Raw genomic sequence first — 461,373 nt, forward strand, 5'->3', positions numbered from 1 at the left:
GGTTCGTGCCCCTTTCAGCGATTGGTAATCCTGTTGCTGTGCGGGTGGCCGTTACAACAGTCACATCGCCTTCTTCTGCCCTGCAGGGAACACGTTCCGATATCTATGGTATTGATGATGGTGCTTTTTCCAATACGTCCACGGCCTGGCAAACGGTCATCGATGCACAACCTTCTATCAGTCTAAGCAGTTTCACCGGCGTAGCAGCTACCTGTACGAGTGCACCTCTTATCACCGGATCAGTGGCAGCAGGCATTAATGTATCCGTAGCAGGAACCTGGAACCGCCTCGATGCAACTAAACCCGCAACAGCGACGATCAGCTTATTTAAGAATGGTGTGTTGGCCGGGATAACTTCCGTTTCATCCGGAAGCGCATGGAGCGTGATCGTTCCCACCGTGTCCAATGGCGATGTATTCTATGCGCAGGCACAAGCTGTTGGAGAATCGCAATGCCTCCAGTCAAATACCGTCAGTGCAACAGCCTGCCTTAGCGCGCCGGCAGCGCCGGTACTCACCTGTGCTTCGCTAAAAGGAATTTCCGGGTCGATGCCATCAACCGCGTCTGGTAATGCCGTTGCCGTATACCTATTGCCCGCAACCACAGCCTCCCCTTTATCAAATAAGATCAGCACAGGAGTTAATACAACTTATCCCACCACCACCAGTTTTGCCTTTTATACAAATGGATGCTCCGGTGGTGCGAATAATGTGGCAACCGGCACCTATATGATCATTACAGAAAACGGAAGTTGCAGATCAGCACCTGTGTTTGTTTGCATCAATTCAGGCAGCAGTGGAGTGCCTCCCGTTATTGCATCAAATAGCTTGTCGATTGCACAACCACTTTACGCCTCTCATACATCGATCAATGGATCCGGTGCAGTGGCTGGAGACATCCTTCGTTTATTCATCAACGGAAAATATCAATCGTCCGTCACGGCGACGGCAAGCAGTTTTAGTTTTACCGGCCTTACCCTCGCTACCGGTGATCAGTTGCGGATCTATTCACAAAGCGGAAGCGCCTGTATCACCCAGTCTGCAGCGTTTACGGTCAGTTGCTCTTTGGAACCACCTGTTATTAAGGTCAACAGTTCCGCCAACCTCATAGCCGGCGCCACATCGATCACAGGAAGTTCCGCGATCGCCGGAGCATCTGTGCAGGTCTATAAAGGAATTTCGCCCGGCGGCGTTGCAACCGGCCTGCCTGTGACAACAGGCAGTTCGGGAGCGTGGTCGGTCACGGTACCCGCTCTTATAAGTGCTGAGTCTTATTATGCCATGCAGACTTACAATGGCTGCACCAGTGTTGCCTCTTCCTCTGCCACTGTGTTGACCGCTGCAGCCTGCCCCGTTATTACGGGAACTTATTCAGATGCCAGTGCTTCCGTGTCTGGTACAATGCCTGCGGCATTCACAGGTACTGTCCGCTTATACCAGGATGGCGCTCTGATCGGTTCGCAAGCGATCAGCGCGGCTACCACATGGACGATCCCGGTCGCTTCAAATACTTTATATTATGGCGGAACCCTGCACGCAACCGCGCAAAGTGCGGGAGGAACGGAGAGTTCAGGGTGTTCGACAGCCTCTGTCGGTTGCACCTCCCCACTCGCTCCATTGGTAACGCCTGCATCCTCGAGCATCGCCCCGGGGCAAACAGTTACCTATTCTATCACTAACCCAGGAACAGGATTGTGGTATTCCCTTTCAGATAACAGCGGCCTGAGCTACGCCACTTCAGTGTTGAACAATGCTGTATCGCCGTTCAATCTGACGTCAACAAGCTTTGCTGCATCCGGCACGTATCTCCTGAAAATCTCCGCCGATGCATTAACCGGATGCCCCGCAGGTTCACGATCAGTAACAGTCAATGTCAACATGGTCTTACCGCTGGTCTTACTTAATTTCAGTGGCGATTACCAGGACAACAGATCGGTGTTCAACTGGTCCGTAGCGGAAGCTGTTAACGTCAGCTTCTTTGATCTTGAACAAAGCACAGATGGCTATGCTTTCCAAAGAACGGCGCAAATCCCCTATCGTGGCAACGGAATTGCTACCACCGCTTTCAGCTACATACTGAACGAAAAACTTACAAGCACCAATTATTTCCGTCTCCGCATCGTAGACACTGATGGCAGTTATAAATATAGCCGCACGATCAGCCTTACGCCGCATACAACAACATTGGGAACAGCTTTGGTAAGCCCGAATCCTTTCACCGGTTCGCCTTATCTGAGTTATACCTCGGATAAGAGCACGCGTATTCAATGCGTCATTACGAATATCGTGGGGGGCCGGATGGTAAGCGAAGACCGGCAGGTCAATAAGGGCATCAACCAGCTTTCTCTTCTTGCTTTCGAACGCCTACCGGCAGGCTTTTATTTGTTGTCTGTGACGGATAAAGCAACGGGCGAGAAACAAACGATCAAGTTGCAGAAGGAGAAATAGAAGTAACGGAGTTTATCATCCAGGCCAATGATAGGTTGCAGTGTTCACCAACGCTGCGAACCAACAGGTAAAGAACTTTGTCGAACCCTTGAACACGGCTTCCGGTTGTCATCCTCCCCCGGATCGAGTTCGGCTTAACTATCTTTTCCCCCATTCATCCTATAAACAAATTCTTCCTTGTCATCCCGGGCCAAACTTCAAACTATAACAACCTCAAACGACGCAGACCCGGGACCAATACTATTTTCATTACAAATACCGATGTGTTTTTTCACACTATCTCCCGTTGTTTTCCTGCTTTCATATTCTCTGAACGATTGTAGATTGTTCACATGAGAACAGAATACCGCTTTTTTGTTTATATCATGTCTAACGTTACACGAAGTGTTCTTTATACAGGAGTTACAAACAACCTGGTATCACGTGTCGGACAACACAGAAGGGGTGAAAGCGAATTCACACGCCGGCATAAATGCAAGGACCTGATGTATTATGAGGAATACAATGATATCGATGTCGCGATCCATAGAGAAAAGCAACTGAAGCGATGGCGAAGACAATGGAAATTTGAGTTAATAAGAAAGGTGAATCCTTTGATGAAGGATCTGTACGGTGATTTGTTTGAATCGGGATTATGATTGTCCCGGGTCTACGTCGTTTGGGATTGTTATACGCTGAAATCAGCGTTTACTCCGGAGGATAACAAGTCTGAACGACGCAGGCCCGGGACATCACCCTTTAAGAATACTTCCCCTCTTTAACCCATTAACTCGCTGTCTCCCACCCCACTACAACCCCCATCAATGGCATTATTTACCAGCAAGTAAATAGTACCATCAACCCGTGATTTAATACAAACAGATCCCCGATCAGCTACTGTACCTTCACTGTTGAAATGGCAAAAAAGTTACCTGTATATTCTATCTGCACGATCACCGGCGTAGAAACCAAACCTGAGGAATTCATTATTTCCAGGTTTAGCCAATACCTTGCGGAAAGAAATTATTTACTGCAACCACACGGTCATTCTTTCTACCACCTTGTATTTTTTACCAGGGGCGCAGGTAAACAAGCGATTGATTTCAACAGCTTTCCTGTAAAGCCCGGACAGATCTATTTCATGATTCCCGGACAGGTTCACAGCTGGCAATTCTCAGGTGAGGTGGATGGATACATTGTCAATTTTTCAGAAAGCTTTTTCGATTCGTTTTTTAAAGAGCCCAATTACTTAGAGCGGTTTCCCTTTTTTGGCGGCTATGGGGACGACCAGGTAATACACCTCACCGGCCATTGGCTAAAGGAAGTAACAGCATTATTTGAACGATTATTGAATGAATTAAAACCCGTGAAAAACCATGCAACGGAAATGATCCGTACCCTTTTATTGCAACTATTTATTACCGTAACCAGGCAGATCGAACCAACCAGGTTAAAGCAATTATCAAAACCGGGATTCACCACACTCCGGAACTTTCAAAAACTGGTGAATGAGAATTACATACCCTTGAAATTGCCGAGCGAGTATGCTGCACGATTATACGTGACGCCTAACTACCTGAACGCACTGTGCAGGGACCTGCTGGGAAAATCCGCCGGCGAGATCATCCGTGACCGCATCATGCTTGAAGCAAAAAGATTACTGATCAATGCTGATCTCAGCATCAGTGAGATCTCATCACAATTGAATTTCCAGGACAATTCCTACTTCACTAAATTTTTCAAGAAGTATACGGGAAAAACACCTGAAGATTTCAGGAAGGATTATCAGGTCGGACTGGAGACCGACTAAAGCGAATGATACCTTGCGTCAAAATATGAACAGAAGCCTGGACGCCCAACTGATCTTCGCAAAAATAAATGTACCCATTGCTGTAATGGGAAATATTTAAGCTATCGCAACGCTTATGATTTTAAGAGCAGGATAACCATGCAGCCTATTTCGCTGAACCTGCTGAACAGATGAATGACCGGATGAAGAATTAGTGCTGATAATTTATCAGTCTGCCAACACTTTAAAGAAAGAATTTCATAACCATTATCATTGTTTGATTGGTGCTTTGATGCACCGGAGATTTTTATTAATGAATAAAAAATCCTGAAGCTGTATGCCATTTAATGTAAATGAAATTGATCTTGGTTTATTGGTGGAGAATATGCCAGACCTGATCTTCTACCTCGACATGGACAAAAAGTTACTCTCCTTCAATGCAGGGGGCAACCGGTTTTTAAAAATGATCGGCTGCCATGATCCATCCCCGGGAGACGATGTGCTTGCGTTTTTCCCGGAGAAAAAGCGAAAATTCTTACTGCATGAACTCGATCAGCTGAAGACAGGAAAGGTGTTTTCATTCGAAGACGTTTTCCCCGATGATCAGAACACCTGCTATTTTGATATCAGTCTGTATGCCCTCGCTGGTGTGACTGGTGAACAGATCGGGTTCTGCGTCTTGCTGAGGGACACAACCGATAAGCGCCAGGTAGAAGCAAAATACCGCCGTTTGTTCCATGACAATCCAATGGTCATTTATGTGATCCGGTTAAAAGACCTCGGCATACTGGAAGTGAACGAGGCCGCTATTAAACAGTATGGTTTTTCGCGGGAAGAGTTCCTGCAAAAAACCGCGCTCGACTGGCGCCTAAAAGAAGACCAGGAAAAATTGAGGGAATATTTACTGAATGTTCAGATGGGAGCTGACGATGGACCAGCCGGCGTATGGCGGCATGTGCTTAAAACCGGCGAGCACATCTTTATGGAGATCTGCCTGCATCGAACCCGGTATAATAATGAAGATGCCGTGATGACCATCGCCCAGAATGTTACCGACAAACTGGAACTGGAACGAAGGCTGGAGGAAGAAAGATTTGCGCAGCATAAACGGTTGACCGAAGCCATCATTAAGGCCCAGGAAACCGAAAGGGCTGAACTCTCCATGGAGCTGCATGACAATGTGAATCAGATCCTGGGTGCATCCCGCTTATACCTCAGTGCGGCAAAGAAATCTCCACCGGCCCGCAAGACCGAATTAATCGACAAATCCGCCGGTTATATCCTGGATGCGATCGAAGAGATCCGGCGATTATGCAAAAGCCTGGTGAGCCCGTTACAGCGTTTGCTGACCCTGGAGATGGGCATTCAGTGCCTGGCCGAGGATGTCATGTGTGTATACGATCTTTCCATCAAGACGGAGATCTGCAATTTCGAGTCGGCAGAGCTGAATGATAAGTTCAAGCTCAATCTTTTCAGGATCGTGCAGGAGCAGCTGAACAATATTATCAAACATGCAAATGCCGCCAATGTTACCATTGTATTGTCTGCAACGGATAACGGCATCCGGGTAGAGATCACCGATGACGGGCAGGGCTTTGATACCGCCTTGCAGAGAAAAGGCATCGGGCTGTCAAATATTCAAAGCCGCGCGGAATTGTATAATGGAAGTATGGAAGTTGTTTCGGCGCCGGGTGAGGGATGTAGGTTGGTGGTGGAGTTTGCGGGGAGAGAGGGGATGGGTTAGAGGGATTAGATATTGAAGATTTTTTTTGTTCAGGGAGAGTATGCTTAAAAAAGTGTGTCAATTTAAAAACAGTAAATTGATACACGATGGAAGAGAAAAAACTTGATTTAGGGACGAAGAGTCAACCTCCCTACGGTGTGGCTTGATCAATAAATAAACCCATTCATCATCCTCGGTTAACCGTCTAACAAGCTTTCCGAAATTGTCGACTTCGGGTTGCGGATGCTGATCGTCTTCTCATCATCCTGGAAGTGCTTTTCACTCAGTGAAACCACAGTATCTACTCCAAGTCTTTATAATTATCCTTTGCGCGCTGCGTCAGCGTGACGTGAATGAACCGGCCGGTTTGTTTGGTAGGAACGATGACACAGCAGTCGGCGTCGAGGGTCGCTATTGACCTTCTACCCGCTTCGGACAATAATAATCATTGGTTGAATATTGAAACGTGCGTGAGGGCCAACCCTAGAGTTCCGGCCTGCACTGGCTACAGATAAGCGCGATTCGACATGGTGGTCCTAAAATAAGGCCTACTCAACAAACTATCGCTTTCCTTAAATAACCGTCTTCCGAATACTCCCTCAACTCCTGCCGTTTAGTGCGTAATTTGAGATATTTTTGAAAGAATTATTTCTAAATTCCTTTTGAATTTAACCTCGAAACCTGGATCATTCTCGTCATTTCCTTTCCTCAACAAGGCTAACTGATTGATTAACTTATCGATTGTTGAGGAGTTGGCGCCCGGCAGCCTCTTAGCATCATTCAGTAATGTTAAGTTTTCAGCAAAGTTCTTTAATAAAACTCGATAATAATCGTTGTAAAAAGACTTGAAGTCCCTTGCTAATTGAGCAGTCTGAACGGTGAAGTCGCCCAATTTCTTTACTTCCTCTTTCTGAAGAACGACTTTGTATAAAGCTGCATTCTTGGCGGCAGTATTACTTTCGAATAACTTATCAGCAACATCTTTTGGAGAACCAATAATGCCGTTAATGTCTATTCCCAGTTCATTTTGATATCTACTAGCCAACGCCTTTATTGACGGGTAGTAGTCTTCATATTTTGCCTTGTGAAAATTCAAATCGCTTGAAAATAATAGCGATGAATTGTTGAGATTCTGGTAGAATTCAATATAAGGCATAATGGCAGAAGAAAACTGTTTTAACATATTTTGTGTGATGGGTGAAACAGCTTTGATAGCTAAACTATCACCCCCTTTTATCTTCTTTTTCAACTTATCAATAAATGGAATATTAAAGGACGCAAACGAAGAAATGACAGAAGTTACAATATTCAATGGAGGAAAAGACGTTTTCAATCCATCGACAATATTTTTGACTGTATTTCTAATCTTATTTTTTTGCTCGTCTACAATGTTAGCAGATGAGATAACCTGTTCCGCAAACGTCAGAACCTGATCAGTAAAGATAAAGCCCAGTTGGTCACTCGTTGGATTATTTACCTGATTTAGCAGGTTTGATGCTTCCGCCTGGTTTCTATCGGAAATGATGCTACCAACCGTTGTATGCAATGACGATAATAGCTCAATAGCTAATAAAGAATTTCGATAGGATTTGGAATAGTCATTTGCTGTAGACTGCGCAGTCGATGAGGTTAAGACTTTTACCGTGGATTCAAGGGTGTCTATCCTCTTTTGGAAAACCTTTAATAAGGAGTCGGTATTTACATTAGCGGCAACAGACGTTTCCGCCTGCGATTGAGCAAATATGATAAATGGAAACAGTGATGCTAAAAAGACAAATATTCGCTTACTCATTATTGTTGGTTTAGACTTTCTATATTTTTAAGTCAATTTGCCGATAAAAAATAGCCTATGGTCGACGAGGCTATATACCATTTAGATTCAAAAGAGGCTATTGGCAGAAGAAGTAAACCAATTGGGTTTGCTAAGGAATTCTCAGCGTTCAGATCTTTGAATACATATCCAGCGTACTTTTCTACATTTTCTTATGGTAACATTAATCAGCCCGCGACTTACTATAAATCCATGCAATAGGCAAAGTTGATTAAAGTTCTAAAATCATCATAGCTTATGTATCCATAACCCTCGTCTCCCCACTCCCGTCCCCAAGACCCTTTTAGCCGAATATTTCGAGACACATCGTCGTAACCGACGATACAGAATGATGTATAATTGTAACACGCCTGGCAATCATCACCCGGTTTTAGTTTGAACACTCCAGATGTATAATGTACAAAATAATCTGGCAAACGCATTCCGATTACAATAGCTTTTCCCCTATCTAATACCGCTTTAAAATTGCTTACGTCTACTGGAATTTGATAAAACCTCTTTATCTTGTATCTGTTGCTAGTAGTATCGGCAGATTTTTGGCGTTGTATATTTGCATAGTCTCCGAACTGATAAGGCCACACGGATTCCTCAACCGCCCCTTTTTCTATCAGTACTTGCAATGCTTTATCAATATAAATTCCTGACAGTTGAGTTCCTCCGGCACTATTATAAATATATCGTGGGCTGATCTGCACCGAGTAATTGAACTGCCGCTGGATTTCGATTTCGAGTGCATAGGCGATTGAAAAGCCTACCGCCGTTGCCTCGGGCCCCTGGTCCCTTACCGGTGTACTTTTTCGCGAAATATCCACTTTCGGTAAATTAATGGCTAGCCCTGGCAACTCACTTCGATCAGGTTTGTGTATGGAGCGAAAGCCGGAGAGTACCTTTCGTTTACGGTTTTCGAAGCAAGGATGGCTATCAAACGTTTCTTTTTCACATAGCGGATGTTGAACTTCGGTCAAGGATTGCCATGCTTGTTTTTCAGAAGCGCCCAGTCTTGCCATGATTGCACCCGCGAATTCATCGGCTTCCAGTTCATTTCGTCGGTGTAACTCGTTATCTGCACTCCTCAAAGTATGACCACACAGATGATGACCAATTTCGTGCGCGAGAATGGCCAAGAGAGCCCAGTTGTCTGTTTCAGGTTCAATCAGTTGTTTAATGAACTGTGGATCATAAAAAATGTATCTGATCCCGTTATCGTATACATAGGCGCGGCATGTGTTAATTTTCTCGCAAGGTTCGATCGCGAAGTTCACAGGCAATGATATGAGGCTCAAAATCTTGGTGATTAGTTGTCTTGCCAGCGTATCTGTATTTGAGTAAGCATTCATTTGATTGTATACGCATGCTTCACTTCTGACCGGACTCGACGACAAATTATAATCACAAAAAAATTGCTGCCCGTGACCATTGCACCAGGTCACTTGGAAACAGGCCCAGAGGATTGCTATTTTATAATCCATTTGAGCAAATAATAGTTATTGATAAAATTCAAGTCAACATTGCTGTCAAATCCTTTTACGTTCCCCCATTGTGTATATTGCCAACATCCTTTTTTGGAATTTTTGAAGCAGGGGTTGTCTAGAGAGAATGTTTCGCCCACCTGGAAACATCTTGGCGGCGTATAACTGTATTTAGCAATCCAAAAGTAATTGTCCTTGAAATCGTCCGCCAGGAATGCGTTATAAAAAGCCTCCCCTGTATAAATGATCACATCTGTTTTATAATGTTCTTTAAGCAACCCGATAAACGCCTTTAAATTTTTAATGAGTTCATTTTTAGGTATTAGCAGGTCGGGAGTTTTATCGCAGTCAGCAAAGCAATTTCTTTCGACATCCAGTATTGGCATCAAATCTCCTTTTTCCAGCTTGACCGTATTGATAAAATTTTCTGCCTGCTTCGCTGGCTCGGCCTTCTGATCATAAAAGTGATAAGCTCCGGTGAGGAACCCTTTAGCCTTGGCAGCACTGAAATTTTCCTTAAATCGAGCATCCACCAATGTACGCCCCTGTGTTGCTTTTGCTATAACAAATTGGATTCGATCTGGAACCGTGTCAGTCTGCACTTTATTCCAATCAATTACACCGTTCCATTTGGATATATCCACTCCATATTTACCATACTTGACGTCATCCTTCAATCTGACACCAGTATAATTATAGAATGATTGTTTTACAGTGTCATTCCTTAATAAATTCAATTTGCCAATGGATTGGGTACTATCTGACCGTATGGAAGCCCCCATGTAAAATTCTTGGTTTTCCGTCTCTTGTCCCCAAAACGCTTTTGGGAGGCATAAGATTAACAGCGTCAGGACGCTGCCCACAAAGTGTTTTCCTCGGGTCCTTACATTCTGTTTATGCGACTTCATTTGATCTTCGTTTACTGAGATTTATCTTTATTGTATCCGACTTATTTCGTCCTATTTCGATGTGCTAATGTTGCACCCGCGAAATTTCGTATAAACCGGTAATCTACGAACGCATTTATTATTCCGGACTGTAATACACCAGCAAACCATTCGTTTCTACAAGCAGTTGGTAGCATTTATCCAATACTGCGGCTGACCGATAGCAATCAGACACTGTTCATGTTGGTTACCTGCCCGGCATTCTAGCCCGGGATATAATCCGAACAGGGGGGAACAAATTAAAGGAGTTGTTTCGCGGGATGGGAAGAATTAGCCGTCACTGTAAAGGTCTATCACAGGGGTCAAAATAGCAACCGTTTTTTCACCCCTGCAGAGATAGTGTTTTCACCCTCTAACTGCTTGGCTACAATCAGCTTGCAGCTGTATTTATCGTGGCTTTGTAGCCCATCTTGACATCTCGGCTAATTCTTTGAGTAATTGGTTCTTAAGTTTTTCAATTTTCTTGTAGAATTTAATGCGCATTACATTACTTGCCGCCGGGAGCTGTTTTGCGACAAGTTTTGCGTCAAAAATGTGACGCAAAAGCTGGTTTTGCGACAACATTTTTGACGTAAAAGTATAACCCCTTAAATATCAACAATGTACCCTTGACGTATTGAATGTTTTCGACAATACTTTAGAGTAGGATGCGAATCAGAAGAGTATGAAATCTCTTAGATCGAACATTCTCCATCGATCAGATCATCTATAATACTCTACAAATCACGGAAGCGAGGCGACATGAAAAACAGCGATTAATTATCTCCTGACCAAAATAAGAATACTTGACCTCACAACAACATGAAAGTATGTCAATAAGCAACAACCCTTCAACTCCATACCCCTAAAATAATCGTCCAAATACTATGCAAGAGCTCCCCCAATTTGTATTTTGACTATCTAAAAAGCCCCCCGTAATCGAACAGCCTGATGAGATTCATTATCGCTATCATAGCAGCAATTGCCGGGTATTTGATTTATCTCTGGACAAAACACAAGAGAAAAAAACAAGCCGACCTTCTGATCTGGGAAGCGAAAGCAAGAAAGCATCGTCTTGTCGAAATCACCGGGCTTCTACCGGAGATCCAAACTGCCGTAACGCAATTCTTTTCACATACCAAAAACTATGACGCAGGATATTTCGCCAATTATGAACTCAATACCTGGAGAACCGCTGTTTCGGGGATCTATGAGGCTGTTAAGGACAGGAGCTATGATGATCTCGGGCTTGATGAAAAAGATATTTCGACGATAAAATTGCTATTTGACTATTACAAGAACGGTTCTACGCACAGAGATCAGTACAATCAAGAATTTATCAGCCAGGAACTCATCAAGTATAGCGCCTTCTTTGATAATGTAGAAAAAAGAAAATTAGACGATCAGCAACGGACCGCCATTGTCACTGACGAAGATAACAATCTGATCATTGCGGGTGCCGGTTCGGGAAAAACCACTACGATTGTCGGCAAGGTGACCTACCTGATAGATCGCTATAAAGTATCCCCCGACCAGATCTTGCTGATCTCCTTTACCAGTAAATCTGCATCTACCCTCGCAGGCCGGATCAATGTTCCCGGGGTCGAAGCAAAAACATTCCACAAATTCGGGAAAGATGTTATTGCAGCTGTAGAACAAAAACAACCGAGCATATTTGATGAAAAACAGTTCCAGCAGTTGATCACAGGTTTCTTTACAGAACTTTTGCGAAACCCTGCCTATCTCAATAAAGTCACTACCTTTTTTACAGGGTTCCTCAAGATTGTAAGATCGCAGGATGAATTTAAAACCCGGGGAGAATACGTCCAGTACTTAAAAGATCAGAACTTCAGTACTTACAAGACAAGATCCATTCAAACCAAAGGCAAGGCAACTGCAAAACGGGAGGTTGTCAAAAGCATAGAAGAATGCAAGATCGGCAATTATCTCTTTTTCAATAATGTGGAATATGAGTATGAGTTTCCATACAAACATGATACAGCTACACAAACGCACCGTCAATACAAGCCCGACTTTACTATCAATCCGAGTGCAAACACTGTTTACCTGGAGCATTTTGGCATCAATAAGAATGGAAAAGTTGCGCACTTCTTTGCCGACAAAGAAAAAGGAGAAACGACTGAACAGGCAACCAAAAAATACACAGACGGCATAGAGTGGAAAAGAGAACTACATAAGACCCACGGTACGACCCTGATTGAGACTTTCAGCCACGAGATGTTTGACAACATACTTTTTGAGAACCTGGCCAAAAACCTAACTGCTGCTGGTGTGCAGATCAAGCCTAAATCGCCCGAAGAGATCTGGGAGATCATTTCAGCGTCAGCAAAAGATGAAGTTGACAGTTTTACACTCCTGTTCCAGACATTCATCACCCTCATGAAATCCAACAATTATTCAATAGATGATGTAAAACTCAGAAATGATCAGATATCGAATAAAGTTCATCGAAAACGTAACGAGCTCTTTATTGAGATCATTGATCCCATATATCAAATGTATCAAACGTACTTGGCTGAAAGAAAAGAGATCGATTTTAGTGACATGATCAACAAGGCCGCCAGCTACATAGCGACCGGGAGATATCAAAGGAAGCTGAGCTATGTGATCATTGACGAATTCCAGGATATATCCATTGGCAGGTATCAGCTTGTCAAAGCAATAAAAGATACCAACCCTTCCTGCAAACTCTTCTGCGTGGGTGACGACTGGCAATCGATTTATCGATTCAGCGGAAGCGATATTACCTTATTCAAGGAGTTTGAAAAATACTTTGGTCATACAGAAAAGGCAAAGATCGAAACAACCTACCGGTTTTATGATCCACTGATCAATCTATCAAGCAGTTTTATTCTCAAGAACCCCAATCAAACCAAAAAGCAATTAAAAGGGTTTAGCAGTGGCAGATCTTCAACATACAAGATCACATACTCTTTTTCTGACAATCAGGATGACACGTTTGCTTTACGGGATATATTCAATGAACTGATTGCTTCCGGTGCAGCAAAGGGTAAAGAAATCTTGGTCCTGGGCCGCTATTCTTTCGACATTGACAGGATAAAAAATGAAGGAAATGTGTTCACTATAAATAAGGCAAATGAAACAATCAGCTATAGCGTCAAGTCAACTGGTGGCGAAGTCCATCGCCTGTCTGCGCAATTTATGACGGTGCATAAATCAAAAGGATTGGAGGCCGATATTGTCATTGTCATCAATTGCAATTCCGGGAAACACGGCTTTCCTTCCGGCATGTCCGATGATCCTGTCCTCAATCTGCTGCTAAGCGATGCTGATCAATTTGAAAACGGCGAAGAAAGAAGACTATTCTATGTAGCCATGACGAGGGCAAAGGAGTTAGTGTACTTTGTCGCAGATAGCTCCTATAAATCAAAATTTATCGCTGAACTGGAAGTGGAAAACGTGGCTTCGAAGATCAAAAAGTGCCCGAGGTGTAAAACGGCAGACCTGGTAAAAAGAACCGGGACAAAGAATGGAAAAGAATGGGCGTTTTATGGGTGTACAAACTTTATGTATGGTTGTAGGTATCAGGAATGGGCGGGAAATGAACAGAGATAAAGAATCCGGACGAAGGTCAAAGTTTAGCGTCAGAACCTTTAATCTTAGCATGGATAAGATTTCTCAATTTTTCTACTGACATCGTATCGATGCTTTTATGGAGCATCCGATGGCAATTTGCGCAGACCAACGCGAGATCATCGAGCGAAGTGTTTTTTGATTTTTGGAAACTGGCTAAGGGTACCCGATGGTGACACTCAATAAAATCTTTACCCAAGTCACCGTAGAAAGTAATGAAGTCAAATTCGCAAGCTTCACAAGAGAGTTTTCCTGAACGCTCCAGCGCTTGCTTCTTTTTTTTTAAAATAATAATTGGATTCCTTTCGATCACCTTATGGTATTTGTATAAGATCTGGCCTTCCGATACAGTGTCGCTGATTGTTTGTTCGTCCTCTTCGACGGACTGTAGCTGCTGGCGAAGTTCTGGATCTCCCGAAATCTGCCTGATCTCTGTAGCGATCCGGCGCAGGAGCTGACGCTGTTGATAGAACTCCTCAAAAACGGCCCTGTCTAGTCTGGATAAACTCGTCATTCCCTTGCCATGATAATCAGGATCTAGTGCAAGAAAGTTCGATAGCTTAAGGGTGACACCGTTTGCATTACGGAACCGTTCTTTATCAGGTCGATCCTGGAACAAGGGAAGTTGGTTAAGAGTGTGACTTAAGGCTATGATCTTTTTGTTTTTGTCGTCGATAGGGCCTCTATGTTCATCAAAGTAAAGGTCCAAAGCAAGAATGATTTCGTCTCGGTGCCACTTGGGGTTACGCATGGAAGCATTGTCGCGAGGAAAAATTGTCCCGTAAACAAAGTAAACTTAGACTTTTTTCTAATAAGAAACAATCTGGCAGATAAGGCAGGTCTAGGAGAGTTCAAAAAATCGTCACTGCGTTCACTAAAAAGGGCCGTGAGATACGGTCGCATCTTTTCTCTCGCAACTCTGAGAGCGTCGTAAACATTAATCTTCCCCTAAGTTCTTTCGCTTGATATAAATCGAAAATATCGGGTATCACCAAAAAGAAAAATTGACCTTGATTTCAAGCAACTCCTATTGCACTACCACTTCTAAGCTGCTACGTAGACGTATAACGTATTTACTACGTTTCTAGATTAACATTTTTGTATGGACCAAAAAACTTATCACCATTAAAATGAATGAGATGATCTGGGTTATCAGCGGTCCATACTTCACTCTCCCAACCTATCAACCCCACGTTTTTACGGAACGCGGCTTTTGAGATAAAAGCAGTAATAAATATTAAGCTAGCAGTACAGCCATGCAACTTCTGCTTTAGCTCAAATATTCGCTCGTCACTCATTGGGCCAGCACTATAGAATGCTTCTATTAAATAAAGCCAATTTTTAGAAGCGTCATAAGCAACAATATCTGGCAACGAACCCTGCCGCATGTCAAAAAAACCAAGCTCCAGCAAACGATCGTCATTCTTAAGTAGATATTTATTGGCGGCGTCGCCCACATATAAAACTTCACAGCCATTTCCATAACGCGGCAAAAACTCTTCAATTATCTCCCTTTGCAATTGATTATGCCCTCCTTGTGAAAATTCCAAAGTGTGACCAGAAGGTAGTTTTATCTTTATTTTTGGTATATCACGTGGGGATAGTAAAATTTCTGAAAGATTAGGCCGATTTTTTACAAATAATTTTAATTTAATACCCCACTCCTCAGATTTGTAATGAACTATTAAATCTTTAAAGTCAGAGCTTACCGTATATCCACGGGTTGGATCGTTTTTAGCTGCACTGGGGTTGTCAGCGCTATTAAGTACAAGTTCCGCAAGTATGGGCAACTTCAGATGCTCACGTATATCATCGTAAGAGCCAAAAGATCTTTGTTCCTCAAAATGCTCATTTATGTATTTGATTATTGCACGAGTTGTAAGATGTCGATTTTCCGCTTGTCCCATTGCTTCTTTCCAGTTAGAAGAAATGCCTACTACGGCAAGAAACGCCATCGCCATATTTTCCAAAGCACGTTCACTTTTACCAGAAAATGGTATTCCCACACTCTCTAAAATATCCAATGCCTCATTGAGGATTTTGTGAATAGCTGGAGATTTTTTCGATTTTAAAAGATAGTCCTTCATGCCCGGCCTATTTTTTATCAGATTTTCGTATCGTTATAGCTTTACTTGCTAAACATTCTTTAACTGCAGTCGCGAGCTTAAAAGCTAATAACGGAGGCACAGCATTACCAATCTGATAATACTGACTAGTTTCAGCCCCGCAAAATTGAAAGTTATCGGGAAAGCTTTGAAGGCGAGCTGCTTCTCGAACAAGTAAACGCCTTCGCCTGCCATCAGGGAGCTTAACACGATGCATATCACCAGTAGCACCAGCAAGGTTCCGACAAGTCAGTGTACGCGACGGACGGTCAGGATAAAGATCACGGGGGTTTACACAAGAAGATGCTTTTTCATAATTCGCTATATAAAGATCTTGAGCGGGTGTAAGAAATTTACTGCCTAAAGGAGCCTTCGTCATCCAATCTGATATTGCATCACCAACTGTGACTTTCTTTGTGCTAGCTTCAGGAAATGTAAATGTTGAATGATGGCCAACCACTACGAGTCTCTCCCTATTTTGGGGAACACCATACTGCACCGCATTTACTAACTTATGATCGACCAAGTACCCCAAATCTTTTAACTGTTCTAACAAAATTTCAAAGTACCACTTATTGGCATATAGTAATCCTCTTACATTTTCAAATAAGAAAACTGCAGGTTTAACCTTTCGGATAGCATCTATAAAAATAGGAAATCCGTTACGTGTATCTTCAATACCTTTCTGATTCCCTCCTACACTAAATGGTTGACAAGGTGGTCCGCCAATAACGACTGTCGCTTTAGGGTATTCGAAATTCAAATCCAACTTTTCAGTGTAGCAATCACCTTTGAGGTTCTTACGGTATGTCTCTGCCGCATCTGGATTCATTTCAAACCCAGTTGTTTTAAATCCTGCTGCTTCAAAACCTAAGGACAACCCTCCGCAGCCAGCAAACAAATCAAGTACTGTTGCCTTCTCTGTAATTGCAGGTTGTAACGTTTTATTAATTAAAGAGATATAATTCATCAATAGGTTTTAACAAAGGTATGAAAAAAAGCGAAAATACTAAAGAATTTAGAATCAAGCGGCTTGAAAACATCCGGTCATTTTGTAATACCGATCTCTTTAGAAATGTCTCGCTTTAACTTTGAGAGGGGCCCTGAAATTGAAGACTCAAATAACTCCTCTCCGAAAATGTCCTTTCTCACCTGATTAATTGCATTACCGGTAATTTTTGCGATCTCCTTCAGCTGCGATTCGCTATACCTTTTCCGTTTATCTATTAGTTTTAAAACCTCTTGCTTATGAAAGACATAACGCGCACGCAATTTCAAAGCAGCAATATAGTCTTCATATACCAGCGCATTTCTATCTATTTCGAAACTCAGTACGAAATCATTCAGCTTTTTTATGTTCATATACTTAGAGCCCGGTTTTAACGGAAAAAAAATTTTAAATCGAACGGAGGATGGAAAGACATACTGCGCGGAAGTAGGGCTGATCATTTCATCGGCAACGGTTTTAACAAGTTCAATCTTTTTCTTAAACTTAGAATTGCAGCTATAACAGCTTGGGACAAAATTATAAAGAGAGAGAGCTGCTATTGGATGGGTTGCCTTGTCGAGCATATGATCAAGTGTGAAATGATTTTTGGAGGAAATGAAATCTAGACTTTTTAGATTTTGGAGCTGGCTGGCGCTAAGCGGCAAATTATTCAGATCCCCCCCAGCTCTTCTGTGTCCATCAATTTTGATTGCAGCTTGCTTGCCTATATTTTTGATTTTTTGCAGTTCACCAAGAGTTGCCCGTTGATAGAAATCGTAGGCTCCTTGATAATCTCCTACATCGCTAAAAGAATAGATATGATCTACATTGCAGAAATAGCAATTAGAAATATTCAATGCAGAAGCATTCATGAAAAAATCGGCGATTGTAGGTTGCAGCTTTGCAGTATATCGAGTATCTTCTCCATCATAATTAAATATCAATTTCAACTTTTGAACCTGGGCCGTCGTCATAGCGCTATTAAGATCAAGTGATAACTTAATCAATTTGCCAATCGGAAGCAATAAAATACTCGATGCCGTGTAACTCTTGAACTTACTAAGGTTTGACTTCGTTGCGAAGAAAGTTCTTAATTGGAGATTTAAATTCTTAATGTCAAAACTTTTGATATAAGAATCATGCAATGAATCTCTTTCTTTTTTTGTTGCAGGATATTCAATCTTGATCATAATTTCCTATTCAAATTATCGATTTCGCTCTTGAGCAATCGAATTTTGTTTTGAATGAACCTTTTGTCAGAAAGCTTTGCTTCAATTTCTTCTATATGGTTCTCTAAAACCTTGCGTATGTATTCCTCCCCCAAATTGTCGATTATGAAGCTGAATGTATTCCGGTGCTGCTCATATTGAAATTTCAAGTCATCAAGTTCAGATAATTTGGCAAGACTTACTTTCTTATGAAAGTCGACTATTTGATTAATTTTTTTTAACGCATATTCACCCAGAGTGTGATCCATGAAAAATCCATTAACCAACAACTCATGAATATTTGCCCCAAATGTTTTTAAATTTGATGTAAGTTCAACGTCCTCTTTACTTCTTAGAAATAGTATATTTTGTCGAGGTATGTCAGACAGAATAAAAGGAGAATGAGTTACAAACGATATCTGTATTCCCGAAATCCTATACAAATCTATTCTCCGCAGAGCATCCAAAAGATGAGCAATAAAAATTCGTTGATAATCAGGGTGAAAATAGAGTTCAATTTCATCCAGCATAACAGCTATACGGTTATATCTGATCAACCCTTCCTGATCAGCGACCGAATCAATATTCTTGATATGGTATAAAATTGACTGGACGGAATAAATTCTTTGCTTTTCTCCCGAACTCAAGGATTCGAAAGAAATCCGTCGAGTTAAAAAAAGATTGTAAGTTAAAAACGGCGGAGGAATTAACTCTGTTGTTAGAAACTTTTCAGCGCGGCTGCTAAATTTTATTTTTTCAATTGCAAAAGATAGTTCTTCAACTGTGTAGCCAGTATTACATTTTACAAAACGAAATTTTATGAAATAGATAGCTTGCCACAACTTGTATGTAATATGACTTCTGTTAGCTTTCAGTTCCGATAAAAATTCAGCAAAATCGGTAAGCTTGACCTTTTGTTCATCAAAATAATGTTTGTACTGAGAATAGTTTCTTGCAATGCTCACTAATTTTTTGAGAATATATCTCTTCGCAATAGAGATAACAAGTTGCCTGTCTTTAATCTTTGCAGAGACGCCTTTTATTCCGAATTTCCGAAATAAAATGTCTAAACAACTTTCACAATCTTCCAATGCTTCGAATGGTACCGCATCATTTTCTTTTCTTCTAAATAGGTAAGAAACCTTAGACTCGTCAAGATTGAAAATCAGCTTCTCTGCTCGCAATGTTGGGGTAATTTGCCGAAACGAAAAGTCATCGTTGGATATATCAGGTTGAAGAAGGTTACTTAACAATCTTGAAGCAAGTAATTTCTGTTGATTATTAACATCAATATTTCCATTCAACCTTTTCGGTTCCAAAACAATTGGTGTCTGGTATGCGTCGTTTTTAATAAAAAGAGAACGTAACCAGTGACCGACATTATTTTCATTAAGAGCGAATTGTGAATAATTGATGAAAACGCTGTAAAAAAAATCATTCAATTCGAAATGATTTTGCTTTCGAGGTCGGGTGTATAAATTTTCATCTTGGGACATGTATTTGTAAACCTCCAATGTATTTCGGTCTAGAATTATTTTATAGACTGAATCAGTCTTGAAGAACAATTCTACAGCTATTTCTGGAACATACACAAATTCAGAGCTATACTGTCCTGGCAAAAATCGAATAGCTAAATTATTCAATATCACTATCAGCAGTTCGCTAATGGAGCTTTTCCCGGTCCCATTCTTACCTGCGATTGCGGAGATATTTACTTTTATATCATTGACATTGTATATGCTGGGCACGACGTTCTGAGAAGTATTTTCAACACTACTTTTTCGTATAACATAATCAGAATAAAAGTAGTAATATTTATTCGCCTCAAGAACTTTACGAAATTTGACAGAACATCCCTTTAATGGGCGAATTGCAATAATTTTGAAATCACTTCTCGCGTCAATTACTTCTTTACCCGACTTTGTAAAACTTATATTTAAGTACTGCTCCAAATCGAATCGGTCTTCATCCGAGAGCTTATCAATGAACTTTGAGTCAATTGCTAGACGAACTAAATTCCGATATAGATTTGTCTCTTTATTCTCAAGTATATCCAAATACTTTTCTCGGGTGAAGTTATCATCTGAAAATTTATGATATAGGTGCAGTAGGCTTACTGTGTTCTTGTCCAAACTCAAAAAGTTTAAAGAGTCGACCCAAAAAAGAAAAATGGTAAATGAGGCAATTCCGACTCCGTTCCACGACTTAATCTGGGCGAACAGAGCATTTGTTAATGCCGCCTTTTTCAAAAGTCTTAATTGATCAAACAACTTCCAAATTTGCTCAACCTCCCTCAGCTCACGAGGGCTAACTATCGAAACAATAATTGGTGCAGGGCAACCCGAAAAATCAATTTTTTCAAATCTTATCGGTTGCCTTAGTAATAATAATGTTGTTTTGACAAGCTCGGTCCTTTGTTCGTAGCTACTTTTAGAGTTGTTAAGACTAGCGAAAATATGAATGGGGTCAAGAAAGCGCTTTTTAAGATTGCCTAATTTATTCAACCAAGAATTTTTTGTCTTGAACTCTTCGCTTTCATTGAAAAGATGAAATAATTCCTTTTCAGTGTGTTTGGGGAAGGTTTTACGAAATAATTCAAGCCCTTCCACCACATATCCAAATGCCTCGTACCACGGGATAATTGTATTCGGTTGGTTGATATTTATGTTGGACATTGTCATGCCGGGGTTGATATTAATTATCTGACGTATCTAAATGCGGGCAAATACTGATAAAAATAAAGTTAAGTTACAATAGCTAATATATAAAATAGTGACTGACAACAACTTTTTTACTGCATTGCACAATAATTTGTATCTTAATTTCTGAACGTCCGGGCTTCGGCATCCTTTACTGCTAAATTTATTGATATGAATGCTGATCTACTTATAGAATCGATTGAAGTCGAAAAATTAATTTTTGATCCTGATAATCCAAGGCTGCCAAGCAGCCTTAAAGGATATAATAAGGAGAAAGAAATTCTTGAGTGGATGCTTTTGAATGAAAATGTCCTTGAATTGATGGGGTCTATAGGAGAGAAAGGATACTTTATGGCGGAGCCATTGTTAATAGTCAAAAGCGCTAAGAAAAGGGGTTTCTACGAGGTAGTGGAAGGAAACAGGAGACTAGCTGCAGTAAAACTATTAAATACTCCTGCGCTCGCAGTCACGAAGAAAAACTCAGTAGCTGAGGCAGCAAAAGATGCAAAAAAAAGAACAAAGAAAATACCCTCTATCCTGTTCGATACAAAAGACGAATTGCTTATATACCTCGGCTATCGCCATATTACTGGCATTAAAGAATGGGATGCACTAGCCAAGGCAAAATATCTTAACTCTTTAAGGATAAGTCTGAAAATCAGAGACAAACAAGAAGAATTTAAGACTCTAGCTAAAATTATCGGAAGTAGTACTAGTTATGTCCGAAACATCCTTTCTGGATTGAAAGTGTATAGCTTAATAGAGAAAAATAACTTCTTCAATATTAAAGGGTTAAATGAGGTCAGTGTCGAGTTTGGAGTTCTTTATAATGCGACTGGGCGCAAAAATATCGCGCATTTTATTGGCATTGACCCTGATGCGGATGATCCGTCTAAAAGTATTAATGTCAAAAAATTAGAGGAATTGACTTCATGGATGTTTGCAAAAGATGACAATAATGAAACAAGGTTAGTTGAATCAAGATTCTTGAAAGACTTGGATGCGGTTCTTTCAAATAATTATGCTACTAAGGCTTTTCGGGCTGGTCGTCCTTTACATGAAGCTGTTCTCCTAACAGGTGTACCTGCTGTGATATTTGCCAAGAGTATAAATAAAGCAATTGACAACGTCAAGATTGCAAGAGACCAGATGTCTAACTTTAAACCAGACGCAACAATGCTGATGGTGGTCGATGATATCATCAAGATTAGCCAAGACTTGAAAACGTTAATTAAAGCAAAAATTCGTGAGTAGAAAAAATAACTTCGATACTACATTTTTGAACAGATTAAAAAAGCTCCCTTCCTTAGATAGTCTGGACCTGCATCGCTGGGCAGACTACATCGAACTTCGATGTTTTTTTAATCCGGACGAAACTTTCTCAAGAGATGAGTTCCTTGACTGTATCAAGGATTATGATGATTTTTTCATTACAAAGAATTCAACTGTAGATTATACAACCCACCTTGTAAACGATGAGTACGATGATGAAGAAGTTAATCATTCGGTCTTAAATGACCGAGCTTATCGAAGTGATATGAGACAAAGATTTGCTGAGGATTGTTTCAGGATTCTCGAATCACGGGTACATATTTTTAAAAATTATCCCTTTACAATTTCAAGTAACAAACGTGTACTTTACCGAAATAAGCACCTGAACATTAAAAATAAATACTACGCATTTTTATTATTCACATCTTCATTAGACTACATCGGAAATCATCAAGATTTGTTTATCTCAAGTTTTGACATTTTTTGCCTACTTGTTTTGAAAACTTTATTGCCAACTAGAGCTGAAGCCCATTTATTTAAACCATCATCTGCTAGTATTTCTAATAATATATTTGAAGGAAAACAAGAAGACAGACTTGAGCAGTTGAGTAAGCACCTCCATGAGACTCTCATTAATGAGGGAAAAAAAGGAAACTTAAAAAAGAAGAAAAATGTCAATAGCGTTGATTTGATTGCTTGGGTTTCAAATGGCGATTCTCAGAATCATTTGTTGTCTTATACTGGACAAATTTTCTACGCTCTAGATTGGGTGGATCAAAATTATCTAAACAGAGCTAAATCCTTATTATCTATAATTCGAATTTCCGTCCCACCCGTGAATCTTACTTTCATCCCCTTTAGCTTCAGAAACTGTGAGGGTCACTGGCAAAGAGAAACAGATATTGGAGAGTGTGTGTTATTAGATCGGCAGAGATTGCTATACCATTTCCAACACAACAAAAGCTTTTTTACGTCATTGCCATGCTACGATGTACTAGAATATTTGTCAAAGGTTAAGGATAAGGTTTACAATTAGCTCAAGTCTTAATATCACTACTTTCATTTGGATCAAAATATGTGGAAAAAATCAGAACAATTCGATCGTTTAAATTTGTAATTTATTTAATGCCCATTCTATTTAATAATCGTGAAATTCGCGTTAAATAGAGTGGAGGTTTTTTCTGATTATTGTATACTATGATTTAGATTTCTTCTTTTAAAAAAAATGGCTCCCACATCCAAAAGTGGTCAAGATCGCGGCATGATGGCGAGTAGACTTTAAATAATTCCACTTAATTACCTTTTTAGCTTTAAATCGCTATATAAGGCCACTATTAAATCACCTGGATTTACGTCTATTGCCAGTGCAATTAAATACAACTCGTCTGCCCTTAATTTAGCCGAGTGATTCAGCGTCAACTCACTTAGTCGCGGCTTACTAAGCCCAGTCTTCCTTGCAACTTCAGATTTATTAACAGACTTCGATATCAAATACTCACCAAGTTTCGTCATCGACGCTCAAATTTTTTTAAACGTTTTTAAAGAACTAATTTAAAAAAGTTAAGAATTTCTGAACTTTTATTTTATACGATATCAGAATTTCTTTAATTTAGTTAAGACTTTCTTTAAATTACTAAAGACTTTATTAACTATAAAACACCTATTCATATGCAAATCCGTCTCAATCAAAAGCAAAACCTCCACATCCAAACCTCCTCCGACATCTTCCACCTCCTCCAACCCGCCTTCCTCCGCCAATCCAAACTCGACCGCGATCGCGAGCACCTCTGGCTCATGTGTCTCGATCACTCCCAAACCGTCCGCACCCTCGAACTCCTCGGTCTCGGCACCCAGCAGACCGTCCTCATCGATGCCATGGAAGTGTTTCATCGCGCCTTGATAAGACGTGCAGCGTCGATCGTCGTCGCGCACAACCATCCCGCCGGCAGCTTAAAGCCCTCCCGGTCCGACATCACCGCCACAGAAAAACTCGTGGAAGCCAGCCGCTTCCTGAATATCAAATTGCTCGATCACCTGATCATTTCCGAAACTGAATTCTACAGCTTCAAGGATGGTGGTGAATTCGAGAAGATGCAGACAAGAAAATTCATCATGTTCAACAGTGTCCTGGCGATGGAGTGATCCGGCTGCTTGCTCATAAGAACATTCAATCAATCCCTGATTCCCGAACCAATTAAACAACCTACCCATGAAGATCGATCAACCGATAACCGCTATCGAAACAGCTAACCACTACATCCGCTCCGCCGCCGATGTCTTCTCCCTCCTTCAGCCCGTTCTGCTCGCCACGCCCTATCCCCACCGCAACCGCGAACATGTCTGGACCATCAGCCTTGACTCCGCCAGTAAAGTGCTGCACATCGAACTCGTCACCATGGGCAGTGTGAACCGCGCGATCATCGAGCCGATGGAACTCTTCAGCACACCGCTGCAGAAAAGAGCGGTGAGGCTGATCATCGCGCACAATCACCCCGGAGGATTATTGCGGCCATCAGCAGCGGATAGATCCATGGCAGGAGAATTGAATCGCCTGGGCAGGGAATTGAAAGTACCGGTGATCGATCATGTGATCATCACGGAAGATGGATATCACAGTTTTGCTGAGCAGGATCAGATGACAGAGCTGCCGCGAAAAGAGATCATGCATGCAGCGATGGAAATGAATTCAAGCAGCTTTCGAAGGATAAAAAGGAAGAGGATGGTGAGAAGGCGGTTTGTGTGAAGGATGGCCTGGCATTTCTGGCCTATTAAAAGAACTTACGCCTTTCATAAGTATTGCCAGGCTGCATAGCTGTGTTGAATTTAGAACTTTCTCTATCTCCATTTAGACCGCAAAAAATATATCCTTCCATTTCCTTCTTTGCTTTTTACTCCTCCACTAATTTGTGATGCTAAAATTATTTTCCTGTATAACCAGCATTAGTGACGGATGAATATGGAAAAGAGTATACCATCAGGAATAATTCGTTTGCTGCAACAAACAGAGAATATTCATCTTGAATTCAAGACAGCGGAATGAATTGAGTTTAGAACAATTTGAGTTTATGTTTTTGGAAATCACCAAAATGATGCGTAAATTGCAACTAGATTTTAGTTACAATTTCCCACATAAACTCAAACATCATGTATGAACAAAAAAATCGGTAACCAGCGTAATAAAGTAGTTCAATGGGAAAAATTGATAAGCTAACAGAAAGATTGTTATCCAGACCCAAAGATTTTACATGGGAAGAACTTAAAAAATTATTGGCTCATTATGGATATATAGAGATGAAAACGGGAAAAACAGGTGGATCGAGACGGAAATTCGCAAACAAGGAAAAGGATATGATTAGCCTGCATAAACCACATCCGCAAAATATTCTAAAGTCCTACCAGATCGATGACGTAGTGACTCACTTAAAAGAGAGGGGGTTATTAAATGACTGATGTTTTACAATACAAGAACTATTATGCCGAGGTGCACTTCAGTGCTGAAGACGAAGTGTTTCATGGAAAGATCATTGGCATAAATGATCTCGTGAATTTTGAGGGAAGCACAGTTAAAGAATTGAAAAAGGCATTTCACGAAGCTTTGGATGATTATCTGGAGACCTGTGAAGAACTCGGCAAAGAACCGGAAAAGACTTACAAGGGAAGTTTTAATGTTCGTATCCCGTCCGACTTGCATCGGCAGGCGGCCAGATATGCAGCCCTGAAAAATATGACTTTGAATGATTTCGTTCGACATGCAATCGATACGGTTTTGTCAAAACCGCCTAATACACGAACGACAAACTTCATTCTTTTGTTTTTAACTTTTATAGGACCCGCTCTAATAGCGGGTTTTCTTTTATATGAGAATTCTTGACGCGGGAGAATTGATGCAGCCGCCGGCAGCAGACAGATCCATAGCGGGAGAATTGATAAGCTGGCCCGGACATGATGCGGGGGCTGGGCCGGGAGTTGAAAATCCCGGTGATCGATCATGTGATCATCACGGAGGATGGATATTACAGTTTTGCAGAGCAGGATCAGATGACAGAGCTGCCGCGAGAAGAGATCATACATGCAACAATGGAAATGAATACAAGCAGTTTCCGGAGGATAAAGAGGAAGAGGATGGTTAGGAGGAGGTTTGTTTGACCATCCCTTAAAATTGTAAGCGTTTTACAACTTGTCTCTATATAGAGCATTTCTGTAATCACGTTTACATATTATTTGCTAATTATATTATAGGCATTCCGCTATCCTCTAATAGCAACTTATCTATCTATATAATTATCGTTTATTTATAACTAATCAATTAAACTGTAAGTATACTTACAACTTTTTAATTTGACTTTGAAATTGTAATCATACTTACAACTATGAAAATTCCTTGTTCCATAAAGCAACGTGATACCTATGTAGATCGAATACGCCCCTATATCGGAAAGAACCTTATAAAAGTTCTTTCTGGACAGCGACGCGTTGGAAAAAGCTATCTCCTCTATCAACTCATGCAGCTGATCCTTGAAGAACAGCCAGGCACTAACCTTATTTACATCAATAAGGAAGACCTCCAATTCGATAACATACAAACTGCAAAAGATCTGAACGGCTATGTGACGTCTCTACTCAAACCCACCACCCGAAATGCCATCTTTATCGACGAAATCCAGGATATACAGGATTTTGAAAAAGCATTGCACTCTTTACTGCTGGATGAATTGAATGACCTCTACATAACAGGAAATAACGCCCATATGCTCTCAGGGGAACTGGCAACCTATCTCAGCGGCAGATATATTGAGTTTAATATCTACAGCCTTTCCTATAATGAATTCCTGTTTTTCCATCAATTGGCAGACAACAACGAATCATTAGAGTTATACATAAAATACGGTGGATTGCCCTACCTGATCAACCTTGCATTGAACGATCAGGTATTTGAATACCTGACAAGCGTTTACTCAACGATCATTTACAGGGATGTTGTAAGTAGCTACGCCATTCGTAATACCCAATTCCTGGAAAAGCTGGTTTCATTTCTGGCAGATAATATCGGCAGCTTGTTTTCGGCTAAACGCATCAGCGACTTTTTGAAATCGCAGCACATCAATCTCGCGCATAACCAGGTACTTCAATACTCTTCTTACCTGACAAGCGCACACATCATCCACGACGTACAACGCTATGACATTGCCGGCCGCCGGATCTTCGAGATCGGAAGCAAATTCTATTTTGAGAATACGGGCATCCGGAATGCGATTACAGGGTACTACATTAAGGATAAAGCGAAACTGCTGGAAAACGTCGTCTATAACCACTTACTTTTCCTCGGGTACGACGTAAAAGTCGGCGCCTTGAATACGCAGGAGATAGACTTTGTTTGTGAACGGGGAGGAGAACGAGCTTATGTACAGGTCGCGTTACGCTTAGGGGAACAGGCAACGATTGACCGTGAATTTGGAAACCTATTGAGCATCCAGGATAATTATCCAAAGATGGTGGTTACCGAAGAGCAATTCGATGGAAATACGCATGAAGGAATAAAGCATGTGCAGATCCGGGAGTTTTTGAAGATGAAAAATATTCATGAGGTGTGATAAAAAAAACTCCTTTTCGCAATTTATATAACGGTAGAGTTGAATCGTTCAGGTAGGGAATTGAAAGTACCGGTGATCGATCATGTGATCATTACGGAGGAAGCGTATTATAGTTTTGCAGAGCAGGATCAGATGTCAGAGCTCCCGCGAAAGAGATCATGCATGCAACAATGGAGATGAATACAAGCAGTTTCCGGAGGATAAAAAGGAGAAGGATGTTGATGAGGAGGTTTGTGTGACGCTTTGCCCAATCGACAATAATTTGGAAAAAACTGCTGATCCTATCTCTCCTTTGTTGACTGAATATTACCCCGGCTCAGCTCGCGGCTGGCCATATTTTCAGCTGTTGCTTTTTTTGCAACAGTTTCCTGCGGGTCTGACTTTATTACCCGGGATGGATAATACTTTCGATAGCACAGCATCAAACGACAGAGCTGCCGCGGAAAGAGATCATTCATGCAACCATGGGCCACCAATGAAGTTGCAGTTGCCTCAGTCTTTTGACGCAAGACCAATCACAAAAAGTCCCCGGAATAACCCTTGACCACTACCCTGAGAGGAACGTCCGGCGATCCCGCAACACGCAACCGCCATACCTGATTGGCTTTCAATTTTATGTATACCATGTAAAAAACCGACAATCATTTAATCACTTGAAAATTAAAAACTTATATTACTTTTTGAACCGTTGACCTACAGCTAACCTACTGATCACCTACAGCTCACCTACAGTGCACCTACTACACACCTACTGAGTACCTACTAAGATCCTACTGAAGTCCTACCAGGGTCTTACTAACGTCTTACCATTATTCTACCGGGAACCTACCAGTGACCTATCACATCTCTGCGGTATCTCTCCACTATCTGTATTGCCGGCCTACTGCGGACCTACCATCGCTCTACAATGAGCCTGCCCTCGACTAGTTCCTGGGCATGGGCCATAAATTGAAAGTACCGGTGATCGATTATGTGATCATCACAGAGGACGGATATTACAGTTTTGCAGAGCAGGATGAGATGACAGAGCTGCCGCGAAAGAGATCATGCACGCAATGATGGAAATGAATACAAGCAGTTTTCGAAAGATAAAGACGAGAAGGATGGTAAGGAGGAGGTTTGTGTGAGAATGCTACTATCTGCAGGCATCATGTACATGAGGCAAGAGTGGCACTTCCATCCACCTGCCACGATTACTCATAGATAGGTTCTCAAATTGGGCTTATGTAATATCTTAGCCTTATAACAGCACCCATGACCGCCGACGAACTAAAGGAAACATACGCAAAGCTATCAACCGAAGAACTGTTGGAGATCCTTGACAATAAATTCGACTATACTGATCTTGCCGTTAGTGTGGCACTTACGGAACTTTCTTCCCGAAAGATTTCGAAGGAGGATATTACTACTTACAAAGCAGCACAGGTATCTAAAGTTGTTGAACATATCCGACGCAAGATCTCAGATGACCTAAACCTGCTGCAAAAGAATAACATCTAACCGTGCATGGCTCAACCTCAATGAAATTCACAAAGAATTAAAAGCTATCAATTACCAGTTCATACCAAATCCTGAATTTGATTGGCAAAAACCGTTGACAACACCTCCGACTGACACGAACTTATAGATTACAGAACTTCAATCAAAGGTCAGCCATACGGGCCATATCCCGCTATCATTGCAATATTTCTACCGCCAGATCGGCTCCTGTAATTTTTGTTGGGATTATGAAACAGGTCCTGTATTCGCTGGGAAGGGGCCGACCCGATCGACATTCCGACAGTGAACGAACTGATTGAAATGGTAAATGAAGAGTTTGAAGAGGAAGAGATCTTTATCTCAGGTGACGTACTATACAAAGACAACATCAGCGGATCTTCCGGCGGACATTTGAAAATTGCGGATTCACACTGGCAACCAATTGCAATTACCCTGATCTGGATGCATTCTGTGGGAGAGTGAGATCGCGCTTGCTCCCGATATGATCGTACCCTCATCCAAATCTGCTGACAACAATTATTACTTAATCTATTTTGCTGCCATTTTTAAACAACATGCAAACTCCTATAGCTCAGGAGAAATCCCGTTACTGGCTGATAGCACTCATCTTTCTTTGGTTACAGATTATTGCCCACTCATTTAACATAACAGGATAATAAAATCTCAGGCGATAACTTCTTAGTCAGACGCAGATCCATACATAAAGAAACAAACACCACTCGTCGTCTCGATCACAAAACTAAAATCCCACCATACCGGGTACCCGGGAATACCATTGGGTAAGTCGCTATAATAAAACTTTGAAGCTGGCGGAATAAGCGCCCCCATAGTCTGCGTGAGATCAGAGACAAGTAATCTTATCTTCTCAAGCCCCCGCGGTTTCAGATCTCCCTCTGCCCGTAGCGTTTCATCGATCGTCTTCCAAAACTCCATTTCAGTTACAGGTAAAAAATGCAACTGCGGGATGTCGATTGCCGGATAGGTACCCTTGAGCTTTGTAAAGACCCCCTCTCCCATGGTACAGTGTAAGAACTCGTCAAAGCCAAGGGTGATCTCGTAGTTATATCCAAAAGAGTTGACGGTTCGTTGCAGCTCCTTCAATTTTTGTTGTATGTGAAGCGTATTCATCAATTCGATATTGTATAAAAAATTCACGAAGAGATATTCAGGAGGTTCTCATCATACCAAACATCTTCATAAACATTATCAAACAAAAACCTCCACCCAGGCGCCAGACCAAGATAGCGTATTGCTTTCGGGCAAAGCTGCAACAAATGATGAACATGCACCGGCTGAAAGAAATCATCGGCATCTGAAAACTCTCCGCACCAAAGATACCATTCAGCATAGCCGGCAACTTCTAAAGGATTGCGCAGCCCATTCACCGGCATCTCAAACGTTTTAAAGCTATCGAGGGCAATGCCGACAATATGGTCGAACGGAGATTCAAGAAAGGCTGCGCCGTAACTACTGCAAACTTGTTGCTGGATGATCCTGAAGTCAGCTTCAGTAAACGTCATGTTACTAGTTGAGTGAAAAATTCAAGGACTCTAAAGTAATGTTCCCTGATGAAAAAATTAATTATAAAGTAGGGAATCCAGGATCTGCGCCTGCGGAATGGTCGTCAAACAGATTTCCAGGAATAGTGCGAACCGCGTAATGGCCCAACTGATGGACTTGCCCCCGAACTCCGATCCGGAATCTATGTCGGGTGTAGACATGTATTCACCAAACTACCATATACAAGGGCAGGGAAGCTGATCGTGGTGAATAATCAACTCGGAAAACTGTTACGCCTGTCTACAGCGGATGGGTGGCTTAGGAATAAGTCTGTCACCTACGAAATCCAGCGCGTGGGCCGCAACCTGAAAGTGCCGGTGATGATATGATCATCAGCGATGATGGATTTTATAGTTTCACAGCAGGATAAAAGAACAAGATGCCGGGAGACTTGCCTGATAAGGCACTTTTAAGTAAAATCATCTTGCTGCGCAGCCAAAAGCAGACGCAGGAATACCTGCTCGATGATCTGCGGATGGATGAAGAACTACTGCGTGAACTTGACTTCAACACGATGAAATCCTGCCTCAGCGATGCTCCGAAAAGAGAAAGTTTATCTATGCTTTTAAAAACAATCCAAAGCTTGTGATCATGGAATGGATCCAGTAATAAAAACTCGCAAAACAAAGAGCAGGCAGAAGCTGCTCTGCGTCGGATTACTAACATGAAAATTGACAGCGTATCCTTTGATCGCATCAGGGACAACATTGTTCCATTCATACCAGACGGATCTGTACTCAGTTTTTTAAAGATCTGGTGAATCAGTTGAAATTTAAATTGTCTTTTGTTAAAGAATGAACTTAACCAATGATCCTTAGTGTTAGGAATATACTGAAGGTTTTTTGTAAGCGTTCTCAAAAGTTGTAAACGTATTTACAACTTTCCCTGTATGGGAAATTTCTGTAATCATACTTACAACCTTACGAATTATCAGACAAAATCACTATTTACTGCATCACCGGGAATACTTGCCGGTGGGAGATACGAGAATAAAACGCCGTACCTCTTATTGTCTACTCATCATCAATACCCGGATAATATAGCTATTATCACATAAATCACCCATCACCCCCTCTTCATTTCAACTTCCGCCAACGCAATCAATATCTCCTTCTCATTTTCCTTATTCTTCCAATACACCAGAAAACTGATCTTTCCTCTGTTCACCACATAGCCTTTCATTTGTTCTTCGTCTAAAAATGCACGCATTTTCCTTGAATAAACAATCAATTCAATTCCCGCCTCCTTCGCCAGCCCGTTCGCCGTCGGACGCAGCAGGTCACCGCTTTTACAGCCGGCAAGATTATATTGCACTGCTGAAAAATCACCCAGTTTCACGTCTTTCATGCTCATTTGCACCGAAAGCAAATCTGGGGCTGCATAAATGACCGGATCCTTTTCAATCACTGCTCCCTGGATACCGAGGTTCTCGAGATATGTTCCATTGTAGTGGATGATCAGTTCATTCTCCGCCCGGCTGAATCCAACATATAAAAGACGGAGCGTATCCGCATCAGTAATATCACAACCGTCCAATAGAAGATAAACATTCTCAAACTCCTTTCCCTTCGCTTTATGGATCGTCGACACAAGAATGGTTTGCCTATCCCCCTGTATAAAATCTTCAATCTTTGACTCTCTAACAAACTCATGCCAATCGCTTTTATACTTTTTCCCCGGCGTGATTTCAGCGAACTTGTAAATCATGCTCAATGCAAGCGGCAGTTGCTCACTACCTGCTAGTGATTCTTTTAACTGCAGGATAGCCGCCTCCCAATCTTCATCACTTACAATGGGTGACGAATCATCCAGCAATTGTATCATCGTATTGAACTTATGCAGCTCATAAAGCTGATTCAGATTGAACTTATCCGTATTCTGGATCAGCTTTGCTTTCAATCCTTTCTTGCGCAAAAGTCCTGCAACATTCAATGCTTCCTGGTTTGTTTTTGTTAGAACGCAGGTTGTTCCCACGGGTCTTTGCTTTTCAATAGCCGTCACTAACGGCACGATCATCTCCGACCCGGCATGTTGAACGACCTTTATGTGACCACCTTCTTTTTTCACCGAAACAATTGGCTTCGATTTAAGCCGGTCCGGAATCTTCTCAGCCCATCGATTGATCAACTGCGTAATACTACTCCGGCTTCTATAATTGTCGAGGAGCTCATACTTTGTAGCCTGTTTTTCGATAGCAAACTGTTGCATGAATTTATAAGATGACCCCCTGAAGCCGTAGATATGCTGGTCATCATCACCAACCAAAATCACCCGCATGTCTTCATTCTGCTGTATTAGTGCTTCAAGCAGTCCATACTCATTCTTACTCATATCCTGCGCCTCATCTATCACCAACACCGTCTTGGTGATCTGGGATTGCTCAATCTCTCCGTTATTGATCTTTTCTACTGCCAGGGGAATTACAGTATCTACCTGTGTGAGATTGCCGATCTTACCCAACAGGTCAAAACAATAAGAGTGAAATGTCTTCATCTCCACATGACGGGCAGAAGGGCCTATCAATTTCAACAACCGGCTTTTGAATTCAGTCGCCGCGGCACGGGAAAACGTCAGCATCAACAAATGTTCCTGCTTTGTATCTTCCATTAATAAGAGCGAGGCAAGTTTGTGTACTAATGTTCGCGTCTTGCCACTGCCGGGACCAGCAGTTACAACAATGTATTGACTTTCCTGATCGTTGATAATATCCAATTGAGAATGTGACAGGTCTTTCAACAGCTTCTCATATCTACCCGGCGTCATGCTGCGCGTTATTTCAACTTTACGTTTACCGGCAAAATACTTGTTGAGAAAAGTGTTGTGCGGAGTGTTGAAATATTCATCAGCAAACCGTTGAGCATCTGGCGGGCTGGCGATCATCTTCTTTGCATACTCTCCCACAATATGGATCTGCTGAACTTTCTGTTCATAGAACTGGCGCAGTTTTTCATAATCTGCTTTCTTGTACTGAACCTTATTATCCATTTCAAGCCGCTCGATCGTCAGCCGGTTATACGAAACCAGGAAACCTCCATCCATGATGATCGCTTCGATCTTCGACAGGTAAAACAACGCATCTTCGATATCGTCCATAGCCGGAGAGCCGATAAACATATCCCGGTCTGCAACTGCCCGCAGATCTTGCATCGAAAAATCAACCAGCACATTTTCCTTATCATCTTTTGCGCCGATCTCTTTGCTTCGGTTCACGAGGTATTCTGCAATAGCGCCTGAGAGAGCATGCCTTTCTTCTATTTTCTTTCTGATCTCCGCTCTTTCTTTTTTGAACTCGAGCATCACATGATATTTGGATTGGTCGAGATTATGCCTGGTGATCCACTTCCGTGAAGCCCAGAAATTGAGGATCGTTCGGATACTCGCAGGAGAACAATCCAGCTCCGCTAGCTGGTCATTCAACTCTTTTAAATTACAAACCTGCTTGCCATCTGCCAGCTTGTCTAGGATCTGTGATTCCAGCTTGCTGAATTTCTTCACTACAGCAAGCGTTTTGCTGGAAGTGTCTGTTTTTCGAACAAAAGCCGTCAGATCCTGCGTTTCAGACAGGATTTTTTCCTGTTTTAACTGTTCAATGATCCGAAGAACTTCAATGACCTCAATGCCTAATACATCAGAAAGATGATCTGCTCTCGATTCTGCAGGCTCTTCTGTCGCAAGACGTTTGCTTTTACTGGAAAACAGTTTCCGGATGATCCTGATCGCACTTTCTTTATCACTGATAGTTGCCGACGCTTTGATCGTGGCAATTGCCTCATTTGCATGCTGGCTCAGGATGCTGGTGGCAAACACCCTTGCTGAATTCTGTGTTCTTTTCAGATATCCTGCTTCTTCCAGCGCAGCAATTGATGTGGTTACTTTTGTTTCAATATCACTTCCCTGGTCTTCCCAACCAGCTTTACGCGCAATCTCCAATGCGGAATAAGAAATTCTAGTTCTTGTCTTCGTTATACCCTTAATAGCCTTCCATACCTGGTTGATCTCCTTTATATCAAGTTTTGTTTGATTCAACAGCGTAAAATGATGATCAAGATCTTCTTCGTTGAACAGGATATGACAATTGGCGGTCATCGTTTCATCACGTCCGGCGCGACCGGCTTCCTGGATATAATTCTCCAGCGAATCGGCAATATCATAATGGATCACCGTAGCCACATCCGATTTGTCAACGCCCATCCCAAACGCAGAGGTCGCGACAATGATCCGAACCTCACCGGAGACAAAAGCGTTTTGATTTTTGATGCGGACCTCTTTGCCCATCTTTCCATGATAAGGAAGAGCGCTGAAATGATCCTCCGAAAGTTTCTCCGCCAGCACATCCGCTTTTTTGGTGCGGGAAACATAAACAATGGTGGGACGATCCGTCTGTTCAAGCAGCTCTCTCAGTTTAGGATATTTCTCGTCTTCGTTATTGATGGGATGAACATGATAGTACAAATTAGTCCGGCCAACATTAGCAGAGAACACATTCAATTGCAACGACAGCTTTGTTTTGAAATATTCTCTGATATCATCCACCACTTTTTGCCTGGCCGTTGCGGTAAAACAGGATACCGGGATTGGGTAAGACAGGTTTTTACTCTCCTGCAGGCGCCTGATAAAATCACCGACATACAAATAATCCACCCTGAAATCGTGCCCCCATGACGAGAAGCAATGCGCCTCATCGATAACGAAACGCTCGATCTTGCGTTTGGACAATAGCCGTTCAATACTTGCCGAGCGTAAAGACTCCGGCGAAATGTACAGCATACTGGCCACTCCATCCGCCACACGCTTACCCGATTCTATTCTTTCAGTAAAATCAAGGGAACCGTTGATCGTTACGGCCTGAACGATCTCCTTTTTTGCGAGGTTATCCACCTGGTCTTTCATCAGTGATTGCAGCGGCGAAATGACGACGGTAAGACCGCGTATATTCTGCCCTGCCATCAGTGCAGGCAACTGGAACGTGAGCGATTTACCGCCGCCTGTCGGAAAAAGAGCAAGCAGTGATTCTCCGGCGATGGCTGCTCTGACGGAGTTCTCCTGTAACGGCTGTTGACCGTATTGCCGGAATTGATGATAACGGAAATAGCGCAGCAAAGCGGTTTTGGGATTGAGTGCATTTTTGCAGTAATCGCATTCATCTGCACAGCTGGTATGTTTTAGCTGAACAAGGACCTGTTCGATCTCTTTGAATTGATGGGTAACCCAGCCGAGAGTTACAGGATGCTGATCTTCGCAATTGATGAGGGCAATGGCGTAGGAAAGCGTCACCGGATCATGATGAATGAGTGTTGAAAGATCTGCATTGGCACAGATCCTTTCTTTAAGAAATGTGTGGATCAGCGCCGGCAACTGATCGGTACTGATCGATGGATTGAAGTTGATAAACCTGAAAAAACCATCGAAGCCTTTGCTATCCTTCAGCAAATGGTGAAAAATATGTTGAAGTGTATCGGGGAGTTTTTTGAAAGCATCGATCTCATCGTAGAAGAGTTCTTTGGCTTTGATGGAGTCGTGCAACGGGTTATTGCGCTCTTCTAATTCCAGCTTATCGTCTTTGATCAGATGGTGATATGGATTGCAGGGGAATAATAGCGGGGAAAGAAGGAGTGTATCGATGATCTGATGTGAATCGGTAATCTGTTGACCGGTGGCTGCGGTAAGGTATTTCAGGTCATGTTCGACAATGTTGTGGCCGCACCAGAACGCATACTGTTGAAGGAATGTCAGCAGCTTTCCGGCGTTATTTTCCCGGAAGTTTTTTCCGTCGGAAGCTGTTGCGCCGGCATCAACAATTTTGTCATGGGAGGGATTGACTTCCAGGTCAAAAAAGGCGATGGAGTTCAAGCGGGATAAGGGTTTGGTTTAAAGTTAAGCTTTTGGATTTTTATATGCAAGTCCGAACTCAAGGCTTTACGGATCGCGATACGGATCAATTTTACGTTCAAAGGGCGAAATAAGTTCTTCATTTTGGCTCAACACACAATTTAATGCAATATCAAATCCACAATTTTGTGGTATGATGGAACCCCTGCCGGAACATATTAAACTCTTCAGATCCCTTTTCCACGGAAGACAAGACATTTTCGCCACCCGCTGGGAACTCCCCTCCAAAAGCGGCTACATGCCTGCTTACCACTACGATCCCTATCATTACCGCGTTCACAAAATGAAAGGCGGTACTTTTCAGAACTATACTGATAAATCATTTCTTCCATTAACAGACGATCAGATCATCAAACACCTGAACGGTGAACATTTTATCGGGATCTATCCTTTATTGCAGGACAATACTTCCTGGTTTATCGCCGCCGACTTCGACGAAGGCAATTGGTCTTCCGCCGCTCTGCAATTCATCCGCAAATGCGGAGAACACAATCTCCCGGCTTACCTCGAACGTTCCCGTTCAGGCAATGGCGGTCATGTCTGGATCTTCTTCGATAAACCCGTATCGGCGTATAAAAGTCGCAAGCTGATTTTATCGTTACTGATATCTTCTGGTGCAGTTTCAGCCTTCGACAAAAACACCAGCTTCGACCGGCTCTTCCCCAACCAGGATCAGCTTTCCGGGAAAGGCTTCGGTAATCTCATTGCACTGCCCTTAAATGGCACAGCCGCTCAACAGGGAAACACCTGCTTTCTTGATCCGCAAACGCTAACCGCTTACACGGATCAATGGCAATTTATTTCACAAATCAAACGCGCCTCTGCCGAAACAATAGAAAAGCTGTTGGCGAACTTACACGGAAGCTCAACCACAGAACCATCTGATGGAAAGCTGAACATTATACTCGCTAATGATATCCGTTTAAACCGCTTAGCCATTTCACCCCTTCTTCTCTCTTTCATCAAAGAAGAATTGAACTTTCCCAACTCCGAATTTATCATCCAACAAAAAACCGGGAGAAACACGTTCGGACTTGAACGGTATTCCGGTTCATCGAAGAAGATAACAACACTGTCCGTCTTCCCAAAGGATTTACCGGCAAGTTGATCCGCTTCTGCCGGGAAAACCAACTGGATCATCAATTCGCCGACGAACGTATACTTCATAAACCTGTTGCCTATTCTTTTCAAGCCGTATTACGACCGCACCAGGAGGAATGCATACAAGCACTCAGTAAAAAGGAAATGGGCGTGATCGTCGCGCCACCAGGATCAGGAAAGACTGTTGTGGCGTTAAAGGTTATTGCCGACAAACAACAACCAACACTGATCGTTGTACATCGAAAGCAACTGGCCAATCAATGGATGGAACGAATCGAATCATTCCTTGGCATTCCGCAAAAGCAGATCGGCAGGGTCGGTCAGGGCAAATCAGTGATCGGTAAACAGGTCACTGTCGCAACCATTCAAAGCCTGGCAAAAGCAAATCTTAGCGAAATGCACAAAGCTTTCGGATTGATCATCGTGGACGAATGTCATCACATACCTGCGGAAACATTCCGGAACACTATTGCCAAATTCAACTCCAAATATCTGTACGGACTTACCGCTACTCCTTTCCGGAAATACAACGACGGTAAGATCATATTCATCCATTTGGGAGAGATCATAGCGCAAATAAACAGCACAGCTTTGCCGGCCTCGCATCATCCAACAATCATTATCCGTAATACTGAATTGAATGTTCCGTTCAACGCTAAGACTGATCAGTTTGAAACGCTGTCAAAAATACTCGTGCATGACTCTGCAAGGAACCGGCTTATCTTGAAAGACGTTATTGACGAATTACAAAAAGGCAGAAAATGCGTGATCCTCACAGAACGTAAAGAGCACATCCAAACACTTGAGCAATACCTGAAACAATCTTTCGAAACAATAACATTAAGCGGCGAAGATCCCGAAACTACACGTAAAGCAAAATGGAAGATCCTGCAGCAAGGAAATTACCAAGTGCTGATCACTACCGGCCAGTTTTTTGGAGAAGGGTCTGACCTGCAGAATGCGGCATGTCTTTTCCTGGTATACCCGTTTTCTTTCGAAGGCAAGCTGATCCAATATATGGGAAGAGTGCAGCGCTCGGAGATCAGTCCGACCATTTACGACTATAAGGATTCCCAGATCGACTACCTGAACCTTATGTTTCTCAAAAGAAATGTCTATTACCGGAAACTGGAGAAGCAGCGGACGCTATTTGATTTTCCGGAAGAAGAACAGAAAGAGATTCCTGTTAGCAATCAGCAGGATACTATTATTGAAAAGGTCATCAAGGTGAAGATCACTGAACTGGAATTTCTATATGGCAGCATCCAGTTTCAGCATACTCTTTCAGAACATCCTGTTGCTTTGAAGTTTGATATCGAACAATTGCATATCCGACCCGAGTTTGAAGTATTAAAGCCCTACTTTGAAAAGTTTTTTCAATCAAAGACAGTCGACGTTCATATAACTTGTGGTGATTGACCGGCAGCAAGTGACGGCCTTATCCGCCAGCTCGATCGCGTTGGAACGATTGAATCGCGAAGTAGTGGAAGGCGTCCGGTTCAGGTTTATGGAGCGGAATTTTCTGAATAAGAAACAGTTTGCTGGTCAGCAGGAAACCGCGGAGGAATCAGGTCTTTCAATGACCAATGTCCTTTATGATTCCGGGGAGGAGTTGTTGGCGGATGTATTAGCTAAAGGAAACTACCGTCATCAACGGCAGTTACATTATCTATCGGAGAATCATCTTGGTCAGGTCTTGAAAATCCGCTTTGTTCTTTCTCCGTTTTCGTTCGTATTCCTCCTGGAAGGAAATGAACGATATCACCTTGTAATGGAAACGCTGGATACAGACGAAGCGACGTATTTATGGCACCTTCCGAAGAATACGATTGATCTCCGGTCAGCTATTCAGCGGATTGATCAGCAATTGACGCAGATCAGGAATGAGGGAAGGCAGCGATTTCTGGAAACGAATCCGGAGGATTTTAGTAGGGTGGTGCATGATTATTCAGATGAGAAGAAGGGGTTTGTGGTTTGGAAGGGGCTTTTGGAGGAGAGGTTGTATTGAGATTTTTCCCGTGAGTTCTCCAAAGCCAATCCCCACACCTATTATTACTTTACGAGCATTGACCCGCCTAGTTAAGCAGATATATCTTATCAAACATCTTCTCCATCTTCTTAAGCAGGTTTTCTTCTGGATTATCCCGGTTGATTAACACATAAGCACTATGCTTTGCTGATTCTCTATGCTCAAAAGCAACGGGAGAAACGACCTGTCTTACCACTTTCGAATACAACTTAAATCTCTTTGTATTCTCCTTTGCTTCTTCAGGAAGAGGAGAGCCGATAAATCCAAAGGACGCATACGGGTTCTTCTGATAAAGCTCTTTTATGATTTGACCAATTGTAGTTAAAACCCTGCTGCATTCATTTAAACGACTAAGCCTCGTAAATCGATCTTCATGAATTTTTCTTTCCTGAAGACAAAATTTAATGATATAAGTAAAGTAATTATATTCTTCTGCGATAGCAATGTACCGTTTCCCGGTCTTCCCTCTGAAAGCGTAAGTATGTTCAATAACATTATACTCCCCTATAGGTTTAGGGCGAGAATGGTTAAGTTTTGTAAAAGGATATCCAGCATCAAACATTTGAGATTACATCCAATATTGATAAGCCTGATTTCTGTCCTTCCACAATTCTTTTTCTGAAACAAATTTGAAAAGATTAGACTCTCCTTTAAAGCGCTCTTCGTTTAGGACATCGAGCCTTTTCTTCAACCAGGAGTTATATGTAACAAGCGTAGATGTCATCTTTTGCATTTGTCCGAGCGTATACCTTATCGGCCATGGAGCACGCCTGGCATTGTAATTATGCACTTTTTTCAAAGACGGCATTAACGCATCCAGCTCGCCCAGTTGCTTTTTAAACGTTGAATAATCCTTATGAGTTTTAAACAAAGGCAGATCCTTCTTCATTTGTCTTTGGAATTTCTTTCTTTTTAACTTAAGTCTGTAGCCAAAGAACAATACAAGGGGTAAACCAAGGGACACAACCAGAACGACCACCAGTAGTTTGCTTAGATTGCTGCGGACATCTTCATATAACCACTCAAGCCCGACTACCGTTTTAGCGTTATTCAGGCTTGATTTTAAAGAAGCATTATATGATTGGTCAACCGCGAGCATGTCGATAAGATGTTTACTCTATAACGTAAATTTATTGTTTTAAGTTATTAAAAATGTGCCGTTTTTAAAGGGAGGGCAAAGGTATAGCTTTCGATAAAATGAAAGCATGCTGAAAATCAATTTATTACCCATACGACACTGTCAATAAGCTGCTATTTTCCCCGATACTATCAGGAAAAAACATAAAAATGCGTGGTAATAACCGCTTTTTAGCGAGAATTAGCGGTGAAAGGGTAGAAATCAACAGATCAGATGTGACGCTGGAAAGATTATATCTATTTTTATAACTGTCTTTCTGATACTTTAAAACACCAGGCATTCTACCAACGAACCCGGCAAGTCACAAGGCCGTGTCATAATATACTCTTGACTGTTCCGAACAAACTATCGAATGAATTCAAACAGGACGTACCAGCTTGCAGACAGTGTGGTCTTTCAAAAGACCAAAGAAGAATTTGGAGGCCTCTCCAATATGGCTGCTGGCTATAGCCTGAATATCAACGATGTAATTATTCCGACCGCAGAACATTTATACCAGGCCTGCAGGTTTCCGCACAGTCCTGAACTTCAACTGGCGATCATTTCTGAACCAAGCCCGATGACTGCGAAAAAACTGGGCCGTCAGAAAATCGAAATGACCAGGAAGGACTGGGACAAGATCCAATTCAAAGTAATGAAATGGGTGCTGGAAGTAAAGCTTTCTCAAAATTGGGAGAGCTTTGGAAAGCTTCTTAGAGAAACCGGCGATAAACATATTGTTGAGCTGGCTCCAAAGAACAAGATCTGGGGAGCGGCAAAGGATGGAAGTGTTTTGACGGGCACAAACGCACTTGGCCGTCTCCTGATGCAACTTCGTGAAACTTATGTGAAGCCTGATCATTACCAGGCTTGCGTCAATCCTTTAGAAATAGAAGATTTTCTTCTGTTGGGTAATCCGATTGGGATTGTTTGTAATGAAGAGTATGAATCGGAAATTGAATGGAGTTTGAATAGAAGCATTCTTCCTACATCTTAATTTCTTTATATGTTGAGTAATTTACGTGCTATAGAGAATATGGCCGCCCTAGACGACAATTGGGATGAAGACGATGCAATTGCTCCGTGCTCAGAAGTTATTCAACTGGCAAAAGGGATAGTGCACTCTCTAAATGCTGCGGGGCAGGGGATTTATAATGCAGTTCCTGGTCCAAATGGAGAGATCATGTTAGACCTGCGTTCTGGCAATAAGTCACTGGAGATTATCATTTATCCTGATAAGATGAAGTTTGTTAAATTCTCTCCATCGGAGCCGCCGGCTCAAGGCTATTTTACTCCGAGTCTTCTTTTTACAGATCTTATTGCATGGCTTAATGAATAATGAACCTAATAGGGCAGAAACTATCATCAGATTAGCATTTGTATAGCCGCGGCTTTTTTCACCGATAAACGGCTACTATATCAAATGAGGGGTACCTCGCGTTTAAAGTGGAATAAAGGCTAATGAATTAACTATTGAGAATTCTATAGAAATCAAATCCTCCTCCCTTCTTCCACTTAAACTCCTTCGATATCCCTCCCTGCTCACCTTCCAATACCTTACTGAGTCTTTTTACAGCAAAATCAACGATCTTCTTGTCGTATTCTATACCGATAAATCGTCTCCCCATTTTAATTGCGGTAGATGCTGTGGAACCAGATCCGAGGTAACAATCCAGCACCAGATCGCCTTCATTGGATGCAATATTCAAAATTCTGCTTATCAGTCTTTCCGGTTTAGGGGTTTCGAAAACGCCTTCTTTTAAAAAAAGATCGAGGAAGTGCTTTTTTGCTTCATCATTTGTCCCCACGTCTTCTGCCATCCATAATGTTTGAGGTGTCAGACCTTTTTTTGCTCCGTTTAAAAATTTTTTAATCCTGGGAACACCGCTTCCATCCTTACCGAACCATATATTGTTACTCTCGATTTCTTTCCCCATCCGGGATTTATTATACACCCAACAACGACCATTAGGAGGTTCATGCAGTAGTCCGCTCGGTGACTTGACAGTATAAAACTGACTTGCTGTGCCATGTCCGGCCTGCACATTTGCTGACACTGATTGCCAGGCTCCCCTTATATCATTATCCGGATTTTTATACCGACTTAATACTGTTTGTGTAAGTGGCAAAAGATTGCGGGAAGCCTTAAATAATTCGGGATCATTGGCATAAACCAGAATGTATTCATGATTATTTGAAAACGTGCTTCTGTTTTCTCTGGATGTTCGTTGCTGCCAGATAATGGTCGAAACATAATTTTCTCTGCCGAAGACTTTGTCAGCTGCAACTTTCAAATAAGGCATTTCATTGTCATCGATCGAGATCCAGATACTCCCATCTTCAGTCATTAAGGGGTGCAGCTTTTTTAAAACTATTACGACTTCAGCAAGCCATTCTTCATGACTTTTATTATCATTGTAATGATAGTTATCCTTATTATTATAGGGGGGATCTATATAAATGCATTTTATTTTCTTCCTGTAATCTTTTGCTAAATGATCAAGTACAATTTTATTGTCACCATGAAATAGATAATTCCCGGAATCACGTTCACCAAAAATTCGCTCGCCTGTGATCTTTTTGCCAGATATAACACCCATGATGATTATCTATTATTAAGTAAAATCAAAACTAACGAACCCTAAATATTTTAGCATATATTTGCCAATCTAAAATTATCCACAGCTGTGCAAATTAGCATACTTCAAGACGAAATTCTAAGACAAGAAGTTTTTCGCCCTATTCACTACCTGGGAAGTAAATATCGAATTTTAGATTTTATTGAAGAGACTGTTGATAAAATAGATGGTTCTAAAGGAAGAGTTTGCGATTTATTTGCAGGTTCCTGCTCTGTAGCATTTAAGCTGGCGCACAGTCGCCCGGTTATTGCTGCAGATGTTCAGGAATATTCGAGGGTTATTGGAAGCGCACTTCTGCTAGCCTCTCCCAAGCCTCCGGATAATATCGCGGCTGCCTTCCGATCTCTTGAAAGAATAAGCGAATTAAATCATGCCATAAAACCTTTGGTTGATTATGAAGAAAACTGCCTCAAACAGGCAGTAGAAAAAAATGTGCTTCCACTATGCGACCTCATTGAACACGGATCTGTTATTGCTTATCAACTTCAGGGCTCCAAAGCAAGTGACGAACTCTCAACCCTTCTCTCTGATACAATCAAACGGCTTAAAAAAGCAAACCTTTTTGATGGTACTCAAGCGTTGGCTGTTAAATACTTTGGAGGTTTATACTTTTCCTATCACCAAGCCTCACAGATTGATTCAATCCTCTATTATATTAGTGAAGTAGCAGATCAGCCCGTACAGAACTTGCTCCTCGCTTCGCTTCTGAGTACCGTAAGTGAAGCTGTGAATACTGTCGGTAAACAATTTGCTCAGCCCTTGAGGGCTTATAATTCTGATGGTCACCCGAAAAGCGGGGTTGCAAAGGCTGCGTTCAAAGACCGGACGAAAGATCTCTTCAGGGAGTTTGAAAAATGGGTTAGGCGTTACTCCGATGTTCCTTCATTTTCGCATTCAAATCTGGTTAGAAGGTCAGATTATATTGAGACCCTCGATCATTTGCCATCCGACACAAGTCTTATATATGCAGATCCACCATATACACGCGATCACTACAGTAGATTTTATCATGTACTTGAAACCTTATGTCTAAGGGATAATCCGTCAGTTTCAAAAAATACCGCCAATGGAGTGACGCAAATAAGCAGGGGTATCTACCGTTCGGAAAGACACCAGTCTCCTTTCTGCATTAAATCTCAAGCTCCTGTTGCTTTTGAAAACTTATTTAAGAAATCGCTTCAATCCGATTGCCAGTTGCTTGTATCTTATTCTCCTTTTGATGAGTCTAAGAAATCCCATCCAAGGCTGTTAACACTGACTGACTTGCTGGCCCTTGCGAAAAAATATTACAGGAACGTTGAAATATTATCTCCTGGAAAGTTCTCGCACAGTAAGCTCAATCACTCCGATAAACACCTACATTCTTCAGATGAAGCAGAAGTATTGATTGCATGTCTCTTATAAGCTCCAGAGTTGCAATTGAGGTAACGCGACACTAAGCTCCGATGCAGAAAGACGTATCCTTTTATTCCGCGAAGAGCCGCCTGCAAATCTTGAAGCTAAAACTGCCATTATTGCACTGTACCCAGAATCCTGAGGCATGTATAACGTATACACAAACTGCCTTAACGCAACTTTGACAAAAATGCCAATTGGCTTTCCGTTGGAGGGATATGGCTTACCGGCAGCAGCACTAAGTTCAAACCGGTAGTTACTGCTTGCGACAGTAACCGCCTGGCTTGACTGAATGCCATCGAGTGATCCATCCTGGTGAATATATATCAAGTCTATAAAATAGTCGCTTGTTCCTACAGTAGCTCCGAAAAAATTCGTGAAATTATTGAGGTCGAAATTTGCCTGTTCCCATCTGCCAGGACCAGAAATCTCCGCGATCAAGACTTCTGAATCTGCGGATATACTCCAATTAGGTATGACGTGGACTGGCCAAAGGATACCGGGAGAACCAGCATTATTATTCAGCTCCGCTGATTCTTCACCTGCAATATCTTCCGTTTCATCGGTCGGGAAAAGTTCTGGAGAACCGCCTGTTCTGGTGTTTGTAGGTCCTGACTCAGGATTTGAAGACTTATCCTTTTTGCTCCTGACCGGTTTGAAATCGGACGGTGCTTTTTGCACTGGTATACTACTGAATATTTCATTTAAAACATCTTCACTGCCTTCCACATCCGAATTATCAATTTCGCCTTCACCTTCTTTCTCTTTTTCATAAACTTCCGATCTATTACTTTCAGAAGGAATTTTAAACGACCGTTTTAGTTTATCTAGAAGCTCTTGCGTTAGTCGCTTCAGATTTGCATCAGAACCATCAAATAGCGATGAAAAATATTGCTTCATCGTCTGAACAAATTCAATACCCTGGGTATCACCTTTATCGAACTCAATAATAGTGGATGCCTCAATATTATGAATCAAGCCGGTTTGTGTGAGATTATTTGATCCAATAATTACAAGATTTCTTTCATCACCTTCAAATAAATAGATTTTGGGATGAAAAATTATCCTTTGTGTAGTGTAATAGATATAGGTATCCACTTCCAGTGCCAGCAACTCTTCCAACGCCTCCAGGGATGTAGCTTTCTGATCAATGCCGACAACTAGTTTGTATTCCTTTATATGGCCCTTGCTTTTGTGTATATGAGGAGCAAGACCAGAAACACCACTTCGACTTGCAAATGCCACGAGGCAGGCAAATTTATAGTATGCAGGATCCTTTAACGCATTGATCAGAATCTGAGCCATTGAATCGGTCTGCTGTGTGTTATACCCCTGACCTAAAAAGCGAATTTTCATTTAAACGTATTTAAACACTAAAAGTGAAGTTAATAAATAAAGTTGGGGTGGATTCTTACAGGAGCCAATAGCGTTGTCATCCTTGCCAGTTGATGATGTACTCCGAAAAGTTTCTTTTCAAGAATGCAGCGTCTCGGCAACTATTATATTGTATAAAGTAGACACGTTAAATTCATTCATTCTGGTACCTTCAATTTTTTTCTGTTCCTATCACATTATGTGCTGAAAATTTATTTATCCGGTAAGACCTAAGTATAGCAACTCGGAGTCTTCATAATAATTGACAGCAAATGGCTCTACACACGTACAAAGAATACAATGAACCACCGATAAACGGCTATACTTTCTTAAATAAGTGACTGTTCGACTCGATGAGGTCTCTAATATCTACTTTTAATAAGACAGAAATCTCAAAAAGAACTTCGAGGGGCGGCTGCTTTGTGTTAGATACCCATCTTGAAATCATACCCTCCGTATAGCCAATTTCTTCAGCTAGCCATCTATTAGTCTTATCTTTTTCTGCCAATACGACCTTCAGCCTATTAATCTTCCTTTCTGCCATGTAAACTTTATTATTTGAAAGTTAAATACTTAGACGCTGGCTAAAAATATTTGCGTTAAAAACGCAAATATTAATCTTAAAAATGACTAAATTGATATTCAAAAGCAATTCTAACCATAAAACCTATTCATATGCAAATCCGCCTCTCCCCCTCCCGCAACCTCCACATCCAAACCTCCTCCGACATCTTCCACCTCCTCCAACCCGCTTTCCTCCGTCAATCCAAACTCAATCGCGATCGCGAGCATCTCTGGCTCATGTGTCTAGATCACTCCCAAACCGTCCGCACCCTCGAACTCCTCGGCCTCGGCACCCAGCAGACCGTCCTCATCGATGCCATGGAAGTGTTTCATCGCGCCTTGATAAGACGGGCGGCGTCGATCGTCGTCGCGCATAACCATCCCGCCGGCAGCTTAAAGCCGTCCCGGTCCGATATCACCGCCACAGAAAAACTCGTGGATGCCAGTCACTTCCTGAACGTCAAACTGCTTGATCACCTGATCATTTCTGAAACCGACTTCTACAGCTTTAAAGATGGCGGTGAATTCGAAAAAATGAACACAAGAAAATTCATCCTATTCAACAGTGTCCTGGCGATGGAGTGATCCCGACGCATGGCTACGCCACACTATTCAATCAATGCCTGATCACCTGAACCACTTAAATAAGCTACCCATGAAAATAACTGAACCAATAAAAACCATCGAAGCCGGTAACCAATACATCCGCTCCGCTGCTGATATCTTCTCCCTGCTCCAACCCGTTTTGCTCAGCACACCCTTTCCGCACCGCAACCGCGAGCATGTCTGGACGATCAGTCTTGATTCAGCGAACAAGATCCTCCATATCGAACTCGTCACCATGGGCAGTGTGAACCGCGCGATGGTGGAACCAATGGAGGTCTTCAGCACACCGCTGCAGAAAAGAGCGGTGAAGCTGATCGTGGTGCATAATCATCCCGGAGGATTGTTGCGCCCGTCGCCGTCGGACCGGTTTATGGCATCGGATCTTAATCGTCTCGGCAGGGAGTTGAAAATTCCGGTGATCGATCATGTGATCATTTCGGAGGAAGGGTATTACAGTTTCGCAGAGCAGGATCAACTAACAGAGCTGCCGCGAAAAGATATCATGCATGCAACGATGGAAATGAGCACAACGAGCTTTAGAAGGATAAAAAGGAGAGGTAAGTTGAGAAGGAGGTTTGTATAAACTCGCTAAGAATTTAATATTGATCTTTCAAAACAAAAAAGCATTCTTCACTCAATTGGAAGGTTCTACTTTAAAAACATCTTTAGATATCGCTTTCCCATCCTGACCGTATACTACTGAAGACACTGTTAAAGACATATTTTCTTGTCGGTCGCAAATCATTAGAACAAACAGCCCAATAAGTTCACTCTCTTTTACAAAATCTTCAAAAATATAATCCCAATTTGTTTCATGCCCTTCAATCTCGGCCTTCAGTTCAGGGGTTAGGTCGTATTGTATCAATATCTTTAACGGAGCATTTAGACTGCAAAGTTTAATAGCCTCTTCGTAAGAAGACTCCCAGCTGTTCTCTGACTCTATAAATATCTGGGGAACTTTCCATTTGTGGGCATCTCCTTTTTTAAAAAAAGTATAATCTACGCGCAAGAACTCTGTGCTTTCAAATACCAACCCAAGGTGTCTATTGAGATTTGTGGAAACAACTCTTTAAAGAAGTACTTCCTGTCACGGGGAGTATTTAACCGTTCTATTTCAATCTTGCTAAGAGTTTGAATGTTTTTTTTGAACGAATCTTCGAATTTCTTCCAAAGATCCAGGCTGCGTTGTTGCATTATCTTTCGGTACACTGGTTTGGTTATCAACGTAATTCTATAAATCTGTAGAGTTCCTTAAACTTACAATATCTCCTTGAGCAGGGATTAAAGCACTCGGCACAATAATCGGCAACACCGCCCCATGCAACGGCGTCCCTCTAAACTCAGAATACATCACACCCCTTGTCGTAGAAATCGATATTGACTTCAGCATGTCATCCAAATCCGGGGGAATGATCTTCTTTCCATCCTCTCCCCGTTCAAATACCGTGTTGAGATCTTCGATTTTACAGGTGCATCCAACCGTGATTTTCCCAAGCGCAATTTTATTATCATTCCAGATATCAACCGCAACAAATACAACAATGATCTGCTGCTGTTCATCAACATAAGCCTGTGTTTTGACTTCAAAATTAAACGCAGCATTGGGTGCAATCGTTGAGTTGAACATTGCCTTCTCGACAATGTCAATTCGCTCAAATCGTATGTTAAACGTCTGTATGCTCATTGTAAGAAAAATATCTAATCGTTTAACCGAATTTTCTTGTCATTGAATCGAATTTAATAACCGCTGTGCCGGCGACTATACTATGTGTAGTCTCAGACAAGTTTTCCGGGAAGGTTACTGCTTTTTGAAGTGGGTTGACCTCATAGTTAAAAGGAGGGAATGTTTTGGTGACATAGCTATACTTGTACTGCGGGAAACTGATCAGCTCGGTATCTAATGCTTTCGAGAGCTTATAGATCGTTTCCAGGGTCAGGTTCTCCTGGCCTTTCACGATCTTACTTATTTGCTGCGGAGAAACCTGTAGCGCCTCTGCCAGCTTTGCCTGTGAAAGATCCTCCCTGTCTCCGATAATAGCAAGTATCCGCCGGGCTATTTGAGATGAATATTGTTTTAGCCAGGGCTTGCTTCTTCTTGCCTGTGCTTTTTCCTTCCAGGATGAAGGATTCTCCGAATCTGTTATCTTATTGATCTGCTCTTTAAAATTTTTCATAATAATAATCATTTAGATCTCCATCATTCCCCAGACCATTCTTTTTAAGAAAGGCTTTTACTTCAGCCAGTTTTTCTAATTCCCGTGCAGTGTCAGGATGTTCATCCATTGTTCTGGTTAATTTGATCGCACCACCTGTTATCACGATGGTATTCTTTCCCAATCTTATACCATAAAGCCTGAGTATTGGTTTCGGAAATATCTTTTGGTCCTGCACTTTGGCTTTCGTTTCCTGATGCTCCGGCAATTCATATTGCCTGTTATGCAAAGGGCGGAATAACATCTGCAGATTATCGCCTCCTCTAAAACCCTTCTCTGAAAAATCTTCCAGAAGATATTCAAGTTCAGCAGCCTCATCACGAACTCTGGTTACCGTCTGATCAATCGACTGGCCATTAAAATGCCCCGCTTTTAAATATGCCGCGTTGGCCACACAGTATTGCAGGACTTTCTGAGTATCTGCCCAGCGGTCAAATAATCTCTCGAATTCATCCAACTCCTCCTCCGGAAAGCGAACCGCGTAGAGTCCTTCGCCAGTTAACTCGTCTACAAAAATAGGCACTAATATCATTAAAGTCAACTTATAGGTTGATAAAATTGCAGCGAACCTACCGCTATCTCCTGCGTCACAACTTCAAAAGTTCACTTTTAATCAATTGTGAGATTCAGTTTCAGGCAGTTTCCAACGGAGAGAATGCATGAAGCATTTCAAGACCTGGCGCGTCCGGAACAGCCGCGAGTATCAAATGCCGATCTGCGAAAGTCATTTCACCTTACTATTCACTCCACTGATTGATTATGCATTAATTGGACAATCTGATTGAATTGATCAGAAGAGATAGATGTTATATTGTATACACCTACGGATGACCAAAAAGGCTGAAGCAAACCTAATTTCCAGTCCATTTAAAACCATGGGAAAAACACCGGCAGATCATGCTTTTTTGCCGAATTAAGCACTCCGGCAGATGAGCGAATAACTGATAAAATGCAGATTAAAACGAAGTTGAAGTTCTTCGTCCTTATGATGTGGTCCTACTACTATTGAACTATCCGGTATTTCCGGATAGTTGCTCGTCATCTTAAATAAACAGATAACCGAATCCGGCACAGCACCCTATTTCTTAGTGAACCAGTTCAAAATCTCTTATAAACCAGTCTAAAGTCTATGTCACATCATTTACTGTATCACGGATGATATAGTAAATGATACAGTAAAATCCATACACTAGTCAATCAACAATTAAGCATTTTGAAAATAATATTATTATACGCAGTCTGACTTTGTCAGATCTCCATATCCCTCGCCTTCACCTTCACCACTTTCCCATTTTCCCAAACCACCAGGTAAGAATCATCCTTCCTTTCCTGTTCAATCAGCTTCTTCCGCGCACGCATCATTCCCTCAATCACTTTCGCTTTTATCTCTTCGTGCGTGAGCCGCTTTCCTGTATTTTTTGCCATATTGTTGAATTATGAATGGTAGTATTTGATTCCTTCCCTCCTTCAGCGATCAGCGATAATTGCTGACCGGAATTATCAATAAAGATCCAATAGTCAACCAGTGACTGATATAACGCGGTAAAATTTTTCAACCCAGCCTGGTAACGCCTGATCACAACCTCATCAGGAATATGATGCCCTCCTTTTGATACGCGCTTCCTCACCCTTTCAATAGCCTGGTCAGTTGATGGCAGCCACAAAAATATTATATAGATATCATACCCTTTACTTCTCGCTTCCTCACAAAGTATGATAAAGCTTCGGGTGGATAATGTTGTTTCGAAAGCAAAGTCTTTCCCTTCTGCAACCAGTTCATCCAATCTTCTTAGCATAATTTTACCAGCCTGGATGGAAACACTCTCCGGTTGGAACGGAGATAACCCTCTCGCTATTTCATCCGCATTCACGAACTCGCGGATATTCAGCAACTCCGGAAACACGGTAAAAGACGCTGTTGTTTTACCGGCACCGTTGCAACCTGCTATGATATATAATGAAGGCATGTTACTGCAATTTAACTCAAAATGCTCCGAACGTGGTTCTCACTGCATAAAAACATGATTTCCGTTCATAAAGCCTGATATCGCCCGCATCAGATATCGTTACAGCAATTGCTGAATTCATTTAAAAGGCGACCACTATAAATATAAACCAGTACGCTTTACTGCGGACCTTTTGATCCGGCCCCGCAGCATTACAACGAACTCGTCACCACAGGCAGTGTGAACCGCGCAATGATTGAAATTCCGGTGATCGATCAGGTGATCATCGCAGACGTGAGATATTACAATTTTGCAGAGCAGGATCAGATGGCAGAACTGCCGCGAAAAGAGATCATGCACGTAACAATAGAGATGAATACGAGCAGTTTGCGAAGGATAACGATGCGGAAGAAAATGAAGAGGCGATTTGTATGAAAAGGTCAACTATTCGAAAATCTCGAATAGTTGAAATAACACTTCACTATTCCAGTTATCCGGTAATTCCGGATAACTGAACTGATCATACCGGGAGAAATTAAATGCTCTTCAAGCTATCTTTCCCAGGACTGATTTTCTTGCTATACCTTACTCATACATACTGGCTCCCATCAGCATATCCGCGAAAACTTTCCAGCCTGGGATGTCCGCATTAACGGATGGTGTCATATTATCATAATATCCCTGGATATCCTCCGCATAAGCAGCTAATGCTTCAAGAAACTGATCAAGTGTTTTATTCTCCCATTGCTCGCCGTCCTGAAGAAAGTTATTGCGCAGTTCCTGCACAAAGTGAATAAATGATTCTCTGTCATGAATGGTAGATGTATCCATATTAAAACTGCATTATCAAAAAAGTAAATAGGTTATCTGTCGATGCTATCAAGTTTCAGCAGCGCCGAATCGAAATCATCAAAAAACAACACATTATCCACTATATCCTGCTTCGTATCAATACCGAAAGCCAATGTGGACATCGCTTTTCTGCACTTATCGCCGACAACCACCACTACCCTGGATGATTCTGCATCCTCGAAAGACAGATCAAAGTTATCTCCCCAGGTATACTCCATATCTCTAAAATCAATAATTATTGACGTTGGATCGTAAACGGCAACACCTGTTTTAATGATACCGCGAATCAAACCTGCGTCCTCTTTACCGGCAGATCCATACCTGTATTCGCCATGAAAGGAAATAAGCAGCAACTCTACCAGATGAGTATTTCTTAACTGTTGAATCGCGAATCGATAAGTGAGCGTTGGACAAGTCCCGGACAAAGATGTTTGTTTGAATGCCATGATCTTTTTAATTAAACTAGGCGGCCCGCCGATATGAAACAGGTTCGTTTACACCACTTGCTTTCTAAGTGAACCAGTTACCTGCCTTAGTAAACCAAGTCTAAACTCTATGTGTGTTGTTATATTCTATCATATCCACTTCATTCTTCCCGCATTCCCAAGTATAATCTCCTTAAACTGCCCCTTCATATCTTCAGGCAGAAATGACACATCAATCCAATTACATGCTTCTTTTATCTTCCCCGCAAAACGGGCATAGGTATTCTGTGTAGATTTCGCGGGTATTTTCAGGTTCGCGGCAAGCACATCAAAATCCTTCAGCGTTATTTTTCTTTTCCTGGCGTTCAGCGTCAGCGCCAGTTCCTCTTTGTCATCGGGCATGGCGATCCTGGTACAAACCATGTCATAGGCAGGAGCCAGGCTGATATTACCCGTGGCATCGGTCAGTAAAGCAAAATTCTTCAAATGCATATCTGCATTCCCGGTAAGCCAGGAAAATAATGACAACTCAAAATAGGCGATGGCGGCCAACCCGGGACTTGTTGCATAAGTGCGCACATGCCGCCCAACTTTTTCCATCGAACTGTGATACTTATCGGCGGTAAGTGTTTCAGTAAGCTGACACATGTCTTCCATGGCGAGTTTTTGATCTCCCTCCCTGTCAAACCGCTTGGTTATATAGGCCAGTTCGCCGGAAGAGAGCCTGATAAGACTGTGTTCTGCCACAGGCAGTCCGAAAATGGCAGCGAGGTGCATCGTGCAATCTTCATTTTCGGGCAGGTGCGGGAATCCGCTGGTCGGTGGCTTCAGGATATAGTGTCCCCATAGCCCGACGATGGTGAAACGCGACCGTTTAGTGTCCCCGGGAACCACCTCAATGGCGAGTGATAATTTCGGTTGTACACCCGTGACCGTTATGCTTTTCAGCACTATTTCTTTGGCAAGTTCGTCCAGCCTTTCGCGGCCAAGATCAAGCGAGGGAGGCAGCTCTTTCTCAAAAAAGGTTTTGCTGCAGGCCGGGTGAAAGTCGGCCGTACTTTCATCCATCAGCTGGTAACAATATAAACATCTGTTTTGCATCACGCGATCATCTATTATTTGATTCAACACTTACGGCACCAATACAGTCCCTGCAAACTGTCAGTAACAATTGCATTCGATCATTCGGATTAAGTTTCCAGTTCTTTACGGTTATATCGAGCAGCCATCCTTCGGGTATCAGCCCATCGAAAAAAGGGAGCATCGTCCGGGAGAGATAGGGTTCTTTTCGCATTGGCATTGTCAGACTGATGGGCTCAGCAGACTCCTCCTCCAGGTAAGCGGCTGTATAGCTAAAGCCATAGCCCTCATCGTCCTGCCAGACGATCCCGGCTACTTTTCCTTTGAATAAAACAGTACCTTCTCTACGCATGTTATATAATTTCGACAGTCATTAGTTCGTCCCTGTTGATCTGGCGGATTAAAGATTCGTCTTTAGTTGCCCGGTACCTGATCGCATCGTTGTTTGATACAAATTTCCAGTACACCAGCTGGTTGTCGACCATCTTGTAATCCAATAAAAATCCCACCAGTACGGACTTATCCTTCAGATATACATGGACAGTACGATTCATATAATTCATGATAATGTCCCATTGATCCGTTCTGCGATTATCGCCCGGTGTAAGATTATAGCCAAACAAGGAAAGGACCTGGTTGATTTTATCCAGCCGCAGCGACTCTTTGCCCTGCTCCAGATCTCTGATAAAGCGCAGCCCAACACCCGCCTTGAGAGCCAGCTCCTCCTGGGTCAGCTTGTTCTTTTTACGGATGTACTTTAAAAAGCTTGAAAGATGATTATCCTGGTTCATATTATACCCCTTCAGGTATAAAGGTACAGAAAAGTAATAAATTATACCTTTAAGGGTATAATTTAGATGAAATCACTGGAATTATACCTTATCAGGTATAGTATATGGACATACAATCTTGCATTCGATTGATAATGAGCTTAGAACATTTTTTTTAAGTCCTAACTCCCTCCGGATAGTATCTGATCCAACCCTTCCCTGGACCTCCAACATCTTTGCCCTATTAAACACCTTATGCTCCCCAACCCTCACATACCCCAGCTGATTCGTGGTAACCAACGTCTCCGCAATCATAAAGTCCTCCGTATTATAATGAATATGCCCATACACCTACGCCTTCACTCCCGATCCCTCAATAAAATCATACAACTCGGTTGCAAACCCTTCATTCAATTCACTATCCTTATACTTTGGCGGATAATGTAAAAACGTCGGCGCATGATGCGTCACCACCACTGTCTTCATTCCATCATCCTTACCCAACTCCCTGCTCAAAAAATCCATACTCTCCGCATGCAACCTGTTTACATCTTCCACAGAAAAGAAACGATCACCATTTCTGATCACCTGAAAATCATTCAGACTTCTTTCGATCTGCCATTCCCTCGCCTCGCTGATCTTCGACCATAACGTAGAAAACACCAGCTTAACCCCATCATGCAAAATCGCCTGGTTATTCACCAGTAAAACATTTTCCCGGATCTTCTCACAGAACGACCCGGACCGTTCCGCAATATCACTATGATAATACTCATGATTCCCCGGCACCCAGTAAACGATTTCAAAACTATCCGATAACTGATCGAAGAATTCGCCGTGCTTACTGAGTTCATAAAAAGGAATGATATCCCCGGCCAGTATCAACACCGGCGCCACAGGTTGAAGCGGATTTCTCGCTAACCATTGCTTATTCTCACGAAATTCCAGATGCAGATCAGAACAATATTGCAATAACATGTTGGGATATTTTGCTCGTTTGCTACAAAAATAAATACACGCGCACACACTATCTCAGTGACTATCCGTGAACCAGATCATTTGGCCGATTACGCCATCTTACCCGATTCACAATTCGCGAATTGCAAATCGTATCTACAAACAAAATGCTCATTCAAACCTGTCAGGCCGCATTCGCGTCCATTCGCGTTCATTCGTGCCCATTCGCGTCCGAAGCGAAATCTTGATATCCCATTGGCGGAGGGTAACGCAGCGGACGCAACGAACCGCGGCGATCGCAACGAGAACAGCCATAAAATACATTGTATTTCGTTGCGGCCGCCGCGGTTCGTTGCGTCCGCTGCGTTACCCCTACACCACTAAAACTTATTAAACCTGGTAGTTAACACAGAATCTGATGGCAATGCCCGAAATACTGATCGACCTGTCAAAAACGTCAAAACCGGCCAAAAGCGCAAAAAGCGCAAAAAGCGCCGTTTCATTTTTCGCTCGCAAAAACTCGTGCTACGTTTGTATTGCAAATTCAAATGCACGTATCAACACAAGCAACAGAAGCTAGCGCTGTCGCGAACTGTTGATCCGGGCATTACCTGCGCAGGTCATTTGCTAAACCTTATTCTTTAATTTTTAAAACACAAACAACATGGCAATTTCGAGATACAATGTCGTTATGCATAACACCAGCGGCATAGTTGGCGACCTGGTTCAGTTCAGCCAGCGCCACGGAAAAACAATTATCGGTAAACGACGCAAAAAGGCCGCAACAGCTTCGGAAGGACAGCTTGAGATCAGGCGGCGGTTCAAAAAAGCATCGAATTACGCGAAGGCGAGCATGGAAATTCCTGAGCGCCGTGCGCTCTACGAAGCGAAAGCTGTGCCTGGCGTAACACCCTACAATTTAGCGTTGGGGAATTATTTCACTGCTCCCGAGATCGTTGAGATCATCAATACCAGTTACACGGGTGCAGCAGGTGGCCGCATAGACATCCTTGCAGAAGACGATGTAAGTGTACGATCACTGGACGTCAGCGTTTTTACGGCGCAAGGCACGCCCGTGGAATCTGGCGCAGCGGTAAAAACGGCTGAAGGCTTCTGGCATTACACAACCACTGGCATTTCTCCTCAACTGGAAGGAACCAGGGTAGTTGTTACGGCTACAAACATTCCCGGTAATACAAGCACTGCTGAATTAGTGCTGTAGTAAAACATACTATCTTCAATTATCAGCGTGCAATACTTATTGCATGAAGGGGCCCCGCGAGGGGTCCTTTTGTTCTATTTTCAATCGACTCCGCATATCATCACATACCCGCGGAAACATTCCGGAACACTGTTGCGAAGTTCAATTCCAAATATCTATATGGGCTCACCGCTATTCCGTTCCGGAAATACAACGACGGGTAAGATCATATCCATCCATTGGGGAGAGATCATAGCGCAAATAAACAGTTCAGCTTTGCCGGCCCCGCATCGTCCAACAATCACTGATCCGTAATACTGAAGTGACTGTTCCGTTCAACGCTAAGACTGATCAGTTTGAAACGCTGTCAAAAATACTGGTGCATGATTGTGCAAGGAACCGGCTTATATCGAAAGATTTATTAGCGATTGAGGTCTCCACCGTTATAAACACCTGATCAATTACCGTCTTTTAACCCGGTGAAGCCTGGCCGGGCATGCCTATATTTATTTCCGGCTAACTTCTACTTAATACCGACCTATTAAACCTACCAGGCGAAGTCGCAGTTCGCGGCTTACCGTTATCCCGTACTCCGTAGATCAACTGTACTTATCAATTTTCTCCATAACCAAAACCAGGAATATGAAAAGAGTGTTTCTTCTTTGCATGCTGATTGCGCATCTCACCTCCTTTTCTCAAACAACTAAAGTCCCACCCGCGTCATATGAACCGGTTCAGATAGACCCCCGGCAATACGTAAATGTCTTGTATAAAAAGAATCCGGCCCATGAGTTGTTCGATACTATCTGGAACTGGGAACTGAGAAAAAATGTACCAAGTCAGAAACGTTCGAAGCTGGATGTGGACGGAGAATTGAAAATCACTTTTGACCTGGGCAATCTCATCAAAAACGAGGAGTTCGAAGGGAATATTTCACTTGAAGCAGAAATAACGGGAAAAGATGGATTACGCAAGATAGAGGTGAGCCCATATTCTGAAGTCGGCCTTCAACGGCAGGAAATAGGTTATGAATCGGAACCGCCTGGGGAAATTGCCAGGAAGTTTTTGAACATGATCCTCGCATTGAAAGATATCAAGCAAATAAATTCGGTCATTTCCGGTTCAGGTTATTTATATGATACGGCAGTTTTTTTTGAAAAATACCTGGATCCCCGGGAATTTGCCGGGATCAAAACATATATCGACTCGCTTACAGAAATAAACAAGAATAAACCTATCCAGCAGGAGGACCATCAATACCTTCTATCCTACATATTACACTGGAAAGCCGCGATTGAAGATAAAATGCCTCAGTACCCGCAATTAAGCACGCTGTTTCGAAGTATGAAAACAGATTTCGATGCATTTTTGGAAGTACCAACACGAAAGACGTATAATAATTTGTTGACTTTTTACACAACGTTCCGGGACAGGGTCAATGATATAAATGCCCGTAGACTTAGAACAGATAACCAAGCTTCCCTAAACACACTGATCACAAATGTAGGTCTGCTGAAAAACCTAACCCGTGTTGTTGCCAGCTATCTCAATTCATTCACACTTAAAAATAATGACGCGCGTAAAGCATTTTTTTCGCTGATCAATACAGATACAATAGCATATGCACAGCTAAGCAATATCATTAAAACGGGAGCAGATACACTCGAAAAGATCAACGTAAACGGGCAGCCGGACTCAGCGTTCGTAAAGATATTTGAGAATATCAGGTTACTCCGTCAACTTTCCGCACAATTAACTCAGCTGTCTAACATTGATGGCTCTAAGCTAAATGATCTGATCGGCCGCATCTATATAAAGTCAGATTCAGATTCGGTTAAACAAAAATCACGCGCACTGGAATTTTATTCACTGCCCGTGTCAAACCCGCAAAGCCCGGAACGCGATAGAATCATTTTTGAAACAATCCGGGAGCATTACGATGAGCTAACACGCGATCTCTGCATTGAAGCAGGGAAAACCATCTATAAAAGATTAGTATACGCGACCATTGATCTTGGTAAAAGTGGTGCGAAAGCCGGCGAGGTCATGCACCTCTATGTAACGTGGAAATTTAACCAGCCCGGATCAACCACTACAATACCCCCCAGAGTCAATATCGGAAAGTATTATATACGTGAAACCGGGTGGAATGTAGAGATCTCAGACGTATTTGCTATGGTAGAGCGGCTTGGAGAAAGCCATGATCAAAGCGGAACAGTATCTCCCTCCAACTTCAAAGGTGCCGGTGGCGCTGTACTGATGCTCACCTACTATGGAGAAGACCGGGGTGTAAAAATCACTCCGCATATCAATGGTCAGGATACCGCTTACTCTCTACAAAAGAAAAGCAGGCTGCTTAATGCCCTGCAACCATCGTTCGGCATAAATGTCTCCTACCTGGATTTCAGCACCGCAAAAGATGTAGAGATTGGCACCGGATTTCAATTAGGTCTTTTCCGAAATAAACTATTCTTTGGAATGGGCTGTAACCTTCACATGATCAGAAAGACCGATAGCGCTCCGCTTTATTTCTTTTTGGGTTTCAGCTTTGCAAAACTGCAGGACCTCTTCAAACCAAACCAGGCCAAAGGAGTTTCCGACTGATCCCGGCAGAGAACTGATAACGCGATGATCCATGACTCGATGGCCGATGACCGATGACCGATGACCGCATTTGGATGGAAGCTATTGCTACTGATTGGTAAAGGGTATTGACACTAGTAGGTATATGTATTTTCGGCCAACGGTCATCGGCCATCGAATGAACTTTCGGAAAAATCCTTAACTAAACGGTATTGAATTTTATTCCAACTGATTATATGATGATCGCATTTCGCTAAACACATTTAAACAATTCTTATGGCTATTCAAAGCATAGATCGCAAGCGGGCAGTTACGCCTGAAACAAGAAGCAAACTTGCGCTTTTGTCATTTAAAATGATGCGCAAATGGGTGGGCATTTTAGGTTTATCCATTGGCGCGCTACTACCATTGGTAACGGCAACCGTGACAGACTGCGGCATCATCCAGGAATCGATCAGTCATTACTACTATACTATTGCGGGAAATATATTTGTTGGGTTATTATGCGCTGTAAGCTTCTTCCTGATCATTTATCCGGGAAATGGAAAGTGGGAGGACCTGTGGACCAATATTGCCGGTATTCTCGCGATCGCAGTTGCTTTTTTCCCGACCTCCTTCAATCAGCTGGATCAGTCCTGCACACGACAGGGTTTTGTCTATGACAGTTGGGTTTCCGACGTCCATCTTTCATCTGCCGCTGCCTTTTTTATAATCCTCGGTTATGTGGCCTTCCGTCAATTCCCTCAAAAAAATTCTGGTGATAAAAACAATAAAAGACAAGCCGCCAGAAATCTTTTTTATAAGGGATGTGGCATTATCATGTGGGCTTGCATCGGGATCCTTGCGCCTATGGTCCTATCGAAAAGTTATGGCCATTATCTATCCATTAACAAACTTGTATTTGCACTCGAGGTGATCGCATTGCTGGCCTTCGGCTCCTGCTGGCTGGTAAAAGGATTTGAATTGGATCAGGCGGCTACACCCCATTCCGGTTCGCCTGCAGGCCCAGGAGTTTCAGGTAGCCAGGCCGGCACGGACGACAATAATTTTCCCCCTGTAAGAACCGATCAATGGGTAGCAATACTCGCATTGGTTGTCAGCATCATCTCCGTCATATTCACCGTCACCTCGTACAATAAAAGTGTCTCGTCCCAACAGGAAACGCAGGCGTATAGTTACTGGCAGGACTATCTCCAGTTAGCAATACAGAAACCATTACTGGCGAATGGTGATGACAGTCAATATTATGAGACTCATCGTCAGGATTCTTCACGCATTGAATATGCCTGGTTTGTCGCCAACATGCTTGGTGCAGCAGAAATGGTGTACCGCCTCCAACCATATGATAAGAACTGGGCGCAGACATTGAAAGAAGTCATCGGCCTGCATGCTGTTTATTTGAAGGAAGAGCAAATTGATTTCCGGCACTACAGTGCGGATTTTGTTACACTGATTGATACGGCCATTCGAAAATAATAAAGAAGCCTGATCTGACAGAATGCAGGATGCCGTCACGCCATCCTGCGTTGTAATCTCAACAGATTTCCCGGTTGCAAACTTGTGAATATTGCAAATAGTCAGCGCGGACCTGCACATCAACACGGCTCGTGTGAACTACGAGATCATCGAGTCAAAGGAAGTACTCAATACACTACGGGAGTAAAGGCCGTGAATCTGATCGTAATAACAACTATTCCGCAGGATTATTATCGCGCCCACCGGTAACGCCGCTCATGCCAGCCGTACCCTCTCTCAAAAATCCGAACACCCGGCCGGATATAAAAAGTAAATATGGATCTTCGAAACATTGTTCTGATACTCCGGCATCGCCGATAATTTCTTCCAAGCCGCATCATCTCCAAACATCTTCCAGTGTTCATCACGGCTTGCTTTATTGGTAAAGCTCGTCATATACACCAGGTTTGGTTGCTGGCTGCCGGCAATCGCTTCTGCATAGAACACCGCATTGAAGCCAAGCCTGTGGAAAATATCGATCTCGCCTTTATTGAACATCTGCACCTTGTTGGCGAAATATTTTTCGGTCGGGGATTCATAACTGCGCAGCTCATACACGCGCTGCTCTTTCGGCCCTGTCAACTTCGGCACAAATGGCATGGGCATTCCTTCGAATGCCTGCAGCAATACGGTTTCGATGCGTTGATATGGCTGATCATTATGTGCCGCTTGCAGGTAATCCTTTCCGGAGCTGAGATACTGGTCATCTTTCTCCAGAGTCTTTGCGATCGCATCGATCTGCTTCAACTCTTTATACGGGATCAGTACATAGATGCGCTTCACCGAATCCGTTTCCATCGTTTTGAATACGCCCACACTGTTGATACCGGCCCGATGAAGCGCGGGAACATAAGCGCTTTCGAGAAATTTCTCCACGCGTTGCTGCTGTGCGGTGGATTGCAGCTGGTAGATCTTCAAATGGTAGTAATAACGTGCGGGTGCTTTGGCAAAGCTCGCGGAAGAAGAGAGCCACAACAAGATGAACAGGCAAAGACGGGATAACAAGCGCATCGGTAGATTTTTAGCAAAAGTAGACTTTTTGATTTGAGGAGTAGTCGTTTGCCGCGTAAGATCTGCTGAGCCACTTTGCTACAGCGGGCATAGCGCGTATGCCTGCAGGTCTTGTCATTCGTACATGAAAGGTATCCCCTTAAAAATTTGCGGCTGCATGGTCAGAGCCGAACCGGCTGTTGCCAACTCTCCTGTAATTCAATCGACCCCGCCCATATACGTGACCATTCCGATCCGTCTGATACAGGATGGTCCTTTATTGATCCGTACGGCGATGGTCGCCCGGCTTTAGAAGCAATCTGCCCCAGCCCTTACTTACTTTGCCCAACAGGCACCTCCGGCCCAGGCCTGCAACTTTCCCTGCTCCCTCCACACACTAAGTTGCCGAAATACCCGTTCAATACCCGCCCGGTTTCTGTTGTCCGGCAAATTCAATATCTCCCAAAAGCTTAAAAAATCGCCGCACGCATGCATAAAATCACCCTGATCTTACTGGCAACGATCCTGTTTGCCATTCCTTCTTTCGCACAATCATCCGCCTCCAACACAAAAAAACTACTCACCGCCAATGAATGGGAGTTGAAATACTATCTCGAAAATGGGCGCAAGACCGAGCTCCGGGAGGGACTAGCCGGCCTGCGACTGGTATTCATACCTTCAAAAGACCTGGTCTATGAATATACGCCCGGGCAAGAGGAGACCATTCATATCAGGAAAGGAAAGATCATGGAGCAAAGCTTCAAATACCAGGACAGGATCGAAGAACCGGATATGCTCATTAAAATGGATCTGCTGGAAAAGGAAGGCAAACTCGCTTTTATCGATGAATTCAGCAGCGATTCAAAGTATTTCGTTTATGAAAAAGCGGGCAGTCTTCAAAACAAAGGATATCCTTCAACGAAATATGAAGTGGAGAAACTCGAAGTACCGATGCAACGGATCCACCCGGAGCTGCTTAAAATGATCGACGCGCTGAATACTGAGCTGAAAAAGAATATCGGCAATTTATACTTCCACGACAAAAACAAAACCCGGTACCTGATGAAAGAGCTGAAGCTGGAAGCATCCGACTATGGTCTGCGATACTCTTACGTATACGAGACCAGGGATAAAAAGAATCTTTCCGTCTCGCATGACTTCATGCCGGAAAATATCAAGGCAATTACCGACATGAAGCTCGATCCCGAATCCAGCCTCGGGCTGCTAAAGCTTGACATGAATAATGAAAACTCGTTTTACAGAGACCCGGCGGGCAAGCCATCGGCCAACTCTGTGCTCAAATTGATCCACCTTCATTACCTCAAAGAATCCAGCAGTTCGTTTGATGATATCAAAACACAACTGGAAGATATCAGCGACGCCTTCGTATTCGCCCGCGCAAACAGGCTGGAGTTTATAACAGAAGTAGTGGAGACAGGAAGAAAGATCCGTCTCTCCCTCGATGGGAAAACAAGCAATTTTGAGCTGACGGCCATCGACATTGCTGCCAATAAGCTGTACATCCATTACAATCTTGACATGGTGGGTTTATCCGAAACCAAAAAAGGTTCTTACCTCTCTATCATACCATTGAAAGACATCACGGGCCTTACGATAGAAAAATCAAAAACTAATCCCAATACACTGTTAATGCATGGCAAGAGAGGCTTTGAAACTTTTGCGTTTAAAACAGACATGTATCTTCCCGGTGACAGGATCTATACCCTCCCCTTGTTCAATTTGATCGGGAAAGGAGCAGACCCGCAAAGGATCGGACAGATCCTGGCTCAGCTGATTGATGATGATGGAGGTGAAAAGGTCAAACTTGTGATCAATCCTTAGTTAGTGATGGATAGCGATTGAGCTGCTTTGTTTTAATTTTATTAAGAGCACCTCCTTAGGGGGGCGAATGTGCGAAGTCTCCCCTTCGGGCTACCGTGTAGCCATAAGTATTTAAATGGCGTAGAAGTAACGCGGCGATACGCGGAGAGCGCGACGAAAATACAAGATTTTCCATGGCTGTTTCGCTGCGTCCGCCGCGTATCGCCGCGCCCGCCGCGTTACTTCTACGCCAGGCAAACCTATCTGAAGGAAGCAGAAGCCCATCGAAAAATTTGGGTAACGATCAGCCCTTCGGCGGAGATTTAGAAAGGGCCATACGCAGGGCGGCAGACAAGACAGTTAGCTACCTTGTTCTACCTTGACCAATGTCTTATAATCTGCGGAACCTGTCAACCGGAGAAAGAAGCAAACACTTCAAAACCTCGGACATCTCACCGCATTCAATGCTCCATTCTCCCGATCCAATGACTTCACAAATGACACAGACAACTCCACGCCACCCCGCCCCAAACTACTTGTCCGCAACCTGGACACGTTCACATCATAACTCAGCGCAAAGGAGAACGGAAAATAATCCAGCTTTATGACCGGTATCAACGCATCATTCAACCGCAGATATGCTCCCGCATGGAACACGTAGGGCGGATTGACGGGGTCAGGTCCCAGCTTCAATCCAACCATCGCACCCGCCACCGTTTCGGTAAAACTTCCCTGGCGGGAATGATCCGCCTGCACGGTGAGGTATGCATATTCACTCACGCCAAATCGCAGTCCGCCGGAGAACACCCATTTGGGATTTAACTCAACAGAAGGGTCACGATAAAAAGATTGATTCGGTCTGGTGAAATGATGATACGCCATCCCCAGGTAATAGTTATCCTCCGGGTTGTCTTTGATGGTAGCATTATAGCTGATACCAACTGATCCATCGAGATAAGAATAACTGGTATTGGTCAACGGCTCTCCATCACCCACCCCGTCATAGTTGCTGTTAGTGGTCATCTTGGAACGATCGAAACGCTTCTGTACCCATCCACCCATAAAGCCGACAGAGAGATACCGGTTAAAATCGGCGCTTAATGATTTATGATACGTGAGGGCAGGCAGCATCTGCACCGTCGTCCAGCCGATGGTTCCCGCGCGATCATACAACGCCAGCATGCCGAGAGTGAGAAAATCATCTGAAGGACCAACCGGCTGTTTATACTCTGCATTCAGCGAACCCGTTTTATACGCATTGGCAACATTGTTCCATTGATCACGGAACACCGCCTGCACGCGTACATCACCGGTGAAGATCCCGGATAGCGCCGGATTGCGGTAAAGCGGCGACTCAAAGAATTGTGAGAAATGAGGATCCTGCGCGGTGCCGGTTCCGGATAGCAGCTGCAATAAGCTGAATGTTATGATCGCAGTTTTTATGTAGATCCGCTTCATATACTTTCATTTTACAGTAGCAGGGCAATATCGCCGCTGAGTTTGATCACTTCGCCGTTTTCGCAGATGAACTCCAGCTGATAGATGTACACATCAGGCTGCGCCGCTCTTCCTTTATAGGTGCCATCCCATCCGACACCCGCATCATTCGCCTGAAAATTCTGCCGTTCGAAGACCACTTCGCCCCACCGGTTAAACACCCGCAATGCACGCACTGAATACAATCCCTTTCCTCTCGGGTAGAAGCGATCATTATTCCCATCGCCGTTCGGCGAAAAAGTATTGGGTATAAAGAAATTTCCTTCTGCGCAACGGACGATCACTTCCACCGTATCCCTGTTGCGGCAGTTATCTGCATTGCGGAAGCTGACCTCGTATATGGTCGTAGTTCTTGGTTTCGCAATGGGCTGCGGGCAATTCGCGCAACTCAGGCTGTTCGATGGCGTCCATGACCATCGGTTCACGTCTTCCGAGTACGTAGCGCGGATCGTATCTGATCCGCCGGAAAGCAGTACGATCGGAGAAGGTATGTCTGATGTCGGCAACGCGATCACCTGGATGATCTGCCGCGCTGTATCCGTACAACCATTGCTGTTCCGCGCAATCACCATCACGATCTTCTCACCCGGCGTTTGATAAGTTTGATCTGGCGGGTTCTGTTGCGTGGAACTGTTCCCATTCGGGAAGATCCATTGCCACGTAAGCGGTGCGGCACCGGTCCGCTGGATCACGCCCGAATGACGGAGCGGTTCGCCCACGCATACTCGCGTTCTGCCGGAGATACTGACGCGCGGGCTTTCTACCACGCGCACCGTAGTGCTCTTACTATTGATACAACCGCTTTGCGTTCGGACAGTCAGCGTTACCACATAAGTTCCAGGCCGGGTATAGTTATGCGAAGGATGTTGCAGGGATGACGTGGTGCCATCTCCGAAGGTCCAGGCATAATTGATGATCGGATCACTCGCTTTTGTTGAGTCCGTAAACCAGACCGGTCCGTTATCACAGATGAGCGAGTCTGACAGGCCGAAGTTCACATTCGCACCACGGATGCGGATCGTATCAAAGCCTTTCACCGGTATCGCACAGCCAGGAGGGTCAAGCATGATCACCGTGGGAAGGAAGTTACCGAACGATGTATAGGTATGCGAGATACTGTCTGAACCAGTCTGCGTATAACCATCACCAAAATCCCAGAAATAAGACTGAACAGAAGTTGGCGCGGTAGCGGTAAGATTTACGACTAATGGATTGCAACCCTGGAGCGGTGCATAATCGATCTTCATGCCAATCGTCTCAAACACGGTGACGTTGGTGAAAGCCGAATCAACACAACCACCCGGACTGGTGATCGTCAGCTTCACGCGATAGGTGCCAGGCTTTGAATAAAAGTGGGCAGGATTGGGTAATGCCGATACGCCTTCACCCGGACCAAAATTCCATAATACAGAACTGAAGTAGGTGGAGGTATTGGTGAACTGCACTTCCAACGGCGTACAGGTGCTTGCTGAATCATTCACGGTAAAGCTTGCCTTCGGCCTTACCACGCGGATATAATCAGGTTTGACAATAGAATCCATACAACGGGCATTGTCCGTCATAAAGAGTTTAACCGTATACGATCCTGTATCTGCATAACGATGAGTCGGCGAAAATGCGGTGGAGGTAGTGCCATCGCCAAAGTCCCAGATGAACGATGCTGTCGGCGATGTGGATGTATTAACAAACCGCACTGTTCCGCCTGGGCAACTCAAGGTATCAACACTGGCAAAACGCGGCACCGGATCAGTGATCAGGATATAATTAGGTTGAATAGTTGTGTGGCTGCATCCGGATGCATCCGTAACGGTAAGTCTTACGGTAAAGTTGCCGGTGGTGTTATATGTGTGCTGGAATGGTGGCGCAGTAAATGTTTGGGTTGTGCCATCACCAAAATCCCAGCGCCAGCTGACGATGGCGTGTTGTCCATCTGTGGTTGACTGATCATTGAACAGGATATTGGTACCGGAGCAACCCGAACGATTCGTCGCAGTGAACACAGCGCGCGGGCCATTCACGCGAATCAGCGAACTTCGCGTAATACTGTCGCGGCATCCATTGATATCCGTTGTGATCAGCTTCACATTGTAATTTCCGGCGGCAGGGTAACTGTACGTCACCGGGGAAGATCCCGCGGCAGTGATCCGTACTCCATTGCCAAAGTCCCAGGTCAGCGACGCCGTAAGTGCTGCGGGAAGACCTACCGGTGTGAACACCACCGGCGCACCATGACAGGTTGTTGTTGCACTGGCAGTGAACTCAGGCTTCAGTTGTGTTGGACGCACTACCTGTGTGGTCGAGTGCGTACAATTGCCATTCGTTACAGTGAGCCGAACCACATATGTTCCCAATGCAGGAAAACGATGCGAAGGGTTTTGCTCGGTCGATGTAGTTCCATCACCAAAATCCCAGAGCCATGTTTGAGGTTGAACTGACTGATCGGTAAAGGTGAATCGAAGCCTGTCACTGCAATCTGGCTGCGGTTTAAATCGCGCAATCGGCGGAAGGATGCGGATATAATTGTTACGAACGATGGTATCCGGGCAACCGTTGTTGATCGCGATCAGCCGCACATTGAAAGTGCCGGTGGATGAATACGCATAGGATGGATTTTGTTGTGTTGACCCACCGCCGTCCCCGAAGCTCCAGATCCATTGATCAACAGGAGTGGATGAAAGATCAGTGAATTGGATCGGTTGAAACGCGCAACTTACTAACGGATCCGCAACAAAATCAGCTTTGGGTTTTGTCCCCACTCTCACCGCTGCATCGATCACGAGGCTGTCCGTACAACCGCTTGCCGTGGTAATAAAAAGTTTTACGGTATAGGTTCCCTGTTGCGTATACGTATGCGTAGGTTGTTGCGTTGACGAAGTGGTGCCATCTCCAAAATCCCATAACACACTTGTTACCGGATCAGTTGTCGTGATCACCGCCTGCGGAGTAAGTGTATATGGCACGCAGCCACTGACGGGTAAATTCCGGATAGATAATTCAGGTTTGCCCAAGCGGATATAATTGTTCATCACTACAGTATCTGCACATTGATTCGCATTCATCACGATCAGCGTGACGTTGTAGTTTCCATATCCATTATAAGTATGGGAAGGATTTTGTTCTGAAGAAGTCGTTTCATCACCAAAATTCCAAAGCCAGGATGAAGCACCGGATGAGCTATCCTGGAAATTCACGGTCAGGCCAGGAAGGCAACCGGTTGTTGTATTTGCGCCAAACTTTGCAACCGGCGGTTCAGTGATCGTTACTGTTTTGCTGATGGAGTCGCGGCAGGCGCCATAGTTATTATACATCCACACCGTATATGTTCCCGGTGCTGCATAAGCATGCGTGGGGTTTTGTTGAGTGGAGGTGGCTCCATCGCCAAAGGTCCAGCGCACATTTGCCGGCAATGGCCTGGACGTATTGGCAAAGATCACCGGTTTGCCGGGGCAGGCACCATCGTTGCTGATAGTGAAGTCTGGTTGAAAACCACCTACCTGTATCTGCCTCATCGCCGTATCACTGCAACCGATCGGGCTGCTGACAGTAAGTATCACATTGTAAATGCCCGTTGCTGTGTAAGTATGATCAGGCGCCGAAAGTGTTGAGGTGGTACCGTCTCCGAAATCCCAGCTGTAAGAAAGCGTACCGGCGCCCGTAGATGAATTATTGAATTGAAGGCTTGCCGATGCGGTACAGAATACAGAGGGTGTAGTTGAGAACGAGGCCGAGACACCCTGCGTAACGCGGATGTATGCATTGCGCCCGATCACTTTTGTACAACCTTTATCATCGGTTACTTTCAGCGTCACCGCAAAACTTCCCGCTGTCGTATAGCTGGTGACCGGGTTCTGCTGTGTGGATGTAACCCCGTTTCCAAAATCCCATTGCCATGCAACGATCCGGTTGCCTCCGGGAGAAGAAGACAGATCTGTAAAGCGGACAGGCAGCGGGAAACATCCCGTGAGTGTATCTGCCTTGAAGTCCGCTACAGGCGGACTGTATACCGTAATATAACTTGTTCTTCGCAACGTATTGCTGCCATTGGCATTCGTGGCGGTCAGTGTAACAGTATAGGTACCGGGAGAAAGATAGGTTGCTGACGGATTCTGTAAAGTTGAAGTGTTCCCATTACCGAAATCCCATAACCAGCTTTGCGGACTGCCACCCGAAAGGTCCTGGAACCTGACAATAACAGGTGAGCATCCTGATTGCTGATCGCTGGTGAAGTTGGCAGATGGCAATTGCGCTATCACCGGAAGCTGTTTCAACAGAAGGAATCCAAAGAGGAGGAATACTTTGGCAAAGGTTGTTTGGTTTGATTTAGTCAGGGTAAAGATCGTTTACATGCTCTATGCGCGGCAAAAACTAATCCCGCCTGCATCTATATATATACTCTAAGTATTTGCACGGATCGCGTCCTTATCCGGGTGTTACTATTACGAATGATGCGACTGCAGGAAATACGGTGATCGGCGAGCTTGCAGATCATTGCCAGATTTGAAGAGACGATAGCACATCTATATCCAGTGGCTTACAAACGATACGACACGGGTATCTGCAGAAGTTCGCGTAATAAAGAAAGATGACGCCTACCTGATCGAAATCATCAGGAAATATATTCGTATTAATTGAGGTTGCCTGATGCGGATCATCTGCGTTAAAACTGCAATGTGAATGCGGGCGGGTATGCTTTGAAAATTTTAGGGAACGAAGGATACTATGCTGTCGTTTATCTGTCTGATTAAATCGAGCAAGGACATGCAATATCATTTGCAAATGACCTTAATAGGGTCGTAAAAGTTCGATCACGGGTGATGTAGAAAGGCGGCCTCATCTGTGAGAAGAAGGAACAGAAACGGGAAATTTTTCATCAGGGAAGGTGTATGATGATTGAACAATAGACTACCCGTCTCTGAACAAATGAACCCTGGTTATCGCCGGATGGGATCTTAAATAAAATGATCTATCTATCATTCATCAGGTTTTCATCAAACAACATATTCATCAACACTCTCAAAATAAAGGCCTCCATCAGGAAGCAAGATCCAGATACTCTCGTACGCGAGGGAGTGAGCGACCATGGTCGTGTTCCTTTGCGAAATAGTGCCGGATATTTTCGGAAGCCTCCTGGCTGATCAGCTATATACGTTTACTTATCTTTACCTAACGTCATTATATGCCTGCACAAAACATTATTCTGCTAATAGCTATGCTCTTTTTGTCAGGATCATGCCGGCTATCTTCGGAAAAAGAAAAAGAATTTACATCCGTCAAGATCCCCAGTTCAGAAAAGATAGCTCAAGCGGCAAATGATAGCATCGCTCTTGCCAAAGACAGTCTTCGCATTGACAGTGCGCTGAATGCAGCTCTCCAACTCGCACAGCAAAATAATCAGGAAGCATATACTGATAGTTTATTCTTCGTTTATGATAGTTCGACTGTTTTACAATTGCATCTTTCCGTTGGCCGTTTCTTTTCTTCAAAATTCAGGCACATGCATGTGCGTATTCGCTATAACGGTACAGTCGGAAATACAATCCATAATGTTTACAGGCTCGATGAAAAAAAGCCGGCTCATGTTTTAAGCTCAATACACTGGGACCTGGAATCGCCTGCGGATTCTATTGGGGATATCAATGGGGATGGCTTTAAAGATCTATCGCTTTGCTGGTATGGGGTAACTGGGTGCTGCATGCGTCATACTTACGACGTATATGTATACAATCCATCTGACGGCTCATTCCAGGATGCGCAATATTTTTTAAGCCCAAGCTTTTCTCCCGTCGAAAAAGCAGTTAGAGGTGTTGGGTATGGTCACCCGGGCGAAACTGATCTGTATAAATACATATGGGTTGGACCAACTGCTAATCTGGTTGAGAAGATCATTCCGGACAAAACACATAAAGATCAATATTTGAGAAAGATCTTTAAATCCGGGAAGCTTCTATTACGGGAAGAAAAGATGAGGAAATTGCCAAAGGAATATGAGAAGATAACCGGTCTTGATTGGTTTCTTGGTACAATCTAATGAAGCGTCGGATACAGGATCTCAGCTTAGATCAAATATTCAAAGGGCTGGTACGTCTGGCAGGCAACCCGCATGTTCATTGGATTATTATCACATATTCAGCATTTACCTCCTTTTTAATCTTCAGATAATCCTTATTTTAAATTGCCGGGAGTGCTCCCTGGTCTTTTTCTTACCACCGGCGAATCCCTTAAACCTTAAATATGAACGTCAAATCGATTATTCCGCTTTTACTGGTCCTCTTCTTTTGGGAGAATGCGAGTAGCCAGTCAGGCAGTTTCCGTACCACCAAAAATGTCACCTACGGCATGGTATCCAATCTCGCATTGCTGCTGGATGTTCATCAGCCGGCTAAACCGAACGGCAAAGCCATCATCTTCATCCAGGGAAGTGCCTGGGGTTTTGGTTATCCAACAGACTTTAACCAGAAAGAATTGAAAGCCGAGTTTTTTACAGATACCATGTACGCGGCTCAATATGTACCAGCACTGGTAAAACAAGGCTATACGGTGTTTGTGATCAATCACCGATTTGCCCCGCTGTTCAAATCAACGGACATCATTGCAGATTGCCAGCGCGCTGTTCGGTTTATCCGTTTTCATGCAAAAGAATATAAGATCGACCCGGATCATATTGGTGCCATTGGTCATTCATCTGGTGCCAACCTGGTGGCAATCCTTGGCACAGCGGACGAGCCTTCACGGGAAAGCAAAAACCCTGTAGACAACGTCAGTTCAAAAGTACAGGCTGTTGTTACACTCGCTGGTCCGTTTGACCTTATGGATGTAAACAAAGCAGAAGACAGTGTACTTGACCGCGATTTTATGATGGCGGTGCTGGACGGTTATATTGGCGGGCCGCCTACGAATAAAGAACTTGGCGACAAATATCTTGCAGCCTCACCGGTTAACCATATCAATAAAGGCGATGCGCCAATGCTGATCTATTACTCAGATGATGATCCGGTGATACCAGCACGGCATGCTATTGCGATGAATAAAAAATTAAAGGAAAATGATGTGCCTGCAAAACTGGTGGTCAGACATAAGCAAAGTCATTTTCCTATGCCGGATGGAACAGAGGTTCTTAACTGGTTCAAGACTTATTTACAGTAGCCATATTCACTGCGGTGTTGTTTAGTTCAACGCCTTTTATTTCCTGCATTCTTCCCGGCTTACCGGTAAAGATCAAACCGGTAAGCTGGGAAGAACGGCAAGAAAGTGCAGCGTAAGACGAATCCATCGTTAATGTGCGTCAATAAATAATGACGTATTCATCCACGTGTTATTGAGGAAAAGACACTGATTAGTTCCATTAATTATTCCGGTTGATCAGGTTGACCACCACCTTTACCATCATCTCTTTTTCGTCTGGCTTGCTCTCGGCAATCATTAATGTTAGTGCGACCAGTGCATTATCTGCGATCCGGCGTACACCGGCCGCCTTATACAGCAATCCATTCTTCTCTAAAAACCACACAAAGAGGAATGCGGCAATACGCTTGTTGCCGTCACTGAAGGAATGATTTTTAACCACGAAATACAAAAGGTTGGCAGCCTTTTCCTCAACACTTGGGTAAAGGAACTGGCCATCAAAAGTTTGATAGATGGCCGCCAGGGAACCCTGAAAAGAATCATCTTTTTCGTTGCCGAAAAGAGAACTGCCGCCGAATTTGTCACGCAAACTGTGAATGGCAGACATCGCTTCGCTATAGTTTATTTGAAACAGGTCCTCTTTGGTGATTCCCCTGATCTCAAGATTTTGATGATCATATTGATCGAGTACATCAAGCGCGTATGAATAATCACTTAGAATTTTCAGAACGCCTGTCGCCTCCTCAGAGTTGAGATCTTTTCTCATTGCGATATCCGTGAGCAACCGGACCGTTTGCTGGAGTTCTGCAAGACGATCATGCTCCTCCTTCATCTTCTGCTGATTTATAATAAATCCATTGATCAGAAAACTTTTCAGAACCCTGTTTGCCCAGATCCGGAATTGTGTGCCCTGTGGTGATTTGACTCTGTATCCTACAGAAATAATTACGTCCAGGTTGTAGTAGTTCGTCGGTTTGTCAGAAAATTCGGAATTTCCGGATTTCCTTTTCGTTTCGCTTTCAACCAGTTCCTGCTCTATATAAATATTCTTAATGTGTTCATTAATAGTGGATTTGGCTTTGTTAAATAGTTGAGCCATTTGATCCTGAGTGAGCCAAACTGTTTCATTCTCCAATTGAACATCAATTCGGATATTGCCTTCTTCAGATTGATATATAACAATTTCTCCCGTTGTCATTTTATTAAAATTATAATGGTGAAGGATAGGTTTTGTCATTCAAATCTCGCCTGTATAGCGCAATTGAACATGATATCCGCTCGTGTTTTTTACCCGGAAAAACATGTTTTTCCCTCGGCAAGAGCCGACCGCGCAAATAGTTGAATATGCCTTTTGCGTATATTTTCTCATGCAAACAGTCAAATTCGATGAGCCACACAGACAACTAATTTGAGCCGGCTACGACATGTCCCACCTCTGATCTTCCACCAACTTTGTGTCTTCAATCAACAACAATGACACAAGTAAAGAAAATACCTCTCGGCGCCAATGGCCCACTCGTTTCCAAACTCGGCCTCGGCTGCATGCGCATGTCTCCCACCTGGGGCAAAACCTTTCCGGACACAACTGAAAGCATCGCTACCATTCACGCTGCACTGGATAATGGCATCAATTTCCTGAATACAGGTGATTTTTATGGCGCGGGGCACAACGAACTTCTTGTTGGGAAGGCAGTAAAAGACCGTCGCGACCAGGCTTTCATCAGCGTAAAATTTGGAGCCATCTTCTATAACGGCGCCTGGATTGGCCTTGACCTTCGCCCTGTAGCCATCAAAAACTTCATTAACTATTCGCTGGTACGTCTGGGCGTTGACTACATCGATCTCTATCAACCGTGCCGCATGGATAACAGCGTGCCCATCGAAGATATCATCGGAACCGTAGCCGATCTGATCAAAGAAGGAAAGGTCCGTCATCTCGGTGTATCAGAGATCACAGCAGAGCAACTGCGCAAAGCGCACAGCGTTCACCCCGTAACAGCACTGGAGATCGGGTATTCACTGGCTGAGAGACAAATCGAAAGCGATCTTCTACCCACCGCCAAAGAGCTCGGTATTGGTGTTGTCGCCTTTGCAAATACAGCAGAAGGGCTGCTCTCCGGGGATATGAAAGCGCCGCTTCCCGCCGGAAGCTACCAGCTTCATTTCCCCCGTTTCCAGGGCGAGAACCTCGTGAAAAACCTGGAAAAAGTTGAAGTATTAAAGTCGATGGCAAAAGAGAAAGGCTTTACGCCAACACAGCTTGCGATCGCCTGGGTGAATCATCAGGGAGAACACATCATGCCGCTCGTAAGCATGGCGCGAAGATCCCGTTTGTCGGAGAACCTTTCTGCCATGCAGATCCAGTTCACCGAAACGGAAATGCAGATACTGAACACGCATTTTTCTCCGGGGAGTATGCTTGGCGGTACCTATCTGCAGCGCTAACCTCGCTAAGCGCGTTCCTTCGTAACTTTGATGGCGGATGATTTAAGATACAGTAGCTATGCTGAATATTGACACGCTCCATCTAACATAGAACATCGCTTCATGCAAAACCCAACAGAAATAGTCCCCGGCCTTCTCTTCTTCTCCTATCTCTCTGCCGCGAGAAAGGAGAAGGTCGGTTTTTTTGGAGACAGCGCGCTTGTGTTACAGGTCTCCGGTGAAATGAAGTTTGAGGCCGCCCATCACAAAGTGACGACAAAACGTGGAGAGCTCCTGCTTATCCGTAAGAACCAACTTGCTGAACTGACCAAGCAACCGCTACCCGGAGAAGATTATCAAACCATGGTCATTCGTTTAAAGGAAGACCTGCTGCGACAGATCGCGCTGGAGGAGCAGATCACTGCTTCGACAAGATACAGCGGACCTTCTGCGATCGTCCTCCCGGCGAATGATTTCCTCCAGGGCTTTTTCCAATCCATCATGCCGTATGCCCGTCACCCCGAGCAACATCAGCTTTCCGATACACTCGGCATCCTCAAAGTAAAAGAAGCCGTGCAATTGCTGCTGCATGCAATGCCTTCATTAAAAGACTTCCTGTTTGATTTCTCCGAGCCACATAAGATAGACCTGGAGAAGTTCATGATCACGAATTACCATTTCAATATAACCATTGAAAAGTTTGCGCAACTGACAGGCCGCAGCCTGGCAGCGTTCAAACGTGATTTTCAAAAAACGTTCAGTACATCTCCCCGGCAATGGCTGCAGGAAAAAAGACTGACAGAAGCAAAGCAACTGATCGAACAGAAGCAGTTGAAACCTTCCGCTATTTACCTGGAACTGGGCTTTGAAAGCCTATCGCATTTTTCACATGCGTTCAAGAAGAAGTTTGGGAAGACGCCGAGAGAATGGGCTTTATAAGGCCCCTCCTTCTTCCGCTTCCCTTCTTTTAATAGAGCCGGCCACCGAGCCCGCCATTTCCGTTTGCACTTCTGTAAACCCCAACAGTCCGGCAGAAGGCACCAGGATCACCCCGGATCATTCACATTTCAACACGTTCAATCAGCTAGTCAGATTTCACTGCGCCTGCCTGCCAGGGCAATGCATGATCCGTACAATTCCAGGCACCATCCATCCAATAAATCAACTGCCCACTGCTTTTCTGCCCCATCGGCTCTCACTATATTTAGTAAAAACTGACAGTTAGATCCGCCTGCCGATCAAATTGAGCATAGTGCTGAACTCTTTCTTTTTAACCCAGCCCATCATATACCAGCCTTTCAAATTAGTTTCTCATGAAAAAAAGATCTTTCCTGATCGCCGTAATACTGCTCACTGTATGCAACGTTGCAGCACAGCATTCCGGATCGAACGACGGCGATCAGTTTCAAATCAACTCAAAGGATCAGCAACAGATCGAACAATGGGTCAAAAGAAGCTGGTACTTTATTGATAAAAGCGGAACTAAAAAAAAAGATCTTGACTCGGCATTCGCCATTGCTCAAAAGGCTGCCGCACTGAGTAATTCCCTGCATTATGTAAAAGGATTTAATCAATCCACACTTGCCGCCAGCGTGGCGAAAATGGAAAATGGCGAAACTGGTTTTGCACACAGATCATTAAGCAGCCTGAATGATACCACACAGGTACTGATGCTGACCTACCTCCAGAAATATTTCCTGGATGGCGAATCAGTTCCCAAAAACCTGGACAGTGCTGTTGCATCGATCAATACCGCGTTGTCCATAGCCCGCAAAAAAAAGGACTATCGCCTGGAATTAAGGACTTACAAGATCGCACTGGGAGAGATCTTGAAATATGGTCATGCCAAACAGATCGAAGAATATAAAAGCAAAGCACTCTTGCTCAAAAGCCGGGTGAAGCCGGAGGACATGATCATTTATTATTTTCATGTGAGCAACTATGCCCATCGCGCTACTGACGATACGAAGTCGCTGGAGTTTGCTCTGGAAGGGATCGCCCTTTCTGAAAGCACGAACGGCTATATGCTGGATCGCCTTTATGGAATGCTGGGTGTAGCCTACTCAGGATTAAAACAATTCCGCAACAGCGTGGAAGCCTGTAAGAAAGCGATTGAACTCGGCGTCAAAAAAGGTGATACAGGAAATGCGTGGATCCTGACAGAGTATGTTGCTCACGACATGTCACACCTGCATGCAGAAGATGAAGCTTTACAATATCTTGAAGACTCCAAAATAAGGATGGGGTTTTCACGGTTGAAAGACTCGATCATTTATTACAGGTCAATCGCGTTTGTTCAAAATCATGCAAAAAGATTTGACGAGGCAAACCGGGCCTACCTCGCTATGACAAGGCTGTCCGAAACAAATGAAGTGGATGATCCGATCACCTATAACCATATTGGAAAATACTACTTCGATACAAAAAAATACGACTCGGCGCGTACTTACCTCGAAAGGACCCTGACCCTAAAAAACATTACTGTCAGTCAATCGATCGGTGCTTATTCCATGCTATTCCGTCTTGATACCGTTGAAGGAAATTATCGCTCAGCGATGTTTACCCTGATGAGGATGCGGAAACTTCAGGACTCGGCAAAAAAGAATGAACACAAAAGCGAAATGCAGCAACTACTTGTTCAATATGAGGCGCAGAAAAAAGATAAAGATCTGCAGCTGCAGCAACAATCCATAGAATTGCTCACGCAGAAAAATGCGCTCCGGGAAAAAGATCTTGAACAAACACAATTGAATTTCGCGCACGAAAGAACTATCCGTGAAACAAACTTAAAACTATCGCAGGCAGATGCCGCTGAAAAATCCAGGAACCTGCAGATCCAGCAAGCCAGCATCACGCTGTTACAGCAGGAAACATCCTTGAAGCAGGCGGCCATAAACAAGGCGTCTTTTACCCGCGATATGCTGATCGCCGGTGCGGTGCTCTTATTCATCATTCTGTCACTTGTATTGAACCGGTATATGCTGAAGCGAAAGAATGCAGCGAAATTATCGGAACGGAATGAAAAGCTTGAACAGTTGGTGCATGAGAAAGAGTTGCTGGTTAAAGAAGTGCACCACCGCGTCAAGAACAATCTTCATACTATCCTCAGCCTGCTGGAATCGCAGGCTGTATTTCTCCAGGATGATGCGCTGGCGGCGGTTCAGAAAAGCCAAAGCCGGGTATACGCTATGTCTCTGATCCATCAGAAACTTTATAAGCAGGAAAACACAACATCCGTGAATATGGAAGAATATCTCCCGGAGCTGCTGATGCACCTGGAGAACAGTTTCGCAGAAAGCCGCCCTGTCGTATTCCGCAAAAATATCGAACCGATCCAGCTCGATGTCAGTCAGGCTATTCCTCTTGGCCTGATCCTGAATGAAGCCATCAGCAACTCGATCAAGTATGCATTCCCATCTAACCAGAAAGGATTGATCCACGTAGCACTCATCCGCGAAGGATCTTCTGAGATCTGCCTTACTATCCGTGATAATGGAATCGGCCTGCCACCAAACTGGGAAAAGCATCTTAACCAATCCCTTGGCATCAAACTGATCCGTGGGTTGAGCCAGGATATCCACGGAGAATGCAGGATCTATAATGATAAAGGAACAACGGTTTCCATCAGGTTCAGGAAGACAGACTTTACGGAAATATATGCTACCGCCAAGAATATGGGAAGAACGACACTTGTAACGGTGACCGATGAACGATGATCGATATCCGATGATCGAGCATCGACCATCGAAATGCTTAAGCAGGATCATCATTTTTAAGAAATCCCGTACATTCCTACTACCCCTTCTCGCCATTCTCCCCTAATTTCACCGTTCATGCCAACGGATAAAAAAAACATAACTGCGCCATCAAACCCCCGGGAACTTCTTGCGCAGCTGCAACGAAAAGAACAGGAACAATCATTGCTGCTGTCCCTGAATAGCCGCATGGCTGCAGTCCGCACACGCAGTGATCTCTGGGAGCTTGTCTCTCATGAATTGCTCCAGGCATTCAATGCGAAGTATTATACCCTCTGCCTGATCAATGAGGACGGAGAAACCCATAGCCCGTTCCTGCATTCGCGGGAGCGGATCTCAACACTGACGGATGAAAACCCTATCATTCACAGCAAACACCCAATAGCGGACAGCATCTTTGATACTACGCTGCGCGAAACACAACCGCTGGTCCATGATCTGCGCAAAGTTTTGCAACGGAAGAATGCCCCTCCTTATATCGTTCACTGGTTCAATGCCGGCATTGCCGAAATGCTTACCGTAAAGATCGATGGCCTTTCTGCAAAAGGCGTTTTATACTTCTATGCCGCAGAAAAAGGCACATTCACTGACGATCAGTTTTCTTTACTTACAGCCATCGCCAATCAACTTGCTATTGCTTCAGCAAATATCCTGGCGAATGAACAGTTGACAAAATCGCTGGAGGATCTTGAACAATTGAAGCAAAAGTTAGAGCAGGAAAATCACTACCTGCAGGAGCGCATACTTCCCGCAGGAAATAAACTCATCGGAGAATCTGCAGCAGTTAATGAATTGCGGCGACTGATCGCCCAGGTAGCACCCTCTTCATCAACCATTTTAATACAGGGAGAAACGGGTACAGGTAAAGAAGTTGTTGCCAGTACGATCCATGAGAATTCTCCAAGAAAAGACAGGTTGATGATCCGCGTGAATTGTGCCGCTATTCCTGAAACACTGATCGAAAGCGAGCTCTTCGGTCATGAAAAAGGAAGCTTCACCAATGCAACGCAGCAGCGCATCGGGAAGTTTGAACTGGCGAGCGGCAGCACGATCTTCCTTGATGAAATAGGCGAATTGCCGTTGCTTCTTCAATCAAAATTGCTGCGGGTGATACAGGAAAAAGAGATTGAACGGATTGGCGGCAATCAACCGGTGAAAGTTGATGTGCGGATCATTGCCGCTACCAACCGTGATCTGCAGGCCGAAGTACAAAAGGGACGCTTCCGCGGCGACCTGTTTTTCCGGTTGAATGTTGTGCCTCTGCACCTGCAACCATTGCGCAATCGCAAAGAAGATATTGCTCCACTAACGAATTATTTTCTAAGCAAATACAGTCATAAGAATGCCGGCATCACCATTTCCGCGAAAGTCCTTAAGTTGCTTGAATCATACCAGTGGCCCGGTAATATCCGCGAGCTCGAGCATCTGGTAGAACGGACGGTTTTACTTTTAAAAGGAAAAAGCATTACAGAGATTTCGCTGCCAACAAAACAAGTAAGAATCTCGCCGGCTGAAGACTCAGCCATTCAAACACTGGCGATGATGGAAAGGGAATATATCTTAAAAGTGCTGGATCTCTGTCATGGAAGAATATCAGGACCGAATGGCGCTGCAATGAAATTAGGATTACCAGCAACAACATTGATATCAAAGATGCAGAAGCTGGGTATAAAGAAGGAGCATGTGTCGATGATCGATGGCCGATGATCGAACGACTATAAAGCTACTGGCCAGTACACTAATTATACTGCTGCCTTATTCCCAGTTTTTTCATCTTCGAATACAATGTCTGCGCAGGAATACCCAGCAACTCCGCCGCACCACCAACCCCAGACACCTTGCCTCCCGCATGCTGCAACGTTGCTACAATATGATCCCGCTCCAGTTCCTCCATTGTTTTGATTCCAGCGCCTTCCACTGGCTTTGATACCTGCTTTGGCAGATCCATCTTCAATATTTCTCCATTTGCAAACAATACATTCCGCTCTATGAGGTGCTGCATCTCGCGGATATTTCCCGGCCAGTTGTATTGCATGAACTGCTCCATAGTATCGGCATCAATTGTATTGACCTGCTTGCCGTTTTGCGTACTGTATACCTGAAGAAAATGCCGGGCCAGCAATGGAATATCTTTCTTTCTTCCACGCAGCGGGGTTAATTCGATCGGAAATACATTGAGCCGGTAATAAAGATCCAAACGGAAACGTCCTTCGGCCACTTCTTTCTCGAGATTTCGGTTGGTAGCGGCAATGATCCGGATATCCACTTTAATTGTCTGGCTGCTTCCCAATCGTTCGATCTCTTTCTCCTGTAATACCCGCAGCAGTTTTACCTGCATCTCCAACGGAAGCTCTCCGATTTCATCAAGAAAGACAGTACCTCCATCAGCCTGCTCGAATTTCCCTGCATGCCGCTGATTCGCGCCGGTAAAAGCTCCTTTTTCATATCCGAACAGCTCCGACTCAACAAGCGTTTGCGGCAATGCACCACAATTCACCGTGATCAATGGCTTCTTCGCCCGTGCTGATAGCTGATGAATAGCTTTTGCCACAACTTCCTTACCCGTTCCGCTTTCTCCCGTGATCAATACAGACGTATCACCCGGGGCAACCGTTCTGATCTGTTCAATAGTTACTTTTAGCTGCGGGCTCTCGCCTATCAACCCCGATATGGCCGTTACGGGTGCTTGTATAGCTGTTACTTTTTTTGTCTCCACCCCAAACCTGTGTCTTGCGATATCGAGCATCACAAACAGATCTTTTTCACGGAAGGGTTTTACCAGAAATCCGTAAGGCTCTGTTTGCTTGGCGGCTTCAAGGATCTGCTGATTGGTGTTTGCCGATATATAGAGGAATGGCCGTTGCTGCTCCTTCAATTCGAATCCAAGATCAATACCGGTGAGATCTCCTTTGAGCATGATATCAAGCAACACCCAGTCCGGCTTCTTATCAGCGATCATTTTTCTTGCCTGCTCAACCGATGCAGCAATACCTGCCACACGATATCCTTCTTTCAGCAGGATGTGCCGAAGATCGTTTGCTACGATAAATTCATCTTCAACAATAAGAATGTTTTCTTTTTGCATTATAATTTGAATGTCTTTAAGTGATCGCCCCGCTCCATAGCTTCGGCTGACGGCGTTGGCTGCGCTTTATTTCCGGAAAGTTCGCGCACTGCAAAAATCAGCCGGATGCGGAACCCTTTATCAGTGTTTTCCATGCTCAGCTCACCATCGAGTTGGCCGGCAAGTCCCTCGATCAGGCTCAGGCCAAGTGTTCCTTTTTGTAATACTTCCTCCATCTCCTTTATCCCCGTTCCATTATCTTCTATCGTCAAAGTATACAGTCCGTTCTTTCCTGGCAGCATACTGATCTCTACCAGTCCCCCTGAGTTTTCGGGAAAGGCATATTTGATCGCATTACTTACTGCTTCGTTTACGATCAATCCAAGCGGCACCGCCTGCACTACGTCCAGTTCGAGCGGCTTTGCATCTATACTGATACTGATGCGCGATCCGGTGGTGAAACTTTCTTTCATGTAACTGATCAGCTCCTGCAGATACCATTTCACATCGATCGTACCCAGATTCTCGGTTTGATAAAGGCGCTGATGGATGATCGACATGGCATACATTCTATGCTGGCTGTTCCTGATCGCGGCAATTGCATCTTCATTATCGAGAAACCTGGATTGTGTATTGAGCAGGCTGATCACGATCTGAAGATTGTTCTTCACGCGGTGATGGACCTCTTTTAAAAGCCATTCTTTATCATCCAGCAGGCGCTTCAATCGTTCATTCTGCTCATTGATCTCCGTTTGTTTGTTTTCCAGCTGCTGGTTGACCTTTTGCTTCAACCGGTATCGATTATAAAAAAGAGCAAGCAACAACAGCATCAAAGCCGCCACCGCAATAAACGCACTGCGAAACACTTTCTCTCTTTGAAGCGAAGCTTCCTGCAACTGGCTTTTCTGCGTGAGTAACTGGATATCCTTATCCTTTTGTTTTGTTTCAAATTCAACCTGCAACACGCCGATCTCTTTCGCTCTCAATTCGCGTTGTATCGAATCATTAAGTTCCAAAAACTTCAGCAAATGGATATTTGCGGCCTGCCAGTTTCCATTGACAGAATCTACGCGGAACATGAATTTTTCTGCCGCCGCCGCCTTGCGTAAAGTGATCGGTGTTTCTTTTTCATGTTCGGCATATGCCCTGAGCAATTGATCAGATTCGGCCCAACGTTTTCTTTGCTGCAGATAACTTGCCGCCGTCACACGGATCTGCTGTCTTCCTTTCTCAGAGGTCGCCGGATTATTATAAATGACAAGTAGTCGCTGATATGATCTCTCTGCTTCCGGGAAGTTTTCTGCGGCGGAATAGATAGCGAAGCAGGCGATCTCAAAAAACAAGGTTCCCCAGGCGGGAATAGGTGCGATCGTGATCGATGCTTTTGCAGAATCAAGTGCTTCATCAATTCGTCCAAGCCTGCGCAGAGCGTCTGCAACATTCATCTGCATGGTCTGGATCGAAGCAGTATCTCGGATAGCATAAGCGATCTTCAAACCGCGTTCAAAGTATTTCAATGTATTGGAAAAAGACTCCATTGAATAATAGCTTTGTCCAACGCGGTTGTAGATCGCGATCATCAGGTTTCCGGAGTCTTTCGCCGCTTCACCGGTTTCCACTGCCATGAGGTTATACTTCAATGACTGTGCGAAGTCATCTTTTGCACTGTACACGGCGCCGATCAGGCTATAAACCCCCTGCAGGTTTTTCATGCCGAGCTCTTGATACAACCTGACAGCTTCAAACAAATTATCCAGCGCTGGCTGGTATTGCTGATTAAGCTGGTAAAGGTCTCCTACGAATTCTTTCAGTCGAGACACAGTTGCCTTGTCATTTATTTGCTTGTAAAGCTCTACGCCCTGTTCATAATATTTTATTTTGGATGATAGCTGATCAGCGTCGTTTGAGTAGCTCCCTCCGATCTCGATCAATGCTTCCGCCTGCGCTCTTATATGTCCCATCTGTTTGAACACTTCCAGCGCCTGCAGGGCTGGCTGACGTGCCTGAGATGCTTCACCATTTTCCCGTTTGATCTTTGCCGTTAACAATAAACCCCATCCCTGCGCTACCTGCAAACCGGGGTTCGTCCCCAGGCGTTTCAGCAGCCCACTGATCTTTTCCGCTTCCGTTATATTTACCGGCGCCGGACCATGCTTATCGAGAGCGGCGTCGCCGGCATGGTATAGCTTTTCTATTGCTTCAGTATCTGTCCGCTCATTGCCGGTGATCTTTTTTATGAGTTGCAGGTCTGCTGCTGTTTGTGCATGCCCGATCTGCTGCACAAAAAAAGTGAAGAAAAACAAAAGGCTCCATTGATAAACTCTCTGCGACAAGATCATTTAGTCGTTTTATTAAAGATTGACCGGGAAGAAAGATGATCGGGTTGATCGTGCAGCAGGTAACACATGCTCATTATAAGTCCTGGTAATACCAATGCTGCTAATCCCAGCCATCCGCTTAGTGAAGCACCTGCCACGCAGCCTGATGCGAATCCACCTACCAGGACCGCCTGCTCTTTTATTTTCGCCGCCGCCGTCATATTGCTTCGCTGTGCAAGATACTCCCGAATAGCGAGTGCGGCCTGAGTTACATTTCCCGTCATTACAGTGGTTTGTCCAAAAGTGAGTGCCGGCGCAAGTCTGCTGAATGCATTCTGAAATCCCATTGCTGTTACTGCGATCATTACAACGATCACATTCATATTGGAATGTGGGCCTGTCCAGATCGTGAACACGCAGGCGGTGACCCCTGCGAGGAGCAGCAGGAGGCTTTCCAACAGCAATAATGAGCGGGATGTCCGGCCACTGCTTACCCACCACCCGCCGGTCATCACCGCCATCACAAAGACGGGAAACGTCAACAGGCTCATCCACGTGTGCTGATCTGCCTGCTGCCCTACCAGCTTGGCTCCGAAAATGATAAAGTTTCCCGTTACGTGCGCGGAAAACGTTTCATTCCCTGCGATGAACGTGGTGCTGTCCGCAAACCCCGCAGCAAAGGACAAAGTGATGCTTGTCCAAAGCACATGCTTTGCCGCTGGTGGCTCAATGACTTTACTCTCATTCATGCCGGAAATTTTCAATTGTGATGCCATTTATCAAAAGATTCATTATCATTAACTTAATAAATATTTCGCGTGGATGCATTTTACGACATACCGTTAATTTATGCTTCATCATAATGCGAAAGATGCAGTGCTGCGAAAGGTAGTAAAGTTCATCCCCGTATTCTTTTTGAAGAATTTGCTGAAATGTGCCTGGTCATCAAAACCCAGATCATAAGCAACTTCCTTCATGGATTTGGAAGACATCAGTGCCTGCTTTTTTGCTTCTTTAGCGATCTGTTGCTGGATAAAGTAGCTGGGGGTTTCGCCCGTCACTTCCTTTACTACCTGGCTGAGGTAATGCGGGCTAATGCAGAGTTCGCTCGCGTAATCAGTCACCATTTTCCTGGCGCGAAAATGTTTGCCAACAAGATTAAAAAATAATCCGGCTAGTGCATGCTGTCTTTTTGCAGTAACAGCCCGGTTTGTTTCCGGCATTGATTTATGCAGATAGAGAAGCAATAATTTGATCAGAGTAGCGGTGATGGACTCGTCCTGCCCATTGGTGAAGTTCTGCAACAGGCTGATCTTTTTTACCAGGTAAACGATCTCCTCTGCGGCTGGCGATTGCAGGGAAAAACCATTGCAGCGGGTAAACGGCAGTAATTCAATAGCGAGGTTATTTCGCTGAATAAAAGCTTTACTGAGTTTGATCTCATAACCGGACCTGAATGAGCTTTCTTTGATAATGTAATTGCAATCATCATTTAAAGGGCATGCATAAGTCCCCTCCCAGCTTATCTGACCGCCATCAATATTTATTGTGCCTGAACCTTCGCTAAGCACGATAAGAGTAAAGCCCTCCGTGTTATCGTTAACTGTTCCCGACGCGCGAACAGGTTGAATAGAAATTCCGGCATCACTAAATCGGGGTTGATTCATCAAGCCTGTTACGGGATCGTGTAGTTGCGTTGTACTCATCTGAAGAAGCATATGCTGTAGATTTTGTACTCAACATCAGTCCAACGGAATGCCAGTGAAAGGTTATGCTGTAAATCAATTCATTAGTTCATCGAATAGAAGAATTCGATTACGATATTTCGTAAATTTTTGAATCGCCGGGGTGATTTTTATGAAAAGGACCATAGAGTCGATCTGTCGGCAGAGATAAGAAGCGCGCAGGGGACACCATGTCTATGGTCTATCTACTTAACTTTTTTCTTAAAAAACGGATTGAACGAAACGCCTACATTAAAATATCCTCCGGGCTTCGGCGAAGTTTCAAAAACCCCGTCTGCAAACGTTTTGCTTTTTTCAAAGATCCGCCCATTGGTTGTGACGCGTAACCCGGCTTTTCCTGTTAAGATAAAATGCTTGCCGAGCAGGTGTTCATATATTAATCCGTTCAAAATATCTGTTTGCCTGTATTCGAACTTCTGCGTTGTATTCGCTCCCAATCCCTGCATATAAAAAATTGTTACGTCCAGCTGTGTACCGATCGATAAACGACCATGACCGGGAATATACTTTCTCAGCAAAAACTGTCTTGGGAGAATAATATCTGCCGTCCAGCCTTTGCCAAGTTTGTTCTCATACATAAACAATGGAAATACGGGAAGCTGCGATCCTCCGTCTATGTTCACTAACAAACCGGCGCTCATTCTTACTTTCGCATCTGCTCTTAAGACCATCGTTGCCGATAAAAGGCCCTTTATTCTTCCAAAACTTTCTTCACTGCCATCCGCGATCAGGCTGCCTGAATAAATAACGGTCTTATTGAACAGCCTTGAAAAATGGTTGACATTAACTGATGCAAAAAGGTAGTGAAAATCATTGTCAACCTCCTGTATTTGCGTACCGGTGAGCGACCTCATTGTTGTGGACAGATCCGTGTACCTGTATCCCACCGTGGCTCCGGCTAACCATTTGCTGCTTTTTAAAAAACTCACATTCGCACTTGCTTTTAACTGTGAGAAATGATTCATCCGCGCTGGCGGCAATTTGGTGTTCTCATATTTCGGGGTATAGTTGAACGGCAACGATCCAGTGTATTCCAGGTTGAATGGCCGTGCGACGGCAAATTGTCCTGCCAGATAATTCAGCACCCGCTGTGAAGTACTGTCCGCCGTTTTCTGAGCTGAAGCACTAACACTTAGAAAAAGTAAACTGACCGGCAGGGCACGTCTGCTCAATAAAGTATGCATGTTGAAAAAAATTGGGATGAAGCATCATCCATTATAAAACATGTTGATCCTGGTAAATACGCTCCAAAGAAACGGTTGAATATTCAGTCAACTGAGCATATTATACCAACCCTGATTACTTTTATACGAAATCAGCAAACCCGCCATTTTCGTAGGTCCCGCGGGACTGTTGGTATAATTTCACGTTTCCTGTTGGGATGGGGGCTTAACTTTACTGCTGAATTTATTCCTGCTATGCAAGAGGGTTATCCGGAGTTCCGAAACAGTGCAGTAGTGGATTTTATCGTTCACGATAAATACCGCGTCTTACGTCATATTTCGTTATGCCTGGGATTTCTGGCGCTGATATATTATTCAACATGGGTAAAGGACTATGAAGGTGAATATAAGACCCTGCGCCCGCTGATCGTATGGGTTGTATTTGCCATTATGTTCTACATCAACATGTACTTGCTGGTACCCAAAATCTTCTTCAAGGGCAAATACCTGCTTTATCTTCTACTTGTGTTCATACTGGTAAAAGCGGGACTGACTCTCCTATCCTTTATAATTACGGCTTATCTCGGACCTGAATATCTTTCATTAGATGACATGCGTTTGTCAAAACCCCGGAAGGAATATGAAGGCATGCTGATCGTAATTCCGATCATACTGATGACCACCACCATCAAACTTTTTCAAAGATGGGCAAAAGATAATGAGCGGATCGCGGCACTAAATCAATCCAATCTTACCATGGAATTGAACGGTCTCCGCAATCAGATCAACCCCCACTTTCTTTTTAATATGCTGAACAGCATCAAGGCCCTTGTCCGGATCGACCAGGAGAAAGCAACCACCGTAATTGTAAAGTTCTCTGAATTCCTCCGTTACCAGTTATATGAGAATAATGAGAACCGGGCATCCTTGCGTAACGAGATCAATTTCATCTCCAACTTCCTCAACCTGGAAAAATTACGCCGGGACAATCTCCGGATCAACATCAGTTGTCTACCGGCCTACGGGGAGATGAATGATATCCAGCTTCCATCAAATCTGTTCACCGCATTTATTGAGAATGCAGTCAAACATAGTGTGACCATTCAGCAAAGCGATTCTTTTATTAACGTCATCATCGAAGTAACAGACAGCAGGCTGACCTTCACGTGTAAGAATTCCACCGATCCGGCCTACGTTCCTTCTTCAGCCAATAGCGGCGGGCTCGGCTTACCCAATATCAAAAGGCGGCTTAACCTTCTTTACAACGATATGCATGAGCTGGACATCCGTACAACACCAGGTTGCTATTCTGTACATTTAATTATTCCTGTATGATCTGTTTGATAATAGATGATGAGCCTCTTGCCCGCCAGGAAATGCAGGCAATGATCAGCATCATACCAGAGATTCACATCGCCGGCACCTTTTCAAACGCGCCCGCTGCTATGGATTTCCTGCAGAACAATAAGGTCGATCTGATCTTTCTTGATATTGAAATGCCGTTGGTCTCCGGATTGGAATTTGCGGCGCAAATACCAAAAGAAATACTTACCATCTTTACCACCGCCTACTCACAATACGCCGCAAAAAGTTATGAGCTTGATGCGATCGATTATCTTCTAAAGCCGATCGGTAAAGACCGGCTGGAAAAAGCCATCCGCAAAGCAAAGCTTTACAAGAGCATGCTTTCCAATGATACAGAAAAAAACCAGGTGGAAGGAACGACAGACAATTTTCTGCTGATCAAGGCAGATAGAAAGTTTCATCGCGTGAACTTTGAAGACATCCTGTATATCGAAGGTCTGAAAGATTATGTAGTGATCTATACGAAACGCCAAAAACTCATCACTGCAATGAACCTGCGTACGATCCATCAGCGGATCCCTCACCAGCTCTTCCTGCGCGTCAGCAAGTCATATCTCGTCAATCAGTCACATATTGACTCTTTCGACCATCACACGATCTATATTGGTGACACAGAAATTCCGTTGGGTGAAGTATATAAAAAAGAATTCTTCCAGGTGTATTCGGCCGGATCGGTTAACCCGGATAACGTGTAAGGAAATATTTCGTCCATCAACCGGCGAAGCGCCTGTTTTGTATAAGAACGCTCCCTCTTCGTAGAAAACCAACGGTACGTATCAGGGGTTCTGCTTTCTTTGTATACTCAATCGTTACCAATATGAATCCAACCGAATTCCAACAGCTGGTGGAAAGATCCGTCCTGCAGTATCCGCAGAATGACCATCTGCAGGAAGAACGGATCATAGAACTGGCGGACCTTGTCCACTTTGTTCACAACTTCCGACCCTCACTCAGGATCAACCAGGACCAACCTCTCGGATTTAATATTGTAGAAGAGCAGGAAGACCGTATCGGTGTCATTCTACGGGAGAAACGCTTGAGCGGTGATCAGGATCTCTTTACCAGCGATGAAGATCTGGCCACACTCAAGCGTAATGAAGACCTCAAAAGCATCTGGCTTGTTCTTGTGAGCAGCTCATTACATACGAACAACAGATCTGCTGAAGGGTTGCCATCGGATCTGCCGGATACATATTTTGATCACATATTCTCTTTTGATTTCTTTACTCAAACCGTCTGCCAGTTCAAATAGCAGAAAACTTTCTGACGGGATCTTCCGATCGTTGCCACAGGTCATGCCAATACCAACGCTGTGCTATAGTTTTACCCTGAATGTGCCGGTGATCTTCTTTGTATTTAGCTGACAACCCATATCGTCATAAAGTGTCGCAGCAAATTCTCCTGCGATCAATCCGCTGTTCTGGTAGGTGCTGATCGTCATTCCGCCAGCGGTATAAGACGTAGATACCGGCGGGCCACAAAGTGTGTAACTCGTCTCGTACATAGTTCCGGTGATATCAGCTCTGATATCCGCCTTCCCTGCCTCCGATGGATCGCCATACGGATAAGTCCCGACCGTGGTCCCTTTTACGAATATCAATATCTTTTTGCTGGTTGTAACATCGCCCTGTATCACGGTAACACCTGAGGCAACAAACGCTGAGACACTAATACAATTAAAGGGTACGCCGTCAAAAAATCCCGCCATAAAACTGTCCGACGACATGGTTATTTTTTTACGCAGTGTCAGTTTATCATTGGTCAGTCTTCCCGGCCGTTTGATGTTTTTAACTACAACACTTATATCGGATATGATATGACCGCTGATCGATGCCGGCGCTTTGAACTCAGCCGTGCTGCCACGTGGCATGATCTGACCTTCACCCTGCAAAGTCCAGGTTTCAAGATCGCCTGCCTTAATGATCGTGGAAAAACTCCCGAGCTCAGCCTCCTTTTCGTTGTCACCAGTGCTCTTTTCCTGCAGTACGCTTACAGTGAGTATCGTAGACTCTCCCTGTCCCAGCCCGGCTTTATCCGGAGACAACAGGTAGCCGCCGGTAAAAGAATAATCACCGAGGTGATTGGATTCAGCTATAAGCGTTCTGCTTGTTTTATTGAGTTGTGTATTCTTGATCCGCTTCCAGGTGCCGTTCTGATCCTGCGTGGCAAGATCAAGGGCATCCTCATCCATTCCATCAAGTTCTGTTGCCTCATATGCAAGAGTGATGGTTACGGGTTTTGAAAGGGTCAGATCAGCGGGCAACACCCTGTATGCGGTTCCTGTTCCGAGAGGAAGTGTATTGGAGATCTGCTGTACCGTCACAACAGTTGGGGTTGTTAGAGCGCCGGCGGGGATGAGCACGGTCAGTTTTCCATCGGGGCTGGTAATAGTGCCGCCGGAAGCGCCGAAATTATTCTGCATGACGAGGCCATCTGTCTCTCCCTTTGGATATGTTCTTGGGCGAAAAATATTCGGATCGTCGTGTACAGGTTTTATACAGGAGGTCATCAGGAGGATCGAAACCGAACAGGTAATCAGCGTTGAGAACAGGGCAGAATTCCTCAGCATAGGTGAAGTTTAAGCGGTAAAGCTATCCTGCGGAATATATCGGCGAATGCATATCGGGATGAATTGAGGCAATCCCGTGCTGAAGCGATGCTTTTTGGGCTATACCTTCCGGGAAGAGACCCGTTTATGTTCAAGCCTGTTTACCCCTTGAACGTAAGGTCATAATGAAGGATGAATTTGGGGGCAAGGGCGCTGTTTTTCGAGGGGGCCTCGAAGACTCTGTTTACATTTTTGCCGGACGGGCAAGGCGCTTTTTTTCGACGGGAGGTCGAAAGACTCCGTTTACATTTTTGCCGGACGGGCAAGGCGTTTTTTTTTGACGGGGAGGTCGAAAGACTCCGTTTACTTTTTTTGCCTTGATGCAAAAAAAGTAACAAAAAAAGATCAAGGCTACGCGCAAATGGCTAAAAATTATGGGCTGCACCTGGCACTAAAATAAACTCGCCGGAGGAGGGTTTTGGATTGGTTTGCGTGCCGGCTCAGACAGTATTTTAGCGCCCTCGCCTTCGGCTCGTCGGTTACGCCCATAATTTTCTTAACGCCATTTGCGCTAGGCCACTCCTCTTAAAGCGGGCAGAAGCCCTCGACAGGATTGTAACCTTACGGTTCTAGTAGGTTTTCTATTCGCTTAATACAGAAGGTATCTGTAAAGAATGTCAGCATCAATTATAATACAGGATCGGAACTATAACGAATCTTCCTCGCAAACGAATCCTCCTCTCTCAACGCCCCGGCCTTGGAAAAAATGGCGTTAAGAAAATGGGAGGCTGGCACCGTCTGAGTCACACCGCAGGTGTGCGAAGGCGCCAAAAACTGTCTGAGCCCAACACGCCAATCAATCCTAAACCTGGACGGGCGAGTTTTTTTGGTGCAGGTGACATCCTCCCATTTTTAGCCATTTTTTCCCAGCCTTGATCTTTTTTTGTTACTTTTTTTGCATCAAGGCAAAAAAAGTAAACGGAGTCTTTCGACCTCCCGTCGAAAAAAAAGCGCCTTGCCCGTCCGGCAAAAAAACAGAGTCTTTCGACCTCCCGTCGAAAAAAAGAGATCTTGCCCCTCCGACGAAACTCCAAACAGAGCCCTTCGACCTCCCGTCGAAAAAAATATCACTGCGGTTGACACCGCCATTAACGCCATTCCCCGATATAATCCCCCTGTTCAACGGAATTGCATCATTTCACTTTTTTAATGGCATTAATTTAGCACCCTCATGTACAAAACATGCGTTAGCACGCCAGGAAGAAAAATGTTGCTGTGTTGTGTTTGGTAATTGACTAACACTTTCAGATATGGTTAGAAGGCTTTTATTGATCCTGTTGGTTTTTATTATAGCGGATATTTATTTCTATCAGGCTGTCACCACATTGACGCAGCATTCAGGCTTGCGTCTGGCTTACTGGTTACTGGATAGTTTACTGATCGCAGGGATGGTCTCTATTGTATTTTTACGCCGGGCTGGTCAAAATACGCAACGCTGGATCGCCGGCCTGATGTCATTGATGCTGGTGATCTTTATTCCCAAATTGGTGGCAACACCTGTACTGATCGCAGAAGATATCGTCCGGATCTTCGAGGGATTTCCGCCAAGAAGTGTTTATGTCAGCGAAGCGGCAGTGGTGATTGCGCTCGCTGTATTTCTTATTATCGTTTTTGGCCTGACGCGTGGAAGGCATTTTTATAAAGTGCGGAAAGAGACGCTCTACTTTGCAGACCTGCCAGAATCATTTGACGGATTTACCATTACCCAGATCTCCGATATTCATTCAGGAAGCTTCAGCGATGTAAAAGGCGTTCAGAAAGGTATTGACCTCGTAAATGCACAGAACAGCGATCTGCTATTGTTCACAGGAGATCTTGTAAATAATCTCGCTACCGAGATGGATCCGTGGATCCCCGGCTTCACAACACTTAAGGCCCCGTATGGAAAGTACTCGGTATTAGGGAATCACGACTACGGCGACTATATCCGCTGGGAAACAAGAGCCGCAAAGGATGCAAACCTGCATCGCCTGAAAGAGGTCCATGACGAGATCGGTTTTAAACTTTTACTAAATGAATCGGTGACGATCACCAAGCAGGGAAACAGCATCGCATTGGTTGGTGTTGAGAACTGGGGTAAAGGTGGCTTTCATAAATATGGCGACCTTAAAACAGCAACAGAGAATGTCCCGGACAATGCATTCAAAATACTGATGTCTCATGATCCTTCGCACTGGGATGAAGTAACTATAGACCATCATCAACACGTTCATCTTACGCTTGCCGGACATACACACGGAATGCAGTTTGGTATAGATCTGTTTGGCTTTAAATGGAGCCCTATCAAATATGTTTACAAACAATGGGCTGGTCTTTATGAGCAGGATGGGAAATACCTGTATGTTAACAGAGGGTTTGGCTATCACGGATTAAAAGGAAGAGTTGGCATGTGGCCGGAGATAACTGTACTCACTTTAAAACGCGGCGAAAGTAAAGACGCTGTTCAGTGAACCCGTTTATGATCAGTTCCTGGCTGATGGATAGCTTTATTGCTATATGAACACACCAGCCTGTAACACCTTTCACATTCCCGGCCAATACAACACATTATACTTGTGGCCATCAGGATCTGCAAATCCGCATTGGTAGCCCGACTGGTATACATGAGGCTCAAGGAAAATGGTGGCTCCAATGTCTTTCGCCGCCTGCGCCCATTGCTCCACTTCTTCCTTATTAGCCGCAGAAAGTGAGAACAAAATTTCCTGGCCCTTGTCGAGGTCGGCAGCTTTGTCTGAAATATTCTCCTCAAACCGCTTACGCGCGCAGAAGTTAATGACGAAATTATTTTGACCCACCTCAAAACTAAGCAGATCACCACCTGAATACTCTCCATTCTGCTTAAACCCCAATGCCGTATAAAATTTTCTTGTCCGCTCAAGATCATCCACCATCAGGTTTGCCCAGATCATTTTTGTATGCATAATCAAAACATTATTGACCAGAATGAGATCAATATTAGTGCCATCGAAGCGTTGTGCGGAGAGAACGCTGTTTGTGATAGAAGTGCCCGACAACACAAAGCCGCCCATTTAGTTCCCTGCCCGCGCTCCGGGCACGATCTCTAATCCCATCCCCCCCGTCAGTTTACCTACCTTCAATATTGGTATATTTGGTGCACCTCAACGCTGCCTTTATGTCAATCAAACATTGTCTTCTGGCGATGGCTCTCTTCGTCGCTGGCCTAACATCAGGTCAAACCAAACAGTCGCGCCTTGCATCACTTATGCAAACCTATCATCGATACAACATGTTCGATGGCGCAGTACTGGTTGCAGAAAACGGGCGTATCATTTACAAAGCAGCTTTTGGTCTTGCAAACAGGGAATGGAATATTCCAAATGCGGTGGATACAAAATTCATGATCGGTTCTGTATCCAAGCCACTAACCGCTATGCTGGTATTGGTCCAGGTGCAAAAAGGGCTGATCAACCTTGACAAAACGGTTGCAGATTACCTGCCAGGATTCAAGGACAAACCTGCGGGCCATGTAACGATCCGGCAGTTGCTCAGTCATACCTCCGGAATACCGAACTACGACATCATGCCCGATTTCTTTCCCGTCATAAGTCGCAGATATTTTGAAAGAGACGATTACATAAAATTATTCATGGACTCTTCGCTGGCTTTTACGCCAGGAACGAAATACAATTACAGCAGCTGGGGTTATTTCACGCTCGGACATATAGTAGAAAAAGTAACAGGCCGGTCATACGCTGAAGCAATGAAAGAAGATGTGTACGATAAACTTGGCATGAGAAATTCGGGTTCGTACTATCATACACAAATAGTCCATAACCGCGCAACCGGATATGACTATAGCCCGGGAGGCTATACAAGTGCAGACTTTCGTGATCAATCGAACACTATGGGCACCGGCGATATTTATTCGACCGTTGAAGATCTCTACAAGTTTCATCTGGGAATAACAAATCATACTACGCTCAATAAAGAGTTGACGGATGCAATGCTGACACCGGGGATCAAACCCGCCGATTATGGCTTTGGATGGTTCAATAAAAATTTCCGGTACACGAATACAGACAGCGTTACAAGTAATTTTCATTTAGGCATGACAGAGGGGTTTATCTCTTTTATGCTTCGTATTCCGTCATCCAACAGTATGGTGGTGATCTTATGTAACAGCTCTCCTACTGATTTTTTCGGGATAACAAAAAGCCTGGTAAGCATTCTTTATAACAAACCCGTCACGCTAAAGCAGCCTGTTCATAAGGTCGTAGAATCTTTTATCGGAACTAAAGGAGCAGTAGCGGCAGTGAATGAATACAACCGGATCAAAGACGATACGGTGAAGTATTACACCGACTGGATCTCGATGAACTTTATTGCAGAGCAATTACTGCAGCTGAAACGGTATGAGGACGCGCGGATCATTTCGGAGAACAATGTTTTAGCATTTCCCGGCAAAGACCTCGTGATGGTGACCATGGCAAATATCTACCTGAAATTAAACCGGCGCGAAGACGCCATCCGCTTTTATAAAAAGGCGCTGGAGATCTACCCTGGATATGAGGAAGCGAGGAACCGGTTGAAAGCTCTTGAAAGCAGATAGGAAGAGCGATCTTTCGGCAATTTTACGGGCATGCGGAATATTGCAAACCCCTACAATGCCCGTAAAAAGTCAGGCTTTCATTAGTTAGTGTCTTGAATAATAATCCCAGGCCAGCTTTGCAATTCTGGCAATTGCTTCCGAACAACGCTGTGGAGCATCCACTGCTTCCGCGATGAATACAGAGATCACCAGGTGTTTGCCATTGGGAAGAAAGATGATGCCAACATCATTATAGCTTCCGAATCCCGTTCCGGTGCGATGCGCTACCCGGATATCCCTCGGCAGAAGACCTTTAATCCTGTCGGCACCTGTTAAAGTCTCTGCCATCTTATCCCATAAAAAATCATGGTTCTTTGTTGTGAGGTATGATTCTGTAAAGGCGATTGAAAGCAACCGGTTCATTTCAACAGGCGTAGTCCAGTTATCATATCGTCTCAGGGAATCTGTCTGTACTTCCCGCTCTGTTGCATTGATCCCCATATCTACTACATTAAGTTCTCTCAAATAATTTTGAAGATTTGCCGGGCCTTTCAATAAAGCGAGCAATTGATCGCAGGCTGTATTGCTTCCCCTGACGAGCATCAATGTCAGCAGCTGCCCTACAGTCACTTTGCCTCCAGGAAAATTAGCTTCGGTGTACACCTCTTCTTCTCTTGTGAAAATGGAATCCCGGCTGTAGGGCGCATATTTCTCCATCCATAAGTTGCCGCGGTCCATTTCTTTCAGCACGGCGATGGCAATGGGAAATTTATACACGCTCAGCATGGGAAATCGTTCATCACCTCTGTAAAGGATAGCACTGTCGGAAGATCCGGGCTGGGTGATACATACACCAACCCGGGCGTTGATGCTTCCAGCTATACGGCTGACATTTGCCCGAAGCGAATCCATCTCTTTTACGGTTAATTGGGAATGAGCGGATTGACAGAACATCAACGAAATGATCAACAGAATATTTATCAGGGACCGGGATTGTGTAGAAAGTTCCATAGGCTTGATTTAATGGTGAACACCGCTAAAAAGAAGCAATTTTACTGCCAGTCATTTCTGCATGATCTACACTGACCTCCGCTCATCCCGCAAGAATCTCATCCCGATATTTTCATCTTGTTTCTTCCTTTTACTGTTGCTGGGAATGAGAGAAGAATATCAAATCAAATATTTGAAGGCCGGGAACACCGTTTAAGCTAAGCAATGCCCGTTGATATAAAGGTTCCCTGCCCCATTTGCCCGCTGATGATCTCCTGCTTACCGAAATATTAAGTTGAACAACGTTCAATTAGATGTTGGAATCATTTCAATTTATCCTACATTTATCACCTTACCCACCGGCATTGAAAAATTTACTTAATCTTCTTTCAGGCAATCAACAGCAACAACTACTGGCACTGTTGATCTCAGGTCCTGACTTTGTCAGCCTCTCATCGAATGAAGGCATTATTACATATGTCAATGATGCCGGACGTAACATGCTTGGACTTGCTTCGCTCAATGAAGCCAGGCTGCCCGATCATGAATACCTGATGCCAGGAGAAGCAGAGAGGTTGAAGGAGGTGATCAGCAACGATCTTTGTAAAAAAGGGAACTGGACCGGCCGCATCAACTATCGTCATTTTCAAACAGGTGAAGCGGTTCCTATGCATGGGACCACCATGCTGATCTATGACGAAGAAACCGGTGCTGCCCAGGGCTGGGCCACTATCGCCCGGGATCTCAGGAGCGAACTCGCTGCCCAGGAACAGCAACGCAAACTGATGACACTTGCGGAAAACTCTGTTGACCTGATGTCGCTGCTTGAGTTGAACGGAACAAATTCCTATATCAACCCGGCAGGAAGAAAAATGCTGGGAATTTCGCCGGAAGAGGACATCACCCGGATCCCCATCTCTTCCTTTCATACCAGCGAGCAGATCAATTTCGTAGAGAAAGAATTGCTTCCGAAGGTAATGTCCTCCGGCAGCTGGTCAGGGCGGTTTGCCATAAAGAATATTAAAACAGGCGAGATCATTCCTCTTGAGAATAACTGTATCCGCATCGATGATCCGAATACTGGTTTGCCAGTGGGCGTCGGGGCTATTATGCGAGACCTGCGGCCTGAACTTATTGCACAGGATGCCATCCGGCAAAGCGAGTTGCAATTCCGCCAGATGATCATGGAAGCTCCGGTCGCTATTGCACTGGTGGAAGGGCCGGAACTAAAGATCGTGGCATCCAACCCGCTGATGCTTGAGTTCTGGCGAAAAGATAAAACCGTGATCGGCCTGCCTTTTAAAGAAGCGCTCCCCGAACTGGAAGATCAGGGCTTTCGACAAATGATCGAACTTGTCAGCGATACCGGTGAAACGTACAATGCGATCGAAGCTCCTGCAAGGCTGCAACGCAATGGAGTGACGGAAGAAAGCTATTACAACTTCGTGGTGGCTCGCATAGGTACTTTGTCATCCGGAGAACAACGTGTGCTCCTGATCGCAACGGATGTATCAGAACAGGTCGCTGCGCGAAAAACGATCGAACAAAGCGAAAAGCGTTTTCGCAGCCTTATACTTGAAGCACCGATGGCGACGGCCCTGTATGTTGGCGAGGACCTTACTATCGAAGTTGCCAATGAGGCAATGATCCGCCTTTGGGGCAAGGATAGTTCTGTCATTGGGAAAAACCTCATCGATGCCGTGCCGGAACTCAAAGGCCAGCATTTTATCGACACCCTGAAAAAAGTGTTGCATACAGGCGAAGCTTACCATACAGACCAGGAGCAGGCTGATCTTATCGTGGACGGACGCCTGCAGTCTTTCTGGTTCAACTATACTTACAAACCATTACATGATGCATCCGGCAACGTGTATGGTATTCTCAATATGGCCACCGATGTTACCAAGCTCACACACCTGCAACAGCAGAAAGACGAGTTTATCGGTATTGCCAGTCATGAATTAAAAACACCAGTCACCAGTATCAAAGCCTATGCACAGGTGCTGGAAGCGATCTTCCGTGAAAAAGGGTACGAAAAAGAAAGCTCGATGCTCACGCGAATGGGCGTGCAGATCAACCGGCTTACCAACCTGATCAGCGATCTGCTGGATACGACCAAGATCCAGGCAGGCAAGCTGATGTTCAATGAACGCTTTTTTAGTTTCAATCAGATAGTAGACGAAGTGGTGGAAGACATGCGCCGGACCACCAGCAAACACGAGATCATTGTAAAACTCAGCGAAACGGATGATGTATTTGCAGATCCCGAACGCATTGCCCAGGTATTGGCCAACCTTTTGAGCAATGCTATCAAATATTCCCCTAATTCCGATCAGATCCGCGTGAGCACGAGTGCAGACGATCAGTATGTAAAGGTCTGCGTGCAGGATTTTGGTGTGGGTATTGCCGCTGATAAGCACGAAAAGGTATTCGAGCAATTCTATCGGGTAAGCGGCGACAAACAACATACATTCCCGGGCCTCGGTCTTGGCTTATACATCTCTTCTGAAATAATCAAACGTGAAGGCGGCCGGATCTGGGTCGAGAGCGCAGAAGGAAAGGGGTCTAATTTTTGCTTCACCCTGCCACGGAAAACAAAAACCGGGTTTTAACAGGGCAAAAAAACGGTACTCTGCTATTTTATAGATCGCAGATTTTACCAATATTACTGTCCCGTCCACCACCGGGCTTTGAACTAACGAACCCAATTGAACCGAATCCATGCAAAGTAGACCCACCATTACCAAGACAATCCTGGTTGTTGATGACGACGAAGGCATTCTCGACGCCACTTCTGCAATACTTGAATATGAAGGCTATCTGGTACATAGCACTCTCGACGGCGCATCTGTTTTGCAACTGGAAGGGCCATTGCCCGATCTTTTATTGCTGGACATCTGGATGTCCGGGACCGACGGTACTGATGTTTGCCGTCAGCTGAAAAGCAATGCAGATACACGGCATTTACCCGTGATCATGATCTCTGCCAGCAGGGATATTGAACAGTATGCAAGAGATGCGGGTGCTGATGATTTTTTAGCGAAGCCTTATGAAATGAAGGAATTGCTGGAAAAGGTGAAGAGGTGGTTGTGAAGGCTCTGCTCCAATGATCCTTTTGCTACTTGCTGATCCCGGGAACGTGTAGCGCCCGCTACCAGTTAATTCAACAATACCTGCCAGGCTGATCTTGTATTAAAATTCCATCTGAAAAATAGTCGCTGATGGTTTACGTGGTTCAAGACCTAAGTCTTCGGCTCATAGATTCGTACATCTGCATCCACCATTTCCATATAAGAGATCATCATTGGTTTCACAATCGCCCAATCCAATCCACCAAGTCCGCAGCCAAGCGGTGGGATGGCAATGCTTTTTATCTTCTCTTCACTGATCAGCTTTACGAGAGCCTTTAACCCTTCTTCGACATATTCGTATTGGGAAGGCAGGCGCCAGTGTATTTTCGTTGGAAAATTGACGATCACCCTTTCCTCCCCTGCCGGATTATGATCACGGCAGAGCAATAGTTTTCCCGGCTGCAACCCGCCGTTCTTGCAAGCCACTTGATACTTTTTATAATTCAGGGGAAACTCATTTCTAAATTGCAATGCGAGCCCCTTTCCCATTACGCCGACAGTATTGACCGCATTAACGATTGCATCTGTGTCAGATCGGAGCAGGTCTCCGCTATAATAACTGATCATTCAGAGATCATTTCCTTGTGAATATTAATTGTCTGTCCCCACTCTTTCCATCTTCCACATACCAAAAGGGTTTGTAAAGAGATCATGATCCTTGTAAGGAGGATCAGATTCTTCTTCGATCACGAAAACCGGTGCCCCAACTTCCGGAGAAAATGTTTGCCCCGGCATTATTTCAGGATCTTCAAGCAATTGATAGTAGCAGAAGATCCGGATCAGGCTTGCTGCATCCTGAAACTCTTCTCCATATACGATCGTGTCTTTATACCCCAGATTATGCATGCCACACGAATAAACTGACCCATCTTCATTTGTCAAAGAATAAATAACAAACAGATCGAATAACCTGTCATATTCATCGTCATTCACCAATTGTTCCCAGCTCTCTCTGTCAAATGCTTTTCCCGCCGATTCCACCTTTACACCCAGCCCTGCCGTCTTTAAAATTGCCAGGCCGGCATCGGCAAGTGCCCGGGCGCCTTCCAATCCAATATCATTGGAGATCAGGTAAACTACATAGTTATGATCCGCTATCTGATCAAGACAGCTGTCTGAAATGCCGGTCACTTTTCCCGCATAGGTAAAAGCCTGTTGCATTTGTTCATCATGTTCGTCAAACTGTATCTCAAAAAAGTTTTTTGTTTGACTATTCATAAGAATGTTACCGGCAACCAGGTACTCTCCGTTTGTTTTTCCGACGATCAAAATTTTCAGGGCATCTATGCTTTCACATTGCACAGGAATACAAAGGATCGACTGTGTGACCTGCTCTTCCGCATTTGACATACGCTAACCTTTACGTTGAATAATTTCCTTTAGTTTATAAAGATAAATGCATCGGCTGTATAACATGTACTATCCTATAATTTGTATTTTATATTTCTTTCGTTCCGGCTATTTTACTTAATATTAGTCCGGCTGTCGGCCACAAAAATAACCGGGATGACAGTGTTCTGTATGATTACGGCGGTTGCAAAAAAAAATCTTCACAGATCCCTGACTATTCTGATCTCACTGATATGGTTGATCAACGGGCTTTACTGCAAGCTTCTGAACCAAATTCCACGTCATCGAATGATCGTTGCCCGTATTCTTGGGGAAGAACACGCAGAAGTATTAACAAACCTTATCGGCTCAGCAGAGGTTCTTATGGCAATATGGGTCCTAAGCAGGTTTAAGTCGCGAATCAATGCCATCCTGCAGATCATCATTATTGCCACGATGAACATCATCGAATTCTTCCTGGCAAAAGACCTGCTGCTGTTTGGTCCCTGGAATGCAGTTTGGGCAGCAGCTCTTAGCACCATGATCTATTTAAATGAATTCCAATTCAACAGATCACGAAATCTGCAGCCAAAGTAGATTTCATTGCAGTCTTTGGGTTATCTTTCTTTACAGATAAAAACGTATTTTGTAAGAGATCATCCAATTGAAATAAGCAGTGGTTAAACCAGGCCCCTATGTTGCCTTTTCTAAAAAATCATCCTTTTGCTGTTGAAGCATTCTTCGAAAGCTCCATTGTGGTAAGCTTTGCAGTACCAAAAGAAGAGCTTCTGCCTTTATTGCCAGAGTGCCTTGAACCTGATACATTCCAGGAAAAATGGGGGTTTGTAGCACTCGCTATGGTAAAAACGAAAGGCCTTCGGCCGAAAGGATTCCCCGCAATAATGGGAGATGACTTCTTTCTTACCGGTTACCGGATCTTTTCGAGGTATACGACTAATGCTGGCAAACGCTTGCGTGGACTATATATAATCAGATCGGAAACTGACAAGCGGAAGATGCAATTTTTTGGAAATATCTTCACGCATTATCATTATACTACTACTGATATTTCAACCGAACATAAGAACAACACTGTTCTTATCGTTTCTCAAAAATCCGGGCTTCATGTTGAAGTAGATATGGCTAAAGAAATTGTGCCATTGCCCGCTGGCTCTCCATTTTCTGACTGGAAGGAGGCAAGACGTTTTGCCGGTCCGCTGCCATTTACATTCACTTATAATCCCAACAACAGAAAGGTTTTGATCATTGAAGGCGTAAGGGAAAACTGGACGCCCGCCCCAGTGGAATTGAAATCATGGAGATCGGACTTTATACAAAGCCTTTCTTTAAAAGGGGTCGTCCCCGCAAATGCGTTCATCATCCGCAATATTCCCTATCACTGGAAAAAAGGAAAGACCGAATTATGGAAAGGATAAGAATGCCATTTCAGGGAGTTTATAATATTATAAGATTCAACTGGCATTTCTATCTGATTGCGCTGGCAGCGTTGACGGCGTTACTCATCATTTCCAACTCTTTTTCAACACCGGTGCAATTCACTATACGTATACTTTGCATCTTATTGGCCCTGTCTGTTTCTAGTTCTGTATTTGTATCATACTATATTTATGATGCTTCAGGGTTTTATGAAATGAATTGGCTTTCTTCTGCTGATTTGAAAACAGCTAAAGACCTGGTAAATATTCATGCGGGATTTGATGAAACAAGTGCATTAATTCAGGAAAAATTTAAAGACTGCTCTTTACAGGTTTTCGACTTCTACGATCCAAAACAACACACAGAGATCTCCATCCGTCGGGCAAGGGCGGCTTATCCAGCCTATCCCAACACGCAGAATATAAATACAACTCAGGTTCCCCTACCAGACTCTTCTGTCGATGTGGTATTTCTCATTTTTGCCGCTCATGAGATCAGGCAGGAAAAAGAGCGGGTCAATTTTATCAGGGATATATCCCGCACTCTTCGTGCGGACGGGAAGATCATTCTTATAGAACATCTGCGTGATGTACCCAATTTCGCCGCTTTCAATATTGGCTTTTTTCATTTTTATTCAAAGAGAATATGGCTTAAAGTGGTGGAAGATGCGGGATTGGCGAATGTCCAGATCAGACCAATAAACCCTTTTGTAAAACTATTCGTTATATCGAAAGAATGATATTGCACCTTCAAATCACCGGATATCTGCTGATGATCCTGGCGATCGTCCATATTGTGTTTCCCCGTTATTTTAACTGGAAGGAAGAGTTGAAAGATGTAAGTCTGATCAACCGGCAAATGATGTATATCCATACGTTATTTATCGGACTCGTTGTTTTCATGATGGGTGCGCTTTGCGTTAGTTCCGCGGACGATCTGCTTTATACTCCGCTTGGCAATAAGATCTGCCTTGGGCTATGTGCGTTCTGGAGTACCCGGTTCGTAATCCAGTTCATCGGCTATTCTTCCCGGCTTTGGAAAGGAAAACGGTTTGAAACGTCCATGCATATTATATTCAGCATTCTATGGGGATATATCAGCTGGGTATTCCTGATGGGGTGCTGGCGGATGTATGCATAAGGCAGGCAACCGGCTGCGTACTATGCTCCAAGATCGATTGGCGCGCCAACTATTCTCATCCACCGGATACTAGATTCATAAAGAATCACCCGCCAGCTCCTCAAATATAAATTTGCACCCGAGGGAAAAACATTTTTTTGCGTTGTAAAACACGCGGTTTCGCCTTCACGCTATGTTAGTTTTAGACAAACTAAAGCATAGCTTATGAACGACATCCTTCATTACAAAGGTTATTACGCCTCCATCCACTTTAATGCTGATGAGAATACTTTCTATGGGAAGATCCAGGGAATCGCGGAAACGATCCTCTTTGATGCACGATCATTAAAGGAGCTCAAAGCCGTTTTTCTTGAGTCCGTAGAGGAATACATAGACAGCATGAACAGATCCGCCGGATCAACGGAAGAGAACGGAATCAGGCCGGATACCACTAAAGACACAACGTCATGAAGTTTACAGGAGAGCAGCAGCAGATCTTCAGATTTGTAAGTAAGGGCAAGGGCCATGGCATCATTGATGCCGTGGCTGGCGCCGGGAAAACCACCACCATTATGGAATGCGCGCGTTTAGTTGACGATCCATCGTCGGTCCTGTTCTGTGCATTCAATAACAGTATTGCTGGCGAGATCGCTCAGCGGTTCAGGCGTTTGGGGCTGCATGAGGTAACAGTAAGAACAATTCACTCCCTGGGCAGGCAAATATTGACCGACAATAATCTTACCGGTGAATCCTGGAGTCTACGGGATAATAAATACCGGGAATTACTGGAAAGTAAAACTACTTATAAGAAGATCAAACCATTTCTCAAGACGATTTTCCAGATCAACGGCTTTTTACCCGCTGACGTGGATAACAGGAACAATTTCGCGGCAACTAATCTGCTGTTTCGGATCAATACGCGGATACTGGAGATCAATCAGAAATTCAGAGCGACACTGACAGCGAACAATCCAAAGGATATAGAAGAACTGGCCACACATTTTGGTATTTTCTCCAGCTCTGAAGTACGCAGAAAATATTTCGGGGGAAGAGATCAATGCGTACTTCAGGTGCCATCAACAACTACTGGAGGCGGGAAACCTCCTGGCCCTGCAAAAAAAGGTAATTGACTATACAGATATGCTCTATCTGCCGCATGAATGGAAGCTATATCCCGAAAAACGGTATCGGTTCCTGTTCATTGATGAATGCCAGGATCTGTCGAAATCTCAATTTGCCGTGGCCTCAAAGTTTGGAAAGAAAGATGGGCGAATAATGGCAGTGGGCGATCCACAACAATCCATTTATGGATTCACGGGCGCGGATATTCATTCCTTTGACCGGGTAAAAGAATATACAAAGGCATCATTGTTCACACTCACAAGTTGCTTCCGTTGTCCGCAGAATGTTATTCAACTGGCGCAGGAATTACGCCCGGATATGACCGGTTGCAAAGCGGATGCTGGCATTGTCAGCACCATTCAATTTGACGAAGTAGCCAGTACCACTCAACCCGGTGATCTTATTATATCGCGTTTGAGAGCGCCAATGGTGCTGCTTATTTTCAATTTTATCGATAAAAATATCAAAGTCAAAATACATGAAGACGAGGTACGTGAGATCATAAATGAGATCAAAAATATTTTCAAGCAGGAAGAGCTCCTGACACCTGTATCCTCTATGCCCGGCGGATTTGAACGGCTCAAACAAACGGTAAGAAGACGCTGGGACTTTATAATAGAAAAGAATGCCGGACGCATTACACACCATACCGAACGTGAGGTCTATATTAAAACGGAAAAAATGTTCCTGAACAGGAAGCTTGAATTTCTTCATAAAAAATTCATACAATGGGAGATCAGGAATGCGTGTATTAACGATCTTCTTTTAAAGATCAAAGACTATGTTTCCGGAACAGACAATCCGATCAAACTATCAACGATCCACCGCGCTAAGGGATTGGAAAATGATCGAGTCTTTATTCTGAATTATGATGAACTTCCTTACTACAGGCAGCAGCAGAAAGACTGGGAACGGGTGCAGGAAATGAATCTTAAATATGTGGCAGTAACGCGAGCCTTGAAGGAACTGTTCCTGATCGAAAGTAAAAAAACGGATGCTATTGAACAAAATGAAACACTCTTTGATAATCTACCCTTTTATGGAGACGAGATCTTGTAATTTGTCAGGCGTATAGAGATAGGTCGCCTGCAGTTTGGTTAAGATCCTAAATACTTTGCATGGTGTAAGACTTCCGCAGATCTCACATTACATAGATGGCAGGAACAGACCGTCGCTATCTGCGCATCCGATAACACTTTGTATCTGCGTTAAAACGCTTTTGTCAATAGAAAAGATGAGATCTGCGGGAATCTACGCCAGTCAATTTAGCCTTTCGGTTATGGCATCTCACCAGGAGAAAGATGTAAGATGCGTCACTTGATAATGAAGTCGGGGTAACCTGCAACAAAAGATTGATTACCTATCGTCACGGCATCCGGATAAAGAGGAACTGTAGTCAGTTTGCTGTGAAATGCTTCATACACAATATTGCCGGCGGTGAACGGATACAAACTTGCTGTTGAAGATTTTCTTTGGCTGATATAATAAGGCCGCTTAACGCCTTCTGTAACGTTATTAACTGATATCACAAACCGTTGATTCGCCATTGCAGGAATATCAACAATGTCCGCATAAGAAAATCTGTCAGGATAGTTATCGATCATTTCTGACGCCAGTAACTGTTTGGAACCATGGTCCCATAGGGAAACGGTGAATTTACCCGCATAAGGCATTTTACATCCCAGATGTGTGATCTTTCCGGCATTGATCGAATAGAATCGCATTCCCAGTTCAAGTGCGTTAACATTGGCCAGGAGAACGGTATCGACAATTTCAGTATGTTCCAGGAGATTCTCCAGTACTTTTTGTCCTAACGGTTCCTGCTTATTGATCTCCACCTGATCCTTTTTACATGACCACATCAATGGGGTCAGGATGATTGCTATAAGTAGTATCTTTTTCATGATAAGGTTATCTACACTGCAATTCTTTAGTCTTTTGCATCGCAAAGATGTTATCATTCAAAAGAAGCATGAAGTAGTTTTAAGTAAATGGTTTCTTTCACCCTGCAACTTTCCGGATAGCTTTAGTAGATGGGTAAGGCATCGAAGTGCTTAGGTTGGAAACACTTCGGCCCCGGTTGATCCGGGGCCGAAATTAAAAACTTCAACAAAATGAAATTGCTTAACGTGAAATCCAGGCATACTCCTAAACGAAAGCACTCATGCCAGTGATCGCTCTTCCTACGATCAGGGAATTGATCTCCTTCGTTCCTTCATATGAATAGATTGCTTCCGCGTCTGCAACAAATCTTGCAACGTTATGCTCCAGCAGAATACCATTTCCTCCCATCACTTCGCGCGCGCGGCTTACGATGTCTCTTGTTCTTAAAGAGCAAAAAACTTTCGCGAGAGACGCATGTTCGTCTTTTAACAACCCCTGATCCTGCAATTCTGAAAGGCGGAACACAAGGGATTGCATTGCCGTCAGGTTTGAAAGCATTTCGACGAGATGATTTTGTATGAGCTGGAACGACGCGATCGGCTTTCCGAATTGTTTTCTGTTGCGGGTATAATCCAGCGCATTTTCATAAGCGCCACGAGCGGTTCCGACCGCCATCCACGCAACACCAGCGCGGGTCATCTGTAATACACGCGCAGTGTCTTTAAACGATTCAGCATTCTGTAAACGATCTTTTTCTTCTATGAGACAGTTTTTCATCGTGATCAGTCCATTCTGAACTATCCGCAAAGCCATCTTGCCTTTGATCTTTTCCACTTCAAACCCTGGCGTACCTTTTCTGACAAGAAAGCCTTTTACCTGGTTATCGTCAACGTCCCGTGCCCAGATAATAGTAACGTCAGCAAAAGTAGCATTGCCGATCCATTTTTTCTGTCCGTTCAGCAGCCATCCATCAGCCGTTTTCTTTGCCGTGGTGGTCAGGCCTCCCGCCGCGCCAGAACCGACCTCCGGCTCCGTTAGTCCAAACGCCCCGATGATCTTCATCTCATGCATGCCTGGCAACCATTCCTGTTTCTGTTCTTCCGAACCGCACATATAAATTGATCCCATTGACAGTCCACTTTGCACGCCAAAAAACGTAGCGATCGATGCATCGATCCTCGCCATCTCCATAGCGATAATGCCTTCCATAAGAAACGATTTGCCCGGGCAACCATAGCCTTTATACGTAACGCCACAGAGCCCAAGCTCTGCAAATTTTGGAATTACTTCATGAGGGAACTCGTCATGCAGCCAATAATTATTTACAATCGGTTTGATCTCTCTCTCCATGAACTCCCGCACTTTCAATTGAACCGCACGGTCTTCCTCATTCAACCGGAGATGAATTTCATAAAAGTCACCATTAATAGGCGGAAGCACTTTCTCTTTTTTCTCATCCTTCATCATCTTCATCAATGCTTTCAATTGGTTATCGTCCAATTTGGAAAAACTGTTCATCACTTCCTGAAGATCTACTTTTTCAGAAAGCTTGCTGAGCTGGTTGAAATCAATTTTACGAAGAAGATTGAACGTGCTTTTGATCTTAGAGAATGTTCCTGCCATTGGTTAACATTTTAAAGGAAGAATCCTTAAAGTTAGCCAAGAGTTTAAAGAGGTGAAAGAGATAAAAGGTTTTTTTTGGGCAAACTGTTTATTTATCTTTTTCATAATACGCGCTTAAACAGCGAAAAGGACATTAGGCAAAAGAGGATGTGAGACTTCGAGAGGGGCGGCTCCGCCACCGGGAACGGTTCTGAAGTTTTGCATGCACGAAAGGATCTGCCTGATTGCAGACTGATGATCCTCAATCCTGCGTGTCGCACTTGTTTGAATAGTTCTCATGCTGAGGTCTGAAGGAGTGCTGCCTGGCGTCATGATGGTTACATCAATTCCGAAAGATTGCACTTCGACAGCAAGAGATTCCAGGATTGCGATCATTGCCAGTTCCGTTGCACGATAGATGCCAAGACCAGCGCCACTCATTCTGCCTAAAGAGGATAGATTGAAAATATGTCCGGACCGCTGCTCTTTCAAATAGGGCAATGTAGCACGCACAACATTTAGTCCGGAAAAGATATTGACCTCAAAGTTATGACGGATCTCTTCGTCTGAAAGTTCTTCAATATTTCCGGCGATTCCTTCTTTATCCGCATTGATGACAATGTCCAGTCGTCCAAAATGCCGGACTGCATCATAAGCTGCGCGAGAAACGGAATCTTCATCGCAAAGAGCTATTTCGAGCATCAGTAGATTCTTACTACCTGCGTTAGACATTTTGCGCAGCGATTGAATATTTTCAGCAACGGCCGCTACTTTGTGCCCCTGCTTCAGTAATTGCTTTACCAGCGCGAGCCCAAAACCATGACCCGCACCTGTAACAAACCAGATCTTTTCCATGGCCAATTATTTTTTGTTCAAACAAAGTTACTTCGATCAGGGGCGTTTTCTCTTGTACACTTCAAACCAATGATTACAAAATTCAAACAGCTTTTTATAAAAGAAGAGGGGGGCGGCCCGGGAAAGTATTAAGAAGAATGCTGTATTTTTATTCAGTTCATCCAAACTAACCTTAACATGCACGATACTTTCAGTATTTATATTATTCTTTTGCTGGTCATTCTGTTCCTGATCATGCTGGCGCAGAAGCTGAAAGTTTCCTATCCGATCGTGCTGGTGTTGGGCGGACTTGCATTAAGTTTTTTCCCGTGGTTGCCTGAAATAAAGATTGATCCGGATCTCATATTCGTCATTTTTCTTCCTCCTCTTCTATATGAAGCTGCATGGCATACTTCATGGAAAGAGTTTTGGAAATGGCGCCGCGTAATTTCGAGCTTTGCGTTCCTGATCGTCATTCTTACTTCCTGTGTGATCGCCTTCGTATCCAGCAGTCTTATTCCCGGTTTCACTTTAGCATTAGGCTTTTTACTGGGTGGCATCATTTCACCCCCGGATGCAGTTTCCGCAACTTCGATCATGAAGCAGATCAAAGTGCCGCGCAGGCTTGTAACGATCATTGAAGGGGAAAGCCTGTTGAATGATGCAGCGAGTTTGATCGTTTTCCGTTTCGCGATGGCGGCTGTTGATTCTGGTGAGTTTGTTTTTAAAGATGCTGTCTTTAGCTTTTTTGTCGTGATCGTGATGGGTATTGCCACCGGTATAGCGATCGCAATGGTTTTTTACGCGATCCATCGTTGGTTGCCCGTAACAGCAAATATCAATACCCTTTTTACACTTATTGCTCCATATATAATGTATATCGCGGCAGAGCAGATGCACTTTTCCGGTGTGCTGTCCGTCGTAAGCGGAGGGCTGTTTCTTTCGATCAGGAGCCACCGCATCTTTGATCACCGAAGCCGTTTAAGAACGGAGAATGTTTGGTCGGCCCTTAGTTTTGGATTGAATGGTATCGTCTTCATGCTGATCGGTCTTGAGCTGCCGGTGATCATTGCAGAGCTTGGCGACACCAGTCTTTCAGAAGCGATCAAGTACGGATTGATCATTACGGGAGTATTGATCATCGTAAGGTTGCTCTCAACACTTGGCGCATCCGCGTTCACGGTTGTTATAAGCCGATTTATCACCACCGCGGACAACAGACCAGGGTGGCGCGGCCCGTTGATCTTTGGTTGGGCCGGTATGCGAGGAGTAGTTTCACTCGCTGCGGCGCTATCTATCCCGGTTTATCTGACGAACGGACAGGCATTTCCGCAGCGAAACCTGATCCTGTTCATTACATTTATCGTAATACTTGTGACGTTAGTGTTCCAGGGTTTAACACTTCCTGCTTTGGTCAAGTGGCTCAAAGTCGAAGACCGTGACGAAACAATACCAAAGGAAAGGCAGGAATCTATTATTCAGAAAAAACTAGCCGTCGCCGCGCTGAAAGTACTCGACGGGAAATATGCTGATGCCGTAAACAAAGACGAAATTCTTCAAAGCATTAAGCTCAAACATTCTGGTAATGCCCGGTTATTTGAGGGGCGACTGGCCGAGCATTCTATTGATCGCCCGATCACAGACGAAGAATACCGTAAGATCATAGCCGAAGTGGTGCTTGCGCAACGGGAGCTACTTCACCAGCTGAACAGGAAACAGGAAATAGATGAAGAGGTGATCCGGAAATATAACGCGATCCTGGATCTTGAAGAAGAGAACTTCAGCGTCCGCTTCAGCAAGAATGCCGACTAGCCATTAAATCCTGAAAGAAGAAGGCGTATAGGTTGTCTGTTTCTTGAAAAAATTATTGAAATGGGCCGGCTCTTCAAAGCCAAGGCAGTAAGCTATTTCGGAAATGTTCCAGTTCGTATGCCTGAGTAATGCTTTTGCTTCGCTTACCAGCCGCTCAGCGATATGTTCGGTTGTTGTTTTGCCTGTCGTTTCCCTGATTGCCCGGTTGAGGTGATTTACATGCACCGCTAATCTTTCTGCGAAATCACGCGCAGACCTTAATTTGAATTGCTGTGAAGGCGACTCTATCGGGAATTGCCTCTCAAGCATATCCGTAAATACAGCGGTGATTCGGCTGTTAGCATTAGGGTGCTGATACAAGGTTTCGGCTGGTTGCAGCTTCATCGCGTGATGAATGATCTCCATCAGATAATTGCGAAGCAGATCAAATTTATATGCATAATCTGAATTGATCTCTTCCAGCATTTTATCATACACTGCACTTACCTTTTTATCCTGTTCCGCATCCAGCACGTAAGCGGGTTTACCACCAGGCGTGAACATTGGCAGCTCATTGAAGTTGCGGCGCACATTTGCATCAAAAAAAGCATCCTTGAAGATGCAGAAGTAACCATGATAATCTTCAGACATTGATTCGAAAGTATACGGAACATATGGGTTAAAGAACAACAGGGTTGACCCGCTGATTTCGATACTCTTATCCGCATAATGCAGAATACCACCACCGCGTGCAAGACTTACTTTATAAAAGTCGCGCCTTGCATATTTGGGAGGTGCTGTATGCTGCTTCTTGTTTGCCTCCACTTTGAATACATTGAAGTGTCCTATATCTTTTTGCAGGTTATCCGGCAACCATTCACACTTCTGCTTATAAAAGTCTTCAATTGTTTCGGGTTTGGGCATAATAAAAAGGTTTATGATCAGCCACAGTTAACGGCGGGGTTACAATATTGATACAAAAATAAATACGGGAACGGACGGTTCCCTTACGGCAATCAAATCATTCCTTACAAAATTCAAACAAAGGTTGCTGGTATTGGTTTAAACTATTTCTAAAGACATGAAAATCAATGCCCCGCCTGCTCAATAAATTGTTCATTCGCTCATTGTAACAGCGTTATCATTCCGTAGCAGAATACTTTTGCGCCTTCTGACTCCGTACTCCTTGAACTGGTGGAGGGTGCACACTGGTTGATACCGCTGCTCGGAGAATGTTAGAGATCATTGGTGGTGTTGCGTTGTAGTACCCCTGTACGAAATGAAGAGTCTTGTACCGGCAAGCAGCGGCACCACGCGTTCAAGCCACCCGCTTTGTGAGGTGCGGGCACGCAGGTGATCAGATAAGTATTGATCCTATGCTTCTCTTATTACGGGTTAGAACGTAGGGTTGAGTTCCGGCCTGGCGATGCTGTTTTTTCACAGACCAAAGCGCCTGACTTCAATTACGATGAGGGCGTTTCGAGCGGCAAGTTGTACTCAGTTCTTACCGGCCTAACCCTCCTGTTTTTCGTGTTATTTTCCCTCAAGGTTTTGTGTTTTACCCATGGAATCGCTTCGTGTCTGAGCGATATTTACAACGAGATATCTTACTTAGTAGCCTCCGCTTATGGCGGATGGGGGGTGTGGGGGTGTCCGCCATAAGCGGAGGCACTATTTTATATTATTCGAAAACTCGAAACAAAGAAAAATAAAGCGGATGGATAAATAGAAAGATGATAATAAAAGAATTGATATTGACTGGAGGATAAATAAGATCCCCGGGCACCAGTCCGGTTATGTTCGATTGGCAACCGCCTGTCATGTTCAGCGATCTTGATCCCTTCAGTAAAATCATTAACTAATTTGATTACAGAAGAGCAGAAGAAAATTCTCTTCGCCCCCGGGCCGGGATTCGGGGAATTCTGTCCAAATAGTGGAGAGCGCAGGCAAACTGCGGCCGGCACTGCCGGTTACCCCCGCTTGGACTCCTCATTCATTTGGATCCAGTACAATACAACTTCGAACCCTGGAAGATTCATCCACTCGCAACAAGTTCAATGATAACACGCTGGATAACTCCGGCAGCTCACACGTTCTATCAATAATAAGGGCTGATCATAAAATAGATAACCACACCTGTAACGGCTACATACAGCCAGATAGGCCAGGTGATCCTGGCGAGTTTTCGATGGCCCGGCCACTCTCCGATCTGAGCACGATAAGCCGTGTAAAGAATAAAAGGGAGTATAACGCCAGCCAATACAATATGCGGGAAAAGTATGAGCCTGTAGATCGTTCTTGACGAGCCTACTGCTGCTATTTCTGCTGCATCTGCTACTCCATCATGATTTGCATCTCCATATACGGATTCGCCTGCAAGTAAATGGTGACAGATATAGCTAACCAAAAACAGGATAGAAAGTACCATCGCTGTCATCATCAGATTTTTGTGCAACAGATATTGTTTGCTTTTTACAGCAATCAGCGCAACGATAAGCAATACCGATACCAAGGAATTGATCACGGCATTCGCTTTCGCGAAGATGTGCACATCAAAGCCGAGGTCAACCTTTACCTGTACGCGGGAAAGAACTGATACCGCAATAAATACGATCAGCGAAAAGGTGATGATCAGGAAGGACGCCTTTTTATCATTTCGTTTCCACGCTGGTGCTAACATTGTTGTTTCTTTTTTTGATGATGAATATCAGTAAGCCTACGCCGATGATCGCCGCTATAAAGGCAACACCGATGATCTCCAGTTTGCCGGCCAGAAAGCTTTTACGCTTCGGATCCTTTTCCATGTTCAGGAAAATGATATCATTTGATAAACGGGCAAGTTCAGCTTTGTCAAGCCCATGGTAATAGCCACGGACCTGGCGATTTGAGTCGATCAGTACAAAGTAATCTGAATGTACAAAATTGGTATCAATGCCCTGCCCATCAATAGTGCCGAGTTTCATTTCATTGATGGCCATATCGTAGATCGCTTTCCGGTCACCGGTCAGCAACCACCATTGTTCCGGATTGATCTGGAACCGGTCAGCCCATTTCTTTATTTGCTTTACGGAGTCTCTCTCCGGGTCTATGCTGAAAGAAAGGAAGTGCAGAAAATCCGGGGTCTTATCTCCTACCCGTTGGGCATTAGTGATAGAGGTCTGCACCCATTTCATGTTGCGGGTCATTGGCGGGCAAATGGTGGGGCAATGGGTAAAAAAGAAATCGGCAACGATCACTTTACCTCTAAGCTTCTCCCAGGTCACTGAGTCCCCAAGTTGATTCACCAGTGCAAAATCCGCGAGCTTATGCCAGACGGTATCAGTTTCCTGTTTTCCGCGCACCGTTTTGGTGGTCACAGAATCAGGATAATAATGGCGGGGCATGTGGATGGCAGAATCGCTAAAGCCTTTTACAATGAAATAGCAGACGAGCGGCAGAAAGGCCGCGAGAAGAATAGCGTAGAGGGCAGTCTTGTTCAAAACACTTCGTTTTAATGATCAAACATCACACAGAGGTCCGCGGGCGCAAAATTACCCAATTTTAGGGTTAGATGGACAGAAGCAACGGATTTAATTGCACTGTCGTTCAGTCAAGAGATCGTCCTACACTGGCTCGATGGCCGATGACTGATGGCCGATGGCCTAGTGTCGCATTTGGATGGAAGCTATTGCTGCTAATTGGTATAGGGTATTGACACTAGCAGGTATATGTATTTTCGGCCATCGGCCATCGAATGAACTATCGGAAAAATTCTTACCTAAACGATATTGGATTTAATTGACGTGATCATGGCTGTTCTGCTGGCTGGCAACGGCCCGCCGGGCGGCAGCTGCATAGCTTAAGAAGCCTCCCGGGGATAAAAAAAGCACCAATCTTTCGATTGATGCTCTTCCTGTAAATTAGTTCCGTTATTATTGCTTTCCTGGCTTTGGCTCCTCTACTTTATGTTCTTCAGCCTTATGATGACCTTTCGGCATAGTGCTTTCCTTAAAGTGCTTATCATAGTCGTTTCTCAGGTTCTTGTACGAATTACCATCATAAATAAATGCCGCAATAAACCAAATGAACAACAACAGTGGCACAACGATCGTCATGATCATGTTGCGGATCTCATCACCGAGGTGCATAAACACCGCTACGATGTAGTAAGCCTTTGCAATTGTCAGGATACAAACGACACCCTTGAATGCAAGTACTAAAAATGCACTTGGTTCAGGTCCCTTGTGGATATTATAGATGATCAGGCCAATGATCAATTCGATCACAGTGATCACAGAAAGAATTACAGTCGTTCTGATTACCTTCTTTCTGAAGTCCGCATCCGATGTATGGTGCGTGAACGTTACTTCGGGTGATGCTGATTGATGTTCCATCGAAATTCTTTTATTGATAGTTACTTTAATTCGAATTAAAAATTCAAAAGTAAAAAGTAAAAAACTCGAATCGAATCAGACGCTTCACTTCGTACAGTCTGATATTTTGAATTTTTACTTTTTAATTTTTACTTAGATAAGGTAGAAGCACAAGAATACAAATACCCAAACCAGGTCTACGAAGTGCCAGTACAGTCCAGCTTTCTCAATCATCAGGTAGTGGCCTCTTTTAGCAAAAACATCATTTTTAGCCATCAGCAGCATGACGATATTGATCACTACACCTGACAATACGTGGAATCCGTGGAAACCAGTGATGCCGTAGAAGTAGCCACCGAATGCAACTGGTCCTTTCTCACGGATGTGTAATTCCGCGGTGTTGACCATGTTCAACAGCTGATCTTTTGGCAAGCCCAGCAGTTGCTCATGAGACATTGTATTACCATGTTGCTCATGTACAACCTGAGCGATAGATTGAACAGTTGAATTTTTCAGCGCTGCAGTAAGGGTCTCGGCATCCACCAGGTTACCCCATGGGTTAACTGTTGTAGTTTGACCAACCCACTGGATCTGCCCGTCGATCAACGTAGCATGTGTGCCGGTGATCAGGTGATGCCACTCCCATGCCTGGCAGGAAAGGAACGCGATACCACCAACGATGGTCCAGCCGAGCCACTTGATAACAGCCTTTTTATCGTTGTTATGACCTGCATGTACTGCCAGCACCATTGTTACGGAGCTGATGATCAGGATAAAGGTCATAACGCTCACGAATGCCAGCGGCAGATTCGCATGTCCGGCGCCAGGAAAGGCGTTGAACACCACGTTAGGATCGGGCCAGAAGTTTTGGCTGAAGCGGATCGAACCGTAAGAGATCAGGAAAGCACCGAAGGTGAACGCATCACTCATCAGGAAGTACCACATCATCAACTTACCGTATTCGATGTTGAAGGGACTTTTTCCTCCACTCCACCATTTTGTCTGCTGCGTAGCTGTTGTCGCCATGTCAGTTATTTCTATTTAAAAAACCTTATTCAATTAAACTTAAAAAGTCACCCCGCTTAACTGCTGAAAGCCTCCGCAATTCGAAAGCGGGGTTAATTTTTACTTCGCCTAGCCGATGATCAAAAAAAACACCAGCAGGTAAAGCCACAAAATATCTACAAAGTGCCAGTAGGTTGACATCACCTCAACAGGTACTGCACTGTATAATTTGATCTTCCCAAAGAACGCTTTCACAAACATTATCGCCAGCGCAACAATCCCGCCGATCACGTGCAATGCGTGTGCGCCAAATATCACGTAAAGGAACTGTCCGGCACCCGCAGAACCACTGAACTGGATTCCCTGGTCCCACAGCTTGTTAAAGCCGATCCACTGTAAAATAACAAAGAGCGTTCCCAGCACAAAAGTGATCCCCATCAGTAGACGGTACTGGCTCATCTCGCGTTGACGGAATGATCTCAGTGCCATTTGAATGGTGAGACTGCTAACCAGGATCACACCAGTCGACACCCAGAAGATCCCCGGGATCTCGATATCCTTCCAGCCAACCAGGTTGCTTTTTACAATAAAAGCACTGGTCAAACCAGCAAACATCATCAATATGCTGGCTATTGCCACCCACAAGGTAAACTTGTGCGGATGTAATTTTTTCTTTTCTATCTGATTCATCGCTACTGTCTCCATCACACTGATTATCTTAAATTGTTATAGTCTGTTTTTCGAATTCAAAAGTCAAAATTAAAAAGTAAAAAATGCAGCCAGGAGAGACATTTCGTTTCGCAAAACCTGATATTTTGAATTTTACTTTTGACTTTTTACTTAGCTTTTGCTCATTAACAGCGCCAGCAACACAACCGGCAGATAGAGATAACTTCCAAACATCACTTTTCTTGCTGAGCTGACATCCATTTTTACGTAAAGCGTAATGCAACGCATCAGCATAAAAATATTTGCCAGTACTATCAGGACCACGCTGATCAATCCTGTCGTTCCCTCGTAAGTCGTCATCCCGGTGAAGTACGGCATTACTGTTATTGGAAACAACAGCAATGAATAGATCACTGTCTGTAATGCGGTGAACTTCGTTGGCCCTTTATCAGCAGGTAACAATTTGAAACCTGCAGTGCTGTAATCCGTATGTGCGATCCAGGCAATTGCCCAGAAATGGGGAAACTGCCAGAGAAATTGCAAGGCAAACAGAACCCAGCCACCTGTTGACAACTGGTCTTCACCAGCAGTCCAACCGATCAAACAGGGCAGCGCTCCCGGAACAGCTCCCATCAATACCGCCATTGAACTTACTTTCTTCATCGGCGTGTAGATGAATGCATAAAGGAACAAACTGAAAGCCGCCAGACCTGCCGATAACAAATTGAAGAAATAGCCAAGGATGAACACCCCAAGCGCGCCGGTGATAATGGCAAAAGCCCATCCTTCCTGCGGACTCATTCTGCCTGATGCGATCGGACGCTTTCCCGTCCTCTTCATCATAGCATCTGTGTCTCTTTCCACAACCTGGTTAATGGCATTGGCACTTCCCGTCACCAACATCCCACCTGCAAAGAGCAATAACACCCAAACCCACTTTGTCTCATACCTCTCAAAACCCGGCGTCAGCACAAAACTCATCACACTGCTGAATACCACCATTATACTGAGCGAAAGCTTAACTAACTGCAAATAATCCCTAACCTTATTCATTCGCTTCGCTTTACAAGTAAAAAGTAAAAAGTCAAAATTACCCCGCTTAACTGTTGAAAGGTTCCCCAATTGAAAGCGGGGTTAATTTTTACTTTTTAATTTTTAATTTATCAATGCTTGCTTTCATTCGCCCCTATCGGCTCAGTCTGCGGAATAAACTCTCTTCCGTCTTTACCATAATCATAAGGCCAGCGGTGTACTTCAGGGATCTCGCCGGTCCAGTTACCGTGACCAGGCAGGATCGGAGTCGTCCACTCAAGTGTTGTAGCGCCCCATGGATTCGTACTGGTAACTTTTCTTCCTTTGAAAATAGAGTAGAAGAAGTTGAATACGAACATCAGCTGAACAGCGAATACAATTACTGTTACGATCGTGATCATCTGGTCGAGGCTTCCAAACTGGTTGAAAGAAACCCAGATGCTCTTATCCAAGTAACGGCGTGGCATACCTGCAAGACCTTCGTAGTGCATAGGCCAGAAGATCAGGTAAGCACCGATAATCGTTACCCAGAAGTGGAAATAAGCCAGTGTATTGTTCAGATAGCGGCCGAACATCTTCGGGAACCAGTGATAGATACCCGCGAACATACCGAACATAGATGCAACACCCATTACAATGTGGAAGTGCGCAATTACGAACATGGTATCGTGCAGGTGAATATCGATGGTTGAGTTTCCGAGGAAGATACCGGTCAAACCACCAGAGATGAACAAGCTAACGAAACCGATGGCGAAGAGCATCGCAGGTGTGAAGCGGATATTACCTCTCCACAGTGTCGTTAACCAGTTAAATACTTTAATTGCTGAAGGAACCGCGATCAGGAGCGTAAGGAGTACGAATACCGAACCAAGGAACGGATTCAAACCTGTTACGAACATGTGGTGAGCCCATACCAGGAACGCGAGGATCGCGATCGCAAACATGGAACCAAGCATCGCCATATAACCGAAGATCGGTTTGCGGCTGTTAACAGATAATACTTCAGAACACATTCCCATCGCCGGCAGAAGGATGATATATACTTCAGGGTGACCGAGGAACCAGAATAAATGCTGGAACAGGATCGCGCTACCACCTTCATTCGGGAGGATCTGGCCATTCACCACGATGTCACTCAGGAAGAAGCTGGTGCCCAGGTTACGGTCGAACAATAGCAACACCGCGCCTGAAAGAAGTACAGGGAAAGAAAGTACACCCAGTACAGCGGTAAAGAACAGCGCCCAGATCGTGAGCGGCATACGCGTCATACTCATGCCTTTTGTACGCATGTTCAGGATCGTAGAAATATAGTTAAGACCGGCGAGCAGCTGAGACACGATAAAGAGCGCCATACTGATCAGCCAGAGATCCGCACCAAGTTTAGAACCATCACTTGCCTGACCGAGCGCACTGAGTGGAGGATACATCGTCCAACCTCCAGATGCGGGACCTGTTTGAATGAACAGGGAAGAGATCATGATGATACTCGCCATGAAGAAGAACCAGTAAGAAAGCATATTCATCAGCGGAGACGCCATATCCCTTGCTCCGATCTGCAGCGGAATAAGGAAGTTTGAGAACGTACCGGACAAACCTGCTGTCAATACGAAGAACACGAGTACCGTACCGTGCATCGTCACCAACGCATAGTAGAACTCAGGCTGGATCGTACCTCCTTTTGCCCAATGCCCGAAAAATGTTTCGAGGATAGGGAAAGACTGGCCGGGAAAACCGAGTTGTAAACGGAACAGTACAGAAAAGAGACCGCCGATGATCGCCCACACAATACCTGTGATCAAAAACTGCTTACCGATGGTCTTGTGGTCCATCGAGAAGATATATTTTGAAATAAAGGATTGATGGTGATGACCATGATCATCGTGATGAACATCGTGGCCTACCGCTGTGTCGTGATGTACGTGCAATGCTTCGCTCATAATCTTTTATTTGGGTCCGCCCTGGAGCGGGAATGAATCAATTTAATATCAAAATTAAAAATTAACCCCGCTTATCGCCTGAATGAAACTCTCTTTCGAGAGCGGGGAATTTTTACTTTTTAATTTTTACTTCGCCAGCATAGCTACCGGTTCTGGTTTTGTTGTGTCCGCTACTGGCGCCGCTGCCGGTTGTTTTGCTGATGGGTCTTTATCAGGGAAAGCAGCCCAGTATTTCGGTTTCTTGGTTGCCATCCATGCGTCATATTCTGCCTGAGTTTCTACAACGATCTCACCACGCATACTCCAGTGACCTTTACCACACATCTGATCGCAGGAGATCTCGTATACAAAGTTCGGGTTGTTCGTTTCTTCTTTCATCTGCTTGCTGGTCTTTGTCGGCGTGAACCACATGGTGGTTGGCATACCGGGCACAGCGTCCATTTTCATACGGAAGTGAACCAGACCCACATCGTGAATTACATCCTTCGCACCGATCACCATTTTAACTGGCTTGTTCACTATAAGGTGAAGGGGTTCGCCGGCAACATAGATATCATCATGGTTTGCAGGATCATCCCAAATTTGGCCTAAAGGATTGTTATTCGCGTCACTGATTTGTTTGAAATATTTTTTTCCGAGAATATTGTCTTTACCCGGATAGCGGAACTCCCATTTGAACTGGCTGCCTGTTACCTCTACCACCATCGCGTCTTTCGGAGCTTCCCCTGTGATCTTGAACCAGTAGAAGATACCAAAACCCACGAGGATCGTCAGCGTGATTGCAGGAATAACTGTCCAGATCAGCTCCAGCTTATTGTTATGCGGGAAATAAAATGCCTTACGGTTTTCTTTTTCCTGGTATTTGAATGAGAACCAGAATAATGCGATCTGAGTAATGAAGAACACAACCCCTGTAAGCGCAAGCGTGATGTACAGCATCATGTCAATATTCTTTCCATGATCAGACGCAGCTTCTCCGAGGATCTTTCCTTTCAATGTTGCATTGCAATAAAACACACCGATCAAACCGAACACCAGGAATGCAAGCAGCATAAAGGCATTGATCTTATTTGTCTGTTTCCTGGTCTTCTCTTCCCCACGCAGCACAGCTACATATTCACTGGCCTTGGCTATCTGAAACGTAACCAGGAAGCCCAATGCCAAAATCGCTACAATGAAAAAAGTTTGCATATTCTATCGTTCAAAAGTTATTGTTCAAATTCAAGTTTAAGAGTTTAAAGGTTTAATAGTTTAAAAGTTATAGCTGGTCTGTCTCAGGTTGAACATTGAAACTTTTAAACATTAAAACTTTTAAACTTTTTACGTATGGTGTATCAGGCTCTCCTTCATGAATGGGTGGTTCTTCGCAACAAGTGGTGCTTTTGAAAGCGCACGGCCGGTTGCAAACATGATGACACCAACAAAGCCTAACGCGATACCCAGGTCATAAAGAATATTCGGAACATGTGTTACACCAGTTTTAGGATCAGTCATCGGGCTTGGGAACACCATCTGGAAGAAATCCAGCCAGTGACCAAACAGGATCAATACCGCCATGATCGAAATAACTGCATAGTTTCTTTTTGAATCACGGCTCATCAGGATCAGGATCGGAGCGATAAAGTTGATGATGAACATTAACCAGAATACCCCGCTGAATTCGCCCTGAGCCCTTGGTTTGAAGTATACAGTTTCTTCAGGAATGTTAGCGTACCAGATCAACATAAATTGAGAGAACCAGAGATACGTCCAGAAGATCGAGAACGCAAACATGAATTTACCGATATCATGCAGGTGCTCTGTATTTGTATGCTCGAGATAACCGTTGTTCTTCAGGAACACAACAAACAGCGCGATCAATGCCATACCCGCAACAAATGTGCTGGCGAATGTATACCAGCTGTACATGGTGCTATACCAGTGTGCATCGATACTCATCAGCCACAACCATGGAATAGAAGACATGACAGTCAGTGCAAACACGATCATGAACAAAGCCGCCCAGATTGTATTGTTCCACATGTATTTCTTTCTTCCTTCAACAGTTGGGATCGGGTTTTCATCCAGGCTGCGTGAAAGTTTTCTCATTTTCCAGCCGAGGAGTGACCAGAGAACGATTGTCAGCACAGTCACTGTTGCAAAGAACCCTTTATTCAAAAATCCTTTCTTATGGTCGAGTGTTGGATCGTGAGCTACGTGAGCTGAATCTGTCCAGTGGTAGATCTCATGATTGCTGCTGAAGCAGATGGACAGGAGGATCGCACCTGCGATCACACCAACTACGGGCACGCAGGCAGAAATTGCTTCCGGCACGCGGCGGAAAGCCATTTGCCAGCCACCCCAGGCCAGTGTCGTAGCACAGATGAAGAACATAGCCGCGTTCACAACCAGCAGGAAGTATACGCTGTTCTGTAATAAACTGCCCCAGAACCTTGCCTGCTGGTGCGGATCATCTTTTGATCCCGCAGTGATATACAAAGTAATCGTAGACAGGATACCGATAGCGATCAATGCGATTGCTATAGTATTATATCTCTTAGGCGCTACAAAATTTTCCCTGTTTGCCATCAGTGTTCTTTTATAAAATTCTTTCAATCAGTGATCTTACTTAGTTGCTGCTTTAGCGGTAGTGTCTGCTGCTGCAGTTTGTGGAGCTTTTGCTCCTGTTGAATCAGATTTCGCAGTGGCTGCTGCGCTTCCTCCACCTTGTTTTGCTTTGATATAAGCCGCCACCATCCAGCGTTGTTTGGTAGTAAGCTGAGAAGCATAGCTTCCCATTTGCCCCTTTCCATAAGTAGCTACGTGATAGATAGTACCGATAGAAGTTCCCTTCATATCATCACCCATCAGGTTTTTCGGAGCAACTGGATAAGGGCCATTACCATCTTTCCAGAGTGGTCCCTGACCATCAAGCTTGGCGCCGTGACAGATCCCGCAATTGATCAGGTAAAGTCTTTCAGCTTCTTTCTGATCAACATCTGTTACAGGATTTACCAGCGCGGCAGACGTTGCGTAAGCACCTGCTGTATCCTTCAGCAGCTTATAACCAGTCAATTCACCACGTGCCACAGTTCCCGGAACCGGACCGCCATGAAATGAAGGCTCGCTTTCTGCACCAGACGCATTCAGCCTGTCCTGTACAGGAGCATATGTTTCATACGCTCTGCTGTAAGTCATATCTGGCATATACGCGCGTCCGGGATTACGGTCGCTACAGCTCACAGCAAGTACTGTAACCGCTACACATCCACCTATGATCAAGAATTTTTTCATCCTATATGTTATTTCCGTTTTAGCCAGTGGCTAATATGATTGTTATACTCTGATTCTCGTTTTGTTTAAAAGTTTCAAGGTTTAATAGTTTAAAAGTTGGCCTTGATGTCTGGAAAACTTTAAACTTTTCAACTATTAAACTTTTAAACTCTTCTCGTCTACGCTGCTTCGATCTTCTTACCGTACTTAACCGTATCCTGATCGTAGCGGCCAAGCCACCAACCGGTTTCGCGGTATTGTACAGACACTTCCGTTGCACCAACGCTATTCAGGAATGCTACTGCGTCAGCTTCATTTGTTTTGTCGGTGCACTCGATCGCCATTACAAATGTGTCATCAGTTGAACGGGGATTGAAGTGGTCTTTCTTGATGAAAGGAGCCAGTTGACACAGCCAGCAGAATGTAAGTACCATGCCCACCGCCGCAAACAGTACCGTCAGCTCAAATGTGATAGGAATCCACGCTGGCAAAGAGAAGAACGGTTTACCACCGAAGTTTACCTGCCAGTCGATCGTCAGCGCCCATGTGATAAAGCTTACCGCAGTAGTCGTTCCGGTAATACCGTAAATGAACCCTGCCACGTGCAAACTGGTATCCTTCAGGCCCATTGCCTTATCCAGACCATGGATAGGGAATGGTGTGAATACGTCATGGATCTTATAACCGGCACGGCGAACCTTTTTCACTGCTGGAAAAAGTACGTTCTCGTCATAAAAGTTGCCTACCACGAATTTTTTAACTCCCATAAGTATTAATTCAAAAGTTACCCCGCTTAGATTTTGAGTCCTAACTCTCCAGTCAGGCGGGGTTATTTTTTTCTTTTATTTCTTTTTGATGTCGCAAGTAAAAACGCTCTTTTTTCAATTTTTACTTTTGACTTTTACTTCACTAGTGATGATCGTCGTGATGAACATTGTCATGCGCAAACTCATCATAGTTCTGTCCTTCTTCTTTGTTGTATCCTTCTTTCCAGTTGTCTCCGTTCTTCTTCAGGATATGCTTGATCTCAGCGATCGCGATAACCGGGAAGAATTTCGAGAAGAGGAAGTAACAAACAAAGAACAATCCGAAGGTACCCATGTAGAACCCGATCTCCCAGATTGTCGGAGTATAGTAAGTACTCCAGGAAGAAGGCAGGTAGTCACGGTAAAGAGAAGTAACGATGATCACAAAACGTTCGAACCACATACCGATGTTCACCAGGATACTCATGAAGAACGTCAGCAGCAGGTTGCGGCGGAGTTTCTTAGACCAGAATACCTGTGGAGAAAGTACGTTACAACCCATCATGATCCAGTAGCTCCATCCATAAGGGCTGCTCAGGTTAACACGGTTCTCTTTGAACGCAAACCACTCATAACCTACGTGTGAGTACCAAGCCATGAAGAGCTCCGTGAGGTATGCGATACCTACGATAGAACCCGTCAACACGATAACCTTGTTCATTACCTCGATATGCTCGATTGTGATATAGTCTTTAAGTCCAAGAACTTTACGTGTGATCAGCAGAAGCGTTTGTACCATCGCGAAGCCAGAGAATACCGCACCCGCAACGAAGTACGGAGGGAAGATGGTCGTGTGCCATCCCGGGATCACTGAAGTGGCGAAGTCAAATGATACGATCGTGTGTACAGAAAGTACGAGTGGTGTACTCAAACCGGCAAGTACAAGTGAAAGTGCCTCATGTCTCTGCCAGTGCTTTGTAGAACCAGTCCAACCGAACGCTGCCAGACCATAGAACATCTTTCTCCATTTCAGTTTTGCACGGTCACGAAGTGTAGCCAGATCAGGCAACAGACCAGAGTACCAGAACAACAATGAAACAGTGAAGTATGTAGAGATCGCGAATACGTCCCAGAGAAGTGGAGAGTTGAAGTTTACCCAGAGCGGTCCGCGTGTGTTAGGATAAGGCAGTACGAAGAAGGCATCCCAAACACGACCCATGTGCCAGATCGGGAACTGACCCGCACACATTACCGCGAAGATCGTCATCGCTTCCGCCGCACGGTTCACACCTGTTCTCCAACCCTGACGGAACAGCAGAAGGATCGCAGAGATCAGCGTACCCGCGTGACCAATACCTACCCACCATACGAAGTTGGTGATATCCCATCCCCAACCGATCGTCTTGTTCAGGTTCCACTGACCTGTACCATAAATTACCTCAACGACGATGGAAACAACACCAAATAACAACAAGGCAACTGAGATGATAAAACCAATCCACCATGCTTTGGTCGGCTTGGCTTCCACCGGAGCGCAAATATCCTCCGTTACCTGATGATAATCTTTAGATCCATCTACAATCGGCGGTCTGACCTGTGATTCGTATCTGAGTAATGACATATTAAATCGCTTTTAGCTTTGCCCTTCGCGGAGGCCAGCTTTTTATTTTTATGTTGTCAAACTTTTCTTCTATCCTATTGTTCTATTCCTTAAATCGCCCTCTCTCAGCGACCCCTATCCCCACTCAATGCAAGCCTGTGCTTGCAAATCCGCCATTCTATCTGTTCAGAAGATCTTACAACTCCGAGAATCCCTGCCCACTTCTTCAGCAGGCAGTTCATCTCAATATTGTTAACCTCGTTCTACTGCTTTAGCCTCTTAATGATGTGCTTCCGCTTCCTTAGGCTGAGCTGAAGGAACTGCTTCACCATGACCTTCCGCTTTTCCGTGTCCATCGTTTGCCGGCGCACTATCTTCGCCATGACCTTCCGCTGCAGCACCGTGCCCGCCTCTGTGAAGGATCTCTTCCGTGTTTCTCACTTTAGAGAGGTAAGTCACGTTAGGCAGTACGTGGATCTGTTCAAGCACCTGGTACATACGCTTAGGATTCTCTTTGCGCACCAGTGAGATCTGGCTGTTATGATCATTTACGTTACCGAAGATGATCGCGTCACCGGCACAAGCCTGCTGACAAGCGGTTTTCGCTTCGCCATCCTGCAACGGACGTCCTTCTTTCTTCGCATTCAGCTTGGCAGCCTGTGTACGTTGAATACAGAAGCTACATTTTTCCATCACACCTCTTGAACGAACAGTTACATCTGGGTTCAACACCATTCTTGTCAGTTCATCATTCATCTGGTGAACAACAGGATCGAGTTTACCAACGATCTGCTGATCCTGGTTATTCGGGAAGCTGTCAGCTCCTGTGTAATCAGACCAGTTAAAGCGACGTACTTTGAATGGACAGTTGTTAGCGCAATATCTTGTACCGATACAACGGTTATAAGCCATTTGGTTGATACCTTCTGCACTGTGGTTGGTTGCCGCAACCGGGCAAACGTTTTCGCAAGGAGCGTTATCGCAATGCTGACACATCATCGGCTGGAATACCACGCCTTTCAGATCATCAGGATTATTCTCATCGCTTACGAAATAACGGTCGATACGAAGCCAGTGCATATCATGGAAGCGAAGTACTTCGCTTTTACCCACAACAGGCACGTTGTTTTCTGTATGGCAGGCTACCACGCAGGCACCGCAGCCATAGCAGGCATTCATATCAATGTTCATTCCCCATTTCAGACCTGGCATATCATGCACACCGTACAATGTTGCGTCCTTGCGGAAGTCATTGTTCGCTTTTGCATATTTGTCAAGCAGATCCTGGCGGAAATCAGTGATCTCATTCGGATCCTTGATAAAAGAAGCAAGGGTTGTTTCCCTTACAACTTCCACACGTCCTTCGTATGAGTTGTGGATCTGCATCTGAGCGATCTTTTCTTTACGTTTTGCATCGGTGATCTCAGCACCTGCAACATAAGAGAAAGTAGATCCGTTAAAGCTACCCAGGTGATAAACACCCTGGCCTACACCAGCAGCTGTTTTACCCAGTGCTTCATTTCTTCCATAACCAACAGCGATCGCGATCGTGTTAGCATTCATACCCGGGATCACCAGGATCGGAAGTTCAATTTCTTTTTTTCCTGCCACCGCAATTTTGATCACCGGTTTATCAGGATAGTATTCGTAGTTGTTATTCGCTCTTTCGTTGTCTTTGTTTGCGAGATCAATACCGAGCATTTCTTTCGCCATGCTCATAGAGATCAGCGCGTAGTTACCCCATGTAGCTTTAGAGATCGGGTCAGGCAGCTCCTGCAACCATGGGTTGTAAGCGCCAGTACCTGTACCGATAGAAACTTTTTGATAGAGAACTACTTCATATTTACCGGCTGGTTTTTTCGCGGAAGCGATACCAGCAATACCGTTTCCGACACCACCTCCATTGTAAGTGCCGATGGACAGGGTTGTCATCAGTTCAAGCACACCATCCTGCAGCGCTTTTTCGAAAGCCGCTTCAGAACCGAGTTGTGCAGACCAGTAGTTACGGAAATATGTTTCGTAGTCAGTATTGTTACCAGCCCATTTCAACAGGGATGTCTGATAAGGGCGTGTTTTGAACAGCGGATAGATCGTAGGCTGCAGGAAGCTTACCAAATTGTTCTTTGGTGCAGCATCACCCCAGCTTTCGAGGTAGTTATGTGTTGGAACGATGTACTGGCAGAGCTCAGTTGTTTCGTCCATTTTCTCTCCGAAAGAAACAGAGAGTTTCACTTTTTTCAGTGCTGCTTTGAACTTGTCCGCATCATGGTAGTGGTAAGCAGGGTTTGCACCGTAAACGAGGAGTGCGCCAACCTGACCAGCTTCCATCTGTGCGATAAGGTCAACCAGGTCTTTATCGATACCAGCGCGGTAGTTGGATGTAGTAGCCCATGAAACGGTCGTTCCATAAGCGCCAACCGCGTTATTGATCGCATTTACGAGGATCTGAACATTTACATCATTGCTTCCAGAAACAACCAGTGAAGAACCGTTGTTTGCTTTCAGCGCATTGACCACTTTCGCGATACCAGCTTTCAGTTTCGCGTCAGCGATAGAAGGAGCAGCAACAGAACCGTCGAGACCAGCGAGGATCGCCTGCGCAACGACACCGGTTTCAGAAGGACGGTGAGTGAAACGCTCATCGGCATTTGCGCCGGTTGTGCTGAGGTAACCTTCAAACTGGAAGTGTTTGCTCATTGTAGGGTTCTTCTCGTCGATCTTTCTTCCTTTACCGTAACCGAGACCGTTCTCAACCGGGTTCATCCAGTTACCGAGGAAGTCAGCGTCCAGGCTCACGATCACTTTAGCAGCGCCAAAGTTGTAAGTTGGAAGGTTTCTGCCGAAACCGCTTGCTTCATTCGCGAGTAGCATACCGCTGTAAGAAACAGCATCCGCTGTTACGTGGCGGCTGCCGGGATATTTAGCGAGAAATTCAGTGATGATCTGTTTGGTAGAAGGGGAAACAACCGTGCTTGTCAGCAAAACAACACCTGAAGCGCCTGCAAGACCTTCAGCAATCGCTTTGTCTACAAATTCATACGTGGTTTCTTCAAACTTGTCGCCTGCTTTCCTTTTCGGGTGAGTAATCCGGAACATGTCATACAGATCCAGCACGGATGCCTGTGCACGTGCGGTAGTACCACCTTTTGTATAGGGAGACAGTGTATTTCCTTCGATCTTGATCGGGCGGCCATCACGAACTTTAGCCACAACAGGGATCACGTCCCCATCCTGGATATAAGTGGTCGCGTAGTACTTAGCTTCACCCGGAATGATATTCTCGGGTTTGTTAGCGAAAGGAATGGCTTTACGAACAGGAACTTTACAGCTGGCAGCCAGTGTGGCAGCTGCTGTGCTGAAGCCCAGGTATTTCAGAAAGTCACGGCGTGGCGCTTTGGCATCAACCAATTTGCCATCAATGTCCTCAAAAGGGAGTTCCTCTTTGAATTCATCCTGCACTTGCTTCTGAAATTTTTCCGGGTCTGTGACCTGTCCGAAATTCTGCCAGTACTTGTTTTGGCTCATATTTATCTGAGTTAGCAGCCGGTGTTTGCCTTTGGGGTAAGCCGGCTGTTTTGTTGAAATTTATTACAGAGACTTTTCAATATCGTCCCGGGCTCCGACCCGGGATCTCCTCGATCAGAAGACTATTAATAGTGACACTTCTGACACTCCAATCCACCAATATCTTTCACCGTCACACTATCCATTTTACCGCTCTTGATATCGTTATGGAATTTCTCGTAAATGCTGTAGAACTTGTTGCCGCTGGTGCTGTCATAGTTGAACTGCACTTTTGTTTGACGGTGACAGTTAACGCACCAACCCATGCTCAGTTCAGAGAACTGCTGGATAGTGTTCATTGATGTTACTTCGCCGTGGCAGGTCTGACATTGTACGTTACCAGCTTTTACGTGCTGAGCGTGACTGAAGAATACGTGGTCAGGCAGGTTGTGTACTTTATTCCATTCGATCGGTTTCGCTTTGGAAGGATCCCATGCTGCTGCATTCTTAGGATCGAAACCGGCGTATTTGTAGAGTTTAGCGATCTCTGCAGTTCCGTCGATCTTGGTTTCACCATCAAACAATTCAGGTCCTTTTTCGTAAGACTGGATCGCTTTGTGACAGTTCATACACACATTCGTCGAAGGAATTGCGGCAGATTTGCTTTCCCATGCATTACCGTGGCAGTATAAGCAGTTGATCTGGTTAATGCCTGCGTGTACTTTATGAGAGAAGAAGATTGGTTGTTCAGGGTGATAGTTTGTCTGGCGCTGCAGACCGATCATTCCTTTTGTAGTGAAGTAACCGCCGATGATAAAGAATACGATGGCAAACATTGCGATGTAAACTTTATTGCGATAGAAAGCAACCGGCTCTGGTCTGTCAATGCCTTCTGCATCATCAGACATTTTTTTCAGGTTGCTGTTCACCTGCATCAGCACAAGCGCGATGATGGCAAGGATCAGAGAGATAACACCGAAGATAACTGCGTTCTGTGATTTGTCTGGAGCGTTGGAACTTACTGTGTCATCGCCCGGGCCTTTTGGACCACCTGGGCCAGCGGCATATGTCTTGTTGATGTAATCAACGATAGCAGTAACTTCTGGAAGGGTAACATCAGGGAAAGATGTCATCACAGAGCCATACTTAGCTTTCAGGCCTTGCGTGTAAGCGTCTTTAGCCATGTATCCACCGGGATTATTGATCCAGGCTTTAAGCTCATTGTGATCAGCCCATTTATGCCTTTCCTCCAGGCCTCCCAGCGCCGGGCCGGTCAAGTCCTTGAAGATATTGTGACAACTTTGACACTTAGCTTGGAATAGTGCCTTACCATCCTGGGCCGAAACACTCTTGAACGCGAAAACAACTACAAACGAGAGTATAAACAGTTTGAGTTTTGTGGCCGTTGGTTTACAAGGAATCATAGACGCAATTAATCTGAAAAATGTGGATAAATAGCTCTAACCGGCTGCAAAAATAAGCTACAGCGGTTATAAATAACAATCCATTTTAAAAAAATTTTAACCCGCTACCAGCCTGCATTTCAGCGGATTTATGACAATTTTCTTTATTGGGTCAAAATCGATTGTCATAAAATCGTCAACAAGTTCTAACGGTTGTTAACAGACAAATGGATGACGGACGTTTTACAATTTCACGACGTGGAAGGAGCGCGGCGAACCACAGCGACACGCAGCGAACGCGGCGAAATACAATATTTCCTTCTCTGTATTTCGCCGCGTTCGCTGCGTGTCGCCGCGCCCGTCGCGTTCCTTTTATGCCAATTCAAGGATGATCAGCCTCATCCGCTGTCATGATTTACAGCTTATCCACAATTAATGGAGGATGAACGACGAGATACCGGTCTCATCGGGGACAAATCCGGTTCCGGAAAGCAATCACCCGATTCCCCCTTTTAGTTTACTTTCGCGCCTACTTTTATATGTTTAACCGCCTGCAACAGAAATGGAAAGTCAGCGCCGCTCAGGTCGGTCTGATCCTTTGCACCTTCGCCATCGGCGGCAGCCTCACCGGCTATACCGGCCGGAAACTGATGAACCTGTTCGATATCTCGCCACAATGGCTTTGGGTCGTTGTATATGTAGTAATCGTAACTATCATTTGGCCGCTGGCCGTTCTCCTGATCAGCATCCCGTTCGGGCAATTCCGGTTCTTTACGAAATATCTCGCTAAAATGGGACAGCGGCTGGGACTGGGAAAGCCACAACCAACCATTGATAATCAAAATAGTAAAGTGAAAAAGATTGCGATTTTCGCCTCCGGCGCCGGCTCCAATGCACAAAAGATCATCGACCATTTTAAAGGGAATAAAGAAGTGGAGGTCGCCGTCATCGCCTGCAATAAACCAGGTGCCGGCGTATTGAATATCGCGGAGAAAGAAGGCATCCCGGTACTGATGATAGAAAAAGAACCATTCTTCCGGGGAGACGCTTATGTGCCGGTCTTGAAAGAAAAAAAGATCGACCTGATCGTTCTCGCGGGCTTTTTATGGAAGATCCCGGATGCGCTGATTTCTGCATTTCCACGTCAAATTATCAATATTCACCCCGCTTTATTGCCAAAATATGGTGGAAAAGGCATGTATGGGCAGTTTGTGCATGCGGCAGTTGTTGCAGCCGGAGAGAAGGAAAGCGGCATCACGATCCATTTTGTGGATGAGCATTATGACCATGGCGATATCATTTTTCAGGCAACCTGTGAAGTTACTTCCGCAGATACGGCAGAAACAGTAGCTGCGAAGGTGCATGCACTCGAGCACCAGCATTTTCCGAGGGTAGTGGAAGAGGTTTTGGGTCGACCGGCGTCCTCCTGAGCTAAAACTTCGGCGGACAGGTAAGGAACGCGGCGGACCACGATACGCGGCGGACACGGCGAAAACAGCCAAAGAATGTATTGTATTTCGTTGCGTCCTCCGCGTATCGTTGCGTCGCCGCGTTCCTTAATACGCCAGCCGTCCAGATTTCAGTATCTTGGTTCATAATACCATTACGCATATGAAATCTCTCCTGACACTTCTTGCCCTGCTCATTACAGCAGCCAGCTTCGCCCAGTTAAAAGAAGCCGCTCCGGAAACTGCCGGCGCCTCTTCTGAAAGACTGAAACGCATCGACCAGCTTTTCAAAACCTATATAGATAACAAATGGATCAGCGGCGGCACCGCCATCATCGTCAAAGACGGTAAGATCATTTATTATAAAGCAGCCGGCGTCAGCAGTCTCGACACGAAAGCACCTATGCAGAAAGACGCCATTTTTCGCATCGCTTCACAAACCAAAGCGGTCACGACAGTAGCTATTATGATGCTTTACGAAGAAGGCAAACTGCTGCTGGACGACCCGGTTGAGAAATACATTCCCTCTTTCGCTAAACCCCAGGTCCTGGATAAATTCAACGCCGCCGATTCTTCCTATACAACGGTTCCGGCCAAAAGGTCCGTTACCCTTCGCGACCTGCTTACCCATTCTTCCGGTGTTGGTTACGCGCAGATCGGCTCAAAAGAGGCGAGATCGATTTATGCGAAAAATGGCATTTGGGGTGGAATTGGGGTTGAAAATGGGATGATTTTGGGCGAAAAGATCAAAAAACTGGGTAGTTTACCCCTTTTACACCAGCCAGGGGAAAAATGGACGTACGGGCTGAATACGGATATTCTTGGCTACGTGGTGGAAGTGGTAAGCGGTCAATCTCTCGACCAATTCTTCAAAAAACAGATCTTCGAACCACTCGGTATGAATGACACATATTTCTATCTACCTAAAGAAAAAACCAGCCGCCTGGTAAAACTGACTGCAGAAGATGAGAACCACCTGGTTAAATCCGTCAAAGAAGAAGCATTGAACCTTAGTGGCCCTGTCCGGGTGAACTATCCCGCAGAGCCAGGCACTTATTACTCAGGTGGCGGCGGACTCTCTTCAACAGCTCTCGACTATGCCATTTTCATGCAAATGCTGGTAAATGGCGGAGAATATAATGGAAAACGCATCCTTAGCCCCTTCTCGATCCGTATGATGGCGGCAAAACAATTCGACAAATTCACCTCTCCTGATACTGACATGGGGCTTGGCTTCACGGTGTACACAGACAGAAGCGTTGCCTATTCACCCCTTTCTCCCGGCTCTTTCGAATGGGGCGGCATGTTCAGCTCCACCTACTGGATAGATCCAAAACAAAAATTGGTTGCCCAGCTTTTCCTGAATCAATACCCTAATTCGCATTCAGAGATACACGCAAAATTCAAAGTCCTGGTCTATCAGGCGCTGCGCGAATGAACACAAATGGCCGCTAATGGGCGCGAATAAAGTTTTTCCGGTATAAGAAAGTGCTTACAGCCGACCTGGGATAATTTCCCGGCGATAAAACTCTATTCGCGCTCATTAGCGGCCATTTGCGTTTAATTCGCGTTTAGCGTTTTTTTAGCGTTTTGTTTCGTTACTTGTGGACCCTTAATCGCTTTGTTTGAATAGATTTTTACTTTTCACCGGAACATGTCTTGCTTTTATTTTGATCAGTGTTTCGCACGTCAGTGCGCAATACAAGATCAGGGGAACGGTGTATGACAGCACAAAAACCTATGCCGTGCCTTCGGTTTCGGTATTGTCAACTTCCGGGAAAGGCGCTGTCACCAATTCAAATGGCGATTATGAGATCGAGGTGAATGAAAGGGATTCTATATGGTTCAGCTATCTCAATAAGCCGACGGTAAAGTTCCCTGTATTGAAAATAACTTCCCCGCATGCGTTTGATATTTCCATTCAGTTAAGTATTACGGTGATGAAGGAAGTAAAGATCCGGCAACGCAATTACCGGCAGGATTCGATCCAGAACAGGGAAGATTATGCAAAGGTGTTCAATTATGAGAAGCCGGGGCTCAAGATCGGATCGCGACCCGCTTATACGGGAACGCCTGTTGCGGCTGGCTTCGATCTCGAATCGATCATTGAGATCTTTAACTTCAAGAAGAAACGGCAAATGGCTTCCTTCCAGCGAAGACTTATCCAGCAGGAACAGGACAGGTACGTTGACCACCGTTTCAGCAAAGCGCTGGTAAGAAGGCTCACCGGGCTGGATTCATCAGGCATCGTGAAATTCATGAACCTTTACCGCCCTCCATACGAGTTCACCGTGATGCTTGGTGAATACGATTTCCAGAAATATATCAAAGACTCTTACGAACGATATCGCCGCGGCCTGCCGCCTTTACCATTTTATAAAGTAGAAGAAGAGGAGGATGGAGTGATCTATCCCAATAAAAGATAGTCAAACGCGTTTAAGGTTCAGCCTTAATTGCCGCTTATGAAGCATCTTTTTGTTAGCCTGTCGCTGCTATTTGTATTGCCTGTATTTTCCCAGGAAATTGTTTTTACTTCGGCGCAAACATTCAGTAAAGAGGATATGAATAGCTTTTATTCCTCCGTTGCGATCAATGCCGACCTGGTATTATTCAACGCCAATGATTTCAAGCTTTATGCTTACCGCAAAGACGGGACGCTTGCCTGGGAGACTTCGATCAACCGCAAATCAAATATCCCGCCTTTTTTTGTTGACAATTCTATCTGGGTAAACGGGAATGAAAACCGGAACACGTATATAAGGGTTCTTAGCCGGAGCGATGGCACGTTAAAGAAAACGACCAGCTTTGAAATGTGGACGACACCGATGATCCGTAACGGGGTTCTGTACAGCACCGGCATCTCTAAAGGCGGGTGCGTTTTTGCTTATGACCTTCGGGCTGACAGCCTGATCTGGGAGCGGTTCATCGCTCATGGAATTTCCCAAAAGCCATATTATCAGTCTGGAAAAATCATCGCCAACGCAGAAGGCGACAACTGGCTGGAGCTGGATTATGAAGGCCGCTTGATCGATCCCCAATGTGAAGACTCAACCGTCTCATTTCCATCAGAACTTAAATGCGTAAAAACCTTCGACCTACTCACGCACGACGGGATCCCCGTCTCCGGAAAGAAAGCCGAACGCCTGATGGCAAACGACGCAATCACCCGCAATAGTACGAGTCATACTTTTTTCCTTCAAAATGATAAACTGATCATCCTCGGAAACAAGCTGCGCGAAAAAGCCTCCATCAGGTTAGACGCCTGGTTTAAGGACAAAGAATTCGACGAATACGCCATCAAATCCATCATTGAAACAAACGATGAAAAGATCTGGCTTCTCCTGAACAATCACGTCATCTCCTACAATCATAAAGCTAAAAAACTCGAAACCCAACTCGATCTATCCAACTGGGAACCTCACCAGGTTGTAATAGATGAGGACAGGATCTGGTTCATCTCAAAAAAAGACGGTCTCCTCTACGCTGTCAGGAGAGGTTAATAAGAAGAAGAGGCCAGAAAAAGTACATTACTCTTTTTATCTTTAATTCTCAATAATAAACCACTTTACTCTTTAACTCTTTTTAAACTCTTATCCAGATGGAGGAAAATCAGTTAGTGCTGGGAATAGGCACACGTCTGCAGCATACACAGTTCGGTCCGGGTGTGATCGTAGGGATCAGGTATGCCACCTATCTTATTTCTTTTATCAATCATGGAATAAAAGAGATCGATAAAACGGACCCAAAACTGGACGAGATCATCCCTGAGAATCTTAGTGTGGAAGTCGAAACCCATTCCGAAACGGAGCGTTCATTGCTTAAGATCCTTCGTCTATGGGGAGGGATCACAGAGCCGGTTCCTCTGGGGGACAGATGGACCGGAGGTACGCTGATCCTCCAGCCTGCAGACAAGAATCTGAAAGGAAAAGAAATTCCGGTAGAGGATTTCTTTCACAAAGTGGTGATGCTGCGTGACAGGTTGCGGGTTCTCGAGCAAAACATCAATAGTAATAAAAAGCTCTCTGACGAGGATAAAGTGGGCATGCAACAGTACGTAACACGTTGCTATGGCTCGCTTACAACGTTCAATGTGCTGTTCCGCAATAAAGAGGATTGGTTTGTGGGCGAAAAAAGCTCCAAAGACGAGTAACGTTTCCGGGCGTTCTGTGTAGAATACACCACACGATACCATCTATCCTTACACACTAAAAAATTTATACGTGCCGTATTGCACGTATATAAAAATGAAAGCCAGTGTCTTGCATGTGTTTGCAAGGCACTGGCTTTCGACGTTCCGGCAGCATTGGCGCAAGAATTGGCGGAATGGAGGTATTAACCAATTTGCACGATATGAAACATTCAACTATTATGCGTAGCATCCGTGTTATATTTACCGGTTTGCTGTTATTCGCAATACAGACTTTTCTTTTTGCTCAGGAGAAAGCGATCGAAGTGAACGAGGCCCAGATCGGCAACTGGTTTGAACGAAACTGGAAATGGGTGGTTGGCGGCGTCGTATTGGTGATACTAATCGGACTGTTCAGCGGCGGCGGCTCAAGACGCAGAACAACAACTGTTGTCAGGAAAGACGACTTGGGAAATGTAAAGAGTGTTACAACAACGGAAGTAAGTGATTAGTGTCGCAGCAGTGGCACGTCCATGTTAAACCTTCCCCCGCAAAGAAGCGGAACCAAACAGATTACATTGAAGGCTTTTTACAGCAAAGCATCTATGTAATCTGTTTTTCTTTTGTCAATAATCAGATGGCCGATGAGCGATGGCCGATGGCCGATGAGCGATGAGCGATGACCGATGGCCGATGGCCGATGACCGATGGCCGATGACCGATGGCCAATGACCGATGGCCGATGGCCGATGAGCGATGGCTGATGAGCGATGGCTGAAAATACAGTTACAGCTTCTTTTCTATTAGCCTGTATCAAAACGCGGAGCTCGGCCATCGGCCATCAGCCATCGGTCATCGCCTTTAGTTAAACACAGCAGATTGCCGCATTTGTTATTACCTTCCATTTATGAAACGCCTTTTCACCCTCTGCTGCCTGATCTCTCTTCAGGCATTTGCGCAAAATAACACCTGTGATATACTCATAGAAAATGGGAAGGTCATTGACGGATCAGGTAATAACTGGTATTATGGCAGCGTAGCGGTCAGTGACGGTAAGATCGTGGCTATTGGCCGTAACATTTCATTTAAAGGAAAGAAAACGATTGATGCAAAAGGCCTGATCGTCGCGCCCGGTTTTATCGACGTACATACGCATCTAGAAGGTGATGAAGACAAAGATCCCAAAGCGACAAGCTTCATCCTGGATGGTGTTACTACCTGCATCACGGGAAACTGCGGCAGCTCCAATATTGATGTAGCCCGGTACCTGAAATGGATAGACTCCTTAAAACTGTCGATCAATGTTGCCACACTTGCCGGCCACAATGATATCCGCAAACAGGTGTTGGGCCGTGCAAATCGTGATGCCTCTTCAACCGAGATGCGACAGATGGAACAGCTGATGGAAAAAGCCATGCAGGATGGCGCACTGGGCTTATCGACCGGCCTGATATACATTCCCGGTACTTATACCAAAACCCCGGAGATCATATCCCTGGCTAAAATTGCCGCAAACTATGACGGCTTATATGCAACGCACATGCGTGATGAAGGCGATAGCGTTACGCAGGCGATCGAAGAGGCGCTTGCAATTGGCCGCGGCGCCAATATCCCTGTTGAGATCTCACATTTCAAGCTAAGCGGTCAGCAGAACTGGGGCAGAAGCCGGGAAACTGTTGCCATGATAGAAGCGGCAAGACGTGAAGGGATTGAAGTGACGATCGATCAGTACCCCTATACTGCAAGCAGCACATCTATAAGCACGCTGATCCCCGAAGAGATCCTTGCCGATGGCCAGGATTCGATCAAAGCAAGATTGCAACGTCCTGAAGTCCGCAGGTACGTCACCCGATCTATGCTGGAACGTTTAAAGAAAAGAAAGCTCAAGCATTTCAGTTATGCTGTAGTTGCGTACTATCAGTCAGACACAAGTTTTAACGGCAAAAGCATTGAACAGATCAATCTGATGAACGGCCGTAAGCATAATGCAAAGACAGAAACCGAGACCGTAATGGAGATCATGATCAATGGAGGAGCGAGTGCTGTCTTTCACGGTATGGGCGAGGAAGATGTAAAGCGTATCATGCAATATCCGTTCAATATGTTTGCCAGCGATGCAACGATCCGCGTATTAAATGCGGGCATGCCGCATCCGAGAGGATATGGAACGAATGCACGTGTCCTGGCAAAATATGTTCGGGAAGAGAAAGTAATTTCTCTCGAAGAAGCGATCCGCAGGATGACTTCGCTACCTGCTCAGAAATTTCAACTGCAGGACCGGGGGCTGCTTCGTGAAGGGTTTGCCGCTGACATTGTTGTGTTTGATGAAAAGACCGTAAAGGATGTATCAACCTTTGAAAAGCCTCATGCTTATTCAAAAGGCTTTCATTACGTATTGGTCAATGGCGTAATGACCGTTGACCATGAACAACACACGGGAGCCAGGGCTGGAAAAAGCTTGTACGGACCAATGAAAAAGAAGGATGCCGCGAGGTAGCTCCGGGGTCCGGCAGTCTTTATTTAATACTTGCCTAAAAGGAACAGGCGGATGCGACGGAACAGTCTGTAAATAGTGTATCTCGTTGCGTCCGCCACTTTGTGACGATCACTACTTATCATTATTTAACAAGTAGATCAAATGCGGGAAACTGCTGATATTATTCTTCTGCAGCATTCGCCTCCTGTGGGTCTTCACCGTCTCCAAACTGATTCCCAACTTATTCGCAATTTGTTTTGAAGAAAGTCCTTTCGCTACCAGAAGCGCCACTTCTCTTTCACGTTCTGTCAGTTCAAGCCCGGGCAAAACTTCATTTTCCTGTCGGAATAGTTTATGGAACGCCATCTGGATCGCTACCAGTAACTGCGCATCGGAATATGGCTTTACCACATACATCACAGGATCAGTTGAAAACGCTGCCTGTAATGTTTTTGCATCGGAATAGGCTGTTAAGAAAATGATCTCGCACCCGTGCATTTTCTTGAGCTGGCCAGCCAGTTCAATTCCGCTGGTATCTCCCTTGATATGAATATCGCAGATCACCACCTGCGGCAAAGCATCAGCCTGGCTGCATAGCAGTAATGCAGTAGCGGCATCTCTTGCCACCCCGATCACCTTGAAGTCTTCATCCTCCAGCAACTCAACAATGCTTTCGGCCGTGATCAATTCGTCTTCTACTATCAGAATATTTGTGTTCTCTTTCCTGCTCATGTGGTGCTGATTTCGATAGTGTATGCGGTACCGGGATTTGAACGGACCGATAGCTGGCCATTCATTTGTCTTACCAGGGTCTGAACCAGTTTCATGCCGAAGGAAGTTGGTTTTTCTTCACCCATTCCTTTTCCATTGTCCATCACCTGCAATTCAAGTTTTTTCTCCTGCAGCTGCTGCAGACGGATCGTGATTGCCGGATCCCTGATCCCCGCAAAAGCATGTTTGAAGGCATTGGTCACCAACTCGTTTACGATCAGGCCTATTGGCATCGCCAGATCAATATCGATATTCGGGTCCTTCAATCTCACCTCGGTCTGGATACTGCCGGTCTTATACCCGAAGCTTCCTGCGAGCGAGCCTGATAAATTTTCCAGGTAGTCTTTGATATCGACGGCGGCAAGATCTGTTTCTGTGTAGAGCTTCTGATGGATCAGCGCCATCGCATTGATCCGGCTTCTTCCTTCCTGCATCGCTGCGCGGGCGGATTCATCCTCCGTTCTGTTTGACTGTAATGACAGTAGCCCGGAAACTACCTGCAGGTTATTTTTAACCCGGTGATGCAGCTCTTTCACCAGGGTTTCAATTTTTTCATTCTTTTGTGTAAGGGCTAGCGCCGCTCTCTTTTTCAATTGATAACTGCGGAAATAGAGCAGCATTCCGGCAAACAGTAATAAAGCCAGTCCGATCATCAGCGCGATCGTTCGGTTGCGGTTAGCAAGACGCACAGCATTCAGCTCCTCAGATGCTTTTGCCAATGCGAGCTGATTTTCTTTCTTCTCGATCTCGTATTTCGATTGCGCCTTTACCATATTGACCGTCTCTCCTTCGGTAAGTAATGTGTCGCTGATGCTGATATATTTTGCCTGGTAAGCCGCTGCCTTTTCGAAATCTCCTGTTTCCTGGTAATGATCTCCGAGAGCCCGGTATATGGTCTGCTGCAGTGCTGAACCATCATTGCGTACCATATTGAGCGACTTCACAAGGTGTTGCTCGGCCTCTTCATAACGTTTCAGTTTTCTCAATACAACCCCTATTGTATTAGTAGTTGACGCTATATCATATATGCTCCCTGTTCCTTTTCGCATCTCCAGTGCTTTCCGTAGTTCTTCGAGTGCCTGATCATATTTGCCCGTCTCATGATAATAATTGCCGAGATTGTTACGCACCATCGCAGTGCCCGGCTTATCATTCGTTTCAAGAAAAAGAGAAAGGGATCGCTGATAGAAATACTCGATAGAATCCAATCGTTTGATCCTGGCGGATGCGATCGCCATATTACTGAATGCAAGTGCCAGTGAAGTTTTGTTTCCGGTTTTCTCGCTCATGGTTGCGGCCAGGCGATAGTAGTGTAATGCCTCTTCAAACTGACCGGTAGTGTTGTAAACGTTTGCAAGATTGTTGTATGATTGTACCAGGCTTCGGTTGTCTTTCAGCCTGTCCTTTATGCGGATACTCTGCAGGTGAAGATCAATTGCCTCATCATATTTTGCTGATTCATTCAGGGTATTGGCCTTATTCATTAGCAGGTTTGCCAGCGATGGTCCGAGATCGTATTTTCTGGCAACAGCAATCCCATTATCATAATGCTGTAGTGATGCACTGAAGTCAGAAAGCCTCCGGCTGATAATTCCAAGACGATTATAGACTTCAGCGGTCTCCCGCTCCTGACCTGTTTCTTTAAAGAGAAGAAGGCTTTTTGTCAGCAGATCATGCGCCTCTTTGAATCGCCCGATCTGCTGGAGATTCCTGCCCATATTACTGCTTGAAAACGCAAGCCCCTGTTTGTAATTATTTTTTTCAGAAAGTGAATAGGAGATAGAGTCGACCGATAATGCGAGAAGATATTTGTTCTGACGGCTGTAAAGTCCGGATAGTTGAACATATGCATCAACCTGTCCTTTCTCGTCTTTTTCCTGTTGATAGATGGCCAGCGCCTGTTGTGCATCTGCTAAGGCCAGCGGGGTCTGCGGTGCGGCATAAGACCGGCTGCGAAGGATCAGCAGCTTTGCCTTACCGGCTTCATCCCTGGCTTGATCGATCAGTTTTCCCAGACTGTCAGTACGGGACGATTGCGTACAGGCAGACAGCCCTGCAAAAAGCAGGCTTAGAGCCCAGATTAGTTTCTTCATACGAGGTGGTAACCGCAATATAGGGATAATGCGGGACGGATGATGTAAAAGTTTAATGGTTCAACTGTTTAGGGTTGCGCGAACAAGGATCCAAAAACTTCGAATTATACGCTCTTACCCTGCCCCGCCTAGTACTCCTTCAATTTTACTATCATCTCCTCCAATCTCGCTTTTGCCATAAACTTCTTTTCCAGTTCTATATTGAAGGGGATCGGTGTATCGAGAGAGCCGCATCTCATGACGGGTGCATCCAGCTTATCAAAACAATGTTCGCCGATCCAGGCGGCAATTTCTCCACCGATACCGCCGGTCAGGGTATCTTCATGCAACACCAGCACGCGGCCCGTACGGCTCACAGCTTCGCGGATAGCGTGATAGTCCAGTGGCAGCAAGGTTCGCAGATCAAGAATGTCGATTGAGATCTCGCGATGACTATTCGCGAACTCTTCTGCCCAGTGCACACCGCTTCCATAAGTTATTATACTGATCTCATTTCCTGTTCGTACACGACGGGCTTTGCCGATCTCGATCTCGTAGTATTCCTCCGGCACATCGCCAGACACGCTCCGGTAAAGAGCCTTGTGCTCAAAGAACATCACGGGATTGGGATCATTGATCGCGGCGATCAGCAACCCTTTCGCATCAAGCGGATTTGACGGATAAACGACTTTCAATCCGGGAGTATGCGTGAACCATGCCTCATTGCTCTGCGAATGGAACGGACCGGCTCCAACTCCTCCGCCAGACGGCATCCTGATCACTACATCCGCATTTTGCCCCCATCGATAGTGGATCTTCGCGAGGTTGTTTATTATCTGGTTGAATCCAACAGTCACAAAATCCGCAAACTGCATTTCCATCATACTCTTATACCCTTTAAGGCTAAGGCCCAATGCGGCTCCCACGATCGCGCTTTCACACAATGGCGTATTACGTACGCGCTGCTTACCAAACTCCTCCACAAATCCCTCCGTGATCTTGAAGGCACCGCCGTATTCAGCAATATCCTGGCCCAACAGTAAAAGATTGGAATGTTGCTGCATGCTCTGCTGCAAGCCTTCTTTGATCGCATCAATAAGCCTTAGTTCACGATGAACAGAAGTTCCTTCATACGGGGAAACGGAATTATCAATAACGGTGACCTCCGCGGACGAACCCTTCTCTGCATAAACATCATTCAGCTCCAGCTCCTCATCTACGATGACTGGTAATGTATCAAATCCTTTCTGCAATTCGGATTCTATCAGTTCTTTCAACTCAGTTTTTATCGAGTTGATATCTTCTGTTGACAAGACCCTTGCAGACAGGAGATAATCTTCATAATTTTTTACAGGGTCTTTTTGTTCCCACAAATCAAACAGGTTCTGCGGAACGTATTTGGTGCCGCTTGCTTCCTCATGTCCGCGCATGCGGAAAGTGATCGCTTCAATAAGAAACGGCTTCTGATGTTTTATACAGTAATCACGCACGCCGGCGATCGTATCATAGACTGCAAGAAGATTGTTGCCATCTACCTGCACGCCATCCATTCCGTACCCTTTAGCCTTATCCACGAGACTGATGCAACGGAATTGTTCGGAAGTGGGAGTACTCAAACCATAGCCATTGTTCTCAATCAGAAAGATCACGGGAAGATCCCATACTGCAGCTACATTCAGTGCTTCGTGAAAATCACCTTCGCTTGTTCCGCCTTCTCCGGAAAATGCAAGAGAAACTTTCGCTTCGCCCGCAAGCTTGTTTGCCAGAGATACGCCGTCAGCAATCGCAAGTTGAGGCCCCAGGTGGGAAATCATGCCACAAATATGGTGGTCGCGGCTGCCGAAGTGAAAACTCCTTTCCCGTCCTTTACTATAACCCTCCTGCATTCCCTGCCATTGATGAAACAATTTGTGCAGCGGCATTTCACGGGTCGTGAATACGCCGAGGTTCCGGTGCAACGGCATGATCCATTCGTCCGGTTGCAGGGCAAGCGTCGAGCCTACGGCGATCGCTTCCTGGCCAATACCACTAAACCATTTGGAGATCTTGCCCTGCCTTAACAGGATCAGCATCTTTTCCTCTATCATCCGGGGATAAAGAATGCTGCGATAAAAATGAACAAGCTGTTCGTTGGAGAGGTGTTTGCGATCGAAGGTCATATGCGAATTTAACGGGGATTTTGGGGATTACGTGCGTCCGGGGAGAAATCAATCGCCAACGCAAGATGGCCGCTGACCATCATCTCTCCTTCAAAAACATTCCCCCAAAACCCACATTGGCATTAATTTTAATTTACTTTGAGCATGTTAGCCACACAAACTCGTTCTACCCGGTTGTACCGACCTGGTTTTGCTGTTGCCCTGCTGCTTTTTGCATTCGGTTCAGCTTCCGGGCAAAAACTTCCCGCCCCGGAATATGACAGCACGTATTATAAAAAATATCCCAAGCAGATCACCGGCAGGGTTTACCTGTCAAAAAAATACACTTCCCTGTCGCTGGAAGGAAAGGATCGTTTGAAACCGATGCGTTATCGGCCAAATACACCCGTGACAATGGGTGTGGGTGCCACTTATGGGATTCTCACCCTCAATGTAGGTTTCCCCATTCCGTTCCTTAGCCGCGATAGTAAGGAAACAGGCCGAAGCAAATACCTCGATCTGCAATCCCATATCTACGCTACCGATTGGTTGATCGACCTGTATGGTCAGTTCTATAAGGGATATCATGCTACGCCCAGAGGTTCTGCCTCACTGAGGCCCGACTCTTTTTATGTCCGGCCCGACGTCCGGGTGAACATGATCGGGGCTTCGGTTTATCGCCTGTTGAACGGCGAACGATTTTCGTATCGCGCGGCATTCCTGCAAAATGAATGGCAGCGAAAATCTGCAGGGTCATTGCTCATAGGCGGTGAAGCATATACCGGAGTGATCAAAGGTGACAGCGCTTTGATCCCCAACCATCTTGATTCGTTCTATCGTCAGCACGACATTGATCGCATAAGGTTTACCGAATTCGGTCCCGGCATTGGTTATGCATACACGCATGTACATAAGGAAAATTACTTTGTAACAGGAAGTATTACGGCAACCGGAGATATTTCTTTTGTTAGAGAATTCAAAGGAAAAGAGTCGGAAACACGCACATCCATTTCTCCTAACCTGATGGTCAGGATCGTAGCGGGATATAACAGTGATAACTGGACCTTCAATCTCGCCTGGATCAATAGCAGTACAAATCTTAAAGGAAAATCATCCAACGACCAATACCTGATCAGCATCGGAAGCTTCCGGCTCGCTTTGGCGAAAAGGCTCACACCAGGGAAGAAGTTAAAAAAACAGCTGAAGGTGATCGATGATCTGCAGGCGCCAACGATGTAAGAGAAAGTAAAAAGTCAACAGTAAAAAACGCTACACCGTTGAGGTTATCTCCGGTAAGATTCTTTTACTGTTGACTTTTAACTTTTCTAAACCACTACCAATTCATAAAACTCTTCGGGATTCAGATACTTCTGTGCGAGGGCCTGCAGCTCTTCTGCGGTAACTGTTTTGATCGCATTGATAGAGTTGTAGAAATATTGTTCATCCAGATTATTCAGAATGATATTCTTCCAGCGCGCCATGATCTGGAACGGGCCGTCAAGATCCCCGAGAATGCTTCCCATCATATAATTGCGGACCAGCAACAGCTCTTCATCATCTACAGGTTCTTCGCGGAGAAGCTTCATTTCGCTGTGGATCTCTTCGATCGTTGCTTCAGATACATCGCGTCCTGCTTCTGTGGAAACCATCCACGCAGATTGAGAGACGTGATTTTGAAGATAGCTGTGAATACCGTAAGTATACCCTTTGTCTTCCCTGATATTCTCCATTAGTCTTGAACCAAAGAACCCTCCGAATAAAGTGTTCAGCACCTGTACTTTCAGGAAGTCGGGGTGATGACGATTAGGAAACTGTCTCGCAAGACGGATAGACCCCTGTACGCCATCGGCATCATTAGTTATACGGTACTTCTTTTCCGACGCAGGCGTTGGGGGGATTTCCAGCTGAGGCACTTCTCCACCCGGCAGGTCGCCGAAGTATTTATTCAGCAGCTCTTCCAGGTTCGCGGGCAGGCGGCCTGATACAAAGATGATCAGTTTGCCTTGCTGATAATATTTTTTATAGAACGCTTTCACCTGTTCCTGTTGCAACGCATCAAAATCTTCTGCTGATGAATATTTTCCGTATGGATGTTTTTCACCAAAGAGATAAACATCGATCAGGCGGCCCGCAACAAAATCTGCTTTCTTGAGACTCACTTTAAGCCGCTGCTTCATATTCTGCCGGTAAATGTCAAGCTCTTCCTGCGGAAGTGTAGCATCGGTGAGTAATTCACGAACCGATGGAAGCAGTTGCTCCAGGTGGCGTGTAAGCGTGTGAAGAGAAAGCGTTGCGGTTTCGTTATAACAGGCCCTGTTCAGATACGAGCCATAATAATCAAAATGCTCATTGATCTGAAATGCGGTCTTTGTACTGGTTCCGTTCTTCAATAAAAAATTTGCCGTGGCTGCGATAAGGTTTTGGTCTTCATACGCATTACCTGCGCGAAAAACCCATTCAATTGCCATTACTTCTTCTGCTCCCGCATGTACCGAATAAACTTCCACACCATTTTTAAGTGTGAACTTCTGATAGGGCTTCAATTGTAAGTTAAAGTTGACTGCGTCAACAATGGGAGGCGCGATATTTCTGTTTAACATTTTAATCTGGTAAGTCTTTGAGGTGAGTGCAACATGCGTTGTGTTCATGAAGACACACAACGGCTCTTTGTTCTCTGAAATTAATTCTCTGCGAGATAATATAGCGTATTGCTGTTCTCTGGTCTGAAGATCGCTTTGCTTTCCGCAGTGATCTCCTGTGATGTCACTTTTGCATACAGGTCCAGCTCTGTGTTCATCAGATCCGCATTGCCAAGCAATTCGTAATAGGCAAGACTGTTCGCCCGGTTCATCACGCTCATATCTTCAAAAGCCATCATGCTTTCTGTTTTATTTTTCACTTTTTCAAGCTCGATGTCCTGAACGGGTTCGTCCTGTAATTGTTTCAGGATATCTTCCACCGCTCTTTCGGCATCTTCGATCTTAACTCCTTTTACCAGTTTGCCTTCGATGGTAAGAAGGCCGGCATCTGAGCTTCCGGAATGATGGCAATCGATATTGCTGAACATTTTTTTCTCTTTCACGAGGATCTGATGTAATCTGGATGATGCGCCGCCGCCAAGGATATCGCTCAGCAGGTCGATCGCATGGTAACGTTTGTCCATCCTGGCAGGGATATGCCAGCATTTGTAGAAAGCATCAACCGGCACTTTCGCTTTCACTTCCAGCCTGCGTGGAGCGGTCTGCTCCGGCTCTACCGGCAGGTTCCGCTGATATTTTTCTCCTGCGGGAATGTCTCCAAACCATTTTTCCGCAAGTTCTTTTACTTTTTCAGTGGTAACGTTTCCTGCCACAACAAGGATCGCATTTACGGGGCGGTAGTATTTGAAGAAGAATGCTTTCACATCTTCCAGTTTTGCATTTTCTATATGGGAAAGCTCTTTTCCGATGGTCATCCAGCGGTACGGATGCGTGGTATAGGCGAGTTCCCGCATTTTATGCCATACATCGCCATAAGGTTTTGTGAGATAATGCTCTTTGAATTCTTCACAGACCACTTTCCGCTGCACATCCAGGCTTTTCTCACCAAATGCGAGGGAAAGCATACGGTCGCTTTCCAGCCAGAAAGCTGTTTCGAGGTTTTCGGCCGGCAATTGTATGTAGTAGTTGGTTAGATCGTTCGTGGTATAAGCATTGTTTTCGCCGCCGGCCATCTGGAGCGGTTCATCATAGCTGGGAATATTCACAGAACCGCCAAACATCAGGTGTTCGAATAAATGCGCAAAACCTGTCTTAGCGGGATCTTCGTCGCGGGCTCCGATATCATACATCACATTCATCACCGCCATTGGCGTGGAAATATCCTGGTGCACGATTACCCTCAAGCCATTATTCAGAGTAAATTTTTCGAAATGAATCATAGTATTGAGTTAAACAACAAAAGTAGAGGAATGTTGGGAGAAGACCGCAGGTGAGGGACAGGCCGGCCGGTTCATGCAAATCGAAAATCATTTTATCGCCGGAAAGTTTCCGGTCTTCTCTCAATAAATACTTTTCACCTTGAATTCTTTCTGTAACAGCGCCCCTTCGCGGCTCAGCAACATTCTGATCCTTTCCCCGGTGGACTGGAGCGCGATCTTGTATTGAGAGAAATTCTGGGAGAGATTATTATTGATCCCGAGGACCTGGTCACCTTCCCTGATGCCGGCAATCCAGGCCGGAGAGCTTTCGGCCACATCTCCGATATAGATCTTGTTGTCTATATAATAAAGCTCTATACCGGAATATGAATAATCGAAGGGGTCACGGTAATGGGAATTGGGCAACAGGTGTATATCCCTTTTTGCATAATTGAACACCACGTTGAACCTGCGAAAGATATCATTACCGATCAGGCCGCCGAGAAACGGGTAAGAGGTGACATTAAATTCATCCTGGAATATATATGTGGGGATGTTCCGGAATTTATATGGACCGAATTTCAATTCCTTCACGACCGTCAGGTGCATGCTCACTTTTCCTCCGATACCCTCCCCTTCCTTTGGATAAAGTTTTCTTTTGCGGTGAAGGAGATTACTGTCATCCACAAAATCCTGCGACAGCATTAAGCAAACCCCCGCCCCTATATCATGTAAAAACCGGGAAGTATACGTGTATTCGTCTTTGACCCGGGCGGTTTGCACGGGTAAGGTATTGAGGATCGGCTTGATCAGGAAGCCGCCACGCGGATAACGAAGGGAGCCTTTACTGCAGATATCCATTTGAAGACTATCATAATCAAGCTTCACAATGTAGCGGATGAGTAAAGAATAGCCGATGATGCCATCTACCTTTTCGCCATAAACGCTACTTAGCGAGGAATAGTCATTAACGTGAAAATTGAGGCTGTCAACGACCAACCCCGGGAAACGCAGACTCCTGTTGTACAGAAACCCGACTTTCTTGATTCCGGCAATCCCGCGAATGGTACGGTCCGAGGCTTGCGGCTTGAGCTTAAAATAATCGACGGTCGTGGAGTCCAGCGAAATACCGCTGCTGCCGCTGTCCAGTATAAAGTTGAGTGTATCCGGAAAATTGTCCAGTTGGGCTTTGATAATAACGACGCCGCCAGTGACCTGCAGTATTGGGATCCGGGTCAGTAGCCGGGATGGAGGCTCAACAAATTCTTCCTGGGCCCGCAGATAGGCAGATGAAAGCAACGCAAAAGTTGCCAGCGCAGTTAGTTGGAGTACTTTTTTCATATGACCGGTTAAGACCGCATTCATTAGCCCGGCAATTTGACCGAAAGCTGTCCGGTCTCATTACTCAGTGACCTTTGTTAGCGTTCCTGTAATGAAAATAGAAAAGAAAAGCGCTTCTAAGCAGGCAATAACGACGACAACAGTCATTTAACGACGAAGGGCGGTTTTCAACTTACGAATAACCTGTACCACCCCCATTAATGATCAATAACCTTTCCTAAATTAACTCTTTCAGCCTCATTTATGCAACCGTTCAGCCATTTTCTTGTTATTGATCGTATTTTTGCAACTGATCCACTCCCCGCTTCAGTTTTGTTATGAACAAATTGCAGCAGAACGGGCAAATCCCGGTTCTGCTCTGTGAAGAGCAAAACGGACGCCGGGCGGAAAAAGCTCCCTGTATGTACCTGCATGGTAATTAATACGGATGGGGCAAGCACAAAAACCTCAAGCATGGAAGTACCTGATTTGTTAGCCCGAGCCCTCAATTTCGAGTTCCTGACCGTAGAAGAAGGCGTTCACCTTTATCATAATGCGCCTTTGACGGACCTGATGTTTGTCGCCAATGAGCTGCGCAAAAAACAGGTGCCTCACGGAAAAGTGACCTGGCAGATCGATCGCAACGTGAATACAACCAACGTCTGCATCGCTAACTGCAAGTTTTGCAACTTCTTCCGGATCCCAGGACATGCTGACGCGTATATCACCGATATGTCGGTATACCGGAAAAAAATCTCTGAAACACTCAAATACGGCGGCGATCAACTGCTTTTGCAGGGAGGCCACCATCCGGAACTGGGGCTTCAGTTCTATATTGATACTTTCAGCCAGATCAAGGCGGAATTCCCTGATATCAGGCTGCATGCTCTCGGACCACCCGAGATCGCGCACATCACCAAGCTGGAAAAAAGTACCCACCGCGAAGTGTTGCAGGCGCTGCAGAATGCGGGATTGGATTCGCTTCCGGGCGCCGGTGCGGAGATCCTGACGGACCGCGTGCGCAGATTGATCTCTAAGGGAAAATGCGGCTCGAAGGAATGGCTCGACATTATGCATGAGGCACATAAGCTCAACATCACCACATCTGCCACCATGATGTTCGGTCATGTCGAAACGATCGAAGAACGTTTTCAGCACCTCGCCAGCATCCGTGAAGTTCAAAGCCGTAAACCTGCGGACGCAAAAGGCTTCCTTGCATTTATTCCATGGACTTTCCAGGATGTAGACACGCTTCTGACGAGGATCCGCGGGGTGCACAACCTGACAACCCCGGATGAATACATCCGGATGATCTCGCTCAGCCGGATCATGCTGCCGAACGTGAAAAATATCCAGGCGTCCTGGCTGACGGTGGGTAAGCAAACTGCTTCCATCTGTCTCCACTCCGGTGCAAATGATTTCGGATCGATCATGATCGAAGAGAACGTGGTCAGCGCAGCCGGCGCTCCTCACCGTTTCACTTATCGTACCATCCAGGACGCGATCCGTGAAGCAGGCTTTGAACCACAACTCAGAAACCAGCAATATGAATGGAGAGCCATCCCTGAAATGATCGAAGAACAGGTGATCAACTATTAATATTGTCTTTACAGACGGACAGTATGAGTAACGGAGCAGGATTGGAATTAATAGAATGCTTCCGCACCTTTACTGTCCGTTTGTGTTTACCGATCAGAAGGGAGGCATCATTTCAATTTGCCCTGGGCAAAATATCCGCGTTCAACGCCATCGCTTCTCCTGCTTGCTTCAGCAAATAAAAAAATCACTATCTGAAAGATAGTCTCACAAACATGAATAAAAAGAAAACATTCAGCCAATTCCGTAAGATCGCCTTTGCAGAAGGGATATCATTTTTAGTATTGTTATTTATCGCGATGCCTTTGAAATACTTCGCAGATTCTCCGCTGGCGGTTCGCTATGTTGGAATGGCACACGGCGTATTGTTTGTAGCATTTATTGTGTGGGCTTTCCTGGTGAAGTCAGAGACCAATAGATCCTTTGGATGGTTGGCAAAATCATTCATCGCATCTGTCATTCCATTTGGCACTTTTTATATGGAGAAGCAGTGGAAACGAGAAGAAGATGCGATCACCGAATAGGTCTGTCCCTGAAACATAAAATTCTAACCTGGCTTTCATCGCCGGATCTTCGTATATCAGACCGGTGGGCGAATAACGCAAATCAATTTGACAGAAAATCACTTTCCCATTATTCTCTTCCTGTGTTGTACGCCCCACTTACGCAGCTCCCCGATCACCGCATGCAGCGATTCTCCATATTCCGTTAAAGAATATTCCACTGTTACCGGCATCGTGTCATACACGGTACGTTTCACCAATTGATTCTCCTCAAGATCACGAAGTTCTTTGGAAAGCATCCGGTCTGTGATCTGCTCGATCTCTTTCGAAATTTCACCAAAGCGTTTATCGCCAAGCGTTAAACACACGATAATCGGGAGCTTCCATTTTCCGCTTAACACTTCCAACGCATCTCTTACCGGAAGCAGCATTCCCATACACTGCTCTTTGTTGAGCTCCTTTGTTTTTGTTGTCATTCGTTAACAATTTATTGTCACTATACTCTTGTATAGTACTATACAAGAGTATAGTACTTACAAAAGTATAGCAAAGATAGATACTTTTGTTCTCGCATTAGCAAACAGATTTACCACACACAAAAAAATGTTATGAAATTTGTATTAATAACAGGACGTATCCTGTTCTCCCTGCTTTTTATTCTTTCCTCTTTTGGTCATTTTAAGGCAGAAACAATCGCCTTCGCGGGGTCACAGGGGCTACCATTGGCTTCAGTCCTCGTGCCGCTATCAGGAGTTGTCGAGTTGATCGGCGGACTAAGTATCCTGGTAGGTTATCGCGCAAAACTTGGCGCGTGGTTATTAGTGATCTTCCTGATCCCGGTAACGTTCATGTTTCATCAATTCTGGACAATCACGGATCCGATGACTTACCAGATGCAGTTTGTTATGTTCATGAAAAACATTTCGATCACAGGCGGTGCATTGCTGATCGCCTATTTCGGTTCCGGTGAGCTGAGCATCGACGCAGCAGGAAAGTCCAGGTCTTACAGTCATTCTTCAGGGAAAGAAGTAGTCGCATAAGGCATGTCATTCCCGTTTCCCGTAGCATTCTCACCTAATTATTCTAATTGTCTTTGCAGACATTAACTGATCATTTATGAAAACAATTCTTAAAATCACCTCCAGTGCAAGAGGGCCTTTGTCCAACAGCAACAAGCTCGTAGAAAAAATCGTAGAGGAATTACAGCATCAGCATCCTGATGCCAGTATAATAGAACGCAATCTCGTTTCAAAAACCTATCCTCACCTGGAAGAAGCTCATCTGGCTGCGTTCTTCGCGCCGGCGGAAGATAATAGTGAAGCGACACTTGTAGCTGCTTCGCATTCTGACCAGGCCATTGCGGAAATAAATCAGGCAGACGTAATCGTGATTGGCGTACCGATCTACAACTTTAATATTCCATCTGCCTTAAAAGCCTGGATCGATCATATTGTGAGAGCACAGAAAACCTTTTCATACGGCTCCGGAGCTCCGGAAGGGCTTATAAAAGGCAAAAAAGTATACCTGGCAGTTGCTTCTGGCGGCATTTATTCTGAGGGTCCGTTGGCGGCAATATCGTATGCGGAGCCTTATCTTAAAACGATCCTCGGCTTTATAGGCATTGACGATGTAACCATCTTCAGGGTAGAGGGAGTAAATGTTCCCGGCATTAAAGAATCTGCCCTGGAAAAAGGACTGGCGAGTGTAGTAGTATAAGATGAATCTAAGAGGTTAAGACGGGTAGTAGTTCAAATTGTAAAAGGCTTCGCGAACATTTAAAAAAGTGTAACGAAGCCTTTACTTTGATAATCATTTGCTTTTCTTCCCGCCGGCGGCCAGCGCAGCCGCAGCCGGAAAAAGCTTTTCCATCCACTGCACGAAAGGCAACAGGTCCTCAGGCTCCACGATCTCGGCAACACTGCAGGCAGACAACGCCCCTGTTTGCCAGCTGTGCAGCCAGGACTTCCAAACTGCCAGAGGCTTTGCTTTAAAAAACTGACGGACAACCTGGGCAGGACTTTCATCGGTTCTGCTTATAGGACCCTTCGTTGTCTTGAACCATGCCATTAAAATAAAACAGCCTTCGATCAGCTGTTCGAGCTCTTCCACAAACCGAACCAGCGCCCCTGGCGTTTTTGACTTCCAGATATAAGCCGGGGCGATCGCCGCTTCACAAAAATCCGAAAACAGCTCCTGCATTTCTTCCAGGGGCACATCGCTGAATAGTTGTTGTAACACCCAATAGGGGTCAAGCGACTGGGGGTCACACTCGTGCTCAAGAGCAAGACGATTTAAGTAGTAACGTTTATCCGGAGTAGATCTGGCTGCCATAAAAGTTTTCTAATTACACGTAAAAAAGATCAGTAAACGATATTGGTATCACCTCTTTTTTAACGCGTCGTTTGCAATATTACAACAGTATTAGAGTCATTTTAATTCCATGCGCATAGACTTTAGTCTAACTTTTCGAAAGAATTTTGAACAGTATTCTGCGCAGGTTTGACAGACGCAGTTGATCCAGTTGATTTTTTACGCTGCATGCAAGAAGATTGAAGCCGGATTTTATACCTGTCGATTGGCAGCCTCATTCGAAAAGCAGGGATTTAGTTATAAGTAATATAAAAACATTGAACAAGCTCTGATCTGTTTGTTGCTTTTTGTAAGTTGCCATTATTGATCAAAACCATACTATATGAAGTTCATTTTACACACGCTTTCCCTGCTCTTTCTCTCCGCTGTTTGTTTTGCCCAGGACAATACTTTTTTCCGGAATATACCCACAGACACAACGGTCCGCACGGCCGTTGAAACCGTCCTGCGACAAAAAAACAGCCATCAAAAAGTAGAGTACATTGATGGCGCCTCCATTGGAGGCATTTATTACAGCATCATCGTTGTTCAAAATATGACGACCGGAGCCTTTGAAAAGGGTGTTTATGTTAACAGCGACTCCTGGCCTAATACTTATAGCTTCAATAACCGCACAACACCTCATGCTTACATTGATGACAATGAATTGTCCGGTCTGATCTCTTTCTTCGAAAATTGCGACAGCATCTGGAAAAAAGAAACTCCGGATAACCGGACAAGTTATGAGTACGAGTCACTCGATGGGTTTCGTGTTTCATTTGGCGCAGGCTCGATGAGTGCCGGCTGGCGGTTTGCATTTCAGTTTCGTAACTACCAGATGTATTTTACGGAAACAACCGGCAAAGGAAAATCCGTTGACCTGTTATATATGTTCCGATCACTTAAAACCAAGATCGATAAGATCGCGGACCCCGGTGTCAAAAAATTTGATATTAATTAGACTCACTAATTAAGTCCGGATCACACATAAAATAAAGGCTGAACAAAATGTTCAGCCTTTATTTTATCACCGTATGGTACGCTGTTAGGAATTATCTTTCGACTTGTCCTTGTCCTTCTTCTTTTTCTTCATTATCTCTTTGAACTTAGCTTGTTGCTCCGGCGTCAGGAACTCAGCCATTTTAGTTTCTTTCTCTTTTTTTAACGCCATCTTTCTTTCCTTCTGCGCATCTTCGTTTAATGTCGCATCATTCTTTATCTCACTTATTTTCCCTTCGTATTCCTTACTCAGCGCATCGTACTTTGTTACCTGGTCTGGGGTGAGTGCCAGTTCTGTTTTGATCTTGTTGTCCCATTCTTCATGAGACTTGTCCCTGTCCTGGGCCATAGCTGGTGCAGCAAAAAATGCCGAAACCAACAAGGCCATTGCTAGTTTTTTCATAATGTCAAGTTTATATGATTAGAGAAAAATTACGAGTTGATTAAGTCCGGTAGCATTGTGGACTCGTAGGTTTACTTGAAAAAATAATGCCAACACACGTTCATTCAACATTAATTTGTACACGATAACGCGCAGATCTATTTAGATAATATTAACAAATCGTTGCCAGGCATTGCGTATTTTCCAGGTATACAATTCATTTATCTATGCGCATTATGCGTAAGTCTTTTCTTGTCATTTGTTTACTATTATCTATCTGGATATTGCTTGCGAAATGTGTCATCATGCAAAACCGCTGGAGTGACCAAAAAGCTCAGCGGATCTTCCAGGCAAAAAAAATACCGCTGGGCATACATGACACCCTGATCGGTAACCGGCATTTACACTATGCTATTACCGGTTCAGACAGCTTACCGGCACTTGTTTTTATCCATGGAAGCCCGGGCAGCTGGATGAATTATTCCAGATACATGTGGGACTCCCTAATGTTAAAGAAGTTCAGGATGATTAGTATCGACCGTCCCGGATTTGGACATAGTGACTTCGGGAAAGCCGTGCATCTGCAAGAGCAGACAGCTCTTATATTACCCGTTTTGAAGTCCTTGAAAAACGGGCAACCGATGTATCTCTGTGGACATAGCATGGGTGGTCCCGTTGTAGTAGATCTTGCTTCTAAAGAACCCGGTTTATTCAAAAAGGTAATTATCGTTGCCGGAGCGCTCGATATCAACCAGGAAGCAAAAGAAACATGGAGACATATAATGAACGTCAGGCCGCTTTACTGGTTATTACCCGGAGCATTTGCCCCAAGTAATACGGAGCTGTTATACCTGAAGAAAGACCTCGTTCAACTGCAATTATCTTTCGATAAAGTAAAGTCTGATATTTTATTTATTCATGGAGACGAAGACACCTGGGTGTCAATCAAAAACATAGGATACGGTCAGCAAAAAATGATCAATGCGGGAAATATCCAAGCGGACACTATTTTCGGCGCCGATCATATGATCCCGTGGAAAAACCAGGAAAAGTTCAGGGAAATTCTGCTCAGCCTGCACTGACCGTTTTATCTCACACTGAATCTTTTTGTACATTAGCTACGATTAAACCACCGAATGTCAAATCAGAAAGTAACGCCCGCAGACCCTGCCTTATGGAAAAAAATCAGGGAATTTGATTTTGATTCTCCTATGAGTGAATATGGTTTTACGGTCAGATTGATTGACGAAAACCATTGGACCATCCGGTTTGCGGAAAATGCGATCCTGGAATACAAGAAGTTTATGTACCTCGCAGCAACTTCGAATTCCATGGTTTCTCCTTCTCCAGTGATCGATGCTGTCTGGCATCAGCACCTCATTTTCACCCAATCCTATTCTCAGTTCTGCGAAATACTCGGGAAGTTTATCCAACATGTTCCTTCAACCCACAACAGGGAGGATCAGAAGAAGTTCATACAGGCGAAACAATATACCGTCGAGCTGTACATAGAAAACTTTGGCGATCTTCCTGCTGATCTCTGGGAAGCAGAAACCATGTACGACACAGTAGGATGGCCAAAAGCAAAACTGAAGATCAGGGGATTTGTACTGATAGGCATCCTGGGCATCATTCTGTCTCTGGTACCTGCTTATTATGTGCTGAGGCCGCTGTACATTCATATCAACGGACCGCAGTTCCTGGTAATGTATATCATACTTGCTGTAATTATCTTTTTTGCGCTTTTCTACGACAGCCGCGAGCATTTCTCCAAGAAGATCGACAAGATCGGTGCAGCATCGTTCATCTATGACCTTTCTCCCTCAGAACTTGTTTACCTGAAAACCCGCGACCTCAATAGTGTGGTGGATGACAGGATAAATCAGCTGATCGAGAGTTGCAAACTCTCAGAAGAGAACGGGCTTATAGACGCCGGAAAAGTATCGTTGGATGAAAATGAACTCCTCGAATACCAGGTAAGCCAGGAATTAAAAACGGCAGGCGGCAAGATAAAATACCAGGGTCTGCGCAAAAAGCTGGTTACAAAACCAGTCTTCACCACTATCGCCGGCAGCATGAAAGCCGTTGATAAGTACTTTATCAAATCGAAAGAACTGGGAAATCTTTTCTATAAACAATTTATCATTCTTTCTCTTCTGCTGATATTGGGGATCGTGCGTGTCGCAACGGGCATCATGAGAGACCGGCCATTTATTTTAGTCCTGTTTCTTGTATTGGCGATCGGCGTAGCCATTGTTATACATCTGCAGGAGCTGACAAAAAGAGTTTCCAGATCACTGATCCCACGTTTGTATTTGGAAAAGATCCTTCCCTCTCAAAATAAACAACAGAATACAGAATGGAGATATTTCAGACTGGGAGCCGCAGCGCTGAGTGCGGGATTTTTTGTTGTTGCTGAACCGCGTGTAAGATCAACTGACAGCGGCTCTTCTTCTGCAGATGCATCCGGCAGCGGTTGTGGAAGCTCCTGTGGAAGCAGTTGCGGCAGCTCCTGTGGTGGCTGCGGCGGCGGAGATTAAGAGATTAACAGGTAAACCTTTTGTATGAAAATAAAACTACATGAAGTTGAATTGGGCGTAAGCAATCCCAACGCCAGTAAAGATTTCTACAGGTCGCTGCCGGGCATGTCAATGTCTGTAGATCAGCCCGCGTTGAAAGTCTTCCATTCCGGAATACCACAACTGGATCTGAATTTCTCCACCCATCTGGCCCAAGGAGAAGTGATGTTGAGTTTTATCTGCGATGATCTTGAATCGGCAATGGAACTGCTGTCTAATAAAAATATTTCTTATGAAGGGCCGGTCACCTCTCATCTTGGCATGAGAAGCATTTCTTTCAGAGATCCGGGCGGCTATAAAGTAAAGATCAACCAGGCTTCAACAGATTCTCCCGCATGGTTAAAAGACCTTTTATAAAATACAGTCTGCGAGGGTGCGGATTATCGTTCCTGTAAGAAACTATACACTTGTTGGATAGCCTCCACAAATGAAAATTTCAAATGCATACGTTCAATACGCTAATAAATTTCTATTCGTTGTAACAATGTTCCTATCAATTTCTTAAGCCAAATTGTGGAAAAAAGCATTTTCAACTGGCATGATGTTTCCAGTATTGATCCCGAAATATATATTGTAGAACTTTTAAATTGGCTTATTATGAAACGTGAGACTTTAAAACAAGATCAGGCAAGCCAGCTGTCAGTTAAAGATCGGAACCAGCAAAAAAATCAGCAGAGTAAAATTGTACCGCAAACAGGAAACACTCCGAATGCAACAGATACCGGAGGTTCTATGAGTGAGGGAAACCTATCAAATAGCAGATACAGCAGGGAAAGAACACGACTCCTGCGTGATAAGCAGTTCATCATGGGTTCAGATAGTGATGGACAGGCGAATTAACTTTCGTCGCTTATAAAGAAAATCCCGGCTAAGAATTTTTCCAGCCGGGATTTTCATTTTTACAATGGAGGTTATTGTAACTTCATCCTGAATATCTCTTATGAAAGCGGAAACAACCCAATCATTAAAAGACCAGGTAGATAAAGATGGATTCGCTGTTATTTACAATGTGTTTGATCAATCTTCGATAGCAGACCTGAAGAATATAATTAACAAGACCACTGCAAATAGTGATACTTTCAGGAAAACCGCCGACCTTTTTGCCATCCGGCGATTTCTCTTCGAGATCCCTGAGATGCGCACAAATATTTTTACCGCATCCCTAAATAATATACTCCGCTCCTTATTTTCTGATCATCACTTTTCTTCCAAATCAATTTATTTCGACAAGCCGGGTTCATCCAATTGGTTTGTTGCGTATCACCAGGATCTTACAATTTCCGTTGATCAGAAAATAGAAGTTCCGGGGTTCGGACCCTGGACAGTAAAGCCCGGTCAATTTGCCGTACAGCCACCACTGCAGATCCTTGAAAACAGTTATACGTTTAGGATCCACCTTGACGATACAAACAGGGATAATGGCGCGCTTCGCGTGATCCGGGGCTCACATCTCAAAGGGATAAACCGGGTAAATGGCATAAAACCGGATCAGGAGGAGGAAGTGACCTGCGAAGTCCCCGCAGGCGGTGTAATGATTATGAAGCCATTGATAATGCACGCTTCCAGCAGAACGGTAAACGACGCGAGGCGGCGCGTGATACACCTCGAGTTTTGTGACCAGGAACTCCCCAAACCGCTAAAATGGGCAGAACGTCTCCCCGTTCAATTCCAATGATAAATTATGTTCTCCCCTTGAGATGAACAACATCGAACTTTATTTCCGCAATACGGGACTGGCAGAAAAAACTTTCGTTCCTTTGACCTAACCTCAACTCTTCTGACATGGTTCAACTTAAACGCACCAACAACCAGGACCCCGACTTTCGTTACCTTATTCCGCTACTTGATCAGGATCTCAGAAGCCGGTATAATGATCTGCAGGATACCTATGACCAGCATAATGTTATTGTAAATGTTGATACCGTGATCATTGCTTATGCGGAAAACAAACCAGTCGGATGCGGCTGTTTCAAGCAATTCGATGATACATCCGTCGAAATGAAACGCATGTACGTGAAGCCGGATTTCCGAAGGAAAGGCATTTCTTCATCAATCCTGAACGAGTTGGAAAAATGGGCCACAGAAAGCGGTTTCCAAAAAGCTGTTCTGGAGACGGGCAATCGTCAGGAAGAAGCAATTGCGCTGTATGAAAAACGCGGATATAAGATAATTCCAAACTATCCTCCTTATGAATCCATCGAGTCCAGTATTTGCATGCAGAAGGATTTGTAATCCTGGGAATTTGCTAAACATCGCAAGTTCCGGGTTTCCTTCCCCGCAGACGTACGCTAGCTTTGGATTCTAAACAGGGTACAATGACAACGCAGGATCATATCGATTATAACCGGATCGCTGAAGCGATCCAATATATCCGCCAGCATTTTAAGCAGCAGCCTTCACTGGAAGAAGTGGCAGAACGGGTTCATTTAAGTCCTTTTCACTTTCAGCGCCTGTTCAGCGATTGGGCCGGAGTAAGCCCTAAAAAATTCCTACAGTTCCTTAGTGTGCAGCATGCAAAAGAATTGCTCGCTGATCCTCAAATAAAACTTTCCGATGCCGCCTTTGATACAGGCCTCTCTGGTCCAGGCCGGCTGCATGACTTATTCATTTCTATTGAAGGAATGACGCCCGGAGAGTTTAAGAACGGCGGCGAAAATCTTTCTATCAATTATAGTTACGCTGAAAGCCCGTTTGGAAATGTATTGGTCGCTTCCACGTTAAAAGGTATCTGCTATATGGCGTTTGCAGAAGACAAAAATATAGCGCTCCAGGAATTACACGATCGGTTTCCCAATGCCCACTATCAACAAATGCTTGATCTCTCTCAGCAAAATGCGTTGTACATTTTTACGCAAGACTGGAAAGAGTTAACCAAGATCAAACTACATCTGAAAGGAACTGATTTTCAACTTAAGGTTTGGGAAACATTGTTGAGAATTCCTCTCGGCGGTTTAACAACTTATGGAAAGATTGCTGCGCAATTAAACGCGGCGGGAGCATCCCGTGCAGTGGGAACCGCCGTTGGAGACAACCCTGTTGTTTTTTTAATCCCATGTCATCGCGTAATTCAATCCACCGGCGCTATTGGCCAGTATCATTGGGGAAGCAATCGCAAAGCAGCCATGATCGGTTGGGAATCTGCAAAGACAAGCCATAACCTCTAATCAGATCAAATGAAAAGTCCGGATCAAATTATCAGCAATGCTGACTGGATCTCTATTGCCGATCAGCTGAACGAATGCGGCTTTGCACATGTTCCCGGCATCTTGAACAGCGAGGCTTGCGATCTCCTGATCGATGAGTATGATGATCGATCAATTTACAGGAAGACTGTTATAATGGAACGTCATCGTTTCGGCAAAGGAGAATATAAATACTTTCGTTATCCCCTTCCGGAACCGGTACAAACATTACGGGAGAACCTGTACCCGTTCCTGGCGCCGATCGCAAATGGATGGATGGAACTGCTAAAAATCGACACCCGGTTCCCCGGATCATTAAAGCAGCTTAAAGCCACCTGTCATGCTGAAGAACAAAAGCTTCCTACGCCACTGATTCTTCGGTATGGGAAAGGCGGCTTCAACACGCTGCATCAGGACCTGTACGGAAAGATCTTCTTTCCAATGCAGGCCGTGCTACTGCTCAATGATCCGTTAAAAGATTTTCAGGGAGGAGAATTCATTTTGCTTGAACAGATCCCAAGAGCACAATCAAAAGCAATCGTACTTACTCCTTCAAAAGGCGATATGATCATTTTCACAACGCAATTCAGACCGGCAAAAGGAAGCAAAGGTTTTTACCGGGTGAACATGAAGCATGGCGTAAGCGAAGTACGCTCCGGTCGGCGGCACAGTCTCGGGATCATTTTTCATGATGCTACTTCCTGATCATGATCACACACCTTTCCCTTGGAGAAAAATTCTCCGCGAAACGCAAACTTTATCACCTCATATCTGCCGGGGAGATAAGGCTGGCCGGTAATCGGAGACTACTTATTTATGGAACGCTGACATGTTATTCCGGCAAAAGGATGAAGCCGGAGAACAGGGTATTCTTTTCGTCGGAAGATGAAGCAATCGCAATGGGGTACAGATGCTGCAAAAATTGCTGGCGCCCGCAGAAAAACAAACCTGGCCGGAATACCGGTGAATTGTAATTTTATCTTTTATGGACCTTTTCAATCCCGATCCGCTTTCAAATCTTCTGCCATCCGATGGTATCGTTCAGTATTATGGGCCGGTAATGACGCGTGCCCGGGCAGATCATTACTGCAAGAAACTGTTTGATACATTAGACTGGCAACCTGATACAGCCTTGATATTTGGAAAACTGATCACTACGTCCCGAAAAGTCGCCTGGTATGGCAATGAGCCTTATGCGTACACCTATTCCGGGGCAACAAAGTTTGCCTTACCATGGACCGAAGAACTACTCGAACTAAAAAGTCTCGCCGAAGAAAGATCGGGAGAAACATTCAATTCATGCCTCGCAAACCTTTACCATAGTGGGGAAGAAGGAATGGCCTGGCATAGCGATGCGGAAAAAATGCTGCGGAAAGATGGGGCAATTGCTTCAATGAGCTTTGGCGCTGAAAGAAAATTTGCATTCAAGCACAAGCAAACACAACAAATAATTTCTGTTATACTTCAAACAGGAAGTCTCCTGATCATGAAAGGCACAACGCAGACACACTGGCTTCACCGGTTACCTCCAACTACAAAAATCAAGACACTACGAGTGAACCTGACATTCAGGACAATTGAGAAAGGTTGAAAAAAAGTGCTCGCCTTAATAAACACCAAAAACGGCGCACTCTAAATTCAATACTGATACATCTGCCAGTAAAGCAAAGAAGGTTAAGATCATTGGCGGCGGAAAAGTTTGCTTATAAAAACTCAGCATTTACCGCGCACGAAAGCCAGTTTGACGGGCGTAGCAGAAATGCCACGGAACGCTCCGGGCGAAATGAATCCGATGAAGTGATAAGTTGCACTCATTGCCTTCATTCTTGCTGCCCGGTGAAAAAACATTTTTATGCGTTGTTTTTCCCCTTGTGAAGGTTCTGCGTTCTGCTAGCTTTAGTAAAAAATAAAGCCTATGAGTTCAACAGTGATCGATTCATCCTAGCGCGCCTTAATAACCGGCTCTTGGAAACAGGATTGTGGCCTAAGCACCGCATTCCGGAGGATTGGCGCCGTAGTGGGAGCTGCGGCCCAATTTCTTTCCCTGGAGATCCTTTTTACTCGTGTCCGATCGTATCTATCTTTTCAAGACCCAGTTGCTTTCGCAGATCCAGGTTGAGAAAATACTGTTCTTCGGCAGGTATTGCTTTTCGAGCATTTTTTTCGATCTCTTTTCCTTCTTTCGACCAAAGCATTGGCGAAAAATTAAAGATCTTATCTCCTGCAAGCGCAGACACGTCTTTTTTCCAGGTTTTCCATCGATATCCTTTATAATAGTTTTCAAGATCTCCATTGAAACAGAAAGATAAAAACGCGGAGTATCCAAGCGACATCGGTTCAAATTCAAGATTGTCCGGCGAGAAATAGTAGATCTTTCCGATATCATCTCCCAGACCACCGCCATTTTCTAAATAAAATCCGCCGATCGCGTCATCGGCCACAATGATGTATCCCGGGTTCTGTGCAGGGTATAATTTCCTATGCCACTCCATTATCCCCCGCTCGAACTTTGCGCTACCAGATCCAAGTATCCTGATCCATCCATGATCTACCAGAATGCCGCCTGTATTCAATGTAACAGCGCCGAGCGGAGTCTGGCTGTTCATCTGCAGATCATACAAGGCCGTTCTCGCACGCACGCTGTCTGCCGGTAAAACTTCAACCTTATTGGTAGCGCTATCGATCATTTGTTTCACTACTGTCCAGCCCGGAGCTTGTGCAATGATCAGCTCCTCGAGCGGACGCTTTTTTATCTGTGCGCTTATTTCCTGATTAAAAATCAAAAGAAGGAAGACTATAATTGATCTGTACACGATCTTTCTTTTGGCCGCAATATCTGCTTATTATTTTATGCGACCCAGTTTTTTCAATACCTCCATTACTTCCTCGGGCATCGCCGTTGAGATCATTACAGAGGATTGATTTTTAAGTATGATGTAAATACCGGTATCTCCGGGAATAGTGTACCCGCGTCCATTAGGACTTAGCCTAACACCAAACCCGTATTCCTTTGCAGGGTTGAACTTCCTGACATGGATTTCCTCGATATCTTCCCATGCAAATTTTGCGAATTGAGTCTGATACGGAGGGAAACGCACATATATTCCATCATCCCTGATCTGGGTTATAAGTTGAAAGCTTGAGGACGCAAGGATCTGAAGAAAGATAAAGACGACAAACCCACCCCATAGAAACCCGGAAAACACCGGCATCTCCTTTGCTGAAAAGTGGTTGAATAATAGAACGACGCCAAATATGAGCGCAATGATACCGTTAAACCACTTGTTCTTTGTTCGGCCGGAAGATTGTATTTCCTGAAATAAAATAACCCGGTTTTCCATACTTAAAAGTTACGCCAATTCCGCGCAACAAAAAACAAAAAACCAGGCCCATATAAGTTCATAAGAATGAACAAATGAACCTGGTCAACACACGCCAGCTATTTATTGATAGATAACACTTAATGTGATCGGAGTAGCGGCAAGCGCTTTAGAAAGCGGGCAATTTTCTTTTGCGATCTTCGCGATTCCTTCAAATTGTTCTTGCGAAACACCATCGATCAAGGAAGCCGTCAGTTCAAGACTGATCCCTTTGATCGTTTGCGTTGTAACATCCAGTTCGACGATCGCATTTGTATCAAGGTCGCCTGCTTTGATGCCTTGTTGTGAAAGCACTGCGCTTACTGCCATTGTGAAGCATCCCGCATGCGCCGCACCCAGCAGTTCTTCCGGATTGGTACCAACGCCTTCCGCAAAACGGGTGTTAAAAGAATACTGTGTATTGCTAAGCGTTGTGCTTTGCGTGGAGATCTGGCCACTGCCTTGCTTAAGGTCGCCGTTCCAATGTGCATGGGCTGTTCTTTTCATATACTTTGTTTTAAGGTTGAATGTATCGGTGTAAAATTGTGAGAACAAAGTTGCTTCATCCGGCACGGGAATTATTGTACATTTTGACGAATCTCCTGTATTTTTTTCCCGCAATCCTCCAACCGATCTACTTTGGAAAAAGTGAGTGTGCTTTCGTTCACAAATCCTTAACCATGCCTTGCAACAAAAGCTTTTCCGCATTGTTGTAATAAGGTCAGACCCGCCCACCCCGGATCTCCATTATTTCACTGTCATTAAACTTTATTGAGTATATGTCTACAAAAACAAAACCTTCAAGGTCTTATGTACTGGGCGGTGATCTCACCATCGATCGTCTTGGGTATGGTGCCATGCAACTGACCGGGACCGGCGTATTTGGTGAAACTTCTGACCGGGTAAAGGCGATAAAAGTACTCCAGGAAGCGGTCGCCTCCGGTGTGAATTTTATCGATACTGCGGAGGCCTATGGCCCTAAATTGAATGAGTCGTTAATAGCGGATGCGCTTCATCCATATAAAAATGGTGTTGTTATCGCTACAAAGGGAGGCTTCAACCGCCCGGGCCCAAATCAATGGATCCCTAATGGTGATCCTTCGTATATCAAAAGCAATATCGATGGTAGTCTGCAGCGTTTGAAGACAGACACCATCGATCTTTGGCAATTGCATCGTATAGATCCCAATTACCCAGTTGAAGAAACATTAAAGCCCGTTGCGGAAGCCGTAAAGGCCGGAAAGATCCGTCACGTTGGTTTATCAGAAGTGAACGTCGAACAGATCGAAAGAGCAGAGAAAGTAGTGCCCATCGTATCCGTCCAGAACCTGTACAATCTTGGCAACCGCCAGTGGGAAGAAGTGGTTGATTATACAACTGAACGCGGTATTGCATTCATTCCATGGTATCCTCTCGCATCCGGACCGCAAACATTGGCTGACAAGATCGGGAAGATTGCACAGGCGCATAATGCAACAATCGCACAGATCGCGCTGGCATGGTTATTAAAACGTGCCGGCAATATATTGTTGATACCGGGAACCAGTTCTGTTCAGCATTTACACGAAAACATCAAAGCGGGGGAAATACAGCTGTCAGATGAAGAATTTGAATCATTATCAAAATAAAGAAGCTTACGCAGTGAGGTAAGACGTGAACAATGTCCGTTTCCAAATGGGATCCGGAAGATCTGATCCCTGAGTTGAAAGAAAGAATACCCCCCTGTTCCGGATCCAGATCCGTGGCAGAGGGGTTTCTTCTTACAGCTTTACCGGATATGTTTCACTCACGCAGCCTGCACATCATCATGATCAGTACCTGTCACTACTTCATACCAATCCTCAATATCCTGTTCAAATGCTGCCGTCTTTTCTCTGAAACGATTTAGTGTATCAGTTCCCAATGGGAGGTGTACGGGAGGTCTTTCTGCATTGGCCAGTGTAATAAATGCCTGGGCAAGCTTTTCCGGATCACCCGGCTGTTTCCTGTTGATCTGCGTCGCGATCTCACGCATTTTGCCAACGGTGTCTGCATAGTCATCGATCACGTTGGATGACCGGGTTAAAGAAGATTCATCAAGAAAGTTTGTCCGGAAAAATCCCGGAGCAACTACTGTTGCGTGAATACCCAGAGGAGCGAGTTCAAGAGCCAGCGCTTCGGTGATACCTTCTACCGCAAATTTTGTTGAGCCGTAAAGGCCCCATCCGAAATATGCGCTCAGTCCACCTATTGACGAAATGTTTATGATATGACCTGAACGTTGTTTGCGCATATATGGCAACACTGCTTTGGTCACATTAAGCAGACCGAATACGTTCACTTCGTAGTTCTTCTTCACTTCTTCCGTAGTTGCTTCTTCCACCGCGGAGAGCAGTCCATAACCGGCATTGTTTACCAGCACATCGATCTTTCCGAAGTGACCAATAGCATCTGCTACCGCTGCACGAGCCTGTGTTTCATTAGTGACATCAAGGATGACCGCGTAGAGGTTGGGGTTATTATCGAACTGGCTGATAAATTCGTCCGGGGTGTTGCGAACTGTTGCAACAACTTTATCGCCGCTGGCAAGAACCGCTTTGGTGATCGTATGGCCGAAACCTCTTGAGGCGCCGGTTATAAACCATGTTTTTTGTGTTTTCATTTTTGTTTGTTTTTGATAACACAAAGATGAAAACTAACGGGCATTGGCTCCTTATAGTAAGTAAAGTTGGAATTATGAATTTCAAAGATGTTTTCAGACGGTGCCTTCAGACATTTCTGCAGAAGGCCGGAATAGTTCAGGCAGTGGCATGGTAGCCTTTTCTGAACTCTGAAGGCGTCAGCCCTGTATTCTTTTTGAAGAACAGATTGAAGTTCGGCTGATCACTGAAGCCCATAGTAAAACTGATATCCTGCAGACTCCAGTCGGTTTGCAGCAGCAATACTTTCGTTTCTTCCAGCATCCTGCTTTTGATATGTGTGCTCACATTCTGACCGGTATGCTTTTTCAGCAGCGCATTCAGATGATTTGGATGTACCGCAAGATCAGCCGCAAACTCTTTTGCCGTTTTTATCCGGATAGGATTATTGATATTCACCTGTGCGGTCTCCTGTTCAAGGAGATTGAAGAATTGATGAATATGGCGGAATTCGTCAGCCACATTTTCCGGCTCAGGGTATTGAGCGGCTCGAAGGGATTCAACCATCAGCAGCTGAATATATGCCTGGAGAGCTGCTTCGCGCAAGCCGTCACCAGCGTCCTCGTCATGCATACGGGAAAATATTGACATGGCGCTTTCGAGGTTCGGTCCTTCAAGCTTTACCACACTTTTCTTTTTATCCGAAAACAATTGCAACTTATCTATGGTCGCTTTCAATAAAGGATTATCCGTAATAAAACTTTTTCTGAACAACACATAATATCCTCCAGGATCACCGGAGGTGTTCTTCCAGGAAATGATATCATTGGGATGAATGAATAAAATAGTCGGCTGCTCGATCACGTAAGTATTGAGGCCCAAAGTAAACACACCTGTGCCTGATGAAACGAGCAGGATCTTATAGAAGTCGCGGCGATTCGGAGAGAGGTAGTTCCTGCATTCGTATTGTTTGCGGTTAAATACCCTGATCGTCCATGGTTCAAAAGATTCCCGAAGCACCGGTATCATATCCGGAACATCACGCAACAGATCAATTTTTTTGGAATCGAGTGTGAGGGATTTCATGAAAAAGTGTCTCCGGAATCAAAGGTAGAGTTTCGTATGGAAAAACATAATTATTGTATTGGCGGCCTGTTAGCGGGCATTGGACAAATAAATACAACCAGGCAGAACATCAGTGCATAACAGACACCAGGGACCAGGAAAAGTTCAGGGTCAAAGCCTGAGATAATCCGCGGTACAGACGAAAACATTAGGATAAGTATGACTCCGCAGATCAAAAACACAGTTTTTTTTCTCCAGGAACTCAGCTGCGTACGTTTCAAATATTCCGCAAGAGCGTACAGGAAAATAAAGACAGGTACAAGCAGGATCACTGTCAGCGAAAAATATTGAAGCGGGCCGTTCATTGCATTGCTGATCAATATTTGCAGGTCACCCGGCATTGTCAAGAGAATTATCACCCCGCACATTATGGGTCCTGATACAAGAGTCAATATCGATATCCTGATCATGTACTTCATCATGCTATCTATTTTTTCAATGTACCCAAGGGACCAAAAACTGTCCGCGCTTCTCTGCATTAATTTCAACACTGTGAAAGCCGAGTTTTCCGTGAGCGTGTTCCACTTTCGTGTCAGCTGTGTTTTAGCTGGCCATCTCCTTTTTCTCTCCCGCAAATTTGAAAAACCATGTTACTGCAATATTGGAGGCGATATATGCACAGGCAAATAGCCGCAGGCTTTTGTCCTCAAAGTCGATATCGGAGATGAGTCCAATCGTCAAAAGGATCATTGCCGCCGCAACCAGGCAAAGCGTCAGCCTGACCGCATTGTTTTTATTTTGCCGTTCAATCAACAGATCATACAGATACCAGTGAATACACAGAAATGGCAGTGTTGCCAGTAAACTGAACACGAAACACAGTCCCGCGAAGGAGATGAGCGATTCCAGCCTTTCCTCTTTATTAAAAGCTGCAGCCAGTATGATGAGTACCGGCCCGAAAAAAAGTGTCGACAGCCATACCCGGAATGGATAGAAGTCAACCGTCTTTTTCTTCTCCGGAAACTCAAATTCTGTTCTTAATGGGTCCATACCATTCCCTGCGGGTTTATATTCCAGTGATATTTTTGTGCTTCACCGAAGTTGTTGAAGTCCATTCTTTCGCCAAGAATAATTTCTTTATAAGCCTGATACATTTGCCGCGCGGCGATCACTGGTTGCATTCGGCCAACGCCGGTGCAAAGTCCGGGCACGGCGACTGAAGCAATTTTATCCTCACGTGTTGCCATGATCAGCACCGCTTTCATTGCCAGATAAGCATTAACGGATGTGTCTATATTGAAATTGGTCGGGATGCGCATCGTCGGTGCCGAAATGAGATATGGCACTTTCGTATCTCCTGTTTCCATTAGCAATGCCTGTCCGACCAGGAGTTCTCCTTCTGGCAGGGCTTTGATCCGATGCTGTAGTTTTTTCTCCAGGTCCCAGCCAAAGCGAACGGATAGGGCGTAGTCGAGGCCGCCATCCATAAAGCCAAAAGAATTTGCCGGGCTTACGATGGCGTCACATTCAAGTGTGGTAATATCACTTTCCGTGATCGAAACATTATCTTCTTCAGAAAAGAATTCCTCCCAGGCAGAGATCAGTTTGGGTTCAATGGCAGATAATATAATTTTCATTATGAGTTAGTGATGGTTTAATCGCTTTTCCTTTGTGTTTTCACGTTGAGATATTGTGTTTTTCCCATTTGATTTTTAGGTTGAGTATTGATATTTGCATGGAAGGTATTCTGGTTGCGCAGCAGAATATGTTCAGTGGATGAATAGCCAAGCCTGAGGGAGGTATACAGCCAGTTGCAAACTGGTTACGGTCCGTCATTTGCCCGGCCCGGTCTTACCAACTCAAAATCCCGGTGGTGGTGGCGGGGGAGGGCCCAGGGCCGATGGTGGGTTGGGGAAGGTTGCTCCCCTAATCGAATGCCCCTCTTCCACCCGAACGACACCCGCAAAAATCATTTTACCTTCCTGTACCCAGCCCCATTACCAACATAATCTTCAAACAACACGCCATCCTTCAACACAAACATCTTCTCTTTCCCCGCCGCAGATTTCCTGCCATTCTCGAAAAAATCATCGACCTCCAGCAAGACCTGCTCCGGCAGAACCGTCCATTTCCCCAACCATCGTCCTTCTCCAAAACAACCACTGTTCTCCAATCTGAATGTATTATTTCTTTTCAGGATCAATTTACACATCAACGTGGATCCATCATCCTGCCAGATACCATAAAACTGATTGCGTAGCTGTCGGATCTCAGCAGGCTCTCCATCGGCGTTTGAAGAACAGGCACTGAAAAACATCATCATTATGATTAACAAAAAGATCCGCATTTTTAAAAATAATGTATAATCCGTGAATTCAAAAACCGCCACTACTATACTAAAAAACGCGGCCCGTGTTAACCGGCCGCGTTTTTTTCTCTTATGCTATAACAGTTCAATCAGCTTTTAAACTCCTTACCGGATCACTCACCGCCGCTTTCACTGCCTCAAAACTCACCGTCGTCACACCAACTGCCAATGCAAACAGACCCGACATTCCGAAAACAAGCCAGCCAATATCCACTCTATATGCAAATGCATCCAACCACCTGCTTGTCGCCCACCATGCAATCGGCCAGGCTATTACAATGGCGATCGCAACCAGCTTCACAAAATCTTTTGATAACAACAACACTACTCCGGCTACAGATGCGCCCAGCGTTTTCCTGATCCCAACTTCTTTCACACGCAAGCGGATACTATACGCGGACAGTCCAAATAAACCAACCGCAGAAATGAATATCGCCAGTATCGCAAACAATTGGATGATCTGGCTCATCTTGTTTTCGGAAGAATAAAGCTGGTCAAGCTTTTCATCAAGAAATGTATAGGTAAACAAACTTTCCGGATACATTTGTTTCATAACAATGGCCATATTCGCCACACTTGCTTTTAGCTTTTCCGGCTGAACTTTAAGCAACAAATAATTCGCCCTGTATGGATTGTATTGCAACACCAATGGCTCAACGGAAGAATGAAGTGAGGCAAAATTAAAATCCTTTATCACCCCTACCACCTCTCCTGTATCAATGTCCAATATCGCCTGCTGCCCAACAGGATCGGCCATTTTGTAAAGTTTTACGGCCGCTTCATTTAAAATAAACTCATTCCTTTTGATCTGGGGAAACTGGCTCACAAAATTCCTACCCTGCACAACCGGCACATTCAATGTCTTCAACAGATCCTCGTCGCACATCAATGTCCTGGTACCGGGCAGATCTTCCGCACCCGTCGCCGCGTTTACCGGAGAAAACGATAACATACTGAATCTTTCACCCGGCAACGTTGACGTGACGGAAGTCTCCTCTATTGCCGGGTCCTTTTTTAATTCGCCAAGTAATGCACCAAACTTCTGCCACATATTTTCATACATGGTTACCGCCACGAGTTGCTCCTTATCAAAACCAAGATCTTTGTTATGGAACAGTTTCATTTGCCTGTAAACAACAACGGTTGAAAAGATCATAAATACCGCAACGGCAAACTGAAAAACGATCAGGCTTTTGCGAACGACATTGACAGTAGACAGAGAATCCCGTTTCCCTTTGAGCGAGTTGACCGGATTGAATTTTGCCACAAACCATGCAGGGTATGCTCCGGAAAGCAGGGCTATTAATAGTATCAATCCTCCAAGCAGTAAAAGATTCTGAAAATCTATCAGTTGATCAAACCGAAAATTTTTATCCGTCAGCTCATTGTAAAAAGGCAATGCTTCATAAAAAAGACCAAGGGCCAATACTGCGGCCAGTATCGTTGTTAATAAAGATTCTCCCAGGAATTGTTTTACCAACTGGCTCTTCGAGGCTCCGATCACTTTCCGCAGGCCGATCTCTTTCATCCGGTTGAACGCTTGCGCAGTGAATACATTCACAAAATTCACCGAAGCCAGTAACAAAATGAGAAATGCCGCCACAGAAAAAATATAGATATAGGTGATATCGCTATTAGGGCGCAGCTCTTTTTCCAACCGGGAATGTAGGTGAATAGAGGTAATTGGTTGCAGATTCAGCTTCGTAGATGCGAGCACCTGGGATATTGTTTGCCCGGGTTCCGCGTAAAAGCTCCCGGTGAACGCAGGAATCTTGGAAGCCGCCTTTTGCACAGAGCCTTCGCGTAACATCACATATGTATGAAATCCGCTCCATGTACGCCTATCAAACATTTCCTGGTTCATATAGGCGGTGAGCGTGCTCATGGATACCAGGTAATCAAAATCCAGGTGAGAGTTGAACGATGTCTTTTTCAACACGCCCGTAACTGTTAGCGGCTGTTTTACTTTTTCATCCTGCAGTATCTTACCGATCGGATCATCGTCTCCAAAATATTTACGGGCAAATTGTTCGCTGATCACAACAGAGTTTATTTTGGACAACGCAATATCTGCATTCCCCTTCAGCAAGGGAAAATCAAACATTTTCAACGTGTTGGAATCTGCAAACAACCCGCCTTTCTCCTGGAAACGCTTTGCTTCACCCTTTACATTTGTATAACTCAATAACTGATAGGGATACAACTTGTGCAGGCGAACGATCTGCTCCACTTCGGGAAGGTCTTTCTGCAGCATGGTGCCTAGTGGAAATGGAGTGGCAGCCCAGTGACGCGTATCATTACCCAGACCTTCCTGTGTGACACGGAAGATCCTGTCTGCATTTGAAAAGCCTTTATCATAGTTAAGTTCTTCTTTCACATGAAAGATGATAAGCAGCGAACTGGCAATTCCAAGTGCAAGCCCGAGGATATTGATCAACGAAAAGGACTTATTCTTCCATAGATTTCTCCAGGCAATCTTAAAATAGTTCTTCAGCATGGATCAGTGTATTAATGGTTGCCGAAAGATAACGAAGAGAATGCCAGAGAGGTAAATATTTGCTTTTCAAAGAATTGATCGGAAAAGAAATGATCAGGGTGTTCGAATATGAACAGTAGCTACATCAGATGCGGACGCACTGGCCGAATGCGGGCTGGCAGGGAAGTCCCCCGGATCGATGGCCGATGGCCAATAGCAAACAAAAAGCGGACATCTCCTGCCTTTATCGAATCTCCCCTTCGAAGATGCCCGCTTTTTTCGGGAATTATCAAATTGCGAAGCCCGGCAATCGGCCAAACCCAGTGCAAACCCTGACTTGACCACATTGGCACCAGACATAAAAACTATTTCACCAATTGCAGCTTCGCAAGCTCAGTAGAGATGCTATTCACCTCATCCGGTGTAAGTGAAACAGCTGCTGCTTTTGCATTTTGCTCCGCCTGCTCTTTGTTACGTGCTCCTGCTAAAGCAATCGTAATACCCGGCTGAGCAATCGTCCAAAGTAAAACAAGCTGCCCGGCAGAAAGCCCTTTCGACTCTGCGAGCGGCTTTATTTTCGCCAGGAATGCATTCGTGCGGATGATGTTCTCATCAGTAAAATAGAACAGGCCCGCGCGGTGATCACCTTCACTGAAGGACTGGCCGGGTCTCATTTTGCCGGTCAGCAGCCCTCTTTCCATCGGGCTGTAGGCAAGAATAGACAGATCATTGTCAAGGCAATAAGGCACCACATCCGCCTCAATATTTCGTTTTACCATACTGTATGGAACCTGGTTAGACACAAGGGGAACATACTTGCGTGCCTCCTCGAGCTGCTCCGTATTGTAATTACAGACTCCCGCATATCTCACTTTTCCCTGCTCTATCAGTTGGGCAACTGCCTCCATCGTCTCCTGGATTGGGGTCGTACTATCCGGCCAGTGGATCTGGTACAGGTCAATATAATCCGTGCCCAGCCGGCGCAGACTATTCTCGCATTCCAGGATAATGCTTTCCTTTCCGGCATATTTATAAATATCGATCTCGTTTCCATTGTTGTCTTTGGAAGAAAAGCCAAAATCACCTTTTTCGAGATCCCAACGCATCCCGAATTTATTGAGAATAAGTACTTTGTCGCGAGGCAAGCCCTTGATCGCTTCCCCAACGATCTCTTCACTCGTCCCCTGGCCATAGATCGGAGCAGTGTCTATTGCATTCACTCCCAGATCGTAAGAAGCCCTGATCGCATCAATTGCATCCTTTCTTTCCGCACCACCCCACATCCATCCCCCGGCAGCCCAGGCGCCAAATGTTATTACGGACGGAGTAAGTGTACTGTTCCCTAATTTCCTGTATTCCATATCGTGATTTTTAGAAATGTAAATGTTTAACTTAGTGTGACGCCAACTTTTTGGCGCAAGTACGGTTTAATTAGAGACGTCTTATCAAACTGAACCATATTTCAACGATTATGAGGAAAACAAGTTCAACGAATTTTCAGAACCAGGCTTACCTGGAAGAAAAATGCGCGCTCAATGAACTCATCTACCTGCTCAGCAAGCGGTGGATCACAGAAGTGCTGTTCAGCATCGAATCCGGAAATGTGCGCTTCTCCAGCCTGAAAGAAGACCTCCGCTTCATCAGCGACAATATTCTTGCGGATCGCCTCAAACTGCTGGAGCAACACAAACTGATCACCAGGAATGACCATGGCCCGGAAGTTTCTTCACGAATTGAATATTCATTGACAGAAAGCGGCTACCAACTGAGCGATCAACTGGACCTGCTTTGCAAATTTGCAACAGGCAATATTTATTTCCCATCCAAAGCCGCCGCGTTAACAGAATAATAATGCTTATCGCCTAAACAAAAGCCAGCCCTCTGCAAAAGATGGCTGGCTTTTGTTTAATGAATGACTCAGCGATTCGTAATATTTTCGCTCCGTTATTGACAGAAATATCCCTGCTTATACCCTGATCATTACCGACCCCGCTACCATGTCGTGTATCGCCCTTCTATCTGCATTGAAATGGATTGTTATAAATGAAAGCCAACCCAATCCAACTTTAACAATGTAACGGAGAAATGCCTGAAGAATGTTTATCCTGGCAGAAGTATTATCCGCCTGTCTTACGCGAATTCCTTTAATATAATTTCCGATCGTACATCCGCACGCCGTGCAAACAGGCTCATAAATCCCAAACAGTCCAAAAAAAAGAGCGATCCTTATCCAGTCCGGAGGTCTGCTTATTTTATCAAGCGCTGCGGCAAATACAAACATCATTATAACGATAAAAACGGAGTCGATAAATGTTGATTGCACTCTATCTGTCAGCAGGGGGTAGGGTGAAGGCTGTTGTATATTCCCGGTCGTGGCTGAGGTATTCATTTTGAAAATCGTTATCCTCCAAAATAAATAAAACATTCCATACTTCTAGGGTAACTGATACCGCTGAAAAAATTCCCACAACAGATCGTTTGCGCTAATAGCGGTGGATGGTGTATCTCCAAGCCAGCTTCCGGGCAAACCTCCGGGCCATGCATGACCTCCATCTTTTGTGAGATAATATTCGATCGTTACACTGTTATTACAGCCCAGCCATTTACGGAGTGTATATTTTGTGTTTGATGTGGCGACCTGGTTAGGGATCGTACATACATTCTTTTGCGACCATACATTGAATACAGAATCCAATGGATGGAAATAAGCGCCCGAAGGCCCCGTTCCAAACCCGCCATCCACCGGTACATTTGTATCGCGCTCCGAGTGCATATGAAGGATCGGTACGGAACGTGATGCATTACATGGCTGAGTCACCATCATAGAACAACCACTTACAGCGATCGCTGCAACCTTATCCGCCATCTCGCAGGCCAAACGATAGGATAACATGCCGCCATTCGAATGACCTGTTGCATACACCTTTTTCGGGTTGATCTTATAGCTGCCGGTAAGCCGGGTGATCAACTGACGGATAAAATTCACGTCATTGATATTTTTCGTCATAGCATAATCGCAACACGCTCCGGCATTCCAGGTACGCGCCTGAAGAGCGCCATCTCCTTTCACCCCGTCAGGATAAACGACAATAAATCCGGAAGCATCAGCTTTTTTCGTCAGCAGAGAAGTGCTTTCAAACTGTTCGCCACTGCCACCGCCACCATGCATGGCGATCACAAGTGAAAAATCTTTTGACTCATAATAGTTTGGTGGAAGATTAACGGTATAGGTTCTTAAAAGACCGTCAACTGTAATAGATGCCTGGATCCGGTATTCTTTTTCACCAGGCGGCGTATCATTTTTTTTACACCCGGAAAAAACAAAGAAGAACAGCGGTAAGAGATATAGCGTTTTGGTTGACATAGGCTCTGCATTGAGTTGATTGGACTGATAAAACGACAAAAGTTTAACCATAGTATTGATTTTTCTGCTCTTCTGCCGGCAGCCGTTTTTTTACGTCAAACTTTTGTGTTTTTCCCATTGTCTTAATTGCTGGTGAAAGGATATTTGTCCGGATGATATTCGGGTTGCGCATCCTAAATATGATCGATGGATGATAGCCAAGCCTGAGGGAGGTGGTACGATCAGTGGGAACTGGTCGCTAGCGGGTATTTGCCCGATCCGTTTCACAAACTCAAAATCCCGGTGGTGGTGGCGGGGGAGGGCCCAGGGCGCAAGGTGGGTGCAGGAAGTCCCCAGTCGAAACAGCCCACCGCCCCATGACCAATCACCATCTCCCTCCACAAGATCACACCACCTACTATTCATCCACCTGCCACCCACCCCACCCACCTCACCAACATATTCCCGGGAATACAGGTATCTTCGACCCCTAATCCAAGTTAACAGCATGACACGCTTACTTACTCTTTTCCTCGCAGGCTCTCTCACGTTGCCTGCCCTCTCGCAAAACAACGCTGACAATTATTTCAAACTTAACCGCACAGGCTTCAATCAAAAAAATGCATACACCACCACAGGTTATGTTGAACAGCGCTGGCGCGTACCCGGAAACACCGGATTTAACGAAAGCATCTACTACGTCGAAAAAATATTGAAGAATGCTGGCTTCGTACTTCAAAAAGAAAACGAACAGGAAGCCCCCATGACCTACCGGCTCGAAACACGTCCGCTCAAACAAGATACCTGGGAACCCATCGACGCATCCGCAACCATCGAAGGAGAATCAACACCGCTCATTGCCTTCAAAACAAACAGGAATATGATCCCTATCAATTGCCCCTCTACCAATGGCAATGTGACTGCAGAGGTCGTCTATATCAACAAAAGCGAGATCAGTAAGATCGGTACCATGGACCTGAAAGGAAAGATCCTCTTCAGCGAAACCTCCGCCGGATCATTGCTCAACCAGGCCGCAAAAGCAGGGGTGATCGGCGTCATGGGATACAACCTCCCGGCTTACACACAACCGGAAAAACACCAGACATCAATCCAGTTCGGCAGCATTCCTTCAAAAAGCACAGCATGGGCGATACTATTATCCTACGCTGCAAAAGAAAAATTAAAAGCCGCCTGCCAGAAAGGAAAGACCATGGTTAACGTGAATATCCAGACTAAAAGCTACCCGTCAACAGAACTCACACTTGTTGCCAATGTCAGAGGTTCTGTCAAACCCGATGAGCGGTTTGTATACAGCGCTCACGTCCAGGAGCCCGGCGCTAATGATAATGCCAGCGGAGTCGGTTGCCTCGCGGAAATGGCAAGGCTCTATGCATCATTGATCAAAACAAAAAAATTCAGCCCACAACGTACCATGACATTCCTCTGGGGAACAGAGATCTCCGCAACCCAACGCTATATCGTTGAAGACAGCGTTCGCGCAAAAGGAATTCTTTGGGGAATGAGCCTTGATATGGTTGGTGAAGACACAAAAAAAACCGGCGGAAGCTTCCTCATCGAAAAAATGCCCGACCCATCCGCAATCTGGACCCGCGGAGAAGATAAACATACCGAATGGGGTGCCGGCGATGTTAAAGAAGAAAACCTGTTTCCCCATTACTTCAACGATTTTATTCTCGATATCTGTAACCAGCAAGGCCGTTTCGCAAAATGGACCGTTAATGCAAACCCATTCGAAGGAGGTAGCGATCACACTCCTTTCCTTCGCAATAAGATCCCCGGATTGCTGATGTGGCACTTTACCGACGTGTTTTATCATACAGATAACGACCGGCTCGATAAAGTGTCCGCGACCACTTTAAAAAACGTTGGTGTAAGCGCCCTGACCGCTGGTATGACACTGGTGAATGCTGATGAAAATACCGCATTAGCCATCGCCAAAACAGTTGCGGCAGCCGCTAACACCCGTATGAACGCAGAGTTCCTGCTGAGCCAGAAAGCCGTCAAAGATGGAAAAGACCTGACTCAAGAAAAACACATTCTTGAAACATGGAGGAACTGGTACGTAACCGCACTGACTACCATCGGTGATCTGCCGGTAAAAAAAGAAACAACAAGAGTCGGATCAAATCTTAAATTCCTGGTACTTGATCTTGAAAAAACAACCGGAGACATGTTGGAAAAATTAGGCAAATAAACCTCCCGTCCTGGCAACAATACTTCAAAACAAAAAGCATGCACCCCGCATGCTTTTTGTTTTCAGCAATCCTATTCATAATTCATCGAAGACCTGTAAGCGCCATCCACCGGCGTTAACAATACAAGATCATTTTTTACGATGAGATCCAATTCCTGCTTACTCTTCACTTTCATCTTTCCTGACAATATGAGCAATCGCATCGGCCGCAGATCAATGACAGTCCACTTTGTAGAATCCGTCTGAGAAATAATATTAGGATACACCTCATATCCATCATTATAAAAATCTGCCACCGTCCCATCTTCCCGGTATCGATAGCGCCGCATACCATGAATATGCAACGAAGTATTTCCATTCGAAGCCGCGATCTCCGTCAATAGGTTGCCCACATCAAAATGCCAGTAATAACTTATTCCGCGCTCCGCATGCACATTCCCAAACTTTACAATTGCCTTAAACCCCGACGGACCTCCCGGATATTTATAATACAACTGGCCAAAGTTCTTCTTTACATTCGCTAACCGGACCTCTTCGCTCTGATAATACTGTCCTCCCTCATTCAATCCATAGATCAAAAAACTTTTTCGTAACTCGTCCACGATAAAACGCGCATCCTTATTCTCCCCGGCTACATGATCAAGGAATCGGCTAATGACGGTATCACGTCCGCTCTCAGTAATATGAGGATAGTTGTCAGTCTCCACTTCCATTTTCTTATGAAATGCCGCCCGCAGCAACGCTGCATCATATTCGGCCTTCAACCCCTTTGTACTGTATCTGCCAAGTTCGTTCAGCAAGTAATCAACGCTGCTGGCATATTCCTTGTCCAGGCCAATGACTTTGTATTTGTTTGCGAATGCCGCGGCATACATCGTCACGTCATTCTTCATCGCAATAAACTCCGCCGGCGGCGACCCTGCTTTCATTTTAAATTCCGAAAGAAAATCATGCAGCCGTTTTCCAAAGACTTTTTCGTCCGGACTGTAAAGAGAAGCCAGTTTGCGGGAGGCGACAGGACCTGTTTCCAGTAAGAAATGATCGAACCCGCTTTTCGCCGCGGCATTCAACAAATGCTTCGTAAAAAATGATAATAACGGTGAACTGTGGTTTTCACCAAGCATAATGAATTGCGCGCGTTTTATATCCTGCTGCAACGAATCCCAACCGGGGCCCCGGATAGAAACACTATCTAACTCAAATGTATAAGCAAAGCGGTTTACGAAAGCACGGCTTAATGTGTCCTGGGAAAAAGATGTGGAAACCGTTAACCCAAAGAAGATCAGACAAAGCAATTTCATGGTGGTGTGGTTTATACAATTTGACAGACTGTTCCTGCCGCCAGGATGCGTCTATGTCAAAGTATAAAAAATATCAGAAATGTTGCACACCTGCGCATCAGCTCTATCTTGTACCCTGCCCGGGCGCTCCCTCATATCCGGCAATGGACTTCTGTAAGCGCTTTTGTATACGGCCTGCAAGGATCCTGGGATAGATCACTTTCATACATTCCCCAAAACCAAGGATCTCCCGCTCCAGTTCAAAATTCATCACCACATCAATTCTGATGATCACCCCGTCTTCCAATTCCTTCTCAACTTTCTGAGAATGATGGATCGGCTTGGTAAGAACATACGGCGCGTTTCGCTCATCAACCCAAAGCAATACTTTATGTGCACGATCGGCATGGCTCTTCGTGACGCCGATCAGGTCAGAAAAATATCTTTCGAAATCAACTCCTCCATATTCCACAAAAAGCTCTTTTCCCAATTCCTGGAATTCAATGATCCGGTCAAGCGCCATGATCTGCAGCTGGGTTTGATTCTTTAATTGGGCGATCAGGAACCAACGGTTCCTGTATTCCTTCAATAAATAGGGATAGACGATCTGCTGTTGGGATTGCTTTGCTTTAAACGATTTATACTCAACCAGCAAGGCCGTCTTCTTAAGAATTGCCTGGTACAACGGATTGATATGTGAAAGCCCTTTCAACAGCTTATTATCTTCAAACTGGATACAGTTGCGATGCTGTTTGGTAGATCTGTAAAGATTATTCTCCAGCCGCGCGATCATCTCACTCATTTCCTCGAAATAGTTAAACCCGTTGAATTGTTTCAGCACACCCACGATCTCTTTCATCTTTTCAACATCCGCATCATTGATCGGCGCATTGGTAATGCTATAGGAAGGATCTTCATACTGATAGAACTTCTTTTCCAGCACAATGATCGGCGCATTATAGCCGAGCTTATCGCTTCGCATGGTCTGAATATCCGCCTGGATCGTCCTCCTGCTTACGCCGGAAGAAATGCCTTCATATTCATATAATACAGCGCCAACCTTTTCGATCAGACCTTCCAGCGTCCATTTGCGATAACGGTTACGCAGGCATTCATCGATTGTTTTATAACGGATCAGCGCAAGCTTGTTGGCAGACATACTTCAATATTGTGATTATAAAGCTAAAGATTCAAAATCAACTACGCAATATACTTGCGCAGTTGATTTCATTACGGACAATTTTAAAATTATTTCAGCCGATAACCATTTCGTAATCAATAAATAATTCCGAGTGCCGCAAAATATTTTTTTCTGCGCACTTACCCTGCGCAGTTGTGATCGCATATTTGCTTTATCAAAGATGACGGTCAAGAAAAAGTTACTTCAATACACCATTTGTCAAACTCTTTCAATTACCCTTCTTTGTATTCGAAGCAGTAGCTCAGCTGGTAGAGCAACGTAAAGGATTGAGATTACCGTTTTCTTTACAGGTCAATTAACCCTTACACCCAGATTATTAATCCGTGGGTCGTTGGTTCGAATCCAACCTGCTTCGCTAATCAAGGTCAACTTTCGCTTACTTCAAAAACTAATGGGTAGATAGCGAAAAAATTACCGGGTTTTAAAATTGAACAACATGAAATCAGTATTAACTGCAAGTCTTCGCCAAAGCGCAATCTACATTCCCGAAGCCCTCACAACCGTTGAGGTGCACAACCTGCGCGAAACAACCGCCGTGCTCGTTGCCAATCTCGCAAAACTTGGCTATGGTGTTTCCGAGCCATTACTAAAAGCGCTGAACCAGGCAGCACCTTCTTTTCAATCAATGATCCTTGAAAGAATGAAAGAGATTGCCGGCGTGAATAAGAACTGGACCCCGCTTGTGAAAGGATGGGACAATCCAACCGGTGAAGGGCTGCTTGATCATATTGTTACCTGGTTTGTAAATAAATATAACCTTCCGGGAACAACGCTTACCTGTGGCCATAAGATCCCTGCAAATACTTTTCCATTAAACCGTTACAATGGCTGTCCCTTCTGCGGAACCCCATTCACAATGGGGGAGATCGAACATTACAAACAAAACAGCTCGCAGAAAATACTTGAACTGTGGAGAGAAGGTGATGCAAGGTCATTCCTTTCAGACCTGTTGACATCAAAGACCGCACTGGATGCAACACAAATGGATAGCCTCCATATTCTGTTGGCTGAGTTTGGCTTCCCCGCCGGTATACAGGTTGGCATAAAAGAAACATTGATGTGCGTGATCGATTTCTATCGTAGTGTTGGAGAAGCGGAAAAAGCCCAAAGCCTTTTCACGTCTCCAACCGATATACTGCGCTACCTCTGGTACAAGCATACCGGTTTCCTGCAGATAGTCGAGCCCAAAACGATCATTCAACGGGCTACGAAGAATAAAGTTGCCTCCAACCGGTTCTTCTTTAACAAGAACGCATTTGCTATCGTTGAGGAAAGAGCAAAACTGAAACTGAAATATTCCCGCAGGGATTGCCTGATCGTCGCAAACTGGCTGAATAACCTCGAACTGGCGCCTGAGAAGATCTGTGAGATCATGCATCCTAAACGTGGAATGTGGGTTCGTTTTATCCGTGCGCTCCGCCTGGTCGAGTACAGCAAGCGCCCGAACTTTGAAAAACTGGCAACCGTGCTTGACCTGTTCTACAAAGAAGAATACGAAGTATGGCAGGGGCGTGTAGAACACTTCAGGTTGCGGTATGATGCCGCCAACACCTTTCGGTTATTGCAGCAAAGGCCTGGCCTGTTTGCCCGTTCTCTTTTTGCCAATATGCTTTGGTTCGGAGCAGACGAAGCAACTGCTGCTTTTGCAAATATCATAGGAAAAGTACCTGCCCGGTTGGTCTTTACGCTGGATATGTATGCAGAGGCCTATTTCGACGCAAGCGCTCAGCGCTCTGTAAAACCATTAGGAGGAGTCTCTAAGAAGGTTTCCGCGAATCACTTATTGTCACTGTATGAAAAAGACCAGTTGAATGAAATGAAAGCGGCCGTAGGTAAACTTTGCCGTCTGTCTTTAATGGAGCGCTTTGCGGCAAAAAATGTAACTGCAAAAACCATTTACATTGATCCTGTTCTGTACACGATCCCTTTGCCTCTTAGTGATCGTAGCAGCGCTATCCAGGACATTCCTGCGGCAATCGCCGGAAGCCGGTTCCCTGTGGAAGGAAACACTGTCCGACTCTTCATGCAATGGGGCAAAGGCTTAAAGGCCCAGCCGCTGGATATGGACCTGAGCTGTACGGTACTTTATGATCATAAAAGCGAATTCTGTTCGTTCAGCTCTTTGAGCATCGCCGGTTGTAAACACTCCGGCGATATACGCAGCATTCCTGATATGGTGGGCACGGCTGAATATATAGAGATCGACCTCCCTGCGTTGCAGAAAAATAAAGCCAACCTGGTCGTGTTTGCCTGTAACGCCTATTCATCAGGTGGCATTACGCCAAACCTGGTGCTTGGGTGGATGAATAGCGGATTTCCTATGAAGATTTCTGAAACTACCGGTGTAGCATACGACCCCTCTTGTGTACAGCACCAGGTGCGTGTGATCAATACCCTCACCAAAGGTCTGGTATTTGGAGCGCTTGATGTAAACAGCCGGGAGATCATCTGGTTGGAACATCCTTTTGATGGTCAGGTAGTGCAAAACCTCGGGATGAGCGCCGTCAACGCAATGCTGCAAAAACTGCGAAGCAAGATGAGCATTGGAGAAGCCCTCGGGATCAAAGCAGCTGCTCAGCAATTAGCCATTGCGTCTGATGAAGAGGCAGACGAAGTATACACTTCCAAATGGGCGCGGAACGCAGCAGCCGTTTCAAACCTGTTATTTGACTGATAATAAACCTTCATCTTATAAAACGACCAAAGGCTCCAGGAATGGAGCCTTTGACATTTAACATACACTAAAAACTGAAAAACTTATTCGCTCCGCAAACTATCCACCGGGTTAGACCTTGCGGCTTTGATCGTTTGAAAACTTACTGTAATAATTGCGATCAGCAACACCAACCCGGCAGCCAGTGCAAACAATGGCCAGCCCGGCTCTATCCTGTAGGCAAAGGTGTCCAGCCAATGATTGGTCGCCCAGTACCCGATCGGTATCGCAATGATCACCGACAGGATCACCAGCCGTATAAAATCCCTGCTTAACAGGGAAGCCAGGTTGGAAACACTTGCACCCAGAACTTTCCGCACGCCGATCTCTTTCTTGCGCTGACCTGTCAGATATGCTGCCATTGCGAATAATCCCATGATGGATATCACGATCGCAATGACCGCAAATACACTGATGATCTGTTGCAATCTTACATGCGCTGCAAACAATCGCTGAAAATTATCGTCGATAAATGAATAGCGGATCGGCAGGTCCGGTTCCACGCTTTTCCATATCTGAGTCAATCCCGCTATCGTACCCGCTGCTTTATCCGAGTTTATTTTTACCAGCAAGGCGCCGCCTGACTGGAACATACATGCCTTATTCCCGATCGTGTAGACCATCGGTTGCACCGCTGTTTCAAGTCCCTGCACATTAAAATCACGAACGATCCCGACCACCTGTACCGGCACAGTATCGCATCCTTCAAAGAACACGGGTTTACCTAATACATTATCTCCTCCAAGCTTCCGCGCGGCCGTTTCGTTTATGATAGCCGAACGCGTTTGCTGATCTGTCTGGCGATCATCGAACAGCCTTCCTTTTACCAGCTTCACGTCCAGCGTTGAAAAATAATCCGCACTTACTTTCACGGATGAAAGGCGGTGCTGCGCGCCGGCATAGCTAAAACGGAAAGTGGACGTGTCTGCGTATTTGTCGCCCGGAACCTTGGTCGACTTGGATACATACCTCACTCCCGGCACACTCAACAACTTTGTGCGCGTAGCATCAAAATTCCGGTCTCTTGAATTCTGTGTCGCTTCTATCCGGACAACCTGCTGCCCTGAAAATCCCTTATCCCGTGTTTCCATAAACCGGATCTGCCGGTTGATCACAAGTATTGCAAATACAAAAAATGCGGCAACCACAAACTGCGCGACGATCAGACCATTACGAAGAGTACGGCCCTTTGATCCGCTGGAATACTCCCCTTTCAACACTTTGTTCGTATTCACCAGTGAAAGGACCACCGCAGGATAAAGTCCGGATAAAACTATAACAACCACGAGACTTATCAGGATCTGCAACAGGATGAACCCTAAATTATTCGCTCCGAAAAATGAAAGTTGGATCCCGAAGCTTTTCGAAAAAAATGGCAAAGCCAGCTGAGCGATCACCACCGCAAGTACCAGGCTGATCAGACACTGCAAAGCCGTCTCCCCCAGGAATTGCCTGACCAGTTGCCAGCGGCTTGATCCAAGCGTTTTCCGGATCCCAACCTCCTTTGCACGCCGGATAGATGCGGCAATGGAAAGATTACTGAAGTTGATGGCGCCCGCAACCAGCAGCAGAAATGCCAGCACGACCAACACCGCCACTGTTTTAAAATTCGTTGCCCCATGACGCGGAAAGTTATGGATACTTCCTACTGCATCCGCAAACAACCCCTGCGTATGCCCCGCTGCACGAAATGCCTCATACGACTGATCGTCTTTCTTCACACGTTCATTATAATAAAGCGGGTTGATTGCTGCGTCCAGCTTTTCAACACTCAGCTCATTCTTTGTTTTGACATATGTCTCATATGACATGTTCCCCCAATGGTTATTACCATTCGCCCAGGGACTTAACCAGGCGAACTGGATATCGAGGTGGGATGGCCCTGATGGTGCTGAAAAAACCGCCGTCACTTCCGCATCAATATTGCTATAGATCCTGACCATTTTGCCTACCGGATCTGTATCGCCAAACAGCTTCTTGCTTAATGCCGCGGAAAGGATCAGCGCATTTGGTTTATGCAACGGACTCACCCGGTCACCCGCTACGATCTCAAGCGGAAATACTTTCAGAAAATTGGAATCAACCTCCACACTTCCCGTCGCATACAGTTTTGTATCGCCTGCCGCAAGTGGAACTTCATAATCTCCGCCCGACTGAATCCGTGTAGCCGTTTCGATCTCAGATGACTTGCCCGCAAGAAAAGAAGCCAGCGGTGCAGCCGTTGTTTCAAAGACTTCTTCATCAGAACGCAGGCTGACCTTGTACACTTTCTTTAACTCCGGGCTCCATTTATCGTAATTGAGCTCATGATTCAGATATAGCAACACAACAATGAAACCCGCAAGGCCAACCGCAAGACCCGCAATGTTGATACTGCTGTACACTTTACTTCGCGCCATGTTGCGAAGGCTGATCCTGAAGAAATGTTTTATCATAATACAGTGATATGGTGGCATACCGCCATCAAAAACATGCCATTCAGGTAATTCTTTATTTATCAGAGAGTTGAAATCATTTTAGCAAGCCTTTCGTTCGCTTTTGATACAGTCATCGCGTGAAATTGATACAGTGCCGTACCCAAGAAGCCGCGCTGTTAAAATTTCATTAGCGGGGCTCCCGCAGATCGTCGCAGATAAATGGGGATGCTCAGTCCCAGCGGCAACTTACGCAACACCTGCAAAAAGAAGGGTGAGCCAAATGGCCCACCCTTTGTTCTTCTCCTATGCAGATAGCCTTAGCAGGCGCTTGAAAATTTTTCCACTGTCATCCAGTACTTATCACGGCAGATCGTGTAGTCTGCATCAATTACCCCTCTATATTCTGCGATCATCAGTTTCGCAATACGCGAAGCATGGCGAAACTCTGCGCAAGCGAAATAAACGGTCCGCATTCCGTTATACGTTTGCCTGCCGATATTGAGATACCCCTTCTCGTCCACAAGCAGATCACAGAGATCTTTCTCAAATCGATCCATCTTCCTGAACATTTGCTTATCAGGCATCCCGTTTATATGGTTGCCGGCATAATTGATCGTGATCGTCATCATCCATGGGTGCGATCCTTTCGCATCCCACTGAAGCAGATCAGTATTCATCAGTCCTATCGAAGTAAAGCCATTCGAATCCTGACCGCTGAATGTTGCATATCTGTCGGCCTCCGTATTATAGCGTCCGCCTTTATATTTCTCTACAAACTCGGCCTCCCGCCATTTCAGGTATGGGATCAGTTTCTCAAGCGCAATAGTTTCGTCCTCCAGCTGTGCAGGGCCGGAGACCTCAATGCCATCGATCAATGTTGCCAGGTTCAATTCTCCTAAAGCATTCTCCAGGAAAACAAAAGTTCCGTTCTCTATCTGTTGCGCATTCTCCCTGTTATAATCTTTGTGCACGAACACCAGTGATATTTCGTCAGGATGTACCGGATCTTTTTTTGCATAGAAGCCGATCTTTTCCCGGCTGAATTCATATCCCTTCTGGTTAGTCGATACGGCATCAAGACCTGCTGCCGGTTTCAACGCAGTAAATCTCCATCCGGGGATCATCGGCGCTTTTGAGATCAGGTCTTCTGCAAAAACAAAGTTCTTAACATTGCCTTCGGCAGATATAATAAGTTCTGTGGTATCATCATCGCCGATGCCGCAAACACAAAAAAGGCCGGGATTGAGTTTATGCAATGCCGGTAACAACCGGTTCATCAAACGGGTGTCTACGTTCGTCCGGGATTGAAGTATTGAGTAAAATTCTTTCTCGTGAAAGGAAAACCATTTCCAGAAACTATCATAATCGGAAATGATCACCTCCCTTGCCGGGGTAAAAAGCTTTTTTAGCAAGCTCATAATTACGCTGCTCTTAAAATATAGTTGGTTGCTTGTATCAAAAATAAAATCATTCATTTCTGACACAATTCCAATAGTAAGCAGCATGTTTTTTATGGAAACCCGTTACGGGTAGTTGTTTGCCTATGTTAAGCGGCCAGAGGAAACGCAATAAGCACAGACCTTCCTTTTGAGCTTTTTGTGATACTTCCCGGGCTCAGCATTAAGTTTTCCCACTTCAAACTTTATCTTCCCAAACCCCTTTAACTTTATCTACTATAAAACTCTTCACTATGCTAGACAATCTTCTTAACCTCGTAAAACAACAAGCCGGCTCATCTATTCTGAACAACCCGGAAGTCCCTAATGAAAAGAATGAAGCAGCTGTTGAAGCAGCAGGCCAGGGTATTACCGGCGGTTTGCAGCAACTGCTTTCGCAGGGCGGTATTAAAGATGTAATGTCTTTATTCAGTGGTAAAAACGAGATCAATTCAGGCAACCCCGCGGTGCAGCAGGTTTCAGGGAATGTGATCCAGAATCTAATGGACAAGGTTGGATTAAACCAGCAGCAAGCCTCATCCGTTGCAGGAGGTCTTGTTCCGGATGTTCTCAAAAACCTGGTCAACAAAACGAACGATCCGAACGATAACAGCTTCGATATACAGAGTATCTTCAACTCTCTCAGCGGCGGAAGTACATCGGGATTGAATGTGCAGAACCTGCTCAACAAATTCAAAGGAGGTCTCGATCAGGATGGTGATGGCGACGTGGATCTGCAGGACCTCTCCGCGGCATTCTCCGGCAAAGGCGGTGGTGTAATGGATAAACTGAAGGGGCTGTTTAACTAGGCGAGCATCATGCATGCTGACTAATATCGTGCAGTACGCAATTATCCACGCATTTCTGATTCGGCCTCTGCCAGGCTTCTATCAAACTAACGGAACCGGGGCTTCCACGAAAAGATGAAAGCCCCGGTTTCAATTCGCGCAGGAAGATCGTTCTGGATCTCCTGATCTTTATTCGTTAATCACTGAAATTCCAGTTAAGGATCGGCAAACTCCTTTTCTCATTCCTATTCCAAAGTCCCAGTTGTATTCCTCTTGTTCTCGAACTTTTATTCATAAACCCGATCTGGATTCCATTCATCTTATAGGTTTGGCTGAATATCGACAGTTGTATTCCGTTATGGACTTCAGTAAAACTTATCGGGCTGAAAGAGATCCCATTCACCCGCCCCTGGATCTGCGCAATTCCTCCTACAGACACACCATTCACCGTGCAATTACAAGCGGTTCCTGTTAATGATACACTCAGACCATACACTTTCTCAGAAACTACCTTCTTTTTAAATACCTGGAAAGCACTATCTGTTTCAGATACGGGACTTGACGGTACAAATGCTGCGAGTAACCCAACACCGGGAGCTTCGAGTTTTAAGCCGATAGATGTTGTTTTTCTGGCACTATCCATGGAAGACCATAATCCGCCAGAGACCCCAAGGATCACCGCATTCCTTTTATGATATGTCCATCCAGGAAAATAGAATTTCTTCTTTTGCGCTGCCACAGTTCCACTCATAAAACAAATACAGAGCAGCAAAAGCAGGCACGATCTGGTTGCGGGAATAAAAACAACCTTCTTACTATTTATAAATAGAGAGGTTGCAGTGTTTTGCGTTATCATTACGGTGGCTTTGTACAGGTTGCAATTCCAGAGATCAGGCTCCTGATTGCATTTTTTTGTTGTGAATATAGTGGTTGATCTCAACAATAACGAACACTTCATCTCCGCAATTGATTAAAACCCGATCATCCGCCTTCACCATAATGCTCAACTTATTTTCTCCGCACCTATCCAAATGAAAAAGGACTCCCCGCCCCCACATGCTTCACCGGTATCGCCGGAAACTTCTGTTTTACCCATTCCGCCATATAAGCCGACCCGGGCTCCTCGCTCGGAATATGCCCCAGCACGATCAATGACAGCTTATCTCCTTTTGATCTTGCATCCCTCACATATTCCGCTGTTTCCCACTCCTGGATCTCTCCGCACATTAACACATCCGGTTTGCGGCTGCCGATAGCTGTGATCTGCCGTTGACCACCTGCCGCCCCAGGCATCAGGAGGATCTTCTTACAAACCTGCCGCGGATCACCGATATAACGAAGCTGTTTTATACCCAGCGACTTCTTCGCATGCATGATCAGCGTCTGCAATGATGACGATTGAATATCCGCCACCCAGCTTTCTGTATCGTATTGCTTTGTCCACCCCAATCGCCTTACCACATAGTCGCGCACGCCATCCGGTTGATGCATATGTATATAGTCATGATTTCTCCAGACCGCAATATTATGTTTCTTCAAAAGGTCCATTTTATAATTGAACACATCATCGTTCTTTAACCATGCTGTCTCATCGGCATGATTATAAAATGTTGGCTCATGTGCAATGATAAAATTTGCATTCAATGCGATCGCCTTGTTGATCACATCGATCGTTGCAAACATCGTGGTGATAATTCCTTTGACTTTTATATTCCGGTCACCGGATTTTAATGTATCGACCGTTTTTTCAAACGGACTACCAGGAACTTCCTTTATGAATGCATCCATGATCTGACCAACATTCAGTTCCTCCTGATGCGAGGCCAAAACACCCGCTGAAGAAGTCAGCAATGCCGCCGACGCCAGCACTTTTCCAGACAGGGAAATAAATTCACGGCGGGAATGAGAAGGATTCTCTTTTTGCATATCGTTATGTGTTAAGGAAGAAAGGTACGTCAAGGCCGTTGATTTAATTATTTGTACGCGCTTAATAAGCCGCCCAACCTTTCCGTGTCAAAATTGTTTGCCATTTTTCAGGACATATTTTCTTTATTCAGGACATCAATCTCTGCTTTTCGCTGTCAGTCCGTCAGAGATCCGGTCTGGTCAACGCTTTGATGTATTGCAGTTATGATCCAGACCATTTCCTTTCAGCCCGTTGATGACAACCGGCTGTTAGATTCCTATAGCAATACAGTCAGTTCAGTTGCGGAGACATCCGCCGGCTCTGTCGTTCATATCATTGTCCAGAAAAAGGTCATTGATCGCCAGACAAAGCAGAAACAGCTTGTCCCCGGCAGCGGTACCGGGTTTATCATCAGCAGTGATGGTTATATCGTAACCAATAATCATGTGGTGGAAGATGCGCAGACCATCCGTGTGATCCTGTCAAATGGCAATGAAGTGAATGCCCAACTCCGCGGAACAGATCCCAGTACAGACATCGCCGTTTTAAAGATCCATGAATATGGTTTGAAAAGTCTTCAGTTTGCCAACAGCAAACAATTGAAGCCCGGCCAGATCGCAATTGCTATCGGCAACCCGATGGGGCTACAGTTCACCGTTACAGCGGGAGTCGTCAGCGCATTGGGACGAAGCCTTCGTGCATCCAACGGAAGGCTGATCGATGATGTGATCCAAACCGACGCGGCGCTTAATCCCGGAAACAGCGGCGGTCCGCTGATCAACAGTGCGGGGCAGGTGATCGGCGTAAATACCGCGATCATTAACGGCGGGCAGGGTCTTTGTTTTGCGGTAAGCAGCAATCTTGCCGCTTACGTGGCCGGTAAACTTATCATTGAGGGAAAAGTGCGGCGGGCTTACCTTGGCATTGCAGGCAATAATGTTTCGCTGACTGAAAGAATGATCGCCTCCAACAAACTACAAAACCGGTCCGGCGTCTATGTTACCGAAGTCGTTGCTGATGCCCCCGCACTGAACAACGCGATCAGGGTTGGAGATATCATCATTTCTTTTAACGAACATGCTATCGGTGGTATCGATGACCTGCACAGTAAACTATCCGGAGAAATGATCGGAGAATATGCAAAGCTCGGCGTGCTGCGTAACGGTTACAAACAGCAACTGGATGTAATGCCGGGTGAAACGCCGTAACGATAACAACAGCTTCGCCCACGGCGAAAGTCTTTGCCTTGCAGGCCTAATCTGCCGGGTAGGCTCCGACCGCATCAACCCCATCCTCATCAAACTTCAACACTTCCGTTGTAAGCGGATACCCGGATTTCCGGTACTCGTCAACGATCACCGTTCCTATTCTTGCCGTAAAGAAGTCAAAGTCTTCTTCAGAAAAGATGTAACAGAAATCGCGCACAGGCATTACCGCATAAAAAGGAAAGCCAAACTCCGGTTCGGCCTTCTGCCTGAATGAAGGCGCAAACAGCAACGCCGTTTTCAGCGAAGCAAAGGGATGTTCGATCATGCCCAGCTTCCGCCCTTCCACGAGGCCGGCTTCAATAGAAGCCTGCTCTACCAGCAGGTCTGCATTTTTGTTTGCCTGGTCTGCCAGTTGTTCCAGGGAGATCCCCCACCGTTCAAGTTCACTGTAGTCGATAAACACAAGTTTACTATCACTCACCAGAACATATACTTTTCCGAATACCATCGTGACCGGCTGATATATCGGATCACCGATCAGCGCACTCAGCGGGAGTAAGCTGACATAGATATGCTCTTTTACATCTGTCCATAAAGCCAGCTCTGTTCCTGTCGTTGCTGTGATCGTTTCGATCAGATCCGTAATAAAACGTTCATCCCTGTCCCGCTCGTAATTCCTGGTCACATTCTCAAGGCTTACGGTCACATCCGTATCACCACGGCGAATGCGGATCAGGCCGTCCGGGTCAACCGAACTGATCGACAATCCTTTTTTCTCAAGATTGTTCTTAAATATTCCGAACACAACTTCATTAATACTGACATCAGGCATAAAACAAATTAAGCGTCTTGCAATGGAGAATGGCAAAGCTCAATAAAAACTTTCTACTTTCCATACAAAACCAGGTAGCCCCATGCCGGCAATTCAATCACATCGTCTCCTTTGATCACATAGTCTTTCCCTGTGAACAATTCTTTGTAATTGCCCGTAAAATAATCCGACTGCAACCTGACCCTGACAGGCTTCTCGCTGAAGTTGATCACAGGCATTACCTTGTCGCCATTCTTTTCTCGGAAGAAAGAGATCACCTGTTGAGGCTTGTCATTATACACTCTTACCATTTCTCCCCCCGCAGCGCCATTCCACAAAGCCTGGCTGGTATGCTTCAGCGCAAACAGCTTTTTATACATTCCATAGAAAGGGTGTGCTTTCCACGTGATCGGATCTTTGTCAAAGAATTTGAGGGAATGATCAAGCCCGGCCTCCTGTCCGCTGTAAACCAGCGGCATTCCGTTTACAGTGGACGCCATTACCATAGACGCTTCAAGCCCTTTACCAAAATTGGAGTACTGGTTCCCTTCCCAGGAATTTTTATCATGGTTATCGGTGAATGTCATCCTGTATGCATCAGGTGGAACTGTATTCACGTCATGGGCCATGTATTCGACCAGGCCGCCTATTCCTTTCCTGCTGGTCGTTGCGTCTTTGAGCTTATCCCACAAGGTCCAGGAATAGGTCATATCAAATGCTTTCTTGTAGAGATCTCTCGACTCCCATTCTGCCAGCATGAAGACGGGTTTGATCGCGTCAAGTTCCTCCCGGACATTATCCCAGAAATCAACAGGAATAAAACCGGCAACATCGCAGCGGTAGCCATCTATACCGGCTTCTTTTACCCAGAATTTCAGCGCTTCGGTCATGTACTTGCGAAGACCGGGCTGGTTGTAATCAAAATCGATGATATCTTCCCAGTCATACCAGGGTGTTGGCTGAAAATTTCCTTCCCTTGTCTTCGTGTACCATTCGGGATGTTCGGTCACGAGCTTGTTGTCCCACGCAGAATGATTTGCAACCCAGTCGATGATCACGTGCATTCCCATTTTATGGATCGTATCCACCAATGCCCTGAGATCATTCATCGTTCCGAATTCAGGATTGACCGCATAGTAATCCTTTACAGAGTATTCACTGCCTAACGAACCCTTCCTGTTCTTTACGCCGATCGGATGGATCGGCATCAGCCAGATGATATCAATGCCCATCTCCTTCAACCTCGGCAAATGTGGCGTGAATGCGTTGAAGGTTCCCTCCGGTGTATACTGCCGGATATTCACTTCATAGATCGTCGCAGCTTTACTCCATTCCGGATGTTTAAGCTCAACATAGTTGACGGGCTTATAACGGGTGCTGTCTTCATAATTTGCAACAAGGGCATCCGTTGCCGGGTGGTTATTTTTACTGCGGCATTGCGTGAACGCAGTGACAAGGAAAAGACCGGCGATCAGTATTTGTTTCATTGGCATGGGTTGATTTTTTTGTCAGGCATTGGTTCCTGAAGTTATTTTATTCCGGGGATGTTCGGCTACAGGAATGAACTTCAGGAATCATGCCTGAAATCGATCTGTAATGCGTATTGTTGGCGTGGAAGGAATACCCTGCCCGCAACAAAATACAGGATGAGTAACGATAAACATTGCGCACTTTGCGATACTCCTGCGCTTGTTCAACTTATAGGTCAGCGCAATCTCATCGCGTAAGCTGACGGCGATATTCCCAAACGTATAAGAGCGTGAAGAATACTGCATCAGTGCAATATCCCTCACGCTCTTCAGTTTAGAATTGAGATGGGTGCCTAGATCTCCGTGTACTTAATCGTCACCACGGGCCTTGTCTGCGTCAGCTTTTTCAGGTACGGCTGATGCGTAAAGATGCACTCGCTGTCCTTATACGCGAAGTCAAACTCCTGGATATATCCGCCGGGAAAATTTCCCGAACGGTCCAGTAGTTCTTCAAACCTCTGGCGATACTCTCTTCTTTGTTTTTCCTTCAACACCGTTTTCCAGTACTTCATCGCGTCATATCTTGAAAGCTTTCGTCCGGCGCCATGAGCGCAGGAATACAACGCTTCAGAAAGTGATGCCGATGCGGCAGCCGTCACCAGCAGACTCCCTCTCGACATGGACAATGGTATCACCACGGTTCTGCCCGGCAGCAACTCCGTGCTTCCTTTGCGATGAACGATCCTGTCCTTTTCAAACCGCAAATGGTTATGAATAGAATCCTGCATCGAATAGGGTGTTCCGTACAGTTCTCCTGTTTCAGCAATTGTACTGAAATCGTTTTTCAGGTAGTCTTTCGGAATGTCCTTCTTTCCGGACTTTATGTAGCCGGCCTGCTGCAGGAAGATCATCGTTTTCACGACAAAGTTCTTACGGCGTTCATAACCCGACCTCAGCACTTTCTCATACTCGTCCAGGAAAGCAGAGGAAATGAAGCTGCGGTGAACATACCCCGCATCCTCTCCTGTTTGCGCCGCAAACTGACGGGATAATTCAACTCCCGACTGATACAACGCTATACCACGGTTACGGGTACCTGTATGACAAATGATGTAGACGTCATTGTCATCTTCTTCGATTGAAAGAAAATGATTGCCGCCGCCAAGTCCTTCATCCGTCATTTTTTGATGAGCAAAGTTCAGCGCGGTATAATGTTTCGGCTTATCAAAAGTCCTGGTCCAGCAGGCTTTATTTAATTTCAGAAACATCACACCGCAGCCAATATCCTTCCCGGTGATAGAAAGGTACGCGTGTTCGCCGGTTTCAAATGCTACGCCAACCGGCAGGGATTTTTCCTGGCAAAAATGTATGTCGGTAAACGCATTGATCTTATTTACAAACGGCTTGCCGGCATACTGTTGCAGTTGCTCCAGGGCATTGTTTTCAATGTCCGAAGCATTGCAATAAAATGCAATAGACTTCATTGTCTTTGATTTCTTATGAATAAAGATTAGTTCCAGGGGCCTGGCGGGAACATCTGCCCCTTACAGAGATGTCAGCAGCCGAATTGTATTCGGAAAGGCAAAGGTAATAAAAAAAGAATGTTGCTGTGGTGAGTTGCTGAACATTGGGACCGCCACTGCCCTGATATGGCTATAACGGCCTGTTCTACTGTATGATCAGTTTTAACTTAGGTCGCAACCGGCCCCTTTTTTGCCGCATTTACACGCCGCCGTTTCAGCTCTGGCACGTTAATTTTACTATTACTGACAATGGCCAAAAGCCCGTCATCAAAAATTCATTAACCAAACTCAAAACATATGGAAAAGCTTCATTTCGACATTGACATCGATGCTCCCGCTGTGGCGGTATTTAACGCGATCACGGATAAGAAAAAATATGTAGAATGGTCAAGCGCCTTCAACCCTACTTCAACTTTCGAGGGCGGATGGGAAAAGGGTGATAAGATCCATTTTATCGGTACCAACAAGGAAGGAAAGAAAGAAGGAATGGTTTCGAGGATCAAAGAAAATATTCCTTACAAACAGATCTCTATTCAACATCTTGGATTCCTTGACGGAGACAAAGAGATCACTGAAGGACCAGGAATTGAAAAATGGGCCAATGCAATGGAAGAATATTTCCTGGAAGAGACAAACGGGAAAACGAAATTCAGCGTCTCGATGGATATCACCGAAGACTTTAAAGATTATATGTCCAACACCTGGCCTAAAGCCCTGGAAAAGCTAAAAGAAGTAGCGGAAAGAGGATAGACAGGTGCGAGGGCGCATCTTTTTATTCGATTGACAATGGTTCCCGCAGATGAACGCAGATCAATGCGCAGATACGCAGATAATTTCTGACGTATCGCTATTTATCTGCGGATCTGCGGTTTTTTATGTGCATTCATCTGCGGGAAACTATGACCGGCAGCATTAAAAATGCCGAAGCCTTTGACCGTGCCCGTGTCTCCTTAGCTTGCTTCTGCTTCCCCGGTCCAGACGCTTTGGCTCCCCGGTTTCCGGGAACGAACAGAGAAGGATCCGGGGAAGCAATGAGGAGGCAATGAGGAGGATCCGGGGAGAAATTACCGAACGCCATACGTTTTGAAGCCTGTCGCACCTGGTTTTAAGCTCTTCACCCAATTTTTCCGGGCGTTTTCAGGCCGCACGGGTGCGTAGCCCGTCTGTCTACTGCTGTTAAATTAAGGTTGGTGTCCGATGACCGATGACCGGGCGCCGCAGTTTGATAGTTCCCGAAGAAAAGCAGGCATCTACCAAATAGATTTCGATAAACACAAGAGATCTCCTGTTTGATGTTTGATTTCGGCCATCGGCCATCGATCTGATGCAGGAAATTGAACTTAACGATATTGCCCCGTCCGCCTTGCTCTAAAAATCCATTTACTGTAATTTTAGAGACAATAATAGCAAAGAAGTCTATGTCTTATATAATGGTTGATATTGAAGCAGACGGCCCGATCCCGGGAGACTACTCCATGATATCTTTTGGTGCAGTTGTGGTAAATGAAACACTCGACAAAAGTTTCTATGGAAAACTTAAACCTATTTCTGAAAGATATATCCCGGAGGCGTTGGCTGTTTCCGGATTCTCCCGGGAGGATACGATTATGTTTGACGATCCGGCCATGGTAATGCAGCAGTTTGCAGACTGGTTAAAGGAACACTCGAAGGGCCGGCCGATCTTTATCAGCGATAATAATGGGTTCGACTGGATGTTCATTTGCTGGTATTTCCATCATTTCACCGGCAGCAACCCTTTTGGTCATAGCTCTCAGAATCTCGGCAGCTTGTATAAAGGCGTTGTAAAAGACGCTTCGAAAAACTTCAAACACCTTCGGAAAACGAAACATACGCATCATCCTGTAGATGACGCGAGGGGCAATGCAGAGGCTTTATGGGAGATAAAACGTACCCACGGCTTAAAGATCGGTCTTTAGTTCAGCTGGCCATTTCGGATTACTTTTTGACAACCAGGGTATTGCAAAATTGAAAATGGTTTTTTATTTTGTATGCCCAAACCACCAACCACCAGCCAACATCCACATGAAAAGAACCATCCTCTTATCAGGAATAGCCTGTCTGTTATTGACAGCCTCCTGTAAAAAACACCAGGACCCACTGATCGAATTACGCAACAACTGGTATTCCTTTATCAGCGCAGAAATTCCCGGTTACCATTTTATCGGCTTTGAAAGCAACCAACTCATGGATCTGCCAGTAACAAACAACACGGATTTTACAATAGACGAAATTGTCGTGTCTGTTAATTACATCGGCAAAACGGGAGAGATCCGTCGTTCAGAAGAGTTATCGCTATTTAATGTTCCGCCACATTCGGTAAGATCTGTTCAGGCGCCTTATGCTCCGGCCGATATGGCCATGGATATTCAATTTCGTAACATCACTTCAAAGCAAATGAGTTTCGCTTATCCCGGTTCAAGCACAAACGCAACCGACCCTTATTTCTTCCATTAACGGCAAAGCCGGTATTGCAAAGTTGGGATATCTTTATTCGCATCTGTACGCCAGGCCGGCGGACAGATGCGAATCTCTTCCCCAGACAGGAAGTTCATCCAGAATATCTAAACTTTCCCGTATGCAAATCCGACTATTAACAACGGTTACAGCGCTCTTTCTCTCTGTTCTTATCCATGCACAATCCTATCAGTACACGGTTGATCTTAATGACACGACCGGCGACCGCCTGAAAGTAGAACTTATCTGCCCGGCGGTATCGCAATCCGAGATCCGGTTCTATATGCCTAAGATCCTGCCAGGCACTTACATGAACAGCAATTTTGGAAAATACGTGCAGGACTTCCAGGCTTTTGATAAAAATGGCACCAAACTGGCCGTCAGCAAAAAAGATGATAACAGCTGGAGCATCAAACAAGCCGATCGTCTTCATCGCATCACCTATTCTGTTGACGATACCTGGGACGCGACCATCGACAACCCCGTGTATGAAATGGTGGGGACCAACTTCGAAGGAGGAAAGAACTTTGTCATCAACACCTGCGGCGTATTTGGCTACCTTGACGGAATGAAGAAAGTTCCCTTTGAACTCAACTTCACAAAACCTGCCGGATTTTATGCCGCAACAGGCCTGAAGCCATCGGCCACCACGAATACATCAGACAAGTTCCTTTGCGGGAACGTTGACGAACTATATGATTCACCGATCATGTATTCGCTACCAGACACGGCAACACTAAAAGTAGGTGGCGCGGATATCATGATCGCCGTATATTCACCTCACAAAGCAGCCACCGCAAAATTCATCGCAACCAATTTTGAAAAGCTGATGAAAGGATCCGCAGCTTATCTCAAAGGAAAATTACCCGTTGATAAATACGCTTTCATCTTTTACTTCAACGGAGAACAAAAAGCATTTAAAACATCCGGTGCATGGGAGCACTCGTACTCGTCTTTCTATGCATTGCAGGAGCAGGATCAGCAGCAGGCGATCGGTAGCTGGATAGATATAGCAGCACATGAATTCTTTCATATCGTTACACCACTTACCATCAGCTCAAAAGAAGTAAAAGAATTCAACTTCAATGAACCCATTCTCTCAAAGCATCTCTGGCTTTATGAGGGAAGTACCGAATACTATGCAAACCACATGCAGGTATGGGCGGGTATTGTTTCTCCCGAAGAATTTATCAGCGCACTCGAAACAAAGATCAAATATTCGCGCGGCTATTTTAAGGATGATCTCTCATTGGCAGAACTTGGAAAGGAAAGTGCCGGCAAATGGCATGAACAATACGGAAACATTTACATGAAAGGCGCGCTCGTATCCGCAGCACTGGATCTTTACCTGATGAAGCTCTCCGGCGGACAATATGCTCTCCGCGACCTGAAGCATGACCTCGGCATCCTTTATGGAAAAGATAAATACTTCCTCGATGATGAATTATATGACGCCATTGCTAAACTCACCTTTCCTGAAGTAAAAGATTTCCTTGTGAAATATGTCGACGGTAGTAATCCAACACCCTACGAAGAGTTTTTCAGCATCGCAGGCATAGATTATCTCAGGAAAAAAACCATTCAGGCCATCTCCTTCGGGCGTATTGATATCAAAGAACAAAAGGGTAAGATCGTTATCACAGACGTTTCTAACATGAATCAGTTCGGGCAGAAAATGGGTTACCAGAAAGATGATGAGCTTATAAGCATAAATGGAGAAGCTGTGACGAAAATAAATATGGACCTGGTGATCCGCAAATTCAACGCAACGGCAAAAGAAGGCGATGATCTGACGGTGGTCGTATCCCGGAAGGTGAATGGCAAAAAGAACACCCAGGTTACGCTCTCACAAAAGGTTTTCAAAGCAGACCGCGTGATCGAACACGTACTGGAGATCAACCCTAACCCTACAGCTGAACAGGCCGCGATCAGAAAGATCTGGTGGGGCCAGGGCTTTTGTAAGTAAGATTATGTTGACCCTGATGCGCCGGGACCCGCATGTGTTCCCGGCTAAGGACCCCGCTGATGTGCGCGGATTCATTGCCGCAGGTAAGCTGATAATGATAAGCCTGATCCGGTTAATAACCGTGTAGCAACATTAGATCATTTCCTGTAGGTTTGTACCTCATTTTTTCAATATGAAGTTTAATCTCTTTCCCGCAGAAACATACAGCAGCAGAAGACAACAACTTGCGACCGCTGTGAACAAAGGCCTCATTTTGCTTCCCGGAAATACGGAAAGCAGCATGAACTATAAAGACAATCAGTATCCGTTCCGGCAAGACAGCTCCTTTCTTTACTATGCCGGGCTTGATATCCCCGGGCTTGTACTGATCATCGATACAGATAACGGAACCACCACATTGTTCGGCAATGAACTCAGCATGGATGATATCATCTGGACCGGTCCCCTGCCTTCATTGCAGGAGCAGGCTGCTGCGGTTGGGATCACTTCCATACAGCCACTTTCACAGGTTGGCAGTGTTTTATCTAAAGCCCGGGATAAAAAACAAACGATCCATATTCTTGATCCGTATCGGGGAGACACCGCCATACAGCTTTCAGAATGGCTGGGAGTAAATACTCCCGCTCTTGCATCCTTTGTATCAGAACCGCTGATCCGTGCAATAGTGCAGCAACGGGAGATCAAAGAAACCGCAGAAGTAAGCGAGTTGCATGAAGCAAATTCGATCAGTGCAGATATGCATGTTGCCGGCATGGAACTGACGCGCGAAGGCCTTTACGAATACGAGATCGCAGCACGCGTGGAAAGCATTGCCCTGTCGGGAAATGGACGCCTTGCCTACCCGATCATCCTTTCTGTAAATGGTCAGACCCTGCACAACCATTATCATGGCAATAAGCTCGATTCCGGCAGAATGATCCTCTGCGACGCAGGAGCCGAAAACGGCAAGCATTACGCCGGCGACCTTACAAGAACATTCCCCGTGGCTAAACGTTTCTCCGTTCAGCAAAAGGAAGTATATGAGGTTGTGCTGGACTCAATGAATCATGCGATCAGCCTGCTGCGCCCGGGCATTACTTTCAGGGAAGTACACAAACAAGCTGCTATATGGATCGTTGCCGGGTTAAAAAATATCGGACTGATCAATGGTGATGTAAATGAAGCGGTAGAAGCAGGCGTTCACACATTGTTCTTTCCGCATGGGCTGGGCCATATGATCGGACTCGATGTTCATGACATGGAGAACCTTGGCGAAAACTTTGTTGGCTATACAGACACAATGCATCGGAGCAAAGAATTTGGCTGGAAATCCCTTCGCCTTGCCAAAGAACTGAAGCAGGGCTTTGTATTAACGATCGAACCTGGCATCTACTTCATCCCTGAGCTGATCGCCAAATGGAGCTCAGAGAAAAAGCTGGAAGAATTCATTAACTACAAATCGCTTGAAAGCTATCTTTCCTTTGGAGGTATCCGGATCGAGGACAATTTCCTGATCACAGCAGACGGCAGCCAGAAGCTGGGCAAGCATCTTGCAAAAACCGTAAAAGAGCTGGAGGAGCTCAGGGGATAATTTGCTATCACTGGTTACTTCCCGCCCGCCTGGAACGGAAGAAACCCGTTTTTATGTATAAAGCCTGGCAGGTAACGGGTGTTGCAGGTCCGGCCTGAATATGTTATTTTACTGACGGTTTCATCAATATGATGAAGCCGTTTTTTGTAAACCATTCCTAATAAAATAACCACCCCCTCATGATCATTTACGGAACAAGAGCTAAAGAACTGGCTGCGGAAAACATCGTAGACAGATGTCCGAACTGCGGCTCTCAAAACACCCTATCGATCCACGTTTATCAGCAGTATGCTCATGTTTTCTGGATCCCATTTTTCCCGGTCAGGAAAGTTGGCGCTTCTGTTTGCAGCCATTGCAAAGGAGTAATGAAACACAAGGAGCTTCCTCCGAACCTCCAGGAATCTTATAAAACGATCAAAGCGCAAACAAAAACACCGGTTTGGATGTTTGCCGGCATCGCACTGTTTGCTGTACTTATTTCCGCTGTGGCCGTAAGTATCAGCCAGGATAACAAGCGCAATGCCGCTTATCTCGCCTCTCCACAGGATGGTGATGTATATGAATTGAAAACGGAGGGAAATCATTATGGTTTGATCCTTGTTGAACAGATCAAAGGAGACTCTGCCTATGTCCGTTTGAGTGACTATGAAGTAGACAAGAAAGTTACGATCAGCAAACTGCAGTCAATGAATAAAGGAAAGTTTTCAGAAGACCTGTTCGTGTTTTCAAAAGCCGAGTTAAAGAATATGTGGGATAAAGGAGAGATTGTGGATGCAAAAAGGGGAAGCGAATAGAACAGCAGCATAAACGTTGAAGCGCATAGATCAAAACTCTATGCGCTTTTTTTGTGGCGTTTGATAGTGCGTATGAAGGAACCAACTGCTTATCCGGTTCTTACCGGTACAAATAAACCGGTAAGAACTGGAAGGATGCTTTTGAGTAGCGGCGTCACCAGTGGGCATCCAACTCTTTATTGTTTTGGCACTGTTATCCGGTAGCTGCTATTATTGCGCAGGCGGAGCAGTGTCAGCTCTATCCTCAACCGGAACGGGCGCCGGGGTCGGCACATAGGAAAGATCCTGCTCTCTATTCTTTCTTCGTCCGGTAATAAAGCGCCAGATCGCACCTCCGGCAAGAACAACACCTGCAATGATCAGTTTCAGATACTTGAGGATGATCGCAAAAAAACCAACTTTCGCAAGCATTTTACCTGCTACGAGACCGCCGATTGTCCAGGCAGCAACGTTATCCGTACTCGAATCAAAATCGCTGTAACGGTTACCATCTGTAAAAGCCGCCATCGTGATCACGTCGTTTATATGGGCATTCACACTGTCGAGCTGTGTCATCGTAGCTACAGCGCGGAGATTCAGCACGCCTTTTCTTCCCAATACGCGAACATCATAGTTCAATGTATTCTCGTCCTCATCTTCAACCTGGAACTCTTTAGCCCAATGAAGAATTTTCTTATCCTTGTCGTAATACGGTTTTGCAGCCCAGCCAACAAGCGTCATTTTCGAAAGGTTTAACCTGGCACGTTCAGCATTCGATTCAAGATTATCTTTCTTCATGGTGCCAAGCAGTTCATCATAGTCAACTTTCGAGGCATCATCATCTTTTACATAACCAATGTCTTCAAAACTTACGACAAATGCATAAAAGTCTCCGATCACATTGCCATCAGCAGGTAACAGCAGGCCTAATGGTGCGTCTCCGGGAGGGTTTCCCCAAACGTCTTCGATCACATACTTTGCCTCTGCAGATTCCAGGAATTTGAAACCGGGAGGCACATTGAGAGAGATCGCTCCGCCAGAAAGTGCAATTTTCCCGGTTTTGTAATGCAGCGAGCCTTCAACAGAATCGATCATTTTTTGCCAGGCTTCTTTTGCCAGTTGCAGCGAATCGGTTTTGTCATTTGCAGAAATAGCCGTAACCATAAAAAGGCCGGCCAGGAATAGAGAGATTTTTCTCATAGTGAGGGGTGGTTTAGTGTAGAAAGATAGGGAACTGTTGGACTGTATACAAGCTGATTTGCTTCTAATTGATACAGATTCCGGCATCCAAAAATTATGGGCGGTAACCATAACGTCCGGCTCCCGCAACGCCTTGATAATTAGTGTTTGCTTTTCCCCATATCCCTTGTTAGTGATTGCCGGCTCCTATTTCCACACCGGTAGCCGGCCTTTTCAGGATCAAGCACTATCTGCATCACAAACCTCACATATTCAACGATCGCTCCCGGAGTTGCCTGATTATATTTGAAAGGCAAAACATCTGCATGAGAAAACTTCTGGCACTTATCCTTTCCTTCATGGCCTTTTACGCAACAGCACAAGAGGCCGACTCGATCGTTCTAAAAAATGCGGTCCTCTACTATTATTCTTACGGATCCGGTGAGGCGGTGATCATTCTCAGCGGGGGACCCGGCGTCTCTGCGCACCAGGAAGACGATCTCGCTATCGTTCTTTCGAAAAAATATCGTGCAATACTCTTCGATCAGCGCGGCACGGGCAGATCCCGGGTTCAGCCATTTGACAGCACAACGATCAATCTTGGCACTGCATTAAGCGACCTCGATACACTTCGAAAACATTTAAAACAAAAGCAACTGACAATCTCAGGCCATTCATGGGGCGCGATCCTTGCGGCCGCATATGCTGAAAAATATCCGGCAAACGTCCGCTCTCTGATGCTGATCGGACCGGGCGAGCTCGACCTTCAGATGACACCGGTCGTTAATGCCAGTATTCATGTCCGGGATCAGATCGCTGATGATTCCGCTTTTTATTACTGGTCAGATTCCGCCCGCGCAGCCGCGGAGCCAGCCCGGTCAGATTCCGTTTTGCGCAGGATCACCTGGTCAAACTTTACGTGCGACCGCAAAAAGCTCGATAGCGTGATGATACAGGTAAACCATGGCAGCTACTCCCGCAAAATGGGTTCCCTCATGTGGTACAGCCTTGTAAAGCAGAAGTTCAACATTGTGCAGTCCCTTCGCAAAAAATACAAAGGCGATGCGCTCATCATTTTTGGCTGGCAGGACCCTGTTGGCTCCATTACCTATCCCATGTATGAAAAAGCTTTTCCAAAAGCCACGATCAAAGGCATAAACAAATGCGGACACATGCCTTCTGTTGAACAGCCCACCGTCTTTTACGAAGCCATTTTGAATTTCCTGGACAAGAGACCCCCTCTTAAAAACCGTTGAATCCGGAGACGGCAGATCGAACTGTTAATAATAACTCCTGACATGCCGTATAAATCAGCTGGAATGGCGTAACCTGCTCTCTCTTTGCGTTGTCTTATATACTTTATCACCAACCTCGTTATAATGAAGCATTTCTTGACAGGCATCGTATCGCTGATCGGTATTACCGCAGTTTCGCAGGACCTCTCTTCCAAAATGGACCAATTGGTAACCGCTTATTCCTCTGAAATGCGGTTCAATGGAAGCATACTCGTAGCCCATCAGGGCAAAATTGTTTTTAGCAAAGCATACGGATACCAGAAGATAAAAGACAGTGTACCGAATACCACCGAAACGGTTTATAAGATCGGTTCCATTTCAAAACAGTTTACTGCCGCACTGATCCTGAAACTGCAGGAAATGAAAAAACTTTCGGTAAATGACAGGATCAGCAAATACTTCCCGGCTTATCCCAAAGGAGACAGCATTACCATTGATCAGCTTATTCACCATACATCAGGGATCGCGAACTACACAAGCAACCGAGAGTTCATGCGCAATGAAGTGACGAAATCCCATAGCCGCGATTCGATGATGGCACTGTTCAAAGACAAGCCGCTTGATTTTTCTCCCGGAACTCAGTGGCGCTATTCTAACTCTGCATATAATATGCTTGGTTATATCATAGAAGAAGTGACCGGCATGAGCTACTATGCCGCCATGCGGAAATATATCCTGGACCCGCTTTCTCTTAAAAATTCTGGCTTCAACTTTCTTTCAGTAGATAAAAAGAAAAAGTCAAATGGCTATTTCCGTTTTACGGAGCTGACGAATCAACAGGCTCCCGATGTTGACTCTTCGGTTTCATATTCCGCCGGAGCTATTTACTCTACAACCACCGACCTCTATCGCTGGAACAATGCTTTATGGCAGAATGCCGTTTTTAATAAAGAATCCGCAAAAGCGGCAATCACGCCGGGAAAGAACAAGTATGGATATGGCATCTTTATCGATTCCATTTATGGAAAACAGAAAATTGAACACAGCGGAAGTATTCACGGATTTAACAGCAATATGGTGACGATCCCTTCAGACGGCACTTGCGTGATACTGCTTGCTAATGTCGGAACACCGTTCCTCGATACCATTACCAAAAGCCTGCTGGCGATCATGTATGATAAGCCCTACACTCTACCTGTGCCATTCAAACCTATGGCAATCACCACCGCTGAACTGAAACAGTTTGAAGGCTCTTTTGTAAGTGAGGGTATGCCTGGATTCAGGATCTGGGTAGAAAATGAAAAGCTGCTTAGTCAGCCAGAAGGCCAGGATATTCTTGAGCTCAGACCAGAAAAGAAAGATCTGTTCTACGTTCGCGAAGAGGAAGCGCGCGTCAGGTTCAACAGAAATGAGCAACAGGTAATCGAAAGTATGACCATTATTCAGGGGAAGGGTGAAATAGTGTTGAAGAAAAAATAGGCATCCGCTCAAGCACCCCGTGACATGATCACCATTATCTCTGAACTAAGGTTGTAACTGTCGTAGGAATATCGCAAAGTGCGCTAAGGAAGCGCAGGGAACGCAATGAAATTTCCTTTAACACGGGATCTCTTTGCGGTCTTTGCGATTCCTTAGCGCACTTTGCGATACTCCTACGCCAATTAAGCTGAATAAAGATTTTTCGAATCCTCCACTGATTATTAACCCATTGTACAACCAATCCTCGAAAAATGTTAAGAAAACAGAAAAATACATAGAATTATGATGTATTCTGATCCGATGTATTATCTTAGCCTCATGAATTCGACAGAACTGCTGAAAGGCACGCTTACTACCATCATCATCAAACTCCTTGCGGAGAACAAGAAGATGTATGGTTACGAGATCGCGCAGCACGTAAAAACGCTGTCAGATAATAAGATCCTTTTGAAAGAAGGATCTTTGTACCCGGCGCTTCATAAGCTGGAACAGGAAGGACTCGTTGACGTGGAAAAGGTTTTTATCGGTAAACGTGTCCGCAAGTATTATTCCCTGACTCAAAAGGGAACGGCACAGAAGAAAGCACAGTTCGACGAACTGCTGGACTTTCTTCAGACCATAGAAAAAATCGTTTTCTCCAAACCCAATGTTTCCCCGCAATGACTTTATCTGAATGGCAGATCAGCCAGGTTGAAAACCGGATTGACGAGAGCAATATTGGCATTGAAGAGCTGCGGAATGATCTGATCGACCATCTCTGCTGCTGTATCGAAGCGGACATGAATGCCGGTCTGAGCTTTGACGAGGCTCTTCGGCGGGCATGGATCCAGGTGTGCCCGAATGGTGCAAAAGAGATTGAAACGGAAACCCTTTTTCTTTTACATAAAACCATCTATCTCATGAAAAAGATCACTTATCTCAGCGGATTATTTGCTTCTGTTTTTATGATCATCGGGTCATTGATGAGATTTCTTCACTGGTCGAATTCCAACAGCGTATTTGCCATCGGTATTCTTTCGTTCGTTTTTGTTTTTCTTCCTTTATTTCTCTCCATCCGATTCCGTCATTCAGCCAGCCCCGCAGAAAAGGCCGGCAACCTTGCGGGAATTGCGGGAGCAGTCATCACCGGTGCGGGAGTGAGCTTTAAAATGCTGCATTATCCCGGTGCAGATCTATTAATTACAACAGGTATCTGCCTGCTCACATTTGTGCTGTTGCCTTTCCTTTTTTACTCCGCGTATAAAAAAGCGATTTAGCGTATTCAGCCATGCTCAGGCATCTTACAGCAGGCATAATGCGGTGATCTTATTAAATCATCACCGCATTATCTATTCGGATTTGCGGCGTTTGCTTCTCAGACTTTGTCGCCCTTCACAAATCTTCTAAGCATTTTCTCCGTTAGCTTCTTTGGGGTTCCATACCAGATGATCCTGTTCTTGTCGTCGATCAAAACGGTTCTTGGAAGTGGGGTTGTTCCTTTATACTGAATCCCCAAACCACGATGAATTGATCTTGTCTGATCACTTACAACAATAGTTTCGAATGAAACTTTCTCCAGCGTTGCCTTTACCTTCTCTGCAGATTCATAGCCCACGGAAACAAAAACAATATTCTCTCCCTTCATTTTCTCCTGAAGCTTATTCATGTGTGGTACCGCTTTCAAACATGGAAGACACCAGGTCGCCCAGAATTCAAGAACCTTGTATTTTCCGGTAAAATTCGTATCGGCGGGTATATTTTGAAGCCAGTCGGTGATCGTTAGAGGAGGAGCTTCTGTTCCAAGTAGCTGCTCCTGGTATTTCATCACATCCATTGCCCCTGCATCCTCCTGCGCAAAAACATCAACGGCAATCAATAACAGCATCATAAGAAAACTTCTCATCATTTAAGCTTTGAAGTGAATGTATGAAATATCATGCTACATTCCGGACGCATACAGCAGAAGTGGCGATACCTCGTATTCCTTTGCAACAGAGTGGGGTTTTTCATTCAGCTCCAGGTTCTGCGGGTCACCTTTCTTCAATTGTCGTATAAATCTTTACAGAAAGCCGTATAATGAAAAGACTATTCAGGTTTTTATTCCGTACCCTTATTACGATTGTTGGGATCGTTTTACTTTACCTGCTTTGTGCATGGTTGTTTTCCCGCATCACCGTCAAGGCAGAGCCGGGTCAATCGCCCGACATAATGGTTTACCTGAAAACAAATGGTGTACACGCAGACATTGTATTGCCTGTAAAGAACGAATTCAAAGACTGGAGTGCAGATATTCCTTATGCGCATACGCGCAGCGGCGATACTGCCGTTTCCTATCTCGCATTTGGGTGGGGCGACAAAGCATTTTACCTCGAAACTCCGACATGGGCTGACCTGAAATTCAAAACAGCTTTTCGTGCCGCATTCGCCTTAAGCAGCACCGCGATGCACACAACATACTATCCCGCATTAAAAGAAGATGAGTCCTGCATAAAACTCGCCATGGGCGCTGACCAGTATAAACGATTGATAAAATTCATTGAGAACGGTTTTGAAAAAGACAGCTCGGGCAAACCGATCGTCATTCCTACTGAAGCCCGCTACGGTCAGTATGATGCATTCTATGAAGCAACGGGCACATACAGTCTTTTTCAAACCTGCAATACCTGGACCAACAAGGCATTAAAAGCATCCGGACAGAAAGCCTGCTGGTGGACTCCTTTTGATAAAGGGATCTTTTATCAGTACAAAAAATAAAGATCACTCATTGCGCAGCGATTTGACCGGGCTCATTAACGCAGCCTTCAAAGATTGAACGCTGACGGTGATAAGTGTGATCAGCAGGATTGAAGCAACAGTGACCACAAATATACCCGCCGGTATCGACGTTCTGTATGCAAACCCATTCAGCCATCCAGTCATCGTCAGCCAAACCAATGGCAATGCAATAAGTGCTGCAATAAATATTAATTGCAAAAATCCTTTTGACAACATAAAGACCACACCGGAGACCGAAGCTCCAACGACCTTCCTGATCCCTATTTCTTTCTGCCTTTTTTGTGCGGTAAAGGCTGCAAGGCCAAACAAACCAAGACAGGAGATCAGGATTGCCAGTCCCGCAAAATATTTAGATAATGCCGCTACGCGGTTTTCCGACTGATACATCGCCTGGTAGTCCTCATCCATAAACCGATAGTCGAACGCCAGTCCTTTATTGAATTGTTCAAATATCGTCCTGATCCGGGCCAGGGATTGTTTTTCCGTGCCGGCTTTGATCTTTACAATGATATTTGGCATTACAGGAAATGCCTGGAAAAAACACGGCTTGACCTTTTCGTACAGCGATTCAAAATGGAAGTCTTCCGTTACTCCAACGATCACACGTTGCCGGTCCCAGAATTTTACCATTTTACCAATTGGGTCAGAAAGTCCCATCGCCTTAATAGCAGACTCATTGAATACGATCTCATTTGAAGGGCTGAAGAATTCGCCCGGCTTTATTCTCAAACTCCTTCCTTCTTTCATTTTAATACCAACCGTTTCAATAAAACCATCGCCAACTTCAAGGTTTACAAAATCGATATTGGTGTTCGGATCTTTTCCAGGCCAGGAGAAGTCGCCGATATTTCCGTGACCGCCCGTCAGATTATGATAGTAGCTTGATACGTTGGTCACTCCGGGGATCTTTTTCAGCTCGTTTATAAAGCTTGATGCAGATGCAAGCTGATCGGAATCGAATCCGATCGGCAGGTCAAAATGGATTAAGTTATCTCTCTTATAACCAAGATTCTTTGATTGAATGAATGCTGCCTGCCGGTAGATGATCAACACTGTTGCGATAGCAAAAATTGAAAGGGCAAACTGGAAGACAACCAGTCCTTTTCTCGTCCAGAGCTCGGCAATGGAGGTTTTTAGCTGCCCCTTTAAAACAGCCACCGGTCTGAATCCTGAAATATACAAAGCGGGATAGCTTCCCGCAATCAATCCGGTAACAAATGTGATCGCCACCGTGGCAGTGATAATGGAAGGATTCAGGTCAAAAGAAAGTGATTTTCCGGTAATGCTGTTGAACGCCGGCATTAATGCAGCGATCAGAACAACGGCGAGTAAAAGTGCAAAAAAACTTGTCAACACCGATTCGCTCAGGTACTGCAGGATCAAGCGGCTGCGCGATGCACCCATCGCTTTTTGAATGCCAACCTCCTTCATCCGCCTTGCAGCCCTGGCCGTAGAAAGGTTCATAAAATTGATACAGGCGATCGCCAAAATAAACACAGCTGTTGCTCCAAACAGTTTTATATAAGCGATCCTTCCTCCCGTCGGTACGCCATCTGTATATTGACCATACAGATACTTATCAGAAAACCTTCTTGTAAAAAGGGTGCTGCCTGCTTTTCTGTCTTTTGTCTTCAGGTAATCTTTCAGTCGTGAATTGAACAGGCCTACATCCGCCCTCTTTTTCAGCAGTACATAAGTGCTGGGGTCACTATTGCCCCAGGCGAGGATCGTCGGACGCTTTTCTTCAAACAATGCATAGTTAAAAAGGATGTCGAACCTCTCCGATGCATTTACGGGGTTCTTTTTAAAAACAGCAATGATCCGGTAAGTTCCGTTAAAATCGTCCTGCGTCCACTCTATAGTTTTCCCGATGGGGTTTTCTTTCCTGAAGATCTTTTCTGACAGTTCATCTGATATGGCTATCGATTGCCGGTCAGCAAACAAAGTCTCCTTATTACCCCCGATGATCGGGCAGTTGAATATATTGAAGTAGTCTGCGCTGACAAACTGCCCGCCGGTTTTTAATTTCGTCTCCCCCGTTGAAATAATTCCTTTCGAACTAAACCACGATGCAGGTACAACGGTGGCGGCAAATTCAACCTCGGGCATTTCCTTTGCCAGCCCATTTGCAAGCAATCCCGGAGTGTGTTCGATCGTCTCTATTCCATTTTCGTGCGGAATGTTCTGCATTACCTGGTAAAGCTGCTCATCTTTGGAGTTGTATTTATCAACGTTGCGCTCGTCTACGATCCATAGATAGATCATCAGGGCGCATGCAAGGCCTGAAGCAAGCCCAACCAGGTTGAGAATGGTGAACTGACGGTCTTTGACAAGACTTCTCCAGGCCATTTTGAAGTGACTGATGAACATAAGGTTTAAGTTAAGGTTAAAGAGATTTTCCAACAGCCATGCCAGTAACATAAAATATTGAATGCTGCTGGATTGTATTTCCCGGGCGGCATTGATTGTCCGTTTCCGGACAGTCAGTGTGCACTTACGGGCAATGATCTGTTGCAAAAAGACCGGACAACTTAAACCTTCTGTAATTATTTCGACCTGATCAGTGAAAGTTCCTTCCGCAGGTTTTCAATTTCCTGCTTTTGCTCTATGAGGTGCAGCGTAAGCTCTTCCACTTTCTGAAGTAGTTTGATGCTCATCTCTGTTAACTCGATGCCGTTTGTCTCCATTTCCTTTGCCGAAGGGATTTCTGGAAGATGCTTATGTTCCTGTATAAATCTTTTTACTTCCTCAAGGTTTTTTAGACGATACCCGGGTTCGAAAACAAAGTCAGCTCCCGCATTGACGGTAACTTTTACTTTCTGTGCATGAATGTTACCCGCTACGACAAGTTTTTCCTGGGGAGTCAGCGTTCCGATGCCAATATTTCCGGTGTGTGTAATTGTCATCCTGGTCGTAGCAGTATTCTGATTGCCATCCGTACTTTTTCCTGTACCTAATGCTAAAGAATACTCACTTAAACCGGTATTGTAGAACTGCCCAATAAAAGCGTTGTGCTGCTGCTGGGCCGTTCCTGTCCATCTTGTAAACCGGATGGAAGGCACTTCTTCATCCACTACCAAACGGGTATTTATTTCGTGAAAGATCGGGTGACTTAATTGGATCGATCCGTTTTGCACGTGCAGTTTGCTGGTCGGGCTAACCGTACCTATCCCAACATTTCCTGACGCTTTTAAGACAAGGAAGTCTGCATAAGGACTATTCTGATTATACAGGAAAATGTCTTCCCGGTCTGTGGACCCATTGAATATTCCCATTGCATTTGCACTAAACCCGCGGTTATAAAGATTACCGCCGAGTCCGATATACATCAGGTCATTTTGCTGGAATCCCCACTTAGTGGAAGGACCGTTTGACTTGAAGCCCTGCCAGTGGGTACCGCTTGCTCCGGCGACTACATTGTCGCTGATAAATTGCTGCCCGTGGGTGTTGATCGTGATGCATAAAAGCACCGCTGCTACAGAAGAATATTTCATAAGAAATTGAATTGGATTTTGAAAAGGTTTGGTTATAGAATGGTACAGATCCGGTTTAAAAATAAAACGGCTCAAATTTGAATCGTTTTTGTTACCACTCCAAAGCACAGCAATCATTTCTTGTGTCAGAAAGATAAATGGCGCAGCTATTCCTTAGGGAAAATACGAAGATGGCGAACAGTTATAGTGCCGGGCCGGTTGCGCGCACGACGCTAAGATCACTGATCCCAGTCACAAACCTCTCCTGTAAAAGTCGGCGGAAAGTCTGGTTACAGGTTTTATCTTTCCCTAATTGATCGAGATCTTCCACGATATACGCCGCCTCTATAAGTTCCGGCAACCATGCCCGGAACTGGAAAGCCTTGTCGAGTTTTATTCAGAAACCTCCGATGAACATTCGCGGCATTGCATCGGTGATCAGCCATTCACAGTAAAACTCTTCCCCAGTTATACTCCTACGATCTGGATCAATCTCGGCGCTCCCTATCACCTCAGGAACGGAAGCGACCTGCATTTTATTTCCGCTGACCAGGACATTCTGCTTTTAAGGGATCGAATAGTAGAACGGCAAAACCTTCCTTCCGATAATATCTTCACGGTAAAATTCAATCCCGGCGCATTGGAGATCATCATGGGAGTTGAACAACGTAAACTGGTTAATGATGTATTCGATGCAAATGGGATCATTCCCGCTGAGCTATTAACGCGCATGAAGAAACAGGACTCTTTTGAGCAACGCTATCAGCTGCTCGAATCTTTTTTGCTGGACAGGTTTGTTCGCAATAAGACAGAAACCTCGCTACTTTCCCCCGTAACGCAGGCTGTTACCAGCTTTATCAATTCAGGCATGAAGCTGCAAACAGAAGAACTCGCCCAGCAATTATTTGTTTCTTCAAGAACATTCAACAGATATTTTCACGCTGTTACCGGTACGAATCCCAAAAGCTTTCTGGCAAGTATCAGGGCCAGAACAGCATTAACTGCTTATAAGCAAAACCGAACGTCATTCTCCGTATATGATTTCGGTTATTTTGATCCGGGTCATTTTTACAAAGATGCATTCCGCTTCACCGGAATGAAACTCTCCGCGATCCACTGATTGTCCGTTTTTTACTTTTTTGCGCAAGCTGCAGGTCTTTCCTTTGCTGTGTCAATCGTTGTTATGAAAAAGTATGGCCCTTTCTTATTAAGCATTTTATTCTCAACCCCTGTCTTATCCCAGGAAAACAGATCTGTCATAGAAGTCACGGGTTGCCCGGTGAAGATCGGACCAGGGGTGGTCAGCGTATGCGGATATCTTGTCGCCCCGGAAAACCGGAAAAAGCCCGCAGGGAATAAAGTGAAAGTGCCCTTTATTTTTGTGAGAAAGGCGCAAAGTTCTGCTACAAAGAATATCACGCTGTTCACAACGGGTGGACCGGGATACAGTACCGTCAGTAACATAGACAGTATTGGAGAAGGTTCGGGGTGGCTTGCCTATGGAGGCTTTATCGCCTTTGACCAGCGGGGCTCTAAAAGGTCAATCCCGAATCTTGAATGTACAGGCGTTTCTGCCGCCATTCAACGAAGCTACCGGGAGGGACTGGACCGTGATAGCCTGTCGCTTATCGCGATCAGGCAATGCCGGAAAGAGTTCACCTCCCGTGGTATTGATCTGTCTTCCTATACGACAATTGAAAGCGCAGCCGACATCAACGACCTCAGGATTGGACTTGGCATCGACTCGTTGAATTTGGTTGGCATTTCTTACAGTGGCGGATTAATGCTGACTGTTGCAAGAAACCATCCCGAAGCCGTGCGCACATTGGTGTTAGGGTCGCCCTTACCCGGCTTTGTAAACTATGAAGAACAGGCATTGTTCAATATAAATGAAGCGCTGGAAAACTTCTTTGATTACTGCAACTCCGATACAGCAGTGATCAGACAATACGGCGATCTCCGGAGCAGGTTCAGGACTTACTTCACCAGTATCACAAACAAAGCGTTCCATTTGAAATACAGCGACAAACAAAAGAATGACTCGTTTTCTGTAAAATATGGCAAGGAGGAGCTGATGGAAGTGATCCTTAATGGGCTTTCAACAAACGGTTTCAGCCATCTTCCCAAAGTCATGTCTGACATTATAAATGGAAATCATGCCGCACATGTCACAAACATACTGGATGGCATTTTCTCATCTGACCAATCCCTGTCTCACGGTATGCGATACTCCTTGTATTGTACAGAACAGATCGCTTATGCGGATCCAGCTTTGATCAAAAAGCAATCAGGCATATTACCCTGGCTCGCCGGGTTTTCCTTCAATAATGTTGACCATGAAATCTGTAAGTGCTGGAATGTAAGATCAGAATCGCCGGTGGCCAAGACCCCTGTCTATTCAGCCGTGCCGGCATTGATCGCTGCTGGAGATATAGACCCGTGGTGCAGTCCGTTTTATAACAGGCTCATCAAACGTACAATGCCCAATGCGCAACTCCTGTTCTTTAAAAAACGAGGACATGTTCCGGGATACGGAGCTGATGGCGTTGATTACCTTGGCGCCTTCTTTGCAAATCCCCTTCAACCGCTAACCGTTAAATCAGTCAAAGTCTGGAAAGAATAACATTCTATGCCAACGTGTTAAAGCAGGAAAGACATTCACAGATTGCCTGTATTCTTATCGCCGGCGTACCTTTCACCGGCAGATGCGGCAAGAAAGCATTTAGAGCATTGTTTCTTCTAATGCCAGGCCGGATTGTTGGTTATTTACTCGACCAGGCTTTATCTCCTTTTTTGTACTCCATGGCGCCGTCATATCTTCCCGGTACTGCCACATGCCGTAACGCCTGAGTAGCACCTGTTTTGGAGGTAAAGAATCCGATCATCACCAGTTGCTTCATCATGGTAAAATAATGTGGTTGCATTCTCTCCTTTTTAAATTGAAGATCGCCTTTCTCCTGTGCCTGTGTATATAGTTTGCCCTGCTCATTGTCGAACAGTGTTTTCTTTTTGCTGTAGTCTTTTGCTTCCTTGTCCAGCGCTATCAGGAATTGCTCTCGTTGTTGTGCCGTTGCCTCCAGGAATGTTTTACCCTGCATTTTTTTACAGGCCAGATCCAATTCTTTTATCCCTTTTTGGAAGGTTTGCTGATCATCCGTTTCGTAACAGTCCCGGATCATCACGTTGATGAACTTACCCACTTCAGCAGCTTTTGCACCGGGACTAGCCGTTGCCGGCAAAATAGTTTCACCTACCTCATCGAGAAAAGCGATCTCCTCTGCGGTAAGGGATGCAAAGGCTGTGTTGCTGTCTGTAGTATTACAACCGGATAAGAGCAATTCACTTCCGATCAGTACGCTTCCGGTAGCCATCGTTACGAGTCGTAATAATTCTCTTCGATTCATATTTTAGAGATTACCTTTTTTTAATTCACCAACGGCATAGTCTGCTGCTCTTGCTGTTAATGCCATGTAAGTAAGTGATGGATTTACGCAAGAAGCGGAAGTCATGGCGGCACCATCTGTCACGAACACATTAATGGCATCCCATACCTGGTTGTGTGCATTGAGAACGGATGTTTTAGGATCGCGTCCCATCCGGGCGGTGCCCATTTCATGGATCCCCATGCCGGGTTGATACTTTTCGTCCAGTTCCGGTTTGATCTTTTTCACGCCGGCCGCTTCAAGCATTTCAATCGCATCATTCATCATATCCTTCCGCATGCGGCGTTCGTTTTCTTTGATCTCTACATCCATGTCAAGAACTGGAAGACCCCATTTATCGGTCTTATTCTTATTAAGGGTCACTTTGTTTTCATGATAAGGCAGCATTTCTCCAAAGCCGCTCAGGCCCATTTTCCAGGAACCCGCTTCGCAGGTTGCATCTTTGAATGCGCCTCCGATGGTAAGCTCTGCCACATCGTGTTTCCATCCTTCGCGGCTGGCACTGCCCTGGTATCCAAAACCGCGAACATAGTCCCGCTTATCATCGTATATGTTACGATAGCGGGGGACATATATACCGGTTGGTCTTCTCCCGAAAATGTATTTGTCTTCATAACCTTCCACAAACCCTGAGGCTCCTGCATTCAGGTGATGATCCATCACATTGTGTCCGAGCTCGCCGCTGCTGCTTCCCAAACCATCGGGCCAGATCCCGGTAGCAGAGTTCATCAGCACCCAGGTTGAGTTCAATGCCGATGCATTCAAAAAAATGATCTTCGCTTTGTACTCATATGTTTTATTTGTTTCCGCATCCAGTATTTCAACACCTGTCGCCTTCTTTGTATTCTTGTCATACAGCACCTGCTTTACGATAGCAAAAGGGCGAAGTGTAAGGTTACCGGTTGCCATCGCCGCAGGAAGTGTTGCCGATTGCGTACTGAAGTATGCCCCATAAGGACACCCTCTCCAGCATCTGTCGCGATACTGGCAGTTGATCCGCTTCTGTTCCGGCTTTGGTTGTGTGATGTTGGCAGAGCGACCGATAAAGAAATGCCGCTTGCCTTCGAACTTTTCTTTGATCCGCTTCGCTACGTCTTTTTCTACAATATTCATGTCCATTGCCGGAAGGAATTCACCATCCGGCAATACATCAAGGCCTTCTTTACTTCCCTGTATACCTGCAAATTTTTCTACATAGCTATACCATGGAGCAAGATCATTGTAGCGGATTGGCCAGTCGACACCGATGCCTTCTTTTCCATTCGCTTCAAAATCCCATTTATTGAATCGATAGCTTTGCCGGCCCCATGTCAGGGAACGCCCGCCTACCTGATAGCCGCGGAACCAGGCGAACGGTTTTGTTTCAGTGTATGGCGACTCGCTGTCTTTCGCCCAGAAATCAAGGTTCGCTTCGTTCAATACATAATCGCGACGCAATACAGGATAGTCTTTCAACATCTGCACTGTGGGGCGGTTTGTTCTGTGCTCAAATTCCCATACTTCTTTATTGGCGTTCACATAATCCTTTACGTGTTCTACATTGCGGCCTCTCTCGAGAAGCAATACTTTGAGGCCCTTTTCTGTGAGCTCTTTCGCAGCCCATCCTCCGCTGATACCCGAGCCAACAACAATTGCATCGTAAACATTATCTGCCATAATCGGTGATTTATTTAGCGCAAACCAATATACGCTGATGTGGATCTTTTTTACGTTAACAGAACGACAAATTACATAATTATTTCTATTTCCGGGTACGTTACCGGGAAATGGATTTTCGATCCGATTGTTCTTCCGGTCTGGTTACCCACCTCGCATCTTTTATCAGGAAAGGTGCAAACCCGTATGGGCACTTAAGAGTAAGCTCCTATATTTCTGATGCTTTAAAATAATGTTTATCAACACTCTTTGAAATGTATGCCGATTGTTTTTATTTGGGATCTCTGTATAAAAAAGTCGGGTTCAACCAACACACTTCCGCTCAATTTTTATCAATCATAAATACACCTTACCATGCAAGCCACTATTTTCCGACAACTCTTTTTCATACTGTTCATTCCATTTACAGCAAAAGCTCAATGGGGTAATTCCGGTACAACGGTAAATAACAATGGAAATGTTGGCGTTAACGCTCCTACGCCATTGTATCCCCTTCATGTAAAAGCGTATAACAACTTTGGGTCGGCAGGAACGTATTTGTGGGGTCAGGGTTACGGAACGGCAGTGGGTGTGGCAAACCTATCATCGTCTTCCTACGCCTTTGCAGTATATGGAAATTTTAATGAGGACGGTAATCCGTTGGCAGGACATAAAAGCCTGATGTATGTGCGGGGTGATGGCAACGTTGGTCTTGGAACAGCCACGCCTTCAGAAAAGCTTACTGTTGACGGTAATATTCAGCTTGCCGGATACGGTAAAATTCAGATACTCGACAGGGCCGCATTACAGGTAGTTCTTTCACAACAAAATAACTTCACGCGTTCCATCCTTGCACAAAACCTCACCTGGGATTTCTCAAAGAATAAATGGGTGATCTCCGATGCGGCATATCCGGATTTCTCAATGATGAGATTCGAAAACGGTGGAGACATTAGTTTTTATGCCGGACAACCAACTGGCCAAACGGAATTAACCAACCTGGAAATTTCTCCTTACTCCCGGATGACAATAGGAGTAAATGGTAATATCGGTATTGGTACTGCCCCACTGACCGATCATAAACTTGCCGTTAATGGCACGGCTCTCTTCACAAAAGTAAAAGTGAAAGCATTCAGTAACTGGCCCGACTATGTTTTTAGCCCGGACTATAAATTAATGCCTCTGAAAGACGTGGAAAACTACATCACACAGCACCGTCACTTACCAGGCGTAGTTCCCGCAGAAGATGTTGAGAAAAATGGTCTTGATCTGGGAGAAAATCAAGCCATCCTTTTACAGAAGATCGAAGAGCTCACCCTGTATATTATCCAGCAACAAAAAAAGATAGAAGAGCTGGAAAAGCGCATGAACAAATAGCATTTCTTCTTCTTGCTGTTCTTACCCATTTTTCTTTCTCTTAAGGAAATGGGCGGAGCAGCAAGAAAAAGGGCACACAATTGTATGCTCTTCATTTTTGTTTATATCTTTCTGTCTCATCTTTGTTTCAATATGAAGTACTTTTCCCTTCTGTTACCGCTGCTGATCTGTTTGCAGCTTCAGCAAACTACCGGCAAAGGTTTTTATTACTGTATCGATCATAAAGAAAAGAAAGTGTATCATAGCACTGGTGACGTCACGATAAAGAAAGGGCTTCAGAAAGACGAGTACTATCAGTACGGCTTCATGAAGCAGAAGGGGTGGATCAATCGCAGCTGGGAAGGACTTGAGTATAAGTTGCTTCTTTATCCGAAAACCAGTTTCGAAAAAAGAAGCAAACAATCTGCCGACAGCCTGTTCAGCATTTTAAGAGCAAAAGGCTATCTTAATGAGAAAGTGCCAATGCCTTACCCGATGAAACCATACAACAACTACAAAAAAGATGGCACGAATTAACACCCGGGCATAGATCCATTAACGGTCCTTAAGCCAACCAATATTGACCCTCCAGGTAAACCCGGCCTGCAACACCCTGGGCTGGAGCAGCAAATAGAAAGCGTTTTTTCTTCGGTACCTTCTCATTGCTTTCTCGGTCTTCCTACGGTCTCGCTACGTTCTTTCTACGCTCTATAAGCGTTCTGAGCTCCGGACCCGTCCGGGACTGGATTAAATTTCAACGTTCGTTTTGACGTTGTGTAATCGCCACAACAGTTGACTGAAGACCGCACCCCGGATTCTGCTTACGGTTCGTCTCGCGGAAACCGTACATTTGCGCATCTATAAACAATCACATATGAAAAAGACCCCGTTTACGGAAAAACACATAGCGTTTGGCGCCAAGATGGCGGAGTTCGCCGGGTACAATATGCCTATTTCTTATTCAGGTATCAATGACGAACATGCAGCCGTCCGCAAGAATGCCGGAGTGTTTGATGTAAGCCACATGGGCGAATTCATCCTTAAAGGAGAGAATGCGCTTGACCTGATCCAACGTGTAACCACTAACGATGCTTCCAAACTGAAAGCCGGACAGGCCCAGTACAGTTCCCTGCCAAACAATAATGGCGGGCTGGTTGATGACCTGCTGGTTTACTGCATCGAAGAAAACAAAGTGTATATGCTGGTGGTTAACGCATCAAATATCGAAAAAGACTGGAATTGGATCAGCCAGCACAATTCGAAGAATGTTGAAATGCATAACGTTTCTGAAAAAACCGGCCTGCTGGCCATTCAGGGACCAAACGCAACCAGTATCCTGCAGCCACTGACAGAGATCGACATCATGAATATGAAGTATTACACCTTCGCAAAAGGCAGATTTGCGGGTGTTGACAACGTTTTGATCAGCGCTACCGGATATACAGGAGCAGGCGGCGTAGAGATCTATTTTGAAGACAAGGACGATTGTGCGGAAAAGATCTGGAATGCCATTTTTGAAGTTGGCGCCGCACAGGGGATCAAACCGGTAGGCCTTGGCGCGAGGGACACACTCCGCCTCGAAATGGGCTACTGCCTTTATGGGAACGATATCGATGACGGCACTTCTCCGATCGAAGCTGGCCTCAGCTGGATCACCAAGTTTACAAAAGACTTCCCGTCCAAAGAACTGTTTGCTGAACAAAAAGCCAAAGGCGTTGAAAAGAAACTGGTGGGTTTTGAAATGATCGATAAAGGAATTCCTCGCCATGGCTATGAGATAAAGGACCACCAGGGCGCCACGATCGGTGTGGTTACCTCCGGAACACAATCTCCAAGCCTCGGCAAGGCGATCGGTCTTGGCTACGTAAGCACAGCCTTTGCAGCGATCGATTCAGACATTTATATCAAAGTGAGAGACAAATTATTGCAGGCAAAGGTTTCCAAAATACCTTTTGTATAAAAAGACTCTGGTGGGATTTTTGATGTAATAGCCTTCGCTGAATGAATTTGCCCTATCGGCAAATACGTGGCGAAGGCTATTACACTTCCTCTTTGTTCAGGTCAGCGGACAGACCGCCCAACCTTCGCAAAGCAGAATGGGTAAGCCGAAAATTCCATCCTAATGCAAAACCAAACTCTGTAAAGCGACTATGCCTACCATCCATCTGACTACTTTCGTTGCCGCCCCGGTAGAAAGAGTATTCGATCTCGCCCGCAGCATCGACCTGCACAAACAATCCATGACCAAACATAAGGAAGAAGCCGTTGCCGGTGTTCGCTTTGGATTGATCGAAAAAGACGAAACTGTTACCTGGAAAGCAAGGCATCTCTTTAAAGACCGTATTCTCAAAACCCGTATCACAGAAATGAAAAAGCCGGAAATGTTCACCGACGAACAGGCTGAAGGCGATTTCAAACTATTGAAGCATGAGCACCATTTCAAACCCTGTGATAACGGAACGATCATGATCGATATCCTCAATTTTGAGTCACCTTACGGAGCCGTCGGCAAAGGCTTTAATAAAGTCTATCTGACCAGGTACATGAAAAAACTGATCGAAGAACGGAATCTGGTGATCAAGAAATTTGCAGAAGGGTCCGACTGGAAAAAACTCCTGGAACGCTAATGATCCGGAAGGGCCGCGAATTGACACGAATGCAGCAATAGGGGCAGGGTTTCCTTGCAGGTCATTCCTCAAAACACTTAGAAAATGCGCGTGAACCCTCTTCTGATGAGGAACAAGAACACGTCAAAGCCCCTGCAAACCTCGTGTTCAGCCTCCCCAACACACTTTAAATCAATCACTTCACAGTTTCCACGACTAGCCGGCCCTCGCGATAGACCGGTAATACGTTCGCTCCATCTTCTGTAAGGCAGAATTTGATATCGTCTATCAACCCGAACCTTTCCACCAGGCGGTGGTAGTGAGTAAGCTTTGTTGCAAAGCCCATCAGGTTATTCTTGTGTTTATTATACATTGCCTCTGCCATCAGTGAACTATCGCAGTGGATCTCAAAGTGTTTTTTGATACGGGTGATAACAGCTCCGGCAAACAAAGTGTCTTCAAGGTTGAAGCGGTCTTTCCAACCCGCGCATCCCAGTACAACATTCTTATTCTGCGCGAGCAGGAATTCGCAAACTGCGGAAAGGTTTGGAAAAGAGCCAGACACGATGGTATCCGCGCCTCTTTCAAGGGCCATATGAAGCAGCCTTGTACCATTCGTAGTAGTAAGCACCAGGGTACGGCCACCTATAAATTCGCGATTATATTCTAATGGGGAGTTTCCATGAGCAAGACCTTCGGCAATCTGCCCGTCACGTTCACCTGCGGCGATGCCATCGATATTCCGGCTGATCTCGATCGCCTTGGGCACCGAATCAACAGGAATTACGCATTTGGCGCCATTATAAAGGGCTGAAGATATGGTCGATGTGGCACGAAACACATCAATGATCACCACCACGCTATTACTCAGATCATACAAATGCAAAAGGGCTGGCGACAGTGACGTGTGCAAAGTTGGCTTACTGCTCATAAATTTTTTCAGGCCGCAAAGGTACGGATTTCAGAGATGGGAATGGCCCCTGTTTGTTCGATGGCCGATGAGCGAATGGCCGATGGCCAGATTTCCTGACTTGTTAAATTAAACCAATCCGTCGATAGCGTTTGTTCGAAAAATAATATCCAGCTCCGGCTATCAAGGTCGGCCATCGGCCATCGCTTCCCTCGGGGCAAATCTTCTAAGGTACCTCTTTTCCCCCTCCAAAAATTATTTATTATTTATGCGTTTTTGCAAGGAAATCCGGCTCACATTCCTTTAGATTTGCCGATTGCCCTCGCATGAGAAATATAGGGCAATAGCCTCACAGTCTAAGCCTCCGGCGCTGTGCCCGGCTTATTGTTAACCGGAAATTGAACTATGGCTTTACCTCATTTGCTCAAGTACGTTTACACTCATGGTACGGATGAAGTGATCCGCCGCGGTAAAAAAATTCACGCGATCGGATTTGTGGAATTGATAGAGTATGATGATCTCTTCGGCTCTGCCGTATTTCGTGTAAAAGACGATAGCTACTCCACCTTTTACAAGGTTTATATTCAGAAATTCAAAGACCCCAAAGGTCTTTCACTGCGTTGCAGCTGCCCGTATAATATCGGTGATATCTGCCGCCATGAAACAGCCTCCCTCTTTCAGTTGCAGGAAATGATCGATAAAGGACATCTGCAAGCGGAAGAAGTAGAATATGATCAGCGACATACGGTCGCGAAGATGAAGTCCATCGAACTTAAAACACTTCGACTTCTCTCATCTCCCACCGTTTTCTCAGACGCTGAAACCTATTTGCGTACGCAAAAGGCAACGATCGAGCTGGCCGAAAACGAAACCGTAAAAGCCGCCGTTCCTTTAGATGGTCAGATCTACAAAGTGCTGATCCGGAAAAATGAGGAGCGGAACTTTGATACAAGCTGCGACTACCAGGATACCGAGCATCCGCTCTGCCTTCCTAAAGTGATCGTATTCCTTCAGCTGCTGAACGCTTTCGGCGCGAATTATTTTGATAGTATCCGTAACTGGGATAAAGAAAAGAATAAGCTGCTGGAAGCCTATGGCTATTCCCTCGCAGATGATCTGAAAGGAAAATTCGAGTTCGTATATAAAGAAGGAAAACCGTTTCTCCGCGTGCTGGACACGGGTATCAAACGTGTCGCAACAGTCGCGGCACCGGTTAAACCTGTTCTGATCCCACAGAAAGAAAAAGAGATTGAGATTCCGGAAGAAGAGGAACCGGAAAAACCAAGACCGTCGCAGCGTCTCGGTGTGATATTCAACCTGAATAAAAAGAACTATCCCTATTTCACCGTCGATGCAGTGATTGGAGAATCCAACGCGGCTGCCGATGGCTTTGCCGGCAAAGTGGAAAAACCTGATATCAGCAGATATATTGATACAGATAAATTATCCGAAGAAGACAAGCAGGTGCTTACGCTTCTTCGCAAATTGCAGGAAGCTGAGATCAATAAATATATCAGCCGAAATTCTCCTTTCTCCGGCATCTGGGAAAATATCATTCATCAGGAAGATGATGATATCCCTGCTGAAACAAAAGAGCTGATGGCGGAATACCTTTTTCCCCGCCTGAAAAAACTCTGTACCGAACAGGCAGAGAATACCCTCTTTTTTGTACTGGATGAGGGCAAGCTGTTCAAATCGGCCAATCTTACGCCGCTTCAGGTATCCGCGGAAGAAGCAAAGCCGCATTTTATCATCAAAAAGAATGGTAATTACTCTATCCAGTGCCGTGTTCAGGCGGGTAGCATGGAATACGATCTTGGCGAGAACGAAACACAAAGTCCGCTTTTCTTTCTTTATAACTACCAGTTGTTTCTCTGGAAAAGCAATGAAGTTGTCCATCTCGCAGAAAAGTTTCTCCCTTCCGGTAAAATAGATATCGAGGAGGATGACTGGGAGAAAACAATGCAGGAAATGATCCTTCCTCTTGCAAAGGAACATAAAGTTGATTTCGATAAAAGTCTGATCAAAGAAGTAAAAGACGGGGAACCTGAGGTAAAACTGTTCCTGCTTGAAAAAGGCGACTATCTTATATTCCAGCCTTCTTTCTCTTATAAAGGTTACGAGACAAAAGCCAAGGATCGTGATGAGATCGTAGTACCACAGGGAGATAAGCTGCTGATCGTACACCGGAACCGCGAGGCTGAAGGTGTGTTCATTGCGAAACTCCAGAACCTTCACTCAAACTTTATCACGAATGAAGAGAACGGTTCGCTGGCATTGAAAGGTTCGGACGTTTTGAAAAACAACTGGTTCTTCCTTTTTGTGGATGCGATGAGAGACATGAAGACACCGGTCTTTGGATTCGAAGCACTCAAGAACTTCCGTTTCAATACAGCCAAGCCTCAGACCAAGATCTTTATCAGCAGCAATACCGACTGGTTTGATGCAAAAGTGGATATCGTCTTTGGTGATCAGAAAGTAACGGTGGCAGAAGTTAAACGTGCGCTGGCAAATAAGCAGCAATTCGTTCAGCTGAATGATGGCACCCTGGGGATCCTGCCGGAAGAATGGCTAAAAAAGTATTCCCTGCTCTTCCGGGTGGGTGAAGGCAACTCCAACAACCTGAAACTTTCCCGCTATCACCTGAGTGTGGTGGATGAGCTATATGAAAACCGTGATGAAGAAGAGCTGGTTGTTCAACTGGAAGAGAAATATGAGAACCTCCGCCAGTTCAACCAGATAAAAGAAATTGAGCCGCCAGAGCATTTAAGACCGATCCTTCGCCCTTATCAGGCAGCGGGATTTCAATGGTTGAATTATCTCCGCGAGATCAAATGGGGTGGTATCCTTGCTGATGACATGGGTCTGGGTAAAACCGTTCAGGCTCTATCTTTCCTTGAGCACCGCCGGGCAGAAGAAGGTGGGATCAAGGCGCTGGTTGTTTGTCCCACTACGCTGATCTATAACTGGGAAAGTGAGATCCGCAAATTCACCCCAAAGCTTACGTACCGCATTCACCACGGAGCCACGCGCACGCGTACCCGTGAAGAGATCATGGATCATGACGTAACGATCACTACTTATGGCACACTGCGGAGTGATATCAAGCTGCTGATGAGCGTAACCCTGGATTATGTCGTACTTGATGAAAGCCAGGCGATCAAGAACCCGTCAAGCAAGGTAACCAAAGCGGCCTGCCTGCTAAATGCGAAACATCGCATTTGTATGAGTGGTACTCCGCTGCAGAATAATACGTTTGACATCTTTGCGCAAATGCACTTCCTGAACCCGGGAATGCTTGGCACAATGGAATTCTTCCGCCAGGAATTTGCGATCCCGATCGATAAGTTTGGGGAACAGGACCGGAAAGAGCACCTTAAAAAGATCCTCTACCCGTTCATCCTCAGAAGAACAAAAGAACAGGTAGCAAAAGACCTTCCTGAAAAACAGGAAATGATCCTTTGGTGTGAAATGGAAGATGAACAAAGAAAGATCTATGATGCTTACCGCAATGACTTCCGCGACAGGATCCTCGGCACCATCCAGGAACAGGGTATTCAGCGCTCGCAACTGACCATCCTTCAGGGCTTGATGAAGCTCCGCCAGATCTGCGATTCGCCGGCAATCCTGAATGAAGAAGAGAAGTTTGATAATCATTCCATTAAACTTGAAGAGCTGGGCCGTGAGATCACAGAAAACATCAGCAATCACAAGGCACTGGTATTCTCGCAATTCCTCGGCATGCTCGCCCTGATCAAAGGCAAACTGGATGAACTTGGTGTTAAGTATGAATACTTTGACGGTAGTACTTCTGCACCTGACAGAGAAAAAGCTATTCAAAGCTTCCAGAATGATGACACGGTTCGCGTATTCCTGATCTCATTAAAAGCCGGTGGTGTGGGTCTTAACCTTACCGCAGCCGACTATGTATACATCGTTGACCCCTGGTGGAACCCGGCTGTTGAGCAACAAGCCATCGACCGGACTCACCGTATTGGACAAACAAAGAACATTTTTGCATACAGGATGATCTGCCGCGACACGATCGAGGATAAGATCCTTCAGCTGCAGGACAAGAAACGCGCTCTGGCAAAAGACCTTATCGCAGACGACTCGTCATTTGTTAAGAGCCTGACGAGGGAGGATGTGGAGTACCTGTTCAGCTAAGTAAGAAAGCAAAATCCAAAAGTAAAAACTACAGTCCCCTGCCAGCAAATACCAACGCTGCAGGGGCTTTTTCTTTTTACTTTGACCATCCGCCGGTACATTTCACCCATTCATCCGGTTTTGAGCTTTTCCCGGTATTGATTACGCAGGTTACGTCACACTCTTACGTCTAACTTCGTACAAGCTTATAACCGATTATGAGAAAAATTCTAGCACTACTTTTTGTATGCCTTTTTGGCTATTTCGCGCAAGCCCAGAAAGCTGATGGCAGCATTTCCGGCAAATTGATGGACACCACCAATAAGAAGCCCATCGCAGACGCGACCATTTCCCTTTTACACGAAAAAGATTCGTCTCTCGTAACCTTTACTCTCTCAAACAAGCAGGGGCTATTTGAGATCAAGGGTCTCGCTGCGGGAAACTATCGATTGATCATTACCCACCAGGAGTATACCGAGATCAAAAAAAGCGTATCACTGACCGAAGATCAGAAGCAATTGAACGTAGGGGAGATCGCCTCTACCAACAACTTCAAGGAAATGACAGGAGTTGTCGTCACCAATGAAGCACCGATCGTTGTAAAGAATGATACGGTTCAGTTCAACGCCAGCGGATTCAAAACACTGCCGAATGCTACGGCAGAAGACTTCCTGAAAAAACTTCCCGGAATGGAAGTGGACAAAGAAGGTAATGTAAAGTCACAGGGCGAAACCGTTCAGAAAGTATATGTAGATGGTAAAGAGTTCTTTGGAAACGATCCAAAACTTGCTACAAAGAATATTACGGCCGATATGATCGAAAGTGTCCAGGTATTTGATGATATGAGCGACCAGGCAAAATTCACCAAGATCGATGACGGAAGCCGTGCGAAAACATTGAACATCAAACTGAAGAAAGACCGTAATAAAGGCTATTTCGGAAGAGCGACCGCTGCTTATGGCAGCAATGACCGCTACGAAGGAAATGTCAGCGTGAATAAGTTCAATGGCAACCAGCGTATTTCGCTTTTATTCAATGCCAACAACATCAATAAACAGGGCTTTTCCTTTTCCGATATCATCAGCTCCATGGGCGGATTCAGTGGATTCGGCGGCGGCGGCGGTATGGGAGGAGGAATGATGGGCGGCGGCGGATTCGGCGGCGGTGGCGGAGGCATGACCATCCGCGCGGGCGGAGGCGGCGGCGGAGGCTTTAGCTCGGGAGGAAGCACCGGCCTGATCAAATCACTCTCTGCAGGCATCAACTACACCGACCAATGGAGCAATAAGATGAAAGTTACCGGGAGCTATTTCTTCTCCAACTCCGATAACCGACAGGAACAAAGCACGCTTCGCAGAACCACTTATGGCGACTCTGTGGTGACCCGCGACCGGGAAACCTGGTCTACCAGCAAAAATCAAAATCACCGGTTCAATCTGCGGTTCGAATATGAGATCGATTCGATGAACTCTATTCTGTACACCCCTTCCATTACACAACAACACTCTGAAAGCTATTCATTCGACACCTCCTCTTCGACCACACAGCAACTGGGAAAACAATTCCTGGGTGTTGTTGGCAAAACAAACAACGAGAATGTACGTGATGGTTTCACCTGGAATAACAACCTTCTGTTCCGTCATAAATTCGGCAAAACAGGCAGAACGATCACACTGGGATGGAATAATACATTCGGGAACAGTGATGCCAATGGTTTGACAATTTCCAACAATACATTTTACCAGGAAAGCGGTCTCGTAGACCGGGCCGTTAACCAGAACCAGCGGACATTTCAGAAAACAAATACCAACAATAATGCATTCAGCACTTCTTATACGGAGCCGTTCGGGCTTAACAAATTACTGGAACTGAATTACCGGTATACACGAAATGTCGGAACATCAGACCGCGAAGCCTATAACTATGATGCAGCTTCCGGAAAGTATGAAACGCCAAATCTGTTGCTGACAAATGAGTTCAAAAATATCTTCGAAGGCCATCGCGTGGGAGCTAACTTCAGAGTGCAAAAACCGAAGTACAATTACCAGTTTGGTCTGGGCGTTGAAAGGTCATCTCTCGAAAGTCAGAGCTATCAGGCAAGTACACAGAAAGATTCGGTGAACAAAGCAAGCTATACTAATTTGTTCCCAACAGCCAATTTCAACTTCACTCCTACCAAAAGCAAGAATCTGAGATTTGCGTACAATGGCAGGACCAATCAGCCAACTTTGTCGCAGTTGCAGAACGTACGTGATGTAACAGATACGCTGAACATCATCATTGGTAATCCGTTCCTGAAGCAGGAGTTCAACCACAACCTCACGATCGGTTACAATAGTTTCAATATTATGACCTTCCGCCTGATCGCGGCAAACCTGAGCTTTTCCACAACGCAAAACAAGATCGTTAACAGCATCAGTGTCAACAATGGTGTGCAGACCACTGAATACCTGAACCTTGATGGATACTACCGCGGAAGTGCGTTCATCACACTGGGGTTACCATTTAAAAACCCAAAATGGAAAGGATCAAGCCTGAACTTCAGCAATAACACGTCTTACACACAGGATGTAAGCATGATCCAGGTGGACAATAAACTGGTTAAGAACCTTGCCCGTACATTCATGGTTTCGCAGGGAGCCGGAATAAACCTTAACAAATCGAAGTACGATCTCGGCCTGCGTTTAAACCTGGCATATAATGATGTGAAGAATACAAAGGCTAAAAGCGTGGATGAGGATTACCTTACACAGACCTACTCTGTGGATGCCTCTTATAACCTGCCCTTCAGTTTTATCCTTGCAACAGACTTCAATTATCTGATCAATACGGGACGCGCGGAAGGTTATAACCAGAGCATCCCGTTGTGGAATGCCAGCCTGAGAAAACAGATCTTCAAGAAGAAGAATGGAGAGCTTCGCTTCTCAGTGAATGATATCCTTAATCAGAACCAGAGCATTCTGCGGACGATAACAACGAACTACGTTGAGGATACGCGCAGCATGGTATTGCGTCGTTACTTTATGGTCAGCTTCCTGTTCAATCTTACAAAGATGGGCGGCCAGTCAATGCCTCAGGGCCCTCCGGGGATGCCGGGTATGAGGATGATGAACAGGAATATGGATAATATCCGAATTTCTCAATAACAGGTATAGATTTCCGCAGATGATGCGAAACAGCAAATGCGCAGATAAGATAATTATCTGCGCATTTGTTTTATGACTAATGTCCGGCCGGGTCCAATGCAGTCTGCCGGGATCAGGGGTAAGCGGTGGGGAGGGAAAGGCTGAAAGGTTGAAGGTTTAAGAGTTTAAAAGTTTCACAGGTTCCCTAGGTTTCTCAGGTCCATAGGTTAATAGGTTGATATCTTGCTACAGGTTTGGAAAGTCTGGTAGGTTTCAGAGGTACTATATTGATACTGGCAAAGGTGTAAGTACCGGAGGCTTATGCGTTCTAGGGGGGGCGGTTGAGATTCCGTTGCGCGATACGATCCATTTACCGTCGCGCACGCAGAGTCATTCACTGCCGCGCGCGCAGGCCAGAAATGGGCATACGACAGCAACCGCATTGCTGCGTTTGACTGTCGTCGCCCACTTTTCAATTGTATCATTCCATATTTCCTATCTCATTCTTCCTTTTTTTGATCATAGATGAAATAAAAAAACGCACCGCCCTTTTCAGGACTGCCCTCCTCCACCAGTCCTGAAAATGACGGTGACTAAGAAATTTCTCTGTTGTAAAGATCACTTTATGCAAAAGGGAATCCATGGGAAAAACACAAGATCTGCCGGGAAAATAACGGGAGTATGACTGTGAATAAACGACCGGAAACATAGTCGGAGAACTCATTCACCCAAATCTTGCGACTCATCCCTGACCTGGTCACGATCCAGTGCTATGCTTTGCGGAGGGAATAAAAAAAGGCTTCGTTCATAACGAGGCCTTGCTATTCAGTAAGGGTTAGTAAGGGAAAAGTTTACTTATCTTCTTCTCGCTACAGCACTCGCCGCTGGTGATGAACCAGAGATGAATACACATAAAATAGACTTGAGAAAGTGAAGCGGGTTAAGAGATGGCTTATAGTAACGTTGGTAAATCCTTGCCTCTTCGTGAGAGTGGATAATGCTCCTGTTTTTCATACTGGACTTGTTTAATAATTGGTTTAACGAAAAAACTTTGCTGAAATTATATAATCGTTCTGATATTTTATAATCTTTGCACCACTTATTAACTCTTATAATCCATTACTTGTGAAAAGAATCGTAAAAACCCTATTCTTTACAGGGCTATCTATTGCCCTATCAATTCCATCCATCTCTCAGGTTCGTATTCCAGGCGCCAATCCATTAAGCACAGACATGAAGAAAGTGATAAGGGAATACCCTCATCATTTCGCAGGTTTACAGGGAACTGTCATTGAAGAAAATCCACAGTCGGTAAACTATGCATGCAACTTCAAAGTTAGTGGTGCAGAGTCAGCAACTATTACGCGCTATTCTTCAAAAGCCAATGATGTGTTCAGCTGGCAGGCAACGATGTTGACCACTGAGGACTTTAATGAGGCAAAGAAAAAATTTCATTCACTCTTCAGTTCATTGAACAATCTTGCTGTTAAGATGGACTATGGCGAAACCTTCTACCTGAATGGCCGCTATGAAACCCCGACAGAAGAAATGAAATTTACCAGCGTCGTCATGGCTTTTCAAAATGCCGATCGTATCACTCAGAAAATGAAACTGGAGATCTCCATGCAGTATGAGATGCTGGAATGGAAGGTTCGCGTGCTTATTTACGAGAAGGAGCGGGATGATGACGAGCAGGGCGAGACCATCGAGTAAGAAAGGCTAACGGACCACGGAAGATGCATGCGCTCTGTCGCGTCCTCTTAATGTTCCCGTTTAGAAAGCAACTTCAAGTACAATGAATGGACTGCAGTCTGTTGACTGCGGTCCATTCATTAACGTCCATTAACATTAATCCAAGACTCATTAACTGCCTTTCCCTTCTACTAAGAATACTTTCGTAGCCCAAAATCAAAACCACCGGCTATGCGAAAGCTTTACTTTCTGCTGCTTATCCTTGCAGTAAACAATTCAGTTCAGGCACAAAAAGGTAGTGTTAAAGGTGTCGCATTTGACACGCTATCAAAAAACCCGGTCGCAGATGCGACCATTACCATTCTTCAGAAAAAAGATTCATCGCTGATCTCCTTTGGAATGACGGATGCATCGGGAAGATTTACGATCGATGCGCTTCCTGTCGGAGAGTATCGCCTGCTTATCACTCACGTAGCCTATCACAATGCTAATCGAATGTTCTCTATAACGGAAACAGAAAAGAGTCCGGACCTGGGGAATGTTACAATGAACGACAGGACAAAAGTGCTCGATGAAGTGATCGTAAGAAGCGAAGCTCCCCCAGTTACCCTGATCGGGGATACAGTTCAATACAACGCCGGGTCTTTCAGAACACAACCCAATGCAAACGTGGAACAGCTGCTAAAGAAACTCCCCGGCATCTCTGTTGATAAAAACGGAGCCATCACGGCACAGGGGCAGAAGGTGAACCGCGTGTTGGTGGACGGGAAAGAGTTCTTTGGCAATGATCCCAAAATGGCGACCAAGAACCTTCCTGCTGACGCGATCGACAAGATCCAGTCATACGACAAAAAAAGCGATCAGTCGCTGCTCACTGGCTTTGACGATGGCAACAGCGAGAAGGTCATCAATCTTAAACTAAAAGAGGATAAAAGAAAAGGTGTGTTCGGAAAGGTCATGGGCGGCGGGGGAACAGATGATCGCCTCGAAGGCCGATTCAATGTAAACTCTTTCAAAGGCGCCCGTCAGATGTCTGTGCTGGGAATGGGTAATAACACCAATACCGAGGGCTTCTCTTTTATGGACATGATGAATTTTTCCGGCGAACTCAGCCGTATGATGCGCGGCGGCGGTCCCATCAGAATGAGTGGCGATGACCCTATGGCGTCCATACTGGGCAACTCGAATCGCGGGATCCGGACGATCTGGGGAGGCGGGGCAAATTATAACAACATCATCGGAAAGAAGGCGGAACTCACCAGCAACTACTTTTATAATCATTTTAACCCCAAAACCCTGTCTGACATAGAGCGTCAGTACATTCTGCCCGACTCCTCTTATTTCTACAGACAAAACAGTCTCTCAGACAATATAAACAACAGCCACCGGTTAAACCTGACCCTGGATTACGTGATCGACTCCTTCCATTCGATCAAAGTATCTCCCTCCATCGGCTATCAAAAAACAGATAACCATTCCATCCGTGACTATTCCCAGTTTGGAAGTGATGGTCAGATCAGCAACCTGGGGAATTCATCCTCTTTCACTAAAAGCTCGGCAACCAACCTGAGAAATGATCTATTGTTCCGCAAAAAATTCAGACGCCGGGGCCGTACATTATCCTTCAGCCTGCAAAATACTTTCAATGATTCCGAAGGCAACGGAAGCCTGGAGTCTTTGAACGAATTCTATGACAGGACTGGCCAAAAATATCGTACAGACTCCATTAATCAGCGCATCCAAAATACCAGTGACCTGGTAGGTTATACAGCGCGCGCCGTATATACCGAACCGCTTTTTAAACGCTCTTTACTTGAGTTCAGCCTTGGTAAGAGCTTTACAAAAAGCAACTCCGACAAGATCACTTACGATTATGACAAAGGCTCGGGTAAATACGACGAACTCAATGATTCGCTGACAAACAACTTCCGCAATACATACAGTACTGCCAATGCAGGCTTCCGTATCAGAACACAAAGGAAGAAATATAACTATGCGCTTGGGCTGACAGTTCAGGAAGCAGAACTGGAAGGCAAGATCGTAAGTGGAATAAAGGATTCGGTGATCAACAAGAAATTCACCAACCTGTTGCCGAACGCAAGAGCCCAGTATTACTTCACGCGGTTCAAGAGCCTTACACTGACGTACAGCACCTCTACCAACCAACCAACCGTATCGCAACTTCAGCCGGTTCCTGACATCTCTGACCGCCTGAATATCCGGAACGGTAATCCTAACCTGAAACAAGAGTATACGCACAACCTTCAGATCAACTACAATGGACTTAACCCATATAAAAACAAATCGCTGTTTGCCTTCTTTAATCTCAGCCGTACGGAGAACAAGATCGTAAACTTTGATTCGCTGTTCTCAAACGGTGTGAAATCAACGCGCCCGGTAAACGTAGATGGTGTATATAATATGACCGGCGACGTGAGTGTCGGGTTTCCTGTCAGACCGATCAAGGGCAATTTCCGCATTGGAAGCAATTTGTTCTACAACAGCGGTGCTCAATTTATCAATGGTCTCCGGAACAACATCAGCACTTTTATTGCAGGTCCGCGTGTTAACCTCGACATGGACCTTTCTGATAAGATCACCTGGTCACTCGGAAGTACATTCAACTTCAATCGCAGCACTTATTCCCTGCAAAAAGCCTTCAACACAAGTTATTTTTCGCAGGAATATGAAACGCAGCTTGACCTTGTATTGCCAAAGGGTTTCAACTTCAGCACGGAATTCACCTATACGATCAACAACCAGCTCAGCAATGCCTTCAATACTAAAGTGCCGCTATGGGGAGCGTCTCTCAGCAAGCAAATGCTGCGTCATAACCGGGGTGAGTTGAAGCTAAGAGTGAATGATATTCTCAATAGAAATGTTGGTGTGAGCAGAAACAGTAATCAGAACTATATCGAAGATTCAAGAGTGAACACCCTTCGCCGTTATGCGATCCTTTCGTTTACTTACAGTTTAAGTAAGACCGGATTGAATAGCACAGGCAGTGGTGGTGGAATGATCATGAGGTCCAGATAAGCCGTCAGGACATTAGCATATTATCCCGCTGCAGACATGGTTCTGCAGCGGGATTTTTTATGAGACCAATGTCCGGCACCGAATAAGAATTGGCTGTTGGGCCACTATCTTTTGAACCCCTCCGGCGTTTGCATTTGTTGGTTGTGGCCAAACGTTTGCTTCATTACCGGCTTTCTACCCTGGTCTTACAGCAGCCCAGGGTATTTTATTGCTAGAGAACAGTAAGGAACGTTTGATCTTTCGCCAAACTAGCCGTGAGCAGGTCTGGGTTCATTATACAGGTGCCGTCCCCTCCAGCTCTGTCTGACCTCGAATCTTCACCACAGATCATTCAATATTGCTTCCGTTTTTAATCTATCCGAAGTTCGTTTCACTTTCATAGCTTGATGCGATTACACTTTTCTGTCTGTGCTGCCGTCGTTTTTCTCCCGGAATTTTACCGTTATTTTCTCCTGAGGTTTTGTGTTTTAACCTTGTCTTCGGCTTCGCGTTAGGCGATATTTACAAAAGGAAATTTCTGTATTTGCCGTCCGTCTTCAGGCGGGCCAGGGCGTCGGGAGGTCCGCCGGGATGGGCGGCAATTTTTATATTGGCCGAAATGGCCGGAAACATGAAAAAGAAAGAAATGAAAAGATAAAGGGAAAGAAAATATAAAATGAAGGTTCTATTGGAAATGGAAGCAGTAGCAGGGAACAAGGTTATGCCCGGCTATACATTTTCTTTGGAAAGACCTTTAGGTACAGGTTATACAGCTCTTAGGTTTTGGAAAAGAAGGTAGAGAGAGAGACTGTCTTTCCCGGCCCGGGGTTTAGGGAAGGTGGGTTCCGAAATATGAGTGCGTCGTCGAATTAGCGCTGGCCTGGTGCCGGTTAGCCTGGTATGTGGCCAACCCAGAGCTATGCATACTTGCGTCAGCAAGGCCCTCTTCTTCTGTAAAGGGCAACCCTCACTTCTGATAATAGCGCGCAGAGTAAATCGGCGTCCTGCCCTTTTTCCCAGTCATATATAAAAGCAGATACCGTAACGAGCATTACTGCCGTTACGGTATCTATATTCATGGCTATACTTGTTTATCCTGCTCTGAACCTCATTCCTCCGTTCTTCTGCATTTCATCCATCAGCTTTTTTGTTTCTTCTGCATATTCCACTCTGGTTACTTTTTTACCTTTTGTAGGTTCTTTGATGGCGGAAAGGCTCGGTTTCTGAGAAATTTCCAGCGCCTTATAAATGGTTCTGCCGCGATTCATTTCCAATTCAAGGACCAAACCGGGTAATTGGCCATACGTTTCAGGTCCAATAGCAACCGGGATGTCTGTGGTGAACCAGGCAATGACGCTGATCGTGTCGTCCACTTCTTTCCGGATCATTTGGCCGTTTTCCATGGTCATCATATTACGCTTGCCCATACGTTCAGAAACTGCTTTCCGGCAAAGGTGGTTGAGGATGGTTTTCGTTTCTTCGGTCAGTTTCCAGGTTCCGGTTTTTTTAATGCTATCGATAATAAGAAACTGTTTGTCGATATAGGAGCGTTGCTCAACAAGTCGGGACTGCGAGAAGTCGCAGAAAGTAACATCATCCGCGCCTGGCCCGATACTGCGGACGATCATATTACCGCCTCCGCCAGTGATCCCCGACAGGCCGTCGTCTCCCATTTCATCTTCCAGTTGATGCCAGGAACTTTTGCCATTAGCAAAATTCAATTCAAACCGGTTGGTTCTGGTAATATTCTGGGTAGTTGGTGCAGCGCCATTCATGGCCAGTGTCATCTGTGCCTGAGTCGTACGCTCGTACGTCACCTTTCCTTCTTTCTGTTGCGCAAGCAGTCCTCCGGCAAGGATAAGGGAGACGCCGGAAAATAAAATTCTTCTCATTTAAGTAGTTTTTTTATAGGTTTCAAAACTACTGATAGGTGTTTCGGAAGGAAGTTAAGGCACCTTGCATTAAGGTTAATAAAGGTTAATAGCCATAGCAGGCGCCGGAAGTATTGGCTAAATTTGATCTCGAATCGAAAAAAATGAAACTATTTTCAACCAGTCACCAGAGAGGAAAAGGAGCCCGGCAGGCCTGGCTTCTGTTGTGTTTTATGTTGCTGACCATACTGGTCATTGCGGGCTTCCAGGGCTACTGGTTGCGCGACAACTATAACCGTGAGAAGCAAACCCTCGACATCAAAACGAACGCAGCTTTCCGGCAAACGATCCTGCGTTTGCAGGCTTCAAAGTTTCAGATCGAGGGCATGACTGTAAATTACGATTCGGCCAACACACGCCAGCATGGAATGGTTCCGCAGCCAGAAAGACCGCGGCCGCCGGCAACCATGCGCATCAGGACCAGAAAACCAGATCCTGATGTGACGATAACTTATTCCCGCAATGAACCCACGATCACCGTTGCAAACCTGATACAGGAGCGTCTCAAGGACATAGACATTCCCGATAGCATTTCTCACGCATTCGGGCGCGTTGTACTCTCCGGAGTGAAAGATACTTTGCGCAGAGTGACAGATTCCCTGCAAAAATACCTCAGGCTTCCTCTGAATGGTTTTATAGGTGACCTGGACCTCGACGAAGAAGACTCCATCGCCCTGAACAGGATCAAACACGTAAAAGTTAAACGGGCCGGAGTAAACAAAACCGCCAAAAACTCCGTGACCATCCACTATTCGGAAGACGATAAAGATGAGCGCGAAGAAATGCCGAGAGGATTGGCTGTTACACGGGCCACCCCGTCCGTTACCGCCTCACAAAGCTCTTCTGTTCGCGTAATGGCCCCGATGCATTTGAGGGACTCGGGAAAAAACAATGTGTTCCGTTTCCTGTATGATATGGACTCCTTATCACAAAAAGATTCTGTAACGATCAAGGAGATCGATAGCGCCTTTGCAAAGAGACTGGAAGCCGAAAAGCTTAAGGTCGACTTTGCTGTAAGCCGGGTAAATCGTGCAAAGCCTGACTCATCCGCAATAAATGAAGTAACAGTTGGATTCGCCAGCCCAATGACCTACCGCCTCTCAATCGATAATGAAATGGGGTTTTTGTTCGGAAAGCTGAAGCTTCCCATCCTGTTTTCCTTATTGCTTGTTACGGTCACCATTGCCTCGTTCGTGGCGCTATACCGAAGCCTCATGAAGCAGCATCGCCTTGCTCAAATGAAAAACGACCTGATCAGCAATATTACTCATGAACTCAAAACGCCGATCGCAACGGTTGGTGTTGCTATTGAAGCGTTGAAAAACTTCAACGCGCTCCAGGATCCTCAGCGTACCAGGGAGTATCTTGATATTTCCCAGAACGAACTGCAGCGGCTCGGATTGCTGGTAGATAAGGTCCTGAAACTTTCGATGTTTGAAAAAAAGGATATCGAACTCAAATCGGAATATTTCGACCTCAGGGATGTTTTAAACGAAGTTGTTGCGTCATTAAGATTGCAGCTGGAAAAATATCATGCAAAAATTGATATCCAGACAGAGGGTGACACCGCACTGAAAGGCGATCGTCTCCACATGTTGAGCGTAGTGTTTAATTTGCTTGATAACGCATTGAAATATAGCAAAGAAAACCCTTTCCTTGAAGTGAGCCTAAAACAGGTCAATGACGATGTCGAACTTATCGTGAAAGATAATGGCATTGGCATCCCTTCCCAGTATAAAGAAAAAGTATTTGAAAAGTTCTTCCGGGTGCCGACCGGCGATACACACAACGCCAAAGGACACGGGTTAGGACTTAGTTACGTCGCCCAGGTGATCCGTCAGCACAACGGAACAATTAAAGTGGATAGTCGTGATGGATTCGGTAGTACCTTTACCATCGTACTGCCAAAATCTATTACATGAGTGCTACAAAAATTTTTTACGTAGAAGATGAATTGTTTCTCGGAAAGATCGTTAAAGAAAGCCTCGAAAGCCGCGGGTTTGAGGTAATAATGGAAAGTGACGGGGCAAAAGCCACCGCCGCTTTTCAAAAGTCAAATGCCGATATCTGCGTGCTTGATGTGATGTTGCCCAATAAAGACGGATTCACCATCGCCGATGAGATCCGCGATATAAATGAAGATATTCCTATCATTTTCCTGACCGCAAAAACCCAAACTGAAGACGTGGTAAAAGGGTTTGCCCTCGGTGGAAATGATTATATCCGCAAGCCGTTCAGCATGGAAGAACTGATCGTAAGGATCCAGAATGCGCTTCGCAATAAAAACGCAGCACCGGAGAAGATCACCGGAGATCAGATCACACTTGGCAAATACACCTTCCACCTGAACCGGCAGCTGCTGCAAAGCGGAAACGAAGAAAAAAAGCTTTCGTACCGGGAAGCTGAGTTACTGAAACTTCTGTACCAGAACAGGGATAAGATCATCGATCGCAGGGAAATACTTAATCTTCTGTGGGGAAATGACTCGTTCTTTAACAGCCGCAACCTGGATGTATATATTACCAAGCTCCGGGGTTATCTGAAAGAAGATACAGCCCTCGAAATTCTTACAATAAAGGGAATCGGCTACCGGTTTGTAACAGGGTGACCTAACTCCCTCCAGGGAATTGCACGCAAAAAACCGCAATAAATAACAGAGAACACCCTGTCATTTATTGCGGTTTTTAATATATTGAACCATACCTCCTTTTATAAATCCGCAGATAATGATTTAGCCGCCTCAATACCGTGAAGCTCTCTATCTTTATAAAAAACTCCCCATGAAGTTCCGCACGCTCGTTTTCTTATTCATCGCTCTCATTTTATTGATCGGCGCTTTCACTAAGCCGGGTCTGGATCAGTTCAAAGCGTTTTATGCAAAAGAATACGGCATTCAATCTCCTCCCATGATTGAACACACGGATGGTATCTCCTATTCTCTTTTTTCGATCACCGCATTCTCGATCACAAAAGATGCGAATAACAAACAGGTGGCAGTGGCAGCCCCTAAAATAAAATACCTCGGCTTATTTGGGCGCTTCTGGAAACTTTGATCAGGTCCATACCAAAAAATATTTTATGTCAGCAAAAAAAGCATACATCGCTGAATCAATTTTCACTGGCGAAGAATGGCTTGCCGGCTACGGCGTGATCACAGACAACGGGAAGATCGAAAGCATCATACCTGCGGCCGAAATACCTGCATCTATTCCCGTTGAACATTATGAAGAAGGCATGCTTGTGCCTGCCTTTATCGACCTGCAGATCTATGGCGCACACGGGAAGCTTTTCTCCGTTTTTCCGGAGCCAGCCTCTTTATATGAATTAGATCAATATTGCCGCAATGGCGGTGCCGCCTGGTGCATGCCAACCGTTGCAACAAACAGCTACGAAGTATTCCGGCAGTGCATAGACGCGGTTCGTCAATACTGGAATGAAGGGGGAAAAGGTATTCTTGGTCTGCATATGGAAGGTCCGTGGCTCAACCCTGTAAAACGCGGGGCACATATTGAAGCCTTTATTCATCAGCCAACAGCAGAGCAGGTGAGGGAAATTCTTGACTATGGTAAAGATGTGGTAAAAATCATCACACTTGCACCCGAAGTTTGCGGCCCTTCTTTAATGAGTTATATAGCCGGACAGGGGATCATAATTTCCGCAGGACACAGCAATGCAACCTATACAGAAGCTAAACAGGGCTTCCAAAATGGCGCGACAACCGTTACCCATTTGTATAATGCGATGTCGCCCCTGCAACATCGATCACCGGGCCTGGTTGGTGCGTCGATGGATGATGATAACGTAATGGCGAGTATCATTCCGGATGGTCATCATGTTGACTATGCTGCGATCCGCATTGCGAAACAGGTGATGAAGGATCGTCTTTTTGTAATTACTGATGCCGTGACTGAAACGAACAGCGGTCCCTATCCACACGTTTTCGCTGGGGATAAATACGAAGCCGGTGGGATTCTCAGTGGGTCTGCTCTCACAATGAATAAATCAATTCAGCGACTTACTTCTTTTTGCGATATCGAACTGGAAGAAGCATTGCGGATGTGTTCACTGTATCCTGCTAAAGTGATGGGAATGCAAAAGCAGCTCGGAATGATCGCCAGCGGGTTTGATGCAAAGATGACGGTGATGAATAAAGAACTGGAAGTTTTAAAAGTGATAGATAACTAACCGCGTAGCGGTCGATTTTTTTTAATGCAGTAATAGTGTTTCTATATGTCAAGAAAAGTGTTTCTTTTTATTGCAATGAGCCTGGACGGATATATTGCCGGCAACAATGACAATATTGATTTTCTATCTACAGTAGAAGTGCCTGGTGAAGACTATGGATATGCCGCATTTCAACAGGAAGTGGATACGGTGATCTGGGGAAGAAAAACGTATGACAAAGTTCTGACGATCGACCCGCAATTCAGCCATAAGGATAAACGATGCATCGTTCTGTCAAGAACCAGGCAGGGACGCGATAATCATGTCGAATTCTTTAATGGACCTGTTACAGAACTGATCGGTTCATTAAAGCAACAGGAGGGAAAGAATATCTATTGTGATGGTGGCGGGGAAGTAATTTACGAGTTGCTGCAACATGGTTTGATCGACAGGATGATCGTGTCAGTTATACCTCATCTGGTTGGTGACGGCGTTCACCTTTTCAAAGGCGGACGCCCGGAGCAGGCATTAAAGTTGACACGCAGTTTGACATTCCCTTCTGGTCTTGTACAGCTATGGTATGAAAAAAAATGATACCGATAATATACCGGAGCGCTTCAAATGGGTTTTGAATATTATTCAGGCACGCCCATCGGATAAGATCCTGGAGATTGGCTGCGGTCCGGGGATATTAACCTCACTGATCGCCGGGCAATTAAAAACCGGGCAGATCTCTGCGATCGACAGATCTGCTTCAATGATCCGTCATGCAACAAACCGGAACAGGGAATTTATAGATGACGGGAAAGTCGCCATTATTCATTCTTCCCTTGAAAAATGGACGCCCGTGGCCACCTTCAATAAGATCATCGCTTTTAATGTAAATATCTTCTGGCAGAACCCCGAACGCTTTTTACCAGATGTCAAAAATATGCTTAGACCCAAAGGCCGGTTCTTCGTATGTTATCAGCCGCCATCAGGCAAAAACAAAGATGCAATTAAAACCATCAAAAATATATTTCAGGCAAACGGATTGTTTATAGAAGATATACTAACAAAAAAATTTCACCCGGCACCGGCTTGTTGTTTCATCACAACATTTATAAAAATCCCCTAACCTAAATCACAACAAATTGTATATTGGGTCCTAAACCTTCCCTATGTTTCGGCTCAACAAGATTTATCTTACTCTTGCTATTATTCTATTCTTTGTAGAAGTTTACATCGCCCTGTACGTTAATGATGCTATTGTCAGACCTTATGTTGGCGACCTATTGGTTGTGATTCTTCTTTATTGCTGCGTCAGGGCATTCCTGAATACTCCGCCTTTGAAAACGGCATTGGGCGTACTGGTCTTCGCTTACATTATTGAATTCCTCCAATACCTTAAGCTCGTAAAGTTATTAGGGCTTGAGCGATCAAGACTTGCAAACGTAGTTATCGGTAATTCTTTTGAATGGATCGATATGATCGCATATACACTTGGTGCAATAGTGGTGATAGTTGCTGAGCGCTGTGCGGCAAAGATCAGAATCCAAAAAGTCATCCGGAATATTGAGCTGTAGCTGCGCCCTTTGACAATGTAATTCTGATCAATATTCGCTCACCTGTTTTCCGTTGGTTTTTTGGACTGACCGTCTATCCATTTGCCCACTGCTTAAAGCGGAAGGCTTCTTAATTTGCTGAACCCACACGCTCGTATCAGTCTAATTATTTATTTATGGAAGCGACTACTGTTTTCGGAACCAACTGGTTTTCCGAAGAAAAAACTATTGATACGCGGGTCTGTGGTAAGGTTACTTTCCGCGATATTGAACTATGGGAAGAGTCCCTGCATCTCGCCCTTCAGCAGATTGAGTCAGGAGGTGTGTTCAGGATCATGGTAGACCTGTTTGGCTTTAGCCCCAATAATATTGAAACGCATAAACGTTTTCGGTCAATAATTCCTGTTACTCTTTCCCAATACGGATGGAAAGTTGGTTATGTAGATCTGTTTAATGAGGAAGCGGAAAAGCTACAATACGTCAACACCCGTGATATAAAATGTATTGCCGCAGCGCATGCTCACCAGGATGAAACCAAGATTGGTTTGTATCAACGCAGTTACAGCCGATATAATGAACACTTTTTCACCGATCCTTTACTGGCGCGCAAATGGCTTAAAGAACTGTCAGTCTAACTACGTTTATCATTGTCTTCTATTTTCTTAACCCGTTTAATAACTTTTATGATCAGGGGAACTATTGCGTTGCTGATGCTGATGTTTTATCTGCCTTCAATAGCCGCAGATACGACCTGGATAAAAAATGCACAGCGAAAAATTCAGCCTTTTGAACGACGCTATCTTCAGTATACAGAGCAGAAGGATGGAAAGGTCCGGCTATCATGCATTCTTACAAGAAAAGCACAAAAGATCTCTTATGAAGGATCCGGTGCTATGTTGTTTACGCAGAAATATCAGCTTGAAAAAGGAACCGATACAGACTCAAGCATTGTGAATAGCGAAACTCTTCTGCCTCTTGGATATTTTACTGAAATTCAATCGGAGGGTCATCGGGAGAAAGTATTGTTTTCTCCTGAACGTGTTCATAACACTGTCATTTATAAAGACAGTACTTCTATTTTCGAGAAGGCCGGTCATCAATGGTTCAATGGTGTGATCACGGATGATATTATCGGCAGCTTGCCAATGAAGAAAGGTGCTGTATTTTCCTTTCAGGCGATCAATCCGGGAAAAAGATATTATGAATATGTTGTTGTCATAACAATAGAAGGAAAGGAGGATCTGTCAATTCCCGGAGTAGGAAATCTGCCTTGCTGGCGTGTGCGAATCGGGGATGAGAAAGATGGCGTCACTGAGTGGTATACAATAAAAGAACAGTTACAGGTTAAGAAAATAGCACGGCTAAGGAACGGTAATGTATTTCATCGTGTTTTAATCGCTGGTTAATATAAAGAATCGGTCAGTTAATGATATTTACCGGCGCTCTCACACGCCAGTAAATATTTTAAGCCCTTTTACCATGCAGGCAGATGTTCTGCCTCCTTCCTCATCTTTTTAATAATCAACGTTTTCAATATTCTTTTATAAAAATCTGTTGAAAACAGATTGGTATTGCTAAATACTTTAGTAATTTCATGCGCAAACCCATTAGTAAAATGCTGATTTTCAACCTCAATTATGTTGGCGTGCCCAAACGATATTATTTCCCGCCTTCAAAAGGAAATCCTGTGTTTGCAGGGTTATAAAACTATTCAGTCAACCCATTTATTTGCTACAGGGCTGGGCCCAATCAGGGACGCTTTTCCCAATAAACATATCCCGGTTTCCACTATTCATGAATTCATTTGCTCTAATACAGAGTCAACATCATCAACAAACGGATTTGTCTCTGCACTCACCGCGTCATTAATGAAGAATGGGGGTGCCTGTATATGGATCAGCTCTTCGATGAAAGCATTTCCTTCAGCAATGCCGCTTTTCGGTATGGAGCCTCACAGGGTAATTTTTGTTCATGCAACAAAAGAAAAAGATATCCTTTGGGCCGCAGAAGAAGCACTAAAAAGTAATGGGCTTGCAGCAGTTATTGCAGAAACAAAAGAGTTAAGCTTTACGGCCAGCCGCCGTCTTCAACTCGCCGTTGAAAAAAGTCAGGTTACAGGATTTCTGATCCGCCAGCAACCCCGGATCCTTACTCCAAATGTCTGCTCGGCAAGATGGGCGATCAGTCCTGTTGCAAGCGAATTACCGGCAGATATGCCCGGCGTCGGATTTCCCCGATGGAAGGTCGCGTTATTAAAAGTTCGTAATGGGAAAACAGGCGAGTGGATCATAGAATGGGATGGAACCAGCTTCAAAACGATCACTCCTGTTTTCCGGGAATCAAAATTTCTACATCGTAAAACCGGGTAGTGAATAAAAGATACATTTCTATATGGTTCCGGTTTCTTAAAACCGATTGGTTTGCCAAGCAAAGAAACAGCCCGGCCGATTCTCCGTTTGTATTGGTGACACAGGATCATGGCAGGAAGATCATTTGTGCCTGCAATAATGTCGCATTGCAACAAGGTATTGATATTGGAATGGTTCTCGCCGATGCACGTGCAATATATCCGTCTTTGTTTGTAGAAGATGATATCCCGGATCTTTCATCGCGACTTTTAAATAAGCTCGCAGAATGGAGCATTCGCTTTTCTCCTTGTGTGTCTGCAGACCTTCCTGATGGACTTATTATAGACGCAAGTGGTTGTGCGCATCTCTGGGGAACAGAACAATTGTATCTCAACGATATTATTTCCGGGTTAAATAAACTTGGTTACCAGACCCGCGCGGCTATGGCAGATACAGTCGGGGCTGCATGGGCAGTTACCCGGTTTGGGACCAATGGTTCAGTGATAGACAATGGTGCTCAGCTCTCCGCCTTATTATCCCTTCCGCCGCAGGCATTGCGTTTGGAAAAAGAGCAGGCTGATTTACTTCATAAATTAGGGCTGCGTCGTATTGCTCAATTCATCAATATTCCGCGCCCGGCATTAAGACGAAGGTTTGGGAAAACGCTGCTGCAACGGATCGACCAGGCTACCGGTTCAGAAGAAGAATTTATAGTGTCGATCATTCCAATTGAAGCATACCAGGAGAGACTTCCTTGTCTTGAACCAATATCAACGGCCACAGGCATTGAGATCGCTTTAGAAAAGCTGCTGGATGTTCTTTGTTCTCGCTTGCAAAAAGAGCAAAAGGGCTTGCGTGAAGCTAGTTTCAAAGGTTATAGAATTGATGGCAAGACCGTTTCGATCTCAATCGGAACTCACCGTGCATCGTCTAATCCAAAACATTTGTTCAAACTATTTGCACTGAACATCGATTCAATAGAGCCGGACCTTGGTATTGAAGTCTTTCTTATCGAAGCAAAAAAAATCGAAGATGCGCCAGCTTACCAGGAACAGATCTGGACTACGTCCTGCGGACTTGAGAATATTCAATTGGCCGAACTGATCGATCGCATTGCAGGACGTATTGGAGAAAACAGGATCTATCGTTTTCTGCCAGACGAGCATTACTGGCCTGAGCGATCAATAAAGAAGGCGCTATCTATTAACGAAAAACCGTCAACACAGTGGCGAACTGACAGGCCCCGGCCAACAATTCTATTGTCAAACCCTGAATTGATAGACGTTACCGCGCCAATCCCGGATTATCCACCGATGTTGTTTCGCTATAAAGGTGTTCTGCATAAAATAAAACGAGCCGATGGGCCAGAGCGCATCGAGCAGGAATGGTGGTTGCAGCAAGGACAGCACCGTGACTATTACTATGTTGAAGATGAAGAAGGCCGGCGTTACTGGATCTTTCGCCTGGGTCATTATGATGCAGACAAGACCTATCAATGGTTTATTCACGGGTTTTTTGCATAAAAAGAATAGTGTGTATGAGTTATTCAGAATTACAGGTTACAAGCAATTTCAGCTTTCTCCGTGGTGCCTCTCATCCGGAAGAACTGATCGATCAGGCAATTGCATTAGGTTATAAAGAAATTGCGATCACGGACCGGAATACACTGGCCGGCATTGTACGTGCATATAAAGCCGCTAAGGGTAAAGAGATCCGGCTGATCCCCGCTTGCCGGCTCGACCTGTTAGATGGTCCTTCCCTTCTCGCCTATCCAACTGATAAAACCGCTTATGCCCTGCTTTCATCCTTATTAAGCAAAGGAAATCTTCGTGCAGAGAAAGGCGAATGTCATTTATATAAAAAAGATATTTATGATCATGCCGAAGGCATGAAATTTATCGCCGTTCCACCGGAAAAACTGGATGAACACTTTGATCTTGATCCCTCTTTTCAAAAGCAATTAAAAGAATATAAGGATAAATTAGGCGACCATCTTTACCTGGCTTGTTTTCGTTTATATAACGGTAATGATTCAAAACTGCAATTCCGCCTCGCAGAGCTATCAGAAAGATTGTCTATTCCGCTTGTTGCAACAAATGATGTTCACTATCATCATCCTCTTCGCAGGGAACTGCAGGATGTAATGACCTGTATCCGGGAAAAATGCACGATCCACAATGCAGGTTTTCGTTTACACGCGAATGCAGAAAGATACCTGAAACCGCAGGAAGAGATGAATCGCCTTTTCAGACAGTATCCCGATGCGATCCGGCGGACAAAAGAGATTGCAGATGCCTGTACTTTTTGCCTGAGCGAATTAAAATATGAATACCCTGAAGAAATAACCACTGAAGGACGAACACCTCAGCAGGAACTAACGCATCTTGCCTGGATCGGCGCGAATGAAAAGTTCAATGGACATATACCACAAAAGACAAAAGAGGCTATCAATTATGAATTAGGCTTCATTGAACAGATGAATTATGCAGCCTACTTTTTAACCGTATATGATATCGTTCGCTTCGCCCGTGAAAAAGAAATCCTTTGCCAGGGAAGAGGGTCTGCCGCCAACTCAACAGTATGTTATTGCCTCGGTATCACGTCTGTCAATCCGGAAAAGTTCGATCTTCTCTTTGAACGATTTATTTCTTCGGCAAGAAATGAACCGCCGGATATTGATGTCGACTTTGAACATGAACGTCGGGAAGAAGTAATACAATATATCTATGAAAAGTATGGCCGTGACAGAGCCGCGATCATCGCAACCGTTACACAACAGCACCAGAAAGGAGCCATCCGTGATGTAGGAAAAGCAATGGGATTATCTGTGGATACGATCACCCGTCTATCTGGTTCCATATGGGAGTTTACAGATGAATGGTTTGAAGGAAACCGCATCACAGAACAAGGTCTTAACCCAAATGATCAACATCTTCGAAAAGTATTACAGCTTACACGTGAATTTATGGGCTTTCCGCGTCAGCTTGGACAACATACAGGAGGATTTGTGATCACGCAGGGAAAACTATTTAACCTCTGTCCCATTCTTAATGCGCGGATGGAAAATCGCACCTGTATCGAATGGAATAAAGACGATATTGATGTTTTAGGCTTTATGAAGATCGACGTGCTTGCTCTTGGAATGCTTACCTGTATCCGTAAAGCATTTGATAAAGCAAAACAGCATTATGGATTACATCTCACGCTGGCGAATATAGAGCAGGATGTAAAAGATGTGTATGACATGATCTCGCAGGGCGATACGATCGGTGTTTTTCAGATAGAAAGCCGCGCACAACAATCCATGCTGCCACGGTTAAGACCAGAGAACTTCTATGATCTTGTAATAGAAGTTGCGATTGTAAGGCCGGGTCCTATTCAGGGCGACATGGTGCATCCATACCTGCGCCGCAGGAATAATGAAGAGCCGGTAGAGTATCCATCAAAAGACCTGGAAGATATTCTGAAAAAAACGCTTGGCGTTCCTCTTTTCCAGGAGCAGGCGATGAAGATCGCGATCGTTGCGGCCGGCTTTTCTCCTACAGAAGCTGATGAGCTCAGACGCAGCATGGCCACATTCAAAGCACATGGACAGGTAGTTAAGTTTGGAGAAAAGCTGATCAATGGAATGATCAGTCGCGGTTATGAACAGGAATATGCAGAACGTGTATTTCGTCAATTGGAAGGCTTTGGCAGTTATGGTTTCCCAGAAAGCCATGCGGCCAGTTTTGCATTACTGGTTTATGTTTCTTCCTGGATCAAATGCTTTTACCCGGATGTGTTTGCTTGCGCATTATTGAACAGTATGCCAATGGGATTTTATCAGCCGGCGCAAATCGTGATCGACGCACAAAAGCATGATGTGATAGTAAGGCCTGTCGACATCAATCATTCTGATTGGGATAATACGCTTGAAGAAAGAGATGGAGAGTATTGTGCGTTGCGATTGGGATTCAGACAGGTCAAAGGCTTACGGCAGGAGGAAATGGAGATGTTGATTGCGGCAAGAAAACGATCCTTCACACATATTGATCAATTACGAGATGCTGGCATTTCAGATGCCACAATGGAAAAACTTGCCGGTGCAGATGCATTCAGATCCATCGATCTTGACCGGCGACAGGCGCTTTGGGATGCGTCTACCAAAGATCGTCCGGAAGCATTATTTCAGGGTCAGTATTTAAAGGAAGAGACGGAGCAGATTGCATTACCGGATATGAGTTTATCAGAACATGTTGTGCAAGATTATGCCAGCGTCTCTTTATCTCTTAAAGCTCACCCGGTAAGTTTCGTCCGCGAGAAATTAAACCTGTTGCGTATCCTGCCGACAAATGATCTTCAACATCAACAACCCGGGAAAGTAGTAAAAGTAGCAGGACTTGTATTAGTCAGGCAAAGACCGGGCACAGCTGGAGGTGTTTGCTTTATGACGATCGAAGATGAAACCGGAGTGGCAAACCTTGTGATCTTCGAAAGTTTGTTTGAGAAATTCAGGAAAGAAATTCTTCAATCAAAATTGATCATGGTAGAAGGACAATTACAAATAGAAAAGAGTGTGATCCATGTGGTGGTTCGAAGCTGTCATAACTTTTCGAAGATGCTTCGCTCGCTTACTCCGGAAGAAAACGAAGAGCCACCCGTTCTTACTTTATCTAAAGCAGATGAAAAATCCATCCCGCCAGGATTAAACAAACGTGCTCAGGTTCGAAAGACCTCCGAAGAAGATGCATTTCATGGAGGTAGAAATTTCAGGTAAATAGTCCTATTAAACAGATCATTTATGTTAACTCTTTTTGAAGACACGCAACTATTTAATTCCGGAGAACTCCGCATAAAAGCATTCGATATACCGGATGCAGAATTAACTCTTTGGGAGCATTTTATAAAGCGGGACGAAGCCGACACTTTCTATAATACGCTCCTTGCAGAGACCCCGTGGAAACAGGAGGAGATCACGGTTTATGACAAAACTCATTTGACTCCACGGATGTGCGTCTGGTACGGGAAAAACCGAGATCCATTAAAACCCGTTCGCGCTCTTACTCCAACACTTGAAACGATTAAACAAAAAGTTGAGAACGCCTGCGGCGTGCAGTTTACAAGTGTATTGGTAAATCTTTACAGAGATGGAAAGGACGGCGTTGGATGGCATCGTGATCATGACAGAGAGCTTGGTCCAAGACCTGTAGTGGCCTCTGTCAGCTTTGGAGAAACCAGACCTTTTGAGATAAGGCACAAGTTCAAAAAGGAGATAGAAAAGATCCGGATCCTTTTGAATCATGGCAGTTTTCTATTGATGGCTGGCGAAATGCAGCATTTCTGGGAGCATCAGGTGCCAAAAACAGCGAAGGAGATCAAGCCGAGAATAAATCTGACATTCCGGATAGTATATTAGAGGCGTATTGAAGAGTGGTTTAGATTGCCATTCGGTCTGATATTTCAAAAAGTCTTTGAATGCAAACAGTCTATTTGTTCCGGATACTGAAAGTAATCTGCCATCATAACAGAGGTGTTTTTATCTTCACTCAACTACTCGATGAGGATACAACGATACTGGTAAAAGAGGGATCTCTGCTGAAAGGAATGAGCGTATATCATTATGAAAGCTTGTATCCATATAAGGATGATAATGGATCTCCCTTGTTAGACGTCTTTGTTTTCCGGCCAACAGACTGGAAGATGCTGACATGTACGCTGTTTACAGAAGGAGAAATAGTTGAACTGGTATTAGTCTTTTGATCTTTTGCAGAGAACAGCTAATGCTGTTGTTAATAATAGCCTTTCTTATTGCATTCACAACAAATTCGTTTCGGCAGCGATAAATGGAACATGGATCATATCAAGCGATGAATAACAGGATCTGTCAGGATAACTCATTGATCAAACCCGAATAGGGTAAGATATAATGGCCTTATGCCGTGAGAGCCTTCTTTCTAAGGGTTGTTACTTTGCGCTTTGATGGTTGCGGCATCATTCCTATCAACTGTTGTTACCGAGAGGGACGAGAGTGGTAATAAACAGCATTCGCCTGTTATTTTCCCGTTTTTATTCGTTTTTTTCTCGAGGTTTTCCTTCTCCTGTGATCGATATTTGGATTGTTAGAGATCTTGATCCTATTGGGAGAAGGTTTCTGCTTATTTATTGCAATAGATAACGTTGAGTTTTTAAGCCAGATGGCTGTCAAAGTTGGAGGGAGTTAGAACTGTTTGGATTGGTGTATGTCTTAAATGTCATTTGCCAGGCCGGGTGTTGTTATTACACCCCCTCTCAGACCAACTTTCGGTGGTGGTGGCGGGGGAGGGAGGGCCCAAAGGGCGGAAAGGGTGAAGGCAAGAGGCGTGGTCCCCATTAGGAAGCCCTCACGGCCCTCCAGGAAATTTAACCTCCCTCAAATAACCTCTCCCTCTGCCAGCCAAGACACCCACCGCCCTGCCTATGACTTCCTATTCCCCATTTCCTCCTCCCCCAAGAACTCACTTTACCCTCCCAACTCTCATATGTACCGGAAATACTACCCTCCTCTTTTCACTCCAATATGGCCGGATCTTTATGATCAACGCTTCCACCGGATCAAATCCGTTCGACTTTACAAAATTCTGATACGCCGACCAGGTTTGTAAATACCCTTCCAGGTTTTCAAGCGACCAGTCATATGTAATAACAAAATCAGGACTTGCTATCTCATCAAAAGGAAAAGGTATGCTCTCGTATCGTTCGTCAACAAATCGTCTCTCTTCATCCCAATGATCTTTCAGGATATTAAAATGGTAATCCCTTATATACTCGTCGATCTCCGGTGAAATTGTCAACAGTGAATATGCCCAGGCAGCAAAGACTCCGCCTGTTTTTGTAACACGATAAACCTCTTTATAAAAAGCATCAAACTGGAACCAATGCAACGCTTGTGATACCGTGACCAGGTTAAATTTATCATCTTCGAATGCCGTATGCTCGGCAGCCTGCAAGCTGTAGGTAATGTTGGGCCCAAACTGAGCGTTATTTAATTGCTGCTGGCTAATATCAGTCGCATAAACCTGTTCAAAGTATTTAGCAAGCGCTACGGCTGTTTGACCATTTCCCGTTGCACAATCCCAGACCGCCTCACGCTGGTTTACATGCTCCATCAGAAACTCGAATAATTCCGGAGGGTATGTGGGCCGGTATATTGCATACTGCCGGGCCTGATCGGAAAAGTTATTTTTCATGCTGTACGGTTTGGTTTTATCATGCCATTGCTCCGGAACAGATCAATTTTCATTCCCTATTTCCGTGAACCATCTCTAACTCATTGATAATGGGGCCGCACGAAAGCGTTTTTTGTTTTCTTTAAATGTTTGGTCTATCGCCCGGTGATAAAATCTGTATAGGCTTTGTCAGCCGGCAGAACACCAGTGCACAGAAGTCGACTGAGATTTTTAACCCCTGACCGGTGGTAAGGATCAAATGATAAACGTTAGGCCTGCCAGAGCCGGGACCAGCGTCGTTAAGTTCGCTCAGAAGATTGATCAACATTAGATTTCTCTCGCCTGCTTCAAAATAGAAAAGCCCCGTGAACGGGGCCTTTGTACGTCGCCTGGGCGACTTTCAACTTCAACCAAGTTTGGATAATCTGACGCAACCGCCTGGTTTCGGTTACAGTTTAGGGTAATATTTTTTACAGCCATCTTACAATAGAGAATACTCCTGAAGGAGATCCTATCGCATCGTCCTGGTTGTTATCGAGCTTTTCCATTTCAACAGCACTGGTAGATTGTGATTTCTTTTGTTGCTCTTGCAACTCGCGGATAACACGTTCACTTTCGTCTTTTTTACGCTTCTCTTCTTCGATCTTCCTTTCCAGGTCGATTGAATCCGCAGCCTTTCTTTCGTATCTGTAATCACTGCTGCGGGACCTGCCGTCCGATGAAGACTCTGTCTCCTCAGGATCGCTGGCTGTGTTGATCCGACTCAGGCTTTTCAATCCCTCGGCGGTCATTACGTAATCTGTATTCGTAGAATAATTGAACCCGTAATCATTGTCGATGTTAACACCACTGAAGCGGCGTCTGCTTCTTTTTACGGTGAATTTCGAAGGGTTCAACTTTTCTCTGACCGACCGATCGAACCGGATCTTTTTACCAACAGGAACATGTATTTCGACTTCCACCTGCTGCAAACGGAACTTGACATCCTTGCCTACATTATAACCATTTCCAATATCCAGAATGCTATCCGCAGCGGAGATCGAATAATTCATTGATTGTGCTCTTTTCAATGCATCGTTCCTATCACGTCCGTAACTGTGCTTCTTTTCAAAAACATGGAAACTGCTATCAGCGCTTGGAATAACATTGATCCTGATCGTAGACATTCTCATCGTGTCATCAGAAATATCCCATCCTTCGATATCATCATTCAGCCATCCAAAGTTTCCTCTGTAATCTAAACCCTGCTCCTTTACCATTACGATCATCTTGCCATTGGAAGGTTGTTTTGACAAAGCGATTTCATTGCTGACCTGTTGATAATCCTTGAAATCGCGTGTAATACTCGATACTAACAGGATCAGACAAACCCAACCGATCGTCCAGAGAAATCCGAATGTCCATCCGAGGTAACTGTTTCTGGAACGGACCCCGATCAGGCGGCGGATGACCCAGGTAATTAACCCGACCAGGGGAACTACCAGGAAGAATAACAATGTTCCCAATGCCAGGATCTTTTGCGTATTGCTCGTCCAAAGGAAATTTGTTACAGGCCACCATGCCATGCCACCGAAAAGTAATGCGAGCAGTACAACAAACAGTGCAAGCACGATTGAGCCAAAGACGAACAGGAAGAAAGCTTTGAAGATCACGCCGATCATATGTCCGATGCCCTGCCCGCTGCGCCGCGCGGTGTCGTTTACTTCCGATGTGAATGCTTTTCCTTTCGTATTTGCAAACTCCTTTGCTCGATTCCCAAAATTCTGGGCAGACTCTTTCACCTCTTCGCTCCAGTTTTTCACACGATCCCTTACGCCGCCCATTTCCTGGCGAACATTATCACGTATCCGGTTCACGTCAACCTTTTCACCACGCATTTCCATCTTTTCATAGTTCGTTTTCGCTTCAGGTAATACCATCCACAATACGATATAGATCAAAAACAACGTACCATTCAGCGACCCGAATACTATATTAGGAAACACATCGAAATGATAACTCCAGGTAAGTCCACCAATGATACCAAACAGGATATTCAATGCGAGAGGACCGACAAAGATCAACCTGATCAACCAGGATTCTTTATTAAAATATGCAGCAAGACCGCCGGCAACACCGCCGATCACTTTATCGTCCGAATTACGGTATAGTCTTTTCCCGGTATATCCTTCAAGGTCTTTGGTAGGCAATACCATCCAGAGAATGATATAGATCAAAAAGCCTACACCGAAACCTCCAAATGTGATGATCGCAAACAGGATCCGGACAATGGAAGGATCCACATTCATATAAGCCGCCAGACCACTACATACACCGCCGATAAGCTTGTCGCTCGTGTCACGGAATAAACGTGTCCGGGGCCTTGTATTTGAAGAGTCATAATACTGTTGCTGCGATTGACCAGCCTGAGTGTTACTCTCTGCGTCCGCAGCATCGTCATCAAAATCTTCCGGTCTTCCCATAGAAGCAATGATCTCGTCGACATCAGCATCCGTTACACAGCTTGCGCCTTTACGGATCTTATCATTCATCAATTCCGCGATACGGCTTTCGATATCATTAATGATCTCGTCACGACCTTCTTCATTGGCAAAGTGACGGCGCAGGCTTTCGATATAACCCTGCAGCTTTTCATAAGCCGAATCTTCGATAGGTATTACCCTGCCGCTAAGGTTTATGTTAATGATCTTTTTCATGTCAAATATTTTGGGTTGAAGCGATGTGGTTATGGTTGGTTAAACGTCTTATCGTTCTTGTTTGCCAGAGCATTTACTCCGTTTGATAATTCGTTCCAGGTTTGTTCAAGTTCTTTGTAAAAAGTTTCGCCTTTTTCCGTCAGCGAAAAGTATTTGCGTGGCGGCCCTGAATTGCTTTCTACCCATCGGTAAGTGAGCATGTCGGCATTTTTCAGGCGGGTCAAAAGTGGATAGAGCGTACCCTCAAGGATCTGGAGATTTGCGGCCCGCATCTCCTCCACAATATCGCTGGGGTAGGCCTCACCCCGGCGAATAATGGAGAGAATACAAAACTCCAAAATACCTTTCCGCATCTGGCTCTGTGTGTTCTCTATATTCATAAACTCGATTTTGTGGAGAGGGCAAGGATAAGGTTCAGCGCCCTTTTCTCCGTTTGTAAAACAAAGATAGGGTGATATTTGGTACTATGCAACACAAAGTACCAGCTTTTTTAAAGTAATGTTTTATGACCAGTGCCTTACCGATCTCGCAACTATTTGAAAATCACGTCGCTCGGGGTTTTCTGACAAAAGGCGATGTCATTTGAGATTGTACGGAAGGAGCTTTTCACCGGACGAACGGCAGATTTTGTCGGTAAATATTCCGGTATTTCATAAAAAACACAACGCAGTGACTGGCCATTTTCTGCCCGTCGCTGCGTTGTGTTTTTTATTTAACAAGGCGAAATCCGTCATTTCCGGGCGAGAAGAGCTGATTCTTCCTCGCCAGGAGAAACGATGACATACCTCTTAACTCCGTTGATCTGCGTTTCGTCCATCGCGTCAATTACCTGTTGATAATTAGCCTCTTTTCCTGGCTTTATCAGAAAAACCAGTCCGTCACGACCCTCCCCGGAGATTTTCTCTTTACCTAACCATGCCTGCCGCTCACGGATAACTTTACCAATTCCGTCTTTTACAGAAAAGCTTGTTTCATAAACCTCACCGGCATCTTGCGCTTGTTCCCAATCACCGACATAATAATAAAGCTTCTCTCCTCCGATCAAAAGAGTCAGCGCAGTGGAATTGCAAATCTTGTTGACATGACCATCTGTTGTTTCCTTTGGCATGACCAGCTTTGTAACCGCCGGCTTACTCATCTCGGTTGTCATCACAAAAAATGCGATCAACAAAAAACCAAGATCTACCATTGGAGTCATGTCTGTTCTTGCGGAATGCCTTTTCACGCGAGCTGCGCTGCGCGAACGGGAATTGTTAGTTGCTTGTTCGGTTATGTTTGCCATAATGCAGGGTTTTCAGCATGAGACGCTTAGCATACCTAAATCCATAAACACTATCGCCCGGCATTCTTCTTGCTTGCTAATTATAAACAGCTTATACATGAAAACAATCATCGTCCCCACCGATTTCTCACCCGTTGCGATCAATGCGACAAACTATGCCATCGATATGGCTCTTGCGATCAACGCAAGCCTCATGCTTTTACATATATACCAGATCCCTGTAGCCATTACAGATACGCCACTGATCCTTGTCTCTGTTGAGGATCTAAAAGCCGATGCGGAAAAAAGACTTGATATTGCCCGTCAGGAACTGGAACGTGTTACGGGAGGGAAAATAAAGATCTATACAGAAGCCCGGCTGGGAAATGTAACGGACGAGTTAGAAGATCTTGGTTCAAAAACGCAGCCATATGCGATCATCATGGGTACCACAGGAAGCTCCGCTGTCGAACGCGTAATTTTCGGAAGTAATACTTTAAATGTTATCAAACATGTTACCTGGCCGGTCATCTGCGTACCAACCGGCAAAGGTTATGGCAATGGCATCAAAAAAATTGGTCTTGCCTGTGATCTTCGTGAAGTTGCAGAAACAATTCCTGCGGAAGGCCTCAAAAAATTCGCGGCACAATTTGACGCCGAATTTCATATCCTGAACATTCATTTCGAAGAAACGCCGGAAGCGTCCTCCGAGCAATCATCTTTGCTTCAGGCGGCCCTTAGCGAATTGAACCCTCAATTTCATTTTATCAAACATAAAGACATAGAAGACGGTGTTCATGAGTTTGCAGAAAAAAATAATCTCGATCTCATCATCACCATTCCTAAAAAACATAAACTCCTGGAAGGTCTCTTTAAAAAAAGTTCCACGAAACAACTCATCTATCACTCTCATATTCCCGTAGTGACACTTCACAATTAGTCTGCTGTCACACAATAAAAAAAGGAGAATGTTTTTCATTCTCCTTTTTTACTTATTTCCCTTTAGCCTAGAATTCAGCAGAACCAGGAGTACGGGGAAACGCAATCACGTCTCTGATATTTGTCATACCTGTCACGAACAATACCATTCTCTCGAATCCAAGTCCAAACCCTGCATGCGGTACAGTTCCGAACCGCCTGGTATCAAGATACCACCAAAGTTCTTCCGCCGGAATATGCATTTCACTCATTCTTTCGAGGAGGCGATCATATCGTTCTTCTCTTTGTGATCCACCAACGATCTCACCAATGCCGGGAGCAAGAATATCCATTGCCGCCACAGTAGGACCGCGGCCCAATTCCGGATTTGCATCATCATTCGAACGCATGTAAAACGCCTTGATGGCTGCCGGATAGTTCGTAACGATCACAGGCTTCTTAAAATGCTTCTCTACAAGATATCTTTCATGTTCACTCTGCATATCGATCCCCCACTTTACTTCGTATGCAAACTTCTTCTTTTTGTACGCTGGAGATTGTAAAAGAATATCGATCGCTTCTGTATAAGTAACACGCTCAAAGTCGTTGTTCATAACAAACTCCAGCTTTTCTATCAATCCCATTTCACTTCTCTTATCCTGCGGAAGTTGCTTTTCTTCTTCTGCAAGGCGCTGCGCAAGGAAATCAAGATCGTCCCTGTTATTTTCCATCGCATAACGGATCAGATACTTGATAAATTCTTCAGCCAGGTTTGCGTTATCTTCAAGATCATTGAACGCCACCTCTGGTTCAATCATCCAGAACTCAGCAAGGTGACGGGCCGTATTCGAGTTCTCTGCACGGAATGTTGGCCCGAAAGTATAGATCTCACCAAATGCAGTAGCACCAAGTTCTCCTTCAAGCTGACCGCTTACGGTGAGATTGGTCGTTTTACCAAAGAAGTCTTCTCTGAAGTTGATGGAGCCGTCATCATTTTTTGGCGGATTGTCTAATGGCAACGTTGATACCCGGAACATTTCACCAGCACCTTCTGCATCACTTGCGGTAATGATGGGCGTATGCAGGTACACAAATCCTTTATCGTTAAAAAATTTATGAATAGCGAATGCGAGCGCGTGGCGAACGCGGAATACTGCTCCAAATGTATTTGTACGGAAGCGCAGATGCGCGATCTCTCTGAGATATTCCAGTGTTGGTTTATTCTTTAACTGCAACGGGTATTTCATCGGATCACTATCTCCGAGTATTTCCAGGGTATCCGCAACAAGATCCATCTTCTGTCCTTTGCCCAATGAAGCGATCGCTTTACCGGTAACTTTCACAGAAGCGGATGAGGTGATTCTTTTGAGCGTTTCGTCATCCAACTTTCCGAGCTCAAGAACAACCTGCACATTATTATTTGTCGAACCGTCATTCACTGCCATAAACTGATTATTCCGGAATGATCTTACCCATCCCATCACGGTTACTTCCTGGCCTGTTGGTTCCTGAACCAATAGGTCTTTGATCTTTGTGCGTTTGTTGAACATAGTTTGATTTTCGGAGAGCAAAGATAAGGGCTTAATGCCCAGGGCATTTACACCCAAAGTCAAATTTTGGAATTTACGAAAAAGGCCGTATACTTGCAGCGGAAAGAAACGACTGGTTAGTTCATTACTCCCTTAGTTAGCTCATCACGTTTTGATCATTTCCATTCAACAAAAATTCAACCTTTTTTCATTTTTCAGATTCGTGATCACGGTATACTGTGTTAACCTTCAACATTTTGTATGTACGACATCCTGCAATTGAACGACATGCTCGTTCCTGAGTTGCTTGACATTGCTGAGCAACTGCGTATCCCCAACGCAAAAAAACTAGACAAACAAGAACTCGTTTACAAGATCCTCGATAGTCAAGCTATAGCCGGTTCTAAAGGCGGCACTCCTACTGATGACAAAGGCAAACGTAAGCGTATTATTAAAACTTCCACTGGAATTACTACTGAAGAAGCGGTGGTTGAAGACAGCGGTGAAGACAAAAAATCCAACAATAAAAAACCCGCCCCTATGCCTAAAAAGGAAGAAAAGGCTCCCGCGAAAAGAGGCCGTAAAAAGCCAGAGGACAAAGAGGTTTCTGAACAACAGGAGCTGATTTCCGAAGCCCAGCCAGAGTCGATCCAGGAAGAAGAGCAACAACCATCCATTCAGCCGGCAGAAGATCACCAGGTTGCAGAGTCTGCTCCCCAGCAGCCCGCTAAGGTTTATCCGCAAAGACGCGAACAGCATTTCAATATAGAGTTTGATGGAATCATTCTTTCAGAGGGTGTACTCGAAATGATGCCTGACGGATACGGATTCCTTCGCTCTTCTGACTACAACTATCTCTCCTCTCCAGATGACGTATATGTTTCTCCCTCGCAGATAAAATTATTCGGCCTTAAAACCGGAGATACTGTTGCGGGAGCTGTCCGTCCTCCTAAAGAAGGTGAAAAATATTTTGCGCTGCTGAAGGTTGACGCTATCAACAATAAGAGCCCTGAAGAAGTAAGAGACCGCGTTCCGTTTGATTATCTCACTCCGCTGTTCCCTTTCGAAAAGCTCAACCTGTTCACAGCTCCCAGCGATTATTCAACACGCATCATGGACCTCTTTACCCCTATCGGTAAAGGTCAGCGTGGCCTGATCGTTGCACAGCCTAAAACCGGTAAAACGATGCTGCTCAAAGCCGTCGCAAACGCGATCGCTGCGAACCACCCGGAATGCTACCTGATGGTCGTTCTGGTGGATGAGCGCCCTGAGGAAGTTACCGATATGGAAAGAAGTGTCAGAGCTGAAGTTATCGCATCTACATTCGATGAGCCTGCTGAAAAACACGTTAAGGTTTCAACGATAGCCCTGCAAAAAGCAAAACGCCTTGTAGAGTGCGGACATGACGTCGTGATCCTCCTTGATTCTATCACCCGCCTTGCTCGTGCACACAATACCGTTGCTCCGGCTTCTGGTAAAGTTCTTTCAGGTGGTGTGGAAGCAAATGCAATGCAAAAGCCAAAGCAGTTCTTTGGCGCAGCCCGTAAAATTGAAAACGGAGGCTCGCTTACCATCATCGCAACGGCCCTCGTAGATACAGGTAGCAAAATGGACGAGGTGATCTTCGAGGAATTCAAAGGTACCGGCAACATGGAGCTTCAGCTCGATCGCCGCCTGGCAAATAAACGCATCTATCCCGCAATTGACCTCACAGCGTCTTCTACCCGCCGTGATGACCTGTTGCTTGAAAAAGATGTACTACAACGAATGAACCTCCTTCGCGTTTTCCTTTCAGATATGAATACCGAAGAAGCTATGCGTGAGTTGCAAAACAGAATGAAAGGGACCAAAAACAATGAAGAGTTCCTTGCAAGCATGAACAGATAATCTATTCAAAATACCAGTACAGGCCCCGGATCCACAATCCGGGGCTTTTTTATTGGCATTATTAATGCCGCTTCCAAACACGACCTTTCACAAGAAATGATCGTTTTCTACGTTGTAGACCTGCAAATCTTATATCTATTGACAGTATGAAAACTCTTCGGTATTTACTCTTATTTCTTTTGCTTCCTGCAGCCTCTCAGGCGCAACAGAGCCTTACAGGTCTGTGGACCGGAACATTGAGCAACGATAGCTCAACTGTAAGGAAAGACCAATCCTTTGAACTGGCATTAACCGAATACAGAGGGAAAGTGTATGGATACACCCGCACGGCCTTCGTCGTTCGGGACACTCTTTTTTATACCATAAAGCGGGTTAAAGGAATAGTAGCGGATGGTGTTTGTGAAGTAAAAGACGACGAAGTGATCTCCACCAATTTTCCGGGACGGCAGGATAAAGGCGTGAAGGTTTCCTACATATTCAGGCAACGCCTGGAAGATACCACCTGGCATCTTGACGGAAACTGGAAGACAAATAAGACCAAGACGTTTTATTCCATCTCGGGAGGCGTTGCCCTTCGTTCAGAAAAAAATCTTGACAACTCTAAGATCTTTCCGCATCTGCAGGAATTAGGAAAGTCTGATGATGTCGCGTTTTACAGGGAAAGCAAAGAGACTAAGCCTTCCGTCGCAAAAAACAATCCTGAAAAAACGCCGTCACCCGCCAGGCTGGAAGAGAGTGTAAAGCCCCCTGTAAAAAAACAGGAGAAGGCCATAGCGAAAACAGAGAAAGCAGAAAACAAAATAAACAAGGATCTCTCCCGCACTGAATCAGCGCCGGCGAACGGGACAATACCACCGCCAACAGCACCAGCTCTTCCTGCTGCTTTTGTAAAAGAAAGAAAGAATAGCGTTCCCAAAGTTGTAACGTTCAAATCTGACAGCCTTGTTCTTGCCCTGTATGACAATGGCGAAGTGGACGGGGATACAGTCAGTCTGCTATTGAACGGTGAAGTTATCATCGCAAAACAAATGCTGAAAGCGTCGGCTCTTAAAAAAACGATCTATCTGCCTGCTGATCAGGAAGAAACAACGTTGTTGTTATATGCAGAAAATCTTGGTAAATTTCCTCCAAATACCGGTCTGCTTGTGATACACGACGGCGAAGAAACCTATCAACTCCATTTCAGCGCTGACCTTCAAACAAACGCATCGGTGATATTCCGGCGAAAGAAAAAGTAGACCCCAATTTTTTAAAATATTCCATAACAATCCTGGTCAAAGCTTGTCGATTAATGCGGCAAGCTTTTTATCTTTTTCGGTAACCACATTGCCGGCATCATGGGTGGATAACCAAACCTCAACGGTGTTGTAAACATTTTTCCACTCGGGATGATGATCCATTTTTTCCGCAGCCAGGGCCACCCTTGTCATAAATGAAAAAGCCTCTGAAAAGTCCTTAAACTGGAACTTTTGATAGAGCTTATTATTTTCTTCTTTCCACATAATACTTGTTTAGGGAAGAGCTGCAATTATTGGGCTAAAGAAGATCCGCGAACAATTTTCCACCATTTTCGCTGATTCCTGCGGAGGGCATTCTGTGTTTTCAGGTAATGATCATCAGGAAACACAATTAAAAAACGAGGTGTTCTTTATTCTTTATTCTTTCGTTGGTAAGTTCAGCTACGAGTTGAACGCCGTTAAGAGATTTGACCTGTTGAATGAACTGCTGAAGATCGGGATCCGAGACCCAGTCATCTTTCATTAACCACAGGAAATCGAGGTGTTTGAATTCCGGAAGAAGGTATTCCCCATCAAACTGATTTTTATAAACATAGTGAGCGAGAGAGCCCGTTGGCTCTTTGAATTCAAAAACAGAAAAGTAGTAATCGCGCTTTTTTTTATTCAGGCGGATCTCTATGTCGTTATTGATCCGGAAGTCCATTCCCAGCATACTATTCAATTGCCAGCAAAACTGATAGTCTTTTACAGGCGCCATGATCCCAAGCAAACGCGTGTCTTCGAAAAACGCTTCCGCGAGGTCATGGTTATTGATCGCTAATTTCAGGCTTCTATCCGACAATGTGATCTGTTTAAAGGATTGTACAATTGAATTTAACTAATAAATTTTGTACCAGGCTCAAAGATCATGAATAAAACCCAATCTTATTTTGCTGATCTTCTTTATTCTGCTGGATTGTGATTTTATTATTTCTGTCCGTGAACCTCTTCGCTTTTTAATCGTATTCCTTACGTTATTTTCCCGGATTATTTTGTGTTTTCCCCTTGGCTTACCCTATCGCTATGAGCGATATTTACAAAGAGATATCTCAATTTAGTTGCCTCCGCTTACAGCGGATGGGAGGGTGGGTGCCCGTCGTAGGCGGAGGCATTATTTTATATTATTGGAAAATAAAAAACAGAGACGATGAGAAGATAAAAAGAAAGAAAAACAGGAAAATGAAGCTGCCTTAATAGCGGCAGGATGACATGCGAACATGAATGATCGTATTCAGTTAGCAAGTACTCTGTCAACGACGCCCGCTTCATCATCAGCACATGATCATGCGCTGATCTGAAAAGAAAGAAAACACTTTTTGACCCGGGCCGGGATTGGGAAGGTTGTGTTTAAATATTTGAGTGCGCAGTCAAACTGTGACCGGCAGCAATGACCGGTTAGGGGCGTTTATGGAAGCGCGAACTTTATAATTGTTCATCGCAGCGCACCCCGAGCCTGATTAGTATTTCCGCATGCTAACGGCGCTCGAACTGCAACATCAGTTGCAAGATCAGTCCAACAAGCACTCACGGAATACAATGATCAAAAGCAGAAAATATTGTCACTCTGCCTTTTGCCCTTCGTTCGTTACTTCCGGCAAGACCAGAAGAATGCAAAGAGATCTTCGCAGAGAAGACTGTTGATATTACATCAGGAATATCGCTCCAACGATATTTCACCCGCCATTTTACGGAAGATCCATCGCCTGATTCACAAAAATATTCTGCTGGTGCTTAACTCTGCCAGCGTGATTGCTGTCTGCATAAAAACAAAAAGCCCGACAGTAAATACTATCGGGCTTTAAAACTTTTCTATCTATCAGAACACGACCTCTGACTCCATCACCTGGTTACCTCTTTTATATTTAACCTTTGCCTTTTCTCCTTTATTAAATGAGTTAAGCGCCTGCATATATGTCTCCACCGAATTTACCTTATGTGAACCTAACTGGATGATCACATCTCCCGTTTTCAAACCCGCTTTCGCTGCAGGCCTTCCTTCTGTTACCCCATCTGCCCTGACCCCTTCTCCCGGGTACGTATAGTCAGGCATAATTCCCATGGTCACTTTGAATGAAGATGTTGACACCTGTGTTTCCCTGGTCTTTGTAAATGCCAGTTTCGTTTTCTGTTTGTTCAGCTTACTGATGATCGATTCTATATAATTGATCACATACAATTCGCCGGTATAATTGATCCGGTCAGCATCATCTGTCGGACGATGATAATCCTTATGCTGGCCTGTAAAGAAAAATAATACAGGAATGTCTTTGCGGTAGAATGATGTATGATCGCTCGGACCCGAACCGCTTGAGTCTATCTTAATTCCAAATTGCAACTTCTTATCCTGGGGGTTGATCACACCAGACCACTCAGGTGATGTGCCGTATCCGCCCACAGTTAACATTTTAGTACTGTCATTCAATCTGCCTACCATATCCATATTGATCATATAGTTTACAGACTTAAGATCAATCGTTGGATTTTCCGTGTAGTATTTTGAGCCAAACAAACCCAGCTCTTCTCCGGAAAATGCAAGAAATAGATAGTTGCTGCTTTTATCCTTGCTTGACTTAAGTATCCGGGCCAGTTCAAGCATTGCTGCTGTTCCGCTTGCATTGTCATCTGCACCATTATGAATAAGCTTTTCGCCGGTGCGCAGCATTGAGTTATTGTCTTCGCCATATCCGAGGTGATCGAAGTGCGCTCCGAGCACAACGGTCGATGCCGCACCATTATCCAGGTATGCTGCCACATTATGTCCTGTCCTGTTTTTTTCGCCAATATCTACTTTCAGCTTTATGTTCAAGGTTGCAGTAGCGTCATTAAAAAACTTTTTCGCGGCATCCCCTTTTACATATACAACCGGCACCGGAGCCAGCGGCGATTTATCTTTTGCATTAAATGAAAGCTTATCATCGGTAGAAGATGTGTTATAAATGATCACCGCCGTAGCTCCTCTGTCAGCAGCTTTGCGGGAATTATTGCGGATGTACTCATTGAGATCAAAATGCGGGTTATTCTGATTTTCGATCAGGATCTCTTTCAGGTCTACAAACCATGGCTCGCCGGCCTCCTGAAGAGCGATCGCCGGAGCGCCTTCGATCGATTTCAATGCGCTGAATGAAAAGGGGAAAAAGTCTTTCTCTTTCGCCAGGGCTACGCCGTTGACCGAAAACATTGTTCCTTCTTTTATCTGCTTGCCCTCCTGGATCTCAAATGGCTGAAAAAAACCGTCCGATCCTTTGGGGCTTAACCCCAGATTCTTGAATTGTGCGGCAATGTATTCCATTGCAAGTTTCTCGCCGGGGCTTCCAGCCCTTCTTCCCTCCAGTTTATCATCTGCCAAATAAGAGATATGCGTTTGCAAATTCGCAATGATCAGTTTGTCTGTCTTTTTAAGCTTTTGAGCAGACCCGGCTGTAGCCAGTAAGATCAGGGAGAATGCAAGCTTTGCGCGCAACGAAATCATAAGAATAAATGTTTGCGCAAAGGTATTAACCCTCTCGCTTTTTCCGGGACGATTGCTCATTTAATTACCCCGAATCCGGCATTCGGACCGCTTTTTAACATCGCGGTTTGTCATAAAACCGTAATTCGTAAACCGCTTTGGTATATGAGTTCTATTTTTGCGGACCTTGAACAAGCTACTACATATCGCATTGGTGGGCAATCCCAATAGTGGGAAAAGCTCACTATTCAACTGCCTAACGGGATTGAACCAGAAAGTGGGCAATTTTCCCGGTGTTACGGTTGATAAAAAGACAGGCTCTACAACATTATCTTCAGGAGAAGCCGAAATCATTGATCTTCCGGGAACGTATAGCCTCTACCCGCGCCGTCTCGATGAGTGGGTGAGTTACCGCGTTTTGCTCGGTCAGGACGAAAAAGTTAAGCCAGACGTTGTGGTTGCGGTAGCTGATGCCAGCAACCTCAAACGAAATCTTCTCTTTTGTACTCAATTGATCGACCTCAAGATTCCGGTTGTCGTTGCCCTTACGATGATGGACCTTGCCAATAAAAAGGGGATCAAGATCGATCTCGCCGAACTGGAACGTGAACTGGGAGTACCGGTTGTGTCCATCAACCCACGAAAACAAAAAGGCATTCCCCAGTTAAAAAAAGCCATTGAGCAAACAGCCCAGGGTTTGTATAAATCACCGGTAAAAGACTTTATCGATAATAAAGCACTTGCTCCGGCATCAATTGAAGATTTCAAAAAAATCAGATCAGATATCAGCGATTACGGCGCAATCCATTACCTGATCAATCACGAATCCTTTGAACTCGACGGAGGGACACAAAGCCTTATCGAAGATATCGAGCGCCGTAACCAGTTCAATCCTACAAAAACCCAGGCCGAAGAAATTCTCCAGCGCTATTCACGGATCAAACATATTATGCAGGTGTCCGTTTCTGAACCAGACCCCCTGCAGAAATCGCTTTTTACCGAAAAACTTGATAATATATTACTCCATCGCCGCTGGGGATACCTGATCCTGCTCGGTGTTCTTTTTGTACTATTCCAATGTGTATTCTGGCTGGCAAGTTATCCAATGGACTGGATTGACGGCGGAACCGCATCCTTCTCCGGTTGGCTTTCGTCGGTCCTTCCGGAAAATAACTGGACCGACCTGCTGGTCAACGGAATTGTGGCCGGCCTGGGAGGGATCATCATTTTTGTTCCGCAGATCGCGATCCTGTTCGGCCTGATCACAATTCTTGAAGACACCGGCTATATGGCCAGGATAAGTTTTCTTACCGATCGTCTTATGCGCTCTGTTGGACTAAACGGGAAAAGCGTCATGCCCATGATCAGTGGTTTTGCCTGCGCAATTCCTGCTGTGATGAGCGCCCGTAATATTGAAAACCGCAAAGAGCGACTTCTTACAATATTGATCACTCCATTGATGAGCTGCTCTGCGCGACTTCCGGTTTACACAATCCTGATCGGGTTAGTAATTCCAAATAAGTATATCGGTGGATTTATTGGTATCCAGGGACTGGTGATGCTCGGCCTGTACCTCATCGGATTTCTTATGGCCCTCGTCGTTTCTTATGTTGCCAAATGGTTCATCCGGATCAACGAAAAAAGTTTCTTTATTCTTGAACTTCCAACATATCGCTCACCAAGATGGAAGAATGTATTCCAGACAATGTGGAGTAAAGCGAAGATCTTTGTGGTGGATGCCGGGAAAGTGATCATGGTGATCAGTCTTATCCTTTGGGCGCTTAGTTCATTTGGTCCGGCATCAGGTATGCACGAAGCAACTGTGACTTACGAACAGGCGCTTGCTTCACCAGAGGCAGATTCGGCACAGATTGAATTCAATTATGCCAATGCAAAACTCGAAAACTCCTATGTTGGGATTGCAGGTAAAGCAATTGAACCGGTTGTTGAACCCCTGGGATATGACTGGAAGATCGGTATCGCCCTTATCACTTCTTTCGCGGCCCGCGAAGTTTTTGTAGGAACGATGGCTACATTATATGCCGTTGGCGATGAAGAAAACGAAGGTCCGCTGAAAGAAAAAATGAGAGAAGCAAAAAGAGCAGATGGTTCTCCGATTTACACACTGGCAACCGGCGTATCTCTTATGTTATTTTACGTATTCGCAATGCAATGCATGAGTACACTCGCCATCGTAAAAAGGGAAACCCGTAGTTGGAAATGGCCGATGATACAGCTGGTGTATATGACAGCACTGGCGTATCTCGCAAGTTGGATTGCCTATCAATTATTGAAGTAACACATCATCGAAATAAAAAAGGCGCTACCCTGGTAGCGCCTTTTTTATACTTTGCCAATACAAAGAATTATGGTTTTATCCATTTATCCCGGGGTTCAAAATATTTCCACAACAAGGAAGAAATTTCTCTTTGCAGTGTCCAGGCCTCATTGGAATATGTCCAGCTTTTGTCCTTATTGTTTTTTGTGAATACACAAAAAACGTACGGGTTGGTCGGTCCGTTCACCACCATGACCTCGCTTCGTGATGCATCCACGCAACCATTTTTACTGAAGACTTCTATATAAGGCGGTATCATAGAAATGGCTTCGTTCTCGTCCCAGAAATTTCTGCCAAGGATCCGCATCATCCGCTCGCAAGCTTTCTTTGAAAAAATATCGCTGCGATAGATTTTCTCCAGCAAGGTTCCCAATTCTGCCGGAGAGGTTTGTCCCCAACCATAAATTTTTCTGATATCTTCCCTACCTGGCGTTCTTGAATTAACGCGGGTATTTCTGAATCCAAAACTATCCAGCAGCTGATTGATCCGGACTCCGGTTCCTGCCAATTTTTGCAACCAAAGACTTGCGGTGTTATCACTTGTCGTTAGCATCAGCATCATGATCTTTTTCAGCGCGATTTTTTCCCCATCTTTAAACGATCCGAGAATATCTTCTCCTTCATACAACAAAGAATCTTTGTAAATATGGCTGGAGTCATAGTGCATTTCGCCCTTTTCAATTTTGTCCATTATACCGATCATGATCGGAACCTTTACAATACTTGCTGTTGGGAATACAGTATCACTGTTAATATTTACCACTGCTCCTGTTCTCAGGCTTTTCACATATATGCCGATCTGCCCCTCAAATCCTTTAATGGACGTTTCGAGTAACGCCTGCAGTTTCTTATCTGTTTTCTGAGAAAAGGATTGGATAGACAACACACAGCAAAGTATTATCAGGAGGCCGTTTTTCATTATTATATTCATTTAATAAAAAAGAAAAACGCATACGGCAGATTATCGAAACTTTCTGCTGTATGCGTTTTTTATAAATTGGTCCGGCTCATTTAATGTTCATATAGTCTGTCACCAGTTGGCAGAAAGCCTGCACTCCGGTTTTCATAGCGCCATCGGTCACAAAGAAATCAGCCGTATGATGTGGGGGCGCTTTTTTGGGGTCATTTCCCCTGGGCATTCCTCCAAGATAAAGAAACAGGGATGGTGCTTTTGTTCCATAGTATGAGAAGTCTTCCGCGCCAGTTACCCATTCTCTCTCTTTTACATTCTGCGGCCCGATTGCTTTTTCGAGAGAGGGCAACATTTTTTTTGTAAGCGCAGGATCATTGTAAGTAACCAATGTTTTTGTGTCGATGATCACTTCCGTAGAAACACCAGAGGCATCGCCGATCGTTTTGATCGTATGACGAAACGCCTGGTGCACTTTTTTCTGCATATCACTATCCAGTGTGCGAATAGTTCCGAGCATGATTGCTTCTTCGGGAATAATATTATTCCTTACACCGCTTTGTATTTTTCCAACGGTGATCACGACAGGCGCTTTTGTAAGCTCCGATTGACGGCTGACAATATTTTGTAAACCCTGGATGATTTGCGCAGATGCTGCGATCGGGTCAATTCCCAACCAGGGTTGCGAGCCGTGGCTTGGTTTTCCTTTTACTTTGATAGTGAAGAAATCCGCAGCAGCCATAAAGGAGCCGGACTTATATTCAATCGTTCCTTCTTCAATTGCAGATTCTATATGCAGACCAAAAACGGCATCGACTTTTGGGTTTTCCATTACACCCTCTTTGACCATTAACGCAGCTCCCCCTTCTTCTCCTTCCGGAGCACCTTCTTCAGCAGGTTGAAAAATAAATTTTACAGACCCTTTTAAATCGTTCTTCACGCCGGCAAGAACTTCGGCAACACTCATAAGAATGGCGACGTGTGTATCATGACCGCAAGCATGCATCACTCCAACCTGTTCGCCATTGTAAGTCGTTTTATCTTTCGATGCATACGGAATGTTTACTCTCTCTGTTACCGGAAGCCCGTCCATATCAGCCCGAAGCGCAATGCACGGACCCGGTTTTCCTCCCTGCAACACGGCAACAACGCCTGTTTTTGCAACACCTTCTTTTACTTCGAGACCCAGTTTTCTCAGATGGGCGGCGACCATTTTCGCAGTATTTACTTCCCGGTTGCCAAGCTCAGGATGTTTATGTATTTCCTGGCGCCAGGCAATACACTGCGGTTCTATCTTGTTGATGGCCGCATCAATTTTTTGCTTAAGCTGAGCACTGGTAATTATCGAGAGTGAAATGGCGGTGGTAGATAGCAGGAGTCGTTTCATCCGAAAATTTTTATGAATATAACATAAAATGCTTTTTATCCCTATCTTCAATCGCGGGTACAAGGCCTGTTCCAGTCTTTCATTTTTATTAATCGACTAATGCCGCTTCGCCACTTATCATTTTTGAAGGCAGTGCTGCTGCATAGTGTTTCGGCTTTTGGTGGGCCTCAGGCTCATATTGCCATGATGATGAAAACATTTGTCAGGCAAACCAATTATGTAACAGAGCAGGAGTTGATCGAGTACAATGCATTTTGCAATCTGTTACCAGGAGCCTCCTCCACGCAAACACTCACACTCATCGGATATAAACTCGGAGGCGTACCACTCGCCATTCTTACCTTATTAGTATGGATTCTCCCGGCTTGCATTTTCATGGGTTCACTCTCCTTTTTACTTCCCTATATTGATAGCAAAGCACTGCACACAGACATCTTCAAGTTTATCGCGCCGATGGCGGCAGGATTTCTTGTGTATGCATGTATTAAAGCTTTTCCACATGCGATAAATAATACGATCACCTGGGTGATCATGCTGATCGGAACGGCCGTGACTTTTTTCTTTTTCAAAGCTCCATTGATCTTTCCGTTGTTGATCGTTGCCGGCGGATTTGCGACCAATCTAAGCGCAAAACGCATCCCACAAACAGAGCAGGTTCCGAGGAAAATAAAATGGTGGAATTTCTGGTTGTTCGGGATCATTTTTATCATCGCTGGTATTCTGAGCGAAAAAGCGAGGAAGGAAGATTGGGCACACCGGAAACCAATCAACTTATTCGAAAACACCTATCGGATGGGAAGCTTCGTTTTTGGTGGAGGCCAGGTACTGATGCCGATCATGTATGAACAATTCAGTGTTCGCCCTGAAGCGATCAGGGAGAAGAACCCCAATGTGGTTCAGATAAACAAAGAAGAAATGTATACAGGAATGGGAATTGTGAGAGCTGTTCCAGGCCCAGTATTTTCTATTGCCTCCTTTACGGGAGGAATGGCGTTGAAAGATATGGGAACGGAAATGCAGGTACTCGGATGTATCATCGGCTCGATCGCCATTTTTCTTCCAAGTGCCTTACTGGTTTTATTCTTCTTTCCTATCTGGCATAACCTGAAAAAATATGCGGTTATCCACAGATCACTGGAAGGGATCAATGCCGTCGTGATCGGGATCATGGTAGGTTCCACGCTTTTCATCATGAAAGACATTTCAATGATAGAAGCAAAAACAGTAAGTGTTTTGAATCTTGTGGTGATCGTCGGCACAACTTTACTTCTCTGTTATTCCAGGATCCCCTCGCCTGTCATCGTTGCAGCATGTTTGTTGCTCGGATATTTTATCTAAAAAGAACTTCTACTTTTTACTTTTATAGTATCCGCCTTTATCGATCTCCTGACGGACATTTTCCGGGATCATATAGCGAATCGATTTTCCTTCACGGATCAGCTCACGAATTTCGGTCGCCGAAATCTGCAAAAGAGGCGCATCAAGCTCGATCACTTTAGCACCAATATTATTTTCTATGGCGAAACCCGGCCGTGTATATATATATATGGAGTGGTTGGAGATGATGTATTCATAATTCTTCCATTTGTGAAGGTTCTGAAAACTATCACTTCCCATCACGACTGAAAAATCGTATCCCGGATAACGTTCTGAAAGATGTGCAAGGGTAACGCTTGTGAAAGAAGGTTTGGGCAGGGAAAACTCGATTTCTGACGCTTTCATTCTTGGATCATCTGCGATGGCGGTGCGAAGCAGGTGAAGGCGGTCATATTCGTTGAGTAAAGAGTGGTTTACTTTGAAAGGATTTTGCGGAGAGAGTACAAACCAGATCTTTTCAATATCAGTTACGTTCAGCAAATGATTGGCGATGATCAGATGACCAATATGAACAGGATTGAAGGAGCCGAAGTACAGACCGATTTTCATAATGATGAAGTGAACGCGAACGAATTATTTAATAACACCTAAGTTGTTGACAATCAGCCGCTTGTGTCTGATTCGGTTCCAATCTTTTCTTCCTTCAAGACACAAATTGTTTATAATCAATTAATTATATCAACAAGAATATGCTCTGCCTCATCCAGACGAAGACTTAATGTATAACCCGCAACCTGCACAGAAACAGGATCTCCCATCGGCGCAACTTGCTCCAAAGAGATCGGTTCACCAGGAAGACATCCCATCTCCATCAACTTGAGATGAATTTCCTCTGAGCCGAACTCTTTAATAATGGCTTTTTGCCCCGGTTTTAACTCTGACAATTTTTTATTCATATAGATCTACCTCAGCAGCAAATCTAACATTGTATTCTGTCCATTGTTTACGAATTTTGAAATTATGCATTCAACATCATCGCCCAGTCTTAGTTTTTTTTATGAGGAACCTGTTACGTTACGAAACCGGAACTCGCTGAAGCTTTTTCTCCATGAGATCTTTCGGAAGGAGAAGAAAAAACTCTCTTCCCTCAATTATATCTTTTGCTCTGATAAACGTGTGCTGGAGATCAATCGCCAGTTTTTACAGCATGACTACTATACCGACATTATCACGTTTGAGCTTTCACCTGCGGGAGCTCCTGTGGAGGGCGAGATTTATATCAGCATCGACCGCGTGAAAGATAACGCCCGGCAACACGACACAACGTTTACCCGTGAGCTTCACCGGGTGATCTTTCACGGCGTACTTCATCTTTGTGGTTACAAGGATAAAAGCACGGCTCAGGAAAAACTGATGAGGGAAAAAGAGGACTATTATCTAAATCGCTACTTCGCAAAGAAGTAAACTATCTGCTTATATTGATAAAGAGCGCTCGCTAATAACATTCATCTCTGCTCAGGTTTTTGAATACAGCCAGGCGTCCTTCCGAGGTTCCTACAAGGAGTTCCGAGGGGGTGTAAATGCGCATAAGGATAGCATGCCTCCTGTCTGAGGTTTAGAGTCTCGCAGTTGCCGGTCGCCTTAAAAAATGCAGCGCTTACAAACTTCCCTTCCTGACCCAAGCTCAAAAACGATATTCCGTTCATTTTTCCCATTTATCGGCTGATCCGATACGCTTTCTATGGATAGAAAGCGTGTTTCTGTCTTGATCCTCTGTTGTTCTTCCGTTCATTCCATTCATCCTCCATAAAATAACGGAAGATAAACGGAGGAACAATGGTGGATGAACGGACATGCAGGCTTTGATCGAAGCACAAATGCACAGCTGATCTTTGCCATTCTTGTGTTTCCCCTTGCTGCATAATCAGTAATGCCTTCGTCAACATGAATGCTATGCAATGCCCAGAACACCTTTAAGCGCAGAAGTATCCTGAATTGCGGCGGTTATACTAAAACATTCGGAGCGGTTCGCCTCTAAATCTCCCCTGGGAGATTCGTGGTTTTAGGGGGAACTGTCAAACTGTGCAGCTTGGCAAGCGGTCATGGGCCATGGAACAAATCCGTTGATAGACCTTATCCAAACCTTATTACTACCAAGCTTCTCTGTCAACCTTCATTTAGCCGGAGTCCAATGGAAAAGAACCCCTGTTTCTGGGTCCTACAACACTCGCGGTCATTGCGGCTCCCTTCGTTCAAAATGAACACGTCTTTACCCCTAAGTCTGAGGCTACTGACCCGCAACTCCCCTGCATTATATCTTTCCTCAACACGGAGATCGGCCCGGGCCGGCTGAAGACTTGCAGAACTTAGAAAGAAACACACTTTTACTGATACTTATACTGCCTGTAATATTCTGTTCATTGGATTCAGCTGCCAACAGCTCCTACCCACTCCCGTTATTCCTGAAGGCCCATGGTAAACGACGGGTCTTTGCCTAATAAATGCACACACGTCCTGATCAGGTGCGAATAAATGATAAGGTCCTGCAACAGGGACCTCCAGGCTTCCTTCCCGAAGGCTATACCAGAGGAACTCCCCTACATCCCGGGTATCAGCCCTACTTATTCCAAAAGCATATAAGCAGGCGAGCCGCCTTGCTGACACCTTAATAAATCCGCTGCTGCGAGCAGAGAATAACACAATGTGGCGCGCATAGGCTTGTTCCACGTGGAAACATCGACTAGCTAAACATACCACGCCCGTCACCCACCGCTCCTCTTACTGTGGAATGTTCCATGTGGAACATTCCACAGCGATACCTCGATGAAGTTAGAAGGCGCCCACCAGATGGGAAGGGTTGTTGCCGTTACCGTTTGAAGCCATAACACGGTGTATATATATTATACAGCAAACAAAACAATAGTCCCGGCTGAAGCAAAGCGGGAGTATCCAGAAGAAGGAGGCAATTGCCGGTAAGTCAATTCCTGCCGGGCAACCCGCATATCAGTCTTAAAAACTTTGTATCCTATAGGTGTCACAAGAAAGAGGCAGTCTGCGCACAGGTATACCATCCCGGTCCTGAAGTTTACTGTAACTTTGCGCCGATGTTTCCAGAATATGATATAATAGTAGTTGGGGCCGGCCATGCGGGATGCGAGGCCGCCGCCGCAGCCGCGAACCTTGGGTCAAAGGTTTTGCTGATCACCATGAATATGCAAACCATCGCACAGATGAGTTGTAACCCGGCAATGGGCGGTATAGCAAAAGGGCAGATCGTTCGCGAAGTTGACGCGCTCGGAGGTTACTCCGGCATCGTCACAGACCTGTCTATGATACAGTTCAGAATGCTGAACAGATCCAAAGGCCCGGCAATGTGGAGCCCAAGAGCTCAGAGTGACCGAATGATGTTTGCCACTAAGTGGAGGGAAATGTTAGAGCAAACGCCTAACGTCGACTTCTACCAGGATATGGTGAAAGGGTTGGTCATAAAGGATGGAAGAGCTTGTGGGGTTGTAACCGGTCTTGGTCACGAGATCAGATCGAAAGCCGTCGTCCTTACAAACGGGACATTCCTGAATGGCATCATTCACATAGGTGAGAAAAATTTCGGTGGTGGGCGTGCCGCAGAAAAAGCAGCCACCGGCATAACAGAACAACTAGTCAGTCTCGGCTTTGAAAGCGATCGCCTGAAAACAGGAACACCGCCAAGAGTCGACGGGCGAAGTCTCGACTATTCAAAAATGGAAGAACAACCTGGTGATGAAGAAATAGGCGGCTTCTCTTATACCGATACTAAAAAACCGCTAAAGCAAAGAAGCTGCTGGATCACCTACACAAATCAAACTGTGCACGATGTTCTGAAAACAGGTTTTGACCGCAGCCCTATGTTCGCTGGAAGAATTGACGGAGTTGGTCCGAGATACTGTCCCAGTATAGAAGACAAAATAAACCGATTTGCAGAGAGAGAGCGTCATCAACTCTTCATTGAGCCGGAAGGATGGGATACGGTTGAAATATACGTTAACGGATTCTCAACCTCCTTACCAGAAGAAATACAATACGAAGCGCTTCGTATAATTCCGGGCTTTGAGAATGTCCGGATCTTCCGCCCGGGCTACGCAATCGAATACGACTATTTTCCACCAACGCAGCTAACACATACATTAGAGACAAAATTAATATCAAATCTATTTTTTGCAGGTCAAATAAATGGAACAACCGGTTACGAAGAGGCGGCCTGCCAGGGCTTGATGGCCGGAATCAATGCGCACCAAAAAGTGCGCGAGCTGGATCCGTTTATCCTGAAAAGAAGTGAAGCGTACATCGGGGTTCTTGTTGACGACCTGATCAGCAAAGGCACCGAAGAGCCCTATCGCATGTTCACCTCCCGCGCAGAATTCCGCACCTTACTCCGCCAGGATAACGCCGATCTTCGATTGACAGAAAAGAGCCATCTTCTCGGACTCGCATCGCAGGAAAGAATGGACAATGTATCCGCGAAAAAAGACGCTGTTGCAGAGATCTGGCAAGTCCTTAAAGAGATGTCTGTGGATCCGAATGAGATCAACGGCTTCTTACAATCCATAGGAAATACGCCGATCCCGGAAAAACAAAAAGCCGAGAAAATACTCCGTCGCCCGGATGTGGAACTCGATCAACTGGCCGCCACACTTCCAAAGCTGGGGACTGCTCTCGCTAAATTCTCCAAAGAACAAATTGAGCAGGCCTCGATCCAGGTGAAGTATGATGTTTACATAAATAAAGAAAAAGAACTTGTCGCAAGAATGAGCCAACTGGAAGATCTCGAAATTCCATCAAGCTTTGATTACAAAAAAATTCAGGCCCTCGGTAATGAAGCGCGAGAAAAGTTGAACCGAATAAGGCCACGAACCCTCGGACAAGCAAGCCGCATCTCTGGAATCAATCCAAGCGATGTTCAAATCCTCATGGTCTATATGGGAAGATAATTTCTGAGAATATAGTTGATGCGCGTAAAACCTCATTCCACACACGCATCAACTATATTTTTCCATTCACCATTTCTTTGTGGAAACCTGAAGCGCGCGCTATCTCATGAGTAATTAAAACCTCTACCATGGATAGCAAACAAATTCTCACCTCCGATCTTCTCGACGTAATCTTCGATCAACGCAACAAAGCATATGGCGCCTATGAACTACGCCGCCACTACAATCGAAGAATTGGAAGAGCACTGCTTGTAACAGCGACAATTGTCGGTGTCACTATTACATCAGTTACTTTAGCCAACAAATGGAAACCGGCAGCAGACCCAATCGCACCGAAAGAAAGTCTCACGATTATCGAAATTCCAAAAGAAGAAAAACTTCCTGAGCCAAAACCTGAAACTCCACCTCCGGCAGACGTACAACCACCAAAATCGGAAATATATGTAGAACCAAAGATCGTGGAAGATCACCTGGTTGAGGAACCGATGACTACGATCGAAGCCCTTGACAGTGCTGCCGTCAGTACTGTAAAGAGGGACGGACCCGTTGACATCGGACTATCCCAACCGACTGCAGATGCAACCGTCGGTGAAGGGAAAGGAATCATCGAAGAACCGGCGCCAAAGGATCCCGGGCCTTTCGTCGAAGTCCAGGTTCAGGCAAAGTTCATCGGTAACTGGGAAAAATTCCTGCTCCGTAATTTAAATGGAAATGTCCCCGTCGATAACGGAGCAAACCCCGGCCGCTATCAGGTAGTCGTACAATTCGTTGTTGACATAGACGGCTCAGTCAGTGATATCAAACCTATCAGCAATGCCGGTTTCGGAATGGAGCAGGAAGCAATTCGCGTATTAAAAAAAGCAACCAAATGGGAACCGGCTATACAAAACGGCCGCCAGGTAAAAGCATACCGCAGACAACCGATCACCTTTCAAGTTGACGGTGAATAAAACGACAAAGGGTTTATAGAACTAATCATTCTATAAACCCTTTACTATTAAATTAATGACCCTATTAACGCCCTGCTGAATGACCGCAGCACCCTTTCCGGGATACAAATTCGCAGCGGTTATTCAGCTCTTCGAAACAGGAACGATCATTTGCACCTTTTGCTCACGACTGTTCACTGAATTAAAAGAGACCCCGCGAACCACTCCCTTACAACAAGAAGATCCACACTTACACTCAAACGGTTCCATTGTATCATCAAGGAACTGGGAATAATCAAGGGTCAATTCCTCATTGCGAGAAATGTCTCTCATTGCGATAACATTCAATCCATCGAGGCACGTATTCGCATCACAACTATGATTCTGGGGAGCCCACTCAGAAGGATCTTCATCCCACAAAATAAAAACCTCCTCGCTTATAGCATACGCATATCTGCGAAAGTTCAACTTCTGCTCCTCGTTCCAGTTAGTTTCCACAAAGCGTTTCGTCACGATTCGCTGAGCTCTCTCCTCTCCCGTGAAAATAACATCCCCCTTTCGGATCGGCCTTGCCGCATAAATTCCAAAACCCGAAATAGAATTACCTCTCATTGTATAAGGCTTCCTGTTTCTCTTATGTCTCGCTATACCCTCGGAGATAATTGTATCAAGAAAGCCCTTCTGACCTGCCTCATCAAATTTCAATATAAAGTCTGCAGAACCCTCATATCCATCTTTGTAAAAAACAGAACACGTAAAATTAATCTCGAGGAAAAAAATCTCGTTCTTTTCATTTACCCTGAAATCAAGACGCGCATATCCAACACCATTAAAACCTTTAAAGATCCTCTCCGTCGCCATCCGCAATTCCTTATCAAGTACAGGATCAGTGCACGGGAAATTACAGTCCGGGTGCAATTCAGATGTCTTTAAAGAATACGTCTTAAAAGATTTTCCTTCTGGAAAAACATATTCAACCGGTTTGAAAACGCGACACGATTTTCCGTCGGGAAGCGCTGCAACCAACACAGTAAACTCTCTGCCATCTACGTATTCCTCTACAAGTAAAGGCCCATAATCATTATAGATCTCTACCACCTTCTTCAACAGATCCTGTTTGCTATATAGAACTGAATTCTCATCGATGCCTAAACTGTCTCCCGCCTTAGACGGCTTAATGAACATTGGATAAGTGAGATACCTCTCTACTCTATCGATATCTTCAGGTTTCTCGATCATAAAATACCCCGGCGTCCTTACACCCTCGCAATGGGCAACATATTTCATCAACTCTTTGGTGGGGTCATACAACTTGGCCGTAGGTCCGGTGTAAGGAAGATCGAGAAGATCGAACGAGTGAATAACATCAATTGATGGAACCTCCCATTCGAGATAACCCTCGCATAAATTGATGAACACATCATAATTCTTTCTCTTCAACTCCTTCAATTGCTTATAGGTCGTAAGCTTATTAAGAAATACGTGATCCACCTCATCAGTAGGCAACAGATCATTAAGATACCGGGGAGGATCATAATTCTTATAATCAACACCGGTTGTTGAATAGTCTGGCTGAAGAACACAAACTTTCATACAGTCATTTGATTTTGCAGTAAATAAAAAAAGAGAATTGCCCTAGAGACGCATTTGCCTTCTGGTGAAAGCGTCATCGATAATGCTCCTGATAACGCTGGAAAAAGACCTTTGTGAAAAACGAAGAATAGCTCCGATCGATGTATAATTCTCATCCTCACTTAATCCGCACTGCGCATTTACTTCAAGCATATACAACTCCCCGGTCTCTTTATCCATCCGAACATCCAGTCTTCCATATCCCATACCACCTACCGATCTATATGCATCCAATGTGATCTGGTTCAAACGTTGATCCAAAGACATCGGGGCTCTATGATACTCATAAAAATTCTCGTCTCCCGGCATTGGCTTTTCCTCTTCATAAATCTCCCACAGCCTGTCGAACGACAGAAACTTTTCTTCTTCCGGTAAAGAATTATGGAAAATGCGCTCGACACCGGCAAAAACCTCGCATTTCCCTGGGTCGGTAGAAGATCCGACCACAAAAGTTGTAAACTCCGGCCCGGCGATGAACTGCTCAACTATCAGCCCATCTGCGAGCAAATTCCATCCGCGGTACCCCTGGCTTAACTCCTTCACCCTTTCACTCAGCTCCTTGTCGGTATAAACAACATTCTTTACGGACACGCCCATACTTCCGCCAGAAACAGCCGGCTTAATAATTAATGGTGCTCCGAGTTTTTCACAAAATCCGTCGAAGGAAATATTTGTGTCCCGGATAACAGCCCATTTAGCCGTCTTAACCCCGGAAGCAAGAAAGGCTTCCTTCATCGGAATCTTGGATGTAGTAATATTATAATAGTGTGTGTCTGAGCCGGTGTAAATCAACCTGTGTTTTTCGAGCTCCGCTATAATGGATACCCCAGGAGTTCCGTTGATCTCGTCACCATCACATAGATTAAGAATAAGAGGAATTTTCCTTCCGGACCGCTTCTTTATACCGGCGATAACTTCTTTAAAATCCAGCATGGTTACTGGTTGCCATAACCAATCCGCGTCCAATTCTTCAAATACCCTGGAATACTCCTGGAGGCTCTGAGAAAAGTCGTAATAATATTGAAGATTCGGATCCTCCGTTTGGAGATAGGGATAGAGCACCCAGATCTTTAACTTTTGGAGAGGGTTATTTTCTGCTTTCTTTCCGGAAATCTTTTTCTTAAGCTCTTTTTTCCCTGTTTGAGCGATCATGCAGTTGCTGTTGTATAAATCGGGTAAGTGTGTAAGTCTTAATTATATCCTGATTGATGTGGGCGGCTCCCCGGATCTGTCCAAGACAATTTCTGCATCCACAATGACAATCGAAAGGCTGTGCCATGTCCCACTCAGTAGATGGATAGAAAAAAGTCATCTCATCGCCGGTAGAGATTTGCTTTAAGGCAACAATTTTCATCAAATAAGTATCAAAGAAAACATTGGGATCACAACTATGATTTATGTATTGCAGATGCTCCGGCTGTAAAAGTATATGTTCAGTCAGACCAATCTGAACAGTCAGGTAGGTTGGCTCCTTCAATATAGCCCCAGCGGAAAACTCGGCTACAACATCGCCCGGAAGATACTCCCTCTTCGCAAAGAAAGCATTCTGTTTACTCTCGATATTCTGCTGCACAGCAGCAAATACATGATCGCTGATCAAACGATAGCCGGGGCGAGTAGCTGTTACCATAAAATAATTGATATGAAAAGATAGACATAAACACTTACGTAAGATCCATCCAATATCAAATGTGCATAATTCAGACTTTATGCTTAATAAACCCGTCACGCAGATCTACCAAAATCACGCACTGCCACTGATCAGCTATCCTGGCTATTCTTCCAGGCAAGAACAAACCTGATCTCTCCGAACGAAGCCGACTCTCCAAGAAGACTTTTCAAGCCTCCGATTGAAACAACTTCCATGCGGCCAATAGCCTCTGTAACCGAAGAAATCACATCGGCTGACACCAGCTCGCTAATCTCTATATCCCCTTGCTGAACGTAATGAGCCAGATGACCCTCAATGGTTGACAAAGCCAGTCCCCTTGCAGACGCAACCTCGGAAATAGTCGACCCTTCTCTGAACATCCTGTAAGACTCTGACTTTGTATCCGGCTTTTTTGAAGAGCCTTTAACCTTCTTCTCTTCTTTCTCACCTGGTAGTTTCTCTGCCCTGGCTTTCTTCTTCTCTTTTCCTGGCGGCATATTCGAAGAAAGATTGTTTTCTTCGCAATACGCGCGGATGATCTGCAAAAACTCTACACCATAGCTCCCAACCTTCACCTTTCCAAATCCGGAGATTCTCTCCAATTCCGTCTCGTCCTGTGGCAAATAGTTAACGAGCTCTTCCAACGTCTTACTACTTGCCACCAGATATAAGGGTTGCTCCTTCCTCGCACTGATTGCATCGCGCAACTGCTTCAATTGCCAGTACAATGAAGGGTGGGGCAAATTCTTCTTCACCTCCGCCGACCCGCCAAAAACATTTACAGAAAAAGACGAAGGCTGAAAAGACCTTTTCTTAAGTTGCCATGCTTCAAGGTCGATATCAACAGAAAAGCCATTTACCAGATATTGATGGACCGATAAAGCGGAGAACAACTCCTTGATCCTCTCATTCACCTCTCTCGCAAAATTTTTATTATCCGTGCTAACCGTACAGGCTTGCAGATGTCCTATCATCTTATGGATCTCTCCGGAAAAATGCGGACAAGCTCGTTTGACCCGCTCGGATACCTGAGTATTCAGCGTTAACTCTGGCTCCACTCCAAGCTGTTGCTTGATCCATTCGTGGAACTTCAGCCCGGTCTCTCTCATTGACGCGACCAACTGGCCTGCTTTATCAACCCAGCTTACAGAGTCATCCCGGAAAGAAGATTCATGTTTCCTCACAAAACCGGCCAGTACTGTTACCTGTTCAGACTCCTTCCGGAAATCAAATACATCCATTAACAATTCAACCCTTGCAGCCAGGCTGGCTTCCCGCAACTCTCCCTTCAAAGCCTCCGCCGATGCACTATTCCTGGCAAACTCGGAGATCCTTGGATCATTCCTTAAACTGGAAGAGTTGATCCTGCTTTTCAAAACCAAACCATCCAAATCTGTACAGCGGCTGAGAGCTACATATACCTGTCCCGGCGCAAAAGCCTTACCCACATCAATTATCGCCCGTTCGAATGTGAGACCCTGGCTCTTGTGGACAGTAATTGCCCAGGCCAGGCGAAGCGGGTACTGAGAAAACGATCCTAAAGTTTCCTCCTCCAGTAGCCTATTTGAAGGGTTAACTGAATACCTGATATTATCCCATTTATCCTTTTTAACTTCTATCTCCTCTTCTTCTGCACACTGCACCCAGATCTTTTCACCTTCGACCCTGCTAACAAAACCGATCTTTCCATTGAAAAAACGCTTTCCCCGTTCCGCCGCATCATTCCTAATGAACATTACCTGGGCGCCTTCGCAAAGAACCAGTGTCTCATCCGCGGGATAACTGGTACCGGGAAATTCACCGGTGACTTCCGCATTAAAATAAAAATGCTCTGCTGTCAACTTTTGAAGCTCATCAGAATTGATCTTCCTTACGATCTCATTATGAGTTGTAAGCATAATATAGCCATCATTCGAACTCCGCTCAAAGGAAGGAAGATATCGACTCTCCAATATCTCAAATCCGTCCTCGTCAAGCTCATCATTCCTCACCTGGTTCAACAAATTGATAAACTTCTCCTCATTCTGCCTGTACACTTTGTTAAACTCAACATATACCGGCAACTCGTCGCGAAGCACATGACTATCAAAAAAGTAAGGACTGCGATAATGTTCAGATAACCACTGCCAAACGTCCTCCCTTGTAACAGGTGGCAACTGGAACATATCACCAATGAACAGGACCTGAACACCACCAAACCTCTCAGCCGGCCGTTTTCTGACATGACGCAATACTGTATCTATGGCATCAAGCGTATCTGCTCTTACCATACTGATCTCATCTATTACCAGCAGTTCAAGCTCCTCCAGGACGCGGATCTTTTCCCGCGTCATCTTCAGCCTGTCTATCAAGGCTGAAGCGTTGGTGAACTCTTCAGAGGAAGACCTCGAAAATGGTTGACTCGCTGCCGGAATAAACGGTCCGAACGGCAATTGAAATAATGAGTGAATGGTAACTCCACCTGCATTTATAGCAGCAACTCCCGTAGGAGCAACCACCGCGATCTGCTTGGCACAATTCGCCCTGATATATCTAAGGAAGGTCGTCTTCCCTGTACCAGCCTTACCTGTCAGGAAAATATTCCTTGTACTCTGATTGACCAACGCCAGCGCCAGTTGGAACATCGTATTTGCCTTATCAATATTATTTCCTGCTTCCACTTCTTAAAATCTGGTAATTTGACAAAATAAAGTAAAAAAAGAGTATAAAACCCTACCGTTACACCAGGGACAAATAATACTCACAATCATCCTGAACCAATTTGTCCAATATCAGTAACTCGCTTACCAGCACTTCGGTTACTGTCTTAGAGATTCCCCGGCTATTCCGGAAGTTCCTGTTCACCAATCTCCCCAATACAGCCACCTGCGTATCCTTCTCAAGATACTTCTCTGCAATGACTGCTATCTTACCCTGCGCAACCAAAACGTGTGACTGAGATTCTGTTACTTTAGCCCCCTTCGCATTATAATAACAGTCATCTATAAATATGGAAAACCTCGCTGTCTTCTTCCCCTCCTCGCTTCCCCTGACAATTGGCTTGTCAACAACAACTCCTACTAACTGAACATTATTCTTGATCGCATACATACACTGATTTTTCTAAGCAATTTACTACTGCTCATAACCCATACAAAGGTGAAAACCCCGCGAAAGAATGTTTTAATACAGCACCTTTAGATGAAAACACATCGCCATGAACCCTCCTTTGATATTATTTTCAACAGGTTCAAACGTATAACTGCGAAAAGCCTATTGGTATACATACGAAATAAAAATATCAAACCACTGTAACCTAATAGCTTAAGAAAAATCCATCTAATACCCATAGACAAAAGAATAAAAGAATAGTAGTTTAAAGGTCATCCTATAATCATCTAAAACTACCTTATGAAAACCATATCCATCGCACGCCTTGCAGGCTTCAGCTTTTTTAGCCTGACATTTCTTTCTCCAACGACCGAGCAAACCACCGGCAACAACTTTGAAAACTTTGAACTACCTACCGTCCTTAAGCAAAGCATGCTCAGTATTTCAACGCTCATAAACAACTGTTCCGAAAAAATAGAAACATCGCTATCCTATATGAACAGGCAAGCGATCCGGAATAATACTACCGTCACCGGCGAACGCTCGCCGGATTCGTCAATCAATATAGAGCAATTCAGACCATCAAACAGGGATGACGAAGTAGTAACAAATACAATCGCAAAAAAAATAACATCGAAATTCCCAACAAACTCTACTGTCAGCCCTGTGAGTGATAAAGCACTTTCACAAGTACACACACACGCTAATAATCAAACCCCGACAGAAAACATAATCATATACAAGCCCAGAACAGATGAACAAGAAACAATGACTGCTCCTGATTTCTATGTCGATGAAGAAATCGAAACCATCACCCGCTCAACGTCCACTGCGCCCGTGCCTATGATCACCAATTCACAGGAAGCAGGAATCAAATCATACCCTGAAGACCTACTGCAAATACAAATTGATAAACTGAAAGAACTATCAATCTCAAAAGGGTACTCCAAACAATATGCGCTGATGATCAACCTCGGAATGAGGTCCGGGAAAAAACGGTTTCACATAGTTGACCTGGTCAATAATAAAATAATTCAAAGCGGCCTGGTTGCACACGGAAAAGGAAAAGAAAAATTCACTCTGAATAAAACCTACTCCAACCAATATGGAAGTTCCTGTAGTTCACTCGGACTGTATAAGGTTGGTGACACATACAATGGCTCTTTCGGGAAATCTTTCCGGCTTATAGGACTCGAAAAGACAAACAGCAATGCATTATCCAGAGCAATAGTGCTGCATTCTATGGGGTGTATTCCCGATGAAGAGAGCGACTACCCAATTTGTCAAAGCGAGGGTTGCCCTTCTGTATCTCCAAACTTCCTGAATACACTAAGCCAGATAATCAAAACAAGCAGGGAACCGATACTTCTGTGGATGTTCGATCCACTGATAGATACAGCAACACACAGGAAATAAAATACAGCTAACTGCAACATATAAACTGCCCTTATGGGGCAGTTTTCGTTTGTATACGAATCCATACATTTGTCTTAACAACCCAGCTTTAGTGAAAGAACAACTCAAATCGATATTAAAGTCAATCGGTGTCTACCATCCGCTCCAATCCCTGTACAGATCAATACTGCGAAACTTTGAAAACCTGCGCTACAAAATAACTTACAACCGCTACAAAGGAAAAGGCTATACCTGCAATTTCTGCAACGCTACTTATAGTAAATTCGTTCCGGAATATCCTTCACAGGAAATCAGCAATGCTATTTACACAAACAAAGTAATAGCCGGCTATGGCGAAAATGTATTTTGCCCAAACTGCCTGAGTAAAAACAGGGAAAGACTTGTAAAAGACGTTCTGGATAACTTCATTCATTTTCAGGAAAAAAAAATACTACACTTTTCTCCGGAGAAACATCTATTCAGATATCTTAAACCACTCTCGGATATTACCACCATAGACATATTTCCCGGCTTCTATAAATACATAGACAAAAAAATCATTTATGGAGACGCGACAGACCTGCGGTTTGCGGACAACAGCTTCGACATTGTCATTGCCAATCATATTCTCGAACATATACCAGACGACCGCAAAGCAATGAAAGAAATTCACAGGGTTCTTCTTAAAGGTGGCGTTGCTCTTCTTCAATGTCCCTGGTCAGTATCACTCGCCAAGACAATTGAAGACCCATCTATAAACGACAAAGCAAAACAAGCTGAGCTATATGGGCAAGCAGATCATGTCCGTATCTATACCCTGGAAGATTATATAGAAAGACTAAAGCATTCAGGCTTCACAGTGAGAACGATTCCTTATGAAGAGCTACTGCAATTCAGCAGACACGCAACCCAGGTTGGAGAACCGGTCGTATTGGCGTATAAAGGAAACGCCTGAATATTTCAGGAAGAAAAGTGAATACATGAAGTCGAATACCTTGGATAAATTTAAATAAATTGAACGTTCAGGCTTCGATACACCTGACCCGGATTACCTTATTCACACGGATCTCACCTACTCGAAATACACGGCAACCCCATGGCAAGCAGAACCTACAACCTATTAAACTTTCAAACTGATTCGGATCAGGAACAAAAGTTGGGGAATGGTCTACAAAATGGACTTGGTTGAAATGTTCCGGATGAGCATCGCCCGCATAAACTTCTGCCGACTCTTCCACCCTAGCGAAGCGGAGGAGGGAACCCAGGACAGTCGCCAAAAACGATCTATCGCCCTCAGCGTGTCAGCTTGTCACCATTTTTCACTGCCTGAAATCCCGTCAAACTTTGGACGGCCAAAGGACGACCAAGAGACGGACTAACGACGACTAACAAGCATTTCAAAAACACGCGAAGTTTGACCCTGAATGATTATCATCAGTCAACACATAGCTGGCTTCTCGTGCCAGAATGTCGTATCTGAGAAGTATATATCGCTTCAGGGCGTGCTCAGGTTTTTTGTGCCCGATCAGACAGCTATCGCTTAAAAACTTGTAAGTAGCCAAGTGATGATAACCCGTTTGCAGAATACCGGCAAGCCTGATTACACCAGGCGAAAGACCGAAGCAAAAAGGAAAAACTTTAAACTTTTAAACCATTAAACATTTAAACAACCATCCCACAGCTTCTGAATGTAAGCCACTACCCATCTCCTGCTAAGTTGTATAAACAAAAAACCCCGGAATAAATTCCAGGGTCTTTGTGGTGTGGGGCGGGATCGAACCGCCGACACAAGGATTTTCAGTCCTTTGCTCTACCGACTGAGCTACCGCACCTAATTCTTTCCGTATTCACTTTCTAAAGTCAGCTACTGTACCGAAAGGGCAGCAAAAATAGAGGTTTTTGCACAATTGCTAAACTTTTATGTGAATTATTTTAAAGAAAAAATTGAATTACATACCGTATTCGCTCAAAAACTTAATCCGCATGATCTTCAACTGCTCCCAGTTAAAGTTATGATCAGATAATTCTTCTTGCGCCACCTGCAATGAAGAAGTATCACAGCCTTTGAAATAATCAATGATCTCATCCTGTTCATCCTCATCGAGCATTTCATCAATAGCGTAATCAAGGTTCAACTTTGTACCACTCGCTGCGATGGTTTCCATCTCTTCCAGCATCTCATCAATTCTCCAACCCTTGTTCTTTGCAATAGTCTCCAGGGAAACCTTCTTATCAGTGTTCTGTATAATATATACCTTGTTACCACTCTTATTCACCACACTTTTCATCACAAAATCATCGGGCTTCTCAATATTATTCTCCTCAACATACTTTGCAACCATTTCCACGAATGGTTTACCATACCGGATAGCCTTTCCTTTACTCACTCCCTGACATTTATCCAGATCAGCTACGTTAGTCGGATAAAGAGTGGCCATATCCTGCAATGAACTCTCCAGGAAGATCACAAAAGGAGGAAGATTCTTCTTCTTCGCTTCTCTCTGCCTTAATTCCTTAAGCATTTCAAACAACTTCTCATCAGTAGCTGCACCAGAGCTGGCTTCTGCAGTTTCTTCATCATCCGCATTTGCCTCTTCGTACAAATTATTCAATACAATCTCAAAGGTCTTTGGCTTCTTCAGGAATGCCTCTCCTTTCTTTGTAAATTTCAGTACGCCATACTCCTCGATATCTTTAGAGAGCAAACCTTCCAGGAGCATTTGTCTGATCAAAGAATTCCAGAAATGCGGTTCTCTCTGATTACCGCTGGCAAAAGCAGTAATTCCTTCGTGACGGAACATTTTGATCTGTGGGGTCAGTTTTCCGGTAATGATCTGAACAACATACTCTGTAGCAAAACGCTCATCCAACTGCTTTAGCGCTTTTAATACGATCACTGCTTCATCCTTCGCCTCCACTCTCTCTTTCGGATGTTTGCAGTTATCGCATTGCCCACAATTTTCAGTAGTGAATTCCTCGCCGAAATAACTCATCAGCACCTTACGACGACAAACACCACTCTCTGCATATGCAACAGTTTCATTGATCAGCTGCGCACCCACTTCTCTCTCGCTAAGCGGCTTGTCGCGCATCAAATGCTCAAGCTTGCTTACATCCTTATGAGAATAATAGAGAATACATCTTCCCTCCATTCCGTCGCGACCGGCACGACCAGTTTCCTGGTAATAATTCTCGATAGACTTTGGAATATTATAGTGAATTACGAAACGGATATCGGGCTTATCGATCCCCATTCCAAAAGCAATAGTTGCGCAGATAACCTGAACATCTTCATTCAGGAACTGGTCCTGACGGTCCGCACGAACTTTACTATCGAGTCCTGCGTGATACGCAACTGCTTTCACTCCATTCGCAACAAGGATAGCGGCCAGTTCCTCTGTTGTTTTTCTATTCAATGTATAGATGATACCACTCTTCGATTTCATGCTTTTGATGAATCGAACGATATTCTCATCGGTCTGTGACTTCTTGATCTTCGGTTGTATCTCATAATACAGATTTGGTCTGTTGAAGGATGAGATGAAGACATTTGTATTTTGAAGATCCAGGTTCTTGATAATATCACTTTGCACCTTTGGTGTTGCTGTGGCAGTAAGCGCGATAACCGGAATATCCGGGTTGATCTGCGTCATCATTTCACGAAGGCGGCGATACTCCGGACGGAAATCATGTCCCCATTCAGAAATACAATGCGCCTCGTCCACAGCAAAAAAAGAAAGCTTAAGATCAGAGAAAAATTCCAGGTTCTCCTGCTTTGTCAACGTTTCCGGAGCGACGTATAACATCTTGGTCTTTCCACTCAGCAGGTCGTCATGAACTTCTTTTATTTCCTTTTTAGTAAGAGTAGAGTTCAAAAAGTGCGCAACCTCATCATTACTGCTGTAGCCACGAACCAGATCCACCTGATTCTTCATCAGCGCGATCAATGGGGAAACGATTATTGCTACCCCTTCCATCACCATTGCTGGTAACTGATAACACAGGCTCTTTCCTCCGCCCGTCGGCATGATAACAAATGTATCGTGCCCGGCCAGCAGAGACTCAATAACCTTCTCTTGTGTGCCTTTGAATTTATTGAACCCGAAATGTTCCTGTAATGCCTTGTGCAGGTCGAAGCGTTGCTTCGGTTGACTTTCCTCTTTCGATTGTTTTTTTGAAGTTGCTTTCTTAGCAGTTGTTGTTCCCATTTGCTCTCAATTATTACACCCGGAAAAACACCGGGATCTTAACCCATTATAAGATACTTTTTTTCACCCAAACCTGCAATTCACAGCCTTGGTTATGCAAGCATCAATCCACTAAACAGAATAAGGTTTCTCTTGCAAAAAGCCGGGAAGATGATCGGCTGTTGGTATAAAAACTAGTCCGGCCACCACGGCCAGGGAGCAATTTTCGACACAGATCTTAACCCCGCTCAAGAGGACTGCGAATTTACAACTCGTGTACCGTTTAACATAGCCCTAATCGTTAAAATTCGGGGAAATGAATGGTTAACGGTAATTTGCCCTGAAAAGCTCTAATTTTGCCGGGCATTCATCATTGGCGAACAATTTCTTATGGCTGTTTCCGTTAAACAGATCGCGCTGCAAACGATTGGCCTGGAAGCCCAGGCAATAGCAGATCTCCGGTCTCACATCAATGAAGACTTTGAAAAAGCTGTTTCGGCCATTGCTGGTTGTAAAGGGCGCATTGTGATAAGTGGCATTGGAAAGAGCGCTGTAATTGCACAAAAGATCGTGGCAACTTTCAATTCGACCGGGACGCCATCTATCTTCATGCACGCGGCAGACGCCATCCATGGTGACCTAGGGATCGTACAACAGGATGATATCGTTATTGTTATAAGCAAAAGTGGAGAAAGTCCGGAAATAAAATTGCTTATTCCCCTGCTCAGAAACTTTGGAAACACTATCATAGCTATGGTAGGCAATATCCAATCTTTTCTGGCTAAACAGGCACAGATAATACTTGACACAACCGTCAGCCAGGAAGCATGCCCGAACAACCTGGCCCCAACATCCAGCACAACGGCACAGCTCGTAATGGGAGACGTTCTCGCTGTCTGCCTGATGGAGTTAAAAGGCTTTCGTTCAGAAGATTTTGCAAAATTCCACCCAGGTGGAACTCTTGGTAAAAAACTATACCTACGGGTATCAGATCTTTATCCATCAAACGAAAAACCCATGGTCAAGCCTGATCAGCCCCTGCAGGAAGTGATCATGGAAATGACGCAAAAACGACTGGGAGTTACAGCGGTGGTAGACGGCAAACAGCATCTCCTCGGAATAATTACGGACGGCGACCTTAGGAGAATGCTTCGCAATAATATCAGGTTTGACGACAAAATAAAAGCGGCCGATATTATGACAAAAGCTCCAAAAACGATCGCACCGGGCGAACTCGCGGTCCAGGCACTTGATATATTGCGAAAAAATGAGATTACACAACTGGCAGTAATCGAAAACGGAGCCTATCTTGGCATTATACATTTACACGACCTTATAAAAGAAGGCATCATTTAACCAAATCCTGATTTTACTTCACATTCACTATGAACAAACATCACTACGTTGCAATCATGGCCGGCGGAATCGGCAGCCGATTCTGGCCAATGAGCAGAACCAATTATCCAAAACAATTCCTGGACATTCTGGGCACCGGTAAGACACTGATTCAGCAAACGTTCGACCGCTACAAACATCTCGTGCCCGAAGAGAATATATATGTTGTGACATCCGCCGAATATGTGGATCTGGTAAAACAACAGCTCGAAACAATTCCCCATGAAAACATCGTTGCCGAACCATCCCGGAAAAATACAGCACCTTGCGTTGCATATATTTCCTTTAAGATCGCACAAAAAGATCCGAAGGCGCTGATGATGGTAGCACCTGCAGATCATCTTGTTCTTGACATTAATGCATTCGTGGCAACCGCTACCAAAGCGCTCGATTTCGTGGATAACATCAACGCACTTGTAACTATCGGTATCAAACCAACATACCCGAACACCGGATATGGCTATATCCAGCATGACGCACCGGAAGTTACCCCAGGTGTTTACAAGGTGAAAACCTTTACAGAAAAACCTAACCTGGAACTTGCCAAGACCTTCCTGTCCAGCGGAGATTTCCTGTGGAATGCCGGCATCTTTACCTGGAAAGTAAAAACGATCATTGATTCGTTTGAAAAATTCCTTCCTGAAATGTATGAAGTATTTCATGCTGAAGAAAGCAAGTTCAATACTCCGGAAGAGAAAGAAGCTATCGATCGGATATATCCGCAGTGTACCAACATTTCCATAGATTTCGGCATTATGGAAAAAGCAGACAATGTATACGTTATCCCTGCGTCATTTGAATGGAGTGATCTCGGTACCTGGAACAGTGCCTGGGAAAACATGGAAAAAGACTATTTCCAAAATGCAGTTGTAGGCAACTATGTAATGGTATACGACACAAAGAATACTATGGTACATGTTCCGGATAACAAACTTGTCTTGCTCCAGGGTCTTGAAGGCTACATCGTGGTTGACACAAAAGATGTCCTCCTGATCTGTCAGAAAGATAAAGAACAGGAGATCAAGGAATATGTGGCAGAGATCAAAAGAAACAAAGGCGATCGTTTTTTATAAAAAAATCTATGTTCAAAAAACTCAGAACAGTTATCTACCATGTAAAAGACCTCGAAGGAGCTAAACAATGGTATACAAAAGCTACCGGAATAAATCCCTACTTTTCGGAGATATTCTATGTCGGGTTTGACATAAATGGGTTCGAACTTGGCCTCGACCCTGATATGAGCAATGTTGAACAGGGTAACCATACCGTTTCGTACTGGGATGTGGATGATGTATCGAAAGAAATTGAACATCTCCTTTCAATAGGCGCGAAACTGGTTCAGGACAAGACAAATGTTGGTGGAAACATCAATGTCGGAATTGTCGAGGACCCGTTCGGAAATCATTTGGGCCTGATCGAAGGAGAATAAAACGTCAAAATCTTGTTTTTACACAACCTTGTTAACGCAAGGTTTTTTTATTTTTATAGCACAAACTTTTATATGTCTCCTTATCCATTACATAATATCCTGTTCGTCGATATAGAAACCGTTCCCCAATATCCGGGCTATGAACAGCTGGCAACTGAATGGAAAGAACTTTGGGGCAAAAAAGCCGAGATCCTTCTCCGAAACCGGGAAGATGAAACAATAGAAAGCATCTATGAACGCGCAGGTATATATGCAGAGTTCGGAAAGATCATCTGCATCAGCTGTGGAGTTATACAGGGAACAGGAAACGAAAGGAAACTGCTATTGAAATCATTTGCCGGCGATAGTGAACAGGTGCTGTTGCACGATTTCTCGGAGATGCTTCGAAAATGGGCGGGCAATGAAACAAAATACCTGTGTGCACATAACGGAAAAGAGTTCGACTTTCCTTATATGTGCCGCAGGATGATCATCAATGGTCTCCCCATTCCAACAATTCTTAACTCAAGCGGGAAAAAACCCTGGGAGGTAAATTTTCTGGATACTATGGAACTCTGGAAGTTTGGAGATTTTAAAAACTATACCTCACTAAACCTGCTCGCTACGGCCTTGTCCGTCCCTACACCGAAAGATGACATCGATGGAAGCATGGTCGGAGAAGTATACTGGAAAGAAAAAAATATAGACCGGATCGTAAACTACTGTCAGAAAGACGTTGCTACAACTGTACAGGTATTTCTCAAAATGATGGGGGAAGTTTCAATTAAATCAAATAACATCGAGATCAAACAATAACGAAGATCTTAGATCATCAAAACACTATAATGAAAAGAACAAACTATTCATCAGGTGCAAAATGGGAAGATATCGTCGGCTACAGCCGGGCAGTTAGAACAGGAAATACAGTTGAGATAACAGGAACAGTAGCAGTGAACGAAAATAATCAACTGGTCGGAGGAAATGACGCATATGAACAAACCAGGTTTATACTTCAGAAAATAGAAAAGGTATTAGTGCAAACAGGGGCTTCGCTCAAAGACGTGGTCAGAACAAGAATGTTTGTCACAGACATTACCCGCTGGCAGGAATATGGAAGAGCACATGGCGAAGTCTTTGCTGACATAAAACCGTGCACATCCATGATAGAAGTGAAAGGGCTTATAGAACCAGCATACCTGATAGAGATCGAAGCAACCGCAGTAATAACCGATTAGTATGAATATAGAAACCCTGCAGGAATACTGCCTCTCCAAACCTGGAGCAGAAGAAACACTTCCCTTCGGTCCTGATACACTGGTTTATAAGATCAACGGCAAAGTATTTCTACTGGTAGGCCTTGAAAGCAACCCGCTTCAGTTCAATGTAAAATGTGATCCGGATACAGCTTTGGAACTCCGCGAAGAATACCCTTGTGTCCTTCCCGGATACCATATGAATAAGAAGCACTGGAATACGATCATAGTAGATGGATCCGTAGCAATGGCTACATTGAAACAATGGATCGATTGGTCTTATGATCTGGTAAAAGGTAAACCAAAAGCGAAGAAAAAATAACTATAAAAGAGAAAACGTGTCAACATTCATATCCAAACTACCAGATACCGGAACCAGTATTTTCACAGTGATGAGTGCGCTTGCAAGTGAACATAATGCGGTTAATCTTGGCCAGGGATTTCCCGATTTCCCCATGAACCAGGAATTGATTGGTCTTGTAGAAAAAGCAATGAAGGCAGGGTTCAACCAGTACGCGCCAATGCAGGGATATACACCGTTGCGAAATATCCTCTCTGAGAAAATTGCTTCGCTGTATTCAACAGCTGTTGACCCCGATTCTCAAATCACGATCACGCCGGGAGGAACCTATGCTATATATACAGCTCTTACGACGATCCTTCGTCCGGGCGATGAAGTGATCATATTCGAACCAGCTTATGACAGCTATATCCCAAATGTTGTGGCGAACGGCGCAACGCCGGTACTGGTCAACCTTCAATTTCCGGAATACAAAATAGACTGGGATGAAGTTGAAAAAAAGATCACTTCAAAAACGAAGATGATCATGTTAAATACGCCTCACAATCCTACGGGGGCTATTATATCCGACAACGATATTCAACGGTTGAGAAAGATTGTCTCAAATACAGGCATCTATATTCTCAGTGATGAAGTGTATGAACATCTGATATTCGATAATTCTAAACACTGCAGCATACTAAGGTATCCCGACCTCCTGGAAAGAAGCTTTGTCTGCTTCTCGTTCGGTAAAGTATATCATTGCACGGGTTGGAAACTGGGCTATATTGTCTCCTCACCATTATTGATGAAAGAATTCAGAAAACTTCATCAGTTCAATTGTTTCTCCTGCCATACACCCTCACAGGTTGCACTTGCGCAATTTCTTGAAAATACTGAAGCATATACAAGCCTCGGAACTTTCCTTCAAAAGAAAAGAGACTATTTTATCAACCTGATGAGCTCAACCAGGTTTGACCTCCTCGACAGTAAAGGCAGCTACTTCATATGCGCCAGGTATGAAAGAATAAGTGATGAAAGCGACAAAGATTTTGCTGTCAGAATTACCAAAGAATATGGTGTCGCTACCATTCCTGTGTCCGCATTCTATAGATCAGGAACAGACAATAAAGTCATCAGATTCTGTTTCGCGAAAAAGGAAGAAACCCTGGAACAGGCAATTGAAAGATTGAATAAGATAAACTAATGATCCTTCAGTAAAAAATAACCGGATCCTCTTCAGAGAGATCCGGTCATCTTTTACTTATAAAAATGCTTCTATAACTACAAACCAGCTTTAGCGCTGATCTCGAGCATGCGATCGATGGGCTTCTTAGCAGCAAGACGCAGCTCCTCATCCATATTAATGTCCGGAGTTTCATACTCCATACACAGGTACAGCTTCTCCAATGAATTCAACTTCATATGCGGACAATCATTGCAGGCACAACTATTAGTTGGTGGTGCTGGAATGAAAGTCTTACCAGGTGATGATTTCATCATCTGATGCAGAATACCGGTCTCTGTTGCCACAATAAACTCATTAGCAGGATCTGTCTGTGTAAACTTCAGGAGACCCGTAGTGGAGCCTATATAGTCTGCAATGCGAAGTACGGGTTCCTCACATTCAGGGTGAGCAATAAACTTAGCGTTTGGATGTCGTTGCTTAAGCTTGGTGATCTTCTCCAGGCTAAAGATCTCATGAACCATGCAGGCACCGTTCCACAATAGCATATCCCTGCCGGTCACTTTGTTGATATAGCCACCAAGGTTCTTATCGGGTGCGAAAATGATCTTCTGATCTTTCGGAAAGCTATCCACAATGACCCTGGCATTACTGCTCGTCACAATCACATCGCTCAGCGCCTTGATACCTGCACTGCAGTTGATGTAACTGACAACGATATGATCCGGATGCTCTTCTTTGAATCGCTTGAATAAGGGAGGAGGACAGCTATCACTGAGGGAACAACCAGCCATCAGGTCGGGAATGACAACCTTTTTCGTTGGGTTAAGGATCTTGGCAGTCTCTGCCATGAAGTGTACTCCGGCGAAAACGATCATATCCGCAGTAGTCTTTTCAGCTTGTTGAGCCAAACCAAGACTGTCCCCGATGTAGTCCGCTACGTCCTGGATGTCTGGCTCCTGGTAGTAGTGTGCCAACACAACGGCATTCTTTTCCTTCTTCAACCTTTCGATCTCCGCGAAAAGATCAAGTGTCGGATCCAGATCGATGTCGAGGAAACCTCTTTGTTGAACTTTTTGTTTTGCCGCCGCGATTGTTGCTGTGTCCATAACCCGATTTTTTTGACTGCCTGATTGATTGGGGGAGCAATATTCCTTCAGCTTTCCCGATTTTTCAAATCAATTTTTTTTTAGCCCCCCTCTAGTTCTAATATTAATAATATAATATTTTATAAAAAAGAGTTTATTATTATTAGGGCTGTGAATTAGTGGATAACGTCCTCCTGCGAAATTAGTCATTCATCGTAATCCACATTAAAAACAGAGAAATCCACATAATGTTTTAGCGAGTTTACTGTATTGTAGCTATGCTATCCACATGTTTGTTGAAAACAGTTCTGGAAAAATAGACCGGATAAGCGGAGGTGGATATGTGTGGATTAAGGTCGAACAAATGATGAATTACGGACCGGCCTGGTAGTACCCCGAGGGTGATCAACAACTTCTATCCTTAAAGTTCCATTTCATACTAACGTTTCACATTGGATTATTAACATCCGACAAAGGATATTCACAGGTTATTGTGGGTAAAAACCCGTTTTCGGATCAGGATTTTTACTAATAATAGCCTGTTTCAGAGCTTTTATTGAATAGCCAGGAGCCTTGACATACTTATCTTTTGATATACGTTATCGGCTTTCTGTCCGGAAAAAGCTGCAAATTCCCGCAAGGGCTATTAATTCCGGCCATATTTCCTTTACTTGAGCCTTAATCAAGCAAAATGAAGGGGTTTTGTTGTGGTCAGGATAGTATCTGTCAGGAATCGTTCTGGAAATCTAATTTTTGGCTGGAAGCTTCGGAAATATGTTGCGAACAGACAGTTTGACAAGTCACTTTTAAGCGCCGAATTTAAGGTAGGCGAATCCTCCAAAAGCCTTGAAAAACTTGAGTTTTAGGCGGTTTTCCACAATTTGTTCATAAGCATAATTCCCCTATTTTTGCCATCCGTTTTTTTAACCTTACATATTAATATGTCAGTAATTCAGAACATACAGGACAAGTATGCAAAACTAATGGCGGTTATCATCGCCCTCGCGCTTATCATTTTTGTCGTAATGCTAGCCTTTGAGAATGGAGGAAGTCTTTTCCGCGGCGGTAACACCACCGTTGTTGGTAAAGTAGATGGCAAAGAAATCGACTACAATTCAATTGAACCAAGAGTTAAACAACAGGAAGATGCCAACAGGCAACAGGGTTATCCTGCAGATATGGCCCGCCAGACTGCCCTTGAGCAGGTGTGGAGCCAGGAAGTAGGAAAGATCATCCTGGAAAGTGAAGCTGATAAATTGGGTATGCAGATCGGTAAGAAAGAATTAGGTGATATATTATATGGTGCAAATCCACCTGAAGATCTTAAAAGAATGTTCTCTGATCCAAACACAGGAGTATATAATGCACAAAAAGCTAAACAGGACATCGATCAGATGCTGAAAGCGAAAACAACTCCCAAAGAGCAGAAAGCACAATTCAATACTTTCCTGAACTATCTGGAACTGATCCGGATCAACGATAAGTATAACTCTTTGCTGCTTAACACAACGAATTTCCCAAAATGGTTTATCGAAAAGCAAAATGCTGAAAATAGCCAGATCGCAAATATCTCCCTGGTGAGACAGGCATACAGCAGCATTCCTGACAGTGTTGTAAAAGTAACCGATAAGGAAGTCCAGGACTATATCAGCAAACATAAAGAACAGTTTAAACAGGAAGAAAGCCGCGCTATCTCTTATGTGTCTTTCAGTGCACTACCAACTGGTACTGACAGCTCTGCTGCACATGAAAGATTAATGCAGCTGAAACCTGGTTTTGACAGTGCTTCTAATATGCAGGATTACCTGGAAGCGCAGGGTGTTGAAACATTCTACAATGGTTATATCAAAGGCGAGAAGATCCAGGTTCCTTCTAAAGATTCTATCATCCGTGTTCCGGTTGGTACAACTTACGGACCTTACATTGATGGTGGAAACTATTCAATCGCGAAACTCCTCGGTGCAAGAACACAACCTGATTCTGTAACGGTACGTCACATCCTTATTGCCACAGCGCAACAGGATCCTCAGACTGGCGCATTGACACCTGTAAGAGATTCGGCTTCTGCAAAGAAGATCATCGACAGTATCCGCACTGCAATTAATACAGGTTCTAATTTCGATTCGCTTGTTGCACAGCTTTCCGAAGATCCGGGCAGCAAACAAACTGGTGGTAAATATGAGAACATGGTTTCAGGCCCACCATTGGATGTAGCCTTTAACGAATTCATTTTCGGTAACCCGGTTGGTTCAAAAGGAATAGTAAAAACTGTATTCGGTTATCACTACATAGAGATCCTTTCTGCAAAAGGTGCTTCAACTGCTTATAAAATTGCTTATCTCGGAGTTCCTATCGAAGCCAGCAACGAAACAGACGGAAGTGCAAACAACGCAGCTTCACAATTTGCAAGCTCAAGCCGCGACAAAAAAGCATTTGATGCCAATGCAGAAAAACTCCAGGCAAAAGGTATCAACAAAGCGTTTGCCCAGGATATCACCCCAACTGCTTCGCAGGTAATGGGTCTTGGTTCTTCAAGAACATTTGTAAAAGCTATCTATGATGCAGATCTGGGCGATGTTCTGGATCCGATCAAAGTTGGTGACAATTATGTTGTAGCACTGGTTACTGAAGTAAATGAGAAAGGTACACAGTCAGTTGCCAAATCACGTATGATGGTTGAACCTTTGCTCCGTAATCAAAAGAAAGCGGAAGAGATCACTAAAAAGATCGGTAACATCACCACACTCGAAGCTGCGGCAGCTGCCATGGGCAACCAACCAATTGAAAGAGCTGACAGTATCCGTATTTCAGGTATGCCGCCTTCACCACTGGTAAGCTCAGAGCCGAAAGTGTTGGGAGCAGCATTTAACCCTGCAAACAAAGGCAAGGTAGTTACACAGGCTATTCCTGGTAACAATGGAGTTTATGTTCTTCGTGTTGATAACGTATCTGCTACCGCGGTGGCTGATGCGAATGTTGCTGAACAGCGTAAGCAACGCTATGAGCAGGCTAAAATGAGAGGTGCTGGCTACTACCAGCAAGCACTGATGCAAGCTGCCAATATCAAGGATAATCGCGCTAAGTTCTTCTGATAAAAGCGATAAATAGTAGAAAAGGGCCTTGTCATTCGACAAGGCCCTTTTGTTTTAAACAAACCCGGTGACCAGGTGTTATCTTTGTAATTAAATCACTGGAAATGGAACAGCCGATCATAAATAAAGTAGCAGAAAGCGGATTGATCACACTCGACCCGGCCAGTTTCTTACCTCAAGGTGAGACCAAGGTATTTGACCTAAAGGAATATCTCTTTATGGGTCTCATACTCAAGGAAAAGGATTTCCGTGAAGCATTAAAGAACCTCGATTGGGAACAATTCCGCGGTAAGAATGTTGCCCTGACCTGTACGGCAGACGCCATCATACCCGTTTGGGCATACATGCTTGTGGCAGTATATCTTGAGCCCGTCGCCGCAGAAATAGTGGTTGGAGATGTGACTCAGCTTAACCGCGAACTCTTCCTGAAAAATATTGCTGCTATAAATCCTGAAGAATACCAGGGAAAAAGGATCGTCGTAAAAGGATGCGGCGATACACCTATCGGAGAATTCGTATACATGGAAATAACCAAACGTCTTCGCCCGGTAGTGAAAAGTATCATGTATGGAGAACCATGCAGTACGGTTCCCGTCTACAAGTCCAAGAGTTAAAAGAGGTTACTGATAAAGAAGCCTCTTTAGGGTTTATATTTATTACCACTATGCTTTTGCAGGAAAAAATGCACCAGCAATAAAAACCTCTGCCTCATTAATCTTCTTCTAACCTTAGCTTAGAACCAACCTTTCTTGCGGAACATCCAGATCATCCATACAGGAATAAACAGCATGAGGCCAACAGCGATCCAGAAGCCGTAGGTATTATGCAGGTAGGGTATGTCATCGAAATTCATTCCGAATATACCACCTATAACTGTAGCAGGGGCGAGAAGACAGGTTACGATCGCCATTACCTTCATCACTTCGTTCAGCCGGAGATTTACATTACTAACATAGAGGTCCTGCATACTGACCATTATATCACGATAGTTCTCGCCGAGATCGATCGCCTGAACGATGTGATCATAAATATCTTTGTAGTATTTGGTATTCCTGTCGTCGAGAAGATCGCTCTCGCTACGTATGATATTTCCTATAAGATCACGAACGGGAACAGTGTTTCTTTTAAGAACGATAAGTTCTTTTCGGAGCTGGTTGATCTTTGCAAGGGAGCGTTTATCGCTTTTACGGATCACCTCTTCCTCCAGTGATTCAATTCGCTCTCCAAGTTTTTCCATTACGATGTAGTAATTATCTACGATCAGATCCAGCATTGTATAGCAGAGATAATCAGCCGTTCGCTGACGGGCTTTGCTGTTTGCCATTTTCAACCGGTCGCGTAAAGGATTGAAAACATCTCTGTTTGCATCTTCCTGGAAACTTAGCACATAATTTTTTCCCAGTACAATACTGATCTGTTCCTGTTCTACGGTTTGTTTTTCATCATTGTAATAGAGCATGTTTAACAAACAGAAAAGAACCCCTTCTACTTCGTCCATTTTAGGGCGTTGATTGATGCTAAGAATATCTTCGATCAGCAACGGGTGTATGCCGAATTGATTTGACATTGCTTCCACATCAGCTTTTCTCAGACCATCAACATTTATCCAGGTGATCCGGTTGCTGTCTTTGTATTTGAAAGCATCCTGCACGCAGGAGAGTTTTTTCTCTTCAATATGATCTGCGTCGTAGTTATATACACAAACAATGACTTCCTGTGCCTCTGCCCGTTGGGGTATGATAGTAGGATTAACAGAAAGGATCTCTTTCGTTCTTTCCGTTCCGAATAAGGCCGGTAGATACAGATAGCGGAGATATTTTTCAGGGTTCAATTTTACGCTCATTCGAGAAAGTTATGAAAAGATGTGGAAATTGGATGTTGACACGGAAATACAAAAAAAATCTTAAAGCAAAAACCCGGCTAAACCATCAGGAACATCTTCGGTCAAAAGGAAAAGGTCTTTTATGAAGAAGATATTCCTTTTAATGATGCTTGCTGTAGGGATCGTTTTTTATGCGGATGCACAGCATGTGAGAGTAAGGTTGGATTTCCCGGGGAATGTAGTTCTGCGGCCGGCTGGCCCGGCACCATTCAGGTCCGCAGTTTGGGTTAGCCCGCAATGGCGCTGGCGGTCGGGAAGATATGTAGCTGTTTCGGGATATTGGGCCCGCCCACACCGTCATCGAAGCGTTTGGATGGATGGGTACTGGCGTCATTCCCGGAAGGGCTACGTCTGGGTACCAGGTTACTGGATATAGGGCTTTTTTTCATTGTGTTTGTATACGGCCTGCCATTATTGGCAGGCTTTTTTATATAATTAGTTGATCTTATACGAGCATGGAAACAAAACACAACCGAATATTGTCCTTTCTTGGTCTTTTCCCCCGTTCTTTCCGGGAATTGAAAAGAAATGATCCATTGCGTATGGCGGGGGCGACGGCATTCTTTACCACATTTGCATTGCCTCCCATATTGATCATTCTCTTCCAGGTGTTCAGCCTTTTCCTAAGCCGAAAAATGGTAGGTTCACAGTTAATGGAGGTAATGTCTTCCACACTGGGTCAGGCAGGTGCGGAGCAGATCAGGCAAACAACCCGCGGATTCAGAATGCTGATCACTAATTGGTACATCTCGGTCATTCTTTTTGTTTTCTTACTGTTTGTTGCTACAACACTTTTTGTTGTTGTGAAAAACACTCTTAACGATATATGGCAGGTAAGAATAAAAGAGAAGCCGGGAATTTTTTTCGGACTGAAGAATCGAGCGAGATCATTTGCAGCAATCATACTTGCAGGAATATTTTTTATGGCAAGTATAGTGATAGATAGCTTCGAGGTTTTTGCAGGGAAATATATGACGCGGATCTGGCCGGGCGGAGGGCAATATTTTTCTGGTATTTTAAACGATCTGTTGGGAGCTGTGGTTGTGTCTATATGGTTTACGATCTTGTTCCGATATCTCGCCAATGCACATCCCTCCTGGAAAGTTTCCATGGTGGGCGGTGTGATCACAGGTGTACTTTTCTCCATTGGGAAAAATATACTTGCTGCGCTGATGCGCAATAGTAATCTTGACAATATCTACGGGACATCCGCTTCGATTGTCCTGATCCTTTTGTTTGTATTTTATTCTTCTTTTATCCTGTACTTTGGAGCTTGTTTTATAAAAGTATATTCTGATGAAATCCAGGACCCCTTACGAACTGCCCGAAAGGCATATCGTTTTCATTTCGCAGAGTTAAAAGAAAAGGCGTAAGATTGTTTAATGTTAATGCTCGGCATCATAAAGATCTCCCTGCGAGTCGAGGATCTCCCGATACTTGCTGAAAAGCTTGCTTTTGGAAATGAAGCCAAGAAAATTTCTTTCTTTATCAAGAACAGGTAAATACCAGCTTTGCGTAATGTCAAACTTCTCCATTACTATGTGCATATCCTGGTCTTCACCGATTGTATCAGCAGGTTTCTTTACCAATTTCCGGAGAGGCGTTTTGTCAAAAAGTTCTGGTTGAAACAATAGTTGCTTGATATCATTCAATTCGATAATTCCAGCAAATTTTCCTTTCTGATCATGTACTGCGAAAATATTACGCTCGCTTTTCTTGATGATATCCACAAGAGCGCGCAGGTTCTGATCTATGCTGATGTTATCATATCGATCCTGCAACATGTCCGTCAGCTGGATCGACGTAAGAATATTTTTTTCCTTCTTGTGTGTGAAGATCTGCCCTTCTTTTGCAAGCTGTCGCGTTTCCATTGAATAAGGATCATAGCTTTTCACAATGAAAAATGAGATGGCTGATACGATCATCAGCGGAATGAAGAGCTCATATCCGTTAGTTATTTCAGCAATAAGGAATATTGCTGAAAGCGGACAATACATAACGCCACTGAGCACGCCAGCCATTCCAACGAGGCTAAAGTTTCCTTCAGGAATTTTTACCCAGCCTGTAATGTTGAGTAATTTCGAAAAGAAGAATCCAAGATAGGAACCAGTAAAAAGAGAAGGCGCGAAGTTGCCGCCATTACCACCACTTCCGATCGTGATCGCGGCGGAAAGTGGTTTTAATAGAACGATCAAACCGGTGAAGATCACTAAAGACCAGTCTTCGTTCAGCAGGGAAAAGACTGCGGTATTATCATTGATCTCTCCGGGCGTACCATTAGCGAGAGAAGTAATGCTTTCATATCCTTCGCCAAAAAGCGGAGGGAAGATAAAGTACAGGGCCATAAGCATCGTGCCGCCAATGATTGCTTTTCCATAGGCATTGAGTTTCCAGTGATGCAACCGGGTTTCCGTTCCTTTAAAAGTGCGGGCGTAATATCTTGAAACGAATCCTGCAAGAACCCCCAGCAATACATAGAAAGGCACATTGCGATAGTCAAATGTAGATTTCAGAACGAAATTAAAAAGGAAAGATTCCTGTAAAATGATCTTTGAACATAGCGCGCCAACAACAGATGAAATGATTAGTGGGATAAAATAACTAACAACAATTGCTTCTGTTAACAATACTTCGATGGCGAAAATAACACCAGCGATCGGCGCATTGAATACCGCAGCGATCCCGGCAGCCGCGCCGCAACCTATGAGTAAAGACCGCTCACGGTAATTGAGATCGCTGATCCTGGCCGTGTTTGATCCGATAGCGGAACCGGTTGCCACGATGGGAGCTTCAAGACCTGCTGAACCCCCAAGCCCTACGGTCAATGAGCTCGTGACAATATGCAGATACGTATGTTTTAATGGAATGAAAGAAGATTTTCTTGCGATAGACCGCAAGACCATTGCTATACCTTTTTCTATATGTGAATGAAAGAACAGTTTTATCACCAAAACTGTCAGAAGTAAACCAATTACAGGAAACAGCAGATAGGAAAACCGGCTTACATCAATATGCTTGATCCAATCCTGCAGATAATGCACAAGTGTTTTCAAAAGAACCGCAGCAAGCCCTGAAAACAAGCCGGTGAGTGTTGCCACGAGCATGATGTATTGCACCCGTGTCAACTTTGTACGTAAAGAATAAACGACAAACTGATACACTTGCTTTACTGGCCGCATGTAAGTATTACGTTTTATAAGTTATATCAACTGATGCTGTTCGAATTGAACAGATTTTAGCCAAGCAGCTTTTTTGCCACTTCCAGATCTTCGGGTGTATCGATCGCAACATTTTGAAAGGTAACTTCTGCCATCCGAATACTCACTCCGTTCTCCAGATATCTGAGCTGCTCAAGTTTTTCCTCTTTTTCAAGAACACCGGCCGGCCAGTTAGTAAAATCGAGCAGCGTTTGCTTGCGGAACGCATAAACTCCGATATGCAGGAAATAAGGAGCTTCGATGACTGTATTGGCTCTGAATGGGAGTGGACTTCTGCTAAAATACAGCGCATCCATTTTTTTATTAACCACCACTTTTACCTGGCTGGGACTATTAACGTCATTGATGCCACTCATTCGTCTCATCAGAGAACCAACTTTAACAGTGGGGTCATCAAAAAGGCGGACAAGTTTTTCAAGCGGTTCTCTTTTTACAAATGGCTCATCTCCCTGAACATTGACAACCACGTCTACATCCATATCCTGGATTGCTTCAGCGATCCGGTCGCTGCCACTTTCATGCGTCTTTTTACTCATTATGGCTTTGCCTCCATGGGAGGTGACTTCGTCAAAAATGATGTCGCTATCTGTTACCACGACCACCTCATCAAAAAGTCCGGTAGCAACGCTGCCGTCATAGGTATGTCGGATGACGGATTTATCACCTAACTGTTGCATGAGCTTGGCAGGGAACCGGCTTGCGGCATAGCGGGCCGGAATCATCGCAATGATCTTCATAGTTGCAAAAGTAGGTAATGGGGAGGGATTAGCAGTATTGATAGAGAAGGGTTTGAGCTGGTGTGAGGCAGATAAAGAGCAAGGCGGGCTCTGATCAGAAATAAGGAAGAATAACTGCGTTTTGTTTCAATGGCCAGTTTGATCGGCAGAGCGTTCGCCCACGGAGCCCGCACGCCAGGTATAAAAGCATTCTTGCCAGGGAGAAAGAATAAGTAATATGAAACAAAAATCCAAAACGAATCAAAATGGCGCCTTTTCTAAAAAAAGTGGATAAAAGCGCTGAAAATTATCGTGAGAGTAAATATTCTCAATTTATTTGATGCCGACCATCAGCTGAACCACTATCTAGCAAGAGCAGATCGAAATGGATGGATGATCAGGCAAGTGGCAATGATATACTCCTGCGGTATACAATATGATGTATGATTATCGACACGGGACTGATTTTTCGGGACCCGGAGAGCAGTATTGACGGAATTTCCTAACGACAGGAGGATAGTTGAGGGGGAAGAAAGGGGAACGTAATTCGTTTGGGTCCGGGAAGGAGGGGTAGAATCCGGGGCGATACTTTCCGCGGGAGGTATTATTGATTGGGGGGTCATGGCAGGTCGTTAGATGGGGAGCATTACGTTTGAAAATATCCTCATAACCTTCCCCGCCCTGCCGGGCTCCCTCCCCCGCCTCCACCACCATGATGCCTGTCTTAGGAGAGGGTAATAGGTTCCTCCGGCGGAGATTGCCAGCCAGGCAAAATCACCCATCAACAAAGCATGACCATCCCTCACCCTTTGTGCTGAAAGCTTTCTGGCTAAAAACAAACTTCCGGAATATGTTTAACAGCCAGGATGTAAATATCAGGCTGTTCAAACCTATCCCCATGAGGAAAAAACAATTTATAAAGGGAAAAAACTGATGGTTTTCCGACAGGTCATCCACAGCTCATGGTTCCATTTTCTGGAAAGGCTTCTTTAATAAACTAACAAAATCCTCGTCCTTTTCATTCGGATAATACCTGTCCAAACCATAACGGATCTTGCCGGCATCCAGTATCTTAAACGTTCCAAAAAGACGGTCCCAGATAGAAAAGACAGCGCCATAATTAGAGTCAGTAAAAGGTTGTTTCCAGTGATGGTGAACCTTATGCATATTCGGAGAGATCAAAAAATAGCTGAGCGTATGATCCAGCTTTTTGGGTAAACTGATATTGGCATGGGTAAATGCCGTAGCCAGTACAACCAGGGTTTGATAGATCATCACACTGAACATTGGCGCTCCGGAGACAAATATCAATAGCAGAAAGAAAATACCGCGTAGCAAACTATCGCCCGGATGGTGGCGCAATCCTGTCGTTACATCAACATTATTATCGCTGTGATGGATCAGGTGAAACCGCCATAACAAAGCCGTTTTATGCATCACAAAATGAACCAGCCAGCTACTGAAATCCAAAGCAAGCACACCGATCAGTATCGTAAAAAATAGATTGGCATTGAACCAGTATACAAGACCAAACCCCGTTTGATTACACCAGTCTGATAGTTTTACGATCAGGACCGCAAGAAGAGTGTGAATGATCAGATGAATAACAGTAAAACCGAAGTTTACCGACGCATGCCGCAGCTTATTCTTTTTATACTGCATCGGAAGCAAAGGAATTGCTCCTTCGATTATCCAGAAAATAAGCAATCCGCCTACCAGGATAGCCATCCGCTCCAGCGGTCTTTGCTCAAGAGTAGAAAAGTATTCAATGATACGATCCATGACAAGCGATTGTATCAGTAAGTTACGAAGTTAATCCGGAATAGTAAGTTCAGCAGACTTGCCATCAACAGGCTCTTTAAATTGAGTGTTGCAATTAGAACACAAATAAAGCTTCTCTGTCCCAAGGATGGATTTTCCAAGGAAAAAAGCCATCATCGACTCAAGCCAGTATCCCGGCTTGGAAGGAATACTGATAGAGCCAAAATTATGAGAGCCACAGTTTGGACAGCTAAGCGTGGCTATATACGCCGCCTGTTCGCGGATCAGAATATCAGTTGCCTGTTGTGCCATTTCTGCCGGCACCATTAATTTGATACCACCGACAGCATTGGTCAGAACAGGATTTACTGTTACAGAATTTTCATCCTTCAACCAGCCGTCTATTCCTTCTTCCTTCAACCGGCCCAGGTCAATGTGAGCGGGAACATAATTGTCATATGTGCGGATGGGAACAAATTTCATTAGCGTAAAGTACAAAAAAAGGGTTGACAATCCGGAAGGAATCCGTGTCAACCCTGACTATTTTCAAAGCTAAATATTTACTGATTCAACATCAGCGGCATAACCAGCATCAGCAGCTCTTCTTCCTCGTCCTGGTCTGTAGGTTTGATCAGGCCGGCTTTTGTTGGTGTGGATAATTCAACATTTACTTCATCTCCATCCGCTGCATTCAGCATTTCGATGAGAAATTTAGCGTTAAATGCGATCATCAGATCTTCGCCATTATACTGACATTTCATCCGTTCCGTTCCTTCAAAGCTGAAGTCAACGTCTTGTGCTGCCAGCTGCAGTTCACTTCCACTGATATTGAGGGCAACCTGGTTGGTGCTTTTATTACTGAAAATGCTTACACGGCGCAACGCACTCTGGAAATCACTTTTATTTACGGTTAGACGATACGGATTGTCTGCCGGGATCACCACTTTATAATCCGGGAATCTGGCGTCGATCAATCGGCAGCTCATTTGAGTTGTACCGTGTTTTACAAACAGGTGATTGCTATTGTAGCTGATCGTTAATTCATCACCATTTCCAGGAATGGCAGTTTTTAAAAGATTCAGCGGTTTGCGTGGTACGATGAACGTGTCAGATTTCGGACAGCTGACGTCTTTTCTCTTATAACGAACCAGGCGATGAGCGTCAGTGGCAACGCACTGCATGCCTTTTTTATCTAATTCAAAGAAAACACCGGTCATTGCGGGACGAAGATCGTCTGTACTTGTCGCGAACAGTGTTTTGTTGATCGCCGTAATAAGAGCGGAGGCGGTCACGGTAAAAGACGTTGTGTCGTCTGAAACCGGTTCTTTTGGAAAGTTATCCGGGTTTTCGCCCATAACCTTATACTTACCATTATCGCTGGTGATTTCAATCGCGAAATTCTTATCGATATTGAAAGTCAACGGCTGATCAGGGATATTTTTAAGAGAATCCAGCAGGATTTTCGCGGGAATACAAACTTTTCCACTGTCTTTCGCCTCTATATCCAGTTGTATACGCATTACCGTCTCAAGATCGGTAGCCACTACGGTGAGCTTATTCTTTTCAACCTCAAAAAGGAAATCTTCAAGGATGGGTAAAACGGTGTTGGCGTTGATCACACCAGAAATATGCTGCAGCTGCTTTAAGAGAGAAGAAGATGATACAATAAACTTCATCGTACAAATCGTTTGGGCGAAACTACTGATTTTTAATATATCTAAAATATAGTTTGTCCACCGATTGTTGGTTGTTTGCTGGCCATTGTCCGTTGACAGGGAAAACCAGCGCCAGCTGTTTCACGCATTTAAAAAGAAGGGAGGGAAACCGCCGGGATTCACCTGTTTTTCAGGCAGAATCCAGCCCGTTTTTCACGATAAGCGGCCAACAGATAATGGTCAACGGACAACGAAACAAAATGGCACATTTTCATACGTAAACGCGTATCTTTCAGGCACCCAAATCTTGTGCTGATTATGTTTGAGAAACTCTTTGGATGGGGAAAAAAGAAACCGGCGTCCGCGCCCGAATCGGAAATCCCCTTTGGCCGCTATTCGGATAATAATAAACCCGTATCGAAAGTAAACCGATGGACCGACGCAGATAATTTCTTCAAGGAAAAAAAATACCCTGAAGGCCTTGACGCTTTTTTTGACTACCTGCGCGATGATAATGCGAAAAACGTCGTGTATGAGAGAAATGGCGCCGAAGGTCGTTTCGAGTTCTATCAGGGATCTAAGATCGTCCGGGGGATATTCGACAGCCGTGCACTGAAAGCAGAAGTTACACTGGCCAAAATGCCCCAGTCATCTGTGCCAGTAATGAGGCGACTCCTCGAAATGAACTTTAGTCTATACTACAGCCGTTTCGCCCTGGACAATGACCGCCTTTGCATGCGATTCGATAGCCATATCGAAGCCGCAAATCCCAGCAAACTGTATTACGGACTGAAAGAGCTTTCCACAAAGGCCGACAAACAGGATGATCTGCTCGTGCAGGATTTTTCCTCACTCGAAACCGTGGACAGTGAACATGTGATCACCATTCCTGTCACAGAGAAAGAGATCAAGTATGAGTACATGCAGAAATGGATCGCGCAAACACTCGATACCATCACAGGCCTCGACGCGGATAAGTTCTCCGGGGGAATTGCCTACATGCTGCTTTCTCTCGTTTACCGGATTGACTATCTCGTTACCCCGGAGGGAAAACTCTTGTATGATCTCGAAAAAATAGCAAACATCTATTTCAAAAAAGACGAGCGTCCCGCTGTGGAAAAAAACCGAGATATGGTGGAAGAATTCCGCAAACTACAGGCTCGCACCAAAGAAGAGATCTTCACCTACTTATTCAGATCCAAATACACCTTCGCAATCGTTGCCCCGCAAAATTATAAAGCCGTATCCGATTCCATTCACGGGGCCAACCAAAGCATGGTCTGGTATCGCGATAATAACTATCCATTTATCGCCACGCAGGTAACAGAATATGGCATTTCCTATTGCCAGTATTCGTACAGTCTGCCGAAAGTGATCACCCAACTGTTCCATCTTTACATGCAGGTGAACTACAGCGAATATTTTGCTGCAATCGGAAATAAGAAGGGATATTACAATACCGCCAATAACCATTTTGATAACGAGGCCATCATTGACCAGGTTAAAACAATACAGGAAAAATGGAGGGATAAGTATCCAAATATGGATTTCAAAACGCATAACCTGCGGTTTGATACCCTTGTTAATTTCAACCAGACATTTACAACAGAGCTGGAGTTTCTTAATATGGAGAGCAAGTAGGCCTGAAATACCTTGTGAAGAAAACAAAAAACTTCGAAATGGACGCGCAGCAAATTATTGAACAATACCAGAATGCCGTAATTCAAATAGCAACCGCCACCGGTACAGGAACAGGCTTTTACGTGAAAGAGTTTGACATCATTGTAACAAATGATCACGTGGTTGCGGAAAATGCGGAAGTTACCGTTGCCGGTAAAACTTTTGACAAGTCAATGTCACGCGTCTGGTATACGGACCGTAAACATGACCTTGCGTTTCTTGAGGCGCCGAAAGATATTCTTCTTCCGGAAGTAAAACTTGGATCTTATGAAAAAATGAAAGATGGCGACCAGGTTGTCGCGATCGGACACCCATACGGACTGAACTACACCGCCACACAGGGAGTGATCTCGAAAGTGGACCGTATTCGTGACGGCCTGAAATTTATTCAGATAGATGCAGCGATCAACCCGGGTAACAGCGGTGGTCCATTGGTGAACTATGATGGCGAGGTGATCGGCGTAAATTCATTCATCATTCGCGGTGGCGATAACCTGGGCTTTGCACTCCCGGTAAACTACCTCCGCGAAGCCTTACAATTATACAGTCCTAATCGCGGACTCGCATCCACCCGTTGTTTCAGCTGCGGATACCTTGTAACCAGCTCCAATATTGACTCTACAAAATATTGCCCCAGTTGCGGTACGGAAGTAAAACTTCCCGAGATCCCTGAAAAAGAGATCGAGCCCGTTGGAGCAGCAAAAACGATAGAAGAGATACTAAAAGATCTTGGTAAGAATGTCCGCCTCGCCCGTGAAGGCGCCAATAACTGGAGCGTCAAAGAAGGTTCTGCAAAGATCAAGATCACCTATAATCCCGAGAACTTTTTCGTTGCCGGAGACGCGTATCTCTGTCAAATGCCATCCGATCCTACAAAGATCAAACCGCTGTACCAATTCCTCCTGCAGGAAAATTATCAGATATCCGGAATGGTGCTCAGCTGCATGAAGCAAAACATTGTCCTCAGCTGTATCATGTATGACATGGATATGAATAAAGAGAACGGTGCAGAATCGTTTCGGAATCTTTTCAAACAGGCTGACTACTACGACGATTTCCTCAAAAAAGAATATGGCTGCCTCGACAGGCTGGAAGAATAGCAAAAAGAACAGGTAACAACATAACCCGTTACTGATTTCTTAAAACTATTCTCATGTATAAAAAACAACTCACTAAAGAACAGGCGCTGCAGAAGCTGCGTCACTATTGCGCTTACCAGGAACGAAGCCATAGCGAAGTAAAGGATAAACTGTACCAGCTGGGCATTTGGAAAAAAGATCATGATGAGATCATCGCTTCACTTATTGAGGACAATTACCTGAATGAAGAGCGTTTCGCCATTGCTTTTGCCGGTGGAAAATTCAGAATGAAACAATGGGGACGCGTTAAAATCAAATACGAACTTAAACAAAAACAGGTAAGCGATTACAGCATTAAAAAGGCGATGAAGCAGATCGATGAAGAAGATTATTTAAGACTGCTGGAAAAACTGGCAGAAGAAAAATATGCAAGCCTGAAGAATGAGCAATACCTGGTTCGGAAAAAAAAGACACAGGACTATTTAATGCAAAAAGGCTTTGAGCCGGATCTGATCATGCGGACGGTGAACGCCCTTACACAAAACTGACAAATAACAGATGATAAACAGCCCATCGCTATATCATGGCGATGGGCTGTTTTCATTAATCATTCAATAATTATCTTAGTGGTAAATCTTTCTCCCTCTCCTTCAAGAAGGACAACATAAAATCCTTTTTTCAACGAAGGCAGATCAAGGATGAAAAAGCCGGAATTCCCATTCAGCGATTTATTATAAACCTCCTGCCCGCTGATGGTAGAGATCCGCACCCTGTCGATCACGGATCCGCTCACCACATTAAGTCTGGAGTTGTTTACAATCGTTGGATATACTTTCACATCGCGGGATCTTTCAGTTCTTATAGAGATCACTGCGGAGTAACTACGCGAGTTATTAACTTCGTTTATGCGCAATCTGTAATAAGCATTACCGGGGGAATTAACCGGATGTTTATACGAATATTGATTTGTTCTTCCGTCACTAAACGATGCGACCTGCCCCACAGCCGAGAAGTTTGTCCCATCCTTGCTGTATTCAACAATGAACTCGATGATCCCTTCCTCCGATTCAGCTGTCCACGATAATTCATTATATGAAGAGAAAGACGTTCCTGAAAATCTTGTCAGCTTGAGAGGAGTCACAACGGGAACGATCACTCTGTGAACAGTACCTCCTGAAAGAGAAACGGCATATAACTCTCCCGCCGCATCCTCACTGATGGAGGCAATATTGGCCAGCGCGGGAGTTGGTGTAACTTCGTTCACAGTCCAGCCCGGGCCGTTTGGCTGTATTGCAACAAGCCTGTTGGAGAAAAAGTCAGTCAGTAAATAGGTGCCCTGCAGCGAGGGAAATGCAGCCCCTCTGTAAACATATCCGCCGATCACTGATCGACCCGCTCCGCCTATCTGGTAATCGTAGATCGGATTAATTGCAACGGGATTTACCGTATCACAATCGGCAACACCCGGAGCCCCGCTATTCGCGATCAGCCCTTCACGGCAGGGCCATCCGAAATTTGGACTAACGGAGGCCGCCGGCAGATAATTGATCTCTTCACGAGCACCCTGGCCCACGTCCGCAATCCACATATCTCCCGTTGTACGGTCAAAACTCCAGCGGAATGGATTTCTCAAACCTCTACCCCAGGTTTCTACAGTTGGGGAACCGGCGTCCACATTTACCCGGAGGATCTTCCCCAATTGTGAGGCCGGGTTCTGCGCATTATTAAAAGGATCATTCCCGCTACCACCATCACCCGTTGCAAAATACAGGTAGTTAACCCCACCTTCCACGCGGAACTGCAGATGTCCGCCATTATGATTCGTAAACGGCTTGGAGATATTTACGTAGGGAGTTGCGCCGGTCGGATCTGCAATATCAGGATCACCCGCCGATCGCTGATAACGCCTGACCACGATGTTTCCATTATTTGCATTGTAGTACACATAGAAAAATCCATTAGTCGCATATTGCGGATGAAATGCCATGCTTAGCAAACCCTGTTCGCCACTGACATCATCAATTACCAGCGAATTGATGTTAAGAAACGGCGTACCTAACAATGCCCCATTATCCCAGATCCGGATCTCACCTGTTTTCTGAACAATAAAAAAACGGTTGGCTGCATCTCCCGGAGCAGAGGCAAGTTCGATCGGCTGGGTCAGTCCCGCCGATGCCGGGATCACTTCCATATAGCCAATCGTGGGCTGGCTGTAAACGGCAGAAGAAAAAACTAAAACGAAAAAAACCGTGCAAAGAGCACGGAAGGAAAAGAAGTAAAGGTTGATGCGCATAGCTTGGTTTTAATCTTGGTCAACAAAATCAATGCCCTAACCGGTCAACGATGCCTGTATCCGGAAAGTTGACCGTTGCGGATTGCTTACAGGCAATGGTCACAACGGTCGAACGGTCTGATCGGACTATTAACTATAAAGTCATAAACCGTGTTCCTGGCGGACCATTCCTGGTGTTCCCTTCATCGTAATAGATCCCGCGCTTATCCGGCTTTTTGCGTGAACACCCCGGTTCATCAGCTTTTTGAGACAAGGTGTATTCCAGGAAGAATTCAGATAAAAATCGGGGGCGAACGCCGTCAATCGTGATCACCACTACATGATCGGCTCAAGCAAAAATGCTGACAGCAAAGAAGGGCGGATAAAAAGGAAGCGTTTTTATGTAGATCATTCTTTGAGATTTCAAACACTATCCGCACAAAGTACTTCCGGTAATGAACAGTTTATTAAGCGAATATTAAATGATGGAGCGCCTGGAGTCAGCACCATGTGGATAGATGATACGAAGCATACAAAATGACAAATCTCTACGGTATTCTTACCTTTATGGTCATTAGCCCGATTCAATATGTCATCACTTACGATAAGTACTATTCAAACAAGCCTTCATTGGGAGAACAAAGAGGCAAATTTGTCGATGCTGGAAGAGAAGATCATGGCCATTAAAGAAAAGACCGAGATCGTAATTCTCCCGGAGATGTTCAGCACAGGATTTAGTATGCGACCAGAGGCACTGGCGGAAAAGATGGATGGCGTTACTGTGGAATGGATGAAGCGGATTGCGGCCTTTAAAAGAATTATTCTTACCGGCAGTCTTATTATCGAAGAAGATGGTAATTATTATAACCGGTTGATCTGGATGTTGCCGAACGGCCAATACGGAGTATACGATAAACGTCACCGGTTTGCATATGCCGGAGAAGATGATCATTATACAGCCGGCTCAAAACGGTTGATCGCATCGGTTAAGGGCTGGCGCATTAATTTGCTGATCTGCTATGACCTGAGATTTCCTGTCTGGGCAAGGCAACAGTCGCAACCAGAAGGCCCTGAATATGATCTGCTCATATATGTTGCCAACTGGCCTGAAAGGCGCAACCTTGCATGGAAAACACTTTTACAGGCAAGAGCTATCGAAAATCAATCTTATGTCGTTGGCGTGAACAGGGTCGGCGATGACGGGAATGGAATTCATCACTCCGGGGATAGTATGGTGATCGATGCAATGGGAGAAGTGCTTTATCATAAGCAGGAGGATGAAGACATATTCACCATAACTCTTCAGAAAGAGCCACAGGAGACGATCCGTGAAAAGCTGCCTTTCCTCAAGGACGCGGACGGATTCATGTTACTGCATGATTAGCCTCATTGCTGTGCATTGCCCGCCTTGCTTTCATTGATCAGCTGCATCGTTTTCTCCAGCTTATAATCAACTCCTTTTCTGACTGCATCAACTGTTGGTAAAGAAGGAATTTCAGGTTGCACGCCACGTCCGTCTTTCGGTACATTTTTATCAATGACAAGCCTGAATAATGGTAAACGGAAACGCACTTTTGTATTCGGCAATGTCATGTCGGGGATCAGCCACGCCGAATTACCATAGGCGCCGCCGCCGGTTTCTTCACCGACCAGCGTTACGTTTTCCTGGTCTTTCACTGCGCCCGCAAATAATGTTGTGGCAGAGAAAGAATTCCCCCCGATCAGGATATAGGTTTTACCATTAAAATGATTTCTTTTCTTTGGCTTGAACGCATGTCGTTCATAGTACCGGAAGTGATACCTGCCGTCTTTTCTTTTTGTTGCAAACAATGTCATAAAAAGACGATTGAAGAAATCGCTTTCAATGTAACGGCTGTATGTCTTCCGTTTTTTTACAGCATATAAAGAGTCAGATACCTTGAAAGGATGATCTGCAATAAATTTTGTGAGTAAGGTTGAATTAGTAACACTTCCGCCGCCATTTCCTCGAACATCAATGATCAGGTGGGTGATATTGTTCTTGCGCAGTGCCTTGAATGATCGACGGAAGAACGGCTTCAAACCATAACCGCGGCCAAAAGAGTTCAGATCCATCATCGCCACGTGGGTGGTCGTGTCCATTTTCAACAGCCGCACATTATTCCTTCGCATCTGCTTTCTTTCTCTTCGTGATGGCTGCGGCATCTGGCGCCGGGGAAATGCCTGTGATCTCACTGTTGTGTCTGCTACGGGCAGATAAGGCCTTACCTGCACTGTTCCTGACCTCCCGGCACTGTCAATAAACCCTATCCTGTAATAGGAAGGATACCCGAATATCGTGCTGTAAAGAGATCCGAAGAACCCCCGATTGCTTAGCACCTGGTACTTATTGGTTCTGTTATAACCGTCTGTGCCGAGATAAGAGAATAGGGTATCGACAATGCTGTCCATCGGCATACCATTAATGGATGTGATGATCGTTCCGCGTTTCAGAATCGTATCGCGACGATTTAAATTAGCAGCAACGACCGCAGTATCCTGCCAGAGTTTTAAACTGATGGGAAATACACGGCCGACCCTGACCGTGTCCTGGTATTTTAAAAAAGACTTCGAGGGCCTTACCGCAGTGTGACCGCAGTTTATTTTAGCGGTAACATACGAAAGTATTTTCCTGAATGCTGATTCAGATAGAGAATCGTTCAGCAACGCACGGCCTTTGTCAAAAAAGAAATCCATGCTGTCTTTGCTGGTATACCAGTAAAGACCCGGATGCGCTTCTTCCAGGGTTTTCCTGTAGATCGCATAATCCTTTTGTAATGCTTCCGGGGAGTATTTTTTTTCCGGCGAGAAGGAAGATTTTGCGACACCGCAACCGGTTATTATAGCTAAAAGATATAAGAGGAACAGTTGTCGCATAAGGTGTAATTCGCTACGGGATCAGATCAGGATGTCATTTTAGCTATAAAAATCCAAAACGACAATAAATCCGGTGAATTTTAAGAACGGCAGGCGTGGGGAGATAGTACGCCTGCCGGTTTAAATAATTATTGCGCTTTCAAATGATTCCAGCCCTGGGCTGTGATCGCATGTTTGCTGCCGCCTTTCGTGATAATGTTAGCACCCTCTTCGGCTTCGGTCATATAACCGATCACGCTGATCTGCTCATTCAGCACAAGTTTGTCATATTCTGCCTGTGGTATCGTGAACAGCAATTCATAATCTTCGCCGCCACTTAGTGCACAGGCCGTAGGATCGATCTCAAACTTGAACGCCGCCTTCTTCATGTCTTCGGAGATCGGCAATTTATCTTCATAGATCACACAGCCAACATTGCTGTCTTTGCAGATATGAAGGATCTCTGAGCTCAAACCATCGCTGATATCCATCATGGATGTGGGAGTGATAGCTGACTCAGCAAGAAAATCGACAATGTCTTTCCTTGCTTCAGGCTTCAGCAGCCTTCCGATGACATAGGATTCACCCTCAAGATCCGGCTGGACATTTGGGCTTTCCCTGTAAATGCGCTTTTCTCTTTCAAGAAAGAGCAAGCCGACGTAAGCACCGCCAAGATCTCCGCTTACGCAAAGAAGATCACCCTTTTGTGCCGTATTTCTTTTTACGAATTTATCCGGAGCCACTTCACCGATCGCCGTAACTGAAATGATAAAGCCTTTTTGCGAAGAGGTGGTGTCTCCACCCACCAGGTCTACGCCATAAGCGGCACAAGCAGCATATACGCCTTCATAAAACTCGTCCAGGGCTTCAAGGCTGAAACGGTTACTGATGCCCAAACCGATCATGATCTGAGTAGGCGTAGCATTCATTGCATAGATATCGCTAAGATTTACCACCACACTTTTATAACCGAGGTGCTTCAGCGGCGTATACATCAGGTCAAAATGAACGCCTTCGACCAGGAGATCGGTCGTAAGGACGGTTTGCTTACCGAAATGATCGATTACGGCCGCATCATCTCCAACACCCAAAAGTGAAGAAGCATTCTGCAGTTCAATATTTTTGGTGAGATGATCAATCAATCCAAATTCCCCAAGACTGGAGAGCTCTGTTCTTTCCATAGAATCCCATTTAAAGTGATCAAAAGATAGTTTGTTTTAACCATTGCCGAACAGCATCCTTAAAGGTCTTTCTTCAGATTGATTATGTCGAGCATTTCATCATGGATCAGGCCATTAGTAGCCAGAATACGATGACGGTAAGGAGAATAGGGTTTGCCTTCAAAGTCTGTTACTTTTCCCCCTGCCTCTTCAACCATCAGATACCCGGCAGCGCTGTCCCACGCTTCGAGCTTATGCTCATAGAACCCATCGAATCTGCCGCAGGCAACCCAGCAGAGATCGATCGCAGCGGAACCCAGCCGCCTGACAGGTACCCCCTGCCTGATAAAACGGTCAAAAACCTCCAGCGGGCCATTTGCTGAATTGATATATGTGTATGGGAAACCGGTGACCAGGCAGGAATGTAAGGCAGACGTTTGCTGACTCACCCGGATCGGCTGATCATTCAGCGTTGCGCCTGCACCTTTTTCTGCAAGAAAGAACTCATTCAGGTGCGGGTTGAATACGGCGCCAAGGATCATTTGCCCGTCTTTTTCGACACCAATGGAAACGCAGTTCAGCGGGATCCCATGGGCGAAATTGATCGTACCATCAATCGGATCGATGATCCATTTATAATTGGAATCCTGGATGATCTCCCCAGCCTCCTCACTTAATACATAATGATCGGGAAAGCGCGACTTTATCACGTTCAGGATTGCTTTCTCTGAGGCATGATCGGCTTCGGTAACGGGATTATTGATCCCTTCTTTATTGGTGATCTTAAACTCTTTCTGAAAAAAACGCTGCACTTCGGCAGCTCCGGCCCGGGCGGCCTCAATAAGGGTTGTTTTAAGCATGCGCAAAGATACAAATGATGATCGACTGTGAAAGCCGTGACCAGCTCAGTGGGCGGCTTACAGGTACTGAGATTGTCCGTGATTTCCGGCCGTATAACCATTATTCCTCCGTTATTCTTCCGGTCATCTTCCGTTATTTTATGGAGGATGAACGGAGGATTAATGAAAGAAGAGGCTTTAGATCAGCCTCGGATGGCGCAGCTTTCGGGGGTAAGGGCTCACGGAAAGCAAGACATGGCTGGAAGATGCCGGCACTGTCAACAGGCATTTAGAAATCATATCCCAGAAGGGCACTTCACTAAGTCGAAAAGAGAAGCATGATAGAACTCACCCCTCCCCATTTATAACGGAAAGAGAGCGCGCGAAATGGAGAGGTGCCGGCAGCAGAAGGTCAAAAGTCTGTACCTGAAGCGTAATGATATCGCCGGCCCGGGTTCACAGAGGACACCGGCCTTTCCGGAGCCAAAGAGTTGAGGACAGTAAATCTTTTTATCGCAAATCTTCAACTGGTTTTCATTTATTTGCAATACTTATCCAAATTAAACGCTGCTGGTGGATCTATCGGTTATCATAGTCAATTACAACGTCAAATACTTTCTGGAGCAATGCCTTTTTTCCCTGCGGGAAGCATCAAAAGGACTTCGGGTGGAAACGATCGTTGTTGACAATCACTCCAGCGATAATACCCTTGCCTATCTGCAGCCCAAGTTTCCGGCGGTCCGGTTTATTGCTAATGCGGAAAACAGGGGTTTTGCGCAGGCGTGTAACCAGGGCTTGCATCTGGCTAGCGGAAAATTCATTTTATTCCTGAATCCGGACACAGTTCTTCCCGAAGATTGCCTTCATAAATCAATAGCATATCTCCAAAATACTCCCGGAGCCGGAGCTTTGGGTATAAAAATGCTCGATGGAAGCGGAAACTTTCTAAGGGAATCGAAACGGTCATTTCCGTCGCCGATGACGTCTTTTTTTAAACTTACCGGCCTGGCCCGATTATTCCCGCGGTCAAAAGTGTTTGCGCGCTATCATCTCGGAAACCTCGATGAGAACAAAAGCCATGGCGTGGACGTGCTGGCGGGTGCGTTTATGCTCATCAAAAAGGATGTGCTGGATAAAATAGGTTCATTTGATGAAACTTTTTTCATGTACGGTGAAGACGTTGATCTGAGTTACCGGATTCAGAAGGCGGGGTTTGCCAACCATTATTTTGCGGGTTGCAGTATTATTCATTTCAAGGGAGAAAGTACCAAGCGTGGAAGCTTGAATTATGTGAAAATGTTCTATAACGCCATGAGCATTTTCGTACGGAAACACTATGGCGGAAAAAAAGCCGGGATTTTCAGCTCATTGATCCAATTGGCAATCTGGGTGAGAGCTGCTCTTTCTGCAATAGCTACCTTCATCAGGCGGATAGGCCTGCCGATGATTGACGCCCTGCTGATGCTGGTTTCTTTCTGGGTGATGAAAAACGTCTGGAACCAATACGTCAGAACTGATACACAATATGAAACAAGGATCCTGTGGATGGCTTTTCCGGGCTTCACCTTTGTATACCTCGTGGCAGCATACTACGCTGGGTTGTATGATAAATGGTACAAAACTTCAGAGCTGATCCGGTCGACCCTGATCGCTACAATAGTTCTGCTGGCAGGGTATTCATTGCTGCCGGAAGGGCTAAGATTTTCCCGCGGCATTATATTATTCGGCGCAGTTCTGGCTTTTCTGCTGATCGCAATTTTCAGGAAAATATTGACAAAAACAGGAGTTTTGAGCGAAAATGACGGCGAAACCCACGCAAATACGCTGATTATTGGGAATACTGAAGAATACATGCATTGCGTGTCGCTGATCAAAAATGCAGGAACAGGGCAAAATATTGTAGGACGGCTGGCGATCAGCCCGGAAGATACTTCGGCCATCGGTCAGTGGACGGACTTGAATAAAATCGGAAGAACACTTTCCCTGCAGGAGATCATTTTTTGTCAGGGAACATTGGGGTTTAAGGACATTGTAGATTTTTTGCCCCGGGTTGACAAGAAAGCAAGAATTATGATACATGCTGCCGGAAGTGGAAGTATGGTGGGCAGCAGATCAGGAAAAACCCCGGGCGAATTCGTATCTACAGAGGGCAGCTTCCAACTTTCAAGTCCTTACCTGAGAAGATTGAAAAGACTGCTGGATGTTTCTTTTGCGATTATGGCTTTGCTGAGTTTTCCCATACAACTGATAGCGGTGAAAAACCCTTTTCGATTTTTCACAAATTGCTTTCTGATAATTTTTGGTAAGAGAACATGGGTTGGCTACTTCAGATCATCACCGGCTTTGCCGCGGTTAAGAACAGGAGTGCTGGCAAGTAATGGAATACCCTTCTCGATGATACAATCGCTGCCAGCGGAAAGTCTGCACATGATCGATTACTGGTATGCGCGCGATTATGAACTGTCAACCGATATCAAACTCATATGGGCAGGATATAGAAATCTTGGAAATTAAACACCGGATCAGAGCCTTGTTGGCCCGAATAATGTGTTGAAGTAGTGAGGTATAGTAATTACCGATCAAGTATAAAGTAAATACCTATTGCGGTCTTCTGCATATATTCGCATATTCGCGTGTATTTGCGTTCATCGCATATTAAATTATGGCATCGATCATCGATATAAAGTTACCCAGAGCGCTTGCAACTGCCCTGCGGATCCCTCAAAATGATCCAAAGCGTCAGCAAGTGAAGGTGTTGAAAAAGTTGTTGAAGAAAGCTCGGTTTACAGAATTCGGGCAAAAGTATCGTTTCGATGAAGCGCTGCTTAACCGGAACACAGCTAAACGCTTCCAGGAATTGGTGCCGGTGCATGATTACAATAAGATCTATAATGAATGGTGGGAAAAAACGCTGGAAGGCGTTCCTGATGTGACCTGGCCGGGGAAAATAAAATTCTACGCACTTAGCTCCGGTACTTCTGAATCCGCCAGCAAATATATTCCTGTTACCAAAGACCTGCTTCGAAGCAATACGATCAATTATATAAGACAACTGATCAGTGTGTTTGGTTATGAAGATGCAAATCGCAAAGCACTGACCAAAGGATTTCTTATGCTTGGGGGAGCAACGGATCTGCAAAAGGGTGCAGCCGGCTGGTATGCAGGCGATCTTAGCGGTATTCTCGCCAAGAAAAGACCATTCTGGTTTCAGACATTTTACAAACCGGGAGGAAGGATCGCAGCAATTAAAGACTGGAATCAGAAACTGAACGAGATCGTTGAACATGCAAAAGAATGGGACATCGGTTATATAGTAGGCGTACCTGCCTGGTGCCAGATGTGCATGGAAATGATCATAGAGCACTATAAGGTTAAAAATATTCATGAGATCTGGCCAAACTTCGGTGTGTTTGTTCATGGAGGAGTAGCATTCGAGCCATATAAGAAGGGCTTCGAAAAGCTGCTTGGCAAACCGATCGTGTATATCGAAAATTATCTTTCCAGTGAGGGATTTATCGGCTATAAAACGAGAGAACATGCAAAAGGAATGCAGCTCGTATTAAACAATAATATATTCTTTGAATTTGTTCCATTTGATGATAAAAACTTTGATGCAGATGGAAAAATTAACGCGAATCCAGAAGCAAAAATGATCCACGAAGTGGAAGCAGGGAAAGAATATGCACTTTTGATGAGTACTAATGCGGGGGCATGGCGATATATGATCGGGGATACTATCAAGTTTGTAGACCTGGAGAAAAGTGAAGTGGTGATCACCGGCAGAACAAAACACTTTCTTAGCCTTGTAGGTGAACACCTGAGCGTGGAGAACATGAACAAAGCCATCGAGGACATAAGCGAAGAATACAATATCAGCGTGCCGGAATACACGGTCGTGGGATTTCCGTACGAAGGGTTTTTCGCCCATAAATGGTATATCGCGACAGATGATCAGATCGATGCAGAAAAGGTGCGCCAGCGGATCGACGATACACTTCGAAAAATTAATGATGATTACGCGACTGAGCGTGATAGTGCATTAAAAGGAATGTTTCTTGAAGTGTTATCGGAGGAACAGTTTTTGAAGTTCATGGAACTAAAGGGGAAGCTGGGAAGCCAGCATAAGTTTCCCCGGGTAATGAAAGGAAAGATGCTCGAAGAATGGAACCGTTTCCTTGAAACGGGGACTATCTAATATTTTAAAAGCGATTAAGAGGCCTCTTTCATAATTTTGAAAGAGGTTTATCTTTTTCAGACATTCTTTACTTGTATGTGGGAATCCTTACTTAAGGGAATCGTATTGGGATTATGGCTGACGATTTCAGTAGGACCCGTCATGTTCTCAATCATCAAACAGAGTTTGAACAACGGGCATAGAGGGGGTATTGCATTTGTGCTTGGCGTTTCGTTCAGCGATATATTACTTGTATTGGTGAGCAACGTATTTACTGAACTCTTCAGTAGTATCAGCAGTCATCGGGTGCCCATTGGCATATCCGGCAGCATCTTTTTGATTGGCCTGGGCGTATACTTTGTTTTTTTCAAAAAAGTGAAAGTAAATGAACAGGGTCAGCAGGCAACGATCAGTTTCAGGAAAAGTGATTATGCCAAGATATTTCTGTCAGGGTTCTTCATGAATCTTTTAAACCCCGGAATTTTTCTGTTCTGGATCACCGCATCTTCTACGATGCTAAGCCACACTGTTGAACAAAGGATCATAATCTATGCGACCTGTTTGTTAATGGTGCTTGCCAGTGATATAGCCAAAGTGATGCTGGCCGGCAAGATCCGGAACCGGCTTACTCCTCATAATATTCATATCATTAACCGGATCAATGGAATCATTTTAATAGGCTTCGGGATTGCATTGATCTGGGGACTTCTTGTTTACCTGAAACGAATGTAAGGACGCTCCCCAAGGCCATCTTCTGCAAAGGGTTAAACCCTTTTAACAATTAAAAAGAGCGGGAGATTGTAAGTTTGGGACATGAACCGCCTGCTTATATCCTTCCTGTTATTGTTTTCTTTTTCTACCGCGTCGGCCCAGTCCGGCTATCTTTTCGTAAAAAAAGGATTGAAGAAAAAGAGAACCTATACAGAATATGATAATATTTATCTGAAATTGACCAGCGGAGCCTATAAATATGGCATGATCACACGTCTAATGAATGATACGATCTGGCTGTCCGGCAACCCCATCCCTAAAAATGATGTGGCAGAGGTGGTGATCAGGAGGAAGGAAAAAAAGAGTTTTCATGTTGGTGTAACGAATATGCTCCTGGTTACGGCGGGTGTTGCACTTACAACGGCTGGTTTGTCCGCAAGTAAGCAAGCGACATTTAAAGAAGCACTTACTGCAGGCCTTGTGCTCGGTTACGGGCCGCTTGTTATCGGATACGCCAGCAAGAAGATCTCCCTGAGCCGTAAGAGCTATAAGATCGGTCGAAAATTCCGCTTACAGATGCTGGACTTTTACATACCAAGAAAACGTGCATTCTGATCTCAGCGACGTGATCCTTCGCTTTTTGCTATAACAATCGTCCAAAACCTGCCAACAATAAACACTATTGTGTATTATTGTAATGAATGAAGGAGTCAGGATTTTTTCAGAAATTTTGGTGGTGGACCAAGCGGATCTTCCTCGCGCTTTTTATCGCACAGTTCGTGTATATCATCCTGTTGAAATGGGTTGACCCTCCTGTAACAATGACCCAATTCTGGAGTTGGGTGACCGGGCACGGTTTAAAACGCGACTATGTAGACCGTGACGAAATCTCCCCTAATGCCAAACTTGCTGTCATCGCTTCGGAGGATCAATTGTTTGTTGATCACAATGGCTTCGACTGGAAAAGCATCCAGAAAGCAATGAAGTATAATGAGAAAAAGCCGGGACGAGTTCGCGGGGGGAGCACCATCAGCCAGCAGGTTGCAAAAAATGTTTTCCTGTGGCAGGGCCGGGGGTGGTTTCGCAAAGGCCTCGAAGCTTATTTCACATTTATGATCGAGAAGATCTGGGGTAAAAAGAGGATAATGGAGGTTTATTTGAATGTAATTGAAATGGGCGATGGGATCTTTGGGATAGAAAAAGCAGCAAACATTTATTTCAATAAATCCGCAGCACAACTTAGTCAGGCCGAAGCGGCGCTTATTGCAGCGTGTTTACCAAGTCCGAAGAGATACAAAGTGAAACCCGCGTCTTCGTTTATGATAGGCCGGCAGAGAAAGATCATGCAACAGATGAATTTCCTGCGTTCTGACCCGGATATCCAGGAAGTTATTTTTCCTGATAATGTCAAACAGGTAAAAGCAAAAAAATAACCGGAATACAGGCGTATAGTAGCCCTGGGAGTGTTTTAGAAAGGTGGCGGTGGAGGTTTGCCCTAGAACGATCCATCCAGTTGGTTTACCGCGCTGATAGCAATTGCTAACCGATCTTCGTAGTTGCCACTAATATCAACCCATGGGGTCGATTGATTGATCATTATGTCTTTATAGATATTGTACAACTTTTGCCTGGTCTCCAGATCAGGATACTCCCTTAGTTCATCCTGGGTCCAGGGAAGGTCCACATTACACAAAAGATAGAGATCATATTTACGGGAGACGATATTATCAAGGATGAAGCGGTGACAATCTCCAAAGACGAATTCGCACCACACCTTCATAACATACATATCTGTGTCAATAAACAAGGGGATATGCCCGCCATCTTCAAGTAGCGGCAATGAGTGTTCTTCCAGTTTTTCTGTGCATTCATCCTCGAGAGTGAGCTGACCCTTAGCAATGGTCAGAAGGTCTTCATAAGCATATTCCTTTCCATTTGACAACAAAAATTCCCGCGCGAATTCGGGAACCCAATCGGTTTCATAATGCTCCGCCAGTTGTGCTGCCAGGGTGCTTTTACCTGTACTTTCCGGCCCTATGATAACGATTTTTTTAAGCATGATTTTCTTTGGCTCTTTTCCGCCATTCGATCAGGCCGAATATAGCCATAATGAATAATACAATGTAGAAGACACTTGTAAATGTGAGCCCTTTTACAAAATAGAGAGGCACGGACGCTGTATTCGTAGCCAACCACCAATACCAGCTTTCGACCTTTTTTCTGGCCATCAGCAACATCCCTGTAAAGGCTGTAGCCGTTGCAAGAGCATCTCCAAAAGGAATTGTTCCGGGAGAAAAGCTTTTCTGAAGCAAGGTTAACGCCGTATAGAAGACAATATAAAAGGCACCAAAAAATAAAAATTGATCCCGCAACTCGCGACGGGAAGAAAAAGAAATTTTTACAACGTGCTGCTCCTGCGGGTCCCGCTTTGCCCACAGTATCCAACCATAAATACTCATAGCTGTATAGTAAAGATTTACGGTTGCTTCGCCAAAAAGCTGGTACTTGAAACTAAGGAAGACATAGCTGATCGTGCTGACCAGCCCGACCGGATATACCCAAATATTTTCAAGCCGGCTGAACCAAACACTCGCAATGCCAGTAATGATTGCGATATATTCAACCCAGGTTGCGTTTCTAAAACCTGTAATAAATTGCTGGTAGATTTCCTGTAATTGCACGTTTACAAAGCTAAGCGTTAAAAGGGGGAAAAGAGTATGTGAGAGTTTTGGACCGGGTTGTTTTGAGGTTATTATGGATCTGTGCGCGGTTTTTTATATCGCTTAATACTTTTAAGATATCGCGTACCTTTTGTGGTTTCAAATCTTGTGGGCACCTGTTGCCACTTTCCCTCATTGTCAAAGTCCCAAACAAGGAAATGAAGATGCGGAAATGCTGCGTAACCAGTTTTACCACTTAGTGCGATGACCTGTCCTTTTTTGACCGTATCACCAACATTTACCAGTGCACCATCTTTTTGAAGATGCCAGTATCCAGCCCTGGAACCATCTGCATGTTGAATAACGATGTTATTTCCATCTGCCCGGTATTTTTTGTTAAGACCTCCACGCTCTCCATCTTCCTTCACCCGGACCACAATACCATCACGTGCTGCACAGATCTTTGTTCCGCGTTTCATTTTGAAATCCAGGGCTGCCCTTTCTTTGTGTGAGAACCGGCTGAAATACCCCTGAACCATCCAGTAACTTTTTCCCTGTTCATAAGGAAGCGCATATACATAACTGCTGTCGTCTACAATGATCCCACGCTGTAACTTTCTTACTTCTTCACGTAGTGGATTTTTGCTGACAGAACATCCAGCACCCAGGAAAGAAGCAAAAAGAAGAAGTTTCGTTATCGAAAGCCTGCTAAAGTTCATGGCTGGAAATTAAGCAGCGCAGGCCGAATAAAGGGTTAAAATTTTGTAAGAAGATTAAAAATACGGAAGGATACCTGGAGCTTTAAGATCTGTTTGACCATCATGATTTAAAGCCCTCACACATTTTTTTTAGGTTGACCAGTCCCTGTTCAAATTGTTTGTTGAGACTTTTATTCAGCATTGGCCCCATTAGGCGGGCGATGGGCCAGGGCAATTCGCCGCTGTTCTGCCAGGTTACTTTTGTATCCTCATTGCCCCAATGTTCGAAAAGCCAGTTGTCTTTGGCCTTACTTGCAAAAGGTTTTACAAACTCCAGTTGAAAATGAATATGTTTACTATCAAGGCTTAACAAGGTTAGACTCCCAATACCGACTTTTCTTCCCTCCCAGCTGTAACGATGCCCCTTTGTTTTAGGCTCTCCTGTAATGGTCGCTTTAGAAGAAGGATCCATTTGCTGCCAGGGGTTCCAGGCCCGATAGTGATTAAGATCTCCAACATTGTTCATCACAATATCCGCCGGGCAATGTATAACGATTGTCTTTTCGATGTTAAACCGTTTGGGCAGAAAGGCGGCCACAAATAGTAATAAGGCAATAAAGCTGGCAAAAACTATTACAAAAGTGATCATGTAGGTGGTTTTGGTCTGTCAAATTACTGAATTGGCGTGGAAGACGCAAGATTCGTATTTGCAGACTGTTCAGAACGAACTTTCCAGGGCGAATAGCCGGAATTGAATGCCTGGCATGTATGGGCATATTTTTGCCTCCCGATTTGTTATCAGGCAGAAGATGACGATTAATATTTTATCCGGTTGATCTTTAACTGATTCGTTTTGTCTTTATTTAATATCCCTCACTCTTATCAGCGTGAAGGTGCTGAATAATATTAAGCATCGCCTCTTACGAAAAGGGTGTTGCTCGAGCACGCCCCCTTTCATAAGAGACGATGCAGTAACATTCGCGAAACACGAATATCACACAATGTGGAAGCCAAACAAGGTGAAAAAAACAAAGATCTGTGGGAAAAAAACATATTTCATCGGAGGACAAGACGGGCACAAAATCCGGAAGTTCAACAGCTGGCTTTCCTAACTTTGACTAAATAGTTGTCATATGAAAATTGCTGTTCTTGGCGCCGGAATGGTCGGTCGGGCGATAGCGCTCGATCTGGTAAAAGACCACCAGGTAAGTTCATTTGATATAAGCCAATCCAACCTTGACCTTCTCTCTTCTTATAGAACAGCCGTCCAGCTTAACCAGGCAGATCTTTCCTTGGTCTCTGATTACCCCGGTTGGTTAAGTGCTTTTGATCTGGTTGTTACCGCCGTTCCTGGCTTTATGGGCTACGCTACACTTGAGGCCGTGATCAAATCAGGAAAGAATGTGGTCGACATATCTTTTTTTCCTGAAAACGCTCTCGAGCTGGATCACCTGGCTATCCAAAACAACTGCACTGTAATTACCGACTGCGGTGTTGCTCCCGGAATGAGCAATTTCATAATTGGCCGCTACAATTCAGAAATGGATATAGCATCGATCAGCTGCTATGTTGGCGGACTACCCAAAAACAAAATACCTCCGTTTGAATACAAAGCGCCATTCTCTCCGGTCGATGTCATACAGGAATATATAAGACCCGCAAGACTTAAAGAAAACGGCGTGATCGTAACAAAGCCGGCAATGAGTGAAATCGAAAACCTGACCTTTGATGGAGTTGGAACGCTCGAAGCATTTAATACAGATGGCCTCCGCAGTCTGCTATTCACAATGTCACACATTCCTGATATGAAAGAGAAAACGCTGCGTTATCCCGGACATGCAAAACTCATTACAGATCTGCAGAACGCTGGTTTTTTTAGTGAAACGCCGATGATCGTGAATGGGCAATCCATCAAGCCCCTGGATTTTACCTCCCAGCTGCTGATCGATCAATGGAAACTTCATCCGGGAGAAGAAGAACTGACCGTCATGCGTGTTACATTGAAAGGAAAAAACAACACAATCGAGTATGAGCTGCTTGATCATTATGACACACGAACAGGATTGTCTTCAATGGCCAGAACCACTGGGTTCACCTGTACGGCAGCAGTAAACCTTATAACCAAGGGACTATTCGACAGGAAGGGTGTTTTCCCTCCGGAATTGATCGGGAAAGACAGAGAATGCTTTGACTTCGTTATTGATTATCTGAAAGAGCGCGGCGTAAACTGGAGACGAACGAATCGTTAGGGAATGCCGGTTTATACGAACGCGAACAGGATCGGCATATAAAAAAAGAGGCGCGTAAGAGAACTTACACGCCTGAAATATTTCAAAAATAAAAATCCTTATTCAGCTTCAGCGACAACCTCTTTGACCTCAGGGATCATCCTTTTCATCATCCCTTCAATACCAGCTTTCAAGGTGATCATTGATGATGGGCAGCCGCTACAGCTTCCCTGCATTGCCAGATTTACCGTGCCGGCATCATAGCTTTTGAACTGGATAGCACCGCCATCCATTTCAACCGCCGGGCGAACATAGTTATCGAGCAGTTCTTTAATGCGTTTTACCACGTCATCATCGTCAGCTGCCACTTCATTGCTGCTTACCGGTTTAACAGCAGCGATCTCTTCTTCATTTACCACCGTTTTACCTTCTTCCAGATAATCTTTTAAAAACTGGCGAATAGAAGGAATAACATCATTCCAATCCGTATCCACAGTCTTTGTCAGCGTAACGAAGTTACTGGCGATAAAAACTGCTTTAATAAAAGGGAATCCAAAGAGCTCAGTGGCCAATGGAGAGGGTTTTGCGCTTTCTGCATCAGGAAAGTCAATGCTTCTGCCTGGATAAAGAAGTTTATTTGCAACAAACTTCATTGTCTCCGGGTTGGGAGTCATTTCAGTATAAATGCTGATGATCGGATTACCAGTTTTTATCATAACACACGAGGTTTAAAATTGTGCATCCCTTGTTCAGTAGTTCAGCCGCCGCTTAAGTTCAGGCTGACGGGACGGCACAAAAATAACAATAAAAGCGCATGGATGTTCAGAATAAATCCAATCGATTTTTCCTTAAAAAGCGGATCGGTGCCTAGATTTGCGTCGCCAAATCGCTATAAATGAAAAAAATGTACCATCTGGCCACCTGTACGACCTGCCAGGCAATCATCAAAGAAACGGGTGTTGATAAACTTGCAGCCGCAGACAGGATCAAAATGCAGGATATCAAGACAGAAAAGATTACTGCGGGTCAGCTTGAAGAAATGAAGAAAATGTCTGGAACATATGAGGCGTTATTCAGCCGTAGGGCGATGAAATACAAAGAACTTGGACTGAAGGAGAAGAGCCTTTCTGAAAAAGACTACCGGGACTATATTCTTGATGAATACACATTTCTCAAACGACCGGTAACGATCCTGGATAACCAGATCTTTATCGGAAATGATAAGAAGACAGTTGCAGCGTTGAAAGCTGCTGTCAGCGACATTTAGTGAGCCTGCGTTTGGTCGCTTTCAGGCTTCCCTTCAATAACACCGATCATCTCCGGATGCTGTTTCTTTTCAACTTTCAACACGCGGTACGCCAGTGCGGCACTGATCAACATCAGGATAGCACCAAGGAAAAATGCTGCTCCGGGAAAATACATTGCAGAGCCATCTTTCCGGGTGAAATGTGAGAAAACATAAGACATCAGGAGGGGCCCGATGATCATTGTAACGCTCATCAGGCTCGTCATCGTTCCCTGCAACTCGCCCTGCTCTTTTGGAGACACGTGTCCGGAAATGATCGCCTGTAACGAAGGTCCTGCAATTCCACCAAGACAATAAGGGATCAGAAAGACAAACATCATCCAACCCGCACTCGCAAACGAAAACAGGAAGAGACCGATCGAGTAAAGAAACAATCCAAGATAGATACTTTTCTCATTGCCGATCTTCGGATTGATCACCCGCACCAGTCCGCCCTGCACAGCACCTACCAGCAACCCCACAATAGCCAGCGAAACGCCGATCATGCCCTTGGTCCAGTTGAATTTTTCGATCGTAAAAAAGTTCCAGGTGCTTTGAACGGAATAACCCGCAATATAGACCAGCACAAGCGCTGATGCCAGACCCCAGATGGCCGGGTATCTTTTCAACAACATAAATGCGCCAACCGGATTGGCTCTTTTCCAGTCGAAACTTCTTCTTCGTTCCAGGGGAAGTGATTCCGGTAAAACGAAATAACCAAATAACCAGTTAAGAGCGGTCAATACTGCTGCGGCCATAAATGGCACTCTTGTGCCAAACTCTCCCAGTAATCCGCCTAATGCCGGACCGATAATAAAGCCCAAACCGAAGGCCGCTCCTATCATTCCGAAATTCTTTGCACGGGTCTCGGTTGTACTGATATCTGCTATATAGGCTGTTGCTGTAGAAAAACTTGCGCCGGTCAGTCCTGCGATTATACGGCCAACAAACAACCACAGCAAGGTAGGCGCCCAGGAAAGAAATACATAATCAATAGCAAAGCCGAGCATCGATGCAAGCAATACAGGCCTTCTTCCAAAACGATCGCTAAGGTTTCCGATCAGGGGGGCAAAGACAAATTGAGGAACAGCATACGCTAGTGTCAACCATCCGTTGATCCGTGCCGCATCACTAAGGCCTCCATGCGATACCTCTTCCAGTAAAGAAGGCAGCACGGGGTAGATCAACCCCATACCTGTCACATCGATCACCATCGTAATAAAAATGAAACCCATTGCAGCTTTGCCCGATGCAGCCATATCTTGTATTATATCGTCAAAGGTGTGATTTTTTCTTAATCAGGGACATATTTGTTGATAAACAGGCATGTTTTTGGTTAAAACTGAATTAACAAACCGGAAGGATTTCGCCAGATTTAAGGGATTATCTTTGCGGCCTTGCCACCATGCTGTTATGAAAGTGGCAGCAAACCAAAACAATTTTTTTAATAAAAAACAGGACCAATGAATTTCAGACAAATTATGCTTCCTGCCGTATCAACGGTTTTTTTGTTTTCATGCGTAAGCTCTAAAAAGTTTAAAGCTGCACAGGCAGAGTACACAACTCTTCAGGGTCAGTACAGCCAACTACAGGGAAATTTGAACGATTGTAACACAGCAAAAAGTCAATTGACCAGCGATAAAGCCGGTCTTGAAAAAACAATCGCAGATCTCAACAAACAACTCGACCTATTAAAACAAAACAATACACAGGCATTGAAACAGCTGGAAGATATGTCTGTAATCTCTTCAGCGCAGGCAGAGAGCATCAAAAAATCGATGGATAACATTGGTGCAAAAGACGCATACATCCAAACTCTCCAGCAGCAAATGGCCCGCAAGGATTCTCTCAACATGGCTCTCGTGATGAATCTGAAAGGCGCGATCGGTAATCTCGATGACAAAGACATCAATATCAAAGTGGATAAAGGCGTTGTATACATCGATATCTCCGACAGGCTTCTGTTCAAAAGTGGTAAATACGATATCACTGACCAGGCAAAAACTGTTCTGGGCAAAGTGGCAGCCGTTCTGAAAAATCAACCGGATATTGAATTCATGGTTGAAGGTCATACAGACAACGTTGCCTACAAAGGCGCAGGAGTACTGGCTGATAACTGGGATCTCTCTGTTAAAAGGGCAACATCCGTAGTTCGTATACTGCAGAACCAGTACGGCCTCGATCCTTCTAAAATGGCAGCAGCTGGTCGCGGTGAATACAAACCAATTGCAGACAACAGTACTGCAGAAGGTAAAGCTACAAACCGTCGTACACGTATCGTGATCCTGCCTCAGCTTGATCAGTTCTTCAAACTGCTTGAGCCAAACGCTGGCAAATAAGTAAAAAATTGAAAAGTCAAAAGTAAAAAAGCTTCTTCCGGTCCAGGAAGAGGCTTTTTTACTTTCGACTTTTTAATTTTTACTTCTGATCGCTTACCTTTCAAAAAACAATATCTATGCGTCGATACATTTTACCGGCCTGCATTGCAGTTGCGGCTCTTAGCTCTTGCGGAGAAACCAAAACCGCTGCTGACGAACAAGATGGGTTCGCAGCATTTAATGTTGACTCTCTGAAAAAAGACATTTCCATTCTCGCTTCCGATGAATTCCAGGGAAGAAAACCTTTTTCAGCAGGCGAAACGAAAACGATCGATTTCCTGAAAACACAATTTGCTGCAGCAGGACTTGAACCTGGTAACGGCGATAGTTACATCCAGGATGTGCCAATGGTGAAGATAACCACAGCCGCGGCTCCCACGATGGCTGTCGAAGGCCCTAAAGGCAAATTCAATCTGAAAGGATTTGACGACTATGTGATCTGGACAGATAAAACTGATCCGTCGATTTCACTCGACAAAGCTGAGCTCGTGTTTGCCGGCTACGGCGTTGTTGCACCGGAATATAACTGGAATGATTATGCTGGTCTTGATGTTAAAGGAAAAGTTGTACTGGTTCTTGTAAATGATCCGGGTTACAATGCGCAGGACTCATCTCTTTTCAAAGGAAGCACGATGACCTATTACGGAAGATGGACGTATAAATTTGAAGAGGCGGCACGCCAGGGCGCAAAAGGTTGTCTCATTGTGCACAATACCGCCGGTGCAAGCTATCCTTTTACCGTCGTACAGAATAACTGGAATGGTTCAAGGCTACGACTTGATAATCGTGGTAAAGACGAAACATTATGTGATGTGATCGGTTGGGTCTCTGCTCCCGCCGCCAAACAATTACTCGCAGCAGCTGGCACTGATTCTTCAATTCTGACCCTTGCGGATAAAAAAGGATACAAGGGTGGATCATTAGGCCTGAAGCTTTCAACTACAATGAAAGTTGCAACAGAGTATAACATGTCTCATAATGTGATAGGTAAGATTTCCGGGTCAAAACATCCTGACGAAGTGATCATCTACAGCGCGCACTGGGATCATCTCGGCATAGGCAAGCCAGACGAAACGGGCGACTCTATTTATAATGGAGCATTGGACAACGCTTCCGCAACTGCAGGATTGCTCGAGCTGGCAAGAGCATTTAAAAGTCTCAAAACAAAACCTGAAAGAACTGTAGTCTTCCTCGCTGTAACGGCGGAGGAACAGGGGTTATGGGGCTCTGCTTACTATGCGCAAAATCCTGTCTATCCAACAGCAAAAACGCTTGCGAATATCAATATGGACGGGTTGAATTCATACGGCAAGACCAAAGATATCATCGTTATAGGCCGTGATCAGAATCAACTTGAAGATTATCTGAAAGAAGAAGCCGGTAAATCGGGAAGAGAGATCTCTTATGAAACTCACCCCGAAGCCGGATACTATTATAGATCGGATCACTTCAATTTTGCAAAAGTTGGTATACCTGCTTTATACACTGAAAGCGGTGTAGACGTGATCGGCAAAGGGAAGGCCTTCGGCGAAGCAAAAAAAGATGAATACACAGAAAAGAACTATCACAGACCTTCTGATGAATATACACCAGAGAATTGGGTGCTGGACGGCGCTATCGATGACCTGAAACTATTCTTCCAGGTAGGTAAAAAACTGGCGTCTGACGAGAAATGGCCAGAATGGAAAAGCGGCTCCGAGTTCAAAGCGTTGAGAGAAAAAGATCTCAAAAAGCAGTAATTCCAAACATATTCATTCGAGCCCTGGTTTTAACCGGGGCGTCTTCATTTAATAAAACGGATACAATGTTTGCAGGCGGCGGTCGTTTTTTTGCGCCCGGTTGTTCAAGGTCAGATAATGGTTCACGCGCATTTTCTAAGTGCTATTTAAAAGCTTCTCCAGTGGGGTAGATGGCCGGAGTCAAACAACAAGTCCGTAACTTTTCCCGACTACCGACTCCTTTTTTTAAAAAAACGCCCTTTTACCGGAAATTATCAAATTGCGAAGCTCTGCTATAGGTCACTGGCGAACGGCATCGAAGAGCAGGGCATAGCCATGTAAAAAACGGACACCGGGTGTTTAAGCAGCTTCCTTCGGCGTATCCTAATAGCTACCCGCATAGATTAACCACGCAGCCGCGTAGCAGCAACGCATCTTGCAACTATGAAAAAGCTGCTTATACTTTGCGTTGCGCTCGTTCACTGCTTATTATCATTGGCGCAGTCCTCAAAAGGGACCATTTCTTTTACGATAAAAGATCAACGGGGCCATGCTCTTGAAAATATGACTGTTGAAGTGCTGAAAAAATCCGATTCAACATTGATGAAAACGGCATTCAGCGGAAAAGATGGTTATGCAGAGATCAATAACCTGAACCTAGGCACTTACATGATACGCGTCACCGGAATTGGTTACACCCACTTCTATTCGAACACCATTGAACTCACTTCAGCAAATGCCTCGATTCAACTGCCGGCCATCCTGATGACAAACCAGACAGCAGAAATGTCTGCGGTAACGGTAACAGCTAAAAAGCCATTTATCCAGAAGCTCAGCGACAGGATCGTCGTAAATGTGGAAAGCAGCATCATCGGAGCTGGGAGCTCGGCTATGGATGTACTGGAAAGATCACCGGGAGTGAATATCGATCAAAATGATGTAATCAGTCTTCGCGGCCGTTCAGGGCTTATTATAATGATAGATGGAAAACCCACACCAATGACGGGGGCTGACCTTGCCAACTATCTCCGTGGTCTGCCATCAGGTGCCATAGACAGGATCGATATCATCACCAACCCTTCAGCAAAATATGATGCAGCGGGTAACGCGGGAATCATTGATATCCGTTTGAAAAAAGATCAGCGAAAAGGAATGAATGGAACACTTACTGCCGGGTACGGCCAGGGAGTATACCCGAAGGCGAACGGAGGTGTTGTATTCAATTATCGCGACAAAGCAGTGAATGTATTCGGTAATTATAATTATGCATACCGGATTGTTTTCAACAACCTTCTACTCGACCGCAGGTTTTTCAATAACGGTGCATACGTTGGCGGAGACCTGAAAGACAATTATGGGAAAACGCCGATCAATACACACACGGCAAGAGCTGGCGCGGATTTCTTTCTTTCTAAAAAAACGATCCTCGGCTTTGTAGTCAATGCAAATTTCAACCAATACTCACGCGACAACAGAAATAGCTCTATCGTGCTGAATTCACAGGCACAAAAAGAAAGCACTTTTAATGCAAATGCGACCAATGATGACAATGCCCGGAATTTTGTAGCAAACATTAATCTCAAACACAGTATTGATACAACAGGCCAGGAAATTTCCGCCGACCTGGATTATGGCTCTTATAATTCAAATTCGCTGTCGCTGAATTCCACAAGCTATAGTAAGCTTGATGGTACACCGCTCCAACCCAATTATATTCTCCAGGGAGATCAGTCAGGACAGCTTGATTTCAAGATCGGAAAGATTGACTATGTAAGACCATTGAATAAAACGGCGCGGATAGAAGCCGGAATGAAAACAAGCTTTGTTTCTTCTGATAATGATGCAAAGTTTTTTGATGTAAGCTCCGGGTCTCCTGTAAATGATGTTAATAAAACCAACCATTTCCTTTACAAGGAAAACAATAACGCAGGTTATGTGAACTTCAGCAAGACCTTTAAGAAGTTTGATCTTCAGCTCGGTCTTCGGGGAGAACATACAAATTTGAAAACGCAGCAGCTCTCAGGAAACATTAAATTTGATTCCAGTTACTTCCAGTTATTCCCCAGCGCTTTTTTCAATTACAAGCTTAAGGAGAACCAGGTGCTGGGCATTTCTGTAAGCAGAAGGATAGACAGGCCGGGTTATTCCCAATTGAATCCATTTTTGTTTCTTATTGATGTTACAACCTATGCAACAGGCAGGCCCGGGCTCCTACCGCAGCTGACCTGGTCTTACGAGATGAGTTATACATTGAAGAATTTGAGCTTTACAGCAAATTACAGTCATACGAAAAACCATCAGGATATTGCTATCGCAAGATTCAAGGATGTATTTCCTTCTGTTCCCTCTGATGATAACGTAACGGTTCAGATCCCCATCAATCTCAGCTCTTCAGATTATTACGGACTGAATATTTCAGCACCAGTTCGTATTAACGCATGGTGGAATATGGTGAATGACGGGAACTTCTATTACAACCAGTTCAATGGTCAGTTAGGCGTAACAAGACTTAACCGCGGACGACCCGCAGCATCTATCCGGAATAATAATATGTTTACTTTCAAAAAAGGCTGGAGCGCTGAACTGAGTGGAACATGGAACAGCGCGGGGCAATCCGGGTTTATGGTCTTCGATCCCAGATGGAATTTATCGGCAGGTGTACAAAAAACAATTTTAAAAGGGAAAGGAACACTTCGAGCGAATGTGTCCGACATCTTCTGGACGGATCTGCCGCAAGCCGTGATCACTTATGATAATTACATTGAAAAGTGGAAAGCTTATCGGGAAACAAGAGTCGCCAATCTGACATTCTCTTATCGTTTTGGAAACAATAAAGTTCAGGCTGCCAGAAGAAGAGCGACGGCTTCTGAAGAAGAGCGCAGACGGGCGAATTAGTTCGGATTTTTTACTTCCATTCATACCATCGCGGAACGATGTAGTTTCTCCAGCAATTTTATATAAGGTCTGTCATTCTTCAATGTATTTTTTTCCAGGAACTGCCGCAGATGTTTGTAAAAGTGGCTGTGATCATAATAGCCATAAAGTGCATGGTCAAATGTTTCAGGGGAATGAACGAGATGAGTGGTGGCTTTCCTGATCCGCATGATCTGCAACGCTTGTTTGCTGCTGATGCCGGTGAATGTTTCAAAATACCTTTGTAGTGTTCGGCTTGATACGCCGTGCTGTGCTGCAAGCTGTTCAACAGTTACTGTGAACAGGTTGTTTTGAAAACAGCTGTCCAGTATAGAACTTACTTTGTTCACCGGATGAAGGGGACCGTCATAGTCTGCCAGCAGGGCGAGAAAATGACGACTTGCAACATGAACACGATCCTCAAACGAAGCGGCCTTCTTGATATCTGAGATGACCTGTGGATCTATAAGATAGCTGAGCGGAAAAATATAGCCATGGTATTCTGAGAAGTCGACATCTTTTTGAAAAGCGATGGGTGATACGCGGAATTTGATCCCAAACAGACGATTATTCCTTTTGTGAAAACATTCGATCGCATTGTATCTCGGTAGAAAGCCATCGGTTTTCATTTCGAAACGCTGATCATTCACCTGCATGGTAAACGGCGTGCCGAGGTTGACCAGGTAAGTATATCCAATATTCGCAAATTGTGCATCTGAGAATCCCCTGGGGTACTGATCCCACAATTCATCGAATCTTGTTTCCCAGAAAAAGTCTATGTATGGAGAGAGGTTCGACGGCGGCGGAATGCGGAAATAGTTGTTTTCAAAATGATCCGTATGGAAAAACTCGATGTGTTGCATAAGTCCCCTGATAGATAATTAGGAAAATTATCTCAAACAGGGAAGATCATTGCTACCGAATATGTATTTGTACGACCGGAAGACCTATTTGGTTTCTTCAAATACCCCGGTTTGGCGGTTTTTGCGAACATTATCCCAATGAAAGTAACGGCCATTCATTGCTACATAAACACCCGGAGGAAGTGTTTGTGCAAATGCCAGTGCGCTTCCCAGGTTAAAGAGGCCGTCTGAGCTACCAAATTTGATGGGGATCATGGCGCCGGTCAGAACCACCGTTTTGTTCTTGACCTTTTCTGCCAGCCATTTGGCTGTCAGGCTCATCGTATCGGTTCCGTGAGTAATAATAATCTGATTTTCTTCGCATTGGATGCACTGATGGGCGATCAGCTCCCTGTCTTCGTTTGTCATTTCCAGACTGTCGATCATCATTAGTGTACGGATCTCGACATCGATGCGGTTTCTTCCCATTTCCAGCAGGTCCGACATATGCGTGTCTTTGAAATAGAGCTGGCCATTCAATTCATTATACTCCTTGTCAAAAGTGCCACCTGTGATAAATATGCGGATTCCCATGCTACGATTAATTTGGACAGTGAAATTAATGATCTCCAATGGCACGCCAAGATAAGCAGCCGATTTTGGAACAGATTTCTAAGTTGGAAATCAAAATGGCTTGAAAATTAGATGATTTTCAAGCTTTAAGGAGTTTTCTTGGAGAATGCTGATCCGATATATCCTTGACCCTTTTAGAGCATGAAATTCATTGTCAATCAGCACAATAAAAGAATTTTCACATTTTTTTGTATAATACAATTATGCTACTTAATTTAGCCCCGCCACAAATGAAAAAAGGCCCTTCCGTAGAAACGGACTGACCTCTAACGATTGCTTGCCATATGAAAATTCTTCGAAGTAAATTTTATGTCCTGTTTTACCAGGATTAGTTCTTACAGATTTGCTTCACTCACTTTGACCTCTGACGACTTGCCCCTATTTTTAACGATTGCCTGCCGTATGAACTATTATGACACAAATGTAGCGCGGCTTACATCAGCTTTCAAAACAACTTAAACCTGTTTTGAGCATGTCAAACAGGTTCAAAAAACAGCGAAACCCTTACTGGTAGCCGATTCTGTGAAAATTTCTGCACGATGTCCAACCGTACACATGACATATTATTCCAGTTAATAAAGTCGCTCGAAAAGGCCGAGAAAAGGCATTTTAAGCTCTATATCACCCGTAGCTCGGGTAAGGAGGAGCTGAAAATTGTCCGTCTTTTCGACGTTTTGGACAAGCAGGACGTATATGATGAAAAATCTTTATTGAAAAAACTGCCCGGAACGGAGAAGAGGCAGTTGTACAACCTCAAGACGCACCTTTACAAACAGATACTTGCCAGTTTACGACTGCTCAAAAGTGCAGACAGCATTGACCTTCAACTGAATGAGCAGTTTGATTATGCTCATATTCTCTATAAAAAAGGGCTGTTTGTGCAAAGCCTCAAATTACTTGAGCGTGCTAAAGAGCTGGCAAAAGCTCACCAGAAATTTTACTTCACAGCCCAGGTTATTGCGTTAGAAAAAAGGATAGAAAACCTTCATATAACGCACAGTGTACAAAATCGTGCGAATATTCTCGCTGAAGAAGCCAATGCTGTGAGCAAACACATAGATGTGGTTTCCCGCGTGAGTAACCTTTCCCTGCAACTATTCAGCTGGTTCACCTTACATGGCCATGCGCGCAATGAAAAGGATGAGGCCGGTGTGCGGAAGTTCATGCAGCAGAACCTGCCGCCTGAAACCCACCTGCTGACAGGGTTCTATGAAAGGCTTTATCTGTACCAGAGTTATTGCTGGTACGCGTTTATCAGGCAGGATTTTATTCAGTATTACCGTTATGCGCAAAAATGGGTGGATATTTTTGAATCGAACCCATTAATGATCCGTGTAGAAACAAGCCACTATATCAAAGGGCTGCACTATCTGCTAAATGCGCACTTCGACTTACGTAATTATCGAGAATTTTCTGTTGTATTGAAAAAATTCGAACAGTTTGCGCGAACCCCGCGTGTACAGGAGCATGATAACTTCCGGATCCAGGCATTCGTGTATATCAGTACGGCAAAGATCAACCAGCATTTTATGCATGGAACCTTCAAAGATGGGTTAAAGATCGTTCCGGAAATCGAAGCTAAACTGGAAGAATATGCACTTTTTCTTGATCAGCATCGCATAATGGTGATGAATTACAAGATCGCCACACTTTACTTCGGCAGTGGAGATTACAGTACCTGTATCGATTATCTTCAGCAGATCATGCACAACAGCGGCGAACTTCGTACAGATCTTCAGTGTTACGCACGCGTTTTGCACCTGCTGGCCCATTACGAATTGGGAAACTATGAGCTGATGGAGTCTCTGACAAAATCAGTTTACCGGTTTATGGCGAAAATGGAAAACCTCACAGTAGTGGAAGAAGAAATGTTCAAATTCCTCCGCCATTCCTTCCATAACATCCCGGCCAAAAAACTAAAACCGGAACTCGAATTATTCCTCCAAAAGATCAAACACCTCGAAAAGAACAGGTTTGAAACACGGGCCTTTGCCTACCTTGACCTCGTATCATGGGTGGAAAGCAAAGTGTATAGCAAACCAATGAGCGATGTGATCCGTGAAAAATATCTCGCAAGTAAGAGAAAGAATTAATTGCGCGATCGGATTTAATCGTACGTTTTTCTTTATCCAGAGATAAAATTCTAATATTTAATTCTTTTCTACTCACACTGAAAGTGTGCAAAAAAATCATTGCCTGCTCTTTCAACAAACCTCCTCATCCTAACGTAAATTGCACCCATGCAGGATTACATAAAAGGATTGAATGAGCGGCAGAAAGAAGCAGTGCTCCACATCAACGGACCTATCATGATCGTTGCCGGTGCAGGCAGCGGCAAAACAAAAGTATTGACTACCCGTATCGCCCACCTCATGGCAAGCGGCGTGGATTCGTTTAATATTCTGGCGCTGACCTTTACCAACAAAGCGGCGAAAGAAATGAAAGAGCGTATCGGAAAGATCCTGGGTAATGGCGAGGCCCGCAACCTTTATATCGGAACCTTCCACAGCGTTTTTGCCCGTATTCTTCGCACAGAAGCGACAAGACTCGGCTATCCCAGCAACTTTACGATTTACGATACCGACGACGCAAAGAGCGTTGTAAAAGCGGTGATCAATGAAATGAATCTGGATGATAAGCATTACAAACCAAATGTTGTTTACAATCGCATATCCGCTGCGAAGAATGCATTGGTTGGTCCGGGAGAATATGCAAATGACTATCATCTGCAGCAGGAAGATATGCGTGGTAATAAACCCGCCATTGGTCAGATCTATGATGCCTATGTAAAGCGTTGCTTTAAAAACGGCGCAATGGATTTTGATGACCTGTTACTGAAATTTTACGAACTGTTGAAAAACTTTCCTGATTGCCTGAGCCGCTATCAGCACAAGTTCAAGTACATCCTGATCGACGAGTATCAGGATACAAACCCTGCCCAATATGAAGTGATCAAACTCCTCGGCGCCATGCATGAAAATGTTTGCGTGGTAGGCGATGATGCACAAAGTATCTATTCTTTTCGCGGCGCAACGATCGAGAACATTTTACAATTTCAAAAGGACTATGATAATGTGAAAGTGGTAAAGCTGGAACAGAACTATCGTAGTACACAAACGATCCTCAAAGTCGCCAACGATGTAATAGCAAATAATAAGGGCCAGATCGAAAAAACGCTGTTTACAGAAAACAGCGAAGGAGAGAAGATCAAACTGGTCCGCACAATGTCAGATAACGAAGAAGGAAAGTATGTTGCGGATACGATCCAGGAGCAGAAACTCCGCAATCATTTTAATAACCGGGATTTCGCGATCCTGTACAGAACAAATGCTCAAAGCCGTGCATTCGAGGAAAGCCTTCGCAGAATGGCGATCCCCTATACGATCTACGGGGGTATGAGTTTCTACCAGCGAAAAGAGGTGAAAGATCTGGTAGCTTACCTGAGGCTCATCGTAAACCCGAATGACGAAGAAGCACTGAAAAGAATCATCAATTACCCGGCCCGCGGAATCGGTAAAACAACCATTGATAAATCAATACTTCTTGCAAACCACGCAAACATACCGATGTGGGATGTTCTCGAAAATGCAGAAAAAGTCGGTTTCCGCGCAGGTACGCTCTCGGCGATTGAAGAGTTTGTGATCATGATCAAAAGCTTCAGCAGCATGCTCGGAAAGCAAAATGCATATGAAGTTGCGTTCCATGTTGGGAAACAAACCAATATCGTTAAAGAACTTTTCAATGATAAAAGTACGGAGGGTGTACAGCGGTATGAGAACGTACAGGAATTATTGAACAGTATTAAAGAGTGGGTGGAAAGTCCGGATAACGAAGACGGTGAAGTGGTCGATAAATCACTCGGCTCTTATCTTCAGCAGATCACATTGCTTACAGACACGGACAATAAGGATCCGGATGCGGATACTGTAAAACTGATGACCATTCACGCCGCGAAAGGGCTTGAATTCAGCTGTGTATTTGCCGGAGGGCTTGAAGAAGGGCTGTTCCCAAGCGGAATGAGCATTAACACCAGAGAAGAACTCGAGGAAGAAAGAAGGCTTTTCTATGTAGTGATCACCCGCGCGAAGCAAAGGCTGTGGATCTCTTATGCCAACACACGATATAAGTTTGGACAGCTTGTACAAAACGAACCAAGCCGCTTTCTGGAGGAATTACCTGAACAATATCTTGACAGATCATTTGCCGGCGGTGGAACACGGAATCAATCCGGGTTCGGAAATTCGTCTTCAGGCTTGTCGGCATATCAACGGATGAACGGGAATAGCTTTGGGTCGGCAAACCAGGCTGAGAAGCGTTATGGTCCGCCTCCGGCAAAAAAGGACGAAACGCCGTCCTATATGAAACCGCAAAGCCCCTATCCTAAGGTTGTGGAACATAAACCATCTACCGATTTTGTTGCCAGCGATACATCTGCGCTGCAGGCCGGGCAGCGTGTAGAACATCAGAAATTCGGTTTTGGTGAAGTAATGAAAATGGAAGGAGCCTCCCACAACCCGATCGCTACGGTAAAGTTTGATCAGAACGGTGAAAAGAAGATCATGCTTAACTATGCAAAGCTGCGTATCCTGAGCTAAGAGGATACAATATAAAAGGAGTAAAAAGAGAAATTTCAGATTCGTCTTTTTACTCCTTTTTCTTTTAAACCCGGCAGATAGATGATCTCTATGTAATATAGAATATCATTATCACAAGCTATTGTCTCCTTATCTATATTTGCGCCATCTAACGATGAATTACAAGTAACGCATACGTTACAAGCTTTGCCTCCAACATATTTTTATTTTTCAAACAATCATTAATCAAATTATGAGCAACAGAGTATTATCTGTAGGAAGCCAGTTTCCTGCATTCAAGAAGAAAGCAGTAGTATCTATCGAGAAAGGCAAAGAGTTTACCGATCTGACCAACGAATTCGCTTCAAAAGATGGCAAATGGACGGTGATGTTCTGGTGGCCGAAAGATTTCACTTTTGTTTGCCCAACAGAGATTGCAGAATTCAACAAGAAAGCAGGTGAGTTTTCGGATCGTGACACAGTACTGATAGGCGCTTCTACCGATTCTGAATTTGTACATGCTGCCTGGAGAAGAGATCATGCTGATCTGCGTGACCTGAAATTCCCAATGCTGGCTGACACTTCAAAATCTCTCGCTGATGAACTCGGCATTCTTGATCAGGACGAAAAGATCGCTTACCGCGCTACTTATATCATCGATCCTCAGGGTATCGTTCGTTGGGTTAGCATCAACGATCTGAACGTCGGCCGCAATGTGCAGGAAGTGATCCGTGTGCTGGATGCCCTGCAAACTGACGAGCTCTGCCCTTGCAACTGGAAAAAAGGCGAAGAGACGCTGACAACACAACTCAGCCTTAACTAATAAACCCTCCTTACAGCTGGCTTCCGCTATGGATCTTTTCAGCCGGAAATGAAAAGGTGGCCGGAAGCCGGTCAGGAGGAGATAAAAAAAGATCAACGATGAGCGAAATACTTACGATACAAAACGAAACGCTGAACAACCTTCTGGCCGACCTCCAGATCAGTGGATATATTCCTTCTGCCAATGTAATGGCGCTGGTACAGGCTGAGTCGCGTTTTATAAAAGACCTTAAGATCAATGTCGGCAACGCGATCAATAATACACAATATCTAAGCCGCAAGGAAGCAGTGCTGATCGCTTTGGCTGTTGCGGTAAATGAGAAGTTTGTATTGCTGCAGGAAAGCTTTACCACGCTCGCGAAAGAAACCGGAGCTTCGGATGCAGAGATCGCCGAAGTGGTGGCCTGTACTTCTTTAATGAATACCAACAATGTATTCTATCGGTTCCGTCACTTTATGCAGAAGGACTTTTACAATAACCAGCCGGCCGGTATCAAAATGAGCATCATGATGAACCCGGTAACAGGGAAAGAGTTTTTCGAATTGCTGAGCCTTGTCATTTCGGCGGTGAACGGTTGTGAAATGTGTGTTTCCTCCCATGAGCAATCTGTTTTACAGCACGGAGCAAGCGAGTCAAAGATCTTTGAAGCGGTTAAAGCCGGTTCAATCATCAAAGGACTCATCACTGTACTTGCCTGATAATACAGCTCCTCTATATAAATAACTGCGAAGAAAAAATGCCAGTCATATGCGGCATTTGATCTTCGCAGTTTAAGTTTAGGGCAACAGTGCCTAACCGATGTCAGCAATGCCCCGGATCCAACAGATTTTTTTTATCGCGATATTTTCGCTGACCGCAGCAATATCATCCGGGCAGGACTCTTTATTTTCTGTTGTGAATTTGTGCAATAGAGTTCAGGATGTAACCGTATGGCTGAATGTGTTTTCAAACGACCCTGCTTTTGCAAACGCAAAGAACGCAATAGAGAAGGCTGCAATTGATAAGAACGAACATGGAGTAATGTTCGGCAGAGATGCATCGGGAAAGATGATCCATTCCGGGATAGTGAGTGAAAAGACAAGGAACGCTTCTTCCGTAAATATCAATTTTCCCGGAGCTTTTGCAGATATGCATAATCATCCGGGAAATACAGCACCTTCTGCAGGGGATATTTACAATCTGATCAAGGTCAACAGGCATCACTCCGCATTTGATACGAGATGTGCAATGCTTGCCAACGGAACAATTTATGCCATTGTAATAACTGACAGGCAAAAGGCAGACTCTTTTATAAGCAAATATCCGCCCGAACAAACTGCCGGATATTCTCCCCGGTTCCCGGAGAAGCTGTTCAGCGAATTCGCCGAGATCAAATCTTACCTGATCAATATCCAGGAAATGGATAGAATGAAAGCGGATGAGATTGCGACTGCGTTTATTCTTGACAAATACAATTGTGGAGTCGATTTGTTTCTCTATGATGGATCAAAACGATTTTCACGGGTTGTGGTCAGGGAAATGATCAGTGGGAATGGAAACAGATTCTACCAAATGGAGCTGTGCGCAGAATAGTTAAAGAAAGCCTCTGCTGCATGTCTCTCGAACCCCAGATCTGTAGTATTGCGGCGCATTAATAACCCCATAGACAACCATGAAAGCAGTTGATATCCCAGCCATATTTTGTACATCAGGAGAATGACCGACGATATCAGGGATAGGGCTCTCGCCTTATAAGGTAAACGTCTTCAGGGGTTTTAATTCAAATGCCGTTTAATTGACCGGTCATGGGTCAATTAAACGGCATTGTATTCATTTAACTAAATAGTCGGCCGCCAGGATTGATCGTCTACTTTAACGGAAAATCCCAGATAGGGTTTACTCCCAGCAAATGTTCAACAAAGTAATTCCACTTTTTCTTGGTGAAATAATCATTGTACTTGCCGGTATATCCGTGATGCTGGCTTGGAAGTATCAGCATATCAAATTCTTTGTCCGCTTTCACGAGTGCCTCCGCTAGCTTGAATGTAGCCGATGGATTAACATTTTCATCGATGCCTCCATGCACGATCAATAGCTTTCCTTTAAGGTTACCTGCCATCGTGATATTTGATACCTGGTGATAAGTAGAATCCACTGGCCAGCCCATATACATTTCCGGCCACCAGTCTTTTTCCATACGGAAATCGTGGTCAGCAGAACTTGCTACGGATACTTTATAAAAGTCCGGAAACTCCAGTACGGCATGTCCCGCATCATAGCCTCCCGCGGAGTGTCCAAAAATTCCCACGCGCGAGGTATCGATCCAGCTATAACGCCTGCCAAGATCTTTTATGGCAATAACATGGTCTGTCAGGTTTTTGCCCATGTTTTTATAGGAAACATTATGAAATGCTTTGGAACGATTAGCGGTTCCGAGTCCATCAACAGCAACGACAATAAAACCCAGCTCAGCCAGGGCCTGGTTTGATCTTGAAATACCGGTCATGAAATTTCTTGGGAACATATAAGTATGCGGTCCTGTATAAGTCTGATCAATAACAGGGTATTTTTTGCTGGCATCGAAGTTGCTCGGCTTCCAGACAGCGCCGTAAATCGTTGTTACTCCATCACGGCCAATGGTTGAAAAAGCTTCCGGCATTGGGAAGTTCATTGCCTGTAGCGCTGTTATATCAGCTTGAGCAATCGTGGTAACTTGTTTCCCGGTCTTTCCATCCCGCAGCAGGAAAACAGGTGCTTTATCCAGTGTAGAGATATTATCTATGAAGTACTTTCCCCCGGGTGCTATTGAAACATCGTGATTGGCAATTTCCGGAGTAAGCAGGGTTAAGCCTGTTCCGTTCATTTGTATCCGGTAAAGATGTTGGTAGTAAGGATTCCGGCCAGGTTCCTTTCCAGAGGCCGTAAAAAAGATCGTCTGGCCCTTTTCATCAACGTCGATAATATCATTTACATAAAAATCGCCACTCGTGATTGGCTTGAGGCTTTTATCCTTTGTGTTCAACAGGTAAAGCTGACGCCAGCCACTGCGTTCTGAGATCAGCAACATGCGGGATGGATCATCCAGCTGAGATGACCTGAAATTATCGATATTTGTTTTGCTTGTTTCTGTATAAATGAGCTCTTGTTTCTTCGATGCCGGCTCAAAACGAAAGATATCTATCTGCTGATAACCGCGCACCTGCCTTTCTATGAACGATACGCCTGGTTCTTTTCCCCATTCACATGAAGCGGCATTCACATCCCTGAATTCATCTTTACGGATCTCTTCACCTGTTGCGACATTGAAATACACGGGAGTCATATACACCATGTTTGTATCGCCGGGGGAACCACGGTAGTAAGAAAGCAATTTGGGTTTGAAAAGCGTGTCTATGCTCCAGTCGAGGAGATACATCTTTTCACCCTTACGCAGATCGCAGATATATGCCTGGATCCATTTGGAATCCGGCGACCAGCTTACAGAAAAGTGCTGTGGACGTTCGCCATTTTCTCCTTCGATCAGTTCTCCCCATCCATAGTACGTCGCATATTCATAGTTTTTGAAACCTGCTGTACTGAGTTGTTTTACTTCTCCGCTGGCGGTGTTTTTTATGAACAGGTTATAGTCCTTTGAATAAGCAACCCAGAGACCATCGGGGGATTTTTGTTCCATTCGGTTGTTCCCGGATCGTTTCTTCCGTGTAAGAGAATAGTTACTGAGATCAAGTGAGTACTCACGTCCCTCCACGTTCAGATCTATATGCGTCCTATCTGCGTAACGCGCAATACTGATGGGAAGGTCTGTTGGTTTAACATCTCTTTTTAATGAATCGGAAAGAATTTTTGAAAGGCGATCATGATCAAAGAGTGTTTCCTGTTTCATCTTCTTCCACTCTATCTTGTAAAAGGACTTCCTGTCTTTATCCTGCAATTGATAAGACACCCCTGTACTGTCGCCAAACCAGGAGTAAGGCACATTTACATTAAAGATCTTTTTATTGACTACGTTGGAATACATAAAGGAAACAGCCCTTGCATAATCGGTTTTGCTGAGTTGCTGCGAAAAACAATTGACGAATAGAAACAGGAACACAAAAGAGAACGAAGATTTCTTCATTTGAATGGTTTTGGCTCTTAAATGTAAGTCATTTTCTGCCGCATCAGTAAACACCGGTTATTGCTTTGTTCTTCCGCGCCTGCTGGTAAGCGCAACGCCCATAAGAACGAGCAGAGCCCCGAGGATCTGCCAGACGGTAACTTTCTCGCTCAGGAAAATAATGGCTATAGCGGCTCCGATCACCGGGTCAAAGTTCATGAAGTTGCCCACCTGTACCCCCGACAGGGTTTTTAACACCCGGTTGTAAAGAATATAGCAAATAGCGGAAGAAAAAATACCGAGATAAAGAACCGCCAGCCAGGCTTTGAATGAGACCGAAGGAAACTCCGCAGTCCGCCACAATTCAATGGCAACAGCCGGAATCAATACCAGCGTGCCGATCGTTGTACTTATGGCGGTAAGCTGAACCGCATCATAACGTTCAAGGCTTTTCGAAATAATGGTGTAAAATCCCCATGCCAGTACAGCGAAGATCATCAGTGTATTTCCAAGGATGGCATTCCTGGCACCATAAAATTCCCCTACGAATCCGATCAGCACAACGCCTGCCATAGAACACACAACGCCTGCGATCTGAACTTTCCTCAACCGCTCTTTCAGAAAGATAATCGAGAGAAGAATGATCGAGATAGGAATAAAGCCCTGGATCAATGCGCCGGCAGCCGCCGTTGTATAGTATAACGCCATATTAAAGAACAGGTAGAAGAAAGTGATGCCTGTCAGACCCATTAACGCTACCTTTTTCATTGGCGGACCTGCCTGGAGGAGCTGCATCTTTTTCTTATGGATCAAATAATATGGGATCAGGCAAATCGCCGCTACACCATTCCGCAGAAATGCAAAGAAATAAGGAGGGATGCTTTCTACAGCCACCTTTGTTACAGCTGAAGCGCTACCCCAGATGGTTACGATCAATATGATGCTCAGTAAAGCGCCGGTTTTGCTTTTAGGAGACGGCATTATGTCTATAGATTAATGACGTTGAATTTAATCATTTAGCCGGAAATCAAAGGTTTCATAAGTCAGGAGCGGATTTATCTCGCTGAATGACCGTTGAACGGCTATTTCGCCCAATTGAACCGTTTATGCTTCCCTCGTTGGGCTGGCCAGTTAATTTTGTAAAATGAAGAGATTTGCCTTTTCCACGCTATTGTTGTTTTTGCTTTCTGGTCTGTCAGCACAGATAAGGATTGCCACATATCAGTATGCAGATAATGATCGAATCGCTAATATAGAACCGTTCGCGAAGCATTTGAAAACTGTATATGGACTGGACACCCGGGTGAAAAGTTACCCGACGGTACATGCATTTATAGATGCTATCAGGAATAATGAGGCAGACGTTGCGCTCATCAATACATTCGGGTATTTCCTTTTACAGGTAGCTGACAAGCCGTATCCAATGCGCCCCTTACTCACGCTTGCGATCAGGGAAGATGCAAAGGATAATTACAAAACGGCTTTTCTCTCTTCGACAAAATCAACGATCACAGCGTTGGAAGACGTAAAAAAATCTGCTGCTGATACAAGGCTGGCGCTTGTTGCAAAAGGTTCCACTTCTGGTAATATGCTACCAAGGCTGGCGCTTAGCTATGCCGGGATCAAAGATGCGGAGCAATCTTTTGCGAAAGTAATGTATGCAGGCACTCATGCCAGGGCGATCGATGCGGTATTAAATAATGAAGCGGATCTTGCAACAATGGGATTGACGGAGTACCAGCGGTATCTTGAAAGAGATTCAGCAAATGCATCAAAGCTTCGTCTTGTTTGGGTTTCTCCCGAAATCCCTCTCGGACCTGTATTGTTTAATAATAAACTGTCAAAGCAAGATATAGAAACATTAAGCAGGGCTTTTCTTGAGTTGAATGAAAAAGATCCGGAATCGCTTAATGCAATAAAAGCCGGATGGTCGGAAGCAAAACAGGCAACAAAATATATCACGATCACCGATTCTTTCTACAACCCGTTCAGGAAAGTTTTGGGAAATCAAAAGGATCTTGAGCGCATCCTTCGTCAGTTTGCAGAATGATAATTATACGAGTAGTTTAAGCACTTCGTTCCGGTAAAGCTTGCCAATGGGCAGTTCTGTTTTTCCGATCTCAATGATCTCCGAAGTAAACGATTTGATCTGTGTCAACGAAACGATATACGATCTGTGTATCCTGACGAATTCGCGTTCCGGCAACATTGCTTCCACGGAACTGATGGATTGCTTGGTAATGATCGTTTCCGTATTTGTGATCACTTTGATATAATCCTTCATGCTTTCGATATAGAGCACATCGCGCAGCATTACTTTTATCATTTTCCGGTCAGCACGGAAATAAACAAATGAGTCGTTTTTCTTTTCCTCCACCCCGGCCGGTTCGGGCTTTGTCTGTGAGAGTTGAAATGCCTTATCGACAGCTTTAAGAAAACGGTCGAACTGAATTGGCTTAAGGAGATAGTCCACAATATCGAGTTCATAGCCTTCCAGCGCATACTCTGCAAATGCTGTCGTAAATATTACTTTTGGCGGAAACTTTAGTGTTTTAAGGAAATCATTGCCATTTAGTTGAGGCATTCTTATATCAAGAAAGATCAGGTCAACGGAATTCTTTTGCAAAAAGGCAAATGCCTGAAGAGCATTACCGCATTCGCCGGAGAACTGTAGCCCGGGAATTTGTTCTATATACCTTCGAATGATCTCGCGCGCTGGCGGCTCATCGTCCACAACCAGGCAACGGATGAGATTTTGTTCAGCCATGGGATGATCCGGTTTTGTTTGTATGAATGGAGTTGCCCGCCATTGGTTCAAGTTCGACTTTCAGGTTCACAATGAATACATCATCATCATTTGTGACCACAAGATCGTGTTTGTTCGGATATAATAATTCAAGCCGCTTCTCAACATTTCTGACTCCGATACCAGATGCGCTTTCGATGATTTGGGATTCCGCTGATTTCCCGTTCATTAATTTCATTCGCATCATATCACCTTTCAGAGTGATCTGCAGATTGATCCAGGGTTGTTCAAGAATGCGACTGGTACCATGTTTAAAGCTGTTTTCGATCAGGGGAAGAACAAGCAACGGTGCGATCTGAAGATCGTTCGTGTCTTCCGGTATGTCGACATGCAGATCCAATGCATTCCCATAGCGAACTTTTTCCAATTCAATATAATCCCTGATCATCTTTAACTCTTGGGAAAGAGGAACAAGTGGTTGATTACACTCATAAAGAATGAATCGAAGCAGATCAGAAAGACCGGTTACCAACCTGGATGCTTCGGGGGATGTATTCTGTGTGTAGGAATAAATATTGTTCAGCGTGTTAAAAAGGAAGTGTGGATGAACCTGTGCCTTTAAGAGCTGCAATTGGCTTTCCACGTTTTCTTTTTGCAGTTGAAGATTTCGCTGTTCTTTCAGATAAAGAGATTTCATCAGTTTGATTGCAGCCGCAACACCGGCAATAGTTAGCCCGCCGCGGAGACCTGCCATAAGAGAAAGATGGATAGAAAGCCAGGAGCCACGGGGAGGTCTGTAGTAAGATTCACCGGAAATAGCCAGTCTGATCGGCTCAACTATCGTGAGAGCGATCGTGGCAGAAAGGCCGGCAGCAGCGAGCGCAAGAATGGCCACCCCTATAGCACTCATGAGGTATTTCTGTTTCAGAATATATCTCGGGATCAGGAAGTACATCAATGAATAAGACAGGAACATGTGCACTACCAGAAAGATCAGTGACTCCAGTAAGGAAAGCGGCAGGCGTTGCAGGAATGCCTGTGCACTGTACATGGCAACGAACGAATAAAGAAATCCCTGGAAAAGCCACCAGGTGATCCAGAACAGCAGATGCCGCCGCAGGCGGTATTTTCGTTCATCTGAAAATATAAAAGGATAGCGACCCATATCTGTATTAAAAATACAACGCATGCTTCGATCGGCATGAGCTTATAGCCGTTTATCGCTATACGGCTGGTTTCCGGCGACAAACGGCGCAGAAGATGTCCGGTAGCCGAAAGTCATGGTATTCGCCCGACGATCACGGGCATTGCTACGCGCAAAGACAGTGACAGACCAACGGTGATGATCTCCCTGCCAACACCTTCCTACGAACAAAAAAAGACCCCATTCTGTATGGACAGAGCAGGGTCTGACTCACCGCGGTGAGTAACCACAATCACGAGGTATATCTTAGAGAGTACTTTTCACAAGCGCCAGGCCTTCCATGTTCTGTTCTTTATTCTCGAATGCCAGAAGAGCGGATTCAAGAGCCCGTTTCAATTTCATTTTTACCTTACGTTTGTTTGTGTTCAATTTAACTCCTTCAATATTTTCAGCATAAATAAGCACATCGTTATTGTTATAAAACCGAACGATGTGGTTCAGGGGAGTTTTGACATTTCCTTCGACAACCCAATAGCCTTTATCAGAAGCCCATTTGGGTTTGTAAATTGTTTGTTCCTGCGCCGGAGCAACAAGAGTACTAAGCATAAATATGGCGATAAGAAGGCCACAGGTGATCATTTTTTTCATTGGTTTAATGGTTAATTGTTCAAAAATCAGGATCCGCGGGCGTTGTATCGTTCCTCTTTAACAATATGAAGCTACGCATGAAAATCACGGAGAAATTTGATAATAGATGAACAGATGCATTACTCTGCCATAGAATGACCGACAGTGGACAAGCGATGTATGTACGCTAAAAAGGACGTTTATCATCGAAAACATGCGTTTAGTCGATAAAGGGGATGTTTTACGGCTAATGGCTGTCGATAAAAGGCTAATTCATTTCGTTTACGCTGCTTGCCCGGCCGAGTTATTCACATTTTTCCTGTTTGGAACAGCATTTGCCAATTGCAGGTCAAGGTTTGTCCAGGTAGTATTTTTTTAGCGTAAAACTGATTATATGTGGAATCATGACATGTACCAACCAGGAAAGCAAGCCAGCCATTTTCTCACCCTGAACACGGTGGACTGTGTTGATATTTTTATCCGCCCGGTTTATAAGCAGGTGATCGTACATACACTGAACCATTTTATCGACAGCAAAGGCCTCGTCGTATTTTCATGGTGTTTAATGACCAATCATCTTCATCTTCTCGTTCAGCCACAGGATGGTTATTCAATAGAAGAGATCGAACAGGAATACAAAGCATTCACCACACAAAAGATCCTTGCGGCAATGGAAACAGAGCCGGAAACCAGGAAGGACTGGATGTTGAAACGTTTTGAAGGGTATGTAAACGATCCTGGTAAGATCCGTCAGTATAATATTTGGCAGAATCGCAGCAGTCGCAGCATAATAGAAATGGATAAGCCCGCTGGCCTCGTTGAATATTATGAGTACATCCATGAAAATCCGGTTCGCGAAAGGTTTGTTGACCACGCACCCGATTTTCCATATAGCTCCGCCCGCGATTATGCAGGTTCCCGTGGCCTTGTCAACATTACAAAACTCCCTTCGATCGAACAGCTGCTGGCAGCATCCGAAAGCTTCAGTGGAAGTTTTCTGGTGAAGCACGTGCGGAATTAATGAAGGATCACACACGAGCTTCCTGGCTTAAGCAAAACTTCACCCGGACCGATGACGTTTAAAGATCTATCCAGTTTTAAATGACTGCCTGGTCCCAGGGTTCACCGTCAATCGTCCTATCCCTCATAATACCTATATTTGTCGCTCAGACAAAAGCGAAGTCCCTGCATGGCCACCCGCCCTAAAAAGAAGGTTTTACGCGCTATATTTATTCTTTCAGTTCTCCTCTTCGTCTCCGTTGCGGGTTGGTTTATTTACAAATGGTTGATGTATCGCCAGGTGAAGTTTACCCGCTATCCTGAATTCGGGATCACCATTCCGAACAACTATACGATCCATGGTATTGATGTATCCCGGTATCAGAATATTATTGCCTGGGAAGAAGTGAAGAAAATGCAGGTCCATGATGTACAGCTTGGCTTTGCATTTATCAAGGCAACAGAAGGCATCGGGAATATGGATCCTCAATTTCAGCGTAACTGGAAAAAGACGAAATCGAGTGAAATGATCAGGGGGGCTTATCATTTCTTTATTGCCAGTAAGGACGGGAAATTACAGGCGGAGAATTTTATCAAACGCGTTGAGCTGGAATCGGGCGATCTCCCTCCTGTCCTGGATGTTGAACAACGCTTTGGCGTGCCCAAAGCACGTTTGCAAAAAGAAGTAAAGAAATGGCTGGAAACAGTGGAGGCGTATTACGGAGTGAAACCGGTGATCTACACAAATGTTGACTTCTACAAGCAAAACCTTGGTGCTGATTTCGATAAATACCCTCTCTGGGTGGCTCATTACTATCAGCAGGAACAACCACGCATAGAGAGAAGCTGGTCTTTCTGGCAGCACAATGATCAGGGTAACGTGAACGGAATAACGGCAAAGGTGGATTTCAATGTATTCAAAGGAGACTCAACCGACTTCAAAGCGCTGCTCGTTCCTTAGAACATTTTCCCAATTGAATTTATTGCGCTCAGATCAATGGTCGCAATCATCCGCATGCGCATGATCATGGATCCGGCATTTGCGGTAATTAGTGAAGTGGGCGGTAACAATGAGGATCACAGCCGGGATCAGCAACCAGGTATCATAATGAACGAAAAACAGCTTTATGATCAAAAGAATGATCCCGACGCTGAACAAGATAAAAGGCCATTTGTTGTGATGATGCTTCCTGTATCCATGATAGAGTGAATATGCGCCGATACAGAAAGCAAGAAGCACCATAACGGCTTCAAAGACCATATTATGGATGATGTTTATGCCAAACAACGGAAGGGATGACAGAAACAGCGGCAATACCGCGCAATGAATAGCGCACGCGACAGAAGCCGTGATACCTAAAGCGTCCCAATTTATTCTTCCTTGCATAATGGACGGCAAATATAAGGATAAAAGCAACGCTGTTGCAAAAAATAGATCTGAATGTGGCAAAATGATGGTCCTGTGGTAACTTTGCGGCACAAACAGGTATATGTCAAAAAAATGGAAGTTATACACCGGCTTTTTCGCCGTACTGGTCCTGGTTTTTTTCCTGTCCGTAAAAAAATGGCTGGTAAAAAAAGATACGATCTCTGTGGTTCAACCTTTTGCTTTTACGAACCAGGATGGTCAGAAAGTGACGGATAAAGATGTTGAAGGCAAGGTTTATGTGGCGGAGTATTTTTTTACTACCTGTCCGGGAATCTGTCCTACGATGAACAGGAATATGCGGCAGGTTTATGACAAATTCAAAGGGGAGAAAGATTTTCTGATCCTCTCCCATACCTGTCAGCCCGAAGTTGATTCGGTAGCGCAGTTAAAACATTACGCAGATTCCATGCAGGTAGATACCAAACAGTGGATCTTCCTCACCGGCCGCAAGGACAGTCTTTACACCATGGCGAGAACGAGCTATACGATCGATGACCCGGCAAACAATCTCAAGAGTATTGAAGATGATTTTATGCATACGCAGTTCTGGGCATTGGTTAACCAGAAAGGTGAGGTCAAAAAGATCTATGATGGTTTGAAGCCGAGTGAGATCAGGGAAATGGAAAAAGACATTGAAAAATTGCTTGGAAAGTAACGTCTATGAATAGCGATATCAAAGAACTACTCAAGAAAAGTCAGCTGAGCGTTACCGCCAGCCGAGAGAAGATACTTCAGCTTTTCCTCGAGCAGGAAGGTGCGCTTGCGCATGGTGATATAGAAAAAAAAGCGGGAGAAAAATTCGATCGTGTTACCGTTTATCGCACGTTACAAACTTTTGTAGAGAAGGGGATCATCCATACTATTCCAACCTCGGACAACTCTATCCGGTATGCACTCTGCAAGGATGATTGTGCATCGGGCCATCATCATGATCATCATGTTCACTTTGTTTGCAACGAATGCAACAATACATTCTGCCTTGACGATGTTGTAACCCCTACCATTAAATTACCCTCCGGCTATTCCCAGGAACATATCGAGGTGGTGGTTAAAGGTGTTTGTAAACATTGCTCCTAACGCTAAGAGTCAATAAGAGGAAAGAAGGAAAAAGAGCGTATGAAGTTGTGGAATGGTTGTCTAAGTGTCTAAGTGTTTAATGGTTTAAAAGTTTAAAGTTTTTGCTTTTGCTTCGGGCCCTCGCCTGATGTAATCAGGCTTGGCGGTATGCTGCAAACGGGTTATTATCACTTGTCCACTTACAGGTTTTTAAGCGATAGCTACCTGATCGGGTACAAAAAAAGTGAGCACGCCTTGAAGAGATATATGCCACTTAGATACGACATTCTGGCACGCGAAGCAGTTGAGGTGTTGCCTGATAATAATCATTCAGGGTCAAACTCCGCGTGTTTTTGAAATGCTTGTTAGTCGTCGTTAGTTCGTCTCTTGGTCGTCCTTTGGCCGTCCAAAGTTTGACGGGATTTTAAGCAGTGAAAAATGGTGACAAGCTGACACGCTGAGGGCGATAAATCTTTTGAGCGACTGGTCCAGGTTTCCTTCTCCGCTTCGCTACGGTGCAAGATCCGGCAGAAGTTTATGCGAGCGATGCTCATCCGGAACATTTCAACCCAAGCCATTTGTGGACCATCCCCCAACTTTTCAACATGATCCCTCTTTTCCCATTCGCCGGCCTCCTTAAAAATAAAAAGCCCCTGTATAGAAATACAGGGACTTAGGTTAAGGCTCTGATTAGTAGCTATTTTAAAATACGGCCGCAAATTGAATCGAGACGCGTATAATTAGATGAAACTTAATTCCTATTCAAAAATAACGCGGGGAAACGAGATTTCCGAATTTGTCTCATACCACTTTGGGGGTATTTTTTAGCCCTCCGGGTGCAAATTGTCCAGTTCCGATTTTACAAATTGCATTAATCCACTGATATGGTCGGGTGAAAGGTCGAATTTCAGCCCGGCCGCCTGGAAAAGCTCCGGTAAAGTTCGTGTTCCTCCAAGTTGTAACGCTGTTATATAATTATTAATAGCCGCGTCCGGATTAGCTTTGAATTGTTGCCATAAACCGATTGCACCAAGCTGTGCGATTCCGTATTCGATATAATAGAATGGAACCTCGAACAGGTGTAGTTGCCTTTGCCAGGAGTGTTCCCGGTAAGATGATAAGCCGGAGAAATCGATCACCGGGGAGGTGAACTCATCAAGAATTCTAAGCCAGTTTGAGACTCTTTCAGCATCCGTATGATTTTGGTTTTCATAGATCCAGTGCTGAAACTTATCTATTGTCGCAATCCATGGGAAAATGGTTATTACCCGCTCCAGTTGCTGTTCTTTTGCCCGGGTAAGTTCTTCTTTGTTATCAAAGAACACCTGCCAGCTGTCCATGCTGAACAATTCCATGCTCATGCTGGCCACTTCCGCGATCTCGGTTGGATATTCTTTAAAACCATTCAATTCAAGCGGATGGGCAAGAAAAGAATGGATGGCATGTCCGCCCTCATGTACCATGGTGGTGACATCATCCAGTTGGCCTGCAGCATTCATGAAAATAAAAGGCGCACCACTTTCTGCCAAAGGGCAATTATAGCCACCCGGAGCCTTACCCTTGCGGCTTTCAAGGTCCAGATGCCCCATGTTTCTCATCATTTCCAGGCAGTCTCCAAAGAACGGGCGCATAGTACGGAAGCAGTCAATTGTTTTAGCCACCAGTTCCTCTCCCGTAGTAAACGGGCGAAGAGGCTGCACTCCTGCTGGCTCTGCTTCAACATCCCATGGACGAAGCGTATCAAGCCCCAGCTTTTTCTTTTTAGCCTCAAGCAGCTGATTGACCAGTGGCATTACATGCAATTTCACTGCTTCATGAAACTGGAAGCAATCCTCTTTAGAGTAATCGAACCTTCCCAATTCAGCAAAGCGGAAATCGCGGTAGTTTGAAAAACCTGTATTCCTGGCCACCTGGTTTCGCTTTTGCAGGAGGGAACTGTAAAGCCCGTTCAGTTCTTCTTTATCCTGCAACCGGCGTTCATTTATTTTTCTGTATGCTTGTTCGCGAATGCTACGGTCTGGGTCTTCCAGGAATTTCGTGGCCTGCTGCAGCGTGTATTCCTGCCCATTCATGGTAATGGTCATCTTTCCGGAGATCATTCCAAACCGCTGCGCTTCTACAGCCAGGGATGCCTGCAGTGGGATGTTCTCTTCTCGGAACAGGTCGATATTCTTTCTGACATTTCGGAGATACGTAAAGAACTTCTTACTGTCAAGTTCGGCTGCAAAAGGACTTTCAACCAATTTCTTATTCAGCTGATCTGCGAGTGGCTGGATCTTCGGTTGAATTTCCATCATGAAGAAATTAAAAGCCTCTTCGAGTGTTTTATTTTCTGTATCGCAGGTCATTTTGATCTGGCGCCAGCAGGCATCTTCGCTTACGATCGATTCAAGTTCGCTAAGATCTTTCAACCATTGTTCAAGGGAAGATGCAGAGTCGATGGGTCTCTCAAGGAGGTTCGTGAAATAAGGTTCAAGGCTTGCCCAATCTTTCACTTCAAAATCCTTCGGCAGAAAATGGCGGGGCAGCTTTTTTATATCCGCACTGTATGTCATAAATGTTTGGGTTTAAAAAATAAAAGCTACAAACATCCAGGGTTGTTGGGTTTGTAGCTTAAAATATTTGGCAGAAAAAAGTACTGAAAGGGTGAATGTGCAGCTAAAGGATTACTCTGCTGACTTCTTCTTGGCTGCCGCTTTTTTCTTTGGCGCTTCAGCTTTGTCTTCTGTATCTTCCTTTTTAGCAGTAGCTTTTTTCTTAGCCGCTGTTTTTTCTTTAGCCGGCTCTTCCGTCGCAGCAGCTTTCTTTTTAGGCGCTTCAGCCTTTTCTTCCTTCTCTTCTTTTTTAGCGGCTGCTTTTTTCTTTGGAGTTTCTTCAACCACGGCTACTTCTTCGGCTTCAGCGACTTCTTCTTCCGCAGGAAGTTCAGACAATTTGATCTCAACATTCTTCTTTTTGAGAACGTCGAACCATTTAACCATCTTTTTCAGATCGCTTGCATATACACGCTCAAAGTCCAGTTCAGGATAGGCGTTCTCGAAATATTTTTTCAATGCTGCATTGTCTTTTCCGTCAGGTAAAGTGCCGCCGGCTTTATCCATTGCATTAAACACTTCCACGAGGTTCACATTCTCCCCTGTTGTGTATACTTCTATACTTTCCAGGTGTGAAAAGTTGTGAATACGTGATGATGCGAATTTGGTGCTGTTATCATCCAGAGAGCGGACAATAGCTCCATCATTCTTACTACTGATCAGTTCATACAGCCCGGGCAAACCGGTTACGGCGACAAGTTTACTATACTCCATAATTTCTTCTTACAAGTTTAAAGGAGCTGCAAGATACTTGAGTTCTGCGAAATGGGTAAAAGCTGTCTTAATTTTCCCAAAGAACGTTGGCTCATGCGGCGTTTTTTCCTGAAAATATCGGGCCACAAAGTACGAAATACCATGGCTGAACTTTTGCTGCATTCCGGGTATGGGCGAAAGTTGTTACGAAATTCGTCGTCCTATACACGTAATAACAATATAAGATGCATTTAAGATTACTTTTCTCCGTGTTATTGGTGTCTACTCTATCCGCTCATTCTCAAAGTGTTAAGGGAAAACTTGTAGACCTTGTCGACAGTAAACCGCTCCAGGGCGCGACCGTTACAATTTCATCCCTGAAGGATTCGACCAAATCATACAATGAAATATCGGACAGCACAGGTGTTTTTCTGTTCCGCGACCTGCCGATCGATTCTTTTTTCGTAAAAGTGAACTATAGTGGTTATGCCCAATATCGTCAGATCGTGGCCACTAATGATTCCATTCCCCAGATCAACCTGGGAACATTATTTATTCCAAAGTCTGTTAAAGAGATCGAAGGGGTGACCGTTGTCTCAAAAGTGCCCCCCGCACAGCAAAAAGGAGATACACTTCAGTTGAACGCTAGTCAATTCAAAGTAAACCCTGACGCAACAACAGAAGACCTGATCAAGAAAATGCCGGGAATTACCGTGGACCGCGATGGTACCGTAACTGCCCAGGGCGAACAGGTCCGGAAAGTAACGATTGATGGCCGTGAATTCTTTGGTGATGATGCAACCGCGGCTCTTCGTAACCTGCCTTCCGATGTGGTAGATAAGATCCAGGTTTTTGATCGTCTGAGTGATCAGGCTGCATTTACCGGGTTTGATGATGGAAACTCCCAAAAGGCATTGAACATTGTTACAAAATCTGGAATTAAAAACGGTCAGTTCGGCCGAATTTTCGCCGGATATGGAACAGATGAAAGGTACTCTGCCGGCGGTAACGTGAGCTTTTTCAAAGGAGACAGACGTCTTTCTTTCGTCGGAAATTTCAATAATATCAATCAGCAGAACTTCGCTTCACAGGACCTGTTAGGCGTTACAAGCAGTGGCAATAACCGCGGCGGTGGTAATTTCGGCGGCGGCGGTGGCGGTCGTGGTGGAGCCGGTGGCGGTAACTTTGGCGGCGGCGGTGGCAACTTTGGTGGTGGTGGAAATAACTTTTCTGTCGGCCAGCAAAGCGGTATCAGCAAAACGAATTCCGTCGGTATCAACTTCTCCGATAAATACGGTAAGAAAGTAGATATGCAAGCCAGTTATTTCTTTAATAACAGCACAACCACGAATGAAAGGATCGTTAGAAGCCAGCTGCCTGTTGATATCAAAACACAGTTCACCGATCAGAATAGCCGGTCATCAACAACAAATACGAACCATCGCTTCAATATGCGTTTGGAGTACCGGATAGACTCAAGCAATTCGATCATTATCAACCCAAGCCTCAGTTTCCAGAACAATGAGTCTGTTTCACAATCGATCGGTAAAACCTACTATGGATTGAATGATTCGCTCAATACATCTGACAACATCAGCCGCTCAAACCGGGATGGATACAATATCAGGAACAACATTCTCTATCGCCACAACTTCAAAAAAAGAGGCCGCACTTTCTCGCTGAACCTGAATACCACGTTCAACAAGAATAATGGCGAAAGCTTCAACAATGTGGCATACCGTTTCTTCGATTCAAATCCTCCAACAGATTCTTTGCAGAACCAGTACAGGGATAATCCGACAAGTGGTTATAATCTTTCTGCTAATTTCTCCTATACAGAACCGATCGGTAAAGGACAATTGCAGTTCAGCTATAACCCGTCTTATCAGAAGAATAAGGCTGACCAGCAAACGTTTGCTTATGAGCCTTTTACAGATAAGTATTCTGTATTTGATCCGGCACTTTCCAATAGGTTTGATAATACGGTGACCACACAGAATGGTGGTCTGACTTACAGGCTCGGACCGTCAAGAGACAATCAATTCTCGGTAGGCGTGAATTTTCAGAATTCAAGACTGCAGAGTGACAGGATCCTGCCCACTCCGACAACGGTTGACCAGTCGTTCAATAACTTCCTGCCAAACCTGATGTGGAGCAAAAGAATGAATGCGAAGAACAGCTTCAGGATCTTCTATCGGGCGAACGTGAACTTCCCGTCTGTTACACAATTGCAGGATGTGGTTGACATCAGCAACCCGTTGCGTGTTTCAATGGGAAACCCTGGTCTGAAACAGTCGTACACTCATTTTGTATCAGGCAGGTACACTTTCACCAACACGCAAAAGGGTCAAACCTTTTTTGCAAACATCTTTTTACAAACAGCACAGGATTATATTACCAGCGCGATCTTCTCTCCGCGTCTGGGCGACTCGACCATTGCTCCCGGAACAGAACTTAAAAGAGGATCTCAGCTGACAAAGCCGGTAAACCTGGATGGATACAAAAGCCTGAGTACATTCTTTACGTACAGCATGCCTGTCAACTTTATCAAGTCTACCATCAACCTTAATGCAGGGTTTACTTATAACAGGCTCCCGGGCCTGTTCAACCAGGAACAGACTGTCACGAACAATTTTGTGTATAGCGGAGGACTGGTTGTGGCAAGTAATATCAGCGAATTTGTCGATTTCAACCTGTCTTATAATGCGAGGATCAATAATGCGAATACAACCACACAATCAACCGGTGATAACAGTTATGTAAACCAGGCCGTGGGCGGACAGGTGAACCTGTTGACAAAGAATGGATGGTTTATTCAGAACGATGTGATCTATCAGTCCAACACAGGTCTTGCGGAAGGGCTTAACACGAACTTTGTGTTGTGGAATGCAGGATTTGGTAAAAAGTTCCTGAAAAACCGTGCGGGGGAATTGAAGCTTTCTGTATTCGATCTGCTTAAGCAAAACCAAAGTGTAACAAGAACAGTAACAGGCCTCGAAATTGTTGATGAGCAGAATAATGTTTTACAGCAATATTTCATGCTGACATTTACATACAGCTTAAAAAACTTTGGAACAGCCAGACCGTCAAGAGGGCCTCAGGGAGGCGGAGGTCGCCCGATGATGAACTTCTAAGCAATTAAAAGTCAAAATTAAAAAGTAAAAAATAAACTCCCTGCAAGGTAAAATACCTTTCATAGGGGGCACGTTTTTTACTTTTTAATTTTGACTTTTTGCTTTAAAATTTGCGTAATATCGTTTTTGCAAAAAAATCAGGGCTTGGACGAGAGAATACTGGTCAACCAGTTAAAACAAGGAGATGAGACCGCGTTTAAAACCATTGTTGCGAATTGGCAGGATATGGTTTATAACACGGCGCTAGGCATTGTCCAAAATGCTGAGGATGCAGAAGATATTGCGCAGGAGGTTTTTGTTCAGGTATATCAATCCATCAATTCTTTCAAAGGGGATTCAAAGTTTTCTACCTGGCTTTACCGGATCACCATTACCAAATCACTGGATCATGAGCGGCGGAAAAAGCGGAAAAAGCGATTTGCGTTCGTAAAAAGCCTGTTCGGAGAAGAAAGTGAGGTTGTGATCCATCCTCCGGATTTCAACCACCCGGGAGTTGTACTTGACAAAAAAGAAGACGCGGCCGCTCTTTTTGCCGCCATCGCGGGACTACCGGAAAATCAACGGATCGCATTTACACTTCATAAAGTAGAAGGCCTTAGTTATCAGGAAGTTAGCGATGTTATGAAAACAACGGTATCTTCTGTAGAGTCGCTAATGCACCGGGCGAGAATCAATTTGAAGAAATTATTAGAAGTATATTATAAAGAGAAGGGATAGCAAAAGTTTTTTTACCAATCAACGTCAAATCTTAGGTCATGGAACATAAAAAGACGATAGACGCAAAAATTGAAAGAGCACTGGAAGGCCTTGACGGCATTCAGCGGGCAGCTGCGCAACCATGGTTGTATTCCAGGGTAATGGGCAGATTGCAGCGCGAAGAGAAGACGGTATGGGAATCAATAGGGTCTTTTCTGTCAAAACCGGCGGTAGCAATGGCTGGTTTAACAACGATTCTTGTCCTGAACTTATTTGTGCTTTTCAAACAAAACAGTTTGCAGGATGCAACGGCGGTGGCGGGAGCTAACCAGGGCGTCCAGATCACAGACAGTGAGTCGATCATTGCAAGCAACAGCAGTTTTGATTATGAAAACCTTGTACAACCATGAGCAGACCGGGAAATAAGAATCTTCTGATCATTATCGCCGTTCTTCTGCTCACCAACATTGGTGTACTCGGCTACTTCCTGTGGTTCAAAAAGCCGGGGAAGCAGCAGCAGGAATCGCGATGGGACTCAAAAGGCAATTCCAATGGCATTTATGAATCCCTGCAGAAAGATGTGGGCTTTTCTGCAGACCAGCTCTCGCAATACAAACAAATGAAGGACAAACAGCGTGAAACGCTCCGTCCGATGTTTGACGAAATGCGCAGAGTAAAAGATAGCCTGTTCCGTTTGCTGAAAGAATCAAATGTTCCAGATTCGATCTCCGAAAACGCAGCCGAACAGATCGGTCGCCAGCAAACAAAGCTTGATCTGCAGACATTCGCATATTTCCGTAAGGTCAGAACACTTTGCACGCCTGATCAATTACCGAAGTACGACTCTCTTATCCAGAATATGTTCAGTAAAATGAGCAAACCTCAACGGAGATCGGATAGCGACAGTACAAAAACAGATAAAAAGAACTAAGTAATAAGCCTCTTAGTAAAAATCAACTAAAAAAGTCAAATATGAAAAAGATCGGTTTGTTCCTCGCATTTATGGTAGCTGGCGTTATCATGGTAAATGCACAAGGCGGCGGAGGCGGTGGTTTCCGTCAGCGCACTGTTGAAGAAAGAGTAAAAACTGTACACGAAAAGATCGACAGCGCATTCAAACTGGATGCTGAAAAGCTTACGAAAGTAGACGCAGCTTTTACAACATTCTACAAAGGCCAGGACAAAGTAAGAGAAGAATTGATGAGTGGTGGTGAGCGCCCTGACAGGGAGGCAATGATGGCGAAACTTGCTCCGGTAACAGAAGCAAGAGATAAAGAACTCAAAACGATTTTCACAGAAGAACAATTCAAGAAATTTAAAGATGAGATTGAACCAGCCCTGAATCCACGTCGTGGCCCAGGTGGTGGCGGTGGAAATCGTCAATGATAGTTTAGGGTTAATGGTAGTTACACCCATCCCGGTAGTCTTGTTCTCAAGGCTCCGGGATTTTTGTTTTCCGGAGGATAAAAGAACAGCAGAAGATCAATTGCTATGTAAGGATTTCTCTTAAAGAGAAATGAGCGAAACTTTTTAAAGCCTGAAAATGAAGGCAGTTTTATATTTTCTTTTGGAAGCCACAACCTTCAGGCCGGAGTTTCGCAGAACACATGCGGATCGCCAATAATGGAAATATGAGATAGGAACAGGAAGTCATGATCGAAGCAAACAAATCGGTGGAACACACTTCTGAATGATCGTCAATCCACGGAAAGTCAGTTGAACAAATTGAATGATCTCGAAAAGCGCTTGCAGCAGCTTGAATCAAAATAATAAAATGAACGAAGAAAAGAGGTTTCGATCATAACTTCTTTTCTCTCCTTAAACCTTAGCTGCTCATCCATTCTTTAAATGCCGTGACATTATCCTGGCTGATGATAATGTCTTCATTGATCTCGGGTTCGAGCTCCAGCTGTAGCTTACTTTTGGGAAAGGTCCTGATCTTTCTGATCGCATTGAGATGTACGAGATACTTGCGGTTGACACGATAGAACATGGAAGGGTCCAGTTGTTTTTCGATCTCGGACAATGACTGATCAAGAATAAACTTTTGATTCTTCTGATCGATCATACACACGAGCTTATGCGTTGCATAGAAATAGGCGATGTCATCGGTTTTCACACTGATATAGTCCGTGCCGCGTTTTACCAGGAACCTTTTCTTATAGTCGGCCAACTGTTGCTGACGCGATTGCAGGAACTGCCGGACATCGGCAGAGAAATGCTGTTTTAATTTATCGTACTTTTTTAATGCGGCATCCAGCTTTTCCTGCCTGACCGGTTTCAGAAGATAATCAATACTGTTATGTTCAAAAGCTTCCTGCCAGTATTCATCGAAGGCTGTACAGAAGATAACAGGGCTGGTGATATTCACTGCATCAAAGATCTTGAAAGACAGGCCATCGCTTAGTTCTATGTCCATAAACAGAAGATTGGGCATATCGTTTTCTTCCAGCCATTCTATGGCAGATTTAACGCTGCTGAGTGTTGCTACAACGTCTATACCGGTGTCTGCTTTCAGGATCGCTTTCTGCAGCTTTTCTGCTGCCGGCTTTTCGTCTTCAATGATGATCGCTCGCATACAATTCAGGTTTTCAGGTAAGGTTCAGAACAGGTAATTTGACGATGAACTCGTTTTGATCGTCTGATATACTGATCTCTTTGCCGGTGGTAAGTTTGTAACGTTCTTTCAGATTGTTCAGCCCGATCCTTGAGGAAGGTTTCCGAAGCTCTTTACGCTGTAGTTTATTCCTTATTACCAACGCTTCGTTTTCCAGACATATACTCAACACAAGGGGGCTTTCCTCCGAAAACTCGTTATGTTTGATCGCATTTTCTGCAAGTAACTGCAGGCAAATGGGAGGCAACAGAAAATGTTCTAAAGCTGCATCATCTATCATTTTTTCCAGGTGAACGGCTTTTTCAAAGCGGATCTTCAATAACAGAAAGTAGCTGTTTAAAAAGTCGATCTCGTCCCGAAGCAACACGAGATCACGGGCTTTATTCTGCAGAATATAACGATATACATCAGCCAGCGTGTCATTAAATTGTTTCGCCCTTGCCGGCTTCTCTTCTATTAAATGACTTAGCGTGTTAAGCGAATTGAAAATAAAATGCGGGTCGATCTGATTTTTTAGTGCTTCAAGTTCTGCCTCAGCCCGTGCGCGCTCGAGTTGTTCATTCCGGATCATTTCATTTTCTGATTGCTTGACCAGGATCACCGTTTCATAGACATGCGTGATAAAGATTACCGCGATCAGGATGATGAGTGTTGCCTGGGAAACGATCTGCCAGTTGACTGTGTCATTGGTAAAAAGTTCATACCATCCGACGATCAGCAATACACTTACAGGGACAGTATAGAATACGACGGACAGGATCAGTACCATTACTTTTTGCAGAGGCTTGTTGATCCAGTCAAAATAGTTGCGGAGTGAGGAGTGCAAATAACGATTCCCCTGCCATACGACCAGCGCGATCATGATCGTATAGAGAAAACTCCACCTGACAGATCCGTTTGAAATATTCTGTCGATTGATCAGGCCGGTAATAAGAGGGATTGCAATACCAAAAAAGGGGATCAGGATCAGCCTGAATCCAAGATCATTCACCCTGTATTCTGTCAGATTTTCTGTCTTTCCTTTTACGATGTTGATCCTCTCCTTTTCCACTTTCAGCAGCTTTGGTAATGCGATGTAAAAATTAGGGAATAGTTTAGACAAATGTTTATCAACCACTAAAAACTTATTCATATGCTGGAGACCATCAACTGGCTGGCCGTGCTGGTTGCGGGCATTTCATCGTTTGTAGTTGGAGGAATATGGTATTCTCCCGGGATGTTTGGCGGAATATGGATGAAAGATAATGGATTGACCGTAGGGGAGGTAAGAAAGAAAGCGAAAGAGAAGATCGTAGCATGGACAGTGTTGTTTTCATTGCTGATGTCCGCAAGCCTTGCAATGTTTCTTGCACTTTCAAAAGATGGATGTAATGGGTGTATTCCGACAGTGGGGATGTCCCGCGGGGCAACGATCGGTTTGATCGGAGGGGTGTGGGCGTTCTGTGCCACCGCTATTCATAGCATATTTGAAGAGAAGACCTGGCGACTGGTGTTGATCAATGGATTCTACAGCATAGTTTCATTGACAATGATGGGCGCGATAATTGGAATATGGCGGTAGTACATATTTATTAAGCAACAATGTATAATAATGCTGAACGATTTTGATAAAACCCGCTTTGCGGTGAGGATACCAGTGAATGCTCCGGTAGAGAGAATATTCAACGCCTGGTCAACACCAGGCGGTCTTGAGCAATTCTTTTTACGGCAGGCAGTATTTCATTCTCCCGAGGGAATTGAGAGAAATGCGCATGATCCGGTAGAAGTGGGTGACACCTATCACTGGCTTTGGTGGGGTTATTCAGACGATGATTCCGAACGGGGTGAAGTCCTGGAGCAGAACGGAAAAGACCTCCTTCGGTTCAGTTTCGGAAAAGCTGGAGTATGTACATTGTCCATTTACCAGGAAGAAGGGGAAACGGTCGCGGAGCTTATACAGGAAAACATTCCTACGGATGATAATGGGTTCCGTTATTATCACATGGGTTGCAAGCAGGGCTGGACTTTCTATCTTACGAACCTGAAGTCTGTCCTGGAAGGCGGGCTGGATCTTCGTAACAGGAATAATAAGATTACCAGAGTGATTTCTTCCTGATAGAAGAGACCTATAGATAAAGGATCTGCAACCGGTATCACGGGGTTATCCCTGGCGTGAGAACGCTATGGCCCGGTGCTTCCGGCCGGTGTTGTTAAATAAAAAGCCGGATGATGTATATCACGTCATCCGGCTTTTTTGTGTGTTTTAACCCTTTATTTCTTGCGGGTGTATTTTATTTCCATTGTCTTGAATTCTTTGCCGTCCACTCCGTCACAATACATTTCCATTACTTGTGTATTATCATCGATGACTTTAAAAACCTCTCTGAAATTCTGTTCTCTTCCATCACCGGCTTCAGGATTGACCATTTTACCTTTCAGGTTGATCGTTTTTGTTGCTGCATCCCAGGTTCCTGTTGCGATCATGGTGCCTGTTCCCACGTTATCGAGCCAGGTAGAGGTGAATTGTTTTTTTGCATTGTCATACCCCATTGTTGATTGTCCTTCGAATGGCATACCCATCATGTCACCGGTATGGTTTGACTGTTGATAACGGCCGCCCATGATCATTTTATTTACCGTTTTTGATTTGCTGACCTGTGGTGGAGCGTCTGCAGCCATCCACATAGAAACGTCGCCATCCCAATTGCCGTTCCAGGACGCCATCATTTTGTGTACGTCTCCCGGGGTGGAATAGGCCATCCAGTTATTCATCCTGGTGGCAGAGTCTGGCATGGGTGCGGGAGGAGGAGGTGTGCTGGCGGCAGACATCGTATCCTTAGATGCCGCCGGAGTTTCATCCGTTTTGGATTCATTGTTACAGGCGCCAAATGTGATTGCCGCGCAAAAAAGCAAGGTTAGAGGTTTCATGTTTGCAGGTTTTATATGAAAAAGTACATTATTATCCTGTCAGAGCAATGAGAACTGCCGATGAAACCGGAAACCAGGGGGACGAATCATCTCGACGGTAATGGAATACGGACCTGCAGGTTGCATCCCTTACCGGAGGACGAAATCAGTTGAATGGATCCGTTGTAGTAAGCTGTACGGTTAAAGATATTATTAAGGCCAAGACCTTTTTTGGTATTCACTGTGTCAAACCCGTTACCATTATCATTGATCAGCAATAAGATCTTCTGCTCATCAATATTCAGTGAAATGGATGCCTCGGAAGCGTTGGCATGTTTCAGGATATTGTTGCATTGTTCCTGCACTATACGAAGTACCGCCAGCTGAATTTCCGGTGCGATCATCTTTACATTACTACCGATTGCTTTTTCATAGATGATGCGTAGCTTTTCCGTCGCATTGATATTCTGGACCACTTCTTCAATCGCCGCTTCAAGGCTGATATCGCGAAGTGTACCGGGAATAAGGCTATGGCTGATCTTGCGGAGTTCTGTGATCGCGTTTTGAAGATAGCCAAGGCTGCGGCCCATAAACTCCTGGCTGATGTCTGGCTTTTCTATTGCCACCTCAAGCATCAGTCTTGACGAGGACAGGATCTGATTTACGTTATCGTGCAGTTCATAGGCCAGCTCTTTCCGCTCCTTTTCCTGTGCGCTCATAATAGCCTGAATGATCTCCCGTTTCCTGGTTTCCTGTTCTTCCGCGAGTCGTTTCTCCAGAATGACTTTTTGAGTGATGTCAAGCGCAACACCACCAAGTAAGCGGACCCCGTCCTCTGTTTCCAGAGGAAACTTAAAGATGTGGTAGATCTGCGGATCGCCGTTTGGCCCTACGCCGTCTTCTATCGTTTCTATCGCTTTATTGCTATTCCACACCTTCCAGTTGTTTTCGACGAACAGATCACAGATATGCTTTGGAAAAATCTCATAAATGGATCTGCCTATATCGCCTTCCTGCAGGTTAAATGCCTTCAGGTAAGGAGCGTTCAGGTAACGGAAAATGGCGTTTTCGTCGATGATCCAGGTCATGGTTGGTGTGTTGGCCATGAAAGAACCGAATCTTTTTCGCGACTGGATCAGTGCTTCTTCGCGTCTTTTCTGTTCTGTAATGTTTTTATGAGTGCCGATAAGTTTAAGCGGCATTCCATCAGCTGTTCGTTCAAGCAACATTCCTCTGTCAAGGATCCAAACGTAATCACCCGATTTGCTTTTAAGCCGGTATTCCACAGAATGATTTTCTATAGTACGGGTTTCATACTGCTGATCGATCATTTTTACTTTGTCCACATCTTCCGGGTGGATCCGTGTGTGCCACTCATAAGCTTCGTTCTGGAATTCCTTATCAGAAAAGCCCAGCATGTTTTTATAGATAGTCGAGTAGTAGGATTCTTTTGTTTGAAAGTTGTATTCCCATACTCCATCACCGGCACCATCAAGAGCGAACTTCCATCGTTGCTCACTTTTGTAAAGGGCAAATTCGTTTTCCTTTATTGCGGTGATATCATTTGCGCTGAAACAGATCCCCGTGATCGTTCCGTCTGCGTTTTTGACGGGCGTATAATTGGCAAGCAACCACACGTCCTGGTTATCTGATTTTGTATACACGATCTCGTACTCAACCGCGTCTCCCCTTAATATGCTGTCCAGTGTTTCTTTTACCGGCATCCGTCTGTGTTCCGGAAGGAGGTCCAGGAAGTTCATTCCTGGTTCGATAAGGATCGCCCCTGGCATCAGCAGCTGATGATCGATCGCGATATCATTTGCCAGCAGGATCTTGTATTGGTGATCGATAAGTAGCACGCCACTCTTGCTATTGTTGATGACAGCACGCCATCTTTCCTCGGAGTTCTTTAATTCCTGTCTTGCAGCCTTGATCGCTGTGATATCGGTGAAGGAAGTAACTGTTCCGATCAGGCGTCCGTTTTCTTCTATAACGGGGTGAGAGTTGATGTTTATCCAGCGGACGGAGCCTTCTGTTTGCAGCCATCCGATCACGATATCCGTTTGCGGCAAGCCGCTTCTTCTTGCGATGATCGCAGGAAAATTATCCCATGAGAAGGGATTGCCGTCTTCAGTAAAATAACTTCTTTCTTTTTCAAGAAAATCACGGTCAATGATCTGATCACGGGTCAATCCTGATATAGATTCCGCGACGGTGTTGTAAACAATGATCTCTCCTTTATCATCCTGTACAATGAGCCCTTCCGCGAGGGCATTGAAAAAAGGCTTGTTGTAAATAAGTTCTTTGATATTGGAGATCTGTACCGGTTGTGTGCCCGCGGCTGGACGGATCATTGCAGCATACCCGGGTTTATCACTTGACAGGGAGAAGATGGCCAGTTCAATGCGGATCTTCTGGTCCGTACTCAATTCGATCATTGTTTCGCCTTTCCATTTTCCGGATGCGATCAGCGAAGAATGAATATTTTCTTTTGATGAAGGATGAAGACCGGGTATGATCTGGTGGAGTTTTGAACCGAGCAAAACATTGGCCGGCAGGCCAAACAAGCGGGATGCCGCTTTATTCCACAGCGTAATGGTAAACTGTTCATCAGTTGACACCAATGCATCTGTGAGCTGGTCTGCGAGTTGTGGCGGAATGTTTTCCAGCAGATCATCGCTGAACATGATGCCCGACTCACTTGTCGCAGCAAACACCTTGTTGTTGTCGATCTTCATAGAATGAGGGTAGCAAAGCTACCCGTCGCTTTATTATTAAAAACAGGACTTTAATGCGCTTCCAACCAGTTTGTACCTTGTCCGCATTCCGCGATCACCGGAACACCCTCAGGTAACGGCAAAGCGGACTGCATATTTTCAAGGATCAATGGTCTTAATTCAGCAACTTCTTCTTTGACGGCGTCAAAAAGCAACTCATCATGCACTTGCAGGATCATCCTGCTTTTCATGTTGGCGTTCTTGATGGCCGCATGAACTTTTTGCATGGCGAGCTTGATCATATCAGCCGCCGTTCCCTGTATCGGCGAGTTGATGGCGTTTCTTTCCGCAAAACCTCTGACAGTGAAGTTGGCGGAGTTAATGTCTTTTAACCATCTTTTTCTGCCCATCAGTGTTTCAACATAGCCATGTTCACGGGCAAAGTTGATCGTATTGTCCATATACTGCTGGATCCCTGGAAATTGCTTCTTGTAATTATCAATGATCTCTTTGGCTTCTGTGCGCGATATCCCAAGATTATCAGCCAAACCAAACGCACCCTGACCATAAATGATGCCGAAGTTCACGCTTTTTGCTTTGTATCTCATTTCCTTCGTTACGTCTGCTTCGGCAACATTGAACACTTTTGCGGCTGTTGCGGTATGAATATCAATGCCCGATCTAAAGGCTTCACACATGTTAACATCTGCGCTGATCGCCGCAACGATCCGTAACTCTATTTGTGAATAATCGGCAGACAACAACAGGTGGTTCTGGTCGCGGGCGATGAACGCCTTTCTGATCTCCTTACCTCTTTCCGTTCTCACAGGGATATTCTGAAGGTTCGGGTTGTTGCTGGCAAGTCTTCCGGTAACTGCAACTGCCTGACCGTAAGTGGTATGTACGCGGCCGGTCTTTGGGTTTACCAGTTGCGGCAACGCATCAACATACGTAGATTTCAACTTGGTCAGTTCTCTGAACGTCAGGATATCTTCAACGATCTCATTTCCGCGGGCAGCAAGTTTCAACAGGACGTCTTCACCTGTCTGGTACTGACCCGTTTTGGTTTTTTTAGCGGAAGGGTCAAGTTTCAGTTTATCAAACAAGACTTCACCCAGTTGTTTCGGCGAAGCGAGGTTGAACCTGACCCCTGCTTTTTCATATACGTTCTCTTCGGCGATCTTAGCGTCCTTTTCAAGCTGACGGGAATAATCGTTGAGAAATGGCTCATCAATCCTGATCCCTTCAAATTCCATGTCTACCAGCACTTTTACAAGCGGGCTTTCAACCTCCTCAAAAACTTTCTGCACATCTTTCGTGGCCAGTAAAGGCGTAAACGTATTCTTCAATTGAAGTGTGATATCAGCATCCTCTGCCGCGTAATCTGTGATCTTATCGAGCTCAACATCGCGCATGTTGCCTTGCGACTTTCCTTTTTTTCCGATCAGTTCTTCAATATGAACGGGTTCATAAGAAAGGTATTTGTTACTCAGCAGATCCATGCTCCGTTTTCCGTCTGGTTCTATCACGTAATGCGCGAGCATTGTGTCAAACAATTTTCCCGGAAGTTCTACGCCATACCACTTCAATACCAGCAGATCATATTTTGTGTTCTGTCCGATCCAGATCTTTTCAGGGTCGGAGAATAAGGGTTGAAAGAGCGCGAGCATTTCTTTTGCGCTTTCGTGATCCGTGGGACATGGAATGTAATAGGCTTCACCGGGAGTAACGGAAAAACTAAGTCCAACGAGCTCCGCGAGATTGGCGTCAATGCCGGTTGTTTCTGTATCAAAGCAGATCTCCTGGTGTTGCGAAAGCATTTCCACGAGTTCTTTAATACCCGCTTCGCCGGTTACCGCGGTGTAAGTATGCGGCGTATTATGTATGTTCTTGTCTGCCGCGCCAATTGTCTCGTCTGATTCAGTGGCCGCAGCAGGTTTTGCAGCGGAGGTTTTTGGGGCCGGCGGTTCTATGATATTGCCGAAAAGATCTGTCTGTACACCTTCGGGAGCTGTTTTTACTTCAGCGCCGATCTCTTCACCAAGGATCCGTTTAGCGAGTGTTTTGAATTCCAGGTCACCAAAGACTGTTTTCAATTTGTCTTTATCAACATCTTTGATACGGAAGTCTTCTTCGTGAAAAGCGACAGGAACGCTGGTGATGATCGTAGCGAGGCGCTTTGATAATAACGCATCTTCTTTTCCCTTACGGACCTTTTCTCCCAGTGCACCTTTGATCTGATCAGCTTTTTCGAGAACGCCTTCAAGCGTGCCATATTCTCCAAGCAGTTTGGCCGCCGTTTTTTCTCCCACGCCTGCGATCCCCGGAATGTTATCAACGGCATCACCCATAAGACCGAGAATGTCTATCACCTGGGCTACATCTTTGATGTTCCATTTCGCACAAACCTCTTCGGGGCCAAGGATCTCAACATCTCCACCCTGATAGCCAGGTTTGTATATTTTAATGTGCTCGCTTACCAGCTGGCCGTAATCTTTGTCCGGCGTGACCATAAAGACTTCATAACCGGCAGCTTCAGCCTGCTTGCTGAGGGTGCCGATTATGTCGTCCGCTTCGTAACCATCAAGTTCGATGCAGGGAATATTAAACGCTTTGACGATTGCTTTGATATCCGGGATCGCTTCAAGAATATCTTCCGGAGCTTCCTGCCTGTTTGCTTTATAGTCCTGGAACTCAGTATGACGCTCTGTTGGAGCGGCTGTGTCAAAACAAACAGCCATATGTGATGGCTTCTGTTTATTGATGAGTTCCACAAGGGTATTGGTAAAACCAAACTGTGCGTTGGTATTCTTCCCCTTCGATGTTAAGCGGGGGCTCCTGATCAATGCATAATAGGCACGGAAAACCAGTGCCATCGCGTCCAGTAAAAAAACTTTCTTTGCCATGCCGCTAAGGTACTATTTCGGTGGTGTATGACGGCAAGGACAGTCAGGACAGCAAGCTGATTAATGGGTGCCTTTAGCCGGAGCGATCTTTTCCGTGTTTACCGGCTGGGCAACCGGATGGGTTGTTTCTGTTTTGTTGTCGACAAGTGTTCCACTAAAAGCAGCCGGTTCTTGCTGGTTTTTTACTGAAACAGGAATGGAAGTGGGGTCTTTGTAAATGAAATTCAGATACAGTGCGAAGAAAAGCAGGTTGAATGCAAGAAAGTTTGCAACCCGGTGTACGCGTTTTCTCATAAAATTTGAGCGGTGGTTTTTAATTGGATAATGGTGGTGGTTCTGAAGATAAAAATAGATATGCGGGCGTTTTCCACCAATTAACAAGGCAAAAGCCTTGTCAAATTGAGGGCAAACACTCGCATTCGGGTAGGAAATCTACGCGTCTACTTTTTCATTTCCTCCAGTTTCTTCTGAAGTACGAACATTTCATCGCGTAAACGGGCAGCTTCCATAAAATCCAGGTCCCGGGCAGCTTTTTCCATTTCCTTTTTGATCCTGCTGACCGCTTTTTCCGTTTGCGGAATGGTTTTGTACTCTGTTTGCTCTTCTGCGGCCACAGGAACGAGGTCTTCGTTTGGTGCCACAGCGTATGGATTGGCGGGGTCGTAGCCTTTGATATCCAGGACAGATGTTTGGGCAAAAACCTGCTGTTTTGATTTCACCACGGTCCTTGGCGTGATGCCATGCTCGAGGTTATGTGCCACCTGCTTTTCCCGGCGCCGGTTGGTTTCATCAATGGTTTTTTGCATGCTTTCGGTCATTTTATCAGCATAAAAAATAACCTTGCCATCGACATTTCTTGCGGCTCGCCCCGCGGTCTGTGTCAGCGATTTTTCATTTCGTAAAAAGCCTTCCTTATCTGCATCAAGGATGGCAACAAGAGAAACCTCGGGCAGATCAAGACCTTCCCGGAGAAGGTTTACACCGACGAGTACATCGATATCACCCAGACGCAATTGCCGGAGGATCTCGATGCGTTCGAGCGTGTCTACTTCGCTATGGATATATTTTGATTTTATATTGATCCGGTGCAGATACTTATCCATTTCCTCCGCCATTCTTTTGGTGAGGGTGGTTACAAGTATGCGGTCTCCTTTTTTAACGGTTTTATCAATCTCATCAAGAAGGTCATCGATCTGGTTGACGCTGGGCCTGATCTCGATCGGCGGATCGAGCAATCCTGTTGGCCGCACGACCTGCTCAATGACCACACCGCCTGTTTTTTCCAGTTCATAATCATCCGGTGTTGCCGAAACATATACGGTCTGGTTCAGCAGTGCTTCAAACTCGTGGAAGTTCAATGGGCGGTTATCCAGCGCACTGGGTAAACGGAAGCCATAGTCGACAAGGATCAGTTTACGACTTCTGTCACCACCATACATGCCGCTTACCTGCGGTACGGTCTGATGGCTTTCATCGATCACACAAATAAAGTCTTTCGGAAAATAGTCTAACAGACAGAATGGTCTTGTGCCGGGTACACGGCGATCAAAGAACCGCGAATAGTTTTCGATCCCGTTACAGTAGCCGAGTTCTTTGATCATTTCAATATCGTACTCGACGCGCTCTTTCAATCGCTGTGCTTCGATCAGTTTTCCGTTCGATTTGTAGTAATCCACCTGTGCATGCATTTCATCCTGGATCTCATAGATCACCTGTTGCATGATATCTTTCGGCGCTACATAAAGATTTGCGGGGAAGATGGCTGCGTTTTCGAGTTTACCGATCCGCTTGCTGGTGACAACGTCAATACTTTCAATTTCTTCGATCTCATCTCCGAAGAAAGTGACCCTGTAACCAAAATCCACATAAGGAAGATTGATATCAACCGTATCGCCTTTTACCCGGAAGGTTCCCCTGTTGAATTCAATGGTAGTCCTGTTATAAAGCGAGTTGACAAGAGCGTGAAGAAATGCCTGCCTCGAAATGGTTTGCCCTTTTCCGATCCGGATGATCCCATTCTCATAATCAGTCGGGTTTCCCATACCATATATGCAGCTCACTGAAGCAACAACGATGATATCCCGGCGTCCGCTAAGCAAACTTGTTGTGGCGCGTAACCGTAATTTATCCAGTTCATCATTTATGCTGAGATCTTTTTCAATATAGACATCGCTTACCGGGAGATATGCTTCGGGTTGGTAATAGTCGTAATATGACACGAAATATTCCACCGCATTCTCGGGAAAAAACTGCCTGAACTCTCCATACAGCTGGGCTACAAGCGTTTTATTATGTGTGATCACCAGTGTCGGCCGCTGCACGTTCTGGATCATATTGGCAATAGTATACGTTTTCCCGCTACCGGTCACGCCCAGCAATGTCTGGAATTGTTCACCATTCAGAATACCTTCTGTAAGCTGACGTATTGCTTCCGGTTGATCGCCGGCGGGAGGAAAGGGTGAATGAAGTTTAAATGCCATAGTTCTCAAAGTTATCGTATTCGATCCAATGTCGTTTTTGCAAGACCAATGACTGAAAAACTGCATGGACTCGACGACCATTCTTTTGCAAAAAATGTGCAACGTTCGCCAGTAATGATCTGTCAACTGATCAAATGACTTCAAAATGAAAAAACTGCTGATCCTTATACTGATGTTTTCGCTTGTAAGCGGATGCAAGAAGAGCACGGAGATCAAATGCGAAGGATTGGTGGCGGCATTGGAGATGGAAAACCTGGAAATGATGAAGCAGCTGGTGAGCGAGCTTGGTGCAGACCAGGATCCGAAAGAGACTGATACAGACAGGGACGGGCATTATAACAGCTATCTGGAAGTGATCAGACGGCTGAAAAATTGTGGGTTGGAGGTGGCCGGCATTTGTTATGGCTGCATCCAGACACTGCCGGCAATGTCGGAGATCAGGATCTCTGTTAATAATGGTTCCGGTTCGATTACGCGGATCATCGATCTATCCCGGGATGATTCTGGCCGGTTTGTCTGCAAGAATATGCACCGATAGCTGAATTCCGATCACCGAAAAATAGACACATCTTTTAATTACGGTCATTGATATCCTCCGGAAGCGATGCTACGTTCCGAATGCAGTCGCAGATCTGCTGTTATCGAATGCAGCAAATCGCTTCTCCGGATGACACTGGATCTTATTTTCTGAGCCGGTTCAGATAAGTAGAATAGTCAGGGAGCGTTGGCTGATATTCAGAGAACATAAGCGGAGAGGTGAGCATGAAGTCTGCTGTTGAGCGGTTACATGCGGTAGGAATGTTCCAGGTAGCTGCTACGCGAAGAAGGGCTTTGATATCCGGATCGTGTGGTTGAGCTTCCATTGGATCCCAGAAAAAGATCAGTACATCCAGTTTCCCTTCAGCGATGCTGGCCCCTATCTGCTGGTCCCCGCCAAGCGGCCCACTGAGAAACTTTGCGATGGGTTGTTCAAGTGCGGCTTCCAGCAATGTGCCGGTTGTGCCGGTAGCGAAAAGGCTATGTTTGGCAAGCGCCTCGCGGTTTGTTGTTGCCCATTGGATCAATTCATCTTTCATATTATCATGAGCAACCAGGGCGATCCGTTTAACTGTATTAAGTATCCGCATGCTAAAAATTATGGAGGTAGTGAATAAATCCGGCGCTAAGCTAAGTATTCGATATAATTTTCTGGCAAAAGAAAACCAGCTGATAGTGCTCTTGGGCTGATAAATATGTTTGAAGTAGGTTACTGCGGATTGGCAGATATAAATACGGCAGATACGCGGATCATATTAACTTATCAGTTTATTATCTGGGAAATCAGTGGGAGCCTTACGTAAGGGTTAAAACAGATAATTCGTGGATATCCAGATAGCCCGGAAAGATGTTTGCCACAGGCACGGGAAGGGGCCGTTTAGTAATACCCGGAAGATCAGATCAAACAAAAAATACCAGGACCAATAAGAGTTTTAAAGGAACAATGGGTTACACTGTACTTTTAAAAGCCTTACCAGGCCTGGCATTTTAGTTTATCAGATCGAAGTCTTAGAATGGCAGATCGTCGTCGCTGCTGGAGAATGTCGTGTTATGCACGTCATCTTCCACAGGTGCGGCAGCTGTTCCGGCAGCAGCCCCTGCTTCCACTTTCCATGCTTTTACATCCGTGTACCAACGGCCATTATATTCACGGCTTTCCACGTCAAAAGAAAAAGTCAGACTTCTGCCTACCTGGAGAAGACTGGTATTGATCTTATCTCCCCAAATGGAGATACAAACTTTTTTTGGGTATTGGCCATCCGTTTCCACGATGACGTCCTGCTTTTTCCATTCCCCATTCTTGCCATTGCCTGTTTGCAAAGGCAGCAATTGAACTAATTTGGCGGTAAGTTGCACGTGCTTAAATTTTAAGTATTATCCCGCAAAATTACGACGCATTGAGCAACTACCCGATCCGGGTTATCCCCATAACTTTCAGGTTAACTGGCCGCAGGATACATCATTTTTAGCTGGGCTGCGTTGATTCCCCCTGTTTACGCAGAATTTAGCGTATCCGGGGCTTTTATTCATTTCGGGTCGCAAGATGCCGCTGATTAGTTTCCGACGCATTTAATTCATCTGCTGAGCTGAGGGAACAGTGAGGCAAGGTTTTTAGAACTGAAGGTAGATCGGCATCACCGGCTCAGCCGACTTAAAATAGCCGTAAAGGATCACAAACGCGAAGAAAACAACCAGGTAGGCTATCAACGGGATCCGCCTGAATCTGGCAATCACCTGGTCTGCATAAGAATCCGGGATCGCATGGATCATGTAGGCTACGCCCATCATGACCAGCACTGACCAATAGTTGTTCGCGAAAGCCGGCCAGACAGTAAGACTGAAGTCATACCAGATCTGGTGGATCATTGAGATGGCTGAGTCATAATCCGAAGCCTTGAAAAAGATCCAGCAGAAACAAACAAAGTGGAAAGTGATCAGGATCGCGATCGCATTATACCACCATTTGTTATTTACTTTTCCTAGCGCATTACCGGTGATCAGCATCCAGATCTTATGTACAGCCAGTGATATACCGTGAAGCGAGCCCCAGATAATAAAGTTCCAGCTTGCACCATGCCAGAACCCGCCAAGTAACATTGTCGTCAGGAGGTTCATATTCGCAGCTACACCTTTCTTTTCTTTTTTGATAATGGCGGGAAGAAGGAACAGCAGCAGGATCCCGGCACTTAAGATCGATGCCTGCCACCAGTTCATTTTCAGCAAATGTTCTCCTGCCAGAAAGACTCCGGCAAAGAACAATAAGGAAAAGATCCAGGTGCCTGCACTTCCTTTCCGGTTACCGCCTAATGGAATATAGAGGTAATCGCGAAGCCATGACGACAGTGAAATATGCCATCGACGCCAGAACTCGGTTATGTTCTTGCTTTGATAAGGCGAAAGAAAGTTGGTAGGGATATGAAAACCCAGCCATCGTGCGATCCCGATCGCGACATCACTATAACCGCTGAAATCGCAGTAGATCACCACGGCGTATCCATATACAGCAAACAGGTTTTCCAACCCGGTATACCTGGACGGATCGTCAAAAACATAGTCCACGAAATTCAACGTGATATAATCCGAGATCACGAGTTTCTTGAAAAGTCCCGATACGATCAGGTAAAACCCTTTTGCAAAGTCTGTTTCAGAGATCACATAAGGTTTATTGATCTGTGGGACGAAATCGTGCGCGCGGACTATCGGGCCCATCACCAGTTTCGGAAAGAAGGAGAGGAATAAAAGATAATCGCTGAATTTCCGGGCCGGCTTAAATTCTCCGCGATATACATCCATCGTATAACTCAGGTTCTCGAAAGTATAGAACGAGATGCCGACGGGCAATACGAGGTTCAGCGGGTTAAACCCTGTTTTAAGCAGGTCATTACTAACCGAGATGAAGAAGTCGGTGTACTTGAAATAAACCAGCAGGCCAAGATTAAAAACGATACTGCAGATCAGTAAAAGCTTCCGTTTGAGTTTATGCTGTTGCCGGTAGATGGCATTGGATAAAACGAAATCGACAATGGCCGATACAATAACAAGTGCGACGAACTCACCGCTGGCCTTATAAAAAAAGTAAAGGGAAAATGCGCAGAATATATAACGCCGGATATTGATCTTGTTCCGGAATCCATAATAGAGAGCGATAAAAATGGCAAAGAAGAAAACGAAAAAGCCATTATTAAACAATAATGGATGTTCCTTATCGTACAAAAACTGGCGCCAGAAAGCATCTAGATCAAATGACGGCATACAGACTCATCCATTATACTGCGAATAAACGCCAATTATCAATAATTATTAGAATGAAAAGTCAAAAGTATGTTATAAAACTGAATTGACCAGAACAGACGACGGACCGCGCCCATCGAAGACGATACCTGGAATAAGAAAGATCCTGCATGAGCAGTGGCTGTCGTGTATTCAAAGCATGATCAATGGGTGATGACGATACATTTCAAGGCGAACGCCTGTGCTCGGCTCTTACTTCATCTTGGAGAACTCCCTTATAAAAGCATCAAACAGGTAGTTGGCGAGGATCTCCGCGCCACGGTGATTGGGGTGTACGTAATCCTGATTGGCAAGTGAAGGTTTTGCTTTCGCCCATTCTACAATGGAGTTTGTGCCGCCCATTGCGGCAAACTGGTTATAGAAACTGCTGTTGGTTTCATATGCCAACGCTGCCTGTACTTTAATAAGGGAATCTATACCTATAGCAGATTTGTACTCGCCGCCATAGCGGAAAGCGCGGTCTGCTGTACTTACCAGGAGGAAATCGGTTTCCGGAAAACAATTCCGGATCTTTTTTACCACCGGCAGCATCACTTTAGCATACCAGCTGAAGTTCTTATCATTCGGACGGAATAACAGGTTCACGCCATATTGGAAAATGATCAGGTCGTATGGGTTGTTTTCTGAAACGGCGGAAAGAAAAGAAGAATCGATCTTCGAGAACTCGACACCGGTGATACCGCGAAAGGAGAAATTATCTACGATCACGCCAGACTCCGACTCAAACGAAATACCGTAGACTGGCAGCTCGGGGTTATTTACTCCCAGTTTAATGGTCCGGCCTGCATCGTTGGACAGCGAAATGCGGTTGACCGGTTTATCTGTATTCACTGCAAGGCTTACCCCGTTCGCTACAATATTGACTGTTGCATTGACAGCACCGCACAGCAATGTCTTTTCCAGGATCACGGCACTGTCTTTCACCGTTTGATCTGTCATCTGAACAGTTGCGCCATTGCCCCGGAAGATATGGCCGGAAGGATAAAGGCGACTGGTCTTCGCATCTTTGAAATTTTCGTCGTCCCAGGATCCGGCAGTTGATGTTGAAACGGTTTGACGGAACTTCGAGACCGGCGAAGTGATGGGTACGAAGCCAACACCGCTACCGCCGAATGACTGCTGCATCAGCTGTCTGAAAGTCTGGGTCAGCAGATCCCCTTCGATCATACTGTCACCAAAGTAGGCGATCCTTACTTTCCGTTTTTCGCCATTTTTCAGCGCCTTTAGTTTTCCCAGGAAACCCTGGAGAGAGGCGGTGTTTGTATCAGCATTAAAATTTGTGATCAGACGGGGTTGCTGGTAAAGCATAAACTCTTTACTGGGCAGCTTTTCGATCACCACGGGGGCAGTAATGCTATCGCCGGCATCAGCCAATTTCGCCTGTGCCGTGTCCTTTGCGCTGTAAACATCAGATACAAGGTTGACCCGGTTAAAGGGCAACCACTTAAAGCCGAGTAACACACCGGCAATTGATACGGCAAGAAGAATTCCCACGCTATACAGAACGAAATGAAAAACACGGCGGTTACTATTCATAATGATCTCCTTTTAAGGAATTTCCTGCGAATGTTCAGCGTCAGATGAACGATGGCAGACGTCGAAATTACAATATCCTATTGTTCGTGAAGTGTTAATCGTTGAGCGGTGGTCGTTTCAGCCAGAGCGATCCCTGCTACCTTCTTCGATTAGTATACGGCAATCAGGCCGGTCATTTAAAAATCGAAATCAACTTTCCTTACGGGGAGCGGTAGCAAGCTTATTCTTGCGGATGGTGGCGTTAATTCTTTTCTTCCATTCGGCCGGAGCTTCTGAATAACCGGTTTTGCTGATAGCCTCGGTCCACAAGTGGTAATCTGTTTTGCCTTTAAGTGTCTGATAGAATTTGCGCCGGGAGAGCAGTTTGCAGAAATCATCATAAGAAGCTGCAACATTGCTGTACTGTTTATAGCGGCTTTTTATACCTTTTGTTTTCAGAAGGTTGTTTTTTCCAACGATGCCAAAATGGTTGTGAAGCAGTTTGGCGTTGCGGCTGTTGCCGCCGCCTGACTCAACAATAGCGACACCAAGAATGATCGAGGCAGGGATCTCATATATTGCAGAAAGGGAGTCCGCCAGCTGGCGATACTTTTTCACATACTTCGATTGTGCCTGCACCTGGCAGTTCAGCAAAAGAAGCATCAGAAGAACAGGCAATGCCCGTTTTGAACGGCAGGCATTCGTTAGTATGTTTTTCGCAGGCGTCATTCGGCGGTAAATATAGTACGCGACTGGCTATTTTGCAATCATACATGAAAACATAATAGTATATGATTAAACCTGCGGCTGACCATCAGCTATATCCTTCTGTAAAATACCCGGGAAGGATGCTTTTGAATGCTTTATTTTGCAAAAAAATGAACGGATGGAAACAAGGCTGACGGCAGATGACGGAATTGAACTGAAGGAAATCACTGTGGAGGATTATCGTCCGAAAAATACGGTTTTAAGGGTCATAGCGATTGTACTGTCTTATATTTTCCATCCGTTGTTCATTCCTGTATATATTATCTGGCTTTTGCTGAACACGCAGGCCTATATGTTCGCTCAGTTCACGCCGGCGGAGAAGGCGATAGCGCTGGTCCGTTTCTTTATTATTTACAGCTTTTTTCCGTTGGTGACAGTATTGCTGGCGAAGGGGCTTGGCTTTTTGAAATCTGTTTATCTCAAAACGCAGAAGGAGCGGATCATTCCATATATAGCATCCAACCTCTATTATTTCTGGATGTGTTATGTCCTGCGTCATCAGCCGGATTTCCCCAAGGAAGCGGTGTACCTGTCCATGGCGATCTTCATTGCTTCCTGTGCGGGTCTGATGGCGAATATTTACATGAAGGTGAGCATGCACACGATGGGAATGGGCATTATGCTGGGTTTTACAGGGATGATGGCGATGGGGGAAGCGACCAACTACACGATTTACTTTTCTATATCATTGTTGATCGCGGGGCTGGTTTCCAGTGCGAGAATGATCGTTTCTGATCATACACCGAGGGAGATCTATACGGGTCTGCTGATCGGCGTACTGTCTATGGCAGCAGCTGTTTGGGCGGATGGAATTCTTCCGTAAGCTTACTGGCGGACCATGTCAAAGAAAGGCTCGTACTCTTTTTTTCTTCCCTGTTCCAAAAAAAATTAGCAAGATATTGCTAAATCATTTAGTTTTGTTCTGTTCATAACATTTTTAGCCCGGCACTACGTAAATCATAATTTTGGACATGGCAAAAACAGAAAAAACAACCGATACGTCAAACAACAGTGAAAAGTTGAAAGCGCTCAAACTTACTATTGACAAGATCGAAAAGGATTTTGGCAAAGGGAGTGTGATGATGATGAATGAGCGCGGAGAAGTGACCCAGGAGGTCGTATCTACCGGTTCTATTGGATTGGATGTGGCATTAGGTATCGGTGGTTTACCGAGAGGCCGTGTGATTGAGATTTACGGGCCGGAGTCTTCTGGTAAAACAACTATCGCAACGCATGTGATTGCAGAAGCACAAAAGAAGGGTGGAATGTGTGCGATCATCGATGCTGAGCATGCTTTTGACAGTTCCTATGCGCAGAAGCTTGGTGTTGATGTGGATAACCTTTTGATCTCGCAGCCCGATTATGGTGAGCAGGCCCTGGAGATCGCGGATCGTCTGATCCTTTCCGGCGCACTGGATGTTGTGGTGATTGACTCAGTAGCTGCGCTGGTTCCAAAAGGGGAGCTTGAGGGAGAGATGGGTGATAGCAAAATGGGTCTGCAGGCAAGATTGATGAGCCAGGCTTTGCGGAAACTGACTGCAACCATTGCGAAGACAAATACCATCTGTATTTTCATCAACCAGCTTCGTGAGAAGATCGGTGTGATGTTCGGAAACCCTGAAACAACTACTGGTGGTAACGCGCTGAAGTTCTATGCTTCGGTAAGACTGGATATCCGTCGCAGTTCACAAATCAAAGACGGAGATGAGGCGATAGGCAACCGTGTCAAAGTAAAGGTCGTTAAGAATAAAGTTGCGCCACCTTTCAGAGCTGCTGAGTTTGATATCATCTTCGGTGAGGGTGTTTCAAAGAACGGCGAGATCATTGACATGGGCGTCGAATTAGGCATCGTACAGAAAAGCGGATCCTGGTTTAGCTACAATAGCGATAAACTTGGTCAGGGCCGTGAAGCAGTGAAACAGCTTTTGATCGATAATCCGGAACTGGCGAAAGAGATCGAAGCTAAGATCCGCGAAAAGATCAAAGAAGTACAATCAGCATAAAATACTCATTCACAAGCTTTTTAGTTTGTAAATGGGTTAGTAAATACAAGCTGTCCGCCTAAAGGTGGACAGCTTTTTTGTTTATTTTAAGATTAAAAAGATATATTTCAATGTTTAAACATTGTATATTTGTCTACCAATTCGGTGAACCATTTGGTTGGTAAGCCGTTAAACCGAACAAATTAAATGTATGATCCCTCTTAAGAAAAAGAATCCCTGGAAAAAGCGGATACTTTTGACTGTCCTGGCCCTTATTCTTATAGGCGCAGGAATTTACTGGTATGTAGCAACGGAAAAGTTTGCCGATACCAATGACCGGGAAGCTGCTTACACCGTTAACGCACTGGATTTCATTCGTGAATTTCATGATAACGATAGCGCAGCGAACGCGAAATACCGGGATAAGATCATCACGGTAAATGGCACAATTTCTGCCATTGAGCCAGCCGATTCGAGCACAGTGAACGTAAAATTTATTGATACAACTACAAGTTCCTATGTCATTTTCGCTTTCCAGGAACAGCATGCTGCTGAAGCACAAACGCTCAAAGAAGGTGATGTTGTATCCATAAAAGGCTCCTGCAGCGGAGGAACGTTCAGTGAAATTCTTGGCGTTGAGAAGATCGACTTCAAAAGAAGCGCTTTAAATAAAGACAAAAAATAAAACACCCCCAATTAAAAAGACAATCATGAAAAAAACTATCCTCGCGTTAGCATTGGTAGCTATTACCGGCAGCCTCTTCGCTCAGAAAAAAACTACCACTTCGGCTACTGTTGCCTTCGACGCAAGCACAGCGATCGACGCTCTGCCTAAAGCAGAAAACAAAACTGTAGTAGCTGCTCTTGATGCTAAAGCTGGTACTGTTGCATTCGAAGCTACTGTTAAAAACTTCGCGTTCACTAACCCTACTATCCAGGAACATTTCAATGGTGAAAAATGGCTGAACTCTGATAAGTTCCCGACGTTCACTTTCAAAGGAAACATACTTGATGCATCTAAAGTTAACTTCGCAAAAGATGGTACTTACAACACGAACGTTGAAGGAACTCTTTCTGTAAAAGGTGTTGAGCAAAAAGTAAAAGCTCCGGCTACGATCGTAGTAAAAAGCGGGGTTGTAACTGCTACTTCTAATTTCTCTTTCAAACTTGCTGACTTTGGTATTACCGGTGCTCCTATTGATGGTGGCAAAGTTGCAAAAGAACCTAAAGTAACTGTCAGCGCTGAGTTCAAATAAGCCTGCAAAATAATTGCCCGCTTTGTAAAAGCCTGGCGGGTTGACGAAAAGAGGTTGTCTCAAAAATGAGACAACCTCTTTTCTATTTGCCGGCACAGGAGTATCGCAAAGAGCGCAAAGTGACTGCAAAGTTCGCTAAGTATTCTCCTGCGTTCTGTACGATACTGCTAAGAGGATGCTCGTTGAAGCAGATCGCGATCTGTGACGATACGGGTTGCCGAATGCAGAGAATCTTTTACTCTATTGGACTAAAAATGACTGGTGATTCAGCGACCGTGCTCCTGCCTGCAGGAATGGAGATTAAGCTGATCAGGCAATTTGCGATTTCATCTGCGAGCGGGTCACGGGTTATTATTTATTTCCGGCGAGTGTATTCAACTCTTTCAGCGTCGCTTTTAGAGTATTATCCCCGGGTTGAATGCTCAGGGCCAGTTCAATATCTTCAATGGCACCAATGTAATTGCCAAGGCATCTTTTTACCGCAGCCCTGTCAGCGTAGTAGTCCGAGGTGGTAAATTTTTCTCTTTCCTTTCTGTACAGGCGGATCGCCTCGTCATAGAATTTAAGCGCCTCTGCGCATTTGTTCTGGCATTTTAAGATGGATCCTTTCGTGTGATTGTTAAAGGAAGTGCTCTTAACGTTGATCGACTTGTTGGCATTCTCCAGGGCTTCGTTGCAGTTGCCATTGAGGAACTGAGCCCATGAGAGGTTGTTGTAAGTAGTTTCATCTGTATTGCCGTCAGCTACGGCAACCTTATATAAGCGGATCGCTTCAGGATAGTTTTTCTCGTTAAGCTGTTCCTGGGCTTTTTCCCTGTTTGTTCTTAAGTTCTTATCTAAGTTCTCGCGGTTTCCGAAAAGCTGCAAGCGTTCGAAGTCGTCCATTTCATACATATCACGGGAAAAGGCAAGCGTGCTGATACGACGGTTTTTGTCCCATTGCTCTTTGATCTTCGCTGATGGAAAATCCTTTTGCGGGTTGAAGATGGTTTCCGAAAGAAGTGAAGTATGTTTTGTCATGATGAGATGCCATTCGAATCCATCATGTTCAACGGAGGTAATATTATAATTGTCTTTGTATTTCTCGTTGATCCAATCTGTTGGAAAATCTTCACTGTGTTTGAAGGACTGGGCCTCGTAGGTTTTCAATAAGGACATTACTATATACCATTTGCCATCGCCGTAGGCGATATCGGTAATATTGAATTTGGTGTCTTCTTTCCATTTGCCTCGGGCGAATTCAATCACTTCTTCCCATGTTTCCCGGCTTGCCCAGCTTTGAGAAACGAATGGGGTTTGATCTGTCATGATCGCGAGCCATTGATCATCGCCGTAGGTAAGTTTGGTTATATACTTATCGTCGTCCCACTGCTGTTTGATCCAGGATTGAGGAAAGGCTTCGTCCCATTTCCACCGGATATTTGTTTTTACAGCTGTTTCAGTTGCGACAGCATGCCATCTTCCGCGGGCGTATACGACCTCGCTTATGACCCGGCTTTTCTGTGCCTGTTCACGAATATAGGTCTCCAATTCAGGAAGGGTCTTAAAATCGTTATATGACTGACCAAGTGAGCTCTGGGTCATAACTGCCGTCCATTCGGAATCAGATTGAGCAGATGTTACAAATGCCTGCAGGGAAAACAGGCATGCTACCAAAAAGGATTTCATGAGGTGTGGTTATTACGCGCGAAAAATAGTCTCCATTGATCGGTCCTGCAATACCCCTTTGAAGTGACGGAGCTACGTAGTCAACAACAGGGTTAATGTCAACGAACTGGGGCGGGTTTCACCGGAAATCATTATTTACACCATTCGCGATATCGTCTGTTTGAAAGTGAGCTTCTGTTACCCCATGACGGGTGTGCCCCTCCGGCCCGAATATTGTTTTCTTAAAAGAAATTATGTGGTATGAGTAAGCAAAAGTTAAACTTAGAAACGCCCTGGCCGGAGGTGAAGGAAAAGATCAAGGAAGTGAATTATGACCTTACGGATGCTGATCTTATGCTAGAGCCGGGTAAAGAGGATGAACTGATCAGCAGGCTGGCCAAAAAAATGCATAAAACAGAGGAAGAGGTCAAGGGATGGATAGAAAGTGTTGCGCACACGAAAAACCGTGCATCCTAGCTAAGGGGCACCCAACGAACTTACATAATCATTAAAACCTTTTGCCAGGGCGTTGAAAAGTAAAGATCCCTGCAAGCGGTATCCATCAGCCGTGAAATGTACTTTATCACGGCTCATCAGGCCGCGCCTGGACCAACTATAGGCAGAGCCATAACCATTGGTGATGCGATAGAGATCCCAGAGAGGAATAAATTTTTTGTTGCAATAGGCAGAGAGTGATTTGTTGAGTGACTGCAAAACTGCATTTGAGGCACGTCGCTGCCGGTACGAATCCGGGGCCGTAGTAATAAGTATAGAGGCTCCGGGGGATGTTTGACGGAGTTTTTCCAAAAATGTTTCGAGGTCTTTGAGGAACATTGCTTCGAAAAAGCTGGCGCGCTGTGCTTCATTCGTCCCAAGGGAAATAATATAAAGATCTGCTTTAAGCGCCGGCAGTTGTTTCCAGAATAATGGTGCAATATTGTACTGATCGTAACGGGCTCCGTTCACACCTATCGTATGATAGAGAATGCCAGGTGCGGAATTTTCAAGAGAAACCCCATAAAAGGCTTTTGGCTCACTGGTAGGAAGACTGGTGAGCGTGAATCCGGTAATAGGCTGTTTTAGTTCAACTTCCCGATAGACCGATGAGTCATTTGACTCACGTGATAAGGTATGAGGAATATCGAGATTATCTGCCTGGAAGATCCAGCTGGTGTTTGCACTGGTATCAAGGAAAAACTTCATCTTATTAAAAACCTGTAGACCTTCGGTGAAGCTGGTACGCAATGAAACACGCAGGTTTGCGGCTTCTGAGGTGGTGGTAATAGCATATCCGGAGATACCGGAACTTATTTGTATTTCAGGGTGAGCGACGCGATTAAATTGCCAACGGATACTGGAGGAGCTGATAATATCCTGTGGTGCATTGGACAGGGCGATCTGGTATGGAAATACAAGTCCGCGGCCTGCATTTCCAAAGAAGTCCTGCAGATTTTTCCTGACCGTTCCGGAAAGAAAGTCGGCCTGAATATGTGAGTCTCCGATGTGCACGATGGAAACGACGGAGTTACTATCTTTTTTCAGGGTATAAAGTTTTTGGTAGAAGGAGTCGAGGCTGGTGTTATTAAAAATGCGGTTGAAGACAGCGCTGACGAAGGGGTATCGTTGAGCGAGTGCGTGATCGTCTGTGGGAATTCGCTGGCAGAAGCCGTTGAGATGGATGATGCAGGCGAGGGCGAGGGTATAGAGTAGGCGGAGGATCATTCAGTCGGGTTGGAGGATGATGGATGAAGAGTGGGAGTATCGTGGAGGCAGTCCTTTTCAGACACCGCCAGCAGCCCTTCGGGCCCTCCCTCCCCCGCCACCAACCTGCCGATGGATGTTTGGGTTTATAGAAATATTGTTAGGGCAGAATCACTCCCGCCATACTTACACGTATTCCCTTACCGAATCCCGGTTGCTAAGCTAGTTGCTACGATCTTTACCTTAATCTTCAGATCACTAATCAATGACACTGTAAAGATCAGTTCCAGCCAAGCCAAAACCATGGGAAAAACCACGGAATCGGCGGGAAAATAACGGAGATCTTCCGTCAAAAAACATGTATCAATGCCAAACTACAGCTCTTTACGCAAACGAGCAACCGGAATATTCAACTGCTCCCGGTATTTCGCAACAGTACGACGCGCAATATTGTATCCTTTCTCCTGCAACAATTCCGTCAATCGTTCATCACTCAACGGGCGTTTTTTATTTTCGCCTTCGATCAGGTCACTAAGGATCTTCTTCACCTCACGGGTAGACACTTCTTCTCCGCTATCTGTGCTCAGGGATTCACTAAAGAAGAATTTAAGCCGATACGTTCCGAATTCAGTTTGCACAAATTTGCTGTTAGCCACGCGGCTTACAGTTGAAATGTCAAGCCCTGTTTTTTCAGCAATATCTTTCAGGATCATCGGGCGGAGTGTTGTTTCGTCTCCGGTCAGGAAAAAGTCATGCTGATGATTCATGATCGCTGTCATCGTGCTCAACAATGTATGCTGGCGCTGTTTGATGGCATCAATAAACCATTTTGCGGCATCGATCTTTTGCTTGATAAATAAGACGGCTTCCTTTTGGCGTTTGTCTTTTTTTGCTCCGCGATCATATTCTTTCATCATATCGCGATACCCTTCACTGATGCGTAGCTCCGGTGCATTCCTTGAATTGAGGGTAAGTTCCAGTTTGCCGCCATTGTTCATAATAAAGAAGTCCGGCACAACATAGCTTTCCGCTTTATTGATACCTCCAACATTACCGCCCGGCTTGGGGTTAAGGCGGATGATCTGCTGCATTACTTCTTTCAGCTGGTCCTCATCTATATTGAGCCCTCGTTGGATCTTTTCGTAGTGTTTCTTGGTAAACTCGTCGAAGTACCGGCGGATCGCCATGATTGCGGTATCAACATCGCGGCCTTCGTCTTTCTGACGTTGCAGCTGTAGTAGCAGGCATTCCTGGAGATCGCGTGCAGCAACTCCGGGAGGATCAAACCGCTGGATCCGTTGAATGATCGCCTCCACCTCCTCGTCTGTAGCGGAAACATTCTGACGGAATGCAAGATCATCCACGATCGCAGATGTTTCGCGGCGCAGATAGCCGTCCTCATCAATACTTCCAACGATCTGCTCAGCTATACGTTGCTCCTTCTCGCTGAGTTTTAAAAGCCCCAGCTGGTTCAACAGGGTCTCATAAAAGCTCGCTTCCGTTTTAAACGGGATCTGCTTCTGTTCCTCGTCAGGATAATTATCGTCGCGCAATTTATAATCGGCAACATCATCATCTCCATCATGGACATATTCGCTTACATCGATATTATCATACTCATCCTCGCTTCCGCTCTTTTCTTCGTATTCTGTATCACCGGTATCGGTAAACTCGTCTTTCAACTCATCTGCATTATCATCATGCTTCTCGTCGTCGAGTTCCAGTGCAGGGTTTTCCTCCAGCTCCTCTTTGATACGTTCTTCGAGGTTCGCGGTCGGAACTTGCAGCAGTTTCATCAACTGGATCTGCTGAGGCGATAATTTTTGTAAAAGCTTCTGCTGTAACGTTTGGCTAAGGGCCATAATATTCAGACATTTAGTGGCTGGTAAATGTGTAAGGCATTAGACTTAGACAAAAATCCGGCCGTTTATCAAAAATCAGGCCGTAAATTTACAAAACAAAGGAATACGACATGGCGGAACGATCCATTTGTTTGTTTGTTGTGATCATTCTCCTCTTAAATGGGGAAATTTTTGCACAAGATAAAAATGTGGAAAACTTGACTACCGGGGGCTTGGAAAAGACGATCGAAAGGCGTTTCCTGGAGGGAAAAGACGGTGCGCATTTGCTTAGAAAGAAGACGATTATGTGGGGAAAGCCTGATATGATAAGCCAGCCGAGGATATTGTTGAGAGCGCCTATTCCTGAGAGTTTCTTTTGCAGGAAGGAGTGGCAGTTTGAGAAAGCGACATCAATACCGTTGAGATTCCGGTTGGGGTCGTTGGCGTATACAGATTATTTGGAAGGCAAACCGAACGCATTCAAGCCCTGATGACATATCTTGAAAAGAAAAGCGGCATTTCGAGAAAGATCGAAATGCCGCTTTTTATTTGAGGGATTACTTCCTGGGTTTTTCGGGGAGCCAATCCATAACCGGGATCTTAGCTGCGGTTTTATAATAGTTAGTGCGAAGGCTATCGTTCCAGTTATTGGGATTTCGTTTGAAAGAAGAGCTGTTGTAGAACACACTTCCTTTGATCTCGGGGTATTCGCGGACGAGATTGATCTGGTTCGGCAGCTCAGCGGGCCTTTTCCAGGGAGCGCTGTTCTCATAGAAGCGATAGATGCCGTGGCCAATATAAACGTGCCGGCCGTAGCTATGCTTATTCCACCAATCAACCATTGTTTCGAAAGGGATCTTACTGTGACCGATCTCAAGGTATAATTGCGGGGCCACATAGTCGATCCAGCCGGTTTTCAACCAAAGAAGAATATCTGCATAGAGATCGTCATAGTTTGTAACACCGGCTTTTGTATCACTTCCTTCAGGGTCCTGCGAAGCATTGCGCCAGACGCTGAACGGAGAGATCCCGAATTTGCAATACGGTTTTTCGGCTTTAATGGCTATGCTGATCTTTTCAATGATGGAATCAACATTCGCTCTTCTCCAGTCATCTTTTGAGAGGGTGCTGCCTGATCTTTTATACGATAAAGCATCGGGAAATTCCTTGCCTGGTAAGCGATAGGGGTAAAAATAGTCGTCCATGTGAATGGCATCTATATCGTACCGCTTCACAATATCGCGGACGACATTGACCACGAACTCCTGTGCGAGTTTATTTGCGGGGTCAAAATATTTCTTATCTCCATAAGTAAGAAACCATTCAGGGTGCGTGCGTGTAACATGGTCCGGGGCGATGGACGCTGTGCGGATATTAAAGTTTGCGCGATAGGGATTTAGCCAGGCGTGAAATTCCATTCCCCGTTTATGCGCTTCTTCGATCATAAAAACAAGCGGGTCATAGAAAGGGAACGTCGGCTTCCCCTGGATCCCCGTCAGCCACTGGCTCCAGGGTTCATAAGGTGATGCATAAAACGCGTCTGCCGCAGGTCTGATCTGAACGATCACGGCATTCATGCCGTTGCGCTGGTGCATGTCCAGCAACTGAATAAAACTGGCTTTTTGCTCGGCGGGATTACTTACGCCACGCGGAGGCCAGTCGATATTATCAACAGTTGCTATCCAAACACCACGGAACTCGTATTCGGGCTGGGCGAATGAGGACAGGCAGAAAAGGCAAGAAAGGGTCAGAAAAAACAGCTTCATTGTTGTAAATCAAGTGAAATACAAAACTAGGCCATTGGTGGTTACTGACTAAGTAAAAAGTCAAAATTAAAAATTAAAAAAGAGCCCGAAGAGACTCTTTAACTTTTTGTTGCTTACTTGCTTCCGCGAAGTTTATCCAGCAATTCGCTGAGGGTCGCTGCTTCCTTTTTGCTGAGGTTGGCGAGAACATTGTCCATTTCGTCCTGACGGGTATCCAGCTTTTCAAGCACTTTCTTTCCCTTGTCAGTGATCATTACATCCACCAGGCGCCGGTCTGACTTGCAGGTACCCTTTTTCACCAGACCTTTTGCGATCAACCGGTCGACGATCCTGCTGGTATCACTCATCTTATCCAGCATTCGCTCCCTGATCTGAAGCGTGGACAATGGATTTGGAAGACTTCCTCTTAAAATACGGAGAATATTGAACTGTTGAGGGGTGATGTCTGCCGATGCAAAAATCTCTTTTGTTTGCTCAGACATCCAGTTAAAAGTGTAGATCAGGTTAACTGCCGCTTTATGGTAGTCGCTGCGAAATTTCGTTTGTATGTCCTGGTCGATGCCCATAGTCATAAGGTTAAAGTAGTAAATAATAAAGCGTCAGTTCCGGAAGGAAGTACAAAATTAATGTTATAACATTGACTTCCCAAAAAAATCGATGTAATCCAATAAGGGCCTGAATTTGGCCGGATCCGGGTGCCCGCTTCATTCCGCACCGAAATTAGGATTTTTTGATCTCTGGAGAACTTTCCGGAAAATGTGTCTGCATCTATCTTTTCTGGAATTCTATGATCTGATATGCCACAACTGTTATACTAAGTATCTTCTTTTTATGCTTTCTGCGTATCTGTTTTCATCAGGGGTTGGGCTTTGCCGGATCTGTTTGACTTTCAGGTATACCAGGAAAACCCGGTGCAGATCGTTATTGCAATGATCATTTGCCTGGCCGTATTCTTCTTCTCCGGAAATACGCAACTTCTTTTGTATGATGATAAGGTGACAGAGAGAAATTCTTCGTTCGCGGTCATATTTTTTTGATGGGACACAAGGAATGGCCTTTAGCAACTATTAACAGGCGGGTGTTCCAAAGAAATACCGCCGGGCGCGGCTATGGGCATAATGCTTATTCTATCTATGATCATTCCGACGCCTGCCCGGTCAACAAAAACTGATCTTAAGCTGAAATTTAATGACGGAACATCTCCGGTCCTTCGATCGGAAGCCAGTTAACAAAAGCTCACTGTATTTACCTCCAGGACCAATGAGCGATTGACGCATAAAGAACCTTGTAGCCGAAATCTTTAAATACCCGGAGAGTGGTATTGTCTTGCTTTGTTAAAATCGGGTCCTTTGCAGTCTCAACTATCAACATGCAACTGCTTACTAACTTCGTCCGCCCTTTCTGCGAGGGTTTTGTTTCCTTCTACACACTGGTGTATGAAAAATTTTCCGGCAGGTAGATTTCTAGTGTTGACCAGGATTCTTCTTCAATTCAGCGGAAAGCTTAAAGATGGTGAACAGGTGGTGAGCTTCATGTAACAGGAAGAAGTTAAGCCACTGGATCATATGCATCGATCCGTAGACCGGGTGATTACCTGTTCTTGCCAGGTCAGTTTCATTAAAGCTGAGCATGCCTGAAGAGATCTCCTTGCGGACACTAAGCAGTTCCTGGATTATTTCACGCGATGATTTGATCACATGCTCATGAAAAAGCGGATCGCCTTCTGCGGAATACACGTCAAATGAAGGATTTCCTCCTTCAAGCATCTGCCGTACGCGATGGACAAACGTGTGCTGATAGGTTTCGAGATGTACAATGTTCTCAAAAATAGACCACTTTCCGGGAAAGATCTGCATCCTGATCTGATCATCTGATAGTCCGTCGATCAGTTCTATTAACGACTTGTGCTGATACTGTAACCGGGTGGAGATGGAAGATGGCATTTGCATGGTAAACTCTTTGACTTGTGTGGCAATTCATAGAGTATGGACGGTGGTTATGAACGATCATCATCCGTTTCCCGTTATTTCAAACTTACGCCGTGAATAAGGAGAAAACAGACGCTAAAGTTAAGTAATTAGTACAACCGAATCTTTCTCCAATGCATTTTAACTAAATATAATGCGGACAATTCAGCGATGATCGTGCCGGCAGATATGTGTATTCTCTTATTGGGCACTTCAGGATGATGTTACAACACGGGGGTGTCAGCGCAGTGGGATATTTTAATCGTCACTCCAAACTTTTGTTCCTTCAGAACAATTTGCGCAGATATCGATATTCTTCCTGCCTTTCAATATTTGTGTACGGAACTTTGTGTACTCTCCGTTTTTCCAGATCTCTTTGAATGATCTTTCCCGAAGGTTTCCCAGCCTGTGTTGTGCATCTTTATCAAAGCAGCATGGAGCAACGAGGCCATCCCAGGTGATCACCGGGTCATGCCACAAACGCCAGCACTGATTGGCCAGCTTGCCTTTGAACTCTGTGCCTTTTGATGTTTTGCGATAGCGGCTGTATTTATCGATAGTGGGAATAAGCTGATTGGGATCTTTTTCGAAATCGTATACCTGTGCTGTTTTAAACCAGACATCGTCGACGCCGATCTCTTTTGCCAGCCTTTTCACTTCTTCGATCTGATGTTCGTTATGACGCACTACCAGGAACTGAAAGATCACAAACGGTGTCTTGCTTTTCAATTCTTTCTTCCATTTCACAATGTTTGCGGCACCTTCCAGCACTTTCTTAAGCTGTCCACCCACGCGATATTGCTGATAGACTTCCTGTGTGGTTCCGTCAATTGATATGATCAGCCTGTCGAGCCCGCTTTCAATGGTCCGTTTTGCATTGGCATCAGTGAGGTAATGAGCATTGGTGGAAGTGGCGGTATAGATCTTTTTTTCAGAGGCATATTTCACCATATCCAGGAAAGAAGGATTCAGATATGGTTCTCCCTGGAAATAGAACACGAGATAAAGGAGTTCCTTATGTAACTGATCGATCGTTTCCCTGAAGAAATCGCGTTGCAGCATTCCGGTAGGCCGGGTAAATGCCCGAAGTCCGCTTGGGCATTCCGGGCAGCGTAAATTGCAGGATGTGGTGGGTTCAAAAGAAATAGACACGGGCATGCCCCATTGAACAGCTTTTTTCGTCCATTTGCTGAGATAATAACTGCTCAGTACTTTTAACCCATTCCAGGCCCGCCGGGGGGTGAGCTTGGATAAAAGATTGATACTATCGTTTCTATTCACTCTGGCCATCCGGGAGTAAAGTTAAGTTGGTATCTTCAAATGCTTTTCAATGAGTTTAACTATTCCATATCATATTTTTCCGCTGGGGGATTCTGCGATGACAGTGGATTTTGGCAGCAGGATCAGCCCGGAGTTGAATAGTGCTGTGATGAAGCTATATCATGAGCTTCAACTTACTCCCCTCCCGGGAATGGTAGAAGCGGTGCCGGCATACAGCTCCCTGAGCGTGCATTATGATCTGCTGTATTGCAGCCGCCACCGGCCTGCGGAGCAGACGGTATTTGAGTGGATGGGGGAATTGCTGGATAAGCGCCTTAGGAAACTTGATTATGAAGAGATCATTCCTTCCCGGGAAGTGGTCGTGCCTGTTTGTTACGATATCTCTTTGGCCCCGGATCTTGAGATGCTGGCGCGGGAGAGAAATCTCTCTGTAGAGGAAGTGATCCATCTGCATCAGGCTGCTCCGTATCGTGTATACCTGTTGGGCTTTCTGCCGGGATTTACCTATCTCGGGGAGACCGATGAACGGATCGCAATGCCAAGAAAAATGCAGCCAAGCCCGGTAGTTGCGGGAAGTGTGGGAATTGCGGGCCGGCAAACGGGGATCTATTCCCTGTCATCGCCGGGAGGCTGGAATATCATCGGCCGCACTCCGCTGAAATTATTTGATAAAGACCGTGAACCGCTTACGCTTCTTAAGCCGGGCGATATCATAAAATTCGTTTCAATCAGTAAAGATGAATTTGAGGATCATTAAATCAGGGGTGCTGGACACTGTTCAGGATCAGGGGCGATATGGCTGGCAGCATATCGGGATCAATGCGTCTGGCGCGATGGATCGTTTTTCTGCAGAGCTGGCAAATGCGCTGGTAGGAAATGATTCTGCACAGCCTGTATTGGAAATGCATTTTCCCGCGGCCTCCCTTTTCTTTGAGCAACCATCATTGATCGCAATATGTGGCGCCAATTTTTCGGCTGTTCTGAATGGAGAACCTGTACCCTGCTATCAGCCGATCCTCGTAAATAAATACAGCATTCTCCAGTTCGAACGCCTGAACCAGGGGGCTCGCGCCTACCTCGCCATAGAAGGCGGAATGAATATCGGTAAATGGCTAAATAGTTACAGTACGCATCTTAAAGCGGGGGCGGGCGGTCACGCCGGACGACCCTTGTCAACAGATGACGAGATCAGGCTGAATTCATCGGTCGACTGGCAATCTTATCTGGAGCGAAATGAGTTTCGTGTACTACCCTGGCGCGCGTCAGACTTTTGGGAAAAAGAGCCGGTTGATGAGATCTATATTTTACCGGGAAGGGAGTTTTCGGGTCTAACGGAATTGTCGCAACTCAGTCTCACGGGTAAAACATTTACCCTTACACCTCAGTCGGACCGGATGGGTTACCGGTTGCTGGGAGATCCTCTTGAGATGCAGAACAGGGAGGAAATGATCTCCACTGCCGTTACGTTTGGAACGATCCAGTTACTGCCGAATGGACAGCTCACCATTCTCATGGCAGATCATCAGACGACAGGGGGCTACCCACGGATAGCGCACGTTATATCTGCTCATCATTCAAGACTCGCGCAGCTTTCCCCCGCAGAAAAGTTGCGTTTCCGGATAACAGACTACAGTATGGCGGAGGTGCTTTATCGCAGGCAACAACAGCATTTGCACCAGATCAGGTATGCCTGTCAATTAAAACTTGAATGGTTTATTCATGCCGGTCATTGACATCAACTGCGATATGGGTGAAGGTGTCGGTAATGATGCCGCGCTGATGCCTTACATCAGCTCTGCAAATATTGCCTGCGGTTATCACGCAGGAGATATGGATACGATGAACACGGTGATAGAACTTGCCATGGCGCATGATGTTTCCATAGGCGCTCATGTCTCGTTTCCCGATAAAGAGAATTTCGGCAGAAGTGAAATGCAGCTGCCGTTGAACGAAATTTATGTCCTGGTGCAGGACCAGCTCCGGTTGATGATCCAACTTGCAAAGGGTAAGAACGCTTCTGTAAAACATATCAAGCCGCATGGAGCGTTGTATAATATGTCTGCGAGGCAGGTCCGTCTTGCAAAGGTGATCGCGCAGGCTGTTGCAGATATCGATCCGTCCATGGTACTGATGGGTTTGAGCGGGAGCTGTTCTATTATCGAGGCGGATAAGCTCGGGTTGAAAACAGCAAGTGAAGTGTTTGCCGACCGACGGTATGAGGAGGATGGCAGTCTTCGTTCCCGGTCTTTGCCCGGTGCAATGATCGAAAATGAGGAGGAGGCGTTGCAACAGGTGCTGCAAATGATCATGCGAAAATCAATCACGGCCTTTTCCGGCAAGCAGATCCCTGTTTCTGCAGATACGATATGCATACATGGTGATGGAGCACACGCGGTCGAGTTTGCAAAAAGAATTCATCACACACTAAAAGATCAATCTGTTGCCATCAAAGCTTTTTAAGTTCAAGCAATGGGGCGGTGCCGGCCTGGGTGCCGCATTCCTGATGGCGAATTCATCCATCGGCCCGGGATTTCTCACGCAGACAACCGTATTCACGCAACAACTATTGACCAGCTTTGGCTTTGTTATTCTTATATCAATCCTGATCGACATTGGTGCGCAGCTGAATACCTGGAGGATCCTTGCGGCAAGTGAGCTACGGGCGCAGGATATCTCCAACAAGCTACTGCCAGGCCTCGGTTATGTTTTATCTGTACTGGTCGTATTAGGCGGTTTTGCATTTAACATCGGCAATATTGCGGGTTGTGGGCTGGGGTTGAATGTTCTAACGGGAATGTCCTTTGAAAAAGGTGCAATGATCAGCGCAGTATTTGCGCTTTTACTTTTCTGGGCGAGAGAGATCGGGTCAATGCTGGATGGTTTTACCAAGATCGTTGGAACGGTAAAGATCCTGTTAACGCTTTTCATCGCGTTCAGTGCTCATCCGCCTTTGGCAACAGCCATACATCATACGATAATTCCAGAGAAGATCAGTGTTGCCGCAATCGTAACAATCGTTGGGGGAACAGTTGGAGGATATCTTACGTTTTCAGGAGCACACAGGCTGCTTGATGCCGGTATAAAAGGCAAACAAAATCTTGGAAAGGTGAACAGAAGTGCAATACAGGGAATTGCCATTTCTACCCTGATGCGTTTTGTACTATTCCTTGCAACGGTTGGCGTACTACTTCAGGGAGCGGTGCTTGACAGGAATAACCCGGCCTCAACGGTATTTGGTTTTGCGGCCGGCGAGATCGGGTTAAGAATATTCGGCGTTGTATTATGGAGCGCGGCAATCTCTTCGGTGATCGGAGCATCCTATACATCCGTGTCGTTCATCAAAACATTTCATCCTTCATTGCAGAAACATGAACGGCTCTGTATTTCGATCTTCATCATCCTCACAACGTTTGTGTTTGTTGCTGTGGGAAAGCCAACAGAGCTGCTGCTGCTTGCCGGTGCTGTGAATGGACTGATCCTCCCCATTGCCTTATCGATAATGTTGATTGCGGCAACAAAGCCACGTATCATGCAGGATTATAAACATCCGGTCTGGATGCAGTTGACCGGGTGGACGGTTGTGGCAGTAATGGGATGGATGGGTGGTATAGCTATCCAGGAAACGATACACAAAATGTTCTAATAGTTATCCGGTTTGTTTGTTCTCCATTCTCCGGGAGGAAGTCCATATTTTTTTCTGAAGGCGGTAATAAATCCCGCAACCGTTTCATAGCCGGCCTTTTCGGCAATATCTTTTATCAGTATTGGTGTTGTTTCCAATAGCTCTAATGCGTACTGCATCCGCAGGTTCATCAGGTGGCCAAACATACCTACATGGAAAACTGAACGGAAGTCTTTCTTTAATTTGAATTCATTTGTACCGGTCTTCCTTGCCAGGTCCTGGATAGAAAAATGCTGAAGGAGGTTTTCACGAATGATCCTGTCTGCTTCATATACAGCATTTAATTCAGCCGCAGAAAGATGATCATACGATGAGGGTTGTAAGGAAAGATGTGAAAAGAAGAGTTCGCGGACGGAGTTCTCATAATAAAAATTATGGAGAGTGGGTTGATACTTGTTGAACAACAGGTCACTGCAAAGCCTTTGCATACCTGCCGGAAGGGTCATGATCTGGCCGGCAGTTTTTCCGATCTGAATTGCATCTGCCTCATCCATGATCATTGAGGCACTAAGATAACGGCACCGGGCGTCCGGGGAAATGTTAAAGACAGATACATTGTCTTTTGTGACGCGGTATTGACCAGCCCTTATTGTTGTGCCGCCGTTTTGCAGATCATTTACCTGTGCTGTGCCATCGAGCATGATCTCTATTCGCCAGCGATCACTGTCTTCTTTTATAGAGAAAGAAAGTTGCGCATTCTTAAATGTTTGGAAAATTCTATAGCTGATCCTGAAATCGGGTTGATCGTATTCCTGGAAATCTGCGGCAAATGCTGTCCCTTCTGCGCACCAGTAATTACTGCCGGGCAGTCGCGCACCTTTAAACTTTCTGAGAGATGATGCAACAAGCTGAACAGTCTGACCACCGGATAAGGTTAGTTCAGGAATCATTCCGTTTGAACGCGTTTCTATCTATCAAATATCTTTAGATGGGTATTAAAAAAGTTTATTGAATGGGATTATTTTGCGCGATTTCAAAAAAGCGGATAATATATCAGGAAAGTATGCTGCAATCGGGTCAGATTGTTTTTTCTGCGATGACAGGATCCGCTTTTGTGATATGGTAAACGCGGTATTCACCAGGTTCCAGTGAGTAGGTTTCTTTGCGGGCAACGACTACTGTTTTTTCAGAGAATAATTCTTTGTACACACCAGCAACTGCAGGATGATTGAAATGACAAATGCTTTTTGACGGCGCAAGATTCAGGCACACAAAAACCGTATCATCCCGGCGCCTGCAGAGATAGATGAGCACGTCCGGGTGGCCTGATGGAATCAGTAACACCGATGCACTGTCTTTGAGCGCTTTGCTTTTTTTACGGAACGTAAGTAAAGTTTTATAGAACTCATGAAGCTCTATCTCTCCATTCCAGTCGATCGAATCCTTTTCAAAGAAAGCAAGCCGTTTGAGGTTAGGTTTTTCCTGGCCTGAATAGATCAGTGGGATACCGGGCCATGTACAACTGAAAACGGCCAGCGCCTTTGCGGCTGCTCCGTATTTTTCATATTCAGTTCCCCAGTAAGTGTTTTCATCATGATTTGATGTGAATAGCAGTTTTCTTGCGCCGACCGGGTAGCGGGCGTAAGAATGCAATATGGGTAATACATTGGCGAGTGTGAGTTCCGGCGGATCCTTTTTGTATTTGTCAAGTGCGCGCATGGCTTCCCATCCATAAGTGAGATCGAAGGCTTCATGATATTCCAGTATTTCACATTCTGCCAGCCAGAACAATGGCTTTAAGGAATCACATTGTGCGCGTGCTTCTATCCAGAAGTCGAGCGGAACGGTACGCGCCATGTCACAACGAAATCCGTCGATGTCATACTCACTGATCCAGTATTTCATAGACCGGAGCATTTCTATACGCATCTCCGGGATATCATAATTGAGATCTATCACATCAACCCAACCGTAGAGTTCGGTGAAATTTCCTTTATCATCTTTCCGGTACCATTGCGGATACTTTTGCGTCCATTGATGATCATAACCTGTATGGTTTGCCACCCAGTCAATAATGACTTTCATTCCCAGTGAATGAGCCGAGCGGATCAATTCTTTGAAGTCTTCTGCATTTCCATAGGCGGGATCAATTTCTGTATAAGAGCTGGCGGCGTAGTAACTACCATAAGTGCCCTGTCTTTTTTCAACACTGATCGGAGTGATGGGCATCAACCAGATAATTTCAATACCCATGTCATGCAGGCGCGGAAGATGTGTCGCGAAAGCCTGCAGCGTTCCTTCTGGAGTGTATTGCCGGACATTCACTTCGTAAATGTTTGTTCCGTCTGCCCAGGAAATAATTGGAAAAGCGGTGCTCATTCTTTCTTTTTTATGCTCTTGAAAAACAACTAGCATACCATTGATGAATATGATGCTGCTTATTTAACGAATGGCAACAGTTTTAAATGAATTTTAATGAGTATCTAATAGTTAGCACGATCATTTCCGGTATGATTATTTGTTATAGTACCGGGTTGTGGTTACACAATGCTTGTGAATCACCTGTTTAACTTAAAAATCAACTCTTCCCCACCTCAAATATGGAAAACTTTACCCTTTTTCAATTCTTCCACTGGTATTATGATGCAGATGGTAATTTGTGGCAACATGCAAAAAATGAAGCGGATCGGTTGGCTGATTGGGGCGTAACGCATATTTGGCTTCCACCGGCATATAAATCTTTTAAAGGCATACATGAGCCCGGTTATGCAGTATATGACCTTTATGATCTGGGTGAGTTTGATCAGCAGGGCAGTGTGCGTACGCGATACGGAACAAAACAGGAGTATCTTGATTGCATCAAAGCATTACAGGCAAAGGGGATCAATGTGCTGGCAGATATCGTTCTCAATCATAAACTCGGTGCTGATGAAATGGAGAACATTCCTGTCCGCAAAGTAAGTGATGAGAATCGCAATGAATACACTAGCGAACCGATTATGATCGACGCGTATACAAAATTCACCTTTCCCGGAAGAAAAGGGAAGTATTCAACGTATGAATGGGACTGGCATTCATTCACCGGTGTTTGTAATGATAACGACATTCACATTATTCTCAATGAATACAGCAATGGTACCTGGGAAGAAATGCTTGAGGAGGAAAACGGTAATTATGATTACCTGATGGGGAATGATATTGAATTCAGAAACCCGCATGTAAGAAAGGAATTGAAGAAGTGGGGTGAGTGGTACGTAAAAACAACCGGTGTGGATGGTTTCCGACTTGATGCATTAAAACATATTACGCCTAATTTCTTCCCGGAATGGCTGGACCATCTTGATAAGCGGTTTAAAAAGCATTTTTTCTGTGTGGGAGAATACTGGCAGAATAATGTGTATGCGTTAATGAATTATATCGCTACAACAGGCGAGCGTGTGCGTTTATTCGATGTTCCTCTTCATTTTAATTTCTATGATGCTTCACAACGCGGAGAGGATTATGACCTTCGGCAGATCTTTGATAATTCACTTGTGAAAGAAAAACCTGAATCTGCGATCACTTTTGTGGATAATCATGATACGCAGCCATTACAGGCGTTACAATCAACTGTTGAGTACTGGTTCAAGCCGCTGGCTAATGCAATGACGCTGCTACGTGACCAGGGAATTCCCTGTCTTTTTTATCCCACGATCTATGAAGCGAAATATGTTGACTACCAGGATGGCGAGGAGATCTATATAGAACTCAATAATATCGAAGCGGTGATCACGATGGCAAAAGTGAGAAGTCGTTTGGCGTATGGTCCTCAGCACGATTATTTCACTCATGCGAACATGATCGGATGGACGAGAGAGGGTATTGATGAAAAGCCGTCAAGCGGTTGCGCGGTTCTGCTGAGCAACAATACTGATGGGCAGGAGGAAATGTATGTTGGCGAACGGCTGGCAAATAAAGTATTTATCGATGTCTGCGGCGGGCGGGAAGAAAGAGTTCAGATCGATGAAGCGGGGAAAGGGATCTTCTTTACAAACGGAAGATCTGTATCCGTTTGGGTGCAGGAAGGCAGTTTAAGCTGAGAGAAAGGGTTACAGGCATGCACTTTGCTTTGGTATCTTATAAGCCTTAATTAAAATTTATGACACCATTTTTTGATGAAGCAAAGCTTAGCCAGCTGAAGGTTGAGCTGAGCGACCTGGATCGGGAATATGTAGATGTGGATGGCATCAAGCTGAAACCAAGTCAGTGCTATCGTATTGAAACCGATCCTGCGCATGTGTTGTTCAATACAAATTGCCCGGGTCAGTTAAAAGACAGAATTCAAGCTTTACTGCAAAAGTATTTGCCAGGGGATGAAAGTAGCGCATCAAAATAAGGAGCTTCCGGTATCCGGAGAAGACATCCTGAAGCAGGCTCAACGGTTTGAAAAAGACGGGGAGCTGGCGGATGCGGCAAAACTGTATCTGCGTCATCTTAAGATGCTGCCGGGAAATGAATATGCTTTTTCCCGGTTGATGATCATTTACCGGAAGCAGCGGGATGTGGAGAAGGAGCTGGCAGTAATAGACCGTGCGATAAAAGCATTGCAGGCAATATTTAAGAAGAGCTTAAAGGTTGCGCCGACGAGAAAAACGGTTGAGATCAGCAGAAAACTGATGAAGGCGATGGGCCTTGCTGATAACAGAGGTGTTGAGCTGAATGAAAGGGAACCATTGCGGAAGTGGAGAAAACGGAAGGAATTGCTGGAGAGGCGATTGCATGGGGCAAAAAAGAAAGCACGGTGATAGAGGGGTAAAGAAAGATGTATGCTTAAAAAGCGAAGAGACAATGCCGGGAGTACGTAGAGAATATGGGTTGACTGTAGGAGTGCGGTAAGACCTTTGTACAGTTATGGTACACTTAGCGACCGTTTTACCGGGGAAAATTGTAGAGAAACGGTACACTTATTTTTCACGCTGCCGTATGCCGGGGATCGTTCATTCCCCAGCTCCGGGATGTAGCCGGTATGTTTCAGCTTTCAGGGATAAGGTGTACCCTGGGTAAAGCCGGCCGATGACTGGTATCATTTCACATTTGCCGGGCATGGCAGAATCATCAACATTATTACCGTTGCGCACGCAAGAAAAATATTCATCCAAAGATCAAGCGCATCAAGAATGTATAAAGTAAAAAGCCGTATTGCAATCGCAATACGGCTTTTTACTTTATACATTCTTGTCTTATTCCATTATTTCCTCATAATGAGCCAATCTTCCATCCCTGGTCATTCCTTCAATGATCACCCGGAAAGCTTTGGTAACATCATTATTATAGAAGGTTAGCACTACAGGCTTTCTTGAAGTCATTTCAATATTCGGGTTCCAGTAGAGGGTGCTGCGCAGATCGCGTTGTTCGTTTTCCTGGTTAAAGCTGCTGTAATTGGGGGAATAAAACTCACGGATCGCGGTATAACCTTCCACTTTGTTATTCGCAAGGCCTTTGCCGGGTTCATTACGAACATCATTACCGCGTCGGGTATAGATGGCAATAGCGCCATTACCGCCATTGAAACCTCCCATGAATGGCGGGCGGAATACTTTGATATAGGCGACATCCTGTACGGAGATCGATGAGACCATCTGTACATCGCTGTTCATTTCATCCAGGTACAGAGCCGGAGTACCCTGGCGCCAGGTAAGCGTTGTGTTTGAGCCGTTGCCGGAGATCTGCAGACCGGCAACTTTTCCCTGGAGGTATGTAAAGATGTCGATCGCGCTTTTAGCGAAGGGATCATTGACCAGATCAAACTGGTAGCCATCTCCTCCGGAAAATAAACCCGAAGCATATTTTTCATCAAGCACCTGTACGGGAGACTTGGTCTTGCTTTTTACGATCACATTTTCCAGGGTCTTGATCTTGTTTTTCTCAGCGATATCATTTGATTCATTTGCCATCAGCCACTGACGATAGTTTCCGAGAGTATCTGCAAGGATGGCAAAGCCGAAACGTCCGACCGTTTTTCTCACCGTTGGAGGTTGCAGCCGGTCGGTCATAAACTGCAGTGTTGCATTCTTGAGGTCTTTATTCTGGAATTGATAATAGATCTGTGCGGTATCGAAAATAATGACCGAGCGCTCATTGATTGTACCGTTACTTTCGATCGGGACCAGTAATACCTGGCCTTCCGATTTTTTCTGTTTCAGCATCAAAACGACCGCAGCACCCGGGGGGATCTGACCGGGAATAGCGCCGAAAACTGTTCCGGACAAAGTCATGTAGCTCGTATCTTTTGCGAAAAGAGGCTTTGGCGTTTTTCCGCTTAATACCTCGTCCCATTTAAAACGGCGCCAGCCATGGGTCAGCATGACGAGATCGAGTTTCTGGGACATCAGCTCATCATTCGACGTGAAGTAATGTGATGCATTGTAAACATCGCCCCTGATCTCACTGCTTAACAATAAGTGGGAAACGATATTCCTTGAGGTGTCTTTGCCTATTGCTTCGTCCGTAACAGCGATGGATAAGCTTCCGACCAGGCTGTCCGGTAAAGTGATCTTAATTTCATTTCTTGCTCTTTTGTTCAATCCCCAGTGTTGAACTTCAAACTCGGGTTTGAAAATGAGGTCTTCATTATTTATAAAGGAAACGCGTTCTGCGAGCGGGGCCCAGTTTTTATCAAATACGGTAAATGTCAGCAAGCCTGTTGGTAAATTTTGAGTGGGAACAGCGCCTTTAACTTCGCTGCCTGCCGTTGCCTTACTCACCCTGAAAACTTCGTGCTGATACATCGTTCCTATGATATGGAGGGAGTCGTTTGCTTTAGCAATGTCTGCGGAGTAATTGACCTGGAAGCGGCGTGTTGTTCCTGCAACCTGCACCTGGAGGCTGGCGCCGGAGGTTTTAGCAGCCGGAAGTTTGGTTGTATGGCCAACTTCTTTTTCATCTTTCCAGTTAGCGGTATAAGTTGACCCATCGGGAATAAGCATAAAAAAACCCATGCCATTGTGAAGTGGGCGCAGGCTGTCTACAAATTTTCCCTGTGCGTCAGTGATCGTGCCTTTTATTTTCACAGGCTTGCCCCACTGGTCATTTGCCTTGAAAGCGATCTTGGTTGGCTGACCAACAATTGCATCACCACCTTCCGGGAAAAACTGTAGTGTAGCTATTGTTTGCGGGCGGGCAGCAGCGGTTTTAGGATCGTTCCCTAAAACTCTGATCTGCTTTGTAAAAAGAAATGCGGAGTCAAAATTCAGCATCCACCGTGTATACGCCCGGAAAAAAACAAACTGGCCTTTATAATCGAGCGGAATTTCGAATTGTCCATTTGTTACGCCATCCACCATCGGGCTGGTGATATGCTGCAATAAATTGCCTTTCTCATCAAGAACATCGGTATAGAACGATTTCGATTCAATGGCGGGGAGGACTTCGTTCATTACATAGGCCTTGAACCAGATCGTTTCACCGGGCGAATAAGCCTGTTTATCATAGTGCAGATAAGCGCGCTCGGGCCCGAATTTTTCAGCAAAATCAGCTATAGAGGCATCCACCTGCTGCATAGTTTTCTGGGCATGTGCCGGGGCGAATGCAGCACTTGCTATAACAAGCAGAGAAAGAGCGGCCTGTGGTAAAAATGAGATCTTTTTCATACGAATCAATGAAGCCCTAAATTACGTATGATCAGGTATGAAAAGAAACTGTTAACAGATTTGCAACAAAAAAAGGAGATTGACCAGGGAGCTGCGGTTCAAATCAGCGGCAGGAAGTACAAATATCTCCCGCACGCGCTGAAATGGATCGTCCACACTGTCCTTACCCCGGTCTTATCCTGCTACTGCTATTCTATCAGGGTTCATCTATGATACGTACACGTACAGAGTTCTCGATCTTCCCCGTACCATATTTATCCCAGAAAGTGACTTTTACACCGTAATGTTCATCCGGCAGCATTGGAGCTCCGGTGTTGACCCTGCATTGCAGGTACTGAACACTGTCTTTATTGAACAGGCCATGATCGGCAAACAGGTCCGGTTCTGAAAAAATGGCCCTGCCTGCAGTATCTGTGATGACGAGCGAGCAGCCTACGGAGACCTGCCTGTCTTTTATGGTAAGACCGTCAATGCCGTCATTGATCAGTGTGAAGTTCTCGCCGAGCGGAATATCTGTGTGGTTCAAGGTTTCACCATTCATCACCAGCCTGGATTCTTTGGTTGAAATGCCATCATATTTCACGCTTAGTCCGGTTGTGCCGTCAATGGAGAAACCTTTCCGGAAGCCTCCTGTCTGGCAGGCATATAATGATACAGAAAGCAGGATCAGGATCATCCATCTTACCGCTCCTGAACTGCGGATCAAAGCCGGCCGCAATGCCCCGATCATTCGCAGCAATAAATACCAGAAGATCCTGAATACTCCCATGATCAGCCATGAGGTCAGAATTGTTTTAATCAGTGTCATACTGTCTTCGCTTAGAGAGAAAGGTACTTCAAAAAACAGCAGTCTGACCCAGGCGAAAACAATTACCGCCATAAAAAGGCCGAGAAGAAAAGTTTCCTTCAGGAATTTTTTTAAGCGTTGTGAGAAAAGAATTTCGATCATAAAATAAAGTTGATAAGGTTTAAAGAGGGCGCAAAGGTGCGTTGGTTTGTATTGCCGGAAAAAGGAAAGAGAACAGAGTGTGGCATTTCTTAAACAGGGTGTGCTCTTCTTCATTTGCGCCAGCAGAATCTTACTTCAGCTTACGGTACTGGTAAGTGTGACCTTTTAATAAAGGATGACCGCCTTCAAGACCGTCTTCGGTTGGTTTGAGCATCACATTGTCAAAGTATACATCGGTGATCCATGGTTCAAAGCGGAATTCGAAATAAGAATGCGTGCTATCCTTCACGTCTATTGTCGAGAACTTTTCGGGGCATAGTTCAAACAGCAGATCGATCTTATTGACCGGTTGAACTGGCATGGTGAATACACCTTTTTCATCAGCGTTTCCTTCAATGATGCCATTCGCAGTATGAACGCGTACCTGTGTATATCGCAGTAAGTAAGTATTCGGATCTGTGATTCTGATCTCCATTAGTTTGCCAGATCCTTTGCGGCTGTTTACCAGTGCATAGTCTGATGCGTGCCTGTTAATGGTGTTCAGGATAAGCATACTGTCTTTTTCATTCCACTGCCATTTACCACTGCCTCCACGGTCCATAGCCCCGTAGGAAAAGAAAAACTCAAATGTGCTGTCTGGCTTTAACAAAAGTCCTGACGCCATTTCCATGACGCCGCGTAATTGATATTCACCTGAGATAGTTGCGTTTGATTGTGCCTGCATGAGATTGGTGTTAAGGTTTAAAAGGTATATGATGAATAATAGCTTCTTCATGATCTTCAAAATTTACTAACGGTCGTTGTTAGGGATCGCAAAGCTATCTGTATGCCTTCGTCTGAGAAAGGGTGCATGAGTGAAGGGAGGAAAACGACCTGTGAATAGCAATGCAAAGTCCGTTGACCGTTGTCCGTTGTCCGGAGGAAGGGAGCATCATGACTGCCTGTAATGAATATGCTAAGATCAATTTGTATACGAAGATGCAATTCTATTCCACCTCGCTTGAATTCCGGTCAACGGACAACGGTGAACGGACAACGGTCAACGGTCAACGGACAACGGACTTTGCATTGCACTCAATGCAACCTACACTTCATCACGTGTTTCCTACACCTCACCGGTTTGTCTTTTTCTGTAAGGCAATGTTGTTACATCTTTGTGTTGTCAATCGATAATGACCATTAACCTTAAACCTTAAACTATGAATTACCCGTAACAGTTGTTGCGGGTTCATACGGGTGGCGGACAACAACGCCAGGTTCTTTCATGATCATATTGACTGACAGATGAGCTCTTCCATTTACGTTGGCCTCAAGATATTTCATAACAGGACGGTGATTTATATAAAAAGGCCTGCTCTTTTCCGGACGCAGGCCTTTTATTTCGACTAAATGGATTTTTGCTACGCTTTACATAAACAAAATTGAAGGGAAGTCTGAGCAGTACGAATTTCGCTTTGTGTAAAGAAGATTTATGGGATTAACGCTGGAACAAATACAACTGATCAAAAGTAGCTGGAGCCCTTTCAGGCGGATCGATCCGAAGCTGGTGGGTGATGTTTTTTACAGCCGGCTTTTTCTTGAACATCCGTACCTCAGAAAGCTTTTTCCAAAGAATATGGAAGAGCAATATCAGAAACTGCTGGCAATGGTCAACGTTGTCGTTGGCCGCTTGAATCAGCTGGATAAACTGACCGAAGATATTGCAGCACTGGCCCGGCGGCATGTAAGATATGGTGTGAAGAAGGAACATTATGCCGCAGTGGGAAGCGCGTTGCTCTGGACGTTGGAACAGGGAATGGGCAAAGACTGGAGACCCGATGTACGGGATGCCTGGATGGCCTGCTATTCTATTCTGTCCGAAACGATGATCAACGCATCGTACCCAAAAAATGCATAACAGATAACGCTTACTATAACGTACCCTTTCCCGTACCCACGTACCCTTCAGTTCAAATGGCGCTAAGCCATTACAAAAACCTAAAATGCTTCGATGGCCGATGACGGACGAGAAACTTCAGGGGTTGAAGTGATCTTGTCAAACTGAGATGAAACAGGTTGTCAATACTCTTCCATCAGATTTCGGTCATCTGCCATCGGGCAACTTTAGGAAGGATGCCACAAATGCCCAAACGGCTCAGTTGAATTTTGCCACACTTCGCGGGCAAAATTTTGAAGATCGTTACAGGTAGTTTATTTTCAAGGGTTATGCGATCACTCTACCTGTTAATGTTGTTCTCTATCATCAGCCTCTCGGCTGATGCCCAAACAGCTTCCTACAATTTCAGACGGGTAAGTTCAAAAGACGGATTGGCTGACGGTGTTGTTGCTCCCATCGGACGGGATAAGTACGGCTATATCTGGTTCGGCTCTCTCAGCGGGTTGAACCGGTATGATGGTTACCGGGTCACCAACTTCTTCCACAACAGTAAAGACAGTTTTTCCGTTCCGACACAATTCGTTCACACGATATTCGGTGATAAGTATGGAGATATCTATTTTGGTTATCGCGCAGGTTTGTACCGATTCGACTATCCCACCAATCGCTTTGAGCTGGTACAAGGCTCAAAAGGCGTAACCGTAAATGAAATAAGGCCTGCTGGTGACAGCCTGATGCTTCTTACAGAAAAAGGGATCGCCTTTTATAACTCAGTAGCGAAACGGTTCTCTTTTGCAGGATCCGCAAACAATGATCCGATGGTGAAAGTGCCCATGTATGAAGGATATGTTTACGGAAAAGAGGCCTATATCGCCACGATGAAAGGCATTTTGGTTTACAATACAGTGAGCAGGATCAGTAAGATGCTTTACCTCAAACCCGGTAAGGAAATCCCGGTTTTCAAAGTAGCAATAGACAGCAGTGGCGTGGTCTGGGCCTGCCGGAATGAAAAGGGAGCACTTCTCTATAAAGGCAAAGAAAACAATACATCATTTGAAGAGATCCGTTCACATTATTATAATAAGAACGGGTTGATCGACAGGATCATCGATATTCAGGTCGACCGCAGCAACCGTCTTTGGCTTGGTACGATCTGGAATGGACTGGTGAATGTAAATACAAAAGACAATTCGTTCACCTCGGTCACAAACGATTCCCGCATTGCGAACAGTCTGCCCGAAAACCATGTAACGCGCATCTTCACCGATGAGCAGGGTTTTTTATGGCTTGGTACGGAAGGATCGGGAGCAGCATATTTTCAGCCGGACTATAACCTGTTCAATATATTTTTTCCCGAACCGCTCAAATATGCACGGCCGCATATCTGGTGCAGGACCATTGCAGAAGATCTGCAGGGTAACCTCTGGATGGGAACGGGTACGGGGCTGGTGAAGCAATCTGCTGACGGCAGGAAGTCAGAACTGTTCCAGCAAAAGGAAAATGCTGCTGATAAAGTAATTCACGACAACTCTATCCGCTCTTTGCTTTGTGATGACGAGGGTAATATGTGGATAGGCACATCAGCTGGTGTAAACCTTTATGAGAATGCCACAAAACGGATCCGCTTTTTTTCTTATGAAGATTCTCTGCCGAATTACTTCTACTGGCAGATCATGCAGGATAAGAAAAAGGTGATCTGGTTTGCCAGCAGCGGCGGTTTATTCTATAAGACGCCGGGCGAGTACAAATTCAATAGCCTTCATCAGCACCCAGCCTTAAAGAAATATGCCCGTTACGGCGCCCGTTCGGTGCTGGAAGATAAGCGCGGCAACTTATGGGTCGGATTAAATGGTCGCGGGCTTCTGATGTATGATGATACCAAAAAAACAGCGCGTTACTGGGAAAAACCGGGTGCAGCAGATAATCCGCTTGGGAATATGGTTACTTCTATTGTCGAGGATAACAAGGGACAGATCTGGTTCAGCACATACTTTGGCGTTGCATCCTATGACTATTCAACAGACAAATTCACTTCCTACGCGGATGTCAGTGTAATGGGATCTTTGCAGATCTCCGGTTTGAAGGTGGATAAAGAGGACAGGCTCTGGCTTGCGACCGCACGCGGCCTGCTGATGCTGGATAAGGACAGAAAAGTTTTTAAACGATTTGATGTGGAAGACGGTTTGCCGGATATCCAATTCAATGATCAAACCTCTTATACCATGAAGAATGGTTGGTTTGTCTATCCCACATACGATGGATTTGTATCGTTCGATCCGCTTAAGTACAATGAAAAGAATATTTCCAGCAATATCATCATCTCTTCATTCAGTATTCCGGATAACCCTTCCCCACGTTTACTGGATGCTACTGATAAAAACGAGATAGAGCTTGCGGCATCGCAGGACTTTTTTACGATCGAGCTGACAGCATTCAACTACTCGAACCCGCGTGAAACATGGTATGCATACAAGCTGGACGGATTTGATAAAGACTGGCGATATACCAGGAACAGGCAGGCCAACTATACAAATGTTCCGGGAGGAAAGTATGTTTTCAGATATAAGGCATCATCGGATCCTAAAAACTGGAATACGGAGGAGAAGACGCTGACAATAAATATCAACACCGTTTTTTACAAAACCTGGATCTTCCGAATAGGATTTATTTTGTCTTTGCTGGCCTTGTTATTCTTTGTATACCGGTACCGCATTTCTCAAAGAGAAAAACTGCTGCGGCTTGAAAGCAAGTCACAATTGCTGGAAAAAGAGAAAGCACAGATCATGTATGACAATCTGAAGCAACAATTGAATCCGCACTTCCTGTTCAATTCACTTACATCACTGAGCAGCCTTATCAGGGTTAACCCTTCGCTTGCCGGAGAGTTTCTCGAAAGCCTCAGCAAAACGTACCGGTATATTTTGAAAAGCAGGGATAGCGAGATCGTTCCCCTGGTAAGTGAGATCCGTTTTGCAGAAACCTATGTGCGCCTGCAGCAAACAAGATTTGAGAAAGGATTGATCGTAAACTTTAATGTGCCGGAAGAATTCTTTCACCGAAAAATTGCGCCCGTCACATTGCAGAATATGATCGAGAACGCGATCAAGCATAATATTATTGATGAAGAAAGCCCACTGGTGATCGACATCTTTATCGAAGACGATTATATTATTGTAAAAAACAACCTTCAGCGCAAGAACTTTGTGGAAACAAGTAACAGGCAGGGATTGAACAATCTTCAGTCTCTCTACCATTATCTGTCTGAAAAGTCGGTCCTGGTAGTTGAAGAGAAGGATCATTTCATTGTCAAAATACCTTTACTATGATAAAAGCGGTAATTGTGGAAGACGAAAGCCTGATTGCCAGGGAGCTTGAGAATAAGATCGGGTTGGTGGCGCCGGATGTGCAGGTGATAGACGTATTGCCAAGTTTGAAAACGGCGAAGAAATGGTTTATGCAGAATGCTGAACCGGATCTGTTGTTTATGGATATTCAGTTAAGCGATGGCGTAAGCTTTGAGTTATTCGATCATTTTCAACTCTCCTGCCCTGTTATATTTACAACAGCTTATGATGAATATGCGATCAGGGCATTCAGGGTGAACGGTGTCGATTACCTGTTAAAGCCGGTGGATATGGAGGAATTAAAGAATGCGATCGGTAAATGCAGAAAAGTGATAGAGAGCAGCACGCCGTCTTCTTTTCAGATCAAAGATCTGATGCAGGTCCTGCAGCACCCGCAGTCTCCCGGGTCATTGTATAAAGAGAAGTTCATTGTCAGTATCCGTAACAACTGGATCCCGGTGCAGACGAAAGATATTGCTTGTTTTACGAGAGATAACCTCAATTATCTCTACACCTTCACGGGAGATAAATACATACTTGATTATGCTACGCTGGAAGAAGTGGAAGAGTTACTTGATCCGAAGATCTTCTACCGGGCAAACCGCCAGAGCATTATTCATACAGATTCAATTCAAAGCGTAAAGCCGCACGAAAATCAAAAACTGACGATTACATTGAAAGCGCCGTTGAAGATGGAAGTGGATATCAGCAGGGAGAAGGCGCCGGCGTTTAAGAAGTGGTTTGACCGCTGAACGAACAGTGAAATAAAAAATCCCTTTGGGACAGGTTTCCTCCTCACTAAGGTCGCAATAATTTTGTTAGGACATTGCTTTTTGGAACCTATCCCAAAGGGACCGACTGGAAGAATCCAGTATCCCCTTGAGGTTAATTCGGACTGAAAGAGGTAATTATCATTGGAACTTTGTCAAATTCGTTTGTTTTGTCGAGAAAATGAGTGACCCCAAGCTTCAGGCACTGCTGTTTGTAGTAGCTGGCTGAGGAGTTGGTGATCATGATCACATTGCAATTCCAGCCAAGTTCCTGGATCTTTTGCAGCAGATGGATCCCGCTCTTGCCGGGCAGACTGATGTCCAGCAGAACCACATCATGTATTTTATTGTCGAGCATTCTGAACGCTTCATTGTAATCAGTAGCGGTTTGGATGCTGCTGATATTATCCACGTCGACAAGCATGTCGACCATGCGGTTAACAAACTCTTCGCTGTCATCAACGATAAGAACGGAGAGCATTTTGTTTGTCTTTCTGTAATGCATCATGAGAACAAAGGAATGAAGAAGTGAGGCTGAAAAAAATAGATCAGTTTATCATTAGAATGTACAAATGTTTCGGGTGTTTTTGTAGCTGTGGCACTACAGTGTTCATTGGTAGCAGAAGGGAGATGGATACGGTGCTGCTCAGCTTTTCAGTATACGGCGAATGGAAGGGATCAGCTGGTTGAAAAACGTGTCTTTGCTGATGAAGTCGTCGGCCCCGGCTTCCATAACGCGTGATTTATACTGATCGGCGGGATAGGTGCTGACGATGATCACAGGGAGATCTTTTCTGTCCTGTTTGATCCTCCTCAATGCTTCCAGCCCATTGCCTCCGGGCATGACCATGTCAGAGATCACCAGATCCCATGAGCCCGAGGAGACCTTGCTGAACAATTCTTCCCCATTACCTGCTTCTTCAATGTACAGGTTATCAAATTCTTCTTCCAGCAGCTGAACGATGCCTTTCCGTATATGGACGTGATCGTCAGCGATAATAATTCGTAGCATAATACTAATTGCGTCAGTTCGATTACACCCGGCAGACGCTTGGTGCAAAATATCCGATTTCTATGGAAGTGGTTGTAGGAGAGGATTTCCTATTCGTGTAGATTTTATACTACAAGGGGGTACAGTGGGCCGGGGCCCATAGCCTTCAGGTTGACACAGCCGGGATTATTTTATAACCTGTCCTGATCTGCCGGTCGTCATGGTATTACCACTCAAATGATCCCCTTCTCAATGGCATACCTCGTGAGTGCAGCATTTGAGCGGAGGTTCATTTTTTCTATGATCCTTGCGCGGTATGTGCTTACTGTCGTAGAGCTGAGGGAAAGCTGGCCTGCGATCTCTGAAACGGATTTTCCCGCAGCGAGCAGTTTAAATACGTCAAACTCGCGGTCGGACAGCAGTTCGTGCGGTTGCTGGCCGGAATCATCCCGATAGGCATTCGCCAAACGTTCGGCGACGGTAGGTGTGATAAATTTCTTTCCGAGGAGTACTGTCTGTACGGCTTTTATGATATCGTCATGAATGGTTTCCTTTCCCAGATAACCTGCCGCGCCTGCTTTCAGAACGCGCAATGCGTACTGGTCTTCGGGGTACATGCTCATGATCAGTACGGGAACATTAGGGGCGACCTGCTTCAGCTGGCTTAATGCATCGAGTCCGCTACGGCCGGGCATATTCATATCGCAGATGACAATATCCCACCCATTATTCATTACCTGGGCAACGAGGGTTTCGGCATCGGCGACTTCTCCTACATTTGCCGATGGATATTCTTCCAGTAGGATTTGTTTGAGGCCCTTTCTAACAACTGCGTGATCGTCTGCAATTAAAATGTTCAGCATTTTCATCTATTTTCTTTTTCAAAAACAGGAACGGGAACAGAGACATCGACAATAGTGCCTTTCCCGGGAATACCTGTTATTTTATACTCTCCCCCAATCATCAGGGTCCGTTCTTTCATTCCAAGCAGCCCCAGCGTCTTTTTATTACTACTCTCTGCATCAAATCCTTTACCATTGTCTTCAATCGTTAAAAATAGTGTATTCTCTTTTTGCAGCAGCGTTACTATTACCCGTTCTGCGCCAGAATGTCTCGCAACATTCGTAAGTGACTCCTGCAATATCCGGAACAGACCAATTTTTACCGGTTCCGGTAAGGCCAGCTCCGTTGCGGGCAGGTTGCTTTCCAGCTCAATGCCCGATCTCTTCTGAAATTCCTCGATATGCCATTCCAGGGCGGCCACCAGGCCCAGGTCATCCAGGAGGCTTGGCCGGAGCTCCGAAGAGATATGTCTCACCTTTTTAACGGTTGTATCTATCAGGGAGAGCAAATCTTTAAGTTTCGCCTGGATCGGTTCCGTAGTTGGCTGGAGTTTCCGGTTCAGCCAGGAAACATCCATTTTTAAGACTGTCAGCAGTTGACCTAACTCGTCATGTATCTCCCGTGCGATATGCATCCGCTCTTCTTCTCTCACTGTTTGCAGGTGATCCGTAAGCTTCCTGGTCTGCTCATAGGCATCTTTCAGGCGCTCTTCCGCGAGATGCTGCTCTGTGACCTCATTCGCGAGAACAAGGCGCGTGGGCTTCCCTTCGTAATAGATATCGTGCGTGACAATGTCGACAAACAGGATCGTTCCGTCCTTCTTTTTATGGCGCCAGGTGCCTGCATAGTAAATCCCACGGAACTGGCGGTTCGTGTTTGCTTTTAACCGTTCAATGTCTTCGTCCGGGCGCAGGTTGAAAATGTCCAGCGCCATAAATTCGCTTCTGGTATAGCCGTACTGTGTTAAGGCGGCTGTATTTACTTCAGTAATATGATATTCAGGTAAACTCAACATCCACATGGGAAGCGGATTGCTTTCGAAAAGCAGTTTATATTTCTGTTCAGAATTCCGGAGCTTTTCTTCGGCCTTTTTTATTTCAGTGATATCGATGCCGGTCCCCAACAAACAGGGCTCTCCTTCATACACCAGTTTTACTGCTTTGAAATAATAGGGGATCTTATATCCCTCACGGGAGATGAAATGCGCTTCGGCATCATTCATTCCTTTTTCGAAGACGCCCATGATCCTGTTGGTGATATATTCTCTTTCATCCTCGGGGAAAAAATCAGCTGGGTGCATCCTGGCGATCTCTTCACTGGAATAACCGGTAACAATTTCAAACTGCTTATTCCATTTGATAAAGTTTCCCTGCTGATCATAAAAATAGAAGACACCGGGTAAACTATCTATCAATTTATCTGCAAGGTCTCTTGCCTCGGTAATTTCCTGCGCAGCACGTTTTTTCTCGGTGATATCACGAATAAAAACAGACAAACCTTTTGGCGACGGATAAATGTGATTTTCCTGCCAGAGATGGAGTGGTTCGTAGTAATCAGTGTTACTGATATACTGCTGCGTGCTCATGGCTTCATTAAACGCCTTGTACGTTGCAGAGCCGATCGCCGCGGGAAACACATCCCAGATCTGTTTGCCGATCAGTGAGGCGGGTTCCATGTGTATCAATTGCCCTGCTTTAGTATTCATGTAAGTATACCGGAAGTTTTCATCCAGTGCGATAAATCCGTCTGTGATCCGTTCGAAGATATCGGTGATCTCCGCGGTTTTTTCGTGTACCTGGCGGCTAAGCTCGTCATTGAATGATTTAAGCGTATTCTCCAGCAATTTTCTGGCTGTAACATCCCGGATAAAGCCGATAAACTGCCGCTGGTCCTCCAGTAGCAGCGGGGAGATCCTCAGTGATACATCAACGAGAGAGCCGTTTTTTCGCAAAGCACGCAGGTCAAAGGTCTTGCCCGGAATATCTCCGTCCCCGGCCAGCATGAACTGTTTCATATTGTTCTTGTGCTCCATCCGGGAGTCTTCGGGGATGATAATATGATAAAGGGACTGTCGGATGGCTTCCTTATCCGTCCAGCCAAAGATCTGTTCAGCCTGTTTATTCCACCGGATAATGGTGCCATTCTCGTCAATCACTACGATGGCATCAGGGGCATTGTCGAAGATGGCCCGCGTGTGAGCTTCGTTTGTGCGCAGAAGGTTTTCAGCGTCATGCTCCTGCAGTTCGCGCCGGTTCATAGATACGGCGTTGTACCAGGTGATGGCAACAAAGATCAGAATGGTAACTGCGGCATATAAAACCAGGCCGAACTCATGACTATAGATCCCGGCAGATTGGCCCCATCCTCTGAGCAGGCCGAGTGCGGCAGGAATAATGATCGCTGCGGGGATCAGCAAGCGGGCTGTTCTGCTTCCATTAAGAGATGAAGTAAATTCTTTCATGAATCCGGCATCGGGATTCGAAAAGAAAACGGCTGTGGCGAAAAGAAAAAAGCAGATAGCGGTGTTCAACGCCATGGCCAGGTAATTGAATACTCCGTAAAATTCATCTACCTGGTAAAGGTATCCAAGCAGTGAAAGAAGGCTGATCAGGCCAATGATCAGCGCCACATAATGTGCAAACATCCTTCCTTTGCGGCTTTCATAATGCAGCAACAGCAGCGAGACACCGGTAAGAAGAAAGCAGGTTGCCGTATTTGGCGCCATCCTGTTAGGAGAGCCTGTGTTCGATATGTTTTCCGGAGCCCCATTGAATAGTATGCCGTCGGGTCTGATGCCGGTATCAATCAAAAAATTTATCAGGATAATAGCGGCGATTGCAGTAATGATAATGGCGAAGAGCTGAGCCAGCAAATTGATCTTCCCTGTTTTCTGGCGGCGGGTTCTCCAGAAAAATGAGAGTGAAGCAAGAACAAAGCAAACGGCAGAGGTAGGGTTCATTGCCACCGTTTTTGTTGACAGGCTTTTAAGGAGGCTGATATCGAAGTTCCAGCCAATGAGCACCAGGGCTGCTATCGCACCAATACCAACATTGAGATAACCAGACCATCGTCGCAAGCGCTGCTGTATATGTAGATCCGGAGGTAATTGCATAAATCAGTTTTATTCGACCTGACAACTGCACGTTTGATTCAAACCTGTTTAATGTTACAACAGTATCGTTTGATTTTAACGCATAGCACCTGCCAACAACCTGAGGCAACCTTCGGTTTTAACGCTGTATTTTTTTCCGAAAAGAATTGGATGCGGTCAACGACCAAGATCGCTAACGGCTTTTCAATCTTTCAGTTACCTGTCATTTCAGTAATGAAAGTAAACGAAAAAGAGGTTTGTGAAGAAGTTTCACACTTAAAAATTGCAAGAGAATATAATTTAAGAAAATACTCTTAGGGGATAATTGACCCCATCCAAGCATGAAAATATTCCGGAAGTCCGGTTATGGCGATGGCCTGGTTCAGTCAACACAGGGAAATGAAACAGAGAGTGTGCAGCCCTCACCCGGTGCGGCGGCTACTTCAACAGTGCCGCTATAGAATTCAGATCGCTCACGGATGTTTGAAAAGCCGATCCCCTGGTATGTCTGGCGGGGATCAAATCCGTTTCCATTATCCTGGATGACAAGCCGCACATCATTATCGCTGTTACAAAGTGTGATCTGGGTTAGTGAAGCCTGACTGTGTTTCAGAATATTTTTCAGTTGTTCCTGTACGATACGGAAGATCGTGATCTTTTTTCCGGCGGAGAGCGTTTCTATCTCTCCGTTATACCGGAATTGAATTTTCATATCGCCGGCGAGTTGTATATCCCTGATCATCGTTTGGATATTGCCGGTAAGACTTTCTTCTTTTAATTGAGGGGCCACCAGTTCTTTGGAAAGCTTTCGGATCTCTTCAATGGCCAGTGAGATATAATCAAATCCTTTTTCTTTGAATTCCTGCTGACCATCGCGGCAAACCTGTATTTTATCAATGAACAATTTTGCGGTAAGAAGGATCTGATTTACGTTATCATGCAATTCATGACCGATACGTGTTTTTTCTTTTTCCTGTGCCCTGATCACGGTTTCGGCAATTTCTTTCTGGCGTTGGAGGCGTTCATCGGCCAGTTCGTTTTGCAATTGCTTCAGGGGTGAAATATCCTGGAGAGAACCGATCATCTTAACCGGCAGTCCGTTTTCATACACAACAAATCCTTTATCCTGTACATGTTTATAGGAGCCGTCAGCGCATTTGAAACGGTATTCGTCTTCCCATGATTTACGGTAGTGATCGGTCGCGTCCCTTACTTTATCGGAAACTCTGTCGCGGTCTTCCGGATGGATACGACGAAGCCACCATGACAAGCCTTTCGAATTGTCCCACTGATATCCGATCATTTCCATCAGCGTTTCATTCCGGAAGATCTGGCCGGTTTGCATATCCCATTCCCAGATCGCATCAGACGTTGCACGGGTGAGGTAAACAATGCGCTCTTTTGCAACTCTGAGTTCTTTCTCCAGTGCGGATTGTTCGGGTACGTTAACGGCCTGACCCGCTAATAAAAGTTTTCCGGTGTGGGGACAATTAAGCGGGAATATATTGATCTGGAAATTGAACGAGTTTCCGTTTACCGACTGAACCTGTTTGGTCAGACTTACGTAAGTCCGGGTTTCGGCGGCCTGAACGTGTTTTTGAAATACGGCACGGAGAAAGGTTGGAGGAATAAACGATGTGACCCGTCTACCGATACATGCTCCGGCATTCAGGTTAAAGTGCTTGAAAAAAGATTCGCTGGCAGAAACGAGGTTTGTTTGTTCGTCTATGACCCAGGCCAGGCTAAGTGGATGCGGCATACGATATTGGACAGTGATTGTAATACGTTCTCGTGGCGTTCAGCCGTAACTGGCAGCCATTGAATTTTCCGCACCTTGATGGTTGGTTGAATGCTCGCTTTACAGCGTTGCATCCTCAGGGTGGCTGGCAGGGAATTATTGGGTCGATATTATCGATCAATACCTGCCATGACAGGATGCTGTGAAGCGATGGGCATTGGCCCGTTGTTTACAGCGGATAAGGTTAGCACTAAGAAAGATAAAAAAAATCCCTTAAGCAAGTGATCCACTGCATTTCATCAAAATAATCGCCACTTATTTTTGATTTTAAGAATAAACTCTTAGTGACATTAATTGAATACACGGTTGCGGGTAGAGGAGGGGGGTGGGAAGTTTAAGAGTTTAAAAGTTTAAAGGTTTCATGGGTTTCAAAGGTTACATAGGTTGATATTTCGCAAAAGGGTTTGGTAAGTCCCGGGGTTTTATGCGTTCCCGGGGGGATGAGATACCGGTTGCGCGATACGATCCATTTACTGCCGCGCGCGCTGATTCATTCATAGCCGCGCGCGCAGGCCAGAAATGGGCATACGACGGCAACCGCATTGCTGCGTTTGACCGTCGTCGCCCACTTTTTCAATTGTATCATTCCACAATTCCTATCTCATTCTTCTGTTTTTTGATCATAGATGCAATAAAAAAACGCACCGCCCTTTTCAGGACTGCCCTCCTCCACCAGTCCTGAAAATGACGGTGACTAAGAAATTTCTCTGTTGTAAAGATCGCTTTAGGCAAAAGGGAATCCATGAGAAAAACACAGGATCTCGCGGGAAAATAACGGAAGTATCGCCGTGAATAAACGAACGGTAACATAAGCTGAAGAACTCATCTCCGCATCTTTTGCACCTGATCCGAAGATGGCGGATGAGCCGCAGCTTAGGCATTCGTCAAGCAACGCTTGCCTGTCAGGGAGAGAATTACGCAGGATCTTTCTACAATCGGTCATCCGCCATCGATCTCATCGGCCGTTTATCCAGTTTCGTCCGGGAAGTTTTGTTGGGGTGTGGCAAGCTACTATCTTTGTGGTCCTTCAAGCAATGCATATGATCATCTGTTAAGGTTCGCCCCCATTGTAACAGAACCTGAAAATACTGGCTTCACGATATACATCCGCCTGCGGCGTGAGGAATAATTTCTATTCAAACTATTTATAAATGTCTCAAGTAGTCAATTCTTCGAAGGCAAAGAGTGCCTTTGATTTTATAGTACGCGCCATCCGCGGTGAAGAGATGGATTATACAAGCGGCAGTTTGCGTAAAGCCGTGTTCATGCTGGCGATCCCCATGATGATCGAAATGATCATGGAATCTGTTTTTGCATTGGTAGATCTTTACTTCGTTGGCCATTTAGAAGACAGCAGCCATGCGATACAAACCGTTGGCCTGACTGAATCTGTGCTGACCATCATCTATTCACTGGCAGTGGGTATGAGTATGGCTGCAACAGCAACAGTAGCCCGCAGGGTGGGTGAAAAAAATCCTGCAGCAGCTGGTCACGCGGCCATGCAGTCTTTAGTGATCGCATTTGGGGTATCTCTGCTGGTCAGCGTAGCTGGATTTATTTTCGCTACAGATATTCTTCTTTTAATGGGAGCTTCCGCGGAAACGGCAGAGAAGGGAACAACCTTTGTGCGGATCATGATGGGCGGGAGTCTTGTGATCGTCTTACTATTTCTGATCAATGGGATCTTTCGGGGAGCAGGTAATGCGGCTATCGCGATGAAGAGCCTGATGGTGGCAAATATCTGTAACATTATTCTCTGCCCGCTGCTGATACGCGGATTTGGTCCTATTCCCGCCATGGGGTTGAACGGCGCGGCGATTGCCACGACCATTGGCCGCGGCATAGGGGTATGTTACCAGTTATACTACCTGTTTGGAAAAAAGAACGGCCTTCAGATCTCTTCAAAGCACTGGAAAGTTGACTTGACAGTGATCCGGTCGCTGATCAAAATAGCGACACCGGCTATCTTCCAGTTTCTGATCGCATCATGCAGCTGGATATTCCTGGCCAACCTGGTGGCAACCACCGGCGGCGAGAACGCATCCGCGGGATACCAGACAGCGCTGCGCCTGATGATGTTCTTTATATTGCCAGCATGGGGTATGAGCAATGCCGCAGCTACACTGGTTGGACAAAACCTTGGGGCCAAACAAGCCGATCGTGCAGAAGCGGCGGTTTTAAAGACCATGAAGTACAATGTAATATTCATGGCTGTGGTGACGGTCCTGTTTTTTGCATTGGGTGATTGGTTCGTGTCTTTCTTTACGCCAGATCTGCAGGTTCGTGCGCAGGCGGTAAAAGCGGTGCATATTATCACGGCAGGATACATCTTCTATGGGATCGGAATGGTGCTGATCAATGCATTTAATGGAGCGGGAGATACCTGGACGCCGACCTGGGTAAACCTTTTCGGATTCTGGCTTTTTCAAATACCATTTGCCTACCTGCTGGCGAAATATTTTGAATGGGGCCCTACCGGTGTATTTGTTGCGGTACCTGTAGCAGAAACACTGATCACGATCACTTCATTTATCTTATTCCGGAAAGGAAGATGGAAGAAAGTTACGGTATGATCCAGATCCTCCGAATCTATATATATAATATAGTGTAACGGGTGCGACAGTTTGTTGCGCCCGTTGCTTTTTTATCATTTAGCAGAAAAAAGACCTTCAACAGGCATGGTATTTCTTTCTAAAATTCAACTCGTGCAGAATCAACAGTAATATATACTCAAAGACTGTTGTATTTTTTCTTTTATGCATGCGTATATATGCGAAATAAGAATAAAAACCAAACTTTCTTTCTTGCTTTAGAGTGTTAGTCATACTATTTTAGCCATGACCGCGTTTAATAACACGAAATCCGTATCGAATTGAAAAACACACTGACAACAACCCTCTATTGTCTGTGCCTTGCAGCCCTTTCATTATCATGGAAGCCTGCTGCGAACGCCGACAAAAGCACTGAAAAACCAACCGTCGTTCTCAACGCGGGGAGTTCTGCAGCCAGTGCAAAAATTCATTCACTTTACGTATCGATGGACTTACGCGCCATGGGACTTTCTGAAGAAGCATTTACATATGCCTGTAAAGGGTATGAGAATATGCTCGAAAAAAGATTGATCCGCAAGGAAGGATATCTTATGATTTGCGACTTCAGCCAATCATCTGCAAGAAAGCGTATGTATATCATAGATATGGAGAACCAGGAATTAGTGAAGAATACATATGTCGCTCATGGGAAAAATTCCGGCGGTGAGTATGCCCGTGCATTTTCAAACAGGAATGGTTCATTGCAAAGCAGCCTTGGTTTTTATGTAACCAGGCAGACTTATTATGGAGAGCATGGTTTATCCCTTCGTGTGAATGGAGTGGAAAGAGGTGTTAATGATAAGGCGTATGCGCGTGCGATCGTAGTGCATGGTGCGAACTATATTGGCAGTCAGAAGAAAGGCCGCAGCTTTGGATGCCCTGCGGTACCTCAGCAGGAAAGCGCAGAGATCATTAATACGATGAAAGATGGTCATTGCATTTTCATCTATCATCCCTCGAAAAAGTATTTATCTACATCGAAGATATTGAACGACTGATTGGACTCAGACAACAAGGATGGACAAACAACAGCCCTAACCTATCATGGTTGGGCTTTTTTATTTGGTTTATAGATCCCCTGAGAATATCGATAGCAGATGACCGATGTCCGATGGCAGAGTGCCACATTTGGATGCAAGCTGTGGCTGTTAATTGGTAGAGGCCCCCTCTTTGCCTTCCCGAAGCATAATCCTTGTTTCCCCGGTTTTCGGGGACGAACAGAGGAAGATTCGGGGAGGATTAGGGGAGGCAATGAGGAGGATCCGGGGAGAAATAGCCGAACGCCTGCATTTCAACACTGGTCACAACAGAATTTAAGCCCTTCACCCATTATTTTCAAGGCCTTTTAGTCGGTGTCATATCCAACCGGTCAGTTAGGGGGAGCCTGTCACCAGGATAGCCGCCACTACGTTCAGCCATCTCTCAGGGTCATGCAGGCTCCTTCATGGTAATTTGCGTCTATCCCGCATCATTTTTTCTTTGCAGCCTTCTTCTTCGCATCCCGTTTCTGCTTTTCGATCTGCATGAGCGCTTCCTCATCGGTGATCGTTTGAAACATCGCGGCGAGATCAGATACAGGAATATTGAATCCAGCTGCAATAGAAACCAACGTTGTAAACTGCGGATCTTTTTTCCCGGAAGAAATTTTCTGAACGATATAATATTCTATGTCTGCGCTAACACCAAGCTGGCGAAGACTGTCAACAGTCTCGCCTGAAGCATCCTGCATATTCTGCAACACGAGCTTTTGGACTGCAATACCAAGCCTGTGGCGGATAATTAATTTCTGGTGATCGTTCATCAACGCTCAAAGTCGATCCATTCGAATTTCTTTTTGACGTTCGTACGAATACCAGTTCGCGGAAATCCTTATCTTTAATAACATCAGTTGAACAACTGGACTACACTTTAGCCCGGAACGAAATAAGGGACAATGCTATTCGCCTGCTGCGGGCGGATCTGATAATCTATTCTTCATTCATAATCATTTTGACATTGCCGTTGAAGCGTGGCGATATAGGATCTTTATCTGTACAGGATGTATGGGATGGAAACGAAACAGTATTCAACCAATTGTTTCGTGAACATTTCCGTGCACTGTCTTTCTTTGCCCATTCCATAATTGGCCAGGATCTCTACGCACAGGATATCGTGCAGGAGTGTTTTATCAGAGTATGGAACCGTCGACACGTATTGAAAGACGTGTCTGAGCTAAAGCCTTATTTGTATACCGCCGTGAAAAATGACTGTATCAATTATCTGCGCCAGCAGAATGTCCGGGATAAAAAGCAACAGCAATTCCTGGACCTTGAGAAAGAGCATACCGAGCCTTCCATAGATACAGACATGATCAGGGCCGAGTCGATCCGTGAATTAAATGACCGGATAGATCAATTGCCGGATAAAATGCGGGAAGTGGTCCGCCTGTATTATTTCGAAGGGAAAAGCTCAGGAGAGATTGGCCGTCTTCTGCAAAAAAGTCCAGACACTGTCCAGCATCAGCGTAAAACGGCCTTGCGTTTGCTGCGGAATCTGAAAAGTTTCTTTTTCTGTTAAAAAATATTTCCCATGCCGATACCGGTTTCTGTTCATTTTGTTGTGTTACTTATAGGGAACGAAATACTACCTTAACAGTATGAAAACCGAAAGTTCATATATGGATTTCGAGGCCTTCAGGAAACAGGAGCGTATTGCATACCTGCTGGCCGGCTATTTCCATTATGATCTGAATATTGAAGAAGAAGAAGAGCTGGATCAATGGATCACGTCCAGCGAACGCAATCAACGACTCTTTGAAGAACTAACTGATGAGAAGACGATGGCCGGATTTCTTCGCTGGTATTCTTCCCTGAATGTTGAAAGCCGGTTGGAAGAAACGAAAAAGCGTATTGAATTCGAACAGCGATCGCCACGCATCAAATGGTGGAAGTATGCTGCTGCAGCAGCTGTACTGATCACTGCCGGAATGACCCTTTATTTTTTGAGGTCATCGGGCCTGCCATCGAAACCTCCGGAGATCATCACCCAATTATCGGATGAAGAGTACCCGGTACTGAGGACAAATAATGATGGGCCCGAAATTCTTTTAAGAAGTAAGGACACTACGATTGCAAACGGGATCCGCATTCATAATGGTGTGCTTGAATATCAAAAGGACGCAGCGCCTGGTCAGCACGCACTCATTGTTCCGCGGAAAATATCAGCAAAGATCACGCTGGCGGATGGAACAAAGGTCTGGTTGAATGATGCATCCGCTATAAGTTATCCGGCTTCTTTCAACGGTTCAACACGAGAAGTGAATGTGACCGGTGAATCTTACTTTGAAGTGGCGAAGGATGCAGCCAAACCATTCATCGTAATGGTGAATGGTGTAAAGGTGCAGGCAACAGGAACGGCGTTCAATATCAAAGCATATCCGGGAACTCCGGTTAGTATAGCGCTTACTGAAGGATCTGTGAAAGTATCTGGAAACGGCAGAACAGAAGATCTCCGGAGAAATGAATGCTTAAAGATCACACCATCAGGTAAATGGCAGTTGGTAAAAACGGAGGATGAGGATCCGGCTGCCTGGACAAACAATAAGTTTCAGCTTGATGATGCCAGCAACGAGGAATTCAAGCAAAGCCTCGAACGCTGGTTTGACGTAACAGTTATTATAGAAGATACGGTCGATAGACACTTAAACGGCACCTTTCACCGTAATATCACACTCCCCACACTACTGCGGCACCTTGAAAGCACGAATGACATCCGGCTCCGTCTCGAAGGAAACCGTGTAACGGTACTTAAATAATCAAAACTATTTCTTTATGCAACTGCACACAATACTGCGTGCACTGGCGTTTGCATGCCTGCTATTCTCCTATGTGCAGGTATCAGCATCAGGGCACCCCGGACAGGGAATTACACTCTCGGTTACTCAGGAAAAAATGGAAAAGGTGTTCAAAGAGATCGAGTCTCAGGTGGATGTCTCTTTTGTTTATACAAGAGAAACCCTGATGCGTGCGAAGCCGGTAACCATTTCCGTAAAAGGTGAACAGCTTGACCGCATTCTGCCAGCGCTTTTCCGGGATCAGCCCGTTAGCTACCTGGTTGATGGCTCCTACATCATTATACGCGCGATAGTTGCAGTAAAAGATACCACACCGGTCGTATCTTCTTTCAAGGGAAAACTGATAAATGAAGCCGGCAATGCAATTGCCGGGGCAACTGTGCAGGTTAAAGGCACTGCAAGTATCACATCGAGCGATAATAATGGTGCATTCTCTCTCCGTGACCTTTCTCCAAACGCCACTCTGCTGATCACTGGTGCAGAGCTGGAGCCAATGGAGATCAAAGTCGGGAACGAAACTTTTATGACGATCACGTTGAAGCCGAAGGTCAACGAGCTTGACCAGGTATTGGTAATGGCTTATGGTGAAACAACGCGCCGCCTGAATACCGGCAGCATTGGGAAGGTGAGTGCTGAAGAGATACAGCGCCAGCCGGTGAGCAATCCATTGGCGGCACTTCATGGGCGGGTACCAGGAGTGATCGTTACGCAATCGAGCGGTGTACCCGGAGCGCATGTAAAGATCGAGATCCGGGGGCAGAACTCGATCACACAGGGCTCTGATCCGTTGTTTGTGATCGATGGGATTCCGTTTGGGCCGAATAATAATATTGTGAATCAGATCAGTTCCGTTGCAGGCAGGGGTACTGCTGTTAATCCGGGAGGATTGAGCCCATTCAACTCGATCAATCCCGGTGATATCGAAAGCATCGAGATCCTGAAAGACGCCGATGCTACTTCTATCTACGGAAGCCGTGGTGCAAATGGGGTTGTGTTGATCACGACAAAAAAGGGAAAGGCAGGGAAAACGCAGGTAACGGTGAATGCCTTCAGCGGCTTCAGCAAGCTGACCCGTGTTATGCCAATGCTCAATACGCAGCAATATGTTATGATGCGGAAAGAGGCTTTCGCGAATGATGGGATAGTGATGGATGCGATCAATGCGCCGGAGATCGTTCTTTGGGATACGACCCGGTATACTGATCTTAATAAGGTACTGATGGGGCATACTCCACGTGTGAATGATATACAGCTGGCTGTTTCAGGCGGCAATCAGTTCAACCAGTTTATACTTCGTACGGCATACCACCGGGAAACAACCCCTTTTCCCGGAGATATGTTTCAGCATCGATCTTCTGTTCATTTCAATTTTAATCACACATCAGCGGATAACAGGTTTAAGCTGCTATTAAATACGGGTTACTCTGCGGATATAAATAATCTTGTCAATTCGAGTTTACCAAATTACACATCACTACAGCCGAATCTTCCGGCGTTGTATACTGCAACGGGCGAGTTGAATTGGTTTGATCAGGGTGTGATGTTTGAAAACCCAATGGCATACCTCTATCGGGAGTATCGTTCGGTAACAAGCACACTGCTCGCTAATACCGTGATATCATACCGACTGATCGGAGATTTGTCGTTACGCGCGTTGGCGGGCTATAACAGCATCGACATTGGTGAACAAGATATAATACCCAAGAGGGCATTCGCTCCGGGCAGCCCCATTGCGGGATCCACACAACTATCTGACCAGCGAATCAATTCATGGAGTATAGAACCTCAAGTGGAATGGATAAAAAAAGCAGGCAATTTAAAACTGACATTTTTAGGAGGTATGACTGTACAGACGATGACCAGTACCGGTTTATTTATGACGGGTGCTGGTTTCGCATCAGATGCATTGATAAAAGATGTACGCTCAGCAAGTTCTGTTACAGCTAATAATTCCGTTTCCGAGTATAGGTATCTTGCAGGCTTTGCACGTATAAACTTCAACGTGTCAGATAAGTACTTGCTTAATTTATCTGGCCGCAGAGATGGGAGTACACGGTTTGGCCCTGGGAACCGATATGCAAATTTCGGCGCGGTCGGTGCTGCGTGGGTTTTTAGTAAAGACCTTGATCCTGGCATAATACCAGGCTTAAGCTTTGGTAAGCTGCGTGCCAGCTATGGAACAACTGGAAATGATCAGATTGGTAATTACCAATTTTTGGATACATGGTCGCCAATCTCTGGTGGATTTCAGGGAAGCCTCGCATTGAGACCAACTCGTCTGTATAATCCTGACTACAATTGGGAAATAAATAAAAAAGCTGAAATCGCCTTAGAACTTGGATTTTTTAAAGACAGGCTGCTGCTCTCTGCCGCTTATTTCCGAAATAGAAGCGACAATCAACTTATCAACTATAATATTTCGTCTCAAACGGGATTTGCATCAACAATCAAGAATTTTCCGGCGGTAGTTCAGAATACAGGAGTTGAAATTTCTTTCACAGCAACTATTTATCAAACACCAGAACTCAGATGGTCGGTCAATAGTAATATCAGCTTCCCTGATAATAAACTGGTTGAATTTCCAGGAATTGAAAATACAAGCTATGCTTCCCAGCTCGAAGTAGGAAGGCCTTTGAGGTTGATAAAGAGTTTTGAGTTTCTGGGAGTAAACCCACAAACAGGTGTATATCATTTTACAGATGTTAACCTGGATGGACTTTTCAATTCGCTGGATAGGAAATACCTTGGAAGCCTCGTACCGAAATATACAGGGGGAATAAGTCAACAACTTGCATATAGAGAATTTCAGCTCGATGTTTTTTTTATGTTTGTAAGACAAACCGGTAGAAACTTCAGAGCATATGGTGCTGTAATTCCAGGAGATGTTTTAAACCAACCGGCTTACGTTTTAAATAGATGGCAGAAGCCTGGAGATATTACGGATGTTCAGAAATTTTCGTCCGATTTCAGTTCAGATGCATATAAGATCTTATCAACTCTCAATTCTTCCAGTGGTGTTTATGGGGATGCTTCATTTTGGAGATTAAAGAATCTCTCATTGAGTTATAGTTTTCCAAGGGCCTGGCTGGCTAAGATAAAAGCAAGCCAGTGCAGGCTTTTCCTTCAGGGACAAAACTTGCTGACGTTTACCTCCTTTCTAGGCTCAGATCCCGAAAATCAGGCTTTATACGGTACGCTGCCTTTGATGAAAACATTCACAGGCGGCATTCAGGTCACCTTTTAAACCAGCATATGAAATTTACATATTTAGTACTGCTGTTAGCAGTAGCTGCATCTTCATGCAAAAAGTATCTTGACATACCCTTTCCGCAAGGTCAGGTGTCAACAGGTGTGATATTCACAGATGATTCGACAGCTGAAGCATCTATAAACGGGCTATACGCACAGATGATGGTCAGCCCTCCTATTTTTCTTAATGGGGCATTAACAATTTATCCCGGGTTATCTGCAGATGAACTGTTTAATACATCTGCAAATACAACAAGTGATCAGTTTTATAAGAACGCCCTTTTACCAAATGAAAGTGCTCAGGTTTACAATGGTCTTTGGAAGTGGGGATATACAAATGTTTTTCATTCAAATGCAATACTTGAGGGCCTGGAAAATGCGAAAGGAATATCTGTCGGAGTAAAGACGAGATTACGAGGTGAAGCTCTTTCCATTCGGGCTCTGTTTTATTTCTATCTCACGAACCTGTATGGAGATATACCGTTGGAGCTATCTACGAGTTTCGAAAAAAATAGCATACATCCCAGAACCGATAGCCGGGAAATTTATCGGCAGATCATTGAAGACCTGAGAGAGGCAGTCACAATACTTCCAGAAACTTATCCCAGGTCAAACCGGACTCGTATCAATCGTTTTGCGGCGGCGTCTATACTTGCCCGGGTTTATTTGTATAATAAAGACTACCGGCTGGCGGAGGAAACATCAACCAGTGTTATAGATCAGCAAGCTTTGTACTCATTGGAGAATGACCTTAGCAAGACATTTCTTTTGCCGAGCAGGGAAACAATCTTTCAATTATATCCTACAGCCATTTCACAAAATAGCGGAGATGGTTTTATGTTGATACCGCTCGCCACAGCCTCTGCCAGGCCTTCGTTTGCGTTAAGCCCGGCCTTAATAGCTGCATTTGAATCGGGAGATAAACGCAGGATAGAGTGGATTAGAAGCAAAGCTATAGGACCAGATGTGTTTTATTACCCATTTAAGTACCGGGTAAAAAGCGGCACCGCTATCACCGAAGCAAATGTTGTCATGCGTCTTGCTGAGCAACTGCTTATCCGGGCCGAGGCGCGTTTGAATCAAAATAATATTTCAGGAGCACTTAATGATCTCAATTTGATAAGAAAGCGTGCCGGCCTTGTTGAGATAGGCATTTCAGACCGTGATGAACTACTGAGGGCCGTTATCCAGGAGCGTCGAGTAGAGTTAATGGTGGAAAAAGGTCATCGGTGGTTTGATCTCAAACGCCTTGGACTTGCAGACGTGGTGCTGGCCCCTATGAAACCAGGCTGGTCTCCATCAGATGCGTTGTATCCGATCCCGCAAGCAGATATAGATAGAAACCCTTTTTTGCACCAAAACCCAGGTTACTAGTATGAAAAACTGTCTTATTTCGATTTTTAAAAATTTAGCAATATTCCTGGTCTTTCTAACTAGTAGTGAGGATTGCTTGGCCCAGCCTTATAAAGCCGGGCAAAAGGTCCCGGAGTTTTCGAGTGATCAAATGTATAACTACACGTCATCGCTCTTTAAGTTATCAGACATAAAGAAAAAATGGGTGCTCCTGGATTTTTGGGGAACTGGATGTGCGAGCTGTATTGGGAACTTTGCCAAAATAGAGAGGATACAAAAGAAGTTTGACAATGACCTTCAGGTGATTTTGGTAAACAGGCAATCATTGGACTCAACGACAAAGTTTTTTCAGAAGAAGAAAAAAATAATTAAGCCTGACGTTCCATACATTACAGACGATCAACAGTTAAGTAGCTTCTTTCCTCACGAAGCTATTCCTTTTTTTGTGTTGTTGGATGAGAATAGAAATGTCAAGGGGTTTCCCGAACTTAACTACGTTACAGAAAAGACATTCGAACTTTTGATTGACAGTGGTATAGTACAATTAGGCGTTGAAGGGAGTAAAAGATTGCCCAGAAATGGGACCTTACTTGAATTACTTGATTCTTCCAACCGAAACCAATTGCAATCTTATTTTATGGTTACTGGAGAGTTGAAGGGTTTTGGTGGCGTAAAACTGGATATGATCGGTGGATCTTCAATACCAAACAGGATATGCCAATATAACGGATCGGTCGCGGAGATAATAAGCGTTACGTTGAGCCGTGACAGAGAGCCCTATAAGAAAAGTGCGTTTATAATAGAGTCAACGCGTAAAAAAGAATTTCAAAGACCTGTCGATATAACCGAGTTCGATATCTGGAGAAAGAAGAATTTGTATTGCATAGATATGCTTGTAAATTCTCAACAAGCACCAGATCTCAGAAAAATATTCGTTAACAAGGTTGCAGACTATTTCAATATTATTCTTTCAAGGGAAAAACGTGTTGTTCCGTGTTATGTTTTAAAAAGAAAAAACAAGAAAAGCATTTCATCTGTGAATCGTGATGTTCAACAGAGCTCGTCAGGGATTAAAGAAGATAGAAAACTATTTTTGTTGAAGGATCAACCGTTTTCGGAGTTTGTTGATATCCTAAAGTTATATTTTGATGCTCGTGTTGTGCAGAAGCCGTTTGTTGATGACAGCGGCATAAAAGGAAACGTGAGTATGGAAGTGGATATGTCGGTTTTCGACAAGTTTCAGAAGACCAGATTTTCAAATGCAAATGAGGAACTGGCAAAGTACGACCTGATCATAGTTGAAGAAGATCGCCTCGTCAATGTACTTGTGATCAAAGATAAAAAGTAAAGCAATGGCCATAAGCCATTGCTTTATCTCCTTTACTGCTCTTCGACATAGATGATGTCGATCGGGCTGTTTTTCTCACTTGTCTTGACACCGGAACTTGGCTGTCCAGGAATTACCAACTGGTCATCCCTGTATGCTCTTTCGCATTCGACCTCCGTAAGTAATTCAATGCACTCATTCTGCAAAGTGCGTGCTTCAGCAGTTTGAGTCGTTGATTCAAAATCAGATGAGTTGTAAGGAGCCGTGAACCAATGCATGTCGCCAGGATCACTTGTTTTGACGGGCTTTTTGTAATCCCCCGTAAACGCACTCAAACTCAGCGCAACCATCACCACGCAAATGCTCAAAAAATACTTTTTCATAATTGTTTAATTTAATTCCTGATAATTGATTGCCTACTTTTTTATACAGGTGTTCGGCTATGCCTGCGTTATTGCAACAACAAGTTTTTTCTTTTCCAGTCGTATCCCCCACCATGAAATGGCCATGAAGAATACATTGAAGAACAAATGCTGAACCCAGCTCATCTTCCTGATCACACCGCCACATGAACATGGCAGGTGCGGTGTGAACAGGATCATGTACCCGATATACAATGTGAACAGGAGCATTAATGCAAATGACAACCTGAAACCGGAAAGCCGCCATGCAGGATTGAATAGCAACACGCTCACCGCAATCTCGATCACCGGCACTGCCCAGGACACCGGCAATGCTACCTGCTTCAGCAATGGTGATTTTGCCAGCACCATTACAAACCGTTCGTGCTCATTGATCTTCGATACAGCGGTGTAGAGAAACAACAGCAGGAGCAGCGCCGCGAGGATCTCTATTATGACAGATCTTGTTTTCATTTGCATAAAACAAAGGTGAAGCATAATCCCGCCAACAGGATTTATCAATCGGGAGTAAAAGTTTTTCAATCGGGAGTAATAGTATTCCGTTCAGGACATTTTAAGGGTTTGGGCTTAGCTGAATGTAAGTAGATCACGCATCGCAAGTAAGCTGAGCGCCGGGCATGCCTCTTCTTTAAGTCAACTTAAGAAATCGCCAGAATAGATTCCCGCAGATCTACGCTGATCAACCCACAGGGACGCAGATCAGCAGGCACTTTATGTCTATGAATGGGAGAGATTTCTTTCAGTTGAGGCTGTGATGAGGGCGGCGGCGCTCCTACTCAATATTTGGTATTTCCCGCTGTTTTCTGTTCCCCGATTTTTACCGGACAAACACAAAACCATGAAATATGCTATCATCGCAGTGCTCGGTCTGTTAATACTGAGCAGCTGCAGCAAGTCTGATAAAAAGATCGAAGAACCAGCAAAGACAGGCGTTACTACACCACCCTCCTCACTCGGGCTGAATAGTTTTTACAAAAAATACCTTGATGCGGGTGGTATTCCTGTTGTTAGCTCGGCACAGGTGGCGGATGAAGCATTGATCAGGGCGAGAGATATTATCAACAGCATGGTCAGTAAGATCCCATCTGAGAAACAGAAAATGATCCAGAATAAACTGCGGGTTGGGATCATCGGGATCAATGAAAAGCCGACAGATATGCCAGAATACAGCGATCTGTATACTGCGTTTCCGGGAACGGACTGGAATAATCGAGCCCGTGCATATGGTGCAACAGTAGATCGTCCGCTTACAACAAACTGCGAAGAGAATATGCTTTGCAAAGGAACAAGTGACAGGTATAAAGGAGAAGAGATCCTTACGCATGAATTTGCACATGCTATCCATGAGTTGGGGATCCGGTTTACTACGCCCGGCTTTGACGCGCAATTACAGGCTGCATTTAATAACGCTGTGTCCAAAAATCTTTGGGCAAATACGTATGCCAGGGCTGATGTCCGCGAGTACTGGTCAGAAGGTGTGCAATGCTGGTTCAACAGCAACCTGGAAGCGATCCCGGCGGATGGTGTGCATAACCAGATCAATACAAGAGCGGAATTGAAAGCGTATGATCCAACTTTACATGATCTGATCAGCAAGTATTTTACGAGCGATGATAAGAAGCATGGCTGCTATTGAGTGCAGATCCCAATAAGACATTCCTGTGAATAACAATAGTTACGTCAACAACGGATCATTATCCAAACCGTAAAGGGCCAATTGCCATATGAAGTGTGTGTGGAACCTGTGTGCCGGGGCCGTTTGGGAAGCTCGTTTCTTAACTTTCGTACCGTCCTTACGGGTTTATCTTACCGGAATGTGTAAGGACGGTATGAAAGTCTTTGTCAGATCGCCCTGGTTTTATTTTTTCGATGCTAACCTGAAGTCGACCCTCTTCAGAACATACTTCGATGTATCCGAATAGCGCTTCACCGCATTGTTTAATTGCTTTTTCGCATCTGCCTTTGAGAAGTAATAATTGAAGTCGCTTGTGACCTTTGTTTCTCCAGCTTCCTGATTCACCCAATTTGCCCATTCATGAGCCGGTTGCCAGCCAGCCGTGTCCGACGCGGGAATGGCATAGAGAGGGGAAATTCTGACAACCTTTTTTCCGGAGGAATTCATTGTCCTGGAATCACAGAAATAATAGATGTAGTTTTTAGTGGTAAATGAACTGATCGCAACGCTGGCGACCGCCATGATCAGCAGTGTGTAAATGATCTTCATACCGGGAATTTATATGGTTAAGAATTAATAATACCCTTACACCGATCTTTTGACACCAGAGCTAAAATATCGAATTTCAAACGGATTAAAAATGGCAGGATTTATTTTATACTTTTCTTACCAATTAGGTCAAGATGATGCCGGTTGTAAAGCGCGGGTAAGGCTGTCGGCAGGCGGAGTCGATTACTTGTATACTACTTTTAATAAAGGCTGATAAAGCAATGTGCGGAGAGCCGATTCAAAACCCCAGCTCTTCTACCGGATCCCAAAAATGTTTTTCGAGATCCACGACCTTATTCTCTCTGACATTTATTCCTTCCTTCTTTAGCAAAAGCTCCATCTTATTGCCACCAAAATGAGCGGCACCACTTAACATTCCAAGCCTGTTCACCACACGGTGTGCAGGTATAGGAGGTTTTACTTTCCCTGCACCGTTCATGGCCCAGCCAACCATTCTTGCCGAAAGCTTTGTTCCAAGACAAGCGGCAATGGCACCATAAGAAGTGACTTTTCCTTTTGGGATCTGCCGGGCCACTTCATACACCAGTTCGAAGAAGTTTTCATCCCGTTTGCCTGAAGGCTTGACGGGTTTTAATTTTCCTGCAACTTTCTTTTTAGTGGCCATAGATATAATTGAAGGGTCGAATGAGTGCGTTCGGGGAAGACACTAGCTATCTTTCTTCGTTCCAGTGTTCTGTTCTTCCGCTCTTTTCTTTAGCAACGCTGACTTCTTCGGTTCGAATACATTTTCGTAGTCGAATGGGCAGTGTTTGCAGCCGTTGCCGCAACAGTATCCCCGGGCCAGGTGGAACTTCTCGGTCAGGACAAAAAGCCCCTGCTCATTTTTATAATAATGTTCACCTTCAATCCACTGTTGCATCTTTCAGGATTTGCTTCAATTCCTCATCTTTATCTTTCCCCGGTAAAATGGCAGGAAGAGAAAAGCTGAGATAGTGAATACGGTTGCTTTGTGCGATATCGAGCGATTCGTAATGTGTTTTGATCTTAAGATCTTCTGATAATTCCGGCTGCTTATACACGTTGTCATAATCCGCATGCAAAGTGCAGCCGAACATTTCTATGACAAGTTTCGTGAACTGGTAAAGCTCAGGACTGTCTGTTTTCAGGTGTATTTTACCGCCGGGAATCAATACCTGTTGATATAACCGAAGGAACTTCGGGTGTGTCAGGCGCTTTTTCGTTTTTGACCAGCGAAGTTGCGGATCAGGGAATGTGATCCAGATCTCCTGTACTTCACCCGGTGCAAAGTACTCACCGATCTTATCAATATGAGTTCGGAGGAAGCCAATATTTGTGAGTTGATGTTGCAATGCTTTCTTCGCGCCAACCCATATCCGGTTACCTTTAAGGTCAACGCCTATAAAATTTCTTGATGGATAAAGCAATCCAAGCCCTACCGCATACTCTCCTTTACCACACGCAAGCTCCAGCGTGATGCCATTTTTGTTATTGAAAAAGCTATCCCATTTGCCGGCCATTCCTTCCGGGTATTGCAGCACATTGGGGAAACCTTTTAACTCTTCAAAGCGAACTAACTTTTTTTGTCCCATGAGGCTGCAAAGTTACGGTTTTGAAAATCCATTCGCATCCGGCATTGGGTTTGAACTATTATCATAAGCAAAATCGATTGTTTAATAAAATCAGATGTATGAAAATCAATCAATTAAGAACAGCGGTTCAGGGAATGGCCACCGTATTCGGATTTTCCCTTTTAATGGTTGCCTGTAATAACTCAGATGAATCGGCAAATAATTCCACAACGGCTAATAGTGAATCAGCCGCAAAGGATTCAATGGATAAAGCGACTGGTTCCGGTGCTACAACGCCTTCAGGCAGTACAACCGTAGCCGCTAAAAAGAAAGGCCGTGCATCTGCTGCTGCGATGGCAGCTGAAGATGAAAAAGTGAAAATTGAAAAAGATAAGATGGGGATCTATACCCGTGCAGAAGTAGCGCCTACGTATGCAGGGGGATATCCAAACATCGAAAGTTATATCCAGGATAACATTGAATACCCACAGAATGCGATTGACAATACAATAGAAGGTACCGTTCAGGTTCAGTTTGCTGTTGATGAGAATGGCAAAGTGACCAATGTGTCTACTGTTGGAAATAAGTTGGGATATGGCCTGGAGGAAGAAGCGATCAAAGTAGTTTCCAACATGCCTAAATGGACTCCCGGTAAGGTGAAAGGCAAAGCCGTGAAAACCTGGAGAACGCTTCCTATTACGTATCAACTTGAATCCTAACCCTGATAAACTCTTCGATATAAGAGTTGAGGATGTGTAGAAAGAATGAGGCCCGGTGTTAGCCGGGCTTCATTTATTTAAGAATGCGATGTCGTTTAAAATTTCACCAGAAAACCAGCGCCTACTACTGACTTAAGCTGCGTTCTCGCTCCTTCTTTAGCCGGTCCGAATAAGCGGACATCGTCATCATAGATCATGTCGAGACTGTATGTCAGAGAAAGTATGCGGGTAAGTTTTACATTAAGCACGTTTGTAAAGAATACGTCTACATTCTTTGCTTTTGATTTATAGTTTGAAAAAAGATCGAGGCGCCCTTTATAGCTCAGGATCTTGTTAAAGTCTTTGATATAGTTCGCAGAAGCAAATGCTCCGATTTCGTTCCGTGAGTGTTTGCCCGGATCAACGCCATAGTCGCCACGCGACGATAAAGTATCATCCAGCACGATTGTCCAGCGTGAAGTAACGGGAGATATAAAAAATGAGAATGAAGGAGCTGGTTTATAATCAAAACCTGGGCTCACCAACACGTAAGCCGGAGATAGAATGGTTGAGGCAAATGTGCGCGTATCATTGGCATAGGTATAGCCGTCAAATAACTGTGAACGGAAGTTGAACAGTCCTGAGATATTCCATTTTGAACCCAATGCATAACCATACTTGGAAACGATATCGATCCTGTCATCGTTCTTGCGAGATCCCAGGCTGGTGGTGTTTACATAACCAAAGTTGAAATCGAGTGTATTGTCCCAGCTGTGTTTTCCATTTTTGTAGAATCCATAAAGGTTCACAACGGTATTAATTGCCAGCGAGAAATCGTCGCCACCCGCAGCCCAGTTGCTCAATGAGCCCTGTGAGATATTAAGACCAGCGCTTCCGCCTTTTTTCCATCTTTTTTGTGTTGTGTCTGCGGCATCTTTTGCAATAGTTCTTTCTGAGTCAGCTTTTAATGCTTTGATCGTTCCATCCTGGGCAAGAGTAGCTGTTGTAATACTACAGATCGTCAAAAGTGCAAGTATCCTTTTCATAAAACTGATTTTGCGCAAAAATAAGGGTTGAGGGATAAATCTATCGGTATTCAGGGTAACATATGTAGAAGGATATTAGCCTGTGATGCAGGTGTTCAGGCGTGTAAAAAAAGTGAGAGAATTGTTCTGGCAGTGGTTCTATAAAACAGGCCTTCCCGGTCAAATTATAAAATTCGATCGGGAAGAATCTCTGATGCTACCAATAAATAGTCTTAGCCGGGTGTATTAGGTTACGGATCAAATAGCTTTCCGTTTGTGCCCCGGGCTCTGTTCAGGTATATAATGTGTAATTAGCGGGCTCAGACTTCTGTAGTGATGTCTACCAATCTTGCGGCTTCGTCCGCGCCAGGAATAAAGCCTCTCATGTGTGTTATACAATTTACGATGATAAATAACGGAAGTCCATACCCTGCCAAGGGTATAATTGTTTGGTCGCGGGAAACAAATGACCTCACTATAATTCAATCAGCTCGTTTTGATAGCACAATCATCCCATGTTTTAAGCATGATTGCCGTTTAGCACGATCAGGATTAAAAAATTCAATGCCGTTCAGTTAAGAAATCCTTCTACACTAGCTCGATGGTCGATGGTCGAGCGCCGCATTGAGATTGAAGCCATTGCTGCTAAACAATAGATATTCACGTAACAGGTCTTTGTATTTCGGCCAACGGTCATCGACCATCAAGTAAACTTTCGGGAAAATCCTTGACTAAACGACATTGGTAATAAATTGGGGGACGAGTTCTTCAGCATGTGTTACTGATCGTTTATTCATCATAATACGTCCGTTATTTTCCCGGGAGATCCTGTGTTTTTCCCATGGATTCGCTTTTGTATAAAGCGATATTTACAGCAGAGAAATTTCTTAGTCACCGTCATTTTCAGGACTGGTGGAGGAGGGCAGTCCTGAAAAGGGCGGTGCGTTTTTTTTATTGCATCTATGATCAAAAAAAGGAAGAATGAGATAGGAATTGTGGAATGATACAATTGAAAAATGGGCGACGACAGTCAAACGTAGCAATGCGGTTGCTGTCGTATACCCATTTCTGACCTGCGCGCGCGGCGATGAATCAGCGCGTGCGGCGGACGAATGGCTCGTAGCGCGCGACGTGCATATTAGCCCGCTCCCCGGGGAGGCATAGAACCCCGGGACTTACTAAACCTTTCGCGGATATCAACCTCTGGAACCTCTGAAACATAAGGAAGCTCTGGAATCACTGAACTTTTACCCCTTCCTTCGGATCAAGCGTAGAAGTTGTGGGATGGTTGTTTAAATGTTTAATAGTTTAAAAGTTTAAGGTTTTGCATTATCACTTGTCCACTTACAAGTTTTTAAGCGATAGCAGTCTGATGGGGCACAAAAAACGTGAGTACGCCTTGAAGCGATATATGCTCCTTAGATACGACATTCTGGCACGCGAAGCCAGCTGATGTGTTGACTGATGATAATCATTCAGGGTCAAATTCCACGTGTTTTTGAAATGGTTGTTAGTCGTCGTTAGTTCGTCTCTTGGTCGTCCTTTGGCCGTCCAAAATTTGACGTGATCTTAGGCAGTGAAAAATGGTGACAAGCTGACACGCTGAGGGCGATAGATCTTTTGAACGACTGGCATAGTTCCCTCCTCCGCTTCGCTACGGTGGAAGGGCCGCCAGAGTTTATGCGAGCGATGCTCATCCGGAACATTTTAACCCAAGCCATTTTGCAGACCACCCCCAACTTTTCAAAATGATCCCTCCCATCCCCCAACCTTTGTTCCTGATCCGTTAGACGGTCGGGCAAGCAAAGCAAAAAAAATTGCCAGTCTGGAAAGACCGGCAAACACGTAACTAAAACCAAATAAAAATCTTTAGTCTGTTTCTCTCAGGGATGTATTAAAAAAAGGCCCGTCCGCAAAGGAGGACAGGCAAACAATCACAATCACATGAGAAAAATAAGACCCGGAATGAACCGGGCTCGCTGTAGGGGGAGGAGTCGAACCTCCACGGAGCAGTTAGCCTTAGCACAAAGAGTTAGTGGTCAATCCTGGTCGGCCTGACGGTCGGCTCTATGCTATGTTTGTCCTGTGATCTCCACCCTCGAGACGAGAGGGCATGTCTGCCAAAAATTTCATCACCCCACAGTATAATAAGCGCTTTAAAAACTATTCAACCTCCACTGTCTGTCGGCGGATTTATCCGCCGTAGCTTCAGCAAAAGCAGCAACGCTTTTTAAAGAACTTGATAGAACAAAATTAAGGGAAATGGCTATTTGGTTCAAAGTTTTTCAAGAAATATTTTGAAAATATAGATAAATTTCAAATATTTGATGATATAACCTTAAAGTATCAAAAATAGACTTCAAAAATGAGTGCCAAATTGAATCTTGACAAACTTGATCTGGACATCATTCATCACATGATGGAGAATGCTGAAATATCTTATGCCGACCTGGGCAAAAAGCTATTTGTTTCAGGCGGAACGATACATGTTCGTATCAAAAAACTCCAGGAAGCGAAAGTAGTTAAAGGTACTAAACTCTCTGCAGACCTAAAACTATTGGGCTATGATGTAATCGCCTTTATTGGCATTTATCTGAAGGAAAGTTCGCTGTATGATGCTGTCGCAAAAGAACTGCAGAAAATTCCAGAGATAGTAAGGCTGAATTACACTACCGGAAACTATAGCATGTTTGCCGAGATCGTTTGTAAAGACATCTCCCAGTTACGCTATGTATTGCATGATCAGCTGCAGAAGATCAAAGGAATTGAGCGTACTGAAACATTCATTTCACTCGAAGAAAGCTTCAACCGTAACGTAAAAGTTGCGAGCTGATGAAGGTTCGCGCCAGTTTCTACTCTTCTCTTGTATGGATGATCGTACTGAATGTCGTGATCAAGCCTGCATGGATCTTTGGTATTGACCGGCAGGTTCAAAACCGGGTTGGTGTAGAGCAGTATGGCATTTACTTTTCACTATTCAACCTATCTGTTGTCTTTGCCTTTTTGCTGGATTGGGGGCTTACGACATATCTTAATCGCCGGCTGGCGATGCAATCTTCGGCAGACACTTCTGCTTCCAGCTCCCTTCTCCTGGCGAAGCTTTTGTTCAGCCTGACCTATGCGATAATCGTATCAATCGCCGCATGGATCACAGATGTTCAGCATTGGGACATTGTGCTCTATGTGATACTGATCCAGGTATTTTATTCGCTTCTTCTTTTTCTCCGTGCTGTTATAACAGCAAAACAGTTCTTCAATACGGATGCATGGCTTTCGATCATTGATAAGTCGCTGATGTTGCTCATCGCCGGTATCTTGCTGTATATCCCATCCTTCCAGGGTTTGCTTACAATTGAAATGTTTGCATGGTTACAGGCGGCCTGTCTGGCCATAGCTGTATTGATCGCACTAATATGCCTTTGGCAAAAAGGCTTATTACATTATTTACGGCTTTCCGGATTTCCATCGATGAAGATATTTCGCCAGGCATTTCCGTTCGCCCTGGTGTTTTTGCTGATGTCCGTTCATGCACGGATTGACGCATTCCTTCTCGAACGGATGAGTACGAATGGCGCTTATGAGACCGGATTGTATGCTGGTGCTTACCGGCTGCTTGATGCAGCAAATATGGTCGGAATGCTTACCTCGTCTTTTCTGCTTCCGTTCATCGTTAAACGATGGAGCACCAAAGAAGATATTGACGAAGTCATTTTGTCCGGAAGACATTTCCTTGTAATGTTAGCGACCGGCATTGCGCTGATCGCTTATTTCATGGGTGACTGGATCCAGGCAATTCTTTATCATCACAGCAATGACCAGGCGGTGGATGTATTACGGTGGTGCCTTCCGGCATTGATCGGTTATTCAATCACGCATATCTATGGAACAGTATTAACAGCAACAGGCCATATCAGGCTTTTTTGTCTGATCGTTTCAATCGCTGCCGCGCTGAACATTGTCCTGAATGTGCTGCTGATCCCAAAATACGGCGCGATCGGGTGCTGTTTGTCCGCAATTTGCAGCCAGGGTATAGGGTCTGTAGTCGTAATGTACTTCGCCTGCCAAAAATTGGCCCTCAAGGTCCATTTTCGTTCTGTTTTAGTTTATATTTTTACCGCCATAGTTTTGGGCGTGGTCCTGTACATGGGAGTGACCTGGTCTGTTAACCAATTTCTACTGATCGGAGTTGCAGGGGCTCTAACATTGCTGATCATGCTTTTTACCGGCATGATCAATGTGCGCAGATGGATCATCCGGTAAAAAAATCAATAATTATCACATGCCAGATATAATTCAACTGATCGCTTCCTGGAAAAAACAGATCTTTTTTGTCGTATTGATCTCCATGATCGTGGCGACGGCGGCAGTATTCTTCATCAGTCCAAAATATCTTGCATCCGCAACGGCACTCCCGGCGAACCCGGTAACGGCAGACAAATCGATCGTGTTCAGCAATAGTATCCGGGATCTTAATAGTAGTATTGGAACAGCTGAGGAGCTTGACCGGGTTGTAGGAACGGCTCAATCTGATACGATCTATCTTTCCGTAGCCAGAAAGTTTGATCTGGTTACATTTTATCAGATCAAAGACAACCCGGAATTCGCATTAATGAAAGCAGCCAAAACACTGAAGCATGATACAAAAGTGACAAAAAGCGAGTTCGGTGAGTTAATGATACGTGTTTGGTGTCACGACAGATCACTGGCTCCTCAGCTTGCAAATGCATTAATGGAAGAACTTGCTCTCATCCACCAGGAGATCCTTAATCGGAACAATCAACTCGTATTGCAGAATATCAAAGCGGCTATCTTATCTATTCAGATGGGAAATGATTCCCTGCAAAAAGGAGAAGAGTCGGAATTGCTAAGCAGCTATAGAAAACTGGAGCTGGAGTATTCTTTAATGCTCCATACAAAACCTCCGGCTCTCCTGCCTGTTGAAAAAGCAAGGATAAGTAACCGTCCAGACAAACCACGGAAGCTGCTTATCCTGATCGCTACCGCAGCAGGTTCTTTTATTTTTGCGTTATGGCTCGTGTTGCTTTTGGATAAAAGGAAAACATCCGGTAAATGACATCGTTGACCGCGAATAACAGGATCTTCTTCTTTACCGCAACAGCGTTATTTGTATTAACACTGGCGTTGTCAATCATTACAGAGTACTATTATCTTTTAGCGATCCCGTTTGCAGTGTTATTGTTCCAAACAGGCTGGGTCTCTTTTTCGGCAATATTTCTTCTGTTGATTGCTTCAATACCTTTTTCGACTGAAGTGCTGATCACGGAAAGCCTGGGAACCGATCTGCCCGATGAAATGCTGATGCTGTTGGTTTCAGTACTGTTTTTCTTTCATTTGATCAATAATACAACCGCCTTCTTTAAAATAATCTGGCATCCCCTGGTCTGGCTGGTTTTAGTATCCTTCTGCTGGTCAGCCATCTCCCTGGCCTTTTCCACGCACATTGTTTTGTCTGTAAAATTCTTATTGGCAAAGTCGTGGTATATGTGTGCATTTCTTGCAGCCACATTTCTTGTTAATAGTAAAAAGGATGAATTAAAAAGGATAGCGACGACACTTGCGCTTTCCATGTTTGTCTGCACGATGATAATATTCATCCGCCATGCTGCTCTTGGTTTTAGTTTTGCCGGTATCAATGATGCGGTAGATCCATTTTTCAGGAACCACGTGAATTACTCGGCACTGCTTGTGTGTACGCTGCCGGTCTGGTATGGATACTGGAAGTTATTTCCCGCAAGCCAAAAGTTGGTAGCGGTGGTTATTGCTATCCTGCTGATCGCGCTTTTTTTGTCTTACGCGCGGGGTGCATGGCTGGCATTACTTGTTGCAATAATAACCGGCTGGCTGATGATGAAGAAGGTGGTTATTCGTGTATTGATGATCACGGTGATGGTGACAACCATTGCTGTAGGCTGGTTGGCATATGATGATCAGTATCTGCGATTCGCACCGGACCAGAGCGAAACGATTTTTCATGAAGACTTCAGAGAGCATCTTGTTGCCACATATGAGATGAAAGATCTTTCGGCTGCGGAACGTTTTTACAGATGGATCGCCGGCGTTAGAATGATCCCAGACCATTGGTTGACCGGGTTTGGCCCGGGCACATTTTACCACAACTATAAACCATATGCCGTTCCGGCATTTGAAACCTGGGTCAGCGAAAATGAAGAACATTCAACCGTGCATAATTATTTTTTACTGACAGCCATCGAGCAGGGAATTCCCGGGCTGGTCTTACTGTTGCTGCTTGCAGGGTCAATATTATTTTATGCGCAGCGTTTGTACCACCGCATCAAAGATCCATTTTACCGCATAGCGTCCTTCATCACCGGGCTTATCTTTTCAATGATACTTACGCTGAACCTGCTGAGTGATCTGATCGAAACGGATAAGATCGGAAGCCTGTTCTTTTTATGTATCGCAGTGCTAGTAATACTTGATAAAAAGACAGCAGGAAAAGCAGAAAATGTCTAGATCTTTCCGCGAACATTGAGCGCGTCTCTCAAGCCATTTCCCAATAAATTGAAGGCAAGTACAAGTAACATGATCGCAAAACCGGGTGCCAGGGCAAGCATTGGATTTTGTGTGATCACGAAATTATAGTTCTCTTTGATCATCAAGCCCCAGCTTGGTTGCGGAGCCTGAACACCGATGCCAAGAAAGCTAAGACCTGCTTCGATCACGATCGCCGAGGCGAAGTTTGCGGCGGCAATAACCATTACCGGTCCCATGATATTTGGCCAGATATGACGCACGATGGCACGCATGTGCGAATATCCTAAAGCGCGTGTTGCTTCGATGTATTCAAGTTCACGAACCGCAAGGACCTGTCCTCTTACAAGCCTGGCGACGTTGACCCACATCGTGAGGCCGATGGCGATAAAGATCTGCCAGAATCCTTTTCCGAGAGCGAGTGTGATCGCAAAGACCAGCAATAAGGTAGGGATGCTCCAAAGAACATTGATGAACCACATTATAATGTCGTCTGTTCTTCCCCGGAAATATCCTGCGAGCGAGCCTAAGATCAATCCGATGGTCAGGGAAATGATCACGGTAATAAGCCCGACGCTTAGGCTCACCCGTGTGCCGATCAGCAAACGACTGAAAATATCACGACCGAATTTGTCTGTACCCAGTATAAATCGTTGGTTGATGACGGGAGATGAAGCGAGTTGGTCTTTGACGAATGCCTGCCTCTCAGAAAGCCCTTCGTCAATAAATTTCTGAATGATCACACTATCACCAATAAGCTGGTGTGAGTCGATCGGGACATAGTAGTATGGGTCTTCCTTCCCATTCATCAAGCGGTTAAAAAATGAAGTGGAGGCAACGTTCTTATCTTTCTTCAATAAAAGAAAATCCTGCTTGAATCCTGGCTTGTTACCACCAATTTCAAGAATGATCCGATTTGCAAATGGCGATGGGTCCGGGGCGATGAAGTAAGCGAAGACCGCAACGATAATCGATACGGCAATAATGACCAGTCCAAACAATGCGCCCTTGTTCCTGCGCAATCTGCGCCAGGAGGCTGATTGAAAAGACGGTTCTTTACTCATAGCGGAAAGATATTAATAAGCGCGCAATTGTGTCGATTATCGGACCGGTCTATTTTATTTTGCGACCCTTCCATTCGTATTTGCCGAATTGACCGAGAAATCCCGAGACGAGTGTGTAGGCAATGTGCAAGGGCTGGAAAAACGGAAACAATTTGACCGACCATCTTTTTTCAAAGAAACCGGCGAGCGATGCGTAAAGAGGTAGTTCAACGATTGTTTTCAACAGCCAAAGCAACATCGCATAAAGAAAGAATGTTGTGTTCCAGATACCCGCGATCAATAGAAAGGGAAGAGACAAATTGAAGAGATAAACAAGAAGTAGTACGGGAAGGATGCGTGGATCATTATATTGAGTGGCTTTGCTCGCCCAGCGTATGCGCTGATTGATGAACTTACGCCAGGTGGTCATCGGCAATGTGCTAACGATGGCCTCTTTTGATTTGAGATAATGTATGCCATCCGGGTAGCGCTGAGCGATCTTATGCATGAGGAGCATGTCATCTCCCGATGCAATATGGTCTATCTTATTAAAGCCATCTACTTCGATAAAAGCCCTTCGTTCATATGCGAGATTCGCGCCATTGCTCATGGAAAGATGTTTTTTGAAAACGGCGGCACCTGTAATCCCCTGCAGGACCATGAAATCCATCAGCTGGAAGATCTGCAGTAATGAACCATTGCACGTGAAGCTGACCGGGGCTGCAATAAAGATGGCGCCGGTTTGCTGTTTGAAAGCCACGATCGTCGACAGCCATTCAGTGCGGGGAATACAATCAGCATCGGTTGTTACAATGAGCTCTCCGCTTGACAAAGAAATGCCTGTTTCAATCGCTTTTTTCTTATAGGAATTGATCCCGTCCTCCCGCAGGGAGATCACGTTGACTCCGCTGAATTTTTTTGCAATTTCAGCAGTTCTGTCAGTGGAGTGATCATCGATCACCACGATCTCGATATGGGAGGAAGGGTATGTTTGCGCCTGAAGGGCAGTGAGAAGTTGTCCGATATTCTCTTCTTCATTTCTGGCAGGGATGATCACAGAGATCTTAATAAGACCTTTGCCGGTGGTGCTAAAAACAGGGATACTATTCCAGCTTTTCCAGTAGAATAACAATAGTACACCGTAGAGTGTAAAAAGCAGAAGAATTATAAAAAGGATTGTATTCATTTATCGAACCCGTATCACAAAGCACTAAGGTAACTCCAGGGCCTCAATTATATCAGCAATAAATTTCTCCTGCAGGATCTGATGGCCGCCGTTAAGTACTTTGATGGAACAGTACTCTTCAATGCCTTTCCGGAATTTTTCTCCCCTTTCAGGAAGAATGATCCGGTCGTACTTACCATAGATAAGTTTTACGCGTGTTTGATGCTGGCGGATCAGTGTGCGTATCGTTTTAAGATCCGGCTTGAGCTTTCGCAGAATGGTCCAGCGGTCATACAAAACCAGACGCAGTTCACGATTGCCGATATAGGCGTTTACAAACTTGAATACACTTGCATTGACCTGCCCGGTCTTGTTCATCAGTTTCAACAGGGAGAAGAACCACCCGGGATGATGCATCGTAAGGCGGAAAAGCCGGTTTCCCGGCAGTGTTTGTGTAGCGAACCAATACCATGGGTTCATCAGCAGGCCATCCGGTGCAAGCAAAATAAGTTTGCTGTAGCATTCGGGTGATCTTTGGTAGAGGGATAGCGCGATCCGTCCACCAAGGCTGTAACCTATCAAAACAGGTTTCGTATCCGGTGGGAGGCCGATCAGTTTAATGATCGCATCCAGATCACCTGCAGTGAAGCGGAGGCCGTCCCTCCAGGCTGTATTTCCATGAAAAGGCAGTTCAATGGCATGGAAAGAATACCGTCGATCCGGGATGTGCTCCAAAAAGCTGAACGAGCTGGCGTTTTCACCATAGCCATGAAAGCATAGAACAGGAACCGGCCCATTACCGAAGCGGTAATAGCTGATAAAAGAAGCTTTATAGGTCAATAACCGGTGATACATCGGATAAAAGATGGGCGGAAAAATTAATTGTAAGAATTCAAATTTAATATTATTTTTGGATAGTTGCACAAACAACTATATGTCAAACAACCATTTTAAAAAAGGGGAGCTTTATAGCTTTATTACCGGTAAAGCGTCTACTGCGATCGCACGTCGTTTGCAGAAGAAGTTCAATGCAGCCGGTTTGAACATTACCATAGAGCAGTGGAGCGTATTGTATCATCTCTGGAAGGAAGATGGCAGAAGTCAGCAGCAGCTTTGTAATGCAACTTTCCGTGACAAGCCGAGTATCACGCGACTGGTCGATAATCTTGAAAAATTGAATCTTGTAAAAAGGGTTGCGTCAGAAAGTGACAGGCGGATCAACCTGATCTATCTAACCAAACAGGCGCAAAAGCTGGAAGAGGAAACGATGCAGATAGCAGACGACACGCTTAATGAAGCGCTGAAAACTGTGCCCCCCGAAAGAATAGATGTCTGTAAAGAAGTTCTGCAAATTGTATATGATAACCTCAAATAGAGGTTGGCTGAGAATAGTTGTATGAAGGCTTAAAAGTTTTACTGTTTAATAGTTTTTATTATTCAGCAAAATCAATGGCCCTTCAATAACAGATCGTTCGACTGTAAAACTTTTAAACTCTTAACCTTTTAAACTTTATAACCATGAGTACTGCCACAGATGCCAAGAACTTGCTGAAGGGAGGAGAATGGCTGATTAAAGAATCCTCGCCATTTGAAACATTTACGCCTGAAGATTTTACTGAGGAACAGCGAATGATCCGCGATATGTGTAATCAATTCCTGGATGCGGAAGTATTTCCTATTTTAGACAGGATCGATAGTCTGGAACCCGGCCTGATGAAATCGCTGGTTACAAAGGCGGGTGAACAGGGCTTGCTGGCCACAGCATTTCCCGAGGAGTATGGCGGGTTGGGGAAAGACTTTGTTACCTCCACTATCATCAATGAATACCTGGGGGCGGGCCACTCTTTCTCGGTAGCGGTGGCGGCACATACAGGCATTGGCACCTTACCCATCCTTTATTTCGGTACTCCGGAGCAAAAAGAAAAATATATTCCCAAACTTATTACCGGTGAATGGGCTGGCGCCTATGGACTCACCGAACCTAATGCCGGCAGTGACGCATTAAGTGCGAAAACGACGGCTAAATTAAGTGCAGATGGCAAACACTACTTATTGAATGGCCAGAAGTGCTGGATCACGAACGGAGGTTTTGCGCAGGTGTATACAGTATTTGCCAAAGTTGATGGTGATAAGTTCACCGGCTTTATCGTAGAAAGAGGGATGGAAGGGTTTACGCAAGGTCCCGAGGAACATAAGATGGGGATCAAGGGCTCATCCACGGTGCAGTTATATTTCCAGGATGCAAAGATCCCGGTTGAAAATGTATTAGGTGAGATCGGTAAAGGACATAAGATAGCGTTTAATATTCTGAATATCGGCCGACTTAAACTTTGTGCTGCTACTATCGGCGCTGCAAGAAAATCCATGAGCAGCACTATAGAGTATGCAAAAACAAGGGAACAATTCAAGCAGGCTATCGCCAACTTCGGGGCAATCAAACATAAGCTGGCGGAAATGGCGATCGGGTTATTTGTAGCAGAGTCGGCATTATACCGCACCGCCAACTGGATTGCTGAAAAAGAAAAAGAATTATTATCCGCCGGAAAGCCATTCAATGAATCTTTACTGGGCGCTGCCGAAGAATATGCTATTGAGTGTGCTATTCTGAAAGTGGCAGGAAGTGAAGTGCTGAACCTGGTTGTTGACGAAGGTGTGCAGATCCACGGTGGTAACGGGTTCAGTGCGGAGTATAACATTTCGCGCGCGTATCGCGACAGCCGTATCAATCGGATTTTTGAAGGAACCAATGAGATCAACCGCCTGCTTATTCTCGACATGACATTGAAAAGAGCGATGGGAGGAAAACTTGATCTTATGGGGCCCGCTTTCGCTGTGCAAAAAGAACTGATGAGCATTCCGGACTTCGGAGCGGAAGATGAAGCGCCATTTGCCAAAGAAAAGAAGCTTGTCGCAAACTTAAAGAAGGCGATCCTGATGACAGCCGGAGCTGCTGTGCAAAAACTGATGATGAAGATCGACAGCGAACAGGAGATCCTGATGAATCTTGCCGATATGGCCATCCTGACCTTTAATGCCGAAAGTGTTTTGCTTCGTGTAATGAATATGACTGATAAACAGGGAGACGCAGCAACTTCACTGCAACAGGATATCCTGCGTACTTATCTGTTTGATGCGGCGGATAAGGTGAACAAGGCTGGTAAGGATGCCATCAATGCGTTCGCGGATGGAGACGAGCAGAGAATGATCCTGATGGGGTTGAAACGATTCACAAAAGCCGAGCCTTTCAATATGAAAGATGCCCGCAGAAGAATTGCTGAAAAGGTGATTGCTGACGGTAAGTATAGCTTTTAATCGTACATCGATTCAGAAGCTTCAAGATTACCGTGCTGCTTCCCGATAACACTTTTAGCACTTTCACGCTTCCAGTGATTCTCCATATTAAAAACGATTGCCTCAAGCGAGGCAGTCGTTTTTATTTGCTCATCCACGTAAAGAGCCTTTAATTCCTCACGGGTTGTTTTTATCTCAAATAATTTGGCAACACGTTTTCTTTCGAACAGAAGTCCGACAGACATAACGAGTGCAGAAACAATACTGAGAGCAAAGAATACCAGGCGTGCATCATCCTGGAAGCTGTTATTCATGAAATAGAAAACATAGTAGACGTATGTAAAACCGACATAAGTGAAGAATAGCGTGCTTGCAAAAATTGCTTTACCGGCAGCCTTGTGATAAACAACGGTGATCTTGATCTGATGTATGGCGAAGATCAATGCAAGCCCCATGGTGAGTACCAGGCCAGGTATCGTAATGATCGTAGACGCTTCTACAGTATAGCCATAAAAAGAAAGGATCACTGCTTCATAAAGAGCAAAGGCTCCGATCAGCCAGTAGATCTTCTGCTTGAAAGCAGTTGATCTGGCCATATAGGCGAGGAAGAACAATGTAAGCGGAGCATCCAGCAAATTTGTCAGGATGCCGAAATAGCTTCCTATCGGACTGGAAAGATTAATTACACCAATGGACATCAGCATAAATGCGAGTCCCAATATATAATAAGCAAACAGGGCTATAAAATTCTTATACCATCCCAGTTTCGTTGCAATCATTACAATGATGGGTGCGGACAGGGCAAAAATAGCAATTCGTTCCAGTAGACTTGATAAGTGCATGTAGTTTGAATGTTTCTTTAGAACAAGGTTTACCTTACAAGTATGTTGAATTTTCGCTATAAATGTAGTAACACTTAGCCGTACATCCTTCTTGCGACTAAGGGTTTATGCTAAAATTCAGTAAAAGCGAATACAACTGGCGTAATTATACGAGATAAGCGTATGGGGCAAAAGAAGGGAAACTTACTAGTTTTTGATTTTTGTCATAAAAACACGGAAGGATGGTTAAACAAAAGGCGTCAGCTACCCCATTTCTATAGATCCGGATAAGCTTCTCCCCGGTGACATGTTTTACATGTTACCACATTCAGGTATTCGGGGCGGACAGTTTTATCGAAATAGAAGTTATTCTTGTTGATATCGATGGTCATCCGCATCATCTTGCGTGCTTCTTCTTTCATCGGTTTTTCATCACTTGCATAATCGAGGCTGTCAGTCATGTTCTTTGCCGGAGCATGGCAAAAGCTGCAGCCAATGCCGAGCGCCTTGTTGTAGGACTCCATAATACTGTCAAGCTTCTGGTCACTGATATCTTTTGGAAGGATCTGCAGGTTCTTATGTGTGCCTTCCGGAGGCGTCGTTGCTGCAATACCCAACAATACAAAGACAACGATTGCAAATGCGGTGAAAGCTTTTCCTGGTTGCATGTGGAAGATTTAATTGGCTAGATGGTAAAAAACAAAAGAGGGTTGTATAAGATAAAACTTTCAGATGTTATTCCCCGGCTGGGGTGAAAATAAAACCCCGTGCCGGCAGGCACGGGGCTATGCTGACTACATTTCCTGATGTTATAGTGCGGTCGCAGCGGCTTCATCCAGGAACCAGTACAGCTCATTACCTGCTGGCTGGATCACCTGGGCGGGATATTTCTCCGGGTTGCTTTCACCGTGCAACACGGCTTTTAATGCATTTACTTTTCCTGCCCCACTCACGAGGAATGCAATGCGCGCAGACCGGTTGACCACGGCTTTGGTAAGCGTTATGCGATACATATTCTGCTCTTCCAGGAAGAACGCACTCATCCATTTTGTATTTTCCGCGATCACGGGATACCCGGGAAACAGCGATAATGTATGCGCATCATCTCCAAGGCCAAGCATCACGAGATCAAAAGTGAATTGTCTTCCATCAAAATACTGATGAAGCTTGGTATCATAATCTTCAACAGCTTCGTCAGGAGGAAGATCTGTTCTCATTACATGGATCTGACTTTTAGTTACCGGTACATGATCGAGCAGTTCATCAAAAGTCATTTTTGCATTGTTCCTGTCATCAGTGAACGGCACAAAGCGCTCATCTCCCCAAAAGAAATGCAGTTTGGGCCAGTCGATTTTACCCGCATATTCAGGGGTCGCGAGCAATTGGTACAGCTTTTTTGGAGTACTTCCTCCGGAGAGCGAGATAGTAAAACGATCCTGTTTCTGTAAGGTATCTTCAATATATTCCACGAGCCAGTCTGCAAAAAGGCGGCTTAGGTCATCTGTATTCTTTGCAACAATTGTCTGCATGTTTTTTTATTTGTGTGATCCGCTTTTACCGGTGTTGGTGGGAAGGTTTGCCCAGAAATGTCCATCGCGTGCGATAAGCGCTTCCGCGTCTTCGGGACCCCAGCTGTCTGGTGAATAATTAGCAAAATCGACCGGAGCTCTTTTGTGCCATGCTTCAAGTATTGGCGTGATCACTTCCCATGCGGCTTCCACCTGGTCTGCACGCATAAAGAGTGTCTGATTACCTTCGATCACATCTTCAAGCAATGTTTCATATGCTTCAGGTTCCTGCTCTTCGTATGCTTCCGCATAATTGAACACCATATCAACCGGCGTGAGTACCATTTCAGTTCCCGGACGTTTTGCCTGGAAGCGGATACGGATATCCATTTGAGGTTGTATGCTGAATGTAAGACGGTTTGGTCTCCATGTATCAGCGGCTTCTGCGGGGAATGAATAGTGCGGTGCTTCTTTGAACTGAATAGTGACCAGGGTTGTTTTTTCATGGAGGCGTTTACCCGTGCGGATATAGAACGGAACATTTTTCCAGCGCCAGTTATCAACGAAGAATTTTGCGGCTACAAATGTTTCCACTGGTGAATCCGGCTCCACTCCTTTTTCTTCCCTGTATCCCGGCACTTCTTTTCCTTTTTGCCAGCCGGCGGCATATTGCCCGCGAACAGCATTCTCATGTACATCTTCGACATTAATTCGTCTTATAGCCGAAAGAACATCTACTTTCTTATTGCGGATCTCATTTGAGTCAAAGGAAGTTGGCGGTTCCATAGCGATCATGCAAAGAAGCTGCAGTACGTGATTCTGCACCATGTCGCGCAATGCGCCTGACTGGTCATAGTATCCTCCGCGGTCCTCCACGCCGATCGTTTCAGCGGCCGTGATCTGGATATGGTCGATATAATGATTATTCCAGATCGGCTCAAATAATGCGTTGGCAAAACGGAACGCCAGAATGTTCTGTACGGTTTCTTTTCCGAGATAGTGATCGATCCGGTAGATCTGCTCTTCTTTGAAAAGGCTGTCGAGCAGCTTGTTCAATTCTTTTGCGCTTTGCAGATCATGCCCGAATGGTTTTTCAAATACGATCCGTGTATGCTGTGTATCATCACAGATCTTGTGTTGTGCAAGTTTTGTTGCTATGACAGGAGCAAGCTGTGGTGCGACGGAAAGATAGAACATCACGTTTGGTTGTACGCCCCAGGTCTTTCCCTGTTGTTCTATATACTCGTAAATGCCTTTATATGATTCATCCGATTCCAGGTCGCGGGATTGATAAAATACGTTTTCCGCAAATGCCGGCCATGATTTTCCGTTATGATCTTTTCTCCGCGAGAACTCCTCCATGCCTTCCAGCAATTTCGAACGATAATCTTCATCAGATACAGGAGAGCGGCCGATGCCGACTACAATATATTTCTCCGGCATGAAATGGTCCAGATAGAGGTTGTATAAAGCCGGGATCAATTTGCGTTTGGTCAGATCACCACTTCCTCCAAAAATGAAAATGATTGTAGGAGGTAGCTTTTTTTTCGTATCCATAAATATTTTTTAAACTGATAGTTTTATTATTCCCATTCTGTGTGAAAACTTCCTTCCCTGTCGAGGCGCTGATAGGTATGTGCGCCAAAAAAATCTCGCTGTGCCTGGATCAGATTGGTCGACATTCTGGCGCTGGTGTATGCATCAAAATATGCGAGAGAACTGGTCAACGCTGCTGAAGGAACTTTTGCAGCACTGAATTGCTGTGCCAGTTTGCGTAAGCCCGCCACTTTCTTTTTCGCGATCGCAGCGATCTTTTTATCAAGCAGGATGTTTGGCAGTGTGTCATTCTTTTTAAACGCTGCCGTAAATACTTCAAGCATGGATGAACGGATGATGCAGCCGCCTCTCCAGATCTTCACAACATCATGCAAAGGAATATCCATTTTATGTTCAACAGAGGCTTTTTGCAACATGGCCAGCCCCTGTGCGTAGCAGATCAATGTAGCTGCATATAGTGCGTCCTGCAACTGAGGAAGAATTTTCTCTTTGCTTCCTGCGAAGGATTTCACTTTTGGTTTGTAAATATCGGCTGCCTGAACGCGTTCGGCTTTATAACCGGAAATATCGCGCATGGCAACGGCCATATCGATCGTTGGCAGGGAAACGGGAAGGTTCATGGCTTCCTGCGAGGTCCATTTACCCGTGCCTTTGGAACCGGCTTTATCGAGAATGGCATCTACAAGATATCCATCGCCTTTATCATCTTTTTTAGTGAAGATGCTTGCAGTGATCTCCATGAGGAAAGATTGCAGTTCACCTTCATTCCACTGTTTGAATGCCTGGTGGATCTCATCATTGTTCATTTCGAGGCCACGCTTCATGAAGTCATACACTTCGCTGATCAGCTGCATGATGGCGTATTCGATACCGTTATGTACCATTTTCACATAATGCCCTGCCGCATCTTTACCCATATAAGCCACGCAAGGCTCATCATTTACTTTTGCTGCAATTGATTCGAGGATCGGTTTTACATGCTCCCAGGCCGCAACGTCACCACCGGGCATAATGCTCGGTCCTGTGCGCGCGCCATGTTCGCCACCGCTTACACCCATTCCCATGAAATGGATATTCTTGCCTTCAACTGATTTTACTCTTCTTACTGTATCGGAAAAATGGGAGTTACCACCATCGATGATGATGTCTCCCGGTTCAACCAAAGGAAGAAGATCGTTGATGACTGCATCAACAGGCGCTCCGGCAGGAACGAGCATCATGATCTTGCGCGGTGTTTTCAATTGCGCGATCATATCTGCCAGGCTATCCACTCCTTTTACTGTTGTGCCTTTGCTTGCGGAAGCCTCAAGTGCTTCGCCTTTTGAAATGTCTTTATCAAAGCCAATAGCTGCGAAACCATGGTCGGCAATATTCAGAAGGAGATTGCGCCCCATTACACCGAGACCGACCATTCCAAAGTCAAACTTATTTTCCATTTCCAGTAATTAAAAATTCAAAAATAAAAAGTCAAAAGATCATATCATTGAATTGGAAGTGTATTAACAACCAAATAATAATGTAATGGCAAGTGAACCGTAGTTATGCAACCGATTTAATCCTGATCGGTTGATTTGATAACGCAATTTAGCAGCTTCGGGTCAATAACAATCATTTTGCCGTATTGATCCATCGTTCAAAAAACTCCCATGTCCGCAACATCTGATCCATCCGCTGACGATTATTGCCGCTGCGTGTTAGCTCGTGCGTTCCTCCGGGATGACGGACATACTCTACGGGGCGGTCGAGAACTTTCAGGCTTCTGTAAAGCATTTCGCTTTGTACAAAGCCTGTACGGCGATCATTCTCCCCATGGAAAATGATAAAGGGCGTACGGATGTTTTGGACATAGTTGATAGGGGATTCACGACTAAGAACAGTCCGTGTTGAATCCTGCCATGGATATCCGCCAAAATACCCGGGTACCAATCTCCAGGCATTTCCCTCGCCGAAAAACGTTGGCAGATCGTATACACCTCGTTGAGCGCAGGCAGCTTTAAAACGATTGTCATGACCAACTATCCACGCAACGAGATACCCGGCATAAGACCCGCCGGTGACGAGTAACTTTGACGTGTCTGCCCAGCCTTGCGCAACGGCTTTATCAAGCGCCGTCAGGACATCGTTTGTCGGGCCCGTCCCCCAGTCCAGTATATTGCCTCTCAGAAAGTCGACGCCATAACCGCCGCTACCACGAGGATTGCAGTATACGACACCGTAACCTTTACTGCAGTAATATTGATACTCGTGCCACATGCTGGCTTCTCCCGGTCCCCACATGGCCGCAGGTCCTCCATGTATTTCCAGCAGTAGCGGATATTTTTTGCCTGGTTCAAAGTTTGAAGGTTTCATGACCCAGTATTCGACCGTCATTCCCTTTTCATTTACGAAAGTTTGTTTTTCGGGAAATGAAAGCTTTTTACTTTTCAGCCAGCCGGTATTCAGGTCGGTGATCCTTTTCATGTTTTTAGCAGCAGCATCGGCCAGATAAACTTCTGCGGGATCGGCCACTTCAACCTTTGAAAGGATAAGTTTGTTGCCAACCAGATCAAAGCTTGTGATTCCGCCATTTTGATCTGTAAGCTGTTCAACTTTTTTTGTTTTAACATCAGCCCTGTAAACGGGTGTGCCGCCATTACTCGGAGAGGTGAAGTACACGTATTTATCATCGGCGCTCCAGGTCAGCGATGTCTTGATACGATCGAACGGTATATCGGTAATACTGTTTTTATCTCCGCTGATCGACATAATACCCAGTACCGGAATACCCACTTTATTTTTAAGACTTGGCCCGTACTGGAAAGCGATCCATTTGCCGGAATTGGAGATCCTGGGGTTGGCAAAAGCTTTTCCCTGTTCCCAAAGCAGGGTCGTCATTCCGCTGCCATCCGAATTGACCAGGTAAATGCCGGTTTCTAGTGCCCGGTCGGGGTGCTGTCTTGAATTAATATCTCCGGTGAGGATGACTTGTTTTCCGTCAGCCGTAAATTCTGCGCTGCCAAAGGAGAAAAAGCCTTTGGTTAGGGCAACAGGTCTTGCATCGGGCGCTATTCCGAGTGTAAAGAAGTGATTAAAGCTCATTTCGGCGTTTACGTCTGTTTCGTCCTGGAAGTCCAGCCGTGTTACAACTTTCGCTTTCCGGTCTGTTACGTTCGTTTCCAGCCAGGCTCTGACTTCCTCCAGGTTCCCGTCGGGGTCAGCTTTAACGGATGGGTTACTAAAAACCTGATTGTTTGCGATACCGGGCTTCTCAACCGCCCATTCAGGTGCTTTTCTGCCAGGGTTTAAAATGGAATCTTTTATCAGTTCCCGAAGGGGAATGCTGGCTGAGAATAGCAATTGTTTTCCATCCCGGCTCCATTTGGGTGAGCTGGCGCCATATTTTGAACGGGTGATCTGGCGGGGTTCGCCGCCGTTCAGGGAAAGAAGGAACAGCTGCGGCTTCCCTTCCGTAAAACGCACGAATACAAGCTCTTTTCCATCCGGGCTCCAGGCTGGTTGCGATGCATTTTCCCGCGTAGTAAGCTGGGTTGGAGGGGCAGAACCATCTGAGGGCATCATCCACAACTGGTTTACATATTTGTATTCTCCTTTATTCTCATTATCTGCTTCGATCGAGTTAATTCCGATCACGGCTTTGCTTCCATCAGCAGTGAGTGATAAAGCTGTAACAGATTTGATCTTTAACATATCTGTCAGCTTTACAGGCTCAGTGCCTTGCTGGGCGTGCATATCAATCGCAAATACCAGACAAAAGGCAGGGAGAAGAATTTTCAGCATAGAGGAGATTTGGAGTGATGAAAGTACGATTTCGTAGGGAAACAGATCGGTAATAGTCTGGTAAGAAGCGTGGAATAAATTGTATAAATGAATAAGGTCCTGTTCGTTGTCCGTAGGCCGTTGTGCGTTATCCGGCAAGATCGGGGAACGCGTGACCAGGTGCCGTCGGCGTCCGGTAACTCCAGGAATGCCGCTGGTCAATAGTCAATCTAGCATGGACAACCAACCCGGCCACGAATCGCTAAACTTTATCACGGTAAACTCGTAATTTTGCGGGAATCTAAAAGTATGAGTGAGACTGCAACAGCGCCGGTATTGACGGCCAAAGATTTTGCAACCGACCAGGAAGTTCGCTGGTGCCCGGGTTGCGGTGATTATTCCATTCTTGCGCAAGTACAGAAAGTGATGCCTACTTTAGGTATCCCCAGGGAAAATATTGTGATCATTTCAGGGATCGGTTGCAGCAGCCGTTTTCCTTATTATATGAATACCTATGGCATGCACTCGATCCATGGACGGGCAACCGCCATTGCCTCGGGTCTTAAAGCAAGCCGTCCGGAACTGAGCGTATGGATAGTAAGTGGTGATGGAGACAGCCTTAGCATCGGCGGTAACCATACCATTCACCTGCTGCGCCGCAACTTCGACGTAAATCTGCTCGTATTCAACAACCAGATCTACGGTCTGACCAAAGGCCAGTACTCTCCTACTTCTGAAGAGAATAAAGTAACAAAGTCGACCCCTTTTGGCAGTATTGACCATCCATTCAATCCCCTGGCGCTGGCGATGGGGGCTGATGCGAGTTTTGTCGCCCGTACAATGGATCGCGATCCAAAGCACCTCCAGGCAATGTTGCTGCGCACAAATCAGCATAAAGGCGCTTCTTTCCTGGAGATCTACCAGAATTGTAACATCTTCAATGATGGTGCATTTGAGGTCTTTACTGAAAAAGGCTCCAAAGCACAGGAGACGCTGTTCCTGGAACAGGGCAAACCATTGCTTTTTGGTGCTGGTAGCGACAAAGGAATTAAACTGGATGGATTTACACCAAAAGTGGTGAACCTCGCTGACGGATACAGTGCTGATGACCTCTGGATCCATGACGAACAGGACATTTATAAAGCGCAGATCCTTACACGGATCTTCGATGATCCAAAAGTGGAAGGGCATCTTCCCCGTCCGTTTGGCGTGTTTTATGAAAACGACCGCCCCTGTTACGAAGAAATAATGGCTTTACAGATAGAGGATGCAAAGGCAAGGAAAACGGCCGACCTGGATGCACTTTTAAAGGGAAAAGAAACCTGGACGATCGTATAAAGAAAATTAAGGGAAAGTACCTACTTAGTGGTATTGTGCGGGTTGGTTTTGCGGGTTATTTTAGCATACAAAAAATGCAAGCCAAAACCATCCTCGCTGTTCTTTTTACCGCCACCCTCGTTTCTGCTTTCAAATGCAGCAAAGACGATAAAGACGCAGACTACAGTCTTCCGAAAGAGATCAGTCTCAAGGCAATCTCTACTTCGAATAACGGAACTACGTTTACGGCCAGTGGAATAACATTCACTGGTTCCGGACGCCCAAATCCAAATGGTAGTTTTACCGGTTGGTTAGATTGCCCGGCTTCGTCGAACGCCACCATCCGCTATCAGACCGGTGAATTCGGCGGAATTGAACTTGCTTATGGCGATTTCTGCCGGATCATTGCAGATGTAAGCCCATTACCTGCGATCAATAAAGTGACGGTTACATTGTTCAACAATGGCGGTACAACAACTGAGCTTAGTGTTTGCGACGCTAATGGGATCATTGGCAAAGTGAATACGGGCACAGGTTCAGGAGCGAACCAAACCTATCAACTGAACGTAGGTGGAAAGAAAGCTACAAAAATTGTACTGTCAAGCGTAGAAGCAATAATATATTCGATAAAGATCGAGTAAATAAAAAGCCCCGGATTTTTGATCCGGGGCTTTTTTCTGAGATCATGCTGAGGTCCATCCGGATCGATTCAAATTTGAAGGACCTCGGGATCATCAGCATGAAGAGTAGCACCGCTCAAAGCTTTCTGCTCAGACATTGCCTTCAATTATATCATTTAGCAATTCTAATTAGCTGGCTGAGAATACCATTAAGACGATTGTTGAGTCAAAGAATACATGCTGCCCGGAAACAGGGGTTTAATACCAATGTCGTTTAGTTTAGTAGCCCTGGCGTACTTCAATACACGTCAACTTAAGGTTGTTTGCCTGGTGTATAAGTAACGCGGTGGAGCGAAAACAACCATAGAACATCTTGTATTTTCGCCGCGCTCTCCGCGTATCGCCGCGTCTGCCGCGTTCCTTCGGGGCTGGTAACTAAACGACATTTGATTTAATAGCACTGAATTGAATGTTTAGGGGGAACGCTTTGAAATGGAAGAGATATGGCAGAGAGTACGTAGAGAGGACGGGTGGACGGTAGGAGCGCGGTAGAAGGTTTGTACAGTTCTGGTACACTTACCGGCCGTTTTACCGGGGAAATTGTAGAGTATCGGTACACTTTTTTTCGCACCATATTTTCTCAAACGGGTCAAAGCTCCTATATCCGGGCGCCAGCGACGCATAGACCTCTCTACAGCGCACCCGCGCGGCCGCGCTGGCTACAAACGGGCATACGACAGCACCCGCATTAATGCGTTTGACTGTCGTTGCCCGCTTGATTTGATATAATTCCACTATCCTAACTCACAGTTCCTTTTTTTGATCATAGATGAAATAAAAAAACGCACCGCCCTTTTCAGGACTGCCCTCCTCCACCAGTCCTGAAAATGACGGTGACTAAGAAATTTCTCTGTTGTAAAGATCGGCCCAACGGCAAGGTAGAAACAAGTGAAAAACACAAAATCCGGAGGGAAAATAACGACGATAATATGATGAAAACGGCAGAATTCTTCGTTGTAAAAATGAAGGTCCGGGAGTTAAAAGGAAGGGCTTCTGAATTTTTCCGGTTGAGCCATCAATTCTTTGTCTGCATTTGCATAGATCTGCTTCTTTTTGTTTTCATACCACCATTTCGGAGCAGTCTTTTTCATCAGTGTATCGATACTGCGCATTCCGAACAGGTTCCACACCCCTTTCAATTTGCCACTTAAGGAAGGCTGCAATGCGCGAAGGCTCATCGCGAAGCCACTGTCGAGATATTCCATGTGATGCCAGTAACCTGCCGGCATAAAAAGCGTATCTCCGTGTTCAAGTATCAGATCGAAACCCTGCGCAAGCTTCAGCGCGGGAAATGAATGATAATCCGGAGTGCCGTTTCCTTCATAGTAGTGGGAAAAATCTGCGAGGCTCAATACTTCAAATGGCTTACGGTAAAGTTTATGTTGTTCATGATGCGGGAATATCAGCACTCTTTTTCTGCCAACAAACTGAGTGTGCATGATATGAGACAGATCGATATCAAAGTGCATGTGCGTGATACTGCTTGCGCCACCGGTGAACAACATCGGATATTTTTTTACAAAGCCTTTCATCAGATGTTCGGGCCAGGTAAAATCGTTGATCAACTGTGGTGCATGATCAAAAATATTAAAGAGGAAGATCCGCCAGGCGGCAGGTCCCGCACTTATCATATCTATATATTCCCCGAATGATTTGTAATCATCTGCTTTATTAATTGGCGTGTAAGCGTCGCTTTTAACATTGTTGTAAAGAGGAACCTGCTTATCTCCGACCAGTTGTTTGAAGTACTCCCAGTTCCATTTTGTGAAAGCGGGCCAGTTATGAGACAGATTTTTAATCACCACAGGAATACCGGGGTCATAAAATTCTTTTTTGAAGATTTCTGGCGTAATCGAATTTAGAGTAGTAACCGGCTTTAACAGCATACACTATGATTTATCACCTGATTCAACTGGAAAAATAGAAATTGTAGGTCAATTAGCAATCAACTACTCGCAAATTTGGCAAAACACTTGTAGATTTGGCTAAGAGGGGAATGGGAGGAGAAAGAAGATTGTTGAGGAACGCTGCTCAGTTTTCCTGGCAAGTTGACCGCGAAATAGCCGGACCCTATTAAAAACCGTTGATCCATGTTACTGCACATCCATCCACAGAATCCGCAACCGCGTCAGATCAAAACAGCGGTCGAAACTTTACAGAATGGCGGCGTTATAATCTACCCGACTGATACAATTTATGGGTTAGGTTGTGATATATTACAACATAAAGCTATAGAAAGGATCTGCAGGATCAAAAAAGTTGAGCCGAAGAAAGCCCAGCTGTCATTTATTTGTTCTGACCTGAGTCATTTGAGCGAGTATGCCAAGCAGATGCCCACCGCAACCTATCGCCTGCTGAAAGAATATTTGCCCGGACCATACACCTTCATTCTGCCGGCAAGTAAAATGGTGCCGAAGATCCTGCAAAGTAAAAAAGATACGATCGGATTGAGGATCCCTGACAATGAGATCGCACTCGCGATCATCAGAGAACTCGGACGTCCTATACTCAGTGCTTCGCTTCCTGGCGACATGGTGGAAGACTATACGGATCCCGAAATAATGCAAGAGAATTTTCATCGCGAAGTGGATATTGTAGTGGATGGTGGCATTGGCGGAACAGTTCCTTCAACCATCATCGACTGCACCGGAGATGAACCTGTCATGACAAGACAGGGACTTGGCAAATGGGAAGAATAAAAAAAGCACCGCCCTGTGAGAGGCGATGCGTAAACCCAA

402 protein-coding genes and 2 tRNA genes (1 of these 404 running past the window's edge) are annotated in these 461,373 nt (G+C 44.8%); 207 read left to right on the forward strand and 197 right to left on the reverse strand.

Annotated features, from left to right (window positions below):
• The 4 genes from LZZ85_RS00650 to LZZ85_RS00665 form a co-directional block, all read left to right on the forward strand.
• On the forward strand, positions 1–2,447 hold the 3' portion of the coding sequence (locus LZZ85_RS00650; protein ID WP_237867988.1) for a T9SS type A sorting domain-containing protein. 628 nt of this gene lie to the left of the window's left edge; the window shows 2,447 of its 3,075 coding nt (coding positions 629–3,075); its start codon lies beyond the left edge, outside the window; its stop codon occupies positions 2,445–2,447.
• A gap of 332 nt (positions 2,448–2,779) precedes the next feature.
• Entirely contained in the window at positions 2,780–3,085 is a 306-nt protein-coding gene (locus LZZ85_RS00655) for a GIY-YIG nuclease family protein (RefSeq protein ID WP_237867989.1), read from the forward strand.
• A 257-nt stretch (positions 3,086–3,342) separates the two neighbouring features.
• On the forward strand, positions 3,343–4,236 hold the full coding sequence (locus tag LZZ85_RS00660) for a helix-turn-helix domain-containing protein (protein ID WP_237867990.1): 894 nt from the start codon (positions 3,343–3,345) through the stop codon (positions 4,234–4,236).
• Between the two features lie 316 nt (positions 4,237–4,552).
• On the forward strand, positions 4,553–5,959 hold the full coding sequence (locus LZZ85_RS00665) for a PAS domain-containing sensor histidine kinase (protein WP_237867991.1): 1,407 nt from the start codon (positions 4,553–4,555) through the stop codon (positions 5,957–5,959).
• Positions 5,960–6,551: 592 nt separating this feature from the next.
• On the opposite strand, the gene LZZ85_RS00670 is transcribed toward LZZ85_RS00665, so the two are convergent.
• From LZZ85_RS00670 to LZZ85_RS00680, 3 genes are all read right to left on the reverse strand, one after another.
• The gene (locus tag LZZ85_RS00670) at positions 6,552–7,730 is read right to left on the reverse strand and encodes a hypothetical protein (RefSeq protein WP_237867992.1); all 1,179 of its coding nucleotides are present in this window, start codon (positions 7,728–7,730) and stop codon (positions 6,552–6,554) included.
• 221 nt (positions 7,731–7,951) lie between these two features.
• Entirely contained in the window at positions 7,952–9,238 is a 1,287-nt protein-coding gene (locus LZZ85_RS00675) for a C1 family peptidase (RefSeq protein ID WP_237867993.1), read from the reverse strand.
• Positions 9,223–10,146 carry a glycoside hydrolase family 25 protein gene (locus LZZ85_RS00680; RefSeq protein ID WP_237867994.1) on the reverse strand — a complete coding sequence of 308 codons (924 nt, stop codon included), beginning with the start codon at positions 10,144–10,146 and terminating at the stop codon, positions 9,223–9,225. Before LZZ85_RS00680 ends, LZZ85_RS00675 begins: the two co-directional genes overlap by 16 nt.
• 969 nt (positions 10,147–11,115) lie before the next feature.
• On the opposite strand from LZZ85_RS00680, the gene LZZ85_RS00685 reads away from it, so the two are divergent.
• Entirely contained in the window at positions 11,116–13,761 is a 2,646-nt protein-coding gene (locus tag LZZ85_RS00685; RefSeq protein WP_237867995.1) for a UvrD-helicase domain-containing protein, read from the forward strand.
• Between the two features lie 16 nt (positions 13,762–13,777).
• On the opposite strand, the gene LZZ85_RS00690 is transcribed toward LZZ85_RS00685, so the two are convergent.
• The 5 genes from LZZ85_RS00690 to LZZ85_RS00710 all read right to left on the reverse strand — a co-directional run bounded on the left by LZZ85_RS00690 (position 13,778) and on the right by LZZ85_RS00710 (position 20,755).
• Entirely contained in the window at positions 13,778–14,530 is a 753-nt protein-coding gene (locus tag LZZ85_RS00690; RefSeq protein ID WP_237867996.1) for an HNH endonuclease, read from the reverse strand.
• Between the two features lie 325 nt (positions 14,531–14,855).
• Complete coding sequence (locus tag LZZ85_RS00695; RefSeq protein WP_237867997.1) at positions 14,856–15,866, reverse strand: BsuBI/PstI family type II restriction endonuclease; 1,011 nt, start codon at positions 15,864–15,866, stop codon at positions 14,856–14,858.
• Positions 15,867–15,873: 7 nt separating this feature from the next.
• A complete protein-coding gene (locus tag LZZ85_RS00700) occupies positions 15,874–16,854 on the reverse strand; it encodes a DNA cytosine methyltransferase (RefSeq protein WP_237867998.1) in 981 nt (326 codons plus the stop codon).
• A gap of 77 nt (positions 16,855–16,931) precedes the next feature.
• Positions 16,932–18,062, reverse strand: a complete 1,131-nt coding sequence (locus LZZ85_RS00705; protein WP_237867999.1) for a hypothetical protein — start codon at positions 18,060–18,062, stop codon at positions 16,932–16,934.
• A complete protein-coding gene (locus LZZ85_RS00710) occupies positions 18,059–20,755 on the reverse strand; it encodes an AAA family ATPase (protein ID WP_237868000.1) in 2,697 nt (898 codons plus the stop codon). The genes LZZ85_RS00705 and LZZ85_RS00710 overlap by 4 nt, the downstream gene beginning before the upstream one ends.
• A 195-nt stretch (positions 20,756–20,950) precedes the next feature.
• Between LZZ85_RS00710 and LZZ85_RS00715 the strand changes: the two genes are divergently transcribed.
• Both LZZ85_RS00715 and LZZ85_RS00720 read left to right on the forward strand, forming a co-directional pair.
• Positions 20,951–22,033 carry a ParB N-terminal domain-containing protein gene (locus tag LZZ85_RS00715; protein WP_237868001.1) on the forward strand — a complete coding sequence of 361 codons (1,083 nt, stop codon included), beginning with the start codon at positions 20,951–20,953 and terminating at the stop codon, positions 22,031–22,033.
• Positions 22,026–23,087 carry a hypothetical protein gene (locus LZZ85_RS00720; RefSeq protein WP_237868002.1) on the forward strand — a complete coding sequence of 354 codons (1,062 nt, stop codon included), beginning with the start codon at positions 22,026–22,028 and terminating at the stop codon, positions 23,085–23,087. Before LZZ85_RS00715 ends, LZZ85_RS00720 begins: the two co-directional genes overlap by 8 nt.
• A gap of 260 nt (positions 23,088–23,347) precedes the next feature.
• Here LZZ85_RS00720 and LZZ85_RS00725 read toward each other — a convergent pair whose 3' ends face one another.
• Complete coding sequence (locus LZZ85_RS00725) at positions 23,348–23,563, reverse strand: helix-turn-helix domain-containing protein (RefSeq protein WP_237868003.1); 216 nt, start codon at positions 23,561–23,563, stop codon at positions 23,348–23,350.
• A gap of 156 nt (positions 23,564–23,719) precedes the next feature.
• Between LZZ85_RS00725 and LZZ85_RS00730 the strand changes: the two genes are divergently transcribed.
• From LZZ85_RS00730 to LZZ85_RS00770, 10 genes are all read left to right on the forward strand, one after another.
• Entirely contained in the window at positions 23,720–24,193 is a 474-nt protein-coding gene (locus tag LZZ85_RS00730) for a JAB domain-containing protein (RefSeq protein ID WP_237868004.1), read from the forward strand.
• Positions 24,194–24,260: 67 nt separating this feature from the next.
• The gene (locus LZZ85_RS00735; RefSeq protein WP_237868005.1) at positions 24,261–24,794 is read left to right on the forward strand and encodes a JAB domain-containing protein; all 534 of its coding nucleotides are present in this window, start codon (positions 24,261–24,263) and stop codon (positions 24,792–24,794) included.
• Between the two features lie 446 nt (positions 24,795–25,240).
• Entirely contained in the window at positions 25,241–25,501 is a 261-nt protein-coding gene (locus LZZ85_RS00740) for a type II toxin-antitoxin system HicA family toxin (protein ID WP_237868006.1), read from the forward strand.
• The gene (locus tag LZZ85_RS00745; RefSeq protein ID WP_237868007.1) at positions 25,494–25,922 is read left to right on the forward strand and encodes a type II toxin-antitoxin system HicB family antitoxin; all 429 of its coding nucleotides are present in this window, start codon (positions 25,494–25,496) and stop codon (positions 25,920–25,922) included. The genes LZZ85_RS00740 and LZZ85_RS00745 overlap by 8 nt, the downstream gene beginning before the upstream one ends.
• A gap of 74 nt (positions 25,923–25,996) precedes the next feature.
• The gene (locus LZZ85_RS00750; protein WP_432422752.1) at positions 25,997–26,197 is read left to right on the forward strand and encodes a JAB domain-containing protein; all 201 of its coding nucleotides are present in this window, start codon (positions 25,997–25,999) and stop codon (positions 26,195–26,197) included.
• Positions 26,198–26,421: 224 nt separating this feature from the next.
• Positions 26,422–27,642 (forward strand): ATP-binding protein, encoded by a 1,221-nt coding sequence (locus tag LZZ85_RS00755; protein WP_237868009.1) that lies wholly within the window; start codon positions 26,422–26,424, stop codon positions 27,640–27,642.
• Between the two features lie 27 nt (positions 27,643–27,669).
• Positions 27,670–27,822, forward strand: a complete 153-nt coding sequence (locus LZZ85_RS00760; protein WP_349291731.1) for a JAB domain-containing protein — start codon at positions 27,670–27,672, stop codon at positions 27,820–27,822.
• A 756-nt stretch (positions 27,823–28,578) separates the two neighbouring features.
• Positions 28,579–28,701, forward strand: a complete 123-nt coding sequence (locus tag LZZ85_RS28300; protein WP_255723909.1) for a hypothetical protein — start codon at positions 28,579–28,581, stop codon at positions 28,699–28,701.
• A 195-nt stretch (positions 28,702–28,896) separates the two neighbouring features.
• Complete coding sequence (locus LZZ85_RS00765; RefSeq protein ID WP_237868011.1) at positions 28,897–29,142, forward strand: hypothetical protein; 246 nt, start codon at positions 28,897–28,899, stop codon at positions 29,140–29,142.
• Positions 29,143–29,424: 282 nt separating this feature from the next.
• Positions 29,425–29,604 (forward strand): hypothetical protein, encoded by a 180-nt coding sequence (locus tag LZZ85_RS00770; protein WP_237868012.1) that lies wholly within the window; start codon positions 29,425–29,427, stop codon positions 29,602–29,604.
• Between the two features lie 216 nt (positions 29,605–29,820).
• Here the strand turns inward: LZZ85_RS00770 and LZZ85_RS00775 are convergent, their stop codons facing one another.
• Positions 29,821–30,297, reverse strand: a complete 477-nt coding sequence (locus LZZ85_RS00775; RefSeq protein ID WP_237868013.1) for a hypothetical protein — start codon at positions 30,295–30,297, stop codon at positions 29,821–29,823.
• Complete coding sequence (locus LZZ85_RS00780) at positions 30,294–30,662, reverse strand: immunity protein Imm33 domain-containing protein (protein WP_237868014.1); 369 nt, start codon at positions 30,660–30,662, stop codon at positions 30,294–30,296. Before LZZ85_RS00780 ends, LZZ85_RS00775 begins: the two co-directional genes overlap by 4 nt.
• Before the next feature lie 419 nt (positions 30,663–31,081).
• Here LZZ85_RS00780 and LZZ85_RS00785 point away from each other — a divergent pair, with 419 nt between their 5' ends.
• Positions 31,082–31,291, forward strand: a complete 210-nt coding sequence (locus tag LZZ85_RS00785) for a hypothetical protein (protein ID WP_237868015.1) — start codon at positions 31,082–31,084, stop codon at positions 31,289–31,291.
• Positions 31,292–31,591: 300 nt separating this feature from the next.
• Complete coding sequence (locus tag LZZ85_RS00790; RefSeq protein WP_237868016.1) at positions 31,592–31,759, forward strand: hypothetical protein; 168 nt, start codon at positions 31,592–31,594, stop codon at positions 31,757–31,759.
• A gap of 8 nt (positions 31,760–31,767) precedes the next feature.
• On the opposite strand, the gene LZZ85_RS00795 is transcribed toward LZZ85_RS00790, so the two are convergent.
• Positions 31,768–36,552, reverse strand: coding sequence for a RecQ family ATP-dependent DNA helicase (locus LZZ85_RS00795; RefSeq protein ID WP_237868017.1), 4,785 nt, complete (start codon positions 36,550–36,552; stop codon positions 31,768–31,770).
• Between the two features lie 172 nt (positions 36,553–36,724).
• Between LZZ85_RS00795 and LZZ85_RS00800 the strand changes: the two genes are divergently transcribed.
• Genes LZZ85_RS00800 through LZZ85_RS00810 form a run of 3 tightly spaced genes read left to right on the forward strand, consistent with a single transcriptional unit; the run spans position 36,725 to position 39,700 of the window.
• Entirely contained in the window at positions 36,725–37,699 is a 975-nt protein-coding gene (locus LZZ85_RS00800) for a TOTE conflict system archaeo-eukaryotic primase domain-containing protein (RefSeq protein ID WP_237868018.1), read from the forward strand.
• On the forward strand, positions 37,696–39,111 hold the full coding sequence (locus LZZ85_RS00805) for a DEAD/DEAH box helicase (RefSeq protein WP_237868019.1): 1,416 nt from the start codon (positions 37,696–37,698) through the stop codon (positions 39,109–39,111). The genes LZZ85_RS00800 and LZZ85_RS00805 overlap by 4 nt, the downstream gene beginning before the upstream one ends.
• Positions 39,112–39,121: 10 nt before the next feature.
• On the forward strand, positions 39,122–39,700 hold the full coding sequence (locus LZZ85_RS00810; RefSeq protein ID WP_237868020.1) for a hypothetical protein: 579 nt from the start codon (positions 39,122–39,124) through the stop codon (positions 39,698–39,700).
• Positions 39,701–39,767: 67 nt separating this feature from the next.
• Here the strand turns inward: LZZ85_RS00810 and LZZ85_RS00815 are convergent, their stop codons facing one another.
• Positions 39,768–40,283 carry a hypothetical protein gene (locus LZZ85_RS00815; RefSeq protein WP_237868021.1) on the reverse strand — a complete coding sequence of 172 codons (516 nt, stop codon included), beginning with the start codon at positions 40,281–40,283 and terminating at the stop codon, positions 39,768–39,770.
• A 6-nt stretch (positions 40,284–40,289) separates the two neighbouring features.
• Positions 40,290–40,820 carry a hypothetical protein gene (locus LZZ85_RS00820; RefSeq protein WP_237868022.1) on the reverse strand — a complete coding sequence of 177 codons (531 nt, stop codon included), beginning with the start codon at positions 40,818–40,820 and terminating at the stop codon, positions 40,290–40,292.
• A gap of 391 nt (positions 40,821–41,211) precedes the next feature.
• On the opposite strand from LZZ85_RS00820, the gene LZZ85_RS00825 reads away from it, so the two are divergent.
• Complete coding sequence (locus tag LZZ85_RS00825; RefSeq protein WP_237868023.1) at positions 41,212–41,835, forward strand: NADAR family anti-phage protein; 624 nt, start codon at positions 41,212–41,214, stop codon at positions 41,833–41,835.
• 9 nt (positions 41,836–41,844) lie between these two features.
• On the forward strand, positions 41,845–42,177 hold the full coding sequence (locus LZZ85_RS00830) for a hypothetical protein (RefSeq protein WP_237868024.1): 333 nt from the start codon (positions 41,845–41,847) through the stop codon (positions 42,175–42,177).
• A 127-nt stretch (positions 42,178–42,304) separates the two neighbouring features.
• Here the strand turns inward: LZZ85_RS00830 and LZZ85_RS00835 are convergent, their stop codons facing one another.
• Positions 42,305–43,438 carry a site-specific DNA-methyltransferase gene (locus LZZ85_RS00835; RefSeq protein ID WP_237868025.1) on the reverse strand — a complete coding sequence of 378 codons (1,134 nt, stop codon included), beginning with the start codon at positions 43,436–43,438 and terminating at the stop codon, positions 42,305–42,307.
• An 87-nt stretch (positions 43,439–43,525) separates the two neighbouring features.
• Here LZZ85_RS00835 and LZZ85_RS00840 point away from each other — a divergent pair, with 87 nt between their 5' ends.
• Positions 43,526–44,881 carry a DNA adenine methylase gene (locus tag LZZ85_RS00840; protein ID WP_237868026.1) on the forward strand — a complete coding sequence of 452 codons (1,356 nt, stop codon included), beginning with the start codon at positions 43,526–43,528 and terminating at the stop codon, positions 44,879–44,881.
• Here the strand turns inward: LZZ85_RS00840 and LZZ85_RS00845 are convergent.
• Positions 44,876–46,228: a phospholipase D family protein gene (locus LZZ85_RS00845; protein ID WP_237868027.1), complete on the reverse strand. Its 1,353-nt coding sequence runs from the start codon at positions 46,226–46,228 to the stop codon at positions 44,876–44,878. The genes LZZ85_RS00840 and LZZ85_RS00845 overlap by 6 nt on opposite strands.
• Before the next feature lie 337 nt (positions 46,229–46,565).
• Positions 46,566–46,790: a helix-turn-helix transcriptional regulator gene (locus tag LZZ85_RS00850; RefSeq protein WP_237868028.1), complete on the reverse strand. Its 225-nt coding sequence runs from the start codon at positions 46,788–46,790 to the stop codon at positions 46,566–46,568.
• Between the two features lie 131 nt (positions 46,791–46,921).
• Between LZZ85_RS00850 and LZZ85_RS00855 the strand changes: the two genes are divergently transcribed.
• Together LZZ85_RS00855 and LZZ85_RS00860 are read left to right on the forward strand one after the other, a co-directional pair.
• Entirely contained in the window at positions 46,922–47,395 is a 474-nt protein-coding gene (locus tag LZZ85_RS00855; RefSeq protein ID WP_237868029.1) for a JAB domain-containing protein, read from the forward strand.
• Positions 47,396–47,465: 70 nt separating this feature from the next.
• Positions 47,466–47,999, forward strand: coding sequence for a JAB domain-containing protein (locus LZZ85_RS00860; RefSeq protein ID WP_237868030.1), 534 nt, complete (start codon positions 47,466–47,468; stop codon positions 47,997–47,999).
• 51 nt (positions 48,000–48,050) lie between these two features.
• On the opposite strand, the gene LZZ85_RS00865 is transcribed toward LZZ85_RS00860, so the two are convergent.
• The 6 genes from LZZ85_RS00865 to LZZ85_RS00890 all read right to left on the reverse strand — a co-directional run bounded on the left by LZZ85_RS00865 (position 48,051) and on the right by LZZ85_RS00890 (position 51,596).
• The gene (locus LZZ85_RS00865; protein ID WP_237868031.1) at positions 48,051–48,449 is read right to left on the reverse strand and encodes a hypothetical protein; all 399 of its coding nucleotides are present in this window, start codon (positions 48,447–48,449) and stop codon (positions 48,051–48,053) included.
• A gap of 198 nt (positions 48,450–48,647) precedes the next feature.
• Positions 48,648–49,100: a hypothetical protein gene (locus LZZ85_RS00870; protein ID WP_237868032.1), complete on the reverse strand. Its 453-nt coding sequence runs from the start codon at positions 49,098–49,100 to the stop codon at positions 48,648–48,650.
• 22 nt (positions 49,101–49,122) lie between these two features.
• A complete protein-coding gene (locus LZZ85_RS00875; protein ID WP_237868033.1) occupies positions 49,123–49,590 on the reverse strand; it encodes a helix-turn-helix domain-containing protein in 468 nt (155 codons plus the stop codon).
• Positions 49,577–50,170, reverse strand: coding sequence for a hypothetical protein (locus tag LZZ85_RS00880; RefSeq protein ID WP_237868034.1), 594 nt, complete (start codon positions 50,168–50,170; stop codon positions 49,577–49,579). Before LZZ85_RS00880 ends, LZZ85_RS00875 begins: the two co-directional genes overlap by 14 nt.
• 707 nt (positions 50,171–50,877) lie before the next feature.
• A complete protein-coding gene (locus LZZ85_RS00885) occupies positions 50,878–51,054 on the reverse strand; it encodes a hypothetical protein (RefSeq protein ID WP_237868035.1) in 177 nt (58 codons plus the stop codon).
• Positions 51,012–51,596, reverse strand: coding sequence for an ATPase (locus LZZ85_RS00890; protein ID WP_237868036.1), 585 nt, complete (start codon positions 51,594–51,596; stop codon positions 51,012–51,014). Before LZZ85_RS00890 ends, LZZ85_RS00885 begins: the two co-directional genes overlap by 43 nt.
• A 231-nt stretch (positions 51,597–51,827) precedes the next feature.
• Here LZZ85_RS00890 and LZZ85_RS00895 point away from each other — a divergent pair, with 231 nt between their 5' ends.
• A complete protein-coding gene (locus LZZ85_RS00895; RefSeq protein WP_237868037.1) occupies positions 51,828–52,010 on the forward strand; it encodes a hypothetical protein in 183 nt (60 codons plus the stop codon).
• A gap of 150 nt (positions 52,011–52,160) precedes the next feature.
• Here the strand turns inward: LZZ85_RS00895 and LZZ85_RS00900 are convergent, their stop codons facing one another.
• From LZZ85_RS00900 to LZZ85_RS00925, 6 genes are all read right to left on the reverse strand, one after another.
• Positions 52,161–52,406, reverse strand: a complete 246-nt coding sequence (locus LZZ85_RS00900) for a DUF7660 family protein (RefSeq protein ID WP_237868038.1) — start codon at positions 52,404–52,406, stop codon at positions 52,161–52,163.
• 32 nt (positions 52,407–52,438) lie between these two features.
• A complete protein-coding gene (locus tag LZZ85_RS00905; protein WP_237868039.1) occupies positions 52,439–52,873 on the reverse strand; it encodes a hypothetical protein in 435 nt (144 codons plus the stop codon).
• Between the two features lie 129 nt (positions 52,874–53,002).
• A complete protein-coding gene (locus tag LZZ85_RS00910; protein ID WP_237868040.1) occupies positions 53,003–53,953 on the reverse strand; it encodes a HipA domain-containing protein in 951 nt (316 codons plus the stop codon).
• A 7-nt stretch (positions 53,954–53,960) separates the two neighbouring features.
• Complete coding sequence (locus LZZ85_RS00915) at positions 53,961–54,284, reverse strand: HipA N-terminal domain-containing protein (RefSeq protein ID WP_237868041.1); 324 nt, start codon at positions 54,282–54,284, stop codon at positions 53,961–53,963.
• Between the two features lies 1 nt (position 54,285).
• On the reverse strand, positions 54,286–54,723 hold the full coding sequence (locus LZZ85_RS00920) for a helix-turn-helix transcriptional regulator (RefSeq protein WP_237868042.1): 438 nt from the start codon (positions 54,721–54,723) through the stop codon (positions 54,286–54,288).
• Positions 54,724–55,053: 330 nt separating this feature from the next.
• A complete protein-coding gene (locus LZZ85_RS00925; protein ID WP_237868043.1) occupies positions 55,054–55,680 on the reverse strand; it encodes a metallophosphoesterase in 627 nt (208 codons plus the stop codon).
• Positions 55,681–56,323: 643 nt separating this feature from the next.
• On the opposite strand from LZZ85_RS00925, the gene LZZ85_RS00930 reads away from it, so the two are divergent.
• From LZZ85_RS00930 to LZZ85_RS00940, 3 genes are all read left to right on the forward strand, one after another.
• Complete coding sequence (locus LZZ85_RS00930) at positions 56,324–56,881, forward strand: hypothetical protein (protein WP_237868044.1); 558 nt, start codon at positions 56,324–56,326, stop codon at positions 56,879–56,881.
• Positions 56,882–57,502: 621 nt separating this feature from the next.
• Entirely contained in the window at positions 57,503–59,464 is a 1,962-nt protein-coding gene (locus LZZ85_RS00935) for a hypothetical protein (protein ID WP_237868045.1), read from the forward strand.
• Positions 59,465–59,719: 255 nt separating this feature from the next.
• The gene (locus tag LZZ85_RS00940; protein ID WP_237868046.1) at positions 59,720–60,919 is read left to right on the forward strand and encodes a hypothetical protein; all 1,200 of its coding nucleotides are present in this window, start codon (positions 59,720–59,722) and stop codon (positions 60,917–60,919) included.
• A 276-nt stretch (positions 60,920–61,195) separates the two neighbouring features.
• Here the strand turns inward: LZZ85_RS00940 and LZZ85_RS00945 are convergent, their stop codons facing one another.
• On the reverse strand, positions 61,196–61,969 hold the full coding sequence (locus LZZ85_RS00945) for an NIPSNAP family protein (protein WP_237868047.1): 774 nt from the start codon (positions 61,967–61,969) through the stop codon (positions 61,196–61,198).
• A gap of 157 nt (positions 61,970–62,126) precedes the next feature.
• On the opposite strand from LZZ85_RS00945, the gene LZZ85_RS28305 reads away from it, so the two are divergent.
• Both LZZ85_RS28305 and LZZ85_RS00950 read left to right on the forward strand, forming a co-directional pair.
• A complete protein-coding gene (locus LZZ85_RS28305) occupies positions 62,127–62,261 on the forward strand; it encodes a hypothetical protein (protein WP_255723923.1) in 135 nt (44 codons plus the stop codon).
• Between the two features lie 176 nt (positions 62,262–62,437).
• Positions 62,438–63,790, forward strand: coding sequence for a hypothetical protein (locus LZZ85_RS00950; protein ID WP_237868048.1), 1,353 nt, complete (start codon positions 62,438–62,440; stop codon positions 63,788–63,790).
• Between the two features lie 414 nt (positions 63,791–64,204).
• On the opposite strand, the gene LZZ85_RS00955 is transcribed toward LZZ85_RS00950, so the two are convergent.
• The gene (locus LZZ85_RS00955; RefSeq protein ID WP_237868049.1) at positions 64,205–65,227 is read right to left on the reverse strand and encodes a PorP/SprF family type IX secretion system membrane protein; all 1,023 of its coding nucleotides are present in this window, start codon (positions 65,225–65,227) and stop codon (positions 64,205–64,207) included.
• An 11-nt stretch (positions 65,228–65,238) separates the two neighbouring features.
• A complete protein-coding gene (locus LZZ85_RS28575; protein WP_349291729.1) occupies positions 65,239–69,519 on the reverse strand; it encodes a PKD domain-containing protein in 4,281 nt (1,426 codons plus the stop codon).
• A gap of 923 nt (positions 69,520–70,442) precedes the next feature.
• Here LZZ85_RS28575 and LZZ85_RS00975 point away from each other — a divergent pair.
• Together LZZ85_RS00975 and LZZ85_RS00980 are read left to right on the forward strand one after the other, a co-directional pair.
• The gene (locus LZZ85_RS00975) at positions 70,443–71,294 is read left to right on the forward strand and encodes a hypothetical protein (protein ID WP_237868050.1); all 852 of its coding nucleotides are present in this window, start codon (positions 70,443–70,445) and stop codon (positions 71,292–71,294) included.
• Positions 71,295–71,497: 203 nt separating this feature from the next.
• Complete coding sequence (locus LZZ85_RS00980) at positions 71,498–72,409, forward strand: alpha/beta hydrolase (protein WP_237868051.1); 912 nt, start codon at positions 71,498–71,500, stop codon at positions 72,407–72,409.
• Positions 72,410–72,608: 199 nt separating this feature from the next.
• On the opposite strand, the gene LZZ85_RS00985 is transcribed toward LZZ85_RS00980, so the two are convergent.
• The gene (locus LZZ85_RS00985) at positions 72,609–73,625 is read right to left on the reverse strand and encodes a virulence RhuM family protein/type II toxin-antitoxin system death-on-curing family toxin (protein WP_237868052.1); all 1,017 of its coding nucleotides are present in this window, start codon (positions 73,623–73,625) and stop codon (positions 72,609–72,611) included.
• 236 nt (positions 73,626–73,861) lie between these two features.
• Here LZZ85_RS00985 and LZZ85_RS00990 point away from each other — a divergent pair, with 236 nt between their 5' ends.
• The 4 genes from LZZ85_RS00990 (at position 73,862) to LZZ85_RS01005 (ending at position 80,274) form a co-directional block, all read left to right on the forward strand.
• Positions 73,862–74,833 carry an aldo/keto reductase gene (locus tag LZZ85_RS00990; protein ID WP_237868053.1) on the forward strand — a complete coding sequence of 324 codons (972 nt, stop codon included), beginning with the start codon at positions 73,862–73,864 and terminating at the stop codon, positions 74,831–74,833.
• Between the two features lie 102 nt (positions 74,834–74,935).
• On the forward strand, positions 74,936–75,751 hold the full coding sequence (locus tag LZZ85_RS00995; protein ID WP_237868054.1) for a helix-turn-helix domain-containing protein: 816 nt from the start codon (positions 74,936–74,938) through the stop codon (positions 75,749–75,751).
• Positions 75,752–76,125: 374 nt separating this feature from the next.
• Positions 76,126–78,528 carry a tetratricopeptide repeat-containing sensor histidine kinase gene (locus LZZ85_RS01000; RefSeq protein ID WP_237868055.1) on the forward strand — a complete coding sequence of 801 codons (2,403 nt, stop codon included), beginning with the start codon at positions 76,126–76,128 and terminating at the stop codon, positions 78,526–78,528.
• A gap of 117 nt (positions 78,529–78,645) precedes the next feature.
• Positions 78,646–80,274, forward strand: a complete 1,629-nt coding sequence (locus LZZ85_RS01005; protein ID WP_237868056.1) for a sigma-54-dependent Fis family transcriptional regulator — start codon at positions 78,646–78,648, stop codon at positions 80,272–80,274.
• Positions 80,275–80,305: 31 nt separating this feature from the next.
• On the opposite strand, the gene LZZ85_RS01010 is transcribed toward LZZ85_RS01005, so the two are convergent.
• The 5 genes from LZZ85_RS01010 to LZZ85_RS01030 all read right to left on the reverse strand — a co-directional run bounded on the left by LZZ85_RS01010 (position 80,306) and on the right by LZZ85_RS01030 (position 86,878).
• Positions 80,306–81,652: a sigma-54-dependent transcriptional regulator gene (locus LZZ85_RS01010; protein WP_237868057.1), complete on the reverse strand. Its 1,347-nt coding sequence runs from the start codon at positions 81,650–81,652 to the stop codon at positions 80,306–80,308.
• On the reverse strand, positions 81,652–83,970 hold the full coding sequence (locus LZZ85_RS01015; protein WP_237868058.1) for a histidine kinase dimerization/phosphoacceptor domain -containing protein: 2,319 nt from the start codon (positions 83,968–83,970) through the stop codon (positions 81,652–81,654). Before LZZ85_RS01015 ends, LZZ85_RS01010 begins: the two co-directional genes overlap by 1 nt.
• Complete coding sequence (locus LZZ85_RS01020) at positions 83,967–84,698, reverse strand: YoaK family protein (protein ID WP_237868059.1); 732 nt, start codon at positions 84,696–84,698, stop codon at positions 83,967–83,969. The genes LZZ85_RS01015 and LZZ85_RS01020 overlap by 4 nt, the downstream gene beginning before the upstream one ends.
• Positions 84,699–84,806: 108 nt before the next feature.
• Positions 84,807–85,667 (reverse strand): helix-turn-helix domain-containing protein, encoded by an 861-nt coding sequence (locus tag LZZ85_RS01025; RefSeq protein WP_237868060.1) that lies wholly within the window; start codon positions 85,665–85,667, stop codon positions 84,807–84,809.
• Positions 85,668–85,879: 212 nt separating this feature from the next.
• Complete coding sequence (locus LZZ85_RS01030; protein WP_237868061.1) at positions 85,880–86,878, reverse strand: hypothetical protein; 999 nt, start codon at positions 86,876–86,878, stop codon at positions 85,880–85,882.
• A 234-nt stretch (positions 86,879–87,112) separates the two neighbouring features.
• Between LZZ85_RS01030 and LZZ85_RS01035 the strand changes: the two genes are divergently transcribed.
• The 3 genes from LZZ85_RS01035 (at position 87,113) to LZZ85_RS01045 (ending at position 89,474) form a co-directional block, all read left to right on the forward strand.
• Positions 87,113–88,192 carry a sensor histidine kinase gene (locus LZZ85_RS01035; RefSeq protein WP_237868062.1) on the forward strand — a complete coding sequence of 360 codons (1,080 nt, stop codon included), beginning with the start codon at positions 87,113–87,115 and terminating at the stop codon, positions 88,190–88,192.
• Positions 88,189–88,917 (forward strand): LytR/AlgR family response regulator transcription factor, encoded by a 729-nt coding sequence (locus tag LZZ85_RS01040; protein WP_237868063.1) that lies wholly within the window; start codon positions 88,189–88,191, stop codon positions 88,915–88,917. Before LZZ85_RS01035 ends, LZZ85_RS01040 begins: the two co-directional genes overlap by 4 nt.
• Before the next feature lie 122 nt (positions 88,918–89,039).
• Complete coding sequence (locus tag LZZ85_RS01045; protein WP_237868064.1) at positions 89,040–89,474, forward strand: hypothetical protein; 435 nt, start codon at positions 89,040–89,042, stop codon at positions 89,472–89,474.
• Positions 89,475–89,537: 63 nt separating this feature from the next.
• Here the strand turns inward: LZZ85_RS01045 and LZZ85_RS01050 are convergent, their stop codons facing one another.
• Complete coding sequence (locus LZZ85_RS01050; RefSeq protein ID WP_237868065.1) at positions 89,538–90,791, reverse strand: DUF6252 domain-containing protein; 1,254 nt, start codon at positions 90,789–90,791, stop codon at positions 89,538–89,540.
• Positions 90,792–92,080: 1,289 nt separating this feature from the next.
• Here LZZ85_RS01050 and LZZ85_RS01055 point away from each other — a divergent pair.
• Positions 92,081–93,280 carry a metallophosphoesterase gene (locus LZZ85_RS01055; RefSeq protein WP_237868066.1) on the forward strand — a complete coding sequence of 400 codons (1,200 nt, stop codon included), beginning with the start codon at positions 92,081–92,083 and terminating at the stop codon, positions 93,278–93,280.
• 72 nt (positions 93,281–93,352) lie between these two features.
• Here the strand turns inward: LZZ85_RS01055 and LZZ85_RS01060 are convergent, their stop codons facing one another.
• Entirely contained in the window at positions 93,353–93,751 is a 399-nt protein-coding gene (locus LZZ85_RS01060; RefSeq protein WP_237868067.1) for a VOC family protein, read from the reverse strand.
• A 212-nt stretch (positions 93,752–93,963) separates the two neighbouring features.
• On the opposite strand from LZZ85_RS01060, the gene LZZ85_RS01065 reads away from it, so the two are divergent.
• Positions 93,964–95,400, forward strand: a complete 1,437-nt coding sequence (locus LZZ85_RS01065; RefSeq protein ID WP_237868068.1) for a beta-lactamase family protein — start codon at positions 93,964–93,966, stop codon at positions 95,398–95,400.
• A gap of 84 nt (positions 95,401–95,484) precedes the next feature.
• On the opposite strand, the gene bla is transcribed toward LZZ85_RS01065, so the two are convergent.
• Entirely contained in the window at positions 95,485–96,390 is a 906-nt protein-coding gene (gene bla / locus LZZ85_RS01070) for a class A beta-lactamase (protein ID WP_237868069.1), read from the reverse strand.
• Positions 96,391–96,734: 344 nt separating this feature from the next.
• Here bla and LZZ85_RS01075 point away from each other — a divergent pair, with 344 nt between their 5' ends.
• Positions 96,735–98,981 carry an ATP-binding protein gene (locus LZZ85_RS01075; RefSeq protein ID WP_237868070.1) on the forward strand — a complete coding sequence of 749 codons (2,247 nt, stop codon included), beginning with the start codon at positions 96,735–96,737 and terminating at the stop codon, positions 98,979–98,981.
• Positions 98,982–99,090: 109 nt separating this feature from the next.
• Positions 99,091–99,462 carry a response regulator gene (locus LZZ85_RS01080; RefSeq protein ID WP_237868071.1) on the forward strand — a complete coding sequence of 124 codons (372 nt, stop codon included), beginning with the start codon at positions 99,091–99,093 and terminating at the stop codon, positions 99,460–99,462.
• Positions 99,463–99,611: 149 nt separating this feature from the next.
• On the opposite strand, the gene LZZ85_RS01085 is transcribed toward LZZ85_RS01080, so the two are convergent.
• Together LZZ85_RS01085 and LZZ85_RS01090 are read right to left on the reverse strand one after the other, a co-directional pair.
• A complete protein-coding gene (locus tag LZZ85_RS01085) occupies positions 99,612–100,067 on the reverse strand; it encodes a macro domain-containing protein (protein ID WP_237868072.1) in 456 nt (151 codons plus the stop codon).
• Positions 100,068–100,091: 24 nt separating this feature from the next.
• The gene (locus tag LZZ85_RS01090; protein ID WP_237868073.1) at positions 100,092–100,850 is read right to left on the reverse strand and encodes a DUF4261 domain-containing protein; all 759 of its coding nucleotides are present in this window, start codon (positions 100,848–100,850) and stop codon (positions 100,092–100,094) included.
• 156 nt (positions 100,851–101,006) lie between these two features.
• On the opposite strand from LZZ85_RS01090, the gene LZZ85_RS01095 reads away from it, so the two are divergent.
• From LZZ85_RS01095 to LZZ85_RS01125, 7 genes are all read left to right on the forward strand, one after another.
• On the forward strand, positions 101,007–101,426 hold the full coding sequence (locus tag LZZ85_RS01095; protein ID WP_237868074.1) for a DoxX-like family protein: 420 nt from the start codon (positions 101,007–101,009) through the stop codon (positions 101,424–101,426).
• A 98-nt stretch (positions 101,427–101,524) separates the two neighbouring features.
• Positions 101,525–102,265, forward strand: coding sequence for a DUF2071 domain-containing protein (locus LZZ85_RS01100; RefSeq protein ID WP_237868075.1), 741 nt, complete (start codon positions 101,525–101,527; stop codon positions 102,263–102,265).
• The gene (locus LZZ85_RS01105; RefSeq protein ID WP_237868076.1) at positions 102,253–103,005 is read left to right on the forward strand and encodes a methyltransferase domain-containing protein; all 753 of its coding nucleotides are present in this window, start codon (positions 102,253–102,255) and stop codon (positions 103,003–103,005) included. Before LZZ85_RS01100 ends, LZZ85_RS01105 begins: the two co-directional genes overlap by 13 nt.
• Complete coding sequence (locus LZZ85_RS01110; protein WP_237868077.1) at positions 103,002–103,406, forward strand: hypothetical protein; 405 nt, start codon at positions 103,002–103,004, stop codon at positions 103,404–103,406. The genes LZZ85_RS01105 and LZZ85_RS01110 overlap by 4 nt, the downstream gene beginning before the upstream one ends.
• A gap of 204 nt (positions 103,407–103,610) precedes the next feature.
• Positions 103,611–103,856 carry a hypothetical protein gene (locus tag LZZ85_RS01115; RefSeq protein WP_237868078.1) on the forward strand — a complete coding sequence of 82 codons (246 nt, stop codon included), beginning with the start codon at positions 103,611–103,613 and terminating at the stop codon, positions 103,854–103,856.
• Positions 103,853–104,515 carry a UvrD-helicase domain-containing protein gene (locus LZZ85_RS01120; protein ID WP_237868079.1) on the forward strand — a complete coding sequence of 221 codons (663 nt, stop codon included), beginning with the start codon at positions 103,853–103,855 and terminating at the stop codon, positions 104,513–104,515. Before LZZ85_RS01115 ends, LZZ85_RS01120 begins: the two co-directional genes overlap by 4 nt.
• Positions 104,472–105,566 carry a UvrD-helicase domain-containing protein gene (locus tag LZZ85_RS01125; protein WP_349291732.1) on the forward strand — a complete coding sequence of 365 codons (1,095 nt, stop codon included), beginning with the start codon at positions 104,472–104,474 and terminating at the stop codon, positions 105,564–105,566. The genes LZZ85_RS01120 and LZZ85_RS01125 overlap by 44 nt, the downstream gene beginning before the upstream one ends.
• A 254-nt stretch (positions 105,567–105,820) precedes the next feature.
• Here LZZ85_RS01125 and LZZ85_RS01130 read toward each other — a convergent pair whose 3' ends face one another.
• The 3 genes from LZZ85_RS01130 to LZZ85_RS01140 form a co-directional block, all read right to left on the reverse strand.
• The gene (locus tag LZZ85_RS01130; RefSeq protein ID WP_237868080.1) at positions 105,821–106,411 is read right to left on the reverse strand and encodes a DUF4082 domain-containing protein; all 591 of its coding nucleotides are present in this window, start codon (positions 106,409–106,411) and stop codon (positions 105,821–105,823) included.
• Positions 106,412–106,655: 244 nt separating this feature from the next.
• Complete coding sequence (locus LZZ85_RS01135; RefSeq protein ID WP_237868081.1) at positions 106,656–108,014, reverse strand: acyl-CoA dehydrogenase family protein; 1,359 nt, start codon at positions 108,012–108,014, stop codon at positions 106,656–106,658.
• A gap of 114 nt (positions 108,015–108,128) precedes the next feature.
• Positions 108,129–108,848 (reverse strand): SDR family NAD(P)-dependent oxidoreductase, encoded by a 720-nt coding sequence (locus LZZ85_RS01140; protein WP_237868082.1) that lies wholly within the window; start codon positions 108,846–108,848, stop codon positions 108,129–108,131.
• A 177-nt stretch (positions 108,849–109,025) separates the two neighbouring features.
• Here LZZ85_RS01140 and LZZ85_RS01145 point away from each other — a divergent pair, with 177 nt between their 5' ends.
• Complete coding sequence (locus LZZ85_RS01145; RefSeq protein WP_237868083.1) at positions 109,026–110,639, forward strand: Na+/H+ antiporter; 1,614 nt, start codon at positions 109,026–109,028, stop codon at positions 110,637–110,639.
• Positions 110,640–110,642: 3 nt separating this feature from the next.
• Here the strand turns inward: LZZ85_RS01145 and LZZ85_RS01150 are convergent, their stop codons facing one another.
• The 15 genes from LZZ85_RS01150 to LZZ85_RS01220 all read right to left on the reverse strand — a co-directional run bounded on the left by LZZ85_RS01150 (position 110,643) and on the right by LZZ85_RS01220 (position 130,139).
• Positions 110,643–111,542 carry a helix-turn-helix domain-containing protein gene (locus tag LZZ85_RS01150; protein ID WP_237868084.1) on the reverse strand — a complete coding sequence of 300 codons (900 nt, stop codon included), beginning with the start codon at positions 111,540–111,542 and terminating at the stop codon, positions 110,643–110,645.
• Between the two features lie 1,174 nt (positions 111,543–112,716).
• Complete coding sequence (locus tag LZZ85_RS01155) at positions 112,717–113,298, reverse strand: DUF420 domain-containing protein (RefSeq protein WP_237868085.1); 582 nt, start codon at positions 113,296–113,298, stop codon at positions 112,717–112,719.
• Positions 113,270–114,097, reverse strand: coding sequence for an SCO family protein (locus LZZ85_RS01160; RefSeq protein WP_237868086.1), 828 nt, complete (start codon positions 114,095–114,097; stop codon positions 113,270–113,272). Before LZZ85_RS01160 ends, LZZ85_RS01155 begins: the two co-directional genes overlap by 29 nt.
• 432 nt (positions 114,098–114,529) lie before the next feature.
• The gene (locus tag LZZ85_RS01165) at positions 114,530–114,991 is read right to left on the reverse strand and encodes a cytochrome C oxidase subunit IV family protein (RefSeq protein WP_237868087.1); all 462 of its coding nucleotides are present in this window, start codon (positions 114,989–114,991) and stop codon (positions 114,530–114,532) included.
• Positions 114,992–115,123: 132 nt separating this feature from the next.
• On the reverse strand, positions 115,124–115,996 hold the full coding sequence (locus LZZ85_RS01170) for a cytochrome c oxidase subunit 3 (protein WP_237868088.1): 873 nt from the start codon (positions 115,994–115,996) through the stop codon (positions 115,124–115,126).
• 108 nt (positions 115,997–116,104) lie between these two features.
• On the reverse strand, positions 116,105–116,680 hold the full coding sequence (locus LZZ85_RS01175; protein WP_237868089.1) for a cytochrome c oxidase subunit 3: 576 nt from the start codon (positions 116,678–116,680) through the stop codon (positions 116,105–116,107).
• 135 nt (positions 116,681–116,815) lie between these two features.
• Positions 116,816–117,697, reverse strand: a complete 882-nt coding sequence (gene cyoE / locus LZZ85_RS01180) for a heme o synthase (protein ID WP_237868090.1) — start codon at positions 117,695–117,697, stop codon at positions 116,816–116,818.
• 110 nt (positions 117,698–117,807) lie between these two features.
• Complete coding sequence (locus tag LZZ85_RS01185; protein WP_237868091.1) at positions 117,808–119,613, reverse strand: cytochrome c oxidase subunit I; 1,806 nt, start codon at positions 119,611–119,613, stop codon at positions 117,808–117,810.
• 126 nt (positions 119,614–119,739) lie between these two features.
• A complete protein-coding gene (locus LZZ85_RS01190) occupies positions 119,740–120,804 on the reverse strand; it encodes a cytochrome c oxidase subunit II (protein WP_237868092.1) in 1,065 nt (354 codons plus the stop codon).
• 129 nt (positions 120,805–120,933) lie between these two features.
• Positions 120,934–122,181 carry a quinol:cytochrome C oxidoreductase gene (locus tag LZZ85_RS01195; RefSeq protein WP_237868093.1) on the reverse strand — a complete coding sequence of 416 codons (1,248 nt, stop codon included), beginning with the start codon at positions 122,179–122,181 and terminating at the stop codon, positions 120,934–120,936.
• Between the two features lie 36 nt (positions 122,182–122,217).
• Positions 122,218–122,886: a c-type cytochrome gene (locus tag LZZ85_RS01200; RefSeq protein ID WP_237868094.1), complete on the reverse strand. Its 669-nt coding sequence runs from the start codon at positions 122,884–122,886 to the stop codon at positions 122,218–122,220.
• A gap of 158 nt (positions 122,887–123,044) precedes the next feature.
• Positions 123,045–123,632 (reverse strand): DUF3341 domain-containing protein, encoded by a 588-nt coding sequence (locus LZZ85_RS01205; protein WP_237868095.1) that lies wholly within the window; start codon positions 123,630–123,632, stop codon positions 123,045–123,047.
• 142 nt (positions 123,633–123,774) lie between these two features.
• Positions 123,775–125,232, reverse strand: coding sequence for an NrfD/PsrC family molybdoenzyme membrane anchor subunit (gene nrfD / locus LZZ85_RS01210; RefSeq protein WP_237868096.1), 1,458 nt, complete (start codon positions 125,230–125,232; stop codon positions 123,775–123,777).
• Between the two features lie 258 nt (positions 125,233–125,490).
• The gene (locus LZZ85_RS01215; RefSeq protein ID WP_237868097.1) at positions 125,491–128,736 is read right to left on the reverse strand and encodes a TAT-variant-translocated molybdopterin oxidoreductase; all 3,246 of its coding nucleotides are present in this window, start codon (positions 128,734–128,736) and stop codon (positions 125,491–125,493) included.
• 125 nt (positions 128,737–128,861) lie between these two features.
• Complete coding sequence (locus tag LZZ85_RS01220) at positions 128,862–130,139, reverse strand: c-type cytochrome (RefSeq protein WP_237868098.1); 1,278 nt, start codon at positions 130,137–130,139, stop codon at positions 128,862–128,864.
• A gap of 518 nt (positions 130,140–130,657) precedes the next feature.
• Between LZZ85_RS01220 and purN the strand changes: the two genes are divergently transcribed.
• The 7 genes from purN (at position 130,658) to LZZ85_RS01255 (ending at position 138,189) form a co-directional block, all read left to right on the forward strand.
• Positions 130,658–131,548 carry a phosphoribosylglycinamide formyltransferase gene (gene purN / locus LZZ85_RS01225; protein WP_237868099.1) on the forward strand — a complete coding sequence of 297 codons (891 nt, stop codon included), beginning with the start codon at positions 130,658–130,660 and terminating at the stop codon, positions 131,546–131,548.
• Between the two features lie 181 nt (positions 131,549–131,729).
• Positions 131,730–133,004 (forward strand): serine hydrolase domain-containing protein, encoded by a 1,275-nt coding sequence (locus tag LZZ85_RS01230; RefSeq protein ID WP_237868100.1) that lies wholly within the window; start codon positions 131,730–131,732, stop codon positions 133,002–133,004.
• 187 nt (positions 133,005–133,191) lie between these two features.
• Positions 133,192–133,992 carry a carboxypeptidase-like regulatory domain-containing protein gene (locus LZZ85_RS01235; RefSeq protein WP_237868101.1) on the forward strand — a complete coding sequence of 267 codons (801 nt, stop codon included), beginning with the start codon at positions 133,192–133,194 and terminating at the stop codon, positions 133,990–133,992.
• Between the two features lie 36 nt (positions 133,993–134,028).
• Positions 134,029–135,066 carry a PQQ-binding-like beta-propeller repeat protein gene (locus LZZ85_RS01240; protein WP_237868102.1) on the forward strand — a complete coding sequence of 346 codons (1,038 nt, stop codon included), beginning with the start codon at positions 134,029–134,031 and terminating at the stop codon, positions 135,064–135,066.
• A 98-nt stretch (positions 135,067–135,164) separates the two neighbouring features.
• Positions 135,165–135,716 carry a DUF8685 domain-containing protein gene (locus LZZ85_RS01245; protein WP_237868103.1) on the forward strand — a complete coding sequence of 184 codons (552 nt, stop codon included), beginning with the start codon at positions 135,165–135,167 and terminating at the stop codon, positions 135,714–135,716.
• Between the two features lie 200 nt (positions 135,717–135,916).
• Positions 135,917–136,204, forward strand: a complete 288-nt coding sequence (locus tag LZZ85_RS01250; protein WP_237868104.1) for a hypothetical protein — start codon at positions 135,917–135,919, stop codon at positions 136,202–136,204.
• Positions 136,205–136,599: 395 nt separating this feature from the next.
• Positions 136,600–138,189, forward strand: coding sequence for an N-acyl-D-amino-acid deacylase family protein (locus LZZ85_RS01255; protein WP_237868105.1), 1,590 nt, complete (start codon positions 136,600–136,602; stop codon positions 138,187–138,189).
• A 111-nt stretch (positions 138,190–138,300) separates the two neighbouring features.
• On the opposite strand, the gene LZZ85_RS01260 is transcribed toward LZZ85_RS01255, so the two are convergent.
• The 3 genes from LZZ85_RS01260 to LZZ85_RS01270 form a co-directional block, all read right to left on the reverse strand.
• Entirely contained in the window at positions 138,301–138,900 is a 600-nt protein-coding gene (locus tag LZZ85_RS01260) for a response regulator transcription factor (protein ID WP_237868106.1), read from the reverse strand.
• Positions 138,897–141,032 carry a tetratricopeptide repeat-containing sensor histidine kinase gene (locus tag LZZ85_RS01265; RefSeq protein WP_237868107.1) on the reverse strand — a complete coding sequence of 712 codons (2,136 nt, stop codon included), beginning with the start codon at positions 141,030–141,032 and terminating at the stop codon, positions 138,897–138,899. Before LZZ85_RS01265 ends, LZZ85_RS01260 begins: the two co-directional genes overlap by 4 nt.
• Before the next feature lie 128 nt (positions 141,033–141,160).
• On the reverse strand, positions 141,161–143,170 hold the full coding sequence (locus LZZ85_RS01270) for an alpha-ketoacid dehydrogenase subunit alpha/beta (RefSeq protein WP_237868108.1): 2,010 nt from the start codon (positions 143,168–143,170) through the stop codon (positions 141,161–141,163).
• A gap of 144 nt (positions 143,171–143,314) precedes the next feature.
• On the opposite strand from LZZ85_RS01270, the gene LZZ85_RS01275 reads away from it, so the two are divergent.
• Positions 143,315–144,388: a DUF4421 domain-containing protein gene (locus LZZ85_RS01275; protein ID WP_237868109.1), complete on the forward strand. Its 1,074-nt coding sequence runs from the start codon at positions 143,315–143,317 to the stop codon at positions 144,386–144,388.
• Positions 144,389–144,474: 86 nt separating this feature from the next.
• On the opposite strand, the gene LZZ85_RS01280 is transcribed toward LZZ85_RS01275, so the two are convergent.
• The 4 genes from LZZ85_RS01280 to LZZ85_RS01295 form a co-directional block, all read right to left on the reverse strand.
• Positions 144,475–145,749, reverse strand: a complete 1,275-nt coding sequence (locus tag LZZ85_RS01280; RefSeq protein ID WP_237868110.1) for a M16 family metallopeptidase — start codon at positions 145,747–145,749, stop codon at positions 144,475–144,477.
• Positions 145,750–145,829: 80 nt separating this feature from the next.
• Positions 145,830–147,068 (reverse strand): M16 family metallopeptidase, encoded by a 1,239-nt coding sequence (locus tag LZZ85_RS01285; protein WP_237868111.1) that lies wholly within the window; start codon positions 147,066–147,068, stop codon positions 145,830–145,832.
• Positions 147,069–147,188: 120 nt separating this feature from the next.
• On the reverse strand, positions 147,189–148,388 hold the full coding sequence (locus LZZ85_RS01290; protein WP_237868112.1) for an aspartyl protease family protein: 1,200 nt from the start codon (positions 148,386–148,388) through the stop codon (positions 147,189–147,191).
• Between the two features lie 197 nt (positions 148,389–148,585).
• The gene (locus LZZ85_RS01295) at positions 148,586–148,843 is read right to left on the reverse strand and encodes a hypothetical protein (RefSeq protein WP_237868113.1); all 258 of its coding nucleotides are present in this window, start codon (positions 148,841–148,843) and stop codon (positions 148,586–148,588) included.
• On the opposite strand from LZZ85_RS01295, the gene mqnC reads away from it, so the two are divergent.
• The gene (gene mqnC, locus LZZ85_RS01300) at positions 148,842–149,966 is read left to right on the forward strand and encodes a cyclic dehypoxanthinyl futalosine synthase (protein WP_237868114.1); all 1,125 of its coding nucleotides are present in this window, start codon (positions 148,842–148,844) and stop codon (positions 149,964–149,966) included. The genes LZZ85_RS01295 and mqnC overlap by 2 nt on opposite strands.
• A gap of 212 nt (positions 149,967–150,178) precedes the next feature.
• The gene (locus LZZ85_RS01305) at positions 150,179–150,487 is read left to right on the forward strand and encodes a DUF3817 domain-containing protein (protein WP_237868115.1); all 309 of its coding nucleotides are present in this window, start codon (positions 150,179–150,181) and stop codon (positions 150,485–150,487) included.
• 98 nt (positions 150,488–150,585) lie between these two features.
• Here LZZ85_RS01305 and LZZ85_RS01310 read toward each other — a convergent pair whose 3' ends face one another.
• Positions 150,586–150,942, reverse strand: a complete 357-nt coding sequence (locus LZZ85_RS01310) for a winged helix-turn-helix transcriptional regulator (RefSeq protein ID WP_237868116.1) — start codon at positions 150,940–150,942, stop codon at positions 150,586–150,588.
• 132 nt (positions 150,943–151,074) lie between these two features.
• On the opposite strand from LZZ85_RS01310, the gene LZZ85_RS01315 reads away from it, so the two are divergent.
• Both LZZ85_RS01315 and LZZ85_RS01320 read left to right on the forward strand, forming a co-directional pair.
• Positions 151,075–151,506, forward strand: a complete 432-nt coding sequence (locus LZZ85_RS01315; protein ID WP_237868117.1) for a DoxX family protein — start codon at positions 151,075–151,077, stop codon at positions 151,504–151,506.
• A gap of 76 nt (positions 151,507–151,582) precedes the next feature.
• Positions 151,583–152,182 carry an FMN-dependent NADH-azoreductase gene (locus tag LZZ85_RS01320; RefSeq protein WP_237868118.1) on the forward strand — a complete coding sequence of 200 codons (600 nt, stop codon included), beginning with the start codon at positions 151,583–151,585 and terminating at the stop codon, positions 152,180–152,182.
• A 93-nt stretch (positions 152,183–152,275) separates the two neighbouring features.
• Here LZZ85_RS01320 and LZZ85_RS01325 read toward each other — a convergent pair whose 3' ends face one another.
• Entirely contained in the window at positions 152,276–152,797 is a 522-nt protein-coding gene (locus LZZ85_RS01325) for a hypothetical protein (protein ID WP_237868119.1), read from the reverse strand.
• 361 nt (positions 152,798–153,158) lie between these two features.
• Here LZZ85_RS01325 and LZZ85_RS01330 point away from each other — a divergent pair, with 361 nt between their 5' ends.
• A complete protein-coding gene (locus LZZ85_RS01330) occupies positions 153,159–153,776 on the forward strand; it encodes a hypothetical protein (RefSeq protein ID WP_237868120.1) in 618 nt (205 codons plus the stop codon).
• A gap of 84 nt (positions 153,777–153,860) precedes the next feature.
• On the opposite strand, the gene LZZ85_RS01335 is transcribed toward LZZ85_RS01330, so the two are convergent.
• On the reverse strand, positions 153,861–154,217 hold the full coding sequence (locus tag LZZ85_RS01335) for a hypothetical protein (protein ID WP_237868121.1): 357 nt from the start codon (positions 154,215–154,217) through the stop codon (positions 153,861–153,863).
• Between the two features lie 284 nt (positions 154,218–154,501).
• Between LZZ85_RS01335 and LZZ85_RS01340 the strand changes: the two genes are divergently transcribed.
• The 10 genes from LZZ85_RS01340 to LZZ85_RS01385 all read left to right on the forward strand — a co-directional run bounded on the left by LZZ85_RS01340 (position 154,502) and on the right by LZZ85_RS01385 (position 161,548).
• Positions 154,502–155,278: an alpha/beta fold hydrolase gene (locus LZZ85_RS01340; RefSeq protein WP_237868122.1), complete on the forward strand. Its 777-nt coding sequence runs from the start codon at positions 154,502–154,504 to the stop codon at positions 155,276–155,278.
• Between the two features lie 54 nt (positions 155,279–155,332).
• Entirely contained in the window at positions 155,333–156,736 is a 1,404-nt protein-coding gene (locus tag LZZ85_RS01345) for a glycine-rich domain-containing protein (RefSeq protein ID WP_237868123.1), read from the forward strand.
• A gap of 24 nt (positions 156,737–156,760) precedes the next feature.
• Positions 156,761–157,132 carry a VOC family protein gene (locus tag LZZ85_RS01350; protein WP_237868124.1) on the forward strand — a complete coding sequence of 124 codons (372 nt, stop codon included), beginning with the start codon at positions 156,761–156,763 and terminating at the stop codon, positions 157,130–157,132.
• 156 nt (positions 157,133–157,288) lie between these two features.
• A complete protein-coding gene (locus LZZ85_RS01355; protein ID WP_237868125.1) occupies positions 157,289–157,615 on the forward strand; it encodes a hypothetical protein in 327 nt (108 codons plus the stop codon).
• A 100-nt stretch (positions 157,616–157,715) separates the two neighbouring features.
• A complete protein-coding gene (locus LZZ85_RS01360; protein ID WP_237868126.1) occupies positions 157,716–158,450 on the forward strand; it encodes a phytanoyl-CoA dioxygenase family protein in 735 nt (244 codons plus the stop codon).
• 107 nt (positions 158,451–158,557) lie between these two features.
• Positions 158,558–159,007 (forward strand): GNAT family N-acetyltransferase, encoded by a 450-nt coding sequence (locus LZZ85_RS01365; RefSeq protein WP_237868127.1) that lies wholly within the window; start codon positions 158,558–158,560, stop codon positions 159,005–159,007.
• A gap of 83 nt (positions 159,008–159,090) precedes the next feature.
• Positions 159,091–159,939, forward strand: a complete 849-nt coding sequence (locus tag LZZ85_RS01370) for a methylated-DNA--[protein]-cysteine S-methyltransferase (RefSeq protein WP_237868128.1) — start codon at positions 159,091–159,093, stop codon at positions 159,937–159,939.
• Between the two features lie 9 nt (positions 159,940–159,948).
• Positions 159,949–160,662 carry a 2OG-Fe(II) oxygenase gene (locus LZZ85_RS01375; protein WP_237868129.1) on the forward strand — a complete coding sequence of 238 codons (714 nt, stop codon included), beginning with the start codon at positions 159,949–159,951 and terminating at the stop codon, positions 160,660–160,662.
• Between the two features lie 2 nt (positions 160,663–160,664).
• A complete protein-coding gene (locus tag LZZ85_RS28325; protein ID WP_255723944.1) occupies positions 160,665–160,931 on the forward strand; it encodes an Ada metal-binding domain-containing protein in 267 nt (88 codons plus the stop codon).
• A gap of 11 nt (positions 160,932–160,942) precedes the next feature.
• Positions 160,943–161,548, forward strand: a complete 606-nt coding sequence (locus LZZ85_RS01385) for an alpha-ketoglutarate-dependent dioxygenase AlkB family protein (RefSeq protein WP_237868130.1) — start codon at positions 160,943–160,945, stop codon at positions 161,546–161,548.
• Positions 161,549–162,014: 466 nt separating this feature from the next.
• Here LZZ85_RS01385 and LZZ85_RS01390 read toward each other — a convergent pair whose 3' ends face one another.
• The 3 genes from LZZ85_RS01390 to LZZ85_RS01400 all read right to left on the reverse strand — a co-directional run bounded on the left by LZZ85_RS01390 (position 162,015) and on the right by LZZ85_RS01400 (position 163,823).
• On the reverse strand, positions 162,015–162,770 hold the full coding sequence (locus LZZ85_RS01390) for a DUF2625 domain-containing protein (protein ID WP_237868131.1): 756 nt from the start codon (positions 162,768–162,770) through the stop codon (positions 162,015–162,017).
• 30 nt (positions 162,771–162,800) lie between these two features.
• Positions 162,801–163,298: a hypothetical protein gene (locus tag LZZ85_RS01395; RefSeq protein ID WP_237868132.1), complete on the reverse strand. Its 498-nt coding sequence runs from the start codon at positions 163,296–163,298 to the stop codon at positions 162,801–162,803.
• A gap of 102 nt (positions 163,299–163,400) precedes the next feature.
• On the reverse strand, positions 163,401–163,823 hold the full coding sequence (locus LZZ85_RS01400) for an OsmC family protein (RefSeq protein WP_237868133.1): 423 nt from the start codon (positions 163,821–163,823) through the stop codon (positions 163,401–163,403).
• Between the two features lie 272 nt (positions 163,824–164,095).
• Between LZZ85_RS01400 and LZZ85_RS01405 the strand changes: the two genes are divergently transcribed.
• Positions 164,096–164,944: an aldo/keto reductase gene (locus tag LZZ85_RS01405; protein WP_237868134.1), complete on the forward strand. Its 849-nt coding sequence runs from the start codon at positions 164,096–164,098 to the stop codon at positions 164,942–164,944.
• A gap of 158 nt (positions 164,945–165,102) precedes the next feature.
• Here the strand turns inward: LZZ85_RS01405 and LZZ85_RS01410 are convergent, their stop codons facing one another.
• The 7 genes from LZZ85_RS01410 to LZZ85_RS01440 form a co-directional block, all read right to left on the reverse strand.
• Positions 165,103–165,957 (reverse strand): oxidoreductase, encoded by an 855-nt coding sequence (locus LZZ85_RS01410; RefSeq protein ID WP_237868135.1) that lies wholly within the window; start codon positions 165,955–165,957, stop codon positions 165,103–165,105.
• Positions 165,958–166,093: 136 nt separating this feature from the next.
• A complete protein-coding gene (locus tag LZZ85_RS01415) occupies positions 166,094–167,020 on the reverse strand; it encodes an AraC family transcriptional regulator (protein WP_237868136.1) in 927 nt (308 codons plus the stop codon).
• A gap of 582 nt (positions 167,021–167,602) precedes the next feature.
• Entirely contained in the window at positions 167,603–168,049 is a 447-nt protein-coding gene (locus LZZ85_RS01420; RefSeq protein ID WP_237868137.1) for a hypothetical protein, read from the reverse strand.
• Positions 168,037–168,636, reverse strand: coding sequence for a macro domain-containing protein (locus tag LZZ85_RS01425; RefSeq protein ID WP_237868138.1), 600 nt, complete (start codon positions 168,634–168,636; stop codon positions 168,037–168,039). The genes LZZ85_RS01420 and LZZ85_RS01425 overlap by 13 nt, the downstream gene beginning before the upstream one ends.
• A gap of 332 nt (positions 168,637–168,968) precedes the next feature.
• Positions 168,969–169,334, reverse strand: coding sequence for a hypothetical protein (locus tag LZZ85_RS01430; RefSeq protein ID WP_237868139.1), 366 nt, complete (start codon positions 169,332–169,334; stop codon positions 168,969–168,971).
• 118 nt (positions 169,335–169,452) lie between these two features.
• Positions 169,453–171,864, reverse strand: a complete 2,412-nt coding sequence (locus LZZ85_RS01435) for an ABC transporter permease (protein WP_237868140.1) — start codon at positions 171,862–171,864, stop codon at positions 169,453–169,455.
• A gap of 344 nt (positions 171,865–172,208) precedes the next feature.
• The gene (locus LZZ85_RS01440; RefSeq protein ID WP_237868141.1) at positions 172,209–173,204 is read right to left on the reverse strand and encodes an aldo/keto reductase; all 996 of its coding nucleotides are present in this window, start codon (positions 173,202–173,204) and stop codon (positions 172,209–172,211) included.
• 110 nt (positions 173,205–173,314) lie between these two features.
• On the opposite strand from LZZ85_RS01440, the gene LZZ85_RS01445 reads away from it, so the two are divergent.
• Complete coding sequence (locus tag LZZ85_RS01445) at positions 173,315–173,692, forward strand: winged helix-turn-helix transcriptional regulator (RefSeq protein ID WP_237868142.1); 378 nt, start codon at positions 173,315–173,317, stop codon at positions 173,690–173,692.
• 117 nt (positions 173,693–173,809) lie between these two features.
• Here LZZ85_RS01445 and LZZ85_RS01450 read toward each other — a convergent pair whose 3' ends face one another.
• Together LZZ85_RS01450 and LZZ85_RS01455 are read right to left on the reverse strand one after the other, a co-directional pair.
• Positions 173,810–174,232: an RDD family protein gene (locus tag LZZ85_RS01450; RefSeq protein ID WP_237868143.1), complete on the reverse strand. Its 423-nt coding sequence runs from the start codon at positions 174,230–174,232 to the stop codon at positions 173,810–173,812.
• Between the two features lie 45 nt (positions 174,233–174,277).
• The gene (locus LZZ85_RS01455) at positions 174,278–175,258 is read right to left on the reverse strand and encodes a CE1 family esterase (RefSeq protein ID WP_237868144.1); all 981 of its coding nucleotides are present in this window, start codon (positions 175,256–175,258) and stop codon (positions 174,278–174,280) included.
• Between the two features lie 436 nt (positions 175,259–175,694).
• Between LZZ85_RS01455 and LZZ85_RS01460 the strand changes: the two genes are divergently transcribed.
• Complete coding sequence (locus tag LZZ85_RS01460; protein WP_237868145.1) at positions 175,695–177,401, forward strand: M28 family peptidase; 1,707 nt, start codon at positions 175,695–175,697, stop codon at positions 177,399–177,401.
• 71 nt (positions 177,402–177,472) lie between these two features.
• Here the strand turns inward: LZZ85_RS01460 and LZZ85_RS01465 are convergent, their stop codons facing one another.
• Together LZZ85_RS01465 and LZZ85_RS01470 are read right to left on the reverse strand one after the other, a co-directional pair.
• On the reverse strand, positions 177,473–178,702 hold the full coding sequence (locus LZZ85_RS01465; RefSeq protein ID WP_237868146.1) for a hypothetical protein: 1,230 nt from the start codon (positions 178,700–178,702) through the stop codon (positions 177,473–177,475).
• 103 nt (positions 178,703–178,805) lie between these two features.
• The gene (locus LZZ85_RS01470; protein ID WP_237868147.1) at positions 178,806–179,840 is read right to left on the reverse strand and encodes a helix-turn-helix transcriptional regulator; all 1,035 of its coding nucleotides are present in this window, start codon (positions 179,838–179,840) and stop codon (positions 178,806–178,808) included.
• Positions 179,841–180,112: 272 nt separating this feature from the next.
• On the opposite strand from LZZ85_RS01470, the gene LZZ85_RS01475 reads away from it, so the two are divergent.
• Positions 180,113–180,237: transfer RNA gene (locus LZZ85_RS01475), tRNA-OTHER, on the forward strand.
• Between the two features lie 81 nt (positions 180,238–180,318).
• Positions 180,319–182,556 carry a TerD family protein gene (locus tag LZZ85_RS01480; protein ID WP_237868148.1) on the forward strand — a complete coding sequence of 746 codons (2,238 nt, stop codon included), beginning with the start codon at positions 180,319–180,321 and terminating at the stop codon, positions 182,554–182,556.
• A gap of 83 nt (positions 182,557–182,639) precedes the next feature.
• Here the strand turns inward: LZZ85_RS01480 and LZZ85_RS01485 are convergent, their stop codons facing one another.
• Entirely contained in the window at positions 182,640–185,030 is a 2,391-nt protein-coding gene (locus tag LZZ85_RS01485; protein ID WP_237868149.1) for an ABC transporter permease, read from the reverse strand.
• Between the two features lie 299 nt (positions 185,031–185,329).
• Positions 185,330–186,430, reverse strand: a complete 1,101-nt coding sequence (locus LZZ85_RS01490) for a DUF695 domain-containing protein (RefSeq protein ID WP_237868150.1) — start codon at positions 186,428–186,430, stop codon at positions 185,330–185,332.
• Positions 186,431–186,702: 272 nt separating this feature from the next.
• Between LZZ85_RS01490 and LZZ85_RS01495 the strand changes: the two genes are divergently transcribed.
• Positions 186,703–187,257: a hypothetical protein gene (locus LZZ85_RS01495; protein WP_237868151.1), complete on the forward strand. Its 555-nt coding sequence runs from the start codon at positions 186,703–186,705 to the stop codon at positions 187,255–187,257.
• A 175-nt stretch (positions 187,258–187,432) separates the two neighbouring features.
• Here LZZ85_RS01495 and LZZ85_RS01500 read toward each other — a convergent pair whose 3' ends face one another.
• Together LZZ85_RS01500 and LZZ85_RS01505 are read right to left on the reverse strand one after the other, a co-directional pair.
• Positions 187,433–187,987, reverse strand: a complete 555-nt coding sequence (locus LZZ85_RS01500) for an LA_2272 family surface repeat-containing protein (RefSeq protein WP_237868152.1) — start codon at positions 187,985–187,987, stop codon at positions 187,433–187,435.
• A 272-nt stretch (positions 187,988–188,259) separates the two neighbouring features.
• Positions 188,260–189,162 (reverse strand): Nif3-like dinuclear metal center hexameric protein, encoded by a 903-nt coding sequence (locus LZZ85_RS01505; RefSeq protein WP_237868153.1) that lies wholly within the window; start codon positions 189,160–189,162, stop codon positions 188,260–188,262.
• 204 nt (positions 189,163–189,366) lie between these two features.
• Between LZZ85_RS01505 and LZZ85_RS01510 the strand changes: the two genes are divergently transcribed.
• Positions 189,367–190,350: a S1C family serine protease gene (locus LZZ85_RS01510; protein WP_237868154.1), complete on the forward strand. Its 984-nt coding sequence runs from the start codon at positions 189,367–189,369 to the stop codon at positions 190,348–190,350.
• A 46-nt stretch (positions 190,351–190,396) separates the two neighbouring features.
• Here LZZ85_RS01510 and LZZ85_RS01515 read toward each other — a convergent pair whose 3' ends face one another.
• The 4 genes from LZZ85_RS01515 to LZZ85_RS01530 all read right to left on the reverse strand — a co-directional run bounded on the left by LZZ85_RS01515 (position 190,397) and on the right by LZZ85_RS01530 (position 194,114).
• Entirely contained in the window at positions 190,397–191,182 is a 786-nt protein-coding gene (locus tag LZZ85_RS01515) for a DUF1444 domain-containing protein (protein ID WP_237868155.1), read from the reverse strand.
• A 53-nt stretch (positions 191,183–191,235) separates the two neighbouring features.
• Complete coding sequence (locus tag LZZ85_RS01520) at positions 191,236–192,648, reverse strand: alpha-amylase family glycosyl hydrolase (protein ID WP_237868156.1); 1,413 nt, start codon at positions 192,646–192,648, stop codon at positions 191,236–191,238.
• A gap of 87 nt (positions 192,649–192,735) precedes the next feature.
• The gene (locus LZZ85_RS01525) at positions 192,736–192,954 is read right to left on the reverse strand and encodes a hypothetical protein (protein ID WP_237868157.1); all 219 of its coding nucleotides are present in this window, start codon (positions 192,952–192,954) and stop codon (positions 192,736–192,738) included.
• A gap of 29 nt (positions 192,955–192,983) precedes the next feature.
• Complete coding sequence (locus LZZ85_RS01530) at positions 192,984–194,114, reverse strand: RtcB family protein (protein WP_237868158.1); 1,131 nt, start codon at positions 194,112–194,114, stop codon at positions 192,984–192,986.
• 336 nt (positions 194,115–194,450) lie between these two features.
• Between LZZ85_RS01530 and LZZ85_RS01535 the strand changes: the two genes are divergently transcribed.
• The 6 genes from LZZ85_RS01535 (at position 194,451) to LZZ85_RS01560 (ending at position 200,958) form a co-directional block, all read left to right on the forward strand.
• A complete protein-coding gene (locus tag LZZ85_RS01535) occupies positions 194,451–194,903 on the forward strand; it encodes an SRPBCC family protein (protein WP_237868159.1) in 453 nt (150 codons plus the stop codon).
• Positions 194,904–195,571: 668 nt separating this feature from the next.
• On the forward strand, positions 195,572–196,090 hold the full coding sequence (locus tag LZZ85_RS01540) for a 3'-5' exonuclease family protein (protein ID WP_237868160.1): 519 nt from the start codon (positions 195,572–195,574) through the stop codon (positions 196,088–196,090).
• 106 nt (positions 196,091–196,196) lie between these two features.
• Complete coding sequence (locus LZZ85_RS01545) at positions 196,197–196,628, forward strand: hypothetical protein (protein WP_237868161.1); 432 nt, start codon at positions 196,197–196,199, stop codon at positions 196,626–196,628.
• Between the two features lie 121 nt (positions 196,629–196,749).
• Entirely contained in the window at positions 196,750–198,594 is a 1,845-nt protein-coding gene (locus tag LZZ85_RS01550) for a M61 family metallopeptidase (protein WP_237868162.1), read from the forward strand.
• A gap of 172 nt (positions 198,595–198,766) precedes the next feature.
• Positions 198,767–200,164, forward strand: coding sequence for an aminopeptidase P family protein (locus LZZ85_RS01555; protein WP_237868163.1), 1,398 nt, complete (start codon positions 198,767–198,769; stop codon positions 200,162–200,164).
• Positions 200,165–200,343: 179 nt separating this feature from the next.
• Positions 200,344–200,958, forward strand: a complete 615-nt coding sequence (locus tag LZZ85_RS01560; protein ID WP_237868164.1) for a zinc ribbon domain-containing protein — start codon at positions 200,344–200,346, stop codon at positions 200,956–200,958.
• A gap of 210 nt (positions 200,959–201,168) precedes the next feature.
• Here LZZ85_RS01560 and LZZ85_RS01565 read toward each other — a convergent pair whose 3' ends face one another.
• Complete coding sequence (locus LZZ85_RS01565; protein WP_237868165.1) at positions 201,169–202,137, reverse strand: DUF2167 domain-containing protein; 969 nt, start codon at positions 202,135–202,137, stop codon at positions 201,169–201,171.
• A 305-nt stretch (positions 202,138–202,442) separates the two neighbouring features.
• Between LZZ85_RS01565 and LZZ85_RS01570 the strand changes: the two genes are divergently transcribed.
• The 4 genes from LZZ85_RS01570 to LZZ85_RS01585 all read left to right on the forward strand — a co-directional run bounded on the left by LZZ85_RS01570 (position 202,443) and on the right by LZZ85_RS01585 (position 206,086).
• On the forward strand, positions 202,443–203,372 hold the full coding sequence (locus LZZ85_RS01570; RefSeq protein WP_237868166.1) for an alpha/beta fold hydrolase: 930 nt from the start codon (positions 202,443–202,445) through the stop codon (positions 203,370–203,372).
• A 123-nt stretch (positions 203,373–203,495) separates the two neighbouring features.
• On the forward strand, positions 203,496–204,830 hold the full coding sequence (locus tag LZZ85_RS01575; protein WP_237868167.1) for a serine hydrolase domain-containing protein: 1,335 nt from the start codon (positions 203,496–203,498) through the stop codon (positions 204,828–204,830).
• Between the two features lie 282 nt (positions 204,831–205,112).
• Complete coding sequence (locus tag LZZ85_RS01580) at positions 205,113–205,493, forward strand: PadR family transcriptional regulator (protein ID WP_237868168.1); 381 nt, start codon at positions 205,113–205,115, stop codon at positions 205,491–205,493.
• On the forward strand, positions 205,490–206,086 hold the full coding sequence (locus tag LZZ85_RS01585) for a hypothetical protein (protein WP_237868169.1): 597 nt from the start codon (positions 205,490–205,492) through the stop codon (positions 206,084–206,086). Before LZZ85_RS01580 ends, LZZ85_RS01585 begins: the two co-directional genes overlap by 4 nt.
• A gap of 98 nt (positions 206,087–206,184) precedes the next feature.
• Here LZZ85_RS01585 and LZZ85_RS01590 read toward each other — a convergent pair whose 3' ends face one another.
• Complete coding sequence (locus tag LZZ85_RS01590) at positions 206,185–206,712, reverse strand: TlpA family protein disulfide reductase (RefSeq protein ID WP_237868170.1); 528 nt, start codon at positions 206,710–206,712, stop codon at positions 206,185–206,187.
• A gap of 173 nt (positions 206,713–206,885) precedes the next feature.
• Here LZZ85_RS01590 and LZZ85_RS01595 point away from each other — a divergent pair, with 173 nt between their 5' ends.
• Positions 206,886–207,563 carry a TIGR02117 family protein gene (locus LZZ85_RS01595; RefSeq protein WP_237868171.1) on the forward strand — a complete coding sequence of 226 codons (678 nt, stop codon included), beginning with the start codon at positions 206,886–206,888 and terminating at the stop codon, positions 207,561–207,563.
• Positions 207,564–207,566: 3 nt separating this feature from the next.
• On the opposite strand, the gene LZZ85_RS01600 is transcribed toward LZZ85_RS01595, so the two are convergent.
• Positions 207,567–209,954 carry an ABC transporter permease gene (locus LZZ85_RS01600; protein WP_237868172.1) on the reverse strand — a complete coding sequence of 796 codons (2,388 nt, stop codon included), beginning with the start codon at positions 209,952–209,954 and terminating at the stop codon, positions 207,567–207,569.
• A 176-nt stretch (positions 209,955–210,130) separates the two neighbouring features.
• Complete coding sequence (locus LZZ85_RS01605) at positions 210,131–211,078, reverse strand: tail fiber protein (RefSeq protein WP_237868173.1); 948 nt, start codon at positions 211,076–211,078, stop codon at positions 210,131–210,133.
• A gap of 292 nt (positions 211,079–211,370) precedes the next feature.
• On the opposite strand from LZZ85_RS01605, the gene LZZ85_RS01610 reads away from it, so the two are divergent.
• Both LZZ85_RS01610 and LZZ85_RS01615 read left to right on the forward strand, forming a co-directional pair.
• Complete coding sequence (locus LZZ85_RS01610; protein ID WP_237868174.1) at positions 211,371–212,177, forward strand: AraC family transcriptional regulator; 807 nt, start codon at positions 211,371–211,373, stop codon at positions 212,175–212,177.
• A 63-nt stretch (positions 212,178–212,240) separates the two neighbouring features.
• On the forward strand, positions 212,241–213,680 hold the full coding sequence (locus LZZ85_RS01615) for an alpha/beta hydrolase (RefSeq protein WP_237868175.1): 1,440 nt from the start codon (positions 212,241–212,243) through the stop codon (positions 213,678–213,680).
• Positions 213,681–213,819: 139 nt separating this feature from the next.
• Here LZZ85_RS01615 and LZZ85_RS01620 read toward each other — a convergent pair whose 3' ends face one another.
• Together LZZ85_RS01620 and LZZ85_RS01625 are read right to left on the reverse strand one after the other, a co-directional pair.
• Positions 213,820–214,461 (reverse strand): gluconate 2-dehydrogenase subunit 3 family protein, encoded by a 642-nt coding sequence (locus tag LZZ85_RS01620; protein WP_237868176.1) that lies wholly within the window; start codon positions 214,459–214,461, stop codon positions 213,820–213,822.
• A 3-nt stretch (positions 214,462–214,464) separates the two neighbouring features.
• On the reverse strand, positions 214,465–216,156 hold the full coding sequence (locus LZZ85_RS01625; RefSeq protein WP_237868177.1) for a GMC oxidoreductase: 1,692 nt from the start codon (positions 216,154–216,156) through the stop codon (positions 214,465–214,467).
• Positions 216,157–216,510: 354 nt separating this feature from the next.
• Here LZZ85_RS01625 and LZZ85_RS01630 point away from each other — a divergent pair, with 354 nt between their 5' ends.
• From LZZ85_RS01630 to LZZ85_RS01645, 4 genes are all read left to right on the forward strand, one after another.
• Positions 216,511–217,512 carry a hypothetical protein gene (locus LZZ85_RS01630; RefSeq protein ID WP_237868178.1) on the forward strand — a complete coding sequence of 334 codons (1,002 nt, stop codon included), beginning with the start codon at positions 216,511–216,513 and terminating at the stop codon, positions 217,510–217,512.
• Positions 217,513–217,596: 84 nt separating this feature from the next.
• Positions 217,597–218,028, forward strand: coding sequence for a hypothetical protein (locus tag LZZ85_RS01635; RefSeq protein ID WP_237868179.1), 432 nt, complete (start codon positions 217,597–217,599; stop codon positions 218,026–218,028).
• A 337-nt stretch (positions 218,029–218,365) separates the two neighbouring features.
• Positions 218,366–219,451: a glycine cleavage system aminomethyltransferase GcvT gene (gene gcvT, locus LZZ85_RS01640; protein WP_237868180.1), complete on the forward strand. Its 1,086-nt coding sequence runs from the start codon at positions 218,366–218,368 to the stop codon at positions 219,449–219,451.
• A 190-nt stretch (positions 219,452–219,641) separates the two neighbouring features.
• Positions 219,642–220,118: an SRPBCC family protein gene (locus LZZ85_RS01645; protein WP_237868181.1), complete on the forward strand. Its 477-nt coding sequence runs from the start codon at positions 219,642–219,644 to the stop codon at positions 220,116–220,118.
• 175 nt (positions 220,119–220,293) lie between these two features.
• On the opposite strand, the gene LZZ85_RS01650 is transcribed toward LZZ85_RS01645, so the two are convergent.
• A complete protein-coding gene (locus tag LZZ85_RS01650) occupies positions 220,294–221,028 on the reverse strand; it encodes a 2-phosphosulfolactate phosphatase (protein ID WP_237868182.1) in 735 nt (244 codons plus the stop codon).
• A gap of 384 nt (positions 221,029–221,412) precedes the next feature.
• Here LZZ85_RS01650 and LZZ85_RS01655 point away from each other — a divergent pair, with 384 nt between their 5' ends.
• The 4 genes from LZZ85_RS01655 to LZZ85_RS01670 all read left to right on the forward strand — a co-directional run bounded on the left by LZZ85_RS01655 (position 221,413) and on the right by LZZ85_RS01670 (position 233,006).
• Positions 221,413–225,174 carry a DEAD/DEAH box helicase gene (locus LZZ85_RS01655; RefSeq protein WP_237868183.1) on the forward strand — a complete coding sequence of 1,254 codons (3,762 nt, stop codon included), beginning with the start codon at positions 221,413–221,415 and terminating at the stop codon, positions 225,172–225,174.
• 197 nt (positions 225,175–225,371) lie between these two features.
• Positions 225,372–228,299: an outer membrane beta-barrel family protein gene (locus LZZ85_RS01660; protein ID WP_237868184.1), complete on the forward strand. Its 2,928-nt coding sequence runs from the start codon at positions 225,372–225,374 to the stop codon at positions 228,297–228,299.
• Positions 228,300–229,403: 1,104 nt separating this feature from the next.
• Positions 229,404–229,991, forward strand: coding sequence for a hypothetical protein (locus tag LZZ85_RS01665; RefSeq protein WP_237868185.1), 588 nt, complete (start codon positions 229,404–229,406; stop codon positions 229,989–229,991).
• A 210-nt stretch (positions 229,992–230,201) separates the two neighbouring features.
• The gene (locus LZZ85_RS01670; protein WP_237868186.1) at positions 230,202–233,006 is read left to right on the forward strand and encodes an outer membrane beta-barrel protein; all 2,805 of its coding nucleotides are present in this window, start codon (positions 230,202–230,204) and stop codon (positions 233,004–233,006) included.
• 1,070 nt (positions 233,007–234,076) lie between these two features.
• Here LZZ85_RS01670 and LZZ85_RS01675 read toward each other — a convergent pair.
• A complete protein-coding gene (locus LZZ85_RS01675) occupies positions 234,077–234,877 on the reverse strand; it encodes a GLPGLI family protein (RefSeq protein ID WP_237868187.1) in 801 nt (266 codons plus the stop codon).
• Between the two features lie 143 nt (positions 234,878–235,020).
• On the opposite strand from LZZ85_RS01675, the gene LZZ85_RS01680 reads away from it, so the two are divergent.
• The 14 genes from LZZ85_RS01680 (at position 235,021) to LZZ85_RS01745 (ending at position 248,711) form a co-directional block, all read left to right on the forward strand.
• A complete protein-coding gene (locus LZZ85_RS01680) occupies positions 235,021–236,838 on the forward strand; it encodes a sensor histidine kinase (RefSeq protein ID WP_237868188.1) in 1,818 nt (605 codons plus the stop codon).
• The gene (locus LZZ85_RS01685; protein WP_237868189.1) at positions 236,835–237,524 is read left to right on the forward strand and encodes a response regulator transcription factor; all 690 of its coding nucleotides are present in this window, start codon (positions 236,835–236,837) and stop codon (positions 237,522–237,524) included. Before LZZ85_RS01680 ends, LZZ85_RS01685 begins: the two co-directional genes overlap by 4 nt.
• Before the next feature lie 172 nt (positions 237,525–237,696).
• On the forward strand, positions 237,697–237,969 hold the full coding sequence (locus tag LZZ85_RS01690; protein WP_237868190.1) for a hypothetical protein: 273 nt from the start codon (positions 237,697–237,699) through the stop codon (positions 237,967–237,969).
• Between the two features lie 25 nt (positions 237,970–237,994).
• Complete coding sequence (gene nagA / locus LZZ85_RS01695) at positions 237,995–239,101, forward strand: N-acetylglucosamine-6-phosphate deacetylase (RefSeq protein WP_237868191.1); 1,107 nt, start codon at positions 237,995–237,997, stop codon at positions 239,099–239,101.
• 45 nt (positions 239,102–239,146) lie between these two features.
• A complete protein-coding gene (locus LZZ85_RS01700) occupies positions 239,147–239,674 on the forward strand; it encodes a dihydrofolate reductase family protein (protein WP_237868192.1) in 528 nt (175 codons plus the stop codon).
• Positions 239,661–240,197 (forward strand): class I SAM-dependent methyltransferase, encoded by a 537-nt coding sequence (locus LZZ85_RS01705; protein ID WP_237868193.1) that lies wholly within the window; start codon positions 239,661–239,663, stop codon positions 240,195–240,197. Before LZZ85_RS01700 ends, LZZ85_RS01705 begins: the two co-directional genes overlap by 14 nt.
• 43 nt (positions 240,198–240,240) lie before the next feature.
• The gene (locus LZZ85_RS01710; protein WP_237868194.1) at positions 240,241–240,645 is read left to right on the forward strand and encodes a ribosomal maturation YjgA family protein; all 405 of its coding nucleotides are present in this window, start codon (positions 240,241–240,243) and stop codon (positions 240,643–240,645) included.
• Positions 240,646–240,800: 155 nt separating this feature from the next.
• Positions 240,801–241,259, forward strand: coding sequence for a hypothetical protein (locus LZZ85_RS01715; protein WP_237868195.1), 459 nt, complete (start codon positions 240,801–240,803; stop codon positions 241,257–241,259).
• Between the two features lie 48 nt (positions 241,260–241,307).
• On the forward strand, positions 241,308–242,030 hold the full coding sequence (locus LZZ85_RS01720; protein ID WP_237868196.1) for a DUF3108 domain-containing protein: 723 nt from the start codon (positions 241,308–241,310) through the stop codon (positions 242,028–242,030).
• A gap of 231 nt (positions 242,031–242,261) precedes the next feature.
• A complete protein-coding gene (locus tag LZZ85_RS01725; RefSeq protein WP_237868197.1) occupies positions 242,262–242,993 on the forward strand; it encodes an ImuA family protein in 732 nt (243 codons plus the stop codon).
• Positions 242,993–244,495 carry a Y-family DNA polymerase gene (locus LZZ85_RS01730; protein WP_237868198.1) on the forward strand — a complete coding sequence of 501 codons (1,503 nt, stop codon included), beginning with the start codon at positions 242,993–242,995 and terminating at the stop codon, positions 244,493–244,495. Before LZZ85_RS01725 ends, LZZ85_RS01730 begins: the two co-directional genes overlap by 1 nt.
• Positions 244,496–244,509: 14 nt before the next feature.
• The gene (locus tag LZZ85_RS01735) at positions 244,510–247,728 is read left to right on the forward strand and encodes an error-prone DNA polymerase (RefSeq protein ID WP_237868199.1); all 3,219 of its coding nucleotides are present in this window, start codon (positions 244,510–244,512) and stop codon (positions 247,726–247,728) included.
• Between the two features lie 24 nt (positions 247,729–247,752).
• Positions 247,753–248,367, forward strand: a complete 615-nt coding sequence (locus LZZ85_RS01740) for an alpha-ketoglutarate-dependent dioxygenase AlkB family protein (RefSeq protein WP_237868200.1) — start codon at positions 247,753–247,755, stop codon at positions 248,365–248,367.
• A gap of 59 nt (positions 248,368–248,426) precedes the next feature.
• Positions 248,427–248,711: a hypothetical protein gene (locus LZZ85_RS01745; protein ID WP_237868201.1), complete on the forward strand. Its 285-nt coding sequence runs from the start codon at positions 248,427–248,429 to the stop codon at positions 248,709–248,711.
• Positions 248,712–249,445: 734 nt separating this feature from the next.
• Here LZZ85_RS01745 and LZZ85_RS01750 read toward each other — a convergent pair.
• The 4 genes from LZZ85_RS01750 to LZZ85_RS01765 form a co-directional block, all read right to left on the reverse strand.
• Complete coding sequence (locus LZZ85_RS01750; RefSeq protein WP_237868202.1) at positions 249,446–250,177, reverse strand: class I SAM-dependent methyltransferase; 732 nt, start codon at positions 250,175–250,177, stop codon at positions 249,446–249,448.
• A gap of 449 nt (positions 250,178–250,626) precedes the next feature.
• On the reverse strand, positions 250,627–252,852 hold the full coding sequence (locus LZZ85_RS01755) for a PspC domain-containing protein (RefSeq protein ID WP_237868203.1): 2,226 nt from the start codon (positions 252,850–252,852) through the stop codon (positions 250,627–250,629).
• Positions 252,853–252,881: 29 nt separating this feature from the next.
• Positions 252,882–253,232 (reverse strand): PadR family transcriptional regulator, encoded by a 351-nt coding sequence (locus tag LZZ85_RS01760; RefSeq protein WP_237868204.1) that lies wholly within the window; start codon positions 253,230–253,232, stop codon positions 252,882–252,884.
• Positions 253,233–253,582: 350 nt separating this feature from the next.
• Positions 253,583–254,134, reverse strand: coding sequence for an ExbD/TolR family protein (locus LZZ85_RS01765; protein ID WP_237868205.1), 552 nt, complete (start codon positions 254,132–254,134; stop codon positions 253,583–253,585).
• A gap of 97 nt (positions 254,135–254,231) precedes the next feature.
• Here LZZ85_RS01765 and LZZ85_RS01770 point away from each other — a divergent pair, with 97 nt between their 5' ends.
• Positions 254,232–255,053: a universal stress protein gene (locus LZZ85_RS01770; protein ID WP_237868206.1), complete on the forward strand. Its 822-nt coding sequence runs from the start codon at positions 254,232–254,234 to the stop codon at positions 255,051–255,053.
• Positions 255,054–255,120: 67 nt separating this feature from the next.
• On the opposite strand, the gene asnS is transcribed toward LZZ85_RS01770, so the two are convergent.
• A complete protein-coding gene (asnS, locus tag LZZ85_RS01775; RefSeq protein WP_237868207.1) occupies positions 255,121–256,581 on the reverse strand; it encodes an asparagine--tRNA ligase in 1,461 nt (486 codons plus the stop codon).
• Between the two features lie 240 nt (positions 256,582–256,821).
• Between asnS and rho the strand changes: the two genes are divergently transcribed.
• Together rho and LZZ85_RS01785 are read left to right on the forward strand one after the other, a co-directional pair.
• Complete coding sequence (rho, locus tag LZZ85_RS01780) at positions 256,822–258,447, forward strand: transcription termination factor Rho (RefSeq protein ID WP_255723959.1); 1,626 nt, start codon at positions 256,822–256,824, stop codon at positions 258,445–258,447.
• A 146-nt stretch (positions 258,448–258,593) separates the two neighbouring features.
• Positions 258,594–259,685, forward strand: coding sequence for a hypothetical protein (locus tag LZZ85_RS01785; RefSeq protein WP_237868208.1), 1,092 nt, complete (start codon positions 258,594–258,596; stop codon positions 259,683–259,685).
• 36 nt (positions 259,686–259,721) lie between these two features.
• Here LZZ85_RS01785 and LZZ85_RS01790 read toward each other — a convergent pair whose 3' ends face one another.
• The 3 genes from LZZ85_RS01790 to LZZ85_RS01800 form a co-directional block, all read right to left on the reverse strand.
• Positions 259,722–259,949 carry a 4a-hydroxytetrahydrobiopterin dehydratase gene (locus LZZ85_RS01790; protein WP_237868209.1) on the reverse strand — a complete coding sequence of 76 codons (228 nt, stop codon included), beginning with the start codon at positions 259,947–259,949 and terminating at the stop codon, positions 259,722–259,724.
• A 127-nt stretch (positions 259,950–260,076) separates the two neighbouring features.
• Positions 260,077–260,526, reverse strand: a complete 450-nt coding sequence (locus tag LZZ85_RS01795) for an IPExxxVDY family protein (RefSeq protein ID WP_237868210.1) — start codon at positions 260,524–260,526, stop codon at positions 260,077–260,079.
• Between the two features lie 1,014 nt (positions 260,527–261,540).
• Complete coding sequence (locus LZZ85_RS01800) at positions 261,541–263,193, reverse strand: M20/M25/M40 family metallo-hydrolase (protein ID WP_237868211.1); 1,653 nt, start codon at positions 263,191–263,193, stop codon at positions 261,541–261,543.
• Positions 263,194–263,359: 166 nt separating this feature from the next.
• Here LZZ85_RS01800 and feoB point away from each other — a divergent pair, with 166 nt between their 5' ends.
• The gene (gene feoB, locus LZZ85_RS01805) at positions 263,360–265,471 is read left to right on the forward strand and encodes a ferrous iron transport protein B (RefSeq protein ID WP_237868212.1); all 2,112 of its coding nucleotides are present in this window, start codon (positions 263,360–263,362) and stop codon (positions 265,469–265,471) included.
• A 67-nt stretch (positions 265,472–265,538) separates the two neighbouring features.
• On the opposite strand, the gene LZZ85_RS01810 is transcribed toward feoB, so the two are convergent.
• Positions 265,539–266,429, reverse strand: coding sequence for a serine hydrolase (locus tag LZZ85_RS01810; RefSeq protein WP_237868213.1), 891 nt, complete (start codon positions 266,427–266,429; stop codon positions 265,539–265,541).
• Positions 266,430–266,517: 88 nt separating this feature from the next.
• Positions 266,518–267,807 (reverse strand): amidohydrolase, encoded by a 1,290-nt coding sequence (locus tag LZZ85_RS01815; RefSeq protein WP_237868214.1) that lies wholly within the window; start codon positions 267,805–267,807, stop codon positions 266,518–266,520.
• 99 nt (positions 267,808–267,906) lie between these two features.
• On the opposite strand from LZZ85_RS01815, the gene LZZ85_RS01820 reads away from it, so the two are divergent.
• Positions 267,907–269,145 (forward strand): chromate transporter, encoded by a 1,239-nt coding sequence (locus LZZ85_RS01820; RefSeq protein WP_255723962.1) that lies wholly within the window; start codon positions 267,907–267,909, stop codon positions 269,143–269,145.
• A gap of 9 nt (positions 269,146–269,154) precedes the next feature.
• Here the strand turns inward: LZZ85_RS01820 and nadD are convergent, their stop codons facing one another.
• Both nadD and LZZ85_RS01830 read right to left on the reverse strand, forming a co-directional pair.
• On the reverse strand, positions 269,155–269,733 hold the full coding sequence (nadD, locus tag LZZ85_RS01825; protein WP_237868216.1) for a nicotinate (nicotinamide) nucleotide adenylyltransferase: 579 nt from the start codon (positions 269,731–269,733) through the stop codon (positions 269,155–269,157).
• 116 nt (positions 269,734–269,849) lie between these two features.
• Positions 269,850–270,080 carry a FeoA family protein gene (locus LZZ85_RS01830; RefSeq protein WP_237868217.1) on the reverse strand — a complete coding sequence of 77 codons (231 nt, stop codon included), beginning with the start codon at positions 270,078–270,080 and terminating at the stop codon, positions 269,850–269,852.
• 64 nt (positions 270,081–270,144) lie between these two features.
• On the opposite strand from LZZ85_RS01830, the gene ybeY reads away from it, so the two are divergent.
• The 3 genes from ybeY (at position 270,145) to LZZ85_RS01845 (ending at position 275,041) form a co-directional block, all read left to right on the forward strand.
• On the forward strand, positions 270,145–270,588 hold the full coding sequence (gene ybeY, locus LZZ85_RS01835) for an rRNA maturation RNase YbeY (protein ID WP_237868218.1): 444 nt from the start codon (positions 270,145–270,147) through the stop codon (positions 270,586–270,588).
• Between the two features lie 1,640 nt (positions 270,589–272,228).
• A complete protein-coding gene (gene mnmG, locus LZZ85_RS01840; RefSeq protein ID WP_237868219.1) occupies positions 272,229–274,091 on the forward strand; it encodes a tRNA uridine-5-carboxymethylaminomethyl(34) synthesis enzyme MnmG in 1,863 nt (620 codons plus the stop codon).
• Positions 274,092–274,219: 128 nt separating this feature from the next.
• The gene (locus LZZ85_RS01845; RefSeq protein ID WP_237868220.1) at positions 274,220–275,041 is read left to right on the forward strand and encodes an energy transducer TonB; all 822 of its coding nucleotides are present in this window, start codon (positions 274,220–274,222) and stop codon (positions 275,039–275,041) included.
• A gap of 123 nt (positions 275,042–275,164) precedes the next feature.
• Here LZZ85_RS01845 and LZZ85_RS01850 read toward each other — a convergent pair whose 3' ends face one another.
• The 5 genes from LZZ85_RS01850 to LZZ85_RS01870 form a co-directional block, all read right to left on the reverse strand.
• A complete protein-coding gene (locus LZZ85_RS01850) occupies positions 275,165–276,613 on the reverse strand; it encodes an SET domain-containing protein-lysine N-methyltransferase (RefSeq protein WP_237868221.1) in 1,449 nt (482 codons plus the stop codon).
• A 42-nt stretch (positions 276,614–276,655) separates the two neighbouring features.
• Complete coding sequence (locus LZZ85_RS01855; RefSeq protein ID WP_237868222.1) at positions 276,656–277,804, reverse strand: D-alanine--D-alanine ligase family protein; 1,149 nt, start codon at positions 277,802–277,804, stop codon at positions 276,656–276,658.
• Positions 277,773–278,282, reverse strand: a complete 510-nt coding sequence (locus tag LZZ85_RS01860; protein ID WP_237868223.1) for an SET domain-containing protein-lysine N-methyltransferase — start codon at positions 278,280–278,282, stop codon at positions 277,773–277,775. Before LZZ85_RS01860 ends, LZZ85_RS01855 begins: the two co-directional genes overlap by 32 nt.
• A gap of 131 nt (positions 278,283–278,413) precedes the next feature.
• The gene (locus tag LZZ85_RS01865) at positions 278,414–280,963 is read right to left on the reverse strand and encodes a helix-turn-helix domain-containing protein (RefSeq protein WP_237868224.1); all 2,550 of its coding nucleotides are present in this window, start codon (positions 280,961–280,963) and stop codon (positions 278,414–278,416) included.
• Between the two features lie 58 nt (positions 280,964–281,021).
• Positions 281,022–281,393 carry a single-stranded DNA-binding protein gene (locus tag LZZ85_RS01870; RefSeq protein WP_237868225.1) on the reverse strand — a complete coding sequence of 124 codons (372 nt, stop codon included), beginning with the start codon at positions 281,391–281,393 and terminating at the stop codon, positions 281,022–281,024.
• A gap of 300 nt (positions 281,394–281,693) precedes the next feature.
• On the opposite strand from LZZ85_RS01870, the gene LZZ85_RS01875 reads away from it, so the two are divergent.
• Both LZZ85_RS01875 and LZZ85_RS01880 read left to right on the forward strand, forming a co-directional pair.
• Positions 281,694–282,809: a murein L,D-transpeptidase catalytic domain-containing protein gene (locus LZZ85_RS01875; RefSeq protein WP_237868226.1), complete on the forward strand. Its 1,116-nt coding sequence runs from the start codon at positions 281,694–281,696 to the stop codon at positions 282,807–282,809.
• A gap of 91 nt (positions 282,810–282,900) precedes the next feature.
• Positions 282,901–283,743, forward strand: a complete 843-nt coding sequence (locus LZZ85_RS01880) for a class I SAM-dependent methyltransferase (RefSeq protein WP_237868227.1) — start codon at positions 282,901–282,903, stop codon at positions 283,741–283,743.
• Positions 283,744–284,547: 804 nt separating this feature from the next.
• Here the strand turns inward: LZZ85_RS01880 and LZZ85_RS01885 are convergent.
• Both LZZ85_RS01885 and recQ read right to left on the reverse strand, forming a co-directional pair.
• Positions 284,548–284,620: transfer RNA gene (locus LZZ85_RS01885), tRNA-Phe, on the reverse strand.
• Between the two features lie 117 nt (positions 284,621–284,737).
• Complete coding sequence (gene recQ, locus LZZ85_RS01890) at positions 284,738–286,996, reverse strand: DNA helicase RecQ (RefSeq protein ID WP_237868228.1); 2,259 nt, start codon at positions 286,994–286,996, stop codon at positions 284,738–284,740.
• A 369-nt stretch (positions 286,997–287,365) separates the two neighbouring features.
• Here recQ and LZZ85_RS01895 point away from each other — a divergent pair, with 369 nt between their 5' ends.
• From LZZ85_RS01895 to LZZ85_RS01925, 7 genes are all read left to right on the forward strand, one after another.
• Entirely contained in the window at positions 287,366–288,331 is a 966-nt protein-coding gene (locus tag LZZ85_RS01895; RefSeq protein WP_237868229.1) for a KpsF/GutQ family sugar-phosphate isomerase, read from the forward strand.
• Between the two features lie 29 nt (positions 288,332–288,360).
• Positions 288,361–289,443 (forward strand): mannose-1-phosphate guanylyltransferase, encoded by a 1,083-nt coding sequence (locus LZZ85_RS01900; RefSeq protein WP_237868230.1) that lies wholly within the window; start codon positions 288,361–288,363, stop codon positions 289,441–289,443.
• An 8-nt stretch (positions 289,444–289,451) separates the two neighbouring features.
• Positions 289,452–289,799: a VOC family protein gene (locus LZZ85_RS01905; RefSeq protein ID WP_237868231.1), complete on the forward strand. Its 348-nt coding sequence runs from the start codon at positions 289,452–289,454 to the stop codon at positions 289,797–289,799.
• Positions 289,800–289,871: 72 nt separating this feature from the next.
• Positions 289,872–290,594 carry a 3'-5' exonuclease gene (locus LZZ85_RS01910; protein WP_237868232.1) on the forward strand — a complete coding sequence of 241 codons (723 nt, stop codon included), beginning with the start codon at positions 289,872–289,874 and terminating at the stop codon, positions 290,592–290,594.
• Positions 290,595–290,623: 29 nt separating this feature from the next.
• Positions 290,624–291,013, forward strand: a complete 390-nt coding sequence (locus LZZ85_RS01915; RefSeq protein ID WP_237868233.1) for a RidA family protein — start codon at positions 290,624–290,626, stop codon at positions 291,011–291,013.
• 1 nt (position 291,014) lies between these two features.
• Positions 291,015–291,353 (forward strand): MmcQ/YjbR family DNA-binding protein, encoded by a 339-nt coding sequence (locus LZZ85_RS01920; protein ID WP_237868234.1) that lies wholly within the window; start codon positions 291,015–291,017, stop codon positions 291,351–291,353.
• Between the two features lie 16 nt (positions 291,354–291,369).
• The gene (locus LZZ85_RS01925) at positions 291,370–292,518 is read left to right on the forward strand and encodes a methionine aminotransferase (RefSeq protein ID WP_237868235.1); all 1,149 of its coding nucleotides are present in this window, start codon (positions 291,370–291,372) and stop codon (positions 292,516–292,518) included.
• 77 nt (positions 292,519–292,595) lie between these two features.
• Here LZZ85_RS01925 and nadA read toward each other — a convergent pair whose 3' ends face one another.
• Positions 292,596–293,606, reverse strand: coding sequence for a quinolinate synthase NadA (gene nadA, locus LZZ85_RS01930; protein WP_237868236.1), 1,011 nt, complete (start codon positions 293,604–293,606; stop codon positions 292,596–292,598).
• Positions 293,607–294,526: 920 nt separating this feature from the next.
• On the opposite strand from nadA, the gene LZZ85_RS01935 reads away from it, so the two are divergent.
• Together LZZ85_RS01935 and LZZ85_RS01940 are read left to right on the forward strand one after the other, a co-directional pair.
• Positions 294,527–296,677 carry a SurA N-terminal domain-containing protein gene (locus tag LZZ85_RS01935; RefSeq protein WP_237868237.1) on the forward strand — a complete coding sequence of 717 codons (2,151 nt, stop codon included), beginning with the start codon at positions 294,527–294,529 and terminating at the stop codon, positions 296,675–296,677.
• Between the two features lie 104 nt (positions 296,678–296,781).
• Positions 296,782–297,291 (forward strand): DUF2480 family protein, encoded by a 510-nt coding sequence (locus LZZ85_RS01940; RefSeq protein ID WP_237868238.1) that lies wholly within the window; start codon positions 296,782–296,784, stop codon positions 297,289–297,291.
• 119 nt (positions 297,292–297,410) lie between these two features.
• Here LZZ85_RS01940 and corA read toward each other — a convergent pair whose 3' ends face one another.
• Complete coding sequence (gene corA, locus LZZ85_RS01945) at positions 297,411–298,520, reverse strand: magnesium/cobalt transporter CorA (RefSeq protein ID WP_237868239.1); 1,110 nt, start codon at positions 298,518–298,520, stop codon at positions 297,411–297,413.
• A 494-nt stretch (positions 298,521–299,014) separates the two neighbouring features.
• On the opposite strand from corA, the gene LZZ85_RS01950 reads away from it, so the two are divergent.
• Positions 299,015–299,932 carry a YihY/virulence factor BrkB family protein gene (locus tag LZZ85_RS01950; protein WP_237868240.1) on the forward strand — a complete coding sequence of 306 codons (918 nt, stop codon included), beginning with the start codon at positions 299,015–299,017 and terminating at the stop codon, positions 299,930–299,932.
• A 12-nt stretch (positions 299,933–299,944) separates the two neighbouring features.
• Here the strand turns inward: LZZ85_RS01950 and LZZ85_RS01955 are convergent, their stop codons facing one another.
• From LZZ85_RS01955 to dnaN, 5 genes are all read right to left on the reverse strand, one after another.
• The gene (locus tag LZZ85_RS01955) at positions 299,945–301,738 is read right to left on the reverse strand and encodes a chloride channel protein (protein WP_237868241.1); all 1,794 of its coding nucleotides are present in this window, start codon (positions 301,736–301,738) and stop codon (positions 299,945–299,947) included.
• Between the two features lie 56 nt (positions 301,739–301,794).
• Entirely contained in the window at positions 301,795–302,514 is a 720-nt protein-coding gene (gene kdsB, locus LZZ85_RS01960) for a 3-deoxy-manno-octulosonate cytidylyltransferase (RefSeq protein ID WP_237868242.1), read from the reverse strand.
• Positions 302,515–303,453: 939 nt separating this feature from the next.
• Positions 303,454–304,275: a sterol desaturase family protein gene (locus tag LZZ85_RS01965; protein WP_237868243.1), complete on the reverse strand. Its 822-nt coding sequence runs from the start codon at positions 304,273–304,275 to the stop codon at positions 303,454–303,456.
• Between the two features lie 30 nt (positions 304,276–304,305).
• Entirely contained in the window at positions 304,306–304,737 is a 432-nt protein-coding gene (locus LZZ85_RS01970; RefSeq protein WP_237868244.1) for a putative signal transducing protein, read from the reverse strand.
• Between the two features lie 77 nt (positions 304,738–304,814).
• Positions 304,815–305,930, reverse strand: a complete 1,116-nt coding sequence (gene dnaN / locus LZZ85_RS01975; RefSeq protein ID WP_237868245.1) for a DNA polymerase III subunit beta — start codon at positions 305,928–305,930, stop codon at positions 304,815–304,817.
• Positions 305,931–306,227: 297 nt separating this feature from the next.
• On the opposite strand from dnaN, the gene LZZ85_RS01980 reads away from it, so the two are divergent.
• Genes LZZ85_RS01980 through LZZ85_RS01990 form a run of 3 tightly spaced genes read left to right on the forward strand, consistent with a single transcriptional unit; the run spans position 306,228 to position 309,216 of the window.
• Positions 306,228–307,550: a type III secretion system chaperone family protein gene (locus tag LZZ85_RS01980; RefSeq protein ID WP_237868246.1), complete on the forward strand. Its 1,323-nt coding sequence runs from the start codon at positions 306,228–306,230 to the stop codon at positions 307,548–307,550.
• Positions 307,551–307,588: 38 nt separating this feature from the next.
• Complete coding sequence (locus LZZ85_RS01985; RefSeq protein WP_237868247.1) at positions 307,589–308,689, forward strand: trypsin-like peptidase domain-containing protein; 1,101 nt, start codon at positions 307,589–307,591, stop codon at positions 308,687–308,689.
• Between the two features lie 53 nt (positions 308,690–308,742).
• Positions 308,743–309,216, forward strand: a complete 474-nt coding sequence (locus LZZ85_RS01990) for a regulatory protein RecX (RefSeq protein ID WP_237868248.1) — start codon at positions 308,743–308,745, stop codon at positions 309,214–309,216.
• A gap of 59 nt (positions 309,217–309,275) precedes the next feature.
• Here the strand turns inward: LZZ85_RS01990 and LZZ85_RS01995 are convergent, their stop codons facing one another.
• Positions 309,276–310,961 (reverse strand): PQQ-dependent sugar dehydrogenase, encoded by a 1,686-nt coding sequence (locus tag LZZ85_RS01995; RefSeq protein ID WP_237868249.1) that lies wholly within the window; start codon positions 310,959–310,961, stop codon positions 309,276–309,278.
• A gap of 568 nt (positions 310,962–311,529) precedes the next feature.
• Between LZZ85_RS01995 and LZZ85_RS02000 the strand changes: the two genes are divergently transcribed.
• On the forward strand, positions 311,530–312,324 hold the full coding sequence (locus LZZ85_RS02000) for an amidohydrolase (RefSeq protein ID WP_237868250.1): 795 nt from the start codon (positions 311,530–311,532) through the stop codon (positions 312,322–312,324).
• Positions 312,325–312,326: 2 nt separating this feature from the next.
• On the opposite strand, the gene LZZ85_RS02005 is transcribed toward LZZ85_RS02000, so the two are convergent.
• The 3 genes from LZZ85_RS02005 to LZZ85_RS02015 form a co-directional block, all read right to left on the reverse strand.
• The gene (locus LZZ85_RS02005) at positions 312,327–313,835 is read right to left on the reverse strand and encodes a S41 family peptidase (RefSeq protein ID WP_237868251.1); all 1,509 of its coding nucleotides are present in this window, start codon (positions 313,833–313,835) and stop codon (positions 312,327–312,329) included.
• 128 nt (positions 313,836–313,963) lie between these two features.
• Positions 313,964–314,995: a thiamine-phosphate kinase gene (gene thiL, locus LZZ85_RS02010; protein ID WP_237868252.1), complete on the reverse strand. Its 1,032-nt coding sequence runs from the start codon at positions 314,993–314,995 to the stop codon at positions 313,964–313,966.
• 59 nt (positions 314,996–315,054) lie between these two features.
• On the reverse strand, positions 315,055–315,834 hold the full coding sequence (locus tag LZZ85_RS02015; RefSeq protein WP_237868253.1) for an inositol monophosphatase family protein: 780 nt from the start codon (positions 315,832–315,834) through the stop codon (positions 315,055–315,057).
• Between the two features lie 14 nt (positions 315,835–315,848).
• Between LZZ85_RS02015 and LZZ85_RS02020 the strand changes: the two genes are divergently transcribed.
• From LZZ85_RS02020 to mtgA, 6 genes are all read left to right on the forward strand, one after another.
• Complete coding sequence (locus tag LZZ85_RS02020) at positions 315,849–316,106, forward strand: hypothetical protein (RefSeq protein ID WP_237868254.1); 258 nt, start codon at positions 315,849–315,851, stop codon at positions 316,104–316,106.
• Between the two features lie 280 nt (positions 316,107–316,386).
• Positions 316,387–318,327 (forward strand): glycosyltransferase family 2 protein, encoded by a 1,941-nt coding sequence (locus LZZ85_RS02025; protein WP_237868255.1) that lies wholly within the window; start codon positions 316,387–316,389, stop codon positions 318,325–318,327.
• A 148-nt stretch (positions 318,328–318,475) separates the two neighbouring features.
• On the forward strand, positions 318,476–320,008 hold the full coding sequence (locus LZZ85_RS02030; protein ID WP_237868256.1) for a GH3 family acyl-acid amido synthetase: 1,533 nt from the start codon (positions 318,476–318,478) through the stop codon (positions 320,006–320,008).
• Positions 320,009–320,083: 75 nt separating this feature from the next.
• The gene (locus LZZ85_RS02035; protein WP_255723968.1) at positions 320,084–320,719 is read left to right on the forward strand and encodes a LysE family translocator; all 636 of its coding nucleotides are present in this window, start codon (positions 320,084–320,086) and stop codon (positions 320,717–320,719) included.
• A gap of 81 nt (positions 320,720–320,800) precedes the next feature.
• Positions 320,801–321,313, forward strand: a complete 513-nt coding sequence (locus LZZ85_RS02040) for a hypothetical protein (RefSeq protein WP_237868258.1) — start codon at positions 320,801–320,803, stop codon at positions 321,311–321,313.
• An 86-nt stretch (positions 321,314–321,399) separates the two neighbouring features.
• Positions 321,400–322,131, forward strand: coding sequence for a monofunctional biosynthetic peptidoglycan transglycosylase (gene mtgA, locus LZZ85_RS02045; protein WP_237868259.1), 732 nt, complete (start codon positions 321,400–321,402; stop codon positions 322,129–322,131).
• Between the two features lie 62 nt (positions 322,132–322,193).
• Here mtgA and LZZ85_RS02050 read toward each other — a convergent pair whose 3' ends face one another.
• From LZZ85_RS02050 to LZZ85_RS02065, 4 genes are all read right to left on the reverse strand, one after another.
• On the reverse strand, positions 322,194–322,757 hold the full coding sequence (locus LZZ85_RS02050) for an AAA family ATPase (protein ID WP_237868260.1): 564 nt from the start codon (positions 322,755–322,757) through the stop codon (positions 322,194–322,196).
• Positions 322,750–323,379 carry a nicotinamide riboside transporter PnuC gene (pnuC, locus tag LZZ85_RS02055; protein ID WP_237868261.1) on the reverse strand — a complete coding sequence of 210 codons (630 nt, stop codon included), beginning with the start codon at positions 323,377–323,379 and terminating at the stop codon, positions 322,750–322,752. Before pnuC ends, LZZ85_RS02050 begins: the two co-directional genes overlap by 8 nt.
• Before the next feature lie 71 nt (positions 323,380–323,450).
• Entirely contained in the window at positions 323,451–324,077 is a 627-nt protein-coding gene (locus LZZ85_RS02060) for a M23 family metallopeptidase (RefSeq protein WP_237868262.1), read from the reverse strand.
• Positions 324,078–324,177: 100 nt separating this feature from the next.
• Positions 324,178–324,705, reverse strand: coding sequence for an SRPBCC family protein (locus LZZ85_RS02065; RefSeq protein WP_237868263.1), 528 nt, complete (start codon positions 324,703–324,705; stop codon positions 324,178–324,180).
• A gap of 484 nt (positions 324,706–325,189) precedes the next feature.
• On the opposite strand from LZZ85_RS02065, the gene LZZ85_RS02070 reads away from it, so the two are divergent.
• Positions 325,190–326,305 carry a saccharopine dehydrogenase family protein gene (locus tag LZZ85_RS02070; protein WP_237868264.1) on the forward strand — a complete coding sequence of 372 codons (1,116 nt, stop codon included), beginning with the start codon at positions 325,190–325,192 and terminating at the stop codon, positions 326,303–326,305.
• Positions 326,306–326,403: 98 nt separating this feature from the next.
• On the opposite strand, the gene LZZ85_RS02075 is transcribed toward LZZ85_RS02070, so the two are convergent.
• Entirely contained in the window at positions 326,404–327,000 is a 597-nt protein-coding gene (locus tag LZZ85_RS02075; protein WP_237868265.1) for a NifU family protein, read from the reverse strand.
• A 179-nt stretch (positions 327,001–327,179) separates the two neighbouring features.
• Here LZZ85_RS02075 and LZZ85_RS02080 point away from each other — a divergent pair, with 179 nt between their 5' ends.
• A complete protein-coding gene (locus LZZ85_RS02080) occupies positions 327,180–327,551 on the forward strand; it encodes an arsenate reductase family protein (RefSeq protein ID WP_237868266.1) in 372 nt (123 codons plus the stop codon).
• On the opposite strand, the gene LZZ85_RS02085 is transcribed toward LZZ85_RS02080, so the two are convergent.
• The gene (locus LZZ85_RS02085) at positions 327,548–328,828 is read right to left on the reverse strand and encodes a TCR/Tet family MFS transporter (protein ID WP_237868267.1); all 1,281 of its coding nucleotides are present in this window, start codon (positions 328,826–328,828) and stop codon (positions 327,548–327,550) included. The genes LZZ85_RS02080 and LZZ85_RS02085 overlap by 4 nt on opposite strands.
• A gap of 204 nt (positions 328,829–329,032) precedes the next feature.
• Between LZZ85_RS02085 and LZZ85_RS02090 the strand changes: the two genes are divergently transcribed.
• The 3 genes from LZZ85_RS02090 to LZZ85_RS02100 all read left to right on the forward strand — a co-directional run bounded on the left by LZZ85_RS02090 (position 329,033) and on the right by LZZ85_RS02100 (position 334,560).
• Positions 329,033–329,908, forward strand: coding sequence for an OmpA family protein (locus tag LZZ85_RS02090; RefSeq protein WP_237868268.1), 876 nt, complete (start codon positions 329,033–329,035; stop codon positions 329,906–329,908).
• Positions 329,909–330,024: 116 nt separating this feature from the next.
• Positions 330,025–331,686: a M28 family metallopeptidase gene (locus LZZ85_RS02095; protein WP_237868269.1), complete on the forward strand. Its 1,662-nt coding sequence runs from the start codon at positions 330,025–330,027 to the stop codon at positions 331,684–331,686.
• Between the two features lie 423 nt (positions 331,687–332,109).
• A complete protein-coding gene (locus tag LZZ85_RS02100) occupies positions 332,110–334,560 on the forward strand; it encodes an outer membrane beta-barrel protein (protein ID WP_237868270.1) in 2,451 nt (816 codons plus the stop codon).
• A gap of 20 nt (positions 334,561–334,580) precedes the next feature.
• On the opposite strand, the gene LZZ85_RS02105 is transcribed toward LZZ85_RS02100, so the two are convergent.
• The gene (locus tag LZZ85_RS02105; RefSeq protein WP_237868271.1) at positions 334,581–335,441 is read right to left on the reverse strand and encodes a helix-turn-helix domain-containing protein; all 861 of its coding nucleotides are present in this window, start codon (positions 335,439–335,441) and stop codon (positions 334,581–334,583) included.
• Between the two features lie 84 nt (positions 335,442–335,525).
• Positions 335,526–336,014, reverse strand: a complete 489-nt coding sequence (locus LZZ85_RS02110; RefSeq protein WP_237868272.1) for an asparaginase domain-containing protein — start codon at positions 336,012–336,014, stop codon at positions 335,526–335,528.
• Between the two features lie 578 nt (positions 336,015–336,592).
• Between LZZ85_RS02110 and LZZ85_RS02115 the strand changes: the two genes are divergently transcribed.
• From LZZ85_RS02115 to LZZ85_RS02135, 5 genes are all read left to right on the forward strand, one after another.
• Positions 336,593–338,146: a hypothetical protein gene (locus LZZ85_RS02115; protein WP_237868273.1), complete on the forward strand. Its 1,554-nt coding sequence runs from the start codon at positions 336,593–336,595 to the stop codon at positions 338,144–338,146.
• Positions 338,147–338,293: 147 nt separating this feature from the next.
• Positions 338,294–340,648: an ATP-dependent helicase gene (locus tag LZZ85_RS02120; RefSeq protein ID WP_237868274.1), complete on the forward strand. Its 2,355-nt coding sequence runs from the start codon at positions 338,294–338,296 to the stop codon at positions 340,646–340,648.
• A 232-nt stretch (positions 340,649–340,880) separates the two neighbouring features.
• Positions 340,881–341,450 (forward strand): peroxiredoxin, encoded by a 570-nt coding sequence (locus LZZ85_RS02125; protein WP_237868275.1) that lies wholly within the window; start codon positions 340,881–340,883, stop codon positions 341,448–341,450.
• A 98-nt stretch (positions 341,451–341,548) separates the two neighbouring features.
• A complete protein-coding gene (locus LZZ85_RS02130; RefSeq protein WP_237868276.1) occupies positions 341,549–342,148 on the forward strand; it encodes a carboxymuconolactone decarboxylase family protein in 600 nt (199 codons plus the stop codon).
• Positions 342,149–342,257: 109 nt separating this feature from the next.
• Positions 342,258–343,022, forward strand: a complete 765-nt coding sequence (locus LZZ85_RS02135; protein ID WP_237868277.1) for a hypothetical protein — start codon at positions 342,258–342,260, stop codon at positions 343,020–343,022.
• Positions 343,023–343,296: 274 nt separating this feature from the next.
• Here the strand turns inward: LZZ85_RS02135 and LZZ85_RS02140 are convergent, their stop codons facing one another.
• Entirely contained in the window at positions 343,297–345,546 is a 2,250-nt protein-coding gene (locus LZZ85_RS02140; protein WP_237868278.1) for a S9 family peptidase, read from the reverse strand.
• A 57-nt stretch (positions 345,547–345,603) separates the two neighbouring features.
• Positions 345,604–346,506, reverse strand: coding sequence for a DMT family transporter (locus tag LZZ85_RS02145; protein WP_237868279.1), 903 nt, complete (start codon positions 346,504–346,506; stop codon positions 345,604–345,606).
• A gap of 163 nt (positions 346,507–346,669) precedes the next feature.
• Between LZZ85_RS02145 and LZZ85_RS02150 the strand changes: the two genes are divergently transcribed.
• The gene (locus LZZ85_RS02150) at positions 346,670–347,575 is read left to right on the forward strand and encodes a phosphate/phosphite/phosphonate ABC transporter substrate-binding protein (protein ID WP_237868280.1); all 906 of its coding nucleotides are present in this window, start codon (positions 346,670–346,672) and stop codon (positions 347,573–347,575) included.
• 3 nt (positions 347,576–347,578) lie between these two features.
• Here LZZ85_RS02150 and LZZ85_RS02155 read toward each other — a convergent pair whose 3' ends face one another.
• From LZZ85_RS02155 to LZZ85_RS02165, 3 genes are all read right to left on the reverse strand, one after another.
• Positions 347,579–348,292, reverse strand: coding sequence for a LytR/AlgR family response regulator transcription factor (locus LZZ85_RS02155; protein WP_237868281.1), 714 nt, complete (start codon positions 348,290–348,292; stop codon positions 347,579–347,581).
• A complete protein-coding gene (locus tag LZZ85_RS02160) occupies positions 348,285–349,436 on the reverse strand; it encodes a sensor histidine kinase (protein WP_237868282.1) in 1,152 nt (383 codons plus the stop codon). Before LZZ85_RS02160 ends, LZZ85_RS02155 begins: the two co-directional genes overlap by 8 nt.
• Positions 349,437–349,721: 285 nt before the next feature.
• Entirely contained in the window at positions 349,722–350,063 is a 342-nt protein-coding gene (locus LZZ85_RS02165) for a hypothetical protein (RefSeq protein ID WP_237868283.1), read from the reverse strand.
• Between the two features lie 373 nt (positions 350,064–350,436).
• Here LZZ85_RS02165 and LZZ85_RS02170 point away from each other — a divergent pair, with 373 nt between their 5' ends.
• Positions 350,437–351,063, forward strand: coding sequence for a transposase (locus LZZ85_RS02170; protein WP_237868284.1), 627 nt, complete (start codon positions 350,437–350,439; stop codon positions 351,061–351,063).
• Positions 351,064–351,231: 168 nt separating this feature from the next.
• Positions 351,232–352,002 carry a glycoside hydrolase family 25 protein gene (locus LZZ85_RS02175; protein ID WP_237868285.1) on the forward strand — a complete coding sequence of 257 codons (771 nt, stop codon included), beginning with the start codon at positions 351,232–351,234 and terminating at the stop codon, positions 352,000–352,002.
• A 33-nt stretch (positions 352,003–352,035) separates the two neighbouring features.
• Here the strand turns inward: LZZ85_RS02175 and LZZ85_RS02180 are convergent, their stop codons facing one another.
• Complete coding sequence (locus tag LZZ85_RS02180; protein ID WP_237868286.1) at positions 352,036–352,428, reverse strand: MerC domain-containing protein; 393 nt, start codon at positions 352,426–352,428, stop codon at positions 352,036–352,038.
• A gap of 103 nt (positions 352,429–352,531) precedes the next feature.
• Between LZZ85_RS02180 and LZZ85_RS02185 the strand changes: the two genes are divergently transcribed.
• A complete protein-coding gene (locus tag LZZ85_RS02185) occupies positions 352,532–353,125 on the forward strand; it encodes an SCO family protein (protein WP_237868287.1) in 594 nt (197 codons plus the stop codon).
• Between the two features lie 5 nt (positions 353,126–353,130).
• The gene (locus LZZ85_RS02190; RefSeq protein WP_237868288.1) at positions 353,131–353,547 is read left to right on the forward strand and encodes a Fur family transcriptional regulator; all 417 of its coding nucleotides are present in this window, start codon (positions 353,131–353,133) and stop codon (positions 353,545–353,547) included.
• An 803-nt stretch (positions 353,548–354,350) separates the two neighbouring features.
• Here LZZ85_RS02190 and LZZ85_RS02195 read toward each other — a convergent pair.
• Together LZZ85_RS02195 and LZZ85_RS02200 are read right to left on the reverse strand one after the other, a co-directional pair.
• Entirely contained in the window at positions 354,351–356,081 is a 1,731-nt protein-coding gene (locus tag LZZ85_RS02195; RefSeq protein ID WP_237868289.1) for a M3 family oligoendopeptidase, read from the reverse strand.
• A 111-nt stretch (positions 356,082–356,192) separates the two neighbouring features.
• Positions 356,193–356,834 (reverse strand): DUF5606 family protein, encoded by a 642-nt coding sequence (locus tag LZZ85_RS02200; RefSeq protein WP_237868290.1) that lies wholly within the window; start codon positions 356,832–356,834, stop codon positions 356,193–356,195.
• Between the two features lie 224 nt (positions 356,835–357,058).
• Between LZZ85_RS02200 and LZZ85_RS02205 the strand changes: the two genes are divergently transcribed.
• The 5 genes from LZZ85_RS02205 (at position 357,059) to LZZ85_RS02225 (ending at position 362,029) form a co-directional block, all read left to right on the forward strand.
• A complete protein-coding gene (locus LZZ85_RS02205) occupies positions 357,059–359,947 on the forward strand; it encodes a TonB-dependent receptor (RefSeq protein ID WP_237868291.1) in 2,889 nt (962 codons plus the stop codon).
• Between the two features lie 144 nt (positions 359,948–360,091).
• Positions 360,092–360,664, forward strand: a complete 573-nt coding sequence (locus LZZ85_RS02210) for an RNA polymerase sigma factor (protein ID WP_237868292.1) — start codon at positions 360,092–360,094, stop codon at positions 360,662–360,664.
• A 38-nt stretch (positions 360,665–360,702) separates the two neighbouring features.
• A complete protein-coding gene (locus LZZ85_RS02215; protein ID WP_237868293.1) occupies positions 360,703–361,053 on the forward strand; it encodes a hypothetical protein in 351 nt (116 codons plus the stop codon).
• Positions 361,050–361,574, forward strand: coding sequence for a hypothetical protein (locus tag LZZ85_RS02220; protein WP_237868294.1), 525 nt, complete (start codon positions 361,050–361,052; stop codon positions 361,572–361,574). Before LZZ85_RS02215 ends, LZZ85_RS02220 begins: the two co-directional genes overlap by 4 nt.
• A gap of 41 nt (positions 361,575–361,615) precedes the next feature.
• Positions 361,616–362,029, forward strand: a complete 414-nt coding sequence (locus LZZ85_RS02225) for a hypothetical protein (RefSeq protein WP_237868295.1) — start codon at positions 361,616–361,618, stop codon at positions 362,027–362,029.
• Between the two features lie 439 nt (positions 362,030–362,468).
• Here LZZ85_RS02225 and LZZ85_RS02230 read toward each other — a convergent pair whose 3' ends face one another.
• Positions 362,469–363,221: a LytR/AlgR family response regulator transcription factor gene (locus LZZ85_RS02230; RefSeq protein WP_237868296.1), complete on the reverse strand. Its 753-nt coding sequence runs from the start codon at positions 363,219–363,221 to the stop codon at positions 362,469–362,471.
• 13 nt (positions 363,222–363,234) lie between these two features.
• On the reverse strand, positions 363,235–364,392 hold the full coding sequence (locus LZZ85_RS02235; RefSeq protein WP_237868297.1) for a sensor histidine kinase: 1,158 nt from the start codon (positions 364,390–364,392) through the stop codon (positions 363,235–363,237).
• Between LZZ85_RS02235 and LZZ85_RS02240 the strand changes: the two genes are divergently transcribed.
• On the forward strand, positions 364,393–364,821 hold the full coding sequence (locus tag LZZ85_RS02240; protein ID WP_237868298.1) for a DUF1761 domain-containing protein: 429 nt from the start codon (positions 364,393–364,395) through the stop codon (positions 364,819–364,821).
• Positions 364,822–364,851: 30 nt separating this feature from the next.
• Positions 364,852–365,355: an SRPBCC family protein gene (locus tag LZZ85_RS02245; protein WP_237868299.1), complete on the forward strand. Its 504-nt coding sequence runs from the start codon at positions 364,852–364,854 to the stop codon at positions 365,353–365,355.
• Positions 365,356–365,510: 155 nt separating this feature from the next.
• Here LZZ85_RS02245 and LZZ85_RS02250 read toward each other — a convergent pair whose 3' ends face one another.
• From LZZ85_RS02250 to uvrB, 5 genes are all read right to left on the reverse strand, one after another.
• Positions 365,511–366,167, reverse strand: coding sequence for a DUF1579 domain-containing protein (locus LZZ85_RS02250; RefSeq protein WP_237868300.1), 657 nt, complete (start codon positions 366,165–366,167; stop codon positions 365,511–365,513).
• Positions 366,168–366,253: 86 nt separating this feature from the next.
• Positions 366,254–368,884: a PAS domain S-box protein gene (locus LZZ85_RS02255; protein WP_237868301.1), complete on the reverse strand. Its 2,631-nt coding sequence runs from the start codon at positions 368,882–368,884 to the stop codon at positions 366,254–366,256.
• Positions 368,885–368,934: 50 nt separating this feature from the next.
• Positions 368,935–371,769: a DNA polymerase I gene (gene polA / locus LZZ85_RS02260; RefSeq protein ID WP_237868302.1), complete on the reverse strand. Its 2,835-nt coding sequence runs from the start codon at positions 371,767–371,769 to the stop codon at positions 368,935–368,937.
• A 60-nt stretch (positions 371,770–371,829) separates the two neighbouring features.
• A complete protein-coding gene (locus LZZ85_RS02265; RefSeq protein ID WP_237868303.1) occupies positions 371,830–372,063 on the reverse strand; it encodes a hypothetical protein in 234 nt (77 codons plus the stop codon).
• 146 nt (positions 372,064–372,209) lie between these two features.
• Complete coding sequence (uvrB, locus tag LZZ85_RS02270; RefSeq protein ID WP_237868304.1) at positions 372,210–374,249, reverse strand: excinuclease ABC subunit UvrB; 2,040 nt, start codon at positions 374,247–374,249, stop codon at positions 372,210–372,212.
• Between the two features lie 145 nt (positions 374,250–374,394).
• On the opposite strand from uvrB, the gene LZZ85_RS02275 reads away from it, so the two are divergent.
• A complete protein-coding gene (locus LZZ85_RS02275; protein WP_237868305.1) occupies positions 374,395–374,787 on the forward strand; it encodes a hypothetical protein in 393 nt (130 codons plus the stop codon).
• A gap of 142 nt (positions 374,788–374,929) precedes the next feature.
• On the opposite strand, the gene LZZ85_RS02280 is transcribed toward LZZ85_RS02275, so the two are convergent.
• The 5 genes from LZZ85_RS02280 to LZZ85_RS02300 all read right to left on the reverse strand — a co-directional run bounded on the left by LZZ85_RS02280 (position 374,930) and on the right by LZZ85_RS02300 (position 380,321).
• Positions 374,930–375,376 carry a methylglyoxal synthase gene (locus LZZ85_RS02280; RefSeq protein ID WP_237868306.1) on the reverse strand — a complete coding sequence of 149 codons (447 nt, stop codon included), beginning with the start codon at positions 375,374–375,376 and terminating at the stop codon, positions 374,930–374,932.
• Between the two features lie 418 nt (positions 375,377–375,794).
• Positions 375,795–376,142, reverse strand: a complete 348-nt coding sequence (locus LZZ85_RS02285; RefSeq protein WP_237868307.1) for a DUF3127 domain-containing protein — start codon at positions 376,140–376,142, stop codon at positions 375,795–375,797.
• 255 nt (positions 376,143–376,397) lie between these two features.
• The gene (locus tag LZZ85_RS02290) at positions 376,398–378,038 is read right to left on the reverse strand and encodes an MBOAT family O-acyltransferase (RefSeq protein WP_237868308.1); all 1,641 of its coding nucleotides are present in this window, start codon (positions 378,036–378,038) and stop codon (positions 376,398–376,400) included.
• Between the two features lie 231 nt (positions 378,039–378,269).
• On the reverse strand, positions 378,270–379,613 hold the full coding sequence (locus LZZ85_RS02295; RefSeq protein ID WP_237868309.1) for an SGNH/GDSL hydrolase family protein: 1,344 nt from the start codon (positions 379,611–379,613) through the stop codon (positions 378,270–378,272).
• A gap of 189 nt (positions 379,614–379,802) precedes the next feature.
• Complete coding sequence (locus LZZ85_RS02300; protein WP_237868310.1) at positions 379,803–380,321, reverse strand: glucosaminidase domain-containing protein; 519 nt, start codon at positions 380,319–380,321, stop codon at positions 379,803–379,805.
• 157 nt (positions 380,322–380,478) lie between these two features.
• On the opposite strand from LZZ85_RS02300, the gene LZZ85_RS02305 reads away from it, so the two are divergent.
• From LZZ85_RS02305 to LZZ85_RS02320, 4 genes are all read left to right on the forward strand, one after another.
• The gene (locus LZZ85_RS02305; protein ID WP_237868311.1) at positions 380,479–381,183 is read left to right on the forward strand and encodes a hypothetical protein; all 705 of its coding nucleotides are present in this window, start codon (positions 380,479–380,481) and stop codon (positions 381,181–381,183) included.
• Positions 381,184–381,331: 148 nt separating this feature from the next.
• Positions 381,332–382,363, forward strand: a complete 1,032-nt coding sequence (gene recA / locus LZZ85_RS02310; RefSeq protein WP_237868312.1) for a recombinase RecA — start codon at positions 381,332–381,334, stop codon at positions 382,361–382,363.
• Positions 382,364–382,553: 190 nt separating this feature from the next.
• Positions 382,554–383,027, forward strand: coding sequence for an OB-fold protein (locus LZZ85_RS02315; protein ID WP_237868313.1), 474 nt, complete (start codon positions 382,554–382,556; stop codon positions 383,025–383,027).
• 25 nt (positions 383,028–383,052) lie between these two features.
• Positions 383,053–383,598, forward strand: a complete 546-nt coding sequence (locus LZZ85_RS02320) for a YceI family protein (protein ID WP_237868314.1) — start codon at positions 383,053–383,055, stop codon at positions 383,596–383,598.
• A 351-nt stretch (positions 383,599–383,949) separates the two neighbouring features.
• Here LZZ85_RS02320 and LZZ85_RS02325 read toward each other — a convergent pair whose 3' ends face one another.
• A complete protein-coding gene (locus LZZ85_RS02325; protein WP_237868315.1) occupies positions 383,950–385,266 on the reverse strand; it encodes a tetratricopeptide repeat protein in 1,317 nt (438 codons plus the stop codon).
• A gap of 240 nt (positions 385,267–385,506) precedes the next feature.
• On the opposite strand from LZZ85_RS02325, the gene LZZ85_RS02330 reads away from it, so the two are divergent.
• On the forward strand, positions 385,507–385,722 hold the full coding sequence (locus tag LZZ85_RS02330) for a general stress protein CsbD (RefSeq protein ID WP_237868316.1): 216 nt from the start codon (positions 385,507–385,509) through the stop codon (positions 385,720–385,722).
• On the opposite strand, the gene LZZ85_RS02335 is transcribed toward LZZ85_RS02330, so the two are convergent.
• Positions 385,723–386,967 (reverse strand): GDSL-type esterase/lipase family protein, encoded by a 1,245-nt coding sequence (locus tag LZZ85_RS02335; RefSeq protein WP_237868317.1) that lies wholly within the window; start codon positions 386,965–386,967, stop codon positions 385,723–385,725.
• Positions 386,968–387,320: 353 nt separating this feature from the next.
• The gene (gene rpoN / locus LZZ85_RS02340) at positions 387,321–388,808 is read right to left on the reverse strand and encodes an RNA polymerase factor sigma-54 (RefSeq protein ID WP_237868318.1); all 1,488 of its coding nucleotides are present in this window, start codon (positions 388,806–388,808) and stop codon (positions 387,321–387,323) included.
• 110 nt (positions 388,809–388,918) lie between these two features.
• On the opposite strand from rpoN, the gene LZZ85_RS02345 reads away from it, so the two are divergent.
• Positions 388,919–389,278 carry a hypothetical protein gene (locus tag LZZ85_RS02345; RefSeq protein WP_237868319.1) on the forward strand — a complete coding sequence of 120 codons (360 nt, stop codon included), beginning with the start codon at positions 388,919–388,921 and terminating at the stop codon, positions 389,276–389,278.
• Between the two features lie 66 nt (positions 389,279–389,344).
• Here LZZ85_RS02345 and LZZ85_RS02350 read toward each other — a convergent pair whose 3' ends face one another.
• The 5 genes from LZZ85_RS02350 to LZZ85_RS02370 form a co-directional block, all read right to left on the reverse strand.
• Entirely contained in the window at positions 389,345–390,553 is a 1,209-nt protein-coding gene (locus LZZ85_RS02350) for a glycoside hydrolase family 10-like protein (protein ID WP_237868320.1), read from the reverse strand.
• A 113-nt stretch (positions 390,554–390,666) separates the two neighbouring features.
• Complete coding sequence (locus LZZ85_RS02355) at positions 390,667–391,119, reverse strand: MarR family winged helix-turn-helix transcriptional regulator (RefSeq protein ID WP_237868321.1); 453 nt, start codon at positions 391,117–391,119, stop codon at positions 390,667–390,669.
• A 323-nt stretch (positions 391,120–391,442) separates the two neighbouring features.
• Positions 391,443–391,580, reverse strand: a complete 138-nt coding sequence (locus LZZ85_RS02360) for a hypothetical protein (RefSeq protein WP_237868322.1) — start codon at positions 391,578–391,580, stop codon at positions 391,443–391,445.
• 436 nt (positions 391,581–392,016) lie between these two features.
• A complete protein-coding gene (locus LZZ85_RS02365) occupies positions 392,017–392,502 on the reverse strand; it encodes a DinB family protein (protein WP_237868323.1) in 486 nt (161 codons plus the stop codon).
• Positions 392,503–392,778: 276 nt separating this feature from the next.
• Positions 392,779–393,810 carry a radical SAM/SPASM domain-containing protein gene (locus LZZ85_RS02370; protein WP_237868324.1) on the reverse strand — a complete coding sequence of 344 codons (1,032 nt, stop codon included), beginning with the start codon at positions 393,808–393,810 and terminating at the stop codon, positions 392,779–392,781.
• Between the two features lie 40 nt (positions 393,811–393,850).
• Between LZZ85_RS02370 and pxpB the strand changes: the two genes are divergently transcribed.
• From pxpB to LZZ85_RS02390, 4 genes are read left to right on the forward strand one after another with little or no spacing between them, the layout of a single operon-like run.
• Complete coding sequence (gene pxpB / locus LZZ85_RS02375) at positions 393,851–394,558, forward strand: 5-oxoprolinase subunit PxpB (protein ID WP_237868325.1); 708 nt, start codon at positions 393,851–393,853, stop codon at positions 394,556–394,558.
• Complete coding sequence (locus LZZ85_RS02380; protein WP_237868326.1) at positions 394,539–395,534, forward strand: 5-oxoprolinase subunit C family protein; 996 nt, start codon at positions 394,539–394,541, stop codon at positions 395,532–395,534. Before pxpB ends, LZZ85_RS02380 begins: the two co-directional genes overlap by 20 nt.
• Positions 395,506–396,261 carry a 5-oxoprolinase subunit PxpA gene (locus LZZ85_RS02385; protein ID WP_237868327.1) on the forward strand — a complete coding sequence of 252 codons (756 nt, stop codon included), beginning with the start codon at positions 395,506–395,508 and terminating at the stop codon, positions 396,259–396,261. The genes LZZ85_RS02380 and LZZ85_RS02385 overlap by 29 nt, the downstream gene beginning before the upstream one ends.
• On the forward strand, positions 396,242–397,444 hold the full coding sequence (locus LZZ85_RS02390) for an NRAMP family divalent metal transporter (RefSeq protein ID WP_237868328.1): 1,203 nt from the start codon (positions 396,242–396,244) through the stop codon (positions 397,442–397,444). The genes LZZ85_RS02385 and LZZ85_RS02390 overlap by 20 nt, the downstream gene beginning before the upstream one ends.
• Here the strand turns inward: LZZ85_RS02390 and LZZ85_RS02395 are convergent.
• Together LZZ85_RS02395 and LZZ85_RS02400 are read right to left on the reverse strand one after the other, a co-directional pair.
• Entirely contained in the window at positions 397,441–398,373 is a 933-nt protein-coding gene (locus LZZ85_RS02395; protein WP_237868329.1) for a helix-turn-helix domain-containing protein, read from the reverse strand. The two genes, LZZ85_RS02390 and LZZ85_RS02395, sit on opposite strands and share 4 nt — an antisense overlap.
• Before the next feature lie 127 nt (positions 398,374–398,500).
• A complete protein-coding gene (locus LZZ85_RS02400) occupies positions 398,501–399,802 on the reverse strand; it encodes an alpha-amylase family glycosyl hydrolase (protein ID WP_237868330.1) in 1,302 nt (433 codons plus the stop codon).
• Positions 399,803–400,023: 221 nt separating this feature from the next.
• Here LZZ85_RS02400 and LZZ85_RS02405 point away from each other — a divergent pair, with 221 nt between their 5' ends.
• From LZZ85_RS02405 to LZZ85_RS02415, 3 genes are read left to right on the forward strand one after another with little or no spacing between them, the layout of a single operon-like run.
• The gene (locus LZZ85_RS02405) at positions 400,024–401,502 is read left to right on the forward strand and encodes an alpha-amylase (RefSeq protein ID WP_237868331.1); all 1,479 of its coding nucleotides are present in this window, start codon (positions 400,024–400,026) and stop codon (positions 401,500–401,502) included.
• A gap of 59 nt (positions 401,503–401,561) precedes the next feature.
• Positions 401,562–401,798, forward strand: a complete 237-nt coding sequence (locus tag LZZ85_RS02410) for a hypothetical protein (protein ID WP_237868332.1) — start codon at positions 401,562–401,564, stop codon at positions 401,796–401,798.
• On the forward strand, positions 401,776–402,207 hold the full coding sequence (locus tag LZZ85_RS02415; RefSeq protein WP_237868333.1) for a hypothetical protein: 432 nt from the start codon (positions 401,776–401,778) through the stop codon (positions 402,205–402,207). Before LZZ85_RS02410 ends, LZZ85_RS02415 begins: the two co-directional genes overlap by 23 nt.
• A gap of 435 nt (positions 402,208–402,642) precedes the next feature.
• On the opposite strand, the gene LZZ85_RS02420 is transcribed toward LZZ85_RS02415, so the two are convergent.
• From LZZ85_RS02420 to LZZ85_RS28330, 4 genes are all read right to left on the reverse strand, one after another.
• Positions 402,643–405,051 (reverse strand): hypothetical protein, encoded by a 2,409-nt coding sequence (locus tag LZZ85_RS02420; protein ID WP_237868334.1) that lies wholly within the window; start codon positions 405,049–405,051, stop codon positions 402,643–402,645.
• Between the two features lie 196 nt (positions 405,052–405,247).
• Positions 405,248–406,000, reverse strand: a complete 753-nt coding sequence (locus LZZ85_RS02425; RefSeq protein WP_237868335.1) for a hypothetical protein — start codon at positions 405,998–406,000, stop codon at positions 405,248–405,250.
• 130 nt (positions 406,001–406,130) lie between these two features.
• Positions 406,131–406,775, reverse strand: coding sequence for a hypothetical protein (locus LZZ85_RS02430; RefSeq protein WP_237868336.1), 645 nt, complete (start codon positions 406,773–406,775; stop codon positions 406,131–406,133).
• A 422-nt stretch (positions 406,776–407,197) separates the two neighbouring features.
• The gene (locus LZZ85_RS28330) at positions 407,198–407,323 is read right to left on the reverse strand and encodes a hypothetical protein (RefSeq protein ID WP_255723969.1); all 126 of its coding nucleotides are present in this window, start codon (positions 407,321–407,323) and stop codon (positions 407,198–407,200) included.
• 148 nt (positions 407,324–407,471) lie between these two features.
• Here LZZ85_RS28330 and LZZ85_RS02435 point away from each other — a divergent pair, with 148 nt between their 5' ends.
• The 3 genes from LZZ85_RS02435 to LZZ85_RS02445 all read left to right on the forward strand — a co-directional run bounded on the left by LZZ85_RS02435 (position 407,472) and on the right by LZZ85_RS02445 (position 411,972).
• Positions 407,472–407,897, forward strand: a complete 426-nt coding sequence (locus tag LZZ85_RS02435; protein ID WP_237868337.1) for a globin domain-containing protein — start codon at positions 407,472–407,474, stop codon at positions 407,895–407,897.
• A 308-nt stretch (positions 407,898–408,205) separates the two neighbouring features.
• Entirely contained in the window at positions 408,206–411,202 is a 2,997-nt protein-coding gene (locus LZZ85_RS02440) for a ligand-binding sensor domain-containing protein (protein ID WP_237868338.1), read from the forward strand.
• Positions 411,199–411,972 carry a LytR/AlgR family response regulator transcription factor gene (locus LZZ85_RS02445; RefSeq protein WP_237868339.1) on the forward strand — a complete coding sequence of 258 codons (774 nt, stop codon included), beginning with the start codon at positions 411,199–411,201 and terminating at the stop codon, positions 411,970–411,972. The genes LZZ85_RS02440 and LZZ85_RS02445 overlap by 4 nt, the downstream gene beginning before the upstream one ends.
• 133 nt (positions 411,973–412,105) lie before the next feature.
• On the opposite strand, the gene LZZ85_RS02450 is transcribed toward LZZ85_RS02445, so the two are convergent.
• The 4 genes from LZZ85_RS02450 to LZZ85_RS02465 form a co-directional block, all read right to left on the reverse strand.
• Complete coding sequence (locus LZZ85_RS02450; RefSeq protein WP_237868340.1) at positions 412,106–412,471, reverse strand: response regulator; 366 nt, start codon at positions 412,469–412,471, stop codon at positions 412,106–412,108.
• Between the two features lie 165 nt (positions 412,472–412,636).
• Positions 412,637–413,002: a response regulator gene (locus LZZ85_RS02455; RefSeq protein ID WP_237868341.1), complete on the reverse strand. Its 366-nt coding sequence runs from the start codon at positions 413,000–413,002 to the stop codon at positions 412,637–412,639.
• 212 nt (positions 413,003–413,214) lie between these two features.
• Entirely contained in the window at positions 413,215–413,844 is a 630-nt protein-coding gene (locus LZZ85_RS02460) for a response regulator (RefSeq protein ID WP_237868342.1), read from the reverse strand.
• A gap of 2 nt (positions 413,845–413,846) precedes the next feature.
• Positions 413,847–416,936 carry a PAS domain-containing sensor histidine kinase gene (locus LZZ85_RS02465; protein WP_237868343.1) on the reverse strand — a complete coding sequence of 1,030 codons (3,090 nt, stop codon included), beginning with the start codon at positions 416,934–416,936 and terminating at the stop codon, positions 413,847–413,849.
• Positions 416,937–416,987: 51 nt separating this feature from the next.
• Here LZZ85_RS02465 and LZZ85_RS02470 point away from each other — a divergent pair, with 51 nt between their 5' ends.
• A complete protein-coding gene (locus tag LZZ85_RS02470; protein ID WP_237868344.1) occupies positions 416,988–417,233 on the forward strand; it encodes a hypothetical protein in 246 nt (81 codons plus the stop codon).
• A gap of 64 nt (positions 417,234–417,297) precedes the next feature.
• Here LZZ85_RS02470 and LZZ85_RS02475 read toward each other — a convergent pair whose 3' ends face one another.
• Together LZZ85_RS02475 and LZZ85_RS02480 are read right to left on the reverse strand one after the other, a co-directional pair.
• The gene (locus LZZ85_RS02475; RefSeq protein WP_237868345.1) at positions 417,298–418,674 is read right to left on the reverse strand and encodes a PAS domain-containing sensor histidine kinase; all 1,377 of its coding nucleotides are present in this window, start codon (positions 418,672–418,674) and stop codon (positions 417,298–417,300) included.
• Positions 418,675–419,437: 763 nt separating this feature from the next.
• Complete coding sequence (locus LZZ85_RS02480) at positions 419,438–419,656, reverse strand: hypothetical protein (protein WP_237868346.1); 219 nt, start codon at positions 419,654–419,656, stop codon at positions 419,438–419,440.
• A gap of 208 nt (positions 419,657–419,864) precedes the next feature.
• Between LZZ85_RS02480 and LZZ85_RS02485 the strand changes: the two genes are divergently transcribed.
• Both LZZ85_RS02485 and LZZ85_RS02490 read left to right on the forward strand, forming a co-directional pair.
• On the forward strand, positions 419,865–421,286 hold the full coding sequence (locus LZZ85_RS02485) for an MATE family efflux transporter (protein ID WP_237868347.1): 1,422 nt from the start codon (positions 419,865–419,867) through the stop codon (positions 421,284–421,286).
• A gap of 299 nt (positions 421,287–421,585) precedes the next feature.
• Positions 421,586–422,302, forward strand: a complete 717-nt coding sequence (locus LZZ85_RS02490) for a murein L,D-transpeptidase catalytic domain family protein (protein ID WP_237868348.1) — start codon at positions 421,586–421,588, stop codon at positions 422,300–422,302.
• 470 nt (positions 422,303–422,772) lie between these two features.
• Here LZZ85_RS02490 and LZZ85_RS02495 read toward each other — a convergent pair whose 3' ends face one another.
• Positions 422,773–423,105 carry a hypothetical protein gene (locus LZZ85_RS02495; RefSeq protein WP_237868349.1) on the reverse strand — a complete coding sequence of 111 codons (333 nt, stop codon included), beginning with the start codon at positions 423,103–423,105 and terminating at the stop codon, positions 422,773–422,775.
• Between the two features lie 194 nt (positions 423,106–423,299).
• Here LZZ85_RS02495 and LZZ85_RS02500 point away from each other — a divergent pair, with 194 nt between their 5' ends.
• From LZZ85_RS02500 to LZZ85_RS02520, 5 genes are all read left to right on the forward strand, one after another.
• A complete protein-coding gene (locus LZZ85_RS02500; protein WP_237868350.1) occupies positions 423,300–423,860 on the forward strand; it encodes an RNA polymerase sigma-70 factor in 561 nt (186 codons plus the stop codon).
• 79 nt (positions 423,861–423,939) lie between these two features.
• On the forward strand, positions 423,940–425,097 hold the full coding sequence (locus LZZ85_RS02505) for a FecR family protein (protein WP_237868351.1): 1,158 nt from the start codon (positions 423,940–423,942) through the stop codon (positions 425,095–425,097).
• Between the two features lie 16 nt (positions 425,098–425,113).
• Entirely contained in the window at positions 425,114–428,380 is a 3,267-nt protein-coding gene (locus tag LZZ85_RS02510; RefSeq protein WP_237868352.1) for a SusC/RagA family TonB-linked outer membrane protein, read from the forward strand.
• Positions 428,381–428,388: 8 nt separating this feature from the next.
• Positions 428,389–429,759 (forward strand): RagB/SusD family nutrient uptake outer membrane protein, encoded by a 1,371-nt coding sequence (locus LZZ85_RS02515; RefSeq protein ID WP_237868353.1) that lies wholly within the window; start codon positions 428,389–428,391, stop codon positions 429,757–429,759.
• A gap of 1 nt (position 429,760) precedes the next feature.
• A complete protein-coding gene (locus LZZ85_RS02520; RefSeq protein WP_237868354.1) occupies positions 429,761–431,086 on the forward strand; it encodes a TlpA family protein disulfide reductase in 1,326 nt (441 codons plus the stop codon).
• Positions 431,087–431,118: 32 nt separating this feature from the next.
• On the opposite strand, the gene LZZ85_RS02525 is transcribed toward LZZ85_RS02520, so the two are convergent.
• Both LZZ85_RS02525 and LZZ85_RS02530 read right to left on the reverse strand, forming a co-directional pair.
• Positions 431,119–431,448 carry a hypothetical protein gene (locus tag LZZ85_RS02525; RefSeq protein WP_237868355.1) on the reverse strand — a complete coding sequence of 110 codons (330 nt, stop codon included), beginning with the start codon at positions 431,446–431,448 and terminating at the stop codon, positions 431,119–431,121.
• Between the two features lie 57 nt (positions 431,449–431,505).
• Positions 431,506–431,940, reverse strand: a complete 435-nt coding sequence (locus LZZ85_RS02530; RefSeq protein ID WP_237868356.1) for a MauE/DoxX family redox-associated membrane protein — start codon at positions 431,938–431,940, stop codon at positions 431,506–431,508.
• 385 nt (positions 431,941–432,325) lie between these two features.
• Here LZZ85_RS02530 and LZZ85_RS02535 point away from each other — a divergent pair, with 385 nt between their 5' ends.
• Entirely contained in the window at positions 432,326–433,123 is a 798-nt protein-coding gene (locus tag LZZ85_RS02535) for a hypothetical protein (RefSeq protein ID WP_237868357.1), read from the forward strand.
• Between the two features lie 222 nt (positions 433,124–433,345).
• On the opposite strand, the gene LZZ85_RS02540 is transcribed toward LZZ85_RS02535, so the two are convergent.
• The 4 genes from LZZ85_RS02540 to trmB all read right to left on the reverse strand — a co-directional run bounded on the left by LZZ85_RS02540 (position 433,346) and on the right by trmB (position 435,282).
• Positions 433,346–433,711, reverse strand: coding sequence for a hypothetical protein (locus LZZ85_RS02540; RefSeq protein WP_237868358.1), 366 nt, complete (start codon positions 433,709–433,711; stop codon positions 433,346–433,348).
• Between the two features lie 238 nt (positions 433,712–433,949).
• Positions 433,950–434,336 (reverse strand): MGMT family protein, encoded by a 387-nt coding sequence (locus LZZ85_RS02545; RefSeq protein ID WP_237868359.1) that lies wholly within the window; start codon positions 434,334–434,336, stop codon positions 433,950–433,952.
• A 42-nt stretch (positions 434,337–434,378) separates the two neighbouring features.
• A complete protein-coding gene (locus tag LZZ85_RS02550) occupies positions 434,379–434,591 on the reverse strand; it encodes a C1orf53 family protein (RefSeq protein WP_237868360.1) in 213 nt (70 codons plus the stop codon).
• The gene (gene trmB / locus LZZ85_RS02555) at positions 434,575–435,282 is read right to left on the reverse strand and encodes a tRNA (guanosine(46)-N7)-methyltransferase TrmB (protein ID WP_237868361.1); all 708 of its coding nucleotides are present in this window, start codon (positions 435,280–435,282) and stop codon (positions 434,575–434,577) included. Before trmB ends, LZZ85_RS02550 begins: the two co-directional genes overlap by 17 nt.
• A gap of 98 nt (positions 435,283–435,380) precedes the next feature.
• On the opposite strand from trmB, the gene LZZ85_RS02560 reads away from it, so the two are divergent.
• Entirely contained in the window at positions 435,381–435,980 is a 600-nt protein-coding gene (locus tag LZZ85_RS02560) for an energy transducer TonB (RefSeq protein WP_237868362.1), read from the forward strand.
• A gap of 95 nt (positions 435,981–436,075) precedes the next feature.
• On the opposite strand, the gene LZZ85_RS02565 is transcribed toward LZZ85_RS02560, so the two are convergent.
• Positions 436,076–437,005 carry a DUF3078 domain-containing protein gene (locus LZZ85_RS02565; RefSeq protein ID WP_237868363.1) on the reverse strand — a complete coding sequence of 310 codons (930 nt, stop codon included), beginning with the start codon at positions 437,003–437,005 and terminating at the stop codon, positions 436,076–436,078.
• A gap of 2,344 nt (positions 437,006–439,349) precedes the next feature.
• On the opposite strand from LZZ85_RS02565, the gene LZZ85_RS02570 reads away from it, so the two are divergent.
• From LZZ85_RS02570 to LZZ85_RS02585, 4 genes are read left to right on the forward strand one after another with little or no spacing between them, the layout of a single operon-like run.
• A complete protein-coding gene (locus LZZ85_RS02570) occupies positions 439,350–439,817 on the forward strand; it encodes an Lrp/AsnC ligand binding domain-containing protein (RefSeq protein ID WP_237868364.1) in 468 nt (155 codons plus the stop codon).
• On the forward strand, positions 439,817–441,244 hold the full coding sequence (locus tag LZZ85_RS02575; RefSeq protein WP_237868365.1) for an MATE family efflux transporter: 1,428 nt from the start codon (positions 439,817–439,819) through the stop codon (positions 441,242–441,244). The genes LZZ85_RS02570 and LZZ85_RS02575 overlap by 1 nt, the downstream gene beginning before the upstream one ends.
• 19 nt (positions 441,245–441,263) lie before the next feature.
• Positions 441,264–442,058, forward strand: coding sequence for a GumC domain-containing protein (locus tag LZZ85_RS02580; RefSeq protein WP_237868366.1), 795 nt, complete (start codon positions 441,264–441,266; stop codon positions 442,056–442,058).
• Positions 442,055–443,479, forward strand: a complete 1,425-nt coding sequence (locus LZZ85_RS02585) for an O-antigen ligase family protein (RefSeq protein WP_237868367.1) — start codon at positions 442,055–442,057, stop codon at positions 443,477–443,479. Before LZZ85_RS02580 ends, LZZ85_RS02585 begins: the two co-directional genes overlap by 4 nt.
• Here the strand turns inward: LZZ85_RS02585 and LZZ85_RS02590 are convergent.
• The 3 genes from LZZ85_RS02590 to LZZ85_RS02600 are packed head-to-tail and all read right to left on the reverse strand — an operon-like array spanning position 443,476 to position 446,560.
• A complete protein-coding gene (locus tag LZZ85_RS02590; protein WP_237868368.1) occupies positions 443,476–444,561 on the reverse strand; it encodes an ABC transporter permease in 1,086 nt (361 codons plus the stop codon). The two genes, LZZ85_RS02585 and LZZ85_RS02590, sit on opposite strands and share 4 nt — an antisense overlap.
• Before the next feature lie 49 nt (positions 444,562–444,610).
• Entirely contained in the window at positions 444,611–445,726 is a 1,116-nt protein-coding gene (locus tag LZZ85_RS02595; protein WP_237868369.1) for a glycosyltransferase, read from the reverse strand.
• A gap of 24 nt (positions 445,727–445,750) precedes the next feature.
• On the reverse strand, positions 445,751–446,560 hold the full coding sequence (locus tag LZZ85_RS02600) for an alpha/beta fold hydrolase (RefSeq protein WP_237868370.1): 810 nt from the start codon (positions 446,558–446,560) through the stop codon (positions 445,751–445,753).
• Between the two features lie 79 nt (positions 446,561–446,639).
• On the opposite strand from LZZ85_RS02600, the gene LZZ85_RS02605 reads away from it, so the two are divergent.
• On the forward strand, positions 446,640–447,080 hold the full coding sequence (locus LZZ85_RS02605; RefSeq protein ID WP_237868371.1) for a MarR family winged helix-turn-helix transcriptional regulator: 441 nt from the start codon (positions 446,640–446,642) through the stop codon (positions 447,078–447,080).
• Between the two features lie 143 nt (positions 447,081–447,223).
• Entirely contained in the window at positions 447,224–449,017 is a 1,794-nt protein-coding gene (locus LZZ85_RS02610; protein ID WP_237868372.1) for an acyl-CoA dehydrogenase FadE, read from the forward strand.
• Here LZZ85_RS02610 and LZZ85_RS02615 read toward each other — a convergent pair.
• The 6 genes from LZZ85_RS02615 to LZZ85_RS02640 all read right to left on the reverse strand — a co-directional run bounded on the left by LZZ85_RS02615 (position 449,014) and on the right by LZZ85_RS02640 (position 456,659).
• Positions 449,014–449,838, reverse strand: a complete 825-nt coding sequence (locus tag LZZ85_RS02615; protein WP_237868373.1) for a hypothetical protein — start codon at positions 449,836–449,838, stop codon at positions 449,014–449,016. The two genes, LZZ85_RS02610 and LZZ85_RS02615, sit on opposite strands and share 4 nt — an antisense overlap.
• Positions 449,839–450,092: 254 nt before the next feature.
• Entirely contained in the window at positions 450,093–450,485 is a 393-nt protein-coding gene (locus LZZ85_RS02620) for a c-type cytochrome (protein ID WP_237868374.1), read from the reverse strand.
• Between the two features lie 141 nt (positions 450,486–450,626).
• Positions 450,627–451,346: a 6-phosphogluconolactonase gene (pgl, locus tag LZZ85_RS02625; protein WP_237868375.1), complete on the reverse strand. Its 720-nt coding sequence runs from the start codon at positions 451,344–451,346 to the stop codon at positions 450,627–450,629.
• Positions 451,347–451,352: 6 nt separating this feature from the next.
• Positions 451,353–452,882 (reverse strand): glucose-6-phosphate dehydrogenase, encoded by a 1,530-nt coding sequence (zwf, locus tag LZZ85_RS02630; protein ID WP_237868376.1) that lies wholly within the window; start codon positions 452,880–452,882, stop codon positions 451,353–451,355.
• A 26-nt stretch (positions 452,883–452,908) separates the two neighbouring features.
• Positions 452,909–454,318: an NADP-dependent phosphogluconate dehydrogenase gene (gene gndA, locus LZZ85_RS02635; RefSeq protein WP_237868377.1), complete on the reverse strand. Its 1,410-nt coding sequence runs from the start codon at positions 454,316–454,318 to the stop codon at positions 452,909–452,911.
• A gap of 172 nt (positions 454,319–454,490) precedes the next feature.
• The gene (locus tag LZZ85_RS02640) at positions 454,491–456,659 is read right to left on the reverse strand and encodes an alpha/beta hydrolase family protein (protein ID WP_237868378.1); all 2,169 of its coding nucleotides are present in this window, start codon (positions 456,657–456,659) and stop codon (positions 454,491–454,493) included.
• A 288-nt stretch (positions 456,660–456,947) separates the two neighbouring features.
• Between LZZ85_RS02640 and LZZ85_RS02645 the strand changes: the two genes are divergently transcribed.
• Positions 456,948–457,976, forward strand: coding sequence for a 2-oxoacid:ferredoxin oxidoreductase subunit beta (locus LZZ85_RS02645; RefSeq protein WP_237868379.1), 1,029 nt, complete (start codon positions 456,948–456,950; stop codon positions 457,974–457,976).
• Between the two features lie 74 nt (positions 457,977–458,050).
• Positions 458,051–458,596, forward strand: coding sequence for a hypothetical protein (locus LZZ85_RS02650; protein WP_237868380.1), 546 nt, complete (start codon positions 458,051–458,053; stop codon positions 458,594–458,596).
• 1,016 nt (positions 458,597–459,612) lie between these two features.
• Here the strand turns inward: LZZ85_RS02650 and LZZ85_RS02655 are convergent.
• Positions 459,613–460,521 carry a cupin-like domain-containing protein gene (locus LZZ85_RS02655; protein WP_237868381.1) on the reverse strand — a complete coding sequence of 303 codons (909 nt, stop codon included), beginning with the start codon at positions 460,519–460,521 and terminating at the stop codon, positions 459,613–459,615.
• Positions 460,522–460,725: 204 nt separating this feature from the next.
• Here LZZ85_RS02655 and LZZ85_RS02660 point away from each other — a divergent pair, with 204 nt between their 5' ends.
• Positions 460,726–461,334: an L-threonylcarbamoyladenylate synthase gene (locus tag LZZ85_RS02660; RefSeq protein ID WP_237868382.1), complete on the forward strand. Its 609-nt coding sequence runs from the start codon at positions 460,726–460,728 to the stop codon at positions 461,332–461,334.
• Positions 461,335–461,373 lie beyond the last annotated feature (39 nt).

It is taken from the genome of Terrimonas ginsenosidimutans, assembly GCF_022012415.1.
Lineage (GTDB): Bacteria > Bacteroidota > Bacteroidia > Chitinophagales > Chitinophagaceae > Terrimonas_A > Terrimonas_A ginsenosidimutans.

What these genes read in the sequence shown, in the direction of transcription:
- LZZ85_RS00655 (WP_237867989.1), top strand. Translation starts at nt 2,780, where the DNA reads ATGAGAACAGAATACCGCTTTTTTGTTTATATCATGTCTAACGTTACA.
- LZZ85_RS00660 (WP_237867990.1), top strand. Translation starts at nt 3,343, where the DNA reads ATGGCAAAAAAGTTACCTGTATATTCTATCTGCACGATCACCGGCGTA.
- LZZ85_RS00665 (WP_237867991.1), top strand. Translation starts at nt 4,553, where the DNA reads ATGCCATTTAATGTAAATGAAATTGATCTTGGTTTATTGGTGGAGAAT.
- LZZ85_RS00670 (WP_237867992.1), bottom strand. Translation starts at nt 7,730, where the DNA reads ATGAGTAAGCGAATATTTGTCTTTTTAGCATCACTGTTTCCATTTATC.
- LZZ85_RS00675 (WP_237867993.1), bottom strand. Translation starts at nt 9,238, where the DNA reads ATGGATTATAAAATAGCAATCCTCTGGGCCTGTTTCCAAGTGACCTGG.
- LZZ85_RS00680 (WP_237867994.1), bottom strand. Translation starts at nt 10,146, where the DNA reads ATGAAGTCGCATAAACAGAATGTAAGGACCCGAGGAAAACACTTTGTG.
- LZZ85_RS00685 (WP_237867995.1), top strand. Translation starts at nt 11,116, where the DNA reads ATGAGATTCATTATCGCTATCATAGCAGCAATTGCCGGGTATTTGATT.
- LZZ85_RS00690 (WP_237867996.1), bottom strand. Translation starts at nt 14,530, where the DNA reads ATGCGTAACCCCAAGTGGCACCGAGACGAAATCATTCTTGCTTTGGAC.
- LZZ85_RS00695 (WP_237867997.1), bottom strand. Translation starts at nt 15,866, where the DNA reads ATGAAGGACTATCTTTTAAAATCGAAAAAATCTCCAGCTATTCACAAA.
- LZZ85_RS00700 (WP_237867998.1), bottom strand. Translation starts at nt 16,854, where the DNA reads ATGAATTATATCTCTTTAATTAATAAAACGTTACAACCTGCAATTACA.
- LZZ85_RS00705 (WP_237867999.1), bottom strand. Translation starts at nt 18,062, where the DNA reads ATGATCAAGATTGAATATCCTGCAACAAAAAAAGAAAGAGATTCATTG.
- LZZ85_RS00710 (WP_237868000.1), bottom strand. Translation starts at nt 20,755, where the DNA reads ATGTCCAACATAAATATCAACCAACCGAATACAATTATCCCGTGGTAC.
- LZZ85_RS00715 (WP_237868001.1), top strand. Translation starts at nt 20,951, where the DNA reads ATGAATGCTGATCTACTTATAGAATCGATTGAAGTCGAAAAATTAATT.
- LZZ85_RS00725 (WP_237868003.1), bottom strand. Translation starts at nt 23,563, where the DNA reads ATGACGAAACTTGGTGAGTATTTGATATCGAAGTCTGTTAATAAATCT.
- LZZ85_RS00730 (WP_237868004.1), top strand. Translation starts at nt 23,720, where the DNA reads ATGCAAATCCGTCTCAATCAAAAGCAAAACCTCCACATCCAAACCTCC.
- LZZ85_RS00735 (WP_237868005.1), top strand. Translation starts at nt 24,261, where the DNA reads ATGAAGATCGATCAACCGATAACCGCTATCGAAACAGCTAACCACTAC.
- LZZ85_RS00740 (WP_237868006.1), top strand. Translation starts at nt 25,241, where the DNA reads ATGGGAAAAATTGATAAGCTAACAGAAAGATTGTTATCCAGACCCAAA.
- LZZ85_RS00745 (WP_237868007.1), top strand. Translation starts at nt 25,494, where the DNA reads ATGACTGATGTTTTACAATACAAGAACTATTATGCCGAGGTGCACTTC.
- LZZ85_RS00750 (WP_432422752.1), top strand. Translation starts at nt 25,997, where the DNA reads ATGCGGGGGCTGGGCCGGGAGTTGAAAATCCCGGTGATCGATCATGTG.
- LZZ85_RS00755 (WP_237868009.1), top strand. Translation starts at nt 26,422, where the DNA reads ATGAAAATTCCTTGTTCCATAAAGCAACGTGATACCTATGTAGATCGA.
- LZZ85_RS28300 (WP_255723909.1), top strand. Translation starts at nt 28,579, where the DNA reads ATGGGCCATAAATTGAAAGTACCGGTGATCGATTATGTGATCATCACA.
- LZZ85_RS00765 (WP_237868011.1), top strand. Translation starts at nt 28,897, where the DNA reads ATGACCGCCGACGAACTAAAGGAAACATACGCAAAGCTATCAACCGAA.
- LZZ85_RS00780 (WP_237868014.1), bottom strand. Translation starts at nt 30,662, where the DNA reads ATGACGTTTACTGAAGCTGACTTCAGGATCATCCAGCAACAAGTTTGC.
- LZZ85_RS00785 (WP_237868015.1), top strand. Translation starts at nt 31,082, where the DNA reads ATGCCGGGAGACTTGCCTGATAAGGCACTTTTAAGTAAAATCATCTTG.
- LZZ85_RS00790 (WP_237868016.1), top strand. Translation starts at nt 31,592, where the DNA reads ATGGGAAATTTCTGTAATCATACTTACAACCTTACGAATTATCAGACA.
- LZZ85_RS00800 (WP_237868018.1), top strand. Translation starts at nt 36,725, where the DNA reads ATGATGGAACCCCTGCCGGAACATATTAAACTCTTCAGATCCCTTTTC.
- LZZ85_RS00815 (WP_237868021.1), bottom strand. Translation starts at nt 40,283, where the DNA reads ATGTTTGATGCTGGATATCCTTTTACAAAACTTAACCATTCTCGCCCT.
- LZZ85_RS00820 (WP_237868022.1), bottom strand. Translation starts at nt 40,820, where the DNA reads ATGCTCGCGGTTGACCAATCATATAATGCTTCTTTAAAATCAAGCCTG.
- LZZ85_RS00825 (WP_237868023.1), top strand. Translation starts at nt 41,212, where the DNA reads ATGAATTCAAACAGGACGTACCAGCTTGCAGACAGTGTGGTCTTTCAA.
- LZZ85_RS00830 (WP_237868024.1), top strand. Translation starts at nt 41,845, where the DNA reads ATGTTGAGTAATTTACGTGCTATAGAGAATATGGCCGCCCTAGACGAC.
- LZZ85_RS00835 (WP_237868025.1), bottom strand. Translation starts at nt 43,438, where the DNA reads ATGGGTGTTATATCTGGCAAAAAGATCACAGGCGAGCGAATTTTTGGT.
- LZZ85_RS00845 (WP_237868027.1), bottom strand. Translation starts at nt 46,228, where the DNA reads ATGAAAATTCGCTTTTTAGGTCAGGGGTATAACACACAGCAGACCGAT.
- LZZ85_RS00850 (WP_237868028.1), bottom strand. Translation starts at nt 46,790, where the DNA reads ATGGCAGAAAGGAAGATTAATAGGCTGAAGGTCGTATTGGCAGAAAAA.
- LZZ85_RS00855 (WP_237868029.1), top strand. Translation starts at nt 46,922, where the DNA reads ATGCAAATCCGCCTCTCCCCCTCCCGCAACCTCCACATCCAAACCTCC.
- LZZ85_RS00860 (WP_237868030.1), top strand. Translation starts at nt 47,466, where the DNA reads ATGAAAATAACTGAACCAATAAAAACCATCGAAGCCGGTAACCAATAC.
- LZZ85_RS00870 (WP_237868032.1), bottom strand. Translation starts at nt 49,100, where the DNA reads ATGAGCATACAGACGTTTAACATACGATTTGAGCGAATTGACATTGTC.
- LZZ85_RS00875 (WP_237868033.1), bottom strand. Translation starts at nt 49,590, where the DNA reads ATGAAAAATTTTAAAGAGCAGATCAATAAGATAACAGATTCGGAGAAT.
- LZZ85_RS00885 (WP_237868035.1), bottom strand. Translation starts at nt 51,054, where the DNA reads ATGGCAAAAAATACAGGAAAGCGGCTCACGCACGAAGAGATAAAAGCG.
- LZZ85_RS00890 (WP_237868036.1), bottom strand. Translation starts at nt 51,596, where the DNA reads ATGCCTTCATTATATATCATAGCAGGTTGCAACGGTGCCGGTAAAACA.
- LZZ85_RS00895 (WP_237868037.1), top strand. Translation starts at nt 51,828, where the DNA reads ATGATTGAAATTCCGGTGATCGATCAGGTGATCATCGCAGACGTGAGA.
- LZZ85_RS00900 (WP_237868038.1), bottom strand. Translation starts at nt 52,406, where the DNA reads ATGGATACATCTACCATTCATGACAGAGAATCATTTATTCACTTTGTG.
- LZZ85_RS00905 (WP_237868039.1), bottom strand. Translation starts at nt 52,873, where the DNA reads ATGGCATTCAAACAAACATCTTTGTCCGGGACTTGTCCAACGCTCACT.
- LZZ85_RS00910 (WP_237868040.1), bottom strand. Translation starts at nt 53,953, where the DNA reads ATGCAAAACAGATGTTTATATTGTTACCAGCTGATGGATGAAAGTACG.
- LZZ85_RS00915 (WP_237868041.1), bottom strand. Translation starts at nt 54,284, where the DNA reads ATGCGTAGAGAAGGTACTGTTTTATTCAAAGGAAAAGTAGCCGGGATC.
- LZZ85_RS00920 (WP_237868042.1), bottom strand. Translation starts at nt 54,723, where the DNA reads ATGAACCAGGATAATCATCTTTCAAGCTTTTTAAAGTACATCCGTAAA.
- LZZ85_RS00925 (WP_237868043.1), bottom strand. Translation starts at nt 55,680, where the DNA reads ATGTTATTGCAATATTGTTCTGATCTGCATCTGGAATTTCGTGAGAAT.
- LZZ85_RS00930 (WP_237868044.1), top strand. Translation starts at nt 56,324, where the DNA reads ATGGCAATTTCGAGATACAATGTCGTTATGCATAACACCAGCGGCATA.
- LZZ85_RS00935 (WP_237868045.1), top strand. Translation starts at nt 57,503, where the DNA reads ATGAAAAGAGTGTTTCTTCTTTGCATGCTGATTGCGCATCTCACCTCC.
- LZZ85_RS00940 (WP_237868046.1), top strand. Translation starts at nt 59,720, where the DNA reads ATGGCTATTCAAAGCATAGATCGCAAGCGGGCAGTTACGCCTGAAACA.
- LZZ85_RS00945 (WP_237868047.1), bottom strand. Translation starts at nt 61,969, where the DNA reads ATGCGCTTGTTATCCCGTCTTTGCCTGTTCATCTTGTTGTGGCTCTCT.
- LZZ85_RS28305 (WP_255723923.1), top strand. Translation starts at nt 62,127, where the DNA reads ATGGTCAGAGCCGAACCGGCTGTTGCCAACTCTCCTGTAATTCAATCG.
- LZZ85_RS00950 (WP_237868048.1), top strand. Translation starts at nt 62,438, where the DNA reads ATGCATAAAATCACCCTGATCTTACTGGCAACGATCCTGTTTGCCATT.
- LZZ85_RS00955 (WP_237868049.1), bottom strand. Translation starts at nt 65,227, where the DNA reads ATGAAGCGGATCTACATAAAAACTGCGATCATAACATTCAGCTTATTG.
- LZZ85_RS00975 (WP_237868050.1), top strand. Translation starts at nt 70,443, where the DNA reads ATGCCTGCACAAAACATTATTCTGCTAATAGCTATGCTCTTTTTGTCA.
- LZZ85_RS00980 (WP_237868051.1), top strand. Translation starts at nt 71,498, where the DNA reads ATGAACGTCAAATCGATTATTCCGCTTTTACTGGTCCTCTTCTTTTGG.
- LZZ85_RS00985 (WP_237868052.1), bottom strand. Translation starts at nt 73,625, where the DNA reads ATGACAAAACCTATCCTTCACCATTATAATTTTAATAAAATGACAACG.
- LZZ85_RS00990 (WP_237868053.1), top strand. Translation starts at nt 73,862, where the DNA reads ATGACACAAGTAAAGAAAATACCTCTCGGCGCCAATGGCCCACTCGTT.
- LZZ85_RS00995 (WP_237868054.1), top strand. Translation starts at nt 74,936, where the DNA reads ATGCAAAACCCAACAGAAATAGTCCCCGGCCTTCTCTTCTTCTCCTAT.
- LZZ85_RS01000 (WP_237868055.1), top strand. Translation starts at nt 76,126, where the DNA reads ATGAAAAAAAGATCTTTCCTGATCGCCGTAATACTGCTCACTGTATGC.
- LZZ85_RS01005 (WP_237868056.1), top strand. Translation starts at nt 78,646, where the DNA reads ATGCCAACGGATAAAAAAAACATAACTGCGCCATCAAACCCCCGGGAA.
- LZZ85_RS01010 (WP_237868057.1), bottom strand. Translation starts at nt 81,652, where the DNA reads ATGCAAAAAGAAAACATTCTTATTGTTGAAGATGAATTTATCGTAGCA.
- LZZ85_RS01015 (WP_237868058.1), bottom strand. Translation starts at nt 83,970, where the DNA reads ATGATCTTGTCGCAGAGAGTTTATCAATGGAGCCTTTTGTTTTTCTTC.
- LZZ85_RS01020 (WP_237868059.1), bottom strand. Translation starts at nt 84,698, where the DNA reads ATGAATGAGAGTAAAGTCATTGAGCCACCAGCGGCAAAGCATGTGCTT.
- LZZ85_RS01025 (WP_237868060.1), bottom strand. Translation starts at nt 85,667, where the DNA reads ATGCTTCTTCAGATGAGTACAACGCAACTACACGATCCCGTAACAGGC.
- LZZ85_RS01030 (WP_237868061.1), bottom strand. Translation starts at nt 86,878, where the DNA reads ATGCATACTTTATTGAGCAGACGTGCCCTGCCGGTCAGTTTACTTTTT.
- LZZ85_RS01035 (WP_237868062.1), top strand. Translation starts at nt 87,113, where the DNA reads ATGCAAGAGGGTTATCCGGAGTTCCGAAACAGTGCAGTAGTGGATTTT.
- LZZ85_RS01040 (WP_237868063.1), top strand. Translation starts at nt 88,189, where the DNA reads ATGATCTGTTTGATAATAGATGATGAGCCTCTTGCCCGCCAGGAAATG.
- LZZ85_RS01045 (WP_237868064.1), top strand. Translation starts at nt 89,040, where the DNA reads ATGAATCCAACCGAATTCCAACAGCTGGTGGAAAGATCCGTCCTGCAG.
- LZZ85_RS01050 (WP_237868065.1), bottom strand. Translation starts at nt 90,791, where the DNA reads ATGCTGAGGAATTCTGCCCTGTTCTCAACGCTGATTACCTGTTCGGTT.
- LZZ85_RS01055 (WP_237868066.1), top strand. Translation starts at nt 92,081, where the DNA reads ATGGTTAGAAGGCTTTTATTGATCCTGTTGGTTTTTATTATAGCGGAT.
- LZZ85_RS01060 (WP_237868067.1), bottom strand. Translation starts at nt 93,751, where the DNA reads ATGCATACAAAAATGATCTGGGCAAACCTGATGGTGGATGATCTTGAG.
- LZZ85_RS01065 (WP_237868068.1), top strand. Translation starts at nt 93,964, where the DNA reads ATGTCAATCAAACATTGTCTTCTGGCGATGGCTCTCTTCGTCGCTGGC.
- bla (WP_237868069.1), bottom strand. Translation starts at nt 96,390, where the DNA reads ATGGAACTTTCTACACAATCCCGGTCCCTGATAAATATTCTGTTGATC.
- LZZ85_RS01080 (WP_237868071.1), top strand. Translation starts at nt 99,091, where the DNA reads ATGCAAAGTAGACCCACCATTACCAAGACAATCCTGGTTGTTGATGAC.
- LZZ85_RS01085 (WP_237868072.1), bottom strand. Translation starts at nt 100,067, where the DNA reads ATGATCAGTTATTATAGCGGAGACCTGCTCCGATCTGACACAGATGCA.
- LZZ85_RS01090 (WP_237868073.1), bottom strand. Translation starts at nt 100,850, where the DNA reads ATGTCAAATGCGGAAGAGCAGGTCACACAGTCGATCCTTTGTATTCCT.
- LZZ85_RS01095 (WP_237868074.1), top strand. Translation starts at nt 101,007, where the DNA reads ATGACAGTGTTCTGTATGATTACGGCGGTTGCAAAAAAAAATCTTCAC.
- LZZ85_RS01100 (WP_237868075.1), top strand. Translation starts at nt 101,525, where the DNA reads ATGTTGCCTTTTCTAAAAAATCATCCTTTTGCTGTTGAAGCATTCTTC.
- LZZ85_RS01105 (WP_237868076.1), top strand. Translation starts at nt 102,253, where the DNA reads ATGGAAAGGATAAGAATGCCATTTCAGGGAGTTTATAATATTATAAGA.
- LZZ85_RS01110 (WP_237868077.1), top strand. Translation starts at nt 103,002, where the DNA reads ATGATATTGCACCTTCAAATCACCGGATATCTGCTGATGATCCTGGCG.
- LZZ85_RS01115 (WP_237868078.1), top strand. Translation starts at nt 103,611, where the DNA reads ATGAACGACATCCTTCATTACAAAGGTTATTACGCCTCCATCCACTTT.
- LZZ85_RS01120 (WP_237868079.1), top strand. Translation starts at nt 103,853, where the DNA reads ATGAAGTTTACAGGAGAGCAGCAGCAGATCTTCAGATTTGTAAGTAAG.
- LZZ85_RS01130 (WP_237868080.1), bottom strand. Translation starts at nt 106,411, where the DNA reads ATGAAAAAGATACTACTTATAGCAATCATCCTGACCCCATTGATGTGG.
- LZZ85_RS01135 (WP_237868081.1), bottom strand. Translation starts at nt 108,014, where the DNA reads ATGGCAGGAACATTCTCTAAGATCAAAAGCACGTTCAATCTTCTTCGT.
- LZZ85_RS01140 (WP_237868082.1), bottom strand. Translation starts at nt 108,848, where the DNA reads ATGGAAAAGATCTGGTTTGTTACAGGTGCGGGTCATGGTTTTGGGCTC.
- LZZ85_RS01145 (WP_237868083.1), top strand. Translation starts at nt 109,026, where the DNA reads ATGCACGATACTTTCAGTATTTATATTATTCTTTTGCTGGTCATTCTG.
- LZZ85_RS01150 (WP_237868084.1), bottom strand. Translation starts at nt 111,542, where the DNA reads ATGCCCAAACCCGAAACAATTGAAGACTTTTATAAGCAGAAGTGTGAA.
- LZZ85_RS01155 (WP_237868085.1), bottom strand. Translation starts at nt 113,298, where the DNA reads ATGTTAGCACCAGCGTGGAAACGAAATGATAAAAAGGCGTCCTTCCTG.
- LZZ85_RS01165 (WP_237868087.1), bottom strand. Translation starts at nt 114,991, where the DNA reads ATGGAACATCAATCAGCATCACCCGAAGTAACGTTCACGCACCATACA.
- LZZ85_RS01170 (WP_237868088.1), bottom strand. Translation starts at nt 115,996, where the DNA reads ATGGCGACAACAGCTACGCAGCAGACAAAATGGTGGAGTGGAGGAAAA.
- LZZ85_RS01175 (WP_237868089.1), bottom strand. Translation starts at nt 116,680, where the DNA reads ATGGAGACAGTAGCGATGAATCAGATAGAAAAGAAAAAATTACATCCG.
- cyoE (WP_237868090.1), bottom strand. Translation starts at nt 117,697, where the DNA reads ATGAATAAGGTTAGGGATTATTTGCAGTTAGTTAAGCTTTCGCTCAGT.
- LZZ85_RS01185 (WP_237868091.1), bottom strand. Translation starts at nt 119,613, where the DNA reads ATGAGCGAAGCATTGCACGTACATCACGACACAGCGGTAGGCCACGAT.
- LZZ85_RS01190 (WP_237868092.1), bottom strand. Translation starts at nt 120,804, where the DNA reads ATGCAAACTTTTTTCATTGTAGCGATTTTGGCATTGGGCTTCCTGGTT.
- LZZ85_RS01195 (WP_237868093.1), bottom strand. Translation starts at nt 122,181, where the DNA reads ATGGCAAACAGGGAAAATTTTGTAGCGCCTAAGAGATATAATACTATA.
- LZZ85_RS01200 (WP_237868094.1), bottom strand. Translation starts at nt 122,886, where the DNA reads ATGAAAAAATTCTTGATCATAGGTGGATGTGTAGCGGTTACAGTACTT.
- LZZ85_RS01205 (WP_237868095.1), bottom strand. Translation starts at nt 123,632, where the DNA reads ATGGGAGTTAAAAAATTCGTGGTAGGCAACTTTTATGACGAGAACGTA.
- nrfD (WP_237868096.1), bottom strand. Translation starts at nt 125,232, where the DNA reads ATGTCATTACTCAGATACGAATCACAGGTCAGACCGCCGATTGTAGAT.
- LZZ85_RS01215 (WP_237868097.1), bottom strand. Translation starts at nt 128,736, where the DNA reads ATGAGCCAAAACAAGTACTGGCAGAATTTCGGACAGGTCACAGACCCG.
- LZZ85_RS01220 (WP_237868098.1), bottom strand. Translation starts at nt 130,139, where the DNA reads ATGATTCCTTGTAAACCAACGGCCACAAAACTCAAACTGTTTATACTC.
- purN (WP_237868099.1), top strand. Translation starts at nt 130,658, where the DNA reads ATGTTTAACCGCCTGCAACAGAAATGGAAAGTCAGCGCCGCTCAGGTC.
- LZZ85_RS01230 (WP_237868100.1), top strand. Translation starts at nt 131,730, where the DNA reads ATGAAATCTCTCCTGACACTTCTTGCCCTGCTCATTACAGCAGCCAGC.
- LZZ85_RS01240 (WP_237868102.1), top strand. Translation starts at nt 134,029, where the DNA reads ATGAAGCATCTTTTTGTTAGCCTGTCGCTGCTATTTGTATTGCCTGTA.
- LZZ85_RS01245 (WP_237868103.1), top strand. Translation starts at nt 135,165, where the DNA reads ATGGAGGAAAATCAGTTAGTGCTGGGAATAGGCACACGTCTGCAGCAT.
- LZZ85_RS01250 (WP_237868104.1), top strand. Translation starts at nt 135,917, where the DNA reads ATGAAACATTCAACTATTATGCGTAGCATCCGTGTTATATTTACCGGT.
- LZZ85_RS01255 (WP_237868105.1), top strand. Translation starts at nt 136,600, where the DNA reads ATGAAACGCCTTTTCACCCTCTGCTGCCTGATCTCTCTTCAGGCATTT.
- LZZ85_RS01260 (WP_237868106.1), bottom strand. Translation starts at nt 138,900, where the DNA reads ATGAGCAGGAAAGAGAACACAAATATTCTGATAGTAGAAGACGAATTG.
- LZZ85_RS01265 (WP_237868107.1), bottom strand. Translation starts at nt 141,032, where the DNA reads ATGAAGAAACTAATCTGGGCTCTAAGCCTGCTTTTTGCAGGGCTGTCT.
- LZZ85_RS01270 (WP_237868108.1), bottom strand. Translation starts at nt 143,170, where the DNA reads ATGACCTTCGATCGCAAACACCTCTCCAACGAACAGCTTGTTCATTTT.
- LZZ85_RS01275 (WP_237868109.1), top strand. Translation starts at nt 143,315, where the DNA reads ATGTTAGCCACACAAACTCGTTCTACCCGGTTGTACCGACCTGGTTTT.
- LZZ85_RS01280 (WP_237868110.1), bottom strand. Translation starts at nt 145,749, where the DNA reads ATGTTAAACAGAAATATCGCGCCTCCCATTGTTGACGCAGTCAACTTT.
- LZZ85_RS01285 (WP_237868111.1), bottom strand. Translation starts at nt 147,068, where the DNA reads ATGATTCATTTCGAAAAATTTACTCTGAATAATGGCTTGAGGGTAATC.
- LZZ85_RS01290 (WP_237868112.1), bottom strand. Translation starts at nt 148,388, where the DNA reads ATGAAAAAAGTACTCCAACTAACTGCGCTGGCAACTTTTGCGTTGCTT.
- mqnC (WP_237868114.1), top strand. Translation starts at nt 148,842, where the DNA reads ATGGAAGTACCTGATTTGTTAGCCCGAGCCCTCAATTTCGAGTTCCTG.
- LZZ85_RS01295 (WP_237868113.1), bottom strand. Translation starts at nt 148,843, where the DNA reads ATGCTTGAGGTTTTTGTGCTTGCCCCATCCGTATTAATTACCATGCAG.
- LZZ85_RS01305 (WP_237868115.1), top strand. Translation starts at nt 150,179, where the DNA reads ATGAATAAAAAGAAAACATTCAGCCAATTCCGTAAGATCGCCTTTGCA.
- LZZ85_RS01310 (WP_237868116.1), bottom strand. Translation starts at nt 150,942, where the DNA reads ATGACAACAAAAACAAAGGAGCTCAACAAAGAGCAGTGTATGGGAATG.
- LZZ85_RS01315 (WP_237868117.1), top strand. Translation starts at nt 151,075, where the DNA reads ATGAAATTTGTATTAATAACAGGACGTATCCTGTTCTCCCTGCTTTTT.
- LZZ85_RS01320 (WP_237868118.1), top strand. Translation starts at nt 151,583, where the DNA reads ATGAAAACAATTCTTAAAATCACCTCCAGTGCAAGAGGGCCTTTGTCC.
- LZZ85_RS01325 (WP_237868119.1), bottom strand. Translation starts at nt 152,797, where the DNA reads ATGGCAGCCAGATCTACTCCGGATAAACGTTACTACTTAAATCGTCTT.
- LZZ85_RS01330 (WP_237868120.1), top strand. Translation starts at nt 153,159, where the DNA reads ATGAAGTTCATTTTACACACGCTTTCCCTGCTCTTTCTCTCCGCTGTT.
- LZZ85_RS01335 (WP_237868121.1), bottom strand. Translation starts at nt 154,217, where the DNA reads ATGAAAAAACTAGCAATGGCCTTGTTGGTTTCGGCATTTTTTGCTGCA.
- LZZ85_RS01340 (WP_237868122.1), top strand. Translation starts at nt 154,502, where the DNA reads ATGCAAAACCGCTGGAGTGACCAAAAAGCTCAGCGGATCTTCCAGGCA.
- LZZ85_RS01345 (WP_237868123.1), top strand. Translation starts at nt 155,333, where the DNA reads ATGTCAAATCAGAAAGTAACGCCCGCAGACCCTGCCTTATGGAAAAAA.
- LZZ85_RS01350 (WP_237868124.1), top strand. Translation starts at nt 156,761, where the DNA reads ATGAAAATAAAACTACATGAAGTTGAATTGGGCGTAAGCAATCCCAAC.
- LZZ85_RS01360 (WP_237868126.1), top strand. Translation starts at nt 157,716, where the DNA reads ATGAAAGCGGAAACAACCCAATCATTAAAAGACCAGGTAGATAAAGAT.
- LZZ85_RS01365 (WP_237868127.1), top strand. Translation starts at nt 158,558, where the DNA reads ATGGTTCAACTTAAACGCACCAACAACCAGGACCCCGACTTTCGTTAC.
- LZZ85_RS01370 (WP_237868128.1), top strand. Translation starts at nt 159,091, where the DNA reads ATGACAACGCAGGATCATATCGATTATAACCGGATCGCTGAAGCGATC.
- LZZ85_RS01375 (WP_237868129.1), top strand. Translation starts at nt 159,949, where the DNA reads ATGAAAAGTCCGGATCAAATTATCAGCAATGCTGACTGGATCTCTATT.
- LZZ85_RS28325 (WP_255723944.1), top strand. Translation starts at nt 160,665, where the DNA reads ATGATCACACACCTTTCCCTTGGAGAAAAATTCTCCGCGAAACGCAAA.
- LZZ85_RS01385 (WP_237868130.1), top strand. Translation starts at nt 160,943, where the DNA reads ATGGACCTTTTCAATCCCGATCCGCTTTCAAATCTTCTGCCATCCGAT.
- LZZ85_RS01395 (WP_237868132.1), bottom strand. Translation starts at nt 163,298, where the DNA reads ATGGAAAACCGGGTTATTTTATTTCAGGAAATACAATCTTCCGGCCGA.
- LZZ85_RS01400 (WP_237868133.1), bottom strand. Translation starts at nt 163,823, where the DNA reads ATGAAAAGAACAGCCCATGCACATTGGAACGGCGACCTTAAGCAAGGC.
- LZZ85_RS01405 (WP_237868134.1), top strand. Translation starts at nt 164,096, where the DNA reads ATGTCTACAAAAACAAAACCTTCAAGGTCTTATGTACTGGGCGGTGAT.
- LZZ85_RS01410 (WP_237868135.1), bottom strand. Translation starts at nt 165,957, where the DNA reads ATGAAAACACAAAAAACATGGTTTATAACCGGCGCCTCAAGAGGTTTC.
- LZZ85_RS01415 (WP_237868136.1), bottom strand. Translation starts at nt 167,020, where the DNA reads ATGAAATCCCTCACACTCGATTCCAAAAAAATTGATCTGTTGCGTGAT.
- LZZ85_RS01420 (WP_237868137.1), bottom strand. Translation starts at nt 168,049, where the DNA reads ATGGACCCATTAAGAACAGAATTTGAGTTTCCGGAGAAGAAAAAGACG.
- LZZ85_RS01425 (WP_237868138.1), bottom strand. Translation starts at nt 168,636, where the DNA reads ATGAAAATTATATTATCTGCCATTGAACCCAAACTGATCTCTGCCTGG.
- LZZ85_RS01435 (WP_237868140.1), bottom strand. Translation starts at nt 171,864, where the DNA reads ATGCTGAAGAACTATTTTAAGATTGCCTGGAGAAATCTATGGAAGAAT.
- LZZ85_RS01440 (WP_237868141.1), bottom strand. Translation starts at nt 173,204, where the DNA reads ATGGAATACAGGAAATTAGGGAACAGTACACTTACTCCGTCCGTAATA.
- LZZ85_RS01445 (WP_237868142.1), top strand. Translation starts at nt 173,315, where the DNA reads ATGAGGAAAACAAGTTCAACGAATTTTCAGAACCAGGCTTACCTGGAA.
- LZZ85_RS01450 (WP_237868143.1), bottom strand. Translation starts at nt 174,232, where the DNA reads ATGAATACCTCAGCCACGACCGGGAATATACAACAGCCTTCACCCTAC.
- LZZ85_RS01455 (WP_237868144.1), bottom strand. Translation starts at nt 175,258, where the DNA reads ATGGTTAAACTTTTGTCGTTTTATCAGTCCAATCAACTCAATGCAGAG.
- LZZ85_RS01460 (WP_237868145.1), top strand. Translation starts at nt 175,695, where the DNA reads ATGACACGCTTACTTACTCTTTTCCTCGCAGGCTCTCTCACGTTGCCT.
- LZZ85_RS01465 (WP_237868146.1), bottom strand. Translation starts at nt 178,702, where the DNA reads ATGAAATTGCTTTGTCTGATCTTCTTTGGGTTAACGGTTTCCACATCT.
- LZZ85_RS01470 (WP_237868147.1), bottom strand. Translation starts at nt 179,840, where the DNA reads ATGTCTGCCAACAAGCTTGCGCTGATCCGTTATAAAACAATCGATGAA.
- LZZ85_RS01480 (WP_237868148.1), top strand. Translation starts at nt 180,319, where the DNA reads ATGAAATCAGTATTAACTGCAAGTCTTCGCCAAAGCGCAATCTACATT.
- LZZ85_RS01485 (WP_237868149.1), bottom strand. Translation starts at nt 185,030, where the DNA reads ATGATAAAACATTTCTTCAGGATCAGCCTTCGCAACATGGCGCGAAGT.
- LZZ85_RS01490 (WP_237868150.1), bottom strand. Translation starts at nt 186,430, where the DNA reads ATGAGCTTGCTAAAAAAGCTTTTTACCCCGGCAAGGGAGGTGATCATT.
- LZZ85_RS01495 (WP_237868151.1), top strand. Translation starts at nt 186,703, where the DNA reads ATGCTAGACAATCTTCTTAACCTCGTAAAACAACAAGCCGGCTCATCT.
- LZZ85_RS01500 (WP_237868152.1), bottom strand. Translation starts at nt 187,987, where the DNA reads ATGAGTGGAACTGTGGCAGCGCAAAAGAAGAAATTCTATTTTCCTGGA.
- LZZ85_RS01505 (WP_237868153.1), bottom strand. Translation starts at nt 189,162, where the DNA reads ATGCAAAAAGAGAATCCTTCTCATTCCCGCCGTGAATTTATTTCCCTG.
- LZZ85_RS01510 (WP_237868154.1), top strand. Translation starts at nt 189,367, where the DNA reads ATGATCCAGACCATTTCCTTTCAGCCCGTTGATGACAACCGGCTGTTA.
- LZZ85_RS01515 (WP_237868155.1), bottom strand. Translation starts at nt 191,182, where the DNA reads ATGCCTGATGTCAGTATTAATGAAGTTGTGTTCGGAATATTTAAGAAC.
- LZZ85_RS01520 (WP_237868156.1), bottom strand. Translation starts at nt 192,648, where the DNA reads ATGAAACAAATACTGATCGCCGGTCTTTTCCTTGTCACTGCGTTCACG.
- LZZ85_RS01530 (WP_237868158.1), bottom strand. Translation starts at nt 194,114, where the DNA reads ATGAAGTCTATTGCATTTTATTGCAATGCTTCGGACATTGAAAACAAT.
- LZZ85_RS01535 (WP_237868159.1), top strand. Translation starts at nt 194,451, where the DNA reads ATGGAAAAGCTTCATTTCGACATTGACATCGATGCTCCCGCTGTGGCG.
- LZZ85_RS01540 (WP_237868160.1), top strand. Translation starts at nt 195,572, where the DNA reads ATGTCTTATATAATGGTTGATATTGAAGCAGACGGCCCGATCCCGGGA.
- LZZ85_RS01545 (WP_237868161.1), top strand. Translation starts at nt 196,197, where the DNA reads ATGAAAAGAACCATCCTCTTATCAGGAATAGCCTGTCTGTTATTGACA.
- LZZ85_RS01550 (WP_237868162.1), top strand. Translation starts at nt 196,750, where the DNA reads ATGCAAATCCGACTATTAACAACGGTTACAGCGCTCTTTCTCTCTGTT.
- LZZ85_RS01555 (WP_237868163.1), top strand. Translation starts at nt 198,767, where the DNA reads ATGAAGTTTAATCTCTTTCCCGCAGAAACATACAGCAGCAGAAGACAA.
- LZZ85_RS01560 (WP_237868164.1), top strand. Translation starts at nt 200,344, where the DNA reads ATGATCATTTACGGAACAAGAGCTAAAGAACTGGCTGCGGAAAACATC.
- LZZ85_RS01565 (WP_237868165.1), bottom strand. Translation starts at nt 202,137, where the DNA reads ATGAGAAAAATCTCTCTATTCCTGGCCGGCCTTTTTATGGTTACGGCT.
- LZZ85_RS01570 (WP_237868166.1), top strand. Translation starts at nt 202,443, where the DNA reads ATGAGAAAACTTCTGGCACTTATCCTTTCCTTCATGGCCTTTTACGCA.
- LZZ85_RS01575 (WP_237868167.1), top strand. Translation starts at nt 203,496, where the DNA reads ATGAAGCATTTCTTGACAGGCATCGTATCGCTGATCGGTATTACCGCA.
- LZZ85_RS01580 (WP_237868168.1), top strand. Translation starts at nt 205,113, where the DNA reads ATGATGTATTCTGATCCGATGTATTATCTTAGCCTCATGAATTCGACA.
- LZZ85_RS01585 (WP_237868169.1), top strand. Translation starts at nt 205,490, where the DNA reads ATGACTTTATCTGAATGGCAGATCAGCCAGGTTGAAAACCGGATTGAC.
- LZZ85_RS01590 (WP_237868170.1), bottom strand. Translation starts at nt 206,712, where the DNA reads ATGAGAAGTTTTCTTATGATGCTGTTATTGATTGCCGTTGATGTTTTT.
- LZZ85_RS01595 (WP_237868171.1), top strand. Translation starts at nt 206,886, where the DNA reads ATGAAAAGACTATTCAGGTTTTTATTCCGTACCCTTATTACGATTGTT.
- LZZ85_RS01600 (WP_237868172.1), bottom strand. Translation starts at nt 209,954, where the DNA reads ATGTTCATCAGTCACTTCAAAATGGCCTGGAGAAGTCTTGTCAAAGAC.
- LZZ85_RS01605 (WP_237868173.1), bottom strand. Translation starts at nt 211,078, where the DNA reads ATGAAATATTCTTCTGTAGCAGCGGTGCTTTTATGCATCACGATCAAC.
- LZZ85_RS01615 (WP_237868175.1), top strand. Translation starts at nt 212,241, where the DNA reads ATGAAAAAGTATGGCCCTTTCTTATTAAGCATTTTATTCTCAACCCCT.
- LZZ85_RS01620 (WP_237868176.1), bottom strand. Translation starts at nt 214,461, where the DNA reads ATGAATCGAAGAGAATTATTACGACTCGTAACGATGGCTACCGGAAGC.
- LZZ85_RS01625 (WP_237868177.1), bottom strand. Translation starts at nt 216,156, where the DNA reads ATGGCAGATAATGTTTACGATGCAATTGTTGTTGGCTCGGGTATCAGC.
- LZZ85_RS01630 (WP_237868178.1), top strand. Translation starts at nt 216,511, where the DNA reads ATGCAAGCCACTATTTTCCGACAACTCTTTTTCATACTGTTCATTCCA.
- LZZ85_RS01635 (WP_237868179.1), top strand. Translation starts at nt 217,597, where the DNA reads ATGCTCTTCATTTTTGTTTATATCTTTCTGTCTCATCTTTGTTTCAAT.
- gcvT (WP_237868180.1), top strand. Translation starts at nt 218,366, where the DNA reads ATGAAAAAGACCCCGTTTACGGAAAAACACATAGCGTTTGGCGCCAAG.
- LZZ85_RS01645 (WP_237868181.1), top strand. Translation starts at nt 219,642, where the DNA reads ATGCCTACCATCCATCTGACTACTTTCGTTGCCGCCCCGGTAGAAAGA.
- LZZ85_RS01650 (WP_237868182.1), bottom strand. Translation starts at nt 221,028, where the DNA reads ATGAGCAGTAAGCCAACTTTGCACACGTCACTGTCGCCAGCCCTTTTG.
- LZZ85_RS01655 (WP_237868183.1), top strand. Translation starts at nt 221,413, where the DNA reads ATGGCTTTACCTCATTTGCTCAAGTACGTTTACACTCATGGTACGGAT.
- LZZ85_RS01660 (WP_237868184.1), top strand. Translation starts at nt 225,372, where the DNA reads ATGAGAAAAATTCTAGCACTACTTTTTGTATGCCTTTTTGGCTATTTC.
- LZZ85_RS01670 (WP_237868186.1), top strand. Translation starts at nt 230,202, where the DNA reads ATGCGAAAGCTTTACTTTCTGCTGCTTATCCTTGCAGTAAACAATTCA.
- LZZ85_RS01675 (WP_237868187.1), bottom strand. Translation starts at nt 234,877, where the DNA reads ATGAGAAGAATTTTATTTTCCGGCGTCTCCCTTATCCTTGCCGGAGGA.
- LZZ85_RS01680 (WP_237868188.1), top strand. Translation starts at nt 235,021, where the DNA reads ATGAAACTATTTTCAACCAGTCACCAGAGAGGAAAAGGAGCCCGGCAG.
- LZZ85_RS01685 (WP_237868189.1), top strand. Translation starts at nt 236,835, where the DNA reads ATGAGTGCTACAAAAATTTTTTACGTAGAAGATGAATTGTTTCTCGGA.
- LZZ85_RS01690 (WP_237868190.1), top strand. Translation starts at nt 237,697, where the DNA reads ATGAAGTTCCGCACGCTCGTTTTCTTATTCATCGCTCTCATTTTATTG.
- nagA (WP_237868191.1), top strand. Translation starts at nt 237,995, where the DNA reads ATGTCAGCAAAAAAAGCATACATCGCTGAATCAATTTTCACTGGCGAA.
- LZZ85_RS01700 (WP_237868192.1), top strand. Translation starts at nt 239,147, where the DNA reads ATGTCAAGAAAAGTGTTTCTTTTTATTGCAATGAGCCTGGACGGATAT.
- LZZ85_RS01705 (WP_237868193.1), top strand. Translation starts at nt 239,661, where the DNA reads ATGAAAAAAAATGATACCGATAATATACCGGAGCGCTTCAAATGGGTT.
- LZZ85_RS01710 (WP_237868194.1), top strand. Translation starts at nt 240,241, where the DNA reads ATGTTTCGGCTCAACAAGATTTATCTTACTCTTGCTATTATTCTATTC.
- LZZ85_RS01715 (WP_237868195.1), top strand. Translation starts at nt 240,801, where the DNA reads ATGGAAGCGACTACTGTTTTCGGAACCAACTGGTTTTCCGAAGAAAAA.
- LZZ85_RS01720 (WP_237868196.1), top strand. Translation starts at nt 241,308, where the DNA reads ATGATCAGGGGAACTATTGCGTTGCTGATGCTGATGTTTTATCTGCCT.
- LZZ85_RS01725 (WP_237868197.1), top strand. Translation starts at nt 242,262, where the DNA reads ATGTTGGCGTGCCCAAACGATATTATTTCCCGCCTTCAAAAGGAAATC.
- LZZ85_RS01735 (WP_237868199.1), top strand. Translation starts at nt 244,510, where the DNA reads ATGAGTTATTCAGAATTACAGGTTACAAGCAATTTCAGCTTTCTCCGT.
- LZZ85_RS01740 (WP_237868200.1), top strand. Translation starts at nt 247,753, where the DNA reads ATGTTAACTCTTTTTGAAGACACGCAACTATTTAATTCCGGAGAACTC.
- LZZ85_RS01745 (WP_237868201.1), top strand. Translation starts at nt 248,427, where the DNA reads ATGCAAACAGTCTATTTGTTCCGGATACTGAAAGTAATCTGCCATCAT.
- LZZ85_RS01750 (WP_237868202.1), bottom strand. Translation starts at nt 250,177, where the DNA reads ATGAAAAATAACTTTTCCGATCAGGCCCGGCAGTATGCAATATACCGG.
- LZZ85_RS01755 (WP_237868203.1), bottom strand. Translation starts at nt 252,852, where the DNA reads ATGAAAAAGATCATTAACATAAACCTTAGCGGCAGGGTAATACCTATC.
- LZZ85_RS01760 (WP_237868204.1), bottom strand. Translation starts at nt 253,232, where the DNA reads ATGAATATAGAGAACACACAGAGCCAGATGCGGAAAGGTATTTTGGAG.
- LZZ85_RS01765 (WP_237868205.1), bottom strand. Translation starts at nt 254,134, where the DNA reads ATGGCAAACATAACCGAACAAGCAACTAACAATTCCCGTTCGCGCAGC.
- LZZ85_RS01770 (WP_237868206.1), top strand. Translation starts at nt 254,232, where the DNA reads ATGAAAACAATCATCGTCCCCACCGATTTCTCACCCGTTGCGATCAAT.
- asnS (WP_237868207.1), bottom strand. Translation starts at nt 256,581, where the DNA reads ATGTTCAACAAACGCACAAAGATCAAAGACCTATTGGTTCAGGAACCA.
- rho (WP_255723959.1), top strand. Translation starts at nt 256,822, where the DNA reads ATGTACGACATCCTGCAATTGAACGACATGCTCGTTCCTGAGTTGCTT.
- LZZ85_RS01785 (WP_237868208.1), top strand. Translation starts at nt 258,594, where the DNA reads ATGAAAACTCTTCGGTATTTACTCTTATTTCTTTTGCTTCCTGCAGCC.
- LZZ85_RS01790 (WP_237868209.1), bottom strand. Translation starts at nt 259,949, where the DNA reads ATGTGGAAAGAAGAAAATAATAAGCTCTATCAAAAGTTCCAGTTTAAG.
- LZZ85_RS01800 (WP_237868211.1), bottom strand. Translation starts at nt 263,193, where the DNA reads ATGATTTCGTTGCGCGCAAAGCTTGCATTCTCCCTGATCTTACTGGCT.
- LZZ85_RS01810 (WP_237868213.1), bottom strand. Translation starts at nt 266,429, where the DNA reads ATGAAAAACGGCCTCCTGATAATACTTTGCTGTGTGTTGTCTATCCAA.
- LZZ85_RS01815 (WP_237868214.1), bottom strand. Translation starts at nt 267,807, where the DNA reads ATGAAACGACTCCTGCTATCTACCACCGCCATTTCACTCTCGATAATT.
- LZZ85_RS01820 (WP_255723962.1), top strand. Translation starts at nt 267,907, where the DNA reads ATGCCGCTTCGCCACTTATCATTTTTGAAGGCAGTGCTGCTGCATAGT.
- nadD (WP_237868216.1), bottom strand. Translation starts at nt 269,733, where the DNA reads ATGAAAATCGGTCTGTACTTCGGCTCCTTCAATCCTGTTCATATTGGT.
- LZZ85_RS01830 (WP_237868217.1), bottom strand. Translation starts at nt 270,080, where the DNA reads ATGAATAAAAAATTGTCAGAGTTAAAACCGGGGCAAAAAGCCATTATT.
- ybeY (WP_237868218.1), top strand. Translation starts at nt 270,145, where the DNA reads ATGCATTCAACATCATCGCCCAGTCTTAGTTTTTTTTATGAGGAACCT.
- mnmG (WP_237868219.1), top strand. Translation starts at nt 272,229, where the DNA reads ATGTTTCCAGAATATGATATAATAGTAGTTGGGGCCGGCCATGCGGGA.
- LZZ85_RS01845 (WP_237868220.1), top strand. Translation starts at nt 274,220, where the DNA reads ATGGATAGCAAACAAATTCTCACCTCCGATCTTCTCGACGTAATCTTC.
- LZZ85_RS01850 (WP_237868221.1), bottom strand. Translation starts at nt 276,613, where the DNA reads ATGAAAGTTTGTGTTCTTCAGCCAGACTATTCAACAACCGGTGTTGAT.
- LZZ85_RS01855 (WP_237868222.1), bottom strand. Translation starts at nt 277,804, where the DNA reads ATGATCGCTCAAACAGGGAAAAAAGAGCTTAAGAAAAAGATTTCCGGA.
- LZZ85_RS01860 (WP_237868223.1), bottom strand. Translation starts at nt 278,282, where the DNA reads ATGGTAACAGCTACTCGCCCCGGCTATCGTTTGATCAGCGATCATGTA.
- LZZ85_RS01870 (WP_237868225.1), bottom strand. Translation starts at nt 281,393, where the DNA reads ATGTATGCGATCAAGAATAATGTTCAGTTAGTAGGAGTTGTTGTTGAC.
- LZZ85_RS01875 (WP_237868226.1), top strand. Translation starts at nt 281,694, where the DNA reads ATGAAAACCATATCCATCGCACGCCTTGCAGGCTTCAGCTTTTTTAGC.
- recQ (WP_237868228.1), bottom strand. Translation starts at nt 286,996, where the DNA reads ATGGGAACAACAACTGCTAAGAAAGCAACTTCAAAAAAACAATCGAAA.
- LZZ85_RS01895 (WP_237868229.1), top strand. Translation starts at nt 287,366, where the DNA reads ATGGCTGTTTCCGTTAAACAGATCGCGCTGCAAACGATTGGCCTGGAA.
- LZZ85_RS01900 (WP_237868230.1), top strand. Translation starts at nt 288,361, where the DNA reads ATGAACAAACATCACTACGTTGCAATCATGGCCGGCGGAATCGGCAGC.
- LZZ85_RS01905 (WP_237868231.1), top strand. Translation starts at nt 289,452, where the DNA reads ATGTTCAAAAAACTCAGAACAGTTATCTACCATGTAAAAGACCTCGAA.
- LZZ85_RS01910 (WP_237868232.1), top strand. Translation starts at nt 289,872, where the DNA reads ATGTCTCCTTATCCATTACATAATATCCTGTTCGTCGATATAGAAACC.
- LZZ85_RS01915 (WP_237868233.1), top strand. Translation starts at nt 290,624, where the DNA reads ATGAAAAGAACAAACTATTCATCAGGTGCAAAATGGGAAGATATCGTC.
- LZZ85_RS01920 (WP_237868234.1), top strand. Translation starts at nt 291,015, where the DNA reads ATGAATATAGAAACCCTGCAGGAATACTGCCTCTCCAAACCTGGAGCA.
- nadA (WP_237868236.1), bottom strand. Translation starts at nt 293,606, where the DNA reads ATGGACACAGCAACAATCGCGGCGGCAAAACAAAAAGTTCAACAAAGA.
- LZZ85_RS01935 (WP_237868237.1), top strand. Translation starts at nt 294,527, where the DNA reads ATGTCAGTAATTCAGAACATACAGGACAAGTATGCAAAACTAATGGCG.
- LZZ85_RS01940 (WP_237868238.1), top strand. Translation starts at nt 296,782, where the DNA reads ATGGAACAGCCGATCATAAATAAAGTAGCAGAAAGCGGATTGATCACA.
- corA (WP_237868239.1), bottom strand. Translation starts at nt 298,520, where the DNA reads ATGAGCGTAAAATTGAACCCTGAAAAATATCTCCGCTATCTGTATCTA.
- LZZ85_RS01950 (WP_237868240.1), top strand. Translation starts at nt 299,015, where the DNA reads ATGGAAACAAAACACAACCGAATATTGTCCTTTCTTGGTCTTTTCCCC.
- LZZ85_RS01955 (WP_237868241.1), bottom strand. Translation starts at nt 301,738, where the DNA reads ATGCGGCCAGTAAAGCAAGTGTATCAGTTTGTCGTTTATTCTTTACGT.
- kdsB (WP_237868242.1), bottom strand. Translation starts at nt 302,514, where the DNA reads ATGAAGATCATTGCGATGATTCCGGCCCGCTATGCCGCAAGCCGGTTC.
- LZZ85_RS01965 (WP_237868243.1), bottom strand. Translation starts at nt 304,275, where the DNA reads ATGGATCGTATCATTGAATACTTTTCTACTCTTGAGCAAAGACCGCTG.
- LZZ85_RS01970 (WP_237868244.1), bottom strand. Translation starts at nt 304,737, where the DNA reads ATGAAATTTGTTCCCATCCGCACATATGACAATTATGTTCCCGCTCAC.
- dnaN (WP_237868245.1), bottom strand. Translation starts at nt 305,930, where the DNA reads ATGAAGTTTATTGTATCATCTTCTTCTCTCTTAAAGCAGCTGCAGCAT.
- LZZ85_RS01980 (WP_237868246.1), top strand. Translation starts at nt 306,228, where the DNA reads ATGTTTGAGAAACTCTTTGGATGGGGAAAAAAGAAACCGGCGTCCGCG.
- LZZ85_RS01985 (WP_237868247.1), top strand. Translation starts at nt 307,589, where the DNA reads ATGGACGCGCAGCAAATTATTGAACAATACCAGAATGCCGTAATTCAA.
- LZZ85_RS01990 (WP_237868248.1), top strand. Translation starts at nt 308,743, where the DNA reads ATGTATAAAAAACAACTCACTAAAGAACAGGCGCTGCAGAAGCTGCGT.
- LZZ85_RS01995 (WP_237868249.1), bottom strand. Translation starts at nt 310,961, where the DNA reads ATGCGCATCAACCTTTACTTCTTTTCCTTCCGTGCTCTTTGCACGGTT.
- LZZ85_RS02000 (WP_237868250.1), top strand. Translation starts at nt 311,530, where the DNA reads ATGTCATCACTTACGATAAGTACTATTCAAACAAGCCTTCATTGGGAG.
- LZZ85_RS02005 (WP_237868251.1), bottom strand. Translation starts at nt 313,835, where the DNA reads ATGCGACAACTGTTCCTCTTATATCTTTTAGCTATAATAACCGGTTGC.
- thiL (WP_237868252.1), bottom strand. Translation starts at nt 314,995, where the DNA reads ATGGAAAGAACAGAGCTCTCCAGTCTTGGGGAATTTGGATTGATTGAT.
- LZZ85_RS02015 (WP_237868253.1), bottom strand. Translation starts at nt 315,834, where the DNA reads ATGCTTAAAACAACCCTTATTGAGGCCGCCCGGGCCGGAGCTGCCGAA.
- LZZ85_RS02020 (WP_237868254.1), top strand. Translation starts at nt 315,849, where the DNA reads ATGATGATCGACTGTGAAAGCCGTGACCAGCTCAGTGGGCGGCTTACA.
- LZZ85_RS02030 (WP_237868256.1), top strand. Translation starts at nt 318,476, where the DNA reads ATGGCATCGATCATCGATATAAAGTTACCCAGAGCGCTTGCAACTGCC.
- LZZ85_RS02035 (WP_255723968.1), top strand. Translation starts at nt 320,084, where the DNA reads ATGTGGGAATCCTTACTTAAGGGAATCGTATTGGGATTATGGCTGACG.
- LZZ85_RS02040 (WP_237868258.1), top strand. Translation starts at nt 320,801, where the DNA reads ATGAACCGCCTGCTTATATCCTTCCTGTTATTGTTTTCTTTTTCTACC.
- mtgA (WP_237868259.1), top strand. Translation starts at nt 321,400, where the DNA reads ATGAAGGAGTCAGGATTTTTTCAGAAATTTTGGTGGTGGACCAAGCGG.
- LZZ85_RS02050 (WP_237868260.1), bottom strand. Translation starts at nt 322,757, where the DNA reads ATGCTTAAAAAAATCGTTATCATAGGGCCGGAAAGTACAGGTAAAAGC.
- LZZ85_RS02060 (WP_237868262.1), bottom strand. Translation starts at nt 324,077, where the DNA reads ATGAACTTTAGCAGGCTTTCGATAACGAAACTTCTTCTTTTTGCTTCT.
- LZZ85_RS02065 (WP_237868263.1), bottom strand. Translation starts at nt 324,705, where the DNA reads ATGATCACTTTTGTAATAGTTTTTGCCAGCTTTATTGCCTTATTACTA.
- LZZ85_RS02070 (WP_237868264.1), top strand. Translation starts at nt 325,190, where the DNA reads ATGAAAATTGCTGTTCTTGGCGCCGGAATGGTCGGTCGGGCGATAGCG.
- LZZ85_RS02075 (WP_237868265.1), bottom strand. Translation starts at nt 327,000, where the DNA reads ATGATAAAAACTGGTAATCCGATCATCAGCATTTATACTGAAATGACT.
- LZZ85_RS02080 (WP_237868266.1), top strand. Translation starts at nt 327,180, where the DNA reads ATGAAAAAAATGTACCATCTGGCCACCTGTACGACCTGCCAGGCAATC.
- LZZ85_RS02085 (WP_237868267.1), bottom strand. Translation starts at nt 328,828, where the DNA reads ATGGCTGCATCGGGCAAAGCTGCAATGGGTTTCATTTTTATTACGATG.
- LZZ85_RS02090 (WP_237868268.1), top strand. Translation starts at nt 329,033, where the DNA reads ATGAATTTCAGACAAATTATGCTTCCTGCCGTATCAACGGTTTTTTTG.
- LZZ85_RS02095 (WP_237868269.1), top strand. Translation starts at nt 330,025, where the DNA reads ATGCGTCGATACATTTTACCGGCCTGCATTGCAGTTGCGGCTCTTAGC.
- LZZ85_RS02100 (WP_237868270.1), top strand. Translation starts at nt 332,110, where the DNA reads ATGAAAAAGCTGCTTATACTTTGCGTTGCGCTCGTTCACTGCTTATTA.
- LZZ85_RS02105 (WP_237868271.1), bottom strand. Translation starts at nt 335,441, where the DNA reads ATGCAACACATCGAGTTTTTCCATACGGATCATTTTGAAAACAACTAT.
- LZZ85_RS02110 (WP_237868272.1), bottom strand. Translation starts at nt 336,014, where the DNA reads ATGGGAATCCGCATATTTATCACAGGTGGCACTTTTGACAAGGAGTAT.
- LZZ85_RS02115 (WP_237868273.1), top strand. Translation starts at nt 336,593, where the DNA reads ATGTCCAACCGTACACATGACATATTATTCCAGTTAATAAAGTCGCTC.
- LZZ85_RS02120 (WP_237868274.1), top strand. Translation starts at nt 338,294, where the DNA reads ATGCAGGATTACATAAAAGGATTGAATGAGCGGCAGAAAGAAGCAGTG.
- LZZ85_RS02125 (WP_237868275.1), top strand. Translation starts at nt 340,881, where the DNA reads ATGAGCAACAGAGTATTATCTGTAGGAAGCCAGTTTCCTGCATTCAAG.
- LZZ85_RS02130 (WP_237868276.1), top strand. Translation starts at nt 341,549, where the DNA reads ATGAGCGAAATACTTACGATACAAAACGAAACGCTGAACAACCTTCTG.
- LZZ85_RS02135 (WP_237868277.1), top strand. Translation starts at nt 342,258, where the DNA reads ATGCCCCGGATCCAACAGATTTTTTTTATCGCGATATTTTCGCTGACC.
- LZZ85_RS02140 (WP_237868278.1), bottom strand. Translation starts at nt 345,546, where the DNA reads ATGAAGAAATCTTCGTTCTCTTTTGTGTTCCTGTTTCTATTCGTCAAT.
- LZZ85_RS02145 (WP_237868279.1), bottom strand. Translation starts at nt 346,506, where the DNA reads ATGCCGTCTCCTAAAAGCAAAACCGGCGCTTTACTGAGCATCATATTG.
- LZZ85_RS02150 (WP_237868280.1), top strand. Translation starts at nt 346,670, where the DNA reads ATGAAGAGATTTGCCTTTTCCACGCTATTGTTGTTTTTGCTTTCTGGT.
- LZZ85_RS02155 (WP_237868281.1), bottom strand. Translation starts at nt 348,292, where the DNA reads ATGGCTGAACAAAATCTCATCCGTTGCCTGGTTGTGGACGATGAGCCG.
- LZZ85_RS02160 (WP_237868282.1), bottom strand. Translation starts at nt 349,436, where the DNA reads ATGGGTCGCTATCCTTTTATATTTTCAGATGAACGAAAATACCGCCTG.
- LZZ85_RS02165 (WP_237868283.1), bottom strand. Translation starts at nt 350,063, where the DNA reads ATGAAAAAAATGATCACCTGTGGCCTTCTTATCGCCATATTTATGCTT.
- LZZ85_RS02170 (WP_237868284.1), top strand. Translation starts at nt 350,437, where the DNA reads ATGTGGAATCATGACATGTACCAACCAGGAAAGCAAGCCAGCCATTTT.
- LZZ85_RS02175 (WP_237868285.1), top strand. Translation starts at nt 351,232, where the DNA reads ATGGCCACCCGCCCTAAAAAGAAGGTTTTACGCGCTATATTTATTCTT.
- LZZ85_RS02180 (WP_237868286.1), bottom strand. Translation starts at nt 352,428, where the DNA reads ATGCAAGGAAGAATAAATTGGGACGCTTTAGGTATCACGGCTTCTGTC.
- LZZ85_RS02185 (WP_237868287.1), top strand. Translation starts at nt 352,532, where the DNA reads ATGTCAAAAAAATGGAAGTTATACACCGGCTTTTTCGCCGTACTGGTC.
- LZZ85_RS02190 (WP_237868288.1), top strand. Translation starts at nt 353,131, where the DNA reads ATGAATAGCGATATCAAAGAACTACTCAAGAAAAGTCAGCTGAGCGTT.
- LZZ85_RS02195 (WP_237868289.1), bottom strand. Translation starts at nt 356,081, where the DNA reads ATGACATACAGTGCGGATATAAAAAAGCTGCCCCGCCATTTTCTGCCG.
- LZZ85_RS02200 (WP_237868290.1), bottom strand. Translation starts at nt 356,834, where the DNA reads ATGGAGTATAGTAAACTTGTCGCCGTAACCGGTTTGCCCGGGCTGTAT.
- LZZ85_RS02205 (WP_237868291.1), top strand. Translation starts at nt 357,059, where the DNA reads ATGCATTTAAGATTACTTTTCTCCGTGTTATTGGTGTCTACTCTATCC.
- LZZ85_RS02215 (WP_237868293.1), top strand. Translation starts at nt 360,703, where the DNA reads ATGGAACATAAAAAGACGATAGACGCAAAAATTGAAAGAGCACTGGAA.
- LZZ85_RS02220 (WP_237868294.1), top strand. Translation starts at nt 361,050, where the DNA reads ATGAGCAGACCGGGAAATAAGAATCTTCTGATCATTATCGCCGTTCTT.
- LZZ85_RS02225 (WP_237868295.1), top strand. Translation starts at nt 361,616, where the DNA reads ATGAAAAAGATCGGTTTGTTCCTCGCATTTATGGTAGCTGGCGTTATC.
- LZZ85_RS02230 (WP_237868296.1), bottom strand. Translation starts at nt 363,221, where the DNA reads ATGCGAGCGATCATCATTGAAGACGAAAAGCCGGCAGCAGAAAAGCTG.
- LZZ85_RS02235 (WP_237868297.1), bottom strand. Translation starts at nt 364,392, where the DNA reads ATGAATAAGTTTTTAGTGGTTGATAAACATTTGTCTAAACTATTCCCT.
- LZZ85_RS02240 (WP_237868298.1), top strand. Translation starts at nt 364,393, where the DNA reads ATGCTGGAGACCATCAACTGGCTGGCCGTGCTGGTTGCGGGCATTTCA.
- LZZ85_RS02245 (WP_237868299.1), top strand. Translation starts at nt 364,852, where the DNA reads ATGCTGAACGATTTTGATAAAACCCGCTTTGCGGTGAGGATACCAGTG.
- LZZ85_RS02250 (WP_237868300.1), bottom strand. Translation starts at nt 366,167, where the DNA reads ATGAAACCTCTAACCTTGCTTTTTTGCGCGGCAATCACATTTGGCGCC.
- LZZ85_RS02255 (WP_237868301.1), bottom strand. Translation starts at nt 368,884, where the DNA reads ATGAAGATCGACAACAACAAGGTGTTTGCTGCGACAAGTGAGTCGGGC.
- polA (WP_237868302.1), bottom strand. Translation starts at nt 371,769, where the DNA reads ATGGCAAAGAAAGTTTTTTTACTGGACGCGATGGCACTGGTTTTCCGT.
- LZZ85_RS02265 (WP_237868303.1), bottom strand. Translation starts at nt 372,063, where the DNA reads ATGAGAAAACGCGTACACCGGGTTGCAAACTTTCTTGCATTCAACCTG.
- uvrB (WP_237868304.1), bottom strand. Translation starts at nt 374,249, where the DNA reads ATGGCATTTAAACTTCATTCACCCTTTCCTCCCGCCGGCGATCAACCG.
- LZZ85_RS02275 (WP_237868305.1), top strand. Translation starts at nt 374,395, where the DNA reads ATGAAAAAACTGCTGATCCTTATACTGATGTTTTCGCTTGTAAGCGGA.
- LZZ85_RS02280 (WP_237868306.1), bottom strand. Translation starts at nt 375,376, where the DNA reads ATGCGGATACTTAATACAGTTAAACGGATCGCCCTGGTTGCTCATGAT.
- LZZ85_RS02290 (WP_237868308.1), bottom strand. Translation starts at nt 378,038, where the DNA reads ATGCCGTCATTTGATCTAGATGCTTTCTGGCGCCAGTTTTTGTACGAT.
- LZZ85_RS02295 (WP_237868309.1), bottom strand. Translation starts at nt 379,613, where the DNA reads ATGAATAGTAACCGCCGTGTTTTTCATTTCGTTCTGTATAGCGTGGGA.
- LZZ85_RS02300 (WP_237868310.1), bottom strand. Translation starts at nt 380,321, where the DNA reads ATGACGCCTGCGAAAAACATACTAACGAATGCCTGCCGTTCAAAACGG.
- LZZ85_RS02305 (WP_237868311.1), top strand. Translation starts at nt 380,479, where the DNA reads ATGGAAACAAGGCTGACGGCAGATGACGGAATTGAACTGAAGGAAATC.
- recA (WP_237868312.1), top strand. Translation starts at nt 381,332, where the DNA reads ATGGCAAAAACAGAAAAAACAACCGATACGTCAAACAACAGTGAAAAG.
- LZZ85_RS02315 (WP_237868313.1), top strand. Translation starts at nt 382,554, where the DNA reads ATGATCCCTCTTAAGAAAAAGAATCCCTGGAAAAAGCGGATACTTTTG.
- LZZ85_RS02320 (WP_237868314.1), top strand. Translation starts at nt 383,053, where the DNA reads ATGAAAAAAACTATCCTCGCGTTAGCATTGGTAGCTATTACCGGCAGC.
- LZZ85_RS02325 (WP_237868315.1), bottom strand. Translation starts at nt 385,266, where the DNA reads ATGAAATCCTTTTTGGTAGCATGCCTGTTTTCCCTGCAGGCATTTGTA.
- LZZ85_RS02330 (WP_237868316.1), top strand. Translation starts at nt 385,507, where the DNA reads ATGAGTAAGCAAAAGTTAAACTTAGAAACGCCCTGGCCGGAGGTGAAG.
- LZZ85_RS02335 (WP_237868317.1), bottom strand. Translation starts at nt 386,967, where the DNA reads ATGATCCTCCGCCTACTCTATACCCTCGCCCTCGCCTGCATCATCCAT.
- rpoN (WP_237868318.1), bottom strand. Translation starts at nt 388,808, where the DNA reads ATGGCCCTTAGCCAAACGTTACAGCAGAAGCTTTTACAAAAATTATCG.
- LZZ85_RS02345 (WP_237868319.1), top strand. Translation starts at nt 388,919, where the DNA reads ATGGCGGAACGATCCATTTGTTTGTTTGTTGTGATCATTCTCCTCTTA.
- LZZ85_RS02350 (WP_237868320.1), bottom strand. Translation starts at nt 390,553, where the DNA reads ATGAAGCTGTTTTTTCTGACCCTTTCTTGCCTTTTCTGCCTGTCCTCA.
- LZZ85_RS02355 (WP_237868321.1), bottom strand. Translation starts at nt 391,119, where the DNA reads ATGGGCATCGACCAGGACATACAAACGAAATTTCGCAGCGACTACCAT.
- LZZ85_RS02360 (WP_237868322.1), bottom strand. Translation starts at nt 391,580, where the DNA reads ATGACCGCGAACGAAGAATTTCTCTCTGTCACCTTATCATCATACAAA.
- LZZ85_RS02365 (WP_237868323.1), bottom strand. Translation starts at nt 392,502, where the DNA reads ATGCAAATGCCATCTTCCATCTCCACCCGGTTACAGTATCAGCACAAG.
- LZZ85_RS02370 (WP_237868324.1), bottom strand. Translation starts at nt 393,810, where the DNA reads ATGGCCAGAGTGAATAGAAACGATAGTATCAATCTTTTATCCAAGCTC.
- pxpB (WP_237868325.1), top strand. Translation starts at nt 393,851, where the DNA reads ATGAGTTTAACTATTCCATATCATATTTTTCCGCTGGGGGATTCTGCG.
- LZZ85_RS02380 (WP_237868326.1), top strand. Translation starts at nt 394,539, where the DNA reads ATGAATTTGAGGATCATTAAATCAGGGGTGCTGGACACTGTTCAGGAT.
- LZZ85_RS02395 (WP_237868329.1), bottom strand. Translation starts at nt 398,373, where the DNA reads ATGATTCCTGAACTAACCTTATCCGGTGGTCAGACTGTTCAGCTTGTT.
- LZZ85_RS02400 (WP_237868330.1), bottom strand. Translation starts at nt 399,802, where the DNA reads ATGAGCACCGCTTTTCCAATTATTTCCTGGGCAGACGGAACAAACATT.
- LZZ85_RS02405 (WP_237868331.1), top strand. Translation starts at nt 400,024, where the DNA reads ATGGAAAACTTTACCCTTTTTCAATTCTTCCACTGGTATTATGATGCA.
- LZZ85_RS02410 (WP_237868332.1), top strand. Translation starts at nt 401,562, where the DNA reads ATGACACCATTTTTTGATGAAGCAAAGCTTAGCCAGCTGAAGGTTGAG.
- LZZ85_RS02415 (WP_237868333.1), top strand. Translation starts at nt 401,776, where the DNA reads ATGAAAGTAGCGCATCAAAATAAGGAGCTTCCGGTATCCGGAGAAGAC.
- LZZ85_RS02420 (WP_237868334.1), bottom strand. Translation starts at nt 405,051, where the DNA reads ATGAAAAAGATCTCATTTTTACCACAGGCCGCTCTTTCTCTGCTTGTT.
- LZZ85_RS02425 (WP_237868335.1), bottom strand. Translation starts at nt 406,000, where the DNA reads ATGATCGAAATTCTTTTCTCACAACGCTTAAAAAAATTCCTGAAGGAA.
- LZZ85_RS02430 (WP_237868336.1), bottom strand. Translation starts at nt 406,775, where the DNA reads ATGAAGAAGCTATTATTCATCATATACCTTTTAAACCTTAACACCAAT.
- LZZ85_RS28330 (WP_255723969.1), bottom strand. Translation starts at nt 407,323, where the DNA reads ATGAAATATCTTGAGGCCAACGTAAATGGAAGAGCTCATCTGTCAGTC.
- LZZ85_RS02435 (WP_237868337.1), top strand. Translation starts at nt 407,472, where the DNA reads ATGGGATTAACGCTGGAACAAATACAACTGATCAAAAGTAGCTGGAGC.
- LZZ85_RS02440 (WP_237868338.1), top strand. Translation starts at nt 408,206, where the DNA reads ATGCGATCACTCTACCTGTTAATGTTGTTCTCTATCATCAGCCTCTCG.
- LZZ85_RS02445 (WP_237868339.1), top strand. Translation starts at nt 411,199, where the DNA reads ATGATAAAAGCGGTAATTGTGGAAGACGAAAGCCTGATTGCCAGGGAG.
- LZZ85_RS02450 (WP_237868340.1), bottom strand. Translation starts at nt 412,471, where the DNA reads ATGCTCTCCGTTCTTATCGTTGATGACAGCGAAGAGTTTGTTAACCGC.
- LZZ85_RS02455 (WP_237868341.1), bottom strand. Translation starts at nt 413,002, where the DNA reads ATGCTACGAATTATTATCGCTGACGATCACGTCCATATACGGAAAGGC.
- LZZ85_RS02460 (WP_237868342.1), bottom strand. Translation starts at nt 413,844, where the DNA reads ATGCTGAACATTTTAATTGCAGACGATCACGCAGTTGTTAGAAAGGGC.
- LZZ85_RS02465 (WP_237868343.1), bottom strand. Translation starts at nt 416,936, where the DNA reads ATGCAATTACCTCCGGATCTACATATACAGCAGCGCTTGCGACGATGG.
- LZZ85_RS02470 (WP_237868344.1), top strand. Translation starts at nt 416,988, where the DNA reads ATGTTACAACAGTATCGTTTGATTTTAACGCATAGCACCTGCCAACAA.
- LZZ85_RS02475 (WP_237868345.1), bottom strand. Translation starts at nt 418,674, where the DNA reads ATGCCGCATCCACTTAGCCTGGCCTGGGTCATAGACGAACAAACAAAC.
- LZZ85_RS02480 (WP_237868346.1), bottom strand. Translation starts at nt 419,656, where the DNA reads ATGACCGATTGTAGAAAGATCCTGCGTAATTCTCTCCCTGACAGGCAA.
- LZZ85_RS02485 (WP_237868347.1), top strand. Translation starts at nt 419,865, where the DNA reads ATGTCTCAAGTAGTCAATTCTTCGAAGGCAAAGAGTGCCTTTGATTTT.
- LZZ85_RS02495 (WP_237868349.1), bottom strand. Translation starts at nt 423,105, where the DNA reads ATGAACGATCACCAGAAATTAATTATCCGCCACAGGCTTGGTATTGCA.
- LZZ85_RS02505 (WP_237868351.1), top strand. Translation starts at nt 423,940, where the DNA reads ATGAAAACCGAAAGTTCATATATGGATTTCGAGGCCTTCAGGAAACAG.
- LZZ85_RS02510 (WP_237868352.1), top strand. Translation starts at nt 425,114, where the DNA reads ATGCAACTGCACACAATACTGCGTGCACTGGCGTTTGCATGCCTGCTA.
- LZZ85_RS02515 (WP_237868353.1), top strand. Translation starts at nt 428,389, where the DNA reads ATGAAATTTACATATTTAGTACTGCTGTTAGCAGTAGCTGCATCTTCA.
- LZZ85_RS02520 (WP_237868354.1), top strand. Translation starts at nt 429,761, where the DNA reads ATGAAAAACTGTCTTATTTCGATTTTTAAAAATTTAGCAATATTCCTG.
- LZZ85_RS02525 (WP_237868355.1), bottom strand. Translation starts at nt 431,448, where the DNA reads ATGAAAAAGTATTTTTTGAGCATTTGCGTGGTGATGGTTGCGCTGAGT.
- LZZ85_RS02530 (WP_237868356.1), bottom strand. Translation starts at nt 431,940, where the DNA reads ATGAAAACAAGATCTGTCATAATAGAGATCCTCGCGGCGCTGCTCCTG.
- LZZ85_RS02535 (WP_237868357.1), top strand. Translation starts at nt 432,326, where the DNA reads ATGAAATATGCTATCATCGCAGTGCTCGGTCTGTTAATACTGAGCAGC.
- LZZ85_RS02540 (WP_237868358.1), bottom strand. Translation starts at nt 433,711, where the DNA reads ATGAAGATCATTTACACACTGCTGATCATGGCGGTCGCCAGCGTTGCG.
- LZZ85_RS02545 (WP_237868359.1), bottom strand. Translation starts at nt 434,336, where the DNA reads ATGGCCACTAAAAAGAAAGTTGCAGGAAAATTAAAACCCGTCAAGCCT.
- LZZ85_RS02550 (WP_237868360.1), bottom strand. Translation starts at nt 434,591, where the DNA reads ATGCAACAGTGGATTGAAGGTGAACATTATTATAAAAATGAGCAGGGG.
- trmB (WP_237868361.1), bottom strand. Translation starts at nt 435,282, where the DNA reads ATGGGACAAAAAAAGTTAGTTCGCTTTGAAGAGTTAAAAGGTTTCCCC.
- LZZ85_RS02560 (WP_237868362.1), top strand. Translation starts at nt 435,381, where the DNA reads ATGAAAATCAATCAATTAAGAACAGCGGTTCAGGGAATGGCCACCGTA.
- LZZ85_RS02565 (WP_237868363.1), bottom strand. Translation starts at nt 437,005, where the DNA reads ATGAAAAGGATACTTGCACTTTTGACGATCTGTAGTATTACAACAGCT.
- LZZ85_RS02570 (WP_237868364.1), top strand. Translation starts at nt 439,350, where the DNA reads ATGAGTGCCAAATTGAATCTTGACAAACTTGATCTGGACATCATTCAT.
- LZZ85_RS02575 (WP_237868365.1), top strand. Translation starts at nt 439,817, where the DNA reads ATGAAGGTTCGCGCCAGTTTCTACTCTTCTCTTGTATGGATGATCGTA.
- LZZ85_RS02580 (WP_237868366.1), top strand. Translation starts at nt 441,264, where the DNA reads ATGCCAGATATAATTCAACTGATCGCTTCCTGGAAAAAACAGATCTTT.
- LZZ85_RS02585 (WP_237868367.1), top strand. Translation starts at nt 442,055, where the DNA reads ATGACATCGTTGACCGCGAATAACAGGATCTTCTTCTTTACCGCAACA.
- LZZ85_RS02590 (WP_237868368.1), bottom strand. Translation starts at nt 444,561, where the DNA reads ATGAGTAAAGAACCGTCTTTTCAATCAGCCTCCTGGCGCAGATTGCGC.
- LZZ85_RS02595 (WP_237868369.1), bottom strand. Translation starts at nt 445,726, where the DNA reads ATGAATACAATCCTTTTTATAATTCTTCTGCTTTTTACACTCTACGGT.
- LZZ85_RS02600 (WP_237868370.1), bottom strand. Translation starts at nt 446,560, where the DNA reads ATGTATCACCGGTTATTGACCTATAAAGCTTCTTTTATCAGCTATTAC.
- LZZ85_RS02605 (WP_237868371.1), top strand. Translation starts at nt 446,640, where the DNA reads ATGTCAAACAACCATTTTAAAAAAGGGGAGCTTTATAGCTTTATTACC.
- LZZ85_RS02610 (WP_237868372.1), top strand. Translation starts at nt 447,224, where the DNA reads ATGAGTACTGCCACAGATGCCAAGAACTTGCTGAAGGGAGGAGAATGG.
- LZZ85_RS02615 (WP_237868373.1), bottom strand. Translation starts at nt 449,838, where the DNA reads ATGCACTTATCAAGTCTACTGGAACGAATTGCTATTTTTGCCCTGTCC.
- LZZ85_RS02620 (WP_237868374.1), bottom strand. Translation starts at nt 450,485, where the DNA reads ATGCAACCAGGAAAAGCTTTCACCGCATTTGCAATCGTTGTCTTTGTA.
- pgl (WP_237868375.1), bottom strand. Translation starts at nt 451,346, where the DNA reads ATGCAGACAATTGTTGCAAAGAATACAGATGACCTAAGCCGCCTTTTT.
- zwf (WP_237868376.1), bottom strand. Translation starts at nt 452,882, where the DNA reads ATGGATACGAAAAAAAAGCTACCTCCTACAATCATTTTCATTTTTGGA.
- gndA (WP_237868377.1), bottom strand. Translation starts at nt 454,318, where the DNA reads ATGGAAAATAAGTTTGACTTTGGAATGGTCGGTCTCGGTGTAATGGGG.
- LZZ85_RS02640 (WP_237868378.1), bottom strand. Translation starts at nt 456,659, where the DNA reads ATGCTGAAAATTCTTCTCCCTGCCTTTTGTCTGGTATTTGCGATTGAT.
- LZZ85_RS02645 (WP_237868379.1), top strand. Translation starts at nt 456,948, where the DNA reads ATGAGTGAGACTGCAACAGCGCCGGTATTGACGGCCAAAGATTTTGCA.
- LZZ85_RS02650 (WP_237868380.1), top strand. Translation starts at nt 458,051, where the DNA reads ATGCAAGCCAAAACCATCCTCGCTGTTCTTTTTACCGCCACCCTCGTT.
- LZZ85_RS02655 (WP_237868381.1), bottom strand. Translation starts at nt 460,521, where the DNA reads ATGCTGTTAAAGCCGGTTACTACTCTAAATTCGATTACGCCAGAAATC.
- LZZ85_RS02660 (WP_237868382.1), top strand. Translation starts at nt 460,726, where the DNA reads ATGTTACTGCACATCCATCCACAGAATCCGCAACCGCGTCAGATCAAA.